General features: G+C 38.2%; 481 protein-coding genes, 5 tRNA genes and 6 pseudogenes (2 of these 492 running past the window's edge). 302 read left to right on the forward strand and 190 right to left on the reverse strand.

Annotation, left to right across the window (positions count from 1 at the left end):
- On the reverse strand, positions 1-299 hold the beginning of the coding sequence (locus tag AABJ44_RS00280) for an endo-1,4-beta-xylanase (RefSeq protein WP_338369879.1). Its footprint begins 847 nt before the window's first position; the window shows 299 of its 1146 coding nt (coding positions 1-299); its start codon is at positions 297-299; the stop codon falls past the left edge of the window.
- Between the two features lie 256 nt (positions 300-555).
- On the opposite strand from AABJ44_RS00280, the gene AABJ44_RS00285 reads away from it, so the two are divergent.
- From AABJ44_RS00285 to AABJ44_RS00320, 8 genes are all read left to right on the forward strand, one after another.
- On the forward strand, positions 556-1209 hold the full coding sequence (locus AABJ44_RS00285; RefSeq protein ID WP_338369881.1) for a DUF4867 family protein: 654 nt from the start codon (positions 556-558) through the stop codon (positions 1207-1209).
- A 125-nt stretch (positions 1210-1334) separates the two neighbouring features.
- Complete coding sequence (locus tag AABJ44_RS00290) at positions 1335-2831, forward strand: L-fucose/L-arabinose isomerase family protein (RefSeq protein ID WP_338369882.1); 1497 nt, start codon at positions 1335-1337, stop codon at positions 2829-2831.
- A gap of 202 nt (positions 2832-3033) precedes the next feature.
- Positions 3034-4443 carry a radical SAM/SPASM domain-containing protein gene (locus tag AABJ44_RS00295; protein ID WP_338369883.1) on the forward strand — a complete coding sequence of 470 codons (1410 nt, stop codon included), beginning with the start codon at positions 3034-3036 and terminating at the stop codon, positions 4441-4443.
- Between the two features lie 142 nt (positions 4444-4585).
- Positions 4586-4738 carry a hypothetical protein gene (locus AABJ44_RS00300; RefSeq protein ID WP_338369884.1) on the forward strand — a complete coding sequence of 51 codons (153 nt, stop codon included), beginning with the start codon at positions 4586-4588 and terminating at the stop codon, positions 4736-4738.
- A gap of 77 nt (positions 4739-4815) precedes the next feature.
- On the forward strand, positions 4816-6273 hold the full coding sequence (locus AABJ44_RS00305) for a S41 family peptidase (RefSeq protein WP_338369885.1): 1458 nt from the start codon (positions 4816-4818) through the stop codon (positions 6271-6273).
- Positions 6274-6352: 79 nt separating this feature from the next.
- Positions 6353-8818 carry a class I SAM-dependent methyltransferase gene (locus AABJ44_RS00310; protein WP_338369887.1) on the forward strand — a complete coding sequence of 822 codons (2466 nt, stop codon included), beginning with the start codon at positions 6353-6355 and terminating at the stop codon, positions 8816-8818.
- Positions 8819-11005, forward strand: coding sequence for a peptidase domain-containing ABC transporter (locus AABJ44_RS00315; protein WP_338369889.1), 2187 nt, complete (start codon positions 8819-8821; stop codon positions 11003-11005). It abuts the gene before it with no gap.
- A complete protein-coding gene (locus tag AABJ44_RS00320; RefSeq protein WP_338369890.1) occupies positions 11002-12150 on the forward strand; it encodes an HlyD family secretion protein in 1149 nt (382 codons plus the stop codon). The genes AABJ44_RS00315 and AABJ44_RS00320 overlap by 4 nt, the downstream gene beginning before the upstream one ends.
- On the opposite strand, the gene AABJ44_RS00325 is transcribed toward AABJ44_RS00320, so the two are convergent.
- Complete coding sequence (locus tag AABJ44_RS00325) at positions 12147-13112, reverse strand: DUF4097 family beta strand repeat-containing protein (RefSeq protein WP_338369892.1); 966 nt, start codon at positions 13110-13112, stop codon at positions 12147-12149. The two genes, AABJ44_RS00320 and AABJ44_RS00325, sit on opposite strands and share 4 nt — an antisense overlap.
- A gap of 98 nt (positions 13113-13210) precedes the next feature.
- On the opposite strand from AABJ44_RS00325, the gene AABJ44_RS00330 reads away from it, so the two are divergent.
- Together AABJ44_RS00330 and AABJ44_RS00335 are read left to right on the forward strand one after the other, a co-directional pair.
- Positions 13211-13987: a TrmH family RNA methyltransferase gene (locus AABJ44_RS00330; RefSeq protein ID WP_074643959.1), complete on the forward strand. Its 777-nt coding sequence runs from the start codon at positions 13211-13213 to the stop codon at positions 13985-13987.
- Between the two features lie 70 nt (positions 13988-14057).
- A complete protein-coding gene (locus AABJ44_RS00335) occupies positions 14058-14831 on the forward strand; it encodes an SDR family oxidoreductase (RefSeq protein WP_338369893.1) in 774 nt (257 codons plus the stop codon).
- A gap of 7 nt (positions 14832-14838) precedes the next feature.
- Here the strand turns inward: AABJ44_RS00335 and AABJ44_RS00340 are convergent, their stop codons facing one another.
- A complete protein-coding gene (locus AABJ44_RS00340) occupies positions 14839-16875 on the reverse strand; it encodes a right-handed parallel beta-helix repeat-containing protein (protein WP_338369894.1) in 2037 nt (678 codons plus the stop codon).
- Between the two features lie 187 nt (positions 16876-17062).
- Here AABJ44_RS00340 and AABJ44_RS00345 point away from each other — a divergent pair, with 187 nt between their 5' ends.
- Together AABJ44_RS00345 and AABJ44_RS00350 are read left to right on the forward strand one after the other, a co-directional pair.
- Positions 17063-17503, forward strand: coding sequence for a hypothetical protein (locus AABJ44_RS00345; RefSeq protein WP_338369895.1), 441 nt, complete (start codon positions 17063-17065; stop codon positions 17501-17503).
- 156 nt (positions 17504-17659) lie between these two features.
- The gene (locus AABJ44_RS00350) at positions 17660-18232 is read left to right on the forward strand and encodes a hypothetical protein (protein ID WP_338369898.1); all 573 of its coding nucleotides are present in this window, start codon (positions 17660-17662) and stop codon (positions 18230-18232) included.
- A gap of 319 nt (positions 18233-18551) precedes the next feature.
- On the opposite strand, the gene AABJ44_RS00355 is transcribed toward AABJ44_RS00350, so the two are convergent.
- Positions 18552-19175: a flavin reductase gene (locus AABJ44_RS00355; protein ID WP_338369900.1), complete on the reverse strand. Its 624-nt coding sequence runs from the start codon at positions 19173-19175 to the stop codon at positions 18552-18554.
- Positions 19176-19370: 195 nt separating this feature from the next.
- Here AABJ44_RS00355 and AABJ44_RS00360 point away from each other — a divergent pair, with 195 nt between their 5' ends.
- The 3 genes from AABJ44_RS00360 (at position 19371) to AABJ44_RS00370 (ending at position 23134) form a co-directional block, all read left to right on the forward strand.
- Positions 19371-20306, forward strand: coding sequence for a formylglycine-generating enzyme family protein (locus tag AABJ44_RS00360; protein WP_338369901.1), 936 nt, complete (start codon positions 19371-19373; stop codon positions 20304-20306).
- A 134-nt stretch (positions 20307-20440) separates the two neighbouring features.
- Positions 20441-20956: a TIGR03546 family protein gene (locus tag AABJ44_RS00365; RefSeq protein ID WP_338369902.1), complete on the forward strand. Its 516-nt coding sequence runs from the start codon at positions 20441-20443 to the stop codon at positions 20954-20956.
- Between the two features lie 12 nt (positions 20957-20968).
- The gene (locus AABJ44_RS00370) at positions 20969-23134 is read left to right on the forward strand and encodes a TIGR03545 family protein (RefSeq protein WP_338369904.1); all 2166 of its coding nucleotides are present in this window, start codon (positions 20969-20971) and stop codon (positions 23132-23134) included.
- On the opposite strand, the gene AABJ44_RS00375 is transcribed toward AABJ44_RS00370, so the two are convergent.
- Together AABJ44_RS00375 and AABJ44_RS00380 are read right to left on the reverse strand one after the other, a co-directional pair.
- A complete protein-coding gene (locus AABJ44_RS00375; protein ID WP_338369906.1) occupies positions 23117-23602 on the reverse strand; it encodes a hypothetical protein in 486 nt (161 codons plus the stop codon). The genes AABJ44_RS00370 and AABJ44_RS00375 overlap by 18 nt on opposite strands.
- A 2-nt stretch (positions 23603-23604) precedes the next feature.
- Complete coding sequence (locus tag AABJ44_RS00380; protein ID WP_338369907.1) at positions 23605-25461, reverse strand: alpha-galactosidase; 1857 nt, start codon at positions 25459-25461, stop codon at positions 23605-23607.
- A gap of 178 nt (positions 25462-25639) precedes the next feature.
- On the opposite strand from AABJ44_RS00380, the gene AABJ44_RS00385 reads away from it, so the two are divergent.
- The 4 genes from AABJ44_RS00385 (at position 25640) to AABJ44_RS00400 (ending at position 30090) form a co-directional block, all read left to right on the forward strand.
- Positions 25640-26326, forward strand: coding sequence for a TrmB family transcriptional regulator (locus tag AABJ44_RS00385; protein WP_074641919.1), 687 nt, complete (start codon positions 25640-25642; stop codon positions 26324-26326).
- A 12-nt stretch (positions 26327-26338) separates the two neighbouring features.
- Positions 26339-27319, forward strand: coding sequence for a diaminopimelate dehydrogenase (locus AABJ44_RS00390; protein WP_074641917.1), 981 nt, complete (start codon positions 26339-26341; stop codon positions 27317-27319).
- A gap of 89 nt (positions 27320-27408) precedes the next feature.
- Positions 27409-28650, forward strand: a complete 1242-nt coding sequence (gene lysA, locus AABJ44_RS00395; protein WP_338369910.1) for a diaminopimelate decarboxylase — start codon at positions 27409-27411, stop codon at positions 28648-28650.
- A gap of 105 nt (positions 28651-28755) precedes the next feature.
- Complete coding sequence (locus AABJ44_RS00400) at positions 28756-30090, forward strand: MATE family efflux transporter (protein ID WP_338369912.1); 1335 nt, start codon at positions 28756-28758, stop codon at positions 30088-30090.
- On the opposite strand, the gene AABJ44_RS00405 is transcribed toward AABJ44_RS00400, so the two are convergent.
- Entirely contained in the window at positions 30087-30626 is a 540-nt protein-coding gene (locus AABJ44_RS00405; RefSeq protein ID WP_338369914.1) for a hypothetical protein, read from the reverse strand. The genes AABJ44_RS00400 and AABJ44_RS00405 overlap by 4 nt on opposite strands.
- 123 nt (positions 30627-30749) lie before the next feature.
- Between AABJ44_RS00405 and AABJ44_RS00410 the strand changes: the two genes are divergently transcribed.
- The 7 genes from AABJ44_RS00410 to AABJ44_RS00440 all read left to right on the forward strand — a co-directional run bounded on the left by AABJ44_RS00410 (position 30750) and on the right by AABJ44_RS00440 (position 37840).
- Positions 30750-31868 carry a BMP family lipoprotein gene (locus AABJ44_RS00410; protein ID WP_074641910.1) on the forward strand — a complete coding sequence of 373 codons (1119 nt, stop codon included), beginning with the start codon at positions 30750-30752 and terminating at the stop codon, positions 31866-31868.
- 182 nt (positions 31869-32050) lie between these two features.
- On the forward strand, positions 32051-33619 hold the full coding sequence (locus AABJ44_RS00415) for an ABC transporter ATP-binding protein (RefSeq protein WP_338369915.1): 1569 nt from the start codon (positions 32051-32053) through the stop codon (positions 33617-33619).
- Positions 33612-34772, forward strand: coding sequence for an ABC transporter permease (locus AABJ44_RS00420; RefSeq protein ID WP_338369916.1), 1161 nt, complete (start codon positions 33612-33614; stop codon positions 34770-34772). The genes AABJ44_RS00415 and AABJ44_RS00420 overlap by 8 nt, the downstream gene beginning before the upstream one ends.
- A gap of 2 nt (positions 34773-34774) precedes the next feature.
- Positions 34775-35701 (forward strand): ABC transporter permease, encoded by a 927-nt coding sequence (locus AABJ44_RS00425; RefSeq protein WP_338369917.1) that lies wholly within the window; start codon positions 34775-34777, stop codon positions 35699-35701.
- Positions 35702-35860: 159 nt separating this feature from the next.
- Positions 35861-36466: a biotin transporter BioY gene (locus AABJ44_RS00430; RefSeq protein ID WP_338369918.1), complete on the forward strand. Its 606-nt coding sequence runs from the start codon at positions 35861-35863 to the stop codon at positions 36464-36466.
- Positions 36444-37181, forward strand: a complete 738-nt coding sequence (locus tag AABJ44_RS00435; protein ID WP_338369919.1) for an energy-coupling factor ABC transporter ATP-binding protein — start codon at positions 36444-36446, stop codon at positions 37179-37181. The genes AABJ44_RS00430 and AABJ44_RS00435 overlap by 23 nt, the downstream gene beginning before the upstream one ends.
- Entirely contained in the window at positions 37178-37840 is a 663-nt protein-coding gene (locus AABJ44_RS00440) for an energy-coupling factor transporter transmembrane component T family protein (protein WP_338369920.1), read from the forward strand. The genes AABJ44_RS00435 and AABJ44_RS00440 overlap by 4 nt, the downstream gene beginning before the upstream one ends.
- On the opposite strand, the gene AABJ44_RS00445 is transcribed toward AABJ44_RS00440, so the two are convergent.
- Positions 37809-38921: a biotin--[acetyl-CoA-carboxylase] ligase gene (locus tag AABJ44_RS00445; RefSeq protein ID WP_338369922.1), complete on the reverse strand. Its 1113-nt coding sequence runs from the start codon at positions 38919-38921 to the stop codon at positions 37809-37811. The two genes, AABJ44_RS00440 and AABJ44_RS00445, sit on opposite strands and share 32 nt — an antisense overlap.
- A gap of 51 nt (positions 38922-38972) precedes the next feature.
- Here AABJ44_RS00445 and AABJ44_RS00450 point away from each other — a divergent pair, with 51 nt between their 5' ends.
- The gene (locus AABJ44_RS00450; RefSeq protein ID WP_338369923.1) at positions 38973-40106 is read left to right on the forward strand and encodes a tocopherol cyclase family protein; all 1134 of its coding nucleotides are present in this window, start codon (positions 38973-38975) and stop codon (positions 40104-40106) included.
- 15 nt (positions 40107-40121) lie between these two features.
- Here AABJ44_RS00450 and AABJ44_RS00455 read toward each other — a convergent pair whose 3' ends face one another.
- A complete protein-coding gene (locus tag AABJ44_RS00455) occupies positions 40122-40940 on the reverse strand; it encodes a TatD family hydrolase (RefSeq protein WP_338369926.1) in 819 nt (272 codons plus the stop codon).
- A gap of 92 nt (positions 40941-41032) precedes the next feature.
- On the opposite strand from AABJ44_RS00455, the gene AABJ44_RS00460 reads away from it, so the two are divergent.
- The 19 genes and pseudogenes from AABJ44_RS00460 to AABJ44_RS00550 all read left to right on the forward strand — a co-directional run bounded on the left by AABJ44_RS00460 (position 41033) and on the right by AABJ44_RS00550 (position 55242).
- Positions 41033-41299, forward strand: coding sequence for a hypothetical protein (locus AABJ44_RS00460; protein ID WP_338369928.1), 267 nt, complete (start codon positions 41033-41035; stop codon positions 41297-41299).
- Positions 41300-41427: 128 nt separating this feature from the next.
- Positions 41428-42024 carry a GNAT family N-acetyltransferase gene (locus AABJ44_RS00465; RefSeq protein ID WP_338369929.1) on the forward strand — a complete coding sequence of 199 codons (597 nt, stop codon included), beginning with the start codon at positions 41428-41430 and terminating at the stop codon, positions 42022-42024.
- Between the two features lie 89 nt (positions 42025-42113).
- A complete protein-coding gene (locus AABJ44_RS00470) occupies positions 42114-43322 on the forward strand; it encodes a DNA glycosylase AlkZ-like family protein (RefSeq protein ID WP_338369930.1) in 1209 nt (402 codons plus the stop codon).
- A gap of 4 nt (positions 43323-43326) precedes the next feature.
- Positions 43327-43764 carry a GNAT family N-acetyltransferase gene (locus AABJ44_RS00475; RefSeq protein ID WP_338369931.1) on the forward strand — a complete coding sequence of 146 codons (438 nt, stop codon included), beginning with the start codon at positions 43327-43329 and terminating at the stop codon, positions 43762-43764.
- Positions 43765-43778: 14 nt separating this feature from the next.
- Positions 43779-44666: a CPBP family intramembrane glutamic endopeptidase gene (locus tag AABJ44_RS00480; RefSeq protein WP_338369932.1), complete on the forward strand. Its 888-nt coding sequence runs from the start codon at positions 43779-43781 to the stop codon at positions 44664-44666.
- Positions 44663-45292 carry an HAD family hydrolase gene (locus AABJ44_RS00485; RefSeq protein WP_338369933.1) on the forward strand — a complete coding sequence of 210 codons (630 nt, stop codon included), beginning with the start codon at positions 44663-44665 and terminating at the stop codon, positions 45290-45292. Before AABJ44_RS00480 ends, AABJ44_RS00485 begins: the two co-directional genes overlap by 4 nt.
- A gap of 278 nt (positions 45293-45570) precedes the next feature.
- Positions 45571-46596 carry a ribosome small subunit-dependent GTPase A gene (gene rsgA, locus AABJ44_RS00490; RefSeq protein ID WP_338369934.1) on the forward strand — a complete coding sequence of 342 codons (1026 nt, stop codon included), beginning with the start codon at positions 45571-45573 and terminating at the stop codon, positions 46594-46596.
- A 22-nt stretch (positions 46597-46618) separates the two neighbouring features.
- Positions 46619-47272, forward strand: coding sequence for a class I SAM-dependent methyltransferase (locus AABJ44_RS00495; protein WP_338369935.1), 654 nt, complete (start codon positions 46619-46621; stop codon positions 47270-47272).
- 156 nt (positions 47273-47428) lie between these two features.
- Positions 47429-47851 (forward strand): GNAT family N-acetyltransferase, encoded by a 423-nt coding sequence (locus AABJ44_RS00500; protein WP_338371301.1) that lies wholly within the window; start codon positions 47429-47431, stop codon positions 47849-47851.
- 16 nt (positions 47852-47867) lie between these two features.
- Complete coding sequence (locus AABJ44_RS00505; RefSeq protein WP_338369936.1) at positions 47868-48317, forward strand: GNAT family N-acetyltransferase; 450 nt, start codon at positions 47868-47870, stop codon at positions 48315-48317.
- Positions 48318-48320: 3 nt separating this feature from the next.
- Positions 48321-49001 (forward strand): MBL fold metallo-hydrolase, encoded by a 681-nt coding sequence (locus tag AABJ44_RS00510; RefSeq protein WP_338369937.1) that lies wholly within the window; start codon positions 48321-48323, stop codon positions 48999-49001.
- A gap of 21 nt (positions 49002-49022) precedes the next feature.
- On the forward strand, positions 49023-49826 hold the full coding sequence (locus AABJ44_RS00515; RefSeq protein WP_338369940.1) for an APH(3') family aminoglycoside O-phosphotransferase: 804 nt from the start codon (positions 49023-49025) through the stop codon (positions 49824-49826).
- A gap of 149 nt (positions 49827-49975) precedes the next feature.
- Positions 49976-50890 (forward strand): GNAT family N-acetyltransferase, encoded by a 915-nt coding sequence (locus AABJ44_RS00520; protein ID WP_338369942.1) that lies wholly within the window; start codon positions 49976-49978, stop codon positions 50888-50890.
- A complete protein-coding gene (locus AABJ44_RS00525; RefSeq protein WP_338369944.1) occupies positions 50875-51792 on the forward strand; it encodes a phosphotransferase enzyme family protein in 918 nt (305 codons plus the stop codon). The genes AABJ44_RS00520 and AABJ44_RS00525 overlap by 16 nt, the downstream gene beginning before the upstream one ends.
- Before the next feature lie 139 nt (positions 51793-51931).
- A pseudogene (locus AABJ44_RS00530) lies at positions 51932-52303 on the forward strand (GNAT family N-acetyltransferase); the annotation flags it as partial.
- A complete protein-coding gene (locus AABJ44_RS00535; RefSeq protein ID WP_338369945.1) occupies positions 52304-52852 on the forward strand; it encodes a GNAT family N-acetyltransferase in 549 nt (182 codons plus the stop codon).
- Between the two features lie 89 nt (positions 52853-52941).
- On the forward strand, positions 52942-53373 hold the full coding sequence (locus AABJ44_RS00540) for a hypothetical protein (protein WP_338369946.1): 432 nt from the start codon (positions 52942-52944) through the stop codon (positions 53371-53373).
- Between the two features lie 77 nt (positions 53374-53450).
- The gene (locus AABJ44_RS00545; protein WP_338369947.1) at positions 53451-54371 is read left to right on the forward strand and encodes a Gfo/Idh/MocA family protein; all 921 of its coding nucleotides are present in this window, start codon (positions 53451-53453) and stop codon (positions 54369-54371) included.
- Entirely contained in the window at positions 54358-55242 is an 885-nt protein-coding gene (locus AABJ44_RS00550; protein ID WP_074641866.1) for an AraC family transcriptional regulator, read from the forward strand. Before AABJ44_RS00545 ends, AABJ44_RS00550 begins: the two co-directional genes overlap by 14 nt.
- Positions 55243-55299: 57 nt before the next feature.
- Here AABJ44_RS00550 and AABJ44_RS00555 read toward each other — a convergent pair whose 3' ends face one another.
- Positions 55300-57156 carry a DUF4474 domain-containing protein gene (locus AABJ44_RS00555; protein WP_338369949.1) on the reverse strand — a complete coding sequence of 619 codons (1857 nt, stop codon included), beginning with the start codon at positions 57154-57156 and terminating at the stop codon, positions 55300-55302.
- A gap of 251 nt (positions 57157-57407) precedes the next feature.
- On the opposite strand from AABJ44_RS00555, the gene AABJ44_RS00560 reads away from it, so the two are divergent.
- The 12 genes from AABJ44_RS00560 to AABJ44_RS00615 are packed head-to-tail and all read left to right on the forward strand — an operon-like array spanning position 57408 to position 66884.
- Positions 57408-58241: a class I SAM-dependent methyltransferase gene (locus AABJ44_RS00560; RefSeq protein ID WP_338369950.1), complete on the forward strand. Its 834-nt coding sequence runs from the start codon at positions 57408-57410 to the stop codon at positions 58239-58241.
- Positions 58238-58954, forward strand: coding sequence for an SAM-dependent methyltransferase (locus AABJ44_RS00565; RefSeq protein ID WP_338369952.1), 717 nt, complete (start codon positions 58238-58240; stop codon positions 58952-58954). The genes AABJ44_RS00560 and AABJ44_RS00565 overlap by 4 nt, the downstream gene beginning before the upstream one ends.
- 33 nt (positions 58955-58987) lie before the next feature.
- A complete protein-coding gene (locus AABJ44_RS00570) occupies positions 58988-59254 on the forward strand; it encodes a hypothetical protein (protein WP_338369954.1) in 267 nt (88 codons plus the stop codon).
- 29 nt (positions 59255-59283) lie between these two features.
- Positions 59284-60081: a GNAT family N-acetyltransferase gene (locus AABJ44_RS00575; protein WP_338369956.1), complete on the forward strand. Its 798-nt coding sequence runs from the start codon at positions 59284-59286 to the stop codon at positions 60079-60081.
- Positions 60082-60085: 4 nt separating this feature from the next.
- Positions 60086-61054: an amidohydrolase family protein gene (locus tag AABJ44_RS00580; RefSeq protein WP_338369958.1), complete on the forward strand. Its 969-nt coding sequence runs from the start codon at positions 60086-60088 to the stop codon at positions 61052-61054.
- A 51-nt stretch (positions 61055-61105) separates the two neighbouring features.
- Positions 61106-61342, forward strand: coding sequence for a hypothetical protein (locus tag AABJ44_RS00585; protein ID WP_338369960.1), 237 nt, complete (start codon positions 61106-61108; stop codon positions 61340-61342).
- Positions 61342-61677 carry a type II toxin-antitoxin system RelE/ParE family toxin gene (locus AABJ44_RS00590; RefSeq protein ID WP_338369961.1) on the forward strand — a complete coding sequence of 112 codons (336 nt, stop codon included), beginning with the start codon at positions 61342-61344 and terminating at the stop codon, positions 61675-61677. The genes AABJ44_RS00585 and AABJ44_RS00590 overlap by 1 nt, the downstream gene beginning before the upstream one ends.
- 26 nt (positions 61678-61703) lie before the next feature.
- On the forward strand, positions 61704-64625 hold the full coding sequence (locus tag AABJ44_RS00595) for a TOTE conflict system archaeo-eukaryotic primase domain-containing protein (protein ID WP_338369963.1): 2922 nt from the start codon (positions 61704-61706) through the stop codon (positions 64623-64625).
- A complete protein-coding gene (locus AABJ44_RS00600; RefSeq protein ID WP_338369966.1) occupies positions 64622-65422 on the forward strand; it encodes a class I SAM-dependent methyltransferase in 801 nt (266 codons plus the stop codon). The genes AABJ44_RS00595 and AABJ44_RS00600 overlap by 4 nt, the downstream gene beginning before the upstream one ends.
- 12 nt (positions 65423-65434) lie before the next feature.
- Positions 65435-65626 (forward strand): hypothetical protein, encoded by a 192-nt coding sequence (locus tag AABJ44_RS00605; protein WP_338369969.1) that lies wholly within the window; start codon positions 65435-65437, stop codon positions 65624-65626.
- Positions 65627-65633: 7 nt separating this feature from the next.
- Entirely contained in the window at positions 65634-66086 is a 453-nt protein-coding gene (locus AABJ44_RS00610) for a GNAT family N-acetyltransferase (RefSeq protein WP_338369970.1), read from the forward strand.
- A gap of 9 nt (positions 66087-66095) precedes the next feature.
- A complete protein-coding gene (locus AABJ44_RS00615; protein ID WP_338369971.1) occupies positions 66096-66884 on the forward strand; it encodes a class I SAM-dependent methyltransferase in 789 nt (262 codons plus the stop codon).
- Here AABJ44_RS00615 and AABJ44_RS00620 read toward each other — a convergent pair.
- Together AABJ44_RS00620 and AABJ44_RS00625 are read right to left on the reverse strand one after the other, a co-directional pair.
- Positions 66879-67364 carry a GNAT family N-acetyltransferase gene (locus tag AABJ44_RS00620; RefSeq protein WP_338369972.1) on the reverse strand — a complete coding sequence of 162 codons (486 nt, stop codon included), beginning with the start codon at positions 67362-67364 and terminating at the stop codon, positions 66879-66881. The genes AABJ44_RS00615 and AABJ44_RS00620 overlap by 6 nt on opposite strands.
- Before the next feature lies 1 nt (position 67365).
- Positions 67366-68193, reverse strand: coding sequence for a class I SAM-dependent methyltransferase (locus AABJ44_RS00625; RefSeq protein ID WP_338369975.1), 828 nt, complete (start codon positions 68191-68193; stop codon positions 67366-67368).
- 371 nt (positions 68194-68564) lie between these two features.
- On the opposite strand from AABJ44_RS00625, the gene AABJ44_RS00630 reads away from it, so the two are divergent.
- A complete protein-coding gene (locus AABJ44_RS00630; protein ID WP_338369977.1) occupies positions 68565-69008 on the forward strand; it encodes a hypothetical protein in 444 nt (147 codons plus the stop codon).
- Between the two features lie 28 nt (positions 69009-69036).
- Here the strand turns inward: AABJ44_RS00630 and AABJ44_RS00635 are convergent, their stop codons facing one another.
- Genes AABJ44_RS00635 through AABJ44_RS00645 form a run of 3 tightly spaced genes read right to left on the reverse strand, consistent with a single transcriptional unit; the run spans position 69037 to position 71488 of the window.
- Complete coding sequence (locus tag AABJ44_RS00635) at positions 69037-69963, reverse strand: ABC transporter transmembrane domain-containing protein (RefSeq protein WP_338369978.1); 927 nt, start codon at positions 69961-69963, stop codon at positions 69037-69039.
- Positions 69957-70559: an ATP-binding cassette domain-containing protein gene (locus tag AABJ44_RS00640; protein WP_338369979.1), complete on the reverse strand. Its 603-nt coding sequence runs from the start codon at positions 70557-70559 to the stop codon at positions 69957-69959. The genes AABJ44_RS00635 and AABJ44_RS00640 overlap by 7 nt, the downstream gene beginning before the upstream one ends.
- Positions 70556-71488 (reverse strand): ABC transporter transmembrane domain-containing protein, encoded by a 933-nt coding sequence (locus AABJ44_RS00645; RefSeq protein ID WP_338369980.1) that lies wholly within the window; start codon positions 71486-71488, stop codon positions 70556-70558. Before AABJ44_RS00645 ends, AABJ44_RS00640 begins: the two co-directional genes overlap by 4 nt.
- Before the next feature lie 83 nt (positions 71489-71571).
- Between AABJ44_RS00645 and AABJ44_RS00650 the strand changes: the two genes are divergently transcribed.
- From AABJ44_RS00650 to AABJ44_RS00660, 3 genes are all read left to right on the forward strand, one after another.
- Positions 71572-72045 carry a MerR family transcriptional regulator gene (locus AABJ44_RS00650; protein WP_074641843.1) on the forward strand — a complete coding sequence of 158 codons (474 nt, stop codon included), beginning with the start codon at positions 71572-71574 and terminating at the stop codon, positions 72043-72045.
- 27 nt (positions 72046-72072) lie between these two features.
- On the forward strand, positions 72073-72687 hold the full coding sequence (locus AABJ44_RS00655; protein ID WP_338369981.1) for a histidine phosphatase family protein: 615 nt from the start codon (positions 72073-72075) through the stop codon (positions 72685-72687).
- Positions 72688-72809: 122 nt separating this feature from the next.
- Positions 72810-73580, forward strand: coding sequence for a helix-turn-helix domain-containing protein (locus AABJ44_RS00660; RefSeq protein ID WP_338369982.1), 771 nt, complete (start codon positions 72810-72812; stop codon positions 73578-73580).
- On the opposite strand, the gene AABJ44_RS00665 is transcribed toward AABJ44_RS00660, so the two are convergent.
- The 3 genes from AABJ44_RS00665 to AABJ44_RS00675 all read right to left on the reverse strand — a co-directional run bounded on the left by AABJ44_RS00665 (position 73581) and on the right by AABJ44_RS00675 (position 78215).
- A complete protein-coding gene (locus tag AABJ44_RS00665; RefSeq protein ID WP_338369983.1) occupies positions 73581-75695 on the reverse strand; it encodes an adenylate/guanylate cyclase domain-containing protein in 2115 nt (704 codons plus the stop codon). It abuts the gene before it with no gap.
- Between the two features lie 401 nt (positions 75696-76096).
- Entirely contained in the window at positions 76097-77041 is a 945-nt protein-coding gene (locus tag AABJ44_RS00670) for a hypothetical protein (RefSeq protein WP_338369984.1), read from the reverse strand.
- Positions 77042-77078: 37 nt separating this feature from the next.
- Complete coding sequence (locus AABJ44_RS00675; protein ID WP_338369985.1) at positions 77079-78215, reverse strand: YARHG domain-containing protein; 1137 nt, start codon at positions 78213-78215, stop codon at positions 77079-77081.
- 263 nt (positions 78216-78478) lie between these two features.
- Here AABJ44_RS00675 and AABJ44_RS00680 point away from each other — a divergent pair, with 263 nt between their 5' ends.
- Entirely contained in the window at positions 78479-79456 is a 978-nt protein-coding gene (locus AABJ44_RS00680) for a serine hydrolase domain-containing protein (protein WP_338369987.1), read from the forward strand.
- Between the two features lie 58 nt (positions 79457-79514).
- On the opposite strand, the gene AABJ44_RS00685 is transcribed toward AABJ44_RS00680, so the two are convergent.
- The 13 genes from AABJ44_RS00685 to AABJ44_RS00745 all read right to left on the reverse strand — a co-directional run bounded on the left by AABJ44_RS00685 (position 79515) and on the right by AABJ44_RS00745 (position 89762).
- Positions 79515-80177: a nucleotidyltransferase domain-containing protein gene (locus AABJ44_RS00685; protein ID WP_338369988.1), complete on the reverse strand. Its 663-nt coding sequence runs from the start codon at positions 80175-80177 to the stop codon at positions 79515-79517.
- A gap of 10 nt (positions 80178-80187) precedes the next feature.
- Complete coding sequence (locus AABJ44_RS00690) at positions 80188-81156, reverse strand: phosphotransferase enzyme family protein (RefSeq protein WP_338369989.1); 969 nt, start codon at positions 81154-81156, stop codon at positions 80188-80190.
- Positions 81153-81788 carry a Type 1 glutamine amidotransferase-like domain-containing protein gene (locus AABJ44_RS00695; RefSeq protein ID WP_338369990.1) on the reverse strand — a complete coding sequence of 212 codons (636 nt, stop codon included), beginning with the start codon at positions 81786-81788 and terminating at the stop codon, positions 81153-81155. Before AABJ44_RS00695 ends, AABJ44_RS00690 begins: the two co-directional genes overlap by 4 nt.
- Positions 81789-81821: 33 nt before the next feature.
- Positions 81822-82691 carry a hypothetical protein gene (locus tag AABJ44_RS00700; RefSeq protein ID WP_338369991.1) on the reverse strand — a complete coding sequence of 290 codons (870 nt, stop codon included), beginning with the start codon at positions 82689-82691 and terminating at the stop codon, positions 81822-81824.
- Positions 82692-83174: 483 nt separating this feature from the next.
- Entirely contained in the window at positions 83175-83825 is a 651-nt protein-coding gene (locus tag AABJ44_RS00705) for a class I SAM-dependent methyltransferase (RefSeq protein WP_338369993.1), read from the reverse strand.
- 72 nt (positions 83826-83897) lie between these two features.
- A complete protein-coding gene (locus AABJ44_RS00710; protein WP_338369994.1) occupies positions 83898-84362 on the reverse strand; it encodes a GNAT family N-acetyltransferase in 465 nt (154 codons plus the stop codon).
- A complete protein-coding gene (locus AABJ44_RS00715; protein ID WP_338369996.1) occupies positions 84362-85081 on the reverse strand; it encodes a helix-turn-helix domain-containing protein in 720 nt (239 codons plus the stop codon). The genes AABJ44_RS00710 and AABJ44_RS00715 overlap by 1 nt, the downstream gene beginning before the upstream one ends.
- A 117-nt stretch (positions 85082-85198) precedes the next feature.
- Positions 85199-85996, reverse strand: coding sequence for an NAD(P)-binding domain-containing protein (locus AABJ44_RS00720; protein ID WP_338369997.1), 798 nt, complete (start codon positions 85994-85996; stop codon positions 85199-85201).
- A 19-nt stretch (positions 85997-86015) separates the two neighbouring features.
- Positions 86016-86528 carry a dTDP-4-dehydrorhamnose 3,5-epimerase family protein gene (locus AABJ44_RS00725; RefSeq protein ID WP_338370000.1) on the reverse strand — a complete coding sequence of 171 codons (513 nt, stop codon included), beginning with the start codon at positions 86526-86528 and terminating at the stop codon, positions 86016-86018.
- A gap of 12 nt (positions 86529-86540) precedes the next feature.
- On the reverse strand, positions 86541-87044 hold the full coding sequence (locus tag AABJ44_RS00730; RefSeq protein ID WP_338370001.1) for an AAA family ATPase: 504 nt from the start codon (positions 87042-87044) through the stop codon (positions 86541-86543).
- Between the two features lie 50 nt (positions 87045-87094).
- Positions 87095-87853 carry a CD3324 family protein gene (locus AABJ44_RS00735; RefSeq protein ID WP_338370003.1) on the reverse strand — a complete coding sequence of 253 codons (759 nt, stop codon included), beginning with the start codon at positions 87851-87853 and terminating at the stop codon, positions 87095-87097.
- Between the two features lie 74 nt (positions 87854-87927).
- A complete protein-coding gene (locus AABJ44_RS00740; protein WP_338370005.1) occupies positions 87928-88962 on the reverse strand; it encodes a histidine phosphatase family protein in 1035 nt (344 codons plus the stop codon).
- An 8-nt stretch (positions 88963-88970) separates the two neighbouring features.
- Positions 88971-89762 (reverse strand): class I SAM-dependent methyltransferase, encoded by a 792-nt coding sequence (locus tag AABJ44_RS00745; RefSeq protein WP_338370007.1) that lies wholly within the window; start codon positions 89760-89762, stop codon positions 88971-88973.
- A gap of 175 nt (positions 89763-89937) precedes the next feature.
- Here AABJ44_RS00745 and AABJ44_RS00750 point away from each other — a divergent pair, with 175 nt between their 5' ends.
- Together AABJ44_RS00750 and AABJ44_RS00755 are read left to right on the forward strand one after the other, a co-directional pair.
- Entirely contained in the window at positions 89938-91281 is a 1344-nt protein-coding gene (locus AABJ44_RS00750) for an MATE family efflux transporter (RefSeq protein ID WP_338370010.1), read from the forward strand.
- Between the two features lie 192 nt (positions 91282-91473).
- Positions 91474-91929, forward strand: a complete 456-nt coding sequence (locus tag AABJ44_RS00755; protein WP_338370014.1) for an NUDIX hydrolase — start codon at positions 91474-91476, stop codon at positions 91927-91929.
- Positions 91930-91969: 40 nt separating this feature from the next.
- Here AABJ44_RS00755 and AABJ44_RS00760 read toward each other — a convergent pair whose 3' ends face one another.
- From AABJ44_RS00760 to AABJ44_RS00770, 3 genes are all read right to left on the reverse strand, one after another.
- A complete protein-coding gene (locus AABJ44_RS00760) occupies positions 91970-92659 on the reverse strand; it encodes a DNA alkylation repair protein (RefSeq protein ID WP_338370015.1) in 690 nt (229 codons plus the stop codon).
- Between the two features lie 35 nt (positions 92660-92694).
- On the reverse strand, positions 92695-93936 hold the full coding sequence (locus tag AABJ44_RS00765) for a phenylacetate--CoA ligase family protein (RefSeq protein WP_338370016.1): 1242 nt from the start codon (positions 93934-93936) through the stop codon (positions 92695-92697).
- Between the two features lie 164 nt (positions 93937-94100).
- A complete protein-coding gene (locus tag AABJ44_RS00770) occupies positions 94101-95513 on the reverse strand; it encodes a tetratricopeptide repeat protein (protein WP_338370017.1) in 1413 nt (470 codons plus the stop codon).
- 236 nt (positions 95514-95749) lie between these two features.
- On the opposite strand from AABJ44_RS00770, the gene AABJ44_RS00775 reads away from it, so the two are divergent.
- Genes AABJ44_RS00775 through AABJ44_RS00785 form a run of 3 tightly spaced genes read left to right on the forward strand, consistent with a single transcriptional unit; the run spans position 95750 to position 98365 of the window.
- The gene (locus AABJ44_RS00775; protein WP_338370019.1) at positions 95750-96706 is read left to right on the forward strand and encodes a hypothetical protein; all 957 of its coding nucleotides are present in this window, start codon (positions 95750-95752) and stop codon (positions 96704-96706) included.
- 23 nt (positions 96707-96729) lie between these two features.
- The gene (locus tag AABJ44_RS00780) at positions 96730-97797 is read left to right on the forward strand and encodes an alpha/beta hydrolase (RefSeq protein ID WP_338370021.1); all 1068 of its coding nucleotides are present in this window, start codon (positions 96730-96732) and stop codon (positions 97795-97797) included.
- Positions 97787-98365 carry a TetR/AcrR family transcriptional regulator gene (locus AABJ44_RS00785; protein WP_074641794.1) on the forward strand — a complete coding sequence of 193 codons (579 nt, stop codon included), beginning with the start codon at positions 97787-97789 and terminating at the stop codon, positions 98363-98365. Before AABJ44_RS00780 ends, AABJ44_RS00785 begins: the two co-directional genes overlap by 11 nt.
- Before the next feature lie 45 nt (positions 98366-98410).
- Here AABJ44_RS00785 and AABJ44_RS00790 read toward each other — a convergent pair whose 3' ends face one another.
- From AABJ44_RS00790 to AABJ44_RS00805, 4 genes are all read right to left on the reverse strand, one after another.
- Positions 98411-98632, reverse strand: coding sequence for a hypothetical protein (locus AABJ44_RS00790; RefSeq protein WP_074641792.1), 222 nt, complete (start codon positions 98630-98632; stop codon positions 98411-98413).
- Positions 98633-98710: 78 nt separating this feature from the next.
- Positions 98711-99271, reverse strand: coding sequence for an indolepyruvate oxidoreductase subunit beta (locus AABJ44_RS00795; protein WP_338370024.1), 561 nt, complete (start codon positions 99269-99271; stop codon positions 98711-98713).
- Positions 99272-99379: 108 nt separating this feature from the next.
- On the reverse strand, positions 99380-101401 hold the full coding sequence (locus AABJ44_RS00800; RefSeq protein WP_338370026.1) for a thiamine pyrophosphate-dependent enzyme: 2022 nt from the start codon (positions 101399-101401) through the stop codon (positions 99380-99382).
- A 127-nt stretch (positions 101402-101528) separates the two neighbouring features.
- A complete protein-coding gene (locus tag AABJ44_RS00805; protein WP_338370027.1) occupies positions 101529-103010 on the reverse strand; it encodes an alpha/beta hydrolase in 1482 nt (493 codons plus the stop codon).
- Between the two features lie 187 nt (positions 103011-103197).
- Here AABJ44_RS00805 and AABJ44_RS00810 point away from each other — a divergent pair, with 187 nt between their 5' ends.
- Complete coding sequence (locus tag AABJ44_RS00810) at positions 103198-106485, forward strand: glycoside hydrolase family 2 TIM barrel-domain containing protein (protein WP_338370028.1); 3288 nt, start codon at positions 103198-103200, stop codon at positions 106483-106485.
- Position 106486: 1 nt separating this feature from the next.
- Here AABJ44_RS00810 and AABJ44_RS00815 read toward each other — a convergent pair whose 3' ends face one another.
- The 4 genes from AABJ44_RS00815 to AABJ44_RS00830 are packed head-to-tail and all read right to left on the reverse strand — an operon-like array spanning position 106487 to position 113436.
- Positions 106487-107914 (reverse strand): TolC family protein, encoded by a 1428-nt coding sequence (locus AABJ44_RS00815; protein WP_338370030.1) that lies wholly within the window; start codon positions 107912-107914, stop codon positions 106487-106489.
- A 14-nt stretch (positions 107915-107928) separates the two neighbouring features.
- Positions 107929-109098, reverse strand: a complete 1170-nt coding sequence (locus tag AABJ44_RS00820) for a hypothetical protein (protein ID WP_338370032.1) — start codon at positions 109096-109098, stop codon at positions 107929-107931.
- Positions 109079-112300, reverse strand: a complete 3222-nt coding sequence (locus AABJ44_RS00825) for an efflux RND transporter permease subunit (RefSeq protein WP_338370034.1) — start codon at positions 112298-112300, stop codon at positions 109079-109081. Before AABJ44_RS00825 ends, AABJ44_RS00820 begins: the two co-directional genes overlap by 20 nt.
- Positions 112301-112305: 5 nt before the next feature.
- Positions 112306-113436, reverse strand: coding sequence for an efflux RND transporter periplasmic adaptor subunit (locus AABJ44_RS00830; protein ID WP_338370037.1), 1131 nt, complete (start codon positions 113434-113436; stop codon positions 112306-112308).
- A gap of 104 nt (positions 113437-113540) precedes the next feature.
- Here AABJ44_RS00830 and AABJ44_RS00835 point away from each other — a divergent pair, with 104 nt between their 5' ends.
- From AABJ44_RS00835 to AABJ44_RS00855, 5 genes are all read left to right on the forward strand, one after another.
- Positions 113541-114122, forward strand: a complete 582-nt coding sequence (locus AABJ44_RS00835) for a TetR family transcriptional regulator (RefSeq protein WP_338370039.1) — start codon at positions 113541-113543, stop codon at positions 114120-114122.
- 145 nt (positions 114123-114267) lie between these two features.
- The gene (locus tag AABJ44_RS00840; protein ID WP_338370040.1) at positions 114268-116415 is read left to right on the forward strand and encodes a DUF6119 family protein; all 2148 of its coding nucleotides are present in this window, start codon (positions 114268-114270) and stop codon (positions 116413-116415) included.
- Positions 116416-116430: 15 nt separating this feature from the next.
- Positions 116431-117255 (forward strand): DUF72 domain-containing protein, encoded by an 825-nt coding sequence (locus AABJ44_RS00845; RefSeq protein ID WP_338370041.1) that lies wholly within the window; start codon positions 116431-116433, stop codon positions 117253-117255.
- Positions 117212-117691 (forward strand): C15 family peptidase, encoded by a 480-nt coding sequence (locus AABJ44_RS00850; RefSeq protein WP_338370042.1) that lies wholly within the window; start codon positions 117212-117214, stop codon positions 117689-117691. The genes AABJ44_RS00845 and AABJ44_RS00850 overlap by 44 nt, the downstream gene beginning before the upstream one ends.
- 30 nt (positions 117692-117721) lie before the next feature.
- Positions 117722-118219 carry a GrpB family protein gene (locus AABJ44_RS00855; protein ID WP_338370044.1) on the forward strand — a complete coding sequence of 166 codons (498 nt, stop codon included), beginning with the start codon at positions 117722-117724 and terminating at the stop codon, positions 118217-118219.
- A 16-nt stretch (positions 118220-118235) separates the two neighbouring features.
- Here AABJ44_RS00855 and AABJ44_RS00860 read toward each other — a convergent pair whose 3' ends face one another.
- On the reverse strand, positions 118236-119075 hold the full coding sequence (locus AABJ44_RS00860; protein ID WP_338370045.1) for an alpha/beta hydrolase family protein: 840 nt from the start codon (positions 119073-119075) through the stop codon (positions 118236-118238).
- Between the two features lie 427 nt (positions 119076-119502).
- Here AABJ44_RS00860 and AABJ44_RS00865 point away from each other — a divergent pair, with 427 nt between their 5' ends.
- The 9 genes from AABJ44_RS00865 to AABJ44_RS00905 all read left to right on the forward strand — a co-directional run bounded on the left by AABJ44_RS00865 (position 119503) and on the right by AABJ44_RS00905 (position 124499).
- Entirely contained in the window at positions 119503-119790 is a 288-nt protein-coding gene (locus AABJ44_RS00865) for a helix-turn-helix domain-containing protein (RefSeq protein ID WP_338370047.1), read from the forward strand.
- A 64-nt stretch (positions 119791-119854) separates the two neighbouring features.
- Entirely contained in the window at positions 119855-120325 is a 471-nt protein-coding gene (locus AABJ44_RS00870; RefSeq protein ID WP_338370048.1) for a GNAT family N-acetyltransferase, read from the forward strand.
- Between the two features lie 122 nt (positions 120326-120447).
- Positions 120448-121422: a hypothetical protein gene (locus tag AABJ44_RS00875; protein ID WP_338370050.1), complete on the forward strand. Its 975-nt coding sequence runs from the start codon at positions 120448-120450 to the stop codon at positions 121420-121422.
- Positions 121423-121435: 13 nt separating this feature from the next.
- Complete coding sequence (locus AABJ44_RS00880; RefSeq protein ID WP_338370052.1) at positions 121436-121993, forward strand: response regulator transcription factor; 558 nt, start codon at positions 121436-121438, stop codon at positions 121991-121993.
- A 15-nt stretch (positions 121994-122008) separates the two neighbouring features.
- Positions 122009-122776, forward strand: coding sequence for a class I SAM-dependent methyltransferase (locus AABJ44_RS00885; RefSeq protein ID WP_338370054.1), 768 nt, complete (start codon positions 122009-122011; stop codon positions 122774-122776).
- 19 nt (positions 122777-122795) lie between these two features.
- Positions 122796-123173 carry a VOC family protein gene (locus tag AABJ44_RS00890; protein ID WP_074641760.1) on the forward strand — a complete coding sequence of 126 codons (378 nt, stop codon included), beginning with the start codon at positions 122796-122798 and terminating at the stop codon, positions 123171-123173.
- 8 nt (positions 123174-123181) lie between these two features.
- A complete protein-coding gene (locus AABJ44_RS00895; RefSeq protein WP_338370057.1) occupies positions 123182-123586 on the forward strand; it encodes an NAD(P)H-dependent oxidoreductase in 405 nt (134 codons plus the stop codon).
- A 26-nt stretch (positions 123587-123612) separates the two neighbouring features.
- Positions 123613-123927 (forward strand): TfoX/Sxy family protein, encoded by a 315-nt coding sequence (locus AABJ44_RS00900; RefSeq protein WP_338370059.1) that lies wholly within the window; start codon positions 123613-123615, stop codon positions 123925-123927.
- A 23-nt stretch (positions 123928-123950) separates the two neighbouring features.
- Positions 123951-124499: an isochorismatase family protein gene (locus AABJ44_RS00905; RefSeq protein ID WP_338370060.1), complete on the forward strand. Its 549-nt coding sequence runs from the start codon at positions 123951-123953 to the stop codon at positions 124497-124499.
- A 5-nt stretch (positions 124500-124504) separates the two neighbouring features.
- Here AABJ44_RS00905 and AABJ44_RS00910 read toward each other — a convergent pair whose 3' ends face one another.
- Both AABJ44_RS00910 and AABJ44_RS00915 read right to left on the reverse strand, forming a co-directional pair.
- Entirely contained in the window at positions 124505-124813 is a 309-nt protein-coding gene (locus tag AABJ44_RS00910; protein ID WP_074641750.1) for a type II toxin-antitoxin system RelE/ParE family toxin, read from the reverse strand.
- Complete coding sequence (locus AABJ44_RS00915) at positions 124813-125076, reverse strand: type II toxin-antitoxin system Phd/YefM family antitoxin (RefSeq protein ID WP_074641748.1); 264 nt, start codon at positions 125074-125076, stop codon at positions 124813-124815. The genes AABJ44_RS00910 and AABJ44_RS00915 overlap by 1 nt, the downstream gene beginning before the upstream one ends.
- Positions 125077-125159: 83 nt before the next feature.
- Between AABJ44_RS00915 and AABJ44_RS00920 the strand changes: the two genes are divergently transcribed.
- From AABJ44_RS00920 to AABJ44_RS00990, 15 genes and pseudogenes are all read left to right on the forward strand, one after another.
- Positions 125160-125315 (forward strand): hypothetical protein, encoded by a 156-nt coding sequence (locus tag AABJ44_RS00920; protein ID WP_338370063.1) that lies wholly within the window; start codon positions 125160-125162, stop codon positions 125313-125315.
- A gap of 56 nt (positions 125316-125371) precedes the next feature.
- A pseudogene (locus AABJ44_RS00925) lies at positions 125372-125791 on the forward strand (GNAT family N-acetyltransferase); the annotation flags it as partial.
- The gene (locus tag AABJ44_RS00930; RefSeq protein ID WP_338370065.1) at positions 125769-126098 is read left to right on the forward strand and encodes a GNAT family N-acetyltransferase; all 330 of its coding nucleotides are present in this window, start codon (positions 125769-125771) and stop codon (positions 126096-126098) included. The pseudogene AABJ44_RS00925 and the gene AABJ44_RS00930, both read left to right, overlap by 23 nt.
- 4 nt (positions 126099-126102) lie before the next feature.
- A complete protein-coding gene (locus tag AABJ44_RS00935) occupies positions 126103-126531 on the forward strand; it encodes a GNAT family N-acetyltransferase (RefSeq protein WP_338370067.1) in 429 nt (142 codons plus the stop codon).
- A gap of 2 nt (positions 126532-126533) precedes the next feature.
- Positions 126534-127022, forward strand: a complete 489-nt coding sequence (locus tag AABJ44_RS00940; RefSeq protein WP_338370069.1) for a CDP-alcohol phosphatidyltransferase family protein — start codon at positions 126534-126536, stop codon at positions 127020-127022.
- Positions 127023-127074: 52 nt separating this feature from the next.
- Positions 127075-128055, forward strand: a complete 981-nt coding sequence (locus tag AABJ44_RS00945) for a phosphotransferase family protein (RefSeq protein WP_338370071.1) — start codon at positions 127075-127077, stop codon at positions 128053-128055.
- A 38-nt stretch (positions 128056-128093) separates the two neighbouring features.
- On the forward strand, positions 128094-128786 hold the full coding sequence (locus AABJ44_RS00950; protein WP_338370072.1) for an MBL fold metallo-hydrolase: 693 nt from the start codon (positions 128094-128096) through the stop codon (positions 128784-128786).
- A 28-nt stretch (positions 128787-128814) separates the two neighbouring features.
- Entirely contained in the window at positions 128815-129501 is a 687-nt protein-coding gene (locus AABJ44_RS00955) for a zinc dependent phospholipase C family protein (protein ID WP_338370074.1), read from the forward strand.
- An 85-nt stretch (positions 129502-129586) separates the two neighbouring features.
- Positions 129587-129904 carry an ArsR/SmtB family transcription factor gene (locus AABJ44_RS00960; protein WP_338370075.1) on the forward strand — a complete coding sequence of 106 codons (318 nt, stop codon included), beginning with the start codon at positions 129587-129589 and terminating at the stop codon, positions 129902-129904.
- A 4-nt stretch (positions 129905-129908) separates the two neighbouring features.
- On the forward strand, positions 129909-130910 hold the full coding sequence (locus AABJ44_RS00965; protein WP_074641732.1) for a permease: 1002 nt from the start codon (positions 129909-129911) through the stop codon (positions 130908-130910).
- A 29-nt stretch (positions 130911-130939) separates the two neighbouring features.
- Complete coding sequence (locus AABJ44_RS00970; protein ID WP_338370076.1) at positions 130940-131383, forward strand: C-GCAxxG-C-C family protein; 444 nt, start codon at positions 130940-130942, stop codon at positions 131381-131383.
- Between the two features lie 3 nt (positions 131384-131386).
- A complete protein-coding gene (locus tag AABJ44_RS00975) occupies positions 131387-131575 on the forward strand; it encodes a hypothetical protein (protein WP_338370077.1) in 189 nt (62 codons plus the stop codon).
- A gap of 20 nt (positions 131576-131595) precedes the next feature.
- Complete coding sequence (locus AABJ44_RS00980; RefSeq protein WP_338370078.1) at positions 131596-133968, forward strand: excinuclease ABC subunit UvrA; 2373 nt, start codon at positions 131596-131598, stop codon at positions 133966-133968.
- 24 nt (positions 133969-133992) lie between these two features.
- Positions 133993-134928 carry a serine hydrolase domain-containing protein gene (locus AABJ44_RS00985; protein WP_338370079.1) on the forward strand — a complete coding sequence of 312 codons (936 nt, stop codon included), beginning with the start codon at positions 133993-133995 and terminating at the stop codon, positions 134926-134928.
- 28 nt (positions 134929-134956) lie between these two features.
- Positions 134957-135358 carry a GNAT family N-acetyltransferase gene (locus tag AABJ44_RS00990; RefSeq protein ID WP_338370080.1) on the forward strand — a complete coding sequence of 134 codons (402 nt, stop codon included), beginning with the start codon at positions 134957-134959 and terminating at the stop codon, positions 135356-135358.
- Here the strand turns inward: AABJ44_RS00990 and AABJ44_RS00995 are convergent, their stop codons facing one another.
- Positions 135359-135706, reverse strand: coding sequence for a DUF5680 domain-containing protein (locus tag AABJ44_RS00995; RefSeq protein ID WP_338371302.1), 348 nt, complete (start codon positions 135704-135706; stop codon positions 135359-135361).
- A 59-nt stretch (positions 135707-135765) separates the two neighbouring features.
- On the opposite strand from AABJ44_RS00995, the gene AABJ44_RS01000 reads away from it, so the two are divergent.
- From AABJ44_RS01000 to AABJ44_RS01085, 18 genes are all read left to right on the forward strand, one after another.
- On the forward strand, positions 135766-136944 hold the full coding sequence (locus tag AABJ44_RS01000) for an endo-1,4-beta-xylanase (RefSeq protein WP_338370081.1): 1179 nt from the start codon (positions 135766-135768) through the stop codon (positions 136942-136944).
- A 364-nt stretch (positions 136945-137308) separates the two neighbouring features.
- Positions 137309-137629 (forward strand): hypothetical protein, encoded by a 321-nt coding sequence (locus AABJ44_RS01005; RefSeq protein ID WP_338370082.1) that lies wholly within the window; start codon positions 137309-137311, stop codon positions 137627-137629.
- Positions 137630-137756: 127 nt separating this feature from the next.
- A complete protein-coding gene (locus AABJ44_RS01010; protein ID WP_338370083.1) occupies positions 137757-138227 on the forward strand; it encodes an ASCH domain-containing protein in 471 nt (156 codons plus the stop codon).
- 16 nt (positions 138228-138243) lie between these two features.
- Positions 138244-138759 carry a GNAT family N-acetyltransferase gene (locus AABJ44_RS01015; RefSeq protein ID WP_338370084.1) on the forward strand — a complete coding sequence of 172 codons (516 nt, stop codon included), beginning with the start codon at positions 138244-138246 and terminating at the stop codon, positions 138757-138759.
- Between the two features lie 10 nt (positions 138760-138769).
- The gene (locus AABJ44_RS01020) at positions 138770-139657 is read left to right on the forward strand and encodes a class I SAM-dependent methyltransferase (protein WP_338370085.1); all 888 of its coding nucleotides are present in this window, start codon (positions 138770-138772) and stop codon (positions 139655-139657) included.
- Between the two features lie 8 nt (positions 139658-139665).
- Positions 139666-140127 (forward strand): GNAT family N-acetyltransferase, encoded by a 462-nt coding sequence (locus AABJ44_RS01025; RefSeq protein WP_338370086.1) that lies wholly within the window; start codon positions 139666-139668, stop codon positions 140125-140127.
- A 163-nt stretch (positions 140128-140290) separates the two neighbouring features.
- Complete coding sequence (locus AABJ44_RS01030) at positions 140291-140830, forward strand: DUF1697 domain-containing protein (protein ID WP_338370087.1); 540 nt, start codon at positions 140291-140293, stop codon at positions 140828-140830.
- A 3-nt stretch (positions 140831-140833) separates the two neighbouring features.
- A complete protein-coding gene (locus AABJ44_RS01035; protein WP_338370088.1) occupies positions 140834-141217 on the forward strand; it encodes a VOC family protein in 384 nt (127 codons plus the stop codon).
- A 16-nt stretch (positions 141218-141233) separates the two neighbouring features.
- On the forward strand, positions 141234-142067 hold the full coding sequence (locus tag AABJ44_RS01040; RefSeq protein WP_338370089.1) for an MBL fold metallo-hydrolase: 834 nt from the start codon (positions 141234-141236) through the stop codon (positions 142065-142067).
- Between the two features lie 272 nt (positions 142068-142339).
- Positions 142340-143878 carry an alpha-amylase family glycosyl hydrolase gene (locus AABJ44_RS01045; RefSeq protein WP_338370090.1) on the forward strand — a complete coding sequence of 513 codons (1539 nt, stop codon included), beginning with the start codon at positions 142340-142342 and terminating at the stop codon, positions 143876-143878.
- A 115-nt stretch (positions 143879-143993) separates the two neighbouring features.
- Positions 143994-144659, forward strand: coding sequence for a nucleotidyltransferase domain-containing protein (locus tag AABJ44_RS01050; protein ID WP_338370091.1), 666 nt, complete (start codon positions 143994-143996; stop codon positions 144657-144659).
- A gap of 43 nt (positions 144660-144702) precedes the next feature.
- The gene (locus AABJ44_RS01055; protein ID WP_338370092.1) at positions 144703-145626 is read left to right on the forward strand and encodes an alpha/beta hydrolase; all 924 of its coding nucleotides are present in this window, start codon (positions 144703-144705) and stop codon (positions 145624-145626) included.
- A complete protein-coding gene (locus tag AABJ44_RS01060) occupies positions 145627-146376 on the forward strand; it encodes a GNAT family N-acetyltransferase (protein ID WP_338370093.1) in 750 nt (249 codons plus the stop codon).
- A gap of 90 nt (positions 146377-146466) precedes the next feature.
- Positions 146467-147384: a helix-turn-helix domain-containing protein gene (locus AABJ44_RS01065; RefSeq protein WP_338370094.1), complete on the forward strand. Its 918-nt coding sequence runs from the start codon at positions 146467-146469 to the stop codon at positions 147382-147384.
- Complete coding sequence (locus tag AABJ44_RS01070) at positions 147377-147892, forward strand: GNAT family N-acetyltransferase (RefSeq protein ID WP_338370095.1); 516 nt, start codon at positions 147377-147379, stop codon at positions 147890-147892. The genes AABJ44_RS01065 and AABJ44_RS01070 overlap by 8 nt, the downstream gene beginning before the upstream one ends.
- Positions 147893-147898: 6 nt before the next feature.
- Positions 147899-148408, forward strand: coding sequence for a GNAT family N-acetyltransferase (locus AABJ44_RS01075; protein WP_338370096.1), 510 nt, complete (start codon positions 147899-147901; stop codon positions 148406-148408).
- A gap of 51 nt (positions 148409-148459) precedes the next feature.
- Entirely contained in the window at positions 148460-148708 is a 249-nt protein-coding gene (locus AABJ44_RS01080; RefSeq protein WP_338370097.1) for a DUF6364 family protein, read from the forward strand.
- Positions 148701-149120: a type II toxin-antitoxin system VapC family toxin gene (locus AABJ44_RS01085; protein WP_338370098.1), complete on the forward strand. Its 420-nt coding sequence runs from the start codon at positions 148701-148703 to the stop codon at positions 149118-149120. Before AABJ44_RS01080 ends, AABJ44_RS01085 begins: the two co-directional genes overlap by 8 nt.
- On the opposite strand, the pseudogene AABJ44_RS01090 reads toward AABJ44_RS01085, so the two are convergent.
- A pseudogene (locus tag AABJ44_RS01090) lies at positions 149117-149359 on the reverse strand (NUDIX domain-containing protein); the annotation flags it as partial. The gene AABJ44_RS01085 and the pseudogene AABJ44_RS01090 overlap by 4 nt on opposite strands.
- A 31-nt stretch (positions 149360-149390) precedes the next feature.
- Complete coding sequence (locus tag AABJ44_RS01095) at positions 149391-149939, reverse strand: TetR/AcrR family transcriptional regulator (RefSeq protein ID WP_338370099.1); 549 nt, start codon at positions 149937-149939, stop codon at positions 149391-149393.
- A 199-nt stretch (positions 149940-150138) separates the two neighbouring features.
- On the opposite strand from AABJ44_RS01095, the gene AABJ44_RS01100 reads away from it, so the two are divergent.
- The 6 genes and pseudogenes from AABJ44_RS01100 (at position 150139) to AABJ44_RS01120 (ending at position 154929) form a co-directional block, all read left to right on the forward strand.
- Positions 150139-151056: a ketopantoate reductase family protein gene (locus AABJ44_RS01100; protein ID WP_338370100.1), complete on the forward strand. Its 918-nt coding sequence runs from the start codon at positions 150139-150141 to the stop codon at positions 151054-151056.
- Positions 151057-151094: 38 nt separating this feature from the next.
- Positions 151095-151589, forward strand: coding sequence for a MarR family winged helix-turn-helix transcriptional regulator (locus AABJ44_RS01105; RefSeq protein WP_338370101.1), 495 nt, complete (start codon positions 151095-151097; stop codon positions 151587-151589).
- Between the two features lie 10 nt (positions 151590-151599).
- The gene (locus AABJ44_RS01110) at positions 151600-152124 is read left to right on the forward strand and encodes a flavodoxin domain-containing protein (protein WP_338370102.1); all 525 of its coding nucleotides are present in this window, start codon (positions 151600-151602) and stop codon (positions 152122-152124) included.
- Positions 152125-152136: 12 nt separating this feature from the next.
- Positions 152137-152199: pseudogene (locus AABJ44_RS15300) on the forward strand (FMN-binding protein); the annotation flags it as partial.
- A 182-nt stretch (positions 152200-152381) separates the two neighbouring features.
- Positions 152382-154295: a heavy metal translocating P-type ATPase gene (locus tag AABJ44_RS01115; protein WP_338370103.1), complete on the forward strand. Its 1914-nt coding sequence runs from the start codon at positions 152382-152384 to the stop codon at positions 154293-154295.
- 88 nt (positions 154296-154383) lie between these two features.
- Positions 154384-154929, forward strand: a complete 546-nt coding sequence (locus AABJ44_RS01120; RefSeq protein ID WP_338370104.1) for a TetR/AcrR family transcriptional regulator — start codon at positions 154384-154386, stop codon at positions 154927-154929.
- A gap of 140 nt (positions 154930-155069) precedes the next feature.
- Here AABJ44_RS01120 and AABJ44_RS01125 read toward each other — a convergent pair whose 3' ends face one another.
- Positions 155070-155459: a ferritin family protein gene (locus AABJ44_RS01125; RefSeq protein ID WP_338370105.1), complete on the reverse strand. Its 390-nt coding sequence runs from the start codon at positions 155457-155459 to the stop codon at positions 155070-155072.
- Between the two features lie 92 nt (positions 155460-155551).
- Between AABJ44_RS01125 and AABJ44_RS01130 the strand changes: the two genes are divergently transcribed.
- Together AABJ44_RS01130 and AABJ44_RS01135 are read left to right on the forward strand one after the other, a co-directional pair.
- Complete coding sequence (locus tag AABJ44_RS01130; protein WP_338370106.1) at positions 155552-156190, forward strand: CatB-related O-acetyltransferase; 639 nt, start codon at positions 155552-155554, stop codon at positions 156188-156190.
- Between the two features lie 9 nt (positions 156191-156199).
- Positions 156200-156739 (forward strand): DUF1697 domain-containing protein, encoded by a 540-nt coding sequence (locus tag AABJ44_RS01135; RefSeq protein ID WP_338370107.1) that lies wholly within the window; start codon positions 156200-156202, stop codon positions 156737-156739.
- A gap of 16 nt (positions 156740-156755) precedes the next feature.
- On the opposite strand, the gene AABJ44_RS01140 is transcribed toward AABJ44_RS01135, so the two are convergent.
- Both AABJ44_RS01140 and AABJ44_RS01145 read right to left on the reverse strand, forming a co-directional pair.
- Entirely contained in the window at positions 156756-157229 is a 474-nt protein-coding gene (locus tag AABJ44_RS01140) for a YbaK/EbsC family protein (RefSeq protein WP_338370108.1), read from the reverse strand.
- A 15-nt stretch (positions 157230-157244) separates the two neighbouring features.
- On the reverse strand, positions 157245-157808 hold the full coding sequence (locus tag AABJ44_RS01145; RefSeq protein WP_338370109.1) for a hydrolase: 564 nt from the start codon (positions 157806-157808) through the stop codon (positions 157245-157247).
- A 72-nt stretch (positions 157809-157880) separates the two neighbouring features.
- On the opposite strand from AABJ44_RS01145, the gene AABJ44_RS01150 reads away from it, so the two are divergent.
- On the forward strand, positions 157881-158081 hold the full coding sequence (locus tag AABJ44_RS01150) for a hypothetical protein (RefSeq protein WP_338370110.1): 201 nt from the start codon (positions 157881-157883) through the stop codon (positions 158079-158081).
- Between the two features lies 1 nt (position 158082).
- On the opposite strand, the gene AABJ44_RS01155 is transcribed toward AABJ44_RS01150, so the two are convergent.
- A complete protein-coding gene (locus AABJ44_RS01155; RefSeq protein WP_338370111.1) occupies positions 158083-158505 on the reverse strand; it encodes an Rrf2 family transcriptional regulator in 423 nt (140 codons plus the stop codon).
- Between the two features lie 179 nt (positions 158506-158684).
- Between AABJ44_RS01155 and AABJ44_RS01160 the strand changes: the two genes are divergently transcribed.
- Genes AABJ44_RS01160 through AABJ44_RS01175 form a run of 4 tightly spaced genes read left to right on the forward strand, consistent with a single transcriptional unit; the run spans position 158685 to position 161691 of the window.
- Entirely contained in the window at positions 158685-159488 is an 804-nt protein-coding gene (locus AABJ44_RS01160; protein ID WP_338370112.1) for a hypothetical protein, read from the forward strand.
- Between the two features lie 17 nt (positions 159489-159505).
- Positions 159506-159964: a pyridoxamine 5'-phosphate oxidase family protein gene (locus tag AABJ44_RS01165; RefSeq protein ID WP_338370113.1), complete on the forward strand. Its 459-nt coding sequence runs from the start codon at positions 159506-159508 to the stop codon at positions 159962-159964.
- A 9-nt stretch (positions 159965-159973) separates the two neighbouring features.
- Entirely contained in the window at positions 159974-160846 is an 873-nt protein-coding gene (locus AABJ44_RS01170) for an SIR2 family NAD-dependent protein deacylase (protein WP_338370114.1), read from the forward strand.
- Positions 160843-161691 (forward strand): protein-ADP-ribose hydrolase, encoded by an 849-nt coding sequence (locus tag AABJ44_RS01175; protein ID WP_338370115.1) that lies wholly within the window; start codon positions 160843-160845, stop codon positions 161689-161691. The genes AABJ44_RS01170 and AABJ44_RS01175 overlap by 4 nt, the downstream gene beginning before the upstream one ends.
- 65 nt (positions 161692-161756) lie before the next feature.
- Here AABJ44_RS01175 and AABJ44_RS01180 read toward each other — a convergent pair whose 3' ends face one another.
- Positions 161757-162395, reverse strand: a complete 639-nt coding sequence (locus AABJ44_RS01180) for a flavodoxin (RefSeq protein WP_338370116.1) — start codon at positions 162393-162395, stop codon at positions 161757-161759.
- A 134-nt stretch (positions 162396-162529) separates the two neighbouring features.
- Between AABJ44_RS01180 and AABJ44_RS01185 the strand changes: the two genes are divergently transcribed.
- A complete protein-coding gene (locus AABJ44_RS01185) occupies positions 162530-163090 on the forward strand; it encodes a TetR/AcrR family transcriptional regulator (RefSeq protein WP_338370117.1) in 561 nt (186 codons plus the stop codon).
- Positions 163091-163102: 12 nt separating this feature from the next.
- Positions 163103-164116 carry a serine hydrolase domain-containing protein gene (locus AABJ44_RS01190; RefSeq protein ID WP_338370118.1) on the forward strand — a complete coding sequence of 338 codons (1014 nt, stop codon included), beginning with the start codon at positions 163103-163105 and terminating at the stop codon, positions 164114-164116.
- Here AABJ44_RS01190 and AABJ44_RS01195 read toward each other — a convergent pair.
- The 12 genes from AABJ44_RS01195 to AABJ44_RS01250 all read right to left on the reverse strand — a co-directional run bounded on the left by AABJ44_RS01195 (position 164052) and on the right by AABJ44_RS01250 (position 175009).
- Positions 164052-166094 carry a hypothetical protein gene (locus AABJ44_RS01195; protein ID WP_338370119.1) on the reverse strand — a complete coding sequence of 681 codons (2043 nt, stop codon included), beginning with the start codon at positions 166092-166094 and terminating at the stop codon, positions 164052-164054. The genes AABJ44_RS01190 and AABJ44_RS01195 overlap by 65 nt on opposite strands.
- 160 nt (positions 166095-166254) lie before the next feature.
- The gene (locus tag AABJ44_RS01200; protein WP_338370120.1) at positions 166255-166731 is read right to left on the reverse strand and encodes a pyridoxamine 5'-phosphate oxidase family protein; all 477 of its coding nucleotides are present in this window, start codon (positions 166729-166731) and stop codon (positions 166255-166257) included.
- A gap of 10 nt (positions 166732-166741) precedes the next feature.
- A complete protein-coding gene (locus tag AABJ44_RS01205; RefSeq protein ID WP_338370121.1) occupies positions 166742-167170 on the reverse strand; it encodes an EamA family transporter in 429 nt (142 codons plus the stop codon).
- Between the two features lie 32 nt (positions 167171-167202).
- Positions 167203-167556 (reverse strand): putative quinol monooxygenase, encoded by a 354-nt coding sequence (locus AABJ44_RS01210; RefSeq protein WP_338370122.1) that lies wholly within the window; start codon positions 167554-167556, stop codon positions 167203-167205.
- An 18-nt stretch (positions 167557-167574) separates the two neighbouring features.
- Positions 167575-168420 (reverse strand): DUF3737 family protein, encoded by an 846-nt coding sequence (locus tag AABJ44_RS01215; protein ID WP_338370123.1) that lies wholly within the window; start codon positions 168418-168420, stop codon positions 167575-167577.
- Between the two features lie 103 nt (positions 168421-168523).
- Positions 168524-169234: a DUF4405 domain-containing protein gene (locus AABJ44_RS01220; protein WP_338370124.1), complete on the reverse strand. Its 711-nt coding sequence runs from the start codon at positions 169232-169234 to the stop codon at positions 168524-168526.
- 19 nt (positions 169235-169253) lie between these two features.
- Positions 169254-169781: a flavodoxin gene (locus AABJ44_RS01225; protein WP_338370125.1), complete on the reverse strand. Its 528-nt coding sequence runs from the start codon at positions 169779-169781 to the stop codon at positions 169254-169256.
- A 26-nt stretch (positions 169782-169807) separates the two neighbouring features.
- On the reverse strand, positions 169808-170836 hold the full coding sequence (locus AABJ44_RS01230; protein ID WP_338370126.1) for a DUF362 domain-containing protein: 1029 nt from the start codon (positions 170834-170836) through the stop codon (positions 169808-169810).
- A 35-nt stretch (positions 170837-170871) separates the two neighbouring features.
- Complete coding sequence (locus AABJ44_RS01235) at positions 170872-172635, reverse strand: 1-deoxy-D-xylulose-5-phosphate synthase (RefSeq protein WP_338370127.1); 1764 nt, start codon at positions 172633-172635, stop codon at positions 170872-170874.
- A gap of 24 nt (positions 172636-172659) precedes the next feature.
- Complete coding sequence (locus AABJ44_RS01240; protein ID WP_338370128.1) at positions 172660-173544, reverse strand: aldo/keto reductase; 885 nt, start codon at positions 173542-173544, stop codon at positions 172660-172662.
- Between the two features lie 6 nt (positions 173545-173550).
- Positions 173551-174027, reverse strand: a complete 477-nt coding sequence (locus AABJ44_RS01245; RefSeq protein WP_338370129.1) for a cyclophilin-like fold protein — start codon at positions 174025-174027, stop codon at positions 173551-173553.
- 10 nt (positions 174028-174037) lie between these two features.
- On the reverse strand, positions 174038-175009 hold the full coding sequence (locus AABJ44_RS01250; RefSeq protein ID WP_338370130.1) for an alpha/beta hydrolase: 972 nt from the start codon (positions 175007-175009) through the stop codon (positions 174038-174040).
- 118 nt (positions 175010-175127) lie between these two features.
- Here AABJ44_RS01250 and AABJ44_RS01255 point away from each other — a divergent pair, with 118 nt between their 5' ends.
- Positions 175128-176009, forward strand: a complete 882-nt coding sequence (locus AABJ44_RS01255; protein ID WP_338370131.1) for a LysR family transcriptional regulator — start codon at positions 175128-175130, stop codon at positions 176007-176009.
- Between the two features lie 48 nt (positions 176010-176057).
- Here the strand turns inward: AABJ44_RS01255 and AABJ44_RS01260 are convergent, their stop codons facing one another.
- On the reverse strand, positions 176058-177278 hold the full coding sequence (locus AABJ44_RS01260) for a condensation domain-containing protein (protein ID WP_338370132.1): 1221 nt from the start codon (positions 177276-177278) through the stop codon (positions 176058-176060).
- A gap of 269 nt (positions 177279-177547) precedes the next feature.
- Between AABJ44_RS01260 and AABJ44_RS01265 the strand changes: the two genes are divergently transcribed.
- Complete coding sequence (locus AABJ44_RS01265; RefSeq protein WP_338370133.1) at positions 177548-178345, forward strand: phosphorylase family protein; 798 nt, start codon at positions 177548-177550, stop codon at positions 178343-178345.
- Positions 178346-178365: 20 nt separating this feature from the next.
- Here the strand turns inward: AABJ44_RS01265 and AABJ44_RS01270 are convergent, their stop codons facing one another.
- Together AABJ44_RS01270 and AABJ44_RS01275 are read right to left on the reverse strand one after the other, a co-directional pair.
- Positions 178366-178752: a NifB/NifX family molybdenum-iron cluster-binding protein gene (locus AABJ44_RS01270; protein ID WP_074641603.1), complete on the reverse strand. Its 387-nt coding sequence runs from the start codon at positions 178750-178752 to the stop codon at positions 178366-178368.
- A 45-nt stretch (positions 178753-178797) separates the two neighbouring features.
- Positions 178798-179457 carry a Crp/Fnr family transcriptional regulator gene (locus AABJ44_RS01275; RefSeq protein WP_338370134.1) on the reverse strand — a complete coding sequence of 220 codons (660 nt, stop codon included), beginning with the start codon at positions 179455-179457 and terminating at the stop codon, positions 178798-178800.
- 85 nt (positions 179458-179542) lie between these two features.
- Here AABJ44_RS01275 and AABJ44_RS01280 point away from each other — a divergent pair, with 85 nt between their 5' ends.
- A complete protein-coding gene (locus tag AABJ44_RS01280; RefSeq protein ID WP_338370135.1) occupies positions 179543-180271 on the forward strand; it encodes an ATP-binding protein in 729 nt (242 codons plus the stop codon).
- Between the two features lie 87 nt (positions 180272-180358).
- On the opposite strand, the gene AABJ44_RS01285 is transcribed toward AABJ44_RS01280, so the two are convergent.
- On the reverse strand, positions 180359-180904 hold the full coding sequence (locus AABJ44_RS01285; protein WP_074641598.1) for a glutathione peroxidase: 546 nt from the start codon (positions 180902-180904) through the stop codon (positions 180359-180361).
- Between the two features lie 202 nt (positions 180905-181106).
- Here AABJ44_RS01285 and AABJ44_RS01290 point away from each other — a divergent pair, with 202 nt between their 5' ends.
- Positions 181107-181610: a GNAT family N-acetyltransferase gene (locus AABJ44_RS01290; protein ID WP_338370136.1), complete on the forward strand. Its 504-nt coding sequence runs from the start codon at positions 181107-181109 to the stop codon at positions 181608-181610.
- Positions 181611-181645: 35 nt separating this feature from the next.
- Entirely contained in the window at positions 181646-181912 is a 267-nt protein-coding gene (locus AABJ44_RS01295) for a hypothetical protein (protein ID WP_338370137.1), read from the forward strand.
- A gap of 43 nt (positions 181913-181955) precedes the next feature.
- Here the strand turns inward: AABJ44_RS01295 and AABJ44_RS01300 are convergent, their stop codons facing one another.
- Complete coding sequence (locus AABJ44_RS01300; protein ID WP_338370138.1) at positions 181956-182330, reverse strand: RidA family protein; 375 nt, start codon at positions 182328-182330, stop codon at positions 181956-181958.
- 298 nt (positions 182331-182628) lie between these two features.
- Between AABJ44_RS01300 and AABJ44_RS01305 the strand changes: the two genes are divergently transcribed.
- The 6 genes from AABJ44_RS01305 to AABJ44_RS01330 all read left to right on the forward strand — a co-directional run bounded on the left by AABJ44_RS01305 (position 182629) and on the right by AABJ44_RS01330 (position 187266).
- Positions 182629-183924, forward strand: a complete 1296-nt coding sequence (locus AABJ44_RS01305) for a Fic family protein (RefSeq protein ID WP_338370139.1) — start codon at positions 182629-182631, stop codon at positions 183922-183924.
- Positions 183925-184003: 79 nt separating this feature from the next.
- Complete coding sequence (locus AABJ44_RS01310; protein WP_338371304.1) at positions 184004-184711, forward strand: AAC(3) family N-acetyltransferase; 708 nt, start codon at positions 184004-184006, stop codon at positions 184709-184711.
- Between the two features lie 90 nt (positions 184712-184801).
- Positions 184802-185893 carry an acyltransferase family protein gene (locus tag AABJ44_RS01315; RefSeq protein ID WP_338370140.1) on the forward strand — a complete coding sequence of 364 codons (1092 nt, stop codon included), beginning with the start codon at positions 184802-184804 and terminating at the stop codon, positions 185891-185893.
- Entirely contained in the window at positions 185890-186081 is a 192-nt protein-coding gene (locus AABJ44_RS01320; RefSeq protein ID WP_338370141.1) for a hypothetical protein, read from the forward strand. Before AABJ44_RS01315 ends, AABJ44_RS01320 begins: the two co-directional genes overlap by 4 nt.
- Complete coding sequence (locus AABJ44_RS01325; protein ID WP_074641584.1) at positions 186078-186359, forward strand: hypothetical protein; 282 nt, start codon at positions 186078-186080, stop codon at positions 186357-186359. The genes AABJ44_RS01320 and AABJ44_RS01325 overlap by 4 nt, the downstream gene beginning before the upstream one ends.
- Before the next feature lie 121 nt (positions 186360-186480).
- Entirely contained in the window at positions 186481-187266 is a 786-nt protein-coding gene (locus tag AABJ44_RS01330) for a phosphotransferase (protein WP_338370142.1), read from the forward strand.
- Here the strand turns inward: AABJ44_RS01330 and AABJ44_RS01335 are convergent.
- The 3 genes from AABJ44_RS01335 to AABJ44_RS01345 are packed head-to-tail and all read right to left on the reverse strand — an operon-like array spanning position 187230 to position 188812.
- Positions 187230-187565 (reverse strand): branched-chain amino acid transporter permease, encoded by a 336-nt coding sequence (locus AABJ44_RS01335; RefSeq protein WP_338370143.1) that lies wholly within the window; start codon positions 187563-187565, stop codon positions 187230-187232. The genes AABJ44_RS01330 and AABJ44_RS01335 overlap by 37 nt on opposite strands.
- Entirely contained in the window at positions 187552-188265 is a 714-nt protein-coding gene (locus AABJ44_RS01340; RefSeq protein WP_338370144.1) for an AzlC family ABC transporter permease, read from the reverse strand. The genes AABJ44_RS01335 and AABJ44_RS01340 overlap by 14 nt, the downstream gene beginning before the upstream one ends.
- A gap of 19 nt (positions 188266-188284) precedes the next feature.
- The gene (locus tag AABJ44_RS01345; protein WP_338370145.1) at positions 188285-188812 is read right to left on the reverse strand and encodes a nitroreductase family protein; all 528 of its coding nucleotides are present in this window, start codon (positions 188810-188812) and stop codon (positions 188285-188287) included.
- A 353-nt stretch (positions 188813-189165) separates the two neighbouring features.
- Between AABJ44_RS01345 and AABJ44_RS01350 the strand changes: the two genes are divergently transcribed.
- Both AABJ44_RS01350 and AABJ44_RS01355 read left to right on the forward strand, forming a co-directional pair.
- Positions 189166-190980, forward strand: coding sequence for an NADase-type glycan-binding domain-containing protein (locus AABJ44_RS01350; protein ID WP_338370146.1), 1815 nt, complete (start codon positions 189166-189168; stop codon positions 190978-190980).
- A gap of 41 nt (positions 190981-191021) precedes the next feature.
- Positions 191022-191882, forward strand: a complete 861-nt coding sequence (locus AABJ44_RS01355; RefSeq protein ID WP_338370147.1) for a hypothetical protein — start codon at positions 191022-191024, stop codon at positions 191880-191882.
- A gap of 102 nt (positions 191883-191984) precedes the next feature.
- On the opposite strand, the gene AABJ44_RS01360 is transcribed toward AABJ44_RS01355, so the two are convergent.
- Genes AABJ44_RS01360 through AABJ44_RS01370 form a run of 3 tightly spaced genes read right to left on the reverse strand, consistent with a single transcriptional unit; the run spans position 191985 to position 193280 of the window.
- On the reverse strand, positions 191985-192191 hold the full coding sequence (locus tag AABJ44_RS01360; RefSeq protein ID WP_074641572.1) for a helix-turn-helix transcriptional regulator: 207 nt from the start codon (positions 192189-192191) through the stop codon (positions 191985-191987).
- An 11-nt stretch (positions 192192-192202) separates the two neighbouring features.
- Positions 192203-192529: a DUF6442 family protein gene (locus tag AABJ44_RS01365; RefSeq protein ID WP_338370148.1), complete on the reverse strand. Its 327-nt coding sequence runs from the start codon at positions 192527-192529 to the stop codon at positions 192203-192205.
- A 13-nt stretch (positions 192530-192542) separates the two neighbouring features.
- Positions 192543-193280 carry a 4Fe-4S binding protein gene (locus tag AABJ44_RS01370; RefSeq protein WP_338370149.1) on the reverse strand — a complete coding sequence of 246 codons (738 nt, stop codon included), beginning with the start codon at positions 193278-193280 and terminating at the stop codon, positions 192543-192545.
- Between the two features lie 126 nt (positions 193281-193406).
- Here AABJ44_RS01370 and AABJ44_RS01375 point away from each other — a divergent pair, with 126 nt between their 5' ends.
- From AABJ44_RS01375 to AABJ44_RS01395, 5 genes are all read left to right on the forward strand, one after another.
- The gene (locus AABJ44_RS01375) at positions 193407-193763 is read left to right on the forward strand and encodes a type II toxin-antitoxin system RelE/ParE family toxin (protein WP_338370150.1); all 357 of its coding nucleotides are present in this window, start codon (positions 193407-193409) and stop codon (positions 193761-193763) included.
- A complete protein-coding gene (locus AABJ44_RS01380) occupies positions 193750-194082 on the forward strand; it encodes a helix-turn-helix domain-containing protein (RefSeq protein WP_338370151.1) in 333 nt (110 codons plus the stop codon). The genes AABJ44_RS01375 and AABJ44_RS01380 overlap by 14 nt, the downstream gene beginning before the upstream one ends.
- A 96-nt stretch (positions 194083-194178) precedes the next feature.
- Positions 194179-194661 (forward strand): hypothetical protein, encoded by a 483-nt coding sequence (locus tag AABJ44_RS01385; RefSeq protein ID WP_338370152.1) that lies wholly within the window; start codon positions 194179-194181, stop codon positions 194659-194661.
- Positions 194662-194791: 130 nt separating this feature from the next.
- Entirely contained in the window at positions 194792-195571 is a 780-nt protein-coding gene (locus tag AABJ44_RS01390; protein WP_338370153.1) for a tRNA threonylcarbamoyladenosine dehydratase, read from the forward strand.
- A gap of 49 nt (positions 195572-195620) precedes the next feature.
- Positions 195621-196643: a YARHG domain-containing protein gene (locus tag AABJ44_RS01395; RefSeq protein ID WP_338370154.1), complete on the forward strand. Its 1023-nt coding sequence runs from the start codon at positions 195621-195623 to the stop codon at positions 196641-196643.
- A 16-nt stretch (positions 196644-196659) separates the two neighbouring features.
- Here AABJ44_RS01395 and AABJ44_RS01400 read toward each other — a convergent pair whose 3' ends face one another.
- The 3 genes from AABJ44_RS01400 to AABJ44_RS01410 are packed head-to-tail and all read right to left on the reverse strand — an operon-like array spanning position 196660 to position 198489.
- Positions 196660-197322: an MmcQ/YjbR family DNA-binding protein gene (locus AABJ44_RS01400; protein ID WP_338370155.1), complete on the reverse strand. Its 663-nt coding sequence runs from the start codon at positions 197320-197322 to the stop codon at positions 196660-196662.
- Entirely contained in the window at positions 197323-197739 is a 417-nt protein-coding gene (locus tag AABJ44_RS01405; RefSeq protein ID WP_338370156.1) for a GNAT family N-acetyltransferase, read from the reverse strand.
- Between the two features lie 3 nt (positions 197740-197742).
- Positions 197743-198489 (reverse strand): acyl-ACP thioesterase domain-containing protein, encoded by a 747-nt coding sequence (locus AABJ44_RS01410; protein ID WP_338370157.1) that lies wholly within the window; start codon positions 198487-198489, stop codon positions 197743-197745.
- A gap of 83 nt (positions 198490-198572) precedes the next feature.
- On the opposite strand from AABJ44_RS01410, the gene AABJ44_RS01415 reads away from it, so the two are divergent.
- Together AABJ44_RS01415 and AABJ44_RS01420 are read left to right on the forward strand one after the other, a co-directional pair.
- A complete protein-coding gene (locus tag AABJ44_RS01415; protein WP_338370158.1) occupies positions 198573-199064 on the forward strand; it encodes a deoxycytidylate deaminase in 492 nt (163 codons plus the stop codon).
- Between the two features lie 68 nt (positions 199065-199132).
- Complete coding sequence (locus AABJ44_RS01420) at positions 199133-200458, forward strand: MATE family efflux transporter (protein ID WP_338370159.1); 1326 nt, start codon at positions 199133-199135, stop codon at positions 200456-200458.
- A gap of 12 nt (positions 200459-200470) precedes the next feature.
- Here AABJ44_RS01420 and AABJ44_RS01425 read toward each other — a convergent pair whose 3' ends face one another.
- Genes AABJ44_RS01425 through AABJ44_RS01435 form a run of 3 tightly spaced genes read right to left on the reverse strand, consistent with a single transcriptional unit; the run spans position 200471 to position 202297 of the window.
- Positions 200471-201025 (reverse strand): 2'-5' RNA ligase family protein, encoded by a 555-nt coding sequence (locus AABJ44_RS01425; RefSeq protein WP_338370160.1) that lies wholly within the window; start codon positions 201023-201025, stop codon positions 200471-200473.
- 5 nt (positions 201026-201030) lie between these two features.
- Positions 201031-201519: an AAA family ATPase gene (locus tag AABJ44_RS01430; RefSeq protein WP_338370161.1), complete on the reverse strand. Its 489-nt coding sequence runs from the start codon at positions 201517-201519 to the stop codon at positions 201031-201033.
- A 28-nt stretch (positions 201520-201547) separates the two neighbouring features.
- A complete protein-coding gene (locus tag AABJ44_RS01435) occupies positions 201548-202297 on the reverse strand; it encodes a PHP domain-containing protein (protein ID WP_338370162.1) in 750 nt (249 codons plus the stop codon).
- A 94-nt stretch (positions 202298-202391) separates the two neighbouring features.
- On the opposite strand from AABJ44_RS01435, the pseudogene AABJ44_RS01440 reads away from it, so the two are divergent.
- The 3 genes and pseudogenes from AABJ44_RS01440 to AABJ44_RS01450 all read left to right on the forward strand — a co-directional run.
- Positions 202392-202490 (forward strand): annotated as a pseudogene (locus AABJ44_RS01440) (2'-5' RNA ligase family protein); the annotation flags it as partial.
- A gap of 18 nt (positions 202491-202508) precedes the next feature.
- Complete coding sequence (locus AABJ44_RS01445; RefSeq protein ID WP_338370163.1) at positions 202509-203216, forward strand: HAD family hydrolase; 708 nt, start codon at positions 202509-202511, stop codon at positions 203214-203216.
- Between the two features lie 33 nt (positions 203217-203249).
- Complete coding sequence (locus AABJ44_RS01450) at positions 203250-203957, forward strand: aminoglycoside phosphotransferase family protein (RefSeq protein WP_338370164.1); 708 nt, start codon at positions 203250-203252, stop codon at positions 203955-203957.
- Positions 203958-203987: 30 nt separating this feature from the next.
- Here AABJ44_RS01450 and AABJ44_RS01455 read toward each other — a convergent pair whose 3' ends face one another.
- From AABJ44_RS01455 to AABJ44_RS01465, 3 genes are all read right to left on the reverse strand, one after another.
- Complete coding sequence (locus AABJ44_RS01455; RefSeq protein WP_338370165.1) at positions 203988-204290, reverse strand: Dabb family protein; 303 nt, start codon at positions 204288-204290, stop codon at positions 203988-203990.
- A gap of 24 nt (positions 204291-204314) precedes the next feature.
- The gene (locus tag AABJ44_RS01460) at positions 204315-204542 is read right to left on the reverse strand and encodes a hypothetical protein (protein WP_338370166.1); all 228 of its coding nucleotides are present in this window, start codon (positions 204540-204542) and stop codon (positions 204315-204317) included.
- 122 nt (positions 204543-204664) lie between these two features.
- The gene (locus AABJ44_RS01465) at positions 204665-205174 is read right to left on the reverse strand and encodes a nitroreductase family protein (protein ID WP_338370167.1); all 510 of its coding nucleotides are present in this window, start codon (positions 205172-205174) and stop codon (positions 204665-204667) included.
- Between the two features lie 114 nt (positions 205175-205288).
- On the opposite strand from AABJ44_RS01465, the gene AABJ44_RS01470 reads away from it, so the two are divergent.
- Complete coding sequence (locus tag AABJ44_RS01470) at positions 205289-205597, forward strand: winged helix-turn-helix transcriptional regulator (RefSeq protein ID WP_074641530.1); 309 nt, start codon at positions 205289-205291, stop codon at positions 205595-205597.
- A 17-nt stretch (positions 205598-205614) separates the two neighbouring features.
- The gene (locus AABJ44_RS01475; RefSeq protein ID WP_074641529.1) at positions 205615-206751 is read left to right on the forward strand and encodes a S41 family peptidase; all 1137 of its coding nucleotides are present in this window, start codon (positions 205615-205617) and stop codon (positions 206749-206751) included.
- Between the two features lie 37 nt (positions 206752-206788).
- Here AABJ44_RS01475 and AABJ44_RS01480 read toward each other — a convergent pair whose 3' ends face one another.
- Complete coding sequence (locus AABJ44_RS01480) at positions 206789-207478, reverse strand: DUF5680 domain-containing protein (RefSeq protein WP_338370168.1); 690 nt, start codon at positions 207476-207478, stop codon at positions 206789-206791.
- 136 nt (positions 207479-207614) lie between these two features.
- Between AABJ44_RS01480 and AABJ44_RS01485 the strand changes: the two genes are divergently transcribed.
- From AABJ44_RS01485 to AABJ44_RS01520, 8 genes are all read left to right on the forward strand, one after another.
- Complete coding sequence (locus AABJ44_RS01485) at positions 207615-208397, forward strand: GNAT family N-acetyltransferase (protein WP_338370169.1); 783 nt, start codon at positions 207615-207617, stop codon at positions 208395-208397.
- Positions 208394-209035 (forward strand): hypothetical protein, encoded by a 642-nt coding sequence (locus AABJ44_RS01490; RefSeq protein WP_338370170.1) that lies wholly within the window; start codon positions 208394-208396, stop codon positions 209033-209035. Before AABJ44_RS01485 ends, AABJ44_RS01490 begins: the two co-directional genes overlap by 4 nt.
- Positions 209036-209286: 251 nt before the next feature.
- Positions 209287-209547, forward strand: a complete 261-nt coding sequence (locus AABJ44_RS01495; RefSeq protein ID WP_074641523.1) for a type II toxin-antitoxin system Phd/YefM family antitoxin — start codon at positions 209287-209289, stop codon at positions 209545-209547.
- A 10-nt stretch (positions 209548-209557) separates the two neighbouring features.
- Complete coding sequence (locus AABJ44_RS01500; RefSeq protein WP_338370171.1) at positions 209558-209851, forward strand: type II toxin-antitoxin system RelE/ParE family toxin; 294 nt, start codon at positions 209558-209560, stop codon at positions 209849-209851.
- 31 nt (positions 209852-209882) lie between these two features.
- Positions 209883-210329 (forward strand): GNAT family N-acetyltransferase, encoded by a 447-nt coding sequence (locus tag AABJ44_RS01505; RefSeq protein ID WP_338370172.1) that lies wholly within the window; start codon positions 209883-209885, stop codon positions 210327-210329.
- A gap of 27 nt (positions 210330-210356) precedes the next feature.
- Positions 210357-210794 (forward strand): hypothetical protein, encoded by a 438-nt coding sequence (locus tag AABJ44_RS01510; protein ID WP_338370173.1) that lies wholly within the window; start codon positions 210357-210359, stop codon positions 210792-210794.
- A 16-nt stretch (positions 210795-210810) separates the two neighbouring features.
- Positions 210811-211494 carry a methyltransferase domain-containing protein gene (locus AABJ44_RS01515; protein ID WP_338370174.1) on the forward strand — a complete coding sequence of 228 codons (684 nt, stop codon included), beginning with the start codon at positions 210811-210813 and terminating at the stop codon, positions 211492-211494.
- A 2-nt stretch (positions 211495-211496) separates the two neighbouring features.
- Positions 211497-212525: a GNAT family N-acetyltransferase gene (locus tag AABJ44_RS01520; protein WP_338370175.1), complete on the forward strand. Its 1029-nt coding sequence runs from the start codon at positions 211497-211499 to the stop codon at positions 212523-212525.
- Here AABJ44_RS01520 and AABJ44_RS01525 read toward each other — a convergent pair.
- The gene (locus tag AABJ44_RS01525; protein ID WP_338370176.1) at positions 212522-214549 is read right to left on the reverse strand and encodes a diguanylate cyclase domain-containing protein; all 2028 of its coding nucleotides are present in this window, start codon (positions 214547-214549) and stop codon (positions 212522-212524) included. The genes AABJ44_RS01520 and AABJ44_RS01525 overlap by 4 nt on opposite strands.
- Positions 214550-214630: 81 nt before the next feature.
- Between AABJ44_RS01525 and AABJ44_RS01530 the strand changes: the two genes are divergently transcribed.
- The 7 genes from AABJ44_RS01530 to AABJ44_RS01560 all read left to right on the forward strand — a co-directional run bounded on the left by AABJ44_RS01530 (position 214631) and on the right by AABJ44_RS01560 (position 220270).
- Positions 214631-215554, forward strand: coding sequence for a DUF1848 domain-containing protein (locus AABJ44_RS01530; RefSeq protein WP_338370177.1), 924 nt, complete (start codon positions 214631-214633; stop codon positions 215552-215554).
- A gap of 19 nt (positions 215555-215573) precedes the next feature.
- On the forward strand, positions 215574-216770 hold the full coding sequence (locus AABJ44_RS01535; RefSeq protein WP_338370178.1) for an MFS transporter: 1197 nt from the start codon (positions 215574-215576) through the stop codon (positions 216768-216770).
- Between the two features lie 55 nt (positions 216771-216825).
- Positions 216826-217539, forward strand: coding sequence for an EAL domain-containing protein (locus tag AABJ44_RS01540; RefSeq protein ID WP_338370179.1), 714 nt, complete (start codon positions 216826-216828; stop codon positions 217537-217539).
- Between the two features lie 79 nt (positions 217540-217618).
- On the forward strand, positions 217619-218215 hold the full coding sequence (locus AABJ44_RS01545; protein WP_338370180.1) for a 5' nucleotidase, NT5C type: 597 nt from the start codon (positions 217619-217621) through the stop codon (positions 218213-218215).
- Positions 218216-218303: 88 nt separating this feature from the next.
- Positions 218304-218756, forward strand: a complete 453-nt coding sequence (locus AABJ44_RS01550) for a pyridoxamine 5'-phosphate oxidase family protein (protein ID WP_338370181.1) — start codon at positions 218304-218306, stop codon at positions 218754-218756.
- A complete protein-coding gene (locus AABJ44_RS01555) occupies positions 218756-219193 on the forward strand; it encodes a MarR family winged helix-turn-helix transcriptional regulator (protein WP_338370182.1) in 438 nt (145 codons plus the stop codon). Before AABJ44_RS01550 ends, AABJ44_RS01555 begins: the two co-directional genes overlap by 1 nt.
- A 15-nt stretch (positions 219194-219208) precedes the next feature.
- The gene (locus AABJ44_RS01560; protein ID WP_338370183.1) at positions 219209-220270 is read left to right on the forward strand and encodes a DUF3795 domain-containing protein; all 1062 of its coding nucleotides are present in this window, start codon (positions 219209-219211) and stop codon (positions 220268-220270) included.
- A 9-nt stretch (positions 220271-220279) separates the two neighbouring features.
- Here the strand turns inward: AABJ44_RS01560 and AABJ44_RS01565 are convergent, their stop codons facing one another.
- Positions 220280-220939, reverse strand: a complete 660-nt coding sequence (locus AABJ44_RS01565; RefSeq protein WP_338370184.1) for a flavin reductase family protein — start codon at positions 220937-220939, stop codon at positions 220280-220282.
- 93 nt (positions 220940-221032) lie between these two features.
- Here AABJ44_RS01565 and AABJ44_RS01570 point away from each other — a divergent pair, with 93 nt between their 5' ends.
- The 9 genes from AABJ44_RS01570 (at position 221033) to AABJ44_RS01610 (ending at position 227388) form a co-directional block, all read left to right on the forward strand.
- Complete coding sequence (locus tag AABJ44_RS01570; protein ID WP_338370185.1) at positions 221033-221452, forward strand: GNAT family N-acetyltransferase; 420 nt, start codon at positions 221033-221035, stop codon at positions 221450-221452.
- A 20-nt stretch (positions 221453-221472) separates the two neighbouring features.
- Complete coding sequence (locus AABJ44_RS01575) at positions 221473-221799, forward strand: hypothetical protein (protein WP_338370186.1); 327 nt, start codon at positions 221473-221475, stop codon at positions 221797-221799.
- Positions 221800-221820: 21 nt separating this feature from the next.
- Entirely contained in the window at positions 221821-222309 is a 489-nt protein-coding gene (locus tag AABJ44_RS01580) for a GNAT family N-acetyltransferase (protein WP_338370187.1), read from the forward strand.
- Between the two features lie 4 nt (positions 222310-222313).
- Positions 222314-222949 carry a hypothetical protein gene (locus AABJ44_RS01585; RefSeq protein WP_074641492.1) on the forward strand — a complete coding sequence of 212 codons (636 nt, stop codon included), beginning with the start codon at positions 222314-222316 and terminating at the stop codon, positions 222947-222949.
- A gap of 83 nt (positions 222950-223032) precedes the next feature.
- On the forward strand, positions 223033-223917 hold the full coding sequence (locus tag AABJ44_RS01590; RefSeq protein WP_338370188.1) for an AraC family transcriptional regulator: 885 nt from the start codon (positions 223033-223035) through the stop codon (positions 223915-223917).
- 53 nt (positions 223918-223970) lie between these two features.
- The gene (locus AABJ44_RS01595) at positions 223971-224705 is read left to right on the forward strand and encodes an alpha/beta fold hydrolase (protein ID WP_338370189.1); all 735 of its coding nucleotides are present in this window, start codon (positions 223971-223973) and stop codon (positions 224703-224705) included.
- Positions 224698-225402, forward strand: a complete 705-nt coding sequence (locus AABJ44_RS01600; RefSeq protein WP_338370190.1) for a nucleoside deaminase — start codon at positions 224698-224700, stop codon at positions 225400-225402. The genes AABJ44_RS01595 and AABJ44_RS01600 overlap by 8 nt, the downstream gene beginning before the upstream one ends.
- Positions 225403-225436: 34 nt before the next feature.
- Positions 225437-226159, forward strand: a complete 723-nt coding sequence (locus tag AABJ44_RS01605) for a class I SAM-dependent methyltransferase (protein WP_338370191.1) — start codon at positions 225437-225439, stop codon at positions 226157-226159.
- 62 nt (positions 226160-226221) lie between these two features.
- The gene (locus AABJ44_RS01610; RefSeq protein WP_338370192.1) at positions 226222-227388 is read left to right on the forward strand and encodes a helix-turn-helix domain-containing protein; all 1167 of its coding nucleotides are present in this window, start codon (positions 226222-226224) and stop codon (positions 227386-227388) included.
- A gap of 16 nt (positions 227389-227404) precedes the next feature.
- On the opposite strand, the gene AABJ44_RS01615 is transcribed toward AABJ44_RS01610, so the two are convergent.
- Genes AABJ44_RS01615 through AABJ44_RS01630 form a run of 4 tightly spaced genes read right to left on the reverse strand, consistent with a single transcriptional unit; the run spans position 227405 to position 230521 of the window.
- Complete coding sequence (locus tag AABJ44_RS01615; protein ID WP_338370193.1) at positions 227405-228313, reverse strand: hypothetical protein; 909 nt, start codon at positions 228311-228313, stop codon at positions 227405-227407.
- On the reverse strand, positions 228303-228506 hold the full coding sequence (locus tag AABJ44_RS01620) for a hypothetical protein (protein ID WP_338370194.1): 204 nt from the start codon (positions 228504-228506) through the stop codon (positions 228303-228305). The genes AABJ44_RS01615 and AABJ44_RS01620 overlap by 11 nt, the downstream gene beginning before the upstream one ends.
- Complete coding sequence (locus AABJ44_RS01625; RefSeq protein ID WP_338370195.1) at positions 228503-229891, reverse strand: Y-family DNA polymerase; 1389 nt, start codon at positions 229889-229891, stop codon at positions 228503-228505. The genes AABJ44_RS01620 and AABJ44_RS01625 overlap by 4 nt, the downstream gene beginning before the upstream one ends.
- Positions 229892-230521 (reverse strand): S24 family peptidase, encoded by a 630-nt coding sequence (locus AABJ44_RS01630; RefSeq protein WP_074641479.1) that lies wholly within the window; start codon positions 230519-230521, stop codon positions 229892-229894. It lies immediately after the preceding gene.
- A 121-nt stretch (positions 230522-230642) separates the two neighbouring features.
- On the opposite strand from AABJ44_RS01630, the gene AABJ44_RS01635 reads away from it, so the two are divergent.
- From AABJ44_RS01635 to AABJ44_RS01665, 7 genes are all read left to right on the forward strand, one after another.
- A complete protein-coding gene (locus AABJ44_RS01635) occupies positions 230643-230942 on the forward strand; it encodes a S24 family peptidase (RefSeq protein ID WP_074641477.1) in 300 nt (99 codons plus the stop codon).
- Between the two features lie 5 nt (positions 230943-230947).
- Complete coding sequence (locus AABJ44_RS01640) at positions 230948-231538, forward strand: hypothetical protein (protein ID WP_338370196.1); 591 nt, start codon at positions 230948-230950, stop codon at positions 231536-231538.
- 3 nt (positions 231539-231541) lie between these two features.
- Complete coding sequence (locus AABJ44_RS01645; RefSeq protein ID WP_338370197.1) at positions 231542-232039, forward strand: O-acetyl-ADP-ribose deacetylase; 498 nt, start codon at positions 231542-231544, stop codon at positions 232037-232039.
- A gap of 11 nt (positions 232040-232050) precedes the next feature.
- Positions 232051-232371 (forward strand): nucleotide pyrophosphohydrolase, encoded by a 321-nt coding sequence (locus AABJ44_RS01650; RefSeq protein ID WP_338370198.1) that lies wholly within the window; start codon positions 232051-232053, stop codon positions 232369-232371.
- A gap of 72 nt (positions 232372-232443) precedes the next feature.
- Positions 232444-232629, forward strand: a complete 186-nt coding sequence (locus tag AABJ44_RS01655) for a cytidine/deoxycytidylate deaminase family protein (RefSeq protein WP_338370199.1) — start codon at positions 232444-232446, stop codon at positions 232627-232629.
- 274 nt (positions 232630-232903) lie between these two features.
- Positions 232904-233371 carry an RNA polymerase sigma factor gene (locus AABJ44_RS01660; protein WP_338370200.1) on the forward strand — a complete coding sequence of 156 codons (468 nt, stop codon included), beginning with the start codon at positions 232904-232906 and terminating at the stop codon, positions 233369-233371.
- A gap of 1 nt (position 233372) precedes the next feature.
- Complete coding sequence (locus AABJ44_RS01665; RefSeq protein WP_338370201.1) at positions 233373-234152, forward strand: hypothetical protein; 780 nt, start codon at positions 233373-233375, stop codon at positions 234150-234152.
- 906 nt (positions 234153-235058) lie between these two features.
- Here AABJ44_RS01665 and AABJ44_RS01670 read toward each other — a convergent pair.
- The 26 genes from AABJ44_RS01670 to AABJ44_RS01795 all read right to left on the reverse strand — a co-directional run bounded on the left by AABJ44_RS01670 (position 235059) and on the right by AABJ44_RS01795 (position 261558).
- A complete protein-coding gene (locus AABJ44_RS01670; RefSeq protein WP_338370202.1) occupies positions 235059-237113 on the reverse strand; it encodes a VWA domain-containing protein in 2055 nt (684 codons plus the stop codon).
- A gap of 4 nt (positions 237114-237117) precedes the next feature.
- On the reverse strand, positions 237118-237402 hold the full coding sequence (locus tag AABJ44_RS01675; protein ID WP_338370203.1) for a hypothetical protein: 285 nt from the start codon (positions 237400-237402) through the stop codon (positions 237118-237120).
- A gap of 10 nt (positions 237403-237412) precedes the next feature.
- Positions 237413-239548: an AAA family ATPase gene (locus AABJ44_RS01680; RefSeq protein ID WP_338370204.1), complete on the reverse strand. Its 2136-nt coding sequence runs from the start codon at positions 239546-239548 to the stop codon at positions 237413-237415.
- A 55-nt stretch (positions 239549-239603) separates the two neighbouring features.
- Entirely contained in the window at positions 239604-240524 is a 921-nt protein-coding gene (locus tag AABJ44_RS01685; protein ID WP_338370205.1) for a hypothetical protein, read from the reverse strand.
- An 8-nt stretch (positions 240525-240532) separates the two neighbouring features.
- On the reverse strand, positions 240533-241150 hold the full coding sequence (locus tag AABJ44_RS01690) for a TM1812 family CRISPR-associated protein (RefSeq protein ID WP_338370206.1): 618 nt from the start codon (positions 241148-241150) through the stop codon (positions 240533-240535).
- 150 nt (positions 241151-241300) lie between these two features.
- A complete protein-coding gene (locus tag AABJ44_RS01695; RefSeq protein WP_338370207.1) occupies positions 241301-242110 on the reverse strand; it encodes a hypothetical protein in 810 nt (269 codons plus the stop codon).
- Between the two features lie 80 nt (positions 242111-242190).
- Positions 242191-242619 carry a hypothetical protein gene (locus AABJ44_RS01700; protein ID WP_338370208.1) on the reverse strand — a complete coding sequence of 143 codons (429 nt, stop codon included), beginning with the start codon at positions 242617-242619 and terminating at the stop codon, positions 242191-242193.
- A 22-nt stretch (positions 242620-242641) separates the two neighbouring features.
- Positions 242642-243781 carry a toll/interleukin-1 receptor domain-containing protein gene (locus AABJ44_RS01705; protein ID WP_338370209.1) on the reverse strand — a complete coding sequence of 380 codons (1140 nt, stop codon included), beginning with the start codon at positions 243779-243781 and terminating at the stop codon, positions 242642-242644.
- 25 nt (positions 243782-243806) lie between these two features.
- A complete protein-coding gene (locus AABJ44_RS01710) occupies positions 243807-245141 on the reverse strand; it encodes a toll/interleukin-1 receptor domain-containing protein (RefSeq protein WP_338370210.1) in 1335 nt (444 codons plus the stop codon).
- A gap of 4 nt (positions 245142-245145) precedes the next feature.
- On the reverse strand, positions 245146-246330 hold the full coding sequence (locus AABJ44_RS01715; RefSeq protein WP_338370211.1) for a restriction endonuclease subunit S: 1185 nt from the start codon (positions 246328-246330) through the stop codon (positions 245146-245148).
- A 45-nt stretch (positions 246331-246375) separates the two neighbouring features.
- Positions 246376-248034 carry an HsdM family class I SAM-dependent methyltransferase gene (locus AABJ44_RS01720; protein WP_338370212.1) on the reverse strand — a complete coding sequence of 553 codons (1659 nt, stop codon included), beginning with the start codon at positions 248032-248034 and terminating at the stop codon, positions 246376-246378.
- Positions 248035-248066: 32 nt separating this feature from the next.
- Positions 248067-251234: an HsdR family type I site-specific deoxyribonuclease gene (locus AABJ44_RS01725; RefSeq protein WP_338370213.1), complete on the reverse strand. Its 3168-nt coding sequence runs from the start codon at positions 251232-251234 to the stop codon at positions 248067-248069.
- Positions 251235-251623: 389 nt separating this feature from the next.
- Positions 251624-251869, reverse strand: coding sequence for a hypothetical protein (locus AABJ44_RS01730; RefSeq protein WP_338370214.1), 246 nt, complete (start codon positions 251867-251869; stop codon positions 251624-251626).
- A gap of 9 nt (positions 251870-251878) precedes the next feature.
- Positions 251879-253345 (reverse strand): plasmid recombination protein, encoded by a 1467-nt coding sequence (locus AABJ44_RS01735; protein ID WP_338370215.1) that lies wholly within the window; start codon positions 253343-253345, stop codon positions 251879-251881.
- A gap of 12 nt (positions 253346-253357) precedes the next feature.
- Complete coding sequence (locus AABJ44_RS01740) at positions 253358-254101, reverse strand: ParB N-terminal domain-containing protein (protein ID WP_338370216.1); 744 nt, start codon at positions 254099-254101, stop codon at positions 253358-253360.
- A 72-nt stretch (positions 254102-254173) separates the two neighbouring features.
- Positions 254174-254869 (reverse strand): ATP-binding protein, encoded by a 696-nt coding sequence (locus tag AABJ44_RS01745; protein WP_338370217.1) that lies wholly within the window; start codon positions 254867-254869, stop codon positions 254174-254176.
- 12 nt (positions 254870-254881) lie between these two features.
- On the reverse strand, positions 254882-255577 hold the full coding sequence (locus AABJ44_RS01750) for a helix-turn-helix domain-containing protein (protein WP_338370218.1): 696 nt from the start codon (positions 255575-255577) through the stop codon (positions 254882-254884).
- Entirely contained in the window at positions 255558-255764 is a 207-nt protein-coding gene (locus AABJ44_RS01755; protein ID WP_338370219.1) for a hypothetical protein, read from the reverse strand. The genes AABJ44_RS01750 and AABJ44_RS01755 overlap by 20 nt, the downstream gene beginning before the upstream one ends.
- Positions 255761-255985, reverse strand: a complete 225-nt coding sequence (locus AABJ44_RS01760) for a helix-turn-helix transcriptional regulator (protein ID WP_338370220.1) — start codon at positions 255983-255985, stop codon at positions 255761-255763. Before AABJ44_RS01760 ends, AABJ44_RS01755 begins: the two co-directional genes overlap by 4 nt.
- 157 nt (positions 255986-256142) lie before the next feature.
- Positions 256143-257339 (reverse strand): hypothetical protein, encoded by a 1197-nt coding sequence (locus AABJ44_RS01765; RefSeq protein WP_338370221.1) that lies wholly within the window; start codon positions 257337-257339, stop codon positions 256143-256145.
- A 230-nt stretch (positions 257340-257569) separates the two neighbouring features.
- Positions 257570-257773, reverse strand: a complete 204-nt coding sequence (locus tag AABJ44_RS01770; protein WP_338370222.1) for a hypothetical protein — start codon at positions 257771-257773, stop codon at positions 257570-257572.
- Positions 257760-258326 carry a hypothetical protein gene (locus AABJ44_RS01775; protein ID WP_338370223.1) on the reverse strand — a complete coding sequence of 189 codons (567 nt, stop codon included), beginning with the start codon at positions 258324-258326 and terminating at the stop codon, positions 257760-257762. Before AABJ44_RS01775 ends, AABJ44_RS01770 begins: the two co-directional genes overlap by 14 nt.
- Before the next feature lie 52 nt (positions 258327-258378).
- Positions 258379-259194, reverse strand: a complete 816-nt coding sequence (locus AABJ44_RS01780) for a ParB/RepB/Spo0J family partition protein (RefSeq protein ID WP_338370224.1) — start codon at positions 259192-259194, stop codon at positions 258379-258381.
- Between the two features lie 12 nt (positions 259195-259206).
- Positions 259207-260544 (reverse strand): tyrosine-type recombinase/integrase, encoded by a 1338-nt coding sequence (locus AABJ44_RS01785; protein ID WP_338370225.1) that lies wholly within the window; start codon positions 260542-260544, stop codon positions 259207-259209.
- Positions 260545-260675: 131 nt separating this feature from the next.
- Positions 260676-260748 (reverse strand) — tRNA-Met (locus tag AABJ44_RS01790).
- A 117-nt stretch (positions 260749-260865) separates the two neighbouring features.
- Positions 260866-261558, reverse strand: coding sequence for a PrsW family glutamic-type intramembrane protease (locus AABJ44_RS01795; protein ID WP_338370226.1), 693 nt, complete (start codon positions 261556-261558; stop codon positions 260866-260868).
- Positions 261559-261652: 94 nt separating this feature from the next.
- On the opposite strand from AABJ44_RS01795, the gene AABJ44_RS01800 reads away from it, so the two are divergent.
- On the forward strand, positions 261653-262234 hold the full coding sequence (locus tag AABJ44_RS01800) for a shikimate kinase (RefSeq protein WP_083379687.1): 582 nt from the start codon (positions 261653-261655) through the stop codon (positions 262232-262234).
- Positions 262235-262240: 6 nt separating this feature from the next.
- Here the strand turns inward: AABJ44_RS01800 and AABJ44_RS01805 are convergent, their stop codons facing one another.
- The 4 genes from AABJ44_RS01805 to AABJ44_RS01820 form a co-directional block, all read right to left on the reverse strand.
- Positions 262241-262795, reverse strand: a complete 555-nt coding sequence (locus AABJ44_RS01805; RefSeq protein WP_338370227.1) for an FKBP-type peptidyl-prolyl cis-trans isomerase — start codon at positions 262793-262795, stop codon at positions 262241-262243.
- Positions 262796-263071 carry a NifU family protein gene (locus tag AABJ44_RS01810; protein ID WP_074641425.1) on the reverse strand — a complete coding sequence of 92 codons (276 nt, stop codon included), beginning with the start codon at positions 263069-263071 and terminating at the stop codon, positions 262796-262798. It abuts the gene before it with no gap.
- A gap of 73 nt (positions 263072-263144) precedes the next feature.
- Positions 263145-265331 carry a flagellar assembly lytic transglycosylase gene (locus tag AABJ44_RS01815; protein WP_338370228.1) on the reverse strand — a complete coding sequence of 729 codons (2187 nt, stop codon included), beginning with the start codon at positions 265329-265331 and terminating at the stop codon, positions 263145-263147.
- Positions 265332-265343: 12 nt separating this feature from the next.
- The gene (locus AABJ44_RS01820) at positions 265344-267056 is read right to left on the reverse strand and encodes an Hsp70 family protein (RefSeq protein WP_338370229.1); all 1713 of its coding nucleotides are present in this window, start codon (positions 267054-267056) and stop codon (positions 265344-265346) included.
- Between the two features lie 206 nt (positions 267057-267262).
- Between AABJ44_RS01820 and rbr the strand changes: the two genes are divergently transcribed.
- Positions 267263-267799 (forward strand): rubrerythrin, encoded by a 537-nt coding sequence (gene rbr / locus AABJ44_RS01825; RefSeq protein ID WP_074641419.1) that lies wholly within the window; start codon positions 267263-267265, stop codon positions 267797-267799.
- Positions 267800-267895: 96 nt separating this feature from the next.
- On the opposite strand, the gene AABJ44_RS01830 is transcribed toward rbr, so the two are convergent.
- Positions 267896-268750: a hypothetical protein gene (locus AABJ44_RS01830; protein WP_338370230.1), complete on the reverse strand. Its 855-nt coding sequence runs from the start codon at positions 268748-268750 to the stop codon at positions 267896-267898.
- Positions 268751-268850: 100 nt separating this feature from the next.
- Here AABJ44_RS01830 and AABJ44_RS01835 point away from each other — a divergent pair, with 100 nt between their 5' ends.
- The gene (locus AABJ44_RS01835; RefSeq protein WP_338370231.1) at positions 268851-269603 is read left to right on the forward strand and encodes a uracil-DNA glycosylase family protein; all 753 of its coding nucleotides are present in this window, start codon (positions 268851-268853) and stop codon (positions 269601-269603) included.
- Between the two features lies 1 nt (position 269604).
- On the opposite strand, the gene AABJ44_RS01840 is transcribed toward AABJ44_RS01835, so the two are convergent.
- Positions 269605-270687, reverse strand: coding sequence for an MraY family glycosyltransferase (locus AABJ44_RS01840; protein WP_338370232.1), 1083 nt, complete (start codon positions 270685-270687; stop codon positions 269605-269607).
- Between the two features lie 72 nt (positions 270688-270759).
- Here AABJ44_RS01840 and AABJ44_RS01845 point away from each other — a divergent pair, with 72 nt between their 5' ends.
- Both AABJ44_RS01845 and AABJ44_RS01850 read left to right on the forward strand, forming a co-directional pair.
- Entirely contained in the window at positions 270760-272256 is a 1497-nt protein-coding gene (locus AABJ44_RS01845) for a phytoene desaturase family protein (protein WP_338370233.1), read from the forward strand.
- 211 nt (positions 272257-272467) lie between these two features.
- On the forward strand, positions 272468-272875 hold the full coding sequence (locus AABJ44_RS01850; protein WP_074641411.1) for a hypothetical protein: 408 nt from the start codon (positions 272468-272470) through the stop codon (positions 272873-272875).
- A 28-nt stretch (positions 272876-272903) separates the two neighbouring features.
- Here the strand turns inward: AABJ44_RS01850 and AABJ44_RS01855 are convergent, their stop codons facing one another.
- The 4 genes from AABJ44_RS01855 to ptsP form a co-directional block, all read right to left on the reverse strand.
- Complete coding sequence (locus tag AABJ44_RS01855) at positions 272904-274193, reverse strand: small ribosomal subunit Rsm22 family protein (RefSeq protein ID WP_338370234.1); 1290 nt, start codon at positions 274191-274193, stop codon at positions 272904-272906.
- Positions 274180-274503, reverse strand: coding sequence for a MerR family transcriptional regulator (locus AABJ44_RS01860; RefSeq protein ID WP_338370235.1), 324 nt, complete (start codon positions 274501-274503; stop codon positions 274180-274182). Before AABJ44_RS01860 ends, AABJ44_RS01855 begins: the two co-directional genes overlap by 14 nt.
- A 72-nt stretch (positions 274504-274575) precedes the next feature.
- Positions 274576-276141 carry a ribosome biogenesis GTPase Der gene (gene der / locus AABJ44_RS01865; protein WP_338370236.1) on the reverse strand — a complete coding sequence of 522 codons (1566 nt, stop codon included), beginning with the start codon at positions 276139-276141 and terminating at the stop codon, positions 274576-274578.
- Positions 276142-276149: 8 nt separating this feature from the next.
- Positions 276150-277865, reverse strand: a complete 1716-nt coding sequence (gene ptsP, locus AABJ44_RS01870; protein ID WP_074641406.1) for a phosphoenolpyruvate--protein phosphotransferase — start codon at positions 277863-277865, stop codon at positions 276150-276152.
- Between the two features lie 22 nt (positions 277866-277887).
- Between ptsP and AABJ44_RS01875 the strand changes: the two genes are divergently transcribed.
- The 8 genes from AABJ44_RS01875 to AABJ44_RS01910 all read left to right on the forward strand — a co-directional run bounded on the left by AABJ44_RS01875 (position 277888) and on the right by AABJ44_RS01910 (position 306884).
- The gene (locus AABJ44_RS01875) at positions 277888-278745 is read left to right on the forward strand and encodes a putative ABC transporter permease (protein WP_338370237.1); all 858 of its coding nucleotides are present in this window, start codon (positions 277888-277890) and stop codon (positions 278743-278745) included.
- 101 nt (positions 278746-278846) lie between these two features.
- Positions 278847-280247 carry a sodium-dependent transporter gene (locus tag AABJ44_RS01880; RefSeq protein ID WP_074641403.1) on the forward strand — a complete coding sequence of 467 codons (1401 nt, stop codon included), beginning with the start codon at positions 278847-278849 and terminating at the stop codon, positions 280245-280247.
- A gap of 259 nt (positions 280248-280506) precedes the next feature.
- On the forward strand, positions 280507-290265 hold the full coding sequence (locus AABJ44_RS01885) for a hypothetical protein (RefSeq protein WP_338370238.1): 9759 nt from the start codon (positions 280507-280509) through the stop codon (positions 290263-290265).
- Between the two features lie 245 nt (positions 290266-290510).
- Positions 290511-302813 (forward strand): hypothetical protein, encoded by a 12303-nt coding sequence (locus AABJ44_RS01890; RefSeq protein WP_338370239.1) that lies wholly within the window; start codon positions 290511-290513, stop codon positions 302811-302813.
- A 72-nt stretch (positions 302814-302885) separates the two neighbouring features.
- Complete coding sequence (locus AABJ44_RS01895) at positions 302886-303965, forward strand: ComEC/Rec2 family competence protein (RefSeq protein ID WP_338370240.1); 1080 nt, start codon at positions 302886-302888, stop codon at positions 303963-303965.
- Positions 303966-304081: 116 nt separating this feature from the next.
- Positions 304082-304813, forward strand: a complete 732-nt coding sequence (locus AABJ44_RS01900) for a lysophospholipid acyltransferase family protein (RefSeq protein ID WP_338370241.1) — start codon at positions 304082-304084, stop codon at positions 304811-304813.
- 50 nt (positions 304814-304863) lie between these two features.
- Complete coding sequence (locus AABJ44_RS01905; RefSeq protein ID WP_338370242.1) at positions 304864-306474, forward strand: SpoIIE family protein phosphatase; 1611 nt, start codon at positions 304864-304866, stop codon at positions 306472-306474.
- Positions 306471-306884 carry an ATP-binding protein gene (locus AABJ44_RS01910; protein ID WP_338370243.1) on the forward strand — a complete coding sequence of 138 codons (414 nt, stop codon included), beginning with the start codon at positions 306471-306473 and terminating at the stop codon, positions 306882-306884. Before AABJ44_RS01905 ends, AABJ44_RS01910 begins: the two co-directional genes overlap by 4 nt.
- On the opposite strand, the gene AABJ44_RS01915 is transcribed toward AABJ44_RS01910, so the two are convergent.
- The gene (locus AABJ44_RS01915; RefSeq protein WP_074641393.1) at positions 306871-307170 is read right to left on the reverse strand and encodes an STAS domain-containing protein; all 300 of its coding nucleotides are present in this window, start codon (positions 307168-307170) and stop codon (positions 306871-306873) included. The two genes, AABJ44_RS01910 and AABJ44_RS01915, sit on opposite strands and share 14 nt — an antisense overlap.
- Before the next feature lie 36 nt (positions 307171-307206).
- Positions 307207-308184 (reverse strand): SUMF1/EgtB/PvdO family nonheme iron enzyme, encoded by a 978-nt coding sequence (locus AABJ44_RS01920; RefSeq protein ID WP_074641392.1) that lies wholly within the window; start codon positions 308182-308184, stop codon positions 307207-307209.
- A 168-nt stretch (positions 308185-308352) separates the two neighbouring features.
- On the opposite strand from AABJ44_RS01920, the gene AABJ44_RS01925 reads away from it, so the two are divergent.
- From AABJ44_RS01925 to AABJ44_RS01935, 3 genes are all read left to right on the forward strand, one after another.
- On the forward strand, positions 308353-308967 hold the full coding sequence (locus AABJ44_RS01925; protein ID WP_338370244.1) for a flavodoxin family protein: 615 nt from the start codon (positions 308353-308355) through the stop codon (positions 308965-308967).
- A 117-nt stretch (positions 308968-309084) separates the two neighbouring features.
- Positions 309085-309771, forward strand: coding sequence for an aspartate/glutamate racemase family protein (locus AABJ44_RS01930; RefSeq protein WP_338370245.1), 687 nt, complete (start codon positions 309085-309087; stop codon positions 309769-309771).
- Between the two features lie 65 nt (positions 309772-309836).
- Positions 309837-310379, forward strand: coding sequence for a 4'-phosphopantetheinyl transferase family protein (locus AABJ44_RS01935; RefSeq protein WP_338370246.1), 543 nt, complete (start codon positions 309837-309839; stop codon positions 310377-310379).
- Positions 310380-310414: 35 nt separating this feature from the next.
- Here AABJ44_RS01935 and AABJ44_RS01940 read toward each other — a convergent pair whose 3' ends face one another.
- Positions 310415-311332 (reverse strand): DMT family transporter, encoded by a 918-nt coding sequence (locus tag AABJ44_RS01940; protein WP_338370247.1) that lies wholly within the window; start codon positions 311330-311332, stop codon positions 310415-310417.
- Between the two features lie 133 nt (positions 311333-311465).
- Between AABJ44_RS01940 and AABJ44_RS01945 the strand changes: the two genes are divergently transcribed.
- Positions 311466-312800, forward strand: a complete 1335-nt coding sequence (locus AABJ44_RS01945; protein ID WP_338370248.1) for an MATE family efflux transporter — start codon at positions 311466-311468, stop codon at positions 312798-312800.
- A 46-nt stretch (positions 312801-312846) separates the two neighbouring features.
- Positions 312847-315297: a glycoside hydrolase family 127 protein gene (locus tag AABJ44_RS01950; RefSeq protein WP_338370249.1), complete on the forward strand. Its 2451-nt coding sequence runs from the start codon at positions 312847-312849 to the stop codon at positions 315295-315297.
- A gap of 8 nt (positions 315298-315305) precedes the next feature.
- Here AABJ44_RS01950 and AABJ44_RS01955 read toward each other — a convergent pair whose 3' ends face one another.
- Both AABJ44_RS01955 and AABJ44_RS01960 read right to left on the reverse strand, forming a co-directional pair.
- Complete coding sequence (locus tag AABJ44_RS01955; RefSeq protein ID WP_338370250.1) at positions 315306-315791, reverse strand: YkgJ family cysteine cluster protein; 486 nt, start codon at positions 315789-315791, stop codon at positions 315306-315308.
- Positions 315792-315809: 18 nt separating this feature from the next.
- Positions 315810-316973: a diacylglycerol/lipid kinase family protein gene (locus AABJ44_RS01960; RefSeq protein ID WP_338370251.1), complete on the reverse strand. Its 1164-nt coding sequence runs from the start codon at positions 316971-316973 to the stop codon at positions 315810-315812.
- Positions 316974-317230: 257 nt separating this feature from the next.
- On the opposite strand from AABJ44_RS01960, the gene AABJ44_RS01965 reads away from it, so the two are divergent.
- Positions 317231-318604 carry a hypothetical protein gene (locus AABJ44_RS01965; protein ID WP_338370252.1) on the forward strand — a complete coding sequence of 458 codons (1374 nt, stop codon included), beginning with the start codon at positions 317231-317233 and terminating at the stop codon, positions 318602-318604.
- 2 nt (positions 318605-318606) lie between these two features.
- Here AABJ44_RS01965 and AABJ44_RS01970 read toward each other — a convergent pair whose 3' ends face one another.
- The 4 genes from AABJ44_RS01970 to rsmI form a co-directional block, all read right to left on the reverse strand.
- Positions 318607-319425, reverse strand: coding sequence for a TrmH family RNA methyltransferase (locus AABJ44_RS01970; RefSeq protein ID WP_338370253.1), 819 nt, complete (start codon positions 319423-319425; stop codon positions 318607-318609).
- A complete protein-coding gene (locus AABJ44_RS01975) occupies positions 319425-320573 on the reverse strand; it encodes an iron-containing alcohol dehydrogenase (RefSeq protein WP_074641376.1) in 1149 nt (382 codons plus the stop codon). Before AABJ44_RS01975 ends, AABJ44_RS01970 begins: the two co-directional genes overlap by 1 nt.
- A 97-nt stretch (positions 320574-320670) precedes the next feature.
- On the reverse strand, positions 320671-320958 hold the full coding sequence (locus AABJ44_RS01980) for a flagellar biosynthesis anti-sigma factor FlgM (protein WP_074641374.1): 288 nt from the start codon (positions 320956-320958) through the stop codon (positions 320671-320673).
- Positions 320959-320979: 21 nt separating this feature from the next.
- Positions 320980-321687, reverse strand: coding sequence for a 16S rRNA (cytidine(1402)-2'-O)-methyltransferase (gene rsmI, locus AABJ44_RS01985; RefSeq protein ID WP_074641372.1), 708 nt, complete (start codon positions 321685-321687; stop codon positions 320980-320982).
- A gap of 94 nt (positions 321688-321781) precedes the next feature.
- Between rsmI and AABJ44_RS01990 the strand changes: the two genes are divergently transcribed.
- Positions 321782-323017 carry a hypothetical protein gene (locus AABJ44_RS01990; protein ID WP_338370254.1) on the forward strand — a complete coding sequence of 412 codons (1236 nt, stop codon included), beginning with the start codon at positions 321782-321784 and terminating at the stop codon, positions 323015-323017.
- Here AABJ44_RS01990 and AABJ44_RS01995 read toward each other — a convergent pair.
- A complete protein-coding gene (locus AABJ44_RS01995) occupies positions 323014-324780 on the reverse strand; it encodes an AMP-dependent synthetase/ligase (protein WP_338370255.1) in 1767 nt (588 codons plus the stop codon). The two genes, AABJ44_RS01990 and AABJ44_RS01995, sit on opposite strands and share 4 nt — an antisense overlap.
- 57 nt (positions 324781-324837) lie before the next feature.
- On the opposite strand from AABJ44_RS01995, the gene AABJ44_RS02000 reads away from it, so the two are divergent.
- The 4 genes from AABJ44_RS02000 (at position 324838) to glmS (ending at position 330285) form a co-directional block, all read left to right on the forward strand.
- Complete coding sequence (locus AABJ44_RS02000; protein WP_338370256.1) at positions 324838-326010, forward strand: C40 family peptidase; 1173 nt, start codon at positions 324838-324840, stop codon at positions 326008-326010.
- A gap of 1 nt (position 326011) precedes the next feature.
- Positions 326012-326656, forward strand: coding sequence for a hypothetical protein (locus tag AABJ44_RS02005; RefSeq protein ID WP_338370257.1), 645 nt, complete (start codon positions 326012-326014; stop codon positions 326654-326656).
- A gap of 51 nt (positions 326657-326707) precedes the next feature.
- Entirely contained in the window at positions 326708-328270 is a 1563-nt protein-coding gene (locus AABJ44_RS02010) for a glycoside hydrolase family 9 protein (RefSeq protein WP_338370258.1), read from the forward strand.
- 98 nt (positions 328271-328368) lie between these two features.
- On the forward strand, positions 328369-330285 hold the full coding sequence (gene glmS / locus AABJ44_RS02015; RefSeq protein WP_338370259.1) for a glutamine--fructose-6-phosphate transaminase (isomerizing): 1917 nt from the start codon (positions 328369-328371) through the stop codon (positions 330283-330285).
- A 403-nt stretch (positions 330286-330688) separates the two neighbouring features.
- Here the strand turns inward: glmS and AABJ44_RS02020 are convergent, their stop codons facing one another.
- The 3 genes from AABJ44_RS02020 to AABJ44_RS02030 all read right to left on the reverse strand — a co-directional run bounded on the left by AABJ44_RS02020 (position 330689) and on the right by AABJ44_RS02030 (position 331416).
- The gene (locus AABJ44_RS02020) at positions 330689-331027 is read right to left on the reverse strand and encodes a type II toxin-antitoxin system PemK/MazF family toxin (RefSeq protein WP_338370260.1); all 339 of its coding nucleotides are present in this window, start codon (positions 331025-331027) and stop codon (positions 330689-330691) included.
- Complete coding sequence (locus AABJ44_RS02025) at positions 331014-331250, reverse strand: hypothetical protein (RefSeq protein WP_338370261.1); 237 nt, start codon at positions 331248-331250, stop codon at positions 331014-331016. Before AABJ44_RS02025 ends, AABJ44_RS02020 begins: the two co-directional genes overlap by 14 nt.
- Before the next feature lie 93 nt (positions 331251-331343).
- Positions 331344-331416, reverse strand: a tRNA-Ile gene (locus AABJ44_RS02030).
- A 219-nt stretch (positions 331417-331635) separates the two neighbouring features.
- Here AABJ44_RS02030 and AABJ44_RS15305 point away from each other — a divergent pair.
- The 4 genes and pseudogenes from AABJ44_RS15305 to AABJ44_RS02045 all read left to right on the forward strand — a co-directional run.
- Positions 331636-331962, forward strand: a pseudogene (locus AABJ44_RS15305) (IS66 family transposase); the annotation flags it as partial.
- Positions 331963-332052: 90 nt separating this feature from the next.
- Entirely contained in the window at positions 332053-332760 is a 708-nt protein-coding gene (locus AABJ44_RS02035) for a phosphotransferase (protein ID WP_338370262.1), read from the forward strand.
- Positions 332761-333099: 339 nt separating this feature from the next.
- Positions 333100-333546, forward strand: a complete 447-nt coding sequence (locus AABJ44_RS02040; RefSeq protein ID WP_338370263.1) for a GNAT family N-acetyltransferase — start codon at positions 333100-333102, stop codon at positions 333544-333546.
- Positions 333547-333563: 17 nt separating this feature from the next.
- Positions 333564-334295, forward strand: a complete 732-nt coding sequence (locus AABJ44_RS02045) for a class I SAM-dependent methyltransferase (RefSeq protein ID WP_338370264.1) — start codon at positions 333564-333566, stop codon at positions 334293-334295.
- Between the two features lie 98 nt (positions 334296-334393).
- On the opposite strand, the gene AABJ44_RS02050 is transcribed toward AABJ44_RS02045, so the two are convergent.
- The 18 genes from AABJ44_RS02050 to AABJ44_RS02135 form a co-directional block, all read right to left on the reverse strand.
- Positions 334394-334855 carry a hypothetical protein gene (locus tag AABJ44_RS02050; protein ID WP_338370265.1) on the reverse strand — a complete coding sequence of 154 codons (462 nt, stop codon included), beginning with the start codon at positions 334853-334855 and terminating at the stop codon, positions 334394-334396.
- 182 nt (positions 334856-335037) lie between these two features.
- A complete protein-coding gene (locus AABJ44_RS02055; RefSeq protein ID WP_338370266.1) occupies positions 335038-335496 on the reverse strand; it encodes a hypothetical protein in 459 nt (152 codons plus the stop codon).
- A gap of 48 nt (positions 335497-335544) precedes the next feature.
- Positions 335545-336003: a hypothetical protein gene (locus tag AABJ44_RS02060; RefSeq protein WP_338370267.1), complete on the reverse strand. Its 459-nt coding sequence runs from the start codon at positions 336001-336003 to the stop codon at positions 335545-335547.
- Between the two features lie 30 nt (positions 336004-336033).
- Positions 336034-336249, reverse strand: coding sequence for a hypothetical protein (locus AABJ44_RS02065; protein ID WP_338370268.1), 216 nt, complete (start codon positions 336247-336249; stop codon positions 336034-336036).
- A 273-nt stretch (positions 336250-336522) separates the two neighbouring features.
- Positions 336523-336981 carry a hypothetical protein gene (locus tag AABJ44_RS02070; protein WP_338370269.1) on the reverse strand — a complete coding sequence of 153 codons (459 nt, stop codon included), beginning with the start codon at positions 336979-336981 and terminating at the stop codon, positions 336523-336525.
- A gap of 30 nt (positions 336982-337011) precedes the next feature.
- On the reverse strand, positions 337012-337227 hold the full coding sequence (locus AABJ44_RS02075; protein ID WP_338370270.1) for a hypothetical protein: 216 nt from the start codon (positions 337225-337227) through the stop codon (positions 337012-337014).
- Positions 337228-337517: 290 nt separating this feature from the next.
- The gene (locus AABJ44_RS02080) at positions 337518-337976 is read right to left on the reverse strand and encodes a hypothetical protein (protein WP_338370271.1); all 459 of its coding nucleotides are present in this window, start codon (positions 337974-337976) and stop codon (positions 337518-337520) included.
- 30 nt (positions 337977-338006) lie between these two features.
- Entirely contained in the window at positions 338007-338465 is a 459-nt protein-coding gene (locus tag AABJ44_RS02085) for a hypothetical protein (protein WP_338370272.1), read from the reverse strand.
- A 30-nt stretch (positions 338466-338495) separates the two neighbouring features.
- Positions 338496-338711 (reverse strand): hypothetical protein, encoded by a 216-nt coding sequence (locus AABJ44_RS02090; protein WP_338370273.1) that lies wholly within the window; start codon positions 338709-338711, stop codon positions 338496-338498.
- Positions 338712-339002: 291 nt separating this feature from the next.
- A complete protein-coding gene (locus AABJ44_RS02095; protein WP_338370274.1) occupies positions 339003-339461 on the reverse strand; it encodes a hypothetical protein in 459 nt (152 codons plus the stop codon).
- Positions 339462-339508: 47 nt separating this feature from the next.
- Positions 339509-339967: a hypothetical protein gene (locus AABJ44_RS02100; RefSeq protein WP_338370275.1), complete on the reverse strand. Its 459-nt coding sequence runs from the start codon at positions 339965-339967 to the stop codon at positions 339509-339511.
- A 30-nt stretch (positions 339968-339997) separates the two neighbouring features.
- Entirely contained in the window at positions 339998-340456 is a 459-nt protein-coding gene (locus AABJ44_RS02105) for a hypothetical protein (protein ID WP_338370276.1), read from the reverse strand.
- 48 nt (positions 340457-340504) lie between these two features.
- Positions 340505-340963, reverse strand: a complete 459-nt coding sequence (locus tag AABJ44_RS02110) for a hypothetical protein (protein WP_338370277.1) — start codon at positions 340961-340963, stop codon at positions 340505-340507.
- An 88-nt stretch (positions 340964-341051) separates the two neighbouring features.
- Positions 341052-341252 carry a transposase domain-containing protein gene (locus tag AABJ44_RS02115; RefSeq protein WP_338370278.1) on the reverse strand — a complete coding sequence of 67 codons (201 nt, stop codon included), beginning with the start codon at positions 341250-341252 and terminating at the stop codon, positions 341052-341054.
- 685 nt (positions 341253-341937) lie between these two features.
- Positions 341938-343749, reverse strand: a complete 1812-nt coding sequence (locus AABJ44_RS02120; protein ID WP_338370279.1) for a hypothetical protein — start codon at positions 343747-343749, stop codon at positions 341938-341940.
- Positions 343750-343825: 76 nt separating this feature from the next.
- Positions 343826-344764 (reverse strand): ParB/RepB/Spo0J family partition protein, encoded by a 939-nt coding sequence (locus AABJ44_RS02125; RefSeq protein WP_338370280.1) that lies wholly within the window; start codon positions 344762-344764, stop codon positions 343826-343828.
- 18 nt (positions 344765-344782) lie between these two features.
- Positions 344783-345814: a hypothetical protein gene (locus AABJ44_RS02130; RefSeq protein ID WP_338370281.1), complete on the reverse strand. Its 1032-nt coding sequence runs from the start codon at positions 345812-345814 to the stop codon at positions 344783-344785.
- Between the two features lie 156 nt (positions 345815-345970).
- Positions 345971-346369: a hypothetical protein gene (locus AABJ44_RS02135; protein WP_338370282.1), complete on the reverse strand. Its 399-nt coding sequence runs from the start codon at positions 346367-346369 to the stop codon at positions 345971-345973.
- A 215-nt stretch (positions 346370-346584) separates the two neighbouring features.
- Here AABJ44_RS02135 and AABJ44_RS02140 point away from each other — a divergent pair, with 215 nt between their 5' ends.
- Entirely contained in the window at positions 346585-347229 is a 645-nt protein-coding gene (locus tag AABJ44_RS02140; RefSeq protein ID WP_338370283.1) for a helix-turn-helix domain-containing protein, read from the forward strand.
- 80 nt (positions 347230-347309) lie between these two features.
- Here AABJ44_RS02140 and AABJ44_RS02145 read toward each other — a convergent pair whose 3' ends face one another.
- The 5 genes from AABJ44_RS02145 to AABJ44_RS02165 form a co-directional block, all read right to left on the reverse strand.
- Positions 347310-349079, reverse strand: coding sequence for a DUF6788 family protein (locus AABJ44_RS02145; RefSeq protein ID WP_338370284.1), 1770 nt, complete (start codon positions 349077-349079; stop codon positions 347310-347312).
- A 363-nt stretch (positions 349080-349442) separates the two neighbouring features.
- Entirely contained in the window at positions 349443-349616 is a 174-nt protein-coding gene (locus AABJ44_RS02150; protein ID WP_338370285.1) for a hypothetical protein, read from the reverse strand.
- Positions 349617-349646: 30 nt separating this feature from the next.
- Positions 349647-351392 carry an RNA-binding domain-containing protein gene (locus AABJ44_RS02155; RefSeq protein ID WP_338370286.1) on the reverse strand — a complete coding sequence of 582 codons (1746 nt, stop codon included), beginning with the start codon at positions 351390-351392 and terminating at the stop codon, positions 349647-349649.
- A 24-nt stretch (positions 351393-351416) separates the two neighbouring features.
- On the reverse strand, positions 351417-352598 hold the full coding sequence (locus AABJ44_RS02160) for a tyrosine-type recombinase/integrase (RefSeq protein WP_338370287.1): 1182 nt from the start codon (positions 352596-352598) through the stop codon (positions 351417-351419).
- A gap of 133 nt (positions 352599-352731) precedes the next feature.
- Positions 352732-352793: transfer RNA gene (locus tag AABJ44_RS02165), tRNA-Met, on the reverse strand.
- Positions 352794-352918: 125 nt separating this feature from the next.
- On the opposite strand from AABJ44_RS02165, the gene AABJ44_RS02170 reads away from it, so the two are divergent.
- The gene (locus AABJ44_RS02170; protein WP_338370288.1) at positions 352919-354208 is read left to right on the forward strand and encodes a GGDEF domain-containing protein; all 1290 of its coding nucleotides are present in this window, start codon (positions 352919-352921) and stop codon (positions 354206-354208) included.
- Between the two features lie 129 nt (positions 354209-354337).
- The gene (gene purF, locus AABJ44_RS02175; protein WP_338370289.1) at positions 354338-355810 is read left to right on the forward strand and encodes an amidophosphoribosyltransferase; all 1473 of its coding nucleotides are present in this window, start codon (positions 354338-354340) and stop codon (positions 355808-355810) included.
- On the opposite strand, the gene AABJ44_RS02180 is transcribed toward purF, so the two are convergent.
- Positions 355807-356373 (reverse strand): ANTAR domain-containing response regulator, encoded by a 567-nt coding sequence (locus AABJ44_RS02180; protein ID WP_338370290.1) that lies wholly within the window; start codon positions 356371-356373, stop codon positions 355807-355809. The two genes, purF and AABJ44_RS02180, sit on opposite strands and share 4 nt — an antisense overlap.
- A gap of 2 nt (positions 356374-356375) precedes the next feature.
- A complete protein-coding gene (locus AABJ44_RS02185) occupies positions 356376-357584 on the reverse strand; it encodes a glutamine synthetase family protein (RefSeq protein ID WP_338370291.1) in 1209 nt (402 codons plus the stop codon).
- A 175-nt stretch (positions 357585-357759) separates the two neighbouring features.
- Here AABJ44_RS02185 and AABJ44_RS02190 point away from each other — a divergent pair, with 175 nt between their 5' ends.
- Positions 357760-358575, forward strand: coding sequence for a GerMN domain-containing protein (locus tag AABJ44_RS02190; RefSeq protein ID WP_338370292.1), 816 nt, complete (start codon positions 357760-357762; stop codon positions 358573-358575).
- On the opposite strand, the gene AABJ44_RS02195 is transcribed toward AABJ44_RS02190, so the two are convergent.
- The 7 genes from AABJ44_RS02195 to AABJ44_RS02225 form a co-directional block, all read right to left on the reverse strand.
- Positions 358572-359624 carry a DUF7954 domain-containing protein gene (locus tag AABJ44_RS02195; protein WP_338370293.1) on the reverse strand — a complete coding sequence of 351 codons (1053 nt, stop codon included), beginning with the start codon at positions 359622-359624 and terminating at the stop codon, positions 358572-358574. The two genes, AABJ44_RS02190 and AABJ44_RS02195, sit on opposite strands and share 4 nt — an antisense overlap.
- A gap of 100 nt (positions 359625-359724) precedes the next feature.
- Positions 359725-361536: a proline--tRNA ligase gene (locus AABJ44_RS02200; RefSeq protein ID WP_338370294.1), complete on the reverse strand. Its 1812-nt coding sequence runs from the start codon at positions 361534-361536 to the stop codon at positions 359725-359727.
- Positions 361537-361561: 25 nt separating this feature from the next.
- Complete coding sequence (locus AABJ44_RS02205) at positions 361562-362299, reverse strand: hypothetical protein (RefSeq protein ID WP_074641351.1); 738 nt, start codon at positions 362297-362299, stop codon at positions 361562-361564.
- 148 nt (positions 362300-362447) lie between these two features.
- A complete protein-coding gene (locus AABJ44_RS02210; protein WP_074641349.1) occupies positions 362448-363371 on the reverse strand; it encodes a PSP1 domain-containing protein in 924 nt (307 codons plus the stop codon).
- A 23-nt stretch (positions 363372-363394) separates the two neighbouring features.
- Positions 363395-363988, reverse strand: coding sequence for a DUF327 family protein (locus AABJ44_RS02215; RefSeq protein ID WP_074641348.1), 594 nt, complete (start codon positions 363986-363988; stop codon positions 363395-363397).
- Positions 363989-364399: a bactofilin family protein gene (locus AABJ44_RS02220; RefSeq protein WP_074641346.1), complete on the reverse strand. Its 411-nt coding sequence runs from the start codon at positions 364397-364399 to the stop codon at positions 363989-363991. It lies immediately after the preceding gene.
- A 6-nt stretch (positions 364400-364405) separates the two neighbouring features.
- Positions 364406-365431, reverse strand: a complete 1026-nt coding sequence (locus AABJ44_RS02225; RefSeq protein WP_074641344.1) for a M23 family metallopeptidase — start codon at positions 365429-365431, stop codon at positions 364406-364408.
- 397 nt (positions 365432-365828) lie between these two features.
- On the opposite strand from AABJ44_RS02225, the gene AABJ44_RS02230 reads away from it, so the two are divergent.
- From AABJ44_RS02230 to pheS, 8 genes are all read left to right on the forward strand, one after another.
- Positions 365829-366605: a TatD family hydrolase gene (locus AABJ44_RS02230; RefSeq protein WP_074641343.1), complete on the forward strand. Its 777-nt coding sequence runs from the start codon at positions 365829-365831 to the stop codon at positions 366603-366605.
- On the forward strand, positions 366605-367642 hold the full coding sequence (dusB, locus tag AABJ44_RS02235) for a tRNA dihydrouridine synthase DusB (protein ID WP_338370295.1): 1038 nt from the start codon (positions 366605-366607) through the stop codon (positions 367640-367642). The genes AABJ44_RS02230 and dusB overlap by 1 nt, the downstream gene beginning before the upstream one ends.
- Positions 367643-367738: 96 nt before the next feature.
- Positions 367739-369247, forward strand: coding sequence for a DUF5312 family protein (locus AABJ44_RS02240; RefSeq protein ID WP_338370296.1), 1509 nt, complete (start codon positions 367739-367741; stop codon positions 369245-369247).
- Positions 369240-370361, forward strand: a complete 1122-nt coding sequence (gene dgcA / locus AABJ44_RS02245) for a diguanylate cyclase DgcA (protein WP_074641338.1) — start codon at positions 369240-369242, stop codon at positions 370359-370361. The genes AABJ44_RS02240 and dgcA overlap by 8 nt, the downstream gene beginning before the upstream one ends.
- 133 nt (positions 370362-370494) lie before the next feature.
- Complete coding sequence (locus AABJ44_RS02250) at positions 370495-371007, forward strand: rhomboid family intramembrane serine protease (RefSeq protein WP_338370297.1); 513 nt, start codon at positions 370495-370497, stop codon at positions 371005-371007.
- Positions 370983-371690, forward strand: a complete 708-nt coding sequence (locus AABJ44_RS02255; RefSeq protein WP_338370298.1) for a hypothetical protein — start codon at positions 370983-370985, stop codon at positions 371688-371690. Before AABJ44_RS02250 ends, AABJ44_RS02255 begins: the two co-directional genes overlap by 25 nt.
- Positions 371691-371712: 22 nt before the next feature.
- Positions 371713-372126 (forward strand): hypothetical protein, encoded by a 414-nt coding sequence (locus tag AABJ44_RS02260; RefSeq protein ID WP_074641333.1) that lies wholly within the window; start codon positions 371713-371715, stop codon positions 372124-372126.
- Between the two features lie 124 nt (positions 372127-372250).
- Complete coding sequence (gene pheS, locus AABJ44_RS02265; RefSeq protein WP_338370299.1) at positions 372251-373807, forward strand: phenylalanine--tRNA ligase subunit alpha; 1557 nt, start codon at positions 372251-372253, stop codon at positions 373805-373807.
- A 132-nt stretch (positions 373808-373939) separates the two neighbouring features.
- On the opposite strand, the gene AABJ44_RS02270 is transcribed toward pheS, so the two are convergent.
- From AABJ44_RS02270 to AABJ44_RS02285, 4 genes are all read right to left on the reverse strand, one after another.
- Complete coding sequence (locus tag AABJ44_RS02270; protein ID WP_338370300.1) at positions 373940-374533, reverse strand: TetR/AcrR family transcriptional regulator; 594 nt, start codon at positions 374531-374533, stop codon at positions 373940-373942.
- A gap of 12 nt (positions 374534-374545) precedes the next feature.
- Complete coding sequence (locus AABJ44_RS02275; protein WP_338370301.1) at positions 374546-375703, reverse strand: THUMP domain-containing class I SAM-dependent RNA methyltransferase; 1158 nt, start codon at positions 375701-375703, stop codon at positions 374546-374548.
- Positions 375704-375764: 61 nt separating this feature from the next.
- Positions 375765-376613, reverse strand: a complete 849-nt coding sequence (locus AABJ44_RS02280; protein WP_338370302.1) for a hypothetical protein — start codon at positions 376611-376613, stop codon at positions 375765-375767.
- A 66-nt stretch (positions 376614-376679) separates the two neighbouring features.
- Positions 376680-378350: an endo-1,4-beta-xylanase gene (locus tag AABJ44_RS02285; protein ID WP_338370303.1), complete on the reverse strand. Its 1671-nt coding sequence runs from the start codon at positions 378348-378350 to the stop codon at positions 376680-376682.
- A gap of 86 nt (positions 378351-378436) precedes the next feature.
- Here AABJ44_RS02285 and AABJ44_RS02290 point away from each other — a divergent pair, with 86 nt between their 5' ends.
- The 13 genes from AABJ44_RS02290 to AABJ44_RS02350 all read left to right on the forward strand — a co-directional run bounded on the left by AABJ44_RS02290 (position 378437) and on the right by AABJ44_RS02350 (position 394561).
- Positions 378437-379327: a lysophospholipid acyltransferase family protein gene (locus tag AABJ44_RS02290; RefSeq protein ID WP_074641323.1), complete on the forward strand. Its 891-nt coding sequence runs from the start codon at positions 378437-378439 to the stop codon at positions 379325-379327.
- 15 nt (positions 379328-379342) lie between these two features.
- Positions 379343-380074 (forward strand): IMP cyclohydrolase, encoded by a 732-nt coding sequence (locus tag AABJ44_RS02295; RefSeq protein WP_338370304.1) that lies wholly within the window; start codon positions 379343-379345, stop codon positions 380072-380074.
- Positions 380075-380183: 109 nt separating this feature from the next.
- Complete coding sequence (locus AABJ44_RS02300) at positions 380184-381308, forward strand: serine hydrolase domain-containing protein (RefSeq protein WP_338370305.1); 1125 nt, start codon at positions 380184-380186, stop codon at positions 381306-381308.
- Positions 381309-381332: 24 nt separating this feature from the next.
- Positions 381333-381956: a DUF624 domain-containing protein gene (locus AABJ44_RS02305; protein WP_338370306.1), complete on the forward strand. Its 624-nt coding sequence runs from the start codon at positions 381333-381335 to the stop codon at positions 381954-381956.
- Between the two features lie 118 nt (positions 381957-382074).
- Complete coding sequence (locus AABJ44_RS02310) at positions 382075-383250, forward strand: phosphoribosylaminoimidazolecarboxamide formyltransferase (protein ID WP_338370307.1); 1176 nt, start codon at positions 382075-382077, stop codon at positions 383248-383250.
- 46 nt (positions 383251-383296) lie between these two features.
- A complete protein-coding gene (locus tag AABJ44_RS02315) occupies positions 383297-384574 on the forward strand; it encodes an O-acetylhomoserine aminocarboxypropyltransferase/cysteine synthase family protein (RefSeq protein ID WP_338370308.1) in 1278 nt (425 codons plus the stop codon).
- A 138-nt stretch (positions 384575-384712) separates the two neighbouring features.
- A complete protein-coding gene (locus AABJ44_RS02320; protein ID WP_338370309.1) occupies positions 384713-385855 on the forward strand; it encodes a site-specific DNA-methyltransferase in 1143 nt (380 codons plus the stop codon).
- Positions 385856-386019: 164 nt separating this feature from the next.
- Positions 386020-387660 (forward strand): extracellular solute-binding protein, encoded by a 1641-nt coding sequence (locus tag AABJ44_RS02325; RefSeq protein WP_074641311.1) that lies wholly within the window; start codon positions 386020-386022, stop codon positions 387658-387660.
- Positions 387661-387690: 30 nt separating this feature from the next.
- Positions 387691-388482 carry a sugar-binding protein gene (locus AABJ44_RS02330; RefSeq protein WP_338370310.1) on the forward strand — a complete coding sequence of 264 codons (792 nt, stop codon included), beginning with the start codon at positions 387691-387693 and terminating at the stop codon, positions 388480-388482.
- Positions 388475-391615 carry a glycoside hydrolase 5 family protein gene (locus AABJ44_RS02335; protein WP_338370311.1) on the forward strand — a complete coding sequence of 1047 codons (3141 nt, stop codon included), beginning with the start codon at positions 388475-388477 and terminating at the stop codon, positions 391613-391615. The genes AABJ44_RS02330 and AABJ44_RS02335 overlap by 8 nt, the downstream gene beginning before the upstream one ends.
- Before the next feature lie 3 nt (positions 391616-391618).
- Positions 391619-392488 (forward strand): glycoside hydrolase family 16 protein, encoded by an 870-nt coding sequence (locus AABJ44_RS02340; protein WP_338370312.1) that lies wholly within the window; start codon positions 391619-391621, stop codon positions 392486-392488.
- Positions 392489-392581: 93 nt separating this feature from the next.
- Complete coding sequence (locus AABJ44_RS02345; RefSeq protein WP_074641304.1) at positions 392582-393229, forward strand: hypothetical protein; 648 nt, start codon at positions 392582-392584, stop codon at positions 393227-393229.
- A 27-nt stretch (positions 393230-393256) separates the two neighbouring features.
- Complete coding sequence (locus AABJ44_RS02350) at positions 393257-394561, forward strand: hypothetical protein (RefSeq protein ID WP_338370313.1); 1305 nt, start codon at positions 393257-393259, stop codon at positions 394559-394561.
- A 118-nt stretch (positions 394562-394679) separates the two neighbouring features.
- Here the strand turns inward: AABJ44_RS02350 and AABJ44_RS02355 are convergent, their stop codons facing one another.
- Complete coding sequence (locus tag AABJ44_RS02355) at positions 394680-396014, reverse strand: DUF1015 domain-containing protein (protein WP_338370314.1); 1335 nt, start codon at positions 396012-396014, stop codon at positions 394680-394682.
- Between the two features lie 41 nt (positions 396015-396055).
- Here AABJ44_RS02355 and AABJ44_RS02360 point away from each other — a divergent pair, with 41 nt between their 5' ends.
- Positions 396056-397501, forward strand: coding sequence for an RNA polymerase factor sigma-54 (locus AABJ44_RS02360; protein ID WP_338370315.1), 1446 nt, complete (start codon positions 396056-396058; stop codon positions 397499-397501).
- Between the two features lie 41 nt (positions 397502-397542).
- Here the strand turns inward: AABJ44_RS02360 and AABJ44_RS02365 are convergent, their stop codons facing one another.
- Complete coding sequence (locus AABJ44_RS02365; RefSeq protein WP_074641296.1) at positions 397543-397830, reverse strand: HPF/RaiA family ribosome-associated protein; 288 nt, start codon at positions 397828-397830, stop codon at positions 397543-397545.
- A 185-nt stretch (positions 397831-398015) separates the two neighbouring features.
- Between AABJ44_RS02365 and hprK the strand changes: the two genes are divergently transcribed.
- From hprK to holA, 4 genes are read left to right on the forward strand one after another with little or no spacing between them, the layout of a single operon-like run.
- Complete coding sequence (gene hprK, locus AABJ44_RS02370) at positions 398016-399005, forward strand: HPr(Ser) kinase/phosphatase (protein ID WP_074641295.1); 990 nt, start codon at positions 398016-398018, stop codon at positions 399003-399005.
- A gap of 36 nt (positions 399006-399041) precedes the next feature.
- Positions 399042-399308 (forward strand): HPr family phosphocarrier protein, encoded by a 267-nt coding sequence (locus AABJ44_RS02375; RefSeq protein WP_074641293.1) that lies wholly within the window; start codon positions 399042-399044, stop codon positions 399306-399308.
- A 2-nt stretch (positions 399309-399310) separates the two neighbouring features.
- On the forward strand, positions 399311-399922 hold the full coding sequence (gene lexA / locus AABJ44_RS02380; protein WP_074641291.1) for a transcriptional repressor LexA: 612 nt from the start codon (positions 399311-399313) through the stop codon (positions 399920-399922).
- 21 nt (positions 399923-399943) lie between these two features.
- Positions 399944-400930, forward strand: a complete 987-nt coding sequence (holA, locus tag AABJ44_RS02385; protein ID WP_338370316.1) for a DNA polymerase III subunit delta — start codon at positions 399944-399946, stop codon at positions 400928-400930.
- Here holA and AABJ44_RS02390 read toward each other — a convergent pair.
- The gene (locus AABJ44_RS02390) at positions 400908-401135 is read right to left on the reverse strand and encodes a YdbC family protein (protein ID WP_338370317.1); all 228 of its coding nucleotides are present in this window, start codon (positions 401133-401135) and stop codon (positions 400908-400910) included. The genes holA and AABJ44_RS02390 overlap by 23 nt on opposite strands.
- A gap of 131 nt (positions 401136-401266) precedes the next feature.
- On the opposite strand from AABJ44_RS02390, the gene AABJ44_RS02395 reads away from it, so the two are divergent.
- A complete protein-coding gene (locus AABJ44_RS02395; protein WP_338370318.1) occupies positions 401267-402271 on the forward strand; it encodes a hypothetical protein in 1005 nt (334 codons plus the stop codon).
- Between the two features lie 2 nt (positions 402272-402273).
- The gene (locus AABJ44_RS02400) at positions 402274-402963 is read left to right on the forward strand and encodes a LysM peptidoglycan-binding domain-containing protein (protein ID WP_074641283.1); all 690 of its coding nucleotides are present in this window, start codon (positions 402274-402276) and stop codon (positions 402961-402963) included.
- A gap of 42 nt (positions 402964-403005) precedes the next feature.
- On the opposite strand, the gene AABJ44_RS02405 is transcribed toward AABJ44_RS02400, so the two are convergent.
- Positions 403006-403575, reverse strand: coding sequence for an NUDIX hydrolase (locus AABJ44_RS02405; protein WP_083379678.1), 570 nt, complete (start codon positions 403573-403575; stop codon positions 403006-403008).
- Positions 403576-403700: 125 nt separating this feature from the next.
- On the opposite strand from AABJ44_RS02405, the gene AABJ44_RS02410 reads away from it, so the two are divergent.
- Positions 403701-404522, forward strand: coding sequence for a cytidylate kinase-like family protein (locus tag AABJ44_RS02410; protein WP_074641281.1), 822 nt, complete (start codon positions 403701-403703; stop codon positions 404520-404522).
- 78 nt (positions 404523-404600) lie between these two features.
- On the forward strand, positions 404601-405197 hold the full coding sequence (gene pgsA / locus AABJ44_RS02415; RefSeq protein ID WP_338370319.1) for a CDP-diacylglycerol--glycerol-3-phosphate 3-phosphatidyltransferase: 597 nt from the start codon (positions 404601-404603) through the stop codon (positions 405195-405197).
- Positions 405198-405250: 53 nt separating this feature from the next.
- On the opposite strand, the gene AABJ44_RS02420 is transcribed toward pgsA, so the two are convergent.
- The 3 genes from AABJ44_RS02420 to epsC all read right to left on the reverse strand — a co-directional run bounded on the left by AABJ44_RS02420 (position 405251) and on the right by epsC (position 408416).
- Complete coding sequence (locus AABJ44_RS02420; RefSeq protein WP_074641276.1) at positions 405251-405670, reverse strand: Hsp20/alpha crystallin family protein; 420 nt, start codon at positions 405668-405670, stop codon at positions 405251-405253.
- Between the two features lie 342 nt (positions 405671-406012).
- Positions 406013-407359, reverse strand: coding sequence for a DNA repair protein RadA (radA, locus tag AABJ44_RS02425; protein ID WP_338370320.1), 1347 nt, complete (start codon positions 407357-407359; stop codon positions 406013-406015).
- A gap of 187 nt (positions 407360-407546) precedes the next feature.
- On the reverse strand, positions 407547-408416 hold the full coding sequence (gene epsC, locus AABJ44_RS02430; RefSeq protein ID WP_338370321.1) for a serine O-acetyltransferase EpsC: 870 nt from the start codon (positions 408414-408416) through the stop codon (positions 407547-407549).
- A 222-nt stretch (positions 408417-408638) separates the two neighbouring features.
- Between epsC and AABJ44_RS02435 the strand changes: the two genes are divergently transcribed.
- The 45 genes from AABJ44_RS02435 to AABJ44_RS02655 all read left to right on the forward strand — a co-directional run bounded on the left by AABJ44_RS02435 (position 408639) and on the right by AABJ44_RS02655 (position 439394).
- A tRNA-Thr gene (locus AABJ44_RS02435) sits at positions 408639-408711 on the forward strand.
- 45 nt (positions 408712-408756) lie between these two features.
- Positions 408757-408933, forward strand: coding sequence for a 50S ribosomal protein L33 (gene rpmG, locus AABJ44_RS02440; RefSeq protein ID WP_074641270.1), 177 nt, complete (start codon positions 408757-408759; stop codon positions 408931-408933).
- A gap of 39 nt (positions 408934-408972) precedes the next feature.
- Positions 408973-409045, forward strand: a tRNA-Trp gene (locus AABJ44_RS02445).
- A gap of 21 nt (positions 409046-409066) precedes the next feature.
- The gene (secE, locus tag AABJ44_RS02450) at positions 409067-409249 is read left to right on the forward strand and encodes a preprotein translocase subunit SecE (protein WP_074641269.1); all 183 of its coding nucleotides are present in this window, start codon (positions 409067-409069) and stop codon (positions 409247-409249) included.
- Positions 409250-409261: 12 nt separating this feature from the next.
- The gene (gene nusG, locus AABJ44_RS02455) at positions 409262-409840 is read left to right on the forward strand and encodes a transcription termination/antitermination protein NusG (protein WP_074641267.1); all 579 of its coding nucleotides are present in this window, start codon (positions 409262-409264) and stop codon (positions 409838-409840) included.
- A gap of 157 nt (positions 409841-409997) precedes the next feature.
- The gene (gene rplK / locus AABJ44_RS02460; RefSeq protein ID WP_074641266.1) at positions 409998-410429 is read left to right on the forward strand and encodes a 50S ribosomal protein L11; all 432 of its coding nucleotides are present in this window, start codon (positions 409998-410000) and stop codon (positions 410427-410429) included.
- A gap of 1 nt (position 410430) precedes the next feature.
- A complete protein-coding gene (gene rplA / locus AABJ44_RS02465) occupies positions 410431-411108 on the forward strand; it encodes a 50S ribosomal protein L1 (RefSeq protein WP_074641264.1) in 678 nt (225 codons plus the stop codon).
- Positions 411108-411623 (forward strand): 50S ribosomal protein L10, encoded by a 516-nt coding sequence (gene rplJ / locus AABJ44_RS02470; protein ID WP_074641262.1) that lies wholly within the window; start codon positions 411108-411110, stop codon positions 411621-411623. The genes rplA and rplJ overlap by 1 nt, the downstream gene beginning before the upstream one ends.
- Positions 411624-411775: 152 nt before the next feature.
- Positions 411776-412156, forward strand: a complete 381-nt coding sequence (gene rplL, locus AABJ44_RS02475) for a 50S ribosomal protein L7/L12 (protein ID WP_074641260.1) — start codon at positions 411776-411778, stop codon at positions 412154-412156.
- Positions 412157-412328: 172 nt separating this feature from the next.
- Positions 412329-415886, forward strand: coding sequence for a DNA-directed RNA polymerase subunit beta (gene rpoB / locus AABJ44_RS02480; RefSeq protein ID WP_338370322.1), 3558 nt, complete (start codon positions 412329-412331; stop codon positions 415884-415886).
- Positions 415879-420183 carry a DNA-directed RNA polymerase subunit beta' gene (rpoC, locus tag AABJ44_RS02485; protein WP_074641257.1) on the forward strand — a complete coding sequence of 1435 codons (4305 nt, stop codon included), beginning with the start codon at positions 415879-415881 and terminating at the stop codon, positions 420181-420183. The genes rpoB and rpoC overlap by 8 nt, the downstream gene beginning before the upstream one ends.
- 205 nt (positions 420184-420388) lie before the next feature.
- Entirely contained in the window at positions 420389-420763 is a 375-nt protein-coding gene (gene rpsL, locus AABJ44_RS02490; RefSeq protein ID WP_074641255.1) for a 30S ribosomal protein S12, read from the forward strand.
- A gap of 12 nt (positions 420764-420775) precedes the next feature.
- Positions 420776-421246 (forward strand): 30S ribosomal protein S7, encoded by a 471-nt coding sequence (gene rpsG / locus AABJ44_RS02495; protein WP_074641254.1) that lies wholly within the window; start codon positions 420776-420778, stop codon positions 421244-421246.
- Between the two features lie 629 nt (positions 421247-421875).
- Positions 421876-423060: an elongation factor Tu gene (tuf, locus tag AABJ44_RS02500; protein ID WP_074641252.1), complete on the forward strand. Its 1185-nt coding sequence runs from the start codon at positions 421876-421878 to the stop codon at positions 423058-423060.
- A 73-nt stretch (positions 423061-423133) separates the two neighbouring features.
- Positions 423134-423442 (forward strand): 30S ribosomal protein S10, encoded by a 309-nt coding sequence (gene rpsJ / locus AABJ44_RS02505; RefSeq protein WP_022931802.1) that lies wholly within the window; start codon positions 423134-423136, stop codon positions 423440-423442.
- Between the two features lie 117 nt (positions 423443-423559).
- On the forward strand, positions 423560-424180 hold the full coding sequence (rplC, locus tag AABJ44_RS02510) for a 50S ribosomal protein L3 (RefSeq protein WP_074641251.1): 621 nt from the start codon (positions 423560-423562) through the stop codon (positions 424178-424180).
- 10 nt (positions 424181-424190) lie between these two features.
- The gene (rplD, locus tag AABJ44_RS02515) at positions 424191-424829 is read left to right on the forward strand and encodes a 50S ribosomal protein L4 (protein WP_074641249.1); all 639 of its coding nucleotides are present in this window, start codon (positions 424191-424193) and stop codon (positions 424827-424829) included.
- Positions 424829-425113 (forward strand): 50S ribosomal protein L23, encoded by a 285-nt coding sequence (locus AABJ44_RS02520; protein WP_074641247.1) that lies wholly within the window; start codon positions 424829-424831, stop codon positions 425111-425113. Before rplD ends, AABJ44_RS02520 begins: the two co-directional genes overlap by 1 nt.
- Positions 425114-425139: 26 nt before the next feature.
- Complete coding sequence (gene rplB, locus AABJ44_RS02525) at positions 425140-425964, forward strand: 50S ribosomal protein L2 (protein ID WP_022931798.1); 825 nt, start codon at positions 425140-425142, stop codon at positions 425962-425964.
- Positions 425965-425981: 17 nt separating this feature from the next.
- Positions 425982-426263 (forward strand): 30S ribosomal protein S19, encoded by a 282-nt coding sequence (rpsS, locus tag AABJ44_RS02530; RefSeq protein WP_022931797.1) that lies wholly within the window; start codon positions 425982-425984, stop codon positions 426261-426263.
- Positions 426264-426279: 16 nt separating this feature from the next.
- The gene (rplV, locus tag AABJ44_RS02535; protein ID WP_022931796.1) at positions 426280-426636 is read left to right on the forward strand and encodes a 50S ribosomal protein L22; all 357 of its coding nucleotides are present in this window, start codon (positions 426280-426282) and stop codon (positions 426634-426636) included.
- Between the two features lies 1 nt (position 426637).
- Positions 426638-427381 (forward strand): 30S ribosomal protein S3, encoded by a 744-nt coding sequence (rpsC, locus tag AABJ44_RS02540; RefSeq protein ID WP_074641246.1) that lies wholly within the window; start codon positions 426638-426640, stop codon positions 427379-427381.
- A gap of 2 nt (positions 427382-427383) precedes the next feature.
- On the forward strand, positions 427384-427803 hold the full coding sequence (gene rplP, locus AABJ44_RS02545) for a 50S ribosomal protein L16 (protein ID WP_074641244.1): 420 nt from the start codon (positions 427384-427386) through the stop codon (positions 427801-427803).
- Between the two features lie 10 nt (positions 427804-427813).
- Complete coding sequence (gene rpmC, locus AABJ44_RS02550; protein WP_022931793.1) at positions 427814-428026, forward strand: 50S ribosomal protein L29; 213 nt, start codon at positions 427814-427816, stop codon at positions 428024-428026.
- Positions 428027-428036: 10 nt separating this feature from the next.
- Positions 428037-428312: a 30S ribosomal protein S17 gene (rpsQ, locus tag AABJ44_RS02555; protein ID WP_074641242.1), complete on the forward strand. Its 276-nt coding sequence runs from the start codon at positions 428037-428039 to the stop codon at positions 428310-428312.
- 17 nt (positions 428313-428329) lie between these two features.
- Complete coding sequence (gene rplN, locus AABJ44_RS02560; protein WP_022931791.1) at positions 428330-428698, forward strand: 50S ribosomal protein L14; 369 nt, start codon at positions 428330-428332, stop codon at positions 428696-428698.
- 12 nt (positions 428699-428710) lie between these two features.
- Positions 428711-429025 (forward strand): 50S ribosomal protein L24, encoded by a 315-nt coding sequence (gene rplX, locus AABJ44_RS02565; RefSeq protein WP_074641241.1) that lies wholly within the window; start codon positions 428711-428713, stop codon positions 429023-429025.
- Positions 429025-429576, forward strand: a complete 552-nt coding sequence (rplE, locus tag AABJ44_RS02570; RefSeq protein WP_022931789.1) for a 50S ribosomal protein L5 — start codon at positions 429025-429027, stop codon at positions 429574-429576. Before rplX ends, rplE begins: the two co-directional genes overlap by 1 nt.
- 7 nt (positions 429577-429583) lie before the next feature.
- Positions 429584-429769, forward strand: a complete 186-nt coding sequence (locus AABJ44_RS02575) for a type Z 30S ribosomal protein S14 (protein WP_074641239.1) — start codon at positions 429584-429586, stop codon at positions 429767-429769.
- 9 nt (positions 429770-429778) lie between these two features.
- Entirely contained in the window at positions 429779-430177 is a 399-nt protein-coding gene (rpsH, locus tag AABJ44_RS02580; RefSeq protein ID WP_074641238.1) for a 30S ribosomal protein S8, read from the forward strand.
- 15 nt (positions 430178-430192) lie between these two features.
- A complete protein-coding gene (gene rplF, locus AABJ44_RS02585) occupies positions 430193-430732 on the forward strand; it encodes a 50S ribosomal protein L6 (RefSeq protein ID WP_074641236.1) in 540 nt (179 codons plus the stop codon).
- Positions 430733-430743: 11 nt separating this feature from the next.
- Positions 430744-431106 carry a 50S ribosomal protein L18 gene (gene rplR / locus AABJ44_RS02590; protein ID WP_074641234.1) on the forward strand — a complete coding sequence of 121 codons (363 nt, stop codon included), beginning with the start codon at positions 430744-430746 and terminating at the stop codon, positions 431104-431106.
- 8 nt (positions 431107-431114) lie between these two features.
- Positions 431115-431630: a 30S ribosomal protein S5 gene (gene rpsE / locus AABJ44_RS02595; RefSeq protein ID WP_074641232.1), complete on the forward strand. Its 516-nt coding sequence runs from the start codon at positions 431115-431117 to the stop codon at positions 431628-431630.
- Positions 431631-431633: 3 nt separating this feature from the next.
- Positions 431634-431816 carry a 50S ribosomal protein L30 gene (rpmD, locus tag AABJ44_RS02600; protein ID WP_074641231.1) on the forward strand — a complete coding sequence of 61 codons (183 nt, stop codon included), beginning with the start codon at positions 431634-431636 and terminating at the stop codon, positions 431814-431816.
- A gap of 1 nt (position 431817) precedes the next feature.
- On the forward strand, positions 431818-432300 hold the full coding sequence (gene rplO / locus AABJ44_RS02605) for a 50S ribosomal protein L15 (protein WP_338370323.1): 483 nt from the start codon (positions 431818-431820) through the stop codon (positions 432298-432300).
- 13 nt (positions 432301-432313) lie between these two features.
- Positions 432314-433648, forward strand: coding sequence for a preprotein translocase subunit SecY (gene secY / locus AABJ44_RS02610; protein ID WP_074641228.1), 1335 nt, complete (start codon positions 432314-432316; stop codon positions 433646-433648).
- Positions 433649-433782: 134 nt separating this feature from the next.
- On the forward strand, positions 433783-433896 hold the full coding sequence (gene rpmJ, locus AABJ44_RS02615; RefSeq protein WP_074641226.1) for a 50S ribosomal protein L36: 114 nt from the start codon (positions 433783-433785) through the stop codon (positions 433894-433896).
- Positions 433897-433913: 17 nt separating this feature from the next.
- A complete protein-coding gene (gene rpsM, locus AABJ44_RS02620) occupies positions 433914-434282 on the forward strand; it encodes a 30S ribosomal protein S13 (RefSeq protein ID WP_074641225.1) in 369 nt (122 codons plus the stop codon).
- A 15-nt stretch (positions 434283-434297) separates the two neighbouring features.
- Positions 434298-434678: a 30S ribosomal protein S11 gene (rpsK, locus tag AABJ44_RS02625; RefSeq protein ID WP_022931779.1), complete on the forward strand. Its 381-nt coding sequence runs from the start codon at positions 434298-434300 to the stop codon at positions 434676-434678.
- Between the two features lie 19 nt (positions 434679-434697).
- On the forward strand, positions 434698-435297 hold the full coding sequence (gene rpsD / locus AABJ44_RS02630) for a 30S ribosomal protein S4 (RefSeq protein WP_074641223.1): 600 nt from the start codon (positions 434698-434700) through the stop codon (positions 435295-435297).
- A 15-nt stretch (positions 435298-435312) separates the two neighbouring features.
- Positions 435313-436371: a DNA-directed RNA polymerase subunit alpha gene (locus tag AABJ44_RS02635; protein WP_074641222.1), complete on the forward strand. Its 1059-nt coding sequence runs from the start codon at positions 435313-435315 to the stop codon at positions 436369-436371.
- Entirely contained in the window at positions 436361-436873 is a 513-nt protein-coding gene (rplQ, locus tag AABJ44_RS02640) for a 50S ribosomal protein L17 (RefSeq protein ID WP_022931776.1), read from the forward strand. Before AABJ44_RS02635 ends, rplQ begins: the two co-directional genes overlap by 11 nt.
- Before the next feature lie 19 nt (positions 436874-436892).
- Positions 436893-437147 (forward strand): hypothetical protein, encoded by a 255-nt coding sequence (locus tag AABJ44_RS02645; RefSeq protein WP_338370324.1) that lies wholly within the window; start codon positions 436893-436895, stop codon positions 437145-437147.
- Positions 437148-437266: 119 nt separating this feature from the next.
- Positions 437267-438208 (forward strand): PilZ domain-containing protein, encoded by a 942-nt coding sequence (locus AABJ44_RS02650; RefSeq protein ID WP_074641942.1) that lies wholly within the window; start codon positions 437267-437269, stop codon positions 438206-438208.
- Between the two features lie 31 nt (positions 438209-438239).
- A complete protein-coding gene (locus AABJ44_RS02655) occupies positions 438240-439394 on the forward strand; it encodes a tetratricopeptide repeat protein (RefSeq protein WP_338370325.1) in 1155 nt (384 codons plus the stop codon).
- 48 nt (positions 439395-439442) lie between these two features.
- On the opposite strand, the gene AABJ44_RS02660 is transcribed toward AABJ44_RS02655, so the two are convergent.
- The 4 genes from AABJ44_RS02660 to murB form a co-directional block, all read right to left on the reverse strand.
- Positions 439443-439883, reverse strand: a complete 441-nt coding sequence (locus AABJ44_RS02660; protein WP_338370326.1) for a DUF192 domain-containing protein — start codon at positions 439881-439883, stop codon at positions 439443-439445.
- Positions 439884-439904: 21 nt separating this feature from the next.
- The gene (locus tag AABJ44_RS02665) at positions 439905-440453 is read right to left on the reverse strand and encodes a hypothetical protein (protein ID WP_338370327.1); all 549 of its coding nucleotides are present in this window, start codon (positions 440451-440453) and stop codon (positions 439905-439907) included.
- 30 nt (positions 440454-440483) lie between these two features.
- A complete protein-coding gene (locus AABJ44_RS02670) occupies positions 440484-441665 on the reverse strand; it encodes a Crp/Fnr family transcriptional regulator (protein ID WP_338370328.1) in 1182 nt (393 codons plus the stop codon).
- Positions 441666-441747: 82 nt separating this feature from the next.
- Positions 441748-442716, reverse strand: coding sequence for a UDP-N-acetylmuramate dehydrogenase (murB, locus tag AABJ44_RS02675; RefSeq protein ID WP_338370329.1), 969 nt, complete (start codon positions 442714-442716; stop codon positions 441748-441750).
- Between the two features lie 262 nt (positions 442717-442978).
- Between murB and cysS the strand changes: the two genes are divergently transcribed.
- The 5 genes from cysS to pyrH are packed head-to-tail and all read left to right on the forward strand — an operon-like array spanning position 442979 to position 448241.
- The gene (gene cysS / locus AABJ44_RS02680; RefSeq protein WP_338370330.1) at positions 442979-444526 is read left to right on the forward strand and encodes a cysteine--tRNA ligase; all 1548 of its coding nucleotides are present in this window, start codon (positions 442979-442981) and stop codon (positions 444524-444526) included.
- Positions 444527-444562: 36 nt separating this feature from the next.
- Positions 444563-445132 carry an RNA polymerase sigma factor gene (locus AABJ44_RS02685; RefSeq protein WP_074641205.1) on the forward strand — a complete coding sequence of 190 codons (570 nt, stop codon included), beginning with the start codon at positions 444563-444565 and terminating at the stop codon, positions 445130-445132.
- Entirely contained in the window at positions 445113-445817 is a 705-nt protein-coding gene (locus AABJ44_RS02690) for an anti-sigma factor family protein (protein ID WP_074641203.1), read from the forward strand. The genes AABJ44_RS02685 and AABJ44_RS02690 overlap by 20 nt, the downstream gene beginning before the upstream one ends.
- Complete coding sequence (locus tag AABJ44_RS02695; RefSeq protein WP_338370331.1) at positions 445817-447526, forward strand: transglutaminase domain-containing protein; 1710 nt, start codon at positions 445817-445819, stop codon at positions 447524-447526. The genes AABJ44_RS02690 and AABJ44_RS02695 overlap by 1 nt, the downstream gene beginning before the upstream one ends.
- 13 nt (positions 447527-447539) lie before the next feature.
- A complete protein-coding gene (gene pyrH / locus AABJ44_RS02700) occupies positions 447540-448241 on the forward strand; it encodes a UMP kinase (protein WP_338370332.1) in 702 nt (233 codons plus the stop codon).
- On the opposite strand, the gene AABJ44_RS02705 is transcribed toward pyrH, so the two are convergent.
- Entirely contained in the window at positions 448238-448828 is a 591-nt protein-coding gene (locus AABJ44_RS02705) for a glucosaminidase domain-containing protein (RefSeq protein WP_422100131.1), read from the reverse strand. The genes pyrH and AABJ44_RS02705 overlap by 4 nt on opposite strands.
- Positions 448829-448937: 109 nt before the next feature.
- Here AABJ44_RS02705 and radC point away from each other — a divergent pair, with 109 nt between their 5' ends.
- The 3 genes from radC to uvrB are packed head-to-tail and all read left to right on the forward strand — an operon-like array spanning position 448938 to position 452926.
- A complete protein-coding gene (gene radC, locus AABJ44_RS02710; protein WP_338370334.1) occupies positions 448938-449639 on the forward strand; it encodes a RadC family protein in 702 nt (233 codons plus the stop codon).
- Positions 449640-449657: 18 nt separating this feature from the next.
- On the forward strand, positions 449658-450929 hold the full coding sequence (locus AABJ44_RS02715; RefSeq protein ID WP_338370335.1) for a S1C family serine protease: 1272 nt from the start codon (positions 449658-449660) through the stop codon (positions 450927-450929).
- The gene (uvrB, locus tag AABJ44_RS02720) at positions 450929-452926 is read left to right on the forward strand and encodes an excinuclease ABC subunit UvrB (RefSeq protein WP_338370336.1); all 1998 of its coding nucleotides are present in this window, start codon (positions 450929-450931) and stop codon (positions 452924-452926) included. The genes AABJ44_RS02715 and uvrB overlap by 1 nt, the downstream gene beginning before the upstream one ends.
- 13 nt (positions 452927-452939) lie before the next feature.
- Here uvrB and AABJ44_RS02725 read toward each other — a convergent pair whose 3' ends face one another.
- Positions 452940-454623 carry the 3' portion of a zinc dependent phospholipase C family protein gene (locus tag AABJ44_RS02725; RefSeq protein ID WP_338370337.1) on the reverse strand. The gene runs 20 nt beyond the window's last position, so only the last 1684 of its 1704 coding nucleotides appear in the window; its start codon lies off the right edge, out of view — the gene reads right to left on this strand; its stop codon occupies positions 452940-452942.

The raw sequence follows: 454623 nt of genomic DNA on the forward strand, positions 1-454623 counted from the left end.
AAATCATTTTCGCCGTTATAAATCGAGCCCATTTTACATTCGTTTTCGGCAACTACAAGATTAAACTGATTTGCAGCCAGTTCATAATCTGGCAGGCGGCCTGTTGGCAGAGGTTTTGGCTCTGGAAATTTAAATTCAGGGAATTCCGGAGTAGGTTTAAAGTTCTTTTTGAAGTCTGCATAACGGATTTTCATCTTTTCGAAGTGTTCAACTTTTTCTTCTTCAGACATAAGGATAATTCCGCTGATAGCAGCACCAACTCTAAAATAATCTTTATAGCTTTCGAATAATCTTTTCATGATTTTATTATGCTTTGTTTGCAAGAATAAAAATAGCGGGGATTATTCTTAGAAATTGTATGAATCTATATTACAACGTTTTCGTAAGGCAACCGGTTGCTTAAATTTGTATTTATTAACAGAAATTTAGTCTTTAAATAGTGAAATATTTATACACTCGTGATACAATATCATGAGCGTTTCTTCGGATTTTTTGCGCATGGGAGTTTAGTGCAAACTACCCGGTTAAACGTTTAATAGGAGTTAAAGAAAAAAGATGCGTATCAAATCTGTTTTCAGTCACAGTTTTGAAAAGTATGGAAAGGTTCTTACAGGTTATGATGTAACAGACCTTCTCAAGAAACTGGACGACACAACTAAAAAACCGGACAATGCTGTAATTTATGAGCCGGGCGATGCCGGATTGGAAAGTCTTCCAATTGCAAAAGAGTTCAGTGACAATGCTTACGGCGGAATGCCAATCCAGGTTGGTTACTGCAATGGTAACAACACTAAGCTCAACTGTCTTGAATGGCACCGTGGTTCTGAGCTCAACATTCCTTCAAACGACATGGTTCTTCTTCTTGCACCTCTTCAGTCTGTAAAAAATGGAAAACTCAACACTTCTGCTGTAGAAGCTTTCTACGTTCCAAAGGGAACTGTTGTAGAAGTTTATGAGACAACTCTTCATTATGCACCATGTAACGCTGTAAAAAATGGCGAAGTTTCTAAGGAAGGTTTCCGTGTAATTATCGTTCTTCCAAAGGATACAAACACAGAAAAGCCTGCAATTAAAGAAATTGATTTCGAAGATAAGCTTTTGTGGGCACGCAACAAGTGGCTCATTGCTCATCCAGATTCAAGTGAAGCAAAGGCTGGCGCATTTGTAGGCTTGAGCGGTATCAACATTGATATCGCTAAGGCAAAATAGATTTAGATTGTCATTGCGAGGAGCGAATGAAATGAGCGACGTGGCAATCTACAATGTGGATTGCTTCGCTTGCAGCTCGCAATGACGTACAAAGATTTTGAAAAAATTTTATAGGAGTATAATAAATGATTAACAACAAACCAAAAATTAAGATCGGTATCGTAGCTGTTAGCCGCGACTGTTTCCCAGAGTCTCTTGCTGTAAACCGCAGAAAGGCTCTTGTTAAAGCTTATACAGAAAAATATGGCGCAGACGAAATCTACGAATGCCCTATCTGTATCGTAGAAAGCGAAATCCACATGTGCCAGGCATTGGAAGACATTAAAAAGAACGGCTGTAACGCTCTTTGTGTTTACCTTGGTAACTTTGGTCCAGAGATTTCTGAGACTTTGCTTGCTAAGCACTTCGAAGGTCCAAAGATGTTCTGTGCTGCTGCAGAAGAGACTTCTAAGGACGGCGGACTTATCCAGGGTCGTGGTGATGCTTACTGTGGTATGCTCAACGCTTCTTACAACCTCAAACTCCGCAACATCAAGGCTTATATCCCTGAATATCCAGTAGGAACTGCTGAACAGTGTGCAGACATGATTCACGAATTTGCACCTATCGCAAAGGCAGTTTATGCTTTGAACCACCTCAAGATTATTTCTTTCGGACCACGTCCACTCAACTTCCTTGCTTGTAACGCACCTATTAAACAGCTTTACAACATTGGTGTTGAAATTGAAGAGAACTCAGAACTTGACTTGTTCGAATCTTTCAACAAGCACGCTGGCGACGCTCGTATTAAGGACGTTGTTGCTGACATGGAAAAAGAACTCGGAAAAGGAAACAAAAAGCCTGAGATTCTTGCTAAGCTCGCACAGTACGAACTTACTCTCCTTGACTGGGTTGAAGCTCACAAAGGTTACCGCGAGTTCGTTGCAATTGCTGGTAAATGTTGGCCTGCATTCCAGACACAGTTCGGATTCGTTCCTTGCTATGTAAACAGCCGCCTCACAAAGATGGGTATTCCAGTATCTTGTGAAGTAGATATCTACGGATGTCTCTCTGAGTTCATCGGTACTGTAGTTTCTAACGATACTGTAACTCTCCTCGACATCAACAACACTGTTCCACAGGATATCTATGATGAAGACATCAAGGGTAAGCACGGAACTTACACAATCAAAGATACATTCATGGGATTCCACTGTGGAAACACAGCTTCTACAAAGCTCGCATTCTGCGAAATGAAGTACCAGCTCATCATGGCTCGTGCTCTCCCAGTAGAAGTAACAAACGGAACTTTGGAAGGAGATATCGCTCCTGGTCCTATCACTTTCTACCGCTTGCAGTCAACTTCTGACAATATTCTCCGCGCATACATTGCACAGGGTGAAGTTCTTCCAGTTGCTACACGTTCATTCGGTGGTATCGGTATTTTCGCTATCCCAGAAATGGGCCGCTTCTACCGCCACGTACTCATCGAAAAGAACTACCCACACCACGGTGCCGTTGCATTCGGTCACTTTGGAAAGGAACTCTACGAAGTATTCAAGTACATCGGTGTAGCAGTTGACGAAATCGGCTACAACCAGCCAAAGGGTGTTCGCTACCCAACAGAAAATCCTTGGGCTTAAAGCCTAAAATCGAAAATCCGTTAAAAACTGGGCTGCGACAGCGGGCCAGTTTAGGATTATCGAAAGAACGGCTCAGAGGCAAGCTGTGCTTGCCAACCTACGGATCTTATAAAAAGACTGTCGAGAAATCGGCAGTCTTTTTTTTGCTTTTAATTTCAGTATGACTGGTGTCATATGAAAATTTATAAAAAATAGACATTTTATGACCTTGTTATTTGAAGAATCTGATTTACAATTTAAAAAAAATCAAGTGGGAAATAAAATGGATACAAAAAGTTCAGAAAAAAATTTGTTTGTTTCAAAAAGAATTCTTTTATTTAAATCAAAGAAAAATGGATATTTGTTTTTTTGTGGCAATTCAAATAGTTTTTATCAATTGGAAGATGAAAATGTTCCATATGTAAAAAAAATGATTGAAGAAAATGATGATTCGTGTTTGCCAGAAGAAATAAGACAAGATTTTATAAAAAGTGGTGTTCTTCTTAATGAAGATGATGATTCATTTTTTAACAGAATGAAATTTCTGTCTTATAGAATCAGGTTCTCAAAGTCACAACTAGCTCTTACTATTGCTCCGACAATGGCTTGTAACTTTAAATGTGTATATTGTTTCGAAGGAGACCGTGCAAAAGATATTGGTAGTAATAATGTAACAATGTCTGAAGAAACATTAAATCAGCTTATCGAGTTTATTCGCAAGAGTGGTGCAAAGAAACTTAACGTTTACTGGTATGGGGGGGAACCTTTATGTGCCTGGAATAAAATTAAAGAATTTAATGAAAAAATAACATCCTTAAATCTTGAAAAATATGAGCAACGAATTGTAACAAATGGTTCTTTGATTGATGAAGAAAAAATAAAATATTTTGCTGAACAACAGTTTAAACAAATTCAAATAACTTTAGATGGAAAAGAAGAAACTCATAATAAAAATCGACCAATGAAAAATGGGGATAATTCATACCAGTCTGTTATGAAAGCCTTAGATTTAAGTTATAAATATTATAAAGAAACAAATATAAAACTTCCTATTGTTATACGTGTAAATATTAGTAAAGAAAATTCGGATGAATATTATGAATTATACACGAAACTTAATGAAGAATACGAAAACTTATTCTTTGTATATCCTGCTTTTGTAAGAAAGAATAGCAATGGGGATAAACATGCCTCATCTTGTTTGAATTTTACAGACGAGGCTGAATTTATTTTAAAACTTGCAAAAGAAAAGAATATTGGAACCAGCGAACTCTTTCCAAAATCAAACAGACTTATAAGTTGTGGAGCCAATTTGGTTAATAACTATGTTGTAAACTCTAATGGGGATTTATACAAGTGTTGGGAAGATATTGGAGAAAAAAAATACTGTATAGGAAATATATTTGAAGGCACTAAAGATGAAAAAAACAATAATTATGATTATGTAATGACAGCATCCGGGTTTGAAGTAGGAAAATGTAAGGATTGTTTGTTTTTATATTCATGTCTTGGAGGTTGCCCAAGAGTTATATTGAAAAATATTGCTGAAAAGGAAGAAGTAAATTCTATATGTTCAAATATCAAAAAAAATCCAGAGGAGTTTTTGGAAACTTATTTTGAGCTTAAAAAATAATATGGACAGTTTTAAGTTTTAAAACTGTGTATATATATGTACGGTAGGGTTAGATACTGTACAAAAAAAGATAATAACAAAGTATTACACTAACCATAATGCTGTGTTATTAAAAAAAACTTCAAAAAAATAGGAGAAAAAAATGAAAAAAATCGAGGATTTCGGTGTAATGGAATCTTTTGGTATGGATGAAATTACAGTTGATGACATGTTCGATGTTGATGGTGCTTGTTTCTTTAATTTTTTCTGTAGTTGTGATACTGCAGGTGCACATTATACCGTACATCATTGTTAAGACTAAAAAAGAATAATTAATTTATTTCTCCCGTGAAAAAAAATCTTTTTTTTCACGGGTTTTAATAATGGTATTTTATGATCTTTTCAAAAAAAAATTTTAAAAAACAAATTATAAAAAATAAGATTATTCCATATGATTTAGCTACTCTTTCTAAATATTCAGAAGTTGAAGAAATTTCACTTGAACAAATGGAAAATGATCTTGAAGAATTCTGTTATATTCTGGAAAACTGCTATGCAGGATTTGAAGCAGCGAAAATAAAAGGCTTGAATATTGAGAATGAAAAGAAGGCTGTTATATCCAAATTGAATAAGGCTCCAGTTGTAAAGCTCTCAGATTTTGCAGAAAGTCTTTATCAAAATTTTTCGCCATATATATCAGATACCCATTTTACTATTAAATCTTCTAATAAAAATACTTCAATTAATTATCATTTTATTAAAAATTTAAATATTTATTTCTCGGATCTATATGTAATAAAAAAAGATGGAAAAATATTTGTAAATGAGAGTCCAGACAAAGCAATTAAAACAGGAAGCATTGTTCAACTTGAAAATATAGCTGATTATTTATTTGAATATCCGGCTAAAGGTAAAAATATCTATAGATTAGGTATTTTATCCGAAAATAATCAATCTGAAATCATCATAAAAATTAATAATAAAGAGGTTGTTCTGCCGGTTTGCAGAGAATTATCAAATAATGAAGGTTTTTCATTTAAAATTAAAGAGTGTAATAAAGCAATCTGGATAAGATATAATCGTTGTTGCTATAACAATGAAGATCAAAAAGAACAAATACAATATTTTTCGAATTCAGCAGATAAATGTAAAAATAAGGATGTAATTATTCTGGATATAAGAGGAAACCATGGTGGAGATGACAGTTATTCCTTAAAGTTTTATTCTGATTTATATTTTAACAATAAGAAAAAATCTGAAAAATTTTTATGTAAATATAGAGCACCTGAAAAATGGATTTATTCTTTGGCGTCAATAAAAGCAGCTAAATATTCATTAAACAGATTTTGTGATTTATCAGTTCAAAGCAATAAAAAAATGCTAAATAAAATCATAAAATTAGAAAAAAAATTCAATCGAAAACCACAATTACTTATAGAACGGGTTTTAGAATCTAAAGTTGATTTTAAAGAACCTGCATACGAAGGAAAAATCATTATAATCACTGACAATGGAGTGGCATCTTCTGGAGAATCAATTCTTGAACAGGCTTATCTTTTTTTCAAGAAAAAAAATCAGCTAATACAGATTGGAACAAATACTGCAGGATGTGCTTCTTTCGGGAACCTTTTATCTTATCATCTTTCTAACAGTGGTTTGCAGGTCACCTGTGGATTTACCGATTTTTCTGAAAATGTATCAAAATCAAAAAAATTTAAAGGCGAAGGTAAAGGGTATTATCCTGATTACTGGTGTAGTGTAAAAGATTTGAAAAAAACTATTGAATCTGTTTTGAATCTGAATAACGAAGATAACTTATTTAAGTTTATAAATGATTTGGCTCTTGAGTAAAACAATTATGGGAAATGCTACCTGACAATATTTTATAATTTTGTTGGGTTGTAAATAAAAATATTAAAAGGATTAGAAAATGGACTATAACAATCGTTTTTATTTATTTGATACAGAAAAGAATAATTATTTATATGATAATTTTACAAAAGAAATATACAATATAGAAAAGGAAGTTTCGGAAAAATTTAAGGAAATACTTGAAAAAAATACTGATAATTTTAATTTATCTGATTTTCCGGAAAATTCCCGTCAGGATATACAAAATCTTATTAACGCAAAAGAAAAGACTGTTCCTACTTTTCGTCAAAAGAAATGTTTTATAACAATAAATGTTTCAAATAAATGTAATTTGAATTGTATTTATTGCTACAGAAAACACGAAAATAAAAGTCATCTTACAAAAGAAAATCTTCTGGAAATTGTTGAATTTGCCACTACAAAATATATGCCAGAAGCACCTGAGTATATTTTTAGTTTTGGTTTTACATCTGAACCTTTATTAGATTTCCAATTGTTAAAAGACTTTGATGAGATAATAGCAGATCATGAAGGCTTTTTATTTAAGCATGAGGATTTTATTAAGATTTCTGAAAAACAATTATTTGAAAAACTACCGATTGAAATACAGGAAAAATATAAGTCTGAAAGATGTGATAAACCTGGCGAAATTGAAGATTCTTATTTAAAAATATTAAATCAAATCCTGAAAAATGAGTCGTTGTGGAATTACTGGCAGATACAAAAAGATGAATATGTAAAATCAATGATTGCTTTTTCAAATAAGCTTTTTAAACAAAAAAGTGCCATGGCAAACAGAATTCTTCTTAATGAGCAATTCGAGGGGCTGATTAAAGAGCCAAAAGTAAAATATTATACTTTATTCTTCTATTCAAACGGTACTCTTTTAAATCAAGAGCATATTGATTTTATAAAAGGCATGTATAAAACAGATTTCTGGATTAGTATTGATGGACCTGAATACATAAATAATTATTCAAGAAATTATGCAAACGGAAAATCTTCATTTAACGATGTAATAAAAGGAATTGAATTATTACAGAAGAATAACATTAAAGTAAATATCAATAGTGTTATTACTCCAAAAAATATAAATCTTTTAGAAATTGTCGATTTCTTTAAAAGCTTAAAAATAAACTCTATGAATTTTCAACTGGTACGAAGTGAAAATCTTAAATTCAGTAAGGAAATACTTTATGAGTATTTAGCAAACTTTGATAAACTTTTGGAACGAGTAATAGATGGAATAAAGAATAAAGATTATTTTTATATAAATTTCCTAAAACCACATTATTTCTTTGATGCATTGCAAAATTATTATACAAAAGGATTTACTACCAAAAGATGTGATTGGGGTGAAAAACTATCGGTAAATGCAGAAGGAGAATTATATCATTGTGAATCTACTGTTGACCTGGAACAAAAGATAGGAACCTTTAGAGACAATATTACTTATGCAGATATTGAAGATAATAAAACCGTAGATCAAAAAGAAAAATGTAAAAATTGTTTTGCAAAAAACTTATGTGGCGGTACCTGTTATTATTACACGCTGCTTACAGGAAATGAAATAAATGAAATTGAATGTATTTACAGAAAAGAGATAATAAAAAAAGTATTTAAATTTTATGCAACTTTGATGGAAATGCATGAACTGAAGTCTGTTATGAATATTGTTACTGGTAAACAAGAAGTAAATAATTTTATTAATGAAAACAAGAAACTTCCAGTTAATAAAAAGTTTATTCTTGAACAACAGAAGTTTGATAAGCTTGACGGCTGGTTTAGCGGACTCTCAAGAGCTATATTTGATAGCATTCTCAGTCTTCAAGAAAAAAATAGCATTTTGGGAAATTGTTTTGAAATTGGTACCTGGAAAGGTAAATCGGCAATTGAGATTGCAAAATTCTTACGAGAGAATGAAAGATTATTACTGATAGATCCATTGTTAGAAAATAATAAAGAAGAAATTTTTGCTAACTTGAAAGACATCACTGGTAAAGATGAATCTTTTCTTCAGATTTATTCTGGTTATTCAGAAGAATTTGATTATTATTCCGAAGAAAAAAATTATATGAAGAAAACACGTTTTATTCATATTGATGGATGTCATGTTGGTGAAAGTGTTTACAATGATTTGGTTTTGGCAGAAAAATTACTATCTAAAGATGGCGTTATTGTTGTAGATGATTTCTTTAATATTGAATATCCACAAATTACAGAAGCAACCTATAAGTACCTGAGTAATAACGAATTTACATTAAGACTCTTCCTTGCAGGTTCAAATAAAGCGTATTTGTGTCGCCCAAATAGTTATGCATTTTATTATGATTTTTGTATTTCAATGCTGCAGAAAGAACTATTGGTAAGGAGCTATGCTATGAAAATTATGAAGACTTCTCCAATTGGAGATAGTTTAACAATTTCACTCAAACCCTTTGATGCAAAAGCAGATTTACCAAATGGTTTTCAAGGATTTGACTGGGCTCAGGATAAAATTGAATATATAGGATATAAGAAATAAATGGGGTTTATGAAATATATACAACAACTTGATCAGAGTGACTGTGGCTGTGCTTGTCTTGCAATGATAGCAAGCTACTTTAAATGTCAGGTAAGTTTAAAAAGAATCCGCGAAGTGTCTGGAACAGATAAAAACGGTACAAATTTAAACGGTATGATTATTGCCGCGAAAGATCTTTCTTTTAATGCACGGGCCTTGAAAGGTGAAAAAAAACATATAACTCCTGATTTACCGGTACCCTTTATTGCTCATGAAGCAGTAGCAGACAATGGTAATGAATTTTTTCATTATGTTGTAGTTCGCAAAATAACAAAGAAACGAGTATATATTTATGATCCTGATATTTATAGAAATAAATGCTCACTTTCGATAGAAGATTTCTGTAAAGAATGGACGGGATATTGTCTTTTTCTTACCCCTTCTTCTGATTTTAAAATTACAAAGGAAGAAAAAAGAAATTCTCTAGGTCGTTTTCTACCTATTTTGAAACCACATATGGGTTTATTATCTGTAGTGAGTATTGTCTCTTTTCTTCTTATTTTATTTGGAATTGTTACATCCTTTTATTTCCAATATGTAATTGATGAAGTAATTTACTCAAACAGTTTATCTACTCTTACTGTGCTTTCTGTTGGGGTTTTGATATTATCGCTTTTCAGAAGTTTTTTAACTGCAATAAGAAGTTATATGTTAAATGTATTTTCTACAAAGATTGATTTTCATTTAATATTTGCTTATTTCAGTCATGTAATGAAATTACCTGTTTCTTTTTTTGATACAAGAAGAACAGGCGAAATCTTATCGAGAATGCGCGATGCACAAAAAATCCGTACTACATTAACTGATGCTGCCATTACTGTAATTATGGATACGTTAATGGTATTTGTTGTTGGAGCAATTCTTTTAATAAAAAATAAAATGCTTTTTGGCATAGCTGTAAGTATGGTGCCAGTTTCGTCAATTATTATTTGGATTACCGCAAAACCTTTTGCAAAACAATACAGAAAATATACTGCAGAGAATGCAAATGTGGATTCTTATTTAGTTGAAACTATGAATGGCGGAACAACAATAAAAGCTCTGAATGCCAGTGAATATGCTTTTGCTGAATATGAAAAATTGCAGACAAAATCAGTTTGGACATATTTTAAATTAAATGTCTGGCAAACGATTAGAAATATTTTTACAGATTTCTTTAGTGAAAGCGGTACAAATCTAATTTTCTGGGTTGGAAGTTTTTTGATTCTGAAAGGTAAAATGAGTTTAGGTGAACTGTTCTCATTTAACGCACTTCTGGCGTATTTTTTAGGACCTTTAAATCGTTTAGTGAATCTTCAGCCAAAGGTACAGGAAGCTCTTGTGTCAGCAGACAGAATTATGGAAATTCTGGAATTAGATGAAGAATTTGAAGAAAATCCTGAAAAATCAAGAATTAGCAGATATATCCGGCCTGAAAAGATTGAAGGTGAATTACAAATAAAGAATGTAGATTTTACTTATGGTACCCGAAGACAGATTTTATTTGATATTAATGTTTCTATAAATAAAGGCGATTGGGTAGCTTTTGTTGGAGAAAGTGGAAGTGGAAAATCAACTCTTGTAAAATTATTATTAAAATTTTATAAGCCTCAGAATGGTGATATCGTTCTTGATAATAACAATCTCGAGGATTTGGATACTTTTTATTTAAGAAGCAAAATTGGATATGTTCCACAAGATATATTTTTGTTTTCAGGAACAATAGCAGATAATATTTCACTTCATAAATCTAACGCAACGATTGAAGATATTATTGAAGCCAGCAAGAAAGCAGGGGCTCATGAATTTATAAGTAAACTACCAGGACGATACAATACCATATTATCTGAAAGGGGGTCATCATTAAGTGGTGGAGAACGCCAGCGTATAGCTTTGGCCAGGGCACTTTTAGGAAAACCAGAGTTACTGATTTTTGATGAAGCCACCAGTAGTTTGGATAATATCAGCGAACGAAGTATTCATGAAACCTTAAAGAACTTAAGAAAAGAAAAAGTTACTACTATTCTAATTGCTCATAGACTTACTACTGTCATAAATTGCGATAAGATTTTTGTTATGGAACATGGAAGAATTGTTGAAGAAGGAACTCATGAACAGTTAAAGGTTAATAAGGGGCTGTATCAAAAACTTTGGGAGAGTTCAAAATGAGTGAAAAAGTAGTTACAACAATAAAATTTGATGATTTCAAATTCAGTAGAGATTTTTTTGATTTAAAAATTTCAAAGAAATACTATAGATTTGTTTTTTTAGTATTAGCCTTTATTATATCTTTTTTTATTTGGATGATAGTTTCTAATTTTGATATTGTTGTAAAAGGAAACGCTGTAATACGTCCGAAAAATGAAGTTTCAATAATAAAAATCCGAAATAGTGGAATTGTTAGAGAAAAAAATTATGTAAATGGCTCTATTGTAAAAACAGGAGATCTTCTTTTTTCTCTTGATTCTGATGTAATTATGTCAGACATTGAAAATACGAAGCTCCAAATTCTACGAAATGAAAACAAGCTTGATGTTCTTGATAAATTAAAAAAAATTATTGAGAGTGAAGAAATTCCTAATGAAATTGATGAAGCAAGTATCAGGGCAAATATATATTTTTCTGAGAAAAATCAAAAGAAATTATATTTTGAAAAAGCAGATATGTTATATAAAAATGAAATTGCATTACCTGATGCTTTAACTTACAGTCAGAAAATCTTTGAGTTAAAAAATGAGAGGGATATAGCTAAGGCAGATTTAGATAAATTTTCTGCTGATTTTATGTATTCTCTATTGTTAGAGAATTATAATCTACAAAAAGAAAAGGCAGATTTAGCCCAGAAATTAAAACAATTGGAAGAACAATTATCGCAATGTGAAATAATTGCAACTAAAGATGGCATTGTTGAAGAATTAACGACTTTCAGTGTTGGAGATTTACTTGGAAGTGGGGAAAACATAATTAGAATAGTTCCTTTAAATTCTGACAATATAAAAGCAATTGTAAATATTCTTGAAAAAGATATTTCGGATATAAAAATTGGACAGGAAGTAAAAATTAAACTTTCTGCATTCAATGAACATGAATATGGACAGATAAAAGGTTATGTTTCCAGAATCGGAGCAGATACTATATATGAAAATAATGTTCCTTATTACCAGATAGATATTGAAATTAAAGATAGTACTATCAAAAGTAAAAAAGGAACATTAAGTTATCTTAGACCCGGTATGACTGGAATTGCAAGAATAAAAGTAAACCAGAAGAAACTTATGGCTTACGTTTTAGAAAAAATTAATTTAAAGGATTAGTAATCCAGTGTGATGTTTCCAGAGGAGGTGCGGAGTTTGATTTCTGCACCACCGCCGTTGTAGTCCATTTTGTAGCTTTCGCGAGGGTTCAGGCGGTTGTTGTTGAACTTGTCGCGGAAGGTGCCGGAAGTGCATGAAGCATCTACTGAGAATTTAGCACGCATTGGAATGTAAAGATCGATGTTTCCGCTTGAGCATTCTATTGAAGAGCTGGCGGTTGGTTCTGTTTTGAGTTCAAGGGCAACGCCACCGCTTGAATTGTGGGCATCAAAATAATCGCAGTCGAGTTTCTTTACAGAGATTTTTCCGCTTGTTGATTTAAATTCTGCATATTCGCAGGCAAAGTCTTCAATTTCTATTTCACCGCTTGTTGAGTGGATTTCTCCTGTTTCACCAGTAAATTTCTTTAATTTGATGTCTCCACTGCTTGAAGTAACATTTAATTCATCTGAATCCAGGTTGTAAAGGTCGATATCACCACTGCTTGAAGTAATCTTTATATTGTCAGAAAAAAGTCCTTTTTCAGAATTAATTTCACCGCTTGAAGCTGAGAGTCTGATTTCATTTTTAGCTGAAAGCGGACGTTCAATATTTATTTCTCCACTGGAAATCTTAATGGAGATTTCATCGAAGTCTTTTTTTTGTGGAACGTAAACAATTACTGTACAGTTGAGGCCTGTTGGATCCGGGAAAAAGCTGACACCCTTTCTTACAGATTCTATATAAAGTGTTGATCCGGAAACTGAAACTTCCGGAATATATTTTTTATAGTTGCAGTAGATTTCAACTTCTATGCTTGTGGTGTCATAGGTTTCTTTGATTGTAATATTCTCTGAAGTAAGTTCAAATTCAAGATTTTCTAAGGCATTTGCACCGAACTGTTCTTTTTTAATCAGATTTGGAAGGGCAAAAAGTCCAAATGTGAGTGAAGCAAGAATTATTGTTGTGAAAAGTTTTTTCATTATGATACCTCTTATTGAATTCAACACTCCGTAGGGCGGGAAATGTTACTTCCATATTTAATATATCAATTTTAGTTTTATTTGTGTATATTAGACTTATGAAGAACAAGAAAAATAATGAGCTTGCAGTTTGTGGTTTTGCAACTGTTAAAAAGCTCGAGAAAAATCATCCGGAGAAGATTACCCGCCTTTATTTTACAGAAGAAGTTGCCCCTAAATTCGGCGGTTTATGCAAAAAGCTGGCTAAGGTGCATGGAATATATAATCAGAAGCCGGCAGCCGACTTGGAGAAATTGAGTGGAACGGTGCATCATCAGGGTGTTGTTGCAATGATTGAGGCACCTCAGATTGAGCCTCTGGACAGCGATATTACAGATGGTTGGATTGAGCGTGGTGAGAGTGCCGTATTGCTGGACCGCATTGGCAATGCAAATAACTTTGGTGCCATTGTAAGAAGTGCTGCTTTTTTTGGAATAAAGAATATTGTGATTCCGAATGACGAAGCTCAGAGCTCTATTACTACCAGCAGTTATCGTGTAGCAGAAGGTGGAATGGAATATGTAAACATCTATAGCGTAAATTCAAGTGTACGATTACTCGAAGCGCTTTCCGGAAAAATGCTTCGTGTTGGTACAGATCTTAGTGCAAAAAAGCAGGTTAGTTATTTAAGCACCGCAGATGCTCGCAAAAAGCCAATTCTAGTTGTACTTGGAAATGAAGAGCATGGAATTAGTGAAGCAGTGCGTAAAAACTGTGATGAGCTGGTTATTATTCCTTGGGGCGGTATGTCAGAAGGTGTGAGTGAAAGTCTTGTAGACAGCCTTAACGTTGCGCAGGCTTCAAGTATTATTTTTTACGAAATGACAAAAAAATAACCTGTTAGTAAAAACTAACTTCCCGATTTGGGAAAATTTCAGTATATTATAAAAAGCAAAGGGGTTTTTTATGAAGAATTATTTTGATTTGACCGGTCAGGTTGCTGTTGTAACCGGCTGTTCTACAGGTCTTGGTGTTCAGATGGCTAAGGCTCTTGCTAATCAGGGAGCTAAAATTGTTGCCATTGCCCGCCGTAAAGAATTGATTGATGCAGTTGCAAAAGAAATTGCAGATACATATAAGGTAGAAGCTGTTGGTATTCAGTGTGATATTACTGATACAGAGCGCGTAAACGCTGTTGTTGATGAAATCATGGCTAAATTCGGCCGTATCGATATTCTTATCAACAATGCTGGAACTGGTGCTGTTGCTCCTGCTGAGGACATTACAGATGATCAGTTCTACAACGAAATCAATATTGATATGTTCGGTTCTTTCCGCATGGCTCGTGCAATTGCTAAAAAAGCTATGATTCCTGCAAAGTACGGACGCATCATCAACATAGCTTCTATGTATGGTCTTGTTGGAAATAAAGTTGCTCCATGTTCACCTTATCATGCAGCTAAGGGTGGTGTTGTAAACATGACTCGTGGTCTTGCAAGTGAATGGGGAAAATACGGCATCAATGTAAACGCAATCTGCCCGGGTTATTTCTACAGCCCGCTTACAAAAGAAACTCTGGATTCAGATTTCTTCCAGCAGAATGCTCAGACAATGATTCCTCTCAGCCGTTATGGCAACGAAGGTGAGCTTGATACAGCAGCACTCTTCCTTGCCAGCCCGGCTTCGAGCTATGTAACAGGTGTAATCCTGCCGGTTGATGGCGGCTACACTGCTATGTAGGCGACAATTAGAACAGTGAATCTTTAATTTCACTTCCATCGGCGAAAGGTCCTGCAACAGGCTTTTCGCCGCGTTTTTTTCCAAAGAAGTCGATATTGAAAATAATAGGACTTCCATCTGGATTTTCGTAATTCTGTTCCGGTTCAAAGGCTGGAGCAATATCTTCAGTGTGCATCAGCTTACATAACATAGCATCAGCTGGAACTTTACCTGTTGAAACCAATTCATAAAGATTTGTTTTAAGATAAATCTTACCATCCTTTTCTTCACAATCAATTTCTACATTATTTTCAGAATTAACGTAAGCATCAGTTTCTTTTGACATTGGTTTTGCACCATTGAAATAAAGGTTTCCGCCAGCCCATACAGGAAGTTCACTGTAATAACGGTCTGTAGTTTCTGAACCCATTCCGCAATAGCCTTCAAACTGAGCTTTCCATTCATCAAAAGTAGGATAGTTATTATAAGGAACAGTTCCTACAACAAAGTTTGAATCATCCCAGTCGTTCTTTTCATTTGCAACCATGCGAGCTTTGAATTCATCGCAAATTGGTTTCTGAATAAAGATATTATTGTAGAATTTACAGTCTCCATGAAGAATAGTCATAAAACCTGCAACTTCTGTGCGGTGCTTCATGTGGTATGGAGTGTAGCGTGGAGAAGGGCGGTTTGGAGCACCGTTATTACAGCCTCGACCAACTGCAGTAAAACTTCCTGCAAGAATATTATGAATTACAGCAACACCCTGAGTAGCAAGTTTGAGAGCACGTGGAGAAAGGAAGATATTGTTGTCTACAAGAGTTGGTCCATGTGAAACTTCAATAAAGAGGTCTTCTGCAACTTCGGCCTTAATTTCCTTACCAGGATGCTGTGGAGGAATATTGTCGTGGAAGAAGTTCTGTGTTACGCGTGTTCCCTGAGCCTGCCAGTCGAGCCAGATACCGCGTGTACAGTGATGAATATGGTTACGGCGGTAAATACAGTCGATTGCAGCATGCATTTTGATACCACCAATTTCGGCACCAGCAAGATTCTGTTTATTATTGATGTGGTGAATGTGATTATTTTCAATCAGAGAGAAAACTCCACCAAGGTGACCTACAATACCTGTCTGACCGCAGTCGTGGATTTCACAGTTACGGATGATATGTGAACCTATGCGTTCTTTAGACCAGCCTTCAACCTGAGCCTGGCAGATACAGTCGCGTTCTGTCTGAGTTCCGTCCTTGTATTTTGTCTTAAGCCATTTGTTATCATTTTCCGGCTGAAGATATTTTCCTAGAGATATTCCGGAACATTTTGATTCATAAATCTCACAGTCTTCAATAATCCAGCCCTTAGACCAGTGTGGACCAACCATACCTTCCTGGTAAGCTGTTGGAGGTGCCCACTGAGTTGCAGCCTGAGAAACAACAAAACCGTTCAAAGTAATGTAGCCTACTCCTTCTTTTGAAGGATAGAAGCCGTTTCTGCGAACGCTGATTTCAATATTATCTTTTGAAGGATCTCTTCCTAAGAAGTTTGCATAGAATACAGTTTCGTCTGTAGAAGTATCCTGCTCGGCATACCATTTGTAGCGGGAAAACTCTGTATCCCATGCAGAATCACTAGGTTCAGCCTTTTTTACTTCATCAAGAGACTGAACTTCGTACATAGATTTTCCGTTGAGATATACATCTCCGGTATGAGCAATAAAGTAAGCAATAAACCAGTCGCCGCTTACGAGAGTTGTGTAAGGGTTATAATCACCGAAAATCTTGTTTGAAACGCGGGCTGTATAAACAGTACCATCTACTTTAGTCCAGCCAGAAAGAACTTCAGCTCCAGTGATATGAGCTTCTCTAGGCTTTGCAGAACGGTAAACAATAGGCTTACCTTCTTCTCCTGCATTTTTAGGATCTACATATTCGCGGTATATACCTGGAGCAACAATTACTTCATCTCCAGCAACTGCAATATCAGCTGCCTGCTGAATTTTATTAAAAGGCTTGTTTTCTGAACCATCTCCGCCTGCAGCTGCTCTGCAATCAACATAATATTTCATATAGACACTCCTGAAAAAATTATATTACAGTATAAATGATACTGTATATAAGGGAATTTCCTATAAGAAAGTTATAAAAATATAGTAGAAATGTCTTGTCTTATTTTGATTATTTGTGATTTGAAATAATAAACTATTTTAAAAATAAGAGATTCAAAGAACACTGTTGGTTATTATTGAGGTTATTATGAAGTATTTAGAGAAATTAAAAGATTACAACGAATGGAAGAAAAATAATGAGGATTTTTCTTTTTTTGATTATTTACCAATTAAACTGACCATTGAACAGTTATTATTAGCAAGTCAATTATTTTTGCCAGAAATCAGTATAGAGGAGAATTGCGTTTTTATAAAACAAAGTAGACAATATAAATTTTTGCATAAATATAAAAATCAATTTAAAGAGAAATCGTCTTTGGAAAAATATATTAATTGTTTTTTTCTTGAATGTATTTTTCAATGTGAAACAGACAATGATAAGCAGAATGTAAAAATGTTGGCAGAAGTCATAAAAACTGCTTGGGAGGCATATTTTTACAAAAACTATCCAGAATTTCAGATGAGAGTTGAAATTTACGAAGATGAATTCGATGGATGGTGTATAACGTGTTTTACCAATATTTCATAGTTCGAAAATGATAGATATGCCATTTTAAGTTAAGACGAAGAAGATAATTCTGATGAAGTGATTAGAAGAATATTGGAACAATATAATAATTGTAAAAAGCGGGTAAAAAAAATGAAATCGAAAATTATTTTAGTATAAAAAAATGGAGATCTCAAAGTGATTCTAAAATTTGGACTATTTTTTAATATAAAAAATATAGATTCTTTTTGTAAAGATGAATTATTTGATTTATCAAAATATTCAAATTTAAGTATAAACTTTATTCATGAAAAAAGATCAAAAGATGAAATAAAACCATTAAACAATGTTACTGGGTTAAAAAAATATGAGGGATATCTTTTCCGGCAAAAAGATTCTTTCGTTGTTTATGTAAATAATATTTCAGATAATTGGATTACAAATATTGAATTTACTTGTGCAAAATACGGATATGAAGGGTTATATATTTTTGTAGATAATGAATCAATGTATCCTGCTTATGAATTATATTATTTTAATGGTGCCAAAAAAAGAGTTATTTATAGTATGAAAGACGGGGAGCGCTGGGTGTTTTTCGAAAATGGACCCGAACAAGATTTTGAGATGGGGGATTTATATAAAGAGCGTGGAACTACTAAGAAGTTTAATTATGAAAAAATGAAGAACTTTTGTATGAATCTTGGAGTTAATATTGAAAATCCTGATTTATTGATTCCAATTGATACAATTTATCATTCTTATGTAGAATAAATTAATTTTGTCTTAAGAATATAATATTATAAATTCTAACTGTGATATATAAAAATCAGAAAACCTCGATATAATTTACCTGAAAATTATATCGAAGTAGGTTCTTTGACATTTCGAAAACACGACTCAAATAAGTCATGGCGATTTGAGTCGTAAAGAAAATACATTTATAATACGAAAGTGTATTTTCTTTACGAAAAAGTAATAAGAAGAAAAGGGTAAGAGATTGGAGCTGCGCCGAAGGCGTTCCGGAGCGAATGAAATGAGCGCAGGAATGGAGCGGAAGCGGAACAGCGGAAAGCGCGACCGGCTGCTAAGATTATTTCTCGTAAATAGGCTCAAAATCCTCGGCTGGATGTCCGCAGATAGGGCATTCATAATCGGCAGGGAGTTCGGCACCTTCATATTCGTAACCGCAGATTTTGCAGCGCCAGCCGATAATCTTTTTGTCTGGTTCGGCTGCAGCACCTGGCTTAGGCTTAATATCCTTATGATAATCAGCATAGGTAAGAGGAGCTTTATCACTTAAAACCTTAGAATCTTCAATTTCAGCAACAAAAAGAGTATGAGTACCTAAATCCTGAGAGCTGATAACCTTACAGGTAAACAGGGCGCATACCTGACTGTTCAGATAAGGGTTTCCATTGGCATCGAGGGAATGCTCGAAATCAGCGAATTTATCTACATCACGGCCACTCTGAAAGCCAAAGTGCTCAATTGTAGGGAATGTAACTGATTTATCGAGGACAGAAAGGGCAAAAGTTCCGCACTCTTTAATCTGACCGCAGGTGTAATTCTGATTGATTACAGTAATTGCAAGACGATTAGGATTTGCAGCAACCTGCATACAGGTATTTGTAACACATGCATTGATTTTTTTGTCATCATGCGAGCCGAGAATAAAAACACCGTAAGAAAGAGAAAAAAGAGCTTTTGGATCCATAGGAACTCCTGTATATAGTTTGAATTTGATTATAAGATGGCTTTTTCATTCAGGCAATCAAAAAAACTGAATATAACAGAATAATAAGAACTTAAAAGTAAAAATGTAACCAAATTTGAGTAACACTTTTTAAATGGAAGGATGTTATAATCCATGGTAAAATAACAATAGGTTTAAAACCAAGGAGTTATCAGTATGAAGAAATTAACAATTCTTTCAATTTCGGCTTTACTGGCAGCAATGATTTTTACAGGATGTGCCTCTAAGCCAAAAAAAAGTGCAAGTACAAAATCGGAATCTAAAAAACGTGTAATTTTTGTATCAAAGAACGGTTTTTCAAAGAATCTTATTGAATTTGTAGAAACTCCTACCGCAGAAAGAGATTCAGCTTTTTCAAAAGCTTCTGTAGAACAGCCTGTTGATTTGATGGCATTCTATATCGCCCAGACAGAAACAACTTATGCCCGCTGGTATGAGGTTTATACATGGGCAAAAGACAATGGCTATACCTTTGCTAATCCCGGTCGTGAAGGAAATAAGGGTGTAGATGGTGCAGCTCCAACTGGTACAAATCAGCCGGTAACTATGATCAGCTGGCGTGATGCAATTGTATGGTGTAATGCAGCAAGTGAAAAAGATGGTCTTGGTCCAGTTTACAAGTACAATGGTGCAGTGCTTAAGGAAGCTGATACTGCAAAGGATGGAGATGGAAAAGCTGAAAATGCAATCATCGATCTTACTGCAGATGGATACAGACTTCCTACAGAAGCTGAATGGGAATTTGCTGCACGTGGAGGAGATCCGGCTTCTGAAATCTGGGCTAATGTATCAAATAAGAATTTAGCTTCAGTTGCATGGTATTCAGACAATTCTGATGGTGTAACACATGATGTTATGACAAAAGATGCCAACACTTTTGGAATGTATGACATGAATGGAAATGCCTGGGAATGGTGTTATAATGCATGGCCTGCAAGTATTCAGCGTCGTATTATGCGTGGCGGAAGCTATAGAAAAACAGCAGAAGGCGTAACTGCAGTTTCAAAAGATGCAGCACCAGTTACAAGAGTTTATGATGATGTTGGTTTCCGTGTAGTTAAGTACGCACTTTCTGCACGTGATGCAAAATAAGCCTGAAATCGATAATCCGAGAAAACAGGGCTCAGAGATAAGTTGTGCTTGCCTCTGAGCCCTTCTTTTTTATTCTTGCAAACTCTGACCTTTCTGTTAAAATAAAGATTAAGATTTTAAAATCGGAGTCAAATATGCTTAAATTCATTGTCAAATTGTTAAAAGCATTGAACAGCAATTCACATCCTGGTGAAATTGCTCATGCGGTTTGTTTGGGAATGCTGCTTGGATTCCTTCCTAAAAACAACATTTTCTGGTTTATCATAACCGTTTTTGTATTATTTATGAGAATAAACAAGGGTGCACTTGTTCTTTGTACACTTTGTTTTTCATTGCTGGCGCCATTGTTCGATTCACTGTTTGATACAGTCGGCTACTGGTTCCTTACACTTCCAAAACTCGAACCGGTTTTTGCATGGCTGCTGGATATTCCTTTTGTAGGCTTTACTAAATTCAATAATACAATAGCCTCAGGTTCACTTTTATGTGGACTTGTTCTTTATATTCCACTTTATTTGATTGCCAGACTGCTGATATGGCTCATACGAAATAAGATTGTTCCTGTTCTTCGTAAAACAAAATTTGTTGTTTTCCTTTCGAAGATTCCGCTTGTAAAAAAAGCAGCTGCTCTTGCAGCCAAGAAGGACTAAGGGGGCAATAAGATGAAAAAGATACCATCACTTTTCAGAAAGAAATATACAGCTAAGAAACTCGAGAAAAAAATCTATAAAAGACTTTATGTTCCTGAAGATAAAAAATATGTAAAAGGCCTTTTTACTGAAATTGAGAAAAAGGGTGCTAAACAGATTCCAATTTTTGCAATTCCACCAGAAAAAGCAGAACAGCTTGCCAAGAAAGATATGAAACGTCTTAAAGCACTGGCAAAGCAGATAAAGAAACAAAAAGGACGTGTAAACTTTGTTCCGCTTATCGTAACAGCTGCCTTTATTGTAGCAATTCCAATCTGCTTTATTACCTTCAAAAATATAATCGTAAAGAAGGGAATTACTTATGCCTGCGAGACTATTTTTGAGGCAAAGTGTGATATTCAGAATGTAGATTTTAAGCTGCTTGATTCATCACTTAAGATTAAAAAGCTTGAGATTGCCAATAAAGACGATTATATGAAAAATCTCGTTGATATTGGATCAATTACAGTGGATTTTGATTTAGGACAGCTTTTAAGAAAGCGTTTTGTTGCAGATGAACTTTCTGTACTTGGTGTTGATACAGGTACTGAAAGAAAGACTTCTGGAGAACTTCCACCTAAGAAAGAAAAGAAAATCAAAAAGCAGAAGGAAAAGGCAGCAAAAGAAGCATCTGAATCTAAGCTTGGACAGGTGATTGCAGAGAAAAAAGCAGTTGCAGCTAATTCTCTGGAAAGCAATATTACAGGGCTTTTCAACCAGCTTAATCCTGAAACTTTGATGAATAATTTTTATTCACAGCTTCAGACTCCAGGGCTTTCTAAGCAGGTTCAGGAGCAGATTCCTCAGATTGTTGCAAAGTGGCAGGCTAAGCCGGCAGAGGTTCAACAGACAGTCGATGAGCTTCAGAAATCTGTTAATGATATTATGAACTTTGATTACAGTGCAGTTCAGAATAATCCGCTTAAGATTAAAGAATTCATTGAAAAAATTGATTCAACCAAGAAGAATATTGAAAAGGTGAAGAATGATGCTAATGGAGTTCTGAAAAACTTTAATGCAGATATAGCCGAAGCAGATGGACTTAGAAAGAGCGTTCAGAATGCAGTTACACATGATATGAACTTTGCAAATTCTGAAATCAATAAAATCAAGTCTTTGAATATTTCAGATGGAACAAAGCTGATTAGCGGAATGTTTGAAAATGTTGCCTGTGATGTGCTTGGAAAATATTATCCTTATGCAATGAAAGGTGTTGATTATATTCTTGATTTGAAGACAAAACAGGGTAGTAAGCCTAAAGAAGCAAAGGTTAAGAAAGAGAAAAAGAAGTATTCTGTAAAGCGTGCACCAGGTCGGGACATCTTCTATAGACAGGATAAGGTTCCTGCTTTGTGGATTAAAAAGATGGCTGGTTCAGGTCCTAACTTCTTTGCCCAGGCTACAGATATTGCAAGTAATCAGGATATAATAAATAAGCCGGCTAAGATTGATTTCAATATGGAACTTTATAATTTACAGCATGAAGCAAAGCTTGTTGTAGATTTTAGAACTGATACAAAGGAACCTCTTATTCGTGCAGATTATGGACTTAAGAATATTCCTTTGAATATTCCTGCGGAAAAGTTTGGTGAATATCCTGGAGTTCCTTCGTTCGATGCTAAGTGTGCAGTAGATGCAATCCTTAAGATTTTCGATAAGGATGGTTTTGAACTTTCAGGAAATGGACTTCTTACAGATTTGAAGATTGCTACAGTTCCGTTTGAGCCGGAATATGCTTCGAAGATTTATTCAAATGTAATGGGTAGAATCAATACTGTTCGTGCAGGTATTACAAGCGGCTTTACTCTTACTGATGGACTTAAGATGAATCTTGATTCTGATGCAGATGTTCAGGTAATCAATTCACTTAAGAAAGAAATGGAAGCTCAGCTTGCTGAAATTAAAGATAATCTGAAGACTGAACTTACAAAGAAAATCAATGAGGCAAGTGGTGGGGCTCTTGGTCAGTTTGGTTCACTTGATGATATCAAGACAAAACTGACAGGTTCTTTATCAACTGCCACTGGTTTCGAAAAGCAGCTTAATCAGAAACGTACTGAAGCTGAAAAACAGCTGAAAGGTAAAGCAACAGATGAGGCTAAAAAGCAGCTGGGAAATCAGTTAAAGAATCTGTTCTAGTTTTCTGATTATTTCGAGGGCTTCAGGTTTTGAAACCTGAGCCAGGTGATTAAAAAAGAGCTCAGAGGAGTCCGAAGAATCGGACTCCTTTTTATTTTGAAGATTAAAGTTTTCGTCTTCATTCCAGATTTTTATAATGCCGCGTGTATAAATCTGTGCAATATGATTTGCGCAGACCCGGCAGGTGTATAAATCTTTAAGGACAGTTGAGGGAGTTATATCTGATAAGTCTGGGATTCCGAATTCAATCAGCAGAAACATATGTGCTATGCGTGCTGTTGTCTGACGGTTTAGCAGGACTTCCGGGTGTCGTTCATCCTGATCTTCCAGCCATCCGCGATAATGCCCGTACCGCAGAATATCTTCCGCGGCGGCGGACTTGCGCGGTGAATTTGTCTGAGTTCTGGCGAGTTTTAATTCAAACAGCCGGCTCACAAACTCGCCGACCGAGATCTCTTCAGCTTCCACGCCTAGCCCTCTATCTGTGCTGCCGGTAAAATTTTCAGAGTAATGTTTCCACAGCCTTCAATTTCTGAAACAGCGAAACGGCCGTTTTCAAAAGTGCCGGTTTCACCTGTCCAGAGATTACGGAAGGTGTAGCGGCCGGCGGTGGCTGAGGAGTCGGCTACCCCGGCATCGTAGAAGCTCTCCGGTAATTTATCGCCGAGATATTTTTTAATAAGTGCTGCATCTACCGCAAAGTCACCGCACTTCTTTTCCTGACTCAGGTTGAAGAAGGAGAGAGCGAGAGAACCGTCTGCAAGTGGCTTTGCAAGAATGTCTATACGGTCGCAGTCGGTAATGTAGGCGCGGTTCGGTGTTCGGTCTGCGACGTCGAGGTTTTCAGGCATTGCAGCGGTTGTGAAAATACGTTTTGCCTGAATACCAAGCGCATCCTGATTAAGTGCGATGAGGTCGCGGTTTGCAATTATATTGTAAAGTTCATCACCTTTTTGAACACGGCGAAGGTCGAGGCCGAGCATCAAAGGAGAGTTCATCATACACCACATTGTAAAATGGGTCTGGCTCATCTGAGTGGTCATTCCGTTCATTCCAATCATCATCATGTCGGGGTCGTTCCAGCCTTTGTCGAGTCCCGAAAACTCGTCCATTATAACGGCTTTGTTGTACTGAGACGTTACACTTGGAGTTCCGGGGTCTGTCCAGCTGCCGAAGCCAGGGTTGCCGTCTGAGCCTACACGGAAGGTAATGTCGTTTAAGATTCTCCATGAGTTTCCAACTTTATAGCCCCAGTTCTGTGGCTGAGTTTTTCCCCATTCGCAGAGGGAAAGAAGAACGCCGTGATCCGGTTTTGCTTCGTTGAGTCCTTCGAGCATTGCTGCATATGAGCAGAGTGTATTCTCCTGTCGTCGATGGTTCATAAGGCGGATTTTGTTGCGTCCGGCTTTGAGGGTAATTTTGATTGGGGCGGAAGCCTCGAAAGTTTCCGGAGTTTCTGTTGCCGGAAGGAGATTATCAAAGAAAATAGTTGAGTTCTCATTATCGCTCGAAGCAGCCTCCGCTGCCACCTGCAGCCATTCTCCGCATCCGTTTTGGCGGGCCGTTGCGTAGTTTACTGTCAACTCGTACTCGCCGGCCTCAGGTACTTCAATCTCAAAAACAAGCTCACTGCTCATTGGTCCAACTGGAGTTGTTCCGGTATTTGTACCGTCAAAAGTTCCGATTCCTGTAGCATAGCCGTCTTTTATTGAAGCGCCACGACCTTTCAAAATTCCTTTATCAGCGCTGAGTAAAATCGAAAATTCGCCTTTTTTTAACTGAATTTCTTTCAAATTTGGGGCAAAAACGTACTTTGCGTTCTCAGGATTTGAGAAAGTTGCGTTATCCCAGAGGTAATAACAGTTATCAATTTTGAGGAAATCTACTCCCCAATCAATGTAAGATTTAGCATCTGTCTTTTCAAAACCGCAGGTTCCTACTGCAGCACCGGCACAAAGGTTTGTTCCAATATCATTGTACATTCCAAATTTAAGACCGCGAGCGTGAACATAGTCAGAAAGAGCTCGGAAGCCGTTTGGAAATTTTACAGGTTCATTTGCAAGCTTTCCGTCCTCGCGCTCAGATTTATAGCAGCCGTCATCTAGTACTAAATACTGGTAGCCGAGTTTATCGAGTCCGAGTTCAATGATTTTGTCGGCCATGATTTTTGTGAGTGCTTCTGTGTTTCCGCTGCCGAAAGCATTCCAGCTGTTCCAGCCCATTGCAGGAAGGCGGCCTTTTACGTTTCCAGGAAGTACCTGGCCATTAGTAAAACAATCAAAACGATATTTATTGTCTGTGATTTTTGCAGGTTCGCTTGGTGTCATTTTTTCCTCGTTTTTTCAAAAAATTAGTTAATCGATTTACCTAATCATACATCTTTTCACCGGTTAATCAATTATAAATTTGACATAATCAGAAATTCTTTGTATATTGTCACAAGTAGTACTAAACAATACTACTAAATACGCAACGATGCGGGATAAACTGATTTGAGGTTTTGATATGGCTGAAACAAAGATTATCGACATTCTTACAGAGTTCTCTCTCACAAGACAGGAAGCCTCAATTTATGCCGCACTTTTAAATCATGGTGATATGACCGGTTATGAGGTTGCTAAGGATACCGGTTTTTCCCGTTCAAATGTTTATGCTGCACTTAATGCTCTTGTAGAAAAGGGAGCCGCTTATCTTGTTGAGGGCGAGGCTACAAAATACCGCCCTGTTGAAATCAAAACCTTTACATCAAATAAAATATCTGAACTCAAAAAATCTGCTGAGTATCTGGAAAAACACGGTCCTCAGAAAGTAATTGCCGCGGACGGTTATATCACAATTGTAGGCGCAAAAAATATCCGTAATAAAATGCGCGAGATGATAGAGAAAACTGAACTTCGCCTTTATCTGATGGCTCCTGCACAGATTGTAAAAGATTTTGAAGAAGATCTTAAACGTCTTATTTCGGAAGGAAAGAAAATTGTTCTGCTGACTCAGGATTATTCAGTTAAGGGCGCAAAGGTTTACAACACAAAAGTTGAAGAAGGACAGATTCGTTTTATAACTGATTCAGCTTATGTGCTTACCGGCGAGCTTACAGATGATGAGCATAATACATGTCTATACTCCGGCCAGAAGAATCTGGTTGAAGTAATGAAAGAGGCATTAAAAGATAAAATAACGCTTTTAGCGTAAAAGAGGTACAAAATGAAAATTGGTATTTTAGGTTATGGTAACCTTGGTAGAGGTGTTGAGGCTGCTGTTAAGCAGAATCCAGATTGTGAATTAACTGCTGTATTCACACGTCGTGATCCTTCAACTGTAAAAATCTTGACTGCAGGTGTTCCTGTTTACAACGTTTCAGAAGTTGAAAAACACAAGGATGAAGTTGATGTTCTTATTATCTGTGGTGGTTCTGCAACAGACCTTCCAAAACAGACTCCAGAATATGCAAAATATTTCAATGTAATCGACAGCTTCGATACTCACGCAAAAATCCCAGAGCACTTTGCAAATGTTGATACAGTTGCAAAAGATTTCAAGCATACTGCTTTGATCAGCTGCGGATGGGATCCAGGTCTTTTCAGTTTGAACCGTCTTTATGCTAACTGCATTCTTCCAAACGGAAAGGATTACACTTTCTGGGGTAAGGGAGTTAGCCAGGGACACTCTGATGCTATCCGCCGCATTGAAGGTGTAAAGGATGGTAAGCAGTATACAATTCCTGTACAGGCTGCTTTGGATGCAGTTCGTTCTGGAAGCAATCCTGATTTGACTACTCGCCAGAAGCATACTCGTGAATGTTTTGTTGTGGCAGAAGAAGGAGCTGATAAGGCACGCATTGAAAAAGAAATCAAAGAGATGCCAAACTACTTTGCTGATTACGACACAACAGTTCACTTTATCAGCGAAGAAGAATTGAAGAAGAACCACTCTGGTATTCCACACGGTGGATTTGTAATCCGTTCTGGAAAAACTGGCTGGGACAACGAGTTCAACAACGTAATTGAGTACAGCCTCAAGCTCGACTCAAACCCTGCATTTACTTCAAGTGTTCTCGTTGCTTACGCCCGCGCAGTTTACAGAATGAACAAGGAAGGCCAGACAGGCTGTAAGACAGTATTCGATGTTGCACCAGCTTACCTGAGTCCACTGTCAGGCGAAGAAATTAGAGCTCACTTATTATAGTGCGTCATTGCGAGGAGCCTGAAAAGGCGACGTGGCAATCTATTGAATGGATTGCTTCGCTGCGCGCGCAATGACAAATAGAGGTTAACATGAATTCATTTATAGAAAATGTAAATTTCTTCGAGGGTAATGACCCAGAAAAAATTGCACAGGAATTTGGCACACCGCTCTACGTTTATAACGAGAAGATTCTCCGTAACCGTATGGATTCTGTTGCTAAGGTAATTACAAAGTATAAGTACACTGCAAACTATTCGGTAAAGGCCAATACAAACATTCACATCCTCAAGCTTGCTCTTGAAGAAGGCAACAACTGTGATGCTATGAGTGTTGGAGAAATCCAGATGCTGCTTAAGGCTGGCTTCCCAACCGACCGCATTTTCTTTGTGCCAAACAACGTTAGTGCAGAAGAAATGCAGTTTGCAATTGATAACGGAATTATGACAAGCTGTGACTCTCTTGCTCAGCTCGAGCTTTACGGCTCATTGAACAAGGGCGGTAAGGTTGCAGTGCGCATCAATCCTGGTGTAGGTGCCGGCCATCATGAAAAGGTTGTTACCGGCGGTAAGAAAACTAAGTTTGGAATTTCTGAAGAATTTATTCCTCAGATTTTTGAAATTGCAGACAGATATAATCTTACAATTGCGGGAATCAACCAGCACATCGGTTCCCTCTTTATGGACCCACAGCCTTACCTCGATGCAGTTACAAACCTGCTTCGTATTGCACTTCAGTTTAAGGATCTTGAGTTTGTTGATTTTGGTGGTGGTTATGGTATTCCATATCACAAGCTGGACGACGAAGCAGTTTTCCCAATGGAAGATTTTAAGAAGCGTCTTGAGCCAATTCTCGACGACTTTGTTGCAAAATATGGAAAGCCTGTTTTGTTCAAGTCTGAGCCTGGCCGTTTCTGTGTTGCAGAAGGCAGCGTAATTCTTGGACGCGTTCATGCAGTAAAGCACAACAACGGAAAGACCTTTGCCGGAACTGATATCGGTATGAATGTGCTTGTTCGCCCAAGTATGTACGACAGCTGGCACGATATTGAAGTTATCCGTGACGGAAAAGTTGTTCCTCGCGATAATCTTATGGAACAGACTGTAACCGGTAACATCTGCGAAAGCGGTGACCTTCTTGCTAAGGATCGTCAGCTTCCGGAAATGCAGCGCGGAGACCTTGCCTGCGTTCTCGATACCGGCGCTTATGGCTGGAGCATGTGTTCAACTTACAACAGCCGTCCACGCCCTGCAGAAGTTCTCATCTGCAAGGATGGCAGCGTAAAGCTTATCCGAAGACGCGAGACTATTGAAGATTTGATGAGATTATTCTAAACTACGTCATTGCGAGCGAAGCGAAGCAATCCATGCTACATAGATTGCCACGTCGCCCTGTCGGGCTCCTCGCAATGACGTGAATTTTTCATTATAATAATCCTTATGACAAAAAATCTTACCGAGGGCAGCATCCTCAAAAACATCGTCGTTTTTTCTTTACCATATCTTCTTTCATATTTTTTACAGACTCTTTATGGCATGGCAGATTTGTTCCTTGCAGGTCAGTTCAATGGCGCAGATGTAATTTCTGCTGTGTCTATCGGAAGTCAGGTAATGCACATGTTTACTGTAATTATCGTTGGGCTTGCGATGGGCGGCACAGTTCTGATTGGTCAGGCTGTTGGTGCTAAAGACACAAAACGTGCTTCTAAAATCATTGGTAACACAGTAACTTTTTTCCTGATTTTTTCAGCTGTGATTACTGTAATTCTTTTGCTTGCCTGCCGTGGAATTGTAAGTCTGATTCAGACTCCTCCGGAAAGCGTTGAGCAGACAGTTCTTTATCTTCGAATCTGTTTTATCGGTATTCCATTTATTGTTGCATATAACGTAATTGCTTCGATTTTCCGTGGCATGGGCGACTCTAAAAGCCCTATGATTTTTGTAATCATCGCCTGTACTCTCAATATCATTCTCGATTACATTTTTATGGGCATGCTTGGCATGAAGGCCGAGGGTGCAGCGATTGCTACAGTTATTGCACAGGCAGTCAGCGTTATCATCAGTTTGATTGCAATTGTGCGTTCAAAAAGCCTCAAACTTACAAAAGAAGATTTCAAACTTCAGCAGGATGCACTTGTTCCAATCTTAAAAATTGGTGTTCCTGTTGCCTGCCAGGACGGTTTTGTTCAGATTTCCTTTATGCTGATTACAGTTATTGCAAACCGTCGTGGTGTAAACGTAGCGGCCGCCGTTGGAATCGTTGAAAAAATCATCTGCTTCCTCTTCCTTATTCCTTCAAGCATGCTTTCTACAGTCAGCGCAATTGCCGCTCAGAATATTGGTGCCGGATACTATGATCGTGCACGAAAAACTCTTTATGCCGGCACCGCAATTGCCACTGGTATTGGTCTGATTTTTGCGGTTTCACTTCAGTTTGTTTTGCATCCTCTTATTGCACTTTTTACCCGCGAAGAGGTTGTAATCAATCTTGGAGCTCAGTATCTGAAATCTTATGTATTCGACTGCGTCTTTGCTGCAATCCACTTCTGCTTCAGCGGTTACTTCTGCGCAATGGGAAAATCAATTCTTTCATTTATTCACAACGTGACATCAATCATACTTGTGCGAATACCGGGCGCATGGCTGGCATCAAAATACTGGCCGGAAACACTTTTCCCAATGGGCTGTGCAGCTCCACTTGGAAGCCTGCTTTCTGCGGTTATCTGTGTGATTGCGTTTATCTGGCTTAATCAAAAAAAGGTGCAGAAGCTCTAATCATCAAAAGCCTGCATAATTTCTTTTTCAAACGAGGATGGCTGCCAGAGATCGAGGTCTGTAAATTCAAGTGCAACGGAACCGTTAGAGTCTTCAGTTATTTCTGGCACAAACTGAGCATCTGGCTTTGTTGTAAGAAACCACAAGCGCAGAAAAGCAAAACGAGTATTTCCTTCTGCGGCATATTCTGATTTATGGCAAAGCGGACTTGAAAGTGCCAGACTTTTCAGATGAGTCTGACGGTCGCCGCTTTGTTCATCTAATGACTTCAACTGGCAGAACAATTCATAAGCCTTCAATAAATCTTCTTCATCTTTTTCGATATCCTGTGTTACAGGCATTGCAAACTCCTGAAACTGAGAACGGAGCAGTGCCCGCTTTTCTTCATCCTGTTGGTTTATATGCTGCTGAAGTCTTGAGAGTTTTTGAGTTTCCGAGTTCTCCTGAGGAATACGAACACCATTATGCTGAGAGAATTCTTCCAGTTTTTGTGTAAAATCCTGAATAGTTTGAAGTAGTGATTTCTTTTCTGCCATATTCAAAAGTCTAACGCGAAAAATCAGATTGTCAAATATATTTAGAATTTCTTATTTTAGTAGATACTTACAACGTAATGTTTTATAATAGTGATACTATCATTTATTTGGAGGATAACTTAAATGAAAAAGCTTATTGCAATTGCAATGATGATGGCACTTGTTTGTTCATCAACTTTTGCTGCTAAAGCAAAAAAAGCAAAGAAGTCTTCTAAGGCTTCTATCAAAATCGCTATGGTAACAGATTCAGGCGATATTACAGATCAGTCTTTCAATCAGACAACTTACCAGGCTTGTAAAGATTACGCCGAAGCAAACGGACTTGAGTTCCAGTACTACAAACCAGCCGGAGATTCAAACGCAGACCGCGTTGCTTCTATCGATGCTGCTTATCAGGATGGTTACAATGTAATCGTTCTTCCTGGATACCTTTTCGGTGAAGCAATTGGAAAGGTAGCTAAAGATTATGATGATGCTAAATTCATCGGTCTTGATATCAGCGAAGGTGACCTCGGTGGTATTGCTGTTCCAGCTAACGTATTCTGTGCAGTTTATGCAGAAGAGCTTCCTGGATTCTTCGCAGGTTATGCTGCAGTAAAAGAAGGATATCGTCACCTTGGATTCCTTGGTGGTATGGCTGTTCCAGCTGTAGTTCGCTACGGATACGGATTCGTTCAGGGTGCTAACAAGGCTGCTGAAGAACTCAAAGTTGCTGATCAGGTAACAATTGAATATGTTTATGGTGGACAGTTCTACGGCGACCAGACAATTACAGCTGCTATGGACGGATGGTACAAGAACCGTGGTGTAGAAGTTGTATTCGCATGTGGTGGAGCTATCTGGTCTTCTGCTTGTGAAGCTGCTTCTAAAGTTGGTGGAAAGGTAATTGGTGTTGACGTTGATCAGACAGCACAGATTAACAGCTACGCTGATGGTATGTGTGTAACTTCTGCTATGAAGGGTCTTTCTGCAACAGTAAACGCTGCTCTTTCTGCTATTCAGGCTGGAAACTGGGCTGACTACTCTGGAAAGATTGCTAACCTCGGTCTCGTATCAGGAAAAGACCTTTCTTTGAACTATGTAGGTCTTCCAACAGATACTTGGACAATGAAGAACTACTCAGTAAATGATTACAAGAAACTTGTAGCTGATGTATATGCTAATAAAGTTACAGTTTCTAACGCAATCGACAAGGCTCCAGCAGTTACTGTAAAAGTAAACTACTACCAGAACATTAAATAAGCCAAAAATCGAAGAACCGTTAAAAACAGGGCTGCGACAGCGGGCCTGTTTAGGTTCATCGAAAGAACGGCTCAGAGGCGAGACTTGCGAGCCGACAAAACGGAAATTATTAAGCGTGAACTCTCCGGTGTTCACGCTTTTTTTGTTTAAATCCCTTTCTTTTTAGTATATAATTCTTTCTTATGAGTGAAGAATACATCATTGAAATGCTTAATATTACTAAGCGTTTCCCCGGAATTATTGCGAATGACAATATCACCCTTCAGCTCAAAAAAGGCGAAATCCATGCGCTTTTGGGCGAGAACGGAGCTGGTAAGTCTACGCTTATGAGCGTTCTTTTCGGTCTTTATCAGCCGGAAGAAGGCGAAATCCACAAGAATGGAAAAAAGGTTGAAATCAAAAATCCTAATGATGCTACGGCTCTTGGAATTGGAATGGTGCATCAGCACTTTAAGCTCGTAGAAGTTTTTACTGTTCTTGATAATATCATTTTAGGCAGCGAAACAGTAAAGCATGGTTTTGTTGATAGAAAAGCTGCCAGAGAAAAAATCATCAATCTGAGTCAGAAGTATGGTCTTGCAGTTGACCCTGACGCAAAAATCGAAGACATCACAGTTGGTATGCAGCAGCGCGTAGAAATTTTGAAAATGCTCTACCGCGATAATGAGATTTTGATTTTTGATGAACCTACTGCTGTCCTTACCCCTCAGGAAATCAAAGAGCTTATGCAGATTATGAAAAATCTTGCTGCAGAGGGAAAATCAATCCTCTTTATTACACATAAGCTCAACGAAATCATGGAAGTTTCAGACCGTTGTTCAGTTCTCTGTAAAGGACGCTACATCGGTACTGTTGAGATTGCAAACACAAGCAAGGAAGAGCTCAGCCGCATGATGGTTGGCCGCGACGTAAAGTTCACTGTAGATAAAGAACCTGCAAAACCAGGTGAAGTTGTTCTTGATGTAGAAAATCTTTGCGTTGAAAGTCATGTTCATAAAAAACTTGCCGTTCATAACGTTAGCCTTCAGGTTCGTGCCGGAGAAATCGTTTGTATTGCCGGAATTGATGGAAACGGCCAGTCTGAGTTCATTCAGGGAATTACTGGTCTTGAGCGTGTTGCTCCTCATTCTGCTTCAAAAATCACTTTGTGCGGTATTGATATCACTAAAAAATCTATCCGCGAAAGAAGCAAAGCTGGTATGAGCCATGTTCCGGAAGACCGCCATAAGCACGGTTTGGTTCTGGATTACACTCTTGAACAGAATATGGTGCTTCAGCGTTACTGGGAGCCTCAGTTCCAGAAGAATCAGTTTATAAAGACAAAAGAAGTTTCTGCTTATTCGCAGATGCTTATTGATAAATACGATGTTCGAAGCGGACAGGGAAATAAAACCATTGCCCGTGCAATGTCTGGTGGAAATCAGCAGAAGGCAATTGTTGGCCGCGAACTCGATAAAGAGCATTCACTTCTTATTGCAGTTCAGCCAACCCGTGGTCTTGATGTTGGTGCCATTGAATATCTTCATAAAGCAATTATTGCAGACCGTGACGCAGGAAAGGCAGTACTTCTTGTTTCTTACGAACTCGAAGAAGTTTTGAATCTCAGCGACAGAATCCTTGTAATGTATGAAGGCGAGATTGTCGGTGAACTGGATCCAAAACAGACAACACCGGAAGAGCTTGGTCTTTACATGGCTGGTGCTAAACGTAATGTAGGCGAGAAAGCCGGTGGGGAGGCAAAAGATGAGTAATAAATTTAAGACAGCACTTGCTTCTGATACTTCTAAATCAATTCTTTCTGCTGTAATTTGTGCGCTTCTTGGTATTCTGATTGGTTTTATCATTCTTCTGATTATCAATGCTGAACATGCGCCAAAGGCTATCAGCGTAATCTTGAAAAACTGGATGTATTACAGAAATAACGGTAAAAAGCTTTACTACCTGGGACAGACTCTGGTAAAGGCTGTACCGCTTATTCTTTGTGGAATTGCAGTTCTGTTTGCTTACAAATCTGGACTTTTCAACATTGGTGTTGCCGGCCAGTATTGTATCGGAATTGGTATTTCACTCTGGACTGCATTAGCATGGCATCTTCCATGGTTTGTATGTGTGTTGTTTGCTATAGTATGTGCTGCTTTGTGGGCAAGTATTGCGGGCCTTCTGAAAGCTTTCTGTAATGTAAACGAAGTTATTGCGGGAATCATGCTCAACTGGATTTCACTTTATATTGTGAATGTGTTGATGCAGAATGAGCGCGTTATGAACGTTGGTAAATCAGAAACCTTCTCAATTGCTGCAACTTCACCTCAGTCACTTTTGCCAACTCTTGGTCTTGGTGCTCTTTTCCATGATAACGAGTATGTTTCAATTGCAATTCCTTTGACAATTGTTGTAGCAATTCTTGTAAACATTGTTTTGAAAAAGACAGTCCTTGGTTACGAACTTCGTGCTACAGGTCTTAATAAGCATGCTGCAAAATATGCCGGAATGAAGGATAAGAAAAATCTGATTCTGACTATGGCTGTTTCTGGTGCTATTGCCGGTCTTGCTGCTTCACTTTTCTATCTGACTGATGTTCAGCCATGGAAGACAAGTTCGACTGTCCCTGCTATGGGCTTTAATGGTATTGCAGTTGCTTTCCTTGGTGAGCTGAATCCGATTGGTGTAATTTTCTCGGGTTACTTTATTCAGCATATCACTCAGGGTGGAAGCTTTATTGATACAAAATATTTTAATCCTCAGATTGCGGATTTGATCTCATCTATCATCATTTATTCTTGTGCATTCATGTTCCTGTTTAAGACACAGTTAAGTAAGCTGATGGAAAGAAAGAAGAAGGTTGCGAAGTCAGAGGAAAAGCCTGTAAAGGCCGAATCTGCTGATGCCGAGGGCAAGAGAGGTTAATTATGTTATTGATTCAATATACTTTAATTTATGCTTCAGTTTTGATTTTCGTTGCGTTCGGCGGTATGTTCAGTGAGCGCAGTGGTGTAATTAACCTTGGTCTTGAAGGAATTATGGTAATGGGTGCGCTTGGCGGTGCATTCGTGCTTTATTCTCTGCCTGCTGGAACTCCGGCCTTTGTTATAATTCTGCTGACAATTCTTGCGAGTGTTCTTTTCGGAATGTTATATTCTCTGTTCCTTGCAGTTGCGGCTATTAACTTTAAGGCGGATCAGACTCTGGTTGGTACAGCTATGAATATGCTTGCTACAGCCGCTGCTATTGTTATTGTTAAGTCGTTTAATAATGCGAGATCAGGTGGTACAAACCCTTCTGCAATTCTTGATTATATTGCAAACAGAAAGGTTTTCCTGATTGGAGATTTCAATATTTACATGATTTTGACAGTGATTCTTGTTGCTGTTGCCTATGTACTTTTGAACAAAACACGCTTTGGTCTTCGTCTTATGGCTTGTGGTGAACATCCTCAGGCTGCAGACAGCGTAGGTATCAATGTATACAAAATGCGCTATGCAGGGGTTTTGATTTCAGGCTTCTGTGGTGGAATTGGTGGAATTATCTACATTTCTGCTGCAAACTCACAGTGGGACTTCATGTACGGTGTTGCCGGTGCGGGCTTCCTTGCACTTGCCGTTATGATTTTCGGTCAGTGGAATCCGCTTCGTATTGCAGCCAGTGCTTTGCTATTTGGTGCATTCCGTGCCGTTGCAGATACTTATTCTGCATTTGATGCATTGATTCATCTTGTTCCAGGTGACGTTTACAAGATGCTTCCATACATCATTTCTCTTGTAGTTCTTGCATTCACTTCAAAGAAATCCCGCGCTCCTAAGGCTGAGGGTATTCCATACGATAAGGGTACAAGGTAATTCTTATCTGACGTCATTGCGAGGAGCGAAGCGACGAAGCAATCTATTAATATGGATTGCTTCGCTTCGCTCGCAATAACGAAAGTATAAAAAGGCTATTGTAAACCTATATTTAAATACAGGTTTACAATAGCCTTTTTATTTGCTATAGTCTCTCTTATGAAAAATAAGTCAGTCTTAAAAATCTCTTTCATCGCGTTATTTGCCGCTATTATTTGTTTTGGTTGTTTTATCAGAATCCCTCTTGGTGTGATTCCGATTGTTTTGCAGAATGCCTTATGTATTCTGTGTGCTGTATTATTAGGAGGAGTCCTTGCTGGTGCTCCTGCAGCTCTCTTTTTAATTGCAGGTTTGATTGGTCTTCCAGTTTATTCTGGTGGAACCGGCGGGCTTGCTGTATGGCTTGGACCAACCGGCGGCTTTTTGCCTGGTTATCTGCTTGGTGCAGTGGTTGCAGGTTTTATTGCTGGAAAGCCGAGTGTTACTGAAAAGAAACTGACTGTAAAGGTAGTTGTTCGTGTTTCTGCTGCTGTTGTTACTGGTCTTGTGATTTTGTATATTCCGGGTGTAATCAGATTTTCGTATTGGGCAACTGCTGCCGGCAAAGTTCCTGCAGATAAAACAGCCCTTGCTTATACAATGGCTGCCTGCGTAATTCCATATATTCCTGGAGATATTCTTAAGGCTGTAATTGCCATACCGGTTGCGTTGAAGTTGCGTCCGGTACTTGCTCAGTATTTATATGAAGACTCAAATAAGTATTAGTCATTTATCAAAAACATTCAGCACTGTTGCCGGTCCAAAGAAAGCCTTAGATGACGTAAGCCTTGAAATCAGAGAGGGTGAGTGCGTCGTTGTAGGCGGCGAAAACGGATCAGGTAAAAGTGTTCTGATGCAGATTATTGCCGGACTGATGGAGGCTGATAACTCAGGAACAGATTCCAGAGTTCATGTTGAAGGCCGGGTCGGCCTCGTCTTCCAGGAAGCTGAAACTCAGATTCTCGGTGAAACTCCGGCAGAAGACATCGCCTTTGGTCCGAAAAATCTCGGCTGGAAAAAAGAAGAAGTTCAGACATCTGTACGTGAAGCTCTGGAAAAAACAGGGCTTACAGACAAAGCTGATTTTCCTGCCCGCTTTTTATCTGGTGGAGAAAAACGCCGTCTTGCAGTTGCCTGTATGCTCGCAATGAAGTTTCCAGTAATTATTTTAGATGAGCCATATGCCAACCTGGATTTTGGAGGAGTTAAGCAGGTAAACGCACTTGTCCGCCAGCTTAAGGAAGAAGGTAAAACAGTTGTAATACTGTCACACGAGTTAGAAAAATGCCTCGGTCTTTCCGACCGATTGGTAGTTTTATTCCGTGGTAAAAAAGTTTTTGATGATACTCCGGAAGAAGGTCTAAAGCAAAACCTCGAAGAATGGAATATCAGAAATCCGCTGGTTGCTTATAAATCAGTGAAAGATCTAATATGGGAATGACAAAAGATACCGCTTTTTCTTACAAACCTGGTTCCTCATTTTTGCACCGCTGTCCTGCGTGGATTAAGATTCTTTTGATCTCTGTGGTTAGTGTTGCGGTGTTTAAACAGCCATTTTATTGTGCAATCGGGCTTTGTATTATACAGGTTATTCTTGCGTTTGTATTGAAGTTCTCTGTTCGAGAACAGCTGCGAGATGTAAAAGCTGTATTATACTATGCGGTATTTTTGATTTTTGCAAAGCTGATTGGAAGCGTGGCATCGGGTCAGCTGGAGATATCAACATTTATTCGAAATGAAACAGAAACCTGGATTCTTTTATTAAAATTGCTTTGTGTAATGCAGAGTGCATCAATAGTATTTAAAACTTCAACTTCATTACAAATTCGCGAAGGACTCGAAAGCATGGAGCTTGCAGTTCGTAGACTTTTTCATGCAAAGAAAGAAACTCCGGTTGCTCAGGCAGTTTCTCTTTTTATCTGTTTTATTCCTCAGGTTTCTAAAAACTGGCAGCAGGCAGAACGCGCGTGGAAAGCCCGCGGCGGGAAGAAATCTCTCCGAATGTTTATTGTTCTGCTTCCAGTATTCTTCTCTGTTGGTATGAAGCAGGCATATAATTCAGCACGGGCTATTTCAATACGGCAGAAGACTTCAGCGTAACCTCTCCAGAGTTCAGTGTCTTTATAGTTCCGTCTTCCAGAGTGACAATGAGTCCGGCATTTTCATCGATGTCGGTAGCTGTAGCTTTGTAAGCAGTTTTTTCATCGCCAATCAGAGGGTATACTGTAAGTTCTCGGCCAAGCAGGAACGAGGCTTCTTTATATTCTTTTATGATTGCTTTGTGTGTTTCGGGACTTGAAGCATCTTCTTCAAAAATCTTAAGAACCTGGCCGGCGATTTCTGCGGCGACACGAGTTCTAGAAATTGAACCTGCAGCTTCTGGAGAAGTCTGAGTTACTGCATCTTCCAGTGTACCAACAACATCTGCCAGTTCACCTTCAAATGCAGTCTTATTCTTTTTAATATTTATTCCCATTCCAACAACGGCTGATTCAATCATTCCGCTTTCAAAATTGGCAACGCCTTCAGCAAGAATACCGCAGACTTTTTTACCTTCAACAAAAATATCATTGATCCATTTAATTTGTGGGTCTGCGGTTAATACAGAAATATCACCAAATACTTTTTTAATCGCTCTGCAAATTGCTACTGCCGCACACGCTGTCAACCTTGCAGGATTTGTAATTCCACCTTTTGGAGCATATATCACAGAAATATAAATGCCGGTTTTTTCTGGAGAAACAAAGGTGCGTCCTAAGCGACCACGACCAGCAGTCTGGCTTTCGGCAATAATTACTGAGCAGTGATATTTTTTGCCGGCTTCGGTAAGGCTACCGTCTGGTCCACGAAGATTTCCGCATTCAGCAAGGATTCGTTTTGCATAAGTATTTGTAGAATCAATTTCCTTAAAGCATTCAATATGACAATCAGAAAGTTCTGGAAAACGTGAAGAAAAAGTTTCCTTAAAAAGTTCAGCGGTAAAAACATCATTATCAGAAAGAACATAACCGCCGTTTGTTGTACCTTCAATTGAATTGCCAGTTTCGCGCAAAGCATTTACTGCCTTCCAGACAGCAGCACGGCTCACACCACATTCAGCCGCGAGAGTTTCTCCCGAAACAGCCTGGCCCTTTGCATCCACGAGCAATTTCAAAACTTTTTCCTTCGTAGTCATATTCATAGTGATACTATAAAATTGCCTTTTCTTCAATTTGATATTATCTTTAAAAATATGAACAAATCGGATTTGAAGAGAAATTATTGGATGCTCAACGGCCGTTTTGCCCGCAAAGGATACGACTGGTGGTGGCATAATTTTACAGCTGTTAATGAGAAGACTGGAGAAGAACGCGCGTTCTTTATCGAATATTTTACATGTAACCCGGCACTAGGTGGGGATCAGCCGGTATGTGGTCAGCTTCCCGTAAATCGTGAAGCAGGTCGCCGTCCAAGTTATCTTATGGTAAAGTGCGGCTGGTGGGGAGACAATCCTACACAGCTTCATAAGTTTATTGCCTTGAAAGATGTGGATATTGGGCACGACGATAACGGCTATTTTGTAAAAGCAGGAGACTGTTCTGCCTGTGAAACGCGCCTTATTGGTAAGGTGGAGATTTCATCGGAAGACGCAGCAGCTCATCCTGAATGGATGTGTAATTCCGGCTCAATGCAGTGGGATATAAATGTAGATAAAAAGGTTGCCTTTAATGTAGGCTACGGTGCAGGTTCACTGTTCCGTAAACTTAAAGCCTTTGAAATGTACTGGCATGCAGAAGGAATGAAATCTCTTTATTCAGGAAGTATTACCTCAAATGGCGAGAAATATATAATTACTAACGAACGTTCGTTCGGTTATGCTGATAAAAACTGGGGTGCAGATTTTACTTCTCCGTGGGTCTGGCTTTCTTCTTGCGATCTAGTAAGTAAACAAACAGGTAAACGCCTCGAAGATTCTGTATTCGATATCGGTGGCGGTCGTCCAAAGGCTTTTGGAATCGCTCTTAATCGCAAACTCCTGAGTGACTTCTGGTACGAAGGAAAATCATATGAATTTAATTTTTCAAAATTCTGGACTTTCTGCCGTACAAAGTTTGATTGCAAGGAAACTGAAGATAAAATTATCTGGTATGTCCGTCAGGAAACAACAAAGGCTATCATGGAAACTCAAGTGGAATGCGACAAATTGAAAATGCTTCTGGTAAACTATGAGTCTCCAGATGGGGCGAAACGTCATAACAGATTATGGAATGGCGGAACCGGCTGCGGTACTGTAAAGCTCTGGAAAAAACGTCTGTTTGCTAAGCCAAAACTTCTTGACGAGATTGAAGCTAAACACATTGGCTGCGAGTGGGGTGAATACTGTTAGTTTGTCTAACTATCGTTAGTTAGGTAATATTCTATTGAAGTTTTCTTCAATAAGTTTTTCAAAAGCCGGACGGCTCATACCGAGAAGTCCGGCAATTTCATTATAGACCCTTTCAATCAAACCAACATCATTTCTGGTTCCACCAAGCCAGGGCTCTGAATCAGGATTATCAGTTTCAGCAAGCAGCAGTTCTGGAGGAGTCATTTTCAGTAATTTCTGTAAATGTTCAGACCGAATAGTTTCTACACCAAATGTCTGCATATAACCGCGACGTAAGAATTCTCTGTAAATATTCTCTGGTCCATCATACCAGTGAATCACAATCGGAGCATCTGGATAATCAGAAAGAATATCACATATCTTTTGTTCAGCAGCTTTTGTATGAATTACGCAGGGCTTCGCAGTTTTATTACAGTATTCTAAAAAATATCTTAAAACTTTTTCCTGATTTTCAACAGAACATTTTGACCAGCAAAAATCCATTCCAATTTCACCGATTAAAGGAGACTGTTCAAGATATTTTTCAAATCGTTTTTTCGTTTCGGGATTATCAAGAAATGTGGCATTTTCATCTGCGTAATTTGGATGGATACCAAAGGTAGAAATTATATGACACTGATCTGGTGTATGTGACGCAATCTCACAATTCTTCAAAAAACTATTTTCATCGACAGAGGCCGCAATAATTGTTCCTGAAAATTCAGCTAGCTGTGCAGCTAAATCTGTTTGATTGTAAAAATCTAAATGTGTATGAAAATCAATAAGCATAATCAAAACCTTATTTTCTCTTAATGATAAAGGAAAACAAATAAATTTTAAATTCCATTTTTCCATGATATAATTAAATAACTTGTTATATGGAGATAGTTTTATGAAGCTGATTGAAAAGAGCACAGCTGAAAAACCAATGTGGCATAGTATTACTATTGGCTGTTGATATGCGTGATTATGTTGAGGGAATTCTTCTTGCAGAAAGAAATGCAGAAATTATGAAACAGCATGCTACTCATATGACAGAGCTTGCAAATCAGGATTCTCTTACAGGTATCAGAAATAAAACTGCTTATGACAGAACAATACGAAAAATGGAATATGAGCTTGATATGGGTAATCTGATAAACTTTGTGAAATTGTATGTTCTGTTTTTTCTCATTCACCAGTTTTCAGAATTGGTGGAGATGAGTTTGTTGTAATTCTTAAGCGGGCAGATCAGAAAATGTATGAAAACAAGAAAGAGATGAAATCAGGAAAATAAAAAATATACAAATTCATTTCTTAATAAATGTGCTATACTACGGATATAAATAATTGAGAAACTTCTATGAGTACACATCTTGAATCCTTTAATTTTAATAATCTTCCTCTTATTGTTGATGTAGTTGAGCCCTTGTGGTTTCCGCCAGTTGGAAATGATGAGTTTAAGCGTTTTAATGTTGAATACATTGTAAGAAATAATATTTGGGAAAATAATTATCGTTTCCAGCTGGTAGATGATGGAGAACCAAGCGAGATTCATTCCGCAGCGTTTTTTGCACGTAAGGGCGATTACAGTAATGTTGAAAAATGGTTTACTAAGGAATCTCAAAGATTTCCGGAAGAATGGAAAACTGCCTCTGGTATGAGTAAAACTTTTCTCACATTGATGGACGAACGAACATTAAGCCTTATGCAGGATGATGATATAAAGCTTTCTCTTTTTATAAGTCGAAAGCCAGGAGCAGGTTCAAGTATTCTTGAAAAGTGTTGTGAAAAACTTCGTGCTGAAGGTTGGAAAAATCTTTACCTTTGGACAGATTGTGAATGCAACTGGCAGTGGTATATAAAGCATGGATTCACACTTTTGAAAGAAGACACTTATGAGCCTTTCAGTGATGAACAAGAAGATTATAAAACTTATATTTTTAAGCGAAAACTTTAATAACAGAAGCATTTTACGCACGAATTTTTACAATTCGTGCTTTTTTTTATCATTTTTTGCAGGTATGCTGTAATATATTATTAGAAAAAATGAAAACAATAAAAAAAGAAACAGCAAGAAATTTTCTCGTAAACTATCAGAATCTGAATGGTAATGGAAAACTAAAAGGTCCGAATGGTGTAGTGGAATACATGCAGAAGGTTCGCTGTATTCAGTATGATCCTCTGGATGTTGTCGGCCGTAATACAGATTTAGTTTTGCAATCACGTGTTGCTAACTATCGTTCGGATGTTTTATTTGATTTACTTTATAAAGAACGGGTTTTATATGATTCACCAGATAAGATGATTTCAATAATTCCAACAGAAGATTATCCTTCAATGGCTCGTATTCGTCAGAAAACAGTAGAGCAGTTAAAGGGCATTTTGACCTGGAGGAAATCTCTCGAGGCGTTAGATTTGCTTGATGAAATAAAAGAGTTCATTCGAATAAATGGTCCTCTTCCTGCTGCAAAAATTAATATTGGAAATAACGTAGATTCTGGTCCATGGGGGCATAAAAAACTTTCGAGTGCTGCCCTTGATTATCTATATCATTCGGGGGAACTTGGAATCAGTTCAAAAAATAAAACTCATAAGGTTTATGATTTAAGTGAAAAGCTTTTTCCGGCGGAAATACTAAAAGCTGCAGAACCATTTAAAGATGATCATGATTTTGAAAAATGGTATATCAAGCGCAGAATTGGTGCAGTGGGAATGGTGTGGAATAAAAATGGTGGCACCTGGCTTGGCTTTTATGTTTCAGATACAAAACTTCGCACTCAGCTTCTTCGTGAACTTGTTGAAGAAGGTGAACTTCTGGAAATTGCAATTGAAGGATCAAAAGAAACTTTTTATATCCGAAAAGAGGATGAAGAACTTCTGGGTAAACCTGCAAGGAATTCTGTGGCTCAATTCATTGCACCACTGGATAATCTTATCTGGGACCGGGGAATGATAAAAGAGCTTTTTGATTTTGAATATACCTGGGAAGTTTATACTCCGGCAGCAAAACGAAAGTTCGGTTATTATGTTCTTCCTGTGCTTTATAAAAATCAGTTTGTTGCACGGTTTGAGCCGGAACCGAACAGAGGAAAAACTCCGGCTCAAATAAAAAACTGGTGGTGGGAACCGGGTATTGAAATAACTGATAAAATGATTGAAGCAATAAAAGAAGCTTTCTGTAGATTTAGTCGTTTCCTTGGTGTTGAAATGATGGATGAAAAATATCTTGAAGAAAAATTAAAAAACAGGAATTGATAGAATGAAAGATCTGATAATCAGAAAATTGGCAATTGAAGATGCTCCGGCAATCTGTGAGATTTCAGTCGAGGGACTTGGATATAATTGTGATTTAAATCTTGTGCAACGAAAGATTCAAAACTTAAATATACAGCGCGAAGCTGTTTTTGTTTGTGAACTGGATGGTAAGGTTATCGGATATATTCATGTTGAACGTTACGATACTTTGTATTTTGAAACGATGGCGAATATTCTGGCTCTTTCTGTAAAAAAAGAATTTCAGAAACTTGGTGTTGGAAAGGCGCTTCTTCTTGAAGCAGAAAACTGGGCAAAAGAAAATGGAATAAAAATGATGCGTCTTAATTCAGGAATTAACAGAACAAATGCTCATGGTTTTTATGAACATCTGGGCTATGTTTCAGAAAAGGATCAGAAGCGGTTTATGAAAAATTTATTTTAGAAAATGAAGCCTGTGTGGTATCAAAAATCAGCTTGAAGATTGTTACAATAGATATGGAAAAAAATATAAATAAAAATAAGATCTGGATTTATGTTCTAACTGTTTATTTTATCTGCTTTTGCTTTAGATTTCTGGAATACTTTTTAATCCGCACAGATTCCACGTTTTTTGGTGAAGCTTTTATTCATAAGCTTTTAGGAATTATAGTTTTGTTTGTAACTGCGGGCTTTCTTTATATAACCCCAGGAGAAATGGGATTTTTGCGTTCCAAATTTTCTAAGAACCTTTTAAGAGGATTTCTTCTTGGACTATTATGTTATTTCTTAGCTTACACAGTTGAAATCATTATTGTTCAAAATCTTGGAGAGTTTGATAAACTGTCACTTTTTGTAACAAGTTACTCTGTAAATGGAAATCTTGGAAATCATACAGAAGCAATTTTCTTTATCATCTGTATTTTGGGAAATATCATAAATGTTGTGATGGAAGAAGGCGTTTTCCGGGGACTATTTCAGAACTTATTTGAAAGACGATATTCTTTCTGGCCATCAGCTATATTTGCGTCTCTCTTATTCGGCTTGTGGCATTGTGTAGGACCAATCAGAAGTTTCACAGACGGAGACAGTAATAGAATGCAGCTTATCATGAATCTTTTGATTTTGATAGGTTCATCGACTTTGATTGGGCTAAAATATGCAATGCTTGCTAAAATAACTGGTTCGCTTTATGCAGGAATGGCAGATCATTTTGTGAATAATACGATAATCAATATCTTGCATGTAGTGAGTATTTCTGAAATGGATCAGTTGCAGACTATTCGAATAAGTATTGCACAAACTGTTTCATTTATTATTGTTTTCATTGTATACTATAGTAAAACGATAAACGGATGTAAGAAATGAAAACTATTTTTTTTGATGTGGGATACACACTGGTAAATGAAGATGCTGTATGGGAGAAACGCTGTCAGGAACAGGTAGAAACGGAAGAAGCAAAAGCGCTCGGGCTTTCTGTAGTTGATCTATTTCATGAAATCAGAAAAGCTACTATTGCCTGGCTTCCGCAATATCGTACAGTGGTAAAAAAATTTAATTTTAAAGAGGTTGCTCCGTATCGTTCTGAACTGGAAACTCTTTATGAAGAGGTGCCTGAAGTTTTAAAGGTTCTTTCAAAAAATTATAAGCTTGGTGTTATTGCAAATCAGCTTGATGGATTAAAAGAGCGTTTGGAAAACTTTGGTATACTTCAGTATTTTTCGTATGTAATTTCATCCTGGGATGTAAAGGTGATGAAGCCGGATGTTCAGATTTTTGAATATGCACTGAAAACTGCAGAGTGCAAACCGGAAGAAGCTTTTATGGTTGGTGATAGACTTGATAATGATATAGCACCGGCAAAATCTCTTGGTATGAAAACAGTCTGGATTAAGCAGGGCTTTGGTGCGTTACAGATTCCTATGTCTGCGGAGAGCAAACCGGATTATACAGTAAACAATTTTTCAGAGCTTTTGAAGATTTTTGCTGAGTAAAATACTTGAACAACAATTATCGTTTGTGATAGTGTAAAAATATACTTAATACTTAAGGAGGTTGAGAAAGATTTATGATTTATTTTGATATTGCTAACTCTTCGACCTCCGCTGTTATTGCATAATGTAAGACGTTACGTCATTCCCACATTTTTGCCTGAAAGCGGAGCTGTACTGGATAAAGAGATCCCGAAACAAGTTCGGGATGACGTCATGCTGAACTTGTTTCAGCATCTACATGACTCTCTTTATTAACTCTTGCATTTTAGGAAATCAAATTGAAAACAAATAATATTATTACTGCACGTGTATCTTGCGTGCAGAAAAATCAGTTTACACTTTTGCCATGTGGAGAAGACAAAACTGTAAACTCAGATGTTGAATTACTCGGAAAACTTAAAGGAAAATTTTACAATCTCGGACTTGAGCCGCCTGTTGTTGGTGACTATGTAAAAGTTATTACAAATGAATACGGTGACGCACTGATTGATGAAGTGCTCCCTCGCACTACTGTATTCAAGCGCCCAAACAGAAGCGGACATGCAGAAGCCTTTGTTAAAAATCTTCTGGAAGAAACCATCGTTGCAAATTTTGATTATGTATTCATCGTTACCTCGCTAAACCAGAATTATAATGAAAACAGAATTGCACGATTTGTTTCTATAACGCTGCAAACCGGTGCAAAGCCAGTTGTGGTTTTGTCTAAAGCTGATTTGTGTGATGAAGTAGATCTTAAGGTTGAAATCACAAAAGCAATCTGCGATAAGGCAGATGTAATTGCAATCAGTTCGTTAACCGGCTTTGGTATTGAAAATCTGAAGCCGTATTTACAGAAGGATAAAACTATTGCTCTGGTTGGTTCGTCGGGAGTTGGTAAGTCTACACTGCTGAATACTCTGAATGGTGATGATTTGATGAAAGTAAATCATATCCGCGATTCGGACGGTAAAGGACGTCATACTACAACCTACCGACAGTTAGTTAAATTGGACTGTGGTGTCTGGATTATGGATACTCCAGGACTTCGTGAAATTGGTGTGCTCGACATGGAAGAAGGAATTGACGAAACCTTCTCTGATGTTGTCAGCCTTTTTGATCAGTGTAAATTTAATGACTGCTCTCATACTAATGAGCCGGGCTGTGCAGTACTCGCGGCACTTGCAGATGGCTCACTAAGTGAAGAACGCTGGGCAACCTATCAGCAGCTCCATCAGGAAAATGAATGGGGCAAGGCAAAGATGATGCAGATTGCACGGTTCACGCGGGAATATCAGAAAAACCGCTACAGGGGCTGGGATTTGTAAAAATCTTACTCAGGAGAAAAAAATGTTAGAAAAAATGGGAGACTTTTTTGATTCAAGAACTGAAGGCTATGAAGAGCATCAGTTAAATACTATAGATTTTGCACAGGAATTTTATCCGTTTACAGCAGGTTGTCTGCCTGAAGAAAGCGGAACAAAAATCCTGGATTTAGGCTGCGGAACTGGTCTGGAACTGGACGAGTTCTTTGCCATAAATCCAGATGCAAAAGTTACTGGAATAGATCTTGCGGCTGGCATGCTCAATGAATTGAAAAAGAAATTCAGTGATAAGGATATCAATCTGATCTTAGGTTCATATTTTGATGTGCCATTTGGAGAAGCTCAGTTTGATGCGGCTGTGTCAGTTGAATCGTTGCATCATTTTACGAAGGAAGAAAAAATTCCACTTTACACAAAACTCAAGGCAGCTTTGAAAACCGGCGGATATTTTATTATTACTGATTATTTTGCAATGAGTGATGAAGAAGAAATCACCAGAAGACAGGAGCTGCTTCGTTTGAGAAAAGAACAGAATCTGCCTGACGGTGAGTTCTATCACTATGATACTCCGCTGACTGTAGAGCACGAAAAAGAAGCTCTACTGGCAGCTGGTTTTTCAAGTGTAGAAGTTCTTAAAAACTGGGATCATACTTATACGCTTAAGGCTGCTGTATTATGAACTGATTTTGAAGATGAAAATGGAGCATGAAAAATGAAATACAATCAGAAAGTTATTTTGAAAAACGGAAAAGAAGCATTGCTTCGGAATGGGGATAAGGCAGATGGTAAAGAGGTTTTTTAAGTATTTAATCTTACTCATGCCGAAACTGACTATCTGCTTTCCTACCCAGATGAAAATAGTTATGACCCGGAACAGGAAGCACAGTTTCTTGAAGAGAAAACAAACAGTTCTAATGAAATAGAAATTATAGCTGTTGTTGATGGAAAAATCGCAGGAACAGCTGGCATCGAGTCTGTGGGTAAAAAATATAAACTTCAGCACCGCGCTGAATTGGGCATCAGCGTTCTCAAAGAATTCTGGGGACTTGGTTTAGGTAAGGCTCTTATGAATGCATGCATTCAATGTGCAAAAAAAGCTGGCTATAAACAGCTTGAACTGAATGTTGTTGCAGAAAATGAAAGAGCTGTAGCTTTGTATAAAAGTTTTGGCTTTGTAGAATTCGGACGAAATCCAAAAGGTTTCAATTCACGAACAAGTGGATTTCAGGAATTGGTTTACATGCTGTTAGAATTATAAAATATTTGGAGGAAATATGTTTAGCATAAAGAGACTTAGTATAAAAGACAAAGAAATTATCAAAAATTTATTTACCAGTGTTTTCACAATTGCACCGTGGTATGACGACTGGTCAGATACAAATCAGCTGGATATGTGCATCACAGACCTGATAGGACAGAGTTATTCATTAACTTATGGTTTGTATGATGATGATGAGCTAATTGGAATTTCTATGGGATATATAAAGCACTGGTATTCGGGAACAGAATATATAATTGAAGAATTTTGTATCAAAACAGATAGGCAGGGCTCAGGTGCGGGAACTTTTTTTGTGGCAGAAATAGAAAAAGCAATAAAGGAACTTGGACTCAAACAGATTTTCCTTTTAACCGACACAAACGTACCGGCTTATAATTTCTATAAGAAAAATGGTTTTGATGAATGTTCAACAATTGTTGCATTCGCTAAAAGATTAGGAGATTAAAAAATGGAACTTAAAAAACTATCTGAACACATCTGGATCATGCCTTATGAATCAGAAAGAGACCGACCTAACCTTGGATATGTTAAGGGTGATAACTGGAGTCTTGCGATAGACGCAGGTCATTCTGATATTCATGTAAAGGAATTCTATGCTCTGCTGGAGGCTGAAGGGTTGTCTTTGCCGTCGATCACTGTTCTTACTCACTGGCATTGGGATCATACTTTTGGTATGCATGCAGTAAACGGTTTATGCATTGCGAACGAAAAGACAAACGGACATCTCCTGGAATGGAAAAACAAAATTGAAACTAACGGTCCGGCTGAGTTTCTTGCAATTCACGAGAGCATCAGAAAAGAATATGCAGGCGGAAAGGAAGTGATTGTTGTGCCGGCTGACATTCTGTTTTCCGGTGAAATGACGCTGGATCTTGGTGGCTGTAAAGTTCGTATCGTGGAAAGCGAGGCTCCTCATACTGAGGATTCTACACTTGTTTATATTGAAGAGGACAAAGTTCTTTTTCTTGGAGATTCAACCTGTGATGATTTTATGACAGGAATCAAAGACAAGGAATTGTGTCAGAAGCTGGAAGCAAAAATCAAATCGCTTAATCCCGAAACCTGCATGGAGGGACATTGGGTTCCGGTTGAAACTTCGGATACACTTGATGATTTGATGAAGTTTTAGTTTTAAAAAAGGAAAATAAAAATGCTTGAAAATCTTAATTTACCGGAAAAAATCAATGAGCTTGTTGCTGGGAAAAATTACACCTGTGATGATATGGGAAAGTCCCAGGCGAAAGTTCTGATGTTTAATGACTGTGTTCTTAAGATTGAAAAAATCGCTAAAAAAAATGATGAGCTCGTAAAGATGATGCGCTGGCTGGAAGGTAAGCTACCTGTTCCAAAGGTTATTGCTTATGAGAAGGATGAAGCCGCTGGACTTCAGTTCCTTCTTATGAGCAGAGTGACAGGAAAAATGAGCTGTGACGATTACTACATGTCGCGACCGAAGGAGCTATGCAAACTTCTCGCCCAGGCGCTTAAGCTTTTGTGGAGTGTGGATATTTCTGACTGTCCTCGATGCATAACTTTGGACGATGAACTTAAAGAAGCAAGGTTTCGCGTTGAAAACAATTTGATCGATGTGAGTGATGCAGAACCGACGACTTTTGGACCGGATGGTTTTGAAAATCCTATGGCTTTGCTTGAATGGCTGGAAAACAACAGACCAGAACGCGAACCTGTTTTTTCGCACGGAGATTTCTGTCTTCCGAATATTCTTATAGAGGACGGTAAGCTCAGCGGTTTAATAGATTTGGGAGACACTGGTGTAAACGACAAATGGCTGGACATTGCGCTTTGCTACCGAAGTCTTAAACACAATGCAGACGGCACCTGGGGCAAAAAGATTTATCAGGATTTTAATCCTGAACTATTTTTTGAAGCTCTTGGAGTTGAACCGGACTGGGACAAAATCAATTATTATATTTTATTGGATGAGCTGTTTTAATATGACATTTAAATGTCATATTAACTGTACCAGAAAATTGGGGGTCTTAGGGGGGCGAAGCCCACTAGGTGAAGGGGTAGCGGAAGACCGAAGGGCTGGAGTGAGGGGAAGGCTTTCTCCTTCTATAAAAATTAAAGGAAATAAAAACTATGAACATTACAACAAAACAATTTCAATTATTATCAGATATAAATCTCGTGTGGGATTTTCTTGTAGAAACTTATGACTGGAAAAATGACAGCGGACGGCCGGCGCCTTTTTTTGAATATGCACTTACTGCAACCTGGATGGATTCGTCATATTCTTTTTTGGACCGCTTCTGGTTCGATGGAGATAAGGTTGTTGCATTTGCTTATTACGAAGCACCGGTGACAGATATTTATTTCAATGTTCGTAAGGGGTATGAATTTCTTGCAGACGAGCTTATTGAATATGCCGTTACCACTATGCCTCATTTTAATGGCGAGCAGCAGTTTGTCTTTTCGGATGGGCAGCAGTTCTTAAAGGATGCGGTGGCAAAGCGTGGCTTCAAACAGGTCTATGAATATGAGGACATGATTTTTGATTTTAAGAATGAGCTGAATTATGAGCTGCCGGAGGGTTATCATTTTGTGGACCATAAGGACATTGATATCGTAAAATGTTCAAAGCTCTGCTGGTATGGTTTTGGTCATGGCGAGCGCGGCGAGTTTGTGGGCTGGGATAAATACGACGATTCTCTGGAATGGACTCCGGCAAAATCTCATAAGGACGGCTGGGCTTCTTTCATGTCACCAACTCCTCATGAAACTCCGCAGTACAACATCATCATTGCAGATGAGAACGAAGAATATGTCTGCTTCTCTGGTATGTGGTGGGTTCCTCAAAATCATCTTGCTTATATGGAACCGCTTTGCACTCACCCGGATCATCGAAAACGGGGATTGGCTGCAGCGGCACTTACTCAGCATTACCGCACGCTCAAGCCTCTCGGCGCAACTCACATGACCGGTGGCGACGACGAGTTCTACAAGAAGATTGGATATGGGAAAGGATATCACTGGACAATATGGAGAAAGTGCTAGGTATGGAAGAAAAACTGATTCAATTGCTGAAAACCCAATATGGACTGGACAATGTAAGTTTGGACTTTCTGAGAGAAGGTGGCTGCAAAACATATATTGTTAATGGTGAAAAAAAATATTTACTCAAGGTGATTGGAAATGCGTTTAGAGATACTGCAAAGCAGTCAGTTATGATTATGCGGTATTTGGAAGAAAAAGGCTTTCCTGTTCCAAAAACATTTTTGACTACAGCCGGGCAGGCAATTGTTGAAATTTCTGATGACGAACCGTGTCTGGTTCTTCTGCAGGAATTTATTGAAGGCGAGGAACCGGACCTTGAAAAAACTGAAAGTGCAGAAAAGGTCGGCGAGCTTGTTGGTAAGCTTCATAGCCTGATGAAGGATTGTCCTGTTCAGCTGGTTAGTCGCGACAAACAGTTTTTCATAGGACGTTATCTTGATTTCCTGCGTCAGAAGTCATATCCAAAAATTTCTAATTATGAAAAGGTTGGTGAACAGCTTTGGGAAAAGGTTCAGGGACTTCCTTATGGTATTTGCCATGGCGACCTTCATAGAGGGAACCTTTTGCAGACAAAAGACGGTCAGATTTATTTCTTAGATTTTGACACAGTCTGCCAGGCTCCTCTTATGTTTGATGTAATGGTCATGTGCGATATGACAAATTATTTTAATCTGCAGCAGGAAGATATTGAAATCACCCGTAAGGTTTATGAAAACTTTATTTCCGGTTATACTCGCCATCATCCATTATCACAGGAAGAAAAACTTTCATTTTACGATTGGGTTGCAATAAGACATTTTCAGCTGCAGGCAACAATTCTTGAAGTTCACGGTATAAATTGCATTGATGAAAAGTTTATAGACTATCAGCTTTACTGGTTGAATAAGTGGATGGAACAATGATATGAATCTTGAAACAAACCGTCTCATAATCACAATGTTTACTCCCGACATGGCAGAGGCTGTTCATCAGAATTCGCTCGATGAAGATACGTGTAGATTCTTGCCGGACTAGGTTTTTGAAACTGTTGAAGATGCAGCAGAAACAATTGATTTTTTAATGTCACAATATGAAGGGGCTGACGGACCACTCGTCTATCCTGTACTGCTGAAAGACAAAACGAATATCGGTTATGTGCAGGCTGTTCCAACTGAGAGTGTTGTTTGGGAAGTCGGCTATCATATTGCAAAACAGTTTACGGGAAAAGGCTATGCAACAGAAGCAGTTACAGCTTTTCTTCCGGTGATAATGAAACAGCTGGGAATTAAAAAGATATATGGTATCTGCGATGCGGAAAATGTTGCTTCATGCAAGGTTCTGGAAAAATGCGGATTTAGTTTGGAGTACCAGGGAGCCGGTAAATATCAGGGTAAACAGACTCAGATTAAAAAATATGTGTATGGAGATGATTAAATGAAAACAGAATTAAAAACAAAAAGACTTACATTGCGCCCAGTTCAACTTGGTGATGAAAAAGAGATTCATGAATATGCCGGTGACAAGGAAATCACAATGATGTTCTGGCTACCGAATGATAGTTTTGAAGAGACTGCAGAGTTTGTAAAACAAAATGCTGCAGACTGGGGCTCTCCGGATCAGCTGGATTATGAGTTTGTAATCATTTACGAAGGAAAAATAATCGGTGGCTGCGATGCAGATCTCAGCCATAGTGAAGATCATTCCTATGCAACTCTCGGCTGGATAATCAACAAGAAGTATCGCAAGCAGGGCTTCGCATCTGAGGCGGCAGCAGCACTTTTAGATTTTGCTTTCACAAATCTTTCAATCAACAAAGTGTATGCACAATGCGACTGTAAGAACGCAGCTTCCTTTGGCGTAATGAAAAAAATCGGAATGACTTTAGTTGATGACAAGGGAACCCGAACTTACCCGAAAACCGGTATAACTTCGGGCGAGTTCACGTGTCTTATTACTCGTGAAGAATGGGAGAATAGAAAGTAACTGGCGGTAATGTGCATTTTACCCTTTGGTTTATGCATCTTGCCTTTGTGCACATTGCGGATTTAGCAATCGTAACTTATAGTAAAAGTATGAAACGTATTTTATATTTTTTATATCTTTTGATTCAGTGCACATGGGGATTGGGACAAACAATCATCGGATTTTTCTTTTTCTTAATCCATATCAAAAAACCTCACAAATTTTACAAAGGCGCAATTCAAACTCAATGGAATGACCGTTGGGCAGGCTTGAGTCTTGGTCTATTCATTTTCGTTCCGAATAATGAAGGTGATTATTTTACCGGTGCGAGAGTTCACGAGTATGGTCATACAATTCAGTCTCTGGTGCTCGGACCATTGTACGCAATTGTCGGCGTAATCTCTGTTGGTTGGGGAAGCGTGGTTTATCCGATTCTCAAACGTCAGGAAAAATATAAGGATTTGCCGTATACAAAGTGCTTTGTTGAATACAATGCAAGCTGGCTTGGCGAAAAAGTGACCGGCGAAAAAGCAGTGTGGTAATTAGGGGACAAAACTCCGCAAGAATGTTCGAGTAAATATTTTGTGATTAATCTAAACTTTTCACGGAGGTTTAGAAAATGAATATCGCAATTTTGGGAACAGGATTTGGGAAGGAACATGCAAAGTTTTTCTGTCAGGAAAATCTGGTAGATAAGATAATTGTCTGGGGACGCAATCCTGAGAAGCTGGCAGAAATTGAAAAAGAGTTCGGAGTTCAGACTACAATAAATCTGGATGACATATTGAATGATACCAGCATTGAGCTTGTTGATGTGTGTCTTCCAACTAAGGTTCACGCAGAATATGCCATAAAAGCTATGCGTGCCGGAAAGCATGTTTTTGTTGAAATGCCGTTGGCGGACACTTCTGAAAATGGACGAAAGATTTTTGAAGCAGCAAAAGAATGTGGACGTCGAGTTTTTGTAGATTTGTTCTTGCAGTTTGAGTATCCTTATCAGCTTTTGAATAAAATCAAAGAAGATAAGCGATATGGCGATTTAATCAACTTTCAGATAAAGCGTCAGACTCCGCATTGGTGGGGAAATCTTGATTCAAAAAATATTGCTTTGAATCTTATGCACCATGACATTGATTTTGTGTTACAATTACTCGGGAAAACTGATAAAATTAATGTTGAAGGAAGAGATGCCCGCCCTGAATGCGCTGTCGTAACCGCACAGTTTGGCTACAAAAATGCAGTGGCAACAATTCACGGAAACTCTGCGCTTTTTAATTCCTGTCCTTTCAGTGTGGGTTTTGAAGCGACCTTTGAAAAGGCCTTTATCCGTTACTTTGAAGACGGATATCAGAATGGGCGAACGGACACAAAGTTTGAAATCTTCACTGATGAAAAACAGGAAGAAATAAAGCTTGAACAGCAGAACTGTTATCAACTTGTATGTCATAATGTATTGGAATCAATTCTGGAAAATAAAAAGTCCAGACTTGATATTGAACACGCCCTGTTCACACTGGAAACGATAAATGATTGGTTTTGAAATTTTACAAAAGTCTGTAGATTTTATAGAAACTCACCTGCTTGATAACATCACTTATGTTGATGTTGCAAAACAGGTGAACATGTCGCCTTATGAATTTCATAGAACCTTTCGCTTTATTTCCGGCATCACTCCAAGTGCTTACATCAGAAACAGAAGACTTTCGCTCGCCGGTCAGGAACTTTTGTACACAGATATCAAAGTAACAGACCTCGCCATGAAATACTGGTTTGATTCTGTTGATGGATTTACAAAAGCCTTTTCGCGTTTTCATGGAATTACACCGGGCGTGGTAAAAGCAGGAAGCAAAACTCTTGCAATGTATAATCCGCTCAGTATCAGAGTTACGATGGAAGGTGCCACTCCAATCAAATATAAAATGACAGATCTGGAAACTGTAAACTTTCTTGTGATTCCGCGTTCTTTTTCTGTGGACATAATTGAAGATGAGAGCGATGAAAGCATTTCTGATTTCTGGGGCGAATGCATTCAAACCAAAAAACTTGATTTGTTGAAGACCTTCCGTGCAAAAAATGACAACAGAGTTTTCGGACTTTGCTCAGAACTCAAGGAAGATTCAACTTCTTTTGTATATGCGCTGGCGGTTATTGTTCCTGATGATTTTGATTTTAGTAAGGTACCGGATGGTTTTAGAAAATGGCAGGTTGAAAAAAGTCGCTATGTAATTTTTAACTGCTACGGCAAAGACGGTGACTGTATTTCAAAAGCGTGGGAAAATTATTTTCAGAACTTCCTTCCACAAAGCGGTTTGCAGACAAAAGAAGCTCCAGATTTTGAAATATATTTTGATGAAGGGGAACCAGACTTAATGTGCGAACTTTGGATTCCGGTGAAAACAAAAACTACGTAAAAAAATCCCGAAAGTTATATGAACTTTCGGGATTTTCTCAATGCTCAAAGATAGTTTTTAGAAAGTGTATTCAAGTGTCAATTTTCTTCTATCAAAAGTCCAGCCATTTGCTATTCCTTTAATCACAATTTTGTCACGTTCTATTATTTCTACTTTGTTTTTACAAGTTTTAATTTGTGTATCTACAAAGTCGTTGAACAATTGTTCCTTATCTTTTGTAAATGTTATCGTGTACGTTGGCGCAAGATCTTTTGGTTGAACACCTTGTAGATATGGAACAAAGGTTGTAATCCACCACTGATTATCTTTTGGAGAATAACTAGATATATTTGCTGGTAGATTATTCTTTCCACGTAAATTAACTGCCATTTTCAGGTACTGACTTTCATCTACGACTTTGTAAAATTTATATGATTCCTGATGATGCATAGAAAAGACTTCTGATAGGATTGAATTAATTGTTGCTGTCAAGGTTGCGCAAGTTATTGGTTCTGGTATTAAACTTGCAAACAGCGCAAGAATAATATTTGTTACAAACAAGCGAATGCTTTTTTCTGCTTCTCTACGGCTAATGTTTCTTTCGAATTCATAAAAACCTAATTCTGCACCTGCACCAAGGTTTAAATAATTTCCTTTCCAAAGCCAGAATATGTATTCTTTTCCATTTGATGTGAATTCGAATTTTTTCTTTTCCATATTTGTTGCATAATCGAAACAGTAGTCGTAAAGATCAAAATAACCAAAATCCTTTTGTGGACAATCAATTTTTGTATTATAAAAAAATCGTCCATCCTTTTCTGTTCTTACAAAACCAAATCGATTGAAAGTTTTTTCGAACTTACCTTTGATAGTTATTAGCCGTAGAGCAGGGTTATAGTCTCCTCCCAATAGTTTATCATTCCATGAAATGTATTTAATGTTTGAATTTTGTATTTTAGTTGTATTTTCTGTAGGTCTTTTACCATGGTAAGCAATATCTTCTTCATAACAATTGTATTGCTCATCCATAAACCATAAGTGGCCCCTAAGTTTAGCACCTTTAGGACCAGATGCAAAAGTAGTTATTGTTTTTCCAGCTTTGTCCATTGCTATAGATGCTACATGTCCATCATCACCAAATTGAATCAAGTTTGATAATTTGTCATTTCCAATTTTTACGAAGGTGTTGCTGGTCAATCCTTTGTTGCCTGAAGAACAAATACTGGAATTTCTACCTTTTCCACCAGTAAATATTGCCGGCTTAAAATCTGTTTTACCTAAGTATTTAATTGTCTCGTCATAGGTAGTTCCAGTACATTCATATTTTGCAAGGCATGTTATGTCACGTTTGAAAGTAAAAACTTGATTTGCACGTACACCTTTTCTGCCTGCTACAATATCCATTATAAAACGAACTTTTGCTCCATCTGAAATTTCTGAGAACTCTCCTATATGGATTGTTTCTGGAGTGCCTGAATTAACTCGGACTACTTCAGAAATGATTTTTGCCTTATTGCCTGGGTTTTGATATTCGATATTTACATTAAAAGCGTATGCTGCTTTTGCAGTAAAATTAAAGCCAGAAACTTCACCTTCTTCTTTTGATTCGCAGATAACGTTCAAACATTTAAGAGTTTTTGAATTTGGTGTATGACCATCATACACAGCATAGTTAGCAGAATTACTTTTATAAGTAAAAGTTTCTTTTGCTTCTGTACGTGTTACCCCATACGCCATTACAATTCTTACACTGGCTCCATCTTTTATTTCCTTAATGTCTTTCAGAAAAACATCTCGGGAAATTCCTACAGAGACAGGTCCACTGACTCTGTCTGTTTTGCTCCAGTTTTTACAATTTGGATTTTTGTAACTAATTACGGCTCGGTATCCAGCCCCACTGCTTGCAATACATCGAAAACGATAAATATCAGACATAAGCATCCTCTTTTTATATAAACATATAATTAAATATATATAACAATCATACAAAGATAGCAGATTGTTAAACCCAAACCTACTTTTATTTTAACATGGCTTTTTTAATTTTACAAAAAATAAAATATATTAACTTTTAGTATAGGGTTTCTGGTGTTATGTAGTATTTTATTTATGCACCTCGTATTAGCCTAACGTGCTACCTTTTAAGATTGAAGATTATTTATTCATAACTTATACTATAATTGTCTATGACAGATTTTGAAAAAGTAAAAAACTATTACAAACATTTTGATGAAAAAAATCGACTCAGAAATGACAACAGCGGAAAACTTGAGTTTTTGATGACGATGAGGATTCTGGAGAAGAATCTTCCAGCATTGGATGATGGAGCTGAAATCTCGGTTCTAGATCTTGGCGGTGGTGCCGGGGTTTATTCTTTTCCTCTTGCGAAGAAGGGATATAAGGTCACTCTTGCTGATCTTTCGGAGACATTGCTGGAACAAGCCAGGAAGCAGAAGGAAGAAGATAAGGTTGAAAATCTGATCGTCTGCGACCAGGTAAATGCGACAGACCTTAGTTGTTATAAAGATAATTCTTTTGATGTCGTACTTCTCTTTGGTCCGCTTTATCATCTTACAGAAAAAGATGAACGTGAAAACTGTGTGAGCGAAATCCGGCGCGTTCTCAAAACGGGCGGCAAAGTTTTTGCAAGTTTTATTCCTCACTTGTCGGGAAGTATTGCGCTCGTTCAAAGATTCTGCTGGAGCCCGGACCAGGTTAGCATCGACACTTTGGAAGAATGCTTTGATTCCGGCAAGTTCAAAAATCTTTCAAGCAACGGCTTTCAGGAAGGCTACTACCCTGCTTCAGAAGAAATTGAAACTCTCTTTGCCACAAATGGATTTGAAAAACTGCAGCTCCGTTCCATCCGTGGCTTTGGCTACGAAAAAGAAGATGCGATTTTCAAATTCAAAAATAAAAATGTCTTTTCAAAAATCCTCGAGCTGATTGATTCGACTGCCGGGGACAAATCAATTCTAGAAATGTGCGGACATGCAATGTACGTAGGAGTTAAAAAATGAGTAACATCGAGAACTACAGAAAATATTTCACAAAAGATTATCTTATGGGACCAAACTCGTTCAGGTTGCTGGATGAGTTTATTCTGCGAAAACCTGCCGATGCAGTTTTTGACAGGACTCTGGATCTGGGCTGCGGCTACGCTTTGACTTCGATGTTTCTTGCAAATGAAACAAATGCAAAGACTGTTTATGCTTTAGACCTTTGGATTGCTGCAACAGAAAACTATAAGCGCATAAAAGAAAACAAACTTGAAGATAAAATCATTCCGATTCATGGGGATGCAATGGACATGCCTTTTGCGCACGACTATTTTGATGCAATTGTGAGCGTTGATTCTTATCATTACTTTGGCTGCAAGGAAGGCGTGTTTGGTGAAAAGATTTTGCCGTTTGTCAAAAAAGGCGGCTGTGTGATGATTGCAATTCCGGGTTTGAAAAAAGAACCGGAGGGTGAACTCAAAAACATTTTTGAAACATGGGCTGAAGGTGATGATTCACAGTTATTCAAAACTGTTGCCTGGTGGAAAAATCTTCTGAAAAAAGAATGCGGCGGTTCCTGTGAAATCTCTGTAAAAGAAGCAGACTGTTATGACATTGCCTGGAAAGAATGGTTTGATTCAGGACATGAATTTGGAATCCGCGACAAAGAGTTTTTAAGCAAGGGGCTGAATGAAATCTTGAACTTTATACTGATCTATGTTAGAAAAAATTAGACGAGTTAATTCTCACACCCTTGGAAGTTATTAATGAACAGTATTGAAGAAAAAAGAAATAAAACAGTTCACGAAAATCAATTTGATAAATCTCTCAAGGAAACAAAAGAACAGATTGAACAAATTACCAAGGGTATCGAAATAAAAAAACATCTTGGCGAAAATACTTATTGTCATTATACATATGACAAAAAATATTATATTGATGAAGTAATTAAATATTTTGATGGGAAAGGCTATAAGGTTCAACGACTGCAAACAGAATGTCCCGTTTCCTATAAAATTAATATTATCTGGTAAAAACTATTATCATCACACAGGAGGTCATTATGATCTACCAATTACCTGAAGAAAAGAAAGCTTTGATTTTCCCCTTGTTCAAAAACAGGCAGCCAAACACTTCTGCGCTGTGGTGTTATTTTGATGGAATATTACCGGGTAAGACTTTTGTTGATGATATCAATGCGCCGACAAAAGCAATCTGTCAGCTTTATATGAGCTGGGTTTATATTAGTGATGACGCTGATTTTGTTTGGATTGAAGAAACCTTACGTGAAATAATCAAACATGCATGGATTCAGGTAGTCTGGACTCCTGAGAGGGGTTCAAAGTTTCCTCTGGCAGAATTGGGAACTGTAATTCCTCGGCACGAATATACTCAGAGAAAACCTGTTGAGCATAAACCGAGAGATGTTGAAATAAAACCATACGACAGCGAATTATATGAAAAGGTACCATGGAAAGAATTTCATGAACGTGTGTACGGTTCAAAAGAAAACTTCCTGAAAATTGCGTTCGGATTTTATGCTATTGAAAATGGCGAAATTAGCAGCGAGAGTGAAGCAGCATTTACTGCCCGTGGATACACAGAACTTGGAATTATCACTGATGATGATAAACAGCGAAAAGGTTTTGCCTTTGCAGTCTGTGTTAAAACTCTGGAAGAAGTTGAGAAAAGAGGCTTAAAGCCTATATGGGCCTGCGATGTAGAAAACCTTGCATCAATGAAACTTTCTGAAAAACTTGGATTTATAAATCCGGTGAAATACAATTTCATTTTCTTCCCGCAAATTAATGAATCAGATAATAATATAGATAAATCATGCAGTCAGAGATCACATCAATAAAACTATGCCAGATAAATTTTCAAGCGATTTTATAAACGCACTAAAAAATCATGATACACAGACTCTTCTTTCAATTCCAAAAAGTGATGTGCATAATCATATTGGACGAGGCTGTAGAGTAGAGTGGCTTTCTGAAAGAATGAATCATACCTTTGCAAAACCGCCGGCTGTTTTTGATGGTCTACAGGGAATGCAGGACTGGTATGTAAATAATATCAGAGATTATTGCCGGGCTCACGACAACAAGCAGGCTGATACACGCCGCGAAGGCTGTTTTGTCGAAGCTGGCAGAAATCATCTTGCACGTTTTGCGCCAAGTTTTTCTGCATCTGATATTGAAGACTACGGCAGCCTGCAGGCCTTTTGTGATTATTATGATGCGCTGCATAAAAAATATTGTCCGGATGCTGTTTATGAGCCGGAGCTTGCGTTTGCTTCTTATGAAGATATAGAACCAGCGCTCGTTCAGGCAGAAGAATATTTCAGTTCCGGATATTTTAAATCAATTGATGTCTGCTGCGGTGAAGGCTATAAACCTTTTTCTGATTATATCCCGCTGTACAGAATCGCAGAAAAATACGGCGTTCTAAAACGCATGCACGTTGGAGAAACCGGCACAGCAGAAGAAATTGAAGAAGCAATCGAAACTCTTGGTTTGGATGAAATCCATCATGGAATAAACGCTGTGAACTCGTCGAAAGTAATGAAACTGCTTGCAGACAGAAAAATCACTTTGAACGTCTGCCCTACCAGCAACATCAAACTGGGATATGCAAAAAGCTATGCAGAACATCCTATCAAAATCCTCGTTGAAAATGAAGTACCTGTTACAATAAACACCGACGACCTTCTCGTTTTTGACAGTTCGATTGATGAAGAATATCAGCACCTATATGATGCCGGAACACTCACCACCGAACAGTTGGATGAAATCCGCTGTTGGGGAATCTTTACAAAGATAAAATTGAAATAATACTGTCAAAAATTCTATTTTATGCTATACTTATTTGTATGGAGGTTCATTATGTCATACGATACAGTTATGGAAAAAGTAAAAACTTTGCCAGAACCATGTTTGGAAGCTGTTTCTAACTATTTAGACTTTCTTCTTTATCAGTATAGTATTAATAAAATGAATTCTCTTGTTGAATCTGAAGAAGTATTCAATGCCAAAATGCAGAAAGGCTATGAAGATGCTATGGAAGGTCGTTGTAAACCTATTGACCAGGCATTTGCAGATATAAAAAGACGGTTCGCATAATGGACTTTTCTGTATCAATCTCTAATCAAGCAGAAGAAGATCTTGCTGATATTTATTCATTTATCCTCAACGAATACAAATCTCAAATAAATGCGTATGCTGTTTTAGGCAGACTCTATACAGAAATTAATAACTTGTCTTTTATGGCTGATGGATATCATCTTTATCCGAATGAGCCTTGGTATTCTCGTGGTTTACGCTATTTTTCAATAAATGATTATTCAATCTTTTACATCATAAAAGATGTTGAAGATAGGAAAGAAGCCCGTGTAACTCACGTTACAAATGGAAAAAGAGATTTAGACCGTTTTCTTAGTGATATGAAAATTGATTAATCTTAGTTGCTTATTCTGTAAAACCTATGGAGCTAAAAGACTATCTTGAAACCCTATCCAAAGAAGATTTGATTTCTCTGTTGAAGGACTTGTCTGATACAAATCCTTCTGTCAAAAACTATCTTTCAGAAAAACAAAATGCTTTTCAAACTCAACAAGATCAAAATGAGACTATATTACCTTCAACGGATACTCTTTTCAATCAGTCCCATATAATCAATCGTCAAAGCTCACCACAAGAAAAAATCAATTTGTTCAAATCTTTGTTCTCTGGCAGAGAGGATGTTTTTGCACTTCGCTGGTTCAATGCAAAATCTAACAAAAGCGGATATTCTCCAGTCTGTGGTAATAAATGGCTTTCTGGAAAATGTGACTTAAAGAAATATTCCTGTGCAACTTGTCCATTCAAATTACCAGTGGCGTTGACTGATAATTACATTTACAATCACCTTGCAGGTCGTGACGAGTTTTGCCGCGATGTTATCGGCCTCTATCCTCTTATGGAAGGAAATCTATGTAAGTTTCTTGTGATGGATTTTGATTCGCATGCAACTAAAAATCACCCCACTTGGAAAGATGATATACTTGCAGTTCATAAAACTTTTTCTGATTTTGGAATTAATAGTTATATTGAGATATCTCGTTCTGGGAATGGTGGCCATTTATGGATTTTCTTTGAAGAAAATATTTCTGCCAGACTTGCAAGAAATCTTGGAACTGCAATTATAAAAGCTTCAATGCAAAAACGACATTCAATTCCATTTGAAAGCTTTGATAGATTTTTTCCAAATCAGGATGAAACTCCAAAAGGCGAATATGGCAATCTTATCGCGCTTCCTCTGCAAGGGAGAGCCGTAAAAGTAGGTTACTCTCTTTTTGTTAATGAAAGTTTTGTACCTTATGAAGATCAATGGGCTTTTTTATCTTCAGTACAAAAAATCTCAGAGAAACTTGTACGAAAAACCATAAATGAAATTGAAAAGTCACTTCCAGATTTTGTTGAAAGGGATGAATCAGAATATTTGCAAAAGAAGAGTAATATAACTAACAGTATTTCTTCAGATAATAAGGAATCATTAAGTCAATCTGATTTTTCTTCCACGGTCAAAATTATACTTTCAAACTATGTAAAAATACGAAAGAACGGTGTATCAGAAAAAGCATTGGGAGTCTTAAGGCGTACAGCAGTTTTTCTTAATCCCGAATATTTTAAAAATCTTAGGATGCATCTGCCTCTTTATAACATTCCCAGATACATTGATTGCTCAAAAGAAAATGATGATTATCTCTTGCTTCCTCGAGGAAATCTTCCAAAGGTGATTGAAAAGATTGAAGAAGCAAATGCTAAATATGAAATCACAGACGAACGCGAAATAGGACAAGAAATTAATCTTCATTTTATTGCAGAACTTTATGATGAGCAAAATGATGCTTTAAAAGCATTATTGGAAAAAGATGCTGGTATTTTATCAGCAGGAACAGGCTTTGGAAAAACAGTTGTCGCATCAAGCCTTATTGCAGAACGCAAGACCAATACATTAATTCTTGTTCAATCACACGCTTTGCTTGAACAGTGGAAAAAAGCAATAAAACAATTTCTTGATTTTACTCCTGGGACAATTGCAGCTGGAAAAGATAAATCAACTGGAATTGTCGATATTGCTATTGTAAACTCTCTGATTGAAAAGGGTTCTGATGAAGTTAAACCTCGTTCATATAAATACGGAATGTTAATTGTTGATGAATGCCACCATGTATCTGCTTTTTCTACAGAAAATCTTGTTGCAAGTTTTAAAGCAAAATATGTTTATGGGCTTACGGCAACTCCAATTCGTCGTGATGGACATCAGAAAATAATCTTTTATCAATGCGGTTCTGTTTTATATTCTACGACAACAAAACAGATGAATGAAGCGCAGGATTTTGCACATTATTTTATTCCGCGATTTTCCAGTTTTCATTATGTACCGGAGCTTACGGATTCAGATTCAAAAAATCCTTCGATAAATCAGTATTATGAAAAACTAATTTCTAATTCTGTTCGCAATGAACTGATTATTGAGGATGTGAAAAATGCTGTAAAAACTGGACGCACCCCACTGATTCTATCAGAACGAATTGAGCATCTGTATCTCTTATATGAACAGCTTGCTGATTCAGCACAAAATGTGATTTTCATTACAGGACGTGGTACTCAAAAACAAAAGAATGAAATCCTTGAAAAATTGAGAGCCGTTCCATCTGATGAATCACTAATAATTCTTGCAACAGGTAAATATGCGGGCGAAGGTTTTGATTATCCGCGTATTGATACTTTGATGTTAGCTATGCCTTTTAGCTGGAAAGGAACTCTGGCCCAATATTGTGGACGCTTACACAGAAACTTTGCTGGCAAAAATGAAGTTCAAATTTTTGATTATGTTGATTACCGAATTCCAGTATTTGACAGAATGTATCAGAATAGGCTTAAAGGTTATAATCATCTTGGTTATTCTATAAAACCAAATATTTCTGAAAATGCAGAAACAGCCACAGAATCAAAATTATATTCTGCAGAAGATTACAAATCAGACTTTAACAAAGACATTTTATCCGCAACTTCAAAAATCATTATCAGTGTTCCATATCTTTCAAAAGCGGAAGTTCAGGATTTTGTTTTGAGTTCTACAGCGCTACTTGTAAAAGGGGCTAATATTCAAATTCTTGTACGTAAACAAGATGATGAAGCAAAACAGAAGAAAATAGATCCTTGTATAAAAATGCTTGAGAATATCGGTATAAAAGTTATTGAACAAGAAAATGCTTCACAAAAAATTGCAATAATTGATGAAAAGATTTTATGGTACGGTAATATCAACTTTTTAGGATATACCGAAAACGAAGAATGCTGTATGCGGATTGTTGATAATAAAATTGCTTCGGAAATTGAAGTGGAGATATTAAAATGATGAAGCAAAAGAAGTTCTTAAACATCTGGAATCAAACACCTATGAGATTTGAAAATAATATCAGAATATTCGGCAAGGAAAATGACGGCGATTATTTTTCTGATGAAGATGTCCGCAGGTGGCAGAATAAATATTTTCAAGAAAACTTTTACACTGATAAACTTCTTCTGAACAAAGCATCCCGTAAACTGCTCGATGAAATCACAAAAAACAAAGAGGCTTATATTGATCTTGCCTGCGGACCGGGAATGGGCTTGATTCCTTCGATTAAGCAGTTGAGTTCTTCTATTTCGTGTCTTGCTGCCGATGCAAATCTGACTCTTTTAAATGAATGGAAAAAATGGCTGAATGATAGGCAAACCGGTGAAGATATTGATTTTGCGCAGTTTTCATTATTTGATATACCCATTGAAGATTCCACTGTAAAAGCCTGCGGTGGTTTTCTCTGCCTCTCAAGCACCAGATTCGGAAACAAAGAATTTGATACAGCCTTATCGGAAATTTATCGAATACTGGTTCCTAAAGGTCGTCTTTATGTAATCGAGAATGAGTGGTTGAATGTTCCATCAATTTTAGATGTATTTGAGAAGAGTAATATTCAACCTTGGACTTGTTTTCTGGAAGAGCAGATTTCATGGCAGCAAAGATTTCTTGATAAAGGCTTTGAGATTCTTAGTAAGGAACCTTATATGACACGCATTCTTCGAGGCGAAAATAACGAGCTTGGAAAGGCTGCCGAACAACTTGGCAAAAAAATTGAAATGCAATGGAATGCATTCATTTTGGAAAAAATATAGGATCTTTTCCAAATGCCCGCAGGTGAATGGAAGCTAAAACAGTTCTCTGTTTTTTATCAGCTTCGGCATATTTTTGATGACAATACAATCATCGATGATGAGATAAGGATGAAAAAACTCCTGAAAGAAAACGGAACAAAAGACGGCGTTTCAATTCTTGCAATACTTTTTGCGCTTGAATTCTATGACAAAATAAAAGGATAGGAATAATATGGAAATTAAAGAAATATCAGAACTAGAAAATAAATCCTACTGGATTTCAAAAATTAATGAAGCTGACTGGCGTGCTGCACAGTTTCTTGTCCAGCTACTGGAATCTGGAAATTTTTATGATCACTGTGGCAGCACCTCAAAACTTTTTCTGCTTTTTAATAACTTAGATTTAATTTCCTTCTGTACTTATGCAGAAAAAGACGAGATTCCAGAAACTAATCTCACCCCATGGATTGGTTTTGTATATACATTTCCGCAGTTCCGCGGAAAACGAAGAATTGGGATTCTGATAGACCACATCTATCATCTGGCAAAAAATGAAGGTTTCAAAAATATTTATATTTCGACTGATCAGCCAGGACTCTATGAAAATTTTGGTTTTACTTTTAAGGAAAAACTAAAAGACCGTTGGGACGGAGAAACTCTTGTCTACAAGCGTCCAATATACTAGGGGTAAAAAGTGAATACAATTAATAACCAGAAAAATGTAAAAGAACAATACGCAAACGCAGGAAACTTGAATACACGCATTTCAATTCATCAAAAATATTCCACAAATAAAATGGGGTTTGGAAACTGGATTTTTTCGAATTATAAAATCACAGAGGGCATGAAGGTGCTGGAGCTCGGCTGCGGTACAGGCGATATGTGGAAAGGTCATGTAGATTTGATGAGCAAGTGTTCAAAAATTATTCTCTCTGATTTTTCTGAAGGAATGCTTGAAAACGCAAAGACCAATATCGGGTCCAATGCCAATGTTGAATATCAGATAATTGATATTCAGGATATTCCTTTTGAAGACGAGAGCTTTGATGTTGTGATTGCAAATATGATGCTTTATCATGTGCCGGATATGAAGCGAGGTTTGTCTGAAGTTCGCAGAGTTCTGAAAACAGGTGGAGCCTTTTACTGCGCAACTTTTGGAGAACACGGAATTATTGAATATCTTTCCAAGACTTTAGGCGCTTATGGTATTGAAGATAATGTAAATAAAAACTTCACACTTCAAAATGGAAAAGAACTTCTTGCCCCCTTCTTTTCTAATGTCCAAAGATTGAACTACGAAGATTCACTCGCTGTAACAGATATTGATGATCTGGTTGAATATATTTATTCACTTTCCAGTATGACTACACTGAGCACCGTACCGAAAAAAGAAATACATGACCTTCTTACAAAGCAGATGGTCGATGGTATTTTGTCAGTTCCAAAAGAATACGGCATGTTCTGCTGCAGAAAAGGATTATAAATCCCTTTCCATATACCCGCAGGTGAATGGGAAGTAATCATATTTCACAGTATGGGTGTGAGTAAAACCGTGCTTTTCATACCAGGCTCGGATTCTCTTATTTTCTTCGACAATTCCTAATTTCATTTTTTTGCAACCTTTATTTCTGGCGCGGGACATAGCATTTTCCAGCAAAGCTTCACCAATTTTTTGATGTCGGAATTCCGGCAGTACACAAAGATTGCTAAGTTCGCATTCAGAGTTCTCCAGAAACATCAGCGAAAAATAACCTAAAAGTTTTCCCTCATCAGAAAAATAAGCCATCATAAGCCTGTGTTCATATTCAAGCTGATAGAATAATCGTTCTACTGTAGTTGCAAACGCTGTAAAACGCGGTGCATTTTCGATTGTAAAACCAAACTCGTCTGCAACAGTCTGGAAACTTTTTTTTATTACGTTTACGCATTCTGCGAATTCGTTTTTGCTTATTTCCTTTATCATATTAATCCTTCCTTTTCAAAATCCAGATAAGATTGCTGTTGTATTTTGATGCTGACGATGGATCATTCAAATCTTCCTTGTCACCTTTGTAACCGCGGTATATGTCCACAACTTCAAAACCACAGAGCTCTGCCAGCAGGAACATTTCGCTTCTGTATGTCTGACGCATTAAGAGAGGACGAATACGCTCTCCAATAATTTCACCCGCTTCGTTGTACGTTTCGAATTTCCAGTTGCCGTACATCTGCTGTGTGTAAAGATTATATGAGATTGCGTTATAGATCTTTTCACGGTTGCCGTCGCTGTTCACATACTCAAGACGGAAGCTATAATCTTCTGGACTTGTGTTAATCTGAGCAGCCTGAGCTGATGGCCATGGATCAAAGGTATTGAGCGTGAGGATGCCGCCCGGAGTAAGCTGATTGCGAAGATTCAGGAGTGCTGTCTTTTGAGTTTTTGTATCTGGCAGGTGCATAAAACCGCTTCGGGCAATAATTGCAAGAGAGTACTTTCTACCTGAGTTAAACTTTGTCATGTCGGCTGGATAAATGTTGAGTTTGAGACCAAGCTTTTCTGCTTTAGCTCCGGCTACTTTGCACATTTCCTCAGAAATGTCAGTTCCATCAGCAATAATGCCACGCTCTGCAAGATAGAGCAGAACTGCACCAGTTCCGCAGGCAACATCAACAACGCCGCCGCTGCCGTACTTTTTGGCAAGCTCAAGATAAAACTCCTGAAAGTTTTCGTGCATGGAATTTTCATGCGCATACATTACGTCTAAATAACGGTCGTAATTTTCTGCAACATCTTTGAAATCGTGTAAGTCCATAATCATCCTCCTTGTGAACCTATTGAAATCAGTTTAAGCCAAAAAAAAAGACCACTTACCGAAAAGATAAGTGGTCAGTTTATATCAGCTAATAATCTGCAATCTTATTCTTTTCTGTAATCCAAATGCATACCAATGCCTGTAGTTGTGGTAACTGTGGTTGAGGCGGTTGTGTATGTAGTTTCGATTACAAAAAATTTCATCTTGGTATGAACATATAGAAAAATGATTTTTGTGTCAAGGAAGAAAGAATGTGTTAGAATTACATATAGATAAAAAGTATAATGACCGCAAATTCAAAGTTCGACATACACAAAATGAGGGATAATTATTTGAAAAGGAAAAGTTTTATATTTTTAATATCACTATTTTTGATTTCTGTTGTTTATGCAACAGATCCTGTACCAGAAGGAGAAATTTTTGTTAATGATAAAATGCTGAAGGATTTTCCTATCGGTGCAGATATTTCTTCTTACAACATTGAGATGTCAAAAGCAAATCTAATTATGATAAATCCATCACAATTCGCTCCGTATTTTAATCTTTATGAATCCCCTTATTGGTATAGAATTGCGGTTCTAAATAATCGTGTTCGTGCAATATTTGTTAATGATGCATATTTTGGAAAACGTTTTAAAACAGAAGAAGGAATATATCTTGAAATGTCGATGAAACAAGTTAAAGATATTATTCCGGAAATCAATTTTAAGAAAATTAACGGCTGGGGCTATGAAGCTCTTCTAAAATCCGGTTGGAAAATTGTATTTGCCAACAATGATGATAATGCAGAAGTTCTTTTTATTTATAGGGATTAATTTACATGCGAAATTGAGAATGAAAATCTTACAATTCCTTCAGTCTCTTTAATCCCGCTTTATTTACAGAAATTGTTGTAACGCTGGTAGCAATCATATTCGCTGACATAATAATACCGCCACGGAGCTGAAACGCATAAAGCAGAGAGCCGAGTGTAATTATTCCTGCATTGATTTTCTCTGCTCCAAGGAACATGAGAACAAGATATCCCATTATTCCAAAGAGCGGCATAACAGCATGCTCAATCGCTTTGTATAAAGCCTTTTTTATGAAGAGCAGTTTTAATTCCAGATTTTTGATTTTTATTTTCTTCAGAAAAAAATCAGAACAGTCATACAGAAAAACTGTATCGGCCATATTTACGAAAGACTCATACATGTCGGTTAATTCTGCGGAAGCCTTTTGTATTTTATTCTGAATGGAACTCAAGCGCGGTGACACAATCCAGGTTATAATCAGAATATGAGGAATCACAAAAGCAAGCACAATCAGAAATAATTTCGAATCAAAAATACAGAATAAGATTGCAGACAAAAGAAGATTTGCAATTCCATTCACAAGAAACACAAGATTCCAGGGTTCGCCATAAATTGCGGCGGTCATCTGTGCATCCTGATTTATCCGTAAAAGAACATCGCCTGAAGCTAGTTTATCAATTTCTTCGATTGGTTTTGCAAGAAGCTTGTTGAAAATATACAACTTTAATTTCTTTTGAAAGCCTGCATAAAAAGCTGCAAAAAAACGCCACACAGTTCCGTTATAAGTGAACAGCAATAAATTAGCAAACAAAAAAAGTCCGCACACAACATCAAGCCTCACAAAATCCAAAGCCTCAATTGCTTCAAAAGCCTGTTTTAGGAAAAGCGCATTTATGAGATTTCTGACGGCCTCGAAAGGAAGTCGTAAAGCAAGCAGCTGCAAATACTGTTTTTTGATTTCAAGTTTTTTCAGCATAAAACGCCTTCCTCCAGCCGATAGATTTTATCGCAAAAATCAAGAGCCTCTTTTCTGTGTGCAATGGAAATTACTGTCCGCTCTTTCCACCAGTTCTGCAGGGCTTCAATAAGATGGGCAGAAGTTTCCATGTCCAGTGCAGAGGTAGCTTCATCTAAAATCAAAATCTGAGGATTCTGTGCAATCGCTCTTGCAATGCAGATTCTTTGTGCCTGTCCGCCAGAAACATTATCCCCACGTACGCCTGTAAAAGTATCTATACCATCTGGGAGAGATTTTACCCATTCTTCAAGCTGAGCAATTCTAACCGTATCCCAAATCTGCTCTTCCGGAATTTCATGACCGCAGGTGATGTTTTCTCTTATGGTAAATGGGAAGAGTTTGTTTCCCTGCATTACCACAGACATTTTTCCTTCTGTGTAAATTTTACCTTGCTGAACTTCGTAAAGACCAGAAATTAATTTAATCAAAGTTGTCTTTCCGGAACCGCTTTCACCGATTATTCCGATTTTCATTCCATCAGGAATTGTAAGATTCAGATTTTTTAGTACAGTTTTTTGATCGTAAGAATATGTAAGATTTTCGATTTGTATCATTTGTCTTCTCCTGCTTTGTTGATTTTCTGGAGATTTCCTGCAAAGATACGGAACTGCATTATAAAGGACGGCATGTTCATCAAAATGCCAGAAACGTTCCCCGAAAGATTTATAAAAATATAAAGTTCGCCCACTGTCATTTCGCCTTTGATAACCAGATTGCCGCCAATCAAAACTAAAAGCAGCAAAGGTATGCATGTCATCACTGCAGAAATTGACATCAAAAGTGCTTTCTTTTTTTCCATGGAGATATTCAGTTTTTCCCATGCCTCAAGTCTGTTCTTGTAATTTGTCAGTATGAATTTTTGTGCCTGATACAATCTGATTACCGGGAAAAGCGACATCAGACTTTCTGTAACGCCATTCAGCTTTGCATTTTCTTCATTTGCTTTTATTGTATAATTCTTCAAAATCTTACACGAAAAAGAAACGTAAAGAATAATCAGAAAGACAGGCAGGTTTGAAGAAAACGCAAGAAACGGATTCAAAAAAATAAACCACCCGAAGGTACCAAGAAATTTTATAAAACTATCAAAGATGAAAAACAGATTTTCAGAAATAAAAACACTAACTGCATTAAACTCATTCAATAGCACAGAAGTCATTTCACCGCCGCTCACCGCCATCTCTTTTGCTCTCATAAATGAAACACTATTACGCGCAATGCTTTCGATATAATTTTGTCTTAACTCATAATTTATTCTGGCTGTAGTTGTACCGGAAATAAATGCGTTTGCCCCACTCATAAAAATAAAGGCAGCAAGAATAATCAGAAGTTCTACGAGCATTCCTTGAATAGATGAGTTACCTGCTTCGCCCGCTCCAACATTCCCCGCTGTTACAAGGTCAATCAGATTTGCCAGATATTTATTCCAGACAAGATTAACCGCAAGAAAAATAATATCTGCTATAAAAGTCAGAAAAATCATAAACTTCACTTTATAAAATGTGCGTGTTATAATATTCATAACAAAACGCTAAACCTTGTCCCAGGGACAAAGTCAAGTAAAAAATGGAAAAAGATGAATTATTAAAAATCAGTGAGCTTGCAGATTTTTTTGGAACAACACCGAAGGCTCTGCGTCTTTATGAAAAAAAAGGTATTTTAGTTCCCTGCAAGATAGATCCTCTAACTGGTTATCGTTATTACTCTGCCGACCAGGTAAAAAAACTCAACGTACTTGTAGAGCTGCAGGAATTAGGTTTTACACTTAACGAAATCAAAAAAATTATGAAGGGTGGGCTTAAATCGCAGGCCTTTCTGGATGCGCTTTATTCTAAAAAAGTGGAATGGGAACAAAAGAAAAGCGAGATACAGAGTAAAATCGGCGCAATAGAAAATATAGAACAGAACCTCTCACGCAAAATCGGTACAAAAGAAATCACAGAAATGACAGAGGATGAACGGGCCTGGTTTTTGCTCAATGCGGTTTGTGTGGAAGAACTCAAGGCTTCAAAAGTTTTGAGTGATGCTATATGGGTATAACAGAATTGTTCAGCAGGGGAGACTCAAGTGAAAACTATAATCACAATTCAGCACACACAATCGGTTCATCACACAAACGGGATGGTTGGTTCCTGGACAGACTGGGATCTTACAGAAAAAGGAATTGAACAGGCAAAAAGAATCGGCGAAAAGTTACAGGCAGAACTTGGTGATCGTGCACAAGATTTTGTTTTATATTCTTCTGATTTGATTCGTACAAAACAGACTGCAGAACAAGTTGGAAAAGCTCTGAATCTTACACCAAAACTTCGTACAGAATTGCGGGAAAGAAATCTTGGTAAATGCTGCGGAAAGTCTGTTCAATGGCTGCTAGAAAATCTGGAACGTGATGAGAAAACTATAGACGACAAAATGTTTTCCGATGGTGAAAGCCGCCGTGACGAATGGAATCGCCTGAAGCCCTTCTTTGATGAGATTATGTCGAGTAACGAACAGAACATAATCATCGTTTCACACGGAGATTTATTGAGTGTATTCAATATCATGTTTCTAGGGCTGGGCGTGGAGACCTTAAACACTTGCGAAATGCATGGCGCTGCAGGCGGCGTTTCAATTATGCTTGAAACCGACGACGGAAAACGTATCATCAAAAAAGTCAGCGATATGTCATATATGAATTAGAGAAAAACTTCTCAACCGAAAGTTGAGTAAAACTACAAAACGCGTCGATTGTCAGTCAGGTATATTGGCAATATGATGTGTATAAACCTCCTTGCAAGGAAAAAAAATAAAAGAGGTACAAAATGAACACAATCGGCGCAACTATCAAAAAACTTAGAGGAGCCAAAGGAATTACTCAGGAAGAGCTTGCAGAAGCAGTAAACATTTCTTATCAGGCAGTGAGCAAATGGGAGAACGGTGGTTCCCCAGATTTAGAAATGCTTCCAATTCTTGCAAATTACTTTGGAGTAACAATTGATGAACTGATGGGCTTTAAGCTTGCAGCATACACCAACAAAGAAAGGTTTATCCGTCTTATGGCAGATGCAGGTGTGCTGAAGCGAGGTAAGTTCGAAATCAAAGGAACTGAATCGGATTACTTTATCAATACGGAAAACTTCACTACAAACATTCATCTTGCAAAGCTCGGTGAATTCTTTGCCGACCTGATAATGGAAGCTCACCTTGATTTTGACTGCATCGTAGGAATGGCTTATCACGGAATAAGTTTTGCAGCTGCCACAGCAACAATCCTTGCAAATAAATATGGCATCACCGTAAACTATTGCAGCGATAGAAAAGTTTCAGACAGCCGTGGAAGAACAATCTGCGGACACACGCTTGAAGATGGAGAACGAATTGTCATCGTGGACGACTTAATCAACAGCGGTAAGACTGTAGCCGGCAGAATTGAAAATCTGAAGAAAATTGCTGACATAAAAGTAGCAGCCCTTGTTGCAATTGTAGACCGGGGAGATGGTGCTAGTTTCATGAAAGAGCATTATGATGCTAAAACTTTGACCATCATCACCGGCGAAGATATTACGAGTGCAATTGAGCGGGGAATTGTTTAATTACAAAAAGAAAGTCTTCATAACGCCCTTGCCTTTGATTTCCATCTCGACAGGGGCGCTTGCACTAACAGCACCTTTAAGAAGTTCCATAGTATTTTCTGAAACATGAATCTTAGAGGTTTCGCCTGAGCTTTCCATTCGGCTGGCAACATTTACAGTGTCACCCCAGATATCGTAAACGAATTTTGTTTTTCCGATAACTCCGGCAATAAGGTTTCCGCTGTTGATTCCGATTCGCATAAAGAGCTTTACATTGCTTGTGGCATTGAAGTTTTCAATATCCTGAAGCATTCCGCGTGCAAAATTAACAATTGCGAGCGCATTCTTTTCTGCAGGTTCGTTTCCGAAAAGACCGGCCGCCGCCATATAAGAGTCACCAATAGTTTTGATTTTTTCGATGCCATCACGTTTTGCACGTTCATCAATTCTGGAATAGAGCGAGTTCAAAGCTCCGACAATTGTATCAGCATCAAGAGCACTTGTGATTTTAGTGAAGCCGACAATATCAGCAAAAAGTACAGAAGCGTTTTCAATCTTATCTGCAATTTTAGCGTTCCTGTCCATTGCAAGACGTTTTGCAACTTCCTCTGGAAGAATATTCAAAAGAAGTTCTTCAGAACGATTCTTTTCTTCCTGAAGTTCCTTAGTGCGTTCCTTTACAGTGTCTTCAAGCTTTCTGTTTTCTTCTTCTACGCGAATAATTTTTCCTTCAGTAAATGAAATCGTAAGAGACACAATGAAAAGAATTGAAATTACAACTAAGCCAACCTGGAATAGAAAATATGACAATGGTTTAAGGACACTTTCATAAGTAAAGATGATTTTTGAATCTAACGGGGAATATTCAGCAGGGGAGTACATAATACAACCAAAGCCAAGATTCTTTAGTGGAGTAACCTGATAATAATCAGCTCCATGAAGATTTTCTTCGTCCTTATCCTGAGGCTTACGAACGTTCATTAGTCTATCTTTAATAGTAAAGTTTCCGTTCCATGGACCCGGATCAATAGTACAGTCTTCACAAACATCAATAGTAACATTCCAATCTGTAATGACGGTGGCCATCATATTGTTATAGATTACACCGTTATACTGAGCACCCAGGCGGGTCAAGTCTTCGTCATCATTCCAGAATTTTTCAGAATCACGAAGGAAAGTAACACATACAGATTTAGATTTGTCATTCGCAAGATAAGGTTTATTTATAACAAGTTTTCGTTCAGGTATACTGATTCCGGTAATAGAAACAATAATCATTACCAGCAGAAGTCCACCGGAAACTGAAGCGATAACCTGCCATACATGACTTCTTGTAATATGTCTTTTCATTTCTGGAACAGTAACGCCCTGTTTATAGTTTGGACTCAAACGAGGACCATCTTTTTTATCAGAATAAAATTCGAGTTCCATAAGTTTGATGGAAGAGAAGAAAAGATGCAGGGCACCAATGCCATATCCAATATCAATCCAGGAAATTCCATAAACTAACAAAGCCAATACAATTCCGATGATTGGAAAAAGAGGATAAATAGCAAGAGAAATCAAAACATTTTTTTGTAAAATCTTCTGAGATTGAAAAAGCATTGCCCATGTTATAAGTCCAGGAGAAAGTCCGAGGACAATACTCACAGGATAGAGAGCACTTCTGTGGTAAAGATTTGCTTCATCAAAATAATAAAAGAGATTGGTAAACTGACTAACGATAGTTAGTATAATTCCAATAAGACAAATGTAGAAAACAATATAGAGCTGAACAGGAACCCCATTCCTTATTGAAGAACGAGGTTTGAATAGAACCTTAAAATCCAGAACATCCGATTTAATAAATTCAGCAGAATAAAAGCAGAAGAAAAAAGTGGTGAAGTAGTTAAGCGCAAAAACCATAAAGTTGCTTATGCGGACCATATAGTAGCCGACCTGGCTTGTACCTCGGAAGATATAAGCCATGGCATCAAAAGCAAGCAAAGCGCCTGTAATAAACTGAAGAAGAATCAGCGTACGACGACTGTTATTTTTCAGCCTATGCCCAGATAATAAAAACACTCCAACCTGTAAACAGAAGAATGCCAACCCCGAAAGCACTACGATACTGATAATTCTAATTGTGTTACTCATTATACATATAATTTTATGTTATAAAGAATAGTTTGTCAAAAAAATGGAATGAAGGAGGGGAAGGCCTTCCCCTTGCTCCAGCCCGCGCTGCGGTCTTCCGCTACCCCTTCCAGCGGGGACACCCCGCAACGCCCCCGGTTATTCCAAATTCTGCTTAGCTTCTGGAGATCAGTTGTTTTCGATGCAATAAAGCAGTAGTTCTTTCATTTAGTTTGAATAGTCTAAGTAAAACAAATCTCCCGTTTTAGAAAGTGCTGGAAAATAAATCCTGCTGAATCTTTAGCGAAGGCAACAGTTGTTAAAGTTTCAGATTGTGCAGTTATTGTTTCCTGCGCAAAGCAGAAAAGAGTCATGGAGAAAATGATTGCTGTAAATAAAAGTTTCTTTTTTATTTTTCTACCTTAGTTTTTTGAATGTTCTTTATACCACTGTGCGCGCCACTGTGGATCCCAGGTGTTTTCTATGCAGTAAAGATTATGCGTGTTAGTGTTCCAGTTCATGCGAAGAACGTAGATGTCGCCGGATGGATGCAAGGCAGATGATTCTATTACTTCGGTATCTGAAGTCAAATATATATCATATGATATTTTTTCATTTTTTTTCCTAGTAGCATTTTTTCTATCATAAATATAATAATTACCCATATTAACTTTTTGATACATATAATCATTCATTCTTGTCTGATCCCAATAAGTTCTTTTTCCATCTAAAAAAACATTATTCGAACTTGATACCCGAATCTTTACTCCATTTATTTCCACATCTGATTCAAAAATTTTCTTTGTTTCCTCTGTATTATGAAAGTTTTTTCTGTTTTCTTCTTTATCCATTCCAGGATTTACTACACAGTAAATGTTTTCTTTGTTATCCCAGAAAAATAATACATTGGCCTCTTCAAGATAATATGAAGTTTTTGAATCCATTCTTATGTCATAATCCCATAATGGATTAAAACTGAATATTTGATTTCTATTTTTATTAATAAGAACATAATCAGCCCAAGAACCCGAAAATAAAAATTTTCCATCATATACAGATTCTAAATGAGTTGCATCAGAATTTATAATACCCTTAAGATCTACTAAATATTCTAATTCAAAATTTTTTGTTATTTTTACTAATTTATCAAGATCTCTACAATGAATAATCATTGTTCCATCATTTGAAATAGTCAAAATATTTCCTGTTACATCATCAGAAACTGCAACCTCTTCATCTTTTCTTATGCTAATTGAATTTAATTCTTTCTTATTTTCATATTCTCCAATTTTTATTAGTGGATATTCTTCTGCTAATAAGATTGTTGTTGATAATATAATTAGTAATAAACAAAATATTCTTTTCATTATTTTTGTCTCCATATTGTCGAAAAAATGTTCTTTATTATTTTTCTAAGTTTTGTATCATTTCTACAAGTTTCTGGCGATAGGCTGGAAGTTTTATTTCGCCGGAGGTTTTGCCTTCATCAGTGTACCAGACTTGCTTATTGAAATGAGTTGAAAGGTCCGTACTCTTAAAGTGAACGCCATAGATGGCGAAGATTGTGTTTCGCAGAAGGCGAAGATCTGCCTTGCTCAAGGTTGGAAGAACCTTGTTTACGTACTGGCCGTAAGAGTCGTCTGTGTAGCCGTTTATTGCCATTGCGTAAAAGTCTGGATCACCCCAGGTGCGTCGGATGCGGAAGACTTCAGTATACTCTTTACCGGCAACATAATAGTAGATGTTACCGCCAAAGCCGACGTACCAGCTAAAAGAATAGTCTTGTCCACTTTTCCGAATTTCTGAATATGAGTTCAGATTTTTTAAATAAAAAATATTATCATCATTTAAATAACATCCAAGGACGTTACCAAGACTTCCATAATTTTCAGAAAAATATCTATATCCTTGGAGATCATATTGCTGCAATGTATTGTGTTCTTTATAGTATGTGTTTCCCCAAATCAAAACATTGTTTCTAATAAAATCATTATAAAGACTCAGCTCTGCAGCCTTTTTTTTGCTCTGCTCATATTTTTCGGGATCATATTGTTTCAGATATGCCATTGCCTCTTCTTCTGAATAAATACGTCCATTTGAATCTATGGCACCGCCTAAAAAATAAACTATATAACCGCTATCTTTTTTGAGTATAAAGCTTATACCAGGATTTGTATCACTGATGTATTTATAAGGTGTATTATTTATTGAATACTCAATAGAATCCGAATAAACTCCCCAATAATTATTTCCTAATACCAAGAGTAATGGTGCGTGTTCACTTAAAAACGGTTTTTCTTCTTTTGAAATTGTTTTAGTTTCCAGATTGATTGTTACTATAGTTCCAGGCAAAGGATCCTGTACAACCAAGAGATTGTTTACTTCATTAAAATATATTCCTAGTGGAAAATGCCCCATTCCACCTCCGGGATATCTTTCATACTTTACATCTTCTAAGACTTCAATTTTTTCAACTTCCTGCGCAAGGCAGAAAACGCTCATTGTGAAAATGATTGCTGTAAGTAATAGTTTCTTTTTCATTACTGACTTTATTATATAGTGAGAAAGTTCCTTATACAATGTACGATTTGTTATGAGAGAGCGGCGGGGGCGGGGGTTTTAGGGGGTGGCCCCCTAGGAGAAGGGGTAGAGGAAGACCGCGTAGCGGGCTGGAACGTGGGGAAGGCTTTCCCCTTCACTATCTAAAAAAAATCATAAAAAAATTTATTGACTAATTAAAAATCAAAGTATTTAATCCATAAATATAAGGATCCTTTATTATTTCAAAGTTTTAAGGAGATTTTATGAACAAGAATGAAATTCACAAATTGATTGAGACGGAGCAGCCGAACATCTGCCAGGTGGTGGCTTATAAGGGCGGCGAGGAGGTTTATTCGGACTGCTGGAACGGCTACAAGATGGACGACTGTGCGCATGTGATGTCGGTGACTAAAAGTGTGATGGCGCTGCTCGTTGGGATTGCGATTGATAAAGGGCAGATTAAAGGTGTAGACGATAAGGTGCTGGATTATTTTCCGGAATATAAGGTAAAGCGCGGCGAGAAGACTATTTATGAGGTGACGATTAAAGATTTGCTTACGATGAGGGCTCCGTATAAGGGTAAGGGCGACCCGTGGTCTAAGGTGTGCTCGAGTGAAAACTGGACTTACACTTCTCTGGATTTTCTTGGCGGTCGTCAGGGAATGACAGGGGAGTTCCGTTATTCTTCGGTTTGCATTCATATTTTGTCTGGGATTCTTTATAAGGCGACTGGCATGATTACTGTGGACTATGCGAATAAGTTTTTGTTCGGGCCGCTGGGGATTCCTGCGCATGAGGTTTATATTGCTAAGTCTGCCGAGGAGCATAAACAGTTTACTATTGAGAAGACTCCGAAAAAGGCTGTGTGGTTTAGTGACCGCCAGAATCTTGGGACTCCGGGTTATGGGCTGTGTTTGTCGGCTTGTGACATGGCGAAGATTGGGCTCCTGTGTTTGAACAAAGGAGCGTACGGCGGGCAGCAGATTGTGTCGTCTAAGTGGATTCGGGAGATGACGGAGCCGCGCACGGTTGAAGGTAAACATTTCCGTGGAATGGATTACGGATATTTGTGGTGGATTATCAGCAGGAAGAAGGGGATTTATGCGGCTATCGGGAATAGCGGGAATGTGATTTATATTAACCCGGAGAAGAAGATTGTTGTTGCGGTGGCTTCGTATTTTAAGCCTACGATTTTTGATCGCGTGGACTTTATTCAGCGGGAGATTGAATCTAGATTATAGCATATTGCATAAAGTTGCCGTTTTTTACAAATGCCATAATTATTATCCATTTAATCAATTAAACTTCTAAACGGCTGAACGCATTCTGACACCATGTGAAGAGTTCCAAGAAGGCTTCGTCGAAATTATAATCGTCTGGGAGGTCACTGAACTCAAGAATGCGTCGGTCTGCTACTGAAACTTTTTCTTTCAATTCTTTTTTTGAGAGAATGAAATCGCCAGTTTCAAGATAATGGAGATTCTGAATCAAAAAGAAAAAGCCTTTACAGGTACCGCGGAATTTAGTGATGTTCTTTTCTCTGTCTGCATGAATGAATCTGTGACAGAGTTCATGATATAAATTTCCTAAACTAATTTTTACGTAATTGATTTCGTCTTGTCTGGTTGCCGGCGGAAGATAATCTGTGAGGGCTCCCAAAAGATCTTTTGTGGTAAACTTGAGCTGACAGACTTCCAGCGGATTCCAGTTTTGTATTTCGTTTTTGCCACAGATGAAACCGCATGACTTTTCGTACCAGCCGATTTTCTTCAGGATTTCGCGATAGGTCTGCATGTCAGTTACTGTAAAATTATCAATAATGACCATAATATCAATGTCGCTGTTTTCATGTGCTTCGCCTCGGAGATAACTTCCCTGCAGGCCCATGTATAAAAGTCGGGTGTTGAAAGTGGTTTTACATTCTGAGATTAGATTCTGGATATAGGTTTCTAAGTTGAACATTTTTCTTTCTCTAGTTTATCAGATGATTTGCGGCATCTTCAATATCTTCGTAGTCTACTTCTTCGCCTTCGCGGGCGGCACATTCAAACTCGTCGACGATGTTTTCTATTAAGACCATGTCGATAAAGAGTGGAAGTTGATTCAGGAATTCATCAGAAATTGTGGTTTCTGATTTGTAGCCTTTGAGAATTGTATCGAAATAATGCTTCATGCCGGCGGCTCGTTTTGTGGGATCTGGTTCGTTGCGGAACCAGCCTTCGCCGTGAAGATAGAGATTTGCGAGGTCGAACATGTACCAGCAGTACATACAGTTATCAAAATCAAAAACTGTAATATTGCCGTTTGCCATGTCGATGTGATAGTTGCCGTCACTGAAGTCGAAGTGAATTAAACCGTAGTTTTGACTATCTGTCGGTAGTTTTTGAAACTTTTCGAGGCGTCCTGCAATTGCGTTTTTCAAATCAGAATAAGTATCTGGAATCAAATTGTTGATGTATTCCATGTTATATTTATCAAAATAGTCTGGGCGGCGGTGATCTTCGGTTGGCTCAAAGTGTTTTGAGAGCTCGTGAATTTTTCCGAGAGTTTTTCCAGTGTTATAAAAATATTCTTCAAGCGATGCGCCTTCTCGGTAACGGTAACCGTTGTCACACAAAAGCATTCCTTTTGCATATTCAAAAAGTGAGACAAAATCACGTGCTCCATCATTATCAACAACTTCAACAAGTTTCCCATTTACACTCGGAATCACATCTGCAACAGGGGCACCATGCTCTGCAAGATAATGAACAAACTCCGTTTCGGCAAGATAGTCCATTTCTGTTCTGTCACCAGTTGAAGAAATCCGAAGCACAAACTTTTTTTCATCACCCTTACTGCAAACAAAAATCCTGTTACGTCCACCTTCGTGACCTTCAACTTCGTGCCAGTTAAAATCCTCAAGAGAAAATAATTTTAATATCTGTTCAATTGCTTTCAAAGACTTGTAATTTCTCCTTTATCAACTTTATGCATCTTTCCAAGTCGCCAGGTTTTGTCACTGTTTATGAAAATTGCGCTTTCATCTTCCATGGCAATAATCGGACGAACCATCGACATTTCTTTTAGGCTCGGAACAAACCATTCATCTGGTTTATAATGTGCTTTGATGATGACATCTGTAAGGCCGAGCCCTTTGTACATTGTCTTTGACTCCCAGACTTCGGCAACATAAGGCCCCATATTCATTGAACCGGCACTTACACCAAGAATCACTGCATGGCTAGCCAAAATCTCTGGAGCAAGATTAAGATCCTGAATCAGCTTCATCTGCCAGGTTACTTCACCACCCATCAGCCAGATGCAATCAGCCTGCTGTACAAGTTTTGATGCAGTCTCCGCGTTCGTCCGCCGGTCAATCACATGATGCTCTGCAAAGCCCAGACCACGTTCAGCCAACATCTGGTGCATGCCGTCTTTGTCGTCATCATTTTGTGTATAGTTTTCCGGATCGGCACTTATAACAACAAGACATTTTCGCTCGCCCAGATTTTCGCGAAGTACCTCTGCAATTTCATCTGTAAAATGATGAGTCGGAAATCCGCTGAAAACTCCTAATAATTTTGCATTCATAAAACTAACTCCATCAGCCAGCAGTCTTCTTTTTTACATCGTCATATATGCATAAAGTGTAATCCATTTATTTTCTACCCCTACATCGCCAACTTTGAATGCAGGTACGCTTTTTGAATCAGTCAAAATGTATCTGCCGTTTTCAAGTCTGTGCTGATTCAAAACTCTGATACCTTCTTTCATTGCTTCTGAATCAAGAGGACAGCCAAGTGCTTTGAGGGCATAAACAATATTCTGCGCGCCGATTTTGATTGGGTCTGGAGTATAGAAGGTTCCGAGCATTACATCGAAAACTGGAGTTTTCATGTCGTCGGTGCGGTAGAAAATGTTACGTTTTGTGAAATAGTGAACAAGAGCTTCTTCACATTCGGTTTTGATTCTCTGAAGATGAAGTTCGGCAACAAGCATAAGGAATTCGATTGTATATTTTATGCAGCTTTTGTGAGGCTTTCTCGGGTCATTGATTTTTTTGTTTGTGCTGATACATCGGAAACCGCCATCTTCCTGAATAAGCGCAAGCTGTGCATCAATTTCCTTTCGGACAATTTCTTCATCATAATATCCAAGTTTTACAAGATTTCGCAGGAGAAGAGGTTCACCGCAAAGCATCTTAAAACCAGTAGCTTCAATCAGACCGAAAACTTCGTCATCAATATCTTTACCAATATCGGCACGGGTAAGTCCCCATTCAGCAAAGGCAAGAATGGCGTCGTATTTATCCCAATTTTTTGGTTTGTGGAGTCTGTTCAATGCGCGCGCGTATGTCTTGCTTTCGAGTAACTGCTTTTTGCATTCGATGACTTTTTCGTCGCTGTCGGGCAGATGCAGTGCCTCTTTGAGGGTTCTGAGTTTTACTTCCGGATTTTCATCTTCCAGTAACCAGTTTAAGATTGCGTCTTCCATATTCTTGCCTCCTCTCCCGTCATCCCGAACTTGTTTCGGGATCTCAATATAAAAGATGCTGAAACAAGTTCAGCATGACGTTCTCCAATTAATTAAAAGTATATCTTCTATCAGAAAAAAGTTCTTGTCAAAAATTGCTCAATTTTGTCTGCCAAGTAAGTAAAAGTATATTCGAGATAAAGAAAAATACCTACAAAATTAGGGTTTTCATGTATTTTGTAGGTAAATAAATGGATTTTGTTATGGGGCAGTTTCTGATTTTACCTACAAAAATGTTAAATTTCCTTTTTTTGTAGGTAAAAAAACACAAAATCAAATCGATTTCTATAAATTTTTAAAAAAAATACCTACAAAACTGACAATTTTGCCATTTTTGTAGGTATTTTTCTTGAATCAACACTACAGTTCAATCAAAATTTACCTACAAAATCACTAAAACCGACTGTTTTGTAGGTAAATTCTGTAAATAGCCGATTATTATAATTATTTTTTCTTAAAATTCATTACATCAACTCGCTCAAGTATATCAAAGGTTATGATTCCTTTTTTGATGTAATACAGCGTGTGGCACTTTTCCCAGTGAATGCCTTTCTGGCTGCAGGTGCCAGCGTATTCATAACCAAAAGACTGAACTTCATCGATAATCATTTTAAGAGAATAAGTTTTCTTTTTGCCCTCGCGGTCGCGCCAGTTACTTAAGTGTACGGGCAGGATGGAAAGGCAACCTCTAGTTTTCAATACGCGATGAGATTCTTCAAAAAGCATGTACTTGCCTTTACCGTCGCCGCCGTGAAGTGCATCATACAACAAAACTAAATCCAGAGAGTCATTTTCAAAATCCTGCAGGTTGTGAACTTCTTTGTTTATTAAAGTGATATTTTTAATCCCCCGCGCTGCAATCTTTTCACCAACTTCTTTCTGACAAACAGGACTGCAATCAATTCCATAGATTTTTCCAGTAGGGTATGCATAGCTCAAAGCAAACAGATTTTCGCCAAAGCCATAACCGAAATCAAGAACTGAGGGTGCGTCCTTTTCCGTAAGTGGCATCTCAAGAAATAAATCTCTACCGTCAGTTTTTTCCCATAGAGCGATGTCATTGTATAAATGTTCGTTTGTATTTGAATAGTTCATTGTTTTCTCCATTCATAGGGGGAAGTCTCCCCCTCGCTCGCACGTCGTTGCTCGCTACCCCCTCTACGGGCCTCAAACGCCGGCCCGTAACGCCCGCTTTTCATAATACACAAAATCATTGTCACGTCGTACTTCTGTGTATCCCAACTTCTGATAAAACGCATTCGTGCGGATATTCCAGACTGGCGTATCAAGAGTAAATATCTGAACTTCTGGGAACATCGTCTCAATCTGCTGCATCATAAAAATGCCGTAGCCTTTGCGGAAATGTTCGGGTGACACAAAAATCCTACCAACATTCATTTCATTATCTTTTATAAAAAGAACTGCTCCGCCAACAGTCAAGCCATCATCATCAATTAGCTTATAAAGACAATTCATTCTCGCCATCTTTGTATAAAAGGGAAGTGACTTATATCCCGGAGGTCCGAACAAATCAGAAGCACCAACTTCAACATCACTCTCAAAGGCATGCTTGGAAATACCAACAAGAGTTACAGCATCTGCAGTGCCGGCTTTTACTAATTGTAAACTCATTACATTCCCCTTACGACACTATCTGTATAAATAAAAATATCCATGTAGTGAATGCCGTCTTTATCATATTCGTATTCAAAACACGGGATAATATTTTCCGGGAATTTTTCTTTGAAGCTGTCAGCCTGAAGACATTCCATAATTTTCTGATAGCCACCTGGGATTCTTTCAAACGAACGGGCATGAGGATCTGTCACAGTGATTACCGCATACTCTGCCTCGTTGTTTGTGGCATATTCCACTCCCGGACAAGTTGTTTCAAAACCATCAGGAAGTACATAAGCCGCAACATAACCGTGAAGCCCAAAACGCATCTGCTGTTCCTGCGACACAAATGGAAAATCCCAGCCAAGAAGGTTGGCATCCGGGCAAGCCGCAAGAAGCCCGCTTGTTTTTCCCCAAGCCATCATATAGTTTATAACATCCTGCTCTGGCGATGGAGAAATCATCACATAGCGAGCCATTCTGAAAGCCGGCAGCTTTCTGATTTCCACCGGCGAGTACACTTCGTCTTTGGATGTCAAATCTTTTCGAACAAGGTCGTCCAAAGAGCAGGAAAAAATCGAACACATTTGCGAAAGTCTGTCCAGCTCCGGCACAACTTCATCAGTTTCCCAGCGAGACACCGTCTGGCGGGTTACTTCTATCAGTTCTGCAAACTGTTCCTGTGTGAGCTTTTTCTTTTTTCTCAAAAAGCAGATATTATTTCCTAAATTCATAAGCATTCCTTTCCAGCTGGTAGCTTTATTATTGCACATGATATGCGTCAAATCTACCAACTGATATATGCTTTTTGAGGAATTTTTGTAACATAAAATGTTACACTTAGGCAAAAACTAGAATAATTCTTCTGCTTTCAATGTGGTCTGCCGGCGTTTCTCAAGAGTTTTTTCAAAGAGTTCTCCGGCAATTTCCGGGAACTTTTCATAAATAACCTTTGCTCCTTCTTCGGTAATACCGCCTTTTGTTGCAACTCGTGAAACTATCTCTTCGAAGTTCATATTTTTAGAAAGCATCAATTCGCCGGTTGCGCACATTGTGTTGAGAACCATTGAAACTATCTGCTCGTCAGGGAGCGAAGTATTCTCGCGTGCAGCCGAACACAGTACATCAAAAATTGAAGCGATAAATCCCGGCATACAGGAAACAAGCTCCGAGCCCATTCCCATTTCATTTTCCGGAAGAAGAATTACATCGCCCATGCATTTAAAAAGCGACATGAGATTTTTTTTATCGTCCTCACTGGCCTTTTCATTAAAACAAAACAAAGTCTGTGATTTTTCAATTTCTGCAGTAAGGCTTGGAATCAGCTTTGCCATTTTATGATTTACAATTTTCTGCATTGAAGCAAAAGACACACTGCCGTTCAATGAAACAATCAGCGTCTCATCGCGTATTGAATCAGCTATTTCTGTAAGCACCTGTTTAATATCAAACGGTGGCACACACATAATAAGAATATCAACCTTCGAGGCAATATCAGCATTGCTTGAACAAACGTTGATTTCCGGAGCCAATCCGTTTAATTTTTCAATAGTCCTGTTATAAACGTAAAGCGTTGCATCTGTGTTCTTTGACAATTTTTCAACGAACATTCGACCCATACTTCCATAACCAGTAATTCCAATCTTCATATTTTTTACCTGCCTTTCGCTAGTCTAAAAACGGTGCATTCAAATCATAATCTGAAATATCCGAAACTGGAATCGGAAGCTTTAAGCTGATTTTCTTTTCTGTATAATTTAATTGCTTTGAATGTCCATCCGTGCCGCTCTTGTCGATTGCAAAAAACTGCATCGTGTTATCTTCCATGGCCAGAAATCCATGACCAATTCCAGCTGGAACTAAAACTGCAAGCGCATTTTCTTCTGATAATTCAATTTCTTCCCATTTCAGATAAGTGGCCGAATCCTTACGTAAATCAATAACATAATCCAGGCCTCGGCCCTTCACCACCGAAATAAACTTTGTCAGCGGGTCTGCTTCTTCGCGATAATGAATCCCAAAGAAAGTGCCCTTTCTGGACATCGTGTACAGGCGCGATTCTTTTGCTTCAAAACCTTCAATGCCATCTTCATAAACATAAGTCATCGAACCACGATTATCCGAACGGGAATTGAGTTTGTAAATTTTCACGCAGTCAAAAATTGTTTTTATCAGTTCCATTTACAATTCAGTTTACAGATGCTTTGCAAACTCTGCAATCCTGTCTGCAGTTTCTTCCTGGCTCAGTTTTCCGGTATCCAACTGCAGCGGAAACTTGCCACGGTTGCGGCGGAACCATCGGTTGTATTCAATGTGAGGCGGAATATTGCCTTCATAAAAACCACGCTCAGCCGGGCGGGCAAGCAGGCGCTCCCGAATCACTTCATCATCTGCAACCAGGGTTACAAAGTAAGTTGCTTCAACCTCGTCTGGAATTGTATTTTTGGTGATATAATCCATCGGATTTGTACAGCCGAAAAGTACGAGAGTACGTCCTGCTGCACGACGAACAGCCTCAGCAAGATAAGCATTTGCGTATCCTTCCGGATGATCTGTATTCGCATAATCATGCCAGTTGATTCCGCATTCATCAGTATCGATGCAGGCAAAGAGCTTCTCGTCGAGACGTTCGCCCACAAAGTCGCGCATCGTAGATTTTCCGACACCGCAGGCACCGGTTACACATATAATTTTCATAATTTAATCTCCATCAAATGGTAGTTTCGACAGGCTCAACCACCGTATGTTTACTTTCTAATTATAACGCAGTCTTTTACATACTCGCCGTACTTTTTCAAAAAGTCCTGATATTCGTCTTCTTCTGTAATCCAGAAAAGAACCCAGGCTTTTTCATAACCAAGGTCTTTGTAGGCTTGAAGACGATGATTGCCGTCATTCAGAACAAACTCGCCGCCTGTGTATTCAACAAACATCGGTGCGCATTTATTCACAAAGTCAGGGGTTGCTTCGATTGTCTTTTTCAACTCACTAAGCTTATGATCCCACCATCCTGCATCAACACGATACTTCATCTCTGGTTCAGGGCCCGAGCATCTCTTGAAAAACTTAAGAGGCACAAGAGCCGGACTGAAATAATATCTGTCGTATTTTTTTAAGCCATCAGAAAAAGGAATATTGCGTCCTTCCTCGTTCAAATATAAATGAATCCAGGCATCAAGCTTTTCTGCTTCTGCATACGCTTTTGCCGATTCTAAAGTTGCACTGTACTTTAACATAGAAACCTCCTTCTTGCTGTAAACGATTCTTTTTATTGAATCATAAGAAAGACAGTATTTTTCCATGAGGTCCTCAATTGTTTGTCCCGCTTCAAAATCAGCTTTTATTGCTGCGTTCCTTTCACGGATAAACTGCTGATAACCCGAAGTTTCGCCCCAGGATCTTTTTCCGTTTCCGGCCGGAATATAAATTGTCTCTCCAGAAACATATCGCTGAATCTGTTTCAAAAGAGCTTCCGGAAAAATGTCCTGTGCATTTCTGTACTTCATTCTGTCACCTTACAAAAGAGATTCTATCTCAAGTCCTATACCAGTTATATATCAAGTTTAATTATATAAGTTTTTTACACAATATGTTTCCTCATCTCCCAACCGAGAAGTTCTTTGTCAGACATTGCAAGAATCTCAGAAGCCGGCAGCCACTTATAATCACAGGTTTCGCCTTCCTGAAGCTGAACCGAATTCTTATCACAATCAGTTATACACAAAAATCTTACATGCCAGCAATATTTGCCAAGGTCTTTACTGAGGAACTCAAGCTTTTCTGCAATTACGCCAGTTTCTTCGCGGAGTTCACGGAGTGCTCCTTCAACATCAGTTTCACCTTTCAATGCAGAACCACCTGCGGTTGCTTCCCACATGCCCGGCCAGTTTTTGTTAGGTGAACGCTTCATCAAAAGGTAAGTTCCATCAACATGACGAACAAGAACCTCACACACAAGATGATAAGCGCCCTCTGGGAAATTAGTTTCATCATCGCGAATCAACGTAATGCCTTCAAGTTTTTTATAATCAGAATTATAAGCATCCCAAAGCTCAGGCTTTTTAAGATTTTTTATACTCACACATTTTTCTCCGTCAAACTCAAAGGCAACAATCCACGGCATGACGTCTTTGATTTTTTCAAAATCTTCATAGCCAAAAGATTTATCATAATAATTGATTATTGTACTAAGAGCTGTTCCATGAGTTCCAATCGCAATATTCTTTCCCTCGTATTTACGAAGTACTTCTTTGAGAGCAGCAATATTGCGGGCCTGAACTTCGTGAAGACATTCTCCACCTTCAAGTTTATAATCAAAATCTGTCCACTGATTTTTTGAAAAGTCATGAAAGTTATCTATCCATTCGCCACCAACAATTCTTTCATGAAAATCATCAATTGTTTCAATATTGAATCCGTACTTACCGGCAAAATCTTCCATCGTCATTACAGCCCTTTTAAATGGACTTGAAAGTACGACATCAATATTTTTATCGCTAAGATAGTCTGTAACAATTTTTCTGTCCTGCATTCCCTTTGGAGACAATGGGCGCAATAAATCATTATGATTTGTGAAATCCGGTTCTGCATGTCTGATAAAATAAACTTTTGTCATTGTTTCTCCTATTTTTTCTGTAAAACTGTGATTGCACCGTAGTGTAAAATATCAAACTTCTCGGGAGCGATTTCATCGAGGAGGGCGCGGTGTTCTGCATCCCATCTTGCAAGTTCTTCTGGATTAAGTGATGCTCCAATTCCGCGGCTTGCTCTAACACGGCCGTGCCAGCTTTCTTTTGTAAACGGAACCTTGAGGTCATATTCTTCGTGTTCTATTTTATCAAAATATTTATAGGCAACATCAGGCACCCAGTTTTCGCGACGTGTTGCACCGCAGCCAGACCATTTAGGACTGTACTTTAGAATCATTTTTTCACTGGCACCTGCAATTTTGTCTTCATCCGGAAGCCATGCCATATATAAGATTACAAGCTTTCCGTTCGGCTTAAGAAAATCAGCAAGAACAGGCATAACCTTTTCGTGGTCAAAATACCAGAAACACTGACACGCGGTAATTACATCAAAGCTTTCTTTTGGGAAGTCAAGATTTTCGGTTGCGTTTGCAATAAAATCAATTTTCATATTGCCGTCAGCTGCCAGTAATTTTGCCTGCTCAATCTGCTCAGGAGAAATGTCAGTGCCTGTCCAATGAGCGCCGTATTTATACATATTGCGGGGAACAACACCGGTACCGGTTCCAAGATCCAGAACCTTCTGGCCGTTTACGCAAAGACCACGGTCTACAATTTTTTTGTAAAACTCTTCCGGGTAAATATCGCGGAACTTTGCATATTCCTTTGAAGTCTTTCCCCAGTCAAAGGCTTTTCCGTCATCAATTCTCTTGTCTCTGATTTCCATGCTGCGTTCTCCTTCTGAAATAATATTGCAATAATCAGGCTTTCATTTGATTTTTTTAATACACTGAAAGAAGTGCATTTAATAATTCTATCATCTGCGATAAGCTTACTCAATTAAAGTTATCCTTTAATATTTTTTGTAGCATAATAAGATAAAAAGTTCTAAAGTAGACTTGATGAATAGAAAAAATCAGATTGATATGACTCAGGGGTCGATTTTCGGTAACCTTTTGAAATTTTCGATACCCGTAATTTGCTCGAATTTTCTTCAGCTTGTATTTAATGCAGCGGATGTAGCAGTTGTTGGTCAATTTGCCGGTGATGCTTCTCTTGCGGCTGTCGGTTCATGTACCTCTCTTATCAATCTTTTGATAAATCTTTTTATGGGACTCGCGATTGGAACTAATGTAATTGCGGCCCGGCATTTTGGTGCAAAAGATTCAGATAAAATTCAGAAGACGGTTCATACTTCCATTGCGATATCGATAATTTGTGGCGGCTGTATTACTCTGCTCGGACTTTTTCTTTCTAAGTTCATTCTGATTCGCATGCATACGGTGGAAGAGGTTCTGCCGCTTTCTGCCCGATACCTTCGAATCTATTTTTCCGGTATTACGGCAACAATGCTTTACAACTTTGGAAGTGCCTTGCTTCGTGCAAAGGGTGATACACAGCGTCCGCTTTATATTCTGTTCAGTGCAGGGCTTTTAAATCTTCTGCTTAATCTTTTATTCGTTATCGGATTTAAGATGAATGTAGCGGGGGTTGCCTGGGCTACGGTTATTTCGCAGACTTATTCTGCAGTTTTTGTGCTTATACTTTTAATCCGTGAAACAGATGATTTTCATTTTGACTTCCGAAAATTTGCTATTGATCGAGAAAGCTTTATTGAAATCATAAAAGTTGGTTTGCCTGCCGGACTTCAGAGTGTGATGTTTTCTATTTCAAATGTACAGATTCAGTCTTCAATAAATCAGTTTGGAACAGCACTGATTGCAGGAAACTCTGCGGCCGTTAGTCTTGAAGATTTTCTTTATCAGATTATGAATGGTTTTACTGCCGGCACTTTGACCTTCTGTTCACAGAATATTGGAGCGGGAAATACAAGGCGTATAAAAAAAGAAGTTGTAATTTGTGTTCTTTGTACGGCAGTAACCGGTCTTATAGCCGGCAGTCTGTTTTATATTTTTGGAAGGCAGCTGCTTTCAATTTATACAAAGAATCCTGATGTAATAGAAGCGGGACTCAGCCGAATGGCTGTTACTTTCCTGCCGATTTTCATCTGCGGAATTATGCACTGTCTTGGAAACTCAATCCGTGGAATCGGGCATTCAGTTATGCCTGTTATTTCGATAATGCTGGGTTGCTGTGTATTCCGTGTTTTCTGGATTGGAGTAATTTTCCAGATGCCCCAATTCTATTCACCATTTACAATTTTTGTAAGTTATCCGCTCAGCTGGATTATTACATCGCTTGTAAATCTGATTTTCTATCTTTACTATAAAAAAGACTTAAAATAAGAGAACAAGTACACTTTCTTTGTTCTCACATGCATTATGACAAGAAGCCGCAACGCAAGGCTATCTTCAAATGCCTGCTATATGAAAATCGGCTATATTCTTCGCGGAAAGCTCTGTACATTAGGTTAAAAACTGGCTATTTCCCTATTCTATGATATAATATAACAATATTTAAGAATAAATGGAGTTAAAATGAAAAATCGAAGTGTAGCTTTTGTAATCAGAAATAAAAAAATTCTTGTAGAAAAATTAAATTACCCAAGCGAAGGAAAGGATGATTTCTATTCAATTCCCGGTGGCGGAATAGAAGACGGTGAAACACCAGAACAAACTGCCATCCGCGAACTCAAAGAAGAATGTGGCCTTGATGGCACAATAGTTCGCAAGCTTTCTGAATTATACAATCATAACAGAACAGAATATGCTTTTGAAGTAAAAGTCCCAGATGATCAGGAACCGATATTAGGCTACGATCCTGAAGAAGAAGGAAATGAAAATCCACCGCTTAAAGAAGTATTATGGCTTGGTCTGGACGAACTTTCAGAAAAAGACCGTGCATTTTTGTGGGGCTATGGCCTTATGCAGGTTCCGGGCTTTTACGAAGAAGTAAAAAGCTGGGGCGACGAAATCAGTTATCCGGGTAAATAATACATCAGTAATTGTACAAAGCTCTTGGACAATAATTATTTCAGATTTTAACTTTTAAAGAACGCAGATATTCTTTTCTTTCATCCGGTACGCGGAAACTTTCACAGGCTTTTTGAATTGCTTTATTGTGAGTCCAGTTATCCAGACGGTGAGTCTGAATATACTTCACAGCACAATCCCACTGCTTGGTCAAAGCTTCTGCAAACAACCAGGCAGTCATCATATTTACATAATATTCGTCTGAGCGTAAGGCTGCAGGTAAATCCAGATATTCAGGTTTAAAATCATCATCAAGATAATTTGACATTAAAACTTTCATACCGCAGCGGCGGGTATATGTTGCTTCTGAAGAAATCCATTTCTGTACAAGGCCAATCAGTTCGGCGCGGTGTTTCTTAAAGCAAGTGGGATTTACACCATCATTTACAGCCCAGTTATCAATATATGGCATAAATTTTTCAAGGGCAGACACACAATCATCAAAATCTTTAATCTTGTTTATCAGCTGAACATGCAGGATATTTTCTTCGTTATAAAAATGGGGAAGGGTATTAAGAAATTCAGGAATTACAGGATCATCTTTTATTCGCTTCAGAATATTTTTATACTCTGGAGCGCGTATGCCGATAAATTTTTCCCGTGGCAGGGTTGGAATCAGTTTTGCTGAAAAATCGGCATACTTTTTATCTTCATATTCAAATAGCAGCTGTTGTAGTTCTGTGATTGTCATAGAACTATTATACAGCTGGCTATTATGAAAATCTATTAGTCGAAACGCTTGTCTTCGATACGCTTTGTTTTCTTTTCGCTGCGTGGAAGTTCGCCGATTCCAACAATCTTTACTTCAGGAGTCATGTTGTACTTCTGCTTGAAGTTGTAAGTCATTGTAAGAGCTGCTTCTGTGCGGTCTGTACCACCTTCAACTTCTACAAAGATTGTCATCTTATCTTTTCCATCAACGTGCTCGATAACTGCGCGGTATTCGCTTGAAGTTCCTGGAACGCTGCGGATTACGTCTTCGATTGTACTTGGGAAGATGATGTTTCCCTTAACCTTTACCATGTCGTCGCTGCGGCCCATGATTGGTGTGATGCGTGGGTATTTTGAACCGCACTTACATTCACCAGGAATAAATGCTGCGAGGTCGTGTGTGCGGAAGCGGAACAATGGAGCACCTTCTTTTACGAAAGTTGTAAGAGTTATTTCTCCAAGTTCTCCCTCAGGAACAGGTTTTCCAGTTATAGGATCGAGAATCTCAATATAGATGTAATCATCAAAAATATGGATTCCTTCTTCGCCTGGACAGTTGATACCAATACCAGGTCCGTAACATTCTGTAAGACCGTAGATATCAAAAAGTTCAATACCAAGAATATCCTTAATGCGGTTGCGCATTTTTTCACCCCAGCGCTCAGAACCGATAATACCCTTCTTAAGGCAAATCTTGTCCTTGAGACCGCGTGTTTCAACCTGTTCTGCAAGGAGGAGTGCATAAGAGGATGTAGCACAGATTACTGTAGATTTAAGATCCTGCATCATCTGAAGCTGCTTTTCTGTATTACCTGGTCCCATTGGGATAGCCATTGCACCAAGTTTTTCACAACCAGCCTGGAAACCGATACCTGCAGTCCAGAGTCCATAACCTGGTGTAATGTGAAGGCGGTCTTTGTTTGTGATTCCAGCCATTTCGTAACAGCGTGCAAACATTGTAGCCCAGTCTTCAACGTCTTTCTTTGTATAAGGAATGATTACTGGAGAACCTGTTGTTCCGCTTGAAGAGTGGATACGTACGATTTCTTCTTCTGGAACTGATGCGAGTCCGAGAGGATATGCATCGCGGAGATCCTGCTTAGAGCAGAATGGCACGAGATTTTCAAAATCTTCCTGAGTTTTAATATCTTCCGGATTTACATTCTTAAAGCGCTCTGTATAAAAAGGATTTCCGCAAGCCTTAACGCGGCGAATCTGAGCGCGAATCTGTTCGAGTTGGGTTTCTGTAAGTTTCATAATGGGCTTTATCCTCCTGAGGGAAAGCCATTAAACAAGTTTGTCAAGGCTATAAGCGTAGCGTGCCTTGACGAACTTGTATATAACGGCTTTTTAGTTTCTATTTACAGTAACATAATAACATAGTGTTATGTATCTGTCAATAGAAACATGTGAGGTATCGTTTATTGGTTTAAAAGCTTTTGTAGGTCAGATAAATCTTTTTTTAGGGTTTTATCGTTTGGAAATAATTCAAGCCCTTCTTGTACAATTTGAAGAGCTTTGTCGTATTTTTTTGAATTTGCTTCTTTTGCAAAATTATTATGAATTATAGCAATTGAATTACTGTAGAAATACTGACGCATATTTTTGATTTTAGGATTTTGTGGAAGCTGCGTGAGTGCTTCGTCAGCTTTTTTAATTCCCGTCTGATATTCTTTTTTATTCATGTATTCGTTAAGTATTTCCAGCCATGCCTGTTCCAGATAAAGTGCTCCTCGCTTTTGGAAAGCCCCTGACTGATAATCTTCTGAGGATAATAATTTATTTATAATATCAATCTTTAGATCAGGAGAAGCATTTTCCGTATTTGTTGAGAAAAGAATATCAGCTTTGATTTCTTCTGATTTTGAAAGTTGCTGTGGAGTTACATATGTTTCGAATTGATTAAATGATTTTAATGAAAGAGGATAATTCTTTTCCTTTCCACAAAGAACCTGAAGGTTAATGAATGCATTATCCATGTTTTTCTGTAGAAAAGGAGTTATACCCCATCGGTCTATAAAGTTTGTAAACCATTCAACAACTTCATAATAGAGACTGGCATTACCTGGATTTATATTTACATAATTAGCAGCAAGAACATCAAATTCCTGCCGAACATCACTTATTGCTTTCGAATTCTCATTACGAACAACATCATAACGGGCTGCAGCTAAAGGAACGCTATGATTATAGTCGCCTTGTTTAATACAGTCTGAACAAATATTTCCAGCAATTAATCCTGCAAAAACTCCGTCACTGACTTCTAAACGATTAGAGTAATACTTCTTAGGAACGACATAATATTTCTTTATGTTTTCTTCGTTTTCGATTGTTTCTTTTGTTCCAGGATTAAAACCATAAGGATTTGTTGTTTCTACATCTATTTTAATTAATTGGCCCTGTGTTGTTGATGGGATATAAACAGAACAAAAAGCATGCTGTGTAGTTTTCTGTCCGCGGACATCAAGGCCAGCTGCTTTTGCTGCAGCAAGATAAAGCAGAGCTGATGAAACACAATTGTAAACTCCTGTTTCTAAAGCTACATCTATGCGTGTTTGATCGAAGTTATACTTTGTCAGATAATTTTGATAAAGATATTTAAGAATTCTACGTCCACGCTCCTGAACATCGAGTTCCATAAACAAATCTGCTGTTACATCCGTCTTTATTGATTCAAACTTTTCTAAACATCGAATACCAGTTTCAGATTCAAGTGGACATTCTGAAAATAAAAGTGCCAGTTTAAAAATTTCATCTGAAGAATATTTTTCTTTGCTTGTTGCGACGAGAACTTGATCCAATGTAAATGAAGGCTCAATTGAGGGATGTTGCATTCTATTGTTTTGGGCAGAGATAGTTTCTGTAATTGAAATAACTAATATAAGCAATATTAAACGAAAAATAGAGCTAGAAGATGTGCGTTTACAAAAAATCATATGACTAATTATATCAGCGAGAATCCAAAATGTTGAGTGTTTTATTATTTATAAAACAATCTTGACAGTGTTAAGATTAACCATTATATTCCATGATATAAACTTAACATTGTTAAGATATAAGGAGATTTATAATGATTAAAATTATTCTGAAAAAGCTCAGCGCAGCTCTGTTTTTAAGTACTGTAGTTCTTTTTAATCTGTGCGCTGAACTTAATATAATTCCAATGGCAGAATTTGGAGCACTTCAATTAAAAGATGATAATTATCTTTTTAGTCCGTCTGGTACCCTGTTGTTTAAATATCAAAAAGATGAAGAGGATAGTTCGAATATGCCGGATGTAATTGCTGCAAGTCTTTCTTACGGACAGGACATAATTTCAAAAAGTCTCGAAGATTTTGAAGAAAAACAGTTTCATTCAATGGATGTTTTTGGAAAGATTGGATTTGGAAGGAACACTTTTTTATTAAAAGTGACAGGAAGGGGAGCTCATCCTTTTGAATCATATAAGAACTATGAAGGACTTTTGTTTTACAATCGTGAACTTATTAAGAATGATTCAATGACGCTTGCGGTAGGTGGGGGACTTGCTGCAACAGATACAGGAATTGTAATTGGCGGGATTGATATTTTTGTGGTGCCGCTTCCTATGGTTTATTTTGCGTACAAAAATCAATTCATAAAAACAGAAATGGAATGGACGGGACTTCCTATGATTAATCTGATGCTGTTTCCGGAAAATATGTTCCGTATATGTTTAATTGCGGCTCTTGCAGGTTTTGATTTACCAGTTGATTTGCAGTGGGATTGTGCACTCAGCTGTTATCCTGTAAAAAAAGAGCCATTTAATGAACTTGTCAGTGTTTCTGCAGGTGTGGCAAGTAATGTGAAGAAGCTCCGTATAAACACTGAGAACTCGTTGAAATATCAGTATTACTGTGTGTATGGAGAACTCAGCATTACAGCACTTACAATTCGCGGCGGTTATTCATTTGGTGGTAAGCAGATTTTGAGAACAAAAGGCGACAAGTTCTCAAAGGATTACGACGGTGGCTTTTATGCAACAATTTCCGGAATGTATAAGTTCTAATAAAGCCTAAGGAGATATCATAGATGCAAAAAAACAGTAAGATATTAGTCGGCGTTTTAATCGCATTTGGAGTGATGAATATGGCAGGCTGCGCAACTCTTAAAGTCGGTATAGAAGAAAAGGCAAAAGGACTCGAAAATACAAGAAAGCTTGGGGTAGAAATAAACGGCGCCTTAAACGGAATGTTCATAACTTCAACAAATGAAAATAATCCCGTGCTGCTTTTTATTTCCGGTGGTCCCGGTGTACCGGAAATCTGGCTCAACGAGGTTTACGCTGAACAGTACCCGAACAAACTTGCCGATCACTTTACAGTCTGTTATTGGGATTACCTTGGCGAAGGCCTTTCCTACAACAAAAAAATCAAACCGGAAGAAATCTCTCTGGAACGCCTTGCAGCCGATGCACGAGAAGTTGCTCAATATCTGAAATCAAGATATCACCAGGAAAAAATCTATCTGATGGCTCATTCCAGCGGAAGTCATCTTGGACTTTATCTTGCGCAAACTGATTCAGAAGATTTTTACTGCTATTTTGGAATGGGACAGGATTATACTCAGGGCATACGCCGCTACGAAGAAGGCTACAATTTTATGAAAGCCGAGTTTGAAAAAACTGACAATAAAAAAACTCTCAAAAAGATGAACAAACTTGCCGGCTACACAAAAGAGGGTGAATTCAAAATCAAAAAGCAAAAGAAACTTGCCGCAAAATGGGAAAATGTCCTGCTTAGTGCAGGCTGTGCAACAACGCGGGAAATGCGTTCAGATGCAAAAGACATCTTTCTTAAACAGATGTCAGCAAAATGCTATACTTCGCAGGAAAAAATCAATTACTGGAAGGGCAAAATCCTGTGTTCAAAATCAGCTTACCGCAGCTATCATGTAGAAGCTGATAAGCCCTGCCTGATACCGGTTTACTTTTTCTCAGGTTATTATGACTACACCTGCCCTCCGGCACTGGCAAAAGAACTTCTTGAAAAACTTGAAGCTCCCGAAAAATCATTCTATACTTTCTATAATTCAGCCCATTCACCACTGTGGGAAGAAAATGATTTAGTAATAGAGGCAATGCTCAAACATGTCAGATAAATATCATCATGGAGATTTAAGGAATGCCCTCATAGAAGAAGGCATCAAAATGATAAATACCTCAGGGGAAGATTCCTTGTCCATGAGAAAACTGGCAGAAAAATGTGGCGTTAGTATGGCAGCTCCTTATGCACATTTTAAAAATAAGGAAGAGATGATTACCGCCATAAAGCAGTATGTTGAAGAAGCCTTTACAGAGTACCTGGAAGCGGCAGTTAATAAAGCAGAAGCAGATGTTGAAGCCAGAATTGTAGCATTGGGAATTGCCTATGTTTCTTTCTTTATAGATAATCCCGAATATTTTACCTTCCTGTTTTCGAGAGGCTATGTTCACCTGAATCTTGACTTCCATAGTTCAGACGAAAATATATTTAAGCCGTATAAACTTCTAAAAGATTTGTGTACCCGCTATTTTGATGAAAAAAAGCCAGGACTTTCTGACTATGAAAAGGAACTGGATATTATTCGAATCTGGTCTTCTGTTCAGGGTGTGACTTCAATCATATTTATGAAAAATGTTAAATGGAGCCACGACTGGAAGGAAGAGATAAAGAATATAATAATCTAATTACTGAGCATAAAAAAAGATTGTCCTGTCGGACAATCTTTTTTATTATTCTGATTTTTTCTTTCTGCTTTCAAATTCATTCAGAAGGTTATTTGTATTTTCAAATTCTTCTTCTGAAAGTGTTTTCTGACGAACTGCTTCCTCAAGATCTTCTTCAATTTTAGAAACCAGTTTTGTATAATCCTCGGGAGAACAGTTATCATCCATGTACGATTTGATAGCTTTATCCATGCTATCAACAACAAGTTTTTCCTTTTTCGTTACCATCCGAATACTCTCCTGTTAGGGGTTATTTTTAATTGAATATTCTACGCAATTAAACACTAAAGGAAATAATATTTTAAATCAATAGTCAATTGCGCGAACGTTGAGTTCATAAAATTCTGGTTTTACAAGGAGTTTAAGTGCAGCTTTAAGCTCATCTTTTGAGATAAGCCCTGTTTTACTGGCTGCTCCAAGCAGTACCATATTTACAACCTTGCTGCTTCCGAGATCTTTGCACGCCTGGTCAGTATCTACAGCGATTACTTTACCGGCTACTTTTTCGAGGTAAGAAATCATTTCGTTTTCATCGAAGGTTTTTCCGATCAGACTGGCAGTAACAGGCTGTACCACCTTTTTATTTACAATTACCGAGCCACCCTGCTTAAGGAATGCAATGTTGCGTACAGCTTCAGCCGCCTCAAAAGCAATAAGTACGTCGGCCTGGCCCTGAGGTACCAGCGGAGAATAAACATCCTCACCAATACGCACATGACTCACAACCGAACCGCCTCGCTGAGCCATACCAATCGTCTCAGCAGAAAGCACGCGCTCTCCGTTCGAAATTGCAGCCTGAGAAAGTACCTTAGCGGCCAGAACAGTTCCCTGTCCTCCAACACCGCAAATAATTATATTCTTTGACATAATAATTCTCCTAAAACATCGTCATTGCGAGCGTAGCGAAGCAATCTATTAATTTGGATTGCTTCGTCGTTTCACTCCTCGCAATGACGTAGATTTTGAACCAGGTATCTATTCAATTGCTTTTACAGGACAAACCTGTGAACATAAACTACATCCTGTACATAGGCTCTTGTCTATTTCAACTAACTGTTTACCCTTTGCATTAGTTTTTGTACTTACACTCAGCGCCGGGCAGCCCAGTTCATTTATACACTTGCGGCAGCCAATACATTTATCAGCATTTACAGTAAGTGCGTGCGGTTTTTCCCAGCCGACTTTCTGTGCAATTGCAATACATGGTGCCTTAAAGATAATTGCGCTTACTCCGGGAGCCTCGCTTGCTTTCTGAACAGCTTCTACAGCTGCCTTCTGATCAAACGGATTTACCTGAATAATCGGTGAAACGCCGATGCCTTCAAGAATCTTTTCTATGCTGATTTTTTCAACAATCTCGCCCATCATTGTCATACCTGTTCCAGGATGTGGCTGATGGCCGGTCATTGCTGTGGTTGAGTTATCAAGGATACAGATTGTCTGTTTTGCCTGATTGTAAACTGCATTTACAACACCAGTGATTCCGCTTGCAAAGAAGGTTGAGTCACCAATGAAGCTGAAGCAATGGCGGTCCGGCTCGTTGTGATAGAAGCCCTGTGCCATTGTGATGTCGGCACCCATACAAAGACAGGTGTCTGTCATATCGAGTGGCATTGCGTTACCAAGTGTGTAACAGCCGATGTCTCCGCAGTATACAGTTTTCTTGCCTTTCATTGCCTGCTTTACAGCGTAGAAAGAACCGCGGTGAGGACAGCCTGCGCAGAGAACTGGCGGGCGGACTGGAAGGTCTGGTGCAGGAGATGCATCCTGAACCCTTCGCGGCTCAGCCGCTCGGAGACTCGCTAACGACAGTCCACTGGACTGTCGTTCCTCTGCTTCGCAGAGTCGCTCCCTATGTTTCAGGGCCTCTTTCTGGATAATCTCTTTAATTATCTCTACACTGAGTTCGCCGGCCTCAGGAACTGTGCCGTCGAGTTTTCCGCGAATCTGGCAATTTACTCGTGCGTATCCGGCTATTTTTATTAAATTTTCTTCGATAACAGGGTCTAATTCTTCAAAAACAACGATTTGCTCGTGAAACTTGAGGAATTCTTCTGCTAAAGGCTTTGGGAATGGATATGGATTTCCAATCTTCAAAACAGGGATATCTTTGATTCCGAGGATGGAAAGTGCTTCCATAAGATAGCAGTAAGATATTCCGCCGGCAGCAAATGCGATATTAGAAGTCGTGGAGAAGGGGTCAGACGAGCATAGCTCGTCTGTGCGCATTTTAGTGGAAGATCCTAAAACGACCCGCTGCCGCAGCTCGTTTTTTAACGGATCTTTCGATAAGAGCGGGGGAAGACTTCCCCCTACATAATTCCATTTACTCTTAGAAAACTCAGCCGGCAGCACTTTTTCGTTGCGTTCAAAAATTCTTTTGTGATTGTTGTATGAGGAACGTGGGAAAATTACCCAGCGCTTGGAATCTTTTTCGAACTCGCCAGGCTTACGGCAAGGGACGAGCTCAGGGAACTCCATGCTTTCGTAGGCGTGGTCAACACGGGTGGTTGGGCGCAGAAGAACTGGAGTATTATATTTTTCAGAAAGTTCAAAGGCTTCCTGTATCATTTCGTAGGCTTCGAGTGGGGTAGAAGGATCAAAACAAGGCAGCTTTGAGTACTGCGCAAAGTTACGGGTATCCTGCTCGGTCTGGCTGGAAATTGGGCCCGGATCATCGGCACTTACAATTACCATACCGCCTTTTACACCAACGTAAGAAAGACACATTACAGGATCACTTGCAACATTGAGACCTACCTGCTTCATTGTGATGAGGGTACGGCTTCCTGCATAACTGGCACCTGCTGCAACTTCAGCGGCGGCTTTTTCGTTTACGGACCATTCAACGTAGGTTCCGGTTTTGCTCTTATACTTGGAAATAAATTCAATAATTTCGCTGGAAGGGGTGCCAGGATATCCGGCAACAAGATTAACTCCAGCCTTGAGGGCACCAAGCGCGATTGCCTGATTTCCCATGATCATTTGTTTTGCCATAAATAAAAGTATAAAGGAATTTTTTGTTTCTATCAATGATAACAGTAAACATGGCCTGGATAGACATAAAAAACGGCCTGCTGCAATTTCTTACAGCAGGCCGTTCTCTATATAGTACTAATTATATTTAGTCGTTATAGAGTTGTACGTCTTCCTGGAATACCATGTGGATAAAGTCATTGAATCCATAGTACCAAACTGGGAAGTCATGTGTTCCACCTGGGAATACATAAGATTCAAAGTTTTCTACACGGTCCCATGCAGCCATTGCTTCAACATAGCCTGGGAATGAACCATATACCCTATCGTCAGCATCACCACAGATCATATAAAGGTTATGAATCTTATGCTTATTGAAAGCAGCATTTCCATCTACTCTGGCTATAAACTCCTCTGATGTTGAGAACAAAGCTCCAGAGAATCCGGCAAAGTTACTGATGATATCAAGGCTTTCTCCAATACCAATGTTAAAGGTCTGTCCACCACCCATTGAAAGACCGGCCATTGCTACATTGTCGCGGCCATCTGCAATGTTATAGTTTTCTCTGAGCCATGGAAGAAGATCATTTCTAAGTTCTCCACCAAAGTAGTTATAACCTGTAAAGCTGTATCCAGAACCATTTGGTCCCCAAGATTTATCTGCTACACCAGTTACACAAACAAGAATGAACTTTTTAACATCACCGCTGGCCATTCCGCGGTCCATATAACCTTTAATCTTTCCACCACGGCCTTCATTTGTAAGTCCCCAGGTATTTTCATTCTGTCCAAATCCATGGAGAAGAATAAATACTGGATATTTTGTTGTTGTATCTTCAGCATCATAACCTGCTGGAAGGTAAACCCAACCATGCTTGTTATATCTGTCTGCATCTGTTACATCTGCTTCATCTGCAATACTCCAGTCTCTTGTTGGATACCAGATTTCTTCAACTGTACCACGCTGTGCATCTGTCAAACCATCAGAAAAAGCTTTATCTGCAGGGGCATTAGCTTTTGCATTAAACTTAACGTTCTTTAACTGAACCTTAATCTGGTCTCCATCATCATTTCCTCTCTGGTAATCGTTGAATTTAAGTGCGAAACCAAGAATACAATCATAGTCTGAACTGGATTTGATTTTATCTGCAAAATTGTCTGGAATTTCAATATTGTATACAACGGTTCCAGTATCTGTTTCTGGTTCAAAGTATTCAAGATCCTCATAACCTCCAAACATTCCTGTTGAATCCCAAGGAAGAATTCTCATACAGAAACCTGGTTTTTGAGCATCTGCATTCCATTTACCTTCAACTGTCTTGTAATCGAATTCAATATCGATTGATTCATAGTTACCGATGTTGATTTCTGCTTTATTAGATTTTACATAGAAGGCAACTCCACCACCGCCTCCTCCAGCAGCAGTTGCTACCCATGATACAGATCCATCAGCTTCTGTTTTAATTTCAGAAGCTGCAGAACCTTCTTCAAAAATTGTAAATCTTTCTTTTGAACCACGTAATGTGATTCCACATGCAAGTTCTTCAGGGTCGTTATTTCCACATGAAGAGAATACACTTGCCAGCATAGCGATACCAGCAAGAGCCGAAACGATTCTTAGTTTTTTCATTTTGAACTCCTTGTGAATTTTTAATAAAACGTTTTACCTAATTAGTAATTATAAAACGTTTTACTAGGAAGTCAAATGTTTAAAAAATTTATTTTAAAAGGTTTAAATTTTTACGATTTGAAATAAAAGTTATGGATATAATGAACGGGCCGTTAAATAGAGGAATGCAAAACGTTATACTGATAATATGAACGTTACTCAAATTTCAAAAAAGGGCACAGCTAAGAGCTGTATGATTTATCACGAAAATCCAGATGTTTTTCATGTAAATACTCTGGATAGTCACTGTTATTTTATTCCATTTGGAAAAGAGAAGGGACAGAATCCGTTTGGGGCGCGGGAGAAATCTTCGCGGTTTGAACTTCTAAACGGTAAATGGGGCTTCCGTTATTATGACAGCTTGATTGATCTTGAAGATGATTTTGCAGATGGTAAGATTGCACGTTCTGCACTGAATGATAAAAAGAAAATGCCGGTGCCTGCAAACTGGCAGCTCCACGGTTATGATAAACCGCAGTACACAAATTTTGAATATCCGATTCCATATAATCCACCGTTTGTTCCGGATGAAAATCCTGTTGGAGTTTATTACCGTACTTATAATTATATACCAGACGGGCTTCAGCGCATCTTATGTTTTGAAGGTGTAGACAGCTGTGCATACGTTTATATCAATGGAAAGTTCTGTGGATTTTCTGAAGTTTCGCATCATACAAGTGAGTATGATATTACAGCTTTCCTGGAAGAGGGAGAAAACCTGATTACAGTTGCTGTTCTTAAATGGTGTTTTGGAACCTATCTTGAAGATCAGGATAAGCTTCGTCTTTCTGGTATCTTCCGCGACGTTTATGTACTGTCTCGTCCTAAAAAGAGAATAACTGATTACCGTGTTGCAACGGTTTTGAAAAACAACTACCGTTCGGCAGTTTTAGAACTGACTGTTTATGGTGCTGATGCAAAGGTATGTTTATGTGATCCTGATGGAAATCAGATTTTTGAAGGCGAAGCTAAAAAGGGAAATCTGCTTGAGATTCCTGTAAAGGAACCTGCGCTCTGGTCTGCTGAGACTCCAGTTCTTTATAAACTTCTGCTTGAAACTACTGATGAAGTAATTGGTGAAGAAGTTGGCTTTAGAAAGATTACAAGTGAAAAAGGTGTACTTAAGATTAACGGTCAGCCAATTAAATTCCGTGGAGTAAACCGTCACGACAGTTATCCTGATACAGGTTCTGTTTCTCCAGTTTCAAAAATCGAAAAAGACCTCAAACTGATGAAACAGCATAATATCAATGCCATCCGAACTTCGCATTATCCGAATGCGCCAGAGTTCTACAAACTTTGTGACCGTTATGGTTTTTATGTGATTTGTGAGGCTGATCTTGAAATGCATGGAAGTGTAGTTGTAAATAATACAGCTCACTGGGACTGGTCTGATTATTCTGGAATTGCACTTGTGGCAAGTAATAAATTTTTCTATAAGGGAATCTTAGACCGTGAAAAGCTCTGCGTTACAAGAGATATAAATCGTCCGAGTGTTGTTATCTGGTCAATGGGTAATGAATCTGGAAACGGTCATAACTTTACAGAGGCAGCAAAGTGGATTAAGGCTTTCGATAATACACGACTTTTGCATTATGAAAGTTATCATAATCAGGGGGACACAAGTGACTCTGTTTACGATTTAGTTTCCCGAATGTATCCGAGCGTTCAGGACTGGAAACAGATGTCGGAGGATAAAAAGGAAAAACGACCATTTATTCTCTGCGAGTATTGTCATGCAATGGGAAATGGTCCTGGAGATCTCGAAGATTATCATAAGGTATTTCATAGTTCAGAACGTTTCTGCGGCGGCTTTATCTGGGAATGGTGTGATCACAGTTTAATTCTTGGAAAGACTCGTAATGGCGAAGTGAAATATGGTTATGGTGGAGACTGGGACGAAAAACATAATGACGGCAACTTCTGCTGTGATGGTCTTGTGTATCCTGACCGTCGTCCTCATACAGGTCTTCTTGAAGCAAAACAGGTTTATCGTCCGGTGCGAGTACGTAAACTTCCGGAAAGCAAAAAGACTGCTCCTGGTTCAGCAGGTTTTGAGTTTACAAATCTTCTTGCATTTACAGATGCTGCAACTGTATTGGATTGTCATTACGAACTTTCGATAAACGGTGATATTGTAAAATCAGAAAAAATAGAATTTCCTTCATTACCTCCGCTTGGCAAAGCAAAACTCGTTTTGAATGACCTTCCTGTTTTTGAAGGAAAAGATTCTTATATCAGATTTATCTTTACAGAAAAACAGAATCAACTCTGGTGTGAAAAAGGCTACGAAGTTTGTTTTGATCAGGTGCAACTTTCGGCTGAGCCTGATTCAGATAATGAAGCAGAAATTCTCCGAAAAGCTTCTTTTATGCCTGAACTTCCAGGCCTTAAGCCTTTCCAGCCGGGAAAGCGGGATGCAAAAGGTGTTCAGGAGAATGCGCGTAAAGAAATTGAAGCACTCATAAAATTTGTAACTGCCTCTGAAAAGCAGAATGAAAATCAGAACTGGCAGGAAACATTCCATGTTAAAGCAGACAGTACAAGTATTAAATATGGAAAGCTTTTTGTAGAACCTGAAGGACTTCGTTATAAAGTTACCGCAGATAACATGACCTATTCCTTTAATCGCCGTACAGGAGTTTTTGATTCAATAAAATTTGGAAAAACAGAGATTCTAAAAAAGCCGTTGAGTTTTAATTTCATGCGTGCTCCTTTAGACAATGATCCTATGAAAGGTGAATGGTTTGGAGCACATCTTCATGATTATGAAGTGAAGGTTTATAGTTCACGCATTGAGCCTTCTGAAGATGGACAATCAATTCGCATAATAGTGAATCAGGGTTTTGTCTGGAGTATTCATCAGCCATTCCTGTATGGCACTGTTATTTACACGATAAGTGCTGCTACAGGTCTTACAGTTAATTTTGATTTTACTGCTACCAGAAGAATCTTTATGCTTCCACGAATCGGGCTTCGGTTCTTCCTTGATAAATCTTTTAATAAGGTAGAATACTTTGGTTATGGTCCGACAGAAAGTTATGTTGATAAGCATCAGGCAACCTGGGTAGGAAAATTTAAGGCTAAGGTTGATGATATGTATGAACCATATATCCGGCCACAGGAAAATTCTTCGCATTATGGATGTCGTTATGTAAAGCTTTCAAATAACAAACTAACGTTAGTTTGTTCAGGAGCTCAGCCGAAATCAGGTAATCAAAAGAATATCAGTTTTAATGTATCTAACTATACAGAAGAAGAACTTTGGACTAAGCGGCATAACTTTGAACTGGAAAAGTGTGGAAATATAGTTTTGTGTGTGGATTATAAAATGGCAGGTGTAGGCTCCAACTCGTGTGGCCCGGCACTTGCAGAAAAATACCGTATCCAGCTGCCTGAGGTAAAGGGACAGCTGAATATAGTATTTGAACAGTAGCTTATTTTCTAAGATATTCTATTGTAAGGCAGGCAACGGCTTTGGCTAATGCCTGCTTTTCTTTTTCTATCTGTGCATTACAGCGTTCAATTTTTGCAGAAAGAACATCTGTTTCTGAACCATAACCTGATTCATACATTTTCTGCTTCTGATCGATTTTTGCTGATGCAGATTCAATCTTAAGCTCCTGATACTCAATCTTCATTTTACAAACCTGAGCAGCATTCCACTGCGAATTAAAGGTTTTGCTGATTGTTGAACGGGCATCAAGCTTGTTGATTTTTGCAGTTTCTACATCACTGACTTTGCGGGATACATCGCGAACTTTTTTTCCACCATCCCAGATTGTAGCCTTAATACCGATAGAAATATTTACGGAATAATCATCTTTTCTAAGCCAGTTTGGTTCTAAAAGAGGGAAACGGGAACCAGAATATCCACTGCTCATTTGCAGTGCAATATCTGGCTTCCAGTTTTCGTATCCTCGGGAAATCTTCTCTGCAGTCTTGCTGACATTTTCAAGTTGTGTAAGCATTTTGATTGAAGATTGATTTCCAGAGAGAACCTCTGCTTCAAGCTCAGTTGGATTAATTTGTATCAGACTGTCAAAGGAGGAAACGAGTTCCGGTACAAAATCATAATTTATATCATTAAGCGTTAAAGCTTGAATTCCAGTTATACGGCTTAATTCGAGAAGCTGGTCGTTCATCTGTTCAAGTAAGTCCTGCTTTGCAATTTCCAGTTCCTTTGCCTGAATCTTTGCATCTACAACATCCTGATGAATAAGCATACCTGCTTTTTCTGCATTTTCACTTACTTCGACCATGCGGGCTGTGTACAAGTCTTCTTCATCAATGATTTCAAGAATCTTTGAGAGATAATAAAGACTTATAAGACGGGTTTCTAATTCTGTTTTCAGCTGTTCTGTCTGCTGAGAAATTTGTGTCTGCTTGATTTTTGAAACCTGATCATAAAGTTTAATTGCGTTTGTGATTTTTCCCCAGGTGAAAATCGGCTGAGTTAATGTAAGTTCAAAATTGTAGAGAGTATTTTCCATACCGTCAAAAACCTTGATTCGCTGGCCGCTGTTTCTAGGTCTTTGCCCGTTCCAGGAAATTGAATTGATTATATCATCTGCATTTATATACATTGCACCAACAGGAGGATTTACCATATAGGTTCCGCTTGCCTGAAGATCAACTGTAGGGCCAAGACTCCACCAGGCATCTTTCAAATCAAGAATGCTGCGGCGATATTCTTCCTGAAGTTTACGTAATTCCGGATGGTTCATTTCAGTTTCTGTGAGGAGAACTTCCAGTGTATAAGCTGGTGCCGTAGATTCAGGAGTTTCGGAAATTTCCTGTGCCTGTATGCCTGCATTAAGAATTGAGAAAATCACAAATGTAAAAAATAATCTGTTTATTTTCATTCGTGTGTCCTGAATTAGAGTTTAAAGTTATAAGGGCCTGCGTCACTGCGAAGAGTTTTTACAGTACCTGTGGAAGTTCCATCTGCATAAAACTGAACTTCGATATCTTTATATTTTCCGGTATAAGTTGTGTCATTTATAAAAGTACCGGATCCAAGACCGCTGAAATTTCCATGAGTCTGATTTCCGTTTGTTCCAATTTGCTGTGCAATTGTTGTAGTTTCTCCACAGTCGATTGTGAAGTTTCCGTTTGAATCTTTTGCTTTCATGCTGATAACAATGCCATCACTGTCTGCAGAAGTTGTATCACCAAGAGTTCCGTTAACTGTCGGAATGTTTATTCTTGTTGCCTTTCCATAAAGTGAAATATTATACGAGCTGTTCTGAATTGTCTTTTTGATTCTAAAATCATCACTTAAGAAAGAATAATCTTGTGCTTCGTTATCTGCATTGGCACAGGCCTTCCAGGTAATTAAATCAGAACTCTGAGAATATGTAATATTTACTTCCGGAGTGTTTTCAATTCCATCAGCTTTATCATCTGCGTTTTTCCAGCGAGGGTAACTGATACTCATTGAGCCGTTTCCTGCAATTGTCTGTTCATAAACTTTTGCAGGAGCAGTTATTGTATCTGTGCTCTGTGGAACTGAAACCTTTACAAGAACGTTATTGGAAGTCGGATTTGAAGAGGCTACATCATAAATGCTGATATTGAGGACAGTTGTTTTTCTGATGGAAGTAAGTTCTGCATAAACAGTATCACTTGTGCTGTCAGAAGTAATTACAGTCTGATCTTTTGTGAGTCCATAATTTTCGTGATAATACAACAGATAGATTGTTGTATAGTCTGCGTCTTTTCCAAAATCTGGTTTTGTTTCTTTCCATACGATATTTGAAATTACAAAGCTTCCATCTGCATCTGTAGTTGTGTGACCATAATAAGAATTTGATGGAGCAAAAACAGTGCCTTCCTTCCATCTGTTATAATCTGAATCTCTTACACCACATTCTGTGTAGGCGTAAATGTCTACATTTGCAATTCCTCTTTTAGGAGTTGATGTACTTTCTGCATCAACAATCTGACCACCAGTTCCACCATTGAAAACTGAATAACAGCTTGAGAAGATAAGGGTTGCTGCAAAAAGTGCTGCACTAAGAATTGTTTTATTGAACTGCTTTTTCATATTTACCTCTTTTATGTTTGATTGAATTTTTTTCGCTAAGATAATAGATTACCGGAATTAAAATTAAGGTGATGAGAGTAGAGGTCAAAAGACCTCCTGTAATTGCCTGTCCCATAGAAGCATAAAGTTCTGAACCTTCGCCCTTTGCAACAGCCATTGGAATATCACCAAGTAAGGTTGTAAGAGTAGTAATTAAAATTGGTTTGATTCGGCTGGCAGCTCCATCGAGTACAGAACCTTTTAAGAGTTCATCCTCTTCTTCTGTATTGAGTGCGATATGCCATTCGCCATCTTTATCCTGAGTTCCTTTTGTGCGAGCAAGAACCTGACGGCGCTGAGCACGAAGCTGATTTATATAATCAATCAGAATGATACCATTGTTTACAACAACTCCGGCCAGTGAAATAAGTCCAAGTAATGAGAGAAGATTCAGGGTCGAACCGAACATCAGAAGACCGCCGACAACACCGATAAAACAGAATGGAATTGTTGCCATAATTAAAAGCGGCTGACGGAACTTTTCGAACTGAATTACCATTACGGTGTATACGAGGAATACGGCAATCAGAAGGGCAGAAATCATTGGAGTAATCATGTCGCCGATGAGAGCCATAATACCGCCGGCCTTTGAGTGAACTCCGTTTGGCAGCGGATTATTTGCGATAAACTGATTAACGCGCTGTGAAACTCCACTTGTATCTTCACCTACCAGTGAGGCTGTAACAGTTATTTTCTTAGCACGGTTAGAATGGTTAATCTGTGAAATTGATTTTTCAACTTTAATATCAGAAAGATTTGCAAAGGAAACATCCTGACCATTCTGAGTTACAATATGAAGATTTGAAATTGCATCTGCAGTAATATTCTTATCTGTGATGTTTGAAGTAATCTTCATGTCATAACGGCGGCCACTTTCGAGTTCCTTAAAACGTCCGCAGTCAACACCCTGGAAAAGAATTGCAGAAGTGATACCCGCTTCATAACTTGTGATTCCAAGAGAGCTCAGATATTCCTGGCTCATATCAATGACCATCGTACTTGTATCAAAGTCTGTGTCGAGCTTTGCTGTTACTACCTCTGGATCAGTTTCCAGGTAGTCTTTGATTTTGCTGGCTGTTTCATAAAGAGTATTTATGTCTTCTGAAATCAGAGTAATACCATAACCACCACCATCAGCAACATAACCTACGAGTTTATCGAAACCACCATTCTGTACAGAGACTTTTGAATCTGGCAGAACTGCAGCCCAGATTTCCTGAATCTGAAGCATGATTTCATGGACGTTTCTTTTACGCTCTGAAACCGGTACAAGCACAACATGAGTATATGCGTAATGAGGTGTAGAAACAGAAGAGAAGTTTGAAGAATCTCCCTGACCTTCGTAAATAACCACGTTGTCAATTTCAGGCACATACTGGTAGAGAAGGTCCTGGGCAACCTGCATTTTTTCGTGAGTCTGCTCTTTTTCGGTTCCCATAGGGAATTCTGTAGAAATGTAAAAATCGCCTGAGTCTGTTGAGGGAATGAAGGAAATTCCCAATCTGAGGGCTATAAATCCCGAAAAAACGAGCAAAAACAGGGCTACAAGCACGACAAAACCGCGATTTTTTAAAGAAAGTGCAAGTACCTTTCTGTAGCCTCTTTCGATTTTTGACATCACCTGATCGAACTTTCTTGGCTTTCCGCGAACTTTTGGACCGTTTTCAGAAAGGAAAAGTTTGAGCAGATATGGAACAATTACAACGGCAACAAGGAAAGAAGAGAAGATTGCCAGGATGATTGTTACTGCAACTGCGTGAAGAACGCTTCCTATAAGACCACCGAGCAGTGCAATCGGAACGAATACTACGATGGTTGTCGCAGTACTGGCGAGAATTGAAGCAGAAACTTCGTCCCAGCCCTTGTAGATGCTCTGGGTAACTGTATATTCCATTTCGCCGGTTTCCTGGTCGCGGCGTTTATAATAGCGGTAAATCTGATCGAGCATAACCGTGGAACCATCGACAACCATACCAAGCGAAATAACAAGTCCGGAAAGTGTCATGAGGTTGAGGGAAATATCCAGAATGCGTAAGCCAATCAGACTGAATAAAATACAAAGTGGAATTGAAAGGCTGATTGTAAGGGTAGCTCGCCAGTCTGCCATGAACAGCAGGATTACGAGTACGGCAAAAACTACACCGAGAATACCACTCTGAATAACGGCTTTAAGAGAAGCACGAACCTGGCGGCTGTCGTCGCTGATGATATGGAACTGAACGGCACCGTTTGTATTTTTTTCACATTCAGCAATTGCTTTCTTAACCTTTTTGATGATTTTTGTAGTGTCACCGTCGAGACGCTTTGTTACGTTTACAATTGTGAGTGGAACACGTCCATCAGAAACAGAAACATTCTGTTCAGGGTAGGAAAGAGTGACTTCGGCTACATCGCTCAGTCGGATTATTGTTGAACCGTCGCCAACGCCGACCGGAAGATTTTTTATGTCCTCGAGGGAATTAAACCCACCGGCGTAACGTACCTGAATTGCGCGGTCCTGATAGCTGGCGTTTCCAAGCGGAAGATTTACGTTTCCGTAATTTAATACCTGATATACTGTGGAAACGGCGATTCCTTTAGATGTAAGAGAGTCGACATCAAGCTTGATATTAACTGCGAGCTCTTTACCGCCGTCAATTGTAACCTGAGAAACACCGTCAATCTGTGTAAGCAGAGGTGTAAGCTCATCCTGAAGATACTGGGTGAGGCGTGCAGTGTCCTGACCTGAACTTGCAGAAAAACTGATGATTGGAACCATGGACATACCGCCAACGAGGGCGCGGGGCTCTCCGGAGATTCCGTCCGGAAGCTTTTCCACAAGTTCGGAAATGCGGTTTCGGAGCTCTGGGAGCTGGTCGTATGGGTCGTAGCCATCAGCATAAGTAATCAAAATCCAGCTGAGGGAATTTGAAGAGGTACTGTCGATTGCCTTAAAGTGAGGAAGAGTTACAAAAGAATCTTCGAGCACTTTTGTAATATCGTTTTCAACATCCTCTGCACTGGCACCAGGATACACGGTGTACACGATTGCCTGTGGCATGGAAATGTCTTCCATGAATTCTGTGCGCATTCCACCCAGCGAAAAAAAGCCGAATGCAATAAGCACAATCAGAAGCATTGTGATAATGACAGGATGTTTTACTGAGAATTCTGAAACTTTCATTGTTATTATTCTCCTGTCCTGTCTGTGCCTTTTGCTTCATTCAGAGCTTCTTCAAAAACACGGACCTTCTGGCCATCAAAAATAAAATTCTGACCATCCATTACTATATAAGAATTGCGGTATTCTTCTGGAACTATGAAATTGTTTTCATCAACAGGAAAATCCTGTCCTTCAACATATTTCACTGTTGAAGTATTTTCATCAAATATATAGAAAGATCCGTCCATTTTTCGCGCTTTTAAGCTGATAAGCGGAACATTTTCGTAAGTTTTATAAGCTACCTGAACTTTTACAAACATACCTGGGCGGAAACGGTCTCCAGGCTCATCAAGGTGGCAGACAACAATAAAGTTTTTGCTCTGTGGTGAAACATAAGGAGCGATATTTTCGATTGTGGCAGTAGTTACCGCATCTTCATACATATTTTTTTCTGCAGGGCGGGTAACTATTACTTTAAGGTTGTCTCGTTCGAGGGTGAAAAGATCAAAATATTTTTCCGGAACCTTAAGTCGAACAACCTGATTTGTTAAATCTGCAAGAACTGCGACCGGCTGGGTCTGATTTCCTATTCCACCAACGGCCTGATCTGCAATGAGAATTGTGCCGTCTACAGGGGCGCGGACTTCGGTATAATCAACCTGAAGTTTTGCAAGGTCATACTGTGCTTTAGAAGCATCTGCCTGAGCTTTAGCTGAATCATAATTCTGCTGGGTTGTAGCTCCAGATTTATAAAGATTATTGATTCGGTCAAAGGTGCTCTGTGCGGCAAAATAAGCAGCCTGTGCCTGAAGCATCTGCTGGCGGAACGGTGCATCGTCAATCTTTGCAAGAAGGGTATCTTTTTCTACAAAGTCACCGGCGCGGGCAGGATATTCTTTAATTGTACCAGAAACAAAAGGTACAACAGGAATCATGGCATTGGCTTCTACATAGCCTGAAATTGTAACTGATTCAAGCAGAGTTCCGTTCTCTGGCTTTTGAATTACTACTGCAGGAACAGTATCCGGTTTTTCTGCAACCGGCTTTTTTCGAGTTACTAAAATCGTTAATAAAACAAAAATGACGGCAACTGCAGCAAAAATAGCGTATTGTAAAAGCTTGCTCTCTCGTAATGCATTTAACGAAATCTTCTTCATCTATATTATTCCTATGTATAATAACGAGTTGTTTGTTTGGAATTTAATAAAATCTGAGTTAATCGACAATAGACAAATTTTCATGAATGTCTAATAATGACGGTATGAACGATAATACTTCTGAAACAAAACTTATGATGGCCCAAGCGCTTAAGAAATTGATTAAGGATAGACCTTTTTCTAAGGTTACGGTTCAGGATATTGTGAGCGAATGCAATATCAATCGAAATACTTTTTATTATCATTTTGAAAGCAACTACGATTTATTGTATTTTGCATATGCTCAGGAAGTAAAAAAGGTAGCAGATTCCTTCCAAAAGGCAAATGCTTCAATTCCGCAGGCAATGGATTTTGTCTTAGATTATATCGATCAGAATATACCTTTATGTCAGTGTGCTTATGATTCTCTGGGCGAAACTCAGCTGAAAACAATTTTTGAAAAAGACCTTTATGAAATGGTTCGGGCGACAATCGAGTATTTTGGTGATGAAAATTCAGTAAAATTTACGGAAGATTTTAAGACATATATCGGCTTCAGCTATACAGAACTGCTTAGCAGTCAAATCATCTGGTATATAAAACATAATGGCGAAATGGATAAAGAAATCTTCAAAAAATATTTCCAGACCTTCTTTACAGCGACCTTGAAATCAGTTATGGAAGAGGCGATTAAGAAGGGATTTTAGGATAAAATTTATAGATATCTTAATTTTGTATGGGGCTTTTTTCATAACTTTTTCAAATTTATCATTCCTTATAAACCATAAATTTGAACTTAAACTTGAGGATTCAATATTCATTTGTTATTATAAATATAATAGGAATTAAAAAATGGCAGTTCAAAATTTTTCTATATATTTGCTAAAAGATGGCATCATTCCAGAAGAGGATGATCAAGGTAATCTAAAGAAAATAGTAAAAGAGTATGATAAAGACGATGATAAAAAGCATCCAAATTATATTAATTGTACTAATAATTCGACCTCTCTTAAGAGTGATAATCCAAATCAATATAAACTGTATATTAATGAGAATCCAAAATCAGAAAATAATAAATGGGCAAATTATTTAGATTTAATTGATATTGATGAAAAATTATTATTTTCTGTATCACCAAGTTGTATATTATTAGTTCCTTATCAAACTCGTTATTTTATTATTTGCTTTGGATATGCTGCATTTCATATTGAGAAGAAATATTGTGTTGAAGATTTTGGTTCAATAACAGCATTAAATTTAATAAAGAAAGATAAAATCAAGAGTTTAGATGCTTTTTCTTTAACTAGTTCAAGAAAACAACGAATTCAATCAACCAAGGAAGAAGATTTTGTATTCTTCTCTGCAGATGCTGATGAGTCATTGATCAAGAATGTTTCTGGTTCAATAGATGATGAAAAAAGTAAGATTTCCAGAATTGTAGGAGATTGTGGAGTAAATGTCAGCACATCTGTGAGTGTTAAAGAAATTGAGAATCTTATAAAATATTTATATGATAGTTATTGTCAAAAAACGGCTTATTTATCAACTTTTCCAGAATTCAAAAATATATTTAAAGAAAAAGAAGAAAAGGTAATTCAACAATTACAAGACAATCTAATAGAGGAAATCAAACATAATACAAATTGTAAAGATACGATTATTTTTTCACAGCCAATAATCGAAGATATTTATGGAGATTATTCATATTATTTCAATTATCAAAAATTCGAAAGTAAAGAATTTAATAAAGTAACAGTTGAGGATTTGTTAGCGTTTATTTCAGAAAATAAAATTACAATTGATAAAGATTTATTAAAACTAAAAGTAAAGGTTAGAGATAATAATGAAACTAAGACTAAACTTTATTTCTTAGAGGAGGTGATTAATTTTTCCACTTCTATAGAGGTTTCTAATCACACGAAAAACTATTATTTGTTTGATGGAAATTGGTATTATATAGATGCAGATTATATTTCTCGTCTGAATACTTTCTTGGAAAGATTTATATGTCTTGATCATGCATATCTACCAGATTATTCTTATACTATATTAAATAAAAATGAAGATAAATTTAATAAATTTTGTGCAAAGAACAATAAAGATGTTTGTCTTCTCGATAAGAAATTAATTCAGACAGATGTTTCATCCATAGAGGCAGCAGATTTAATATACTTTCCAGAAAACGAAGATAAAGATAAAGTTTATTTTATTCATAATAAACTTCATACTAATTCTTCAACATTAAATCATCTTTTTAACCAAGGATTTGCTTCAGCAAAACTGTTTAGTAATGATTCTAATAAACGCGAAGCTTTAAAGAAAAAAATACAGTCAATAAATAAAACTATTACCCAAAAACAATTAAATAGAATTGATGATTTTAAGAATTATGGATATGTATATGGAATTATTGATGAAAAAGTAAATTCTAGCGAAACTAAAAAAAGTTCATATATTGAATATTTACCTTTACTAGCTAGAATTGGTTTACAAAAATCCATAAAAGATTTAATAGTACTTGGTGCAAACCCAGAGGATATAAAAGTATGTTTTGTTAATATGACAGAAATTAAATCTACAGATTTTTGTAAGAATATACCAACAGGAAGTAGTCTATATAAGAATGGTATAATTTTCAGAAATAATGCAAAATGTAAAATAGGTAAGACAAAGAAATACTTTTTGACTTCACTGAATAATGGTTTCTTTAAGGCATTGGCATTTCAGAAAAAAGATTCAGATATTACAACCGATAAGATTTTAGTAATAAAAAATTCGGAAAGTAAAGAGATTCTATTGTTAAAAGTAAAGAGTATAAAATCAGTGAAATATGATTCTGTAAATAAAATAGATGTTCTAAGTGATACAATTCTGAATGATAAGAATGTTGATAAATATTTCGAATTATGGAAAGCGCAAGTTAAAAAGACTTTAAAAAATAAGAACGAAGATAAAATACAATTAGCGGAATTTGAATATGTTTATCCAGATTTTTATTGATTATTTAGGATTGTTATGTCCATCACACTAATCGGAACCAGCGGATATGACTACCCGGAGTGGAAGGGTGTGTTTTATCCAGAGGAAATAAAAAGGGCTGATTTTCTCGCTTATTATGCAACTCAGTTTAATGCGCTGGAGTTGAATAATACTTTTTACAATATGCCGACTGCGGAAAGGCTTTTTTCGTTTTATGAAAGAAGTGATGGGAGACTTCAGTTTAGTATTAAGGCTAATCAGCTGCTTACACATGAAGTGACTCCGTTGTGGCAGAATGCAGCACAGGATTTTAAGGCAGCAATCAAACCGCTTTGTGAAAAAGAGGTTCTTTCTGCAGTACTTTTTCAGTTTCCACAGAGTTTTCATTATACGAATGAGAACAGGATTTATCTTGCAAAACTGATTGCTGAGTTTGAGGGGTATCCTGTTGTAATAGAGTTTCGGCATAAAGAATGGATTCGTAATTCAGTTTTTGAAGGACTTGTTCAGAGAAAGGCATCCGTTGCATTTTGTGATATGCCAAATCTGAAATACTTGCCTGCAGCAGAAGTGTCTGATGGACAGCTCATGGAGAAGTCACCCTTTATTGGTCAGATTGCTTACATCCGGCTTCATGGCAGAAATGCAGAAGCCTGGTATTCAGATGATTCAGGAAACAACTCTAGTGCCCGCTATGATTATGAATATTCAGAAGAGGAAATCAGTAAGTTTGTTCCAATAATTCATACAGCTACAAAAGAAGGGAAAAAAGTTCAGGTATTTTTTAATAATCACCCGAGAGGAAATGGTGCTAAAAATGCAAAACAATTACAGGAAAAAACTAAAACTGCTGGCATTTAAAAATACCTCTGCAGAGCTTCTCGTAAAAGAAATGCCGTTTCCGGTTATTTATTTACCAAGTAATAAGATTAAAGATTCTGAAATCCTAAAAAACGAAATCATAGATACAGAAATGATTATTTGTTTTGGGCAGAAGCCTCTGATTAAAAATAAGTTGTGTCTGGAATTACTTGCTAAAAATCAGAAAGAAAGTATAAAGACAAATTTTGAAATTGAATCTTTTGAGAAACTGCTTGAATTAAATAATATTCATTTTTCTGAAAGTTCTAATCCTGGAACTTCTTTTTGTAATCTTGTTTACTGGAACGGTTTGAATTTTATAAAGGAGCAGAAATTATCTTGTAAGCTTTTGTTTATTCATATACCTTTTGAAAAGAATATAGATTGTATTTCTGATTTTCGGGAAAAAATTTGTAAAGTGCTTAATTCATTATAATCTGCCAACAAAGGATGGATGGAGGTAAAAATGGTAATAGAAAAATACAATTCAAAATGGTCTGAGCAGTTTAGTGTGATAAAGGAATTGCTCGAGAAGAACACAACAGAATATATCTCAATTGAACACGTTGGAAGTACATCAATTCCCGGAATGAGTGCAAAGCCAATAATCGACATTGATGTTGTTGTTGAAGATGAAGCTCAATTTATGCGCTTGAAAAATCAACTTGAAGCAATTGGTTATAAGCATGAAGGGGACCGCGGAATTTCTGGACGTGAAGCTTTTGATGATACGAATGTTCCTATTGATATAGAACAACATCTCTATGTGTGTGTAAAAGACAATGCTGAACTCCAGAGGCATTTAAAATTCCGTAACAGGCTCCGGGCCGAACCAGAACTCGTTGAAGAATATAACAAAATCAAAGAAGAGATTCTTTCGAAAGTGGGTGAAAATAACCGTTCAGCTTATGTTGAATTGAAAGAAAAAGAATATAAGTGGTTCTTTGAGAAAGTTCTGGCGTGAAATAAATTTACCGCAGTTATGAAATTACAGCGTCTATAAAAGCTGCAATTTCTTTAATTACAGAAATTCTCCGGCCGAGAAGTCCGTGTTCTGTCGGATATTCAATTTTCTTTTGAATGGCTTTTGTCTGATGGGCTTCAAGAAGTTTCCATAATGGCAGAACCATTTCATTGACAGGAGAAACTGAATCATAAGTTCCTGCAAACACAAGAAGATTTTTATCCTTCACCTGTTCAAAAGCATTCGGATGATAGATTCTGTTTTTGTTGATAACTACATCCTCGTAAATTGCATCAATTCCATCAGACTGAAGAATTTTACCTTCTTCCAGAAGAGAACGGAAATAACTTTCTTTTGCACGATTTAAATACCGGGTTGGATCATATGGAGTAAGCATAATGATTCCCTTTATCCAGTCCAGAACCTTTCCTGCATTTAAGGCAGAATTTGCACCCATGCTGTGTCCGAGAAGAAAAATCTGATTTGGATCAACATCATATTTTTCTGCGAATTCTGGAGTATGTGCATACTCTGCAAGGTTTTTAGCATCTTCAATACAATTAGTAATTAAATATTTTCCCTGACTTCCCCAGGCACCCCGGTTATGTGGAACAATTACAACACAACCGATACGGCAAAGCGCATGAGAAATATCATCATTGCGGGCAGTTCCCGGAAAACCATGTAACATAATTACACATGGATGTGGCTTTTTTGAATTACTTGAAGGCCACATGATTTCACCATATATATGAGAGTCGTTGCTTACAAAATCAAGAGTAGTGTAATCTGGCAAAGCTGTTGGATCGATATCAATATCATCTTCAAAAAGATTTTCTATTTTTAAGTTAGACATGAGTACTCCTATAAGCTGAATCTTATATATACCTACTAAACAAGTAGGTATATATAAGATAATGTGTAGAAATGGATTTGTCAATATTTTATATGGCAAAATTAAAGAGCGTCGCTAATGACAAGATTTGTTTATGATGATATATTGAAAAAATCACAAAGCGTTGAAACGACGCAAAAAGTTGGCTTGTGCCGGCTGATTCTTAATGGAGGTTCAGAGATGAACGCTATGAAATATTTCAATTCCACTCTTCTCAAACATAGCAAACATTCGTGGACAGAGTGTCATTGTACTGAACATTCATACCATGAGAATAAATGCTGGCATAAAAACAATTCGTCGAATTGTAAGTCAATTTTTGTAAACGGAGTTTTAGCGTAAGCCTTCCTAAAAACGTTGGAGCTCCGAAATAAAAGGAGTAATCAACGTGAAAACTACATTTTTAAGACCTGTATTAGACCTGGATGCCACAGGCGCAAAAATCAAAACACTTATGAAACAGCGGGGGATTTCACCTCGCCAGCTGCAGCTAATCCTAAACTTTCCATACGTTCAAACTGTATACAACTGGTTTGCCGGTAAAAACATGCCGACTATAGATAACCTGGTTGTACTTGCCCAGATTCTTGGAGTACCGATGGATGAGATTGTCGTTACTACTATGGTAGAGGTTGATATAGAGGAAGAGGAAGGCAGGGAAGTTTTGAGTGCATGAGTTTTTGTCCGGTAAAATTATGTATTGTGAGAAATCTCTGTTATAATATAACAAGAGGCAAAAAATGATTAATTACAAAAAAGCTGATTTGAATGAACTCGAGGAAATTATAAGATGCCGCATGGAGTTTATCCGTGAAGACATTGGTCCTCAAATTCCGGAAATGGAAGCGACTATCCAAGCCCAGCTCAAGGAATATCTAGCAAATCATCTGAACAGCGATTGTTATGTTTTTGCAGCGGAGGAAGATAATCGTATCATTTCAATTGCTTTTTTGCTGATTCAGGAAAGGCCTGCGAATCCGAGATTTCCTCATGGCCGTACCGGAAATATTATGAATGTTTATACGGTTCCTGAAAAACGACGTCAGGGAATTGCCGGCAATGTCATCAAACAGATTATGGATTTTGGCAAAACTCAGAATCTTGATTTCCTCGAACTCAAGGCTGCTCCTATGGGATATCCGCTCTATAAAAAACTTGGCTTTGAAGATGCCTGCAGTCGTTGTAAAGAAATGAATTTTAAGTGGGAGTAGGGTGAAAAATCCCCCATAATTACAACTTTTCCAACCTTGTTTTGTGATGATAGTAGTGCGAAAATTAGGGTGTGTTCTAAAGCGAGCCGGCATAGTGCTTTAAGCTTACACAAGGAGTTTTTATGATTTGTGAATTTTTTTTGGCTTTTATTCCAGTTTTATTATCATCTGCTTTGGCTACGGCTGTGAGTGGAGGAACCTTTGCAGGCGTACTTGATATTTATGATTTTCTGACTGTTATCCTGACTTTTGCAATTTTGATTTTTCTTACGGGGTATGGAAAAGCCTTTTTGAGAATCTTTTCTTCAAAGAAAAAATTTGCAGCCTTAGAATTAAAGGAACTTCAGCAAACCGAATACTCTCTGGATCTTGCTTCAAAAATTCTTTTGTACAGCGCAGCCTTTTTTCCTACTATGTATTTTATCTATATTTTATTCACAGTTTGGGATCAAGGTGACAAAAGCAGCTTGGGCCCCAATTCTGCGGTACTTTTTCTTTCTATTGTTTATCTTTGTCTTTTGGAAATGTTTATTTACATGTTCAAAGCAAAAACAAAAAAAGCAATTATTTTGTACATGGCAGAAGATGATGAACAAAACGAAAATCCTGAAAAAATAAAATTATCATCTGTAATAAAGGTTATTGTTGGTATTGCCCTTGTAATTGGAATTATTGTTTTTCAGATTTTATTGATGAAGGGATTTAGCTGGGATAGCTGGAGCAGTCGTTCTGTTTTTGATACTGTGATTGATCTTCCATCGTTGTTGTCGAACCTTATTTATGGGATTCCTTTAATTGCGATTTCTGGAAATTTCAGAGAGCTGTGCGCTGGTTGCAAGACTCTTTTCAGCAATAAAAAAATCAGTGTGACAAAAAAGAATCTTTATCTGAATGCTGTAAGAACAACAATGACTTTGAATTGGTTGGGTGGAATTTCGATAACCATAATCGGCTGGATTGGAATGTTCAATAATCTGGAAGATGCAGCCTCGTTATACCCAAATCTTGCAGTAAGTCTTATTCCGATTTTATATTCGATTGTTTTTAATCTTGTTCTTACTGTTGTAGAAGCAAGAATCAATAAGGTAGCAGAATAAACTGGATGAGCCTATGATTTTAGACTTTATTCTTGTTACATTGCTTTTACTCTGTCTCACTTTGCTGACTACCCGGAAGAAAGAATGGCTTTCTGGACTTGTGCAGAATTCTCTTGTTTCTGGAATTCTTCTAAGTGCAATTCAGATGATGATGCTTGCAGGATTTCTGGAAAAAACAGATTCAACAGAATCCATACTTTCTATCTTTCTTATAAAACTGATAATCCGATTGCGTCCGCTGATGATTGGTTTAATATACAAGTTTATTTTTCAGATTGTAAATCAGATAGTTGAAAATAAAAAGACTGAGGAAAAGTCCGACTCCCAGGACAATGAAAGTTCTGAGAGTTCAGTTGCTGGTAACAGTTTTGATTTCTCTCTTCTTTCCCGCCGCGAAATTGAAGTCGCCCGTCTTGCTGCTAAAGGTTATACAAACGCACAGATTGCAGAGGCATTGTTCATCAGTACAGAAACAGTAAAGAGCCATATGAATTCAATCTTCGAAAAACTCGGAATTTCTTCAAGAAAAGAATTGATGGAATATCGAACTGATGGTTATACTGATTTATAAAGAAGGAGCACAATCTTGGCAACTGAAGAAATGGAATTCCGAAAAATATTTGATACAATTCCGGAAGAGTTTGATAAATATCGTCCTCGTTACAGCAAAGAACTTTTTGATTCTTTAATTGATTATGCAAAAATAGGCCCAGGGAAATCTGTTCTTGAGATTGGGCCAGGAACCGGACAGGCAACTGATCCGATTCTGGATACAGGCTGCGATTATCATGCGATTGAACTTGGTGAATACCTTTATGCAAAGATGCATGAAAAATATGGCAATCGTCCGAACTTTAATATCGTAAATGATGATTTTATTACTCATGATTTTGGTTCAGAAAAATATGATATGATTTATTCGGCAGCAACCATTCAGTGGATCCCTGAAGATATTGCTTTTTCAAAAACCTACAGCCTGCTCAAAGAAGGCGGCACCCTTGCAATGATGCTTGTTTCTGCAGAGTACCGTTCAACAAATGAAGCTTTGTGTGATGATATTCAAAAAGTATATGATCAGTATTTTAAGCCGGAATACGAATATCAGCATAGAAGCTTTCATTACGATAATGCTCCAAACTACGGATATAAAAATTTCGAACGCCGTGATTTTTACGGAGTGCGAAGATTCACCGCAGATGAATATGTTGCCTTTAGTAAAACTCACTGCGACCATCTTGTAATTCCGGAGCCTTACAATACAAAATTCTTTGATGGCCTGCGCAACACTGTCCTTGCTCATGGGAACTGCATTATCTTCAAAGATACTTATGTTTTGTATCTGGCGAAGAAATAAAAATCGGGAGGGGTTATTTATGATAAAAGGCATCCACCATATTTCAATGAAATGCGGAACAGCAGAAGAGCTAGCCAAAGTCCGCGAATTTTATATTGAGCTTCTTGGTTTGAAAATCATACGTGAGTGGGCAGAGGGTATGATGATTGATACAGGCAACGGCCTGCTCGAAATCTTTACAAATGCTGATGGAACTCACTGTCTTGGTGCAATCCGACATATGGCACTTCTTACTGATGACGTTGATGAAATTGCGGCGAAGGTGAAGGCTGCCGGCTACGACCTTTTTATTGAACCGAACAACAAAGATATTCTTTCTGATCCTGTGTACCCAATCCGCATGGCATTCTGCTACGGCCCGCTTGGAGAGCAGGTTGAGTTTTATATGGAGCGATAAGAATAATCATGAAAGCATTTATCGTTTACTGTCATCCGTCTGAGGAATCTTTTACAAGTCACGTGCGCGACTCATTTATCAAGGAAATTATTGATTCTGGAAATGAGTATGTTATTTCTGATTTATACAAAATGGATTTTAAATCAGATATGACAGAGCAGGAATATCTTCGCGATGCAAATTACAGGACTGCGCCGGCAGTTACTGCAGGAAATCCAATTGAACGCCTTGAAGAGTTTGGACTACTGGACAGCATGAAAAAAGTGATGCTTGGTGACAGACTTTTTAATCGCGTAAAGCAGGCAGACTTTATTGTCTTTGACAGCACATCCAGAGAAAATCCACTTCGCGAAAAGAACTGGGATGCGAATCTGAAAAAGGCTTATGAGATTGGAAAAGATTTATTTGCATAAAAAAATACTGATGGAGGACAACCAGGATGAATGAATTTAATGAATATGTTCGTGACTATTTTTCTGAAGCAGGTGATATTGTCATAAAACCTATGATGGGCGGATTCCTTGTATATTTTTATGGTAAGCTGATAGGTGACGTTTGTGGTGATGAACTTTTCTTAAAGAGAACTCCGACTTCAGACAGACTGCTTGCAGACTCCGATCTGCGTTACCCGTATGAAGAATCAAAAACTCTGATGCACGTATTTGATAGTTTTGATGATAAGTGTCTGATTCAGGAACTTCTGGAAGGCATGTATGCAGAACTCCCGGAAAAGAAAACTAAGAAAGCAAAATGAGAGAAAAAAGTTAGGAGAACCAAATGATACTATTAGTTGTAGATACACAGAAGGGATGTTTTAACGAAAGTTTGTATGCATTCGAAACGGTAAAAAACAATATCAAAAAGTTGATTGCTGTTGCGAGAGAAAATAATGTTGAAGTCGCATATGTTCAGCATGATGACGGACCTGGAACCGATCTTGATAAGCTTACAGATAATTATGAAGTGTATGAAGAATTTGCTCCAAGAGCTGGCGAGAAGCGATTTGAAAAAAATGTAAACAGTGCTTTTCATCCCATGACGGGGCTGACATATTATCTGAATTCCAAAGGCGAGAAAGATATTATTACAATCGGAGTTTCAACAGACTATTGCATGGATGCCACAATTAAAAGTGGATTTGAGAGGGGGTTCAATATCTATGTTCCCGCCTACACAAACTCAACCTATGACAATCCCTATTTTGATAAGGAAACAGCCTACAAGTATTTCAACGAATTTATGTGGGGAAGGCGCTACGCAAAGATAATCACAATGGAAGATGCAATCCAGCTTTTGCAGGAATCTGGAAAAGGGAGTCAGAATTAAGAATACTATAAGAATCGTTCTTCATTCCTTCTTGCTGGCTGGATTCTTCGGATTTCCATTACGTTATCAATCACAACATACCAGACAGTATAGTTTCCAACATTTATTCGGCGATATGGATGCTCACGATTTTTAGTTGAAGGCCAGATTGCAAATGATTCAGGGCCATCTTCAAGTCGTTCATAAATTGCTTTCTCAATTTTATTGAGAGTGTTTTCTGCAGCAATTGGATTCTGAAATTCATTTAGAATATAGTTCACGATATCGGTTAAATCTTGTCGTGCTAAAGGAATGAATTTAATTGTATATTCCATTATCTCGCCTTTATCTGCTTTCTAAGAGAGGAGAATACTTCTTCTGCCGAATAACGAGTTGAATCAGTTTTAGCTTGTAAATCAGCTTCATCAAGTTTTGATTCAATGTTATCAGTAAGTCTGTCATACATTTCAAGGCTCATAACAACCATTGAACCATAACCATTTTTTGTAAGGAATACAGGAGCCTGTCGCTCTGCTACCAATGTTTCAATTTCAGAGAATTTATTTCTTAAGTCAGATACCGGTCGAATCTGTGTCATGATATCACCTCTTTAATGAGTTAACTAGATTATCATAATTATATCATTATTTTATCACGTTGTGCAAACAAATATAATTATAGGTGCACTTCTACAGGATAAAAACAAAGGATCGTGGTATAATAGAAAATGGAGATACTATGTTAAAAGATTACGAAATAGATAAACCAATTCTTGAAACGGACAGATTGATTATTCGTGTGCTTAACGAAGCTGATCTACCGGATTTGAAAGAGTGACTTGGGAGAGATGAGATTTATACCTCTATTGGGGACGAAAAGCAAGTAAGAATGAGAGAAATCCTGAACTTATGTTTATTGATGCTCGACCTTGGGTAAAAAGAAAACCTTGTCTTGATTTTAATTGGGGAATTGTATTGAAAGAAACCAATAAAGTAATAGGCATGATTGAAGTATTTAATATCCAGAATTTGAGGATGGGAGATATAGGGTATCGTATTCATCCTGAATATTGGAATAAGGGAATTACTACAGAAGCCTTAAAGGAAGTAATACGGTTCATATTTGAAAATACAGAAATTGAGCGTTTAAATGGGAATGCTGATGTTAGGAATATTGCTTCAAATAAAGTTCTTGAGCGGTGTGGTTTCATAAAAGAGGGGACAATCCGCCAAGGCAAAATGGTTTCTGTTTATTGCGATTATAATATTTATGGTATGCTTAGAGAAGATTATGTTAAAAGAAAGTTATACTGAAACAATAAATACAGAAAGATTGGTTTTACGAAAATTTGAAAGCTCAGATGTGGAATCTGTTTTTAAGAACTGGGCATCGGATCCTGAGGTTCAGCTTAATTATGGCGAACCTGTATATTCAACTACCGGGGAAGTGAAAGCCCTGCTTGAAAAATATATTTCCGGGTATGAGCGCGCGAATTATTACAGATGGGCTATTAGTGAAAAATGCGGTCTGACATACGAAGGAACCCTGCGGGACTATTTCAAAATGCCAGACGGTGCATTCGAATCTCACATGTATTTTTCGATTCTTAAGGATGAATAAAACTATGACAATAAAAGAAGAACGACTTACTGCAGAAGAATATATTGATTTCTTAAAGCGCACGGATCTTGGTTCTCAATATCCGAAGGAACGTTTTTATGACCGCATTCCAAAACTTGTAAAGAATGTTTCAATCAGTCTGGTTGCAAGAAATGATGAAGGGCTTATTGTAGGAGTGCTTTTCGGACTTACAGATTTCTGCTACTGGCTTTATATTACCGACCTTGGCGTGGACAGAAATTACGAGCGTCAGGGAATTGCAACAAAACTGATGAAGCAGGCTCACGAAATTGCCGGCGGCGAAAAAGACATTGCGGTTTATCTGATTGCAAATGAAAATGTCATTCCATTTTACGAAAAACTTGGAATGAAGCATGCCGACGAAGTTATGAAATATAACCACATCGATTGGACCGAGTGGACTGTAAAATAAGAATGGCAAATATAATTACCGGCAGCAGAATCTTATTCAGCATCGCGACTCTTTTCTTTCCGATTTTCTCGCCTATGTTTTATACACTGTATCTGGCAGCTGGAATTACAGATATGATTGATGGAACTGTCGCGCGTAGGACAGGAAAAGCAAGTGAGTTTGGTGCACGACTGGATTCTATCGCCGATATCGTATTTGTTGTTGTATGCCTGATCAAACTGATTCCGGTTGTAAGCATTCCGGTCTGGCTTTATGTCTGGATTGGAATTATTGCACTGATCCGAATCATCAATATTGTTTCTGGCTATATTATGCAGAAACGATTTATAATGCTTCATACAATCATGAATAAGGTAACAGGTCTGCTGCTTTTTGTATTACCGCTAACAGTGCGTTCTGTAGATTTAAAATATACCGCTATTCCTGTTTGCGCGGTTGCAACCTTTGCGGCCATTCAGGAAGGGCATTTTATAAGAATGAATAGATTTTGAGTTTTAGGAGAAGTTAAAAAATGGAAAATAAAACTATAAAAAGGAGAATCTTATGATTATCAGTAAAACAAAATACAATGCTACAGAAGCAGAGATAAAGGAATTGTTTTCATTTCACAAAATAGGAAATGTGACTGATATAACTGCTTTAGGCTGTGGAGAATTTAATGCTGCTTATAAAGTCTCCTGCGATAATGGAAATAGCTACGCCTTAAAGATAGCTCCACCTGAGTCTGCAAAAGTTCTTACTTATGAAAACAACATGATGAAATCAGAAGTTTTCTGGTATTCACAGATGCATGAAAAAACAGACATTCTCTGTCCTAAAGTTTATGTATCAGATTTTTCTAAACAAATAATTAAAAGCAACTGTTTCATTATGGAGCTGATGGAAGGAAAGCTTATATGGGAAGCGGGGATTACAGAAAAGGATTACGAAGATATTCAAAAACAGAAAATCTCCATGCTTACAAAAATCCATAGAATATCAAACGATGGATTCGGCTACATTCAGACTGGGCTTGAACCTTCATGGTATGAAGCCTTAAAAAAAATGGCACTAAACCTTGTAAATGATTGTAAAGCCCTTGGTTATGACACTCTTGATGGAGAGAAGTTTGTAAGCTTGATAGATAAACATGAAAAGATTCTCCGCGCAGTCCCTTGCAGAATGGTAAACTTTGATTTCTGGGACAGTAATATTCTTTATAATACTGCGACAAAAAAAATTTGCTGGATAGATCCTGAACGCGGATTCTGGGGCGACCCGGTTGCTGATTTTATAACCTTCGTACCGGGACAAAAAGCACCTCTTTCAACAAAAAAGTATGTGCTTGATGCATATAATGAAACAGCTCAGGAAAAAATCTTTTTGACTGAAGAAACAGAAATCAGATATGAACTTGCAGTTTGTTATCTTGCACTCATTGAAGAAGTAGAAAAATATGTCAGATACGAACCGGATAATCCAACTTATATAAGAAACGCAACCGATTCAAAAGAAATGTTTGAGATGGCGTTTAAGCTTCTTTAAAAAATCCGGAAGAGAAAATTGCAAAGGAAGATTTTATTATGAAAGAAGTTATTAAAATTAATGAAAACACCTGGCGTATTGAAGACGATGGAGTCAGATTTTATCTGCTTTGTGGAAATCAGAAAGCAGCTTTAGTTGATACTGGCATGAACTGCCCTGATGCAAAGCAGATAGCAGAAGGGCTCACAAAACTTCCTCTCATTTTGATAAACACTCATGCAGACCCTGATCATATTTCGGGCAACAGCGCTTTTGGTGAATTTTATATGAGTCCGAATGAAGAAGAGAATCTTCATGGAAATAATGGTCAGGGTAAAATTCTTCCGATTCACGAAGGTGATATTATTGATCTTGGGGACAGGGAGCTTTTGATTATTGATATCCCGGGACATACCCCAGGAAGTGTTGGAGTCATCGATAAAAAGAACCATGTTCTCATCAGCGGTGACAGCATTCAGGATGGTAAAATCTTTATGTTTGGACCAGCGCGAAATCTCAATCAATACATTGAAAGCCTTAAGCATCTTTCTAAATACGAAGACCTGTTCGACGAGATTTATCCAATGCACGGAACTTTCCCTGTTCATAAAGATCTGATTCCAAAATTGATTCAAGGAGCTCAATCCATTGTGGATGGAAACGCTCAGGAATATGCAAAACCTGTAAACGTGTTTGGAAATGAAGTGATTTTGTATAATTTTGATTATGCAGGATTCTTGTGCGAAAAATAACAGAAAAAAAATATAAGGAATTTAAAAAATGGCTTCATGGATGGTACATTTAAGAATCGCAGATAAACTCCTTGATCAGTTAAAGGATATTGAGAAAACCGCATTTGTCATGGGAAATATTGCGCCAGATAGCGGAGTTCCAAATGAAGACTGGACAAAATTTACTCCTCCAAAAACAGTTTCACATTTCAATGACGGTAAATACAATGCCTCTATAAATATAGATGAGTTTTGTTCCCAGTATTTTAATAAAGAAATCAATAAGACTTATAGCAAAAAGCAGTTTTCTTTTTTCCTGGGATATTATGTCCATTTATTATCTGATGTTGAATGGTCTAAGTTTGTTTATACTCCTTTAATTCAGGCATATCCGAAAGAAGCAGCTGAAGATGAATATAAGCTTGTGTGGACGGCAAAGAAAGACTGGTACGATATTGATTTCTTATACTTAAAACAACATCCAGATTTCCGTGGCTTTTCAATTTATGAACATGCAGTAAATTTTGATAATGAGTTCATGTCTATTTTTGCAAAAGACGCCTTTGAAAACAGAAGGCAATATATCTGCTGGTTTTATCGAAATGATGAAAGAGGCGAGCTTGAGCGCGAGTATAAATATCTGACTCCGGAACAGGCAGAAGCTTTTGTTCAAAATACAGTTGAGAAAATCAAAAGAATCATAATAGAGAACAATCTTGTAAACGATGCGATGTGAAAGTTTAATCAAAATTCATATTGACAATCATCTATGTATAATATAATGTTTTTATATATAGATAATTATCTATATGAGGAAGGCTATGAAAGAATCAGAAATCGCTGTTATCTGCAAAGCTCTGGGTGATGAAAATCGTGTTCAAATTATAAAAATGCTGACAGGTGGCGAATTGTGTGCCTGTAAAATTTTAGATGCGTTTAATATCACTCAGCCAACACTTTCCCATCACATGAAAATTTTAACTGACTGCAATCTTGTGAATTCGAGAAAAGAAGGGAAGTGGACATATTATTCGATAAACAACGAAACCTTCTCAAATTTCAAAAATGCTGTTTCTGAGTTTACCTGTAAAACTTCATCAAAGAAAAAAACTGCCGGCCAGTGCTGCTGCAAGGACTAGTTATATGGGAACTTTTATTCAGAATCAGATTCTTGGAATGCTGTGGCTAAAAACTCTTACAGGAAAAATGCTTACAGCTTTTGGTCTTGATATAGAAAGCCGCATTGGTGGAAGCGTTCACTTTTTCCTTTATGATGTGATTAAAATCACCCTTCTGCTTTTTGTGCTGATTTTTATAATCTCATATATTCAGTCGTTTTTTCCACCGGAACGAAGTAAGAAAATCCTTTCTCGCTGTAAAGGCTTTCCTGCACGCGTGATTGCGGCTCTTCTAGGAACTGTAACATCTTTTTGTTCCTGCTCTTCAATTCCGCTTTTTATGGGATTCACTACAGCGGGGCTTCCTCTTGGAGTAACTTTCAGTTTTTTGATTTCTTCCCCAATGGTTGATTTTGCTTCGCTAATTCTTTTGACCAGTATCTTTGGCTGGAAGATTGCGATTGCTTATGTTGTACTTGGTCTTGTTGTTGCAATTGCAGGTGGAACTATAATCGAGCATCTTCATATGGAAGATCAGATTGAAATGTTTCTTACTCCTGTAAAATGCTGCTGTTCATGTTCAAAAGCAAAAACAACTCAGAAACAGAGGCTCGTGTCATCAATGCATTCTGTTACTGATACTCTTAAAAAAGTTTTCCCTTATATTCTTTTGAGTGTTGCTGTGGGCGCTGTAATTCACAACTGGATTCCTGAGAATTGGATTATCAATACACTTGGCGTGAAAAATCCGCTTGGAGTAATTCTTGCGGTGTTTGCCGGCATTCCAATGTATTCAGATATTTTTGGATGTATTTCAATTTCTGAAAGCCTGCTGGCAAAGGGTGCGCTCTTAGGAGTTGTGCTTAGCTTTATGATGGCCGTAACAACATTGAGTTTGCCTTCACTGATTATGTTGAAGAAAGTGATTAAAACAAAGCTGCTGGTAGTTTTTGTTTCAATCTGTGTGACAGGAATTATTCTTGTCGGATATTTCTTCAACGTTTTTCAGACGTTGTTTTTGAATTAAAGAAATTGTTAATATAAAGGAGAAAGAAGATGAATCACAAAGAAAAGGCATTGAATTATTTTTCACAGAAGATGCATTGCTCTCAGTCGGTAATTGCGGCTTTTACAGAAGAATGTGGAATAACAGAAGCACAGGCTCTGAAGCTTGGCAGCTGTTTTGGTGGCGGTATGCGCAAGGGTGAAGTTTGCGGTGCTGTTACCGGAGCATTGATTGTTCTAGGTCTGCTGTATGGCGAGTCCAAAGTTGATGACGCAGAAGGCCGCCTTGTTTCAATTAAAGTAAATGATTTGATGATGGATCGCTTCAAAGAAAAATGCGGCTCTTATATCTGTAATGATTTATTGGGTTGTGATATAACTTCAGCAGAAGGTCATAAATATTGTTTAGACAATAATCTGTTCACCGAGTTCTGCCCGAAAATGCTTGCTGTCGCTGTTGAGATAGTTGAGGAAATTATTGCCTCACAGGAATAAAATATGTCAAACCTGTTCCAGGTCTATCAAAATTATTCAGACTTATACGATGAACTGGTGAATCCCGAAGAAGCTGCAAAAACTATGGGGGCCTTCTTTGGGGACTCAATGAAAAATGATATAATACAAAAGCAGCTAAATGTAATCAAAGAATATACGGGAATATATTATGCGGGTAATGCTGTGAAATAGGCAGCAGAGAGAACGGTGGCATGGGAAACTATATAAAGGCATTTGGAGTTAAGAAACATAATCTCAAAAACATCGATATTTGTATTCCTAAAGGAAAATTAACGGCGATTACCGGTGTTTCTGGAAGCGGAAAATCCAGTTTTGCATTTGATGTTTTATATGAAGAAGGAAAGAGGAAATATTTATCCATAACCGAGTCTCAGTTTTCGTTAGAGACAAGCAATGATTTTGAACGCATCGAAGGTTTGTCTCCGACAATTGGAGTGGAACAACGAATCATCAGGCAAAGCAATCCCTTAAGTACGGTTGGAACTAAAACAAGATTAACAAATGCTCTGGCTTCTTTGTTTTCAGTAAGTGGAATTACAGATCCTGAATATGCTGACGGAAAACCATTGTCCGTAGATATGTTTCAGAAGAATTCACCCAATGGTATGTGCCTGCATTGTCTGGGTACAGGCGAAAAAAAGGTATTTGATGAAGAAAAAATATTTGAAGACAGAAATGCTAAATTAAACGCGTTATTATTCGGCTTTTTGGATAGAGGCAAATCACAGAAAAAGTACAGGACTTTTCTGGAACAAAATGGACTATTTCTTTCGCAAACACTCGGTGAGCTAACAGATGAGCAATTGCAAAAATTAAAGTACGGTGACCGAAAGGAAAATTTTCCGGGCATTATGCCTTTAATTATGAATGCTTCAAAATATAATTTAATAAGTCAGCGTCAAATAGAAATTATAACGGACGAATATGGGAAAAAGATAATATGTCCACGATGTAATGGCGTTGGATTAAATCAGATTGCGTCGCATACCAGATTGCAGGATAGAACATTTGCAGAAGTAAGTAATATGTCTTTGACTGAGTTGGAAAAATTTTTATTAAGCGTTGAAGAGGATAAGAACAAAAAGATTGTGAATGCAATCAGATTAAGAATTCAATATCTGGTTATGCTGGGACTTGGCCATTTGTCAATGTCCAGACCGATTCCGACTTTATCGGGAGGAGAACTGCAGAGACTTTGTATCAGTGCATTCATTATGTCTGATTTTGATTCCTTGACATTTATATTTGATGAACCATCAATAGGCTTGCATGAGCGAGAGAAGGAAAAACTTATTGAGGTTTTGAAAAATATTGTGTCTGCGGGAAATACAGTTATTGTGGTAGAGCATGATCAAAGTATCATTTCGATTGCGGATTATATCGTTGAAATTGGACCTGGAGCCGGAACCGAAGGCGGCGAATTGATTTTCCAGGGCGAATATAAAGATTTTTTAAATTGCAAAAATTCAGTTGTAGCTAAATATTTGAAGGATAGAAATTATTTTATTGAAAATTATAAGCATCAAACGAAAAATGCCCCTACATTACATCACGAAGAGAAACTTAGTATATCTGGTGCAAAAATTCACAACTTAAAGAACGTATCATTGTCGATTCCGTTATATAAACTGGTTGGCATTGCGGGTGTTTCAGGCAGCGGAAAATCAAGCTTGATAGCACATACACTTGTTCCTAAATTGAAAATGCTTATTCGAAATCGTATCGTACAGAATGAGGATGAAGATATTTATGACTATCCAAAAGAACTTGATGATGTAGAGATTCAAGGAACGGAATATATCAATAAGTGTTATGTAATCAATCAACAACCAATCGGACGAACCAAAACATCCAATATTGCTACATATACCGGTGTCTTTGATGTCATTCGAAAATTATTTGCCGAGACAGAGGACGCAAAAGATTTTGGGTTTGATATGAGCTTTTTCAGTTTAAATGCTGAAGGCGGTTGTCAAACTTGCGATGGTCAGGGATTTCTGGTTTATAATGTCGGGTTTGGTAATATTAATATGATCTGTGATCAATGCAATGGAACCGGGTACATAGAAGAAGTGCTTGATGTTAATTACCATAATAAAAGTATTGCCGAAGTGCTTGAGATGACCGTAAATGAAGCATGTGGATTTTTTAAGGATGTTCCAAAAATATATCAGATTTTATATTTACTTGATAAAGTTGGTATGGGATATATCAAACTGGGACAAAAGACAACCACTATATCTGGAGGAGAAGCCCAGAGAATTAAATTAGCAAAAGAATTAGGAAAAAGCAGAAATAAAGATAATATCTATATATTGGATGAACCTACTGTCGGTTTATCACTGAAAGACTCTGAACATCTTATTTATTTGTTGAGAGAAATTTGTTATGCCGGTAATACAGTTATTATTACGGAGCATGATATCGATGTTTTATCCTGCTGTGATTATCTTTTTGAGCTGGGACCCAAAGGCGGAAATGAAGGCGGTTATTTAATTGCGGAAGGAACTCCGAAATCATTAAAAGAGAATTCAAATTCTATTATTGGCGGATATCTAAAGTAAAAAAGTAATGGAGTACAGGTAAATATGTTTGAACTGCCAGAAGGCAAATTGTTGGAAAACGGATTGGATGAGAATCTTATTTATTCAATTGATGATTTCATACAAGCCCGCAAATATCGATTGATGAGAAGTGTTCTTATAATAAAAAATCAAAAAATAGTGTATGAATGGTACGGTGAAAAATGTAATAGAGAAACAAAGCATGCATTACATTCAATAGAAAAAAGTGTCACATCGACAGCCATAGGAATATGTCTTAAAAATAATTTGATTGAAAGCCTCAATATTCCAGTTACTCAGATTTTGCCGGAGTATTTTAATGATGAGGCAAATGTATTTCATAAATTGATTACCTTAAAAACATTACTGACAATGACATCCGGATTTTATTGGAGAAATGGACCTCACTTGAATGACCCGATGCGTGAGCAGTTAAAACGTTCAAAAGACTGGCTGCAAGCAATTGCGGATTTGAATATTGTGGATACACCGAATACAGTCTTTAAATATAAGGTGACAGATATTTATTTGTTGAATGCCTGTATTGAAAGATTAACCGGGAAAACGGTATACGATATATTAAATGAATATATGTTTCCGTATGCTGGAATTGACTGTGACCCTTTTATTATGACGCCGTCCAGTATCTGCATTGAGCTATCTGCAATCGACCTTGCGAAGTTTGGTCTTCTTTATTTGAATCATGGAAAGTTAAACAACGCTCAGATTATTACGGCTGAATATGTAGATGAAGCTACAAGCTCACATATTGAAAATTATGGTTATTACTGGTGGATCAATGAGGACGGCAGCGGCTACAGGGGACTAGGTCGTGGTGGTCAGGAACTGCATGTTTATCCTGAGCATGATATGGTTGTTGTGTTGCAGGCACAGGATTCACCCAGATCGAAATTCTATACTCCGATTATTACAGATGTAATCTTAAAAGCTTTGAAGTAATATAAATGAGAGGATGGATTTATAGGAAATGAATTTTAATCCAAGTGAAGAAGAAATCAAATTTGTAGATGACGCGCTGGGAAAGTTCAATGATGAAAAGGTTGGACCGGATAATCATGTTCTTCTGAATATCGTTGAATATGATGAAAACAAAAAGGTAATTGCCGGAATCCTTGGCGGTACATACTGGGGCTGGATGCATATCGATATTCTTTGGGTTGATGAAAAATATCGTAAACAGGGCCTTGGATCAAAACTGCTTGAAGCTGCAGAATCAGAAGCCAAAAAGAGAGGCTGCCATTCTGTTCATGTTGATACCATGACCTGGCAGGCTCCTGAGTTTTACAAAAAGCACGGCTACAAAATTATTGGTGAACTGAACAACATTCCTGATGGAAATAAGAAGTTTCATTTGATTAAAGATTTATAATTAAACAATAATTCCGCCATGGAAATGTAATTCGTAAATCCTGGTATCCAGATAGAAGATATCTTCGTAGCCCTGGAACCAGGTAAAGTCGCCGTTGGTCTGGCAGTGGTAGGTGTAGTCGCCCTGCCGGAAAATGTCCGGACCACCACGGTATGGCTTATCAGCCGGAACTTCAAAAAGTGCCGCCTTTAGAAAATCTCCAGAGAAGGGCTCGCCTGTTACACGGCCGTAGTAATTCATGGACCAGAGCGGGGTACCGTTGCGCCAGATAGCTTCTTCACCAGCGAAGTCTTTTCCACCAAGATAATGTTCTACAAATCCAATAATTACAATTGAAAATAAACAAATTACCCTTTATGCTTAGATTATTGGAGCTCAACATCAGAAAAATCAGAAGGAAAAAAAGTATGAAAAAGTTCGGAAGTGCTATCAGCTATTTGACGGTTGACCTCATCAAAATCTGGAAAAATAGTAATGAAAATAATTTTGCAGAAAACAGAGATAAATATCTGGCTGTAGAAAATCCGCCTGAAGTCTGCTATTACCGTCAGCTGGATTACACCCGCATGCAAAAAATCATTAACTTTCTTGACCACTACATTGACAGTGTAACGCCCGAGAACGAAATGAAGATGGAAATCTACTTCAATCAAAACGAGCCGGCCTTTATTGACGATGAAGTTAATACCAGACTCTTCAACTTTTCCTATGCCGACAAGGTTTACGCTTTTGCCCGAGAAAACAAGCTGAGCATCAAGATTCACACAATTGTATGGTACAGGCATACTCCAAAACAGTTAACCGATTATCTGGAAAATCGAAGCGCAGAGGACAAAAAACGGTTGACATTTAAATTCATCAAAACCTATATACAGTGCTTAAAAGAACGTTATCCAGATGCCTACAGCATGGAACTGATTAATGAGATTGCCGCAGATCCGGCTGAAATCAGAGCTCTCAAGGAAGAAGGTCAGCCCCTTTATGATTTTGATGATGAGGGTGTGCGAATCGACGAATGGTATAAACTGATGGGAAAGCATTATTACATTGAGCTTTTCCGCATGGCAAGAGAGATTTTTGGCGACAAGATTAAACTGCTTTATAATGATAATAATGAAGGCAACAGAGAAAAACAAATCATTTTCAAAACTGTGATAGAGAATATCAAACAGTATGAAAAGGAACATGACCTGAAGTTGATTGACGGCTTTGGAATGCAGTGTCATTTCTGGGGTTCGAAAGACGAAGACCGGACTTTTATGGAAGAAATGTTCGAACAATGTTCACGTTTTGGGGTGGAACTTCAGGTTACAGAGTTTGATGTAAGCAATCACAGCACAAAAGAAATTCAGCAATCGATTTTTAATAATTTTGCGGAAGTTGCGCAGAAGCATGGTATTGAAGTTTTCACCACCTGGGGACTGAATGATATTGTTTCCTGGCTGCATGAGGAAGAAACTTCGCTGGTTGATTCCAACTGTGATTTGAAACCATTTACTATGAAGTATATTAAGGCTTTTTCAAGGTGCTTTGAAAATGCAAGTCGGGAAAAGATGAAATATAAATCAAAGGATTTAACAATGTAATTACTTGAACAGGCTATAAAATTATTTTCTCTTCAGGATTACGACTGCCGTGAACTTGAAGGTCACGAGGGCGGTCGCAATCGGATTTTTGTTTACAGTAAGGATGGCGAGAAAAAGTTTATACTGCGGATTTCTGCGACTGGTGACAGGACTGAAAATGATTATCTTGCAGAAGCGGAGTTTGTAAGATATCTTGCGAAAAACGGCGCTTCTGTAGCGGATGTGATTCCGAGTGCCAACGGGAAACTGGTGGAAGTTATTGATGCGGATGGCGGAGGGGTTACAGTTTCCATCTCCCTTTTTGAATACGCCAAAGGAATGCTTTTGTGCGACAACGGTTACTGTTATCGCGAAGGAGCGTCACTTGAAGAATACTTTTTCAACACCGGAAAAACCGCTGAATATTACGGACTCTACAGAGATATTTATCCGACTTCACTTTTTGAAAAACTATACTCACTTGGATATGAAAGAAGAGCCGGTAACGCAGGACAGCAATGCACTGGTAAAGAAAATTAATCCGTCCTGGCACGGTCGAATGCTTGCTAGCCGTGGAGTTATGGCAAGTATGAACGAAGAACAGCTGCTTCAGTTTGATAAAGAACACCGCGCAATGCTCGAAGAAAAATATCCTGAGAAGTTCGGAATCAAACATAAGATATTTTTGACCTGGTATAAATTTTAATTATAACAGGAATTATTGAGCAGGCGATTTCTGCTTCCCAGCCATATATTCAGAGTATTAAAACTATGATTATATGATATAATAACTCTAATGCTGGTCTACATGGTAGACTAAGAGGAAAAAAGTTATGAGTACACCTAATCAAGTTTGGAATAATTATTTGAAGTCTCTTGGCGAAGACCCCGCAAAGACAGAAAAAGCCTTTCCGATAGTAGATCATTTTTGTGATGAAAAAGTACAGACAGATAATCTTTATAATTTAGTAATTCAAGGAATAAAACGGGCAACTACAGCAAGTGTAAAAATTTGTGAGTACTATAATGAAGATTTTTCAAAACCTGGGGATTACTGGATACTAACAAATTTTGATGAGTCTGAATGTTGCGTATTGCAGACAGTAAAATCAACAATCAAAAAATTCAGTCAAATTACTGAAGAAGACGCATATATCGAAGGTGAAGGTGATAAAACTTTGAAATACTGGCGGGAAGTTCATAAGTCTTTTTTCGAAGAAGAATATAAAAGTCTTGGCTGGAAATTTTCTGAAGACATAGAAGTTGTCTTTGAAGAGTTCAAAGTTGTATATGTTGAACTGTAGCTTAACGGGAAGAATAATGAATTACATAATCGAAACAGAACGTCTAAAATTACGCGAACTCACTTTGGATGATACAGAAAAGCTTGCACTTGTGCTTTCGGATCCACAGTCAATGAGATTTTATCCGCATCCTTTTTCCAGGGAAGAAGTTGAGAACTGGATTAAATGGAATATCGACAATTACAAAAAATATGGCTTTGGACTCTGGGCTGTAATTGAAAAAGAATCAGACGAATTCATCGGCGACTGTGGAATCACCATGCAGCAGATTGGAGATGATTTGTTCCCCGAGATTGGTTATCATCTTAGAAAAGAATTTCGCGGCAACGGTTATGCTACCGAAGCTGCCCGTGCCTGTTCAGATTTTGCAAAGAGTAGGGGAATCAAACAGATTATTTCCTACATGAAGTCCGACAATCTTCCGTCCCGCCATGTTGCCGAACGAAATGGTATGACCTATGTAAAATCTTTTACTAAGACTGTAATGGGAAAAGTTGTTGAAGACGAAGTTCTTTATATGAAAACATTATAGGCGGCTTAGAATGGAAAACTGGGATGATAAGTTTGATTATTTAAAACTGACACGCTCTCTTTATCTGAATATTGACTATCTTCAGTTTCTTATTGAAAAGGTCTGGAAGATTACGAAGAAAGTTGATGTGATAGATTTTGGCTGTGGTTACGGATATCTTGGGCTAGCGCTGATGTCATTGCTACCGAACGGTAGTTCCTACACTGGAGTTGATATTTCTGAAGAACTAATCAATAAAGGAAAAGAGATTTTTAAGGAACTCCCGTTTAATCATAAGTTTATTCTTTCATCAGCAAACAACGTTCCAGAAAAAGATGATACTTTTGACATCGCAATTTGTAATAGCGTTCTGATGCACATTCCTGAGCCCGATGCTGTGCTGGCAGAAATGAAACGCATCACAAAAAATGACGGTATGATTATTACCTGCGAATCAAACTGGAATGCGGTAAACGCCCTTCTTTATATCGATGGCATTAAAAAGAGTAAAATCACAGACCTTGGTTTTCTGCAAATCCTGTTTGAACGCATTCATGAAAAAACAAAAACAGATGGAAATATCGGAATGAAAATGCCTGTCATCATGGCACGGAATAATATCAAAAATATTCAGGCCCGCATCAGTGACAGCGTTCGGATTATTCTCGCAGATGAAAAAAATCAAGATCAGGATTCTATTTACACCTCATTACAATCTGATGGTTTTGGAGAGGAACTTAGCGATGAACAAAAATCAAAGAAAATAAATTGGTTTATGGAACTCGGATTTTCGGAAGAAGAAGCAACCAAATATCTTGAAAAAGAAATCAAACTGAACGAAATCTTCAGAAACCGCGACGAGTTGAATCTGGTTTATGCTGCTGCCATGACTTTCTGTTTTGGTTATGTAAGTAAGTGAGATTAGTGATGGATTTACAAATCAGAAAAGCAATTCCCGAAGATGCAGAAATCCTCATAAAAATTTACAACGATGCATTTTATGAAGATTGTGTTCGCTATGGAGTGTGTCCAGCGTATGGCCGCTCGGTTGAAGAAATGAAAAAATCAATCATCGAAATTTCAAAATATATTGCGTATCATGATTCGACACCGATTGGCGTTATTTCGGTAAAAGATGAAGGAGATGGAGTTTATTATATCGGCTGCCTCTGTGTGATTCCCGAGTTCCAGCGTAAGGGCATAGGTCATCAATTAATTGAGTTTATGAAGACTCAATACAATGACTGGAAAAAGATCGAGTTAATCACTCCAATCGATAAAGAAAAGAATGTAAACTTTTATACCAAGAAATGTGGTTTTAAGATTGATAATGAAGAGATGGACAGCTCTGTAAAAGTTTATCACTTCAGTATGCAGAGGAACTCTTAAGAGGGATATATGAAAAGCAATTGTGAAAATTTTGAAATAATTAAGTTGTAAATTTCTTTTTATTCATGTACCTTTTGAAAAGAATATCAGCAACATTTCGGAATTACGCGAAAAGTTAAATTGCGTGATAAAAAGTTTATAATAAAGTATGAATAATAGGAAAATGACTAGATACATTGCACTGCTTCGAGGAATAAATATCAGCGGAAAGAATAAAATCTCAATGTCTGAACTGAAAACTGCTTTGATAGAGAAGGGCTTTTCAGAAGTTTCTACTTATCTCAATAGCGGAAATATTATTTTTTCAGATGATGAGGCTGACACAATCGTTCTGACTGATAAAATCAAAACTCTGATTCAAGAAAAGTTTTCTCTCGATATTCCTGTTTTTGTAATCGCCCAAAGTGAACTTAAAACACTGCTGACCAAAGCTCCGACCTGGTGGGGAACTGACAGCAAAGACATTTACGACAATCTGATTTTTACGATTTCACCGCATCGGATTGAAACGGTTGTTGAAAAAATTGGAGAGCCTACTGCAGAACTGGAAACGGTTGAAATCTGCGGGAATGCTGCATTCTGGTCATTTGACAGAAAACAATATGCAAAGGCAAATTGGTGGAAAAAGACTGCTGCCGCTGGAATTGGAGAAATGATCACAATCAGGACAGCGAATACTCTGAAGAAAATTGCGGAGATGTAAGAAATGAAAATTGAGCATATTGCCCTTTATGTAAACGAGCTAGAAAAAGCCAGAGACTTTTTTGTGAACTATCTGAATGGAACTTCGAATGCTGGTTATCATAATCCTAAAACTGATTTTCGTTCATATTTTATTTCTTTTGAAGACGGTGCAAGGCTTGAGTTGATGCACAAACCTGAAATGACTGATAATGAAAAACACTTGAATCGGACGGGATATGCCCATGTGGCATTTAGCCTGGGCAGTAAAGAAAAGGTTGATTCTCTGACAGCAAAACTAAAGTCTGACGGTTATGAAGTTATCAGCGGTCCACGAACAACTGGTGATGGTTATTACGAAAGCTGTATCGTGGCTATTGAAGGTAACCAGATTGAGTTTACAGAATAAAGATTAGGAATTGATGATGCGAATATTAAATCTTGTAGAAAATGAAGTGGGTGATAGAGGCTGCGAAGCTGCACACGGTCTTTCGTTTTATGTTGAAACTGAAAATCATAAGTTTCTCTTTGACTCAAGTCCTAGCGAGGTAGTGATTCGTAATGCCCGGATGCTTGGCGTAGATTTGACTGCTGTTGATACAGTGATTTTGAGTCACGGTCATTATGATCATTCGGGCGGAATCCTGCCGTTTGTGGAGTTGAACCCACGGGCAAAGATTTACATGCAGCATAATGCCGGCGGTGAATATTATGCCTTCGATGGAGAAGAGCAGGGTTTCCGCTATATCGGGATTGATAAAAAGATTCTCTCGCTGCCTCAGGTTCAGCTTTTGAAAGGTGATACAAAAATTGATGACGAGCTTCAGGTTTTCACTGTTGATAATCGTGCCTTTCCGCTTCCTTCTACAAACAAGCGTCTTCGAGAGCTGTGCGATGGTCAGTATATCCAGGATGAATTCCACCACGAACAGAATCTGCTTTTGATAGCGGGCGGAAAGAAAATCCTTTTCTGTGGCTGTGCGCACAACGGCATTCTGAATGTGATGGAAACGCTTGAACGAAAGTTTGGCCCGGCCTCACTCCCAGATCTCGTAATTGGTGGTTTCCATCTTATGAAGCGAACCGAGTTCTCTGAAGCCGATACCGCAGAAGTTACAGAAATCGCAGATCGTCTCAGAGCATACAAGGCTCACTTTGCAACCTGCCACTGCACCGGACTCCCGTTTTTCAATCAGATGAAAGAAAGCATGGGCGACCAGTTGAGTTATGTTCACTCTGGGGATGAGGTTGAGGTATAAAAATGAAGATCAGAAAATCAACAGAACAAGACTTTACACGAATTATGGAGATTTATGCGTTTGCGCGTGAATATATGAAAACGCATGGAAATCCAAAATAAACATTTTATATTCGCTTTAAAAACCCTAAGATAATTCTGCCATAAAGTTCAATAAAGAACTAGAGTTAGATTCTATTTATAAATAGAATATTATATAGAACTTCAGCAAATCTGATGTTACAATAAAATCTGCCCGCAAGAAAATACCAGAAGCAAAAAAGAGGAAATAAAATGACAAAACAACCGGAATGGCTTAATACTGCAGTTTTTTACGAAATTTATCCGCAGAGTTTTATGGATTCTAATGGAGATGGAATCGGCGATTTTAATGGAATTATTTCTAAGCTTGATTACATTAAAGAGCTTGGTTGTACTGCAATCTGGATGAATCCTTGTTTTGATTCTCCTTTTGGCGATGCCGGTTATGATGTTAGTGATTATAAAAAAGCGGCTCCACGTTACGGAACAAATGCTGATTTGGAAAAACTTTTTAAGGAAGCACATAAGCGCAACATGCATGTGCTTTTGGATTTAGTTCCAGGCCATACTTCCGTAGAACACAAATGGTTCAAAGAATCAATGAAAGCCCAGAAAAATGAATTTACTGACCGTTACATCTGGACTGATTCAATCTGGAAAGAACCAAGCGGTTATGGCTCTCTTCGCGGCATTTCTGACAGAGATGGTTCCTGCGTTGTAAACTTTTTTTCTCATCAGCCTGCATTAAATTATGGATTTTATAAACCAAGCGAAAGCTGGCAGCAAAGTTTTGATGATCCGGGGCCTCAGGCAACTCTTGAAGCAATGAAAGATGTTATGCGTTTCTGGCTGAACCTTGGTGCTGATGGTTTTAGAGTTGATATGGCAGGCTCGCTTGTTAAAAATGATGAAGATGGAAAAGGTACTATTCGTTTATGGAAAAATGTACGCGCATTTCTTGATAAGGAATTTCCATCTGCAGCAATGGTTAGTGAGTGGGGTGAACCCGATAAATCTTTGCAGGGTGGTTTTCACATGGATTTTCTGCTTCATTTTGGACCTTCTCACTACAATGATTTATTCCGCTGCCGGGAGCCGTATTTTTCCAGTCGTGGAAAAGGTGATGTAAAAGAGTTTGTAAAAAAATATCTGGAGAATTACGAAAAATCTGAACGAAAAGGTTTAATCTGTATTCCATCGGGAAATCACGATATGGACCGTCTTGCAAGAAGTTTAAATCCTCAAGAAATGAAAATTGCTTTTGCTTTTCTTTTGACTATGCCCGGCGCTCCTTTTATTTACTATGGTGATGAAATTGGAATGCGTTATGTTGAAGGGCTTGTTTCAAAAGAAGGAGGCTATGGCCGGACCGGTGCACGTTCTCCAATGCAATGGGATTCTTCTAAAAATGCAGGTTTTAGTTCTGCCGACAAAAAGAAGCTCTACATTCCTCAAGATCCGGCTCCGGATCGCCCTACTGTAAAACAGCAGATAGCAGATAAATCATCTTTGTGGCATGAAGTAAAGGCTTTAATCAAATTAAGAATGCAGACTCCGGCACTTCAAAATCTTGGTGAAATTGAGTTTATTGAAACTGGATATCCGCTTGTTTATAAACGAATTGCTGCTGATGGAAAAGCCTGTATGGTTATCATCAATCCTTCGCAAAAGAAATGTGAGGTAAAAATGAAAGAGGGCCAAGTTTTGCATATTACAGGAAAAGGCGCAGAATATAAGAATGGATGCTACAAAGTTGAAGGTGGAACTGCAGTGATAATAAATTTGGCGTAATACAAATGGAAACAAGAGGCAAAAATGATTAAAGGAATCCACCATATTTCAATGAAATGCGGAAGAGCAGAAGAGCTGTCTAAGGTCCGTGAGTTTTTTATGGAGAGATAAAATTATGGAATATTTAAATATTGATAACTACCTGGAAAAACTCATTTCGCGATGCAAAGAAGCTTTTGGAAATCGGCTTGTATATGTGGGCCTTCAGGGAAGTTACTTGCGTGGTGAAGCAACAGAAAACAGTGATATTGATGTGATGATCGTACTGGATGGATTTTCGGTTGAAGATATGAAAACTTATCGTGACATTCTGAAAGAAATCGGATGGTATGAAAAATCATGTGGTTTTATTTGTGGTAAAAACGATCTTGCAAACTGGAATCCGCTTGAAGCTTTGCAGCTTAGATATACGACAAAAGATTTACTTGGTAAACTTGAAAAGCTTCTTCCTCCGGCGACAAGGCAGGACGAAATCAATTATGTAAAAATCAGCCTTGGAAATTTTTATCACGAAATCTGTCATCGCTTTATTCATGGTGGCCAGGAAAAAAGCCGCGACAAGCTTCGTGTAAGTTGCAAGCAGTTGTACTTTATAATTCAAAATCTTCATTATCTTGAGACAGGAAATTTTATTTTGAAGAAGAGCGACCTGAAAGTTGCAGTGTCGGTACAAGATTGCGAAATGCTTTGCATCCCGGAACTGCCCGATGATTATGATTTTGAAAAAACTTATAATGCAGTAATTGCCTGGTGCCAGAAGGCTTTTACAAGAATAAAGTAGGGGATGTCAATAGCATCGGGCAAAGTGTTTTTAGGTTTTATAAATGAAATATCCAATATCTAAAGAATTAAAAAGCATCTCAATCTACAGCGGTTCGATGGTTGGTCGTTTATATCCTCTGGTGAACTTTGCTTATGGTTTTATTAAATGTAAATCGGATGAATTTGTTACGGTGAAAAAATATTCTACGCCTGGCTTTGACGGAGCAGAGCTTTCAACTTTGATAATAGAACCGCGTAAAAATGAAGGTCCCCTCCCCTGCATTATGTTTTTTCATGGTGGTGGATTTTTGATGAGGGCATCTGCAGCTCACTATGAAATTGCAAAATGGTATGCCCGCGAATTGAAATGTAAGGTTGTCATGCCCGATTACAGACTTCTTCCAAAATATCGCTATCCTCTTGCGATTGAAGACTGTTACAGCACTTATATGTGGGTTTTGCAAAATGCAGAATCAATGAAAATCAACAAAGAAAAAATTATCGTGGCAGGAGACAGTGCCGGAGGAAATATTGCTGCTGCGGTTACTCTTATGCTGCACGATAGAAATCAGACTCTTCCAAAAGGCGCAATGCTTATATATCCCGTTCTTGATAAAAGAATGATTACAGATTCTATGAAGCGATTTACCGACACTCCAATCTGGGATTCGAATTGCAATAAACTTTTCTGGGATATGTATTTGAAAGGACAGGAGCACAGCCAGGCAAAATATGCATCAATTTCAGAAATTGAAGATTTGGGATTTTTCCCGCCAACCTATATTGAAGCTGCAGAATACGATTGCCTCCACGACGAAGGAATTGAGTTTGCAGAAAAGTTAAAGACCCAGAATATCACAGTTGAAGTTCATGATATGAAAGGCACCTGTCACGGTTACGAAACAGCGATAAAAAGTTCGATAGTAGAAAAATGTATGGCGTGGAGAGTTGAATGGATAAGGAATGAAATAATAAAGAAGAATTAGATGAAACTAACTGACTGTTACCTTGAAGAAGATTTGTTCCCCAAAATTTTTGCTGATTATGAAGAGCGGCCTTATGGGATTTTGTTCTACAGCACAAATAATAAAGACTCTTTTGATTCTAATCATGCGGTAATCTATAAAGATAAAATCAGCAACCTTAAAGAGGTGCTTGCCGACATAACAAGTTTTTACAAATCAAAAGGCTGTCGCCCGATAATTTATCAGTCTATGCTTGATGATAACTGGTTTGATGAAATCAGTGGCGAACTGAAAGAGGCGGGATATAAGAGCTGGGGAGAAGATCAGGAATATATGCTTGCGTCCGGTGAAAATAAAATTATTCCGAATCCTGAGCTGACAGTTTTCAAAGTTGATAAATGGAGTGATGAAATTGAGAACGTTTTTCTGGAAGCCGAAGAACCCTGGGAAATAAAGGTTGCAAAAACAAGTTTAGAAAAACCCGGCTACTGGATATTTGCTGTCCGCTCAAAAGAAAAAGTGATAGGCCTGTTGTATGGTCACATTTCTGAACGAGCCTGCCGTGTAGACTATCTTCTAGTTTCCAAAAAGCACAGAAGAATGGGCGGCGGCCGTGCTTTGTTTTATGCCTATGTTGAATGGTGCAAACAAAACAATATAAAAAATATTTACATATGGCCCGACGGTGAAACCCCAAAAAGGATTTACGAAGAGGGCGGGTATAAAATTGTAGAAATCCGCAAAGCAGGCAGAGCAGTGTTTGAGGGGTGAAAATTAAATTGCGGAATGACAAACATTATCAAGAAGCAAAATCACCTCCGGGGTATAATCATCTTATAAAGTTTTGGAGGAGATGACTTTATGGATGATTTTAAACCGCTGTTTGAATATGTTGAAAAAAACATTGAAAAGAAAATTGAGTTAAAGGAACTCGCAGATTTTATGGGCTACAGTCCTTTTTACATCAGCAGAAAATTTGTGGATATTTACGGCATTCCAATTACTGGTTATGTGCGAATCAGGAAGCTGCAATATTCCATAAAGGATTTGCTGGATGGTATGAAAGTGATTGATGTTGCCATGAAATATTCCTTTGAATCTCATGAAGGTTTTTCAAGATCGTTCAAAAGTCTTTTTGGCTCTTCTCCAAAAAATATTAGAAACTATTTGCAGAAGTACGAAATTCCGGAGTTTGAACTTTTTGCAAATTGTGAAGCAAAATCTATGGAGAAACAAAAAATGAGTTTAAGCGATGACATGAACAAAATGATTTTCACGATTCTTGGTAATTCGTTTGAAGAAATGGGGGCGGGCTTCTGTTCAAAAATTGAGCTTAGTCTGATGCCGGATAATTGCCTTAGGATTTTTGATGATGGCCGCGGAATAAAGCTGGATGACGATGGAGTGATTCACGAAGAAATCCTGCAGAATCTTTTTTCAGGCAAACCGATTACAAAGGTTGAGTATGCCCAGATGGGAGACCTGCCCTTTGATGACCTTAAGCTTGTAAACTCACTTTGCGAAAAGCTTACAATAACTGTCTGGCGAAATGGGAAAATATACGAACAGGATTTCATCCGCGGAGTTCCACAGCATTCCGTCACAAGCAAACCTAATGATTCTAAAATCCCGCACGGAACCCAGATTATCCTTAAACCCGACACATCGATTTTTGAATCCACCCAATTTAGTAAAGAAAAACTTCAAACCTGGGTTAGCGAAAATTATTGTGACCTGAAAGGGAATGTGGTTCTAGAGTATAAAAAAGATTATGCATAATATAGAATTAAAACAGTTATCGCTGGATATGGGAAAAACTGAATATGATATGCTGCAGGGAATTTCTGCTGTGGAAAACGGTTTTACCAATCCGGCATATGACCTGTCCTATGACGAGTATAAAGAGTGGCTGCGGATAACAGACAACAATTCAAGAGGCATTGATTTGCCGGAAGGTTGGATTCCGTATACCACATATGTTTTATATGTTGACGGTATTCCTGTCGGTTACGGCAGAGTCAGGCATTCATCATCCGAGTATCTGGAAACGGTTGTCGGCGCAGGGAATCTGGGGTACGGCATCGCTAAGGAATATAGAGGAAAAGGATACGGAAACATTTTATTCAAAGAGTTATTGAAAAAATGCAAAGAAATCGGATATAAAGAAATTAAGTTGTTCCCGATGAAAAGCAACGAGCCTACAGTAAAAATCATGCTGAAAAACGGCGGCCAGATTATTGGAGATTTCAAGGATCAGAAACATATCATCCGCATACCAATTGAGTAAAATCTTATGAATATAAAAACATCACGTCTTACAATCAAAACTTTCTCTCCAAACATGGCCCAGAGTGTCTATGAAAACTCCCAGGACGATGACACCAGACGTTTTGTCCCAGATGAAGTTTATGATTCTGTTGAAGAAGCCCACGAGGCAATTGAGTTTTTGATGTCACGATATGACAGCGCAGACGGCCCTTTTGTCTATCCAATAATCACAAATGACGGTGGCAAAAAAATCGGTTATGTTCAGCTTTGCAAACTCGACGATGGAGCTTGGGAAATCGGCTATCACATCGCAAAAAGCTTTACCGGCAAGGGCTACGCCACAGAAGCTGTAAAAGCCTTTCTTCCTGTCATGGCTAAAAAACTCAATATCAAAGAAGTTTACGGAATCAGCCTTGCAGAAAATACCGCCTCTGTGCGAGTCTTTGAAAAATGCGGATTTACCAAAATCTATCAAGGCCCTGGAAATTATCAAGGGAAAGAAGTGCAAATCATAAAAGTCAGCTGGAAAAAATAAATTTGACAGTACGTACTAAAAAAGTTATTATATACGTACAAGGGTACTGCCATGGATGCAAAACTTACCTTAAAATTAAAAGACGACTCTATCTCGCGGGCAAAGAAGTATGTTTCTTCTATAGGAACTTCCCTTTCGGCTATTGTTGAAGATTTTTTTGACGGGCTTACACTCCAGCAGCAGGAGGGGGAGTTCAAATACAGTCCTCTTGTAAACGAACTTTCGGGGATTATTCAGCTGGACGAAAATTACGATTATAAAGCTGATTATGCTTCATACCTGGACCAAAAATATGAATAAGATTTTTGTAGATACAGACGTAATTCTTGACCTGCTTGCAAGGCGCCTGCCGCACTTCCACTTTTCTGCAGTGCTTTTCACTTTTGCCGAAATGAAAAAAATTGAGCTTTATACAAGTCCGCTGATTTTTGCAAATACCTTTTACATTCTCCGAAAACAGTTGGGAAATGAAGAAGCAAAAAAAACACTGCGAAAGTTACGGGTCCTTGTTCATATAATAGATTCATCAGAAGCAGTTGTTGACAAAGCCCTCAATTCAGACTTTGCAGATTTTGAAGATGCCATTCAATATTATACCTCACAGGAAAATGGCATCAATATCCTTTTGACCCGCAACCTTCGTGATTACAAAAATGCATCACTAATAGTACAAACGCCGGAAACTTTTCTTGTTTCTAACGGGTTGATTTAATGAAAATCCTCATAACGGCCAAAGATCTCTAGGGGTTCTTCAAGAGTTTTCCATACACAAATACAGCCTGCCTTTGCTTCAGCTTCTGTCAGGTACAGCTTACCGGTCTCTTCAACAAGCTCGCGCTCACAGCATTCTTCCAGCGTTTCGCCGTTTTCAACTCCGTCGCCTGGAATGATGTATTTATTATTCTTGCTTTCATATCCCAAAAGAACTTTGCCGTCTTTTACAAGAATACCGCGGCAGGCATGACGGAAAAGTTCTTCTTTTTTAAACTAAATATTTTGTATAGGGAGAAAAAATCCCGTTCAGTTTCTCTGTCATAATTTCAGGACTATAAGGCATAGAATTATTAATCCACCATTCAACGACTCCTGTAAAGCCATTGATTATAAACTCCGATGCAATTTCCTGTGACAGGATGATTTCCTCTGGCATCTTGTTGATTGCTTTTTTCAGTTGTCCTTCTATTGCATTATGAAATTTCTTGTGAAAAATACTAAGCCCATCGGCATAAAGCAGGGTGCGGTAAATGTCATAATTTTCTTTCAGGTATTTGAAAATCTGCAAAAAGCCATTTGGATTAAGTTTGATTTCTGTATCATTACTGCAGCTGATTAAGAGTTTGCCAACATAAAAATCCATACACTTTTCATATAAATCATATTTGTCGGAAAAATGAAAATAGAAGGTGCCGCGGTTAATGTCTGCCCTTTCTGAAATATCACTGATAGAAAGCTTGTTGAAACCTTTTTCTTTTAATAAGTCTATGAAAACTGAATAAATTGCTTCCTGAGTTTTCTTGATTCGTCTGTCCATTTTTCTGGCCTCCGTAAGGCTGGAGATTTTTAGAATTGCTAAAATCTAGATTTTCAACAAAAAACAAGAAATGTTGAATTTTCAACAGCTGCTGCTTTTTGATGATTGTAGATTCACACAATCGTATTTATATTTTATTCAACAAGTGTTGAAAAATCAACATTAGTTTAATCACATTGCAAATGACGAGGAGGTCAGGATGAATATTTTAGTTTTTGGAAGAGGAGCAATTGGAACTCAGTATGGATGGGCTTTAGAAAATGCGGGCCACAAGGTTGATTTTTTTGTACGCAAGGGACGGATTAAAGATTACGGTAATACAGTCTCACTTGATATTTATGATACCCGTTCAAAAAAGCAGATAAAAGAAAACTGGCAGATAAACCTGAAAGAAGAAATTGAAGAAGATAAAACTTACGATTTGATTCTTTTAAGTGTGAATCCGGAGCAGGTAGAAGGTGCACTTTTGCAGGTAAAAAGATTTGCAAAAAATGCCACAGTATTTTTTTTCTGTAATTATGGTCTTGAGGTAAAGGCTGCGGTAAAAGATTTTCCTGCGGATCAGATTGTTTTTGGTTTTCCTGGAGCAGGCGGTGGTTATGAAGGTAATGCTTTGGGTGGAATTATGTATAACTTTTTTCAGCTGGGGCAGGCGGGCGCAAAACTTTCTGAGCGTGAATCCTTTGTTAAAAAAATATTTTCTGATGCCGGATTTAAAGTCAAAATTCAGGAAAACATTGAAGAGTGGCTTTTGAATCATTATGTGGCAAATGCAGCAATGGAAGCAGAAGTTTTAAAGGCTGGTTCATTTAAAGCTGTGGCATCGTCAAAAAAGCTCCTTGGCCAGATGGTTTTAAATATTCGTGAGATGACGCCTTACGTAAAGGCAAAAGGTTTCCATCCAGATGCTTTGATAAAAGCCCTGAACATTTTACCAGCAGACTTTGTTGGAAGTCTCATGAAGAATCTTGTATACAAGGAATCTGGACCGGCCTATAAAGCACTGGCTTTTAATCACTATAAGGTTGGCTATTCTGTTATGCAGATTATAAACGATGCTCATCTGCTAGGAATAGAAACACCAAGACTGGAAGCAGCATATAATGCAGAAAAATAAAATTTGACATTTATAATAATATGCAATATATTGCATATATGCAGATAACAAATGAGCAGATTCTTAATATTATGCCGCCTCAGTTTGGATTGTTCGGGCTCCTCTTTGCCTTTATGAACAGACTGCAGGCAGCAGGAGATTCTTTTTATGAAGAGATTACTTGTAAGCAGTGGTTTCTTCTGGCTTGTATGAATCTATATTCAAAAGAGGCTCCTACCGCAAATGAGCTCGCCGAAACAATGGGCTGTTCCAGACAGAACGTAAAAGAGATTCTCAACGCTCTTGTAAAAAAAGAAATCCTTGTTCTGAAGCAGGATGATAATGATAAACGCAAGCAGCGGATTTATTTTACTTCAAAGCAAAAAAAGCTTGCAAAAAAATATCAGAATAAAGAGATGGATTTTTTAAAGCTTTTATATGAGGGCATTTCTGATGATGAAATCAAAAATGTATTTCAAATAATTTCCAGAATGGAAAAAAATCTAACAGGAGCGACTGGCGGGGTGACCGGTGTCGCAGGCATTCAAGCTTAGGAGGATCAAAATGAAAACAATCGTAATTTACACAAGTCAGACAGGTTTTACAAAAAGGTACGCAGAGTGGATCAGCGAGGTGAGTGGGGCAGAATGCCTGGAATTCAAACAGGCTAAAAAAATCAAACTTTCTGATTATGATGCAATCATTTTTGGCGGCTGGTTCATGGCGGGTGGAATCAAAAATCTTGCCTGGTTCAAAAATCAGATTCCGGAACTTTCTGCTACGGGCAAAAAAATCATTGTTTATGGAGTTGGGGGAAGCCCTGCAGAAAGTCCAGATATCCCTGGTGCAATACGCAGAAATTTTACCGACGAAGAATGGAATTCCTTAAAAGCATTTTATTGTCCTGGTGGCTTCAATTACGAGAAAATGAGCGGTTTTTCTAAGTTCATGATGAAAATGTTTACAACAATGTTAGCAAACAAAAAAGACGCAAGCGAAGCTGAAAAGAACATGGTCCAGATGATTTCTCATTCCTACGACATTTCTGACAAAAAGTACATCGAACCAATTCTTGCGGAGTTGAAGTAATGAAAAAGATGCGTCAGCGGAGCAACAGTTTCCAGCGGAATAATAAAGAATGCTGTGAATAAGGCTTTGCGATAATTTCAATCTGGCTTATCGAAAATTTTAAAAATATAGATTTACTGAACAAATTTTAATTTCTGTTCATTTTCTTACAAAGTAGATTTTTTGTTCTTAAAAATCCTGATTTCCCGCAATATAGTGATAACGAACAATGTGTTCGATATCAGACACCTTGTTCTTATATTGCGAGAGGTTGAACAATGTCAAATATTTTAGAATGGTACGAAAAGCAGAGCGACAGGCTCAGGCTTATTTTTGTAATAATTTCGGGAGTGGCCCTTGCTACATCTTTAACTTTCAGCTGGACCGAAAATGCAGACAAGATTGCAGGCTTTGATCCGGCCTGGATTGCAATTGTTTTATGCGGCCTTCCGATTGTTCTTGGGGCAATTGTTGGCCTTGTAAAAGACCACGACATTACTGCGGATGTACTCGTTGCCCTGGCCTTAATTGGTTCTCTGATTCTTAAGGAATTTTTTGCGGCTGGCGAGGTTGCCTTTATCATGCAGATTGGTTCCATTCTGGAAGATTTTACTTCGGACCGTGCAAAAAAGGGAATCTCAAAGCTTATTAAGCTCAGTCCTAAAAAAGCAAATCTCTTTGTGGATGGACAGATAAAAATCATTGAAGCTGATCAGGTAAAGCTTGGAGACATTCTGCAGGTGAGGGCAGGGGAGTCTATTCCTGTTGATGGCAAAATAATCGAAGGTAGCACAAGCATTGACCAGAGTGCAATGACGGGTGAATCTATTCCTGTTGAGAAAAATCCGGGCGACCTTGTGATGAGCGGAACTATAAATCAAAACGGAAGTATTTTGATTGAAGCTGTAAAAACTGCCGGCGACTCTTCTCTTCAGCGAATGATTAAGCTTGCAGAAGCTGCAGATGCACAGAAGGCAAAAATCGTTCGCAAGGCAAACGTATGGGCGGCCTGGCTTGTTGTAATTTCTCTTACTACGGCAATTGTGGCTGGCACTATAATCGGAAATACTCATAATGATTTCTGGCTGGGCTTTACCCGCGCTGTAACAGTGCTTGTTGTTTTCTGCCCCTGCGCCTTTGTGCTTGCAACTCCAACTGCAATTTCGGCAGGAATTGGAAATGCTTCTAAGCATGGACTTTTGATTCAGTCGGGTGAAGCACTGGAAAGAATTGCTTCTTCTAACATTGCGGTTTTTGATAAAACAGGAACCCTTACAAAAGGAAAGCCGGCTGTTGTTAAAGTTCAAACTCTGTCTGATATCAGCGAGGACGAGTTGATCAAAATTGCTGCATCGGGTGAGGCGCTTTCAAACCATCCGCTTGCAAAGGCGATTATGGATTATAACAAAAGCGGCCTTTATGAAATTAAAAACCACAAAACTCTTGCAGGCAGCGGAATTGAATTTGAAATCGACGGGAAAAAATATATGGTGGGAAAAGTACAGAGGGATTTTAAGGATGCCGGAAAAACTTCAGATGCTCCTTCCACAAACGACGCTTCCTTCTCCAACATCTCTCCCGACCTCGAGGCATCTTCCCTTGTCGGCCTTTACTGCGAGTCAAAACTTCTTGGCATAATCTTCATTCAGGATGCCCTCAAAGAAAATGCCCGCAAAATGGTAGCGCAGCTTAAAGCTCTGAACATCCGCACCGTCATGCTCACCGGCGACAACGAAAACTCTGCCCGCTATGTTGCAGTTCAAACTGGTCTTGATGATTTTAAGGCAAGCTGTTCCCCGGAAGATAAAATGAATTACATCAAAAATCAGGAGGCTCAGGGAAATAAGGTTGCAATATTTGGTGACGGGGTAAACGATTCTCTTGCCCTGCGTTCAGCCTTTGCAGGCATTGCCATGGGCGGAATCGGCAGCGACGTTGCAATCGAAAGCGCCGACGCAGTAATTGTTCACGACAACATTGATGGAGTTCCTTATCTCTTCAAGATTTCCAGAAAAACTCAGGGACGAATCACCTTCAATCTTTGCCTGTCTATGATAATCAATTTTGTAGCAGTTGCTCTTGCAATCTCTGGCATTTTGAATGCAGTCTGGGGCGCCCTTTTCCACAACTGCGGTTCTGTACTTGTAGTTATCAGCGCCTTCCTGCTGCTCTTTTATAAGGGTAGAGATTAAGACTATTTCATACACTTTGTAAGATACTGAACAGTTAGTTTGATAAAACTATAATGTCGTGTTATGATGATTCTGGAGTAATAATAAAATGGACAGACGCCAGCAGAAAACAAAAATCGCAATTCATCAGGCAATGACTACGCTTTTGAAAAAGAAAAAATTCGAAGACCTTACAGTTCAGGATATTATTGACGAAGCGAACATTGGCCGCAGTACTTTTTATTCTCACTTTGAAACAAAAGAAGAATTGCTGGAAGAAATCTGTCGTGAAATGTTTGCCCATGTTTTTTCAAAAGATCTGGCTCCGGAAAAAAGCCACGATTTTTCAAAAGGGCGCAGGGGCTTTGCAAATCGCCTCACACATATTTTGTATCACCTGCAGGATCACAAGGAAAATATCAAGGCAATCATGTACGGCGAAACAGAAAAGCTTTTTACTTCATATTTTCGCGATTACCTTGAACAGACTTTTTGCGATGATTTAGTGGCTCATTCCGAAGTGCCAAAAGCTTTTGCTATACAGTTTTTTACCGGGAGCTTTTGCGAAACAATCAAATGGTGGATTAATTCCGACATGCAAATGCCCCCGGAAGAAGTTGTAGAAAATTATCAGAAGATGATTAAGTTCCGCTAGTTATGGGACATACAGAAGAAATGAAGTTTATTGCTGCATGTATTTGATAGTTTTGATGATAAGTCTTTGATTCTGGAACTTCTGGAAGGTATGTATGCTGAACTTCCGGAAAAGAAACCCAAGAAAGCCTAAATCTCTTTTTATTGCAAAAGCCCTTTCACCGTATCCCCGTGGCGCTTTTCATCATTCTTAACGCTTTCAACTTCGGGGAACTTTTCGGCTACTGGTGCATAAGTTTTTACGGCAGCATATTCGCCCTGTGCGATTGCGGAATATAAAATCCATCTTGGGAAAATGCGGTAGAGTAGAGGAAGGAGGATTTCTTTTGTGTGCTTTGGAGTAAGTTCTGTTTGAGTCAGCTTATGAAAAACTGATGCGTGGTGGCCTTCTTCCTTTGCAAGTTGACGGAAAGTGTCCTTGTCCTTCTGGTGTTTTGCAACTTCGGCCAGAGCGTTGTACATGAGAACGGCATCCAGTTCTCCCTGCTGGGCTTTGAGCAGGACATTCATATCTTTTTTGCTGATTTCCATAAAATTTCCCTTGCGGGCATTTTAGCACTAATCTGAGATTTATTCAGTGCTTTGAGGGGACTTTTCTGTTATAATTGAATTGAGGTTTCAGAATGAAAGACGGCAAGCTTCCAAATCCAATGACAATTCATCCTATAGCTGGTTATGACAAAGAGATTTATGTAAAACCCACTCTTAAGAATCCAAACATTATCGTTGGTGATTTTACTTATATTGCAGATTCCGATTTTGAAAGTCATGTGACTCATCTTTATGAATGGAACGGTGACAAGCTGATTATCGGGAAGTTTTGTCAGATTGCAGCGGGTGTGGAATTCGTTATGAATGGAGCGAATCATCAGATGAATGCAGTTTCAACTTTTCCTTTCTACACGCTGGAGGGCTGGGACATGGATGCCCCGTTGAAAAAAGATTTGCCGCTCAAGGGAGATACTGTCATCGGTAACGATGTTTGGATTGGGCAGAATGCCGTAATCATGCCGGGCGTTCATATTGGCGACGGTGCCATAATCGGAGCGAATGCCGTAGTTGCAAGTAACATTGCGCCATACACAATCAATGTCGGAAATCCTTGCCGCACAATAAAAAAACGTTTTGATGACAAAATGATTGAACTTCTTGAAAAGTTCTGCTGGTGGGATAAGTCAATTGAGGAAATCAATAAGCTGATTCCAATTCTGACAAGTAGTGATTTGGAAATGGTGAGACGAGAGCTGAAGAAAAGGAAGTAGGATATTAAAATGGCCAGATACATAGCTTTACTTCGCGGAATAAATATCAGTGGGAAAAATAAAATCTCCATGCCTGAACTGAAAACTGCCCTTGGCGAAAAAGGTTTTGCAGATGTAAAAACATATCTGAACAGCGGGAATGTGATTTTTTCTGATGATGAGACAGATGTAGTAAAACTTGCAGAAAGAATTCGTACAATCATCTTAGAAACTTTTCATCTTGAGATTCCAGTTTTTGTGATACCTCAGGATGAATTGAAATGTCTTCTTTCAAAAGCACCATCCTGGTGGGGAAGTGACAGCAAAGATATTTATGACAATCTGATTTTTGCCATTGCTCCAAACAGTATTGAAACAGTGGCCGATAAAATCGGGGAGCCGTCTGCAGAACTAGAAAAAGTCCAAATTTGCGGAAATGCGGCATTCTGGTCATTTGATCGCAAACTATATGCAAAAGCCAACTGGTGGAAAAAGACTGCGACTCCTGGCATCGGGGAAATGATTACAATCCGTACGGCAAACACTCTTCGAAAGGTTGCGGAGTTGTAAAATCTGGCTTTTTCTTCTATTCTTCCCAGCCTTTACAGACATCACACCAGCCGGTGGCGCCTGATACTTCTTCCAGTTCGGATGGAGTGAGTTTTACCGAAGTAAATGAGTTTCCGCCTGCTGGATGAACGTATTCAAATCTCTTCATTGAAACATCGAGCCATATGGGGATTTCTTTTGGAACATTAAAAGGGCAGACTCCGCCGGGAGCAAAGCCGGTAATTGCTTCAACCTGGTCTCGCTGAATCATGCTTGGTTTTGTATGAAAGAGAGCTTTGAACTTTGACGAGTTTACTCGGCCATCACCTGCCATTACCACGATAACAGGTTTTTCATCCACAATAAATGAAAGCGTCTTTGCAATCTCCGCCTCAGAACAGCCAATCTGCTGTGCTGCGTGTTCTACGGTGTCGATTGTTTCTTTATGCTCGTGGATTCTGTCTGCAAATCCTTTCTTGTTCAGAAAGTCAAAAACTTTTTCATTTATCATTTTGTGCGGTCCTTTTTACGGTCTGAATGTACGTAATGCTTTGATTGTGCGGTCAATTAAGTCTTCAAGAGTCCAGCCGAGTAATTCAGCTCCGCGTTCAATTACTTCGCGGGAACAGCCTGCGGCAAAATTGGCTGACTTATACTTTTTCTTTACTGATTTTACTTCAAGGTCCTGAACACTTTTTGAAGGACGCATAATAACAACAGCACCAATCAAGCCTGTCAGTTCATCTACAGCGTAAAGCACTTTTTCCATTTCGTGCTCTGGTTTAATATCTACTGTGATGCTCCAGCCATGACTGGCAGTCGCATGAATCAGTTCTTTGGAAAGACCGGCATCCTTCATCAGCTCCTGCTCTTTGATACAGTGCTGTTCAGGCCATTGTTCAAAATCAAGATCATGAAGGAGACCAACAATACCCCAGAAATCTTCATCTTCGCCATAGCCGAGCTCACGTGCAAAATAACGCATTACGCCTTCGACAATCTGTCCGTGTTCAAGATGAAATGCATCTGAATTATATTTTTTGAGAAGCTCCCAGGCTTCGTCTCGTGTAATACCTGCTGAAAGTGCCATATAAGCCTCCAATTTTTTTATTTACCTATTAGTATAGTAGGGATATAATAGCAAGGAGGAGCGGTATAGTCAATGAAAAGCATTTTGATAAAAGATACTACAAAAGAAGAACGAGAAAAAATCATTGCCGATGCTCTTGGCTGCGGAAGCGATTGCTCCATGTGTTGTGCCTGTGGCGGCATGGAAATTGACTATCAGCAGTACATAGACGGTAAGAAAGAAATTGCCCAGCTGAATGCAGAATACCGAGCAAATACGATGATTGGGCACTAGATTATAGCTTTCCCATCAAATCCTTAATTGTTGTTTTTTTCAATTCTTCTTCCAAAGCCTTTTGGGCATTATCTAATGGATGGTCTAGAACTGCATGGATTTTGCTGCCAACGGGACATTTTGGATTAGGATTTACATGAAAATTAAAAACAGAACGCTCGCTCTCCTTTTCTTCGCTCACTGCCTTGTAGACATCCAAAAGGGTAATTTCTTCGGCTTTCTTTGAAAGGGTAGAGCCTCCGACCCCGGCTTTTGTTTCTACCATTCCAGCTGCCTGGAGTTTTCCCAAAATCTTTCTGATAATTACCGGGTTCATGCCAGTGCTTCCCGCAATGAAGTCGGAAGTGACTTTGTAGTCTTTTTCAAAATAAGCGATGCAGAGAATAGTGTGAATGGCAACGGTAAGGTTTGTGTTTAGTTTCATAATCCTGTCCTTGTTTCAGTATATCAGATTTGTTGTAAAAAATAAATAACATCACTTGACATTTATAAATTACAACGCTATATTATTCATAGTTGTAAACGATAAATTACAACTAAATAAAGATCTTTTAATCAGCCTGATCACCTGCTTTTAAGATAAAAACTTAACGAGGTAATTTTATGGAAAAGACACAGTTCACATCGGTTCAGCTTTCAAAGGGCGTAATGGAAATCTATGATTTTGGTTCAATCAAGCTTCATGCATTCAAGACTAATGACTTGATTTCTGACGAATGTTTTCTGGTGGAAAAAGCTGGCAGCTGCTTCATGATTGAGTCACCATGCTTTTTTGACAACATCAAGGAGCTGGAAAAATACATTTCCGACACAGGCTTGAAATATGAAGGTGCTGTAATCGCCTATCACGGAGCGGGCGCTTCTTTTATGAAGGGAAGCAAGGTCTACTCGACAAAAAATGCCGATGATTACAATCACAACGGTGGCGGGGCAGGGCTTGTTTCAAACTTCGCGGGAGCATTTGGGGAAGCTTTCGATAAATCAATCTATACGACTACGGATTTTATTGAAGGTGACAGCCTGACCCTTTGCGGTGTGGAAATGAAAATCACCCGCACTCAGGAAGCCTTCGACATCTTCATTCCTGAAATCAATGTGGTTTATACTCACATGCTGGGACACGATGTTCATTCAATTGTTGCAGGAAAAGCTCATGCCGACGCTCTCATTTCCGTACTGGAATCTTATATTCAGAAAAAAATCGGCCTCGTTTTGACAAGTCATTATGTTGTGGAAAATCTGGATGATGTTAAAATGAAGATAGAATACCTTAAAGGGCTTAAAAACATCGCAATCAAAAATGTTGATGCTGCTGGCTTTAAGGCGGCAGTGCAGTCAGCATATCCAAAATATTCAGGTCTGAACTATCTTGATATGTCGGCTGGAATGTTTTTCCCCGTAAAATAGTTTAAAAGGAGCCACGAATGACAGTTACAGAAATTGCAGAATATCTTGATAAAGTAGGCTTACAGTATCTGGCAACAATCGGTTTGGATGGGAAGCCAAAGGTGAGGCCTGTTCAGTACATGGTAGTCCATGATGAAAAGCTGTGGTTCTGCACAAACAGCCAGAAGGATATGTTCAAGGAGCTTTCTGTGAATCCTTATATTGACCTTTGTGGCTCCCGTCTTATGGAGAATGAAATTGATACAGCCTGGATTCGCATGAGTGCAAGGGTTGTCTTTGAAGAAAATCTTACGGTTAAAAAAATGATTATGGAAAAATCTTCCATAGTTCGCCAGCTGTACAAAAATGATGCAAATCATCCTCTGTTCAAGGTTTTCTATCTTTCTGAGATTTCCGGCAGTCTGAACAATCTTGGTCATGTTAAGGGACTTGAAGAGAATAAAGCTTTTTCTAAGCCTGTTGTTTTTAATCTATAGAGGTGGAGAATGGAAAACATCAAATCAATCTTACAAAATGCAGACTCAATTCTCATCGGTGCTGGAGCGGGACTTTCTACTTCTGCAGGCTTTACCTACAGCGGGCCTCGCTTCCAAAAATATTTTGCTGATTTTGAAAAGAAGTACGGCTTTCATGATATGTATTCCGGTGGCTTTTATCCTTACAAAACTCTTGAAGAAAACTGGGCTTACTGGAGCCGTTACATTATGATTAACCGCTACATGAACGCTCCGATTCCTGTCTATGAAGAACTCTTTGAACTTGTGAAGAATAAAAATTATTTTGTTCTTACGACTAATGTTGACCACTGCTTTCAAAAAGCGGTTTTTGATAAGTCACGACTGTTTTATACTCAGGGGGATTACGGTCTCTGGCAGTGCTCGGAGCCTTGTCACAAGAAAACTTACGATAATCAGCTTTTTGTTGAAAAAATGGTCAGGGAGCAGGGCTTTGTAATTCAGGATGATGGTGGTCTGGAACTTCCTGAAAATGGTTTTAAAGGAATAAAAATGACTGTCCCTTCTGAACTGGTTCCCCGCTGTCCTGTGTGCGGAAAGCCTATGAGCATGAACCTTCGCGCTGACGACACTTTTGTAGAAGATGAAGGCTGGAATAAGGCAGCAGGCCGTTATGAAGATTTTCTGAATGAAAATAAAGACGGAAAGATTGTTTATCTGGAGCTTGGTGTTGGTGGTAATACTCCGGGCATTATCAAATATCCTTTCTGGAAGATGACCTATGCAAATACAAAAGCTGTTTATGTCTGCATAAACAAGGGTGAGGCAGAGGTTCCCGGCGAGATTGAAAAACAGAGTATTTGCGTAAATAATGATATCTACGAGGTTTTAAAAAGCTTATGACACAGGAAGAACGCAGATTATATTTGATAACAGAACTCCTCAAAGAAGATAAGGGTAGTGCAGGCTTTAAGCTTGGCCTTGTGCCCGGAAATGAAGGCGGCTTTGTGATTCCTGATGATGAAAAAAGTCAGCGCGATATACTCCGGGCTTTGATGAATATTCGTGGTCCATATTCCATTAGCGAAGACTTTTTGAGAATACAGGATGAGTACCTGCAGCAGGTTAATAAAGAGCGGGGGATTACGGATATTGCGGATTTAAAGCCTGTCCATGAAGCAGGTGGTTTCGATAAACTCAACCACCGCGGGCAGCTTTATCTCTGGCAAGGCGACATCACCACTCTAAAAGTTGATGCAATTGTTAATGCCGCAAACTCTGCCCTGCTTGGCTGCTTTGCGCCCCTTCATATCTGCATCGATAACTGTATCCACACCTTTGCGGGCATTCAACTCAGACTTGCCTGTAACGAGCTGATGCAGAAGCAGGGGCATGAAGAAGGAACCGGACTTTGCAAAATCACTCCGGCCTTTAATCTTCCAAGCCGATATGTGCTTCACACTGTCGGTCCCATTATTTACACAAGCGTAGGGTCCCGCGAAAAGCTTCTTCTTGAAAACTGCTACAAAAACTGCCTTGAAACTGCGTCACAAAATCAGCTTGAATCGGTTGCTTTCTGCTGCATTTCTACCGGAGTTTTCAGATTCCCTCAAGACCTTGCCGCCCAGATTGCAGTTGAGACGGTTGAAATGTGGCTTGCTGAAAATCCAGATTCCAGCGTGAAGAAGGTCGTCTTCAATGTCTTTGGAAATAAGGATCTGGAGATTTATCAGGGGCTTTTACTTTAGGGCGGGACGTCGATTACAATTCATGATAATAAGGACAGATGTTTTCAAAATGTCCGTCCTTCATTCTAAATCCTTTTAGAATTGTGCCCAGCTAATTCAGCAAGCCAATCCTGAACAGCTTTTTTAGCAGCACTTCTGTTAGTCTGTGCTACCTTTCCCTGGACGGCAAGGCCTTTTTCTACTGTGGCTCCTTTGCAGGTTGAACGGATGCGGCTTTCTGTTCCGCTAAGTCCGCTTCCTTCGTGGGTGCAGAACGGGATGATTGTTTTTCCGCTCCAGTTGTGGGCTTCGAGAAATGTGTAAACCGACATTGGCATGTCTCCCCACCAGTTTGGATAGCCGAGGTAGATTGTGTCGTATGCGATGATGTCGATATCAGCTTTGAGGGATGGGCGGGCTTTTTTGTTCTGTTCGTCTTTTGCAATCTGAGTCAGACGGCTGTAGCTGTCGGTTGGATAAGGTTTTTGAGTTTCAAGTTCAAAAAGCTCTGAGCCTGTTTCTTCTGCAATGAACTTTGCGATGATTGAAGTGTTTCCTTCTTTTATAATTCCAACGTTATACTGATCGCCTGCAAGCGAAAAATAAACTACCAGTGATTTTCCCATTTTAGTCTCCTTTGAGTTTGAAGTTTTGTTTTGTGCGAATAGCGAACCTGCAAGGCAAGCTGCTGCCATCAGGATTGTAAAAACTGATTTTAGTTTCATCAGTACTTCCTCCTTCTTACATCTTAATTATAAGCGATACATGTCTTTTTATTAAGAACAGGTTATGGTATAATGTCGTTTAAACGACAGATGTTGCAAATGTGCCTATTAAAGAGGCTTTTCTGGAGGTAAAAATGGCTGAAGAAAAACTCGACCCGCGCATTATCCGCACAAAGGAAGCAATTCAGACGGTTTTTAAGCAGATGGTTTGCGAGCTGCCTTATGAAAAAATTACTGTAAAGGCAATCACCCAGGCGGCCAGAATTAACCGCAATACTTTTTATCTTCATTATAATTGTGTGGATGATGTGCTTGCAGAGATTCAGGCTAAGCATTCCAGCGAATACAGCGCGATTGTTTCGGGAATTGATCAGCTCAAGGAAACCGGAAAACTTGTGCGGGCCTTTTTTGAATACATGGAAGCCCAGGATGATTTTTTTAAGCGTGTTACCTGCGACAGCCGTTTTGACTATATCCGCGAAAGAATGCAGAACCGGGTAACAAAACAGGCTGCGGAATCTCGTCCGCTTAAAGGTCTGGACCAGAGCGTGCGCAACATTCTTTTGACTTTTAATAACTGCGTAGTTCTGCTTTACCGCCAGTGGGTAGCCGATGGACGTAAGATTCCTATGGAAGAAATGATTGAGCTTGCGACGACACTTCTGGAAAAAGGGATGAAGGGATACGCTAAATAAGGAAAGGGCATTATGAGTTTTACAAATTTTTCAGGTGTTTTTGGTGTATACGAAGGAACTAAGCTTATCGAAAGCGATGCTTATGGTTTTGCAAATAAAAACTTCCGCATACAGAATAGCACAGATTTTTGCTACGGCACGGCTTCTGGCACAAAAGGCTTTACGGCTGTTTCAATTCTGACTCTTGCCGCAGAAAATAAGCTCAATCTTGATGACAGCGTGAAAAAACTTTTGACCGCAAAGACTGAAAAATACGGTTCGCTCGATTGGCTTTCTGAAAAAGTGACGGTGCGCAGTCTATTGAATCACACTTCAGGTGTGCCGGATTATTTTGACGAAGATTTTGTAGATGATTTTGAAGAAGCCCTGTGTGGAAATGCAAACTATCACTATGAAAAAGCGGAGGCCTTTTTTCCGCTGATTGAAAATATGTGGAAAAAACAACAGGCTCCTTATTCTTCTGCCGGTGCCTTCAAGTATTCCAATGGCGGCTTTGTGATTCTTGCGGCTGTTGTTGAGGCTGTCTCTGGCATGAGTTTTCCGTCATTTGCAAAGCAGCATATTTTTACAAAATTTGGCATGAAAAGTACGGGCTTTTTTAGGCTTGATGAGACATCCCCTGACGGAATTGTATGCGCAACCGGCTATCAGCAAAACGGCCGCAGTAACATTTACGGAATTCCCGTAACTGGTGGCGGAGACGGTGGCGCGTTTACTACAATTGCAGACATGGCACAATTCTGGCATAATCTTGATCCTGAACTGAATCTGGAAAGCACCCTTTCTCCTTTTATTGAAGATGCCTGGTCCCCTTGTATTGAAGGTGATGACGGACTATATGGGCTTGGCTTCTGGCTGCGCAAAGAAAATCCGCACATCGTTTTTCTTGAGGGCTTTGATCCTGGCGTGCAGTTTTTCAGCTTTTACAACCGAGATACAAAGCGCTCGCTTACAATCTGCCTTAACGATGAACAGAAAAAGTGCAGCGAAGTCTTTGAAAAGTATTTTGGGCTGGTTCAGGAATAAATAGTAACCCTTCCAGTACGCTGCTGCTTGCCCATGGCATTAAAGCAAACCAGGTTGAAGAAGGATTTCCGTCTTTATATTTTTCGACAACGAGGCCCTGGCTGTAACAGAAGCGTTCCGACATCCAGCCTTTTTTGCCGTAATCAAATTCTCCGTCAAAATGATTATATGTCTGGCAGCCCCATAAAATTGTATCCTGCATGCGATTCTTGATATATTCAATTGTGCGGGAATCTTTTTTTGCATGCTCAATAAAGTAAGCCATCTCACTAACAATTGATGAAGACATAGGATGAATATGAGGATTACACACTGAAGTAATGCTGCCACCACAGGAACTCCACTTGAGTTTGCTCAGAGGTGGAACTTCGATACGCCCATTATAGCAGAACTTGTAAGAGAACTCCTGGTACAAGGCTGTTTCCATATAATCAAGATAAAGTTGATTTTTTGTAAGCTGATGTAAAAGTTTTGCTGCCCTTATAAAAGCAAGTACACCTTCGTTATCCGGAGCCTTGTCTGTATCAAGTGGGCTTCCATAGCATTCAAGCTTTGCAATAAAAGTTTCGTAATAATGGGTCAGTGATTTTTCAAAGAGAGGAAGATTCTTTGTTTCATTTGTAATCAAGGCAAAGAGAATGCTTGCGGCCAGTGCCCATGAGCTTCCAAGAGAATCATATTCAATACCAGTTCCATCAGTCTCGGAGTAAACAAAAGGATATTCACCCACACGGTTAATCTCTCGTTCAAGAGCATGAACTACAGTTTTAGAGAAGGAGAGCCAGTCATCGTGAATCCTTCCATTTTCTTTTTCAAATTGGTAAGCCTTCAAAAGATAATAAGTAAACTGTCCGTCGAGATAAGCCGAATGTCCACCGCTGTGCATTCCGCCATACCACCAGCCGTGACAGGTCCAGTTTTGTCCGTCGAAAGTTTCATACGGAAGCGACGAAGCTTTGTTCAGGGAGTTATCAACAATATTTTGAATACATTCAAGAGCTTGTTCCCTCATTTTCTGATTATTTAGACGAGCAGAGGCAACAAGCTGAGGATAGGCTACTACAATTCCATTGGTCCAGGAAATCGAAGGAATTATATTATAAGAAAAACTTTCCTTGCCCTTCTGATCAAATCCTGCTTCTCTTACAAAACCCGAATAACATTTTTGAGAGGGAAGCCAAGCATAATCGCAGACCGCCAGTGATAAATCTTTTATTGCTTCTTCCAGAGATGCCGATTGGCGTGGAGCTTCGTGATATGCCTCATAAACATTTCTGATAACCTTGTGAATATCTGTTACCGAAGCTGCATCAAAATCATAAACATCAAAGATTTGTGTAATTTTTTGATTTGTCTGCAAAGTAAAATAGTTTTTCGAAGTTTGTCTTGGAAGAATTGTATGTGACTGAATAAAAAGCCAGGGTGCATTTTCATAACCGAAGGTATAGCCGACAGTTTGCCTTTTGGAATTACAGGTAAAGCCGCCATACTGTACAAAATCTTTCTCGCAATAATATGGAGAAGTGTGAAAGCCACGAATCTTTGGAGAGTTTCCATTTATGTACATCAAGGCACATGGGTGAGAAAGTCTGTCTCCCCTTACCATATAAAATGAAGAAAGCGGACAATCAGAATCTGAAGGATTTGTGAAAGCAGAATTAAGCCGGGGAAATTTACAGTCTACTTTCCAGGGCTTGTCTCCTCTGTTTGAACCATACATAAAGCCCGGGAGATAAAAATCAGCTTTACCGTCTGCCTCAATTTCAAGGCGCATAATTCCTTCGAAATCAATTCCGCTGGTATTTTGAATGCTTACTTCAATTTTATAAGGAGAAGCTGATGAACCGTTTCCTCCGAGAATCTTTTCCTGATAGTTCAAACCGTAGACTTCAGGGGAATCATAAATATCAGATTTTTCTTCAACTAATTCGAGATGTCGTTTTTTTGAAACTGCAGATAATTTAAGAAACTCAACCATGATATAATGGTAATATTAAAACAGTTTAAAAAAAAGAATAAATCTATACAAATATTTCCATTTGTTATGAAAGACGATTATCTAATTGTGGTTCTCACAATGATGGTTACACTTAGCCTCAAAGTTTGGCTTGAGTTCTCCTTTTGCAAAGAACTCTGCTTTACGACTCATTCACCAGCTTGCCAGTCATGTGTTCGATTTCAAGTTCAAGGCACTGAACACGCGGCAGGGCATTCTTGAGTTCTTTTTCAAGATAGGCCTGGTCGTCTGTGAATTTATAAACCAGCTTTGTACAGATTTTGCGGGTAAGGTCCGGGTCAGTCACAAGGCGGATTTTTCCAAAGACTATTACACTGTTGATATTAAGTGCCCATTCGCCTTTTTTGCGGTAGCCCTGGTCATAAACGCAGAAGCTTGCCTTGTCATAATTTTTTATGGCATCGATTTTGTGGCCTTCTTTTGCCCCGTGAAAATAAATCTTGTTGTCTTCTTCGCTGTAAAAGTGGGAGAGAGGAAGCCCGTAAGGATATCCGTCATCGCCTAGGAGTGAAAGTACTCCGCGTTTTTCATTTTTTAAAATTTCTTTGCATTCGCTATCCGTAATCTGCTGCTTGAATCTTCTCATTGGTCTGAACATGTGATTACTCCTATTTCTTATTTATAAAATACAACCCTACAAGGCAGATTGCAACTCCCAGAACTTTGCTCCAGCTAATTACTTCATGATAGCCAATAAGTCCTACAAAAATCAAAATGACTGCCAGTGCCGCGTTGGAAACTGTTGCCAGTGTGCTGACTTTCCAGCCTGCCTTGTATGCAAAAATGAAGCCCACTTCAAGTCCTGTGATTACAATTCCAAGAACGATTGTAGCCCAGTTAGTATGGGAAAATTCCTTGATGATATTCCCACCCTTTGTAGTGACAAAGAAGGCAAATGCCGAAAAAAGTGTTGCCACAGCATATGTGATTGTCATGCTTGCATAAGTGTTCATCTGCTGGGGAATGCCCTTAGCACAGATTTGATAAAGTGTATTAGAAAAAACAATGATTAAAAGCGGCCAGATGTAATTGAACATATGATGATTATAACGAAAAAAGTTTTTCAAAATCAACTTCTTATAAAAGCTTTATCTTGTTCAGGAATTTTATCATCAGAAATAAAGCGTTCGATTGTCATGTGAAGGTCGTATTTTTCGCGAAGCTCAGCAATTGTTTTCATCATTGGTGTTGCGTGGTGCAAATCAATTGCTTCTTGATTTTCCCAGGAGTCGATTAAGAGGATGGTTTCGCAGCTGTCATCGCCGATGGCTTTTTCTTCCTCAAAAGGTAGATAATATTCATAGCGAAGATTTCCCTTCTCTGCGCGAATTTTTTCGACGGTGCCGCTGGAAATCATTTCGCGTGCAAAGGCCTGAGCCGCTCCCTTTTTTCCTGTATAACGAAGATTTACTGTAATTGCCATTTTATTTCTCCTGATATTTTATTCTTTGCAGATAATTTGCGTTTTTGATTTATCGCAGATTTCTTCTTCCAGAATTATCTGGCCGATTGAGTCTGCTGTGATTTTTCCTGCAAGAGGATTTTTTATGCTGTCGATTTTTCCGCTTACTTCTACATCAATGGTGCTGCGTTCGAAAGCAAGATCGCAATCTTCCATTGTACAGTTTTTGAGCACGAGATTTTTGCAGTAGCAGAAAGGCTGAGTTCCAATAATGCGGCAGTTTATAAGAGTGAGATTTTCTGAATACCAGCCCAGGTATTCGCTTTTTACAATGCTGTTTTTAACAGTGACATTGTTTGTGTGCCAGAAGGCATCTTTTGTGTTCAGTTCTGAATCTGTAATTTCGAGGTTTTCATCATATTGAAAAGAATATTTTCCCTTCATTTTTAAGCCAGAAATTTTTGCATCACGGATTTCAAAAAAGGGATATTCAGATTCTTCGATTGTGACATTTTCAATTGTCAGCTTTTGACTTTTCCAGGCAAACTCTGGAGAATTAACGCTGCAGTTTTTCAGGCTGATATTTTCACATTCACGAATTGCCTTAATTCCGTCGAGTCTGCTGTTTTCAATACAAATATCTTTGTCATACCAGAGGGCAGCCCGGCAGTTTTCGGTAAAGTTTGAATCAGTAATTTTTGCTTTTTCTACATGCCAGAAGGGATAGCGAAGATTCATAAAGCAGCCGGCCACGTCGATGTTACGGCATTCCTTAAAAGCGGATTCACCGTCAGCAGGACCATCAAAGCGGCAGTTTTTTACTGTAAGATCTTTAAGACCGTACAAAGCTCTCTCTTCGTCAAAAGTCTGATTTTCAATAATCACAAAAATACCTCATGTGTAAGCCCGCCGGTCAGAGCGGGCGTTGTTCTATAGCAAAGCGTTAAAAAAAATTGCGATGCAGCAATTTTTTAGCTTTACCATCTTATTATTTTAAATACCTCTGGTACATCGATTTTACCAAAAGGTGCGAGAGTGTAGAAAACAAAATGATAATAGAAATATAATCGATTGCAAAAAGAATGTAGCCGCGTTCCAGATCAAAGAAGAAAAACTGCTGGCGAAGAATCAGATACTTCCAGACTCCTCGGGCAATGAAAGCGTAAATGCCGTAAGCGCAGACCAGAGTGAGAAGGATCTTTCCAACAAGTGTCATTATCGGGCTTGACCCGATAATCTCTGTTTCGGAAGATTCCCGTGTCGAAGCACGGGAATGACAAAGTTTGTTTGATATCATCCCCACATGCAGTCCGATATGTAGCGACATAAACAGATAATACCAGTGACTGGCAAGCAGATGCGCAAGGCGGGCAAAGCCAAGGCCACCCTGAATGTTCAAAAAGGTGAAGATGTGATTTGAAAGGATGATTCCGCTTATCATCAGGAATATTGTGCAAATTAAAATACAGCAATTGATGATGGTTTGCATTACGCGGTAGGGGTTATATTTACCGCGGAAAATTGCACCATACCAGCGGCGGTTTAGTGCGATGTGAAGGCCCCATAAGACAAAAAGCCCCACGCCTAAGATTTCGTGCACGATGTCTGCCGGGAACAAATAGTTTCCGCCCATGAGTATGATGGAAAGGATGGTCATTGTAATGTCGATAGTCATTCTTAAGCGCTGGGTTTTTGTCATAAGTAGCTCCTATTTTTTTCTATTTCAACAAACCTTCAATATATTTCTTAACGTCTGCAGCAGAGCCACGGGTAAAATCTTTTCCACCCTTAAAGTCTACGCCCTTTGCAAACTTAGACAAATCTGTGCCGCTGCGACCAAGACCGCTGCCGCCACTGGTACAAAGAGTAATCATTTTTTTGCCCGACCAGTTCTGGCTTTCTACAAAGGTGTAAACAATTTTTGGGGCATAAGCCCACCAGATAGGGTAACAAACCACAACTGTGTCGTAGCCTGAGATATCGAGTTTATTTGCAATTGCAGGACGGCTTTTTGGGTCGTTGCATTCAATTGAAGAAAGCGATTTTTTGTCATGCCAGTCTAAGTCAGCATCAGTATATTTGTGCACCGGCTGGATTTCAAAAATATCAGCTCCCATTTCTTTAGCGGCATTTTTTGCCATGCGTTCTGTTGTTCCTGTCGCACTGAAGTAAACGAATGCGGTCTTAGCAAATGCTCCTGTCATCATAAAGCCTCCAATTAAAAGTGTAAGAATAAGTTTTTTCATTTTGTTTCTCCTGAATATATTTTTAGTTATTTGATTTCTACCAGGCGGTAATTTCTGGAACCAAAACCGATTTTTTCTGCATGTTCAAGTATATGGATTCCGTTTCTGCTTTCGATGCGTTCAATTAAACTGCCAGAATCTTTTGCTTTGTAGACCAGATCTACGCAGGCTTGGTCTAAAGCTACCGGGTCCAAGCTTGCAAGAATTCCGATGTCGTGCATGTCTGGTTCTGCAGGATTTGAATCGCAGTCGCAGTCTACAGAAAGTCGGTTCATCACATTTACGCAGACAATGCCTTTTCCGTCTTGCATGTAATCGCAGACTGATTTTGCTGCCTCTGCCATTGATTCAAGGAATTCATTCTGAGGACAGCTGGTCCATCTTGTAACACTACGGCCTGCAGAGTGAATGTTGAGCTTTCCGGATTTCTTGCAGCTCATTCCTGAAGCAAATCCAATTGAAAGATTTTTGATTGCCCCACCAAAGCCACCCATTGTGTGACCTTTGAAGTGAGAAAGAATCAGATAGGTGTCGTAATCCTTAAAATGAGTTCCGACATAATTTTCCTTGAGACGTACACCACATTTTACAGGGATTGTCATGTAGCCCTCTGCGTCCTGCAGGTCAAAGCCGTTTGCAACATCCAGAAAACCGTGGTCACGGGCTATTTTCATGTGATCAATGTTGTTGCTTCTGTTTCCGCCATAAGCAGTGTTGCATTCTACAATGGTCGCATTCAATTCATCCTTTACAAGATTTTTGATGAGGGCAGGACGGAGGTAATTTGAATTTTCGCTTTCGCCAGTGCTCACCTTTACACCTGTTTTGCCGCTGGTCTTGTAGCCGGTTGCCTGATAAACTTTTACCAGAGATTCCGGGCTGATGTCGCGGATAAAATAAACGACTGGAACTGATTTGTCGCTGGCGTTGGTTGAGCTCGTCGAAACCTCGTGTGTTTTGTAACTTGCTGCCTTTGGGTTTGGCTTTGCAAAAAGACCGCTGATTGCCGATACAAGCAAAAGTGTAGCAAAAAATATAAATCTTCTTGTTTTCATAAATTCCTCCTGAATATTTAGGGCGCAACCGCCATTTACTTCAATAAAGCTTTTATATCTTCCACAATCTGATTGGTTGTCATGCCGCAATCGAGTAAAAGTTCATCGGGATTGTAGCGGTCGTAGAATTTCTTTTCCAGACCGTAATTTTTTACCAGCATTTTTTCAGGGCCATAGAAGGAAGCGATTTTCTGACCGAAGCCGCCTTCAAGGATTCCGTCTTCAAGCGTAAGGACAAGCTGATGATTCTTTTCAAGATCATGCAGAAGTTCTTCGTCGAGGCCTGAGGCAAAACGAGGATTTATCAGGGTAGGGGCAAATCCGCAGTCTTCCTTGATTGCAGAGGTAAGTTCTTCTCCTTTCTGGAAAAAATCACCCAGGGCGAGGATGGCAACTTTTTCTCCCTGCTCTTCAATTTTGAAGCGGTTCAGTACGCCGTAGTCTTTATCTGTAGGGCGGTGGCTCACGGCATTGCCGGGAATCAGAATGAGGACAGGATTTTCCTTCTGCTTTGAATCCAGGCTCCAATCCAGCATGGAAATATATTCTTCCGCACTTGAAGGGCAGAGCACTACAAGATTCGGAATATTTGTAAAGGCGGCAAGACCGAATATGCCAAGATGGGTTACATCTGTAAGTCCGTCAAATGATGAATAATTCATAAGCATGGTGACAGGAGTTTTGTTGATGCACACGTCCTGGGAAATCTGATCATAGGCACGCTGTAAGAAAGTCATGTTGGTCACAACAAGAGGTTTTGCACCACGGCGGGCAATTCCCGATGCGATGGCAACAGCCGCTTCTTCGGCAATGCCTGTGTCGATGTACTGACTTCCAAGCTTAGCCCGCTCTTCAGGACCAAGGCCGACAGACATCGGCATCGCAGGGGTAACCACAATAAAATCCTTGTCCTTTTTAGCCTTTTCTACTATGTATTGACTTGTTATTCCTAAATATGATTCACCGCTTCCAAAGTTTACTGTTGGTTTTCCTGTTGTGCGGTCAAATGGAACGCACCAGTGCCATCCTTCTTTGTCTTTTTCTGCCAGTTCATATCCTTTACCTTTTTGTGTGTGAATGTGAACAACAACAGGACGATTTGAATCCCGGACTTTTTCAAAAACCGCAATCAATGAAGCAATGTCATTTCCGTTTTCTTCGTAGATATAGTCCAAGCCCCATGCCCTGAACATATTGTTTTCAGATTTGCCGTTAGAGTCGCGGAGGGCCTTTAGATTCTTATAAAGCCCGCCGTGGGTTTCAGCTATTGCCTGTTCATTGTCGTTTACTACCACAATGAAATTTGAATTAAGTTCGCTTCCTGCAACGCTCAAAGCTTCCAGTGCCTCTCCGCCAGAAAGAGATCCGTCTCCAATGATGGCAACGATATTTTCCTTTTTGCCGAGTATTTCTCTTCCTTTTGCAAGACCTAAAGCCAGTGCAATTGAAGTAGAAGTGTGCCCGATGTTAAAAAAATCGTGTTCACTTTCATCTGGATTTGTATAGCCAGAATCTTCTGAAAAGCGGCTGTCGTCAAAGTAGCCGGCCTTTCGACCTGTGAGCATTTTATGGGCATAAGCCTGGTGGGAAACGTCAAATACAAATTTATCATTTGGGGAATCAAAAACATAATGAAGAGCAATTGTTGCTTCTACAAAACCAAAGTTCGGTCCAAAGTGTCCGCCTATTTTTGTAAGGCGGTTGAAAAGACCTTCGCGGATTTCATTTGCTACTACTGGAAGTTCTGAAACAGAAATCTTTTTCAAATCTGCCGGTGAATTTATCTTGTCTAAAATCATAAAAATCTCCTTATGCTAAGTTTATTACCAGTTTTCATAACGTCGCCCTGTATCGAGCGCGTTTAGTTTTTTCATTTCATTCTCAGTAAGTTCAAAATCCCAAACATCAAAGTTTTCTGCAATGTGTGCTGGGTTTGAACTTCCGGGAATTGTGATGTAGCCAGATTGCAAATGCCAGCGGACGATGATTTGTGCAGCCGACTTGTCGTGGGCTCGAGCGATTTCCAGCACAGTCTCATTTTGCAGATGCTCTTTTGTGTGGCCGCGACCGCCGAATGGATAATAGCTTTCGATATAGATTCCTTTTTTTGCAGCCCAATCACGCAAAGAATTATTCTGATATTTCAAGTGGTTTTCGTTTTGAATGACTGCCGGTGGGATTTCAAAGTCCTTTATGAAATGCGAAACAGTTTTTTCGGTGTAAAAATTTGAGATTCCGATTGAACGGATTTTTCCGTCTTTAACTGCACGAATCATAGCTTTGTAAACTGCATCATCACCCGAAGCCGATCCATGCTGATGAAGCAGACAAAGATCAATATAAGAAAGACCAAGCTGTTTAAGCGAATCGTCAATATCACGATCCGGATTGTTTGACCAGGGAACAAGTTTTGTAGTTACAAAGATTTCTTCCCGCTTACAGATTCCGTCTTTTATAGCACGACGAATTGCGTTCCCAACTTCACTTTCGTTGCCATAATATTTTGCAGTATCAATTAAGCGGTAGCCAGATTTGAGCGCGGCATAAACGGCGTTTTCGCAGGTCGCGCCTGTAAGCGTCCATGTGCCCAAACCGAGTGTAGGCATCTCATATCCAGAGCTTAGTTTTACAGTTCGGTTTTCTTTTGCTGCTATTAAGTCTGTCATAAGCAATACCGCAAAAATCAGAAATAGTTTTTTCAAAAGCATTTCTTTCTATTCCATTACAGAAAAGACAGCAGTCACATTGCCTTTGCCCAGAATCTTTTTGAGCTCAGCCTGTGTTACCCCGTCTACTTTTCCAAGGCGGGTAAAGTTCCAGCTGTTAGTGTCGTAGTAAATCGTAATCTGATTTCCCTGATACAAAATGATGTCGCCGGCTTGTGTGGTAATCTGGGTGTCGTTACGTGGAAGCTTTGTTCCAAGCGGGCCAACTTTTTCAAAGTTTCCGTAGTCGGTCATTTTGATTGTGACAGGGCCTTTTTCCAGCAACTCGTAAAACGCCATGGCAGAAGAATTGTCGGCCAGTGTGGCGGCGAGCGAGTGTCTGCCACTGTCGCTTGTAATTTGAATCGAGATTTTCATATCAGAGAGTTCTCCTTTGTCAGATGATTTTATTCCCCTGCTGCCATTAGCGCAGGCCGTAGAAGCAAGAAGAAAAACTGACATTAAAACTATAAATATTTTTTTCATCAGCAACCCTCTACTTCAAATACTTTGCAAAAAAATCCGCAAGCTTATCAAAAGGAATTGCATTGTTTTTTCCGCCATCATACAAATCGGTGTGACTTGCACCAGGAATAATTACCAGTTCCTTGTTGCAGCCGGTAAGACGCTTGAATGCATCTTCAGAAAAATATCGCGAATGAGCTTTTTCACCGTGCATTACAAGAACTGCGCTCTGGATTTCATCTGCATAAGCAAGAAGCTTTGTGTTCAATAGTGATGTACAGGCACTGATAGCCCAGCCGCCGTTTGAGTTCAGACTGCGTTCGTGGTAACCGCGTGGAGTTTTGTAATAATCATAATAATCTTTTACGAAATAAGGTGCATCGTCAGGAAGAGGATCAGCAACTCCACCGGCAAGTGCATAAGTTCCGCCAGACAAAAGAGCTTTAAAGTCTGCTGTTCGTTGTGCCATAAGAGCTTTGCGCTCTTCGTGTCTTGCCTGTGCGGAATTGGCGCTGTCAAAATATCCGTTGGCTGTAACCCTGCTCATATCATACATAGTTGAAGTAACGGTCGCTTTGATTCTTGTGTCAATTGCAGCTGCATTCAAAGCCATGCCACCCCAACCGCAGATTCCCAGAATCCCGATTTTCTCTCTGTCAATGTTTTCGCGTGTTGAAAGGAAATCTACTGCTGCCATAAAATCTTCCGTGTTGATGTCCGGGCTGTTCATGTAGCGGGGCTGTCCTCCAGATTCACCACAATATGAAGGGTCAAAAGCAAGAACTATAAATCCACGGTGTGCCAGCTGATTTGCATAAAATCCAGATGACTGTTCCTTTACTGCACCAAAAGGGCCTGAAATTGCTATAGCTGGGTTGCCTTTTTCGGCAGCGTTTTTTGGAATATAAAGGTCACCTGCCAGTTCAATTCCAAAATGATTTTTAAAAGTTACTTTATTGCGTGAAACCTCTGGTAAAAGTTCAAATGTGTAATGTTCGTTCATTGCGTCCTCCATGCTTAAAAGATAACGCATGTTTTTTGATATTACCAATACTTTGTTTTAATGACTAGAAATGCTTTTTATGAATGACTGATTTCTCCTATTGTATTATACTAATCTTATGGAACTTCGTGTTTTAAAATATTTTCTTGAAGCTGCCCGCTGTGCCAACATAACAAAGGCCGCCGAAAATCTGAATGTTACTCAGCCAACCATGAGCCGCCAGATTAAAGACTTGGAATGGGAACTTGGCGAAAAGCTTTTTGAACGAACCAACTATGCAATAAAGCTTACTCCAGCCGGAGAACTTTTACGCGACCGTGCAGAAGACATTCTTTCGATGGCAGATAAGACCTTGCTTGATTTTAAGGCGCTTAAAGAAGATGAGATTACCGGAAACATCGCAATTGCCTGCGCAGAGTCCAAAAATATTTCTTTTCTGGCAAAGTGTATAAATCATCTTAAAACTGTACATCCAAAAATAAAATATCATCTTTATGCAGGAGACAGCGAACGAGTTCTTGAAAAGCTTGATAAAGGGCTTTTTGATTTTGCCGTAATCGTAGAAAATGTAGATCTTGAAAAATACAACTGTCTTACTGTCCATGCAGTTGACCGATGGGGCGTTGTAATGAGACGCGATGCAGAACTTGCTGACCGTGATTTTATTGAGCCTAAAGATTTAATTGACAAGCCGATTATGATATCCCGTCAGTCACTTGCGGCCGACCTTCCAAAATGGATGGGCGATGATATTTCGCGGGTCAATGTTGTCGCTACTCTTGATTTGACTTACAACGGCTCTGTTCTTGCCCGCGAAGGAACCGGCTATCTATTAACATTTGAAGGACTTGTAGATACGAGCGCAGAAAGTCCTCTCTGTTTTAAACCGCTAATGCCGGAGCTTACAACAGCAATGTATGTAGTCTGGCGACGAGGTCAGCAGTTTACCAAGGCTGCAGATGTCTTTTTGGAAGAGATGAAGCGGGTTATTGAAGGGTAAGGTTGGATTATTTCTTCTGTGGAATGCCTTCTTCAAAATACTCTTTACTTATCGCTCACTTGTGCATATTCTCATTTTGCCGTTCATTGTAAGTACGCCCCAGGTTTTCTTTATTGCGGGTGAAGCAGGCGGAATAAAGTATGCATCTTCTATTACAGCGCATTCTGTTTTTCCGAGATTTGTGATGCTGTATCCTTCTGGGCTGTCCAGGTGGAAGAATTTCTTGCCTATGAACTCAGCAGCTTTACTTTCAAACTTACCTTTGCTTGCCATCATTGCCGCATCCAGCAGACCTGGCTCAAGAGCGGCATAGCATTGCAATACAAGATAAAGAGATGACGGCTTGGCAGCTGTTATTCGAACCTTGTCATGCACCTGCTTTGCTACTGCAAAAAGATCATCATCGAATTTATTAATCTCAACAGAAAAAGCTGTGGAATAATTTCCCATTGCTCCGGGATTATAACATTTTAAGGATTTTCTGAGATCCGCTGCTATAACAATCCTTCTGGTTTTATCTTCGGTAAACAGTTTTGCCAGAAGATAATCGTTTACCGTTATGCCTTCCGCTTTGCATTTTTCTGCGATACTGTTAGTTTCATAAATTTGAAAAACAGAAAGGTTATGTTTTACCTTATCATTTTTGAGAAAATCATCTGCAAAGTGGTGGTAATCTTCGGAGGTCAATCTTTTATTTTCTTTCTTCCACTGTTTGTTTGCTCTGTTTGCGAGCAATCTGCTGATAAATGAAAGACGTGAGTTTTCAGGGAATTCCGCAGCAGATGATATAAGCTTTTCTTCCGCAAATACAGGCTGTTTTTCAAGTGCATAATAATCCGCGAATTCTTTTGAAAGTTCCAGGGCGGCACGTCCATCTGCAAGAAGATGATGGAAAACCATAAGTACGATAGTTTTTCTGCCCGATGGCCAGACAGAAATCTTTAGCATTCCTTCTTTGAAAAGATCAAAATCCCTTGAAGTGATTCTCTCAAATTCAGCAATAATCTCAGGTGAATCTACATTCAAAACATTACCGGAACAGAGCGAAAACTCTACCTGCGAGTCTTCCTTTACATCATAAAAGAATCTGTTTCTCTGTTCTTCATGTGAAATAAGTGCCCTGAGAAAAGGATGAGCCGCAGAAAGCCTTTTCACGGTATCGGCTATCTTGTTTTCATTAAGTTCTTTGTTTATGCAAATTACTATTCCAAAGCACATGTTCGGACACATCAAATGTGCTCTTTCTGTAAAAATTTCTGCGACTTTCATATCTGTTATTCTACAATAGCCACTACTTAGATTTCAATGAGTGTATTTTCTAAAAAACATGATATAATAAAAAAAGAAAAAAAATGATATTTGATAACGTTTATTTTATAACCACACTGGAAGTTGTTTCAAAAAAGTTTGGGTTAGGAAATTAGGAGATTACAATGAAAACCAAATACTCAATCGACAAAGAGTTAGTTTAAAAATTAAAGAAACGCTTTATGGAGAAATAATTTATAATCTGCTATAAAAAATTTCAGGATAAAAGAATGAAACAAGAATTAAAAAAAGCAATTGAAAACATGAAGAAATATAACTCAGGGGTAATGTACAAAGAAGTGTTTGGTTTTCCTTCTGATATTTTCTATGACGCTCTTGTAGTTGCTCCTGGTTGGAAACCAACAAAAATTATTAAGGATCCAAGTTTCGAGGTTACGGAATTAGCTCAGCATGCATACTTTTCTGGTTTTTTAGTTGAAAAAGATGGTTATAAAATAGCCTGGGCTCAGACTGCCAGTGGGGGATGTAATTTACTGGATAATCTGATTATTTGTTCTGAAATGAAGTTCAAAAAGTGTATTTTCATTGGAGCTGTTGGAGGCTTATCTGAAAACTTTGAAATAGGTGATTTTTGTACGCCAGTGGAGTGTATTTCAGGAGTTTATGCTTCTCATTATTTTGATAACAAACTTAGTGATTTTCATCCGTTTGAAAAAATCTATCCAGATAAAAATTATGTAGATAAGATTTGTCAGCTTTCAAAAGAAAATGGTTGTTTATTAAAGACTGCAAAAGTTTTTTCTACAGATTCAATTGCTTTAGAGTATTCACATCTGGATGAAATTAAAGCTACTGGAGCAGAACTGATTGAAATGGAAACCAGTACATTTTATAAAGTCACAGAATTAATGGAAGTGCCTTCCATTGCTTTACTTGTTGTTTCTGATAATTCTACAACTGGAGTTCCCCTCCTCGGTAGAGAAGGGTACTATCAGGAACGTTATCATCAAACCAGATGCCAGATCATTCCTGATATGATTTATAAAATCTGCACAATCAATTTGTAAGATTTGCCGCGAATTTCATTTTAGCCTCTGGCCAAAATTCCGTGGTGATGATTTTCGTGATGTTCTCCGTGATGATCGCACTTAGCATCAAAGTTAGGCTTGAGTTCTCCCTTTGCAAAAAGCTCAACTGCTTCGTCTGCACTACCTGTAATTCCTGGAAGCTCTTTTAAACCGGCTGCGGTAATTGCATCTACAGCACCTTGTCCACGATTTCCAAGAATCAGAGTTTCTACTCCAAGGCTCTTAAGATATGGTGGAAGAGCGTGATGTCCGTTTCCGCCGTTATCAATTACTTCTGATGAAACAATCTTTCCATCTTCAATCTGATAAATCTTAAAATACTGAGTTTTCCCAAAATGCTGGAATATATTTCCAGTTTCTTTTTCGTAAGTTACTGCTACTTTCATATTGTACATCTTTATTATTCGTTTACTAGTTTACCCGTCATGTGCTCAATTTTCAACTCCAGACAGCAGCTTAAAATGATTTTTCCAGTAATCAATCAGGCCATCGGCTTTCATTTTGCTGAGTTCGGCGGAAAGGGCAGAGCGGTCAACTTCAAGATAGTCGGCTAGCTGCTGACGATCAAAGGGAATGTCAAACTCAGCGGCGGGAGCTTTGGCTGGAACCTGAGAAGAAAGATATGATAAAAGTCTGCCTCGAATTGTTTTTGAACTTGTATGAAAAATACGCTGGGAGAGGTGAAGGTTTTTCTTCATTGAGATTCCAAGGATATTTTTTGTAATGATTTGAGAGAATGAATTTTTGCCAAGGCCCAGATTGTCAATCTGAAGCAGAAGGATTTTTGAATCCTGAGTCGCAACAACATCAACCATCAGAGGAACTTTTGTAAGTGCATAAGTTTCTGCAAAAACTTTTCCTTCTCCAAGACTATCCAAAATAGTTTTGTTTCCCCAGAAATCATTGCTCTCAATCTGAACTCGTCCTTCAAGAACAATTCCAATCTGATCGATTACAGTGCCCGAATGAAAAACTGATTCACCCTTAATAAAGTCACGCTTGCTTGCAGATAGAAATTCCAGAACAGCAGGAAGTTTTGTTTCCTTAATTCCAGAGAAGAGCGGATTTTTTAGAAGAACCTGATTTTTCATATCATTTATAATAATCGCATTTTGTTGTTTTAACAACATTCTTTATTTGGTATCTTTGTTATGATTCCCATAGTGAGGTTTTGAAATGATTAGAAAGATTGTAAAGATTGATGAAGAAAAATGTACTGGTTGCGGACTTTGTGCATCTGCATGTCATGAAAATGCGATTGTTATGGAGAATGGAAAAGCACATCTTTTGCGAGATGATTTTTGTGATGGATTTGGAGATTGTCTTCCAGCTTGTCCTGCAGGTGCAATCACAATTGAAGAGCGCGAAAGTGCAGCTTATAGTCCTGAAGCTGTAGAAATGAGAAAACAGATTTTAGCAGCTCAGAATGAAGGCGGAGCCGGTCATATGGCACATGCTCATGCAGGAGGATGTCCTGGCAGCGCAATGCATACTTTTAATCGGAATGAATCTTCTGAAAGTTATGATAATCACACAGTTCCAAGTGAACTTATGCAGTGGCCAGTTCAGATAAAACTTTTGCCGACACAAGCACCTTTCTTTGAAAACGCAAATCTCTTAATTGCGGCAGACTGTACAGCTTATGCCTATGCGGCCTTCCATCGTGACTTTATCAAAAATCATATTACTCTGATTGGCTGTCCAAAACTTGATGAAGGTGATTACACAGAAAAGCTCACTCAAATAATCAGTAACAACAGCATCAAAAGCATTACAATCGTTCGTATGGAAGTACCTTGTTGTGGAGGTCTTGAGCGTGCTGCAACCGAAGCCTTAAAAGTCAGCGGAAAATTCCTTCCATGGCGAGTTGTTGTGATTTCGCGAAACGGTGAGATTCTAGCCTAACCTGAATCTCACTCTACAATAGCCAAGGGTTCGATTTCAACAAGTGCTTTTTCTGGCTGTAGTGTTCACTTCCACCATTAAGAATTACTAAAGAATCTGCTTGATATCATCTTCCAGTTTTTCCATACTGGCAGTTGGCTCGTAGCGTTCAACAACAGTGCCGGTTTTATCAATAAGGAATTTTGTAAAGTTCCATTTGATATCAGCATTCTTTTCATAATCTGGATCCTTGAGCTTAAGCTGGAAAGCTATGGCTTTGGCAAGAGTATTATTCATATCAAAGCCTTTAAAACCTTTCTGAGATTTCAGATATTTAAAAAGCGGCTCTTCATTTTCACCGTTTACTTCAATTTTGTGGAACATAGGAAACTTTATACCAAAACGGGATGTACAGAATTGATGAATCTCATTGTCACTTCCCGGAGCCTGATGTCCAAACTGATCACAAGGGAAGTCTAAAATTACAAATCCTTTATCCTGGTAGCGGCTATATAAGTCCTGAAGGTTTGCATACTGCGGAGTGAATCCACATGTTGTAGCAGTGTTAATAATAAGAACAGTTTTTCCCTTGTATTCAGAAAGGCTAACTTTCTTTCCATCTTTGTCTTGTACGATAAAATCATAAATTGTCATAAAATACCCCTTATATAATAGATTGTATACAATTAAAAAGTAATCAATTAAAATGTAAGAGTCAAGTTTTTTAAATAATTCTTTGCATTATAGAAATAAGAGATTTCTGTAAATTATGATATATCAGTTTTAAGAAGAATTTGGTATAAATAAAAAACGACGCAATCAGAATGATGTAAAGTATTATCTCTCAGAGGTATCAATGAAATTTTATAAAGAAACAATAACTAAAGAAAATATAAAAGATTATAAGTGCTTGATAGATTCAATAAGATATATATGTAGTTTCAATGGATATGATTCAGATTTTGAGTACGATGCTGATATAAAAAATCCGTCAATACCAGAAAATGGGGTATTAGAAAACAATCATTTTATTGGCTTCAGACTGACTGAAAGCAAAGAACCTTGTGTATACGTTCAATATTACGAAAAATTTATGTCTGATGATACTATTTTTCTTGGAGATTTTTTTGAAGATAAAAAATTTCATGGAAAAGGATATGGTAAGGAAATCTATACTCTTCTTGAGACTGAATGGAAAAATTCAGGGTTTAATAGAATAGTACTGAATGTTGATTTGAAAAATTCTGCAGCAATTTTATTCTGGATAAAAATGGGTTTTAAAAATATAGATTTTTCTTTTCAAAGTAATGAGAATGAAACAGAAAAATTTTATATGCTTCGTTTAAGCAAAAATATATAGCATTCTAAATAATTGAAGTACAGAAAGTATAGTTTATGGATAATATAATTTTTGATAAATGGATTGAAATAAAAAACGGAGTAAAAGTCCTCATAAAAAGAAAATCAAACTCAGGTGACAATGCGATTCTAATTCTGGAAATCAATGAAAATGGCAATCTAAGACAGAAAGCCCTGCTTGTAAAAGAGCGAAAAGTATTTGATGATTCAGGAAAGATGATAGACTTTGGCGATGCCTATCCAATTACAACAGAGTATGGCAAAATCATGATTACTAAAAAGTTTATAAGTGTGTGGATATAATCATTCTTCCCATCCCTTACAGACATCGCACCAGCCGGTTGCATCACTCTACAACAGCTACAGCTTCAATTTCAACAAGTGCACTTTTTGGAAGAGCTGCAACTTCAAAACAACTGCGTGCAGGCTTTGAAACAAAGTACTTTTCATAAACTGCATTGAATGCTGCGAAGTCAGAAATGTGGGCGAGAAAGCAGGTTGTCTTTACAACTTTAGAAAAGTCTGTTCCTGCGGCCTTAAGGATTTCGCCGAGGTTCTTTATAGCCTGTTCAGCCTGAGCCTCGATAGAAGATCCTTCGATTGTTCCAGTTTCCGGATTGAGCGGAATCTGTCCCGATGTATAAAGAAATCCATTTGCAAGAATTGCCTGTGAATAAGGTCCGATTGCTGCCGGAGCAGTTTTTGTTTCGATTGTTTTCATATAGTCCTCTTTTTTTATTTGCCTATTGTATAGGTAGGGTTATAATAGCAGTCAGGAGCGGTATAGTCAATGAAAAGCATTTGGGCGTTCCCGCCCGCTTTGCGGTCGGTCGGGCTTTGCGGGGTTCCGCCTCTCGGCTCCATTCCTTCGGAACAGCCCTTTCAGGGCTGCCCCTACAATCCCTAACGCGATGATTACCCTTTAAAGATGAATATTTTTTGGAGAAAATAAGGGAAATTAGAGGAAAATTTCCCTTATTTTATTGCTTTAAAATATTTCTCATGTTATTCTTTTTTATATGATAGAAGAATGCCCAAAAATATCTGGAATTCCGTTTACAGAAATTCTATTAAACAGAGATTTCGCATCTGAAATCTCAAAAATGAATGATGAATACTATTATTGGGATAAAGTAAAATATCATTCACCAGAAGGCATCAAGCCTGAAGTGTTTTGGGCGGCAATAAAATATTCAAGAACATTTAATAGTAAAACATATAATTTTCATTCCTGTATATTTTCAATTTTTGAAACCACCAAAATGCAGGAATATCTTCATAACTTTGATATGAATTTTGGTGGTACAATAGCGTCTTCTGATATTATTTCAAATAAAAACAGACAGTATTACTTATTAAGTTCAATAATGGAAGAAGCTATTGCATCCAGCCAGATGGAAGGTGCTTCTACTACAAGAAAAGTTGCAAAAGAAATGCTGCGTAAACAGGCTAAGCCAAAAGATAAAAGTCAGCAGATGATTTTGAATAATTACAACACAATACGTTATTTATCAGAACATAAAGAGGATTCTTTAACTCCTGAATTATTGCTGGATATTCACAGACAGATTACAGAAAAAACTTTAGATGATCCTAATGATGAAGGAAGATTCCGAACAGATGATAATATCTTTGTGGTAAATGGAATTACAGGTGAAGTTGCTCATGATCCTCCTTCTCGCAAGCAGATTATGGATACTGTTATACAGTTATGTATTTTTGCAAATGAAGATAAAACTTTTGTGCATCCGATAATCAAGGCAATAATAATTCACTTTATGATTTCCTATCTGCATCCTTTTGTTGATGGAAACGGAAGAACTGCGCGTTCATTGTTTTACTGGTATATGCTTAAAAAAGGCTATTGGCTTACTGAATATCTTTCTATCTCTCGTATTATTTACAAGTCAAAGGGGCAATATGAAAAAGCCTTCTTGTATACGGAGCATGATGATTTTGATTTAGGATACTTTATCAATTATAACCTCAAGGTTTTAAATGATGCATTTAATGAACTGCATGCCTATCTTGATCGAAAAGCACAGGAAAATGCTTCTTTACTTGAATATAGGATTCCCGGCATAAATGAAAGACAAATGCAAATAATTAAGATTTGTATTAAAACGCCAAATTCCACTTTCACGAGCAAAGATTTGGAAACAAGGTTTAATGTATCGGTAAAGACAATTCGTTCAGATTTAGAAGGACTTGTTGAATTGGGCTTATTATCAACAGTTCCTCTTAATAAACGTCTGACCGCTTACACAAGAGCAGAAAACTTTGAAGAACGATTAAGAGATATTAAGGGAAATTAGAGGAAAATTTCCCTTAATATATCGATAAGAGGAGAAACTATGAAAACTATATATGGAGAAGTTCCAGTATTTGAAAACAATGATTAAAAAAGACGAACTTAAAAATCAACTGCAAAGTTTGGGCTTAAAAAAGAATATGAAAATTCTGCTTCATGTAGCTCTTTCAAATGTTGGTTATTTAGAAAATGGCCCCAAAGATCTAATTGATGGAATTGAAGAAATAATATCTCCAGATGGAATTCTTGTAATGCCTGCGTATAATACCTATGGAAACTACAAACCAAATCTGAGTATCGTAAATGATTATTTCAAAAATCAGAAAGATGTAATTCGTACAAATCAGATAATTGCAAGTTTTGCTGTGTGGGGAAATCAAAAAGAAAAAATTGCAGCAAATATTGAATACACAGAAGATGGGCTTTCTTTTGAAGCTGGTGAAAAAAGTACTTTAGCCCGCTTATATGAAAATGATGGCTGGTCTCTATTTTTGGGAACTGATTATTCTACCTGTACAATTCTTCATCTTGCAGAAAACAGGGCTTCATGGCCTTCAAAGTTTATATTTACAGAAGAGTTTGTTTCTTCTGATGGAAAGAAGATTCCGTTTCATGATGTTGCATATCAGGACGAAGATTTTAATGAAATAGGATTGGAATTTGAAAAACAGTTTAATGGTAATTCATCAATATTGCGTACAGGCAAAATCGCGAATGCGGAATGTAAATTGATCAATCAAAAAGCATTTGTTGATTTTGCAGTCAGTTGGATGATTAAGAATAGGACATAAAATTAGTCTGCCCCCTAAAAGAAAAAGTTGACACCAGGTCAGTTCAAAAATAAAATGAATTAAGAAAATAATAAAATAAAGGATTTAAAAATGGAAAGAAAGTATTTTATCGACAATCTCAGAATTCTTTGTATCCTGCTGCTTTTCCCATTTCATGTGGCAATGTTTTACAATGATTTCGGTGAACGATTTTATGTTCATATTGCAGACTGTGTTCCAGCCTCATTATTGAATATCAGCACATACCCCTGGTGGATGCCACTTTTATTTGTCTTAGCAGGAGCGTCAACCTTTTATGCTTTTGGAAAACGAACAGCAAAACAGTACATTATTGAACGAGTACTAAAGCTTTATATTCCCTTTAATGTAGCTCTTATTTTTGTAATTCCTGTTCAAACTTATCTGGCAGATATTTATTTCAATAATTATTCCGGCAACTATTTTGAACACTTTAAGGAATTTTTTGTTTTTACAGATTTTACCGGTTATGATGGTCATTTTACTCCCGCTCATACCTGGTTTATCCTGTATCTTTTCCTGATTTCTCTTATTACCCTGCCGCTATTAAAATTGGCCTATAATAAAAAATTTGATTTAAAGCCTTCCCGATTTATGATTCTTAAACTCCTTCTTATTGGAGTAGTACTTTATTTTATTAAACCAATTGCTGATCTGGGTGGAAAAAGCATTGTAGAATTTATGGCATGGTTTTTAATAGGTTTCTTTGTTTTCTCAGATGAAACTTTCCAGGAAAAAGCTGGTTCCTGGTCTAAAGTAACATTTCCACTCTTTGCAATTCTTTTAATTGCACGATGCGTAATGTATAAAATACAGGTTTTTGGACCTTATTGGGATTTATTAACATATATTTTTACCTGGAGTGGAATACTTTCATTATTTGGCCTTGGAAAAAAGTTTCTAAACTTTAACAGTGCTTTTACAAAGTATTTCTCACAGGCGTCATATCCTCTTTATATTCTTCATCAATCAGTAATAGTAATTCTGGGATTCTTTGCTGCCAAATATGTAAAGATTCCTTATATCCTACAGTACATATTATTAGTTATTATTTCCTTTGCTATCACTGTTGGACTTTTTGAAATTTTCCGAAGAAACAAGGTCACAAGTTTTCTTTTGGGAATAAAAAGTCTGAAAAATAGAAAAGAGAATGAAAAACAATGAAACCCGTATACGAAGAAGTTCCATTATTTGAAAACAACGATTATCTCTTGCACTTTGTAACACCCGAAGATACAAAGGATTTGCTGAAACTTTACAGCGACAAAAACGCGCTTCCATTTTTTAACAGCGACAATTGTCATGGCGATAGCTTTGCTTATAGAGATTATTGGGAAAAGGTAAAAAAATGAATATTTGTTTTTGGTTAGGTTTTTCTGCAATTGTTGTTCTTTTTATTCTGGAAATGATTAATGTTGTTCCAGTTTTAAAAAAAGATGCATCTGAAGAAGAAAAGGTAAAACGATATCCTAAGACTCTTATATTAAACTCATTGATGATCCTCTTTGCCGGTATTATGATGGTGTCTGGTATTAAGGAAAAAACTGGTTTTGTAATGGGAATAGCATTTATCGTTATCGGGCTATTCAGTTTGCCTTTTTCTATATTAAACATAATAAGAAGGAAATAATATTTTGGACATCAAAAAGTATTTATCAGGAAATAAAGTTTCAGAAATCAGGGTGGGCCAAAGCGGCGCAAATGTATATGAAATCAATGGCGAACAAATCTTAAAACATGTTCAGAGGGATATGTTAAAGAACGATATGTTCGACACATATCAAAAAGAGGCCTTGTTCTATCAGAGCAAAATGAATACTTCGTCTGAATATCTCCCGGAAATATTAAGTGTGGAATTATCTGATGATGAGATAATCATTCTTATGAAAAAATATGTTTCGCTTGAACGTTCCAATTCTGATGGTGAGCTTCAAAAAATCATTAATACCTTAGCGAAGATTCATAATGATAAAATTCCTGAGTTTTTGAGGAAGGCTGGAAAAGAGCCTCTGGATAAAGAACGTATTGAATATTGTCTCAACGGCTGGAAAAGTGTTCTGAATGAACATCCAAAAGTTTTTGATGAAGCGGCATTGAATCCTATCGCGGAAAAGATAAATGAAATAATCAGCTGGCATAATAATGAAGACAGTGTTTTGATTCACGGAGATTTTCACTGGGATAATTTATTAAAAACTGATGATGGAAGAATCTGTGTTTGTGACTGGCAGAACGTTGCGATAGGCGGAGCTTCCGAAGACTTGAGCTTTTTTATGAGCAGGCTCGGAGCAGATGGCATTCAGATTGATTTGGATACAATCCTTAATATGTATACCAATGCTGTAAAAGAGACTTCTGGTAAAGCCATAAATCCTGAGCTTATAAAAAAACATATTGCCGCATCAAATGTTATAACAACATTCGAGTTCTGGCACGAGTTCCTGCATGGAAATCCAGAGGATAGAGTCAAAGGGATTTTTGACAAATTGATAAAAGACTTTCAGACAGTGAATACCAGCTGCACCAGCAGCATGTAAAGCACTGTTCCAATGACCACGCTGAAAATTGCATTGCGTTTCCAAAGGTATGATATGATTACGACAGACATGGCAATCAGTTCTGGAATTGCATGCGGTGCCTGGACTACAGAGACATCCTTAAAACAATAGACAATCAAAAGTCCCATTGCAGTATAAGGAACAACTTTTCCGAGATACATAATGTATTTCGGGATTTTTTCATTCCGTCCAAAAATCAGAACAGGAAGAATTCTTGTAGCAAGCGTAACGACACCCATGACAAGAATTATAATTAAGGAATGCTTAAAGTCGCTCATCGTTCAGTTCTCCTTCTGCTTCGATTTTTTTACGCAAGAGTGTCAGTACAATAATTATGACCACCATTGAAGGAATCAAAAATAAATCTCTTCCAAACAAAAGGCGGCAGCTCAGGGTAGCGGCAACTCCAAGTATTGATGGGATGTGACATTTTGAAGAAAGCCATTGTTCGATGAATACTGTTGTGAACAGAGCCGTCATCGCAAAATCAATTCCGGTTGAATCAAACTCCAGTAGCGAACCGAGCAGACCGCCAAGTACAGAGCCGAAAATCCATGATGACTGATTTAAGGCGGTTACCAGCACACGGAACAAGCTGACGTTCACGCCCTCGGGCATTTTATCTTTGCTCAGCATGGCATAGGTTTCATCGCACAGACCGTAATAAAGATACCATTTTCTGTGGCCCTCGTTTTTGTATCTGCCAATCATGGAAATGCTGAAAAAGATATGGCGTGCACTGATCATCAGTGCAGTAACTGCAGCCATAAAAAAAGAAGAATCAGCAAGCATCGCAACGCTTACAAACTGAGCTGTTCCGCTGTAAATAACAAAACCAGAGAGCAAAGACCACAGAGGTCCAAAGCCGTGCTTCTGCATAAGAATTCCATATCCAATTCCTATAACAACAAAGGTTACCATAATTGGAATGGAAGTTCGAAAAGATTCTATCACGGTTTTTCTATCGAATTTTTTCATTTGTCTGAACATAATGGATTTATTCTGCCCAGACAACTCGGCCTTCTTTGCGAGCAGGAGGTGGTGGAAGTTCGCAATCCATGTAGCCTACAGCGCAGTGGCCGATACCTTCCCATTCACCTTCGATGCCGAGTTCTTTCAGGATTTCTTTTCCTTCATCACTTTCAAACTCCTGCTTTGCACGGTGGATCCAGATGCTTCCGAGTCCAAAAGAGTGAGCTGCAAGCATAAGATTTCCCATTACAAGCGAGCCGTCATAAACACGGTTACCATTCTCGAGTTCTCCAAGAACAATGATCATTACCGGAGCTCCATAAAAAGGATCAAAGCCTTTGTCCCATCCGCCAACTTTGCGGTTCATTTCCATGATTTTATCACGAAGCTTTTTGTCTATTACAACGATGACTTTTGTAGCCTGTTTTCCCATTCCGCTTGCGGCATAAAGTCCAGCTTCAACGATCTGCTCAAGATCTGCTTTTGATGGAAGTTCTGCCTTAAACTTGCGGATACTTCTGCGTTCTTTCATTGCTTTGATAATTTCGTTCATAAATGACTCCTTAAATTAGATTGAATATATTTTAGCATAGCTTAGTATCAAGAAAACCAGAATGAAGAAAGAGGATAATCATAATTATCAGATTTATCATTAACTAATTCAAAGTGACGTTCCTGTGAGATTGCAGACATTGAAAAGAAATCAGCCATATTTTTATAATAATCTTCTCACTTTTAAAAAGAAAGAATAAATCTATACAAATCTTTTATATTTCAATCTAGGAGAAAGCAATAATATGAAATTATATAGATCTTTCCGATGTTTTACATCGTGTAAAAAACTATGGTAAAATATCTTAGAAGAAAATATGTAAACGTCTGTACTAAGGCGCAAAGGAAAGAAAAATGAAAAATAAATTATTTATTATTTTATTTATCTGTATATTTGCTTTTGGATGCACAAAAAAAACTGAATCATCTAATATTCTTACAGAAGAAATAAAAGTTGAATCTAGTGATCAAGCTTCACAACAGTTTATAACCATTCCATCAAGAACAAGAAAATTAAAATATATTGATGATGATGGGGTTGTTTCACAGATAGTTTTTAATGGCCCAAAGACAGATGATGATACATCGGCAGTTTATGAATTTCAACAAAATGGAATTCCATTGATGAGAGGAAATCTTCGAATGACAAAAGATGAAATTCATCTGGAATATCCGGAGTACATTGCAGATGAATCTGATCCTGAATATATTTCAAAATGGCAGAAGATTCTTTTTCCCAATAAAGACAATTCTTTCTTAATATGGGAGCCAGAAGGTTTTGATTTAGAGGAACAAAAATCAGGAATATATGTAATAAATGGATTTTCTTTTATAGATGATAGCAGATCAAAGGCTCTAAATAATTTTAAAATAAATAATTACGATGTTACTTGTTCTCATATAAATATAACAGTTTCAGAAGAAACGTATTTTTTTGAAGCCCCGGATTCTTCAAGCAATAAAATATTTATAACAAAGAACCCAATCGCTGATTTTAGTTATTCAAATGATAGAAAAAATTTTAATCAGAAACTCAAAATTATAAATAAGAAGTTTTCTATTCCTGTTGCTGAAGGTGTGCGTCTTCAGACAAGGGCAACATATGTCGCAACGGATAAACAAGAGGAAGTCTGGTATTATGTAAGAATCGACAATCTTACTGATTCAAAATACGGGTGGATAAATAGAAAAGCAACAAGCAGGTTTGATAAAGAAGATGTATCAAAAAAACGCTTTGCATCATTTATAGATAAACTTGAAGAAGCAGGTGTAGTACAAATTGTTCAAGCTGATACAGATAATTTACCTGCTGAATTAGATTGTTTTGATATTGAACCGGATGCAGAATCTTATTTCTTTTATGATGATAATAATATATGGTTTGTAACTGGATATCTTGGTTTATATACAGTACTTCCAAGATCTTGTCTGGCAATAGATAAGGACGGTTACTTGAAATGTAAATACAATCAGTATTCTATGTTGTTCATAACAGGTGGAATTAATCAGGTCTTCAGGGATTTTAAAAACGATGGAGAAAACACTTATGATGATTCAGATAGAACTGAAGGTTTTCATAATGGAAATATTAAATCAATTTCAGCTTCATCTTCTTTTGAGGAAACAATAAAAGGACGCATAATAAAATATACTCCTGACAATTTAGGTAAAGCCTTTGAAGTAGGTTGTAGATGTCATCCATACTGGTGGAACTATAATCATATTCCATGGGTAGAAGGAGTTGATGGAAACGGTATTGGAGAATTCATTACAGTTGAATTTACAGAACCTGTAATTGAACTTGAACTGATTAATGGATACTCAGATATTAATAACATGAAGCTTTATAAAGAGAATGCCCGTGTAAAAACTTTTAAATTAGAAGATTTGGACAATGATATTACAAAATCGATTTCCTTTGATGATTATGTATATTTCAATAAAGTAATTCTTGAAAAACCAACAACAAAAATTCGACTTACAATTCAAGAAGTATATCCTGGAACAAAATACCAGGATACATGTTTTAGTTCAATTCTGGCAACTTCATACAAACGATACAATACTGACAAAAAGCAAAATGCAGAAACCTTAAAAAAGTTATATAAAAGATCGATGGAAGTAAGTCCTGAAGAATTTTTTAGAATCCAGACAAAACTTGGTTTCTAAGATTTTTTGTACAAGATTATGCAGCGTATCTGGAGTAAAAAATGGAAAAATACATTGGTTATACAATAAAAGAACAGATAAGCTACTTGCTTTGCTTGATTATTATGCCAGCTTTGTCTGTATTTGGATTTGTCGAAAAACTATATCCGGTTGTGGTTTCTATTCTTTTTCTTTGTGCAATTCTCTATGTAATAATAGAAAAAAGATATATCTGGTATAAATATAAAATAGATAATGATTCTCTGATTATAAAAAAATTATTTAGAACGCAAACATATTTATTTGATGAACTGGAGAAAGTGTTAGTATCAGAGAATGCAAGTAAGCCTGTATTTTCATTTAAATTTCCAAAAGAAACAATAAAAGTATTTCATGATAAAAATATAGCTCAACTCCTGGAATACTTTTTTAATAACAGCATTGAAAATATTTACAATAAGAAATTCCTGGAATTTGAAAACTCTAAACGATTTATTCATATTACAGAAAGACATAAAAACACTAAAAGAGATGTATTGTTTATATTTTTGGGTTCATCATTATGCTTTTTAGACCTTTATGTAGAAAGATCTAAAGGCTATTTTATTTATTTATTTCTGGGTATTACAGGTTTGTTAGCTACAATATCATTATTTGCTTTTATTTTGTCATTCAGAAGAATAAAGCATTCGGATCTTGAATATGAATACATAGATAAAGATGGTTTTCACTTTCTGAATCTTTATGTACCATTTTCTGAAATTACAGAAATTAAAAAATTGAGAAAAAGAACAGGGCTATCAAAGTTAAGACTAAAAACAAAAGACAATAAAGAATGGGAAATATCAGTAATCGACTTTGATGGTGATATTTTGTATGAAATGTATTTAGATAAAAAAATAACACGCAATATAACTGTGTAATTGTACAGATAATTTTAGGGGGTGTTACGGGGGCTGGCCCCCGTTAGAAGGGGTGGCGTAAGACCGCTTGCGGGCTGGAGACAGGGGAAGGCTTTCCCCTTCTTAAAAATAAAAAATCTCTTCAAACTTCTTATCCAGCGCAACGCATAAAATCAGGGCGAGCTTTGCGGTAGGGCAGAACTGGCCGGTTTCTATGGAGCTGATTGTGTTGCGCGAAACGCCTACCATTTCTGCGAGTGCATTCTGAGAAAGATTTTTTTCACTGCGGATTTCTTTAAGATGATTTTTTAAAACAAGTGTGTCATTCATTCTAAATCTCCTTAAAGACGGCCGGTCAGCTGCAGAATGAATACTACTGTCAGCAAAATAAAAATGGCAAGATAGCCGAGTGCAACAAAAAGTTCATGCAGTTTTTTCATCTTGAAAAACTTTACGCAAAAAGCAACTGTGAGCATACCGAAGAAAATCATCCAGCACTGAACGCTTACTCGCTTTGTGAATATCCAGCTGAGGATTGAAACAAAAGCACACAATCCGAATGAAGAAAAGAATGCTGCTGTGGCCGCTGTTTTCTGAACCTCTAAATCAAATACGTCTTTATCGTTGTTTTCTTTTCTGCTTTGTTCAAGGATTTCTTCTTTTGTCATTTTTTTTCGCTCCTTATTTATTTGTAATTTTATAGTTTAAAACCTTTTTAGGACAAGTCGAAATGCATTCTCCGCAGAAGATGCATTCGGCGTTGCGAAGCTCGTCACGCTTTACGTCGGCAACTAAATTTTTTACATCAAGACTCATTGGGCACATTTTGTTACAGGCACCGCAGCCAATGCAGTTCTCGCGCTTTGTTTTAATTTTCAGTTGTGGCAGATGAAGCAGACGTCCTGCCTTATACCCCATGATCATAAAGGGTGCCATCCAGCAGATGTAGTGGCAGTTAGCCCGTTTTCCGTGAATAATTACCGGAATCAAAAACAGAATTACAATTCCGTAATATATTACATAACTGTAAATGTTGGAAATTGAAATGCCATGATCAGTCATAAAAAAGGGCTGAATCGTATAGTCGCCTTTTCCCAGTACATTGCAGATAATCACTCCGGAAAGCCATAGTACCCAGATTCCGTATTTGAGATAATTGCGCCAGCCTTGCTTCGGACTTTTTGGAGAGAAGCATTCAAAGCATTCACTCAAACCTCCGGTAGGACAAAGGAAGCCGCACCATAATCTTCCAAAGAACATTCCAAGAATAAACATCAGGGTAAAAACAATAAAGCTTCCGTTTATGATATGCTGCATCGCTGCCATAATGATGAGGTAGGGTGAGAAATAATAAATCGTAATTGGAAAAAGCAGCATTGAGAATGTAATTAAGAATTTGCGGAATGTCTGTAATTTCATAAAATTCCTCCGAAAGTAGTTGCCAAGTATACTTTGCAACTAAGAGTGTTATAACATTGCCAAGTAAACTTGTCAAGATTAACCTTAAAACTTGACACCCTATTCAGTAGGGTGTATATTGTAACCATGACAAGAGAATTCATCATTACAAAAGAATTTGACCGCACCTGGAAAGAATTAGGTTTGAATGATGATGATTTGCGCGAATTGGAAATATATCTTTGCAAGAATCCAGATTGTGGAGATACTTTGGAAGGAACTGGCGGGATTAAGAAATTCCGATGGGCGTTGGAAGGTCGAGGAAAAAGCGGAGGTGCAAGAATTATATATTTGGACATAGTTTTTGCAGAGCATATTTATCTTCTAACAGCTTTTCCCAAAAATGAAAAAGCAAATCTTAGTAAAGCAGAACGAAATCAAATGAAAACCATAATAACAGCTATAAAAAATGCTGAGAAGGAGGCTCAAAATGGCAGAAAATAAAGTATTTGAAAGTATTATGAATGGTCTCTCAGAAAGTCTTGAGTATGCAAAAGGTGATACTTCGAAGGCAAGACGAATGAGTGTTACTGTTGCAGAACTTCCTCAGTATCATGATAAAGAAATAAAACAGATTCGCGAAGATTTAAATCTCACTCAGAAAAACTTTGCTTTTGTGCTTGGGGTTTCTCCTAAAACCGTTGAGGCCTGGGAATCAGGAAGAAATGTTCCTCAGGGAACAGCTCAAAGATTTTTGCAGGTCCTTAGAACAGGTGGAAAAAAATTACTTCAAGATTACAATGTTGTTACGGTAACTATGTAAAATATTTTTACAACTTTCAAAGTCCGCTGTATGTTTACGATTATCTGAAGAATGAAATCAAGACTGGGAAATTGCAATAAGCATTCACGGGAAATTATGAAGAAAATGAAAATCATAAAAATTTTATATCTAATTATAAATATTATAATTTCGTTTTTTACAGTTATTTTTTTACCATTGAATAATTTGACAACACTAATTATAAGATTTTCTTTTTCACAATTTGTACTTTATTATTTTGCGTTTAATTCTATTCTAGGAATTATATTAACAGTTAAAAATAAAAACCATAGCGAAAAGATTAAACTCAGGTGGTTTATTCCATCTGTAATTTTTTTATATATAGGTTTATTATATGTTCGTGCCGTATTTGAATTATTAAATTGGAATTTAGTAAGTATAGGCTCATTAATTCATGATATTTCACTAATTGTAATTTATGCAGGACATTTTTTTTATGTAAGAGAAATGATTCGTATTTACAATAAAGAAATTGTTGCCAAAGTTTATTTTAGTATTATGTATCCTATTTCTGTTGTAGTGCCTATGCTTGCTTGTTTTCTAGTCTTTATAAGGTAGAAGGGATTTAAATTTAAGGGGCGTTGCGGGGGTGTCCCCCGCTAGAAGGGGTGGCGAGCAACGAAGTGCGAGACAGGGGAAGGCTTTCCCCTCCTTGTAACCACTTTCTTATCTCTTTATAATTTACTTTATGAACACAAATCAGTTTGCACGAACCAGACTTACATTCGGAAAAGAGAATATGGAAAAACTCAACAATGCCCATGTGATTGTTTTTGGTATTGGCGGGGTAGGTAGCTATGTTGTTGAGGCTCTTGTTCGTTCCGGGATTGGCGCAATTGATATTGTTGATGATGATAAAATCTGTCTTTCGAATCTGAACCGTCAGCTTTTTGCGTTGCAGTCTACAATTGGCAGAGACAAGGTTGATGTCGCCGAAGAGCGTATTCATGACATTAACCCGGACTGTAAGGTTACTAAATGGAAGACCTTCTACATGCCCGACACTGCCGATCAGTTTGATTTTTCTCAGTATGATTATATTGTTGATTGTATTGATACTGTGACCGGGAAGCTTGAAATCATCACTCGTGCCAAGGCGCTTAAAAAGCCGGTTATCAGTTGTATGGGTGCTGGAAATAAGGTTGACCCGACTAAGCTCAAGGTTGCTGACATCACGCGCACTTCAGTTTGCCCGCTTGCCCGCGTTATGAGAAATGAACTTAAAAAGCGACGCATTAAACGGCTCAAGGTTGTGTTTTCAACTGAAACTGCAATTCCTCCGCAGGTCGATGAAGCTGATCCTGATTTTGAAGATACTTCTGGGAAAACGCCGGAGCGCCAGGGAACTCCAAAAAAACAGACTCCCGGCAGCAATGCTTTTGTGCCTTCGGTGGCAGGAATGATTATTGCGGCAGAGGTTGTAAAAGACCTCACTCAGTTCCATGTGACAGATTTGTTTAGGGAATAGAGAGACAGTTTAAGTTCAATTTTGTATATTTAAAAATGGAGTTATAATTATGAAAAAAATTATTGTATTATTCAGCCTTTTATTTTCGATTTTCTGCCTTTATGCAAACGATACTTATTTCTTTATGGCAGGCGGACAGCTTGTTCCTACCAAGGAAGGCAATGTTGATGTCGAAATGTCTGAGGAAATCATAAACATTGTATTAAATCCCAAAGATTACGAAATTACTGTTGATTTCTCTTTTTACAATACTGGGAAAGATATCAGTCTCGAAATCGGTTTTCCTTTTTTCTGTTTAGGAATTGGAGGAGAAGGAACAATTTCTGATTTCAAATGCTGGACTAATGATGTTGAAACCAGTTATACCGATTACCCAATTAAGAAGAACTGGAATTCAAATGAACCTACAGAACTTGAAAATGCATATGTAAGAACAATTAAGTTTCCTTCTAAGAAGACAACAAAAACCAGAATTTCATATAAAGCTACTTATGGTCGCGAAGCTCCATCTTACACTATAGCAAAGTATCTTTATGGTACCGGTTCCAGCTGGAAAAATGCGATTGGAAAGATGACAGTAAGAATCCAGAGTAATCTCATCTATTCTTCTCCAATTCAGCTTGCACTTCCAGAAGAAGGTTCAATGCAAAGAGTCAGTGATAATGTTTGGGAAGCTGTTTATACAAATATTGAACCGGATGAATACACAAAATGCATTACAATTGTGATGGGTAATATTTTTGGCGATACAGGTCCAAGAGTTCTGCAAAAAAATAGATTTGTTCCTTGCAACGTGAAGTTGACTAAACAGAGTTTATTCTGGTATACAAAGCCTCAGTTACGCTTGCTCAGAAACGCAATCTATGCTTTTAATGGCTATCCTTTTAAATCAAAAGATTTAATTGAATTGTTTGAAGTCGAATGTGCAGAATACGGATGGTTTGGCTTTAAGGAAATAGATGGAAAATATAAAGGTTATTACCCATTAGATAAAAACTTTTCAGAAGACAAATTATCAGACATTGAAAAGTACAATGTTAAACTGATTCTGGAAGAAGAAAAGAGCTTATAGTATATCGGATTCGTATTTATGCTTTATTCACAAGCGTAAAACTCTTTCCTGTTAGTTCACACAGCTTATAGAAATCAGTTACTGCAGTGAGCAGAATTGTAATCCAGTGTTTCTTATTCATATGCCAAGCGGGGAAGATTGATTTGTGGTCTATGAGATTCGGGATGGCATCCTGGTCGGCTTTCATGTTTACAACCCAGACGTTTTCATCGCCTGTGAGACCGAGCTGGCGGTATTTAATTCTCATAACAAGTGCAAACCATTTTTCATTCGGACAGCGGAAGACAAAAGAGTAGGGCGCATCATCCGGCCACGGGTAATCAGGCTCGGCTCCAAACTTTGATTTTATCCAGGCGATGTAATCATCTTTCAAATCATTTGTCTCAAAACACTTTGTCTTGATATCATTTATGATTTTCTGAACTTCTTCGCGAAGGGAAGCTACAAAGGCGCCGTGAGAAGGCATATCAAAAAGCGCATATTTTTCTCCGGTTGCAGAATCAAAAAGCTGGACGGTGAGTGTCTGTTCGGAAAGCACTAAAGTGATGTCGGCTTTGAATGTACCGTTGGAAACTGGCACTTCCATTTCATAACTGTTGTCATCGCTTGTTGTAAAGCCAGCCGCTTTCAGAGAGTCTTTCTTAATTTTTGCCGATCGGAAAATGTAGCTGTAGTCCATTTAATATTCAATCCACTGATGCATGCCAGGACCAAAGAACTCGCTTGGTCTTTCGATAAAGCCGAACTTTTTGTAAAAGCCCTGTTTGTTTTCGGCAGCCATCAGAGAAATCATAATTCTGTAGCCGGGTTTAAGAAGGCTTCGGATATATTCCATGATTGCTTCCATCAGTTTTCGGCCGAGCCCCTTTCCCTGATATTCGGGAGCAACAATCACATCTGCAATAAGAACAGAATATCCATGATCCCAGATTACTCGTCCCAGTGAGACCGCTTTATCATTATCTCTGAAACAAATTACATGAGAGTTTTGCAATCCACCTTCTGCCTGTTCAGCCGGAAACACACTCCAGCCGACAGCCTGTCGTAATCCTAAATATTCTTCTGTGGTAATTGTATTTGTGATTTTTATATCCATAGATTAATCCTTAATCTTTACGCAGCATTCAAAAACACAGCGGTCGCTTTCTTTGATGTGGATGTAAATCTTGCCGTGAACTTCCGGATCCTCTTTTTTGTAAACCTTAAGAATCTGGCCTTCTTTGCTTTCGCCGGTATAGTGAACTTCAAGATCTGTGATTTCGTGTGACTGCAAAAAATTATCTGAGAAAACACAAAGAGCGAACTTGATATATTCTATATTATTCATGTGATGAGACATATCAATCTGAGATGAACGAATCTGCTGCTCAAAGACAAACTCATCATCAGAAAAATCAGAAGGGAAACGTTCGAAAGGCTCGTTATAAACTGCCTCAGGGAAATTCTCTTTTGGATATGGAAGATTTGTGATTTTGAGCGGACGATGATTTTCGAGGCTCAAAACGCAGGCTTCCTGATTTGCAACAAGAAGAGTCTGGCCGTTCTTATCAACGAACTGCGTATTAACGTGAGTTCGCATTCCAAGATTATCAATAGGGAAGGTACGGGCTGTAATGATTTCACGCCAGTCAGGGCGACGTTCAAAATGAACTTTTGTTTTTGTGAACACCCAGAAGGCATTGAACTTTTCGCGGTAGATTACACCGTCGCAGTCCATTGCATTAAAACTCTCAGTAAGATTATCCTGTACAAGTAAAACAGACTGAGCCACTCCCATCCGAACTGATGAATCAATAAACGCAGAAGAAATCTCACGTTCAGTTTCAAAAATTAAACTATTATTCATATGACAATTGTAATATTTTTTTATGAAACATGATATATAGAACAGATCTATGTTATAATATTTTGTGAATGAGGAGTAAAAACATGGACACACGAAGAGACAAAACTAATTACTATCTTGATATTGCGGAGGAAGTTTCTAAACGGTGCACATGTTTGCGCAGACACTATGGTGCGTTAATCGTAAAGAATGATGAAATTGTTTCGACGGGTTATGTGGGTGCGCCAAGGGGACGGGCAAATTGTACGGACCTCGGTTATTGTATTCGGGCGAAGCTGAATATTCCGCGAGGCGAGCGTTACGAACTTTGCCGCAGTGTTCATGCAGAAGCTAATGCGATTATTTCGGCTCCTAGAGACAGAATGATTGACTCGACTTTGTATCTGACTGGTATTGAAGTAAGCGACAAATCTTATATCAAAAATGCAAACAGCTGTTCTATGTGTAAGCGAATGGTAATCAATGCTGGTATAAAAACTGTTGTAATTAGACTGAATCACGATGAATATAAAACTATTGAAGTTTCATCCTGGGTTGAAAATGATGAATCTATAGATGGAACTATGGGATACTAGTTTTCATTAAAGTACAACTGTAATCGAAAAGATTGATTTTTTCACAATAATCCTCATAATAGTGCGATATGAAACTTAAAGGCTTTTACTCATCACTTGTGGCAATCGCAATTCCAATTTCTCTTCAGGCGCTTTTACAGAACTTTGTAAACATGCTCGACACTGTTATGATCGGGCGGCTTGGAAGTGTTGAAATTGCAGCGGTAGGGCTGGGCAATCAGATCTTTTTTATTCTCAATATGATTCTTTTTGGAATTACTTCTGGCGGCGGAGTTTTTATCGCTCAGTTCTGGGGAAAGAAAGATATTAAGGGAATCAGAAAGTCATTAGGTTTGATGACTTTGATTGCGCTGTTTGTTTCTGTTGTTTTTACTATTCTTGGACTTTTTATTCCGTATAAACTGATTGGTATTTATTCTCCGGATCCTGAGGTTGTAAAAGTTGGCGGTGAATATCTTCGTCTGGCGTGTCTGTCTTACATTCCTACGGCTATCAGTTTTTCTATTACGCTGGCCTTGAGAAGTACAGAGCGTGTTAAACTACCGCTCGTTTGTACGTCAGTTTCTTTGTTTACAAATGCCGGTGCAAATTATGTTTTGATTTTTATTGCGCACCTTGGTGTTAAGGGTGCTGCAATTGCAACTGTGTTTGCTCGTGTTGTTGAACTTATAATTCTTGTAAGCTGGTCATATTCTCACAAATATGAAATCAGTGGTAAGCTCCGAGAACTTCTGGGCTTTGACTGGAGTTTTGTTTTCAAATATATAAAGATTGCTTTTCCTGTTATTATCAATGAAACTTTCTGGGGGCTTGGAACTTCTGTATACAACGGAATCTATGCGCATGCGGGAACAGATGCTTTCACTGCCTACAGTATTACGGGAACTATCAGTCAGCTGACATGGGTATTCTGTATGGGCTTTGGAAACGGAATGGGTGTTCTGATTGGAAAACGAATCGGTGAAAAGAAACTTGATGAAGCCCGCGCATATGCACTGCGTTCAATGTGGTTTATGCCTTTGATTGGGGCGGCCGTTGGAATCTTCCTGCTGCCACTTTCTAAATTACTGCCGTTCCTCTTCAATGTTGAACCTGAAATAATTAAGATGGCAACTCAGATTCTTATGATTCTGATTCTGCTTTATCCGTTCAATTCTTTCTGTATGGATTGGATTGTCGGTGTGTGCAGGGCAGGCGGAGATACTGTTTTCTCTGCGGTCGGTGAACTGGTTGTTCTATGGGGTGTTGCGATTCCTTTGGGATATGTAGCAGCCTTTGTGCTCCATCTTCCAGCTCCAATGATATTCTTATTCCTTTCAAGCGAATCGATTGTAAAGGCGATTATTGGCGTAATCAGAATATTAAGCGGAAAGTGGCTGCACGAGGTAACCTGATTAAGGCAGATTTTAAGATAACGGAAATCTATTTAATTCCAGGAACGGTGAGCACTGGTAAAAGCCGATGTCGTGGATTCTTGCTTCCAGTGGCAGGGTGATTTTTTCTGCGAGTTCAAGCGCTTTGGAAAACTGAGTTTGATTCAGGCCTGTGGCAAGGGTAGTGTGCGGGAACCAGATTTCCGGGACGTAATATCCGTTTTCGCCTGCTTCAAATTCCGGCAGGATTATCTTGTGAAGTTCATCATTTATTGTAGAAAGGAAGTCGTCTTTTGCAGGCTTGAGGAAAAGGACCTTGTTGTTGAAGTTTCCGATTTCTGTAAATCTCACTACGCCGGACTTTTGTGTTCTGGAAAACTCTTTAACAATCTGAATCAGCTTTTCTTCTGTTTCTTTAGTTCCGTGAAATGCGCCAATTGTCACATGAGGCGGAACCTTGTTTTTGATCATAAAATCATTGCCAGTCTGTTCTGCGATTGAGGACATTGTATTAAAAATGATTTCATTTACATCCTGAGTAAAATGAAGAGAAACTGCATATGTGATAAAAGGCTTTTCGTAACTCATGGGAACTATCCGTTTATAATTTTTACAGCAACATCTTTTATTGAAAGATTGGTTGTATCAAGAGTATTGTCCAGCGACGAGAAATAATCAAGAGATTTTGTGCTGACTTTTAGCCACTCGTCTGTTCGCCACGGGCATTCTTTGTCATTGTGCCAGCGGTCGGTAAGGGTTGTGTGATTGCAGGTCAGGGTAACGGATTTTATTTCCAGTTCCAGTTTTTTGATGGCTTCGATTATCGAATTGTAGACCCATTCATTATCCATCAGCCAGACCAGGACAATCATCTTACATTCAGAACATTTTTTATAGTTGCCGATCATGTGAAGAATATTGTCCACGGCCATAGTCTTGGTTTCACGATTCCCAACAAAAGGATGAATGTCGAGGCACCAGTCGCCGTCAATAAAGGCTGTTCCCGGAGTATGTTCTGCGATGTATTTGCCGACAGCGGTCTTTCCAACCCCCATCGGTCCGTTTAGGATGATTACTTTCATTTATTTGAATCCTTTTATTCCGAGGTTTCTATTTTTCCTGATTTAATAATTCAATAAATTCCATTCGTTTAATCATATGTTCTGTTGAGTGGGCATCAAAACCAATAATAGTTTTTATAGGATTTGAAGCTGTCTGATTATACAATTCTACCAGATCCCAGAATTCTTTTCTCCAGAAAATATGATGGGATTTTTCGATATGTTTTTCATATGACGAAAGATTTTTTTCAAGAATGATATTGTATTGAGAAGCGGTGTCTATAAGTTTGTTTGAAATATCAGTTAGCTCTTGTGTCCATTTTTTACAACGACGAAAGAATCTATCTGGATGAGCAACAATATTAAAATATCCGGTTTTCATTCCTTCTATCATTGCATTGCAACAGCCGATATATTCATCAGATTTGTCCTTGTCATCAAAACTATAAGTTCCATCCGGATGCTGAAAAAAATGCTGCCCGATAATTAGAGGATGCAGATTTAATTCATACAGATATTTATAGTAATTTATCATTGAAGGAAGAAATTCAACTTCAAGACCTGTTTCTATTTGAATCAGTCCCTGATATTTTATTTGTAGATTTTTTAGCGATTCAATATATTCAGAAAGCTGTTCTATTTCCATACGGTTGTTGAACGGATTTTCCGGGAATGGACAATGCTCTGTAAAAGTTATTTTTTCAGCTCCTAAAGATAAAGCTTCTTTTATAAACTCTTCGTCACTTTCATTGGAACCATGCTTGCATCTGAATGTATGTACGTGGAATATATGTTTCATAATTATCTCTCTTTAGGATTGTAGCATAGAAGTAAGCTGCTTTGCATTAAAATTGTAGTTTAATTTCAAAATATCTCAAATATGATATAATCAGATAAATAACTTTGATGCATTTGGAGACAGAACTCTTTTTGCAAAAGTTGAAAAAGATAATAAATGGACCACCTTGCGTGATGCAGTTTATTCTGCAGTGTCGCTGGAGATTTAGAGAATGCTGAATAATATAAAACTATTTGTCTTTGACCTGGGTGGAACTCTGATGGAATATAAGGGCATGCATCTGAGCTGGGCCGGGTATTATAAAACATCCTTTGAGTATGTAAATGAAAAATTAGAGCTCGGCCTGTCCGATCAGCAGATTGCAGCTTCAGTTCAGATTTTTACAGATTATAACCCGGCAGTGAATCCTCGAGAAAAGGAGATTGATCCGGAAATAATTTTTGAAGATATCATAAAAGGGTGGAACACAACTCTTCCAGTCAGCAAAATCATCGATGTCTTTTTTGAGTCCCTTCATCTTGAGCCAGTAATTTATGATGATTCGATTCCTGTCCTGAAGAAGCTGCAAAAATCCGGATTTAAGATTGCAGCTATGACAGATGTCGCGACCGGCATGCCCGATCTTATGCACAAGAATTATGTATCGCCACTTTTTCCTTATTTTGATTTATATGTTTCGTCTCTTTCATGCGGATATAAAAAGCCAAATCCAAAAGGACTTAGAGACATCTCTGAACATTTTGGAATTGCACCAGAAAACATGGTTATGATTGGCGACACATCCCGAGATGTTAACGCTGCAAAAAATATCGGCTGTCATTCAATTCTGATAAACCGCTCAGCCAAACCAGCACAGGATTTTGGACAGGAATATACAGTTACAAATGCGATGGAAATATTGGATCTTATTCAGTTATAATATAGAAAATCAAAAAGTTTAGGAGTAAAAAAAATGACATTTGACGGCTCTCAGAAAATCATAGGCAAAGGTGCACAGGCAGAGGTTCTGCTGTACCATGGATTTGCTTACAAAGTTTATAATCAGTCTTATCCAGCAGAATGGATTGCATTTGAAAAACAGCAGCAGCAGGCAGTGAATAAGGCCGGCCTTTGTCCGGTAAAATATTACGACACAGATGATTCACATATCATCAAGATGGATTTAGTTGAAGGAGATCAGCTGGAGAAATCAGTTCCTAAGGCTCCCGAAGAGGGCTTTAGACTTCTTGCAAAGGCGTTCCGTTTTGTTCACGAAGCAGATGCCAGTAACACCTCAATTCCGCCACTTAGTGCAACGGCAGGCCTTATGTTATCTGATGAAGAAAAATCAGAAGTGCTTCCTGTGATTGATCGTTTGTCTCAAAAATATAAGAGCTGCATTTGCCATCTGGATATGCATTTTCTAAATATCATGATTCCAAATGATACTGCTCTTGTCGCAGATAAAATCAATTATACTATCATCGATTGGATGAATACGAGAGTTGCCCCACCAGTTTTTGACTACGCACGAACTTATGTGATTCTTAATGAGTTTGCAAAAGAAGCTCTGGAGTTCTACAAAGCTACAGTCTGGCCAGATGTTCAAGAACTTGGAATTTCCGAAGAAGATTTCTTTGAGGCTGTGAAAGTTTGTACTGTTTTGCGTAGTAAAGAATAGAAATTTACAACGGAAAAGTCATTCTCCACTTTAAACCTCAAAATCAAGGCATGAACGACTTGCAGTATATGGGCGAACTTTGCTGTCAGCCACGGCAACGTGTTCCGGATGTTTTGAATATCCTTTCAGAGCTTCTTCTGATTCAAAGGTTGAGTCCAGCATAAGGTCGGCAGTGGAAGAAACGAGGCGGCCGCTGGTGATTACTTTGATATCTACGAGGCCCGGTACCTTTCCCTTGAGACCTTCGAGACCTTCTTTGATTCCGGCTTTTACTGATTCTTTTTCAGAATCACTCATTTCTTTTAATGTCCATAAGATAATGTGCTTTACCATTTTCTGTCCTCTTTTTATATCAGTTTAAATCATATTGCAGCCGGATTTTCTTTCTTCCGGATGTGCTACTTCAAAGCCGCAGTTTGCTTCCATATTGAGTTCGCGGAGTTCTTTTACACCGTCAATATAAAGCTGATAGTTGATACCTGTAGATTCGTATCCGCAGCCAACATCATATTCATCACCAAGCGACTCGCGGACAATCTGCTCGCGCTGTTCTCGGGTTGTATCTTTAATCAAAATGCTTGCCATATTTGTTCCTTAATCGCGCGGTTTTTCCACACGAATTGTAAAAATTGACTTCATGTTTGTCTATAGAATATCACGAAACAAGAGTTTATTCAGCGCTTTGTGTGGAAAATCACCAGGAACAATTACAGATAAGACACCAGTTCATCCATAGGGATTCTTGCTGTCGCGTGACGGTTACTGTCTGTTGTTTCTTCTGTATAGCCGAGTGCAAGAATATTTACCGGTACAAGGTTATCTGGAAGATTGAACTCTTCTTTGATAACATCCGGCTTAAAATAGCAGATCCATACAGAACCAACTCCGTTATCAGCTGCACTGAGCATCATATGATCAGTTACGATTGAGGCATCAATATCAATTGTCTGATGTCCATCAAATGGGCGTGTCCATGCTTTTGAAGCATCAGCACAAACGAGTAAAGCTACCGGTGCTTTGTAAATATTTGCAGCTTTTGCAAGCTTTTCTTTAGCTTCTGCAGATTTAATAACGATGATTCTGGCTGGCTGTAAATTAGCAGCAGTTGGGGCAACGTGGCCGGCTTCAAGAATTTCATCAAGAACATTCTGTGGGATTTCCTTATCCAGATATTTTCTGGCAGAAAAACGATTTTTAGCAAGGTTCAAAAAATTCATAATATTTCTCCAAAAATATTTATTACGACTAGTCGCCGTCATTATAGCATATTAAATCGGTTTGACAAGAATGCACTTTTTTGTTATATACTACCCAAAAGGAAAGTATAAGCTATGAATAAATATAACTGTCCTGTAGATGCAACAATCAGTAAAATCGGCGGTAAGTATAAAGCCGTTATTCTCTATCATCTGAAGGATGAAACTTTGCGCTACAATGAAATCAAAAGAAAAATCAAAAAGATAACAGACAAAATGCTGGCACAGCAGCTTCATGAACTTGAGGATGATAAATTGATTAACCGCAAGGTCTACGCGGTTGTTCCTCCAAAAACTGAATACAGTCTCACGGAGCTTGGTCAGTCGCTGATTCCAATTCTGGACGCAATGTGTTCCTGGGGGGAACAATTTATGGTAGAATAAAAGAAGAGAGGTTATAAATGAAAACATCAAAGCGATTATTTACAAGTTTTATTATCTGTTTACTTTTCAGCAGTATTTTTGCATTTGAAACAAAGGTAATAAACACAACAGATCTTGAAGTCTGGCTTACAGTTTTTCAGGGAGATTCAGCACAGGAACTGCATGTGGCTCCCAAGTCAGAAAAGACTTTTTCGTATGAACTTATAGATCCAGATAATATCAAATACAATCTTTCGTGGGGAAGTGATAATAATTGCTGGTGGGGCTTCGCTGAAGGGCCTATCACTGAAGCAAATACATGGGAACCCGGCTATGCTTTTAAACAATACGACTTTTCCTTTTTTTCTCTTACAAAACAAGAGAAGTCTGCAGTTTCTACTATGATTAGAACTACCTACATTGGTTTTACAGAAATGAAAGAAAAGGGTTTTAAACTCAAGATGATTGATGAATGCCAAAACGTTGGAGAACTCTTTGCTCTGTTAGATAAATACGTTTTTGATTATCATTTCTCGATAACAATTGACAGGGGTGAAAAAGGATGTCTTGAATGGAAGTTCAAGAATCTTGTTACAGATGAAAAAAGCAAAAAAAGTATTGATCCTATAGTCACCTATTTTGAGAAAGCAACTTCAAACGCTTATTACATCCGCTTTAATAGTTGTTCAGAAAGTACAAAAGATTTTAATAATCCTTACTGGAAAGAATTTCCAAGAGCCGCCTCAAAGGCCTGTAAATATGATTATATAGTTCTTGATCCGCGTTCAAATAATGGTGGCGGCCAGATGCAGCAGGTTCGGTTTTTTGAATCACTCATCAATAAAAACTATAAAGGAAAGATTTACATTCTTCAGGATAAATACAGTTTTTCTGCCGCCGAAATGTGGATGATTGCCGGGAAATACGTAAATAAGCTGGACATTACAACTGTCGGCACTTTTACCGGCGGAATGCAAAGATATGGTGAATGCAAATCAATACACAAGAATAATGTATGGGGCTGGATTCCAACAATAATCTGCGGTATTCCCGATGATGGAAAATGGAAGGGCGAGGGTGTCGGCTATGAGCCTGATGTTTTTGCCTATACCGAAGAAATAAAAGGTGTGCTTACCGGCTTTGGTGTTGATATGACAGGAATTGAGATTCAGTAGGCGGAATGTTCTGCCGTCAGCATTTCAGGTACTTCGTTTATACAATAATCCCGCCATGGAAATGTAATTCGTAAATCTTTGTATCCAGATAGAAGATATCTTCATAACCCTGAAACCAGTTAAAGTCCCCGTTGGTCTGGCAGTGGTAGGTATAATCTCCCTGCCGGAAAATGTCTGGACCGCGGTAAGGCTTATCAGCTGGAACTTCAAAAAGGGCTGCCTTTAGAAAATCTCCAGAGAACGGCTCTCCTGTTACCCGGCCGTAGTAATTCATAGACCACAGCGGTACTCCATCTTTCCAGACAGCTTCTTCACCAGCAAACTCCTTTCCACCAAGATAAGTGTCTATGTAAAGGAGTTCACCAGCCGGAGTTTTTTCTTCATATTTCAAATCGTGTGAAGCAGGGCGGCTGGGAGCAACCTCAGCTCCGTGTCCTGCGTAGGTTTTCTGCTTTGCTTTTATTAGGAATCGGATGAGTTCTGTGCGGTCAGTTTTATCTTCATTTTCCGTCAGGGGAATATTACAGTCATCATCATTTTTTACAATGCGGTCAATCGGAATATGATAAAGATTACTCAGAGCAATGAGCCCGTCGAGTTCCGGAACGGCAAGCCCGTTTTCCCATTTGCTTACAGTCTGACGTGCAATGTGCAGTTTATCTGCCAGTTCTTCCTGCGAATATCCGTTTTGTTTTCTGAGTAAGCTGAGTTTTTCACCTAAAATCATATTCACCTCGCTGACTATAAGGTAACACAGAAGATGATTTATTTACACCGCTTTCTGGCTGCAAAAATGTAACGGCAGAGTGACAAAAATTGTGGTGTTGGCGGATTTTTCTGATATAATCAAATCAGAGGAAAAAATGAGTTTTAATCCAGGTAAAAAAGAAATTGAAGAAAAGATAAAAAATCAGCTTGCGGTCGAGTTTAATTGTTCGCCGCAGGATTTTGATAAAACAGAAAATATAATAACCACTGAGCACCAGCATCCAGACCGCAGAAAGTTTTCAGATAAGCCCTTCTTCCTGCAGATGGCGACTCTTGGAAAGAACACAGTAATTTCAGCTGATGAATCAATACATCCTTGGCTTACAAACTGGGTAAAAGGCAAACAGGGAATCTGGCTGTTCGAGCAGCATAATTATTTCGAACTAGAAACAGAGCTTAGAAAGCATGGTTATAAAATGGCGTTGACTCATCACATGTTTGTGCCAGAAGCAAAATTGATAGATGTAAAAACTGACCTGAAAATCAAATGGCTTGAGCAGAATGATATCACTCCCTTTTACGGAAACGAAAACTTTCCGAACGCAATCTGCGACAAGTTCAAACCAGAGCGTCCCGACGTACTTGCAGTAGTTGCAATGGATGGCGATAAAATTATGGGAATGGCCGGCTGCTCAGCAGATACACCAGAATTGTGGCAGATTGGAATCGACGTCTTACCAGAATACCGTGGCCGTGGAATCGCAAAATCTCTCGTAACACTTTTACGAAACGAAACTTTCCGTCGCGGAGCAATTCCATATTACGGTACGAGTCTTGCAAATCTTCCGTCCTGGAAAACCGCTCTCGACTGCGGTTTCAAACCTTTCTGGGTAGAAGCAGAATCACAGCCAGATGAGAATACGGAGTTTACAAAATGATTTTTGAAAATGTTTATTTTATAACCGGAACTGCTTATGCAGGAAAATCTACAATGGTTAAACTGCTTGCAGAAAAATACAATGGTATTGCCTGCGAGGAAAACTATCATGATGTTTTACTGCCGGAGTTAGATGCAAAGGAATTTCCATACGTTACATATACACGTGATTTGCAGGACTGGCATGAGTTTATCAGACGAAGCCCGGAAGAATATCTTGCATGGATTAACGGTGCTGCAAAAGAGTGCGAAATCCTCGAACTACGGATTCTGGAGGACATGCTTAAAAAAGAAGATTCGCAGGATAAAATGATTTTCGTCGATACAAACATCTCAATAGAAACCTTGCATAAAATTGCAAAACACGACCATGTCCTGATTATGCTTTCCGACCCGGATATTTCTGTCCGAAGATTTTTCGAACGTCCCGATAAGGAAAAGCAGTTTTTATATCAGCTGATTATGGAAGAGCTCGATCCCGAAGCCGCCCTCCAAAATTATCGCAAAGGCCTCGAACTCATCAATTCCCAGGAAAATTACAACCGCCTCCTAAATTCCGGCTTCAACGTAATTCTCCGTGACGAAAAATTAGGTGTTCAGGGCACTTTAGAACTCGTTTCAAAAAAGTTTGGATTATAAAACTTTGGGGGTAATATACAAAAGAAATGAGATTTCTCTATCAAAGAAAATTAAAAATATAGAAATTGAAATAGTTGATATTTATAAAGGTACAAAATATGATGATACTATCCTTTCAATGATAGTTCTATAAATCCAAATATTGAAATGACATATATTTGGAATCCCGAAATGGAAGAATTTTTGAATTTGCGTATTTTAATGGACATAGTTTTATATGTCGTGGTATAATAATCCCACGAGGTGAAAATATGCCAAGAATAGTTCCAATCAGAGATTTGAAAAATACAACAGCAATTTCTAATTTGTGTCATGAAGACAAAGAACCTATTTTCATAACAAAAAATGGTTATGGCGATATGGTAATAATGAGCATGGAAACTTACGAAAAAAATATGTTCCTTGCAAATGTTTATGGAAAATTAGAAGAAGCAAAAGAGGACCTGAAAAATGGAAACTACTCTTCCGTTGAAGATGCGGTTTCAAGAATAAGGAAATCGCATGGCTTATAATGTTCATCTTATGCAAAAGGCAGAGGAAGATTTATCAGAAATAGTAACTTATATTTCCAATACGCTCTGTAATAAACAGGCTGCTGATAATCTCCTTAAAGAATTTATTGAAGAGACAAATAATATTGCAGAAAATCCATATATGTATTCTTTAAGTCCAGATTCATTTTTACAGTCAGAAGGATATCATCGATTTATCTTCTACAAAAATTATATAGCACTATATTTGATTAATGATGATAAAAAAGAAGTTTCCATAATGCGTATTTTTTATGCGAAACGTGATTATGGGAATTTAATTTAAGTACATAAGTAGTACAAAAAGGAGTTAAAAAATGTTAATAAGACAAGCCGAAGAAAAAGACGTAGTGGATATTAAGGATTTGTATTTCAATTTCCTTACAAAGTATCCGCCAAAAGAAGAACAGGACATTGAGGTCTGGAAAAAGCTTATCAATGAAATGAATAAAAGCGAAAATTTATATCTCCTGGTAGTTGAGGAAGATAATCGTGTCGTTTCAACCGTACAGCTTGCAATTATTCCAAGCCTCACTCATAACGTGCGTTCATTTGCAGTTGTAGAAAATGTAGTAACCCACGAGGATTATCGTAAAAAAGGTTTTGCATCTATGCTTTTGCAGGAAGCAATTAAAATTGCACAGAACAAGAATTGTTATAAAATCTTTTTGGAAACAGGTTCAAACCGCGAGACTACATTAAACTTTTATAAAGAAAATGGTTTCGAAATGGATACAAAACATTCGTTCCTCAAAAAACTGTAAAAATGCTTAATCTCAAAAAGGATAAATATGGATACAAAGTTTTTCAATAAATGGTTTAAAGGTTTAAATGATGGCCTTGAAAAAATGGATACAGAAGAATGTTCGCGATTATTTTCCAAGTGCGCCCAGCAGTGTGCCTGCGATGCATTAAAATATTTTTACAGAGATTTATTTTCTGAATGTAACGGAAATCTGGATAAATTCTTTTTGCAGGTTAATGAACAGAACGAACTTGCTGGAAAAGTTATAGAACCAGGAAAGGTCTATGAGCTTATTTTCACAAAATGTGGCTGCCCCTTGTATACAGAGGCTGAAATAAAATCAAGTAAGCTTTGTGAATGCTCGAGACAAAGTATGATATATGTATTTCAGACTCTTGTACCAGACCGAAAATTCAGAATTGAGAGTATAGAAACAATCTTGTCTGGAAACAACAGATGTTGTTATAGAATAATATTCGAGTAAAAAAAGGAGATAATTCATGTCAAACATGTTCGATGTCTATCAAAACTTTTCAGATTTATATGATGAATTAGTAAATCATGAAGATTACGAAAACAATCTTTATAAGTTTTTGAATGACAATATCCAGTGGGAAAATAAAGTTGTCGGTGAATTTGGAATAGGAACCGGACGTGTTTCCAGAAACTACATCGACAAGGCGAAAAAACTTTTTGCGTATGATAATTCACAGCATATGCTAGATAAAGCAAAAGAGAACTTGGCAAAGTGGTCGGATAAAATTGAATATTCAGTTCTCGATAACAGTAAATTAAATACTATTGAAAATACCTTTGACATAATAATTGAAGGCTGGAGTTTCGGGCATCTGGTTGTTCAGGAAAATGAAAATATAGATCAGACTATTCAGTATCTTATCAGCGAAACTAAAAAACGCGCAAAGGAAATCATTTTCATTGAAACATTGGGAACGAATGTTGAATTTCCAAATCCTCCGGGAGAAAAGCTTTCTAAATTTTACCAAGCACTTGTTGAAAATGGTTTTAAGGAACACATAATTCAAACAGATTATAAATTCAACAATTATGAAGATGCTGGAAAAATAATGGGTGCCTTTTTTGGTGATTCAATGAAGAATGACATAATTCAAAAGCAGTTGAATGTAATAAAAGAATATACGGGAATATGGATTTGCAGGAATTAAAAATGAATTACATAATCGAAACAGAACGTCTAAAATTACGGGAACTAACTTTGGACGATACCGACAAACTTGCTCTTGTGCTTTCGGATCCACAATCTATGAGATTTTATCCACATCCTTTTTCGAGGGAAGAAGTTGAGCACTGGATAAAATGGAATATTGATAATTACAAAAAATACGGCTTTGGACTTTGGGCTGTAATTGAAAAAGAATCAGACGAATTTATAGGCGACTGCGGAATCACAATGCAGCAGGTTGAAAATGATTTGTTTCATGAAATCGGCTATCATCTTAGAAAAGAATACCGGGGAAAGGGGTATGCAACTGAAGCAGCCCGTGCCTGTTCAGATTACGCAAAGAACAGGGGAGTGGAACAAATCATTTCTTATATGAAGTCTGACAATCTTCCATCCCGCCATGTAGCTGAACGAAATGGTATGACCTTTGTAAAATCTTTTACCAAGACTGTAATGGGAAAAGTTGTTGAAGATGAAGTGCTTTATATGAAGGACTTGAACGCGAATGAAAAAATCAGAGATGTACAGATTGAAGACGCTGAAAGACTTTTAGAGATTTACAGTCATTATGTTTTAAATACAGCGGTTTCTTTTGAATATGATGTTCCAACCTTAGAAGAATTCAAAGAACGAATCAGAAATACAAAAAAGAAATATCCGTATCTTGTTTGCGAAAAAGATGGAAAGATAATCGGCTATGTCTATGCCAGTGCGTACAGTTCACGCGAATCTTATTCATGGACAGTTTCAACTTCCATTTATGTTGATAAAGATTATCGAAGGCAGGGGGCAGGAACACTGCTTTATAGAGAATTGGAAGCTCGGTTAAAAGAAATGGGAATTATCAATCTTCTGGCAGGAACAGCCTTTACAGAAAAGGAAGATGAGTATCTTACACAGGACAGCCCAAAGTTCCATTTGAAGCAGGGCTACAGAGAAGCAGCTCATATGATTGGAATCGGGAAAAAATTTGATCGCTGGTACGATCTTAAATGGTTTCAGAAGAAAATTTAATTCTTAAGCTGATTCTCTTCTTTCTTTAGTTCACGTTTATTTTTGTACATCTCTTTGTCAGCCCGATTAAATACCTCTGTTACAAGAGTATCTGTTTCGGGATTATAATCTGTCATTCCGGAAGCAATGATTGGACCTGATTTTGACTGCAGATTTTTTTGAACTTGAGAACGCAAACTGATTATAAGTTTTTCTCTGTTTGCAAAATCATCACCAGCAAGGAACAGAACGAATTCGTCTCCACCAATTCGGAATACAGGGCTGTGTACAAATGTATTACATAAAAGCATTGCTGATTTTTTTATATATTCATCTCCGGCTACATGACCTAATGTATCGTTTATTTTCTTTAAGTTATTTACATCACATACAATAAGTGCAAAAGGCAGATAATCCATTCCGTTGTCGATATTATCCTGAATCGATTTTTCCAGTTCGTTATAGGCAGTTTTATTTTTTACACCTGTCAGCTCATCGCGTCTGGCAAGCTCTTTTTCTGTATTCAGTGCTTTAAGATTCTGCTTTTCTTTTTTGATTTCATCATCAATATTTTCGATTCCAAAGATATAATGAGTGTCATCCAAAGTTTTTCGAACTGTCATTCTGACAAAATGCGTTTGCTTGAATGCTACAATACGATAATCTACGCTGCAGCTTTTCTTATCTGTAAGCGCACTGATTATATAATCTTTTTTGATAAAATTGGTCAGCAGGTCGCGGTCATTTTTATGAACAATTTTTGTGATATCAATTTTAGAATCAGCAAAAAAATCATCACCCGATTTCTGCATATCTAATTGTCCATAAATATTCCTGCATTCATAACTGATATAACTGGAGTCTTTTGCATCAACATAATAAATTACGTCAAAATTGACAGCAAGAATTTCTGCAATCTGAGTGAAGGTAACATTCTTTTTCTGATTTTCAAGCCGCATATTTTCGGCGGTAAATTCATTTTCTATATCTTTTTCGCCCAGAACAAAATGCCTCTTATCATTTGCAAGCATTACTGTAAATTGGAAATGTCGGGGCTGTCCGTCAATCATTATCCTGTATTTATATGAATATGATTCTTTACCTTTGAGATTTTTTAACATTGTCTCTTTTAAGTGCAGGTTTTTAGCAAATTCCCTGTCATCGGGGTGTACATATTTTTCAATATTTAATTGAGTTTCAGTATAAAAATTTTTGCCTGCGACTGGAACATTCATAGAATCATATTTCTGGCTGGTTGAAAATTCCCTGTATTCTCCAGTCTCTATATTGATGTAGTACATTGCTTCGTAATCTTCTGCCATACATGATGCGATATTATCGTAGATCTCTTTTTCTTTTCTTTCACTGGCTTCGACAAAGGAGTGAATCACACAGATTCCGATTATAAGCCCCGTAGCGTAAGAAGGATATCTGTAATCAAAAATTTGTAATATCAGGAACAAATTCATCACAAAACAAGTCAGCCCGACCGCTCTATACCTTGCTTTCTCTGTACCCTTTGATTTGAGGGCTATAAAAAACATATAAATTGTAGTCACAAAATAAAGTATAATCTGAAGAATAAAAGCTATATGTCTACCCGATTCGGTTACGTATTCATGCTTCTCATTAAAAGAAAAAATAAATGGATGAAAACGATTGATTATCAGATATATAAGTGCAAGAGTGAACATAGTCCATACTGCACAAAGAAGAACTTTGCTGCGGCGACCTTTCTTGTCCAGATAAGCAACAATAGAACGCATCCATGTCAGCATTGTCATGAACATAAGCAGAAAATAGAAAACACAATCGGAATATAAAATTGGAAAGAGAGCATCGATGTCGTGATGTTCGTACAAAAGACCCCAGCCAAAATCAACAATGAAGTAAAAGTTCGAAACAATTAGAAATTGTCGGTAACGGGTAATAAACTTCTGTTCGGTTTTCAGTTCACCGGACCGGCTCTTAACATTTATAAGAGTTTCTCGGTTTAGAATGAGGTTGAGTATTAATGCCAGTAAACTTATGATTGAATAAGACATTTTACTTATATTTTAAGTATAACATAGGATTATTTGAAAGTCATTGAATAAAATACGTGTCATTACGATATAATTATAGATATGATAATTCAGACTGGGCAGAGGACAGACATTCCGGCTTTTTATTCTCAGTGGTTTTTGAACCGGCTTAAAGAAGGATATGTGATGGTGAGAAATCCGTTTTATCCTTCATCTGTTTCGCGTTATGAATTGAATCCTCAGATTATAGATTTGATTACTTTCTGCACAAAGAATCCTCTGCCAGTTTTGAAAAATGAAGAACTATGGAATGAGCTTTCGAAATATAACCAGTGGTGGTATGTTTCGCTCACTCCTTATGGTAAGGAAATAGAACCGAACGTTCCGGAAAAGGCTGCAGTTGCAGATGGGATTATTGAACTTGGAAAACGACTTGGAGCTGACAAAGTTGGCTGGCGATACGACCCGATTTTTATTTCTGAAAAATATACGATTCCATATCACCTTAAGGCTTTTGAAAATATTGCACGCAGATTGTGTGGTGCAACGAAAACAGCTGTAATCAGCTTTATTGATTTGTATCCGAAAGTGCGAAGAAATTTTCCTGAAGCAAGAGAAGTGAATAGGGAAGAGAGACTGACTCTCGGAAAAGCTTTTGTAGAAATTGCTGCAAAATATGGAATGACTTTGCGCCCCTGTGCTGAAGGAAAAGAACTGGAGCAGTTTGGAGCAGATTGTTCCGGTTGTCAGACTATCGAAGTTATTGAAAATGCTGTCGGTAAAAAGCTTAAGATTCCAAAAAAGAATTCAGCAAGAAAAGAATGTGCCTGTTTTTTAAACGGTGATATAGGTGCATACAATTCCTGTGGTCATTTGTGCCGTTATTGTTATGCAAATGCAGATTCAAAGCTGGTTCTGGAAAATATGAAAGCGCATAATCCAGTTTCTCCGCTGTTAATCGGAGAGTTGAAAACTGATGATAAGATTTTCAATACGATACAAAAGAGCTGGATTGTGATATCTTAAAATCAACAAGGAGATTCCCATGACACAGAACTCAAAGAAATATAACAAAACACTGCTTGCCTGCTATCTTGGATTTATAACTCAGGCAATTACTGCAAATTTTACACCGCTTTTGTTTTTGATGTTCAACAAAAATTACGAGGTCTCACTTGGAAAAATCGCACTTATTCCGGCTGTGTTTTTTCTTACTCAGCTTGTCGTAGATATAATTTGTGCTCAGGTTGTAGATAAAATCGGCTACAGAAAATGCATCATAACTTCCTGCCTGTGTTCTGCTGCGGGGCTTATTCTTCTTGCTTTTCTGCCAGAACTTTTTCCTGATCCGTTTGTTGGAATCATCATAAGTGTTGTCGTTTACGCAATTGGAAGCGGGCTGGTCGAAGTGCTTGGAAGCCCGATTGTAGAGGCATGTCCTTTTGATCACAAAGAAGCGGTTATGAGTCTTTTGCATTCATTTTACTGCTGGGGCTCTGTAGGAGTGATTGTTATTTCTACGCTCTTTTTTAAGTTCCTTGGTATTGGCAACTGGAAAATCCTTGCCTGCATCTGGGCAGTAATTCCGCTTTATAACATTTACAATTTTGCAACCTGTCCGATTGAACAGCCTAATGGTGGTGAAAAGGGAATGGGGCTTGTGGCGTTGTTCAAACTTCCACTTTTCTGGGTGGCAATCATCCTTATGATTTGCGCAGGTGCTTCCGAGCTTTCTATGGCACAGTGGGCTTCGGCATTTGCAGAGTCGGCTCTCGGCCTTTCAAAAAATATCGGCGACCTTGCAGGCCCTTGTCTCTTTGCAGTTGCAATGGGAACGGTGCGTGCAGTCTTTGGAAAGTTCGGTCACAAGCTTAACCTTATGCGCTTTATGATTTTTTCAGGAGCCTTGTGTGTCGTAAGTTATCTGCTTGCATCTCTTTCTTCAATTCCAATGCTCGGACTTCTGGGCTGTATTCTCTGCGGCTTCTCAGTAGCAATCATGTGGCCAGGAACAATCAGTATCTGCTCTCCAAGAATCCCTAAGGGTGGAACAGCGCTTTTTGCTATGCTCGCCATGTCTGGAGATTTAGGTGGCGCAGCAGGGCCTGCTCTTGTTGGAAACATTTCACAGATTTTCAGCAACAACCTAAAAGCAGGTTTACTGGTTGGAACTGCTTTCCCTGTCGTTCTGATTTTGATGATTCTTTTGATTCCGGCTATCACAAAGTCAAAAGCTAAATAAAAGATGAAACAAATTAAAAAGTGTAAATTTTCAATACTATGCTATACTTATAGTAATGTGCAAAGAAGATATTGCAATTTTTGACTTGATGTCAAAACCGGAGAAGATTAATTTCGCTTATCAGCCGATTTTCGAAATTGAGACAGGCAAAATTTATGGCTATGAAGCACTCATGAGACCTACACCTTATACACCAATGGAAGTCATAGCAGAATATGCCCGTCACAATCGGCTAAATGAAATTGAAGAGCTTACAACCTATTATGGAGCAAAACATTTTTTAGAAAATAATCTTACAGGAAAACTTTTCTTAAATTCATTTCCCTCAGCCTTTGTTTCAGATGAAATGCTTGAAAAAATCCATCAGCTGGTACAGCACAGATTAAAAGAACGCCTTGTAATAGAAATGCTCGAATATACAGAGTTTGACAGTCATGCCCACTATAAAAAGACTTCACAGTTTAAAAGATCTCAGACAGGTGAGTTTGTAGCAGTTGACGACTACGGTACAGGAAAAAATATTGATGAGGAATGTATCAATTTCTATAATCCCGATATTGTAAAAATTGACCGCAAACTAATTTCAAATATTCATACAAATATTACAAATCAAAAAGCATTGATTGATATCTGTAATTACCTGCAGAAGAAAGATATTATAATTCTAGCGGAAGGTGTTGAAACCCAGGAAGAATATGACTATCTCAAAAATCATCCAATAACACTTATGCAAGGTTTCTTTTTAGGCAAGCCAAAAATTTATGACTAAAAATTAAAATTGATTTCAGAAGATTGCTATTTATATGAAATGATTGGATATTACGAAGGAAAAGTTTTATAGTGAAATTATGAATATTTATGTTGATTTTGATGATTGTTTATGTGAGACGGCACGGCATTTTTCTAAACTTGTTGATGAACTTTTTGGGCTTGATATTCCTTATGAGAAAATTAAATATTTTAATTTGCAGCAATCTTTTTCTTTGACAGATGAACAGTATGATCAGATGATGATTAAAGGACATACGAAGGATGTGCTGCTTGCTTATGAGGAGACTCCAGGGGCAATCAAAACTATTAACAGCTGGATTGATAAGGGACATGATGTAAAAATAATAACCGGACGCCCTTTCAGTGCTTATGAGGCTTCCTGGGAATGGCTGAATGTGCATGGGCTGGAACGTGTTAATTTGTATTGTCTTAATAAATATGGTCGGGATAATTTTATAAAGGGAAGCAGCTTTAATCTTGAACTCGAAGATTATTACAAAATGCATTTTGATTTTGCAGTTGAAGATTCTCCTGCGGCTTTTAAGTTTTTGAACCATCTTCCAGATTTGAAGGTTCTGGTTTTTGACCGTCCGTGGAATAGGGAATGTGAGTTTCCAAATCAGAATTATAAGAGATGTTTTGACTGGGATATGATTAGTGAGCTTGTGCGCTGAAAGTCTTGGGAAGAAAAATTTGACAGTTTATTTGTTGTGATTTAATATAGTTTGTATGCAAATTATATTAAAAATCGAGGTATGAAAAATGAAAGATGTAATTTCGATTATTCAGAAATCTGAAGCAGCTTATCTTGCAACTGTTGATAAGGAAGGTCGGCCTGAAATCCGTGCATTGCTGAATCTCTGTAACCCGAAGAAGTATAAAAAGTTAGAAGACAAGACGCTGATTGTCGAGGGTGAAAAGTTGACGATGTATTTTACAACTAATACGTCTTCTAAAAAGGTTGAGCGAATTAGAAACAATCATAATGCGGCGCTTTATTTTTGTGAGCCGGAAAAGTTCAAGGGAATCTGCGCTACTGGAACAATCGAAGAAGTAACTGACCAGAGTCTTAAAGAAGATTTGTGGCAGACTGGCTGGCTTATTTATTATCATAAGGGAAAGACTGATCCTGACTACACTGTGCTCAAATTTACTTCTACAAAAATTGAAGGCTGGTACAATGCCAGTCCGCATTGTTTTGGGAACATAAACTAATGGTAAAGAAAACACGTGGTGGAACTCTTCTGTCTCAGGTGCATCAAGTTTGCGGAAGAGTCTGGAATAAAATCTTACGCGAAAACGATATGGCAGATTTAGAAGGCGCCCGTGGACGAATCATTTTTGCATTATGGGGAAAAGATGGAGTTCCAATCAAAACTCTCTGCGAAAAAACTAGCCTGGATAAATCTACACTTACCGGAATTATAGACAGACTTGAACGAGACGGATATGTTGAAAGAAAAGCATCTGAAACGGACAAGCGTTCTACCTTGATTTCCCTTACCGGAAAAGAACAGGAATTTGCAAAGAATATTCAGAAGGTTTCGAATCAGATGAATAAGATTTTTTACAAGGGATTTTCTGATGATGAAATAATTCAGTTTGAAGAGATGCTGACACGGATTCTTGAAAATTGTAAAGAGGCAGAGTGATTGGCGGAGGCTTAGATGAATAAAGACTGGTCTGAAAAAAATAAAAAAATGCAGGCTCTCATTTCAAAGGAAGCAACTTTTGATGAAGGCATAAAGCTGCTGATTGAATTGCGTACCGAACTTTTTGAACAGATTTCTTTCATTGTGAAAACTTTTCCACCGGTGGCTTTTTACCAGCTGCCTTTCGGAGACGGCGAGGGGAACCATTGCACAACCCTTGCGTGGTCCCTCTGGCATACTTTCCGAATTGAAGATATTGTTTCCCACGAATTGATTTTGAAAAATAAGCAGATTCTTTTTGATGGCGGTTGGCAGGAAAAAACATCCAGTCCAATCATCACAACCGGCAACGAACTTGCTGGTGACACACTGATTGAGTTTTCAAAGAAGCTTAATATCAAGGCAACTTATGATTACTGCAAAACTGTGATGGATTCATCAAATGAGATGTTGGGGCGTTTTAAGTTTGAAGACTTGAAAAAAACGTTTACAGGTGAGGATAGAGAAAGACTTGTCGAAAGTAAATGTGTAAGTTCTGACGAGCGTGCGTCGTGGCTGATAGATTACTGGTGCGGTAAAAATATCAAAGGTTTGATACAGATGCCATTCTCGCGTCACTGGATTATGCATGTGGAAGCAATGCAGCGTATCAAAAATAAACTGTGTCAGCAGGCAAAGAAAGGTGTAGATCAGATTGCTTACTGTGGGCTTTCATGTGGTCACTGCTTTTTGACTTCCTGGTGTGGTTCATGCAGAACAATTTACAATACCTGTTCTTATGCAATTTCTTCGCCGGATGGAGTTTGCCCGAACACTGCCTGCTGCAAGGAAAAAGGCCTCGACGGCTGTTATGAATGTGACGAGCTTTATAATTGTAAGAAAGGCTTTTACGCGCTGGGTAAAGATACTAACGCCATAAGAGTGATGGCGCTGTTCATTCAAAGATATAACAAAAAAGAATTGTTTCGTGTTATGGACACGTTGCATTCTAAAAAGAAGTTCGAAAAAATCCAGGAAGTTCTCGGCTATGATGTTGAAGAAGGTTTGAAGATTCTGGAAGAGTGGAGAGGAAATTAATTCTATTTTTTAGTATTCTCCCATATCAATCTTTTTTGAAAGCACAGCTGCCCAATCGTGCCCTGTTTTTTCTGTAAGCTCTGGATTCTGCTGATGATGAATATTGAAGAGAATGCCATTTTCGCCTGTGCGGTCAGAAAGATGTTCGTCGTCAATATGAGCACCGATAATTTCAATACAAAGCAGCACATGGTCATCGCCTGGTGCAATTTCTTTTTCCCAAACGTATTTGCCTTCAAGATTCATAAAACATTCTTCAACAAGCGGTGCATTTACCCAGCTGGCCTTGCCAGGAGTGAGTCCAGAGGCAGTAATCTCATCAACCTCAAACTGATTGTTTTTAATGGTTGCCATGCATTTTGTAAAAATTTCTGCCGACATAAAATTGATTACTGCATCGCCAGTTTCTTTGAGAGATTTATAAAAATGACCGTTTTTATTTACGCTCGCCAGAATTGCATAATAGCCGTTTCCCTTATTTGCACAGGTAAAAGTCGCCCAGGACTGCATGCAGGCATTCGGCATTCCGTTTGATTTGTATGTTGTAACCAGAAGCAGCGGAGACGGAACTGTCATAACAAATTCCTTCCAGTTGAAACCGAAATTGTGCGAGTAATCGGCATAGGTGCCTTTTAAGTTTTCTGGCATTTCTTTGTAGTGATGTTTCATGGTGGGCTCCTTTTTTAACTATTTTATCATATTTTTTCCGAAAAAGAAAAGTTATGTTATAATGTTATATTGTAGGATAATTAATTAAGTAAAATGACAAAAATAGAATACGTAACATCAAAAGATAAAGCCTTCTGGTACTCACTCGACAAACACTTACCCGAAAAAGAATTCGAAAACAAAGTTCAACGTAAACAAGGTTATGTGCTTTTTGCAGACGACAAGCCTGTTGGCGTTCTGCGATATAATTTATTTTGGGATAACACTCCGTTTTGTACAATGCTTTTTGTTAACTGGTCGGAACAGCATAAGGGTTATGGAAAACAACTTCTAAACCACTGGGAACAGGATATGAAATCCCAGGGGTACGGTATGGTTCTAACTTCAACACAGGTAGATGAATCCGCCCAGCACTTTTACAGAAAAAACGGCTATAATGATTGCGGTAGTCTTGTGATGAATATTCCAGGTTTTGAACAGCCGATGGAAATGTTTATGAGCAAGGCGATATAAAAAGTTATCAGGAGAAAATAATGGAAAAGATCATCATGTTTGCAGTTTGTATTTTTATGTTCTTACTATACGCAGGGGGTGGGTTGTTTTATTACCACAGCAAGACTCCTGCAAACTTCTGGTCGGGTGATAAGATTTCTCCGGAAGATGTAAGTGATGTTAAAAAGTATAATCGTGCAAATGGAATCATGTGGATTGTGTATGGCATTTTATTTTTGATTCCTGCATCTACAGCTTTCGCAAGTGTACTGATTTCGGGTGTGTTTATTGGTATCTTTACTTTTATTGGTGTTCCAGTTCTTATTGTTATTTATACTAAGATAATCAAACCAAAATACATGTTTTAGTTTTTTAATCAAAAGGTCCAAATGATAAAGTTCAAAAAGACAACAGATTTTCCCCGTGGCACATTATATAATCAACTGGTAGATGCCTATTCATTTAATGAAGAATGCAGAAAGATCTGGGATACTACTTGGAAAGAATACGATGATTTTTTATATGACAATCCTGTAGTGGCAGAGAAGTTTTCTTTTATCACAGTTCTTGATGGCGAGCCTGTCGGGCAGATTTCATGGGATCCGCGACACAGTCCTGATTATGTTGAAATCGGCCACAACTGCATTCTGACAAAATGCAAAGGGCAGGGCTTAGGACATGCACAGCTTGCAGAGGCAGTCAGAAGAATCAAAGAATATGAAGGCTTAAAGAAAATCATCGTTACCACAAATGAACTTTTTATTCCTGCACAAAGAAATTATGAGAGTGTGGGTTTTGTAAAAGTTAGTGAACGTGAAAATAATGAAACACCGTTTTCCGGCAAATATATTGACTATGAATTTATATTGAGGAGATAAAAAAATGATTTATGAAAGTGATGTGTATTCAATCGAATACGACAAAAAAAGTGAAAAACTTGTTCAGACAATAAACGAGGCTCTTTCAAAAAATTTTCAGCGTATTCTTGATTTCTGGGGAATAGAGAAATTAGACAACCATGTGAACATTCAGATTTATTCAGAACTAGATGACTGGATTAAGTTTTATGAAAACATATCTGGCACACAATATCAGGATTATATAGTTGGTTGTGCTAACGGCCCGTCTATTTATGTACTTGCTTATGATGAATACAAAAAAACTCAGGTACATAAAAATGATTCTATTGAAGATTTCCAGAAAATTATGATTCATGAGTTTGTTCACATCTGTCAAAATCAGCTTTGTAAAGACAACAGTAAAATGTCATTCATAATGGGCGAAGGTCTCGCAACTTATCTTGCAGAACAGCCATATAATACAAATATAAAAATCGATTACCCAAAAGAAACTCTTTTTTCAAACGACTTTTTTTCTGTTTCAAATGATTTGTATTCTATCTCCCAAAAAATCGTCCGCAAGCTTGTAGAAAAAGTATCTCGCGGAAAACTGATTGAGTATACCTTGGATTATACAAAGCTTTATAAAGATTGGGATGAATTAGGAATGGGAGAATAATCTCCTGGACAAAACTAGACAATAATTGACAAGAATTCTAAATAATCTCCGTTTAGAATAAAATTGTCAGAGGAGAAAAGATATTGGAATGGCTGACCAGTATTAGAAAAGCAATCGATTACATGGAAGCGCATCTGGAAGACGACATTTCTGCGCAGGATGTTGCGGATCAGGTGTTTATGTCCTCATTCTTTTTTCAGAAAGGATTTTCGCTGATGACGGGGTACGGGCTTGGTGAGTATATTCGAAACCGACGTTTGTACCTTGCAGCGCTGGACCTTCAGAAAACTGATGAAAAAATAATCGACATTGCGTTCCGTTACTGTTATGAAACTCCCGAAAGTTTTACAAAGGCTTTTTCGCGCTTTCACGGTGTGAGTCCGTCGCAGGTGCGTGAAGGCTCTCCGGTAAAACCGTTTCTTCCTCTGAAAATTGAGATTTCTATTCACGGAGGTAATCAGATGGATTACAAAATTAAAACTATGGCTGGCTTTAAGGTAATTGGTTTTGCACGCGAGTTTGACGGCGAAACTTCTTATGTAGAGATTCCAAAGTTCTGGGATGAAATTCGCGAAAAATATGCAGCTCGTGTCTGGAGTGGCGAAGCTCCGTCTAACAACTACGAAAAAGCAATCATAGAAAACAATATCGGCGAATACGGTGTTTGTGTTGATGACATTGGCGAAGGCAAGTTCCGCTATTTTGTTGCAGGTCTTTACAAGGGCGGCGAAATTCCGGAAGGCATGTCTGTTTACGAGCTTCCTGATTTTGACTGGGCAATATTCGATTGTTATGGTCCATGTCCAAAAGCACTTCAGGATGTAAACACAAAAATCTGGAAAGAGTGGCTGCCTGGAAATCCTGACTTTGAATTCCCGGGACGTGCAAACATCGAGTGGTATGGCGATGGCGATCCGTCTGCTTCAGATTATCACTGTGCAATCTGGATTCCGGTAAAGAAGAAGTAATATAACAGGGGTGGCCATTTTGCTGCCCTTAAAATTTAAAATGAGGTGACTATATGCCTTACGTAAAATTAAATGATTTAAACTTGTATTATGAAGAGTTTGGAAGGGGCGAAACAGTTCTGTTTTTGCATAGCCATTTCAGCAGAGGTTTACTGGCATTTTCAGGACAAATTATTCCTTTTTCAGGTAAGTACAGATGTTTATATCCTGATTTTCGTGGGCATGGAAGAACTCTATGTGATGACCTTACATGGAACAGTCGGATGGTTGCAGATGATATGGCGATGTTTCTGGATAAACTGGAAATCAAACAGGCTCATATAATTGGCTATAGCTGTGGTGCTTACGTTGGTTGTTACATGGCAGCTAAATATCCGCAAAAAGTGAAGAGTCTGGTTACAATTGGAGGAGCTGCCTATCCCAGACCGGAAGGTGCAACGGATTTCCTGCCGGAGAATCTGCTGAAGAATAACAGTATAGATTTCATTGAAGATATTAAATCCAGACACCAGGAAGCACATAGAGGCGACTGGCAGACATACTTACGAAACACAGTTGCTGACTGGCAGCAAAGCCCAAGTCTAACAGATGCTGAGTGGAAGAATATAAAATGTCCTGCATTTTTTATCAATGGTGAAAATGATCCATTTGGTACTTGTGAGGAATTACTGGAAAAAGTTCCATCGGCAAAAATCTACAAAGTACTCGGAGGAGGTCATCGTCCTCATTTTGTCGGTGAACAGATTGACGATATAAATAAAAGAATTTTAGACTTTTTAAATGATTAACAATATCAAGAGACGTATTTTACCCTGTGCTAAAATTATAAAAAAGTGTAAAGGAGTTAAAAATAGACTTTCAAGATTGGAAGCTATCTGGCAAAAAGTCTTTGAGATGAAATGGGAATCTGTCTGCCATAAAAGCAAAGCCATTGCAGCAGTAATTGTTGATGAAATCGGAAATATTATCTCAGTGGGAAGAAATAAAATCGGTGAAACAGAAATACCGAATCCTCGGGTTTCTCATGCTGAAGTTGAAGCTGTTAGAAATCTTGATGTTAGTAAATATCCAAATGTAAAATTATATACTCTTTATGCGGCTCTTGAACCGTGTCCTATGTGTTTAGGAACTTTAGTCATGGGTGGAATCAGAAAAGTGATTATTGGGGCACACGATGATCACGGTGGTGCAGTTGAGCTTCTAAGTAAGAGTAATTTTTTAGCCTCTAAACATGTTGATGTAGTCTGGATGCCTTCATTATATGGCGATGTTCAGAGAGGCTTGCAGACTATCAAGGAGATACTTTACAATCAGGATAAAGAAAAACTTGAAAGTATGCTGGATGATTTTTCTGTGTATAATTCTCATGGCGTAAATGCAGCGAAAAAACTTTTTGAAGACGGCTGGTTTGAAAATAAAACGCCGGATCAGTATTCAATAGAATGTATCTTCAATGAATTAAGCAGAAGCATAATGACTCAATAGTGTAAAAAAATATAAAAGTGTGAAGGAGTTAAAAATGTCTACACCAATCGAAAACTACCGGAAAATGGTAGAACAGCCTTGGGGAAAAATATTCTACGATGTAATCTTTAACCAGCTCAAATTCTCAAATGACAAGAGGCTTAAGATTCTTGATTTTGGAGCGGGATTTTGTATTACTGCAATACATTATGGGAAAAATCATGATGTAACTGCCTTAGAGCCGAATGAAGAAATGTACAAACTTCGTTTTGAGAGTGATGACTACAATCTGATTACCCGGGGATTCGAATATCTGAAAACAGTTGCAGACAATACTTATGATTTCATTTTCTGTCATAACGTTCTCGAATATGTAGAAAATAAAGATGAGATTCTTGGAGAGCTGAAACGGGTTCTAAAACCGGGAGGACGCTTATCAATCATAAAGCATAATCTTTATGGTCGTGTTTATGGCTGTGCCGTATTAACAGATAATCCGAAAGCTGCGCTTGATCTCTTAGATGAAAAGCCTGAAGACAGCATGTTTGGAAACCGCGATGTTTACACTAACGAATATCTCACAGACTTTTTCGGTAATGAAATGACACTTTCAGAGCTCTACGGAATCCGTGCATTTTACGGGCTCTCATCAAATAATGAAATCAAATACACCGATGAATGGTATAACTCGATGCTCGAACTGGAGACCCGCGTTGGAACAATAGACGATTTCAAAAAAGTGTCGTTCTTTAATCATCTGATTTTTACGAAAAACTAAATTGTTTTTTTCTCTGCAAAAAAAGTCGAGAAAAGCGGACAGCTTAGGTGTATAATCAAAATATGTTCAGCGAAAAAGAAGAAAAAGTGTATGAGATTCAGAAGTATATTCTCTCTCATCTTTATGAAAATCTGACTATAGAAAATCTCGCAGCCCGTACAGATTATTCTGAATGGCAGTGTTACCGAATTTTCAAGGAAACTGTTGGTATAAGCATTGCAGATTTTATCCGGCGGGCAAAGCTTTCTGAGGCAGCCTGGAAGCTTAAGGAAGAGAAGAGGAAAGTTCTTGATGTTGCTCTGGAAGCAGGCTATGACAGTCCTGATGGATTCCAGCGCGCATTCTTTGCAGAGTTCGGTTGTAATCCGGCTGAGTATGAAAAATCTGATATTCCGATTTTGAGTTATGTTCCATATGATATAAAGTATAGGAGTAAGGATTTATACAAACCGGAAAGTGGTACGCTGGATAAGATTCAGGTTGATAACGGCAAAGCCTTTGATTTTGGAAAGACTGCAGAATATTATGGGCGTTTTAGGGATATTTATCCGAAGAATCTTTTTGAAAAATTGTATTCTCTTGGTATTGGAAAAGAAGGTACTAAGTGGCTGGACCTTGGAACTGGAACCGGCGTTTTTCCGAGAAATCTTTGTAAGTATGGGGCTGATATAACCGCAACAGATATTTCAGAAGAACAGCTCGAGATTGCAAGAAATCTTTCTTTGGGAATGGATAATATTCATTATGAAAAAGTTTCTGCTGAAGAACTCAATTATCCGGAACATTCTTTTGATGCAATTACAGCATGTCAGTGCTTCTGGTATTTTAATCCTGATATTGTTGTTCCAAAAATAAAATCACTGATAAAAAAAGGTGGCATTTTCTTAAAACTGTATATTTCTTATATGAAGGAAGAACCTGTTACGCAGGACAGTAATGCGCTGGTAAAGAAAATCAATCCGTCATGGCATGGGGCAGCAAGTGCTCTTGAGGATTTACGCCGTCACTATTTTGAAAATCCTCAGCTGGAAACTTTCATAACAGAAATCCCATTTACACGGGAAAGCTGGCATGGACGAATGCTTGCAAGTCGTGGTGTGATGGCCAGTATGAACAAAGAACAACTGCTTCAGTTTGATAAAGAACATCGTGCCATGCTGGAAGAAAAATACCCGGAAAAGTTCGGCATCAAGCATAAGATATTTTTGACCTGGTATAGATTTTGGTAAGCTCTTAAATGGAGTACTAAAATAAATCCAGCATGGAATCAAGATATATAGCTTCACGTACCTGCAGCTGATATTCGGGTTTTGTCATATAGTAGAGAAGAAATTCCAGAACAATTGCACTGCCAAGTCCCCGGCCTTCAAGTTTAAAATTTGAAAAGCCCATTGGCAGATATTTGTTTTGAATGTCTGATACTCCAATGAATCCTGGATTTTTCATTGCAAGTGAAAAACGATAGCCGTCTTTTCCACCTGGTGCACTGCAAATATGATCTTTTACATCAAGCCCAAGATTTTTACGGCTAACATTTTCATAACATGCTTTACGTTCCTTACAGGTAAAACTGCAGCATTCGTTGCATAAAAACTCAATCTTATCTTTTAGAGAAACTGGGATAACGGAAAGTTTTTCAAATTCTTTATTTAATCGGAAATCAGGAACTACATATTTGAATTCAGGGCGATTGAGTTCTGTCAGAAAATCATCAAAATCAGTTATTACTTTTGTTGTAGATGAAACCAGATATAGATTTGGAAAGTTCTGATTAAGATAATCACTCAATAAATCAGAATGAACAATCACACCGCTTTTAATGGCTGTCTTTTCAAAAATTTCACAGAGTCTGTTGCATTTTTTATCTGAAAGATGTTCTTTCTGAAGAAGTGAATTACTGAAAGTAAGCCGGCCAGAGATTTCATATTCGTTCAAAAGTGCAGTGACATCGTTTACATCGGCATTGCCAAAAGCCGCGCGACCACCACCCCAAAGGCAATCAGAGGGTGCCCCATAAATTGATGAAATATCACACCAGTCAAAAAAGTATTCCCTATGCTCCCGATATAAAGGCAGAAATACTTTATAAAATTCGTAGAATTCAAAAAGTCCGGGGAGATGATAATGAGCAATTTTTGTTGGTTTAGAGTTCATCTGATTCTCCATTATATTCCATCTCGGCTATTTCGGCACGCAATGTATTTTCAAGAGCTTCTTCAAAGCCGGTAAGTGCTGCAAAAGGTAAAAAGATTTTGGCGCGCTGAGAAAGAGGCATGCGGTTTTGTAAGGAGTCGTGATTCCAGTTGTAGTCGAGAAGGTCGGCATATTTATCATCCTGTTCTGTCATGCTTTGTGTCCTCCTATCTGAGCGTTACGGTCTATTGTGGTTGCGCCTTCTTCGAGGTTCATACCTTTTAATATGGCGTTTTTTCCAAACTTGCGGATTATTTCAAGGCGGGCTTTTTGAAGGCTGTCTTCCTTCTGATGATTTACTCCGCCTTCATCTGATGTAAGTTCATCAAACAGACTGGGCTGCCGTTCGCTTTCTGGCTTTGTATTGTTTGCGGTTATATTGATTCTGCGGAAAAGCCATGAAGGATTTACAACCTTTTCAAAAATTGAAACAAAACCTTCTACAATTAGCTTTGATGAATTTGTTTCTGTTCCAAAGCTCCAGCTTCCGTGGGCAGGCTTTGGCATTTCTCGACCGTAATAATCCCGTACAACTTCACCATCAAAGCCTGGTACATACAGACTTTCTATATCGTAGCCAACGTGGAGCGTAATTGAATCGGTGACGATTTTTTTCTTAAACAGATCCAGTGCCAGAATCTCTGCCATTTCACGAACTATGATTTTTGTTTTGTCATAAGTGTACGGCTCGTGAAGTACCTGGCCGCTTCCAAGACTCTTTGCTTCGGATCTGTAGTTTTTGATGTCTTTCATGCCAACGGGTTCAATGCCCCAGGCGTGATCCATGAGAATCTCAGCATCAATACCGAATTCTTTATAAAGTAGTTCGGGATTTTCCAGCGAGGTGCGGGCTATGTCTCCCATTGTACGGATAAAATATTTATCGAGTCTGCGTGCCGTAGCTCTTCCAACCCGCCAGAAATCTGTTAATGGCTGATGGTTCCAGAGCTGTCGTCGAAATCCTGCAACATCAAGTTCTGCGATTCTTACTCCGTCCTTATCTGCTGGAATATGCTTGGCAACAATATCCATGGCTGCCTTGCATAAAAATAGATTCGGGGCAATTCCGGCAGTAGCTGTGATTCCTGTTTCTGAAAGCACATCATGGATAACTTTTACTGCAAGATCGTGAGCTGTCATCTTATAAAAAGAAAGGTAGCTGGTTGCATCTATAAAAACTTCATCTATCGAATAAACATGGATATCTTCTGGTGCAAAATATCGAAGGTATACATTGTAAATGCGGGTGGAATAATTGATATAGAGCGACATCCGTGGAACTGCAATAATGTAGTCCAGTTCTTTGCCGGTCTGTCGTTTGATTTCGCGGGCCTTTGCTTCTACTTCAAAAAGTCGTGAGCGGCCGCTGAGTCCGTAAGCTTTGAGCGCTGGCGTTACTGCAAGACAGATTGTTTTACTGGTACGGCTTTTATCTGCTACTACAAGTTTTGTGGTAAGCGGGTCTAAAAGATGTTCGCGGCATTCAACAGAGGCATAAAAAGATTTTAAGTCTATTGCGATGTAAGTTTTATCTGACATTTACATATTATGAAGTACGGCTCTAACCTTACCAATTACGGTAAAGCTGTCGTCTTCACTGTTTGCGAACATTGGCTCATAACGGGGATTATCGGAAATAATTTTTACTCCGTCGCCTGTACTCTGGAGTCGTTTTACAAAACCGTTTCCTTTATAGTGAATTGTGTAAATACCATCTGTGCCGTCGTATCCGTTGATATCGCAGATGATTGTGTCGCCATCAAAAAGGGTAGGCTCCATTGAATCTCCGCGAACTTTAGAGGCCGAAAGACTGTTGCCGTATTTCTTCAGATGATTTGGAACGGATATATATTCATTTACTGTGTCATTGTCTGGAAGATACTGGCCTTTTCCTGCTGAAAATACCTGATCCACAACTGGAATCAAAAGTACATCTTTTGCAAATGTCTTTTCGAGTCTTTCTGTATTCATTCCAAAGAACTCTTCTGCAGTGGTACCAAAAACTTCAAGGATACGCAGCGTTTCCTGTATAGAAGGAAAGCGTTCTTTATAGATGCGGTTTCTCATTGACTGAAGGTCCAGGCCTGCTTCATTGCAGAGCCATTCCTGAGTTTTTCCAATTTCAGAAAGATTCTTTTTGATTTTTGTCCAGAATTCAACTGCTTCCATAAAAGTCTCCATTCCAATCATCCAGATTATAACATATAGTCAGAAAAAAGTAAAACTAAAGTATTCCAAAAGATTATTTTAATTGACTTTAAAGTATTCCAAATGTATTATAAAGAAAGTTATGATTACAGGTTATCCATGTCCTGCACAGGGATTTCATGATAAAAGAATAGATTTGAACTCTCTTTACATTAAGCATCCTACGGCAACGGTTTTTATGACTGTGGATACAGACCGTTTCAGGAACATGTGTATATTCAATGGTGATCTTCTTATTATTGACCGCGCAAAAAGAATAACTCCCGGATCACTTGTGGTTTACGAGAGTCAGGGAGAATTTGAGATTGGGCGGGTATGTAATATAAAAGGCGAAGCAATTGTAACTGGCTCTATAATTTATGTGATTCATACGGTAAAATAAAAAAAATGATTCTCTCTTTACAGGGCTGTATGGCCGTTGGAAAAACAACTGCGATCAGATATCTTCAGGAACATGCTCCTTATATTAATATTAGCTATGAGGATAATACTGATGTAATTGAAGAGGTTAAAAGGCGCGGTTTAGACAAAAATAAGTATCCGGATTATCTGGAAATTCAAAAATTATGGCTTCATAAAGAAGTTGTGCGGCATCAAAAGGCTGTCGAATATCCCTGCAGCATTATGGATTTTGGTGCTGAAGAGATTGAGTTTTATACCATTAATTATCCTAAAAGCATTGGTGAAGACTGGGAAATAGAGAATGCGCTTAAAAAGGAATTGTCTGAAGTCCGAGAATGTCTTCCAGATAGAATTCTTTTTTTAGACGCTGCTGATGAAGTTTTGAGACTTCATAAACAGAATGATACAACCAGATCCCGAAACTTTTTTGAACATCATCTTCAATACATGATGCCGCTAAAGCGAGCCTGGTTTATTGGACGTGAGAATGTCGATGTTCTTCGGGTAGATGATTTATCGCCTGAAGAGGTCGGCCAGAAAGTAAAACAATGGTGTGATGAGTGTATGAGGAGTTAGAATATGAAAATTATTCAGGGTGATATTACAAGACTTAGCTGCGATGCAATTGTAAATGCAGCAAATTCTTCTCTTCTTGGAGGTGGCGGAGTTGATGGTGCAATTCACCGTGTTGCCGGCCCCGAACTTCTTGCAGAATGCCGTACACTTCACGGCTGCAAAACCGGCGAGGCTAAAATCACTAAAGGCTATAATCTTCCGTCCAGATTTGTTATTCATACGGTTGGACCAGTTTACTACGAACATTCACCTGCTGAGTCAGAATCTCTTTTGGCAGCCTGCTATGAGAATTCCTTAAAGCTCGCAAAGGAAAATGGTCTTAAGACAATTGCTTTTCCTTTGATTTCTGCCGGTGTGTATGGCTATCCGCAGCGTGAAGCCATAAAAGTAGCTGTTGAAACAATGAAAAAACACCAGAACGATTTCGATGAAACTACACTGATACTCTTTGGTGACCGCGAGTACGGCTTTGCAAAAGAAGATTATCCTGAGTTTTGCTAGGGGAAGATAATATGACAGAACAGACAAAAAAACGCATCAGAAAATTTGTAGAAGACCGCGACTGGTCTAAGTTCCACAGCCCGGCGAATCTTGCTAAATCAATTTCGATTGAAGCTAACGAGCTGCTCGAATGTTTTCAGTGGAGCGACACAGACTACAACCTCCAGCATGTAAAAGAAGAACTCGCAGATGTCCTCGTTTACTGCCAGGATATGCTGGACGCACTTAACCTCAACGAAGATGAAATCATCAATATGAAAATGGATATGAATGAGAAAAAATATCCTGTCGATAAAGCGAAGGGAAGCAATAAAAAGTATACGGAGTTGTGAGGAAAAATGAGTAACTCATTGTCTTTGCGTTGTTTGTGATGACGAAAACTCACCTTTCAAAGTTCTTTTCCCATGTGGAGTCTGCCAGGAACGTCTGCGTTTCTGGGGTACGATGTAAAAGTTGGTGTAACAACTGATGATGGAAGCCTGAAATTTGTTACTTTGGAAGAACTTCAGCCATATCATTGGACCAGAGCGTATCCACCAGATGAGCTGGAACACTTTGAGAAATTGAAGCTCACTAAACTTAAAATGTAAAACTTCGTAATAAGTTTCTTTTGATTCTTCAATCACCATCTCGATACTGATATATTTTCCAACAATTAATCCGGTTCTATACAACAAAAGAATTGGAGTTTTTTATGTTATCCTAAAATATCAGAAAAAACTTAATTGCTTTAGTGCCTGTTCATATGTGGAGCTCCACATTGGATTGTTTGCACATAATTATCTGGATAATAAAATGAACCTTTTTGATTTGCACTCCGTCTATATTAGTGAACCGGTTACTACTAAGATGGAGGAAAAAAATGTGAGTGAATTTGAAAAATTGATTTCTCAAGAACGTATTTCAATTGAACGTTTTGTTAGATTCAAAATCTTTGTGAAAGAAGACGCTGAAGATATTCTTCAGAATGTTTATATAACTGCGATGCAAAAATTTGATCAATTAAAAAACAAAGAATCGTTCAAGCCATGGATAATAAGTATTGCTCGGAACAAATGCAATGATTATTTTCGTGAAAAAGCTAAGCTTCTGGAGCTTCCTGTTGAAGAATTGCTTGAAACTAAAATTATAGCCGGACGGCATGGTTTTACAGAAATGCAGTCCGTACAGGAAACTTTGGAGAAACTAGGCGGAAAAGAAAAGCAGATTCTGTATCTGTATTTCTGGAAAGAAATGTCACAGGAACAGATTGCAGAAAAACTTGGAGTTCCGCTTGGAACGGTAAAAAGCAGACTTCATACTGCAAAGCAAAAATTTAAGGAGAACTATTAACATGAAAAATAATAATTTACCGGAATATCTTCCAGAATATAAAATCGAAAAGTTAGATAAAAAAACATTTTCTTTAAAATGGGAAGAACTTATGGGCTGGTTTTTAATTCCAAAGTTAAATGAAAAACTCAGCTGGGGAATTTATGATTTGCCATCAAGAAAATGTGATTACGTTTATGATATGAAGGTTTCAGGTAAAGCTGCGGTTCATGGAATCGAAGGCGTTGAGATTCTGGCAGATGAATATCAGTTTTCTAAGCCAGAAGAAAAAAGTGTACGCGGTTTTGTTGCTCAACTTACAGATACTCACAGCCGTTTTCTTGCAACAAGTTATATGGCAGATGGTGTAAAGAACTATGTGACATTTTTGGATGGTGAACAGTTCGTGGAAAACTGGGGATATGGCGAAGATAACTGCGGAAATGAAACAAATCTTTCTTCAAAGGGAATCATTACCAAAGAGGATGCTAGAATCAGCTTCCAGAATCAGAATCCTGTATTAGATATTGTGGGAAGATACGAGATTACTATCTGTGGAAAGGTTTATGATACAGTCTGTGTTATAGACATAGGTTTGTATAATCAAGGTGTTTTATCAGAGCAGTATCTGGATAAAAACGGTAGAACAGTTTTGTGGCGAAGATTCAACAAAGATGACTGGCATCTTGACCGCTATAAAAAACTTTGGTCAGAACAACTACCAGAAAATGAACGACTCTGCGTGAATGGAGATACTTATGTTCATTGGTATGATTGTATTACTGATTATATCATAAAATAAAATCATAAGACAAAAAAAGCGGGATGATTCCCGTTTTTTTTGCAGAGTGTATATAAAACTGAAAATTGCCTCATAAGCACCGGAGGCTAAAAAACGTACGGCCTACGAACTTAAAATAAGGAGTTTAAGTAAAAGTTGGATTTCAGTGAATTCAGGTGGATTTAATTGATTTGATGTTTTTTAATCTAGTGTTATATTGTAGGTATCCAAGGGCAGAATACCACTATTTTTGATTTTATTTGTCCATTGAGGTTCAGTAAGCGTCAGTTTAAAACAAAAAACCACTCATTTCTGAGTGGTCTGTTATAGCGGGGGCAGGACTCGCCGTTACAGTCGCGGACATCGTGTCCGCTCCTTCCACGGCGCCTGCGTTCGTTACCAGCGACCTCCTGTCGCTGGTTCCTAAAAAACGCTCCGCACTGCTCGCCTTTTTTTGGACCACTCACTCCGTTTCGAGTCCTGGTAAGAGATCTCGAGAATTAGTGTTAAATAAAAAAAACTTCCTGAGATTTCAGGAAGTTTTCTGGATAGCGGGGGCAGGACTCGAACCTGCGGCCTCCGGGTTATGAGGGGGCTTTGGGGACTCCTTTTCCGCTTCAAATTACTTTAGATTGTCTTATTTATTGGAATTTTAGCATGTTTCTTCTATATATGCAATTCAAATCGTTTCAGATTTTTTCAGAAAATTTTACAATTTCCTTAGAAAATTTACTTAAATAGCAGAGGGCGGAACTGTAGTATCTTTCCGTTCAAAATTGTGAATTTTGACATGAATTTTTGTTAAAAGTGCAATACTAACGATTGTTAGTTTTAACCAAAATTGGCCGTCGGGTTTTTGGCGAAAAAACCCGGCGGTCGCTGCTCAAATTTGGGAATAATTTAAGTAAAAATAGGTTTTAACCCAATTCAGACAATAGTTACTGAATCATGCATTTTGATTTCATGAATCTGTTCTACAAGATGTCTGTTAGCTTGAGGATTGTTTACATCATAAACCCAGTTATGATTAAAGCAATTTATTGCTGCATTGTTTCCAGAACTGCCAATTACCAAACTGTGGAAGTTTGTATTATCTTTCTGTGCAGATTCTATTTGTGTCTTTATGTCGTCATCTAATGTCTGCATTACAAAGTCAGATATCATCAGAACATCAGCATTTTTCCATTCATTTTCTGAAAGCATTTTTACAGCATGTTTAAGTGCTGGGCCTGCATCTGTTCCACCATGAAATGACATTCTAAGGAATTGAACAAGCTTACCAATTGGGTTAGCTGAAAAATCTGTAAGATCAAGAGTTTCAATGCTTGTTGAGAATGAAATCAGGAAGCATTTTCTTTCTTCCTCAATAGCTATCTTTGAGAGTGCAAAGGTTATAGTTTTTTCGATATTCTCAGGAGTTCCATGCATTGAGCCACTTGTATCAACGCAGATAATAATCGGACCTTTTGGCTCTTTCTTTTCTACAGTTGTTTCCTCTTTTTCTTTTGATTCTTCTTGTTCTTCTTCCATTCGCTGATAGTCATACGATAAGAGCTGTTTCTGAGCAAACTTCAATTGAAACAGTTTGTTTGCAGCTGGATTATTCATTAAAGATAATTCACTTGGTAAAACAGAGGAAATATCATTGGAAAAACGAAGACCATTTATTTCACCTTTATATGCATGTTTAGGCTGCCAACTGGATTTTATAACTACTTTATCGCGTAACTCTTTTTCATAAGAGATTTGAGCACGAGTTTGTTTTCCTAAAAGGTCAGCTAATTCTTTTAAGGATTCATCATTCTCAAGTAACTTTGCAAAAGTGTCTAGAATTTCAAATCCACTAGTTTCAAAAGTTCCTTCGCTTAAATCCCACAATCGTCCGAGATTTTTAATAAATGGCATCAGGAGACTTTCAAGTTTCATAAACTTATTTATTTTTGAATAAAGTTTTTCTAAGAATTCTTTTCGCATTGAATCAATATGTGCTAGTTCCCATTTTGATTTTCTATCAACAAGATTTTGCTCTAAATCCAAAATGATATTTCTTTTAAGGATTTCCAGCTTGTCAGCAGATTTCCATTTGAGCAATTCAACTTCATCACCCTTTTCGTTCTTAGCCTTTACAATCTTGGATTCTTTTATGAACTGATTATGATAAAAGTCAAAATTTACAGTACTTGCTTCGATATCACCTCTTTTAGAATCACTTACAGATGGAAGTCGTTTATAGTGATATTCTATCTTTGAAGAGTCTTTTATAAGGTCACTTGCAATATCTTCTGAATCGCGAAGTTTTTGCTGTTCAATAAAAATCGCCTCTTCTCTGAAAGGATCTTCTTTCACTAAGTATTTATTTACTTTCTCAAGCCATTCAAGAATGTCAGTCTGAATATTTTCTGAAAGTCCTGTATGCTTTCTTTCATATTCCAAAATATTGTTTTGTGAAGAAATTTCTTTGAGAATTGAAGCTCCGAGTTCTGTGTACTTATTCTTTGGAAACTCAATTCTAACATCTTCTGGAATATTTGGATTTGTATATTCTTCCATTGCATCAACAAACTGTTTCTTTTCAGATTCGGAACCTAATGCTGATGATGTAAGATTTTCAAAGCGACGTTTTTTCTTTGAATCTTGTCGGTAACGTTTTATATTAGCGAGCAAATCGTATTCTATCTTGGAAAGATTTGATGATACGGTTGAGAGTATTGAAGTCAGAACTGAATCAGATAAATCTTCTTCCTGATGTGCTATTTTATTTCTCGAGATACGCATTGCTTCCCACCATACAGGCTTATTTGGAAACTGTACATGTTTAATGCATTCTCTGAATTGCTGAACTTTTATTTGAATTAGTGCACGAGCTTCTTCAGAGATAGAATGAATATCTTTGATTCCATCTGGATATTTTTCTATGATAGCTCTAATAGGTGTTAGTGCTTTATGACAATATTTTCTAGACTGTTTTTCTCTCTTCCCCATTTTACTAACCCTTTTTATATGCTTTTATTTCATCAATATTATTAAAAATATATGAAGCCATTTCCTGAAGTTCTTTATCTGGAATATCCTCCAAAGAATGAATCAGTCTGTTGTGTATTCTTTGGAGATTTGATACAAGCCTAAATTCTTTACAATTAGATATAGCTTGGATTGTTATCTGTAACCAGGCTTTCTGTTCTTCAGAAAGAGCAGATACATCTGATATTCCATTAGGATACTTTTGCTGCAGGATAGAAATTCTATCCTGTATGCTAAGTTCTTTATTCATATCTCAAATCTTAAAATTTTCGCCAATCACGAATAACACAAACTGTATACTCATGATCCTTTGTAGTGTGGTCCTGATGTCCTCTTTCATCAAACAACTGATAGAAAGCAGCTGATTTGTCTTCAGTTTCAGAATAAGACCAGTATTCTTTACCATCAAGAGTTTCACCATTTACAGCTTTTAATGATTTATTGATGATATCTCTGTTTTCCCAAATCTTTTGTAAGAGTTCAATTTTAGGAACAATCCAACCCTTTGAATAATCATCAGCAACTTTATTGCTGTAATCGATACAGCACTGTTTTATCTCAGTCCATTTCTTACTGTATTGGTTTACTCCAATAGCATATTTTGAATCATCTGCAATACAAACAACTGCAATTACATTTTCTTTCTGTTCATCAGAAAGATTTTTAATTTCTTTTGCAGTAAAAATACTTCCATCGTTAAGAATTACATCACCAACAGATAATTCGGGTTCAAGGTCATCACTATAATAACGATCTTTTTGCTTGTCTAATTCAACTTGTTTATCTTCAAGGTCTTTTATTGAGTCATCAATTTTTGAAGTAATACTTGTATTATAGCTCTGGTCTGCAAAAAGGTTTGCTTTGAATGGTACAGCACCTTTTTCCTTTTGCTCTTTCAACTTATCAATTTCAGTTTTAATGCAATTGCTTATTGGTGTATAATTATCTTTTGTAAAATTTTTCTGTAAAGTTAAATGGGCAATATCAGAAAACTCTTTTAATTCATCTCCACCGTAGCACATTTCAATCTTGAAAGTGTGGATTGCATCAGAACTTCCATAATGATAGTTTCGCCACCAGTCTGTCCAAGTAACAGAATCTTTTGAAACTTTGAGTTCTGAAAAAGAAAAATTATTATTTGGTCCAAGCTTGTTTCCATTTGCATCATACAGCATTCCAAATCTATCTGAATAATTTGGCCATTTGAAATCTTCAGAAATATAAGCAGGCAATACAGAATGATCTGCAAATGAAACCTGCTTAGGATTAACAAATTTGTATGCTTTATGGCCATCCTGCATATCATAAAGTTTTGGTGTAAGTTCAAACCATTCTTCATCAACTTTAGCAGTAAATTCTTCAATCTGTTCCTGAATATCTTCTATAGCTGAATCACATGGAATACCATTTTCTTTAAGGCACTTTTCAACAATTTCTTTTGCTTTCTTCTGTTGTTTTTCAGTTCCCCAGATACAATTTTCAATGAGTGAACAATCCATCAAATCAACTTCATTTCTGTCATTCAAGAAAGCAGATGTTTTAAGAATGTGGGCTATTTTCTTCCAGCGGCGGTCCCCGACTTCAAAGAGTTCTCCATTCTTTTTATCTTCGTCAGACATTGCATCGTTCAACAAAGTCATTTCCTTACGAATGGCACTTATAACTTGTTTTGAAACTTCTGAGAGAGTGACTTTATCAATTTCTTTAGACCATTCTTTTAATTCTGTGTTAGAGATGAGAAGCTTTTTATCTTCATCATTGAGTTTGAATTCTTCATGAGCTGGCTGATCTATCATTTCAAAAAAGTCATCTTCGTTCTTTATGAAATCAACAGGAAGCCTAAAGATGAAACGGTCATAGAGTGCTTCAAGACCTTTTCCTTTTGCAGGAAGTTCATTTGATGCAGCAAACAAGGCTTTTAAAGGAACATTCATAACCTTGCTGCCATTATGGAATTTTCTTTCGTTTACAATAGTAAGAAGAGTATTCAAAATTGCAGGACTTGCTTTCCAGATTTCATCGAGAAAGGCAATATCGGCTTCAGGAAGCATCTTATCTGTAAGTCTTCGATATTCCTCTTTTTTATTTCCATTTTCATCAGGAAGCTCTCCATTAAGAGCCTTTAAGGAAATGTTTCCAAAAACTTCTTCTGGAGTAGTGAACTGATTTAATAAAGTTTCAAAATACTTTACACCATCTTTATCATCTGCTTTGAAAGCTTCTTTTATTCTTCGGGTTATCATACTTTTTGCACAACCTGGTGCTCCAAGCATAAACATACTTTCTCCGGCCAATGCTGTAAGTAATCCTAATTTTACAGCTGTTTCCTTTTCATATAAGCCTGCGCCTAAAACTTCTAAAAGTTTCTCAATTCTGTCGTGTTTATTTGTTGCCATAACTTTTTACCTCCGATACAGCATTTATTTATTCACATAATATAGTTACATTTATTTAAGTACTTGATATTTTATTTTGAACTTTTTCGAAAAATTCTTTTATTCTGTTGCTAATATAGCCTTCGTCCTTGTTGAACTTTTCACATAGCTCTTTTTGAGAAGGTAGTTCTTTCTTTGTAAATAAATACTCGAGCAATGAAGGTTCAGCAAAAGAGCGCATCTTGAGCATTTCATATATCTGTTCAGCTTCATATTTGGTTTCTAAAGCAGTAATTGTTCTGAGAGTAATAAAACTTGCCAGATAAACTTTCTGTCTGGCCTGGCATAAATTAAATTCGTCCTCAATAATATTTAAAGTATTAGATACATCTTCCAAAGAAATAAGTAGGGCTTCTGGTGATGGATGATTGTTTCTTACAGAATCAGTATCAAAAATTGATACAGGAGAATCACTATCTGAAGAACACGAGGCAGAAGTTTCTTCAACAGTTTGAGATTGATAATACTTTAGTACAAGGTTTTTTACTTGTTCTACCGTTAAATCAGATTGTTTTGCCAGCCATTCCTGAACATTTTGATTATTAGGATTCTTACCTATCTGTTCTGCTAATTTAATAAGTTTTGCAGCCATATTGTATTCTTCCCGACTGCACATTTTGAGCTTTGAAACTTCACCACGCTGTTTCTTATGTTTTATTTCTGTTTCAAGGCATGTATATAAAAAGCCAATAAATGAATGATTTTCTGCTTCTTTATAATTTAGGATGCATCTTTTTACACAACGAAATATTTCTATTCCAGCATTTCGTACATCATCTTCGTCAAAACAAAGGAGTGTCCATTCCCAAATTGGCGTATATATTTTCTGAATCAACTTTTGAAATTCTATAGAATTTTTATCCTGGAAATTTGAGATGTCCGTAAGTATTGAGAGAATTTTATTTTCATATTCTTCTTTGGACTTTCTGCTTTCCATTTTGTTTCCTATAATGCAAAGAATTCGTCCAAAGCTTTTCTGGCATCTTTACTGTCTTTTGCAACCATTGAACTGGTCAGATTATTGAGATAGTAAAGAGAAGTTACATCATAAAGTTCTGGGTTTGATATATTTTCACCAGTGAAGTTTACTTTTCCATAAACAACAGATTTTACATCACAGTTCAAGAATTTTTCTGCAAAAGAAAGAACGCACATAAGAACCATTGGTAAAGGTTTTGGGCCATATGTTATATCAGCAAATAGTTGAGAGTTGTCATCTATTTTATCAATCATCTGTTTTAGTCTGAGTTCATGATTATTCTTTGTTTCCTTGAATTCTGAATCCAATATATCGTAAGTGATTTTCGCACCAATTTTTGAATTGATGGAATTCAGTTCATTAATAAATAAATCACTATTCTTCTGGTTATTTTCGGTGGCGTTTTCTGTTCTTAGCAGAACAACTTTAATTTCATCTTCTTTTGAAATAGTATCTGCAAGAATGGCATTAATAGGGTAAATAACAGGCTGGGCATATTTGGAATTTGCATTACCAGTTCCTTTGTAAACCATTGGCTTGAGATTACTCTTCATAGGAATATCACAGAATATAATTTTCTTCATAAAGACTCCTAATTTAAATATAATAAATTATCTATATTAGTGACAAGAAAAGTATATAGTTGATATTTTTATGAAAAAATTAGTATTTCAGAGAATTATTCGGATTTAATAACACCCTAAATGAGTTTAATCCTTCTTAGAATTTATTTTTTAGTCTTTGTTTATTAAATTGTCAAAACAAGTAGAACACATTCTTCCGAAATCATCATCCTCTCCAGAAGATGACATATAATTAAAATCACCGTCAGAAATTAATTCTCCACATTCTGAACAAAAATAAAAATCCTCTGTTTCCCATCCGCAATTTTCACAATGAAGTATTCCATCTACCAAAACAGCTGTACTCTGGCAATTCGGACAGTCACATGTTGGTGTTGAGTCTAGACTATGTGGATCACCAGATATATTCTCATCTAAAAATCTTTCAACATATTCTTGCCAAGTATCTGTTATATTTTTAATAGCAAGGAAGGAATCCCAATCTTGTAAATAATCATAAGGTTTTAATCCTAAATCTTCATGCATATACTCAATAATAAAGGGGACCGTTTCTGAATATAATGTTTCCATATCTTGTCTAGAAAATGTATTCATACAATGCTCTACGGTATTTCGCATTCGCTGTATATTAGTAAAGACACCTAACTGTTTGTATTTTTTATAAATATCTGATTCTAAATCAAGTTTTTTGAATCTATCTTCAATTTGCTTATAATCAACCGTTTTTTTCAAATTTTCTGCTTCAGGTAAGGTAAAATTTAAGTCTGCGGACAAACAATCATCATAATTTGCTACAATTAAACATGGTTCTTTTTGATACAACTTACACTTAAACAAAAGAAGTATTCCTGCCCAGAGATTTATTATTGCATATTTATATTTTTGATGTTCGTAACAATTTAGGGATTCATTGAAGAAATCAACTGCATTATCCAACATACTTTCAAAAGTGATTTTCATATATTCTTTCTTTACACCCTTTAATTTTTTTCAACAATATATAAATGTTATATAAAACAGCAATGAGATTGCTCATTATCTTATAACTGTGCCAAATAATCTGTAAGAGACTTTTTGTTTATATATTTAGCCCCCGGAACATTATAATGAGTTAAACCAAGATAACCAATCTTAAAATAACATTTTCCAGGAACTTCCGTTAATTGAACTGTAGACCAATTGTTTTCCCAAAACAGTATATCAATACATCCTTGTTCTGATTCAATATATCCAGCGTATTCTATTTTTTGCTCAAAATAAAATGTCTTTTCCTCAAATCTTGCAAATGGACTTTTGGGCATTTTTTTAGAATTAAATGAAGCAATACAATCCTCAGGCAATAAGGTAATCTTTATAACAAGATTATTTTTCAAAAATGTAATAATCTGCCCATTATCACTAATTTCTTTTAAATCCGGTATAGAATTTAATTGTTCAATTAATACTTTTTTTGCATCTGTTAATGACATAGCTATAACTCCTTAATTTTTTTTAATCGTTTTCATATAAAGAATACAATTCTCTTTCTGCTACATAAGTCAGGCTAAACTGTGTCTTAAAATAGTCAATCAATTCTTCTTTAGTTGATTTTGAAGTCTCAACGGTTTCGATTCTAAAATCAATACCTTTATCCTGTATTTTTATACATCTTTCTACATAAGATGAATCATCATCAATAGGTCCGGTAATAGAAAATTTCTTTTCTGTAAAATCTTTTGATATTAACCACCATGGTCCACCATTTATAGTGGTAATTGTCCATTCTTGCTTTTCAAATTTTTTAGCATTTTTAGATCTTCTATCGTAAGCTTCTGCTTGAGATATTTCCATTCCTGTTCCGTCAAAAATTTTATCATCATCTCCAACCCAAAGCATTAGTTCATCTGGAATCTTAGCACTATCAAATGCAATAATACCTTGTAATGCATCATTATAAGCATCTTCAATTGTTTCACATGGACGAATACTTTTATATGGAGTAGCTTGATCAGGACCCCATATTCCATAATTGCAAATGCCCATATAAAACTCTTTATCATATTGGAGGACATCTATTTTTAAGTCGAAAGGTGCACGATGGTATGAGACAAAAAAAGTTTCTGCCAATCTTGAAACTTCTTGAACTGCAGGTGTTTTTAAGAAAGTTGAGAACTCTGTCACAACCTTATGCGAAATAATAGATGTTGTCTTCTTAGTAGTATTAGTAATTCTATTATCTCGTTTTATCTGGCTCTTTAAAAGTTTGACAACATTTTGAGAATCAACAGCTGGGGAACAGAAAATTGGTTCAAAAAAAGGAAATTTTTCAACTAATTCTTCAAATGAAATATCAAGCAAAAAAGGAATAATGATTTTTATATTTAATCGAATTTGTTTTGATATAACTGTTTTTAATTCAGCTATAGGCCAATTCTTATTAACAAAAGATTTAGAAAGAAACAATACAACATATCTTGATGTATTAAAGCCTTCTGTAAATACTTTATCAATAAGATTATCACCTGGAAGAATTTCAGCTTCATCAAACCAGCAATCAATATTTTCATTTTCGTTAAGTTCATTATAAACTTCACGAACAAACTTTTTGTCTTCACTTGCGTGACTTAAAAAAAACGATTTTTTATTTTCCATTTTTATAATTTTCCTTCAGTCTTAATTATCTGGTATTCAGTTTTCTTAAATCTGCATCATGTTTTATAAATTCTTTCCTAATAGTTTCTTGAATAGTATCGAAATCAATTTCAAAATATTCTTCTCTAAGATAATTTACTAGTTCCGTATAACTATTTTTTAATTTTGAACTTGCTTTTACCATATTATTGAAATCAATTTCTTGCTGTTTATCCTTAAATAAATCCATTGGCATGCTTACATAACAAATAGTTTGGTCTGGATTGCTAACCATTAATTGCGTTACGTAATGAATATATTCCTTCCAATCAGATACAAATGATTTGATTTTCTTTCCAGTTTCTTCTTTATAGAGAAAGAATGATGAACTATTATAATACTCCATAAAGCAATCATATAGAGTTAGGTTAAAAGATCGAATTCTGTCTGGAGTTGCAAATATTTCGTCAAAGAGATGAAATGATATGTAATGTAATAAATGTTCAACTGTTTTTTTATCTTTTTCATTTTTTATATCAGGAGCTTGATTATTGTTTGTAGAATTCGTATGTTCTATGCCATTTGTTTGATCCACTTGAATTTGTTTTAATAAAACTTCAACAATTTTGTCACTGTCATTTACCGATGGAGTATAAATTGGTTCAAAAAAAGGAAATTTTTCAACAAATTCTTCATATGTGACATCTATAAGAAAAGGAATAATTAACTTACTGTCTTTACGAATTTGTTTAGCTACGGCCGTTTCTAATTCAGTTAAAGGCCAAGGTTTTGATAGAAAAGCCTTGGAGATAAATATTACGACATATTTTGAACTTGAAAAACCATCAAATACTTTCCGAACTAAATTATCACCTGGAAGAATTTCAGCTTCATCAAACCATGCTTCTATTCCTAGCACTTTTAGTTTATCATAAACAGAACGTACTAGAGCCTTGTCTTCGCTCGCATGGCTTAAAAAGAATATTTTTCGGTTTGCAATTGTATTTGTTGGCAAGGCTTCCTCCTCTTTAACAGTAACATTTTGAATTTTTATTTTTTTCCCAACTAAAACCATTTCGTAACCTTCATATGAAAGATATTCATTGAAGATTGGAAATAATTCATCAAATTTGGCTTTATCTTCTATGAAATTTATTGGGTTAAATAAAGTTTCAATACAACGATCCATAATTTCTGTCCCGTTGATTTCTTCTAAGATGTCGTCTGTAATTTTCCATCGAGAGGGAGAACCTCCCCATTGATATTCCTTATTTAATCCAAATTGATTGAAAAATTCTATTATTTGAGGACCTGATCTATATTGAGTCCTTTCATTTATCATTTCTCTTAATGCTTTACTACAACTTTTTGAAATTTCCATAATTTTATTCCTTCACACTCACTTGGCCATTCATCAATAATGGAAGAAGCTCATTCATTTGTTCATTTAAAATTCTACTACTTTTCATATTGGCAGCTTTCATCTTAAATAAATTAACCACAGTTTTATTAAATGCCTTTATAACATTTTCAGGAGGAATTGCTATCTTAATATCTCCAAACTTATCTTTTTGCAAATGTTTAAGACCAGAACCAGTAAATAAATTATCATTTATGTATCCAATAATTGATTGAATAAATATGAACATATAACTTGTATATTCAGAAAAATTAATACACCAAGTATCAGTTGAATAAGATGCCTTTCCAAAATAAATTTGTACCGAAGCATTACCGCCTGTACTCAAAAATATATTTAAGTCATCAACTAAATAATCATTAACATAATGAATTGCATTGCCACTTGTAAAAAAGGGAACATTTCCAACACTATCATTTACTTGATTTACTTGTATTTTTGACTTAGTAGATTCAACTAGATAATCAGTAAGTTTTTGAACTTTCCACCCATCTGGAATCTCTCGTCCAAGTTCTTTATTCCAGACCATTTTTCCACCGGAAGCTTTATAGGGGGTACCATTCATATTAGGAAAATCAAACTGAATAAACCAGTAGCCATATATTTCTTTTGCCATGCTTTCAAGCTCTGCGATTATTTTTTTGTTAATTTGAATTTTATTATTTATTGTGGATAAAATCTTTACTACTTCATCCTGATATTCTCTATTTGGTAGAGGTATAAAAACTTCGCTAAATGAAGATTTACTTAACAGAGGGGTTCTAGTTACAGAAGCAATAGAAAATAAGTATTTCTTTTTAGTAGACAACCAATAATATGCATATAGTGGATTGCAAAAAGATTTGAACTCGCAAATGGAATTAATTTGTTGATTCGTGGCACAAGTTTCTTCTGTATAACCAACATTTCCCATATCCCATCCAATACACCCTACCAAAACAGAATTTCCAGATATAGTATTTGATTTTATAGAATTGAATCCTTTTACTGAAATTCTTTTCTCTGCATCAACAATTTTATAACCATCATGCAATTCTGCTGGTGTAATAAATAAATAATCAGAACCATAATTTTCGCTGTCAAAAGTTGACGGAGTTTTTCCTGTTACTACTTTTCCAATTTCCTTTATTCTATATTCTTTTAATTCCATATATTATTTTTCACCATTAATAATTCACAAGTTGCATTAGATAAACTAGCTTTCAAAAATCAATTTTCCAAAATTATTCATAATCTCGTTTTCAAGTTTTTGACTTTCTTCGAACATCGCCCTAAGATTTGTTTTATAAGCATTCATCTTTATGTTGAATTCTTCCTGAGTAATATCAACATAATCAATTTTAATGTCGAAATACTGTCCTGCACTAAGGCTGTAGCCTTTTTCTTTAATCGCATCGTAAGTAACAGCAATACTGAAGTCTTCAATTGTTTCTTTATTTCGGAAGGTTTTTACAATTTTTTTGATTTCTTCAGAACGAAGTCGACGTTTTTGATTGTTGCCTTCTTTGTATTCTTCTCCAAGTTTTGAGGCATCAATAAGAATTACTTTATCATCATCTTTCTTTTCTGTTCGGTCAAAAAAGAGAACACTTACATTTGTTCCTGTTGTAGCAAAAACATTACTTGGCATACTTACTACACCAAAAATAATGTGGTCTTTTACAATGCGTTCAATTATCTTTCGTTCAACACCAGATTTTGCTGTAAGGAATCCGGTTGGAACAACAATAGCACCACGGCCAGTACTTTTTAGGGAATTAATAACATGCTGAATAAAACATGTATAAATTGCCATTTTTGGTTTATTTGGATCAACTGTCTTTACTTTATTTGGAATGCCAGCCCAGAAACGAACTCCATCACTGGCAAGTTTTTCCTGGTACTCAGGGAAGTCCAATTTAAATGGTGGGTTTGAAACTACAAAATCAAACTTCTTGAGTGTTCCATCAGTTTCCTTGTGGAATGGCTCAAGAAGCGTATTTCCCTGAACAACATTAGGAAGACTTCCAACAAGATTATTAAGGATAAGATTAAGTCGAAGCATTTCGCTTGATTTGTCTGAAATATCCTGGCTGTAAATTGAACAGCGGTCTTCTCCAATCTGATGGGCAAGAGCCATAAGCAAAGTTCCTGTTCCTGCAGACGGATCATAACATGTGGCACCTTTGTATTCCTTGTTATCTTCAAGAAGAAGCATTGCCATTACTGTAGCTATTTCGCGAGGGGTATAATATTCGGCATATTTTCCGCCGCCAGCATTGTTATAGTCTTTTATTAAATACTGGAAGATTCCGCTGAAGAAGTCATACTTTTCGTTGAATACTGATTCAAAGTTAAAACTTGCAACTGCACTCATAAGAGAACGGGCAAAGTTGTCTCGCTTTGTTTCATCTTTTACTTCGGTTGTGATTTTAGAGAAAATCTGAACTTTTGTTTTTCCAGATGTTGTTACTGAGAAAGTTTCAGAGTTTAGGCTTGAGATATCAATAAGTGTGGAATCAAGTAAAGTTGAAAAATCCCCATTTCCACTGGCATTATAAAGATGTGCTAAGGTTTGATGAGGTTTTAAGCGAGGTACATTTCCTGGAAGATAAGTAAATAAATCCTCTACTTCGTCTTCGCTAAATGTATCATATTCAGCATCCCATTTTGGAGCTTTTGAAAGTCTATCTTTATATGGACTATCTATATGTTTTGCTTCATAACCGAATTTATCATTGAAGAATTTATAAAGAAATATTTCTGTAATTATGCGGTATTCGCTTCCGCCATTTGCAAGTCCGTATTCTCCGGTTGTCGTTTTTAAGGAATCAATAAGGGCAATTGTTTTTGCGTTAAGTTCTGCGTCTGCCATGGTGTCTCCCATTTTTTTAATATAATATCAAATTAGAAACTGTAAGTCTCATACTGATGTATATATTCATTTGATATTAAGTTTGTTAAATATTTTTTGTCATCGATTGCTGCCTGAATACCAAGAGCGAAAAGTTTTTTACTTACATTACTCATGACATCCTGTTTGAATTTTGCTTCACTGCTTGGCTGAACAATATGTGGATTCAAATCAACATAACCGTCGATAAGGCATTTCATTTCATAAAGATTTTCGCACAAGGTCATCTCATTAGATGATATTATTGGTTTTGAACGAGTAATATTTTCTTCCTGAATGCGTTTCTGAATACGGACAAATTTTTCATCATTGTTATATTTCTTTTTAAGCATATTATTTCTGGCATTGATTTCTTTAATCTTCGCCATTACTTCATCCATATAATGAACTTCTTCTTTTGCTTCTTTTACATTTGCAGGAACAAAACCCTTTTTACGGAAGAAAGAACGGAATTCATCTGAGAGTATTACATACTTTTCTTCTTTTTGGTCAAAGTTACCTTCAAACTCTCGTTGTACTCTTTCGAACTTTTCTTTAAGGTCATTGATTACAATTGCAAGTTCTTCTGGAACACCTTTTATAAAGCTGAAGTCAATTTCACTCAAAGCAAGGTTAATGATTCCGCTTACATCATCTTTATGGTCATTACCTTCCAGCATATTAATGCGTTCAATTCGATGGTTTACTTCTGTGATTAAAGTTGGAATTGTGCCAGGAAGCATATTGCGAACTTTTTCAGATAGTTCAGAATCTCCGCTTGAACGAATTCTGTTTATAAGAGATTTTGCATCATCAAGAGTTGTGCGAAGTTCGTACAAAACATTTTTGTCTTCTATGCTGTCCAATTGAATACGGAACTCTTCTTGATTTGAAACATCATAATACCAGAGAACATTTTTTATTTCCTGAATTTTCTGATTGATTTCTTCTTCACTCTCTATTACCGCTGTTCCAACAGGAAGTTCTTCTCCAGTTTCTGCAGCATCGTTTGTACGGTTCAGTTCTTTTAAGTAGCGGTCATTTGTAGAATCGAAGTTTTCTTTAATATCAACAAAGTCTACTACGTAACCATACTTAAAATCTTTATATGGACGGTTCACTCGGGTAAGAGCCTGAAGCAAATCATGCCCATCTAGTTTTCGGCCAAGATACAACTTCTTAAGACGTGGAGCATCAAAACCTGTAAGAAGCATCTGGTTTACAATGATTACATCTATAGTCTGTTTCTTTTTGAATTCTTCGATGTATTCCTTTCGTTCTTCTTTATCGCCTTCATCGTGAAGAATCAAAGTTGCAAGCAATGGCTTTTCGATTCTTGGAGCCTTCATTGGATCATAAGTTCCGGCAAGCTTCATTTCTTCATATTTTTTTGCTTCATCGTATCTCTTACACCAAAGATCATAGAAGTTTCGTGCCTGCTGGTTTGTCTTGCAAACAACCATTGCAGCAACAGTGTTATCAGCTTTTTCAATTCTGAACTTACGAATATCATCAATAATATAATCAATGAGAGCATTCAGATATTTTTCATGCTCTATAATTGTATCTCTATCAATATCTGATTTCTTAACTTCTACATTTCCAGCAAGTTCATCAAGAATTGCAGTAAGCTTTTCCTTGTAAACTGTCTGAATTGGTTCACGCATAAGTTTGAGTGTGTAACCATCTGCGATTGATTTATCGTAGTAATATGTATCAATATAATCGCCAAATACACGCCAACTTTCACGCTCTTCATGAAGAAGCGGAGTTCCTGTCATTGCAATCTTTATTGCATCTTTATCGGCTTCCAAAAGATTTGCAAGGAATGAACCTTCTGGATTGTATCCACGATGAGCTTCATCAATAAAGAAAATGCGCTGTAGTTTTGTGTTATATGAGTTTTCAATATTTACTGGAGTATGGTCTTCCTTAAACTTCTGAATATTTACGACCATTATTTCCAAAGCACCTTCTTTGTTTTCTACAAGATTGTTGCTTCGGAAATCTGCCATAAGTTCATCACGACTTGAAGCAGAACGAACGTTAAGTCCTCTGCTTGCAAACTCATCTATTGCCTGTTCCATAAGGGCAATACGGTCTACGATGAAATAGAACTTTACAGCAATATTTTTATTAGCAAAGTAGTCTGTAAGACTTTTTACAGAGTAATAAGCAAGAGCTGTTTTACCAGAACCTTGTGTATGCCAGATGATTCCACTTTTTATTCTTTTGTCCAAAGCTCTGCGGATTGCAAGTGAAGCAAACATCTGCTGATATCGCATAATGTGTTTTTGAAGCTCTGTTGTTTTTTCACCATTTTCAAGTTCGATGGTTCTTTCTACATAAGCAAAACCATAGCGAAGCAGGAAAAGAATTCGTTCCTTACATAACATAGATGTAAGGATACGGTTTGTTGGAGTATCAATTTTACAGTTGGTAGTAAACTCTGGAAGGGAAGGAAGAGCCTGACAGTTTCTGTGGCGACATACTTTTTTTACAATGTCATCAGTAATCTGTTCATAAGGATATTTTGCGACAAAGTTTTTATCCTGTTCACGAAAAACATTATAAAATGCTTTTTCTTTCGCTGTACAACAATAGAAGGCTCCCTGGACTGGTACACGGTTGTTGTTATCATATTCCTGATTATTAGAATAAATCATCAACTGTGTGATGTTAAAAAATCTTCTGAAAGCTTTATTCTTAAAACGAGTATTTGTTCTATCGAACTCAGCTTTCATTCCTTCGTGATTATTAGGTTTCTTTACTTCAATAAAAGCAAGTGGGAGTCCGTTTATAAAACATGTTATGTCTGGACGGAAATTATCTTTTGTATCTTCATTTTCACATGTAAATTCTGTTGTTACATGCCATGTGTTATTTTCTGGATTATCAAAATCAATTAATCGAATACCCGATTTTGTTGAAAGGTAAGAATAGAATTCTTTTCCAAGGTCTTCATTATTAAGACAACCAATAAGTTTTGTAAGATAGTTCTTGCAATCTTGTTCTGAAAGTGATGGATTTAATTTGGCAAGTTGTGCAAGAAAAATGTCTGTAAGAATATTAGTACTGTGATCATACTTTTCTATTTTATCAAGATATGTATAACCAAGCTTACAAAGATGCAATGCAGCAGGGACTTGAACTCTGGTATTCTCATTAAAATCTGAAGACATTTTAAAACTACCTTTTTTCTATTATATCACATCTTTTTGATTTTGTGGGGAAAATCCAAGCCCAGCTTGGTCGTCCTCCAGTGGCGAAACACTGGGCGGGGGAGTGAGAAAAAGACCGAAGCATAAGCCACCACTTTGTCTGAAAGCCATTTTGTCCGAGTAGGACTGGCTTTCATGACTGGGGGCGCAATGTTGCGGGATTTTTCGAGAGGCGACGAAACGCCTCTAAGAGAGATAAACCGACGATACGGTTTGGGGCCCCGGACTGAAAATGTTATACCACGCAGTTGGTATGACATTTTCAGTGTGGGGTACACCCAGTTTGGCAAGCCAAATTGTGGTGTAATACGGATTCCAAAAGGAATCCGCAACGTTGCGAAGCAGGGTATTTACCAGAACATAGATGCAAAATCTTCATCGTCGGCATCTACTATATCAATAATAGAGCCACTACATTCTGGATAATAGCAATAAATCAAGTAATCATCTCCTTTATTGAAGACTCGCATTTCTTTTCCCTGAAAAACTCCGCCACAATGAATACACCGAACCCAAGAATCAAGTTTGAAACCATCACCCCTTAATGTAGAGCGTAACACTTTCAATCTGATTTTTTCATCTGTTACTAATTCCATAAAAACCTCCTATCTATTCCACTCATAAGCATCATTAATCTTTTTCTGACGAATGATGTGCTGCTGATGTATCTGATTCTTTTCGTGAATCTGATAATCCAATTCCCCGTTATAAAACTTCTTATTGTAATCAGAAAAGTCTTCACATTTGTTTCTGTCCATTTCATCCGCAAGATTTCTGAAGTCCGTTGGAGTTTTATGCCAAAAATTTTTGAATGCAGCTTTGTACCAGTTCAATTCAGTTGTAATTGCAGTAACAATCTTTTTTACATTTCCAACAAATTTATTGAATCTGGAAGTAAAGTCCTCAAAACGATTGTTTTTAAATGTGCTGATTTCAGAATCAATAGACATGTTTTTTCTTTCAACTTCATCCCAAATCTGATTGTAAGCGTCAACTTTTTGTGATGAAGTTTTAAACAGACTTTTATCACGCTCTAAGTCGTTCTGCTCTAATTCAAGATTTTTAGAGTTCTGGGCAATTTCATTTTTCTGCTCATCAAGTTCTTTCTGCTTTTCGGAAAGCTGATTTTCCTTGTTAAACAAATCCAAAGATTTAACAGTATTTGCCTGAATATCTTTTTCCAGCTGTTCAGATTTCTGATTAAAGGATTCAATATTGTTATCCAAATCAGTTCTATCCTGTTCAAGCTGCTGTTCTTTCTGTGAAAGTTTTTTCTCTTTTTTTTCGTTTTCTTTCATCTGCTGATATACAGGTTTTTGTTTGTGTGAATGCTTTTCACCAGGAGTTCTGTCTATTTTGATTCCACGTTCTTCCGCAAAATCCTGTAAATCATGCCGAACAGCTTCTTCAAACTGCTGCTGTGCAGTACCTTTACCTTTTGCAGTAACGAATCCCATTTCGGCTAATGCACCAGACATGGAACATTGCAATTCCATTCCGGTTTTAAGTGATTTGCCAAGATGAGCAACATACACATAATCAAAATGGATATGTACTGGACTAAAAACCTTCTGACGAGTTTCTTCATCAATTGAAAATTCATCGTTGTGAAGATAAATCCCGATTGGAACAATGTTAGGATAGTTTTCAATCAGGAAATTGCAAAAATCCTTTAATACCATGGAAGCTATTTCATCATCTGGTCTGTTGTCTCTGTTCCCCAGCTGAAGAATCATTTCATAAGCGGGCTTACGGCTTCCATCAGCTTTTGCGTTTTTGTGTTTTCCCTGACGTTTGTCGTTAAGAATTGTTTCCAGATAATTTTCAATCCGACGGTCTTTTCGCTTCTGCTTCGCATTGTATTTTTCTCTTGCTTCGTCGAAAATCTGCCTATAGCACTTATCCAAAGAGCCACAATCAAGAATTGTTTCATGAGGTCTCGAAAGGTCGATATGCTTTTCTGAGCCTACGATTTTTGGGTCACGCTTATTGTGTAAACGCTGAATTATAGGTCTACAATGGCACATTGCCTTGTAGCCCATGAACTCTAAAGTAAAATCTTCATTTTCCATAGGCTACTCCTTTTACAATGCTGCAAGAATTTCTTCTGCGGTTTTACCATTTGCAAGTTCGTCTAAAGCAAACTTTACCCCTTTGAAAAACTCCGATTTATTTATAGAAGAGTTTTCATTGGGTTTTGTTTCTTTTGGCTGTTCTGCCTTTTTGATTTCAGAATATGCCTGATTGATTGTAATTTCCCCAGAAGCGACCTTATCCAAAGTCTGTTCATCAGCTTTTTTTGAAAGCTCACGCATTTTCTGCACCTGACGTTCTGACTTTTTAAGCTGCTCTGCAAGTTTTGCATCAGTAAAATCTTCTGTAGATTTACCTTCTGATTTCGCACTCTGCTTCATTTCTTCCAGCTTTTTGAACATTGCAAAAACTTCTGAATCGCTAAGATTTCTGCGATCAAGCTGTAAATGAAGTTCATACTTCAAAGCTTCGTTTTTATCTGCAAAATCTTTATAGACGACCGGAACATATTTTATTCCTATCTGATTTGCAGCCATAAACCTGGAATTGCCATCCAGAATAGAACCATCTTTTGTTGCAATGATTGGCTGTGATTTATCAAAACCATGCTCTTTCATATCATGCGCAATGCGTTCTACCTTTTCAGGCTCCTGAGCAAAGAGTTCCTTGAAATCTTTATCAAACTTAAGGTTTGAGATTGCAACCATCTGTATTCTTTCAGAATCGAACTTGTTCTGAATATTCTGTTTAGCTGCTTCGAATGAAGTGCCAAATTTTTTATTGAAAAATTTCATATGTTACTCCTATAAAATCTCAGAATCATCATGTCCGGCCGGGTCCAAGATGATTCTGAAGATAAATTACTATTACAAGTTGATATCTCTTAACGATGACCTGTAACTCTCACCCTCGAATTCTACGCTTATGCAAGTTTCTTTTAGCCTATCAAAAACGGCTTCACCGAGTTTTTTTAATAAATCCGCTTTAGAAAGGTTCGAAATTAAAACCGTTGGAAGCATGTTTTCATAACGGCGGCGAAGAATGTAGTTCAGTAAAGCATTTTCCTTTTCCTGCTGCATAGATCGTCCAATCTCATCTATCACCAACATTTTTGTGTTGGAATAAGAGTCCATTAATTCTTCGCGGTTGGTTTTGGAATGAAAATCCTGAGCGGATTCATATTTAAAGATAAGTTCTTCTATTGAGATGAACTTGCCTCCACAGTTACGGATAATAGCAGCTCCAAGATGTGTCTTTCCGAGCCCCTTTGCTCCAAGCAGAAGGAGTACTTTGTCATTACTCTCAAGTTTTGAAAAATTCCTAACCGTCTCCAGATTTCTAGAATCCTTATCATCACGAGGGATGTAAGTGTCAAAAGTTGAATGCCAATAACGCCGTGGAACACCGCTCCTTTCAACGTTTTTCTGCGTCTGATAAGCAGCCTCTTTTTCTGCCTGTTCAGATAATTCTTTTTCACGCTGTCTGACCCATTCATCGCTTTCAGCATTCGCGTCAAACATTTCAAAAAGTGAAACAGAATTTAATTTTTTTATTTCATTCATAAAAAATCTCCTTTAAAAAGGTAAGTCAGCAAGCATTTCATCGGTCACTTCGTCAGCTCCGCTTTCTTTAACAGAACTCACTTTTGATTTGTACCTACGAGGTGCTTTAGCCAACCATTTTTTAAGTGAATCAAAGTCTGATTTTGGATGAGCATGTTTTATCATTTTCCACTTTGAATACTCTGCTATACAAGTTTCAAACTTTTGTTTCCCAAACTCATTAATAAGGCTTTGATATTCCTCTAGACTTAAAAGAACGTTGGTTACGTCTTTTAAATAACTATTATTAATACCTTTATTATTACCTGCGCCATCTGTGACAGGAGGGTTATTGCCATTATTGGCTATACCTTCTTGCCGTTTTTGGCTGTACCATCCCATATATTCAGCTAAAATAGGTTTTGTTGTATCAATTCTTATTTGTCTTTCATCTATTTCTTCTGAACCATTCTTTCGAACAATCTCAACAGTGATGTACCCTTTCTTCTTAAGATCATTTACCCATCTTGAAGCGGTTCGTTCTCCAATGTGAAAACGTTCCATAAGATGCTTGTTGGAAAACCAGCAGAAACCCTTTTCCAGGGAATTAGATGCAATCTCGCCGAATAACAGTTTTTCTCCATCTGGAATATTTAAGTCATCAATGATGAAATCTGGCACAATGATAAAGCGTATCTGTTTCTTTTCATTATCGCCTTCTATATCCATCTGTATCTTCCTTTAAGTGGTGGTCAGATGCTTTAGAAAGCGAATCAAGGTTCCTACGACGATGTGTACAAAGCTCGTAACTTGTTGGTCTACCGTCATGGAAGGTAAAAGAAACTTCAACAGTTCCAAATCGCACATTTTCGCGATTAATGTCCTGAAGTAACTGGATTAATACATCTTCGCTCATTTGCTACCTCCGAATGCTGTTGTTCTGCAAGCTGCAATGTAGTTTTCGAGGTCCTTTCTATGGACAAGCACACGCTTGTGAACTATTGTTCTTGGAAGTTCTGAATAAGAGATGAGAGAATCGAGCGTAGACAATCCTACTCCTAATATCTGCGCAGTCTCCTGGCGGGTAAAGAGGGTTTTAGCTGGCCACTCTGTTATACAATAATTTGAGGTTTTCATAATTCCTCCATAAGAGTTCTTGCTATCTGGAGTGATAGCAGGAATCTGAAGTTGATAGATAGTACTATGCGGTATACAACCACAATCGCGATAGACTAAAGATATCTGAAATCAGTGGGGAGAAATTACAAAAAAAATGTGTAAAATTTAGGGAATTTTAATTTTCTAAAAAATTAGTTATTAGCTGTAATATTTCGAGCCAAACTGACCTAGAATACTTATTTGGAACACTAATAGCATTTATGTCAGTATAGTTAAATAGTTTTTTAAAATAAGGATGTGCAATTTTAAAAGATACATTAAGTAGAGATTCCTCATGAGCAAGAAGGTTTAAGCAATATTCTGGAAATGTGTCTTCGTTTCTTTGAATAAACTTTCCATCATATATCCAAAACCCTTTAGAAGAAAGACATTCCCATATTTTGTAAAAACCTGGACTTAGATTGCAAAATGTTTTGAAGTCTTCATTATTTAAAATATCATTCTCTGTGTAATTAATATCAGATTGCTTTTCTTTTTCACATTCAAAATTAAAAGTCTCATTATGGTAAACACTCGAAAATGTTTTAAAATTAAATTCCGGGTTATTAATATTTTGTTGAATATTTATAGTTACTTGTTCCGATTTTGCTCCTTGGTTTTTATAAACGTAAAACATAGCAAGCTTCATGAAATCATCAAAACATTCATTACTAAGGTTTTGTAATTCAATAGTTGTATCTTCAATTGCTTCTTTTGGTTGATAATTATCATCCACTCTAAATAAAGGATAATTAACGAAGTCTGGAACATTAGAAGAGAAATTGCAATTCTCATGTTGGTAAATAACATAAGGGCGCGGAGAAAGCCGGATATGTGCTAAAAGATTGGATTGAAGGATTTGTGAAACCCAAAAACATGTCGTAGGATATTTTGGTTTAAACAGTCCAAGCTTTGCTATGTCATTAACATAAGGTGTAAGTTTTTTACAAAACTCAACAGAGAATTCATTAAAACTATTATTTAAAATAGCAATAACTTTTTCTCCAGCTTCATCTAAACGATTTTGAGAAAAATGATAATGGTAGTCTGCATTTTCTTTAATAAAGTCTATGCTATCTAATTGTAAAAAATAATTTATACGGTCTTTTTGTGTTAATTTAGAAAACCAATCTGATAATAGTTTACAGTGAATAGCAATATCAATAAGTTGATCTAAGTGAAAGATTATGTCATCTTTGTTTTCATTGGGAGAGTTACAAATTCGAGTGTAATATTGCTCAAATGATTCTGTACCATCTTGAAAATATTTTATTAATGCTTTTGTTGTGCTATTAGCTTGCGTATCATTCTGATACTTTCTGAGCCAAATCATCCTGGAAATCTCCTTGTAATATATTTTACACTTATGCAGTTATAAAAGATGACATCATGTATAAATTTAATAACGTTACTTCAAAATCAGCAAGTTTTTTCTGAAATTATCTGAACGCAACTTTGCGTTTAAAAAAATCCATCAAAATACAAAATTACGATAACTTTGAAAGAAAATAAAAAAGGCTTTCAAAACTGTTGAAGCAGAATTGAAAGCCCCTTGTAAAAGAATTAAACAATTGCAAACTGCTGAACTTCCTCCTTTGTAAGCTCAACAAGTTTCTTTCCAATCTTTCTTGCATATCTTGAAAGTTCAAGAAGATTTACATTGCAAGAAGGTGCACTTTTATATGGATCTGGAGTTTCATAGTACGAGTTAGGAAGTTCTACACCTTCTAAGAATTTTGGTCTTTCTAATGTTTTAGTTCCATTCATAGTTATACACCTCCAAAAGTTTTTTAGCATTAATCTCATTAATGAAGAATTGATAATCGTGTAACATCCCTAAGAACTCTGCATTAAATGTTTCAATGTAATGTTCAAGCAATTCTTTATTCAATGCAAAGCCGTGCATGGCTCCTTCATATCCCCATTGCACAGATTTATCTGCTGCAATGGCAAACAGATGTCCGCCTACACCAGAATACTTTTGTTTACCAAAGTCATGTTTATTATTCTGTGGTGCAGTGCAAGCCCAATGTAAAAACGCTGCTCGCGAATTTACATCATTCTTTACGGCAACCAAACCCTGGATTTCCTTTGTATCTTTCAGAGCCAGTTCATAAACTTCAACATCAGCAGGAAGTTCAATCCAATTAATTTGCCAGCCGTTTTGTTCTGTATATTGCTTCAAATAAGAACGGCTTTCGATTTTAAAGACAACTGTTTCTTTCATTTCTCCAGTTACAGTGTCTTTTAAACAAGGTACAATTTCATCAATCCATATATTAATGCAGCCTTGCTTTAATAATCTCTGTCGTTCTTCCATATCTATATTATACCATGAATAATCCAATTTTTCCATGTTCATTTACCTCCCTTTAAGCTATTCCGAATCTCTGTGAGATTTTTGAAAGTTCTTCTTCATTAAGCTTCAATTCTCCAAGTTCCAGTCTTGCGATTCGCTTGTCTTTCAGAATTTGTGATTTCTTCTTTCCTTTTTCCAGTTCTGACAGAACAAAAAGAACTCCCAGTTTGAAAGAATCAGAATTGATACCTTTGCCTGTATTAGAAGTCTTTTCTTCGGAATCATCTTCTACAACTCCGGCCTTCTTTCTGGCTTCTGCTGCCTTAATCATTTCATGTGCTTTATTGATAGATATACTGCCGTTCTGAATTTTTTCCAGAAGAGTAGAGTCTGCTTTCTTTGCAATCTCACGCATTTTGCAAACCTGACGAGCAGACTTATTAAGCTGACGGCCAATTGCTTCATCAGAAGAGCCTTGTGCGTTTGGATTTGAACGGCGGATTTCATCGAGCTTTAAGAAGGCGGCGAAATATTCTCCATCTGTTAAACGTCTGGAGTTCAGCTGCATCTTATACTCATACTCGATCGTTTCATCACGGCTATAAAACTTCTTGATGATTACAGGGACTTTTTCAAGTCCTGCTTTCTTTGCGGCCATAAAGCGTGAATGTCCATCAACAATGATATAAGCCTCAGTTACAATAATCGGCCGTGATTTATCAAATCCATTTGCCCTCATATCATTTGCAATTTCCGCAACCTTATCATTCTCCTGCTGAAAAACATTCTTGAAGTCTCTGTCAAAATGAAGCTGTGAAACTTCAACCATCTTAATCTTTGCATTATCTTTATCATTTGTTTTTACAGTCTTCTTTCCAAATATACCCATATTCACTTCTCCTTATGCAATTTCTTTATCCAGTTCTTCAAGCTTGCTGTTTAGCATGTTGATTGTTTCTTCATCTTCATTCTGATCAATAAAGATTTTCTTCATAACGTTTCTTGCCAAATCAACAACCTTATCATCTTCAAGATGTGCAGCATAATGATTGAGCATGGCCTCGGTTTTGTGGCCAGAGAGAGCCATTACATAACGTTTGTCTTTTACATAATCCAGCATTCTTGAACAGAAGAAGTGGCGCCAGGAATGGAAACAGATTTCTTTTGAGTTTTCATAACCAATGTCTTTAAGTGCACGTTTGAGGTATTTATTAAATTGCTTACTGTCCATTGGTTTTTCAGGTACTGTGCTGTAGAAAATGAATCCATTATCAAAGGGATTAAAGTCTGCAAGCATCTTGAGTTTTAAATAAAGCTGATGGGAAATAGGAATAGGCACAGAACGTTCTTCACCGTTTTTACAGCATTTCAAACCATCGTATTTGGACCAGCTTTTGCGTACATAGATTTCATCATCACCAAGATCATCAATTGTGAGTGCCTGAATTTCTCCGGCTCGCATTCCTGTGTGCATTGCAAGTTCATTTGCAATCTTTGCTTCGTCATTATCCCAATCAAGTTCCATGAGGCGGTTTGCAGTTTCCATATCAATGACTTTTCGTTCTTTACTCTGATTGGAACATTTGATAATTCCATCAAAGCAATTGTTTTGTGTCAGGTCGTGATAGTAAGCCCACTTCATAGGAATTGTGATTGTTTCAATAATTGAGTTTACAGTTTTAGGTGCAAGCTTCTGGGCTTCATCGCTAGAGAAGAATGCTTCAACATCGTTTCTTGTAATTTCACCAACACACTTTCCGGCAAGACGAGGAATCCAGTAAAGGCGGGTTCTGCTCATAAGTGTTGCACAATACTGACGATGGATAGACTGTTTCTTACCAAGCTTCTCTCTTACATAAGGAGACTTTTCAAAATCCCAGAAGTTTTCGAGGAAGTCTTCAATCGGAATACTTCCCTTTGAAGATTTAGGAACGGCAGAGTAGAGGTAGTTTCTTTCCTTCAGAATCTTGATGATTGTCTCAATGTCTTCTGTATCAAAGTCTGCGGTGCGTAAATCGTTGAAGAGTCTGATCTTATCAATACTCTGAACTTTGGAGTCCTTGCTGTTTACTCGGACAGGAATGTTTCCGGTTACAATCCATTCCATAACCTTGCGTTCAGCTTCTGCACGATTTTTACAGCCAGTAGATTTGTTGTTGGAAAGACTTCCATCTGCAAGACGGATTTGAGCGTAATAAAACCCAGTATGGGCTTTAAAAATTAAATAGGGCTTAGCCATATTCACCTCACTAAGACCGTAAATCAGTTACTTAAACTGTTTACTTAAATTAGTAATTTGAATCACGCTAAGCCCTACTTGATTGGGTTTAGTAGTGTGCTATTTCTTTATAACATAAGGAATTAGCAGTATAGCGGGGGCAGGACTCGAACCTGCGGCCTCCGGGTTATGAGCCCGACGAGCTGCCAACTGCTCTACCCCGCGTCGTATTGTTTGGGTATTATAGGTGGTTAGGCGGATATTGTCAAGGCCGAATGCGGAATTTTTGGCAAATTTTGGTGTTTTTTTACAAAAATTTGCACAAAATGTTAGAAAAGAGTGTTAATTAGTAGCGTTTTCGTCAGTTTTCAAGGATGTATATTTTATTCTGCATTCAATAATGGCCATAAGGACAACTGCTACCGAAAACCAGCGGATATCTCCCGAAAAGCCTGCAAAGAAATCATAAATTCCATGAAGCAGTACAGCGGCTATCAGGCAGGAAATACGTACAGGTTTATTACGGCAGGAATAAATAAATAATCCGCAGAGTCCTGTACACATCATATGGATAACATCAGAAGTAAAGATTCTTACAGCGATCTGACCATAAAGAAGTGTAGCACCGCGGCTGTTTGCAATCTGAAGGTGATCAAAATAATAAACAACAGATTCAAAGCAGCCCAGAGAAAGACCTGCAGTAAAGGCGAGCAGTAAAAAGTTCAGACGGCCGGTCGCAGGATTATCGCAATTAGCTTCATCATAAGGTTTATGAGTAAGGGGAAGTAAAGCCAGAGTTTTTATTGCTTCTTCAACAAGGCCGTAAAGCAGGATTGATTTCAATAGGGCGCGGACAACAGGGGAGAGTGGTAATCCGGGAATTGCAGGCATAAAGTACTGGATAAAAGAAATCGGAAGAACAGCTGCAAGGCCAAGAAGAACTGCAATCAGCTGATGTGTGAGCCTGAGCTTAAATGCAGTCGAAAAAATCACAATGGCAAGGATCAGAGGAACAAAACAAAGTGCTATACCCATGGAACTCTCCTGAATAAGCCGCGCACGGCAATTACGTTAATTAAAGAATACACGAAACCTTTAATTTTTACAATTCGCATGCTATACTGTTACTATGAGCGAAAGCATGAATAATTCGATAGTTCTTATGGGCTGTAAACATTGCGGAAAAACTACACAGGGAAAACTTCTTGCAAAGAAGCTTGGAGTTGATTTCATAGATACTGATGATGAGATTGGACGTATCCGTGGTATTGATTTTCGAACTTTGTACAAAACAAAGGGCGTTGCAGAGTTTACACTTGCAGAAGAAGAAGCTTGCCGTTCAATTATGAAGGAATTTGGAAACAGTCAGATTGTAGTTTCAACTGGTGGTGGAATCTGTGATAATCCGCCGGCCCTTCAGGCTCTTCGCGATTGTGGTACTTTCGTTTTCTTGAAGCTGGATATTAAACATTCAGTTAGCCGCATTATGGCAAAAATCCAGCAGACCGAAACAGGTTCCTTTATAAATGCACCTGCCTATGTTTTGAATGAAAATCCGACATCGCTTTCTCAGATACAGGACATTCTGATGAAAAAATATCGCGATCGTTATCAGCAGTATCAGGCAATAGCTGATGTTGTTGTGGACATAAAAAATGCGCCGATAGAAGAGAATTTTAGAACTCTTATCGACGCATTGGATATTAAGTAGTATCAGTTAGTTACAGCCACAGCCACCGCAACCACCGTCTCCACAGCTTCCGCTGCCGCAGTCTCCGCCACCGCATCCACCACAACCTCCGCAGCCACCGCCGCATCCGCTTGTTGGTGTAAGTTCTTCTTCTGTTGCGTCGCGAACATTTACAACTTCGATATCAAAATTCAAAGTTTTTCCGGCAAGTTCGTGATTTCCATCAATAGTGATTTTATCGCCTTCTACCTTTGTAACGTGAACAATAGAAAGTCCCTGTGGAGTCATCATCTGGAATGGCATTCCTACAGTGATTTCGCCGTCGAACTCAAACTTATTGCGGTCAAGTTCAACAATAAGGCGCTCATCATATTCGCCATAACCGTCTTTTGGCTCAATACGTGCAGAAAATTTATCGCCAGGTTCGTGACCAGCCATAAGATTTTCAAGGCCAGCAATCAGATAGCCTCTTCCGTGAACATAACCGAGAGGTTCGCTTCCAACAGAAGAATCAAGCTGCTGTCCAGCTTCGTCTTTTAGTGTGTAGTGGATTTCAACCCACTTGTCGTTTTCAATTTTCATTTAAAACCCCATTCCCATATCATCAAGATTCTGGGCGTTATCCTGAACAACCTCTTTAATTTCAGGGCATGCATCAATAAGGTATCTTTCAATTCCCATCTTAAGAGTCATAACAGCCATTGGACATCCGCCGCAGGCACCAGTAAGATTCAGGTGAACCTTATAATCATCATCAATACAGACAAACTCCATGTCTCCGCCGTCAGCCTGAAGCTGTGGACGGAACATTTCAAGAGCTTCTTTTACAGTTTCAAGCAATTTTGGATCTTCAATCATATTAACCCCTGTATAAGGCCGCGGACGGCCGGTGTTTAATAAAGTCTACTATAAGATAATAAAAAAAACGGTACTATTCAATCAAATTCGCTGCAGTCTGCTCGAAATTATGAGGATCTTCGAGCCAGTCGTAGGCCAGGGTTGCAGAAATCAGTTTTCGACCATATTCACGGGTTTCGGCAAAAGGTACGGTCTCAAGGAAAAGATCCAGAGGCATATTGCTCTTTTTACCGAATTCAATGAGGGAACTTTGAAGCCAGCGGCGAACTCTTGTAATTCCGGCATTATATGAGAAAAAGCCAAGAAGGGCAGAATCTTCGCAGCGGGAAATCAGAGTTGAAAGATAATATGTACCAAAGCGGATATTAGTTTCCGGATCGGTGAGGGAGTAATCAGACATTTTGAAGCGGCGGGCAATGTCGCTGCCTGTAAATTCCATAAGTTGTGTAAGTCCTATGGCACCAGCTGAACTTATGACATCTGCATCAAAAAAACTTTCGCTTCGAATAAGGGCGTACATCACAGGCTCACTGATTTTATATTCTTTGCAATATTTTGAGACAAAATTTTCGTAATAATGAGGATAAACAAGTGAAAGTTCTTCTCTTGTGATTTCGCGGTTAGCAAGTCGCTGGGCGCGGGCAGCAATTCGGAGCGACTGGGTATAATAGTCCGAGGTCTCAGGAACAGCCGGGTCAACACATTTTGCAAGGAAGTCTGCAAGATAGAAGTTTGTTTCTGTTGAGATTGTAGCGCCTTGAGTTTTCTGCCATTCAGGATAAATCAGTTCAGGAAAGCCAAAATAAGCATAACCAAGAAGGAGATTTTCCTGTGAACGGGTATTTTCAGTAGCAGCGGGAATTTGGTGAGAACTCTGTGATTCATGTACGCTCATAGGTGAGCAGAGAACTCCTTTTAGTTCAATTGGCTTTTTATAGAGTCCCAGCCGGTATGCTGCAAGTGCCTTGTAATATAAAGAGCTTCCTCCATGGCAGGCACGGGTAAATGCAGATATTACATCTTCATCAGTTCCTTCTACAAGATTTTCCTGAATAAGACGGCCGTATATATAGGCAAACTGAGCGGTTGTTAAATCTGATGCGTAACCGTCAATAGCTTTATAAATCTTTCCAAATTCATTCCAGCGGCCTGCGGCGAGTAGAGCTGATACCAGCTGTTCAAAGAAATCTTCAAAATATTCGCAGTCAGACCACTCTCGGGAATATTCATCGATTGATTCAATAATAGAATCCATTGAGAAATTGAGGGAAGTGTTTAAAAGATACCACAGTGCATTATCTTTCTGGAAAGAAGTTTCGGCGGTTGCCATAGCTGATTCAAAACACTGACGGCTCTGTCTGTAAAAAATACCGGCTTTTTCATAATAACGGCCGGCATAAAACCAGAAATAGTATTCCGCTGGTGTACCGGCAAAATCCTGTGCAAGCTGGCGGAACAGTACGGCATTTTTTGTATATTCTACACTTCCATATAAATAGTTTTTTCCGAAATCGGAAATCAACTGAGGGACTGGTGAAAGTACTCCATCCTTAAAATATTCTGTCAGCATTGTAGAGCAGTAAATTGTATAAGAATAATTGCGTTTATAAGATTCAATCCTGTAATTCATTGCAAACTGCTGAGGTGTAAATTCCAGAGAAGTTGCCATTTCTGAATTAGGATTTTCGTATGCGGTTGTAAAGTCCGGGTGATTGTAAAAGTCGCGGTAGAACTGGTAGTGCTCGGTGGACATAGGACACTCGGTGAACCAGCGGTAGACTTCGGTTTCGTATGAAGAGTCGCCGCGGCGGCCCATTGCCTCCAGGCGGAGGCGGATTACTTCATTTTTTGCGGTGGAAAAATCCAGATTAGAGGTACACTCAATCAGTTTGTTGATTTCTCCGGAAGCAGAAAACTGGCGGGCGGCAATCAGAATCGCATCATCTCCGGGGAACTGCTTGAGCAGATTCTCAGCGGCTGTATTCTTCTCCTGGATATTTCCGAAGGTGCACAGTGCTTCGGCGCTTTTCTGCGCGATTACGGGGGTTCCTTTTTTTATACAGCGTTTGAATTTCTCGCGGGCGGCGTTCTCATTGCCTTCCTTCAAAAGTCTTAGACCAATAAAATATTCAGTATCATCACCGAATTTTTCCTGGCCTTCAGGATGCGGTGCACCTTTACAAGATACGGCACTTAGCAGCATAAATGAAGCGAGAAAATAACTTATAAAACGACGTAAAGCAAAGGAAGTAGGGCGCATAATCTGCTGCTCCTACTCAGCTGGAATTACTATTTTAGTTCCAGAAATAATATAATCAGGATTCTTTATTCCATTGTAGCGTGCAATATACTTGTAGCGCCAAGGATTCTTATAGTAAGTATCAGCAATATCCCAGAGAGTATCACCCCATTTGATCTTGTAAGTGATATCCCTAGGCTTTTCTTCTGCAACAGGTGGCTGAGCTGGAACAACTTCTTCTGCTTTTTCAATAATGATGATTTCATCTTCTTTAGCTTCTGGAACAGCAGGCTCAGGTTCCGGTTCAGCAATTGGAGCAGGAGAAGGCTCTGGAGCAGGCTGTTCTGCAACAGCAACTGTTGTATCAGCATTTTTTGCATTTTTCTTTGTAATAAGATTATATTTTGATGGAATAATAAACAGAATAAGAGCTGTCGCAATAATACAGATGATTGCGCAGATTATACAGATTATTACAGGAACCTTTGTCTTTTTCTTTACATCATCTTCGTCAGTCTGAGCAGGAGTGCCGCGTTCGGTTTCTTCATCATAAAGTCCGTCAAAGTTCAAGCCACCTGCAGCAGGAGTTTCTGTGTCAAAAGTAGGGTCTTTCATATCATCCTCAGTATTAAAGAAGTCATCCGGGAAATCCGAATTCTCAGTTTCATTTTCAGTTCCAAAATCAACATCGGTTGAATCAGAAGTATCATCAGGAATGTCAAAATCCATATCAGGCAATCCTGAATCTTCTTCTATAAAATCTTCATCTGAATCCGAAGTTACAGTTTCGTCAGTTGTTATTGTTTCATCAGAAATAATTGTATCGTCTGATGTATCAGCAGCAAATGTTTCATCTGATGTATCTTCCACTATCGTTTCATCAGTAGCGGTGTCATCTGGAAGATCAAAGTCCATATCCGGTAAACTGCTGTCTTCAGTAACCAGAGTTTCGTCAGAGTTCTCTTCCGGAATATCAAAGTCCATGTCTGGGAGACCGGCATCTTCAGTGGTTTCGGCTTCTACGACATCTTCGCTGAACTCTGCATCCTCAACAACTTCGTCGGCATTTTCCTCAATTATCGGTTCTTCAGCTTCAGCAGCCGGCTCCTCAACTGATTCATCAACAATTTCTTCAGCAGGCTCTTCAATCACCGGCTCATCAACTGCAGTTTCATCCAGAGAAAAATCAGATTCTTCAATAGTGTCTTCTGCTTCAACAGTTTCATCAGTTGCGACATCCTCGACTACTTCTTCAGTCTCAGTTTCCTCTGTTTCATCCGAGTTCTTCATTGCCATTGCCGCAGCTGCCGCAAGAAGACCGCCTGCTGCTACTGCACCGGCAACCTTAGCGCCTTTGCCATCAGATTCTTCCGAATCGTTTATATCATAATTATCAGTAATAAGACGCTCTTCCAGAGTGCGGGAAACAAGAGTGATAGTTGTATTGCTTTCGTTACCAGTTTCAGGGTCAACAATCTTTGCAGAAAGCTGGTTATCTTCGTCGAGAGAAATACTGAATTTAATATCAGTTTCACCATTAGGGCGGGCAGTTAAATTTTCAATCTGGAGGGAATCAACATATTCGGCATCATCCATAGAACAGGTTGCAGAACGATAGAGGTCAACCATAACCTTAGTCTGATTATTATGCGCCGTTGTAAGCTCAAGTTTCTTTTCCGAAGGAGTATTATCCTCCAGAACAGGATAAAAGGAGCCGTCTGCAAGTTTGATACCAATAGTTTTCATAAAAATCCTCTCTAAATTATCGGCAAAATACCCACCATATTATATGGTAAAACATCTGTCCTCAGTTTTCAAGTGCTGTTTTCTAAATTATTTCTATGGATATAACACTTTTTTCATTTACTTATGCGGGTTTTCAGATTATATTTGAAGAAATATATTTATTCGATTTTGGTCGTACGCGGCCATATCAAAGGAGCTCAGAAACTATGAACATTAAGGGAACACAAACAGAAAAAAATCTGCAGACGGCTTTTGCTGGCGAATCACAAGCCCGCAATAAGTATACATATTTTGCCAGTCAGGCTAAGAAAGAAGGATATGAGCAGATTGCTGCAATTTTCCTTGAGACTGCAGAAAACGAAAAAGAGCATGCAAAAATGTGGTATAAATTGCTCAATGGTGGAATTGGAACAACTCCAGAAAATCTTGCAGCAGCTGCAGACGGTGAAAACTACGAATGGACAGATATGTACGATGGTTTTGCTAAAACAGCACGCGAAGAAGGCTTTGAAGCAATTGCTAAGATGTTCGAAGGTGTTGCAGCAATCGAAAAGCATCATGAAGAGCGTTACCGCAAGCTCCTTAAGAATATTGAAGACAAACTTGTATTCTCAAGCGAAGGTGATGCAATCTGGCAGTGCCGCAACTGTGGTCACATCGTAATTGGAAAAGAAGCTCCAAAGGTATGCCCAGTTTGTGCACATCCTCAGGCTTATTTCCAGATTGAAGCACAGAACTATTAATAGACATCAGATATAAAAAGGCCGGGCACTAAAAAAATGCCCGGCCTTTTTTATGTGGTTTTGATATGTCTTTCAGACTACTCAACCACCATATTACTATTTTGCATCGGCAGCTGAACCGTTATATTCATAACTGTATTCAGACATAGCAACCAGTTCATTTACAGTTGTACCGAACTTTTCAGCAACATCATATTCAGAAACCTTATTTACGTTTCCTTTTGCATCATATTTAATCAGAGTTCTCTTGATAACCTGCTTATCAGAATTGTAAGTAGTGATTTCATTCAAAGCACCGTTTGCACCATAGCGGAAAACTAAAGAAGTCTGTTTTCCTGCAAAGGCATCAAGCATAGCTGCAGAATCAATAGCACCAGCTTCAGTATAGTTATATTCAGTTTTTTCGCTGAGAGAACCGTCTGGATTATATTCATTTACAGAAATAACGCGGTTATTGTCATCATACTTGTAAATAGTCTTCCAGATTAAAGCACCTTCGCCATCATAGCTTGATTCATCTGTAAGAAGGTTATTGTCATAAGTATAAATTGTGCGTGCGCGGAGGTTACCCTTTCTGTCATATTCAGAAGCATCTGTTTTAAGACCATTCTTATAGGTAAAACTGTTTTTCCATACGATTTCTCCATCAGCACTTGTACAAAGCTGTTCTGCAAGATTTCCAGCTGAATCATAAGTAGAAGAAATAGTATTGATTACAGCATCTTTTGGAGTTAATTCAGAAGATGAAGCTTCTTTTCCGTTTGAATCAAAAATGTGTGTAATCTTTAAGCTTGGAGTTCTGTATAAGGTTCCGAATCTTGTTGCAATTGAGAAGTTAGTTTCGGTATAGGCTTTTACGTTTCCAGTAATTGGAGCGTATTTGAAGATATCTGCTGCAAAAAGCGAGAGGCTAAGACCTGCAGTAAGGGCAAATGCGAGAAGTTTTTTCATAGTTCCTCCAGATAATATGTATAATTGGATATTTGCTAATGCAATGTTTATATTCTATACTATAATTCTTGAAAAGTAAAAAGAAAAAGGTAAATCAGAAATGACAGAAGAGCAGTGGAAGTATTTTTGTGATTTTAAAAAGGAATTTAAGCAGAAGATAGAAGAATGGAAAGCTTCTGCTCCAGAACTTACCCGCTTACAGCAGGAAGCAGCCCGTATTGCAAAAACTCCAGACTATCCTTTTGAAACTACAGTAGTATATAATCGCTCACTTGACGATATTACACCAGAAGATGATATCAAGCTTATAGTGATTGGTGATAATCCTGGAAAAGACGAGCAGCTTGCCAAAAATAACCGCTATCTTGTTGGACAGGCAGGAAAAATTGCTGAAGGTTACTTCCGTCGTAATTCAGAGCTTGGAGTTGATTTCCGCAAGAACGTCATAATTCTAAATAAAACACCGGTGCATAGTGCAAAAACCGCCCAACTCAAAACAATTGCAAAACAGGGTGGCCTATCAATTGCAGAACTTATAAAAGAATCTCAAATCTGGATGGCAGAAAAAACTGCTGCTCTTCATGCGGCACTTGGCACGGAACTCTGGCTTGTTGGCTATTCTGAACTGAAAGAAAAGGGAATGTTCTGTCAGTATCGCGATACACTAAGGAATGCGCTTGCAGAAAATCCGGCTGCCTGGAACAGAGTTTATGTTTTTCAGCATTTTTCAATGAATCGATTTCCGATTGATCTTGCTGACTTTATAAAGGCTAATAAAAAAGAAAACGCCCCGCTGGAATCTAATATTCACGAGCTGGGCGTTCTTCATAGAAAAGAAATATTTTCTATATAATTTATTCTGTCTTTTCAGAATCCTCATTTTCTGAAGCTTTCTGTTCTTTGAGAGCTTCTTTTTTCTGTTTAATAATAATGGCGCGGTTTGTGTAATGTACAAAACTGAAGAATAGAGTTACAAAAGCTGTTGATTCAATCAGAAGTGCCATACCACGTCTTGCACCGAGGAAATATGAAATAATTACAGAAGTACACAAAAGAATCTGAAGGAAGCAGAGCAGATACAAAGCGCTCTTTTTTGTATATCCCATATTCAGAAGCTTGTGATGAAGATGTGAACGATCAGGAGACATAATAGGTCTCTTATCGCGTAAACGTCTCCAGATTGCGGCAATTGTGTCGAAAACCGGGAAAGCTGTAATCACAATCATAATAAGGAATTTATTGAATTCAAATACGTCGTTTGATTCAAAAAGCGGGAATACAGAAATCATAAAGCCAAGGAACTGACTTCCTGCGTCTCCCATAAAAAGTTTAGCTGGTGGCCAGTTAAAGCAGAGGAATCCGAATACTGCAGCGGCAAGAATGAAGCAGAGAATAAACTCTGGATTTCCTGTCAGCATATAGAGAACTCCAAGAGTAATAATTGCAGAAATAGAGAAACTTCCGCAAAGACCGTCCAAGCCATCAATCAGATTGTATGCATTGATTACGCCGAGAATCCAGCCAAAGGTAAGAATTAAACTTACAGGAGTAGGAAGTACCCATGAGAAAATCTGCTTAAAGCGGAAACCGTTAAAAACAACAACAGAAACTGCTATAAGCTGGACAATAAGCTTTGCGAGTGCAGGAAGTGTAAGAAGATCATCAAGTACGGCAAAAATAAATACAATAGTTCCAGCTATCATAATAGGAAGAATTTTATTAAGATTGCTGACATCATTGATAGACAAAAAAACTACTGAAGCAATTATAAATGAAAGGAAAATTCCAACTCCACCGAGACGAGGTATGTTTCCTGAATGAATCTTTCTGGCATTCTGATAATCATATAAACTAAATTTCTTACAAATTTTAAGGATTATCGGCATAGAGATGATTGATAAAATGCCAGCCAGAGCTATATATATACTTTGAGACATATCATGGGAATTATATAGTAACGACCCTAAAAGTCAAGTATACAAAAATAGGTTGCTTTAATAAGATTTGATATGATAAAATCTTATTATATGTATAAGGTTGTTGTTATTGGAGCGGGAATTTCCGGTCTTTCTGCAGGAATTTATGCTGCCCGTTCAGGTTTTGACGTTACTATTCTGGAACAGCACAATATTCCAGGTGGACTTTCTACCAGCTGGAGTCGTAAGGGATATTATTTTGAAGGCGGAATGCACTGGCTTACAGGTTCAAGCCCGAAAATGCCATTAAACCGCATCTGGCATGAAACCGGTGCTCTTCAGGATAATAATCCTATTGAATTACGCGATCCGATTTATAATTTAATAGATGAAAACGGAAAAATTTTGAGTCTTTATCGTGATATTTCACAGATGCAGAAGGCTCTTATTGAATATGCCCCTGAAGACAAGCACATGATTAAAAAGATGTGCCGTGCCGTAAAGGATTTTACGAACTTTCATCTGCCTGTTCTTGATGTTCGCGGTTGTAAGTGTAAAACTCCGGCTCCTATAAATCCTATGGAGTTTATCAAAATGGTTCCGGCTATTCTGCGTGTACCATATCTGATGAATGTAAGCTATGCCGAATATCTTGCAAAGTTTAAGAATAAAAATCTGCGCCATCTTTTAAGCAGCGTAATCGGCTATAGATATAATGCACTTTCCTTCATATATACACTCGGTTCGTTTGCCTGTGGTGACTGCGGATATCCAGACGGCGGTTCAATCAGAATGGCAAATAATATGCTCGAAACCTATAAGGCTCTTGGCGGAAAAATTGAATTCCGTACAAAGGCAGAAAATGTAAAGGTTGAAGATTATGAGGTACGCGGTGTTGTAACAAACAAGGGTGAGTTTGAAGCTGATGCTGTTATTGTCACTCAGGATGCACGTGCTGCCGTAGACTGTCTTTTTGATACTATGATTGATGAGCCTTGGGTAAATACAATGCGTCATGAAGCTGTTACAGAACAGAATATGTTTATTGGCCTTGGAGTTAAAGCTGATTTGTCACGTCTTCCGTACTGCTGTGTATTCCCTCTTGAAAAGCCTTTCGAATATGCAGGCTGTAAATGGACAGAATTGCGAATTTATAATTATGCGGCTTATAAAGATCATTCTCCGGAGGGTGGAACAACTCTTACCTGTCTTTTGATTGGAGATTGTTACTATTTCTGGAAAGCTGCAAAGGCTGACGGCACTTATAAAGAGAAAAAGAAGGAATTAGGCGAACTTTTTGTAAAAGAACTGTCGCAGTTTATTCCTGAGGTAGCTTCTGCTTTTGAAGTGATTGATGTGGCTACACCTTGTACTTACGAACGCTATACCGGCTCTTATGAAGGCAGCTGGATGAGCGTATGGGAGAAGGGCGGAAAGCAGAGAAATTATCCTCAGACTCTGGATTCTATCTGGGGTGTTTATTTTGCAGGCCAGAGAATTCAGATGCCGGGCGGTCTTCCGATTGCAGTTTATACAGGCCGACTCGCTGTTCAGCACCTCTGCCGGGATACAGGCGTAGAGTTTGTGTAAGCCTACAATCGAAGAACCGTTAAAAAATGGGCTGCGACAGCGGGCCATTTTAGGTTCATCGAAAGAACGGCTCAGAGGCAAGCTGTGCTTGCCGACCTTCGGTTCTTTTTCTTGAAAAACTTCTAAACTGTGATAAAATAATATTATAAGCACAAAAACGTTTTCGAAGAGAGTTAAACAAAAAAACTAACCCAATGAAAGGAGTGATTTTATGGGAAAAAAGAGTAGCTTACCACTTATTTATTTAATTGGTATGGCATTGGTTGCAATTGGATTCTTCTGTCCAATGTTTAAGGGTCTGTTCGGTTCTTCAGCAAATGGATTTGATTTTATCAAAAATGCTAAAGAGGGCGGATTTGTTGCAATTGGCTCTATTTTGATTATTGCAGGAGCAATCGCAGGTATTGTTGCTTGTTTTGTTCCACAGCTCAAAGGCCTTAAATTGATTTTTGCTCTTTGTGTTCTTGCAGGTGCAATTATTCTTATCATCGGCTTCATGACAAGCGGTGGAATTTATAAGGCAATTGGTAAGCAGCTTCTTAAGAGAGCAATGGTTGGCTTCTACATGGTAGTAGCTGGTATTGTACTCGGAGTTTGCGGAGCAGTTACTGGTAAATAGTTTTGTCATGCTGAACTTGTTTCAGCATCTATAACTCTATAATTACGGCACCGGATTTTTCGTCCTTTGGAAGAGAATCCGGTGTTTTTATTTTAACCTGAATCAGGTCGCCAGACTGCGGACGGAACGGCGGCTTTGGAAGTCGCTTGTTATTTTCGTCCGGCAGTTTGATGAGGGCAAGCCCGAACTGTGTACAGGCATAGTAACCGCACATATAGTTTGGAAGTTTGAGTTTGTCGGATGTGATACGAACCGGGGTCTCGGTAGATACGGTGGTTGAGCCTGTCGAAACTACCGCAGATGTCGCTGCTTCAACAGCAATAAAACTCAGCGTAGCTCTTTCCTTCGGCAGTTTAGCGGCAACCGAGAGTTTCTGAAGTTTAGCCGGTGCATCTTCTGTACTGAAGGCAAAATTACACCATTTATTTTTACTTCCTGTATAAGCTTTAAAGCCACTCATAGGACATTCTTCTGCATGAGGACAAGGAGCTGCGATAGTACGGCCATCTTTTATAAAGCGTGTGCGAAGCAAACTTAGAGTGCGGGCTGCTTTTGGAACACCAGGTTCTACAAGGAGAACTCCGGCATCTTTTTCGCAGTAGCGTTCAATCTGTTCGTAATACTTCTTTGTCTGGAACTCAGGTGGCATGTCGCTTGCCTGGTCGAGCTCATTAAACATATTTGCACAGGTCAAAAAGCCTGTCTTCTGTTTGATTGATGTACCGAAAGCACCTTTTACGCGAACAATGTGCCATGGCTCTTCGCCAGTGCGGGCTGCTACAGAGAGGAAAATATCTTCGCCAAGGGCCATAGAGTTAGCAGAGACGTCGAGACAGTACCAGGTGAGCTTAAGTTTTCTGAGTTCAGGTCGTGCAAGCCAGAGTGCGGTAACTACAGTGAGAGGACCGCTTCCGAGGTCAAGACAGGTACAGTCTGTGGTAGGAAAAACTGTGGCCGGAATATTAGCAAAAAGTCTGGTGAGTCGCACAAGATTCCACCAGGTGTAGTAGCGAACATAAGAACTCAGCTGAATATTGTCGTTCATATAACCAAGACGGCGGCTTGCGCGGTCGTCTGTAAGCTGATGAGAAAGATTTCTGATATTTTCCGGCAGCTGCTGGAGCTGACGGCTATTTAAAGGACGAACTCCCTGAATAATTTCATCAAATGAATTGAGAATAGAAACAGTTTCGCGTGTAAGCGTGCTTGTGTCGAAGAGAGACGAATGGATTGCTTCGTCGCTGCGCTCCTCGCAATGACGTGTGTTTAGGTGTGCCTCGTGATGACGTGGTTTTGTGTTCTTATTATTGTTCTTCATTATTCTTTTTCACTTTAAGGTACATTTCTGTGAGAAGCTGCCGGCAGTCGCGGATCTGGCTGATCAGGTCGGCGTTGTCCTGGACGGCCTGGGCTTCTTCGATAATCTGGCGGCCGGCACCTTCGGCGGTGAACTTCTTTTCGGTTATCAGATATTTGAGGCGGAGGATGAGGTCTACCTCGCGCTGGGAGTAGAGACGGCGGCCAGACATATCTTTTCTTGGGGTGAAGCCTGGAACGACTTCTTCCCAGTAGCGGAGAACATGGGCTTTTACACCCGTCAGGTCTTCTATCTGGCCGATTGTGTACATAAATCTCTTTCCTTTCCAGTCATGGTAAAGCTAAAAATTGCTTTCGCAATTTTTTTAACGCTTTGCTATTTATCACCGGCCGCCAGCGGCCTTCCTCACTTCCCACTTCTGGCGGCTGCCTTTGAACTCTACCTGAACCGGAATCATGTCGTAACCGAGGTCTTCACGGATTCGGTTCTTGAGGTAAGTAACATAAGGCTCAGGAACAACTTCCGGTCTTGTTGCAAAAATAATGAACGAAACCGGGTTTACACTCTGCTGAGTCATATAGCGGATCTTAAAGTGTGCAGTCTTACTTGCTGGCGGCGGATATCTCTCCAGCCAGTCCTGAAGGGCATTGTTCAAAGATGATGTTCCAATCTTCTTTGTAAGCTGTCCGTACATTTCAATTGCAGTGTTAAGCAAATCTTTTACGCCTTTGCCCTCAAGTGCGCTAAGAGGAAGAATAGGTGCAAAATCCATATGAGCAAACATAATGTTCATCCATTCTCGGACTGATTTTATTGCCTTGTTGTCCTGCTCTTCGCGCAGATCCCATTTATTCAAAACAAAGATGATTCCACGGCCCTTTTCAAAGGCAAGTGAACAGATTTTTTTATCCTGTTCGGCAAGACCTTCCACCGCATCAATCATCAGAAATACAACATCACACTCGTCCAGGGTTTTTATGGCGCGGTTTACAGAGTAATACTCGACGTCATCATGAACCTTCGCCTTACGGCGAATACCCGCAGTATCAAGTACTTTGAAGCGGCGGCCGGCATACTCAAATTCACCTTCCACAACGTCGCGGGTTGTGCCTGCATAATCGCAGACAATCGAGTTCTCACTGTGAGTCAGGCGGTTACTGAGAGTAGACTTACCGGTATTTGGTTTTCCGAGAATCGCAATCTTAATAGGACGGTCCGAGCTGAGCACCTGAACCTTAGAGAAGTCACAGCGCGAAGTAATTGCGTCTGCGAGGTCACTGATATGGTCACCGTGCTCTGCCGAAATCAGCATAAGTTCGTTGAAACCGTACTTAGCGTAGTTCCAGGCCTCTGCTTCGTTCTTTCCGCCTTCAGTTTTATTTACCGCAGCAATCAGTTTGTTCCAGTAAGGGCGCATTTTTATGATGAACTCTTCGTCTTCACCGGTAATCTCGCCTGCATCAAGCAGAAGAATCACAACATCGGCGCGGTCAATCATATCGAGGGAGCGCTCAACAACGTAGTCGTCGAGTTCGGCTTCTTTTGTACCGATGTCGCGGGTAAGTTTATATCCGCCGGTATCTACGAGGTGAACAGGTTTTCCGTTAATAATTGCAGTTGCTTCAACAGGGTCGCGGGTAACACCAGGCTGATCGTTTACAATAGCCACGCGGTGATGTAAAAAGCGGTTGAAGAGAGTTGATTTTCCAACGTTAGGGCGGCCGGCAATTACAACGAGAGGAAGTCCGTCATATTCGGCATCTTCAGGATCTGTGTCGCCGGTAGCGGTAACCGTGCCGTCCGGAGCTATGGTAATTCCGTTTACAGCGCCGGGAGTAATGAAATCAGATTCTTCGGCGCGGGCATTTTCTGCGGCCTTCTGTTTTTTTTCTTCCAACGCCTCTTCTTTTGGACGTGAGAAGTCAGGTTTATTCTTTTTCTTTGCCATGTTTTTCCCTAGAGGTTATTTAAGTGTTTAGCCGAAATCGCTTCGAGTTCGGCGATTGTGAATCTTGAAAGCAGTTCCTTTGTGCTTGAAATCAGCTTTGGACTCATACTCAGGTTTCTGATACCCATACCCGCAAGCACCATCACACTGTCCTGTCGGCCTGCCATTTCACCGCAGACTGCCAGAGGAATATTGTTTTCTTTTGCGGAACGAACCGTCATTTCAATAAGGCGCAGAACTGCAAGACTGAACTCGTTGTAAAGTCCGCTTACATGCTGATTTTCGCGGTCAATTCCGAGAGTATACTGTGTAAGGTCATTTGTACCAAGACTGAAGAAGTCACTTACCTTGCTCAAACAGTCAGAAATCAGGGCTGCTGCGGCTGTCTCAATCATAATTCCAACCGGAGTGTCTTCCTGGAACGGAATTTTCTCACTGGTAAGCTCCTGCTTTACAACATTTACGAGTTCAAGACACTCTTTTACCTGATCAACGCTTGTGATAAGCGGGAACATGATTTCGAGATTTCCGTAAACGCTGGCACGGTACAAAGCGCGAAGCTGGGTTTTCAGAATATTGGGATATTCAAGACTGAGGCGAACGGCGCGAAGTCCCATCAGAGGGTTCTTTTCTTCGATGGCCGGCAAATCAACTGAGTTAATCAGCTTATCACCACCGGCATCAAGGGTACGAATAGTAACAGGCTTATCACCCATAATCTGAAGAACGCTCTTATATGCTTCAAACTGAGTCTGTTCACTGAAAGAACGAGCTGCCGCATTAAGCGAAGCTCCGCTCTGTGCCATGTAAAGGAACTCAGTGCGGAAAAGTCCGATTCCATCAGCACCTTCAGCAAGGGCAATTTCAGCTTCTTCAGGAGTACCAATGTTTGCGTAGAGCTTAAAGCGGGTACCGTCTTTTGTTACAGCCGGCTTGCTCAGGAACGAGCGCAGGCTAAGCTTTCTCTGGTATTCCTCGCGGATTTTTGCCTTATATTCTTCTATTGTATTACGGTCAGGACTAACGAGGATTTCAGCGTCCTTACCGTCAATAATTACAGTTTCACCGTTGCGAACCTTTTTGCTGATTTCTTCAAGACCGACAACAGTTGGAATGCCGTAGTTGCGGGCAAGAATAACCACGTGCGAAGAAACACCACCTTCACTAAGGGCAAGTCCGGCAATCTTTCTTTTACTAAGGATGATTGTATCAGCAGAACTCAGGGATGTTGCCAGAATTACCGAGCCGTCTGGAACGCTGTTGATATCAAAAGGATGAATGTCGAGCATTTCGTCGAGGACACGGCCAAATACATCTGTAATATCCTGGGCACGTTCAGAAAGATAGTAGTTACCAGCCTGACGAAGCTTTGCAGCATATTCTTCAGCCTTAAACTGAACAGTATATTCTATATTAAAGAGTTGATTTTCATAAAAGTCGCGGACTTCCTGCTTAAAAACCGGATCCTCAAGCATAAGGATGTAGGTCTCAAAAACCTCGCGCTGAGCACGGTCACGTTCACTGGTTTTGGAAAGAGAATCCAGATGCTCAGAAAGGCTCAGAGTGACTGTCTGAACAGCAGCTTCAAAACGAGACCAGCCTCTGTTTATCTGATCAATATTGATGTGATGCTGCGGAATAGCACGTTTTACCGGGTCTGGAATTACAAAAGCTGTACCAATTCCGGTTCCGTCGGCCGCAGGGATTCCGAGAAATACTTCCATAAATTTGAATTATAATAGAAAAATGATTATATTTAAAGATATGAATATGATGCCCGTTTACGAGTTGCCTTTTAAGGCCGCTTTTTTGATTTTTATTATGTTCAGTATGGTTGGCTGGATTTCCGAAGTTCTCTATGTAGGAATCTTTCATGAGCATAAATTCGTAAACCGCGGATTTTTGTATGGGCCTCTGTGTCCGGTCTATGGTTTTGGCGGCATTGTAATTCTTCTGCTACCTGCAAAATTGTATTCTACCTGGATACCTCTGTTTTTTGCCTCTATGATTTTATGCACTATAGTTGAATATTTTGTAAGCTGGTTTATGGAAAAAATGTTTCATACACGCTGGTGGGATTATTCACACTATAAATTCAATATTAATGGAAGAATTTGTCTTTTGAACTCAGTTCTCTTCGGATTCCTTGGGCTTGGAGTAATCCGCTTTGTCTATCCTCAGATGCTTCATTTCCTTACCTGGCTTGGTGATTTTGTCGTTATGATTTCGGCAGATGCAATTGGAGTATTTCTTACTATAGATATCTTCCTTACTGTTCGTAAACTTGTTGATTTCAGTGCCACAATGGAAAAAATCAAGGTATTCGGCGAAAGCTTGCGCGATCATTATGGTAACGAGACCTGGTTCCGCAGTGAAAATATTGAAGAAATGCTTGCTTCTGTTAGGGAACATGCTGCAATCAGTAAAGATCAGATCAGCCAGAGTATCCTCGATAAAATTGACCGTATTCAGAATGCCCGTCATGCAGCAGCTGAAAGCTTTATGGCTCACTTCCCTACAATGAAGAGTATCCAGTATAAGGATGAGCTGGAACATCTGAAATCTCATGTAAAAGCTCGTATTAAGGCACACCTTAAAAAATAGGAACGTCATGCAGAACTGTTGAAAGTGGCACTATCACCCTTGACGATTTCTTCTGTTTCTATATACAATATCTTGAAGTATAAAAAAAACAGGAGTTTGATATGAGCGATAATAGTCGCGAAAATCTTGGTAGCAGACTTGGATTCCTTCTTTTGTCTGCTGGTTGTGCTATTGGTTTGGGAAATGTATGGCGTTTCCCTTATATTACTGGAAAATACGGCGGAGCCGCATTTGTTCTAATTTATCTTGCCTTCCTTGTAATTCTTGGTCTGCCTGTAATGATCTGTGAGTTTGCTGTTGGACGTGCATCCCGCAAGAGTATGGCTGCTGCTTTTGAAGAGCTTGAGCCTGCCGGAACAAAGTGGCACTGGTACAATGGTTTTGCTGTTGCCGGAAACTATCTTTTGATGATGTTCTATACAGTAGTTTCTGGATGGTTCCTTAAATATTTCTTTGAAATGATCAGCGGAAAGTTTGTAGGTATGACTCCTGATGAAGTTGGTGCTGCTTTTGGTGCTACTGTAGGAACTCCTTCAAGCCTTCTTATCTGGATGGTAGTTGTAATCGTAATTGGTTTTGGTGCCTGCTTCCTTGGTCTTCAGAAAGGTGTAGAGCGCATCACAAAAATCATGATGTCTGCACTTTTTGTAATCATGATTGGTCTTGCAATTTATGTAGTTTTCCTTCCAAAGAGTGGTGCTGGTTATGCTTTCTATCTTAAGCCAAACTTTAAGGCTCTTGTAAGTGGTGAGCATGGACTTTGGGATACAATTTATGCTGCTATGGGTCAGGCATTCTTTACATTGAGCCTTGGTATTGGTTCTATGGAGATTTTCGGTTCATACATCGATAAAAAGCATTCTTTGACTGGTGAAGCAGTTCGCGTTATTGGTCTTGATACTTTTGTTGCTATCTGTGCTGGCCTTATCATCTTCCCTGCATGTGCTGCATTCGGAGTTGAACCAGGTGCTGGTGCTGGTCTTGCATTCGTATCTCTTCCAAACGTATTCAACGCTATGGGCCCTGTTGCCGGACGTATTGTTGGTGCTTTCTTCTTCCTGTTCATGAGTTTTGCTGCTCTTTCTACAGTAATTGCTGTATTTGAAAACATCGTAGCATTCCCAATGGACCGCTTTGGCTGGAGCCGCCGCAAGTCTGTACTCATTAACTTCATCGCTATTCTGATTCTTGCAACTCCTGCTGCTCTTGGTATGAACGTATGGTCTGGAGTGCACTTCGGTTCACACATCGGTTCTATTGATGCTCTTGAAGACTTTATCGTAAGCCAGAACCTCCTTCCACTTGGATCTTTAATCTTCCTCTGTTTCTGTATGCACAAGAAGGGCTGGGGTTGGGACGGCTTTATCGCTGAGGCTGATACAGGTGACGGACTTAAGTTCCCTAAGAACAAGGCTGTTCAGTTCTACCTCAAGTGGATTGCTCCGCTTATCATCCTTGTAGTATTCGTTGCAGGATATTTTGATATTTTTGGTGCAAAGTAGTCTATAATCAAAAGAATAGCTAAGAGGTAAGCTATGCTTACCGACTATAAACAGGCATTTCGGGAAATTCTTTGAATTCTCTGAAATGCCTGTTTTTTTATGGACAAATTATAAAAAAATGTTATATTTATACAGATCAAAAGTCAAGAAAATAGAGAATTCAGCCGAAAATAGAAGTTGAAGAATAATCTCTATTTAATAAAGTTTCTTTAGAAAAGTTATATAAGTTTTAAGTGCGCTGTAATTATGAGGTATAACTATGAAGAAACTAAGAATTATTTTATTATCAATATTTTCAATTCTCTTAACGGTATCCTGCGAGATAGGGCTGGGATCTTCTGTTGATACGGAAGCACCTGCTCTTTACATATTAAATCCTCCAGTTGATTCAATTATTCGTGATAGTTTCTTGCTAAGTGGAAGTTATACAGATGATGGAACTGTAGTTAGTGTTTCTGCAAAACTCCAGAGAACAGATGGAAGTACAAATATAATAAATCTTACAGGTACTGTAGAAGAAAACTCAGTAAAGCGTGGAACTGGAAACTGGAAAGTCACCATTTCTCCTATAAATGAAAAAGGAGAAACAGAAATTATTGATGGTACTTATCAGGCTAGTGTATACATTAAAGATGCAAGCGGCCATACAACAACACAAAATACTACATTTACAATTGATAATACCGCTCCAATAATGCTGCTTTCCAGACCTTCAACTATAGCAGAAGCTGGTAGAGTAAGTTTTGACTCTTACGGCCGAACATTTAGCATTGAAGGAAAGGCTGCTGATGACAATGAAGTTAGTAGAATAGAAGTAAATATTTATGAGAACCTTGATAGTGATACTCCAATAGCTAGTATTCCTTTAGATAATATTCCGTTAACTATTGAAAAAGAGATTGCCTCTTACACTGCCAATGAAGCAAATATCTATGCGCAGATTTATGGTCATACAGATGAAAATGGAGTTATTATTGCTGATGAAATAGGAGCTGTATCTCAACGATATTGTTCATTTACCATTTATGATAATGCACAGAGATTTCCTGTGGATGGCAGTGAGCAGACAGCAGATGATAAAAAAGGAAATAAAACTGAAGACTATTATATGGATTCTATTTTGTCTGAAGTTTTTCTAAATGAATATAATACAACAGAGCTCTATCATATCAAAAACGGAACTAAAAACATTACCGAAGCAGGTAAATTGAATAGTTCTGAGGTTTTAAAAAAACTTGCAGAAAATGCAGTTAATAAAAGTCAGTTCTCAATAAATCCGGCAAATAATCCGAAGTTTGTTGTTAGTTCGGTTAATATTCTTGATAGTGGAAAAGATATGTCTAACGATGTAGCATATCAGTTTTCTGCAGGAAACAGATATCTTGAAGTAGAAGTCAGTCCAGGACTTGATGGATATCTAATCATGCCCGATACTGTTGGAGTTTATTTGCAGGAATGTAATTCAACAGGAGTAATAGATAAAACAAAATCTCCAGTCACAATTATAAAACCAGGTAAAGAATTTCATATTGAAGATGAAAATACAGAACAGGAACTTCCTTTTGGCTCGGCTTTTATTTCACTTTCAGGAAAATCTTATAAGTTTAAAACAGTAAGAACAATTGACAGCTCTAATTACGATGTGCAAACAGAGAAATATTATGTCGTTGTTGTTGAAGGAAATGACTCTCAGGGTAAAGATAATGGTAAAATTATTTCTGAAGGTTTGTATGCTTTTAAACTTAAGTCTAACCTTGAAAAAATAGAAATAGATACAAACTGTTCATTAAATTATATTTCTCAAAATAAAGTTGCCTGGACAGAATATCCGGATAGCAAATTAAAAATAAATCTTAAATGGGGTGATTCAGCAACTCCTTATGCACTTTATCGTAAAGTTGATTCAAAAGATGCAGAAATTGAGCAGAAACTAAAAGCTATAACAGATTCACAAGATAGAGAATATACTGATGAATTAACTTATGAGCAGTTAAAAGAGTTAGGTTCAAATGGTGCTTTCCCACATAGTTTAATCTATTATATTAAGAGAACCACAGGAAATGAAGACAATGAAGTTATTTCAATTTATGCAACAGTAGTTCTTAATTATGATTCAACTGCCCCTGGAATCTCAAATATTCAGTTTACAAATGCTTATGAAAAAGTTAAAGAAACAAATAATAATGGGCTCGTTATAGAAGACAGTACATATTATTTGAACAACAAGGAAGGAAAAAAATACAGTATTTCTGGAATAGCAACAGATGATACAGGTATAAAATCTATCAAACTTGTAATACCTGGATTAGACTCGAAAACATCAACTTCTGCCCGATTTAGTTTTGCAGATTTGAATTTTGATAATATTTCGCCAGATGTAAACGATGGTGTAACTGCAGATATTATTGTTACTGATCTAGCTGGAAATCAGACAAAGAAAACTCTGAAAATCATTTTTGATAATAATCCACCCGTAGGCATTCATAAACTGGATGCGAAAGGAAAAGATATAGTATTCCGAATTGGAAATTATGATAATACAGAAGTTTCAACAAATGAAGATAAAGATATTGATGTTGGCGGAAAATATTCAAATCAAACTTATGGAAATTCAGAAACAGTAAAAGTACGTGGAGAATTTTCTGATTCAGGAAGCGGGCTTGATATGCTTTATTATAAGGTTTATCACACAAAGCCTGGGGAGACCGAATCATTCTATAAGAATTATGAAACTGAATGTGATGGTACTGTTGCTTTCCTCTCTGGAGATAAAATAATAAAGAAACGAGTTTTCTATACACAAAGTTATCAGAAAGATGGAACAACAATTTCTGTTGATTATGGAGAAGATAATATTGCAGGAAAATATTATCTGGATGATGTTGAATCAAATTTCTATGCACCAATATCAGGTCTTTCAGTAGGAGAGAATTATCTTGTTTTTGTTGCGGTAGATAAAGTTGGAAATTCAATTGTAGAAAAACCATATGATGAAAATAATTATTATTATCTCAATGTAGATACAGAAGGTCCTGAGATTATTGCAAATGACGATACAATACGATATTCAAATGCAACTCAAACTTTTAATTTGAATGGTTCAGTCCTGGATATTCCTGCTGGAATAGATACGTTAGAGGTTTATGCAAATATTTACAAAGAAAAGGGTGGTACAGAAAAAAAGAAAATCTCTTTCACTGTAAATCTTCAGCCTGATATTGCTTCATATCCAATAGATGTTTCTACAGAGGAAATTTCAGATGAGATAAAAGCAGAACGCTGTAAAACATGGAATGCAACTATCGATACTTCAAAACTGAAATATGATAATGGAGAAATTTATGAAGGTACAGTTTCTGTTTATGCAACAGCAAAGGATAAAGCAGGAACTGGCAATACAGCAACCATAAGTATTGGAACAATCATAATGGATTCAATTGCACCAGAAGTAACAATAAAAGTACCTTCTGATGCAGATAAATATACAGCTGGGGTTCAGGTAAATGAAAAAATCAGTTTAACCGGCACTGCAGCCGATGCAAAGGGGCTTAAAGAAGGAAACGGAAATATCATTCTTTATTATACAAGAAATGAAACCCTTGGTACAAAATCAGTTATTACATCAGCTGATATATGGAATGAATTAGCAACTCCTAATCCAGATCAGAAATTTGTTGAATTAAAGACCTCTGAAAATGAGAATAGCTGGACATTTAGTAATATAAATACAAATACTCTTAAGGAAGGATCTTCTGAAGAATCAACACTGGATGTATGGTTTGTTGTTGCTTCTAAGGATATAGCTGACAATGTAGGATATTCTGCACCATGCAAAGTTACTGTAGATCCTCAAAGTGATCGTCCTGTTATTTCTTTTACAAGTGGTCTTACAATAAAAGATGGCATTTGTGAGGCAAATCCTAGTTGGGTTAAAAATTCTCAAATTAGAGGAATCGTTGAGGATGATGATACCATATCAAATATGTGGTATTCCTTTGATTCAACAGAATGGATAAGTTGCTATGAAACAGGTTCATTAGAATTTACAATTAATCTTCCAACAGATGGAAGTAAGGATAATGAGCATAAGTTATATTTCAAAGTAAAAGAAGCTGGTGATACTATAAAAGAATTCATTACAAAAGCCGCTGCTTCTTCACAGGAGGCTCTATCTTCTCCAAAACTTCTTGCTCAGAAAGAGAATAATGAAGATGTGATTATAGGAAATTCTGATGGAAAATATGATTCAATTGTATATTTGAACATCGATCTTGTAGATCCAACTCTACCAGTAATAGCATATACATTAGATGATTGTTCTGCTGTTACAAATATGGAAGGAGTTATTATAAATGGAAATCAGACAAAAGATAGTGCAGATATTAAATGGAAAGATTTGGCTACTTCAATAGTAACTGGTGGACCATCAGAAAAACTTTATGTTCTTACAAAGGCTTGTGATGCTAATGGAATCAAATCAATTCAACTTTTATATGATAGTGTTGAAATAAATTCTATAAAATCAGAATCGGTAAATGATGGAAAAGAGCAGATTTCATTGTTCGAAATAGATATAAGCTCAATAAGTATTGCAGAAAAATCTATTACTATTATTGCTACTGATAACGCTGATAAGCCAATAAATAAAGGTTTTACAAATATCTGTATAGATAGAAAACCACCTGTTGTTTCTATAATAAATCCTTCTAAAAATGATTCAGTTTATGGTAATGAAGGTGTTGCAGATAATCGTGTTACAGTCAGTGGACGAGCAGATGATGATAATGGAATTGATAAGGTTTGGATGGCTATAACAAAATCTGAAACAGATATGCCTTCTGAGTATTACGATATTTCAACTGAAAATACCAATGCGATTGTCGCAGTATTTAATGGTGATGTAGATAATGTAAATAATCATAAAGATGAATGCTATCTGGAATTATTCAATTCGTATGTAAATGCTTTGTATGGCCAGGGTACAAGTTATAATGAATATAAGAAAGATGTTTGTCTCTGGATTTATGCAGTAGATAAACTGAATAACTCAGGAATTGAAACTCCTTCAAAGCTGCCTCTTGTTATCCTTACACAGGGGGATAAACCAGAAGTAGAAATATCTTATCCAAAAGAGGATATGACTCTTGGTGGAACAATAACCTTGGCTGGTTCTACAACAATTGCAACAGATACTGTCGAAGATGTATTCATACAGATAGATAAAGATTATAAGAATGGAGTATTCTCTGAAAACTGGGAAACTGAATTAAAGAGCTCTGAGAACTGGTCAAATGTTGGATACAGTATAGAATCAACAGGTCTTGAGGCCCCTTATGACCATGCAATAAAAGCGCAGGGGTCTCCTCAGAACTGGTACCTTACAACAAATTTACACAGCGAATTAAATAAGGCAGATAAATCTAACAGTATAATTGCGATTCGTGTATTAGCAGTTGGAAAGAATAATAGAAAGATAAGTGAAATAAAGGAGCTGCACTTTAATCTGGATCCTGGTTCTCCAATATTTGGTAACGTAAATAAAATGAGACTTGTCCAATTTGCAAATAATGCAGAGGGATCAGGAGACGAAACAGCCAGTATTCTATATACAGAGGGAATGTGGATTCAGGGAAAATGGTGGCTTACAGGTTCTGTTGAAGATGACAGTGGCATTGGTAATATTATTTTGACAGAAACAAATGAAACAGGAATAAATCGAACTGAAGACATAAAAGCAAAATCAACACCATTTGGTAATTCAAATTATATTATAAAAGTTCCGGTAGGAAGTCCTATTGGTTCAGAAGAATGTTATGGTCCAAACTTTAAGCTTTCTGCAGAAGAAGCACAGGGAGGAAAAACAACTGAGTACACAGTAAGTCTTAATTGTGATAACGAAGCTCCTCAGTTTGAAGCAACTTCATTAAGTGAGATTTCTGGTAATTCGATTATTCAGACAGAAGGAACTTATCAAATATCTGGAACATTTAATGATGGTCAGGGCAGTGGTTTTAAGAGAATTGTCTTCTATATTACAAGAGACATAAAAGTTGGAAATGATACTGTTTCATATCTCACTGATATTATGAAAGTACAGGGAACTTCTGAAAGTGGAATTCCAGAAAACTGTTACCAGCAGAGTGATTTTACTGTACCTCAGTCGAATACAGATCTTTACTGGAAAACTATTTCAAATTGTACAGCAAGTAATATGCATGTTACTCTTCCACAAGATATCCCGTCATTTGTTCATAATGGAAGTCTGTGTAGAATCAATAATGTAATGTATCTCATAAAATCAGTTGATACTGTTGAGAATACAATTATGCTGGATACAGCAATTGATTCCGGCACTGTTTCTGTTGATTTTACAATTGCTCAGGTTATTGATAATACTGTTTCAGAAACAGGACGAACAACATATTTCGGAGATACATCAAATAAGATTGCAAATGATGATGGAGATCAGATGGTTGAAAGTTACACAAAATCAACCAATGCATGGACAGTTGCAATAAATTCACAGAATATAAAAGATGGAGTTATTTCAATTCATTTTGTAGCTTTTGATGCAGCTGGAAATGCAACCTATAAAAATTACAGTGGAACTGTTTCGAATAACCGCCCAAGAATAGCAGGCGTAAAATTTGGAAGCGATGTAGACGGCAGCGGAACTGTAACTGAAAATGAAATGAAGACAATGTATTCTGGTTTATATAACCGAACAAGCCAGAATAAAGTTGAAAATGTAACAGTAAATGGTCAGTCTCCTAATGGAAATAAGATTTATAGTCTTGCACTTCCTAATGATGGAAACAGTATTTCTGTTTTGAGCGGAAATCCGATTCTAACAGTGAAAGGAAATGTTAAAATTATTCCGGAAATTGTTGGCGGTAACGATGGTTTAAGCTGGACATACTATGTTGGTGATAAGGATGATGCAAATATTATTAAGGACAGTAATGGTAAGAGAATAGTTACTCAAATGGCTTCTACCCATTCTGATGATATTCGTGAAGAAGAAACACCAATTGAATTAACAGTTTCAAATTTACATGGTATTACCGATGGTGCTAAGGATTTCCACTTCCAGATTTGGGATCATACATCAGGAACCGAAATAGGTTATAACAGCAACAGGGCTGATCTGTCCTTAAGATTCTATGTAGCTCTTAATGATGGAGAAGTGCCAACAGCATTGATAAAACCGTTCTATTGGGTAGATTCTTCAACAAACAGTATTTACTATGAATTAATTAATTCAAAGAAAATTTCTAAAGGGCATATAGAACTTGAAGCTGATTTGCCTTCTGATACATTTAAAGAAAAGACAGGGCTTCATGATAAAGATCCTAAGCTTTCTGGTATAGTTTATCTGGAAGGTATAGCAAAAGACAATGTTGCAGTAGATGAATTGTGGTTAAAGTTTACTGGTTTAACTGAAGATAATGATTTTATAAAAATAGCTGCTCGTGAAAAAGAAAATCCAGATACTCTTGGAAGTTGGAAAGCTTTAACAGATTTGCAGAACAATGGCATAAAATTTATTTCAGCAGATGAAGTTGTAGAAACTGAAGAAAATGGTCTTGATTACAATGTTGTTTATTGGAAGGTTGCCATAGATACAGCAAAAATTGACGGAATTGCAGATACAGACAGACAGATTCAGGTTATGGTAATGGATCGTGGTGGCTTGAACGAAGATGGAACCTTTGGAAAGAATCAGAAAGCATCTTCTGTAGAAAATCTATCCCAGACCTCAGTTTCAGCAGTTAAGTGGTCAGTTGCAAAAACTCAATCAACTTCTTTCTATCTCGATATGGATTGTACAACATTGATTACTCAAAAAAATAGTAAGACTTTAAGTGATGATACTACTGTTTATGAAGATAATCGCTCTCCTAGTTATAGAGTAGATGTCGTTCCTTATATTACTGGTATAACAACAAAACTTGGTAAATTAAAACAGAATAATCCAAGCGTTTATGGTAGAACAGCACTCGGTCATTATACTGTCAGTTCTGATGAGGAGATTATATTTGCAGGTTATAACCTTGGCGATAATACAACATTGGATATTTCAACACTCTCAAGTTCCGGTGCATATGATTTTGAGATAAATGGTGTAAAAGCTCTAAACAATGAAAACTATAATGATAGTAGAGGTTCATATAGTAAAACGGTAAATTTGAATGATAATCCAACAGGTGATAAAACAATTTATGATAACTACTACAACCGCCAGCCTAATGGTGATAATAACAATCTGCTTACAGATGATATTGTTTTTGATATATGGGGAATCAATAGTGAGGCCGGAAAGCCTAAGAGTGGCCCATTGTCACAGCCAGTTATGGCAATCAATCCAAAGAATAAACAGGTAGGATTTGCTTTTGCAAGTGGGCCTCTGAATTTTAGCATGGGTAGTCTTGATAAATCTTATGATGTCTGGGAACAGGGACTTGATTTCTGGACAAGTATAGGATTTGCCTATGATGCAAACGGAAATTCTTTTGGTACTACTGCAGGTGGGGATATTAATGGTAATCCGTCAGCTGATGCATTTGGAATATTTACAAGCAGATGGGGCAAAGGCTTTTATGATCAATCTTATGGACATAATAATGGAACAGGACAGTTAAGAATTGAACTTGTAGGTCAGGGAGAGTCTACAGATGGTTCAACTTTTGATGGAAATAATATCAATAAGGAACGAATACAATCCTCATCAATAGCTACAACTGTTGCGAACGCAACTGCTACTAGTACAACAGTTTATCTTGCTTACTATGATGCAATAAATGAAGAAATTCGATTTAAGTGGGGTATTTTAGAGAATGCTACTAATAAAGTGCGAAGTAAAAATAATCTTTTCTATGATTATTATGGCCCTACCTCTGTTTCTGGTGATGCAAAGACAGATAATTCAGAAGGAACAAAGTCATTGACAGGATCAAAACTTGTTAAGGACTTACCGTATACATTGGAGTATGTTTCTTTAATAGCAGGACAGACAAAAAATAAAAAAACGTTCTACAAAGGATCTGATAACAAGAATCATAATTACCAGGCAAATACAGCTGTAATGACCAGAGAAGGAGCTCCTGTACATGCCGGACAATATGTAAGTATTGCTGCAAGAAAGGGTGCTGGAAATACTTATAATATTGGTACTGAACAGGAACCAGTCAGTTTTACAGATGATCTTGTTGTTGCTGTATGGTATGATGCAACGAATAATCAGATGCTTTATTCTTATAATAAAACACCACAAAAAATTACCGCACCAACATATAAAGGTGATAATACATATTTGGGTAAAAATGAAGATGGTTCAGATAAAGGTATAGATTCATTCTCACAGGCTGCAACTGGTTGGAGTACACCTGTTGCAATATTTGGCGAAGGAAACGGTATCGGTGAATATTGTAAGGTTGTAATAGATGGTGAAGGCAATGTCCATATTGCATGTTATGATAATGGAAATGCAGATGTCTGGTATGCATATCTGGACAATTTTGATGCACCTGCAAGTGCCAAAACTTGTATTGTAGATTCTTATGGTATTGTTGGAACAGAATTAAGTATTGATGTTGCTATAAAGGATTCTAATCCTGTTCCATATATCAGTTATTATGGAAGCAGCTGTGCAAGACCAAAAGTTGCATATTGGGCTTCTGAAGAATCTATAGCTGATGTAAGTTCTATTTCAGGTGCAGAAGATGAGAGCTTTACAAAGAATTGGGAAGTAAGTGTCATTCCTAGTAACAGTAAAATTTCTATAGATCATATAAATGTAGGTGTATGGAAAGATAATTCAGGAAATCTGACTTATTCAACAACTGATGAAAATGTACCAAATGGTATAACTCCAGGTTCGGCAGGAGCAAATGTTGGTAATTCCACTGCAGCAAATAGTAATGGAATGATTTACGGTAACGGATCAAAGAATCCTATTCTCGGCTACGCTATAACAAAGGGAGCGGGTGGCTTCATCGAAACCGCCCAAATGAAATAACTGAACGGTCCGCCGATTCAAGGCGGACCTCTGTATTTATAATAAAAAATTCTCTTTTACAGATTTCAAACCTGTGCTAAAATAAAATCGAAATAATGTATATTATTTCAGACGCTTTATGCCGATACTATATAAGTATAGTTGTCGCTTAAAGGGTAATAAAAAAGTTCTAACTCATCTCTAGTTACATCATTTGTCCTTTAGGCGACCTCAAAAAAATGTTTTTATATACTCTGGGGTTGTATATGAGAAAAAGTATTAGTTCTATTCTTTTAAAGTTTGGTTTGGTTACGCTTGCACTTAGTTTGAATCTATTTGCAGCCTGTGAAATTGGTCTGGGTGCTTCGGTCGATGTTGATGTACCTGTGATTTCAATTGACACACCAAAGACATCTGCAATTATCCGTGATACATTTACTATTAGTGGAACTTGGACAGATGATGGTACTATTGAAGATATTGATGTTTTCTTAAAAAATAACGAAACAGATCAGGTTTTTTCATTTAAAGGAGAAATGTATGATGAAAACAATTGGAAATGTCTGATTGATCCTTCAAAGCCAGATCCAAAGAAACCAAATTTAAAAATAGTAGATGGAAAATATGAAGTTACTATTAAAATTTCAGATACCGCAGGGCATAAATCAGAAACTACCCGTTCTTATGTTATTGATAATACTGCACCGGTAGTAGTTTTATCGAGACCTTCTTCGAAAAAAGAGGAAACAGATACAAATAAGATAGAATCTTACGGTCAGTATCTTACAATTGAAGGACAGGCTGCAGATGATAATGATATAGAAAAGATTGTAATAAAATTCTATAGCAAAGATGATCCAGCTACAATTCTTTATGAAAAGGAAATAACAAGCATACCTCCAACAATCTCTCTTGATGTAGCAAAATTCCTCGATAAAGATGTTTATTCTGCCATTTATGGTGATGATAAGGAAGCTGGTGAAAAAGCATATTATTGTGAAATCGTTGCATATGATGGAGCAAAACGTTATCCAGTAGCAGGTGAAGAAAAAGAAGATGATAATGATGGAAACTCAGAGCCATCATATATTCTTTGGGCAGATTGGGAAAAATTCCAGACTGAGTATCAGAAAGCTACTGCCAGTACATCAAAAATCAAAATTCCAGATTTATATGCACTCAAAGCAGGAAAAAATACAACAGATACAAGCCGTTCTGCAAAAACACAATCATTAATTTCTAATCTTTTTAGTAATGCTATTTCAGCAGGTAGCTTTAAGCTTAATCCACTTAACAACCCTACATTCTCAATTTCTGGATTAGAGCTTGGCATTGCAAATGATGTAGAAAATGATCGTTCACTTACAATTCAGCTTGCAAAAGGTTTGGATGGAATTTCTCTGGATACAGAGAATATGAAAGTCTATCTTATTCCAGTTTCAACTGATGCAACTGGAAAGGAAGTTCTCGGTAGTAAAATTTATCCTCAGCAGTCAGAATACCAGCAGAAAGGAGATGGACAGTTCCTTACAACAATTCAGAAAGAGAATTGTAAAGATAAAAATGGTACAGTTGTACCCCTTGAGTATGGAAAAACATATATTATTGGAGTTGAAGGAGCTGATACAGAAGGAAACAAGATAGTTCCTTCTTTTGATGATTCAGTATTCTATATCCGTTTTAAGGCAAAGAATGTTGCCCCTGGATTAACACTCACTTCACCATCTCCAACAACATCATATTTGATGAAAGGTAAGACTCTTAAAATTGCCGGTACAACTTCAGTTCCAGATGGATATCCAACAATTTCTATTGTTTGTAAAAAAGGTGAGGAAGTAACTGGTCAGGAAATTTATTCTCATAAGGTTACAGAAGCTGACAAGGAGAAAATCGAAGGCGGCCTTATTATTTATAATTTTGAATATGAAATTCCAATTGATGGAGATAATTTCAAATTTGATCAGACACAAAGTAATCAGTATGTTTTTGATATTACTTCAGATATGGATAACATGCCGACAACTCGTACAAAAACTGTTATCTATGATATTGATGGTCCAACAATCAGTATTGATAGCATGTTACCGACAGCAAAAAAGTACGATCTTGATTTAGAAGATGGTTCTGGAGAGGATGGTTATCTTAACGGTGATGTAACTATGAAGGTATCTATTCTTGATGATTATGATACTGTTCAGACAGCTCTTGAAGAAGGAAAAGACAGACGTCCTTACTTTATAATTGTAGATGAAAATGGTAATGAGTTACCATTTATGGTTGGAGCAGAAACTAAAGCAACTGTAAAACATTACATTACAACACCTGCAAAACAGTCTTTTATAATTCATACAAAAGATATTGCAGATGGTTCTAATAAAAAGGAAATCAAAGTAAAGATTTTTGCAGAAGACCGTGCAGGAAACAAAGGTGTTGATATTGAAGATATTTCAAAAACTTTATTCGAACGAGATTTTACAATTGATCAGTCAACAGATGCACCTGTAATTTTACCAAAAACTGCAAATACTAACACAGTAAAATTATCTGAAGAAGATATCAAAAAAGAATCAAACTTTAAGAATATGTATTCTGGTAATCAGACTGTTTCTTACAGATTGATAGATGATGATGGTCTTAGTTCGGTTACTTATAAGCTTACTGGAACAAATTATAATCCGGAAGCAGTAACTATAGCACTTAACGATGTTACTGAATATCCTCTTGATTTAATTATGCCGGAAGATCCTGGTATTTATAATGTTGATATTTCTGTAACTGATAATAAGAATAATCCTGCTGTAACTAGAAATTTCTATGTACGTGTTACAGCTGCAGCACCAGTTATTAAGAGTATAAAGTTTGATAAGGATCCTGTAGGAATTGGTGAGAATATAGTTGCTCATGTTGCTATTAAATCTGATCAGAAACCATTTACTTTGATTCGTACTATTAAGAAATCAAATGATGAGATTCTCAGTGAAACTACGTTAAAAGAGAATGAAATTCCTGAACTTGATAGTGCAAATCCAACAATTACAGATTCCTTTAGTTTAACACAGGCAGGTATTACAATTTCTGGAGATTATAAGGTTTATTATGAAGTTCATGATGTAAATTATAAGGAACAGAATCCTAAATACGGAACAGGCGATGAATCTATTACTGTAGATTTAAATGAGCCTGTAATTTCTGATGTAAAACTTGCAAGTGAAATTCATGAGAATTCTAAGTGGTATAATTCTAAGAATTTAGCACTCTCATTGACAGCAGAAGATAAACAGGCAGGTGATACAGGAGTTTCTCAGGTTAGATATTCTCTTGATGATGGACAAAACTGGATTCCTCTTGCTAAATCTGGAAGCGTCTATAGTGGAACAATTATTTTCCAGAACGATTCTGATAATAATACGTTAAGAATTCTTGCAGAAGATGCAGCTGGTAATGCTGCAGAAAAAACTGCTACTGTAAAAATAGATACAATTACTCCAATTGTAAGTTACACAGCAACAAACCTCAAAAATGCTGCTGGTGAAACAGTTACTTCTATAACTTCTGGAGATTATTATTCTGGCGAAGCCGCTGTAACAATTACAGGTATAGTAAGTGATACAAATTTTGAAAATAGTGCATCTTATGTAACAGTAGAAGCAACAAATTCAGCAACGAATATTACACCTGTTTTTGTAGCTGGAACATATAAGTTTACAATTACTCCAACACTTCAGGATGGTGAAACAAGAATTACTATTAAAGTAAAAGATTTTGCAGGAAATACAAAGGAAAATATTATTACAATTCACCGCGATACAAAAGGTCCTGGCATTGAAATAAAGCTTCCTCAGGCAGATTCTGCAAATCCTCTTGATGATGAAAGCTATACTTTCAGAATTAATGCAAATGATGGAAATGACGGTGTAGGTGTTGCAAAAATTTATTACAAGTTTACTAATGATAATTCTACTCCAACTGATTGGGGAACTGGAGAAACATTTAGTGGTGGTGATTTCTATATCTCAAGAGATTTGATTAAAGGTCATGTAGCCGCAGATGGAAAACTGACAGAAGGAAACTGGTATCTCCATGTAAAAGCAGAAGATAAATCTGGTAACGTAACAACAACAAATAAAAATGCAACAGATACAAAACTTCGTCCTCGTTATTTTGTTGTAGATAAAGGAGACCCTTCTATTGATTATGTAAAATATGAAGATTCTGTACTTACCGAAAAACAGAATTTCTATTATGACGCAACAACATTTACTCTTACAGGAAGTGTTTCTGATACTAATGGAATCAAGCAGGTTAAAGTTGGAGGCGATATTGTTGAAGTAACAAATAAGACCTGGTCAAAAGCTATTACTATCACACCAAATCAGAGAAATGAGATTATAGTAGAAGTAGAAGATGTTGCTGGTCGTAAAACACCAAAGACCTATTATGTTTATAAAGATTCTGTAGCACCAGTTATTAATTTGAATGCTCCTGCGGAATCGGTTGAAACTCTTACAGATGCAAAATATACATTTGCAGGTTCTGTATCTGATGCGGGTTCAGGAATTCAGACAGCAAAATATCTTTTCACACAAACTCCATTTACCAATGAAAATGCAATAAAAACTTCTGCTTCAACAGGAACAGGCTGGTCTTCTATAGATAATGGTGAACTCTCAGTTGAAAAAAATCTGGGAGGAACAGCTGCTGCAAATCTCAAAGAAGGAAGATGGTATCTTTACATCTACGCAAAAGACAATGTCTCTGGAAGTGATGCAAACCATGTATCAGTATTCTCAAAACCATTCTGGGTAGATAGAGCCCTTCCAACCCTTACCGAAACAACTGTAAATACAACTGGAGCACAGGTTAAAGCTGGCGGAAAACTGACACTGTCAGGTACAGCTTCTGATAATAACGGAATTGAAAATATCGTAATTACAGATGGTACAGGCGAGAATGCAAAAAACTGGACAATTGCAGGAACTGCAATTACAAATGGTAACTGGTCTAAGGAAATAAATCCTGGAACAGATACACAAACAGAAAATAAACTTACTGATGGAACTCATACTCTTACAATTACAGCAACAGACAAGGCCGGTCGTTCTTCCTCTGTTCAGCGAACAGTTGTAGTCGATACAGCAGCTCCAACTCATGGAACTCTTTCAGTTACTTCAACAGGAACCACTGTTGGTACAGGTGATGCTGCCAAGACCTGGTATAAATCATCATTCATCAATATTAAAATCGTGGATGTAGCAGATCCAGCAAATGGTTCGGGAGTTTCTACAGTAGAATATACTATAGATAATGGTGCCCACTGGAATCCAATGTCTGGTTCAGAAGGAATTTATACAGCAACTGTAAACTGTACTTCACAAGGAAGTAATACAATCAAGGTACAGATAAAAGATGTTGTAGGCAATGTTAAAGATGCAGGCGGAAAAACTGTTTATGTAGATACAGTTCTTCCAACTCTTACTACATCTAAGGTTAAGTATCGTACAACAAACTATGAGTCAAGTTCAGAAATTCTTGTAAATGGCGACTATGGATATGATCTTCAGATTGAAGTTGCTGATGCAGAAACTTCAGGTACAGATATGAATTCTGGAATTGCTGCAGTTAAATATGCGTATGGAAATCATACAATTGCTGCAACACAATCTGGAAATTACTGGATTGTAAATGTTCCTGTTACAAATGGTGTTGATAAATATGATCCAGACAAAACAAATCCAATCTACGCACTCATTACAGATAAAGCAGGAAATGAAGCAAAGGAAAGAATTCTTACTGTTACAAAGGATAGTGATCCTCCATCTGTCAGCTTCAAATCAGTTACAACACCTGGTTCAAAAACAAAGGTAAATGGTATTGATGTTGAAGATGTAAACGGAACAATCACAATTAATGGTTCAGCAAGCGATAAAAATAAACTCAGTACAGTTGTGCTTAAGTATCAGAAAGCAGGTGAAACAGCTTGGAATGATTTGGATCAGACATCAGAAAGTACAGCCAATAACTGGATTGCCGAATGTAATACAACAACTCTTATCAATAACACAAAGTACACAATCAAAGCAATTGCAACAGATGCTGCCGGAAATACAACAGAAGCTACAAAAGATATCTATGTAAATCAGGATACTGACCGCCCTGTTATTACACTTACAAATATTGATCTTGCAGAGTCTATCTTTGGTAATAACGAGATTTATGGAAATGTTTCTGATGATGACGGGGTTCCGTCTACTATAAGTTGTTATATTGGAAATGAAAAACCAACTACTTCAACTACCTGGACAACTCCAGCTGCGAACTCGGATTTCACTTATACCAATGGTTCATTCAAATTAAAACTATCTGATGGTCCACAGAAAATCTGGTTTAAGTTAAATGATGGTACAAAGGATTATATTTCCAGCGATTTAACTACTTATTCTACAGATGCTCAGAAAACAGAAGTATTGAACTCTGTAAAAATTGTTGACAGTAAAAATAATAAATTTGGATATCTTCCAGAAACTGGTACAACAATCAAGGCTTCTGCTGTTAGTACAACAATAGATACGACAGCTCCATTTATAACAAATCAGGGATGGACATATGCAACTACTACTTTAAATTGGCAGTCAATAAGCAGCAAACCTACAACAGGTGGAACTGGTAATAAAAAGGAAATCTATATTCGTGTATATGCTTATGATATAAATGGTGTCGATACAATAAAACTTAAGGTTCCAAAGAATTCAAGTGATAAGTCAACTGTATCTGGCTATTCAACAGCAGCAGAAGATATGGATAATGATTACTATATTTACAATTTCAAACAGGCTGCAAGTACAGATACCGATGCAACAAAAGAAGTAGATGGACACACATATAATAAGTGGACATCTGCAAAAATTATTGCGACTGGTATGGAAAGTGGACTCAGAGAGTGTAAGCTTGAAGTATTTGATGGTGCAAAGACAACAACAGAAACTGTAAGCATTACAATTGATAACACTCCAGCAGAATTTGAGTTTACAAGTCATAAAGACAATCAGACAGTTTATGGTATCAAAGATATAGAAGTTGGTGGAACTGTTAATGCAGCAGATATGAAACATGTATATTATTCTCTTACAAAAGATGATGTAACTACACCAGCTGAAGCAAAAAATCGTATAGGAACAAATTGGAAAGAAATTCTCTTTGAGAATAATAAACTTTCTGCTGTAATTAAATTTGATGGCGATACAGCTGCCACTGCTATCACAGGTGTAACTCATGAAAAAAGATTAAGAGAATGGCTTAAAGACCTTTATGAAGTATCTGATATCGATAATTATAATGATACAGAAGTTCTTAAATTGTGGGTTTATGTTGTAGACGAAATAGAGAACTCTTCTGAACCAGAGGCATTATCTCTTAAAGTAATACCAAATGGCGATAAACCTGTGGTTAAGATTACTTATCCAGATGATAATGCAAAACTCGGTGGAACTATCAGATTCTCGGGCGAAACAACAATTGAAACAAATTCAGTTGAAAAGGTTTATGCACAGATTATTGTTCCAACTTCAATTGATAATTCAAATGATGATTGGGTGACAAAACTTGATAAATTAATTGAAGATACAAAAAATAAATCAACAGGTTCTGAACCTTATTATAGAGTTGTAAACATTACTTCTACTTTAAAAGGTATTGAGGTTAGTGGAACACCAACCAGCTGGAACTTTGCTATTAATAGTCATCATGAATTGGAAAAAGAAAATGCAACTCCTGACTATACTGTGAATATTATAGCAAAGAGTGCTTCTGGAAAAATAAGTGATACAGTTTCAAGAACAGTTCAGATTGATAAGAATGCTCCTTCTCTTAGTGATATGCAGCTTGTAAAACTTAAGAATGAAACTGCTGCTAATAAGTTTGCGGAAAGCAATATCGATAAGCGTATCACCTATAAGGAAGATATGTGGATTTCTGGACAGTGGTATTTAATAGGTTCTGTTACAGATGGTAATGGTGTAAAACAGTTGTTATGGCATGATGGCTCTGCATCTCATACTCTTGTAGAAGGAAATAATTCCACAAATACAGGTACAATAAACAATTCTGAATCTGATAAGGTTGTTCAGTCTTCAGAACATACTACTCATTATACAGAACCAACTGAGCATACAATTACTGCGTATGATTATGATTTCCGTATTCCAATTGGAGAAGATTCAGGTTATGGCACTATCACATATAAGATTTCTGCAGTAGATGCTACAGCTGAAAGTAACTCTGTAGAACGTACAATCACAGTAAATTACGATTGTACTTCTCCTGACTTCAAAGCAACTGTAAGTGCTGATGATAATGCAGTCGAACTTTCTGGTACTGGAAATAAGGTACAAAATTCTTCTGGTATGTACTCAGTTTACGGAACCTTCGATGAAGAAGGAAAACAGAGTGGATTTGAAAGAATTGCTATGTACTTTACAAGAACAATAGGAAATACAACAAACGTTCTTGATCCTTTGGTAACAAAAGACAGATCTTCTGGAACAAATGATAAACATAACAATTATTATCTTTCAACAGGCTTCCAGTATACTTCAGTTGCAAGTCATGGCGATGGTATTTACTGGAAAGAATTAACCGCCACAAAGACCGAATCAGATACAATTACAGTTTCTGTAAGTGATGATTGGATACGCAAAGGTGGTATTTGTAAGGTTGATGGCGTAATTTATAAGATTAAGACAGTTACTACAACAACAATCACTGTAGATGGTACATTGACTACTTCTAATTCATCAAAGAAAATTTACGTAACTCCAGCTTTGGTAATTGATAATCTTTCTCCAGAAAGTAAAAAGCAGGGGGCAACCTATAATGGTCTTTACCAGAAAAATGTTGAAGATACAACTGTAATATCTGGTGGAGATGGTGACTGGTTAATTGAAGGGGTAACAAAGCAGACTAATTCTTATCCATGGTCAGCATCTCTCAACTCTCAGAATATGCTTGATGGTCCAGTTACAATACACTTTGTAGCTTTTGATAAAGCAGGAAACGCTACCGAAAAATCATATTCTGGAAATGTGGCAAATAATGCACCTCGTCTTGCTGGTGTTACAGTTTGGACAGATTATAACGGAAACGCAAAGGGCTGGCGTAATACTGGAGTCCATGCAGCAGATTACGAGGATGAAACAAAGAGCAGATATTATTCCCGCGTTCGTCCAACAATTGATGGAAAAGCAACAGATCGTTCAAATGATGTAACTTCAAAATTGATTGTTTCTGGTAATACTGATGATGTTGATGGAATTGCGGCAAATAGTTCTATAGCCTTTATGAAGGTAACAGATACAGTTAAGTTTATCCCAGAAATTGTAGGTGGAAACGGTGATTTGTACTATGAATACAAGATTGGTAAAAAAGCTGCCTTTACTGTAGATTCAGAAACAAAAGAGATTACAGGCTTTACAGCTTCAACAACTTCAGGGTCAAAAGCTTTGAAGAGTGCTGCAAAGGCCGCAATCACAAATGATGATGGAACAACTGCAGTATCTGGAACAGATAATGGTCAGAATCTACCAACAGTTACAGATGCAAACTCTGTAACTTACGTTACTGGTAATACAGAAAGTGTAATCACTTTCGATGGAGCAACAATACTTGGAGCTTTGGATAATTCTACATCAAATGCTCCAACATGGTTCGATATTGTAATTTCTGACAGCACAGAAGGTGACACAAAACTCAGCTGTGAAATGCAGATTGCTCTTCAGAATAATTACACCGATGTAAAAGCTCCAGAAGTAAAGATTCGTCCATTCTACTGGAATTCAAAGACAGAAAACTCTGTAAGTTGGACAAAAGACAGTGACAACAAATTAATTGCAGAAGGTCATATTGAACTTGAAAAAGAACTTACCGATGCTATTAAGAATACAGAAGTAGGAACTGGAAAAACTAAACTAGGTGATGACCCTAAAGTTTCTGGTAAGATTAAGATTGAAGGTTATGCATTTGACGATATAAAACTTAATCAACTTTATGTTCAAATGGATAACCATACAAAACTTGATACAGAAAAGTTAGCTTCTACATATACCAACGGTACATGGACATCAAGAGCTTTTGCCGATGGATGGGGCTTCTCTGTAGAGGATATTTATTGTAATAGTGACGGTCACCTTGCTAAATGGACTCTCACAGTAGATACAGCAGAACGAACAAATAAAACTGAACTTGATCAGAAAGTTATTGTTTGGGCTGTAGATGCACGAGGTTCAAGAGAATCTACTCATACAGTTGATACAAATACAAAACAAACAGCTCTTAAAGAGGTTGATGTATGGAGTAATGCAAAGAAGCAGCCGAATGCTCTTACAACTTATTATGCAGATTTCTATTGTAACACAAAGGTCTCTTCATCAACTCCAGACAGTACTATTGTATACAAAAAGTCTGACTGTGAAGATAACATGACCTATTACTACAAGATGGATATTGTACCGTATATTACTACGGTTAAAACAAGACTTTCAAAGCATAAGACGACAAATCCATCTGTTTATAACAGAACTGCATTAGGACACTATCCAGTACAGTCTATCGTTTCAAATATAGATTCTAGTATAACACTTACTACAGATACTTCAGAAGATGTTATTTTGTACGGTTTCAATATTAATGGTAGCGCAACTATCGTAAGTGGAAGTAATACCTTTACTGTTGGTAATGCAACTGATTCCTTGAAAATTGATAATAGTACAAATGGACAACTTGGCTTTAATGTTGCAAAGCTTTCAACTGGAAAATTGAATCTTACGGTTAATGGTATACCTGTAATGAATAACATTAACGAAAATGATGCCAAGGGAACAGCTAGTGAAACTGGTGATGCTTATGCAAACTGGTACAACCGCCAGGGAAATGGCGATACAAACAACATTCTTACTGATGATGTAGAATTTGATGTCTGGGAATTCAATGATAGTGCTGCAGTGCCAATAAATGGTCTTACAACAGGTATCAATATGAAAATAAACCAGACAACTGGAATGCTTAATTATGCTTTTGCAAATGGTGGTTTGTATTTCAGTATGGGTGGAAATCCAAAGTCATTCCATTATCAAGCACAACGACAGAGAGGCAATCGAATTGAAGACTATTCTGAAATAATTGATGGTTATAATGATAATTACTCATCAATTTATTGGGCAGGAGACTGGGATACTTTTGCAGGCCCTTGTGTTGGATTCCATGTAGATGATTTAGGTTATACATATTCTGTTTGTTCTGGTGGTGATACAAATAGTAGTGGTTCCGTTGATAAATGGGATCTCTATACAAGTCGCTGGGGTGGAGGTCTACATAGTACAGCGGGTACATTAAATGATGCAGCAGGTACAGTGAATGATTTCCATGCTCTTCGCTTGGAAGAAAATGCGCTTAAGACAGGAAATGGAACATTTGCCTATTCTCTTATGAAATATCGTTATCTTTCTCCGGAGTTTGCTTCAACTGTAACTGGAACAAATACAAACCTGTATTTAGTTTACTATGATGCTCTTACAAATCAGATAAGATTCAGGGCAGGTACATTCTCTGGTGTTACAACAGGAAATACCGGTGGTTTTAATGATACATATCAAGCTGGTGCTCCTTCATACTATGCAACAACTAATTGTCAGGTAATTGCAAATGGTAAATCTGGTGCTTCATTTATATCTGGATATGCTAACAATGTTTATTCAAGAGAAAATGTGCCTGGTATATCTGGTAGAGGTGCTGGTCAGTATGTCGATGTTGCAGTTGTTAAGAGCAATGGAAAAGACGTTGTCTGTGTAGTTTGGTATGATGCCGAAGATAACTGCTGTAAATTCAGTTCTATTACTGATCCTATTACAGCTTGGGAGTCTCTTAAGGGAGATGCAACTGCTAAAAACTGGACTGAGCCACAAACAATTTTTGCAGAAGGTGGAGAATATTGTCATATTGTGGCAGATAAGGACAATCATCTTCATATTGCCGCTTATGCTGGTAATGGAGATGTAAAGTATGCTTATCTTGAATCTCCATCAAGTACTGCATCTACTTGTACAGTTGATGCATCTGGTGCAGTTGGTGAACACTTGACTCTGGATGTCGCAGTGAACTCTAAAGGTCATGCAATTCCATACATCGGTTACTATACTTCTGCAATCAAAATGCCAAAGTATGCATACCTGGTTGATCCTACAGTGTCTGATGCTACAGCTACCTTTAATCAGGCTCCTGCTGGTGCAGATTCAAATGAAAGATTTACAGGTGCATGGGAAGTAACAGTTGTTCCTTCACCAAGCCGAATGACAACTAATCGAGAAGATAAGGTAAATGTTGGAGTATGGAAGAATAATGGGGTACTTAAAGATTCTAAAATTAATGGACAAATAAAGAATAGTTCGATTTCCAATACTTTAAATGGTTACCAATCTGTAAACTGGAGTAAAACTTATGGTAACGGAACATCGAATGGTATTTTAGGCTATCAGATTTCTACAAGTACCGGTTCATGTCTTGAAACTGCGCAGTTACGTTAGTCTGGTTAAAACATAAGGAGACAAACCGCAAGTCTGCGTTTTGTCTCCTTAAAAACTGAAGAAAAGGAAAAAATGTTAAGAGTATTTCATCCCATTGGTCAAGGTGCTTTTTATTCAGAGCGATTTGAAAATTTTAATGTTGTTTATGATTGTGGAGAATTAACAAAATCTTCAAATGCTGAACGATTAGTTAAAAATAGTTTTGAGCCTGAAGAAAAAATAGATATTTTATTTATTTCTCATTTTGATAGTGATCATGTAAATTTTATACAAACTTTACATGAAAACTTTCCAATTAAGAGATGTATTCTTCCTTTAATTCATGATGATAAAAAAAGTATTCTTCAAAATGTTTATAAGGCACTAGATCAAAATGATTCGTATGATTTACTCACTTCTCCAGAAACTTTTTTTGGAAGTGATACAGCCATTATTTATGTAAAACCTGATATTGAAAATAATAAAGGGGATATTCCTTCGACAGATGGTTCAATTATGGTAGATGATTTGATTAATAAACAGGAAATCATGAGTGATACCAGAATTATAATAAATGATGACTGGATATATATTCCATATAATAAGGAAAGGGTATCTAGATTAGAATTATTAAAAAAAGAATTAGAATCTCTTCAGCTTGATTATGACTCATTAAAAGATATTGATTATTGTATAAAAAACAAAGATAAAATAAAGCAAGCCTATTATAATTTGCCAGATAAGATCAATTTAAACTCATTATTTGTGTATTCAGGTCCAGTAAAAGATAAAAAAGAGTACCTAACAATTTGCAATAATAATTTTTTCTGGGGCTATGATATTTTACCTTTTTTACATTTATTGAAACCAGGCTGTATTTATACTGGTGATGGCAACTTATCTGAAGTTGTCAATATCATGTATGATAAAGAAATAAGAGAGAAAACAGGTACAATTCAGGTTCCTCATCATGGAAGCCGACATAGTTTTGATTTCTCATTTTTAAAAGCAAACCAACAAAGATTTGTTCTTCCGGTCTCCTTTGGAAACGGCAATATATTTGGTCATCCTGCACAATCTGTAATATGTAATATTATTGAAAACGATTCTATATTTATTCCAGTTACAGAAAATATGGAATCTATCTTTATTGAAAACATAAGATGCAATTAATAATTGCAGCAGAAATATTTTAGGTTTCAACTGTAATTGTTTCTTTTTTATTATGATATTCTCAACCATTTGAACATCATTTTAAATAATGTTATTATTGACTTACTTGGCTGATTATGAATAAAAAACGTGGCATTTCAATATTGTTTAAGGCAATTTCAAGTAATTTTTTCAAAATCGTAGTCTACTATCCGAAAATGGTGTATATGGCGTTTCATCCGAGTAAATATACGGAAGATGAAATGTATGCCTATTGTTTAAAGATGATCACGTTTGCCATTGAAGAGTCCAGACTTAAGGTTGTGCCATACGGGCTTGAAAATATTCCGGAAAAAGACGGTTTTTATATCTGTTCAAATCATCAGGAAAAATTTGATCCACTTGCAATCTGGTATACATTTCCAAGGAAGGTCGGGGTTATTCTGGATGATAGCGTTACTCACCGGCCTTTTATTCGTGAGGTTTGCAGGCTTATAAAATCGCAGAGACTTTTAAAACGAAATACTCATTCTGTTGTAAAGGCTTACAGCGAAATTACAAAGGACCTGAAAGCGGGCTTAAACTACATGGTTTTTCCTGAGGGCGGCTATGAGAAACAGGATGGAAAGCTTGGCGAATTTATGGCAGGCAGTTTTAAAAGTCCTCAGAGAGCTCACTGTCCAATCCTTCCTGTTGCTATTGTTGATTCTTTCAAGATTTTTGATAAAGGCTTTAAAACAACTAATCCTATTCAGGTTCACTATCTTAAAACAATTGCCCCGGAAGAATATGACGGAATGTCTACTACTGAAATTGCTGAGCTTGTAAAAAAACGTATTCAGGAACATCTTAATATCTATCAAAAATAATTTTTCTCTTTCCTCAATTATGATGTATAATTTTTATTGAGGTATTTCTGATGAAAAAAAAGTTTCGCATTTCTGTACTTGGCCTTGAACTGATTTTTGGCGCGGTAATTTTTGGTGCCTTTATGTGTCTCGTAAACAGTTACAATGGTTACAGGGAATTTAAGCGGGAACTGGAAATTATCTACGGAACTGTAACAGAACAATTTGCTCAGACAGCTGCAACTTACATAGATGGCAGCAAACTTGAATATTGGCTTAATGACGGTCCAGATGCTGAATGGGAAGAGACTAATCAGCGTCTGATTGATATTACAGAAGCCTCAGAACTTGTATATGTTTATGTTACGACTGTTGCTCCAGATTTTAAATCACGGACTTATGTTTTTGATACTGTAAACAGCAAGGAATTGAACAGTAAAATAATTGAACTCGGTTATGTTCAGTCTCTTGAAAAGAAAGACGAGTTTTATATAAGCAAGTTGCGAAGTGTAATTGAACAGGGTAATAATTACAGCATGTTCTCTTACAAAAAAGGAGGCGGCCATGTTACTAGTGCTGTTCCTCTTTTTGATTCTGCAGGAAAACCGTGTGCGATTGTCAGTGTCGTAAAGCCGATGCATGAAATCAAAGCGTACAAAAAGCGTTTTCTTCAATCTATCATAATCTGGGCGCTGGTTCTTACTGCTCTCTTTATTGCTCTTTATGCACTTTTCCTTTATCTGGGAATTATCCGTCCAATTCTTTTTGTAACATACGAAACCAGTCATTTAGCAGAACATCACGGTGAATTAACGGGACTTCTGGAAAAAATCCACGGTCATAATGAAATCAGTATTCTTGCAAAATCTGTAAAAAAGATGAGTAAGGATTTGAATCAGTTTATTGAAGACCTTACTGTTGCAACTGCAGAAAAGGAACGCCTTGGAGCTGAACTGAATGTTGCTAAGCAGATTCAGGCCGAAATGCTTCCTCGTGTGTTCCCGCCTTATGATAATCACAAAGAACTTGAGCTTTTTGCTTCTATGGAGCCTGCTAAGGAAGTTGGCGGTGATTTTTATGATTTCTATATGATTGATGATGACCATTTTGCGGTTGTTGTTGGTGATGTTAGTGGTAAAGGTGTTCCTGCGGCTCTGTTTATGGTTATTACAAAAACGCTTCTGAAGGATACTGCGGCGCACGAGTTTAATCCTGCCAAAATCTTTGAACATGTGAATACAATTTTATGTGAAGGAAATGAGAGCGGATTGTTTGTTACCTGCTGGATGGGTATTCTGACTCTTTCAACTGGTGAACTCAAGTTCGCAAATGCAGGCCATAATGCACCTCTAATCATGCAGAATGGAGAAATAAAATATCTTACAACTAAACCTAATTTAATGCTTGCCGGGATGGATGGTATTTCTTATACAACGCACTCTACAACTCTTGCAAAAGGTGACCGGCTCTTTATTTACACTGACGGTGTTACCGAGGCAACTAATGCAGAAAATGAGCTTTATGGAGAAAACCGTCTGCTTGAAGTTATGAAATCTGCTGGAAATAAAACTCCTCGAGAGGTGCTTGAATTTGTTCGCAGTGATATTGATGCTTTTGTAAAAACTGCACCTCAATTTGATGATATTACAATGCTTGGACTTTTATTTCAGGGGGTGGAATGAAGCAAATTACAATAAAAGCCGCAGATGAGAGTATGCAGGCTGTAAATGATTTTATTCATTCTCAAATTCCTTCTGATTGTGATGAAATGATTCTGAATCAAATTGATTTAGCGGTGGAAGAGATTTTTGTAAATATTGCACATTATTCAGGGGCTGAAGAAGCTGAAATCTGTTGTGATTTTGCCGTAAATGAGGCTGGAACTGGCATTCTTAAAGTTGTTTTTTGTGATGGTGGAAAGCCGTTTAATCCGCTTGCCCGGCCAGACCCGGATCTGACATTAAGTGCAGATGAAAGGGAAATTGGCGGGCTTGGTATTTTCCTTACAAAGAAATTTATGGATTCGGTTGAATACGAATTTATTGACGGGAAAAATAAATTAACAATAAAAAAATGTATTATTCGACAGTAAGAATACTGTCCATTCCAGTTGCTTCGAGTACCTGTTTTGTGAATGCAGAAGGTGAACGGATAATCATCTTTCCGCCAGTTGGAAGCATAAGTTTGTGTGCCAGAAGAACAACACGAAGTCCTGCACTGGAAATATACTGAATATTCTGAAGATTCAGATACAAGGTCTGAGTATCTTTATCAATCTGTTTAAGCTTTGCTTCAAGCTCTGGGGCTGTACCTGTATCAAGGCGACCGCTGATTACGAGTTCGAGAGAATTTGATGATTTATTTTCTGTAATTGTCATATTGCTATTTTCTCACCATTTTATTTATTTTGCAAGTTACATTGTATCGCCGAGGGCACTGCAGCAAACGCGGAATCCAAGGCTGCTGCTCTTTCCGTTTGGTGCACTTCCACTACGATAGAAAACTGTACACTGCTGAGGGTCATCAAGCCAGCTTCCTCCTCGTTTTACATGCATATCACCTGTACTTGGACCATGTGGATTAGTTTGTGCGCCTGTAGGCAGATTTGGTACATAATAATCCCAGCACCATTCAGAAACGTTTCCGCACATATCATAGAGTTTTAATCCGTTAGGATCTTTTGTAGCAACATCGTGACTTGTAATTCCACTGTTTTCACCGTACCAGGCAACCTGATTTATATTTGTGCTTCCTGCATAAGGACTTGGGGTAGAGGTTTTTCCATCTCTGGCAGCATATTCCCATTCAGCTTCGGTTGGAAGTCGGTATCCGTTTGCTGTAAAGTTACAGTTGATTCGTTTCCATACCGGGCTTGTTGCTTCAAAAGCGCTTAAATCAGTTGTTGTTCCAATACTGTAGCATGGCATAAGACCATTAAGTTTGCTGAGCATATTACAATAGATGATTGCTTCACACCAGTTTACGCTTTCAACCGGATGATTTTCACCCTGAAGTTTTGAAGGGTTCTTACCCATTACATTAGCATACTGCTGCTGAGTTACTGGTACTTCACTTAAATAATAACTTACAAGAGTAACGAGGCTGTTGTGAGAACCTCCTCCCATTACAAACTGGCCTCCAGGAATCAAAATCATCTTTGGATTTTTTCCTAAAGTTACACGTGGCTTTTCTGAGGTTTGTGCTGCTCCATCACCTTCTTTTACAACTTTTACAGGAACGCCACAGCGCGAACAGAATTTGTCCATTGTGCTGAGGGTGTTTCCGCATTCTTCACAGGAGCGTAAAACCTTTACATCGCTTGTAGGATATCCACAATTAAAACAAAAATGAGCTTCATCTGGAAGCATAGTGCCACATTTAATACATTTCATAGATAATATTATAAACCATATCCTGAAATTTAGGAAATAATTCCTTTATAAACGTTTTAGATTGGGCTCTGGAATAGTATAAACGTTCTTTTTTAATAGAGAATTCTTCTTGTTTTTCAGCCCGTTCTTAAAATATCTTATAATCATATTATTTTATAAGAGGTTGATATGAAGGTTCTTTTGGTAAATGGAAGTCCACGTCCGGACAGCAATACTTTGCTTGGATTGCATGAGATGGAAAAGATTTTTGCGGCTCAGGGAATTGAAACTGAGATTTTTAATATTGGAAATAAAGATATCCGCGGTTGTATCGCCTGCGGAAGATGTGGAGAGCTTGGACATTGTGTTTTTGATGATGCCGTTAATGAGTTTGCCAAAAAACTTGAAGCTGCTGACGGAATGGTAGTAGGAACTCCTGTTTATTATGCTGCTCCAAATGCTACTGTACAGGCTTTTTTACAGCGTCTTTTCTATAGCAGCCATTTTGATAAGACAATGAAAGTTGGAGCCGGATTTATCTGTGCACGACGTGGTGGTACTACTGCTGCCTTTGATGTTTTGAATAAGTTCTTTACAATAAGCGGAATGCCTATCGCTACAAGTCAGTACTGGAACAATATTCACGGAGGAGCCGCTGGTGAAGCTGCTGAAGATGCAGAAGGTATGCAGACTCTCCGTGTTCTTGCCCGTAATATGAGCTTCCTTATGAAGTCCATAGCTCTCGGAAAAGAGCAGTTTGGCCTCCCTAAAAAAGAAACTCATCTATGGACAAACTTTATTTAATCATCAACCTTCGCTGACAGTGGTTTTCTCTTTTATATATAAATATGATTATTTATGATGTTGATAAGCTGATTGCGAATTATATATAATTCTTTTAATTAAAAAAAAGAGGTAATTATGAAGAAAATTGGACTGATTGGTGGAACCGGACCTGAATCTACACTTGTATATTATAAGGAACTCAATACAAGAATTAATAATAAGCTGGGTGGAATTGGTTTTCCTGAAATAGCAATTGAAAGTTTGAATTTGCATAAGGCATTGGATCTTGTTGCAAAAAAAGAATATGACGAACTGACAGATTACATTGGTAAGCAAATCCAGAATCTTGAAAATGGCGGTGCAGATATAATTGCGCTAACTGCAGCAACAATGCATGTTGTTTTTGATAAATTAAAAACAACTGTTCATAAACCGTTTATTAGTATTCCGGTTACAGCTGCAGAATATGCTGTAAAGAAAGGTTTTAAAAAGGTAGGGCTTTTTGGAACCATTTTTACCATGGAACAGGATTACCTTTCCAGAGCGTTTGTTGCAAATGGAATTGAGGTATGTACACCTAGCAAAGAAGACAGACTTATTGTTCATGATCATATTGCGAATGAACTTGAATATGGAATTGTCAAAGAAGAATCTCTCAAAGAACTTATTTCGATTATTCAAAAAATGAAAGAAGAGCAGGGAATTGAAGCTCTTATATTGGGATGTACAGAATTACCTTTGGCATTGAATGATAATAATTGCCCGGTTCCTTGTCTTGATATTATGGAAATTCACATTCAGAAACTTGTTGAATTGATTTAGCAATAAAGAAAATGCTTATATATAAAGTTGAGTCAGTAGATTATCTGGATGACAGAGAGCAGTTTTTGTTTTATTACGAAAAATGTTCTCCATTTCGGAAAAATAAAATTGATAGACTGGTATCTCTTAAAGATAAAAAATTATCATTAGGTGTCGATGTTTTATTAAAAAGATTGTTAATCGAAAATGGTATATACAGTCAAAATGAAATTCCTCCTGTAAAAATATCCGAAAGAGGAAAGCCGCTTTTTGATAAAACAGAGAACCTGTTTTTCAGTTTGTCTCATTCTGAAAATATGGTAATGTGTGCAATTAGTGATTCTTTAATTGGTTGTGATATTGAGAAAATTACCTTTTCGAGAGAGGAATGTTTATCAATTTCCAAACAATTTTTTAATGAACATGAATATAATTGTATTAATACTCTAAAAGATGAAGCTTCACAAATTGCATTTTATAAGATATGGACGTTAAAAGAGGCATATGCTAAATGTTATGATTTATCTTTAAGTTCCATTCTTATAAAAGATATTACAACTGAAGATAATATAATGAAAACAGAAATAGAGAATAATTTTGTTTATTCAATTGTAAATAAGGAGGATTGAACTTATACAAGTTCAATATCTCCATAATGATATTCTTAAACTAAACTAACTTCTTTATCCGATGTCTTTGTCTCAATATGTCTGTGAGTGTAAATATAATTCACAACTGCCATGGAGATGATAATTATATAGCCTGCAAGACTCATCCAGTCTGGTATCTGACCGAAGAACACCAGACCAAACAGGGTAGAAAATAAAACCTGTGAATAATCATAAATTGAGATTTTGCTGGCAGGTGCGTGATAGTATGCTGCAGTTACCGAGAACTGTCCGCCGGCAGCGCAGCCACCTGCACAGCAGAGTAATAGAGTCTGCTTTAGGGTCATAGGATTAAAACTTGTAATTAAATACGGTACTGATAGCAGCATTGAAAAAGCAGAGAAAAACAGAATGATGATTTTGCCATTGCAGTTTAAGTAACTCAACTTTCGGATACTCGCATACGCAAGACCGGCTCCAACGCCACCCATAAATGCTGCAAGTGTTGGAATCATTTGCGTAAAATTAAAGGATGGTTTTACAATAAGAATTGATCCTGAAAAAGCAATGATGATACAAATCAGCGGAACAGTTTTAATCTTTTCCTTTAATATTATAAAGCAGAAAAGAATTGTGAAGAACGGAGCCATTTTATTGAGAATGGCCGCATCTGCTAAAAGAATGTGGTCTATAGCGTAGAAGTTTCCGAATACACCAACAGAGCCTGCAATGGCGCGTAGAAAAAGATAAAGCATTGCACCCTTAGGAATCTGAATGGCTGCCCTCCCGTTATGACGTGCATCGCGAATAGTTCCGCCAAGGGCAATAAAAAAGGCAACTGCGTTTCTGAAAAAGGCTTTCTGTATAAAATGTATGTCACCGGCAAGCTTTACGAAAACTGCCATCAGTGCAAAGAAAAATGCAGAGCAGATTATGAAAAAAATACCCTTAGAGGTGTTTGACTCGGGCTTCATTTCTTTAATTATACTACATTTTTTTTTGATTGAAAACCTTGGTTTTTTGTAGATTTTACAACGGATTTATGGGGTATAAATTCAGATAATTATACAATTTTGAGATTTATAACATAGTTATAATAAAATTGCCATGAAAACAAATATGATTAACATGACGGAAGGAAGTCCTGTCCGCCTGCTGCTTACTTTTTCTGTTCCAATGCTTATTGGAAACATTTTTCAGCAGCTTTATAATCTTGCAGATTCAGTAATTGTAGGCCAGCTTATTGGAGCTCAGGCGCTCGCTGCAATTGGTGCCACAGGTTCCGTTACCTTTTTCTTTTTTGCGCTCTGTAACGGAATTGGAACCGGCGGTGGAATTATTACCTCACACTTTTTTGGCGAAGGAAATGATGGAAAGGTAAAAGTTTGTATTGTAAATACCGCTTTTATCATGGTAGTTGTTCCTTTAGTGATTGGTGCCTTAGCGTTTTTTACAACAAAGCCTCTGTTGGTTTTTCTGAAAACTCCGGAATCAATTCTTGATGAGGCTGCAGCTTATATGAAAATTATGTGTTGTGCCCTTCCTCTGATTTCCATTTATAACTTTGTTTCTTCTATGCTTCGAGCTCTTGGAGATTCAAAAACTCCGCTCTACTTTCTGATTTTCTCATGCATCCTCAACGTAATTCTCGACATTATTTTTGTTTACTTTTTGCATCAGGGAGTAGTGGGAGCTGGAATTGCAACTCTGATAGCAAATTTTGTCTGTGGACTTTTGTGCCTTGCATTTGCTTTCAAAACAAATCCGTACTTTAAACTTCATAAAAAAGATGTTCGCCTGGATGCAAATATTTTGTTGAAGTGTACAAGACTCGGTGTTCCAATTTCACTTCAGTTCTCTCTGATTGCAATTTCCTGCATGGCACTTCAGCGTGTTGTAAATAACTTTGGTTCGGTTGCAGTTGCAGCGTTTACCGCAACCAGCCGAATTGAGCAGTTAATTCATCAGCCGTATCAGACACTTGGTGCAGCTCTTTCAACTTTCAGTGGACAGAACTTTGGCGCTAAGAAGAAAGATCGTCTCATTCTTGGTTACAGAAAGAGCATGCTGATGATGACAATCTTTACACTTGTGATGATTCCAATCATTCAGATTTTTGGAAATGGAATTACAAGAGTTTTTGTAAAGGATGCAGAAGTAATTTCTATGGGTGCGCAGGCGCTTAGAATTTCCAGCTGGTTCTACATTTTCCTTGGACTGATTTATATGGTGCGCGGTGTTCTTAACGGAGTAGGTGATGCAACCTTCTCTCTGATTAACGGAATTACAGAGGTAATTGGACGATTTACAGTACCAATTGCTCTGACATCTATTGCGGCTATCGGCGTATGGGGAATCTGGTGGTCTGTGGGAATTGTGTGGTTCCTGAGTGGATTCACAGCTTATCTCAGATATTTGTGGGTAAAAAATAAAAAGATATAGAAGAACTCGTCATGCTGAAACAAGTTCAGCATGATGTGGAGGTAATATGATTAAGGCTTTCAATCTTGGTGATGTAATTCTTAAGGATGTTTTTTTTACTGAAGTTACACAGAAGGATGTTGATTTTCTGAACACTTTTGATGCATACAGACTTCTTTATAATTTCAGAGTAACTGCCGGCCTGCCTAATAAGGCAAGTGGACCTTACAGTGGGTGGGAAAATACAAGAATCGGCGGACATACACTGGGACATTATCTGACTGCCGCTGCCCAGGCTTGTGCAGGTGGTTACGGAGATTGTTCAGGAACTGACGGAATAACTCTTAAGGGCCGTTTAAAACTCATAATCGAAGGACTTGCAGAATGTCAGAATGCGACAGGTACAGGTTTTGTTTTTGGTGCCACTATGGCAGATCCTTCTAAGCCTGAACTTCAGTTTGATAAGATGGAAGCTGCTGATTATAACGATACCTGGGTGCCTTGGTACACAATGCACAAAATTGTGAATGGTCTTGTAGAGACTGCAAAGCTTGCAGATAGTGACACAGCCCAACGTTCACTTGAAGTGGCAGAAAAACTTGGTGAATGGATTTATAACCGTACCAGCCGTTGGACAGCTGAACAGAGAGACCATGTACTTGCCGTTGAATATGGCGCAATGAACGACTGCCTTTATGAGCTTTATAAAGTTGCAAAGGCCGCTGGTTATGAGAACGCAGTGCATTTTAAGAATGCGGCTCATGCTTTTGATGAAGAAAAACTTTTTGAAGATGTTCTGGCAGCCAGTCGCGAAGGTGGCAAGCCTGATGTTCTGAATAACAGGCACGCAAACTGTACAATCCCGAAATTTGTTGGCGCAATAAACCGCTGTGTAACTCTGCTTGAAGAAGGTGACGATACAGCCGAACAGCAGAAATATCTTGAGTACTGTAAGGCCTTCTGGAAAATCGTAACGGAGCGTCATACTTACATCACAGGTGGAAACAGTGAGTGTGAGCATTTTGGCCGCGATAATATTCTTGATGCAGAACGAAGTAACTGTAACTGCGAAACCTGTAATACTCATAATATGCTCAAATTAACCCGCACACTTTTCATGCTGACAGGCGAGAAAAAATATGCAGATTATTATGAGAACACTTTTGTAAATGCAATTCTTGCTTCTGTAAATCGTGAAACTGGAATGACAACTTATTTCCAGCCGATGGCTACAGGTTGTTTTAAGACTTATTGCAATATTGATGTAAATAAAAACTACTTCTGGTGCTGTACCGGAACCGGTCTTGAGAATTTCACAAAGCTTGGAGACAGTCTGTATTTTTATGATGAAGACACGCTTTATGTGAATCAGTTTGTAAGTTCGGAAGTAAGATGGCACTCTAAGAACGTAGTGATTTGTCAGAGTTCGGATCTGCCGGAAAGTGGAAAAATTGAATTAACTGTGAAGGCGGGTGAGTCTGATTTTACAATCGCTATTCGTATTCCAGACTGGGTTGCAGGCATTCCTTGTTTTATGATTAACGGAGTTTCTGCAAGTGCAACAAAAGATATCGATTATTTTTATATTAAACGAAGCTGGAAGAATGGAGATAAGATAACGGTTGATTTCCCTATGGAGATTCGTGCGTATAATCTTCCGGACAACAGCCGCTGCTTTGCGTTTAAGTATGGACCGGTGGTTTTGGCTGCGGAACTCGGCCGCGACAGTAAAATGTCTTTGCGACAGGTCGGGGTGCAGTGCGATGTTTGTGCAAATAAGATTGTCCGCGGACTCGAGATGCCGCTTAATGGAAACTACGGTGGAACCAGCGGACTTAAACCGCTTGCTACAGAGACACTGCTGGTGGAAGAACCTGTAGATGAGTTTATGAAGAATATCAATAAGCATTTTGAAAAACAGGAAGGTTTGAGATTTATTCTCAGAAATGCAGACTGGTATGGAACTCTTTGTTTTACTCCGTATTATAGAATCAATAATCAGCGATATGGTATTTACTGGCTGTTCACTGATTCTCAAGAAGAAATCAGAATGCTTGAGACTATGGCACAGAGTTCTGCAGACAGCACCGCAAATTATATTGAAGGAATCGGTGTGGGCTATGGTGCTCAGACAGAAGGAAATGAAACAACCTGGCCATATATGCAGGAAACTGGAACTGGTTCAGTTGCTGATCCTCACGAGCTTACCCGTTATGCAAAGGCAGGCGGAAGTTTCTCGTATATGTTTAAGGTTCTTCCAGATGAAGATAAAAAGATTTATCTGGATTGTACTTTCCTGAAAACAGATGAAGGTAAGCAGATAATTATAAAATCCGGTGACACACTGATTGCAGATTATACACTAAGTTGTGATGGTGATGATGAGAAGTTTGTAAAAAGCTTTGAATTACTACAGTCTCTGACAAAAGGTCAGAAAGAACTGAGAATAGAGTTCAGCGGAAAAGATGGTAATGAGTCGGCACGATTAGTAGCCCCGGTAAGTACAAGCTGGAAATAAAACGGGCGCTATTCTCCGTTAGCAATCATTGCTTCTACCTCTTCTCTGTGAAGAGGTACATTATCTGTATAAGCCTTTTTGTTTTTTTCGATTTCCTCATATGGCCACACGCATCCTTTGTTCATACCAGGACACTCGGCGGCACATTCGTTCCAGGTCTTTTCATCAGCAATCATCCATGACCAGAATGGATAAGTTGAACACTGAACAGGTCTAGCCTCATAAGCAGAACAGCCGTTTTCCCAGAGAATACAGTCGTAATTCTTTTTTTCAAGAAGAGCCAGTACCTGAGTTCCATAATAATAATCTGCCCAGCGGCAGTATTTTGCAACAAACTCAGATACTTTCATGTTAAAGTGAGAACAGAGAGTCATTAAATCTCGTTTAGAAAGATATACAAAGCCAGGAGAATGACCGCAGCAATAAGAGCAGCGCTGGCATTCAAAGTGGAGTCCATTTTTATAAAAGCAGTTTTCAGAGTTTTCGTTTTCCATCAGATTGACGTATTTATATCACAAACTGACAGGTTTGAGAACCCTAAGACATGGATCAGTAAGTTCCATAATGATTGGAAAATGTGCAGGAGTCAGAAGAACAGTTTCTCCATCACACTGCAGCAAAATAGACTTATCATAAGAAAGCCGGATTTTTTCTACACTATGAAGAGTAGCAAGTTTAGTTCCCTTAAAAGAACCATCAACAAAGCGATGATTATCCTTTATTAAAGTCCATAGTGAGATTTTTGGAGTAATGCACAGATTGTTTGAATCAGGAAGAATCTTGTGACCGCCTCCATAAACTCTGTACCCCGAAGCGCCAAAGGCAAGCAGAGTAATAGGTAAATTCAGTTCTCCAGACTTGTTTTCTCTATTTTCAAAAAGTTCAATGGTTACAGTTCCTGAAGGAAAAACTTTATCGTAAGTAAAGCCGCTCAATGGAACACATAGATGATAAAAATTTCCAGGAAGTTTTTTCTTTATAGTATTAGTCATATGCACTACATAGGCATCAAGTCCAATGCTGGCTATATTGAAGGCATACCACGGAGCACAGAACTTTACATCACCATATTTTGCCGGATTTTTCCCATAGGATTTTATAGCAGCTTCATCAGGTTCATTCTCAGGGTAAATACGAACAGCCCTGTCATTAGCAAAAACAAGGCCACCCTTCAGCAGTTCAATTGTTTCTTCGATTTTGTGGCCATCAGTTCCATCATTACCGGTTCCAAGTGGAAGACGCAGAATCGTAATATGATTCATAATTGCATTATTATGCTTAGGACCCTGCATAGCTTCCTTAAAAAGTGCAGTCTGAACTTCAAGAGAAGTGCCATCTCCGCCTGCAGTAACAATCATGCTTTCTGAATCAGGTTCATCAGTTGCAATCAGCTGGGCAACAACTGATTGAGTTAAATCCTTTGCGTGTCCTGCATATTCAGTAGAAAAAATCTTATAGGAAACAGAAGTGGCACATTCCGGCTGGTCTTTAATAGCATCATAAACATCAGAAAAGAATCTTTTAAGATGTTCTGATTTCTGGGGATTTGTAAAACAGCCTGCAGTCTTATTGGCAATAAAATAAAGATATACTCTCTTTTTACTCCAGAGTTTATTTCGGGCAACCAGAGCGCTTATGCATTCTGCAATATCCTGTGGAGTCAATTTTAAGTCCATAGTTAACTATAAGTCTGCTTCTCTATTTTAGTCAAATAAAAACGTTTTAGTTATCGGTTTTTATGAATGCAGAATCATTTTTTTTTGCATTATATGGTATTTAGGGTATATAATATTAAAAAGTATATATGGATGATTTAGAAGAACGCTTGGAAATCGACAGGGATAAAATAAGAGTCTCCGTCGGTTTGCAGTTACCAATAGAGATGACCTCATATACGTTGCCGAGAAATACCGAAGTGTATATTCGTAGCGTTATGGAAATGTTTCTTGAAGAGTGTCATCAGGATCATCTGAAGGAATATCTTAATTTCTGTTTAAGCGAACTTCTTACGAATGCCAAAAAAGCCAATACAAAGCGAGTTTACTTCAAAGAAAAAGGGCTGGATATAAATAATCGGGATGATTACGAAAAGGGTATGGAAACCTTTAAGATGGATACCCTTACGAATATAGATCATTATCTTGAACTTCAGAAAAAAGCTGGCCTTTATATAAAACTTTCCTTAAAAATCCTTGCCGACAAAATCTACATAGAAATCAGAAACAATTCAACACTTACAATATTTGAAAAAGAACGTATCCAGCAGAAACTGGATAGCGTTCAGCAGTATAAAGAAATGGACGAGGTTTTCACAAATGTACTCGATCAGTCAGAAGGTGCCGGACTTGGTATCATTATCATCATTCTTATGCTGCAGAAGGTAGGTCTCTCAAAGGACAATTATCAGGTTCTTTCAGAAGGTGATGAAACTGTTACAAGAATTATACTTCCTTGTAATTCAACAGTTTTCTGTGGTGTTGAAATGCTTTCTTATGAGTTTGTAAATCTAGAAGATTCAATACCAATTCTGAAATCTCATTTTGATGAAGTAAGTAAGATTGTCAATGTTGAAGGAACAGTGGATCGTAAGGCTCTTTATGATGTAGTCAGAAAAGATTTATCTCTTTCAATTTTGCCATTCAGATATGTGCTTCAGCAGGATAAACAATGCTTCAATCTTCAGAAGGCAATAGCTATGCTTTCTGATTATGATTTGAAATTTATTTATAGCGAAAGCAATCCTCATAACCGTCTGGTTGAGAACTCTGAATATTTTGAACAGATTTTGCTTCATTCAAGAAAGGTTGCTTACTATGCATATAATCTTTATAAGAACTGTACTTTTAAAGATACTTTCCCACAGGATGAAGAATATATGTACCTGCTTGGTCTTTTAAATAGTATGGGTGCGGTTCTTCTTGCAGGGGCAAGTAAAAATCAGCTTGAATATATCACTGAGTTAAGTAAACAGTATCCTGAATATGGAGATAATATTCTGGACATGTTCATGCATAGAAATGCGGCAACTTATCTGAGTCTTGTAGCTTCTAAACGATATGGCTTTGATTCGGGAGTTTGTTTTGACCTTGTCGGCTGGAATGGACTTTCTATGGTGTCTGATAAAGATAAGAACAGAGTTGCTATTCTTCATGTTGCCGAAACAATTGATTTTTATTCCCGTGGAATGGTTGATTTTTATCAGATTGATAGATATGCCCTTAAACTTTTCAATATTATTGATGAGCGTCAGTTTAATAAGCTTGTAAGCGATTTAGAAGCAGGTTATAAGAAAGAGTACGGCGAATAAAACTATTGCAGCGACTCTACCCATTTTTGCATTAAAATTCCAAATGCCACACCAACGTTTAATGAAGCTTTAAGCCCTTTCATTGGGATTGTTACTGTGCCGTAGGTGGCGCGGGCGAGGGCCTCGGGGCTTACTCCAAGTTCCTCGGAGCCTATGATGCAGATGCCGCGTTCAGGAAACTTGAACTCTTCGATTGGGGTTCCGCCGGTTTCCAGCGCGAAAACGGGAATATCTGATGGCAGCTGTTCAAGGGGAACACGGTCCCAGCCCATGGTTTCTATACAGCCCATTCCTGAGCGGATTGCACGAGGCTGTTCAGGATCGATACAATGCGGTGAAATTAAAACTTTTTCGGCGCCCATTGCTTCGGCGGTACGGAAAATTGAACCGATGTTAAATGGCGAGCGGATGTCTTCAGCATATACACATACGCCTGGGAAGAAGTCGCGGGCGCGGACGGTGCCGTCTTCTGTGGTCGGGTCAGCATGTGGCGCGATTACAAGGTCCCACTCCGCAGGAAATGTCCCGAGCAGCTCTAACAGAGTGTTGCGGGCGTAGTTGCACACACGAAGCTCGTCGAGTGGTTCTGTCTGCAGCAGCGTGCGCAGCCGCGCGCCGGCTTCCTCGCTCAATTTAGGATCCCGCAGTAACACAGCCGCAACCTGCCGTATATATTCGGCGCGCGGCAAACTCGTAAAAGTATACTCCGTACCTTTTTCTGCAATTCCGAGAATATCGCGCTCAAGCGCTCCAAATGTAAGTGCTAATTTACGGCGTTTCTGTCCGCCCTCAAGTTGAAAAAGTTTGCCGGGTTCTATCATTAGTAAGCCAACTTCACAAAATCAAACAAATCATCTGTTGTCATGCTGCGAGGCAGGTTGTTCATAAGATTAACAGCCTTAATATCCTCAACCGGCAAAGACAGTTGTTCAATTGTCAGGTTTAAGTCTTTTAGACGGGTAGGCAGGGCAGATTTTGCAATCTTCTGACGTACATACTCAATAAACTGTTTAGCAGCATCTTCACCGCTAGCTTCTTCCGGGCATGCACGGATAATATGAGCAAGCTTTTCAACCTTTGCAAGCTTAAATTTTGTTACATCTTCAAGCTGGAAAGGCAGCAAAATAGAAGAAATAAGAGACTTACTCTTGTGATAACGAGAATATATACTCAAAGAAAGCAGAGTTCCAATTCCAACGCTCGAAGCAGCAGCTCCAAGAGAAATCAGACAGCCTGCCTGAGCAAGCAGAACTTCTGCAGGAGTTGTAATATCCAGAGTAGGAGAGCCATCGAGTGCATAAGAAAGAATCTCGAGCCCCTTTTCTATAAACATATCGCTGAAGAAGTTTGCTTTCTGAGAAAGATAAGCTTCTACTGCAATTGAAATCAAATCAATTGAAAGTGTAGATTTCTGGTTATCTGTAAGTGTGAGCATTAGATTAGGATCTGTAAGTACGAGCTTGCATACACCACCCTGAACACGAAGGAATTTAAGCTGATGGCTGCGTGAATCTACAATTGGAATGTCCTGTGTAAACATGAAAGGACTTCTGTAAGTTGTAGGAATACAGATACATGGAATTGCGTTAGCTGTAGGAAGTGCTCCATCTACGAAATTATAAAAATCATGAACTTCGTTGTAATAAGCGGCAACAGCACGTCCAACCTGAATGGCTTTTTCTCCACCAATTGCAATAATACCGTGAACGTGACCTTCTTTAGCAAGTCCGAGTGCGCGTGAAATAACCTGTGTAGTAGGACCTTCGGCCAGTTCTGCAAATACAAAGCTTTCAATTTTACGGTCTATCAAAGACTGCATAATCTGACCGGCGAGCTGTGCTTCATTGAGCATAGGATCCATGATTACCATGTAGCGTGAGCCCCATTCATGAACCTGAGCACCAAGACGGCTGATTGTATAAGGCCCTAAAATAATATTTGGATTTATTCTGAATGCTAAATCTGCCATTTTTTTCCTCTTCTCTCCTAATTCTCCATTTTTATATCTCTAAACAAAAAAAGACGGAAACGTGTTCCGTCTTTTGAGAGTCAATTAAAGGCCGCTATTAGAGTCCAATTGCAGACAGGAATTTGTCTGCTGCCGATTTAATTACGGCATCATTCAAATAATTTGGATCCTTGAGCTTTTCTTTAACGGCTGCTACGCGATCTGCTCTTACATCTGGAGTTTCATTTGCAACTTTTTCCAGGTAGTAAGCTTCAGCCATCTCTTTGGCTTCGTCAGATACGCTGATAGAATCGTATTCGCGGTCTACCTTTGCAGAGCTTTCGGTTTTGCGGAGATTCTGAACATTGTTCAGTGGATTTACACTGTTTACACCATTTATCATCATAACGTCCTACCCCTCTACCTTTTAATTATCGGTAGATTCATCAGAATTCTTAATATTTTTTACACCAGAAATAAAAACTGCAAACTCACCTTTAATAGCTTGTCGCGAAGAATAATCATTGTACAGGTCAACGGCCGTTCCACTGGTTATTTCCTCGTGCAGTTTTGTTAATTCACGTCCTACAACGATGCGCCGGTTACTTTCAATATCGGCAATGTCCGCAAGAAGTTTAGTAATTCTGAACGGACTTTCGTAAATTACTACCGCATTTCCGGTTTCCATCAGCTCTTTCAGACGGCTTCGACGTCTGCCTGGCTTTGGAGAAAGAAAGCCTTCAAAAATAAGTGTTTTACCGCCCGTACCCGCAACGCTCACAAGAGTTGCAAACGCAGCAGGGCCTGGAATCGGCACCACATCAAAACCTGCCTGGCGAACAACATCAACAAGAACAGCGCCCGGATCAGAAACTCCAGGAGTTCCTGCGTCACTAGCATAAGCAACGTCATGTCCTTCTTCCAGCAGTTTGACTATCTTTTCCCCAGCAACTCTTTCGTTTTGGGCCCTGCAGGAAATAAGCGGCTTTTTAATCTCAAAATGATTTAAAAGCTGCAACGTATGGCGGGTATCTTCAGCCGCAATATAATCTACGCTTTTGAGCGTTTCGATTGCTCTGTAAGTAATATCCCCAAGATTTCCTATCGGTGTTCCAACAACAAAAAGCTTTGCCACGCATATATTATAGAATGAAACGGAAGTGCTTGCAAGTGAAATATATATAAGAAAAAAGATAAGAAAAGACGCGTTTTTATCCGATATTTTTAATATGAGTAAGAAATCTGGAAAAAACAAGAAAAACACTAAGAAATTTGAAATCAAAAAGCTTTTCAACAAGAAAACAATTATTTATAGCATCAGTACACTTTGTGCTATCCTGCTTATTATTGGTATTTGTGTCGGAGTTAAAATAAACCGTAAGCGAAAAGCCGACAGAACTGTCCGTGTTGCTTTCTACGGGCTTTCTCAGGAGATGACAGAACTTCTAAAATCTCAGATTCCTCAGGAAGAGAATATTATTCTTGATTTTGATGTTATTTCTGAAGGAGATTTTGACCTTCAGATTATAAAAGCTAAATACGACATGCTTTTTACCTGGAATGGAGAAATTACATCTGCACTTTCCGGAGTTGCAGAGGATATTCCTGCTAAAGTACTGGAAACAATACCAAGCTCTCTCAGAAATAAAAAATGCATTCCGATTGTTCTTGATCATTGTGAACTGGCTTTCAGTACAGAAGTTATGAACAAAATCAAACTTGAGATTCCTATGAGCTATAAAAGTTTGACTGATTATTTGAATACTGCTAAAGGCGCTGTATTCAGTCCGTTCTTCTGTAATGGTGCTGAAAATCGTATTCTGATTGATTTTATCGGTGCTCTTGTGATGGCAAAAGGTGGTCTTTCTTCTTATGATAAGCTGATTGAAGAGCTTCGAAAGGCAGAGAATCTGGAATCTGTTATTGATATTGTTCTTGATGGTCAGAATCTGACTCTTCATTCAATTCTTGATGAACTTACAACCTGGCCAAAGGAAGGACTTACTCATCCTGCCTGGTTTAATGGAAAGGGAAATGACCTTTTGTTCTTTGCAGAAGATAAACAGCTTTCATGTTTCTTTACACTGCTAAGTGAACACAGAAAAATACCTTATAACGTAATCAAAAACTATGAATCTTCTTTGATGCCGACAGATAAGAATGCAGAAAACTATGGTTTGATTGCACCGGCTGTTTCGGTAATGCTGCTTTCTGACAATTCAAATAGTAAACGATATGTTGGAGCCTTCTTTACAGAAGATGCACAGACACTTCTTTCTGATAAAACTGCTCTTGCCCCAGTGCATTATAGGGCTCAGGCTTATGACCGGCAGGCAGATGATGTTCGCTTCTGGGCAGCATCATGCAAAGGCGGCGCTCAGCCAGACCTTTATTATGCAGTCTACCAGCGCCGCCTCGACGATTTAATTAAAATGTGTTCAGAAATCAGAAATTATGTACGCTAGTAAGTCTTAGGCACGAAATTTCTCTTTACTTTCTGAGAAGTTGTCATTTCAAGAGGTTCTTTTAGCAGTGTTACTTTAGAAATCTGAGAGTAAGCCTGGAAGTTTTTGTTTACTTTGGCTACTATTTTCTGAACTGCTTCAAGCACCTCATCCTGAACAAACTCATTATTACGTTCAAATCCTAGTGATTTATACAGATCATCACTAGGATAAATAAGTGCTTCAATCTCTTCAGAAGTCTTTTCATCATCTGCATAATAACCGCGAACTGTTATCTGCTGAATTTCATCATACAACTGGAATGCATCTTCAATTTCTTCAGGATAAACGTTCTTACCACCGCTTGTTACAATAAGATTCTTGGCACGACCGCAAAGTTTAATAAAGCCTTCGCTGTCGATGCTTCCAAGATCTCCTGTTTTAAGGAATCCATCTTCAGTAAACATAGCCTTGGTTTCTTCAGGCATATTATAGTAGCCCTGCATAACCATAGGTCCTTTAACTGCAATTTCACCAACTTCTTCAACACCCTTCTTGGTAATCACTTTTTCCGGATTAAGAATTTTGATTTCCTCGTAAGGTGCAAAAGACATTCCGACACTTTCACTCTTAAAGTGTTCAACCGGGTTTAATGCAATAATTGGTGAAGTTTCTGTAAGACCGTAGCCCTGGATAAAATCAATACCCATAGCGTTGTACTGACGGCAGACACTTGCAGCAAGAGGGCCGCCTCCCGAAATTGCAACACGGATTGTATAAATACTTGCCTGTTCAAGGACTGTTTTAAAAAGCCGTTTTCCAGGATTTACATGGAAAATCTTTTTAATCATATAAGAAAGCCAGCTCACAAAAGCGAGGAACCCTGCAACAACAGGTCCTTTTGATTTAATGCCTCTTTTGATTCCCGAAAGCAGCTTATTATATAGAAGAGGAACACCAAGCATGACAGTGATTTTTCCTTCTTTCAGTTCTTTGAGCAGCTTAGAAACAGCCATACTCTTTCCGAATACAATTGAAGCACCGGTCTGCAGCGGGTTTATAAAGGCTGCCTGCATTGTATATGCATGATGAATTGGAAGAAGTGCGTAGAAAACATCTGTGTTATAGTGATTAAAGTTCCTCTGTGCAATAAAGCCATCAGAAATAAGATTCCTGTGAGAAAGCATTACGCCTTTTGGCTTTCCTGTTGTTCCAGAGGTGAACAAAATGGCTGCAGTATCATATTCGGTAGCAGGTTCATTTGGTTCAGGTTTAGCTTTTGCCTTCAGATTATAGACATATCGTTCGCCGGCTTCCGGATTCAGCGAATATATCTTAACCCCGGGACAATTGTTTTTGTAGTAAAAAGCTTTATCGTCGTCACAGAAAACAAATTCAGGCTTTGCTGTGTTTACGATATTTACTACTTCTGGTTCGTGTAGTCCGTTATCAACAGGAACAACAATACCACTTGCAAAAAGAGCAGCAAGGTAAGCTGTCGCCCATTCGGGAGAATTCTTTCCCATAACGGCAACCCGGTCTCCTTTTTTAAGACCGTTTTCAATTAACCAGTCGGCAAGTGCAGTCACATTCGCAAGAACTTCGTTGTAGGTTTGAGTGCGCTTAGAATCTCCTGGTCCATCAAAGGCTGTAAAGCACGGACGTTCTCCGTTTCTTTTAGCCTGAATGCGAAGGAGTTCAGGGAATGTAGGCCATTCACCTTTGAACTCTGAGCCCCTAAAATCATCAAGGTACTTCCATGGAATATTATTTATTTCTGCCATATGATATATTTTAAGTCTGAAACTTAATTTTTGCAAAAAAATATCGACAATATAAATATGATGATTATAGATAAGGCTAAGGCTTTTTTAACTGAAAAAAGTGCCCGAGCGGCTGCTAAAAAAACACTTTCTCTTATGCTTCTTGTTTTCTGCATGTGTTGTATAAAACTTTGCGCAGAAGATACAAGTCCTGCTGAAGCACAGGTTATGCGTGAACAGTTTGTTACTGAAGCAAAAAAGCATGTCGGAGCACCTTATGTACTTGGTGCAATCGGCCCGGATAAATTTGACTGTTCTGGTCTTGTTTATTATACCGCTCGTGAATCAATCAAAAAGCAGCTTCCTCGTACTGCAAAGGCTCTTTATAACTATTGCCGTATTGTTCCAGATAAGGATAAGGAAGTTGGTGATCTTCTTTTTTTCAAAACAAATAATACTGCACCAATCACACATGTTGGCATTTATATAGGAAATAATCAGTTTATTTCTGCTATAAGTGATGGCCCTAATACCGGCGTTATTATTTCATCTCTTAAACAGGATTACTGGAAGCCGAAATATGTTGCCTGCGGACAATTTTTGCCTTCAGGTAAGCGAAAGGCAAATTCAGATTCTAATGAAACGGATTTTGAAGAAGAAGATTTTGTTGATGAAAAGAAATCTTCTGGAAACTCTGGCAGTAATATAAGCTTTAAAGGCAGCAGTTATTATAATCCAAAGGCAGAAGGTCTTGATGTCCTTGTAGCAGATGCCTCTCTTTTCTGTGACTGGTCTTTGATATCTCCTAATTCCTTTATGTTCCAGTGGCGTGGTATTGATTTACATACAAACGTGCGTTACACAAAATGGCCTCTGGAGCCAGGATTTGGTCTCGGTTTCAGATTTAATTATGGAATGGGTGTTTTCCAGATTCCGCTTATGTTCTCTGCAACTGTAAATGATTATTTCAGATTCTATGCGGGCCCGGTAATTACTTTTGGAAATGCACGAATGATGGTAACTGGAGAAGACGTAAAGGCTTCTGTATTCCCGGGAATTATAGGAGTATCACTTTCAACTCCGTCTATCGCAATTGGAAAGGCAAAAGCTCAACTTGTTCAGGATATAAGTTATACTGTTTTCAACAGACCTGATAATTCTGCGCTTTCCTTTACAAATTCTATATCTTCCGGTCTTGTATTTTTTACAGGTGTCAGGGTAACTTTGGGTATTGGAAGTTTGTTTAAATAGTATGAATAAAGCAATATGCTCATTTTTTATTTTGATTTTTGCAGCTCTTTTTATGTCCTGTCAGACAGAAATAACTCTTACTCTGCGGCAGGATGATTCTGTTGATATCCGTTTTGAAGGTGAATCTGGAGAGGCTTTTGCAAAACTGATTAATTCTGCAGCAGGTTTGGGAGCAGAAGATTCTTCTGTTTCCACAAGTGACCTTTTGATAGATTCACAATCTGTTTCTTATGAACTTGCTAAAGCTGGTTTTTCAGATATCGTAATAAATCAGAAAAAGGGTGGTGCTGTTTCAATCTCTATGTGTGATAAAAAACAGACCTCTTATGTCTTTTCATCAAAAATCATAAAGGCTGAAAAAGGAAAGCTGATAACAGCAATTACCCGAAAAAGTCTGGAAGATTTCTATAAGGCTTCGGATGAACAGACTCGAATGATTTTAGATCTTTTCCTGGCTCCTGTTTTTAATGATGAAGAAATGTCAGAAGATGAATATCTTGAAATGGTTGGAGCATTTTACGGAGAAGGAACTGCAACGGAAGTCAGTCAGAGTTTTGTAAAAATCAATCTGATATCTAAAGATGGAAGTAAAGAAACCTTGAATCTTCCGCTTACACAGCTTTTTTGCGGAAATTTCAACTACTAGCATAGACTTTTATTCAATTATTTTTTCTGAATATATGTATAACATTATGTTATGAAAGAGTCAGAAATTTTTATCAATCAACTTGGTTATCGCATACTTGATAACAAAAACGTTTTCGTAAGTAAAACTGCAAAGGGTGAAGCAGAACAGTTTTCTGTTTGTGAAAAAGCGGGTGGAAAAGTAGTTCTGACTGGTCCTCTTATTGCAGCTCCGGACGATGAGGAATCGGGCGGTGGATATTTTACCGGCGATTTTTCTGCGGTTCAGACACCAGGTGAATATTATATCCAGATTGGCGAAGAAAAAAGCTTTCCTTTCACTCTTTCAAATAACGTTTATGATGAATTAACTCTTTCTACCTTAAAATATTTTACTGATTCACGCTGCGGGCAGGGAATCTGCCATACAGGAATTGCTGAAGTTTATGGAACTGGAGAACAGAAAAACGTTCAGGGGGGCTGGCATGATGCCGGTGACTATGGACGTTATGTTGTTGCCGGGTCAAAAGCCGTAATGGATTTATTGCTCGGCTATAAGAAATGCCCTCAGAAATTTTCAGGCTTTGATCTTCTTGGTGAAGTTCGTTTTGAACTTGAATGGATGCTTCAGATGCAGAGGGAAGATGGCGCGGTTTATCATAAGATTTCCTGCTATCATTTCTGTCCTTTTATAATGCCTCAGGAAGAAAAAGATCAGCTTGTACTGGCTCCTGTTTCTACTGCAGCTACAGCTGATTTTGCAGGCTGTCTTGCTTATGCGAGTGGTTTTTATAAGGAAAGTGATCCAAAATTTTCAGCTCAGCTTCTGCAGGCTGCAATCAAAGCTCAGAATTATCTTTTTTCACATGATGATGAATTTTATATCAATCCTCCGGAAATAACTACGGGCGGTTATGGTGACCATGATGTCCGCGATGAACGTTATTTTGCCCTTTGTTCTCTCTTTGCAGCTACAGGAGAGAAAAATTATCTTTCTCAAGCGCTGAAATATCGTGAAGACAAGAAGAAAGATAAACCTGATCCAAAGCATCCCTGGAACTGTGGCTGGCAGGAAGGTTTTGGATGGCCTTTTGTTTCGGGCTATGGTACAGAGCTTCTTTTGGAAAATGAAGATAAGCTGGATGCAGACCTTATTTCAGAGATTCACAGTGGAATAATTTCGCAGGCAGAAAAATATCTTGAAACCTGTGATGCATCGGCTTTTAAATACTGTTCAAAATTTGTTTTCTGGGGCAGTAATGGTGCAATCTGTGATCTTGCGCATATAATGCTCATGGCTTTTGATTTAACAGGTAGAAAAGAATTCATAAAAGCTGCAAAGGCTCAGATAGACTTTATTCTTGGCTGCAATCCTTTGAATTACTGCTATGTTACAGGTGCTGGAACAAAATCTGTTGTACATCCTCATCACAGACCAAGTGGTGCAAGTAAAAAGGTTTATCCGGGAATGCTTGCAGGCGGGCCATGTGGTGCTCTTCTTGATGCTTATGCAAAAGAACATCTTGCAGGGCAACCGGCTCTTAAGTGCTATGCCGATGCAGAACCAAGTTATAGTACTAACGAAGTTGCAATTTACTGGAATTCTGCTTTTGTTTATACACTTGTAAGAGTATAACAGTCTAAATTCACGGACAGAAAAACGCCTCTCCCCACTGATTGCGAAAAGCAAGGGTTTCTTGTAGAATAATCCTATTAAAATCTCAGGAGATTATTATGTGCGGCATTGTCGGCTATGTTGGAAATAAAAATGCGACACCAGTTTTGATTAAGGCTTTAAAGAAGCTCGAATATCGTGGTTATGATTCAGCTGGTGTTGCTATATATACAGGGGAAGAAATTCTTGTTCAGAAGGCAAAAGGAAAACTCTTAAATCTTGCTGAAAAAATTACAGGTGAGATTATTCCTGATCAGGTAAAAAAGCAGGATTTTTCTGATACTGAAATGGCTTTATATGATAAGACCGGTGACTTCATTAAGGGATGCATGGGAATCGGTCATACCCGCTGGGCTACTCATGGTGAGCCAAGTGACTTGAACAGCCATCCACATACAAATATGGACGGCTCAATTTCTATTGTTCATAACGGTATTATTGAAAACTATGCAGATTTGAAGGCAAAACTTCAGGCTCAGGGTATTGTTTTTAAATCTCAAACAGATACAGAAGTTGTTGTACACCTACTTGATCAGAAGTATAAGGCAAGTGGTGATATTTTTAAGGCTGTAATTGAAACCCTTCATGTTCTTGAAGGATCTTATGCTATTGGAGTTATCTGTAAGGATTATCCAGACAGAATTATTGCTGCCCGTAAAGAGAGCCCTCTTGTCGTTGGAATTGGAAAAGGCGAAAACTTCATTGCTTCTGATGTTCCAGCCCTTCTGGAGCATACCCGTGATGTTTACTATCTTGGGGAACGCGAGCTCGCAGTTCTTTATACAGATCATGTTGATTTGTTCAATTTTGATGGTGAAAAAATCATTAAGCAGCCTAGCCATGTTGAATGGGATATGGATGCAGCAACAAAGGGCGGTTATGAACACTTTATGATTAAAGAGATTCATGAACAGCCTAAAGGTCTTACAGATACAATGCGTCCTCGTATTGTAAAAGATGCAAGTGGTAAGCCTGTTGATGTTTATTTTGAAGAAAACAAGATGGATGAAGCCTGGAAAAAGGCCAGCCGTGTAGTAATTACTGCATGTGGAACTGCATATCATGCCGGCGTTGTTGCAAAATATGCTTTTGAAAAGATTGCCCGTATGAAGGTAGATGTTGATGTAGCATCTGAGTTCCGTTATCGTGATCCAATTCTTGATCCAAGTGATATTTTTATGGTTATTTCTCAGTCTGGAGAAACTGCAGATACTTTAAGTGCTCTCCGTCTTGCTAAAGAGCAGGGACTTAAGGTTGTTGCAATCACTAATTGTGTTGGTTCAACAGTCAGCCGTGAAGCAGATGATGTAATTTATACTCTTGCAGGTCCAGAAATTGCAGTTGCTTCAACAAAGGCTTATACAACTCAACTGCTTTGTTTATTCCTGCTTGCTGTTAAGGCTGGAAAACTTCGCGGAACTTTATCTGATGAAGAGGCTACAAAGCTTTTGTGTGAACTTGAAAGTATTCCTTCTAAGATTCAGGAAATTCTTGATGGAAAAGATGTAATACAGAAGTTTGCTTCACAGCAGTTTAATAAAGACAAGATTTTCTATATCGGCCGTCAGTTTGACAGCGCAACATCCCTTGAAAGTGCATTAAAACTTAAGGAAGTTTCATATATGCATTCTGAAGCATTTGCAGCCGGAGAACTTAAGCACGGTCCTATAGCTCTTATTGATCCTTCAACTCTGGTTGTTGCAATTGCCAGCGAGCCTAAGCTTTATGACAAAATCGGTTCAAACATGGTTGAAGTAAAGAGCCGAGGCGCAACTGTAATGGTAATTACCCAGGATTCTGGTGATGCATTCGAAGGAAAGGCTGATTTAGTATGTAAAATACCGGAGTGTTCTTCAACACTTGCTTCGCTGCTTACCGTAATCCCAGCCCAGCTGTTCGCTTATTACTGTGCAATCATGCGCGGCTACAACCCGGACAAACCAAGAAACCTCGCAAAGAGCGTTACAGTAGAGTAAGTTAAAAAAAATCCAGTCAAAAGGCTGGATTTTTTTGTATACAACCGAAACCTGGGCCATCTTAGACTTGAACTCGCTCAAATAGCAAAGCCGTTAAAAAACGAGCTGCGACAGCGGGTCGTTTTAGGCTTTTCTTCAAAAATGCGCACAAACAAGCTATGCTTGTTTGTTTTAGAGAAATAAAAAAAGATTCCGCGAAAACGGAATCTTATATAAGAACTGGGCCATCTTAGACTTGAACCAAATCTATATAATTTACAACGAATATCTAATGCTTTTAGTGTATATTAGACTGATTTTACGGCTTTATCAACACTATTTAGCGTGATTTGAAGGCTTTATTTCTTACTTAACATTTGCAAAATTAAATCACTTTACATTTTGCTTAACATTTTTTACGATATTACAGACCAAGAATAAGTCTTATACCGTCTTCTATTTCTGTCATATCATATTGAGAAATTGTACCAACTTTTTCTGTCAATCGAGACTTGTCTATAGCACCAGTTTGAGAAACAACAGCCACAGAATCCTTAGAAAGTGAACTGGAAGATTTCTCTATATATACATTCGCAGGTGCATCAGCAAGCATAAGATTTGTTGTGAGAGGAACAACAATTACAGTTCGGAGTTCTTTAATGTTAAATTCGTTTGTTTGAACAATAACTACAGGGCGACGAAATCCTGTTTCACTACCAAAAGGTACTCCGTAATCAGCCCAATAAATCTCACCACGAGTCATTTTTAGTCAGTTCCCTCCAGGAATCAAGTGTAGCACCACAATAAGCTGTCTGCTCATTTTCTGGAATCTTTGAATATATTGCAGCAAGTTTTTCTGATATGTCTTCTGATTTTCTTGACTTAGCTTTTGCCTCATGTAAAAGGAATTGAACAAAATGCTCTACTTGCTCATAATATTCTTGTGGTAAAGTCTTAATCTGTTTTTCCAAAACTTCGTATGGCATTCTGAACCTCCTTATTTTGTTTGATTATAACACATTTTGTAGAAAAAGACATAAAAAAAGGATTTACAATCTTAAAATTGCAAATCCTCGTTGTGGGCCATGTTTGATTTGAACAAACGACCAAAGGATTATGAGTCCTCTGCTCTAACCGCTGAGCTAATAGCCCAAGTGGTATAAATTATATCTAAAAAAATCGGTTTTAGTCAAGATGAAGGAAAAACGTGATCATAAGTATTATAAGCAAAATAAAGAGATTAGCTTAACTATATCTTTTTTGTACTGTATGAATTCTTCATTTTTAGGTTCAACAAATAAAACCCAGTTAATTATTCCTAAAATATGGTTAAGGTAGTTCGTAAGCATCAAATGACGCTTACTTAACCGTTGGGAGAACCTTGAAAACTTTATAAAATATCCTGATGCAACCTTTTCGACCAATGCCGCGGAGCGCAGTGTAAAAAGTTGGGTAATGGCAAGGCGAAACTTCCTTTTTAGCGGCAGCGGTAATGGAGCAAGAGCTTCATGTTTTATTTTGTTCCTTATAGAAACGGAAAAGCAGAATGGAATTGCTCCTGAAGATTATCTCAGATGCATTTTTAAAAAGCCCCTTATGCTGCAACTGAAGAAGACTGGGAAAAACTCCTGCCATGGAATATTGAAATTACGCCTTATAAAATTCGTGAAGAATGGATTTAATGTGTGCTATAATTAGGTAAACTTAAATTTAATTTGCGGATACATGGAAATATTAGATCTAATTCAGATATAATATAGAAAAACAAAAAGTGTAGGGGCATGAAAGATGACATTCGACGGTTCTCAGAAAATCATAGGTAAGGGTGCACAGGCAGAAGTTCTGCTGTATCACGAATTTGCTTACAAGGTTTATAATCAGTCTTATCCTACAGAATGGATTGCATTTGAAAAACAGCAGCAGCAGGCGGTAAATAAGGCTGGACTTTGTCCTGTAAAATACTACGACACAGATGATCCGCATATTATCAAGATGGATTTAGTTGTAGGAGAGCAGCTGGAAAAATCAGTCCCTAAAGCTCCAGAAGAGGGCTTTGGGCTTCTTGCAAAGGCGTTCTGTTTTGTTCACGAAGCGGATGCCAGCAATACCACAATTCCGCCTCTTAGTGATACGGCAGGTCTTATGCTTTCTGATGAAGAAAAAGCAGAAGTGCTTCCAGTGATTGACCGCCTGTCACAAAAATACAAAAGTTGCATCTGCCATCTTGATATGCATTTTCTAAATATCATGATTCCAAATGATACACCCCTTATCGCAGATAAAATCAATTACACTATCATCGACTGGATGAACACACGAGTTGCCCCTCCTGTTTTTGACTACGCCCGAACTTATGTGATTTTTAATGAGTTTGCAAAAGAAGCCCTGGAGTTCTATAAGGCTGCAGTCTGGCCGGATGTTCAGACACTTGGAATTTCAGAAGAAGATTTCTTTGAGGCTGTGAAGGTTTGTACTATTCTGCGTAGTAAAGAATAATATTTTAGAGATTTTTGATATATCTAACTGGCAATTCATCGCACAGCCAGACTTTGTCATTTCCAATGTAGAATTTAATTCCGCGTACGGAACTGCAACTGCAAAGCCATCCTCCACGAAAGCTTTGCCGATGCAAAAAAACTCGCAATTGAAACTTACATTTTTATGATATAATTGTATAGTTATATAATGTCTTCGCCACCTGTGGGGTAAGGCTTTTCGGGGTTCCGCCTTTCGGCTCCATTCCTTCGGAACTGCCTTTTCAGGACAGCCCCTACAATCCCTAATGCAAATATGGTATAATAAAATATATACTGGTGATAAATAAAGAGTTAAAAAATGTTAATAAGACAAGCCGAAGAAAAAGATGTTATGGATATAAAGGATTTGTATTTCAATTTCCTTACAAAATATCCGCCGAAAGAAGAACAGGACATTGAAGCCTGGAAACAGCTCATCAATGAAATCAATAAAAGTGAAAGATTATTTCTCCTTGTTGTTGAGGAAGATAATCGCGTCGTTTCAACTGTACAGCTTGGAATTATACCGAGCCTTACTCATAACATGCGATCCTTTGCTGTTGTAGAAAATGTAGTAACCCACGAGAATTATCGTAAAAAGGGTTTTGCGTCTATGCTTTTGCAGGAAGCAATTAAAATCGCACAGGACAAGAATTGTTATAAAATCTTTTTGGAAACAGGATCAAACCGCGAAAGTACATTAAACTTTTATAAAGAAAACGGTTTTGAAATTGATACAAAACATTCGTTCCTCAAGAAGCTCTAAAAGCAAGGGAGAAAACTATGTCAAAAATGTTCGATGTGTATCAAAACTTTTCAGACTTATATGATGAATTAGTAAATCATGAAGATTACGAAAGTAATCTTTATAAGTTTCTGAGCAGCAAAATCCAATGGGAAAATAAAGTTGTCGGCGAATTTGGAATTGGAACCGGGCGGGTTACAAAGAACTACATAGACAAGGCACAGAAGCTTTATGCGTATGATAATTCGCAGCATATGATTGATAAGGCAAAAGAAAACTTATCAAAGTGGGCGGATAAAATAGAATATGAAGTTCTTGATAACAGTAAAATCAATTCTATTGAAAATACATTTGATGTAATAATTGAAGGCTGGAGTTTCGGGCATCTGGTTGTTCAGGATGATGTAAATCGAAATCAGACTATTCAGTACCTTATCAGCGAAACTAAAAAACGTGCAAAGGAAATCATCTTCATTGAAACATTGGGAACGAATGTAGAACTTCCAAATCCACCTGGAGAAAATCTTTCGCAATTTTATCATGCACTTGTTGAGGCTGGCTTTAAGGAGCACATAATTCAAACTGATTATAAATTCAGCAATTGCGAAGAAGCAGGAAATATAATGGGCGCCTTTTTTGGTGACTCGATGAAAAATGATATCATTCAAAAACAATTAAATGTAATAAAAGAATTTACAGGAATATGGATTTATAGTAAACGTAAATTCAATTTGCGGATACAAAGAAATAATCCTGTTTCAGGTAAATAATGCTTTAAGACTTTACCACCAGCATGTGTAATAAAAAGCTTACGAGATATAATCGATCCTGATTATTGGTATATTTTCCCAGATGAAATTAATTAATCCTATGTCCACTGAGGAATAATGTCTTTTTTCTGATTTTCTGGTACGAACTCTTCAAGCTTCATTAAAAACTTGTAAAGATGGCCTTCACCATTTCCTGATGGTGCCATTGGTGCAGGACCGTAGTATGGGATGTGGACTGTATCATAATCAGATATAGAATTCTTACAACATATTTCAACATTTCCATAGTAGGAACGGTCTGCATCACTTCCTCCCATTTCCAGTAAAATAAAATCATCTTCAGAATGACTCAATGAAATTTGATCTGAACCACGGTTATATAATTCTTTCTTAAATGATCTTATTGTATTGATTACCCACAACACATCTTCTTTGTGAAGATATATTGTTCTATCTCCTATGTGCCTGTTTGAAAAAGTACTGTAACATTCTTCTGAAATTACAAGATATTCTTCCTTTATATTAAATTCATATTTATATCTTTCAGTTAACACATCCATTTTTATTCTCCCTATATCTGCTTAATAACCCCTTGAAAATCTCTTTCAATATTTCGTCGCTGTATAGTTTTTTGTCTTGTTTTATCTTCAGTTTGTTTCTTTTCAACTATAGTTTTTTTGGTTTTATCTCTTTGTTTTTTGCTTTACTCATTCTTAAATTTTTCAATTATTGATTTGCAATATTACCATTGTGGAATAATGTCTTTTTTCTGATTTTCTGGCACAAACTTTTCCAACTCTTTTAAGAACTTATAAAGATGGCCTTCACCATTTCCTGATGGTGCCATTGGTGCAGGACCGTAGTATGGGATGTGGACTGTATCATAATCAGATATAGAATTCTTACAACATATTTCAACATTTCCATAGTAGGAACGGTCTGCATCACTTCCTCCCATTTCCAGTAAAATAAAATCATCTTCAGAATGACTCAATGAAATTTGATCTGAACCACGGTTATATAATTCTTTCTTAAATGATCTTATTGTATTGATTACCCACAGAACATCTTCTATATGCAGGTATATTTTATCATCTCCTAAATACCTGTTTGAAAATACGCTATAACATTTTCCTGTTATTACTAAATATTCATTCTCAATTTTAAACTCATATTTATATCTATGTATTTGTTTATCCATTTTTGTACCTTTTTTTTAACTTATACTAAATGTACATTTTTCTCACAATTACCATTGTGGAATAATATCTTTTTTCTGGTTCTCTGGTACGAACTCTTCAAGCTTCATTAAAAACTTGTAAAGATGTCCTTCACCTTCTCCCGATGGCGCCATTGGGTCAGGTCCGTAGTATGGAATGTGGACTGAATCATGGTCAGACTTAGTATTTTTGCAACTTATATTAACATTACCAAAATACTGTCGATCGGCATCACTTCCACCCATTTCTATATATACATCATCATCTTCTGTATGTTGTAACCATTCATCATCTGAACCTCGATTATACAATTCTTTCTTGAATGAGCGTATTATATTGATTACCCACAGTACATCTTCTATATGCAGGTATATTTTATTATCTCCTATATATTCGTCAGATAATGTACTGTAACACTTTCCTGTTATTACTAAATATTCATTCTCAATATTAAAGTCATATTTAAATCTATGTGTAAATCTATGCATATTTAATCCTTATATTCTTTATATAATAAACTACCACTGAGGAATAATGTCTTTTTTTTGTTCATCTGGTACGAACTTTTCAAGCTTCATTAAAAACTTGTATAGATGGCCTTCACCTTCACCCGATGGCGCCATTGGGTCGGGACCGTAGTATGGGATGAGAATTGATTTATATTTTGAATAATCATTCTTACATGCAATTTCTACATTACCATAATATTGTCTATCTGCATCACTTCCACCCATTTTCAATAAAATTAAATTATCTTCAGAATGTTGTAATAATACTCGATCAGAACCTCGATTATACAATTCTTTTTTGAATGAGCGTATTGTATTTATTACCCATAATATATCTTCTTTATGAAGATATATTTGATCATCTCCTAAATACCTGTTTGAAAATACACTATAACATTTTCCTGTTATTACTAAATATTCATTCTCAATATTAAAGTCATATTTAAATCTATCTGTAAGACTATCCATATTTAATCCTTATATTTTGTATATATTAAATTACCACTGAGGAATAATGTCTTTTTTTTGTTCATCTGGTACGAACCTTTCAAGCTGCATTAAGAACTTGTAAAGATGACCTTCACCTTTTCCTGAAGGAGCCATTGGGTCAGGTCCGTAGTATGGGATGTGGACTGAATCATGGTCTGATTTTGAATTTGTACAGGAAATTCTAACATCTCCATAATACGATCTGTCGGCATCACTTCCGCCCATTATAATAAATACGAAATCATTCTCCTCATGATCTAATAATTCATCATCAGAACCACGATTGTATAATTCTTTCTTGAATGAGCGTATTGTATTGATTACCCACAGTACATCTTCTATATGCAGGTATATTTTATCATCTCCTATATATTCGTTAGAATATGTACTGTAACATTTTCCTGTTATTACTAAATATTCATTTTCAATACTAAATTCATATTTATATCTTTCTGAAAGTCTATCCATATTTAAGCCTTATATTTTCTATATACTAAACTACCACTGAGGAATAATGTCTTTTTTCTGATTTTCTGGAACGAACTCTTCAAGCTTCATTAAAAACTTGTAAAGATGACCTTCACCTTCTCCCGATGGCGCCATTGGGTCGGGACCGTAATATGGGATGTGTAATGAATCATGATCAGATTTTGAATTTGTACATGAAATTCTAACATTACCATAATACGATCTATCGGCATCACTACCTCCCATATATATCATAATAAAATTTTTATCTGAATGACGATGTGATACTCTATCAGAACCTCGATTATACAATTCTTTTTTGAATGATCTTATTGTATTGATCACCCACAGAACATCTTCTATATGCAGGTATATTTTATCATCTCCCATATATTCGTTTGATAATGTACTGTAACACTTCCCTGTTATTTCTAAATATTCATTCTCAATTTTAAACTCATATTTGTATCTATGTATTTGTATATCCATTTTTGTACCTTTTTTTAACTTATACTAAATGTACATTTTTCTCACAATTACCATTGTGGAATAATATCTTTTTTCTGGTTCTCTGGTACGAACTCTTCAAGCTTCATTAAAAACTTGTAAAGATGTCCTTCACCTTCTCCCGATGGTGCCATTGGGTCGGGGCCGTAGTATGGGATTTCAATTGAACCATAATGTAAGGAATCATTTTTACATGTAATTTCAACGTTACCAAAATACTGTCGATCGGCATCACTTCCACCCATTTCTAAAAGAACAAAATCGTCTTCTTCATGTTCTAATAATTCATCATCTGAACCTCGATTGTATAATTCTTTTTTGAATGAGCGTATTGTATTTATTACCCACAGTACATCTTCTATATGCAGGTATATTTTATCATCTCCTATATATTCGTTAGATAATGTACTGTAACACTTTCCTGTTATTACTAAATATTCATTCTCAATATTAAAGTCATATTTAAATCTATGTGTAAATCTATGCATATTTAATCCTTATATTTTCTATATACTAAACTACCACTGAGGAATAATGTCTTTTTTTTGTTCATCTGGTACGAACTCTTCAAGCTTCATTAAAAACTTGTAAAGATGACCTTCGGCTTCTCCCGATGGCGCCATTGGGTCAGGGCCGTAGTATGGGATGAGTACTGAATCATAATCTGACTTAGTATTTTTGCAACTTATATTAACATTACCAAAATACTGTCGATCGGCATCACTTCCACCCATTTGTAAAAGAACAAAATCGTCTTCTTCATGTTCTAATAATTCATCATCTGAACCTCGATTATACAATTCTTTTTTGAATAAGCGTATTGTATTTATTACCCACAGTACATCTTCAATATGCAGGTATATTTTATCATCTCCTAAATACCTGTTTGAAAATACACTATAACACTTTCCTGTTATTACTAAATATTCATTCTCAATATTAAAGTCATATTTAAATCTATGTGTAAGCTCATCCATATTTAATCCTTATATTTTCTATATACTAAACTACCACTGAGGAATAATGTCTTTTTTTTGTTTCTCTGGAACGAACTCTTCAAGTTTCATTAAAAACTTGTAAAGATGACCTTCACCATCTCCCGATGGCGCCATTGGGTCGGGGCCGTAGTATGGGATGTGGACTGAATCATGATCAGATTTTGTATTTGTACATGAAATTCCAACATTACCATAATACGATCTATCGGCATCACTACCTCCCATATATATCATAATAAAATTTTTATCTGAATGACGATGGGATACTCTATCAGAACCTCGATTATACAATTCTTTCTTAAATGATCTTATTGTATTTATTACCCACAACACATCTTCTTTGTGGAGATAGATTGTTTTTGAGGCTCTATATTCATTTGTTAGAGTGCTGTAAGATTTGCTTGTAATAGTTAAATACTCTTCTTCTATCTCAAACTCATATTTATATCTTCTTGACATTGATTCCATTTTTGTACCCTTTTTTTAACTTATACTAAATGTGCATTTATTTCACAATTACCATTGTGGAATAATATCTTTTTTCTGTTCCTCTGGAACGTAGTCTTCAAGCTTCATTAAAAACTTGTATAGAAGGCCTTCACCTTCACCCGATGGCGCCATTGGGTCGGGACCGTAATATGGGATGTGAAGAGTATCATAATCTGATTTAGAATTTGTACATGAAATTCTAACATTACCGTAAAATGATCTATCGGCATCACTTCCTCCCATTTTTATGAATACAAAATCATTTTCCTCATGATCAAATAATTCATCATCAGAACCACGATTGTACAATTCTTTCTTGAATGAGCGTATTGTATTGATTACCCACAGTACATCTTCTATATGCAGATATATTTTATCATCTCCCATATATTTGTTTGATAATGTACTGTAACACTTTCCTGTTATTACTAAATATTCATTCTCAATTTTAAACTCATATTTGTATCTATGTATTTGTATATCCATTTTTGTACCTTTTTTTAATTTATACTAAATGTACATTTTTCTCACAATTACCATTGTGGAATAATATCTTTTTTCTGGTTCTCTGGTACGAACTCTTCAAGCTTCATTAAAAACTTGTAAAGATGTCCTTCAACTTCTCCCGATGGCGCCATTGGGTCGTGGCCGTAATATGGGATGAGGACTGAATCATGATCAGATTTTGAATTTGTGCATGAAATCATAACATTACCATAATATTGTCTATCTGCATCACTTCCTCCCATTTTTATGAATACAAAATCTTTTTCCTCATGATCTAATAATTCATCATCAGAACCTCGATTGTACAATTCTTTCTTGAATGAGCGTATTGTATTGATTACCCACAGTACATCTTCTATATGCAGGTATATTTTATTATCTCCTATATATTCGTCAGATAATGTACTGTAACACTTTCCTGTTATTACTAAATATTCATTCTCAATATTAAAGTCATATTTAAATCTATGTGTAAATCTATGCATATTTAATCCTTATATTCTTTATATAATAAACTACCACTGAGGAATAATGTCTTTTTTTTGTTCATCTGGTACGAACTTTTCAAGCTTCATTAAAAACTTGTATAGATGGCCTTCACCTTCACCCGATGGCGCCATTGGGTCGGGACCGTAGTATGGGATGTGAAGAGTATCATAATCTGATTTAGAATTTGTGCATGAAATTCTAACATCACCATAATACGATCTGTCGGCATCACTTCCGCCCATTATAATAAATACGAAATCATTCTCCTCATGTTCTAACAATTCATCATCAGAACCTCGATTATACAATTCCTTTTTGAAGCTCCTTATCGTATTTATTACCCACAACACATCTTCTTTGTGGAGATAGATTGTTTTTGAGGCTCTATATTCATTTGTTAGAGTGCTGTAAGATTTGCTTGTAATAGTTAAATACTCTTCTTCTATCTCAAACTCATATTTATATCTTCTTGAAATTGATTCCATTTTTGTACCCTTTTTTTAACTTATACTAAATGTGCATTTATTTCACAATTACCATTGTGGAATAATGTCTTTTTTCTGTTCCTCTGGAACGTACTCTTCAAGCTTCATTAAAAACTTGTAAAGATGGCCTTCACCTTCTCCCGATGGCGCCATTGGGTCGGGGCCGTAGTATGGAATTTCAATTGAACCATAATGTGAGAAATCATTCTTACATGTAATTTCAACGTTACCAAAATACTGTCTATCGGCATCACTTCCACCCATTTCCAATAAAATAAAATTATCTTTAGAATGTCGTAATGATATCTGATCAGAACCTCGATTATACAATTCTTTCTTAAATGATCTTATTGTATTGATTACCCACAGAACATCTTCTATATGCAGGTATATTTTATCATCTCCTATATATTCGTTAGAATATGTACTGTAACATTTTCCTGTTATTACTAAATATTCATTTTCAATACTAAATTCATATTTATATCTTTCTGAAAGTCTATCCATATTTAATCCTATAACAATTATATAATAACAAAAAGAATTCATTTATACATGATTACAACTTTTCATTACTTTATATTTAGCGGGAGGTCTAAATAAAGTCAATAATCCAGGGGAGAAGTTTTTCCCAGTCATTCTCAGTTTCAGAATAAGGGGCTTTTTCAAAAAGACATCTGAAATAATCTTCAGGAGCAATACCATTCTGCTTGGCAGTTTCAATAAGGGACAGAATAAAACATGATGCTCTTGCTCCATTACCGCTACCGCTGAAAAGTAACTTTCGCCTTGCCATTGCTTCAAACTGGCATTCTCGTAAACCTTTTGGTCCACCAGGTGGTAGAGCTGGAAGTTTTGCAAAAGGAAGTGGAGTTTTCCAGGCTTGTACCCAATCAGGAAGAATATTGCCGTAATTCTGTGCTTGTTCAGCAACTTCAAGACCAAGTTTATTTTCTTCAACAGCCTGCGCATTTACAGCATCAGGAGTAAAGTCATCACGAGGAACAACAGTCCAGCCAGAATCTTACAACATCTGGTCAATTTTTACACGAGCTTTCTGTTCTGGTAACAAATCATCATATCTACGAGTATGATCAATCCTGTATTCAGCCATAAACTTATCCTAATGTTCTGATAATACGAAGCTATGAGAATATTATACCACAGACCGCTTCATACTTACAGAAATTTTACCATATATATGTGTCAGGAATTGACACTCATACCTCTTTGCAACCTTGCAAAGCCATGCTTTTGCGGTTGCAGCGTGTTTTTCAGGTCGCCGTGCGTACCTGAGATGTGATAGACCGGCGTAACGGTCTGGGGCCCCTCTACTAATGTTGATGCGAAGTGTCAACTTTAGTGTGGGGTGCACTGAAGACGACCGTCTGACAGGGCATAAAAATGCCCCAGAACCGAGTAAAATGCCGTGCATTTTTACCGGGACTGGGGCTCGTTTTTCATTTCGCAACCTTGCAAAGCTACCTTTCTATGCCGCTTCTTACGATGCCTCTGCGATATTCAGAGTAGTTTCTGCAGCCTCTTGATTCCAAGACGTTGGCAAGTTTTCTTAAATAACCTGGTGTCATATTCATGAACCAGTTTTCCAGATTATTGAAAAGATTTTTAAGACCGCTAAAGAAAGCATCCACCATATTTTCAACATTTTGTGGAGTTGGATTTTTAGCGTAGCTGCCGTGGCATCGCTTAAGCTCTTCCATTTCCTGATAATATTCAAAACTTCCAGCCTGAACCAGAATTCCATCACGTGTTTTAATCCATGCGCCTTCCATGATTTTTAATTCTTCCACATATTCCTTTGTTACTTTCAATTCACCATTCAGTCTGGCAATTTCTACATCCTTCATTGAAGTTACTTTTTTTAAGCGTGAATAATCATACTTTATGCTTTCAAGATACTCGCGGTCTGCTTCCTCAATTTCTCTTTCTATTTTCTGGTTATATTCAATTTCTTTAAGATTGTCGAACTTTTCAAAATACACCTCTTCCCTTCTCTTAAGAGAAGCTTCCTTTTCGGAAAGTTCAGTTTCCTTTTTTTTAAGTTCTTCCTTTTTGTTATCATTTGCAGTCTTTGCAAGTTCATTTCTCAGCTCTTTAGAATTGGCGTTCTGCTCTTTTCGGGTAGCCTCTTCCAGTTTTTCATTTGCATCCTTTTCCAGTTGTTTTGCCTTACGCACTTTTTCATCCGCACTATATACCACATTCCATCGGTTATTTAATTGCTCGGCAGATTTATTCATGTCTGCTATTTCAGAATTAATTGCATCTATTGTCACATCAAGCTCTTTTGATTTCTTTTCGTTCTCCTTATGCAGCTGCCATTCATCACAGGTCATGTGCTTATGCTTTGGTCCAGATGTACGGTCAATTTTCAATCCATAAGATTCTGCAAAATCTTGCAAAGAATGGCGAACATCTTCTTCCCATTGCTGTTGTGCGGTTCCTTTTCCTTTCTCAGTAAAGTATCCCATCTGCGCAAGGCAGGCACTCATTGAACACTGAAGAGGAAGACTTGTTGTAAGAACTTTTCCATATCGCTCATAACAAACTTTCTGCCAGTTCATCTTCTGCCATTTTTCTTCATTAAATTCTTCGCCATTTTCAGCCGCTTCTTTCTTAAGGCGTTCTTTTTCTGATGCTTTAAACTTTTTGAAATCTGCAAGTTCTTCTTTAGTCAGTCTTTCTGCAGTAAAGATAATGTCGTGATGAATCATGGATGGAGAACGTACCCTTTTACCGGTTTGGGAATCGATTGAAAACTCATCATTATGAAGATAGGCTCCGGCTGTTCTTACCAAAGGCCAGCGTTTTGGAAACTCCTCTGTAACAAACTTTGTAAGGATTTCACTTGCTTTTTCTCTGTCTGGAAAGTTATCACGGTTTCCAATCTGATACTGAAACTCATAGCAGGCTTGTGTAAAATCTTTACCGCGGTCTCTTCCTGTAGCTTTCTGTTTGTCTTCGGTCTGCTCTCTTGATTGAAGAAATTCAGCTGCATAACCTTCTGCAGTTTTTCTACGGTCTTTACGTCTCTGTTCTGAATTGTATTCTTCAATCGCTGGACCAAAGATTTTATCAAAAGCTTCTGGGATTGTTCCTAAATCAATAAGAATCTGATGCGGTAAATCAAGATCAATGTTTTTGCGTGTCGCAACATACTGCGGATCCCGTATATTATGTCCGCGTTTAACATCAGGTCTGCAATGGGCTTCGACTCTAAACCCATGCCCACTTGTAGGCTGTGGTTCGATATATTCATGTTTTGCTGCCATACTGTACTCCTAAGTTATGCAAAAATTGGGCAGGCATAAAAAGGACTTCTGGCTGTCACACAGAAGTCCTTGATTGTTAAGCAGTTTCTTTTACGTTTTTAAATACTTTTGATTCTTTTAGGATTTCCGAAAGGATGTCTTCTTCATCTTTGCTGAACTCGGCCGCATTGATATTCAAATGATTTAATTTTTCATCACACAAAATTTCATCAATTGTTTTACCAAGTGCAAGCTCTTTCTTAAAATAAAGAAGTCCTGTCCTGAACCCTTCTTGTTCCAAACTTCTTGAATGGTCAGAAAACTTTTCTTCAGTCTTCTTTTTTTGTTCCTTGATTTTTGGCTTGGAAGAAGGCTCTTCTTTTTTCTCTGATGAAACAGTTTCTGTTTTCTTCTCAGGGGAAGCCACTTCTTCCTTCTGTGCAGAAAGTTCTTTCTTTGTTTCATTGTAGGCCATGTTCAAAGAAATCTTACCATCCTTAAAAGCTTCAAGAGTTTCTGGACTCGCTTTTCGCTCCACCTCTTTTATTTTTGCAATCTGACGAGGGCTAACCTGTAATTCGGCGGCAATCTCTGCATCACTTTTTGCTTTCTTTCCATCAGGACCTTTTAGTTCTGCAAGCTCCATATAGATCCTTGCAATTTCCTGATCTGAAAGATTTCTGCGGTCTGTCTGTTCGCGGAGTGCATACTTTTTTGCCTCTTCCAAAGTTGCAAAATGATGAACGATACACGGAACTTCTTTAAGACCTGCTTTAATTGCACAATGGCGGCGAGTGTGACCATCAATCAGAATGTACTTTCCGTCATGAGCCCAGACATGCAGTTCGTGGCCTGGCTTAAAGCCTTCAACTTTCATAGATTCTGTCATTGCAGATACAACAGATTCATCCATCGCAAGCATTTTTTCAAACTCAGGTAAAAGAACAATGTCTTTGATTTTCAAAGTCTTTTTCTGATTTGCCTTCTGCAAATTGTTAATCTTATTTTTGATTGTGTTTGTAAAATTAAAGTTCATAATGTCTCCCAAAGTGTTTTAGTTTAAGATTCCATATTCTTTCCAGAACTGGATTTTTTCATTTTCAAGAAGAAACGATCTTCCGGTTTTTGCTTTTACTTGATTTGTGAATTCGTTCAAAGCCTTTTCGTATGATTCTTTTTCAGAATCCGACATCTCGTAGATTTTCTTTTTGATAACAAAATCTGCTTGTGTCTGGTCATTGATTTCACGAAGTGAAACTCCACAGGTTGGACATGTAAAGTCATATTCCTTAAAGCGGGTAAAACAAACCGGACAGTCAATGTATCTGATGTTCTGTTCTGCCTTCTTTGTTTCTACAGGCTTTTTGACAAACGAAGAATTTTTGAAATCCCTCATTATGGAACTTGCCAGAGCCAGTTTTCTGAATAAACCTTCAAAGGATTTCTGAACATTTCCAAGCTTTGTCCGCTCAAAAACATATTTCAGATATGCCTCAAGGTTAGCTTCTTCGATCCCGGCATTTTCAAGCTGTTTTAGAACAGCCTCTTCAAAGTTCTTGTCGAACGGATATTCACTACCAAATAAACCTTTTATGATATTTACAAAAACTGACTCACTAACTTTTTCTGATTCCGGGTTAGTTAGTTCAGTTCTTTGTTTATCAGTATTTAGTTTATTAGTAGTTAGTAGTGTCCGATTATCCAGAACTGGATTTTCCATATCTGGATTATCCACATCTGGAAAATCGGTAAGTGGATGAACATCTGTATCAGCATCTTTTGCTTCAGGACTTTCAAATACTTGATATACGGTATTTTCGAAACATCCATCTTTTCGACGATTTCTGATTTTTTTGATATATCCGTATTCTTCAAGCATCTGAATTGCTGAATACAAAGCAGCTTTTCCATCGCTAGAATGATTTACAATCTCCGAAATATGAATTTTCCAATCATCTGGTAAACTCATCAGATATGTATGAACGCCTTTTGCCTTCCAGGAAATTCTGTCATCACGGATGCAGGTGTTATCTAGAATTGTGAAGTTGTCTTTACGATGTTGCTTAACAAAATATGTTTCGCTCACAAGTCCCCCTGTAGTACATCCCATAGAAAGACTCGGTATCTAGAAACAAACATACTTTTCTGATATAAGTAGAACTATGGTTAGTTTTAGTATGGTTTACAAAACTGCCTGCCCATGCGATTGAGTTGCCGCTCAGTCGCATTTTTGTTTTATTGCTCATGCTGGAACCTCCGCTCTCTGCTGAGCTTTCTTTGCAAGCTTTATGTACTTCTCCGGAACAACAGTAATGCCACATTCCTTTGCATAGTCAATGTAATCAGCATCACTGATTTTAAGCCACTTCATAACTTCCTCACGAGGAAATGCAAGACGTCCAGCGATAAATACTGAAAACTTAGGATTTCCACACCCTGGAAGTAAAAAGCGATTGCACTTGTAAGTGTTGAGTGCAGCACCACCTTTGAGTCCGGCACAATCCTCGATTGTGTAAAACTCTTTCTCGAAAGTGACTTTTTCTGCAGGCTTTTCAAGCATCTGTGTGATAGCTGAAAGTTCGCGAAAAAGCTTTTCGTTTTGAAGCTGAATCTGCTTCAACTCCAAATCAAAATTGTTCATAAATCCTCCCTTCGACTGTTTTTGATTCGGGATATTTATAAAAACAGTCTTCTGTGATATAATGATTAATACAAGCAAATACAAATCTCTGACCTGACAGGTTTTGATTAGTATTAATTAAATATCGCAAATAACAATATTATTGTTACTATCGATTTATACACTTAATATAATCATAATTATTGATATTGTCAATAAAATTGACGGTGTATTTTATGGGTTTTGGAATAGATTTAGTAAACAGAATTGATCAAGTTTTATCTGACACAGGAATGTCGCGAAAAGAGTTTGGAGAAAAACTCAATATTGTTCAGAGTACATTGGCGACATGGAAATCCCGTGATATATGTCCGCCTGTCGACACCCTTTCAAAAATAGCGGATGAACTAGAAGTCTCACTCGACTGGCTGATCGCAGGCTATCCTGGCTGGGGAGTAGATAAAGAGACCTTTGGCGAAAACTCAAGAGAAGCTGTCCGAGAACGAATTTACAAAGCCCTTATAAAAAAAGATGAACTTCCATCCGAAGAAGAACTTGCAAGAATACATACTGAAAACAAAACATCTTTCCCAATTTCATATCAGGCATTAAGAAACTGGTCCAAAGGCCGAATCAGTCTGGATATGTATTTCTTCCAGCAGATGGCATACAACTTAAAAACAAATATCCAGTACCTTCTTACAGGCCAGGATGACAAACTCCCTCAGGACTTTGATCCGGTACTCTTCAAAGCTGCCAGAGAAAACGCAAACAGCGTACACTGCCTCTACAATCTAAGCGAAGATAAAAAGAAAATCGTTTCAGATATGCTAAATAAGCTCATGGAGTTGGAACACTTAGAACACGTTTCCAAGAAATAAGATTTAAAATGAAACTGGCTTGCTGGTAATCCAACAAGCCACATTTTTTGCTCCGTTGCACTTTTTCAAGGGAGTTTTATTTAAATCTCCATCAAATAGTCTTCCACGTTTTTATACTGAACACCGTTTTCTTCTGAGCAGCTTTCTCCACGATATAGTACTACTTTTTCCAGGATTTTTCCGAATCTGAACTCTGTCTGTTTACAATTATCTTCGTTAATAAGATGGCGGTACTGGAACGGAGATTTTTCTTTACTGTGCTTAATTTCATAGATTTTACAGCAGACATTTTCAGGATCATAAACGACCATATCAAATTCTCCAACCGCAAACTGCAGCTTAAATACTTCGAGATTTGGATTTGCTTTTTTTGTTTCAAGCTGAACAATCTCTTCAAGCATACGGCCTTTTATATCATCAAGAATTCTTTCCGTAATTCGCTTTCGTACCTGAGCATCAACATTCTTAAAAGTTTCATCCATCATCAAACTTTTTATCAATGACTCGGCCTGAGAGTAACGTAAACCTGGCTGACTGAACACTGTAGTAACTTGCTTGTTATTTAAGTCATTCATGTTTACAAGAGGAATATCACAGGTTAAATCTAACAAATCAAGATATTCTTTTATTTCAAGTCTATGAACATCCTGAATATCAATTTTCTGTTCCTCTTTATTTCGGATTTTAAGGAACTTCTTTAAGCGTTCTGTAATTTTTTCACCATCAACATCATCAAGAATATCAGTAGGATTTTCACGGTCCTTTCGCATTATATCTTTTGCACTACCAAAGTCATGCGATTTAAAAGCTCGTGTAAGAACTTCAATCGTGAATTCGTGATTCATATCTTCGACAATTCTATTTATGGCACTTGTAAGTTCACCTTTATCATAAAGTGACTTTAGATTTCTGAAATGACTTCCATACTGATAGTTTTTAAGTGAGTGCTGGATATTTCGAGCAATAGCCGTATTAACATAATCAGCTGTACTTTTCTTTGTGCCGAAAATCCCTTTGTTATAATTGTCTCCACTCTGGCTCATAGTGCCACCAAATTCCATGTACTGGTCTATATCATGGATGCCTAAAACATTTGAAAACTCACGGAACGGAATAAACGTAGTGTGAAGCAGAATACATCGGTCATAAAGCTGTTCATCTTCCGAAAAAACAAAGCCAAGAGAATCTGTTCCAGAAAGAACTATTTTCATTCCGCTGGAGGCAAAAACATCGGAAAATAAAGCTGCACCTTGTATATAATCGTCCATCATTGTTACTTCATCAATGAATACGTATTTATATCCAAGAGTCTCTAGCTTTCGTAAATCTTTATTTACATCAGCAAGCGTGTTTGTAGAATTAATCTGAATAAAGACAGTTTTATTTCTGTCTTCGTCTTTAATGTTATAAATAATCTGGCGAATCAAGGTTGTTTTTCCTGTTCGTCGCAAACCATACAGGATGAAAACTTTGTCATGAGAATCGCTATATACATATTGTTCGAGCGCAGAATATAATTCTCGTTTCTTGTAATCCTTAATTGAGGCAGCGAAATCTTTCAGCGTTTTTCCAATTCTTACATCAGTAATAAAAGTTGGAGCTTCTTCCTGCGCTTCCGAAGTATCCAGGTTTTTATGACTTTCAAGATTTGACAATTGTGTTTGCAGGGACTTTCTTTCTTCAATCTGCTGTTTCAGATACTCGTGTTCATCTTCTTTGACAATGCGGGAACGCTGTTTACCATTCTCAGTCCATTGATAGTAAGTATAAGCCTTACCCCTGATTGTTTTTGTAGTAAGACCACCAGATGGAAGAGAGTCGATTTTTTTTAGGATTTCTTCTGCATTCATGCCTATATTGTAACTTATGTAACTTAGTTGCGCAAGTTAATTAAGTTACATAAGTTACACACAGAAGGTTTACCTGGGAGTTTTGTTTGAATATGGTATTTTTTGCCGATATATTTTGTCGAGTATAATCGACAGATAACCATTTAAGTTGTCGAATACAGTCGACATTATTTGTTACCAAAATTGTATAGTTTTGGTAAAATTTTTAATCTACTTGGGAGGTTTCTGTTGAGCTAGGGATATTAACTAGGGATATTAGCTGGGGATATTTCATATAACCTAGTAACATTATAAAAAAACGGCATACACCATAAGTGTATACCGTCTTCTATGAAATATAATGTTTCTAAAAGTCAGAAAAGCTTAAGCTTCAACAGGAACTTTTGCAGCAATTTTTTTTACTTCTTTTACAGAAATTTTAAGAAGGTCTGCTATCTGCTGCTCTGTAGCAAAATTTGTTTCGAGCATCTTTTTTACCAATTCAGCAGTCCTTATTTCTTTTCCTTCATTTACGAATCCCTGAACAATATCGCACATAGTAACACCTCCTATACCATTTGTAAATTTCTATTTTTCGATTATTATCCATTCTCCGACTTTGTCAGTTCCTTCACGCTTAAGTAAACCTAAGTCCTGGAGTTTTTTCATATTATTCTTTATATTTCTAAGGTTAATTCCAACAATATTTGACAATTCATTTTGAGTAATACTTGGCTTCTTCTTTATTTCTTCTAAGATTGATTTTTGTGAATCTGTCAATTTTACAGTGTCTTTTACAGTGTCTTTTACAGTGTCTTTTACAGTGTCTTTGTTTTGAGTAGCAAAAGAGGTTAAAATGTAATAAGCAACCTCTTCCGTTCTTCCTTTCTGAACTAAAACTCCCGCTTTTTCCATCTTTACCAATTCTTCAAAAGCTTCTGTAAGAGAAACGAGATTCATCTGAGAATAAGTCAGAGTATCAACAGCTCCGACTTCACGAGCAAAGAGTAAAGCCTCTTTTTGATTCTTATTGAAATCATACCGTTCATAGAGTCCAAGCCATTTTATATCATCTTCGTTATAAAACGGTTTTACAAGCAATCGGATTGTAAAGGAATCATCCCGTCTATTTGACTCAAATGTTGGAAGCGGCATTTTATTTTCAGAAAGCAGGCGACGGATTGTACGAATTCCAGTTCCCTTTGTTTCTGCAAGATTTGTCTCATGAAAAATCGTTGCAAGATGGTAATTTCGAGTATAACTTCCAGCATTACCTATGAATTCCTGGTCTTTTAAAGAAAAGCCTGCATTTATTATTTCAATTCGATTATTATAGCGGATAATCTGGGTAGGGCGATTCATTCTGTATGAACGATGCATGATTGAGTTTACGATTGCTTCTCGTAATACTCGGTCAGGAAGGTCCGGAGTAGTAGTTGCCTGAATCTGTCCTTCTTTCAATGAGAAATTAAGAGGTAGTTCTGAACGCACTGCATCCAAAATGCTATTCAGCTGCAGCAAATAAGAACCTGTAAATTCGATTGTTGAAAAACGTTCATCAGGATTCTGTACCCATTCATTTCCATGAACACGGATATAATCAATACGTGCCATAGGACAGAATTTTCTATGAGCTTCTTTAGTACCGAACATCAAAAGCCCTGTGTAAGTTAGAGTGCCGTTATCAGTCAAACAATCAAGAGATTCCAAAAGTTCTTTGTTGTCATATTTTAATTCAGCTGCTTCTGGATTTACACGAGATCTAAGCATTCTGTAATAGTCCAGGGCTTTTTCATCAACGTCTTTTATAGTGGTTCTTTTGACTTCACCAGAATCAAAACTTGAATCATCCAGATAAAAAGAACGTAAATCATCTTCGGTACAACGCTGGTCGCTAGAACCAATCCTACGCCAAGCACCTTGTGGAAGCCCATGCTTTTGAAAATATAATGGCTTTTGCTGAGAAGGAAGTTCTGGAACAAAAATCTTTAATATATTCTTTCCATCAAGTTGTTCTACATCAATTCTTGGACGAACAGCCATATTGAACATGCTTGCACATTGAGTAGAAATGTCAAGTTGTTTTTTATCGGGATCCTTTACTCCCTCAATTATGAATCGGTCGCCTTTAGATTTCTTATCTTCGCCCATTCCCAGAAGAATATAACCTCCACCAAGTCCTGGCTCATTGCTGAATGAGCATACGGATTCCATCAAGGATTCTGAAGTATCATCTTCACCTTTTGCTTCGATCCATACACATTCATCGGCTTCCTTGAGTCTATCATACAGTTCTTGAACGGAGTACATTTTCATATTTTTATTATCGTTCATTTTTGCCTCTTTTTCTATACCAGATTACTCAAACAACTTATTAGCTGCTTCTACTGCTGGCTTTACAGCTTCAACCATTTCAGGAATTGCAGCACGTGTGTAATGGTCTGTCATGGCAAGACTTGTATGACCTGCAATCTTCTGAACAGTTTCTCCGGCAACGTCACGGCGCATACGGGTAATGTATGTATAACGTAATGAATGAGGTGTAAGAACTCTGTTTTTGGTAATGATTCCAGATTTAGCAATCGCACGACGGAACCATTCTTCGGCAAGCCATTTGCGAATTGGTTTGTTGTAACGCTGGAATACGAAATCATCGCCAGAAAGATTATTCTCTGCTATGTATTTTTGAATAATGATTGCGAAGTCTTCTGGAAGAGGGGTAACACGAATCTTTCTGTCTTCATCAGAACCGCACTTATTATAAGTTGTTCTAAGAAGCTGATTATGTCGATAAAAGCCATCTACAACGAACATCCCCTGATCAAATAAGAACTGATTTACACGAGCTCCAATTGCTTCTCCAATACGAAGACCGCATTTTATACAACAAAGGAACATCAAATATATTGCTTTATGTCCTTCATCAAACTGAGGATGATTTGCGTATTTTGTAGAACTTAAGTTTATCCAAAGACTTTCATCAAATAGAATGTTGAGTTCATCTGTCGTGAATACATCCTTCTTAATACTGTTACGGCGGAACTTTGGAAACTGAGGAGCAGGAATATAAGGCAATCCCATAAAAGGAGCTTCTGCATAAACTTCACCAACAACAGTAAGGAAATTGTTTTTCCAACTGCCAGAATGCGGATCTTCTGTAAGAAAATCAATCACCATTGGAACTGTAAGGTCCTTAAGTTCCATGTCACCAAATTTAGCAAGGAAAATATCCAGCAAACCTCTTTTACACTTTAATGTTTCATATGTGTACTGCTTACCAAGTTTCTTCATGCGTTCAAGATGTGTGCTGCCAGGAATATACATCCATTCCGCAATCTTCGCTATCGTGATTTTCTCTTCCACGAACAACGGCGGCAGCGCAGAAACAAACGCATAAGCCTCTGCCTGAGTCTTACACCCCTTGCAAACCTTCTGATGCATAACACCTGTTACAGGATCGTTCCAATAACAGTACCACTTGTGTACAGTTTTACCTTTTGACTGAACTGATTTTTTGAAGATGTGATAATTTGAATCCATAATGGCCTCCAAGTTTTTTTTTGCTAAGCACTTAATATTCGCTTAACATTTTCAATAACCTGAAGGTCAGATTAATTAGTAAATGCTTGTATTATATAGATTTAGCACCTATCCCGAAGTGCCAAATCTTAATTGGTCTCTAGATTTGAACTAAGGACCAAAGGATTATGAGTCCTCTGCTCTAACCACTGAGCTAATGGCCCGAATTGGTTGTTATAATATCAGAAAAAGACGGCTTAATCAAGATAATAAAAAAAAGATTGAATTCTTGCCAACTCGGTGTAATAATAATAGGTACGTAAGATAAAAGGATTACAAAAATGAATGCCTATTCAAAAGAATCTATTTCTGATTTGATATTTGACAAGATTGATTCAATCATTGTCGTAGACGCTAAGAACGATAGCTATCACACCATAAAAAAACATGGAGTTTTTGAGAATTTTCTTGAGGACAATGGTAGTTATAAAAGTTTAATCGAAAAACTCTGGTTTCACCTTAATGATAATTCAAACAAGATTGCAGAAGAATATCATGTATTTATTCCGATGATTGGTGAATTTAAGGGTAAATATGTAGATCGTGTCAAAATCAATTGGGAAAATCAGATTCATCTTGTTCAAATATCCATTTATCCGCTTGATGAAACGGCAAGTCATTATCTTTTCATGCTTGATGAACTGGATAACTGCGAATATCTTCGAGAATTCCTTACCGACCGCAAGCTGGATACAATTCAAAGTACATTCCTTTTTTCAATGTATGTCGATTTAATTAAAGATATTTCCTACAGTATAAATGTTTCAGAAATTTCAAATGACCCGATGAATTACGATGTTAAGTATTCAACCTGGCGCCAGATGATTGTAAATATGATCTGGCCGGCAGATCAGAAGCTTTTCCTTGAACGTACAGATCCTGATTATCTCAAAAATAATCTTGAACCAGGCCGTACAACCTCTTTTGACTGTCAGATGAAGAATCTGGAAGGTGCTTTTATCTGGGTAAAACTGATTTTCAGCCGTACAGAAACTACAAATACAGATGATTTTAGATTTGTGTTTATGGTTCAGGATATTCATGATAACTCATTAAAGCTGTTTGATACTCTAAAACGATATGAAGAGCTTGCATCTAAGGATCCGCTGACATCTATCTATAATCATGGACGAATTGAAACCGAAATTATCAATTCAATTGATGCTTTCCATACAAAAGGTATTCCTGTGTCATTTATGATGCTTGATATAGACCATTTTAAGAGCGTAAATGATAAATATGGACATTCTGTTGGAGATATTGTTCTTAAGCAGTTTGTAAAAGAGATAAATGAATTTATTGCTCCTTATAATTTTACAATCGGCCGCTGGGGTGGTGAGGAATTTGTTTGTGTCTGCTACGATATGAAGCTTGATGAAGTTGCAAAACTTGCTGATGAGCTGAGACAGAAGATTTCTGAAACTGATTTTAAGAAAGTAATTAAGCTTACCTGTAGTATTGGTCTGACAGAGGTTAAAAAAGATGACACTGCGCAGATTATTTTTGACCGTGTTGACCATGCAATGTATGAAGCTAAAACTAATGGACGAAACCGAATAATTACAAACTGATTTTTACAGCTGATTGACAGAAGGCCCGTATTTTACAATAATATAGGCAATTAAGGCAAAGACGCCGTAGATATGATTCTGCTCTGGCAGGATTATGTCTACGGCGTTTTTTATTTAACCGAGGTAATTATGGGTTTTCGTGACGAATGTGGTGTTACAGGAATTTATGGAGTAGAGAATGCAGCAGCTCTTTCATATTTTGCGCTTACAAGTCTGCAGCATCGTGGACAGGAAAGTGCAGGAATTGCAGTTAGTGATGGAACAAAAATTAATCTTCATAAAGGAATGGGACTTGTAAGTGATGTTTTTGAACAGGGACATTTTGAAGCTCTTAATGGAAGTATTGCTGTAGGTCATGTTCGTTATGCGACTGCAGGCGGCAGAACAATTGATAATGCACAGCCCTTTATGAATTCGTTTAAGAATGGTTCTATTGCACTGGCTCATAATGGTCAGCTTGTGAACCATACAACGCTTAGGGAAATGCTTGAAGACCACGGCAGTACTTTTTCAAGCTCGAGTGATAGTGAAGTTATATTAAAGCTGATTGTAAGAAAATATATTGAAAACGGAGGTCATCTGGGAACTCCGAACGAAGAAGAAAACAGTGGAGAACTGAATCAGCAGAGATTTGTTGAAGCTGTAGTGCAGACGGCTAAATTGATTAAGGGCTCGTTTGCGCTTTGTATTATGACTGAGAATATGCTGATTGGAGTTCGGGACCCTAATGGAATCCGGCCATTATGTATTGGTCTGATTGGCGGGGGCGTTACGGGGGCGGAACCCCCGTTGGAAGGGGTAGCGAGCGACGAAGTGCGAGCGCAGGGGGAGACTTCCCCCTCTTACATTATTACTTCTGAATCTTGTGCGATTGACTCTGTAAATGGACGTTTTGTGCGCGATGTTGAGCCGGGCGAGATTGTAGTGATAAATAAGGTTGGGCTTCGTTCAATAAAATATGCAGAGGATAAAAAGCGAACCTGTATTTTTGAGTACGTTTATTTTGCGCGTCCGGATTCTGAGATTGATGGAATTTCTGTTCAGGAGGCTCGTTACAGGATGGGCGAGGAACTAGCTAAAGAATCTCCGGTTGATGCTGATATTGTAATTGGTGTCCCAGACAGTGGTCTTGGAGCTGCTCAGGGCTATGCCAGAGCCAGCGGTGTTCCTTATGGAATGGGAATTATCAAGAATAAATATATCGGCAGAACCTTTATTGCTCCAACTCAGAAAGAGCGCGAGAATATGGTTTTTGTAAAGCTGAATGCTATTCGCAGCGACCTTGAGGGCAAGCGCGTGATTGTAATTGATGATTCGATAGTTCGCGGTACTACGAGCCGGCGCCTTGTTCAGATTCTCCGCCGCGCTGGAGCTAAAGAAGTGCATTTCCGTGTATCATCTCCGCAGGTTAAGTTTCCGTGCTATTTGGGAATTGATACTCCAAGTAAGAATGAACTGATTTCTAGCAATCACGAACTTGAGGAAATCAGAAAGGAGATTGGGGCAGATTCTCTGGCTTTTATTAGTCTTGAGGGAATGAGAAAAGCCTTCGGTGCAGATTCATTCTGTAAAGGCTGTTTTAACGGCGAATATCCGGTTTAGCCGTATCTCTTAATGATTTCATCGGCGATCGCAGTACGTTTCATACTGCGGTCCATTGCATCTTTTTCAATAAATCGATGTGCTTCCTGTTCTGTCATACTCATATTCTGCATAAGCAGCATTTTTGCACGGTTTACAAGCTTGATTTCTTCCATTTTGACTTTGAGTTTTGTAGTCTGGCTTGAAAGTACCTGTACCTTGTATTGAACTGCAATTGCTGCCTTAATCATGTTGTAAAAATAGAACTGATCAAAAGGGTTTGTGATAGAGATAATTCCATATCCTTCAACACGATAGCTTACTTCTTCAAAAAGGGCTGGCGGAGTTAAAAGCAGTATTGTACTTAGTGATTCTGAAGCATCGGTTGCAAAATCTGCTCCTTCGCCATCTGAGTAATCAACAAGAATGATATTGTAAGTGCGTTCTGAAACACGGCGCCTTGCTTCATTGAAATCAGACAGGACTTCTGTTTCAAAAAGCGGCGGCATGAGCATTACGCTTATAGATTGAGAAAGTTTTGAGTCTTTTGTAACAACTAAAACGCTGTGGGTGTCTTCTGTCATTTTTAGAATCCAAGAACTTCCTTAATGAATGAGCTTTTTTCAGCGATTTCTTTTGCAGAATCCAGAGTGTCTGGCAGAGTTTTTAGTCTGAGGTCTCTCAATGGAGTTACCAGACGGTTACTGAGACTGTTAGAAGAGTTAGAGAACAGATTTTCAGTTACAGGCTCCGGAGGTTCCAGATTATTTTTAATTCCATCAAGAGCTGCGTGGATTAAAAGTGTGAATACCAGGTAAACATTACATTCGCTGTCTGGAGTTCGAATTTCCATACGGCTTGCTTCATCGGTTGTGATGGCTGGAACACGAATAAAGGTTGAACGGTTTTCGTATCCCCATGCAAGATAGCAAGGTGCTTTGCAGGAACCAAGACGGTCATATGAAGCTTCTGTACAGTTCATATAATAAGTCAGTTCTTCAGCATGCTTTAAGATACCTGCAAGAACGTTTTTGTTTTTTGATTTGTCTGAGCAGGAAATATTGATGTGGAAACCGCTTCCTGCTTTATCTGTAAGTGGTTTTGGAGAGAAATCTGCAAAGAGGCCTGCGCTTGCGGCACGGGTGCGGACTATCCATTTGAAGGTCGCGGCATTATCTGCGGCTGTAAGGGCGTCTGAATAATGGAAGTCGATTTCATTCTGACCCGGACCTTCTTCATGATGGCTTGCTTCCGGCTGAATACCCATCTGTTCAAGTGTAAAACAGATTTCACGGCGGATATTTTCTCCCTTATCTTCCGGAGCAATATCCATATAACTTGCATTATCAAAGGGAATCTTTGTTTGTTCGCCTTTTTCGTCGAGTTTGAAGAGGTAGAATTCAATTTCTGTTCCAAAGCTGAATTCAATGCCAAAGTCGTCTTTTGCCTTTTTTACTGCGTTTGCGAGAAGGGTACGGCAGTCTTTTTTGTACGGAGTTCCGTCTGGATGCGAAATTGTACAGAACATTCTTATAACTTTTCCGGTATTTGGACGCCATGGAAGGATAGAAACGGTTGTCGGATCCGGATGCAAAAATAAATCTGATTTTTCTGCGGTTTCAAATCCGTAAATTGCAGAAGCATCAAAACTGACTCCGTTTTCAAAAGCGTTTTGCAGCTGCGTTGCCATTATAGAAATATTTTTCTGTACACCCTTCAAATCAAAAAAAGCAAGACGAATAAATTTTACATCTTCTTCCTGTACATACTCTAAAACTTCACTTTCTGAATACATATTTACCTCTCGTGAACGAAAAAAGGCGCACATTCCATCCGGCGACAGTCCCGTCGTAAGATTGAATGAGCGCCTTTGCCCTTAATGATTTTATTTTATTCTATTTGCCGCTCATCTGTCAAGAATAAGTGGATTTCCGATAAACCTGATCAAGAAAACCTCCGATAATCAGAATATGGCACAGAAAAAAAAATCAAAGAAAAACAGCACTTTATTTGCAGCAGCCTGTGTACTTTTGGGCCTGCTGGTTATTTTAGTTATATTTCTTGTAAAAAAAGATCAGATATTTACTAATTTGAAGGAAACAGCCTTCTTTGATAAGGTATTTGGCAGTACACCGACTGTAATTGAAAATCATGAGCCGGTGGAAACAAAGAAAACAGAGACAATTCCTCTAAAAAATGATGAGGTTACTATAAAAATTGAAACTGAAGAAACTCCTGCTGCAAAATATACTGAGCCAGAGCCGGAAAAGCCTGTAGAATCAGCAAAACCTGTTGAAACTGCAAAACCTAAAGAGGAAACTCCAAAGAAAGCGGAAAATGAAAAGAAACAGCAGGCTACAGGAACAACAGAACTCCAGCTTTGTTTTGTAAATATTGATGGTGATGGCGCTGTTGTACGTCAGGTTATTAAACGTAAGGTAGCAAAGAGTGATTCTCCGCTGACAACGGCTATAAATCTGCTGCTTAAAGGACCTGATTCAACAATTTCGGGAGAACGTAATCTTATGAGTCTTATTCCGCCTGAAACAAAGCTTTTAAGTGCTAAAGTGCAGGGTGGCGTTGCTTATTTGAATTTTAATGAGAATTTCGAAATCAATTCCTATGGGGTTGAAGGCTATATTCATCAGCTGGAGCAGATTGTTTATACTGCAACAGCCTTTTCTACTGTTACAAGCGTTCAGTTTTTAATTGAAGGTGAAAAAAGAGATTATCTTGGTAGTGAAGGCGTGCTGATTGCAGCCCCTCTTTCGAGGAGCTCGTTCTAGCGATAGCTTTTTACAATCTTATCAAAGTAAGCAGATGTTTTAAGATAAGCTGTCTGATATGTAGAGATTGAAAAATAATCGAATCCGCCTTCTTTATTGCGTGTAAGTAGTTTTGTAAGGCAGACTGTGGTTTTGTTTTCTGGGAAATATGAGACTGTAACAATCTTATAATTGTCTTTAGCTGCTGTATAGGTAATTTCGTTGTTTTTGAAATCGATATAAGAGCCTTCTGAGCTTTCCAGAAGCTTTCTCTGAACATACAGATCATTCAAAACCTTATTTTCTGCAACTTTAGGAAGTACAGACATTGTTACCAGTGATTCATTACCTAAAGTCCAGAAGTTTTCCATTTTCTGTTCCCATGCTTCATCCAGAGTTACAGAGCGGTTTTCAAATTTGTAAACCTTTGATTTAGCAGGCTTTTTTGTTTCTTTTTGAACAGCAGGCTTTGTTGTGTTAATTCCCTTAAACTGTGAGAAAGTCTGGTCTTCGCTTGATTTAATTGTGCCTATTGTTACACAGTCAAAAACTTTGTTTCCTTTTTCATCTGCAATTGTGCGGATATTAAAAAGAGGAACTCGTGCATCAAAAGTAATTGAAGTATTACCACCAAACTGTGCATAATCCTGATCAATAATAAGCTTATCTGTTTCTACAACATCAGCTTTAATACGGCGTGCAGAGAATTCATAAAGCAGATCATGAAGATAGTTTACAATTTCTGTGTCATCAGTATCAGGAAGAATTGTAGAAATTATTTTTTCACCGGTCATATTCCAGAAATCTGCCTTTGCATCAACTGTGAGCAGAAGAGCAATTTCTTTTTCAGGAAGCTTTTCTGTGTCATCCTGAGGCGCAATGTAGCGGATCTGATAGGTTGCTTCATCGTACATCAGAATACCAACGTAACTTTCACGGGTAAATGAAGTGTCGCGATAGTAAACATACTCACCGGCACTGTCTGGAATAAATGAAGTAGTTCCAGGAAGTGCAGCAGCAGTGGTTGTCAGGATGATTGATGTGATTAAGGAAAGGATAGTTTTTTTCATAAATGGAAGTCCTGTAAGGATGCGTCATTGCGAGCGAAGCGAAGCAATCTATTTATTATGGATTGCTTCGTCGTTTCACTCCTCGCAATGACGATGGAAATTACGCATTTAATTTCTTGAGTTCTTCACGAACAATGTCAGCGGCCTTTTTAGCAACTTCGTCTGCTGGAACAAGAGTAGCTTCTGCATCCTGGCGGAGCTTCATTTCTACGTTTGGAAGGTTCTTGTCACCAACTACGATACGGATTGGGTAGCCGATAAGCTCTGAGTCTGTAAATTTAACGCCTGGGCGTTCGTTACGGTCATCGAGAATAACTTCGATTCCGTCAGCCTTCAAATCTTCGTAAATCTTATCTGCAACTTCCTTCATCTTGTCCTTGTACTGAACAGGAATAACTGCTACCTGATATGGAGCTACTGTCATAGGCCAGATGATTCCCTTATCGTCGTGATGTCCTTCAATGATAGAAGCAAGAGTACGGTCTACACCAATACCATAACATCCCATAAGTGGAGTTACTGGTTTTCCGCTTTCTCCAAGGTATGTTACGTTCATTGATTTTGTATATTTTGTACCAAGCTTGAAGATGTGTCCAAGCTCGTTACCTTTCTTCATATAGAACTTTCCGCCACATTCAGGGCAAGCATCGCCTTCTTTACAAGTACGAACATCAACAGTCATAAATGGAGTGAAGTCGCGGCCTGGTTCAACGTGCTTGATGTGGAAGCCGGCTTTTCCGGCACCTGCGATACAGTCGTGCATATCAACAGTAGACTTATCAGCAATTACAGGAATCTTAATTCCAACTGGACCAACGAATCCATGTGGAGCACCAGAGTACTTGAGTACGTCTTCGTCGCTTGCAAGTTCTGCACCAGAAGCTTTAAGTTCTGCTGCAAGCTTTGTTTCATTTACATCGAGGTCGCCGCGGATAAGTACGCAGAAGAAAGTCTCTGGAATATATGTCTGGCCGCCTTCTGTAACAGTCTGAGCGTTCTTATAGAACTCTGTTCCAGACAAATCAACTGCACAGTTGTAAACTTTGTAAACAAGTGCCTTAAGGAAGGTTGTTGGTTTTTCACCAAAGAACTTTTCCATGTCTTCAATGCTGAATACGTTTGGAGTTGCAACTTCTTCGATTGCGAGGTCTGTCTTTTTCTGTGGCTGACCGTTAGAGTCGAGAGGAGTTTCTGCCTTGCAGGCTGCCTTTTCAACGTTAGCAGCATAATCACAGTCTGGACACAGGAGGAGTGTATCATCACCAACTTCTGATTCAACCATGAACTCTTCTGAACCTGAACCGCCCATAGAACCTGTATCAGCTTTTACAGAGATAGTTGTAAGGCCCATGCGCTTAAAGATACGGCGGTAAGCAGCTGCTACGTTGTCGTAAGAAGCGTCGAGATCTGCCTGATCCTTGTCGAAAGAATAAGCATCCATCATTGTGAACTCACGTCCGCGCATTACACCATAGCGAGGACGGATTTCATCGCGGTATTTTGTATTAATCTGATAGAGTGTAAATGGAAGCTGTTTATAAGAAGAAAGACCATCGCGAACGATAGCTGTAAAAGCCTCTTCTGCAGTTGGAGAAACAACCATGTCCTGACCCTGGCGGTTTTGTGCTGTGAGCATTTCGCCTGCCATTTTGTCCCAGCGGCCAGATTCCTTCCATAAATCACCGGGTACGATTACTGTAGGTTTGATTTCGAGAAGACCTGCGTTGTCGAGTTCTTCACGGATAATTTTTTCAACTTTCATCAAAGAACGGAATCCGAATGGCATGTAAGCATAAAGTCCGTTTCCAAGTTTGCGGATAAGTCCGCTGCGCATCATAAGCTGATGGCTTGCGATAACTGCGTCATTTGGAGCTTCGCGCAGTGTTGAGATAATTGTTTTTGTAGCTTTCATAACGTACTATTTTAATGAAAGTACGTTATTTCTTCAACACGCAGATAACCTTGTCTGAGTCAGTGGTATAAGGAGTGCGTTTGTAATCGTTATAGAATTCACATGATGAATAGCCTACTTCTTTTGCATAAGAACGGATAGTTTCCATGCTGATAGGGCATACAAGTTCATCTTTTACTTCATCGATTACCTTGCCGCTTGCAGTCACTACATGCTGGAACAACTTGTATGAAGCCTGATCTGAATTTTTTATTACAGATGAATACAATGTTGCTCTTTGTGACTTTTTTGCAGGCAGTTCAACCTTTGTTTCAGAAAAGTCATATTTAGAAAAGTTCAAAATATCAAGCACAAGATAGCCGCCTTCAGAAAGGAGCATTCTCGAATCAAAAAGGAATTTTTTGATTAAAGTTCTGTCCTTCATGAAAATAACGCGATAGCAGAGACATGTAATGATGTTAAAGAAATTCTTGCCGAGATAACGTGCAAGATCTGCCGGGTTGAGATTGAAAATGTGTGCAGGATTTTCTTTGTTTGCCTGACGTGTGTTTACAATATTAACAAATTCTGTGAAGGAATCTGTCAGGGTAATATCATATTTCTCCTGCAATTGTTCAGTAAGTAAAGCTGGTCCACATTCCACTCCGAGGAATTTAGCGGGTACAGGAAACTCATCCCCCATAGCTGAGAAAAATTCCAGCTGATTCGGTTCAATAGGGAAAAAGTCTTCGTAATAATCTGTCCACTTCTTAATGTAAATCATAGTACGTTATATTATAAATCATAATTGTGGAAATTCAAGTTAAACTATTACAAGTCGGCAATCACAGTTTGCCTCTGAGAAATTCTTTCGATAATCTTAAAATGACCTGCTGTTACAGCTCGTTTTTTAACGGATTTTCGATTGCAGGCTAATTAATCTTCCAGCGGTTTCCGTCTCGGTAGAAGCGTTTTGCGTTTACTTCAAGGAGACGGCCGTCATCTCCAAGCATTTTTACCATAGAGGTTAGAGGGTTTACTTCTGTAATGCGGAAGTCTGTTCCATCATAAGTAAGGCGTACACCTTCGTTAGGAAGACTCTTGCGGGCTTCGTTGTACCAGTCGTATTCGTAAGAAAGACAGCAGAGAAGACGGCCGCACTGACCTGAAATCTTCATTGAGTTCAAAGAGAGGTTCTGGTCTTTAGCCATTTTGATTGATACAGGACGGAGTTTATCTGAAACCCCATGACAGCAGAACGGACGGCCGCAAACTCCAAGTCCACCTGTAATACGTGATTCATCGCGGACACCAATCTGACGAAGTTCAATTCTCATTTTGAAAACAGAAACAAGGTCTTTTACAAGTTCACGGAAGTCTACACGACTGTCTGAACTGAAGAAGAACAGTGCCTTCTGTTCATCAAAAAGAAAGTGAGTTTCAACAAGCTTCATATCAAGCTTATGATTAGCAACTTTTTCCTTAAAAATAGGGAATGCTTCTTTTTCTTTATGAATAAGTTCCTGACGGCGTTTAAGGTCTGCTTCAGAGGCCTTGCGGTCAATTGTTACTATATCTGACTGTTTAATTCCCAGTGGTTTTTTAGCAGTTCCAAGAACTCTTGCCATATCTTTTCCATAGCGGGTTGGAACGATTACAAAATCACCGGCAGAAATCTGAACCTTACCTTCAGGTGCCTTTGCATAAAGGGTTTCAGAAGAGTAGTCCAGCTTTATATGATAAAGGGGAAAATCAAAAACAAGATTTTCGGAAGAAGTTTCAGTAACGTCTGTATCTTCAAGAGACGAAAGATTTTCGTTCTCGTTATCTATATCTGTTTCAAAAATATCACTCATAATAATTCAGTATACCTCACGAATTATGAACTCATCAAGTCTACAATCAGACCTTTTATTTCATTTACCTGTGCAAGAATCTTAAGATTATCAGATTGATTGGAAAGTGTTTCGCGCGCAAGGGCGTCCAGTTTCTGATTGATGATTTCAACACTTACCTTTTGTCTTGGTTTTCCTTTAGGAAGAGTATAATCAGAAAAAACAAAAAGCCTTGGAGGCTGAGCTGGTCTTCTTTTTTTAGGAGAATTGAGATTATTTACATTAAAATTATTTACGACAACAAAGCGGATAAACTGACTTACGGCAGTCTTAAATCTTTCAAGGTTTTCCTGTGTCTGATTGTCTGAAAAATCGTTTCCGGCAGTTCCTACAGCATCTGCAAGGTAAACGGCGGCGTCATCAATAGACATCGCCTGAACTTCCAGCGGCAGGCCTTCGGCAATAAACTGCGGCTCCTCAACTTCTTCACCTTTCAGTAATTTACCAAAATCAAGCTTCTTGGCGTTCCCAGTTTTGCGGACTTCTTCTTTTTTAGTATTACGTTTTATTGCTTCATTGGAGGCGTTCTGAACGCCAGAGTAGTAATAGTTTGATCCGAGAGAATCAATTTCTGCCATTTATAAATTAACCTTTTCTTTAATAGCCTTCGACTGAAGATATTCACCAGAGGTTTTTCCGAATTCGGCTTCATCTTTAATGGAAATGCAGTGGCCGTGAATGATAGCCGAGCCATCCACCTGAACCTTTCGGGAAATAATATCACCAATTACAGCGGCTTCAGCAAGAATCTTAACGCTTTCATTAGCCTTTATATTTCCTTTTATGATTCCACCAATAATTACAGATTTAGCAGTAAGGTTTCCGCGGATTCTGGCATTTTCACCAACAATAACATTTCCGTCAGTTTCAAGGCTGCCGTCGATATCTCCATCAACACGAATAAAGCCATTGACTTTCATATTGCCGGAAATTGCTGAGCCTTTTCCGATTATTGTGTTGATTGAAATGTCATCTGTTCGTAAAGCCATAGGAACCTATTTTGAAAAATTGATGTTGATATACTTAGCAGGATCTACTACGTCAGAACCGATATGTACCTCATAATGGAGGTGCGGTCCAGTTGAAACACCAGTATTACCGATAGTTCCGATTGTCTGTCCCTGGCTAACTGTTTCACCCTTCTTTACACGGAAAGAATTCAAGTGAGCATAGCGTGTATACATACCGTGATTATGTTTGATGATGATATAGTTACCAAAACTGTTATCAAATCCAACTGTAACAACCTGACCAGAAGCAGTTGCAAGAACTGCATCACCGGAACGCCAGGTAGAGAAGTCCAAACCTTTGTGAATATACCAGTTACCGTTGAGCGGATGGATATTTGGTCCGAATGCCATAGAGATATGGTAGTTAGGATTTTTTACAGGACAAATACTTGGAATTTCTGTAAAGAGGTTCTGCTGAGTTTTAAGCATCTTTCCAATCTGTTCAATAGGCTTTACAGCATCTTCAAGATATGATGTGAGCTCCTTTACATCGGCAACTTCTTTAAGAGAGCCCTGAGTAACTTCTGTAGAACTGAAGAGGGCAGAAAGGTCGCCGTTAGAAGCTGAAGTTTCTGAATTATTTTTTACCTGATCAATACCAAGTAAAGAAAGACTCTGTGAAAGAGATGACTGGAAACGTTTTGCAGCCTGGAACAGATTTGCATTCTCATCACGGAGTTCATCGAGACTTGCAAGAGTTGCACGATTCTGCTCTACGAGAGAAGAGATTTCCATGTTTGCTGAAATAGAACGTCTGTTATAATAGAAGAAGGAAGCAAGAACCCCGATTGTAACAAGAACTCCAAGCAGAAGTGCAAACACATTTGTCTGGAAGTTGATAACCTTACTCTGTGAGTGAGGAACAATCATGATGGTAAGCTTGCTGTCAAAAACTTTAAAAATGCGCACGAAAAAGCGGCCGACTTTGTGTGTAAATGCACCAAAGCCATGGCTAACGTTTGAGGCAACCTGCTTTTCAAATTTCTTCAAAGCTTTCTGAGTCTTCGACATATTCGTAAAATTATACCATATTAGGATAAATTAAGTCAAACGCACACTCGCATCTGATGAAAGATGAGAGATTATACTTATATTATCGGTGAATACCCCGAGTATGATGATGCATAAATGCTCCCGTGGGAAAACCCATTGGGCTGCGGGCGAGCTAGTTTTTTGTGTTAACAATCCTGCGGTTTTTCTTCGAAAAATCCTCGGATTGTTTTCGATGGCTAAGCGCCAAAACTCCTCGATGCAGCCCAATGGATTTTCCCACTCCGCATTTAAGCATCATAATTCTCAGACTCTATATAATGGGAATACCAAACCATCATTTTTATTTAAATTTGACGTTTACACATTACTATGTTATCTTTATATTATTATATCTCATCTTTAGGAAGAAAAAGCCATGAAGTTTTTTGATACTCACGCTCACATCGGGCTGATTTACGATGATCCTATTGAGCAATTGCGCGTAATACAACAGGCAAAGCAGGCAGGAGTTGCCCGCATTGTCAGCATCAATAATAGTCTCTATGATTTTAATAAGGTTTATCCGAATTTGAAGTCTATTTCGGGAATTTACCACGCTGTAGGAGTCGCTCCATCTGAAGTTACAAATCCTGGACATGACTGGATAAATACAATCGAAAAAAGTCTCTCTTTGCCTAATGTTGTTGCAGTAGGCGAGACAGGTCTGGACTATTTTAAACAGTTTGGTGATAAGAGAAGTCAGATTGAACTTTTTATTACCCAGCTTGAGATTGCACAGGCTCATAATCTGCCTGTAATTATTCATAACCGTGATGCAGGCCGCGATTTGTATGATGTTCTTACAGAACGTATGCCTGATGCTGGTGCTATTTTGCACTGTTATTCTGAGGATGCTGCTTTTGCAAAGAAGTGTCTTGATAAGAATATCTGGTTCAGTTTTGCAGGAAACCTTACATACCGCAATGCCCGCAACCTTCACGAAACAGTTATGAACATTCCTGTAGACCGCATTTTGATTGAAACTGAAAGTCCGTTTATGATTCCGGCAGAGTTCCGCGAGAAAAAGCGAACTATGCCTGCTTATCTTCCATCTACAGCACGCTTCCTTGCAGAAATGCTCGAAATGGATCTTGAGGCTCTCAGCGAGCAGTTGTGGAAGAACAGCTGTAAAGCTTTCAATCTTCCAGAATAATGGAAAATCTTTATCATCCGGTAAAAATCGGAAACGTAGAATTAAAAGGAAATCTCTTTTTAGCGCCGGTTGCTGGCTACAGTGACGCGGCGTTTCGTTCTGTCTGCATAGAAAACGGAGCGTGCTTTACCTATACAGAAATGGTAAGTGCAGAAGCTCTGGTACGCAAGAATCTGAAAACAGAAATTCTGATGCGCCGTGCCTGCAACGAAAAGTCATATTCAGTACAGATTTTCGGTGGCGAGCCGGAAATCATGGAAGAAGCTGCGCATATTGTCCTCGAGAAAACTCACTGCGAAGTAATAGACATAAACTGCGGCTGTCCTGTTCCTAAAATCATAAAGACAGGGGCCGGTTCGGCACTTACACGCGATCCGGACCGCTTGTTTAAGGTGGCTGAGGCAGTTGTGAAGGCTGCGGGTGGCCGCCCGGAAGACGGTGGCATTCCTGTTACTGTAAAAATCCGTTCTGGCTGGGAGTCTAAGCAGATGACCTGGCGCGAGGCGGCAACTGCAGCGCTTGAGGCTGGTGTTAGTGCGATTACAATTCACCCGCGGACCCGCGTGCAAGGGTACGAGGGGCATTCGGATTGGAATATAATGAAAGAACTCGTGGAACTGGTAAAAGACTGGGAAACACGTGAGGGAAAAGGCCGTCATATTCCTGTGTTTGGTAGTGGAGACCTCTTTAAGCCGGAAGATGCGCGGCTTATGCTTGCTCAGACTGGCGCCGACGCGGTGATGTTTGCGCGCGGGGCAATGGGCAACCCTTTTATTTTCCGGGATGCCACAGATTTGCTGACGAAAGGAAGCTATGAGCCGGTTCCTCCCGAGGAACGTGTAAGAACTGGATTTGCCGAACTGGAGCGTCTTGTTGCAGAAACAAGCGAACAGCATGCTTGTCTTGAGATGCGCAAACGCTTTGCTGCTTATTCTAAAGGGATTTCCGGTGGTGCAGCTCTTCGCGCTCGCATTGTTCACGCCGCAACTGTAGCTGACTACAAAGATATATTTGCTAATTTTATAAATCTGGGTTAAAATATTTGCGTAAAAATGGGATTTATAAAAACTCTTTCCGAATTATTCGAATCAATATTTAAACGTTCCTCGCCTGAAGTCCAGAAAAAACAGCAGATGAAAAAACTGGAACAGGAAGTCAGAGATTTTCAGCCTGCAATTTGCAGAAACAGTATGCTTCTTCCAAACTTTGGAGAAGCCATTTTTGCGCTTTACAAGAATACACGTCCATTAGACAATCTTTTTTCTGTTACAGTAAGTCCTAATAATATTCAGCGCCAGCGTCGTTTTGAAGCTCAGCTTATTGTTACGGGTTATCCTCTTGAAGATCAGGAAGTACTGGAATCTCTTTCCTTTGAAAACCGAAAGGCAGATGTTCTCGCAGAGGATCAGAATCCGGACAGAATTTATATCCATCAGAGAAAGGAACTTGAACGGCTTATAAAGGCGCTTAATACAGATGGTTTTAAAAAGATGGATGCAGACCTTCTTCAGCTTAGACAGCTTGTAGAATTCTGCCGTTATAACTATACTCCGTTCCTTCAGGCCTTTGATACTAACTTTATTCCTGCAGACTTAATGTATAAGCCGTCTTATAAAGAAATCTCCCTTGCAACTGCACAGAACCTTCTGGAAGATCTTTATTATCAGGCTAGTGGACTTCAGATTTCAACTTCAACTGCAGAAGCTGTAATTGCCCTTGCTCAGCTTCGTAAGGGTGCAGATCTGGATGAAAATGAAAAGAAGAATTACCTCGGAAATCTTAAGAAAATCAACTATATTCTTACACGAGTTATCAATCCTGATAAACTTAAGTCACTTATAAGACTTTGTCGTCAGGATCTTTCTTATGAGCCGGGAGTTGCAAAATATACAGGTTCTCCGCGTCAGGATTTTGCAAATATGCTTCAGGCGCGTTTTGATTCTGATGAGCAGAGAATTAAGACTGAAATTCAGGATGAAACAATTTCTGATGAAGTATCTTCTCTGTTTCCGGATATTCCTCTAGAAGAGGTTGGTTCATACAGTCAGGCTTATAACAATCTCCTGCAGACAGAAGTTTCTATGTCATTTAAATGGATTCTTCCAATGCGAATTCTTAAAACCTTCATCAAGTTCTATCTTCCGGAAGGATCAAAAGCCCTTCTTAATGATATTGTAATTGAAGGTTTCTTTAATAATCCTGCTTATAAATCAAACTTTTCTTCAATTGTATTTGCTGCCATCAATGCTGATAAGGAAATCAAAGAATTTGAGGAATCCTTTGGTCAGGATAAAAAACATAGTATTGCCGTTCTTGAAAGCTATATAAAGGATAGTAAAAAAGATAAGGACTTTTTCAAGAAGCTCGAAAAGATGGTTCAGTCTATCAATGATGATGCGCATAAAGTTTTACAGTCATTGTGTACAAACCTCAATTCTTTGAGTCGTCAGTTAGGAGAGCTGCTTGCAGATGCGAAAAAGCCTTCCAGCGAAATAATTTCAAATCTTAAGGTTTTGATGATGTCTTCACGCAACCGTGATAATACAAACTTCCTTGAGACCAACTATGCCAACTGGAATATATTTTTTGAAATTATGAAAAATTATGTTATTATAAATAGTGGTGATATAAAGCATGAATAGGAAGAAGTTCAGCGATAGTAAAGATTCGTCTCAGCAACAGGTACTGGAACAGACTATTCAGTACGAGAAGAAAATTTATGACCTTGAACAGCTCCTGGATATTGCAAAATCTTTCTGCCAGAATCTTGATTTCAGTAACCTTCTTGAATCTATTGTTTATATCTGTATGGCTCAGATGCATGTTCTTGGAGCTGAAATCTTTGTTCGTGATTTAATTACTAATGAAAACTTTATTCTTGAAACCTCAAAGGATTTTCTTTCTGATAAGAAGACAATGATTCCGGTAAACACTGCGGTTGCTGCTATTCTTAATTCAGAAAAACGTCCTCTTACATTTGAAGAACTTAAGAAAATCTGTCCAAACTGCGAGCATCTTAAAATTCTTGAAACATTGAATCCAACTCTTATAGTTCCTCTTATTCAGAAAAATCACCTTAACGGTATGCTCGTTCTGCAGGAACGTATTGCTATTGAAGATGATGCTTCTTATTCTGAATATGAGTTAAATCAGATTATGTCGATTGCCAGTCTGGCGTCGGTTGCAATCAATAATGCTGCTCTGCTGGAAATGTCATCAACAGATATGATGACTCATCTTAAGCTTAAGTATTATTTCTTTAATCTGCTTACAGAAGCTATAGATGCAGCTTTTCTTAATAATCAGCATATTGCTGTAATTATGTTTGATATTGATTTCTTTAAGAAATTTAATGATACCTACGGTCATGAATGTGGAGATTTTGTTCTGAAAAGTGTAGCTGATCTTATCCGCAAAAATCTTCGCGAATCTGATGTTGCAAGCCGATATGGTGGAGAGGAATTTACAGCCCTTTTGCTTGAAGCGGGTAAAGATGAGGCTATGGCTGTAGCCGAAAGAATCCGTTCAACAATAAATGAACATGATTTTGTATATAATGATCAGCATCTTCATGTAACAATTTCTGGTGGAGTTTCTGTTTTTGATGCTCAGACAAATCTGGTGAGTTCGCCAAATGAGTTTGTAAATCAGGCTGACCAGGGGCTCTATATGTCAAAAAATAACGGAAGGAACCGCGTAACTTACTTTGATCCAAAGTTAAAGTCTTCGCTTAAATCTGCAAATGCCAAAAAATAAGTTTTTTCTACGAAGACCATTTCCGTATACATACAGACGGTATGCTCTTTTACTCATTCTCATAAATTTTTGTGTTTTTGGTATACGTTTTGTGTATCCAAACATCGCTGAATATGTTCATTACTATGGTGCTATGAATCCAATACTGGTAGAGCAGTATCATATGTACTGGCAGTTTTTTACTTACATGTTTGTGCATCAGAATATTCAGCATGTGTTCTTTAATATGCTTGCTCTGCTTGTGTTTGGACTGGGGTTTGAAAAAGCGGTCGGCAGCCGGGAATTTTTGCTTTTCTATCTGATTTGTGGCGCTTTGAGCGGCTTTTTTTCATTCCTTGTGTACAGATTCACAGGGCAGACTATGGTATTTCTGCTTGGAGCAAGTGGCGCGGTTTATGCTGTGCTCTTTGCTTATGCGGTGTTCTTCCCACGTTCTGTGATTTTTATCTGGGGGCTGATTCCTGTTCCAGCTCCAGTTCTTGTATTCATTTATGCACTGATTGAATTGGGAAGCCAGTTTTTTGGTAATGGATCGAATGTTGCTCATATGACTCATCTGTTCGGATTCTTTGCTGCCTGGCTTTATTTTGTAATCAGAATGGGAATTCATCCTGTAAAAATATGGAAAGAAACGTACAAAATGTAAATAAAGGATTTCTCGCTGTATTTGTTTTATGCCTGCTGTGTACAAGCCGCCTTTTTGCACAGACTCCTTCTGTTGTGCGTAATATCCGTCTGCCGTTGTGGGCAGAACTGGATGCATATCCGGGACTGGAACTTTCCAGTGATAAGGATGAAGACCAGTTTGATTTTCCGATTTCTCAGATGCGGAAAATGGCTCCTTTTATAGTAAACGGAATGGTCTATGGCTGGAATTTCGTTTATGTACCTTATGATAAGGCGAGAGGGGTAGAAGAGTATCTGGAAATTACAGAAATAGTTCCTTCAGATGTGATTCGCGATGGCATTACTTATGCATCTCCGTGGATTTCAAACAATAACCTGAACTGCTGGGTCGAATATACCCGAACAGATTCTCAGGTACAAAGCTACAATCTGTGGGCATCTATTCAGAATCCTGTTATTGCGGGAATAGGTTATGGTTCAGTTGAAAAAGGTTTTGAGGGCATAGAGGAGGCTGCCCGTGAGTCTTTGAAGGCTGCTATAAGAAATCATTATAGAAAAACAATAAAAAACAAACCAAAAGAGATTACTGGTTCTGTTTTAATCCGTAAGTTTCCCACTCTGGGTATAGATTCAGGACGTTATGTAATAAATCTTGATTTTTTCCTAGAATGCGGTAAAATAATTGAGTATAGTGTTTATTAAACACATCAACAGGAGTTTATATATGAAGAAGATTTTATCAATACTTGCAGTTTTTGCGGTTCTTATGGGCTCTATTTTTGCTGAGACTATTGGTGATAATCCGGATGATCCGTTCGAAAGAGACAGATTTGAAAACGAAAAACTTACGACACAGATCATTGTGCCTGAAAATCAGCATTGTACAGACAAAAATGCTACGGTAAAAATTGAATATCAGCCTATGCATGATGAACTTCGTATTTATTATGATACTCTCTATGTAACTTTTGATAAGGGAGAAGCTATGAATACAGTAATGGCTTGTCTTCAGGATTTTATAAAAGAGAATAAGTATTATAATTATAGATATATGGAGAAAGATAAGATTAAGTCTTACAAGGATGATAGAAAACAGCGTAAGACTCTCTATGCATCTCATATTAAATTAACACGCTAACCTATTCAGTATTTCTTTGAAATATGATAAAATAAAGCCGACAGAATGCTCTGTCGGCTTTTAATTTTTTAAAGGAGGTAGACCTAAAAAATTGCTTTCGCAATTTTTCCTAACGGTCTGCTATATGGAAGTAACAAACATCATAAAAAATCTTCATCCGCTTGAAATTAAGGTTTTGTTAAAGTATTCAGGACAGGATGAGCTTACATCAGAAAAACTCCAGAAGGAACTGGAATACAAGGAAGGTCATGCAAATCAGGCATTCTCATGGCTTTCTGGAAAGGAACTTCTTAAAGAAATCCGCCGTACACCACATACATTTTTTGAAATTACAGAGATGGGCCGCAAGCTCGCAGAAACTGGTACTGTAGAAGAGCGCATGGTAAACTTCCTTAAAGATAAGGGGGCTCACACAATGCCGGAAATTGCAGCAGGAATTGGTCTTGAGCAGAAAGATGTTGGTTCTGCTTTTGGTCCTCTTGTAAAAGACGGCGTTCTTAAAATGAATGCAGAAAAGAAGGTTGAATACACTGGGGCTGCTCTTCCTGAGCGCATTAAGGCAACTATGGACCTTGTAAAAAAGGCTATTTCTGCTGAAGGTGGCCTTCTTAATAAAGATGATTTGAGCGCTGCAGAAGTTTCTGCTATGGACGGCCTTGCTAAGAAGCGTGGTGCTGCAGATTCTCCATTCAAGATGATTGAACGTGAGACTGTATTCTACAAGCTTCAGAGCGGTTTCGAAGCTGTTCGTGATGCTCTTAAGAACGCAGGTGTTACAGGTAATGAAATCGGAGAAATCACTCCAAAAATGCTTTCTTCTGGCGAATGGAAAAACGGTACATTCCGTGGATACAACATTGCAATTCCACCTGCACGTATCATTCCTGGCCGTACAAATCCATACGTTCAGTTCCTTGAGTCTGTAAAAGACAAGCTTTGTTCTCTTGGTTTCCAGGAGTTCGATGGTCCGCTTGTAGAAACTGAATTCTGGAACGGTGATGCATTGTTCATGCCACAGTTCCACGCTGCACGTGATATTCACGATGTATACCGCATTAAGAATCCTACACACGCAAAGTTTATTGAAGAACCATATTTGAGCAATGTAAAGGCTGCTCACGAAACTGGTGGAAACACTGGTAGCCGTGGATGGAACTACACATTCGATAACGAGTTCACACGCCGCCTTATTCTCCGCTCGCAGGGAACTGTACTTTCTGCACACCAGCTTCACAAGGCTGAAGTTCCAGGCAAATACTTTGGTATTGCACGCTGTTTCCGCTACGATAAGGTAGATGCAACTCACCTTTCTGACTTCTATCAGACTGAAGGTATTATTGCCGGAAACGACGTAACTCTCCGCGACCTTCTTGGTATGCTCAAGATGTTCGCAACAGAAATTGCCGGAGCAGAAGAAGTAAAATATGTTCCAGGTTACTTCCCGTTCACAGAGCCTTCAATCGAAGTTCATATCAAGCACCCTGTATTGGGCTGGTTCGAACTCGGTGGTTCTGGTATCTTCCGTCCGGAAGTTACCCGTGCTATGGGTCTTGATTGTCCTGTACTTGCATGGGGTATCGGTATTGACCGTATGGCGCTTATGGCACTTGGCCTTAACGACCTCCGCGAACTCTTCTGTGAGGATATCGAGAAAGTAAGACTTAGAAAAGCTAAGTTCTAGAATAGATCCCGAAACAAGTTCGGGATGACAAAAAGGCCGTCATTGCGAGGAGCGACAGCGACGTGGCAATCTATATAATATGGATTGCTTCGCTGCGCTCGCAATGACGGCCTTATTTTATTTAACATTATTTTAAGCTTTGAATAAATCAACAGTGGTGTTCAGGGCAGCCCGAACATCTGTAACGTCGTCTTTATTCAGAACGGCAATGCGGAAGATTGCGGATTCAAGCAGGCCGTAAAGTGTATCGTTTACATCTTTTACGTTAAGTTCCTTAAACTCTTTATTCTGAATTCCCTTAATGAGGATTGTAGTCAAAAGATGGCGCAGGCGGATAACACGGCGGCGAACACGTTCGCTTGTGTCTACACCTGATTTTTTCAGCTGCATAAGGTAATTCAAAAGAACACTGAAAAGTTTTTTATTGCTTTCGATTGAATCTGCAAGTGTTGAAAGAATTTTTCGAAGTGCAGCTTCTGCAGACAGAGTTGAATCTGCCATAATCTTTTTAAGTGCAATTTCCAGTTCTGAGAGAAGCTCTTTTATACTACCCAAAAAGATTTCATGTTTATTCTTAAAATAAATATAGAGGGTGGTACGTGTGATACCGCAGCGATCGGCAATTTTCTGGAAGGTTGCATCTTCGTAACCTTCTTCAATAAACACGTCAAGAGATTTCTGTAAAATTTCCTGTTTACGTTTGTCGTGTTCTACCACAATTGCCATTTCGCTTTCTCCTTATCGCTTATAAATGTAGAATGAAGTATCCAGATTTCCAGCTTTCAGCTTTTTAATTGCCGAGGTCTTATGTCCAAAACTTTCCTGGAAGTCAGGATTAGATGTAATTACGCCAATGTCCCAGCCTTCAAAGTCTGTCCAGAGACTGCTCATATTCTTGTATAATTCACGAGCCTGTTCTTCATCACCAAGACGTTCACCGTAAGGTGGGTTACAGAGAAGAAGTCCAGAATCATAAGGTGCTGCTAAATCTGCAAAATCAGACTGAATAAAATCCGGGCGAGGAATATGTGCACTGATATCAATTGATTTAAGTGCGCGGCCGGCCATTACGCAGGCATATTCGGCGTTTTTCTTAGCGCGTTCAACTGCAGCGTTATCAATATCAGAACCTGTAATACGAACTTCTACGTCTGTACGGATTTTTGCTGCTTCTTCTGCTTTAATTTCCTGAGCACGTTTTTCGTTATAGATAGGAAGATTTTCAAGCGCAAAGCGGCGGCCAAAACCAGGTGCTACGTTGAAAGCATAAAGAGTTGCTTCAATTGCAATTGTACCTGAACCGCAGAACGGATCATGAAGCGGTGTTTTACGACGCCACATCATTTCCTGAAGGAGAGTAGCAGCAAGTGTTTCGCGGAGAGGTGCAATACCACCATCTACACGGTAACCGCGTTTGTGAAGAGGAAGTCCCGAAAGGTCCAGAAGAACCAGAACTTTATTTTCATCAACATAAACACGGACATTGCTTTCTTCACCGGTTTCCGGCATAGAAGCCATGTGCCATACATCTCCGAGTTTTGAATAGATAGCTTTGTGAACAATTCCCTGAATAGAGTGTTCAGAGTTGAGTTTACTCTTGTAAGAACGCACCTTGTCTACAATGACACGTGAATCCTTTCGTAAAAAATCCTGCCAGTTTACAGCGTAAGTTCCATCGTAAAGTGCATCAAAATCAAGAGCATCATATTCTGCAAGCTGAAGGTAAACACGGTCTGCTGTTCTCAGACAAAGATTTGCTTTGAATAAAGCATCGTCATCACCAAAAAAAGAAACTCTTCCCGGTGCGTTTCCATTGAGTTTATAACCTAAATGTTTAATTTCGTTGCCGAGAATTCGCTCGGCACCAACTGCGCATAATGCGACCAGAGTATTCATACTGGTCTAAATTACCATTTTTACAATTTTTGTTCAATTGTCATTTTGCGCAGCGGCGTGATTAGTATATTGTTGCGGAGTAGTCGAAACCGTCAGTGCCTAATTGTGATGGCACAACAATTTTTTGTGAGCTTCCGACACCTGTAACTTTGATTGCTGTTGGTTCAGTCCAGATAACTTCTTTAATCAGTCTGTCTTCTATAGGTTTAGAATCATCATCAAAAATCATTTTTTGTCCAACAATACCGTTGATGGTTAATTCAGTGTCCAGAAATTCAGGAGGAAGAAGTCCTAAGAGCGGTAGTGTTGTTCCGCTTGCAATTGAAGGAAGCGCGAAGGTTTGAGTAGCAGTTTCGCTTTGAATAATCAACATTGGGTAGTAACTGTCTGTTATATATTCAGGAAAGTCAGGTACCACAATTGTTCCGTTTATTTCTATAGTGTGATTATCTTTGTTGTATTTCAGGCTGACACCTGTTGTTCTGAAAGTTAAATTATCAGATTCATAATAGCAAGAATCAAATTCAGAGGCTTTTATTTCTATAACGTCTGACCATTTTGTATAATAATATTCTCCGTCTATATTGTAACGGACTCGATAATCATAAGAATGTCCATCTTTAATAAGTTTATCAATAAAACGATAATTCTTATTATCATTTAAAAGTGCAAGAGGATGATTTAGAAGAGCAATTGTTGTAACAACATCAGTATCTTTGTCTCTTCTGTATACATTCAAATATTTAGTTTTTGAGTTTACTTTAGGAATAATAAGTGTAACCTGCTTATCTGATAAATCAACACCAGGCTTATCATACAAATTTGTATCGTCAAATTCTAATTTACAGGAAAAAAGAGTTATTCCGAGAAAAGTGATAAGAAATAAAAATATAGAAGTTCCCTTTTTCATAATACAATACCTCATTTTAATATCGGCAGAAAAAAGGAACTTCTTTAATGGAATATGGCGTTGGATTTATTCGTTTGCAGCTTCGATTACACCGTAGTAAGCAGGTTTACAGTGGAATTCTTTATCCTTAAATAAAAGAGGATATTGAGTATGGCCCTTATGCATGCCGTTAAGCCAGGTCCATTCGTCGCGTACACCCCAGAGAGTAACACCTTCTATACCATTTTTACCGGGCTGTTTACGGTTCTTAATGAACATTGTAAACCAGATTTTATAGAAGTCTTTAAGGCGCATTGCATTGTATGATGCACTGCCATTTGCAACATCCATTTCTGTAATCTGAACATTGATTCCTTTTGAAAGGAAGTTTTGAACGGCTTTTTCAAAGTTTGCGGCAGAATCATTTATGCCGACATGTGTCTGCATTCCAGCTGCATCAATACGTGCATCTGGTGCTGCCTGAATTGCATCAATGATTTTGCAGATTGCTCTGTTTTTGTTTGTGGATGCACAACCGTAATCGTTGTAAACAAGTTTTACATCTTTTGGAGCATATTTATTTGCATAACGGAAGGCATTTACAATAAAGGTTTCATTTTTATATACTGCAAACCAGTTGCTTGAACCTGCATCACGAAGGAAATTTGCATCTGTAGCATTGTCTGAGGCTGCTTCATTTACAACATCCCATGCGAGAATCATATGTTCACCATTGTTGTTTTTCTTTTCCCATTCTGCAACATGCTGAAGAACTGTTTTAATATACCATTCCATTCGGGCATTCATTTCATCTGGACTTACAAGGGCAGTTTCCCCGTTATGACCATAGTTTTTCTGGAAGAACCAGGCCGGAGTCTGACTGTGCCATACAAGAGTGTGGCCACGGAGCTTTAAGCCGAGTTTTTTCATGTCAGAAAGAATGCTGTCCATCTGCTTAAAGGTTGGAATGTCTGCTGGAACTTCGTAGAGATTTCCATCTTCTCCACGGAATTCTGTAAGTTTATTGGGTTTATTCCATCCGAATATAAAATCAGGTTTAAATTCGTTTTCCATAGTAATTACACTTGCATGCAGTGGAAGCCCCTGCTGTAAAAGAGGTTCCTTGAAGGTGTTATTATAGGAAACACAGAAGCCAAAATAATCAAAATAATCTTTCAGAACATCTTTTACACCAGTAACTTCTGTCCAGACTTCCGGTTGAGGAGCACCTTTTGTAAGACCTTCTCCATTGAGACGAAGTTTGAAGTTTTTAATGTATACAGTTGCTTCCTTGTTGAGTGTGCCCCCGGAAACATACAGCTGTCTTTTTCCGGAAAGATGGAGTGTAAGATGTTTATTTACGCTGAACCATTTTCCGTTATCTACCTTTCTGTCAAAAAGTTTTGGGAAGTTTTCTTCCAGTTCATTGATCATCCATATCACCTGAGTTTTTTTAGTAGTGTTATCATCAATGAACATTTCGCAGGAAAGCTGTATTTCAATATCTTTTCCTTCATAAGGAGATAAATCTATTGAAACAGGATTTGCACGCGAAGTATCGTGAAGTCTTACCTGTGTGACATTTTTATCTTTGCCAAACTTCCTATTGAAGAGAATCGCTTTTCCATCTTCATCAATCCGGGTAATGCTCACAGAACCATCTGAATTTTCAATAGTCTGTGGAGTTTTGTTTTTTGAGCTGCAGCCTGTAATAAGAAGCAGTGCTGCTGCAATGGTCAAAAGAGTTCGTTTCATCATATAGGTTATTATTGTATCTAAGTAATAAATAATCTATAATGGATTTTAACTATTATTTTTATAACTATTGTTTTCAAGGAAGCATTATGGGAATTATGTTGAAAGACAAATTCGGCAGTGTATTTGCTGAAATGTCTAAGCTTTCGCACGCTGCTGCGAAAATTGATGAAACAAAAGTTTATGAAGAAGCAAATCTTCAGCTCAGACCTTACATGTGGAAGCTTTTGGATGAAGCATTCAATTCTGAATCAGGTTTGGGAAACATTGAAAATTTTAAGGCCTTCTATGATTCAGTTGTAAACGAAGGAAAATCTGGCCTTATTCTTATGGAGCACTACACAAATCTTGATTTACCTGGAATTCTTTATCTTCTTGAAAAGAACGGCGAAGACTGGGCAAAGGATATGTCTTCCAGAATTGTAGCTGTAGCAGGAATGAAGCTTAATGAAGCAAGTGCCGGTGTACGTGCATTTACAGAAGGCTTTACTCGTGTTGTAATTTATCCTACACGTTCATTGAATGCCGTAGAAGGAAAGGAAATTTCCGAAGAAGAAAAGGCTGCAGAAGAGCAGAGAGCCAGAAAAATTAACTTTGCTGCTATGCGTGCTATGGATGCCTGCAAAAAACGTGGTCAGATGATTCTGGTATTCCCAAGTGGTACACGTTATCGTCCTGGACAGCCGGAAACAAAACGCGGTCTTCGTGAAATTGACAGTTACCTCCGTCTTTTTGACAAGATGATTCTTGTTTCAATAAATGGAAATTGTCTGCGCATAAATCCTGAGAACCCTGAGGATATGCTTGCTGATATTCTTGAAACTGGTAAATGTACATTTACTGCAAGTCCTGTAATTGACTGTAAGGAATTCAGAAACAATATTCTCGCAAAGTTACCTGCAGATGAGGCAGATCCAAAACAGAAGACTGTTGATGCAGTTATGGAATATTTAGAAAAGCAGCACGGTGATGCTGAATAAATACTGGAGCAAAAAATGAAAGAAATTAAAAACGAATTGTCTTCTACAACTTACCCTGGAAGAGGAATTATTGCTGGTTTATCAGCTGATGGAAAATATGCAGTTTCTGCTTACTGGACAATGGGCCGCAGTGCAGGAAGCAGAAACCGTATTTTTGTTACAGAAAACGAAAACGGAACTGAGGTTGTTCGCACAAAGGCTTTTGATGAGTCTTTGATTGCTGGTGACCCAAGTCTTATCATTTATGCTGCAGTTCGTGAGCTTGGAAAAAAGACAATCGTAACAAACGGGGACCAGACAGATACAATTTTTGATGGTTTGAAAGAAGGAAAGACTTTTGAACAGTCTCTTCGCAGCCGTAAGTACGAGCACGATGCTCCAAACTATACTCCACGTATTTCTTCTTTGCTTGATCTTGAAGGCGGAGTAAACGGTGGTTATGCTTACTCACTTTCTATTCTTAAGAGTGACTGTGGAAACGGCGATAATACTCTTCGCTTTACTTACACTTACGATAATCCTCAGAAGGGTGAGGGACATTATATTCACACTTACATGGGTGATGGAAATCCTCTTCCAAGTTTTGAGGGTGAACCGGTAAAACTCAAGATTGAAGGCGACATTGAAACTCTTACAAATACAATCTGGAGTTCTTTGAACGAAGAGAATAAGGTTTCACTTTTTGTACGATTTATTGATCTTGAAACTGGTAAGTACGAAGAGCGTATTTTGAATAAGAATCTGTAATAGCCTGAAATCGAAAATCCGTTAAAAAACGAGCCGAAAGACTCGTTTTAGGATTATCGAAAGAATGGCTCAGAGGCAAGTTGTGCTTGCCGACTTTTAAGGAGACACGATGGAAAAACAAACGCGAACTCACGTTTTTTTCGTTGCTGTCTCTCTTTTTATTTTAACGTCTGCTTTATGGCTTGCTTCCTGCTCAAACATTAAAAAACAGTCGTGGAATGATTCAGAAGTTATAAATCCAAAGTACAGGGAATTTGCTGGTGCGGCGGATTCTTATCTTACAGAGTCGGGGTTCCAGGGCGCGGTGCTTATTGGGCGCGGCGACAAAATAGTGTTTGCAAAAGGGTACGGTGTTTGTGATGTGAAGGCGGCGGCCCCCGAGAAGGTGCCGATAGGCATTAACAGTACTTTTGAGGCCGGCTCAATAAGTAAGCAGATGACGGCCGCCGCAGTGATGCAGCTTGTGGAAAAGAAAAAGCTGGCGGTGGACGACAAGATTTCTAAGTTCTTTTCTGACTTCGAAGCCGGTGACAAAATTACAATTGAAATGCTTTTGAATATGCGGTCAGGGCTTACAGATCATATCAATTCTGCAGATGAGTTCTTTCCTAAAAATATTTACCGTCATATCGAAGTAAATCAGATGGCCTGCAAACCGGTGGATAAAAATCTTGTTCTCACATATCTGAGCGAAGCACCGCTTCTTGCCGAACCGGACAGTACATATTTTTACTGCAACACAAATTATTATCTTCTTGCCTCAATAATTGAGCAGGTGAGTGGAATGTCTTACAGCGAATATATACAGAAAAATATTTTTGCCCGCTGCGGAATGAATCATTCAAACCTTGAGTTTCAAAAAACAGATACCCGCGGTTATGATTATAAAGGCCGATATTACAGCATTCCCGCCGCTCTTGCCCTTGGATGTGGAGATGTAAATTCAAATGTTACAGACCTCTTTAAATGGAATATTCTTTTTACAAGCGGTAAAGTTGTAAAGAAAAAAACATTTCAGAAAATGATTGATTCTGAATCTTATGGCTATGGAGTTTACCGACACGACGATTCAATTTTTCATGCCGGCGTAACAAATGTTTTCAATTCTTACGATGGCTATTATTTTGATGGAAAAGTATCTGTGATTGTTTTGTGTAATTGTCCTGTTGTAAAAATAAATGCAACTTCTGTTGCAAGAAATCTTTATAAATTGTATGAAGAAAATAATAACTAACGTTAGTTAGTAAAAGGTGATAAAATGGATTTAATAAAGAAATTTCTAAGCCTGTTATGGGTAAATATTCTCTGGTTGTTATGCTGTATTCCTGTTCTTACGGCTGGTACTTCAACTTGTGCTGCGTTTGCAGTAACGCTTCGTCTTGCAGATGATGATGAAGAAGTTCAGTCATTCAGGGGAATTACCCGCCGCTTTTTTAAAGCGTTCCGACAGGATTTAATTCAGGGCTTTTTGATTTTACTGTTTACTGTGATTACATTTGGTCTTGGCGGATTTTTTGTTTATCTTGCCTGGGATGATGGTTTGAATCTGATTAAGATTGGTTTACTGGCTGTTTATTTTCTTGTTGTTCTTGTTTTGAATTTTTATTCTTATCCTTTGATTGCACGTTATTCAAACACTTTTATAAATACTCTCAGAAACTCAATAGCTCTTTTTGCGCAGTATGCTAATTCAAGTATTAAAGCTCTTGGAATAGTTATTGTAGAATTGCTGGTGCTTACACTTACGTTTAAGGTGTATTTCGCAGGAATTTTGATTCTGCCGGCTTTGATTTTTTATACTATCAGCGTTCCTGCAAAAAATATTTTTGTAAAAATAGAGAATCCTGAGAGCACGGAGTCTTCTGAGTCTACCGAGGATTAGCCGGGGGCGTTGCGGGGGAGACCCCCGCTGGAAGGGGTGGCGAGCAACAAATTGCGAGCCAGGGGAAGGCTTTCCCCTCATTTGAATTTTTATCCATTTTTCTATATTATGTTTCTCTATGAAAGAACTTGAATTGAAATACGGATGTAATCCGAATCAGAAACCTGCAAGGGTTTACATGGAAAGCGGCGATCTTCCTATCACTGTTGTAAACGGAAGACCTGGATACATCAACCTGCTGGATGCTCTAAATGGCTGGCAGCTTGTTAAGGAATTGAAGGAAGCAACTGGACTTCCTGCAGCTACTTCTTTTAAGCACGTTTCACCTGCTGGTGCTGCTGTTGGTCTTCCTCTTTCAGACACTCTTAAGCAGATTTATTTTACTGACAATGTTGAACTTACTCCGCTTGCCTGTGCTTATGCCCGCGCTCGTGGTGCAGACCGCATGAGCTCTTTCGGCGATTTTATTTCTTTGAGTGACGAGTGTGATGAAGCAACTGCTCTTCTTATCAAGAAGGAAGTTTCTGATGGTATTATCGCACCGGGATACAGCGAGAAGGCTCTCGAGATTCTTAAAGCTAAGAAAAACGGTAACTACTGTGTAATTCAGATTGACCCTAATTACGTTCCTGCTGAACTCGAACGCAAACAGGTTTTCGGTGTTACTTTTGAACAGGGACACAACTTCCTTAAGATTGACGAACAGTCAGCTCTTTCAAATATCGTAACTAAGAATAAGAACCTCAGCGAAGATGACAAGCGCAATCTTGTAATTTCTCTCATCGTTCTTAAATATACTCAGTCTAACTCAGTTTGTTTTGTAAAGGACGGACAGGCAATTGGTATAGGGGCTGGACAGCAGAGCCGTGTTCACTGTACTCGTCTTGCTGGGCAGAAGGCAGATAACTGGTGGCTTCGTCAGTCTCCAAAAGTACTCGGACTACAGTTCGTAGACGGAATTAAACGTGCAGACCGCGATAATACAATCGACGTTTACATTGGTGAAGAATATATGGATGTTCTTGCTGAAGGCAAATGGCAGAACTTCTTTAAGGTAAAGCCGGAAGTTTTCACTCGCGAAGAAAAAGCAGAATGGATTGCAAAGAATACAAACGTTGCAGTTGGTTCTGATGCGTTCTTCCCATTCGGAGACAACATTGAGCGTGCAAGAAAGTCTGGTGTTACATGTGTAGTTCAGCCGGGCGGAAGTGTTCGTGATGACCTTGTTATTAAGGCTGCTGATGACTACAACATGGTTATGGCATTCAACGGAATCCGTTTGTTCCATCATTAATATTATGGCAGGCTAGGCCTGCCCTTTTTTATAAGGAAAATAAACTATGAAAATTGAGACAAAAGTTTTGCATTCAGGTTATAAACCAGAAAACGGCGGACCTGGAACTATCCCAATTGTACAGAGTACAACTTACCGTTTTGACAGCTGCGATCACGTTGCTGCTCTTTTTGACAAGCCTACTGAATTTATGTATTCACGCTTTGCTAACCCAACCTGTGATGCAGTTGAAAAGAAAATTGCAGATCTTGAAGGTGGTGTTGGTTGTATGCTCACAAGCAGCGGACAGGCAGCAAGCCTTCTTTCTGTTTTGAACCTCTGCTGTGCTGGAGACAGCTTTATTGCTTCTTCTTCAATTTATGGTGGAACAATCAATCTCTTTGGTTTTACTCTTAAAAAGCTTGGAATTGAATGTATCTGGGTAGATGTTGATGCAAGCTATGAAGAAATCTGTAAGGCTATTAAACCTAATACAAAATGTATTTTTGGTGAAACAATTGCAAACCCAGCACTTACAGTTTTTGATTTTGATGTTTGGGCAAAGGTTGCTCACGATAATAATCTTCCTCTTATCGTAGATAATACTTTTGCAACTCCATATTTGTGCCGTCCGTTTGAGTGGGGTGCAGATATCGTTGTTCACTCAACTACAAAATATATGGATGGTCACGCAGTTCAAGGCGGCGGCTGTATCGTAGATTCAGGAAACTTTGACTGGGAAAAGGCTTACAAGGCTACAGGCAAGTTTGCTGATATGGTTGAACCGGACGAAAGTTATCATGGACTTCGCTATGTTGGTGATTTTGGCAAGGCTGCTTATATTGTAAAAGCCCGCACACAGCTTATGCGCGACTTTGGTTGTTACCCTGCAGCTCAGAGTGCATTCTATCTGAATATGGGAATTGAAACTCTTCCTGTTCGTATGCAGCGTTATTGTGAAAATGCACGCAAGGTTGCTGAGTTCTTCAAATCATCAGACAAAATTGCAAAGGTAATTTACCCTGGTCTTCCTGGAGATAAATACTATGAGCGTGCTCAGAAGTATCTTCCAAACGGAACTTGTGGTGTAATTTCTATCAGCATTAAGGGTGGCCGTGCAGCTGCAGTTCGCTTTATGGATGCTCTTAAACTGGCTTGTGATGAAGTTCATGTTGCAGATATCCGCACCTGTGTTCTTCATCCGGCAAGTGCAACTCACCGCCAGCTTACAGATGAACAGCTCGTAGCAGCTGGAATCGATGGTGGTATGGTTCGCTTCAGCTGTGGTCTCGAAAACGTAGAAGATATCATCGAAGATATCAAACTTGGCCTCGCAGCTATTTAATTAATAGGAGGGGGATGTCTCCCCCTGCGCCCGCACTTCGTTGCGGGCTACCCTCTCTGCGGGGGCTCAATCGCCGCCCCCGCAACGCCCTTGCTAAATTAGCTTGACCCACTAATCTAAGAAATCATATAATTAACTATGCCTATAAAACTGAGTTGGACAGATTTTCCAGAGCCTTATGATGGCAATTCCCTTTTACAAAAAACTCAGTTTGATCCTCCACTTATAACAGATTCTCATCTTTTTATTGAAGGAGATAATTATCCTGTCCTGAAAAAAATGGCGGATGAATTCTCCGGCAAAATCAATCTGATTTATATAGATCCGCCTTATAATACCGGGAACGATTTTACTTATAATGATGATTTTGCTTCCGGGGAGGACAGGCATTCGGCGTGGCTAAGTTTTATGCAGCGACGTCTTGTTGCGGCTCGACCTTTACTTGCCGACACCGGCTGTATCTTTATTGCAATAGACCAGAGTGAATTATATACTCTCAAACTTCTCTGCGACCAGATTTTTGGGGAAGAAAATTTTGTAAATGATTTTATGTGGCTGCATGGCAAAGGTAAAAAAGATACCTGGTCGCGAACCTTACAGCAGCATACCCTTTGTTATGCCCGTGATAAACGAAAACTTCATGCCTTCCGTGAAGTCGAAGCCACCGGCTGGGCAACAAAAAATGTAGACGACGACCCGCGCGGTAACTGGTTTTCAGGTAGCATTTCCTTTACTGAAACCCGCTCAAATCCTAATCATAAAAACTACTATTCGATAGTTTCTCCGAGTGGAAAAGTCTGGACCCGCCAATGGCAGACAGATGAAGCTCACATGAAAGAGCTTATTGCCGACAATAGGATCTTCTGGGGTTCTGCACCAGCTTACGATAAAGTGCCTCGAGTAAAAATTTTTAATGAAGATACAACTGAGGTAATTCCTCGTAATATAATAGATTGCACCGACAGTACAAGAGCCGCACAACATCATTTAGACAATCTGCTTGGTGAAAAAGGTGCGTTTGATAATCCTAAACCGGTAAATCTGATTAAACATTTAATCGCTATAACACGGCAGCCAAAAGATGCTCTCATCATGGATTTTTTTGCAGGAAGCGGTACAACTTTTGAAGCCGTATGCGAACTTAATCAGCAGGAAAATGCATCCCGCCGTTGTATTCTTGTACAAAAAGATGAAAATGGAATTTCAGATTTGTGCAAAAAAAGATGTCTTAAGGTTGCCGAACTTTACAAAACCAATATTGAGATTCATCGTCTGAAATAAAAAGATAAAAGATTTCCCCTAAGTCAAACTCCAATTTTTTCGGTTCAACCGAAAAAAGAAAACCATTTCGAAATTTTTCTGACTTTCAATCACAGTTTTTCAAACCTATACTTCACTCTGTAATAAAATCGAAGTCGCCTTTGGCTTCAGTTTAGGAGTAAGGTATGAAAAAAACAAAACTTATTGCATTCGCATTAGTGCTTATGGTATTGGCTTCTTCAGTTTATGCTAAACCAAAAAAGCAGGCAAAATCAAAAGGCACAGTACCTGGAACAGCAAGTACTGCTGGCTGGAAATTAAACGCAGATAAACCAATAAAATTCGACTGGTACATTAACTTTAGCTGGTTCGCTCGTCACTGGGGCGATTCTATGGTTTCAAAGTACATCACAGAAAAAACTGGTGTAGACATTAACTTCGTTGTACCTGCAGGTAACGAATCAGAAAAACTCAACTCAATGATCGCAGGTGATGCACTTCCAGACCTTATTACAATCGGCTGGTGGGAAGGACAGGTTCCTATGATGATTGATGCAGGTCTTGTTGAACCTCTCGATGAGCTTGCAAAAAAATATGATCCTTATTTCTTCAGGGTAACAAATACAGATAAGCTTGGCTGGTACAGACAGGCAGATGGTCATGTTTACGGTTATCCAAACTCATCTTATACACCGGCAGACTATAAAAAATATGCCGGAAAACTCACATCAAACGAAACCTTCCTTGTAAGAAAAGATATGTATGAAGCAATCGGTAAGCCGGATATGTCAACTCCAGAGGGATTCTTAAAAGCTCTCCGTGCAGCAAAGGCAAAGTTCCCTTCAGTAAATGGTCAGCCACTTATTCCTTTCACAACAAATGAATTCGGTGATACAGGTTGTTCACAGCTTCAGGGCTATCTTGCTCACTTCCTTGCAATTCCTCCAGAGAAAAACGGAAAGTTCGTAAACGCTGATCTTGGACTTACAGATGATCCTGAATATCTGCGATGGATGAAGACTCTTCGTCAGGCACATTCTGAAGGTTTAATTGCAACAGATATGTTCGTAGACAAGAGAAGTCAGATTGAAGAGAAAGCAGCACAGGGACGTTACTTCTGTATGCTCTATCAGAACTGGGATATGCAGGCTGCACAGCATGCACTTTATTCAAGAGATCCAAACTCAGTTTATATCGCAGTTGATGGCCCAAAGAATAGCCGTGGCGATAATCCAACTCTCGCAGGAGGCGGAATTGCAGGCTGGACTGTAACTTTGATTTCTAAGAACTGTAAAGATAAGGCTCGTGCAATTCAGTTCCTTTCTTACCTCATCAGTGAAGAAGGTCAGATGGATACAAACTTCGGTATCAAAGACAAGACATATGTAATCAACAGCAAAGGAATTCCTGAGCTTACACCAGAAATGAAAAAGCTTGATTCAACAGATAAGAACAAGCAGGAAACTGATGTTGGAATCATGTACACCTACTGGATGCTTATGGATACAGCATGGCAGGCACAGTGGGGAGTTGAATATGCTCCTTCTCTCGGACAGCCACAGCTTTGGACACGTCCTTATGTTCAGTCATTTGCTGCATACGATGGACTTACTCTTCCGGTTGGTTCAGAAGAACAGCTCATCTGTGAAGATATTCAGAGACGCTGGGGTAAGGTTCTTCCACAGCTTATTCGTGCAAAATCTGATGCTGAGTTTGATTCACTTGTAGCACAGTTCAACAAGTACAAGAAAGACAAAGGCGTAGACAAAGTAATTGCAGCTCAGACAAAGCTGATGAATGAAAACAAGGCAAAACTTGGAATGTAAAAACAAACTAAAAAAAGGATGGCAAAAAAAATGAAAAAAACAAAATATTTTTTTCCAAAAATGGGAATCGGCATTCTTTTGACAATGTTTACATCATGTCTTGCAATAAATGCAAAGAAGATTGTTGATGCACCATATTATCCTCCTGAGGAAGCATTTGCAGATGCAGGTGAACAGGAAAAGAATTTCAAGGTTTATTACTCAGGTTCTAAATCTCCAGTAATAGATGGTGAATTTAATGAATGGGATGGATTGGATGGAATCCGTGTTCGCCGAATGGTTTATGGAGGAATGTTCAATCCTGAAAATACAGATGGTCTGTTTAAGGTTAGAGCAGATGATTCATATCTCTATGTTTTTGCAGACATCATAGATGATCAGCCACAGGAAAATAAATTTCCTGCTCCACAGGGCTGGCGCGATGATTCAATTGAATTCTTTTTTGGTACAGATACAGGCTATCATACCTTCTACAAGAGTACAGATCACCGTGTAAGAATTGTTCCACAGAGCAAAACAAATAAATCTGCTTACGATGTAAGTTTGAACGATGTTTCAATGAACGGAAGTATTAAGGCTGCAATTGTTTACAGTGAACATGGTTACAAGATTGAAGCAGCCGTTCCATTCTCTCTCTTGAGTATTAAAAAATTAAAGCCAAAGCAGAAGGTGCGCGGTGACTTCCAGATTAACGATGCAGACGACGGAAAAGAACGTTCTCGTCTCATTCACTGGAATAGCAGCAAAGATAATACCTACGTAGATGCAAGTTCCTGGGGAGACGGCATTGTAGTTGATTTAGCGGAGGCTGAAAATGAATAAAAAACGTTTTGCCGTTTTCACAGGCATTTTATTATTCCTCAATATTTCAATTTTTGCTCAGTTCATCACAGTAAAAAAAGATGCAAACGGCTGGCGCCTTATGGAAGACCGTAAGGAAATTGAAGTAAAGGGAATCGTATGGTCATATACTCCAATCGGAGAAACACATACTTATGATTTGTGGTCAAAGAGTGACGAGTTCATTGAGCGCATGATTGATACAGATATGCCAATGCTTAAGGCAATGGGCGTAAATGCAATCCGCTGTTTCAGTGACATTCCTCCAAAATGGGTAGAGTACATTTATACAAAGTACGGCATTTACACAATCGTAAATAATCTTCTTGGCCGTTATGGTGTAGCAGTAAACGGCACCTGGTATGCCAATACAGATTATTCTGATTTGTATACTCGCGAAACTCTTGTTGAAATGGCAGTCGAGACTGCTGAAAAGTATCGTGCAGTAAACGGTGTTCTTATGTACATGTTCGGAAACGAAAGTAATTACGGACTTGTATGGTCAGGTTCAGAAATTGAAAACCTTCCTGTTGGTGAACAGAATACTGTAAAAGCAGGTTACCTCTACAGTCTTCTTGAAGAGGCAATGGCTGCCTGTAAAGATATCGACCCGTTCCATCCTGTTGGAATTGTAAATGGTGATACTCAGTATCTCGAGCTGATTAAAGAACTTTGTCCTTCTCTGGATATTCTTGGTGTAAACGCTTACCGTGGATTCCGCTTCTACGATTCATTCTATGAAAATGTTGCAGAAGTTCTCGACAAGCCAATTATGTTCACAGAAGCCGGAGCAGATGCTTACAACGAAATCACTCATCAGGAAGATCAGTATGCTCAGATGGCTTATCTTATGAGTCAGTGGAAAGAAATCTATCAGCAGGGCTACGGAAAGGGCCGTTCACAGAATGTAATCGGTGGTTTTGTATTTGAATGGATGGATGAATGGTGGAAACACTATCAGAACAAAGATCTTGAACTTCATAATGACACAGGTACCTGGTCAAACTCTGGTTATGAATTAGACTATCGCGATGGCCTCAACAACATGGATGAGGAATGGTTTGGTATCTGTGCTCAGAGCAAGCTCACAGACCGTGGAATCAACAAGAGAATTCCACGTGCTTCATATTACCTTCTTCAGGACATCTGGAAGCTATCACTTTATAAATCTTCAGAATCTGATATAAATAAAACTTTTGCATCATTAAATACCTCAATGTATCTTGCACAGGGAAATGAGAAATCAATCAAAGAAATGATAAATGAAAATAAACTCGTTCAGATTGATACTCTTGATGCAACCGTTCAGGTAACAACTCCAATGTATGTAAACAGAGTCTGGGGTGCTATTAAAGATAATGGTCACTTAAAAGAATCTTTTGAATATCAGAATGCAAAGGGTGAGAATGTTAAGACAACTGTTACTGCAGAAACAACCCTCGGCCTGACTGTAAAGCCAATGGAAAATCTTTCTGGTACAGCTGTAATCAAAGCCTGGACAGATTCTCCTTATACAAATCTTGGAGACAGATGGGCTTCTTACTACAAGGATGGACCAGATTATTCTACAACACAGCCAGAAGCAGAGCTTAAGTATGTAGATTTCTATTCGGCATCACTTAATTATTCTGGAAATCTTTTTGACATAAATGGTTACTACCATGTTGGACATGCAAGTTTTGAAAACACAGGTGATATTTTCAATATTTCAAAAGAAGCTTTTGATATCATCGGTTATGACACTTATGGTTCAAAGGCTCCGATTGCTCTTGAGTTTGTAGGAAAGAATCTTCTTGAAGGACTTACAGTAATTGGTGGTCCAGAAATCTGGGGAAGTGCAAAGCCTCAGGTTCAGGCAAACTACTTCCGCTGGTTCCCTACAGAATCACTGTTTGTTCCAGACTTCACAATCGGCCTTGTTTATGCAGAAGAGTTTGGTGCTAAATCAAGTCCTTCTCTGGATCCATATAATGCATATGGTGCCGGAAGAAAAGCTTCAATTTATGCAGCCGCAGTTCTTGATCCATGGGTAACTCTTAAACTCGGTGTTCTCCATGCTGGTAGTGAAAAAGTTGGCGCAAAATATATCGATCAGAATGGTAATTCTTCTAAGATTACTTATCTTGATACACTTGGCGGTTATGTTCAGCTCGGTACAAATATGTTCCAGCATATGTACATCTACGGAAACGCAATCTACCGCGGTCTTGTAGCAGATACAAATCCTGCAGAAGTTAGAGGAAGTTTCTTTACAGCAGATTCTGGTGCTGGAAACAGATTTGAAGCTCAGGTTGGAGTTGATGTTGGATATGGTGATTTTGTATTCAAGCCTGTTGTCAGAGCTCGCGTTCCACTTCAGCAGCCAAAGGGCCGTGACCTTCTTACAGGGTCTCCATTTATCGTAGGTCTTGGAAACCGTCAGGCAATTGAAGTTGAAGCAGTTCTTACTTATGACCCTGAAGGAGCAACCTGGTTCCACGAATGGAATGGTGATGATATTGAAGGTGCAAAGTTTGCATTCTCTCTTACCGGAATGTATACCCTTTATGCCGGAAAGACAGATAATCTCCCTTTCAAGAGCAATACATGGACATCAGTTACAAATGAAACAACTGCAAAGTATAGCAATATGATCTGGTATAACGGTGGTGCACTTCCTGAGCAGAGAAATCTCTGGCAGGTTGGAACAAGAATCGTAACAAATCCACTTCCAGGCCTTCGTATTATTGCAACTGCTGATGGTGGATGCCTTGGTGCTCTTACAGGAGCTTATCAGGGTGATTATCCGGAGTTAGTTCAGTTTGTAAATGCAGGACTTGCAGTTCGTTACAATCACTGGATTGGTTCTACAAAGTGGTCATTCAATACATGGGGACCAGAAAGCTGGTGGAGAAACTTTAACCAGACTTTCCCATTGCAGTTCAGTTTTGATATTGCTTACGGCTTTGGAGATAATCCTTCTTTCCTTGATGCAAAGAACAGAATTGGTCTTTCAATTATTGGCCGCAAGTTCGGAAAATACAGCTCAGATGCATACAACGCATTGCCTAATGGAGCTGTAGTAGATGGTTCAGCTTATGTTGAAATCACAACTTACGTAAATATAGGACTTTAAAATATGAAAAAGCAGCATTCTTTTGTTATTAGACTGCTGCTGCTTTCAGGAGTAGCAGCAATTATGAGTACATCTTGTATTTTCCTTCCACCGAAAGAAGCAGACGAAAAAGTTAAGACTGAAGTTGGAAAAGATGAAAACGGCAAGGATGTTCTGAAAAAAGACGGTCTGACTTGTGTGTGGCAGGATGAATTTGATTATACCGGAGTTCCGGATACATCAAAATGGAAGTATCAGACTGGTCATGGTAACAATGGTTGGGGAAATGCAGAACAGCAGAATTATGTTGATAACACAACAACTGCTGAAACCGCAATTGTAGGTGATGGAGTTCTGAAAATCAAAGCCTATCATAATGGCTCAGAATGGCGAAGTGCCCGCCTCAATTCTAAACAGACCTGGAAGTATGGTTATATTGAGGCACGTCTTAAGGTAACCGATCGTCCTGGTGCATGGCCAGCTTTCTGGATGATGCCGGAAAATCGCAGTGATTGGCCAAAGTGTGGTGAGATAGACATTATGGAAAATGCTCCTGCAATTGGTAATCATAAAATATTCAGTACGCTTCATGCTGAAGGTCATTCAGGAGGAAGTGGTCAGAGTATTGGAACAAAAATCTATGATAATAATCTTTCATCTGAATGGCATACATTTGGAATTAAATGGACTGAAGATAGAATAACTGCCTATTACGATGATGTTGCTGTGGGAAGTTATAACAATGATGGTACAGAAGCCAATTGGCCGTATAATCAGAAATTTTACATTATTTTGAATCTGGCAATTGGTGGAACTCTTGGCGGTGATGCGTACGTAAACAATCTTAACGGTGAAGCAGAATTCCTTGTTGATTACGTTCGTGTATATCAATAACAGAAAATAAAACACCATTCTGAAATTTACAGGACTTTCATTTTGTAAATTTCAGAATAACAATTAAGAAAGAAAAAAGTACAGGAGGCTTTTATGAAAAAAATTGAAAAGATCATGATAGCAGTTGGTATGATTTCAATGTTACTTTCATTTACAGGTTGTGATCTTCTGACAGAAGCAGAACTTAAAGGGCGAAATGCAAACAATCCTACAATCCCTGGTGTAAATAACGGTAATCCAGGTAATTCTGGAACTTCAGATACTATTGGAGATTCCTGGGGCGCCTTATTTTCAGACCGTACTCATAATCCAATTGATTTACAGGTATGGCAGGGTTTTGACGCATCGTATGATTCTGAAAATGGAATGAAATGTGTTGTAATTCCAGGTGCGTGGTTTGGTGGCGCAATTGTACAGGATAATGCAGCTTCACCAAAAGACTGTATTTATTATGACATGTCAAAAGTTTCAAAGGTTACTTTTAAGGTAAAGGCAAGTAATAATATGACAATTTGGGCTGGTTATTCAAATCAGAACAAAAATGATTCTTTAGTAAAACAAAACATCAATGTTACTACAAGCTGGCAGACAATAACTCTTACACAGAAAGGCGTAAGTAATGCATGGGCTATCTTTGCTTTTGGAAGTGATGGCGTATCTTCTGAAGAATGGCTTGCATTCAAAGATGTTACATATTTTGATTCGGAGAACGAGAGTTTATCTCTCAAATATGTCCAATAAAATAAAAAAAAATATAAGGAGCAAGAAATGAAAAAACTTAAAATTTTTGGAGCTGCAGTAATGGCTGCATCTCTTCTCTTCACAAGCTGTGCACCGGCAGAGAATCCAACAGATCCTGAGATCGTAAATCCTGATCCAGACCCAACACCAGATCCTGACCCTGATCCAAATCCAGATCCAAATCCGGATCCTAATCCAGACCCAACACCTGATCCAGATCCAAAACCTGTTGAGAATGGCGAATTTACTATCACTTTCTCAGATGCAAACAATGCTGTAACTTATAAAGATGGTGTATATACAGTAAGTGTGGCAAATGCAAATGATTCAGAATGGGGTAATCAGATTTTTATTGCTAACCCAAACAAGGCTGCTGGAGTTGCTGCAGGTGATAAAATTCATACATCAATTACACTTGAAGCTGATAAAGAAATTACAACTATGTTTGTTAAGAATCAGTTTAATGGTGTGCTTTATTCTGGAATTGATACACAGAAAAATCTTCCCGCAAATGAAGCAACAGTATTTGATATTTATGGAATTGTAGCAGACAACTATGATGAAACTTCAAGTATTGTTCTTGCGCTTCGTGGAAATGCGGCAGATACAATCCTTAAGATTTCTGAAGTAAAAGTTGAAAAATTAACAGATTATACTGTAAATAAAGTAGAAATCAAAACTTCTACAACAACAATTTCTGCAGGTGAAACTGTAAAATTGTCAGCTTTTGATCAGTATGGATTTGAGATTGATGATGCCGTTTTTGAAATCACTTCTGAAAATCCTGTTTCTACTATTTCTGGAAATGTTTTGACAGGTGGTAATGCTGCTGAAACAATTACAGTTGTTGCAAAATCAGGTGATATTGTTTCTGAAGCAATTTCAATCATAGTATCAGTTTCAAAAGATTATGCAAAATATTGGAATCCAACAACAACTACTGAAGGTGCAAATCCTCCTACAGATTACTTCAGTATCTGGGCAGATCAGAACTGGTGTGGCTCAAATGTTGTATTGTCAGATATGACTGCAACAGAAACAAGTGTATCTTTGACACAGACTGTTACAGGAGCTTGCTGGTTTGGAACACAGATTTGGTATGGTCTTTCTAAAACATCTAATCTTTCATTCAAGGTTACTTCATCAGTTGCAGGTGCGATTACTGTTAATGATGTAGTTTATACACTTGAAGCTGATACAGCTAAGGCTATTACTCTTGAGAATGTAAGCGGAAAACTTGCAATCCAGCTTGGACAGCATGCTGAAGGTGAAACATCTCTTGGAAGCTGTACTTTCACAATCTCAGATTTTACTGTAACAGCTGCAGAATAAATCTACATATATAGAAAAAATACTCCTATTTTGGGGATTGTCTGTTAAATAAAAATGGTGGCTTGATTAGTTCGTCGAACATTCAAGCCACCTTTTCAGACAATCCTTTTTTATTTAACTAGAATAATTTTCGGCATTCAAGATAGAAGCGTTTTTCGTCTGCTTCACCCATACTGAAACTCTTTCTTGGGAGTGGGCCACGACCGTTGATTGTTTCAAAGAAGGAATCTTTTGCAATTGGAGGAAGAAGAATTCCTACTGCGTTTTCGCGTTCACCAAGTTTAAGGGTTTCATCACTTCCGTGGATGTAGTCAATTTCTGGTTTTTCAGAACCTGAGGCTCCTTTAAGGAATGCATCAATTTCTGGTTGAAGTCGGGCAACAGCAAGTTCTTTAATTCCGGTCTTAAGAAGAACGTATTTCTGCTTTCCGTTTCCGCCTTCTCTATATGCAAAACCAAAGTCTGCCCAAGAAGCTTTTACAGCAGCATCAAGTTCAGCTGCTCCTGAAAGTTCACTTACAGTTCCACCAAGTTTTTCTGCGAGATGAGAAATCAAACCTTCAACATCAGCTCCAAAAATAACTCTATGAATTGGTTCAAATGTAAGACCTGTGTCATAAATATTTACAATTTCAACCAGAGCGTAGCGTACTGAACATGCTTTCAAAGCAGCTTCATCAGCACCCTGAGCTGTAAGTTTTTCTTTATATTCATCCCAGACAGCTTTTGCAGTAGCCAGAGAGTGATTTCCATCTCCAACAGCAAAAAGGAAGGTAGAACCATCTGCAGCACGGTTTTTATCTGCGATTTTAGAAACAGCTTCTGTTACATCTGCAATTTCATTTTCACTTTCTACAGCCCAGCCTGTAATAGATCCGCCGTTGCACATAAGTGAACCGTCATACAAAGGAGCCTTTGATTTTACTTTATTTCCAGTTCCGCCAACCAGTAAATCATCCTTATCATCAACCAGAAGCATAATGTGTGGTAATTCAAGAGGTGCTCCGCGGCGAATCTCCATACGAGGAGGAATTCGTTCAACGATTGTTGCTTCTGTGGCGCGGATATTTGCTTTGCTGAATGGCTTCCACTCATAGGTTTCAAGGTCAATTTGAGCAACAAGACCTTTTCTGATGCGACCAAAAGCAGTTTTTCTTTCAATATATATTAAACAGTTTTTAGCTGTATCAAATATTCCACCGTCAATGTATTCTTTCATTGTTTTTCTGATTTTTTCAATTCTCTCTGGTTTATCAGGAGAGTTCAGATAAACTTCAGGTAAAATCAGGTTGAGTGTGGAAGGCTTACCTGCGGCACAAGCTTCTGCCTTCTTCCAGTAGTCTAAATCCTGAGTATACTGATCGCAGGCAATTACAGACCAGCTCGAAACATCAATGTTTTTTGGTAAAAGGATTTCCGGAATGGAAAGTCCAAAGTCTTCTATCTTTTTCATAAATGCAAGTATACAGTTTGAAGCAATTTTATGCTATAATAATGAAGATTTTGATTATGAGTGTTACTCAATCTCTTACACTCCGCCAGGAACAAAAGCAAATTCAACGACTCTCCCAGGTTCAGATTACAGCTCTGAACTATCTTGCAATGGGAAATGAAACACTTCGAGATGAAATATATAAAGCGGTAAGTGAGAATCCTGCGCTTGAAATTGTAAGGGAACCTGTTCTTTCTAATCTCCCGGCAGCAGAATATTCTTCGAGATATGGCAATTCTGAAACTTCAGATAAATATCAGCAGATACTTGAAAATCAGGAAGACTATGGAGAAACCTTACAGGCTCATCTTCTTCATCAGTTAAATGCAATGAAAATTTCTGATGATGAATTGGAATTGTGTACAAAGCTTATTTATAATCTGGATAAGAACGGCTTTTATGGTTCAATGCTTTCTCCTGAAACTTTAATACCTGCAACAATTGTTAATAATAGAAAAGCTGTGCTTGAAAAATGTCTTAATATAGTTCAGGCACTGGACCCGATTGGTACCTGCTGCCGTACTCCAGAAGAAAGCCTTTTAGTTCAGGCAAAACTTTCCGAAAATCCGAATCAACTTGCTCTTTTTATTCTTGATGGGCATCTTGATTTTCTTAATCCGCCCAATGCTTCAAAAATCAGCCGTAAGTTAATTGATTTTAAGGAAGCCTGGCATAAAAAAGCTTTCGCGGGACAGACCGCGCTCGACAATCTCCCGTTGGATGAAGATGCCGCCGCGGCCGCGCTGAAATTTATCCTTTCCCTGAATCCACATCCAGCTCAGGGATATAATTCTGTAGCCACAGTGGATACGGGCCGTCCAGACGTAGTCCTTACAGTTACAAAAGAACCGGGCGCCTCTGACGATGATTTTTCGAGAGGCCTTGTTTCCCTTAATTCAGATTTTCATTTTCAGATAAAATATGCTTCGGGTGCTTTGCCGGAAATCAGAATTTCTCCAGATTTTAAGATGGATAAGGTAAATGTTGCAAAAGCACAGGCTTTGATTTCTTCTTTACAGTTCCGCGAATCTACAATAGTCATGCAGGGCTGTGCAATAGTCCAAGCGCAGAAAAACTTTTTCCTGAAGGGGCCGGGACATCTCAGCGTGCTTACAAGGCGGCAGATAGCAAAAGAACTTGAAATCCATGAATCCACCGTGTCCCGTATGTCGGCCAAAAACGGCAGTAAATATATTCAGACAGAATGGGGCCTCTTTCCCGCAAGTTATTTTTTTACTTCTGGAGTAAATAACCGCGACGGCAGCAAAAAAATCTCATCTGAAAGAATCAAACAAAAAATGCAGGCGATACTTACTAAACCTGAAAATGAAAATCTTTCAGACCAGAAACTTACAGAGCTGTTAAATCAGAAGGGCGCGAAAATTGCCCGTCGTACCGTGGCAAAATATCGCGCCCAACTTGGACTAAAAAATTCGTATAAACGGTAAGTACGGTGGTTTAGTTTGTTGAAACCACCGCAAACCGCAGTTTATTTCTGCTGAACCTTATCTTTTTCCTTCTTGATTTTGTTATCGAGTACATCCATCATCTTGTTCAATGCTGCACCAAAGTCAAAATCTTCTCCAGAAACATGAGCTGAAGTGCCCCATTTAAAGTTTACTGTAGTATCGAAAACATAGGTCTTGTCATGCTTGATTTTCATAAGTAAATCAACAATCAAATCATCACCGTAAGCAATTCTCTTAAGTTTTGATTCAATCATGTCAGACTGCTTCTGTTCAAGTGTAAAACCTACTGCATTAATTGATGGTGTCATAGTAGTCTCCTCGAGGAAGTAAATTTCTTTACTCCAGCTGTAAGTATTTTTAGATCCCGCATACGCAGGCAGATGAATTCTCATCACCTTTATAGTAACACGGGTTTTCTGAAAAAACAAATTCAGATTTTTAAATTTCTTTTTGGTATTGCTAAAATATCTTAAAGTGTGTATAGTAAAAATATATGGCAGATAAGAAATTCACAGTTCTGGATTTGCTTGACCTCGAACTTTCGGGACATGATGCTCTTGATCTTAAGTGTATCGCAGGGCGCCGTGGTTTACCACGTGCTATTACAGTTCCTGAACTTAACCGCCCTGGTCTTGCACTTTCGGGCTTTTATGAATCTTTTGCCAGTAATCGTGTTCAGGTTTTTGGACGCGGTGAAACAGCCTATCTACAGAAACTTCATAAAGAAAAAAATACAGATTCAATAAGAAACTTTTTCCGCTCTCAGATGCCGTGCTGTATCTTTACGTACAATCTGGAGCCAACAGAAGATTTTCGTCGTATTGCAGAAGAAAGTTATTGTCCACTGCTTCAGACAAGTCTTACATCTACAGAGTTTTCAAATCGTATAATTCGTGTATTTGCAAATCAGTTCGCGCCGCGACAGACTTTGCATGGAGTTCTTGTAGAAGTTTACGGTATCGGTATTCTGCTTTCTGGACATTCCGGCGTTGGTAAAAGTGAAACAGCCCTTGAGCTTGTTGAACGAGGCCACCGTCTTGTTGCTGATGATATTATTGAAATCCGCTGTGTAAACGGAAATATTATTCTGGGACGCGGTGCAAATACAGTTATCAGCCACCATATGGAAATCCGAGGTCTGGGTATCATCAATATTTCCCAGCTTTATGGTGTTGGTGCCATCCGCGACCAGAAGGAAGTTCAGCTTATTGTTCAGCTTGAAGACTGGAACTCTGCCAAGGCTTATGACCGTCTTGGTACAGAACAGAAATATAAGGAACTGCTAGGAGTTAAGGTTCCTGTACTTGAGATTCCGGTTCGTCCGGGTCGAAACCTTCCTATTATTATTGAGGCAGCCGCTATGAACGAGCGTCTTAAGAATATGGGATATAACTCTGCAAAGGACTTCAATCAGAACGTTCTTAAGTGGATTGAGACAGGAGAAGCGCAGACTGTTTACAACGGTAATGACGATTCTTACTAAAATAAATGCGGCAGAGAGGCTGCCAAGGAAATTCAAATGATCGAGAAGATTTTAACAGTTCAGAACAGAGCAGGAATTCACGCAAGACCTGCGGCAATTATTGCACAGACTTCAAACAAGTTTGAAAGCGAAATTACCCTCACCCGAGATGGAGCAACTGTAAATGCAAAATCAATTATGGGTGTAATAGCTATGGGGGCTGGTTATAATACTCAGCTTACAATGCAGGTTGTTGGTCCCGATGAATCTGAAGCAGCCTCGGTTATTGAGGAGTTGTTTAACAGTCGTTTTGAGGAGGACTAATAATGAGAGGAATTACAGATCGTCAGAAGGAAGTTTTAAACTATATTTCCTCTTACACTGAAGAAAACTCATTTCCACCAACTGTACGCGATATAAGTGAACATTTCGGTATTTCTCTTCGCGCAGTTCAGGATCATATTCTTGCCCTCCAGAAAAAAGGCTTCCTTTCTCAGAGTCAGAAAAAGGCCCGCTCAATTCGTGTGCTTTCTGATTGTCGTGAAAAAGAACCTCAGACTTTTATCAGCAAGGTTCCTCTTTTGGGAAACGTTGCTGCAGGTAAACCTCTTTTAAGTGAAGAAAATCTTGATGGATATGTAAATCTTACAGAACCTTTTGTTCGCCCGGGAAAAAGCTATTTTGCTCTTAGAGTTCGCGGCCAGAGTATGATAAATGCCGGAATTCTTGATGGTGATCTTGCTGTAGTAGAGCAGGCTTCAACTGCAGTTGACGGACAGATTATTGTGGCTGTAATAGATGATGCTATTACCCTTAAACGTTATTATAAAGAGTCTGCAAGAATTCGTCTTCAGCCGGAAAATCCAGATTTCCAGGCTATTTATTGTACAGACGTTCGTATTGTTGGAATTCTGTCAAATATCGTAAGAACTTACTAAAATATCAGGCAGCAGAATTATATGGCAGCAGCAGGTCCTATTTATCTTTACACTGGTCCGGAGTTCGGTAAGCGCAACGAAGCAGTTGACGCTGTAAAAGCCGCTCATAAAAAACAGTTCGGTGTAATAGACGAGCATTCATTCTATCTTCTCGAAACTCCTTTTAGTGAAGTTATGACAATTCTTCAGAGCGGCACTTTGTTTTCTGATGGTGTTTGTGTTGTCTGTAAGAATGCAGAACTTATAAAGAAGAAAGATGAGATTCAGATGATTTCGGACTGGCTGAAAAATCCAGAGCCATCTGCAATTCTGATTCTTGTATCAGATGAAATCAGTGTAGATTCAAAACTTGAAAAACTTATTCCAACTGCAAACCGCAAAAAGTTCTGGGAAATGTTTGAGAGCGATAAGCTGCCTTGGGTAACAAGTTATTTCAGCAAAAACGGTTACCGTATACAGCAGGGCGCGGCCAAACTGATTTTAGAATTAATAGAAAATAATACGCAGTCTCTCGCTGCCGAGTGCTCAAGATTCTTCGTTCTTTTCCCAAAAGACCACGAAATCAACGAGGCGGATGTAGACTCTGTTCTAACTCACAGCCGTGAAGAAAACGCTTTCAGCCTTTTCCGTGAGCTGGCCAACAGCGCCGATGCTGCGCCTGTTCGTCTTGAAAAAGGCCTTCAGATTCTTCAGAAAATCAGACTTTCAAAAGAAAATTCTTCTGTAATGATTATTGCAGGACTCGCTTCATGCTTTAGAAAACTTCAGGACTGGCATAAACGCGGAGAGCAGGCAATTCCGCAAGCAATGCTTCAGAAACAGTACAGGAGTGCAGCTAAGGTGTGGACAATGGGACAGTCTGCGGCAATTCTTGCAGTGCTTGCCTCAACAGATATGGAGATTCGTTCCGGTGGTTCTCAAATGGAAGATGTTCTTCTTCAGAAAATGCTTTATGAAATAGTTATTAAAAATGGAGCTCAGCTGTCTACTCTATCTCAAGAGTACTAAGCAGTTCTTTTAATGCCTTCAGCTCTTCTGCTGTAAAGGTAGAACCTTTTCCCATTTTCTGGTGGTCAGGGGACCAGCTGCGTAAATCATATTTAGCAGGTCTGCCACCCCATGATACAAGGTTCAGTTCAAGATTCCAGCCGCCTTTTCCTTCGGCAACAGTTCCAAGATTTTTTTCAATCTTAAAAGAGAAATCATCTGCCATGACTGCCTCCTTAAAAAAAATTTGTAATTTTTTTTACATTGAGTTGTTATAATTCTGTATACTTTAATTATCGTTGTAAGATTGGCGTAATTATAGTAAAATATAATAAAATAACTATTGTGAGGTAAAATATGAAGAAAGTTAGTATAATTCTTCTTTCTATTTTCACTCTTTTGTTCTTTATTTCCTGCGGTTCAAAACCTGCTGCTGAAGAACAGAAGCCAGCAGCTCCCGAGGTAAAGGAAGCTATAGAAGATGTATCAGAAAATGTTGTAGATGAGAGTCTTACAAAAGCTGCTAAACTTGCTCAGCTTATGGAACAAATCAATGATGCGAGAAAAGCTGCTATTGAAGCAGGTGCTGATAGAAATTGTCCGGAGCAGATGAGTAAGCTCGATTACCTTCTTTCTGGTCTTAAAGACAGTGACAATCCGGAAAAGGCTGCACAGTCAATCATTGACAGATATAACCTTCTTGCAAATTACAGCAAGGCAGTTGATGCAAAGAAAGAAATTGACGAAAGCGGTTTTGCTTCTTATGCACAGAATAACTACGATAGAGGTGTAAGCAGCCTCAATAAGGTAGAAGCTGCTTTTGAAGCTGATTCAGATGATTTTGATAAGTCAGTTTTTGCAGAAGCAGAAAATGCACTTAAAGATTTTAATACAGTTATCAACGTAGCTTATAAGAAGCTTGCAAAAGAAGAACGCGATGCTGCAATGGAAGCAAAGAAAAAGGCAGATAGCGTAAAAGCTGGTGTTGCCCGCAAAGCAGAGTATAAAGAAGCAGCAGATCTTATTCAGACTGGCGATTCACTCTATGCAATGCAGAATGCAAAGAAAGCTGTTGATAAATATAAAGATGCAAAAACAAAGTTTACATATCTTTATGAAGATGTAGCTGCTAAGCGTGCTGCTGCACAGGCTGCAATTGAAGAAGCTAAAAAGCGTGTAGCAGAAAGTGAGAAGTTTGCTGAAGAAGCAGATGTTAAGGCTCCAATCACAGAAAAAGTTGAAGGTATCGAAGATGAAGATGCTGTTCTTCTTGAAGCTGATGATTATGAAGATCCAGAAAAGGCCGAGGCTGATATTGCTGAAGAGCTTGAGGATGATATTGATGAATCGGAGGCTAAGTAATTATGAAAAAGATTATTTCGATTTTAGTAATAGCATTACTTGCAGCTTCTGTATTTGCAGTTAGTTACAAGAATAATACATTCCAGAAGCTTGCAGATGAGTATACAAAGAAGGCTGAAATTGCACTTGATGCAGGACAGTATGATGATGCTGTAGAGTATTCTAAGAAGGCAGAAGAAAATGCCGCTCTTTCTGAAGCTTATATCAGAATGATGATGGCTCGTGGTGAAGCAGAAAATAATATTAAGCTTGCAAAGAATCAGATTGCATGGGCAGAAAAGATTGATGCTCCAAACACATTCCCAATGGCATATACTTCAGCAAAAGATAATCTTGAAAAGGCAGAAACTTCTTTCGAAGGTGAAGATTTTGAAAAGGCAAATGCTTATGCAAAGGCTTCACTTGCCGCTCTTGATGGAATCAGAGAAGTTACTCCACTTCCAGAGTTCTACATTGTAAAACCTTGGGCAGAAACAAAAGACTGTTACTGGAATATTTCTGGTCGTCCTTATGTTTACAACAACCCGTTGCTTTGGGAAAATCTTTATCAGGCAAACAAAAACAACATGCCAAAGCCTGAGGATCCAAACCTCATCCATCCAGGTATGAAGATGAAGATTCCAAGCCTTACTGGTGAATACCGAAAAGGCACATACGATCCAAAGAAAGAATACGAAACTTACGGTAAGTAATTTTCAGATACCCTCGGACTTGATCCGAGGGTCTTTTTTTATCTATATCTTTCCGCCGTTATGCTTAATATAAAGGCTCAACGCCATTCCCATAATGGCATGTGGGAACTGCTCAGTACCCATTCCTTCAAGAACTTCTTCTTTAGATAATTCCATACAGTTTATAAATTCATCATCATCAAGATTCTGTTTTCCTGTAGCCTTTAAATCCTGAGCGAGGTAGAAATGAACATGATTCTTAAAAAGAGCCGGATTTGGATTTACTGAACCGAGTTTAATAAGCATTCCTGCCTTAAAACCTGTTTCTTCTTCCAGTTCTCGGCGGGCAGCCTGTTCAGGTTCTTCTCCTTTATCAATTACGCCACCTGGGAATTCAACGCTTAATGCAGATTCACCATGACGCCACTGTTTTACCATAAGAAACTTATCATTGTGTTCTGGAATTACAATTACCCAGTCAGGAGCATCCATTATGATGTAATCACCTTCTGTTCCATCAGAAGAAACGTTATGTCGTTTTGTAACAGTACAGACAACGGTTTTTAAAAGTGGTTCGGAAGGTCCTTCTTTCCATTTAAGTTTTTCATCTTCGGGCAGAAAATAATTTTTCATAAAAAATCTCCGTTACTTTTTGACAGATTCAAATTCTCGTTTTATCATATTATAGGGTTATAAACAGATTATTGAAATATCAACAGCCTGTTTTTAATCAAATTTTTATTTCGAGAGGTGAACTTATGGCAGTAATTACAATTTCAAGACAGGTAGCAGCATTGGGTGATGAAGTAGCCGGCGAGCTTGCAAAAAGACTCGGCTATAAGTTCATCACAAGAAAGGAAATTGAAAAGAGAATTGTTGAACTTGGCTTTTCTGAGAACAAAATGCCGAAGTTTGACGAGCGTAAACCCGGATTCTTTGCATCTCTTACAAAAGACCGCGATGAATATCTGAATTATGCTCAATATGCAATCCTGGAAGCCGCAGAAAAGAAGAATGTGGTAATTATAGGACGTGGTGCTTTTGCTGTGCTTCAGAATGTACCGAATAATATTTCTGTGCGTCTTATAGCTGATGAAGCAACCCGTATCGATCGTCTACGTAAAGAATTTAACTGGGATGAAAAACAGGCTCTTCAGCGTATTCAGGAAAGTGATGCAAACAGAGCTGGTTTTCATTCAAGTTTTTATAACGTAGATATCAATGATCCTGTAAATTATCATGCAGTTCTTAATACCGGTCTTTTGAGCCTTGAACTTGCTGTTGATGTTATAGCTGAGCTCGTAGAAAAGAAGGTTACTATTAAGCAGGAAGAAGAGGGGAATAAGATTATTGATGATCTTTTGAAGGCTCAGACTGTTGTAAATAAGCTTTCTATGGAAAGAAAACTTAATATTGAGTTCATGCATGCTACAATTCAGGGAAATACAGTTGTTCTTCATGGAGTATCTGATTCTCCGGCAGTTGTAGAACAGGCTTTGCAGCTGATACGCGAAGAGATGCCAGGCTACGATGCAAAGTCCGCAGTAAGCATTATTCATGATTTCAAGACTTTCCAGTAGGATTATCGAGCGACTCTTATAGACTGCAGTAAGTCCTTCTAACTTGACTTTCTTTTCTATAAATTAGATAATATTTGTATGAAACTATCTAACAAGTTTACTTTTACTCGCATTATTTTTGCACCTATTTTCTTCTTATTATATTTCATCCCGATTTGGACAGGCTGCGGTACAAAGTTCTCTTTGTTGATTGCTATTCCTTGTCTTGTCTTTGCGGAATTTACAGACTACCTTGATGGACACTATGCCCGCAAGCATAATGAAGTAAGTGACTTTGGTAAACTTTTTGATCCGTTTGCTGATGTTGTGCTTCATCTGACTGCTTTTGTATGTCTCATGCATTCTGTAAAAAGCGGTATTTCATATATGCCGGTTTTGTTTTTTGTTTTAATCATGCTTCGTGAGTTCTCTCAGAACTTTTTAAGAATGGTTGCAGCAAAACAGGGAACTGCAATTGCAGCGCGAAAAGGCGGAAAGCTTAAGACAGTGGTTTATATAATTGCTGAGTTCTACGGAATTCTTCTTGAACTTATGCTTCGTATGGATATAGTTCCACAATTCTGGGGTGGTCTTAAAATTGGAGTTTATGTCCTTTTTGGAATCTGTGTAATCTTAAGTTATGCATCATTTATAGATTATTTGATTCATTTCGGAAAAATCTTAAAAGATATCTGATAAAACAAAAAGCGCGGTGTTATCCACCGCGCTTTTTTTATGCCTTTTGTTCTTTAGCAGGCTTCAATTGCAATCTTTTTAGGAGCTGCAATTGCTTTTTTAGCCATGTTGATAGTCAAAATACCGTTCTTAAAGTTTGCTTTGATAGACTCGGCATCAACATCTGTAGGAAGTGTAAAGCGGCGTTCAAAACTTGAACTTCGTCTTTCCTTAAGAATGTACTTAGTCTTTTTATCTTTCTTGTCCTCTTTAGTTTCTTTTGTCTCTTCAACCTTAGAGGCAATAGTAAGATTGTCGTGGTCAAGCTCGATATTTACGTCTTTTTCAGAACGGCCAGGCAATTCCATTTCCAGAGTGTAGGCGTTATCTTCTTCTTTTACGTCAACACGTGGAGTATTTGTACAATACATAACACTTGGAGTGTTACCCATCATGTCATTAAAAAGTGAATCAATAAATGAAAGTTCGTTCATATCTATACCTCTTTGTATTTAGATTTGTTTGTAAGTGTTTAGCTTACACTTTTATATATAGCAAATATCGTGCCAAGCATGCAGGATTGATTTAAAATAACGGCGAATCTGGCGCAAGGGAGCGGATTTGGGTGCAAAAAACACTTTGTGAGTTGCTACCGCGATAGCGGCAGTTTATAGTTTCTCTACAACTCACAACGTGTAGCGCCTTATGGCGCGTTTTTTGTACCTAAATACGTGACCGGAAGCCAAGTTTACGTTTATTTTATGATAATTAAGTGTGTCAAAATTACGCAGTTTCTATAAATAAAATGATACACTTTAGGTTAAAAGTGCACGCTTTTAGCGGAAAATAGTCTTAATGAGTGTTTTTATGTCCGCAATTCCCTGGTTATTGCCGTCCTGTGGGGGTAAAATCTGGTTGAAACCAAGGCTTTCTGCGGCTTTGATACGTTGTTTTGCTTTATTTACCGGGCGGATTTCACCTGCAAGGCTTAATTCTCCGAATACGGCAGTACCATTTTTTACTGCGATATCAGTTCTGGCAGAATAAAGTGCTGCAGCTAAGGCTGCATCTATGGCACTTTCGCTTAATTTTATGCCACCGGCAACGTTTACGTATATATCCTGATCAGAAAAACACAGTCCGCATCGTTTTTCGATGACGGCAGCAACCCTTGCAACTCGTCCGGAATCAATTTTTTCACTGTAAATACGTGAAACACTGGCTTTTGCAGGTACTGTAAGGGCCTGAATCTCTACTAAAAAGACTCTGCTGCCTTCAAAAACTGGTGTACAGGCTACTCCGGCAGGCTGATTTTCTTTTCTCTGTGTTAAAAAGAGAGATGCGGGATTTAAAACAGGTGTTAATCCTTTTTCACTCATGCTGAAAATACCTATTTCATCTACAGAACCAAAGCGATTCTTCTGTGCATGAAGGAATCTTATGTCATCTGCATTGCGTTCGAACGAAATTACAGTATCAACCATGTGTTCAAGTGACTTTGGACCGGCGATTGTACCTTCTTTTGTCACATGAGCTGTCATAATAAGCACTGAATCACGTTCTTTTGCCCAGGAAATGAACTCATTTGCACAATATTTAAGCTGATTAACGGTACCAGGTATAATTCCGGCTTCAGCACTATATATTGTCTGTATAGAATCTATAATAACAAAGGCTGGATTAAGTGAATCTAAGGCATCTAAAGAGTCTTCCAGGCGGGAAGTACACAAAATACTGATTCCATTGCAGGAAAGTTCCAGTCGGTCAGCTCTTTCTTTTATCTGTGCAGCTGATTCCTCGCCGCTTATATACAAAACTACTGCTCCAGACTGTGCAACACTGGCTGCTGTCTGTAAAAGCAGAGTAGATTTTCCGATTCCAGGTTCTCCTCCAAGCAGGATTGCAGAACGTTTTGTGGCTCCGCCTCCTAAAACACGGTCAAATTCGTCTATTCCTGTAGAAAGACGGCTGTTTTCCTGTGCTTTTACCGACGCAAGACCGACAGGCTTTTGCTTTTCAACTGCTTCACTGCCACGTCCTGCGGGTGTAACATTGTTTTTGTCGATTATGATTTCTTCAAGAGAGTTCCATTCTCCGCATTCCGGGCAGCGGCCAAGCCATCTTGGCTGTGTATAACCGCAGTTAGAACATCTGTAGCTTACAGATCCACTTTTTTTTGCCATAGTACCTCATTCGCTCGGATTTTTTTAAGGAATTTTTGTGAAATTTTCACAAAACTATTGACATCTGAATAAGATGGTATTATATTAAAGTCAGCTTGTAAATAAGCTGATAAACTCTCTCCGATGTCCAGCAACGCTGGACGGCAAGGTTCCCTTTTAGTGTTACTGTCTGGGAACCTTGTTTTATTTAACCTTGTGTAATTACTGATCCGGCTGCCACGCTTTCTGTAACCCAGGTGTTACCGCCAATGGTTGAACCGCGGCCAATAATAGTTTCACCACCGAGAATTGTTGCATTTGCGTAAATTGTTACATCATCTTCTATAGTAGGGTGTCTCTTCTTGTTCTGAAGATTCTTCTTAACGCTTAAAGCACCAAGTGTTACACCCTGATAAATCTTAACATTTGTTCCAATAATACAGGTTTCGCCAATAACAACACCGGTTCCGTGATCTATAAAGAAAGATTCACCGATAGTTGCGCCCGGATGAATATCAATACCAGTTTTACCGTGAACATGCTCACTCATAATACGAGGAATAATAGGTACTCCGTTTTCATAAAGGAAGTGTGCAATGCGGTATACAAGGATTGCTTCCAGACCAGGATAAGAAAGAACTACTTCCTCGTTGCTTTTTGCAGCAGGATCGCCATTAAAGGCTGCTTTTACATCAAGTTGAATCTTGCGGCGGATTTCTGGTATTTCTTCTATTAATGCAATAGCTGTTTTTTCAGCCAGCTTAAAACAATGTGATTCTGCAATATTATTGATTTCGTCATGTGTGCAGGTCTGGGCCTTTGTATAAATCAATGCCTTCTGAATTTCGCGTGTCAGATTAGCGATTATATTGTTTACTTTCTGACCTGTAATATAACGGATGTTTACAGAATCAATATCTTCTGCAGTTTTAAAGCCCGGAAAAATTACAGTCTGAATATCAGAAAGAATCGAAACTACATTCTGTCTGTTTGGAAAATCTTCGGTATGGTTTCTGTTGATGAGTCCGTATCTGTCATAGGAATCCAGAATTCCATCTATCAGCATATCAATATTCATAGAAAACCCCATTGTTTTAAATGATGATAAATAATATCATAGAATATATAAATATTCTATCTATATATTCTATAGGTTTATAGAAATAAAAGTTATAAAATTTATGAAAAATTCAGGTGAAATTTCATAAATTCATGAAGAATTTTATTGACTAAAATTATTTCTTAGTTTATATTCGTAGAACGCATGTTTTCTATGAGTTAGTGTGGAATACTGCATGATGCCCCCGTAGCTCAGTTGGTAGAGCACCACATCGGTAATGTGGAGGTCTGCAGTCCGATTCTGCACGTGGGCTTTTGAAATTGAAAATTTTTTGAGCGAATATATTTAGGAGTTAAATATGGGAAGCAAGAAGAAAGGTGCTGTTGAAATTATCGCTTTGCAGTGCACAGAATGTAAGAGAAAGAATTATACTACTTACAAGAACCGTAAGAACATCACAGGCAAACTTGAGAAGAATAAGTATTGTCCATGGTGCAAGAAGAGTATTCTTCACAAAGAAACAAAAGCAAAATAATTTTTGATATTTATCCGGCTTCGGTCGGTTTAGATATATAGGGCAGTAGTTCAGCTGGTAGAGCAGCGGTCTCCAAAACCGCCTGTCGTGGGTTCAAATCCTGCCTGCCCTGATTTTATAAAGGAAAGGTGTTATGGCTAAGGTAATTCAGTTTTTTAAAGAAAGCAGAGCAGAGTTGAAGAAGGTTGTATGGCCTACTAAAGATGATGTCATTTCTTCAATTAAAGTTGTTATCATCTCTACAATTGTAGTAGCTGTAATACTTGGTTTACTTGATCTTGGTTTTTCTCAGCTGTTCCGTATTGTAATGAAATAGGACGGTAAAGAGATGTCTAAAAGCTGGTATATTCTTCATACCTATACTGGATATGAAGGAAAAATCGAACGTACAATAAAATCACTTCTTGAAAAATATCCGACAGATAAGAATGCAGGAATTGACCCTGAAGTTGTAATTGATGTAAGGGTTCCTGTTGAAGAAGTTGTAGAAATCAAAGATGGTAAAAAAAGAACTCGTTCTAATAAGTTCCTTCCTGGCTACATTATGCTTGAAATGGATCTTCCAGAAATTGGCTGGAAAGATACTTGTGCAAAATTGTACAAGATTCAGGGTGTAACTGGTTTTGTTGGAAATGTAAGCCGTCAGAATCGTCCAATGCCAATCACAAAAGATGAGGCTATGAATCTTCTTCAGAAGTCTGGTGTTATCAAGGGTGATAAGCAGGTACGTGTACGTCAGTCATTCAATGTTGGCGATGTAGTTAAGATTGCCGACGGTCCTTTTGCATCATTCACAGGTACTGTAAAAGAAATCAATATGGAAAAAGAGAAGCTTAGTGTTGAGGTTCAGATTTTTGGTCGCCCAACTCCAGTAGAAGTAAGCTTCCTTCAGGCTGAAAAAGCCTAAGTTCTTTATAATTTATATTTAGCAAATTCAGGGGTTTGTATCCCAAGTACAAACCGGTTGATCCTGTTTTTGGGAGAGATGCAAGTCCGTTGGACATAGGCATTTCGTTAGAAAGACTTCTATATGAAGCTTTCACACCAACATTGGGAGAAATAAAATGGCTACAAAGAAAGTAACTGCCGTGATTAAATTGCAGTGTCCTGCAGGAGCAGCAACACCAGCTCCTCCAATTGGACCAGCTCTTGGACCTCACGGAGTTTCAGCTCCAAAGTTCGTTCAGGAATTCAACGATCGAACTAAGTCAATGGAAAAAGGTCTTGTAATCCCTGTAGTAATTACAGTATATCAGGACAAATCTTACACATTCATTCTTAAAACTCCTCCAGCAGCAGTTCTTATTAAGAAAGCTTGTAAACTCGACAAGGGTTCAGGAAACCCTCTTCGTAATAAGGTTGCTACTCTTTCTAAGAAAGACCTGGAAGAAATCGCTAAGACAAAGATGCCAGATATCAATGCTAACGATATCGAAGCAGCAAAGAAAATCATTGCCGGTACTGCTCGCAGTATGGGTGTAGAGGTGGAGCAGTAATATGAAACATGGAAAGAAATATAACGCAGCTGCTGCAAAGTATGATCTTTCAAAGAAATATGATGTAGCTTCAGCTTGTAAAATGGTTCAGGATATGAAGTTTGCTAACTTCGATGAGACTGTAGAAGCTCACGTAGTACTTCGTCTTGAGAAAAATGCTACTGTACGTGATACATTGGTATTCCCAAATCAGTTCAAGGGTGAAAAGAAAGTTCTCGTTTTCTGTAAGGGAGACAAGGTAAAGGAAGCTCTTGATGCTGGTGCTGCTTTCGCAGGTGAAGAATATATCGAAAAGGTAAAGGACGGCTGGTTGGACTTCGACGTTGCTGTTGCTACACCTGATATGATGAAAGACGTAGGTCGTCTTGGTATGGTTCTTGGACGCAAAGGTTTGATGCCTAACCCTAAGACTGGTACTGTAACTCCTAACGTAGCTCAGGCTGTTGCAGAACTCAAGAAGGGTCGTACAGAGTTCCGTGCTGATAAGACTGGTATCGTACACATTGCTGTTGGTAAGTGTTCTATGGATACAGATAAGCTTGTTGCAAACGTAAATACTCTTCTTTCTGAAGTAAGCAAGAAGAAGCCTGCTGGTGCAGCTGCTGGTTTTGTTAAGTCTGTTTCTGTAAGTTCATCTATGGGCCCAGGCGTATGGGTTGACTATAAGGAAGGCGAATAATGGCAGTAAGAGCAAAGAAAATTCAGCCAGCTAAGGCTCAGGCTATTGAAGAAGCAAAAAAGACATTTGCTGATTACAGCGACTTCATTTTCGCTGACTATCGCGGTCTTACAGTAGAGCAGATTACTGCTCTTCGTGATAAACTTCGTGAGAAGAATGCTGTGCTTAAAGTTGTAAAGAACAACTTCGCACGTATCGCTTTTGAAGATATGAAAGTAGAAAATGTTGCTGACTATCTCAAAGGCCCTACTGTAGTAGCAATGGCTAAAGAAGATTCTAACGAAGTTGCAAAGGTTCTTTTCGACTTTGCAAAAGATGCTCCAGCTCTCGCAGTAAAGGGTGCTAGCATCGCTAATGAAATCTATGACCAGGCTAAGATTGAGGCTTACTCAAAGGTTCCTGGAAAGAAGCAGCTTTACGCTATGCTTATGTCTGCAATGAACGGTCCAGCTCAGAAGCTTGCCGCTACATTGAAGGCTTATGCAGACAAGAAAGCAGCAGAAGGTGCAAACTAATTAGTTTGACTTTCAAAACAACAAACAATAACACACTTCAGGCTTCATAGCTGTCGACTGTCGTGTGTAAAATGCAGAACGGCTCAGTTGAGCTAAAACTGCGGCCACCTGAAAGGTGGAAAATATAACTAATTTATAGTGGAGAAGACAATATGGCAGCTCTCACAAATGATCAGATTCTTGATGCAATCGCATCTATGTCAGTTCTTGAAGTTTCAGAACTCGTAAAAGCAATGGAAGAAAAATTCGGCGTAACAGCAGCAGTAGCAGTAGCAGCAGGTCCTGCAGCAGGTGCAGCAGCTGGTGGTGCTGAAGAGCAGACAGAGTTCACAGTAACTCTCGAATCATTCGACGCAGCAAAGAAGATTCCAGTAATCAAGGCTGTTCGTGAAATCACAGGTCTCGGACTTGGTGAAGCTAAGGCACTCGTAGAAGGTGCTCCAAAGGCTCTTAAAGAAGGCGTAAGCAAGGCTGACGCTGACGAAATGATCAAGAAGATCGAAGAAGCTGGTGGAAAGGCTAGCAAGAAATAAGTCGGAGTAATCTGACAATTTATCTATAGGGGATGTCTGGCATGTAAAAGTGCCGGGTATCCCCTTTAGTCGTATTTATGGCATTTTTTTATATCGGTGTTTTCTGTGCTGTGCGGAGTTTCCAGCATGTAGCAGTTAACAAACCGAAACACAATATCATCAGGGGGATCTGATGTTCGCAAAGACTCGAACAATCAACCGTCAGAATTATGGAAAGGCCATCCAGCACGCTATGGATGTTCCTGATCTTATCGCAATCCAGACAAAATCGTATGATGATTTCCTTCAGGCAGGAGCCTTGAAAGAGCAGAAAGAAGTTCTTAATCAGGGACTTCAGGACGTATTTACTTCAACATTCCCTATCGAAAGTCCTAACGGCGATATGTCATTGGAGTATGAGTTTTATGAGCTCGACTGGGAGAACCAGAAGTTCACCGAGTTGCAGTGCAAGCAGAAGGGACTTACTTATTCGGTTCCTTTAAAAGCCCGTATCAATTTGAATTTCCTTCAGACTGGAGCAATCCTCCAGAAAGATATCTATATGGGCGACATTCCGCTTATGACAGACCGTGGTACATTTGTTATCAACGGAGCTGAACGCGTAGTTGTTTCCCAGATTCACCGTTCGCCTGGCGTAATTTTCTGCCATGACAAGGGTGTTTACTCAAGCCGTATTATTCCGTACCGCGGATCTTGGCTTGAATTTGAAATTGACCAGAAAAAAGAGCTTATTTTTGCAAAGATTGACCGCAAAAAGAAGATTCTTGGTACAGTATTCCTTCGCGCACTTGGTTATTCAACACGTGAAGAAATCATCCGCTGCTTCTACGATGTAGAAGATGTAAAAGTTGTAAAGGGTGATGAACTTGTAGACAAGGTTCTTGCTTCTGCAGTTCTTATTAAAGATGAAGAAGGTAACGAAAAGAGACTTTTCAATGCCGGAACAAAGCTTCATCCACATGATATCGATGACCTCGTTGCAAACAAAATCGAAGAAATCTGCGTAATCCGTTTCGATACACGCAGCAATTCTAATGGTGATGAAAAGAATACTTCTCTCGATTCACAGATGATTATCAACTGTTTCGAACGTGAGGAAGTTAAGTTTGTAAAAGAAGGTTCTGTAGATAACGAACCAACTAAAGAAGATTGTCTCGCTGCTGTATATGCAATCCTTCAGCCAGGTGAGCCAATGACAGTTGAGCAGGCTGAAAAAGACCTCAACTCATTGTTCTTCTCTGAGCGCCGCTATGACCTCGGTCGTGTTGGTCGTTACAAACTCAACAAGAAGTTTGATTACTCAGATGATGTAAAAGATTTCACTCTTATTAAGGATGATATCATCAACACAATGAAGTTCCTTATCAAGGTTTACATTGGTGAAGAACAGATTGACGATATCGACCACCTTGGAAACCGCCGTATCCGTTCTGTAGGCGAGTTGATGACAAATCAGCTTAAGTCTGCATTTGCAAGAATGGAACGCATTGCTAAGGAAAGAATGAGTCTCAAAGAAACTGATACAATGAAGCCACAGGATTTGATTTCTATCAAACCTATCGTAGCTGCTATCAAAGAGTTCTTTGGTTCATCTCAGCTTTCACAGTTCATGGATCAGATTAACCCTCTGGCTGAACTTACTCATAAACGTCGTCTTAACGCTCTCGGACCTGGTGGTCTTTCACGTGACCGCGCTGGTTTCGAAGTTCGTGACGTACACTATTCACACTATGGACGCATGTGTCCTATCGAGACTCCTGAAGGTCCGAATATCGGTCTTATCGTATCTCTCGCTATGTACACACGCATCAATGATTACGGATTCCTTGAAGCTCCATACCGCAAGGTAGTAAACGGAAAGGCAACTGCAGAAGTTGAATACCTTTCTGCTATGGATGAGGATAAGTACTACATTGGTCAGGTTGTTGAAGGAATGAAGAAGGATGGTTCATTCCCTACAGAAACAATTTCTTGTCGTAACCGTGGTAACTATACTCAGCGTTCTCCAAAGGACGTTCAGTACATCGATGTTTCTCCACGCCAGGTAATTTCTGTTTCTGCTTCTTTGATTCCATTCCTTGAGCATGACGATGCTAACCGTGCGCTCATGGGTTGTAACATGCAGCGTCAGGCTGTACCTCTTCTCTTCCCAGAACCACCACACGTTGGTACTGGTATGGAAAGAAAGTGTGCTTATGACTCTGGTGTTCTTATCAAGGCTAAGCATGATGGTGAAGTAATCTTCGTTTCAAGTGAATTGATTAAGGTTAAAGTTGATGGTTCTAAGGCAGTTGATGAATACAGCCTCTTGAAGTATCAGAGAACTAACAACGATACATGTAACCACCAGCGTCCTACAGTTAATGTTGGTGAAAAGGTAAAAGCAGGTGATGTACTTGCTGACGGACCAGCAACATTCAACGGAGAGCTTGCTCTCGGACGTAATATTCTCGTAGGATTCGTACCTTGGAATGGTTATAACTATGAGGATGCTGTACTTATTTCTCAGCGCGTTGTTCGCGAAGATATGTATACATCTATCCATATTAAAGAGTTCCAGATTGAAATCCGTGAGACAAAGCTTGGACCAGAGCGTATTACACGTGATATTCCTAACACAGCCGAGAAAGCTCTTGCTAACCTCGACTCAGAAGGTATCATCCGTATTGGTGCTAAGGTTCGTTCTGGAGATATCCTTGTTGGTAAGGTTACTCCAAAATCTGAAACAGAAACAACTCCAGAGTTCAAGCTTTTGAACTCAATTTTCGGTGAAAAGGCTAAGGAAGTTCGTGATTCTTCACTTCGCGTTCCACACGGAATTGAAGGTGTTGTAATTGATATTCAGCAGATGAGCCGCCTTGAAGGTGACGATCTGCTCCCAGGTGTAGATAAGGTAGTTAAGGTTCTTATTGCTAACAAGCGTAAGCTTCGCGAAGGTGATAAGATGGCCGGACGCCACGGAAACAAGGGTGTTGTTTCACGTATTCTCCCTGTTGAAGATATGCCATATCTCGAAGATGGTACTCCACTCGACGTTTGTTTGAACCCACTTGGTGTACCTTCCCGAATGAACATCGGACAGATTCTTGAGTCTGAACTTGGTATTGCAGGTAAGTACCTCAACCAGTTCTTTGAAGTTCCAGTATTCGAATCACCTTCTCAGAAGATGATCGAAGCTAAGCTCGAAGAAGCTAACAAGGCAGTTGCCGGAACAGGACTTAAGATTTCTACAGACTGTAAACAGATTGTACACGACGGACGTACTGGTGAACCTTTCGTAAACCCAATCTTCGTTGGTGTTATCTATTATATGAAGCTTCATCACCTTGTTGATGACAAGATGCATGCTCGTTCTACCGGTCCTTACTCTCTCGTTACACAGCAGCCTCTTGGTGGTAAGGCACAGTTTGGTGGTCAGCGTCTTGGAGAAATGGAGGTTTGGGCACTCGAAGCTTACGGTGCTGCTAACACACTCCAGGAAATGATGACTATTAAGTCTGATGATATGAACGGACGTTCTAAGATTTACGAATCTATCGTTAAGGGCGACCCTTCATCTCCAATCGGAATTCCAGAATCATTCAACGTATTGGTACAGGAACTCCGTGGTTTGGCTCTTGATTTCACAATTTATGATGCTAAGGGTAAGCAGATTGCTCTTACAGAACGTGATCAGGAACTGATTGACAAGAATGCTTCCGGTTTTGATAAGGAGGATGCAAATGCGTGATGTGCAGGATTTTGACAGCTTAAAGATTAAACTGGCTTCTCCAGAGACTATTCGTTCATGGTCTTATGGTGAGGTAAAAAAGCCTGAGACTATAAACTACAGAACTCTCCGCCCAGAGAAAGACGGTCTATTCTGTGAAAGAATTTTCGGTACAACTAAGGAATGGGAATGTTACTGCGGTAAGTTCAAGTCTATCCGTTATAAGGGTGTAATTTGTGACCGCTGTGGTGTTGAAGTTACTCACTTCAAGGTTCGCCGTGAACGTACAGGACACATTGAGCTTGCAGCACCTGTAAGCCATATCTGGTACTATCGTTCAGTTCCAAGCCGTATGGGTCTTTTGCTCGACCTTCAGGTTGCAGCTCTCCGTTCGGTTTTGTACTACGAAAAATATATCGTAATTGATGCAGGAGATACTGACCTTAAGAAAGGACAGCTCCTTACAGAAGAAGAATATCAGGAAGCTCTTGAGCACTATGCAGGTTCTGCTTTCACAGCAGATATGGGTGCTGAGGCTATCAAGACTATGCTTGAACGCCTTGACCTCGACGAACTTGCAGCAGAGCTCCGTGCAAAGATGATTGAAAAGGGTGCTAAGTCTGACAAGAGACTTCTCCGCCGTATTGAAATCGTTGAGAACTTCCGCGCTTCTGGAAATAAAGTTTCATGGATGATTCTGGATGTAATTCCAGTTATTCCTCCTGAGCTTCGTCCAATGGTTCAGCTCGATGGTGGACGTTTCGCAACATCTGACTTGAACGACCTCTACCGCCGTGTTATTAACCGTAATAACCGTCTTAAGAGACTTCAGCAGCTTTCTGCTCCAGACATCATCATCCGCAACGAAAAGCGTATGCTTCAGGAAGCAGTTGATGCATTGTTCGACAACACAAAGAGAAAGCGTGCTGTTAAGGGTGCTTCAAACCGCCCACTTAAGTCAATTTCTGACCTGCTCAAAGGTAAGCAGGGACGTTTCCGCTTGAACCTTCTTGGTAAGCGTGTTGACTACTCTGGACGTTCGGTAATCGTTGTTGGACCAGAATTGAAGCTCTGGCAGTGCGGTCTTCCTACAAAGATGGCTCTTGAATTGTTCAAGCCATTCCTTATGAAGAAGCTCGTAGACAAGGACGTAGTATTTAATATTAAGAAGGCTAAGGCTCTCGTAGAGTCTGAGTCTCCAGAAGTATATGCAATTCTTGATGAAGTAGTTAAAGAGCACCCAGTTATGTTGAACCGTGCGCCTACTCTTCACCGTCTTGGTATCCAGGCATTCGAACCTGTACTTGTAGAAGGAAAAGCTCTTAAGCTTCACCCACTCGCATGTAAAGCTTTCAACGCCGACTTCGATGGTGACCAGATGGCTATCCACGTACCTCTTACACAGGCTGCTCAGATGGAATGCTGGACATTGATGCTTTCTGCAAGAAACCTCCTTGACCCAGCTAACGGTAACACAATCGTTGCTCCATCTCAGGACATGGTACTTGGTATCTACTATATGACTGCTATCAAACCTAATGCTAAGGGAACAGGCAAGCGCTTCTCTACACCAGATGAAGTACGTATGGCTGCTGAACTTGGTGCAATTGAATGGCAGGCTCTTATTAAGGTTCCAGCTCCTAAGGATTCATTCGATGCAGATGCTCTTAAGGTTAAGGGTGATGACGGATTCCTTGGTGGAACTCAGACATTCAAGAAGGGTGATCTTATTGAAACTTCAGCAGGACGTCTTGCTTTCAACGAAGCAATGCCTGCAGAAATTGAATATGTAAACCGCCAGATGTTCGATAAGTCTTTGAAGAAGATGATCGAGCATGTATATCATACAAAGGGATCTTGGCTCACAATCCAGATGCACGATGCAATCAAGGATGTTGGTTACAAGAACGCTACATTCTACGGTGCGACACTTTGTATGAAGGATATCCTCGTTCCTGATGAAAAGCCGGAAATCATGGCTCAGGCTAACAAGGATGTTGAAGATATTATCAACCAGTATGGAAAGGGTGTTATTACCGCAGAAGAAAGATATCAGCGTGTAACAAACATCTGGGCTCGTACTAACGAAAAGCTTACAAACCTCATGATGGATAATCTTGAGAAAGATAAGCAGGGCTTTAACACAATCTACATGATGGCTAAGTCTGGTGCCCGCGGTTCTCGTGGACAGATTTCTCAGCTTGCCGCAATGCGTGGTTTGATGACTAAGCCTAACGGAGATATTATCGAGCTCCCTATTAAGTCAAACTTCTACGAAGGACTTTCCGTTATTGAATACTTCATTTCAACTAACGCTTCTCGTAAGGGTCTTTCGGATACAGCGCTTAAGACAGCCGATGCCGGTTACATGACACGTCGTCTTGTTGATGTTGCTCAGGATGTAGTAATCAACGAAGAAGATTGCTGTACAATCAACGGTATTGACTACACTGCTATCAAAGAGGGAGATGAAATTAAGGTTCCTCTCAGCAAGCGTATTGAAGGTCACTACACAATTGAGCGTGTTGTAAACGCTAAGGGTGAATTGATCTGCGACGTAAACCAGTACATCGACGAAGCTATGGCTAAGAAGATTGAAGCTGCTGGTGTTGAAAAGGTTAAACTCCGCACAGTTCTTACATGTGAAGCTAAGCACGGTATTTGTGTTAAGTGTTATGGTAAGAACCTTGCACGTAATAAGATTGTTGAAATTGGTGAAGCAGTCGGTATTATCGCTGCTCAGTCAATCGGTCAGCCAGGTACACAGCTTACACTTCGTACCTTCCACTCGGGTGGTGCGGCTGAGATGTCAACAAACGATAACAAGATCGTTCTTAAGTTCGATGCTTTCATTAAGAATATTGAAGGTACACACGTTGTTAAGAATGACAAGTGGCTCTTTACACGTAAAGGTTTCATGACTGTTATCCGTATCCTTGATAAGATTAAGTTCACTTCAGAAGATGAACTTCTTATTGAAGATGGAAAGAGCCTTATGCGTGGTGACCCAATCCTTAAGCACAAGGGCAAGGAAGTTATTGCCGGTGTTAACGGTAAGGTTGTTAAGGGCGACGGTGTAATTTACATCACAAGTAAAGAGCAGAAGATTGAAATCTCTAACGGTTCTACAATCTTCACAAAGGCTGGCGCTATGGTCAAGAAGGGCGAAGTAATTGGTGAATTCGAACAGTTCATCGAGCCTATTCTTGCAGAAAGCGACGGATACATCCACTTTGAAGACGTAATCGTAGGTTCTACACTTGAAGAGAAGGTTGACCTTCAGACAGGTAAGACAGAACGCTACATCACAGATCTTCACCTTGATGTTAAGCAGCCACGTATCATCATCACTGATGAAGCTGGTAACCCACAGGGTAACTACTTCCTCCCAGCTGGTGCCATCCTTCTCGTAGATGACAAAAAGCCGGTTAAAGCTGGTGATATGATTGCTAAGATGAACAAGGAAGCACAGAAGTCACAGGATATTACTGGTGGTCTTCCTCGTGTATCTGAACTCTTCGAAGCTCGCAAACCAAAGAATCCATGTGTACTTGCACAGATTTCTGGTACAGTTGAGTTTAAGGATGTTCGCAAAGGAAAGCGCGTAATTTCTATTACTGATGAATATGGTAAGAAGTTCGAGCACCTTGTTCCAATGACAAAGCGTATGCTTGTACGTGATGGCGATAAGGTAGAAGCTGGTGAACAGCTCTGTGCCGGATCTCCAAATCCACAGGATGTACTTGCAATCCTCGGTGAAAACGCTCTTCAGAATTATCTTATGGATGAAATCCAGAACGTTTACCGCCAGCAGGGTGTAGACATCAACGATAAGCATATCGGTATTATCGTACGCCAGATGCTCCGCAAGATTGAAATCGTATCTGTTGGAGATACAAAGTTCATCTTCGGTCAGCAGGTTGATAAATATAAGTTCCATGAAGAGAATGAGCGTGTAATCGCTGCCGGTGGACAGCCAGCTGTTGGACGTCCAATGTTCCAGGGTATTACAAAGGCTTCTCTTGGAGTTGACTCATTCATTTCTGCAGCTTCATTCCAGGAAACAACACGCGTTCTTACAAACGCTGCAATTTCTGGTGCTACAGATGGACTTCATGGAATCAAGGAAAACGTTGCAATCGGTCATATGATTCCTGCTGGTACAGGTATCAAGAATTACAAGGACATCAAGCTGTTTGATGACAGCGACCGTGACCTTGACGCTCAGATGAACGAGATTCTTGAACGCCGTAAGCTTGAGGCTGAACAGGAATCACAGCTTGAAGAACCAAGTTTTGAAGCTGATGATAATGACTAATTAAATAGTCATAAAACTTAAAAAAAAGCGCGGTGGTGGAGAGGAATTCAAAGCCACTGCGCTTTTTTACATGAAATTCATAGAATTTCAAAGAATTTGTATTGAATTCATTTTTTGAATTTACTATAATCGTTAAACCTATCCTTTTTGAAGGGTTTTGAAATATTTCCGGGGTGCTGACCGGAACAAACAGGAGAACTAGGCGATGCCTACAATTAATCAATTAATTCATCAGGGTCGTAAGTCTGCTGCAAACAGAACAAAAGCTCCAGCTCTTGAAGGCTGTCCACAGAAACGTGGTGTTTGCACACGTGTAATGACTCAGACACCTAAGAAACCAAACTCAGCGCTCAGAAAGATTGCGCGTGTTCGTTTGTCAAATGGTATTGAAGTTACTGCATACATTCCAGGTATTGGACACAACTTGCAGGAACACTCAGTAGTATTAGTACGCGGTGGTCGTGTAAAGGACCTCCCTGGTGTACGTTATCATATCATCCGTGGTACAAAAGATACTCTTGGAGTTGAAGACCGCAAGCGCGGACGCTCTAAGTACGGTGCTAAGAAGCCAAAGGCATAATGGAGGACTAAGATGGGAAGACATAAGAAATCAATCGAACGTCCGATGTTGCCGGATGTAAAATACAACTCAAAGGTTGTTTCAAAATTCGTTTGCCGTATGATGCTTGACGGAAAGAAATCTATCTGTACAAAGATCGTATACGAGGCAATGGATAATCTTAAGGCTAAGACAGACAAGGATCCTTTGGAAGTGCTTCTTAAGGCTCTTGAAAATGTAAAGCCAATGGTAGAAGTTAAGTCACGCCGCGTTGGTGGTGCTACTTACCAGGTTCCAATGGAAATCCGTGAATCACGTCGTGAAGCACTTGCAATGAGATGGATTATTGATGCAGCTCGTTCAAGAAGCGGACACGGAATGGCAGATACACTTGCTGCTGAACTTCTTGATGCTTACAACAATACAGGTACTGCTTACAAGAAGCGTGAAGATGTACATAAGATGGCTGAAGCTAACAAGGCTTTCGCTCACTACAGATGGTAGTTTAATAGCTGCCTGATTTATAAAACGGGAGGTGCTTTTGTGTGCCGCCCGTTTTTTTATTTAAATTGTATATTGAAAAGAATGCGAAAAACTACATTATTTTCAATAAAACTCAAGAATTGCTCTTGAATTTATTTTTTAAATTTTGTATATTGTTTGAACTTGCCCTTTTTTGAATTTACAGGGGTATTGGGTTCTTTGAGAAGTCAGGCAGGTTTGATTGAAAATAGTCATTCAGATCTGGCATCACCGTAAAGTTAATCAGAAATGATTTTCAGGTAGTTGCGGCCCTTAATGCGGTTAATTTTCACCGTTGGTGATTATTATATAGACAACAGATTATGGGTATTCCTGACGCCGCTAAAGGCAAACTCGAATATACCAGACCAGTTGTCAATCAGATGATAATGATCGGTGGTACCGGGTTGGAACATTTCGAATAATATGGAATGTTTTTGAAATATGTTTCTTATCCGTTTCTATCAATTATTATCTTCTCATTCAAATAGTGTGTCTGCGAATATGCTGACTCCTGGTAAAGGAAGTTTGTATATTCTGGCTTAAAGTGCAGCACATAAAAAATAAATATGCCGGGTCAGGACGAAATTAAATCCGGCAAGGAGAAAAACATGGCAAAGGAGAAGTTCGTTAGAACTAAACCTCACATGAACGTTGGTACTATTGGTCACGTAGACCATGGTAAGACTACACTTTCAGCTGCTATCACTTCATATTGTGCTAACAAATATGGTGATAAGGCCCTTAAGTATGACGAAATTGATAACGCTCCAGAAGAGAAGGAACGTGGTATCACAATCAACACTCGTCACTTGGAATATCAGTCTGACAAGAGACACTATGCTCATATCGACTGTCCAGGACATGCTGACTACATTAAGAACATGATTACTGGTGCTGCTCAGATGGATGGTTCTATCCTCGTAGTATCTGCTCCAGACTCAGTTATGCCACAGACACGTGAGCACTTGCTTCTCGCTCGTCAGGTAGGTGTACCAAAGATCATCGTATTCTTGAACAAAGTTGACCAGGTTGATGATCCAGATCTTCTCGAACTCGTAGTAGAAGAAGTAAAAGATACTCTCCAGGAGTATGGATTCTCTGCTGATACACCAATCATTAAGGGTTCTGCATTCAAGGCTTTGAATGATGCAACTCCAGAAAACACAGCTTGTATCGAAGAACTCCTTACAGCTATGGATACATGGTTCGATGATCCAGTTCGTGATGATCAGAAACCATTCTTGATGCCAATCGAAGACATCTTCACTATCTCTGGTCGTGGTACTGTAGTAACAGGAAAGATCGAGCGTGGTGTTGTAAACATGAACGATGCTGTACAGATCGTAGGTATCCGCCCAACAGCTGATACAACTGTAACAGGTATCGAAATGTTCCAGAAGACTCTTGATCAGGGTATGGCTGGTGATAACGTTGGTATCCTCCTCCGTGGTATTGAAAAGAAAGACGTTGTTCGCGGACAGGTTCTTGCTGCACCAAAGTCTATCACTCCACATACAAAGTTCGAAGCTCAGATTTATGTACTTTCAAAGGAAGAGGGGGGACGTCACTCTCCATTCTTCACAGGATATCGCCCACAGTTCTACTTCAGAACTACAGATATTACTGGTACAATCGAACTCGAAGCTGGTACAGACATGGTAAAACCAGGTGATAACGTAAAGGTTATCGGTGAACTTATTCACCCAATCGCTATGGACGAAGGTCTTAAACTCGCTATCCGTGAAGGCGGTCACACAATCGCTTCTGGACAGGTAACAAAGATTATCGAATAGTTAAGATTTTTTTCAAACTAACAGGCTGGTATTGCTTATCGGTCTGTTAGTTGTGAAAAAGGAGTAAAATTAAATGGCTAATGGAAAGATTCGTGTCAGACTTCGTGCATTTGATGCAGTTCTGATCGACCAGAGTGCTAAAGCCATCGTGCAGACAGTACAGAAAGCGGGAGCAAAGGTTTCTGGCCCTATCCCTCTTCCTACAAGAATCAACAAGGTGACTGTACTTCGCTCACCACACGTAAACAAGAAGTCACGTGAGCAGTTTGAAATGCGTACACACAAACGCCTTATTGACATAATGAATCCTTCACAGGACGTTATGGATTCACTGATGAAGCTTGAGCTTCCTGCCGGTGTAGATGTAGTAATTACACAGTAATTACAGTTTTTTTTAGTTTAATAGGTACGGTCCCTCTGGATTTGGGATGACGGCCTGAGAATATTAAGGGAGTTTTGTGAATAGTTAGTAGCAAAATCCCAAATAGGAGATATCAGAATGAAAGGTCTGATTGCAAAGAAAGTTGGCATGACACAGATATTCGACGAAAGCGGAAATCTGACACCAGTAACCGTAATCCAGGTCGAGCCAAATGTTGTTGTTGCCAAGAAAACAAAGGAAAATTGCGGTTATGATGCAGTTGTTCTTGGTCTTGATGATATGAAAGCTTCAAGAGCAAGCAAGGCATATGCCGGACAATTCCCAGAGAACATTACTCCAAAGCGCCACTTGAAAGAGTTCCGCAACTTCGAAAAAGAAGTAAATATTGGAGATGTTGTTGGTCTTGAGCTCTTTGAAGGTAGTCGTTTCCTCGATGTAACAGCTACATCAAAAGGTAAGGGTTTCCAGGGTGTTATGAAGAGATGGGGCTTCCATGGTGGACGTGCTACACACGGTTCTAAGTTCCATCGTGAGCCGGGTGGTACAGGAGAATGTACAACTCCAGGTCACTCATTCAAGAATATTAAGCTTCCTGGACACATGGGATTCAAAAGAGTTACTGTGCAGAATCTGAAGATTGTTAAAGTTGATCCAGAGCTCAAAGTAATTATGGTTCGCGGTGCTGTTCCTGGAAATAAGGACTGTACACTCATCGTGAAGTCCGCAGTAAAGAAATAGGAGATAGAATATGGAAAAGAAAGTATATTCAACTTCTGGTAAAGAACTGCGTACAATCACTCTTGATGATAAAGTATTCGGTCTTCCAGTTAATGACGACGTAATCTATTACGCTATTACAAACGAATTAGCTAACAGACGTGTTGGTACTGCTTGTACTAAGACTCGCGCTGAAGTACATGGTTCAAACAATAAGCCTTACAAACAGAAGGGTACTGGTAATGCACGTCGCGGTGATAAGAAGTCTCCAATCACAGTAGGTGGTGGTACAATTTTCGGACCAAAACCAAGAGATTTCAGCTATTCAATTCCAAAGAAAGAAAAAAGACTTGCAATGAAGTCAATCTTGAGCTCACACGCTCAGGGCGACAGACTTACTGTTGTAGAGGATTTTACTGTAGAAAGCGGAAAAACAAAGGACTTAGTATCTATTCTTAAGAACTTTGCTAAAGACGAAAGAACAGTTCTTATCCTTAAAGATGATGATGCAAAGATCAAGCAGGCAGGACGCAATATTCCTAACCTCTCATTCCTTGCTTATAATCGTCTTGAAGCACACACACTTTTCTATGGACGCAAGGTAATCATTCTTGAGTCTGCAGTAAAGAATCTGTCTGACTTTTATGCTGAAGATAAGGAGGCTAAATAATGAATTACGAAGATATTCTTATTAAGCCTGTTGTTTCTGAAAAGGCAAGCATGTTGCGTGAACAGAACAAATATGTTTTCATCGTTCGCCCAGATGCTACAAAGACACAGATTAAAGAAGCTGTAACACGCTTGTTTAAGGTAAAAGTAGTTGACTGCACAACAATGAATGTGCTTGGAAAAATGAAACGACTTCGTGGAAAACCAGGTCGTACTGCATCTTACAAGAAAGCTATCGTACGTATCGCTGAAGGCGAAACAATTGCAGCTTTCGAAGGTGTATAATCTGGTAGGAATTAAGGGGATATAAAATGGCTCTTAAAGTATTTAAGCCAATGACAGCAGGTACACGTGGACGTGTTGACTTGCGTCGTGACGAACTGACAACTGATAGACCCGAGAAAACTTTGGTGTCAGGTCGTAAGTCTCATGCAGGACGCGGAGCTGGTGGTCGTATTTCTGTACGTCATCAGGGCGGCGGTCACAAGAGACGCTATCGTGATATAGATTTCAAACGTGATAAGCACGGAATTCCTGGAACCGTAAAGACAATCGAATACGATCCAAACAGAAGTGCTAACATCGCTTTGATTTATTATGCTGACGGTGATAAACGTTATATCATCGCTCCAAAGGGATTGCAGGTTGGTCAGAAGATTATTTCTGGCGAAAATGCAGCTCCAACAGTTGGAAATGCACTTCCTCTGAATGCAATTCCAGTTGGTTTCACTATTCATAACATTGAATTGACACTTGGTCAGGGTGGACAGCTTGTTCGTTCTGCTGGTGCTAGTGCAATGATTGCAGGTCGCGAAGGTGACTACGTTATCGTTCGCTTGCCTTCAAGTGAAATGAGAAAGATTAACGGAAAGTGCTACGCTACAATCGGTGTTGTAGGTAATGAAGAGCACATGAACGTTAAGCTCGGTAAAGCTGGTCATAAGCGCTGGATGGGTATCCGCCCAACAGTACGTGGTATGGCTATGAACCCGGTTGATCATCCACTTGGTGGTGGTGAAGGTGCTGGTAAGGGACGTAACCCAGTTACTCCTTGGGGACAGCCTTGTAAGGGCTACCAGACTCGTAACAAGAGAAAGACTTCTAGCAAGTTCATTGTTAGTCGTCGTAAGAAGTAGTTGGCGAGGAGATAATCGTGTCAAGATCTGTTAAGAAAGGACCATTTGTAGAGAAATCACTTTACAAAAAGGTTCAGGCAATGAATAAAGAAGCAGACAGAAAAATGATTAAAACATATTCTCGCTGCTCTACAATAATCCCAGAGATGGTTGGAAACACAATCTCTGTTTATAATGGTAAATCATGGATTCCTGTATATATTACAGAAAACCTTGTTGGACATAAGCTTGGTGAATTTGCACCAACTCGTACATTCAAGGGCCATGGTGGTTCAGACAAAACTGCCTCTAAAGGCTAATAAATAGGTGGATATTATGGCTGAGAAAAAAGGTTATGTAGCCACTTCTAAGTTCCTGATTGCATCTCCAACAAAGGTTCGTCCTGTTGCACATGTAATTAATCAGAAATCCTACACTGAAGCTATGGCTATCTTGGCAAACATGCCACAGAAAGGTGCAACTTTGATTAGCGCTACTTTGAAGTCTGCTGCTGCAAATGCACTTAACCAGAACAGTAAGTTGGATGAAGATATGCTTTACGTAAAAGAAATCAGAGTTGATGAAGGTCCAAGACTCAAGAGAGTATGGTTCCGCGCACGTGGTCGTGCAGATCAGCTTTTGAAGCGTATGTGTCATATTACCGTCATCGTTGACGAGAAGGCGGGGGAATAAAGTGGGACAGAAAGTTAATCCTATTGGTTTGCGCTTAGGTGTAAACAAGACATGGCAGTCACGCTGGTATGCAGATCCACGTGAATATGCAGATTTAGTTCTCGAAGATATTAAGATCCGTAAAATGGTATCTGAACTCCCAGAGTGTAAAAATGCTGATATAGCTGAGATTGAGATTGTTCGCCATCCACAGCGCGTTACAATCGTAATTCACACAGCTCGTCCAGGTGTAATTATTGGTGTTAAAGGTGCATCAATCGAAAAGATTAGTGCAGATATTCAGAAGCAGCTTACAAAGAAAGTTCAGATCAAGATTAAGGAAATTAAGCGTGCAGATTTGAATGCCAGCTTGATTGCTCAGAATGTTGGTCGTCAGCTTGTTGGCCGTGGTTCATTCCGCAAGGCTATGAAACAGGCAGTAAGCAATGCTATGCGTGCTGGTGCACAGGGTGTAAAGGTTCGTCTTAGTGGTCGTCTCGGTGGAGCAGATATGTCTCGTACTGAAGAGCACAAGGAAGGACGTGTACCTCTTCATACTCTTCGTGCTGATATCGACTATGGAACATACGAAGCTCTTACTACATACGGTAAAATCGGTATTAAAGTATGGGTTTACAACGGTATGAACTATGGTATCGACCACAATGAAGATGCTGGTCAGCTCGTTAAGAAACCAAGACGTCCAGCTCGTCAGGCAGCTGAAAAGACTGAGGGTTCTGAACCTGCTAAAAAGGCAAGGAGTTAGTTATGCCACTTAGTCCAAAAAGAGTAATTCACCGTAAGGTACAGCGCGGTCGCGAAAAAGGAAATGCGACACGCGATAATCACATTGATTTTGGTGACATCGCACTTGTTGCAATGGAACCAACCTGGCTTGATGCCAGAGTAATTGAGGCAGCCCGTATTGCCATCAACCGTAAGTTGGATCGTAAAGGTAATGTTTGGATTCGTGTATTCCCAGACAAGCCAATTACAAAGAAACCAGCTGAAGTTCGTATGGGTAAGGGTAAAGGTGCTCCAGATCATTGGGCAGCTGTTATCAAACCGGGTATGATTTTGTTTGAAGTTGGAGGCGTAGATATCAATCTCGCACACAGAGCTCTTGAGCTTGCTGCAGATAAGCTTCCAGTTATTACAAAGATTGCTGTAAAGCCAACACGCGACTAGGAGGAATAAGATGGCTGATTCAAAGAAAAAGAACGATAAAGAACTGTCTTATAAAGAACTCGTAGCTAAACGTGACGAGCTGAAAAAGGAATACATGGATCTCCGTTTCAAGATGGTGATTTCTCATGTAGATAACCCAATGCAGAAACGTACAATGCGCCGCGAAATCGCACGCCTTAATACGTTCATCCGTGCGAAAGAACTCGCCGGAGAAAATAAGTAGGAGCTGAACCGTGGAAGAGAATACTGTTCAGACTGTAAAGGCTGCAAAACGTTCATTTGTTGGTCTTGTTACATCAGACAAAATGGATAAAACAATTGTCGTAACAATTTCATCAAAGAAGATGGACCGTCTTTACAAGAAGTATGTTACCAGATCAAAGAAGTATATGGCACATGATGAAAATAATGATGCTCATATAGGAGATACAGTACGTATCGTTGAATGTAGACCGCTTAGCAAAGACAAGTGCTGGCGCCTTGCAGAAATCATTGAGCGTGCTAAATAAGCGAAGGAGTTAAGATTATGATTCAGATGCAGTCATGTATGACAGTTGCTGATAACTCTGGAGCTAAAATTGCTCAGTGTATTAAGGTTATCGGCGGTTCACATCGCAGATACGCTGGTATCGGCGATATCGTAGTAGTAGCTATTAAGGATGCAATTCCTACATCTACTATCAAAAAGGGTACAATTGAGAAAGCTGTAATTGTACGTCAGGCAAAGGAATACCGTCGCCCAGACGGAACTTATATCCGTTTCGATGATAACGCTTGTGTTATCGTAGACGATAGCAAGAACCCTAAGGGAAAGCGTATTTTCGGACCTGTAGCTCGCGAGCTCCGTGATATGGACTTTATGAAGATCATTTCACTTGCTCCGGAAGTTCTTTAAGGAGAAATGAATATGTTGACTAAATCAAAAATCCGCAAGAACGATACAGTAGAGGTAATTGCCGGAAAAGATAAGGGAAAGCGCGGAGAAGTTGTTCGCGTTGACCTCAAGAAAGAACGTGTTGTTGTTTCTGGTGTAAATATCGTTAAGAAGGCAATGAAGAAGAGAAGCCAGCAGGATCAGGGCGGTATCGCTGAGATCGAAGCTCCTCTTAATATTTCAAATGTAGCAATCGTATGTAAAAAATGCGGTCCTACAAAGATTGGTTATAAAATCGACGGCGACAAGAAAGTTCGCGTTTGCCGTAAATGTGGAGATGTTCTGTAATGGCAAATTACGTACCTCGGCTTAAGAAAGTCTATAAAGACGAAATCGCACCTGCTCTTATGAAAGAGTTCAGCTACACAACTCCAATGCAGATTCCTGCAATTAAGAAGATTGTTGTAAGTATGGGTGTTGGTGAAGCTCTCACAAATAAGAAACTCCTTGATGCCGCAGTAGCTGACCTCACAGCAATCACAGGTCAGAAGGCTGTTAAGACAAAGGCAAAGAAGAGTATCGCTAACTTCAAACTGCGTGAGGGCAATGAAGTGGGCGCAATGGTAACATTGCGTGGTGACATTATGTATGAGTTTCTTGATCGTCTCATCAATGTTGCATTCCCACGTATTAAGGATTTCCGCGGAATCAAAGCAACTGGTTTTGACGGACACGGAAATTTCTCAGTTGGTATTACTGAACAGTTGATATTCCCAGAAATCGACTTCGATAAGATCACAAAGATCGCTGGTATGAATATCACTTTTGTAACAAGTGCAAACACTGATGCTGAAGCAAAAGCACTTCTTACTAAGTTCAATATGCCTTTCCGCAAGTAGGTGAAGTATGGCAAAGAAATCATTGTTAATTAAAGCAGCCCGCAAACCTAAGTACGAAACAAGACAGTATAACCGCTGTCAGATTTGCGGTCGTCCACGTGGATATTTGCGTAAGTTTAAGATGTGTCGTATCTGCTTCCGCAAATTGGCAAGCGAAGGCCAGCTTCCTGGCGTAACAAAATCTAGTTGGTAGGAGAATAGAATGAGTGCATCAGATCCAGTAGCAGACATGCTCACAAAGGTTCGTAATGCGGCTATGGCCCGCCACGAGAAAGTAGATGTTCCTGCATCAAAACTTAAGCTTGAAATCGTAAAGATTCTCAAGACAGAAGGATACATCAAAAACTTTAAGAAGATTCAGGAAGAAGGAAAGAACACACTTCGCATTTTCTTGAAATATGATGATGATAATAATCCGGTAATCCACGGTGTTAAGAAGATTTCTACACCTGGTCGCCGCGTTTATTCTGGTTACAAAGATTTGCCACGCGTTTATAACGGTTATGGTACAATCATCGTTTCAACTTCAGCTGGTGTAACAACTGGTAAGAAAGCTTCTGAAAAGATGGTTGGTGGCGAATTGGTATGTACTGTTTGGTAATAGGGGGAGGAAGAAATGTCTAAAGTAGGTAAACTTCCTGTTGCTATTCCAGCAGGTGTAACAGTAAACGTTGCAAACGGTGTTATTTCTGTAAAAGGTCCAAAGGGTGAACTTAAGCAGAGCTTCCATGATGAAATTGAAATCAAGGTTGAAGGAACTGAAGTAGTTCTTACAACTAAGAACAATGCTAAGCAGACAAATGCTTATCATGGACTTTACAGAAGTTTGCTCAACAACATGGTAAAAGGTGTAACAGAAGGCTTTACAAAGACTCTTGTTATCACTGGTGTTGGTTACCGTGCAGAAGTAAAGGGTAAAGAGCTTGTAATGAACCTCGGTTACTCAAGTGACTACATTGCAATCATTCCAGAAGGACTTACAGTTGTTGCAACTCCAGATGGAAAGCTTACAATTTCAGGTATCGACAAGCAGTTGGTTGGAGAATTCAGTTCTCAGATTCGTAAGTTACGAAAACCTGAACCTTACAAAGGAAAGGGTATTCGTTATGACAACGAAGTTATCAGACGTAAAGTCGGTAAGACTGGTGTTAAATAAGGTGAAGCTATATGTTTAAGAAGATGAACGATAAAAACAGAAAACGCTTGCACAGAAAGATTCATATCCGTAAGTCAATTTTCGGAACTGCTGAGAGACCAAGAATGACTATCACTCGCAGTAACAAGAATATTTCAGTACAGGTAATTGATGATAATGAAGGAAAGACTTTAGCTTCAATCTCAACTTTGGAAAAAGAATTTGCTGCTCTTAAGCCAAATACTGATGGAGCTGCAAAGCTTGGTGAAGCTTTCGGAGCACGCCTTAAGGACAAGAATGTAACTAAGGTTGTATTCGACAGAAATGGTTACTTGTACCATGGTGTTGTAAAAGCTTTCGCTGATGGTGCCCGTAAAGCTGGTATCGAATTCTAGGAGTTACTATGGAACATCAGAAAAACTTTGATAAAGATCCAAAAGAGAAGGAGTTTGTAGAAAAGCTCGTTACTCTTAACAGAACATGTAAGACTGTAAAGGGTGGACGTCGTATGTCTTTCTCTGCTCTTACTGTTGTTGGAGATGGAAAAGGTCGCGTAGGATATGGTCTTGGTAAAGCTAACGACGTATCTGAAGCTATTAAGAAGAGTATTGATCGTGCAAAGAGAAATCTTGTAGTAATTCCTATGAAGAACGGCACTTTGCCACACGAAATCATTGGTAAATACAAGAGTTCTGAAGTATTGCTTATGCCAGCTTGTTCCGGTACTGGAATTATCGCTGGTGGTACTGTACGTGCAATTATGGATGCAGCTGGTGCAACAGACGTTCAGTCTAAGTCTTTGGGGTCTAACTCAGCAGTAAATGTTGTTCGCGCAACATTCGACGCTATCTCAAAGCTTATGGACGCAAAGAAGGTTGCTGCCAACAGAGGTAAAACTCTGGACGAATTGTGGGGTTAATGTATGGCTAAGCAGTTGAAAGTTACATTAATTAGAAGCGTTATTGGTCAGAAACCAGAAAAGAAAGCAACAGTTCGCAGTCTTGGACTTAAGAAGATTTCTTCTTCTAACACACTCCCAGACACAGACGCTGTTCGCGGTATGGTTGCTGCTGTATCACACCTTGTAAAGGTAGAGGAGATCTAAAATGGCAGAGTATAATCCAATTCTTAGCGCTCCTCAGGGTGCTAACAAAAATCCTAAGCGTGTTGGACGTGGTTCTTCTTCAGGACTCGGTACAACTGCTGGTAAGGGTAACAAAGGTCAGCAGTCAAGATCTGGTAAGGCTGGTCCTTACGTAGGTTTTGAAGGTGGACAGATGCCTCTTTACAGACGTATTGCACGCAAAGGTTTCTCAAACTATCCTTTTAAGAAAGAATATGTATGTATAAATGTTGAGCTTCTTGATGCAAAATTCGATGATGGCGCAACTGTAGATAAGGCAGCTCTCGCAGCAAAGGGATTCATCTCTTTGAAGAGTGCTCCTCTCGTAAAGATTCTTGGAAACGGCGAAGTTACAAAGAAATTGAACGTTGTTGTTGACAAAGTTTCTGAATCTGCAAAAGCAAAAATCGAAAAAGCTGGTGGTTCAGTAAAAACTGCTGAAGCATCTGCTGAAGAAGCAAAATAAGGCGGAGTAGAACATGGCAAGCAATCCAATTGTTAATATGTTTAAAGTTAAAGAAATTAGAGACCGTTTGTTCTTTACATTCCTGATTCTCGCAGTTTTCCGTTTAGGATCTGTAATTACAGTGCCAGGAATTGATGCAAATGTTCTTATTAAATACTTTGACGATTTAGCTGCGCAGAATAAGAACGCATTCGCCAGTTACATGGACTTCTTCGTAGGAGGAGCTTTTTCTAACTTCTCTATTTTGATGCTTGGTGTAATGCCTTATATCTCAATGCAGATTATTATGCAGCTTGCTGTGATTATTTTCCCGTTCCTTAAACGCATATCTCAGGAAGATGGTGGCCAGAGAAAGATTGCTCAGTACACACGTATTGGAACAATCATTGTTTGTGTTATCCAGGCTTGGGGTATGTCAGTTTATGCAAACAGTATCCCTGGTTGTATTGTTCTCGAGAATAAGATGGCCTTCAAGGCCCTCTTCCTCGTAACAGTAACAACCGGATCTATGGTTACTGTTTGGTTAGGCGATCAGATTACAGCTCGCGGTATTGGAAATGGTATTTCAATGATGATTTTTGCAGGTATTGTTGCCCGCTTGCCTAATGCTATTGTTGAGCTTGCTCAGAAAGTAAAGGCTGGCGAAATTCAGCTTGTATTTGTTATCCTTGTAATCATCATGTTCATTGCAATTATCGGATTGGTAATTTATGAAGAGTCAGGTCAGAGAAAGATTCCTGTACACTATGCAAAACGTGTAGTAGGAAGAAAAATGTATGGCGGACAGAGCACATACATTCCTTTCAAAGTTAACCCTTCAAACGTTATTCCTTTGATTTTTGCAAACTCAATCCTTACAATGCCACTGATGTTTGTTCAGTCAGTCGCAAAGGGAGAAAATTCTGCAAGATGGATTAGTTCTATCGCAAGAGTTCTTACTCCTAATGGAATGTGGTACAATATAGTATTGGTTATTCTTATTATCTTCTTTGCTTACTTCTACACTCAGGTAACACTGAACCCTACAGAAATTGCAAAGAACATCCGTGAAAACGGCGGCTCCATTCCGGGTGTGCGTACAGATAAGACAGAAGAGTACCTTACAAAGATATTGAACAGACTTATATTACCAGGTTCATTGTTCCTTGCATTGATTGCTATTATCCCAACCCTCATTCAGAGCTGGTTCGGATTCCCACAGTCAGTTGCACAGCTTATGGGCGGAACTTCACTCATCATTTTGATTGGTGTTGATCTTGATACAATGAGTCAGGTTGAGGCTCTCCTTAAAATGCATCATCATGAAGGACTTACAAAGAAGGGCAAAATCAGATCACGAAATCTCTAGAAAGAAATTTTAGAAAATTCGTGAATTAACAGTAGAAAAGAACTGGGAATATGTGATATATTATCTTTTACCGAATTGCTCTCATTGCGAGGTGCCTAAAATTCGGTAAAAAATATTCTCATGGGGGCTTTTATATGAAAGTACGAACCAGTGTAAAACCTATCTGTGATAAGTGTAAGGTAATTAAGAGAAATGGTATTATCCGTATCATTTGTTCAAACCCAAAACATAAGCAGAGACAGGGCTAAGGCTTAAGGAGAAACAGATGGCTCGAATTGCGGGAGTTGATATCCCTAATAAGCACACAGTTGTTGCTTTAACTTATATTTATGGTATCGGCCGTTCATCTGCAAAAGAAATTTGCGAAAAAGCTAAGATTGAACCAACAAAAATGGCTAACGATCTTACACAGGATGAATTGGCAAGAATTCGTGAAATCATGGACGCTGAATACAAGACTGAAGGACGTCTCCGTTCAGAAATCGGTCTTAACCTTAAGCGTTTGATGGATATTGGTTGCTATCGTGGTCTTCGTCACAAGAGAGGTCTTCCAGTACGCGGTCAGAGAACTCGTACAAATGCACGTACTCGTAAGGGTAAGAAGAAGACTGTTGCTAACAAGAAGAAAGCATAAGGCGGAGGATAGATAATGGCTACCGTTAAGAAACGAAAGGAAAAAAAGAGCGTATACGAAGGAAACGTTTATATCCAGGCTACGTTCAATAATACTATCGTAACTGTAACAGACATGAAGGGAAATGCTCTTTCATGGGCATCTTCAGGCGGACTCGGATTCCGTGGAGCAAAGAAGTCTACTCCTTTTGCTGCACAGTCTGTTGCTGAAACAGCTTTGCAGAAGGCTGCAAGTTACGGATTACGTGAAGTACACGTATATGTAAAGGGACCAGGAATGGGTCGTGAAAACGCTATCCGTTCTATTGGTGCTATGGGCTTGAGAGTAAAGTCTATTTCTGATGTTACTCCAATTCCTCACAATGGCTGTCGTCCTCGTAAGACTCGACGCATGTAAATCTTAAGGAGAATACGTTATGGGTAAAAGCACACAGCCTCTCTTAAAGAGATGTAAAGCCTTGGGTATCAACCCAGTTGTAATGGGTTATACAAAGGAATCAAAGAGAAATCAGAAAGAAGTTAGACGCGCTAAGAAGTCTGAATACGGTCTTCAGCTTACAGAAAAGCAGAAGCTCCGCTTCATCTATGGTGTTCTCGAGAAGCAGTTCCGCAAGTACTATGTAATGGCTACAAAAAAGACTGGCGTAACTGGTGAAGTTTTGCTGCAGATCCTTGAATCTCGTCTTGATAATGTTATCTATAGAATGGGATTTGCTAAGACACGTCAGCAGGCAAGACAGATGGTAAATCACGGTCACATTACTGTAAACGGAAAGAAGGTTGATATTCCTTCTTACCTCGTAAAAGTAGGCGATGAGATTTCTATCAAAGAAGAAAGCAGAACTTCTGCTGGAATCAAGACTATTGTTCTCGCTAACAGCGATAATAAAGTAGTTCCTGGTTGGCTCGAAGTAGATGCTGAAAAATTTACTGGAAAGGTTGTAAGCTTGGCTGCACGTTCAGATATTGACTACGCAGTTAAAGAGAACCTTATTGTTGAATATTATTCTAAATAATAAAGAGGAGTTTAGATGGCTCGCAAAAACTTGCTTAAAGGTTTCAAAAAACCTAAAGGTATTTCATTTGAACCGATTGACAGTACCAATCCGAATTATCAGAAGTTCTATGCCTACCCGTTTGAAACAGGTTTTGGTACAACAGTTGGAAACACTTTAAGAAGAGTATTGTTGTCATCTATCCAAGGTTATGCAATTACCTCTATCCGTATTACATCTTATGACGAGAGTGGTATTTCTCATGTAATTTCCAGTGAATTTGAAGCAATTCCAAATGTAGCTGAAGATACACTTGAGATTATCAACAGTCTTAAGATGATACGTTTGTGCTTGCCAGAGGACGTTGAATCAGACACTATTCAGTATGAATTCAAAGGCCCTGGTGTAGTAAAGAGTGATAATTTTGCTAAGGAAGGTCAGCTCGAAGTTATGACTAAAGATCAGGTTATCTTTACCATGATGGAAGGCGCTCAGCTTGATATTGAAATTCAGGTTGACCTTGGTAGAGGATACGTACCTGCAGAAACGAATGAACATTACATAGAGGTTGTTGGTACAATTCCTATGGATGCCATTTTCACTCCTGTTCCAAAAGTAAAATATTCTATTGAGCCTTGTCGTGTTGGTCAGCGTAATGACTACGATAAGCTTGTTCTTGAGATTTGGACTGATGGAACAATTTCACCTGTAAATGCATTGGGTGAGGCTGCAAAGATTGCTAAAGATCATTTTGCTATCTTTATCAACTTCAACGACAGTGAAATTTCTGGTGGTGATGAAGGTGACGAGGGCGATGAGACAATCAAGAAGATTCTCGACACTCCAGTTGAGGAACTTGAGCTTTCAGTACGTTCATCAAATTGTTTAAAGAATGCAAATATTCGTACAATCGGCGAATTAACTAAGAAGACTGAAGATGACATTGCAAAGACTAGAAACTTTGGAAAGAAGAGTCTGCAGGAAATCAAGGAAAAGCTCCAGGAATGGAACCTTACACTTGGTATGACAGATTACAGTCATCTGAAGAATGCTGCCAATATAATTAAGCAGAAGGAAGAAAACGATGAATCATAGAAATGGTTTTAATCCGCTTTCACGTACAACAGCACACCGCCGTGCTATGTCACGCAATATGGTAACTTCGCTCTTCAGATATGAGCGTATTACTACAACTAAATCTAAGGCTCTTGAAGTAAGAAAGTCAGCTGAAAAGCTCATTACTAGAGCTAAGGAAGATACTGTACACAATCGTCGTGAAGCTGCAAAGTTTATTCAGGATGAAAAAATCTTGAACAAGCTTTTCACAGAGATTGGTCCTCGCATGAAGGAAAGAAACGGTGGTTATACACGTGTTCTTAAGCTTGGATATCGTCAGGGCGATGCTGCAGACGTTGTAATTCTTGAGCTGGTTGACTATAAGCTTGATGCTGAAAAGTCTGAAGAAAAACCTGCAAAGAAGGCTGAGCCTAAGGCTAAGAAGCCTGCAGCAAAGGCAAAAGATGCAAGTTCTGAGGCTAAGCCAAAGAAAACTACAAAGAAAGCTTCTGAAAAGAAAGAAGAAGCTCCTGCTAACTAAGCTTAAATAGGAGTTTGATATGTCAAAGAACCATCGTGGATCTGGAATTAGATCATTACCTGCACACGGAAAAGGAACTTGTGCTATCTGTGGAAAGACAGACATCAAAGTTCTTTGGGAAAAGGAAATTAATGGTCAGACTGTAAAAGTATGTAAGTTCTGCAACGCTAAGCTTAAGAATGAAGCTCGCGTAGAAGCAAGAAAGGCTAAGCCTGCAGCTGAAGCAGCTGCTACAGAGGCTCCTGCAGAAGAAACTCCAGCTGCTGCTGAGTAAGTTCTGTTTTACAGACTTTATAAACCGTCATCAATATCGGATGACGGTTTTTTTTTCGGGAAATATTCTTAAGGGTTTACCTTGAAAGAAACCGAAAGTTGAAATATAATTATAAGGTAATGAGCGTAGCAACTAGTCATCACATTTCCAGATATTATGATTATTATCGTGATAAGGAAATTGTTTTTACGAAGGCAAATCTTAAGTCTCTTCGCATTGACCCTCGTCAAATATATTTAAAGAGTAACGGTGGACAGTGGCCTTGTATCATAAATTCTTCATCTTTGCAGCAGGCTAAAGTAATAATTGGTACAGCAAGTGGAATTTATTCAACAGTACAGAAAAACAGAACTGCACCTATAAGTATCCGCTATTGCTTTTTCGATCAGAATAATGAACCAATTCAGTTCTCTGTAAATTGTAACGTAATTGATATTAAACCATTCCAGGATTCTAATGAACTGGCAATGCTTACTCTTAATTTTACACAGCGTCCGCCGGATGATTTAATTCTTCGTATCGGAGAGTTCATTGAAGTTAATGAAAATTTCCAGAATCGTAAAGAAGAGCGTATTGCAATCAATGAGAACTCACTCAGACTTTTAAATATTCCAAAGGAAGAGTCATATATCTTTATTGCTGGTGTTCCTAGAAAATGTATCTTAAAGGATATTTCTTTCGGCGGTGCAAAAGCAATGCTTGTTGGAATTCCAAAATTCCTGGAGAACAAAAATGTAGATCTTCGTTTGTTTTTTATTGATACAAATGAAAAGATTTCTCTTCAGGGAATTATTAAGCAATCTGACTTTTTGCCAGGTCGTAAGGATATTTCAATTGTTCATATTGAATTTATTCCTGATGAAATTCCTATGACTTATAAATTCCATATCAATAGTTATATTACTTCTTATCAGAAGCAGCTGATCCAGAATCAGATTAACAACAAAGAAGCTGCTGAAAAAGCAGAGGCTGAGGCTGCTGCTAAGAAGGAAGCCGCAGAGCAGAGGGCTGCAGAAATCGCTGCACAGAAAGCTGCTCTGGAAAAGGCTGGAAAACAGTAAAAACTAAATTCATTTTTTAAGTGGTATTATTATGAATCCTTCAAACCCATTGGAATCGATTTATTTTGTAAACATTCCAAAGCTTGACCTTTCGTCATGCAATTCTTTTGAGATTGACCCGACTATTCCTTTACCAGTACAGAAAAAGCCTGGTCAGTCAGAAGATGACTTTAATCCAAAGGAAATTGAACCTGAGCAGATTCTTGCAGGTATGCTTACAATTCTTGCTTATGATTCAAAGAATACTCAGCTGGACTATTATCGTTCGCTTCTTAAAAAGATTAAGCCTAATCTTAAGAAAGAGCTTTGCGAAGCTGCTATTCTTAAAACAAAGAATGAAGATTTTGATCTTGCAGAAGAAATCTTCCGTGCTTTAATTGGTTTTGATCCTGAAGATGTTGCAATAATTCTTAATATGGCTCTGTTCCTTGATCAGCGTGCTGATTCTTACAGAAACTCTGGTCTTTTTGAAGATGCCGATGCTTATGACGCAGATGCATATTCTTATTACGAACAGGCTATGAATGCTGAGCCTCCTCTTCCGGATGTTTACTTTAATGTTGGTTTTTATTATATGAAACAGCATAAATTCCGTGAGGCAAAGGATGCTTTTGAAACTTATCTTGCGCTCACCTGTGAAACAAGTGATGAAGAAATGGGTGAAAACGGAGTTTATAAAAAAGAACGTGCTCAGGAAATCATCAACAATATCAATAATCAGAATATGGATGATGAGAACTTTAAGGCTGCATATGATTTGATTTCAAGTGGTCAGGAAGAAAAAGGTCTTGAGCAGATTAGAGACTTTTTGCAGAGTAATCCAAAGGTCTGGAACGGCTGGTTCATGCTTGGCTGGGGACTTAGACGCCTTGAACGTTATGCTGATGCTAAACAGGCTTTCCAGGAAGCTCTTAAATATGGCGGTGATACAAATGCTGATACTTATAATGAGCTTTCACTCTGTTATATTGAAGAAAAAGATTTTGTAGAAGCAAAGAAGTGTCTTATGAAGGCTCTTTCACTTGAACCTGAAAGCACAAAGATTATTTCAAATCTTGGATATCTTGCGCTTGCAATGGGAAATAAACAGGAAGCACGTAATTACTTTACGGCTGTTCTTGAATTTGATCCTAAAGATAGAATTGCGGCAGCTGAGTTGATGAAGCTGGAGCAGGAAGCTGAGTAAATAGATTGCCACGTCGCTGCGCTCCTCGCAATGACGTGCTGCAGATGTTTACGGTAGAATAACGGTATCACCTTCGGTGATGCCGTTTTTTTTGTACCAGCCTTGTGGAACTTCAAGAGCATAGCGAACAGAAACTGTGCTGATAATTGAATCTGTGCTGTATGGATTCATATCAAAAATATTTCTGATTTTACCTTTTGAATCTATGTAAGCGATTGAAAGCGGATGAGGGGTATTTTTCATCCAGAAGGATAAAAGCTGGTCTCTTTCAAATATAAACAGCATTCCTGTTCCGTCTGGAATGGTTTTACGTTCCATAAATCCGTGATTTCTGTCTTCCGGTTTTATTGCAATTTCTGCTGCTACTGTGAATTCTGTTCCGTCCTGGCGGATTATTTTTACATCTTTTACAGGAAGTTTCTGTGGTTTGCAGGAAATGAATGGTGTAAGAAGTAGTAATACGGCTATAAGAAGTGCTGTTTTTTTCATTTATGTTTATCCTTTTTTTAATCAGAGTTCGTCCAGGAACATTTCCTGAGTTATTTCTGTTGGAGATGCCTGGATGTTTGAATAGTTTTGTGTCTGTTCAAAAATCTTATTATCAATATATTTAAGTGTAAGTGGTTTTTCAAGACTCATAGTGACTTCACCATCTGTCCAGGTGGCTGCCTGAGGGCTAAAACTTGTTGGTTCACCGTATTTTTTTGTGAGTTTTGTAAAAATGCTGTAATAGTCTATTTTTTCCGGATTTATATTGATTGTAATAATATAAAGTTCATCGAATGAGAACTGAAACCAGCAGCGGGTAAGGAAATTTGAACCGAAACCTCGTTGTGCATCTGTTTCAATAAGAGTTTTGCTTGAATGAGGGATGAGTGAAACGTCACGATCTCCGTGGTATCCGAAATCTGGATCTTTTACTAAGTTTTCTTTAGTTTCTTCTAGACTCATTCCCAACATGATGTCTTTGTATCCATGCGGAAGACTTTCTGCATATAAAAATAATGAAAAAGCAGAAAAAAGAATGAGACTAAGGCTTTTTTTCTTGAATAAAATCATACTTAATTATCGGAAGATAATTGGTTTAGATTATTTATTTTGTTTGCGATAGAAGGCAGCGGCTTTCATAAGTTCCTGTGCGTCTTTTATGAAGATTTTGCCGTTTTCTATACGAATCTGGTCATACTGTTCAAAGTCGTAAATAGCCTTTGCCTGATATTCACTTGCAAGACCACACATATTTGCGAGGTCTTTTGGTGTAAACTCTGTCTGCATTGAAAGTTTTGAGAAGCCGATTTTAACACGCTGTTTTTCGAGCTGAAGTGAAAGCATATCAAGCATTTTTGCGAGAGGCTCTGTAAGAGTTGCGTTATCAAGCTGGCGGTACATAGACCATAATCGGTCTGCAAGTGTAGTTGTAAGTTTTGCTATCAGCTGTGGCTGTGTTGCTACCATCTGATTGAAGTTTGAACGGTTGATTACCATAAGTGTACAGTCGCTGTGTGCGAGTGCGTTTGCAGAACGTGGCTTGTTTTCGATAAGAGCCATTTCTCCAAACATGTCGCCTTTTTTAAGTACAGCAAGAGTTACTTCGTTTCCGTTTACAACCTTGGTAATTGAAACTTCACCTCTCTGGATGATAAACATATCTGAACCTGTCTGTGCTTCTGAGAAAATCATTGTATCTTTTGGATATTGACGTGTAGGTTCTGTTGTTGGTTCAAAATAAACTGCATGTGTTTTTGGTTTGAGTGCTACAAACTTCTGTTTTGCGAGGTCTGCATTTGGTCCCTGAGGTTTTGTTTTAAGATACTGATAGTATGCGTAAACAGCTACATCTGGAAGTGCATTTTTCTCGTAAAAATTACCTACTTTGAAAATCTGTTCGTAGGTGTCCTGAACTACTGAATGAAGGGTAGCTTTTGTAAGCATTTCGTTCATAACACGCATGCGGTTTGCAAAAGTTTTGATTATTTTAAGGGCAACAGGTGTGTTCTGAGAAATAAGTTCAGGATACTGGTCTTTGCGTACAGAAATAGCCATTACATCTGTTGTGGCAATTGCAGTTTCAATCTGAAGGTGATCTGACATACAAGGAACTACACCAACGAAGTCTCCAGGTCCGTACATTGTTGGTGCAAGGCCTGATCCTGATGATTTCATGCATTGTACGTTACCTTTCTGGATTATGTAAAAATGGTCGGTGTTTTCTTTGCCTTCTACGACAAGATATGAACCTTTTCTGAAACTAACAATTTGTAACTGCAGCAAGAGTCTACTCTCCTAAGATTATTCAATATATAAGTATAAATTTAGAATTTTTATTTGTCAATTGAAGATTCGGCCAATTAAACTAAACAAAAATGATTTCTGGTTCAAGATCGAAACCGAATTTGTCTTTTACTGCTTTTTGGGCTGACTTTACCAGTGTTCTTATATTGTCGGCTGTTGCATTACCTGTGTTTATGATGAAATTGCCATGGAAAGGTGCTATCTGGGCTCCGCCGGCTGTGAGGCCTTTGAGTCCGCAGTCGTCTATGAGTTTACCGCTTGGTGCTCCGAAGGCGTGGTTGTTTTTGAATACGCTGCCGGCGCTTGGATATTTGAAGTGGCCTTTGTCTACGCGTTCAGCGATGTATTTTTTGCAGTCTGCGACTATGCGGTCGTGGGCTGATGCGCCGGCAGGTGTGAGACGGAAGGTTGCCTGTGTGATATAGCGCTGGTTAGTTTGTGAGCCATCTTCTGCTGTATGTGCCTGAAATGGAGTTTTTTTATAATCCCAGTCTGCGGCATTAAAAGGCAGTTCAGTTATTTTTGCTTTTTCGTCTGTGTATTCGATATGTGAAGTTGAATATAGAAGATCACTTATTGAACGGTCAAAACAGCGTGCATTCATATAAACGGCGCCGCCAACTGTACCTGGAAGACCTGCAAACTGTTCTGCCCTGGTAAGATTCTTTTTTGTACAGAAATCTACAAAGGCTGCCATTGGAACACCGCACTGGCAGGTTACGAGAACTGAGCCATCAGGTGTAGTTTCATCCGGGTCATAAAAGATTTCTTTGATTGACTGAGTGGAAATAATTGCGCCATTATATAATCCATCCGGGTAAACGACATTACTGGCTCCGCCTGTTACAAAATAGGGGAGTTCTGCGGAACGGGCGGCACTTATTGCGGCTTCAAGCTGTTCTGGAGTTTGTGGTGTGATAAAAAGCCTTGCGGTTCCACCTACTTTGAAGGTTGATTTTGGTGCAAGTGGTTCATTTTCTGTGTAAGGTATTTTTGCAACCTTAAGCATTGAAGCAAGGAAATCTATCATACTTCTATTATAGTAGGAAAACGAGCTGTGTGGAAGTATGGATGAGCGGTGTTTAAAAATCGGATGTGTTGTTTAAGAGGTCGGAAAATAGTATAATTATCAATAAATGTGAAAATTTTCAAAGGCAGCCGAGCATAGCTCGTCTGTGCGCATTTTGACGGATAATCCTAAAACGGCCCGCTGCCGTAGCCCGTTTTTTAACGGATTTCCGATAAGAGCGGGGGAAGGTTTTCCCCTTTAAATTCTAAATACGAGGTAAACTATGGCACTGAGATTATACAATACTATGGGACGCAAGATGGAAGAGTTTAAGCCGATTGTGGAGGGTCACGTTGGTTTTTACGGTTGTGGCCCGACTGTTTACAACTATGCGCATATTGGTAATCTGCGTGCTTATGTTTTTCTTGATATTCTTGATAAGACTCTGTCTCTGCTTGGTTATGATATTAAGCATGTTATGAATATTACTGATGTAGGTCACCTTTCTGATGACGGCGATAACGGTGAAGATAAAATGAAGAAGTCTGCGGCTGAGAGACATCAGAGTGTTCTTGAGGTTGCTAATTTTTATACTGATGCTTTTATGAAGGATATGGATGCTATGAATATCCGTCATCCTGATGTTATCTGCCGTGCAACTGAACACATTGATGACATGATTGAGCTGATTAAAAAGATTGAAGCTAATGGTCACACTTATATGGCTGGTGGAAATCTTTATTATGATATTTCTACTTATCCAGATTATGGTAAGCTTGCTAATTTGAATCTTGATGAGCTTAAGGCAGGGGCTGGTAAACGTAAGGTTGTTGTTATTGATGAAAACAAGCGCAACCCTGGAGACTTTGTACTCTGGTTTACTAAGTCTAAGTTTGAAGATCAAGCTATGACCTGGGATTCTCCTTGGGGACGCGGATATCCTGGATGGCATATCGAGTGTTCTGCTATGAGTATGAAATATCTTGGTAAGCATTTTGATATTCATACAGGCGGTATTGATCACGTGCCTGTTCACCATACTAATGAAATTGCTCAGTCGGAAGGTTCTTTTGATGAGGCTGAGCGCGCTAAGGGACCTTGGGTAAACTACTGGATGCACAATGAGTTCCTTATTCTTGAGGGCGGTAAGATGAGTAAGAGCAGCGGTAATTTTATTACCCTTCAGACTTCTTTACCTCCAGAGCGTGGTTTCTCTCTTAAAGACAAGGGCTATGCTCCGCTTGATTACCGTTTCTTCCTTTTGAGCGGTCACTACAGAAAGCAGCTCGTATTCAGTCTTGAAGCTCTTGAGTCTGCTAAGAACGGCCGTGCGGCACTTTATTCACGTGTTGCTAAGTTGATTTCTCGTGCTAATTCAGAAGAAGGTCTCGGATTGACTGCAGAGAACTTTGCATCTGTTCTTGCAGGTATAGACTGCGAAACTGATAATCTTGCTAAATTCCGCGAAGGTCTTGAAAACGACCTTGCTACACCTGTTGCTATGGCTGCTCTTCAGAAAGAAGCTGCCGGTAAGGGAAATATAAAGGCTAGTACTTCTCTTGCTGCTCTTATGAAGATGGATTCTGTATTGAGTCTTGATGTTATTAAGGGTGGTTTTGAAGCTCTTGCTGCTACTTCACCAGCTGCTTCTGCTGCAGATTCTCATGCGGGAGATCCTGAAGCAGCTGAAATTGATGCACTTGTTGCAGAACGTACTGCTGCAAAAAAAGCAAAAGATTTTGCAAAGGCTGATGAAATCCGTAACCAGTTGACTGCTCGAGGTGTTATTATAATTGATACACCGAATGGTCCGACATGGAAGCGCGGGTAATTCCTGTTAATTTTTTGTAACTTTTGGGATAGTATTGTGTTTAATAATATAACTGGAAATCAACAGGAGAGTAACGAAGCGTTATGCGCCGGAAATCCGGTTGATTTTAAGAAAATTTATGATGCAACTATGCAGATGCTCTTTAAGGTTTCATATAGAATTGTAAACGATGAAGAGGCTGCAGAGGATTTGGCTCACGATTCTCTCATTAAAGCTAATGAAAAGAATCTGACATTTCCTACAATAAATGATGCTAAGTACTGGCTTATTCGGGTTGTAAAGAATGCATCCATAAATTATATAAAACGTAAAGAACGTGAGCGTAAGGCTTACGAAAAGGTCCTTTATGAGGATCATAGAAAAACAGAGACTGGGGAAGTTGACTTGCTTAAGGCTGAGTCCATAAGTAAGGCAAGGGAAGCTCTGAAAAAATTACCGGAAAACCTGCAGGATGTTCTTATGCTTCGGGAATATGCAGACCTGAACTATAAGGAAATTGGAAGAATCCTTGGAATTACTGAAGGTAATGTAAAGGTAAGAATTTTCAGAGCAAGGGAACAGCTTGTAAAAATTATAGGAGAAGATAATGTCTTTTTGCCCGAGTAAAGATATTCATTCTGTATACCTCGACGGTGAGTTGCCTGAAAACTACAAGGCTGAGTATGAGCTTCATATAGCTAATTGTGAAAAGTGCCGTAAAGAGTTAGAGCAGCTTAAGGCTGTTAGTAATTTGTTTAAAGCTGATTCTTCTGCTTTGAATCTGGATGAGAAGTTCATGGACGAAAGTTTCCAGAGACTTCAGATAAAAATGGCTTATAATCGCAATGTATTGAAGGCTCCTCGTAAATCTTCATTCAGAGTAATAACTTATGTCGCTTCTGGTATTGCTGCTGCTGCGGTTCTTGCATTAGTGCTCCCTCTTGGGTTAAAATCAAAGCAAGCTTCTACTGAAGTTTCTGCTGTCGAAAAAACACGCCTTTTTCAGTCTGTAAGTTCTGGTTCTACTGTTCCTATTACAGCAGTGTCTACAGGAGCACGAACTTCGGACAATAATGTTCCGTTTGATAGTGGAAGAAGCGTTGTCGTTTCTGGTAATATTCAGGATGTTGTTTTGTCTTCAAAAAATAAAAACAATCCGGTATTTACAAGAAATGTAAACGATGTCGATGTATTGAGACCAGATTTTCAGGACGAAGCAATTTCTATAAAGATTACAGTTCCTGGCATGGGTGATTTCCCGGTAACAACTGAAATCAACGTTCCTATGGATCTTGTATCAGGCAGACATTAGTGGATTCTTCTGGAAAGTTTAGTTATTCATTGAGGAAGTATCCGGCACTCCGGGTACTTTCTGTTGTTTTTATCATAAGTATAATTCTCGGTTCTATTTATCTCATTGGTTTCAGGAATAAACCTGTTCCTGAAATTACTTCTGTTGTTCCACCTGTTGGTTCTCCCGGTGACCTTGTTATCATTAACGGTTCGAATTTTGGTGCTGTGCGTGATATGAGCTATGTAGAAATAGCGGGTTCAAAACTTACTGCCAGTTCTTATATTTCGTGGACAGATAATTGTATTAAATTCGTACTTCCTGCAAATGTACAGGATGGTCTTCTTGTTGTTGGAACTAAGGAACTTCGTTCAAAACCTGCTCTTTTTGCAAATGAGGTTGATATTCCTGTTCCGGTTCCTGCTGTGCAGCAGGTTACAAAGCCGTTAATCACTATGCTTTCTTCGGACAAGGTTAGTACGGGTGAGCTTCTTGTGATTTACGGAAATAATTTTGGTGATTCAAAAAATCAGTCTAAAGTGCTTTTTACTATGGACTGCAATAATAAAATCAGTGAGGCTGACTATAAGAACATGGTTATGCTTACTGAGAATATGATTCCTGCAAGCGAAGATGATTTTGATTATGTATCCTGGTCGAATACAGAAATCAGTGTTAGGGTACCGGATGGTGCTTACAGTGGTGTTGTAATTGTAGATACAGGCCGTGAACAGTCTGATCCTAAGGAAATTACTATCAATACTGATGCGGGTCGTAAGGAATATCTTAATAAGAAGATATATCTGGTTCAGTATACTGCTGATATTGCTGATGTTGTGACAGATGATGTTTCTACAATTACTCTTCGCTGTCCGATTCCTTTTAATTGTCCTGCTCAGCCTAATATTGAGATTACTGAGGTCGTTCCGGAGCCGATTTTATTAAATTATCAGAATAATTTGATTCATCAGATTACAAAGAGCCGAAATAATACTCCAAAGAGTGTTTTTAAGCAGACTTTCGTTCTTCCTGTTTTTGAAGTAAGAACTAATGTAAATCCTGTTAAAATTGGAAATTATAAGAACACTGAAAAAAATCTTTTGAGTGGAGCACTTAAGTCTGATGCTCTTGTTCCAAGTTCTGATAAGGCTGTAAAAGAGCTTTGTGATAAGATTATTGGAAAAGAAAAAAATGCCTGGAATAAAGCAAAACGGATTTATGAATATCTTTGCGATAACTGTATGATTGAAGCAAAGGTTCGTAACGGAGATTCGAATCCGCTTGATTTGATTAAAAAAGGAAGCGGTGATGCTTATGATTTTGCAGTTATTTATACTGCTTTGTTGAGAGCTGCTGAGATTCCGGCTTATACAGATGGCGGTGTATTAGTCAATCAGGATTTGCAGAGTCAGGCTCACTGGTGGTGTGAATTCTATATTGATAGAGTAGGCTGGGTTCCTGCGGATCCTGCTCTCGGTGCAGGGCTTGAATATAAGCGCTGGACAGACAGTGATGTTGTAGATGAAAGAGCTTACTATTTTGGAAATATGGACTCGCATCATATTCTTTTCTCAAGAGGATGGAGTCAGCTTAAGCCGTTTAGTGCAGACAGTAAGATTGTTCAGCAGCCAAGAAGTTTTGCCCTGCAGTCTATCTGGGAAGAAGCAAATAAAGATACAGCAAAATACAGCAGCTACTGGAGTGTTCCGGTAGTAAAGGGAGTTTATTAACTGGAGGTTTAGTATGACAAAGATTTTGAGTGTTGGTGGTTCAATTATTGCTCCGGATAAGCCGGACAGCGCTTTTTTGAGCGAGTTTGTTACAATGTGTAAGAAATGGCTTGATTCAGACAAACAGAACAGATTGATTCTGGTTGCTGGCGGTGGAGCACCTGCACGTGTATATCAGAATGGATTAAAGGAAGTTTGTGAAAAGACTGGGGACGCTTTTGATGCAAATGCAGCAGACTGGATTGGTATTATGGCTACACGTTTGAATGCTCAGCTTTTGAAGGCATGTTTTGGTGATTACAGTAAAAACGATGTTGTTTACAATCCAACTGAAGAAAATCTGAAGTTTGATGGCCAGGTACTTGTTGCTGCAGGCTGGAAACCAGGATTCTCTACTGATACAGATGCAGTTTATCTTGGTGAAAAATTTGATGCTAAGACTATCGTAAATCTTTCTAATATTGAAAAGGTTTATACAGATGACCCACGCAAGAATCCTGAAGCAAAACCTCTTGATACAATTTCATGGGCAGACTTCCGCAAGATGGTAGGAGATGAATGGACACCTGGAAAGAACTGTCCTTTTGATCCTATTGCATCAAAAAAAGCCAGCGAACTTGGTATGAAAGTAATCTGTGCAGGTGGAAAGAATATTCCTAACATCCAGGCTATTCTGGAAGATAAGGAATATTTTGGAACTACTATCGGTGCTTAATAATAGCCCATGTTTGTAAGGACAGTTTCTAATTTCTGTCCATATAACGGGTCAGTGGCCCAGGTACCGGCCAGACCGTAAATATTTTCAACGTACTTTGTCTTGTGGACCCAGTTATATCTCGGGTCCACAAGTTCGTTAACGAGCATTACTTCTTCTGTTGTGCCATAAGCCTGAAGGTGCTGAATATGGGCGCGGACGCCTGTCTGCTCGTCTGGGAATTGTTCGCCGGGATGTTCTGCATCCATTGCGCCAAGTCCGCAGTAATTGTGGAACTCAGGCTGAACAAGACCTCCAAAACGAAGATAGCCGGTTTCAAGGCACATCTGTGCAAAGGCTACGTCTGAGTTCACTCCTTCTACGGCAGCTTCATCTATATAATATTGAGCAAAGTTTTTTATGTGTTCGCGGTCAGCTTCTGCATTGCGGCTCATAAAATAGTTTGCCAGTTGATCTGCATTTAAGCGGCCGATATCCATAATATTCTTAGAAAGTTCAATGTGTTTTCTGGCTTTTGGTAAAGAAGCACAGGAATTTAATGTAAAAAGAGCTGCAGCAAGAGTGGCAGCAAAAATAAATTTTCTCATCATATTCTGATTTTCGGAAAAACAGAAAAAAATCTGAATTTCTGACACTTTTTTTCAAAATCTTTTCCTTTTTTGGCTTATGAAAGCAATATTATAGATAGAGGATTTTATGAAAAAAATCAGTAATGAAGAAAAAATTAGACCGTCGGTACGGGAATCTGCAATGGAGCATGGGCTTTCTTATCTGTTTGATGAGGAGCTTGTGATGCTTATTCTTGGGACGGGGAATAGTCAGATGCCTGTGGAAATAATGGCAGATAAAATAGTTGATGCTCTTGATGATTCAGATCCCGCCGAGGTGGTAAAGAATCTGCTTAAGCTTAAAGGGGTTGGGCAAGGAAAAGCACTGGCTGTTGCGGCAGCTCTTGAACTGGGAAGACGGCGGAATTCGCATCTTTGTGCACCGATTTCGAGTTCATCTGATATCGTTCCTTTTGTACAGAATTATGCGGTTTGTAAAAAAGAACATTTTCTTCTTGTTACGTTGAATGGCAGTCATGAAATAATTCAGATTCATGTGATTTCGGTTGGTACGTTAAACAGAACTTTAATACATCCGCGTGAAATTTTCGGAGCAGCAATAAGAGAGGACGCGGCGGCAATCATAGTATGTCATAATCATCCATCTGGAAATTGTGAACCTTCAGAAGAAGATATTCAGGTGACGCATAATCTTGAACGGGTTGGAGAAATTATGGGTATTGAGCTGCTTGATCATATTATTGTGTGCAGGGATTCATATTTTAGTTTTGTTGACAGCAAAATGCTACTTAGGAATAAAAAGAAAAATGTTATTGTTAAAATGGCCTGATTCTATTAAATTATAGGTATGAAACTATATTCTAATGCTCAGCTTATTCGTACTACTGTGATTTGTGTTGTTGCTGCTGTGCTTGTTACTGCAGCTGTTTGTATAAATATTTCTAAGAAAAAAGCTTCTGGAAATGCTGCAACTGAGGCGGAGGTTACTCAGGTTGCGGATACGACTCCGGAAGGTACAGATATTATTTCGGGTTCAGATAATTTTGAGAACTCGTATTCTTTTCTTGAGCAGAATCCTGCTTCTGTGATTTCTGTTGCCGGTGGAAATGGAGGTTCGGGTTACACTCAGGAAGAAGCTCAGAATATAAATGTTTACTCACTTTGTAATGAAGCGGTTGTGAATATAAATACTCAGATAACAGCTTATGACTGGTTCCTTCAGCCTTATGTACAGGAAGGAGGAAGTGGAAGTGGTTCTATTATTGATAAGCGTGGTTATATTCTTACAAATGTTCATGTAATTCAGGATGCAACTAAAATTTATGTTTCTCTTTTTGATGGTACTCAATATGAGGCTGAAATAATAGGAACAGATTTAGACAGTGACCTTGCCGTAATTAAGTTTACACCTCCTGCAGGAATGGAACTTAAGACTATTTCTTTTGGTGCTTCTACTGCTTTGAAAGTTGGTCAGAGGGTAATTGCAATTGGTAACCCATTCGGTTTGGAACGAACTATGACTACAGGTATTGTTTCTGGTCTGGGACGTCCTATTCAGAATTCTAATAACAGAATTATCCGCAATATGATTCAGACAGATGCGGCTATTAACCCTGGAAACTCTGGCGGCCCTTTGCTTGATACAACTGGAAAAATGATTGGAATCAATACTATGATTCAGTCAAATTCAGGAAACTCTGCCGGTGTTGGTTTTGCTGTTCCTTCTGAGACTGCGATTCGTGTTGTTGCAGATTTGATTAAATATGGAAAAGTTCAGCGCGGAACTATTGATGCAACTGTTATTCAGTTGAGCCGTCGTATTACACAGTATGCGGGCCTTGATGTTTCGAATGGTGTTTTGATTTCAGAAGTAAAAAGAGGCGGAAATGCAGAGGCTGCGGGCCTTAGAGGTGGTACTGAAGCTGCATATTATGGTTCACGACGAGACATCATTTATATTGGCGGTGATGTAATTACTCAGATTGATGATATTGCCGTAACTTCTCTTGCTGATTATTATTCAGCTCTTGAAAGCAAAAGACCTGGTGATGTCGTTACGGTTGTGGTTCGTCGAAATCGCAAGAACGTAACTTTGAAGATTAAGCTGGTGGAGAGTTAATGAAAAAGTTTGAGGTAGTTTCACCTTTTGAGCCTAGCGGAGATCAGGGACAGGCTATTGAAAAGCTTGCAGAAGGATTTCTTCGCGGTGACAAGTTTCAGACTCTCAAGGGTGTAACAGGCTCTGGAAAAACCTTTACTATGGCAAAAATCATAGAGAAGGTTCAGCGTCCTACGTTAATCATAAGTCATAATAAAACTCTTTCTGCCCAGCTTTACCGTGAGTTTAAATCTTTCTTTCCGAATAACGCTGTAGAATACTTTGTTTCATATTACGACTATTATCAGCCGGAAGCTTATGTTGCTGCCCGCGACTTATATATAGAAAAAGACTGTGATATCAACCGTGAAATTGATCAGATGCGTCTTGCGGCAACTTACAGCCTTATGGAACGCCGTGATGTAATTGTAGTTGCAACAGTTTCCTGTATTTACGGTTTGGGTATGCCTGATGTTTATAAGGGCATGCGTGTTCATGTTGAAGTTGGTCAGACTTTAGATATCAAAAAGTTTGCAAACTCTCTGATTTCAATGCAGTATAACAGAAATGATAACGTGCTTGAGCGCGGCAACTTCCGTATTAAAGGCGATGTAATAGAAGTTTTCCCGCCTTATATGGAAACAGACGAAGCATACAGAATTCTTCTGGATTGGGAAGAAGTTGTCCGTATTCAGCGTTTTAATGTTCTGGACCGTTCTGTTACCGGTGAACTTGAAGAAACTGTTTTATATCCTGCAAAGCACTTTGTCGTTCCTCAGGATAAATTAATTGAAGCAACGAACCGCATTCAGGTTGAACTGGACGAGCGTGTAGAAGAACTTCGCGCTGCAGGAAAAATGCTCGAAGCTGAGCGTCTTAAAACCCGTACAACTTATGATATTGAAATGCTCCGCGAAATGGGAACCTGCCCGGGAATCGAAAATTATTCCGGCCCAATTTCGGGCCGCGCGCGAGGCGAACCTCCTGCAACACTTCTTCATTATTTTCCGGATGACTTTTTGTGCATGATTGATGAGGCACATGTTTCTGTTCCTCAGATTGGTGCGATGTATGAAGGTGACCGTAGTCGTAAGCAGAATCTTATTGATTTTGGATTCCGTCTTCCTAGTGCTTTTGATAACCGCCCTCTGAAGAAGGCTGAGTTTGATGCAAAGATGAATCAGATAATTTATGTTACTGCAACTCCACGCCCTGAAGAAATTAAGCAGAGTACACAGGTTGTAGAGCAGCTGATTCGTCCTACAGGACTTCTTGATCCTATTGTAGAAATCAGACCAAGCGAAGGTCAGATGGAAGATATTTACAAGGAAGTTCGCGAGCGCATTGAGCGACACGAACGCAGCCTTATTCTGACACTGACAAAAAAGATGGCGGAGGACCTTACCCAGTACCTTACAGAACTTAAACTCAAGGTAAAATATATTCACTCAGAAATTGATACTTTTGAACGAGTTGAGATTTTGAAATCTTTAAGAACCGGTGAAATTGACGTTCTGATTGGAATTAACCTTTTGAGAGAAGGAATTGACCTTCCGGAAGTTTCGTTTATTGCAATTCTTGATGCAGATAAAATCGGATTCTTAAGATCGGAAACTTCGCTTATTCAGATTATTGGACGTGCTGCCCGAAATGCTGAAGGTAAGGTTGTAATGTATGCCGACCACATGAGTCCTGCAATGGAAGCGGCTGTAAAAGAAACAAAGCACCGTCGCGAGGTTCAGGAAGCTTACAATAAAGAACACGGAATTACACCAAAGACAATTTCTAAAGCTGTTGAAGATATTCTCATTCATGAAAAGCAGGATGCAGATGCAAACGCTTCAATGCAGCTTGAAGTTCTTAAGAAAGAAGCAAATCTGTTTAATCCTAAAGAACGCCACAAGCTCATTAAAGCTCTCACTGCTGAAATGTCCGCCTGTGCAGACCGTATGGAGTATGAACAGGCAGCTGCTCTCCGAGACCAGATTCGCGATATTGAAGCACAGTACGGGAAATAAAACCATTTACTGATTATCCCTTATATTTTTTAAGCAAGGCATTGGTATTCACTTGAAGAATTAAAGGTGCATCTTTTTTAATGACTGTTCTTTTATTTATTTCAGCAAGTTTAATTTGTGAATCAATATCAGTTATTTCCACTTTTGAAACAATAAATTTCTGAGAACTCAACTTATAATCAACGGAAATTTGGAATTCTTTGAGTTCTTCTAGTTTTATTTTTTCATTAAGATTTACCTCATAGATTCTGGTGCTTCCTCTTTCAAAATCATTGCCCAATCTGTCCAAGCAGTATTGCTTTTTGGATTTATTTGTAACTGAAATAAGATGAACATCGTAATCTGTACCTGCAGCGAATTCATCAGAGACTTTGACATAGACTTTGACTTTGGAAATACTGTAATTAAACTCACCGTCTTTAAACTTATTTAAATAATTTGTTGCCTTGTAATCTTCAGCGATTTTTATAAGATTGTTGTTTCCAAGTAAACAAAGTTTTCCCATATTTAAACATTGTCTAAAGACTTTGAAATTTTGTGATGCACAGTCTTTTGCTTTTCCAAAATTTCCCCATTCTTTATCAAAGTAGTCAGTTAATTTACTGCATTTTGTTTCAGTTCGTAAAGGTTTAAATAAATTGTATTCATTTAGAACTTTAGCAGGTTCTGTGAAAAAATTGAAAAGAACATTTCGAAGTTCTTTTTCACAGGCATCTAAGGTATTTGGCGGGGTCTTTTTTTCATTAAGAGATTTATATAAACCTTTTAATAGAGCTTTATAGAATGCTAATTCAACACCTTTTTCGACAAGATTAATAGGATTTAAAATTTCACCTGTTAAAATATCAAAGATTAAAGGTGCAGGACTATTTTTGTATTCGTATATGTAGATACAGAACTGTAATAATTTGATATAAATAGTATCAGTTTTAATTGTTTTGATTATACTGGAAATTTCTTTGAAATTAAAATCTTTTCCTTGAATACAATTTACTGCAAATTTTTGCCATTCATTCATCCATTGCGTAATTTTTGCCTGTAATTCCTGAGATTTTAATTTGTCTTTTTTGAGAGCATTAGAATACTCATTTACCATAAGCCTCAGAAACTCGATATCTTTATTTCTGTCAGGTCCTAAAATTTTATCAATTTTTTTCCAGGCTTCTGGTGTTCCAAAACATCTTTTTAAGAAATTAATTGGAATTTGAATTGTGAAATTTTGTTTAGCTACTTTCTTATCTAAATATGATTCTATTGTAATATGTTTTAAAATAACAGAAAGTGGATCTGAATAAGTTATTATTGTTGGAAAGTTTTTAATATCGAAAACTTCATTAAAGTTGGGGAAGTATCCACCTGCATATTTATTGATATAATAATGGCTGAACATGTCTCCGGCGTAATGTATTGAAAAACCTAAATAGAATGCAAAAGCCTGATTGTAGGATTCTCCTTGTGGCATAGTAGTCAGTTCGTTATACATCAATTCTAGAAATTTATTGGAATTCTTAGGATGAATATCCATTTGTCCAATAATCAAATCTGGAAAGAAATCTGGTCCTACTGCACCAGCTCGAAAATAGTCAGGATACATTTTAATGACTTCGCAAATTTTCTTAGGAACTGCATAATCAGTGTCGCCAATTGTAACATATCCATTTTTATTTATTTCATCCATTAATAGATTTGCCATGTAA

The sequence above is a fragment of the Treponema bryantii genome (assembly GCF_036492245.1).
Taxonomy (GTDB): Bacteria; Spirochaetota; Spirochaetia; order Treponematales; family Treponemataceae; genus Treponema_D; species Treponema_D bryantii_C.

What these genes read in the sequence shown, in the direction of transcription:
- AABJ44_RS01250 (WP_338370130.1), bottom strand. Translation starts at nt 175,009, where the DNA reads ATGAACGAACATTACACATTTGAACTTTTACCAGAGGTTTCACGCAAT.
- AABJ44_RS02155 (WP_338370286.1), bottom strand. Translation starts at nt 351,392, where the DNA reads ATGAACGATAATAAAAATATGAAAATGTACTCCGTTCAAGAACTGTAT.
- AABJ44_RS00710 (WP_338369994.1), bottom strand. Translation starts at nt 84,362, where the DNA reads ATGAGTTTACAATTAGTAAAAGCCGGCACTGCAGATGCTGTAACTCTT.
- AABJ44_RS02085 (WP_338370272.1), bottom strand. Translation starts at nt 338,465, where the DNA reads ATGGATGAGCTTACACATAGATTTAAATATGACTTTAATATTGAGAAT.
- AABJ44_RS02275 (WP_338370301.1), bottom strand. Translation starts at nt 375,703, where the DNA reads ATGAATACTCTGGTCGCATTATGCGCAGTTGGTGCCGAGCGAATTCTC.
- AABJ44_RS02285 (WP_338370303.1), bottom strand. Translation starts at nt 378,350, where the DNA reads ATGATGAAACGAACTCTTTTGACCATTGCAGCAGCACTGCTTCTTATT.
- AABJ44_RS01800 (WP_083379687.1), top strand. Translation starts at nt 261,653, where the DNA reads ATGAGCGAAAGCATGAATAATTCGATAGTTCTTATGGGCTGTAAACAT.
- rplN (WP_022931791.1), top strand. Translation starts at nt 428,330, where the DNA reads ATGATTCAGATGCAGTCATGTATGACAGTTGCTGATAACTCTGGAGCT.
- AABJ44_RS01175 (WP_338370115.1), top strand. Translation starts at nt 160,843, where the DNA reads ATGACACAGGAAGAACGCAGATTATATTTGATAACAGAACTCCTCAAA.
- hprK (WP_074641295.1), top strand. Translation starts at nt 398,016, where the DNA reads ATGGCAGATAAGAAATTCACAGTTCTGGATTTGCTTGACCTCGAACTT.
- secE (WP_074641269.1), top strand. Translation starts at nt 409,067, where the DNA reads ATGGCTAAGGTAATTCAGTTTTTTAAAGAAAGCAGAGCAGAGTTGAAG.
- AABJ44_RS02050 (WP_338370265.1), bottom strand. Translation starts at nt 334,855, where the DNA reads ATGGATGTGTTAACTGAAAGATATAAATATGAATTTAATATAAAGGAA.
- AABJ44_RS01410 (WP_338370157.1), bottom strand. Translation starts at nt 198,489, where the DNA reads ATGAATAATAGTTTAATTTTTGAAACTGAACGTGAGATTTCTTCTGCG.
- AABJ44_RS01430 (WP_338370161.1), bottom strand. Translation starts at nt 201,519, where the DNA reads ATGAAAGTAATCATCCTAAACGGACCGATGGGGGTTGGAAAGACCGCT.
- AABJ44_RS02000 (WP_338370256.1), top strand. Translation starts at nt 324,838, where the DNA reads ATGATGATTATAGATAAGGCTAAGGCTTTTTTAACTGAAAAAAGTGCC.
- AABJ44_RS00335 (WP_338369893.1), top strand. Translation starts at nt 14,058, where the DNA reads ATGAAGAATTATTTTGATTTGACCGGTCAGGTTGCTGTTGTAACCGGC.
- AABJ44_RS02330 (WP_338370310.1), top strand. Translation starts at nt 387,691, where the DNA reads ATGAAAAAAACAAAATATTTTTTTCCAAAAATGGGAATCGGCATTCTT.
- AABJ44_RS01545 (WP_338370180.1), top strand. Translation starts at nt 217,619, where the DNA reads ATGAATATTTATGTTGATTTTGATGATTGTTTATGTGAGACGGCACGG.
- rpmD (WP_074641231.1), top strand. Translation starts at nt 431,634, where the DNA reads ATGGCTAAGCAGTTGAAAGTTACATTAATTAGAAGCGTTATTGGTCAG.
- AABJ44_RS01975 (WP_074641376.1), bottom strand. Translation starts at nt 320,573, where the DNA reads ATGGCAGATTTAGCATTCAGAATAAATCCAAATATTATTTTAGGGCCT.
- AABJ44_RS00370 (WP_338369904.1), top strand. Translation starts at nt 20,969, where the DNA reads ATGAAAAAGATACCATCACTTTTCAGAAAGAAATATACAGCTAAGAAA.
- AABJ44_RS00420 (WP_338369916.1), top strand. Translation starts at nt 33,612, where the DNA reads ATGAGTAATAAATTTAAGACAGCACTTGCTTCTGATACTTCTAAATCA.
- AABJ44_RS02150 (WP_338370285.1), bottom strand. Translation starts at nt 349,616, where the DNA reads ATGTGCGATATTGTTCAGGGATTCGTAAATGAAGGAAAAGAAATAAGG.
- AABJ44_RS00695 (WP_338369990.1), bottom strand. Translation starts at nt 81,788, where the DNA reads ATGAATGCAAAATTATTAGGAGTTTTCAGCGGATTTCCGACTCATCAT.
- AABJ44_RS01135 (WP_338370107.1), top strand. Translation starts at nt 156,200, where the DNA reads ATGGCCAGATACATAGCTTTACTTCGCGGAATAAATATCAGTGGGAAA.
- AABJ44_RS01460 (WP_338370166.1), bottom strand. Translation starts at nt 204,542, where the DNA reads ATGGCAAGCATTTTGATTAAAGATACAACCCGAGAACAGCGCGAGCAG.
- AABJ44_RS01010 (WP_338370083.1), top strand. Translation starts at nt 137,757, where the DNA reads ATGAGTACACCTAATCAAGTTTGGAATAATTATTTGAAGTCTCTTGGC.
- rplV (WP_022931796.1), top strand. Translation starts at nt 426,280, where the DNA reads ATGGCTGAGAAAAAAGGTTATGTAGCCACTTCTAAGTTCCTGATTGCA.
- AABJ44_RS00935 (WP_338370067.1), top strand. Translation starts at nt 126,103, where the DNA reads ATGACAATAAAAGAAGAACGACTTACTGCAGAAGAATATATTGATTTC.
- AABJ44_RS01300 (WP_338370138.1), bottom strand. Translation starts at nt 182,330, where the DNA reads ATGAAAACAATCGAAACAAAAACTGCTCCGGCAGCAATCGGACCTTAT.
- AABJ44_RS01035 (WP_338370088.1), top strand. Translation starts at nt 140,834, where the DNA reads ATGAAAATTGAGCATATTGCCCTTTATGTAAACGAGCTAGAAAAAGCC.
- rpsM (WP_074641225.1), top strand. Translation starts at nt 433,914, where the DNA reads ATGGCTCGAATTGCGGGAGTTGATATCCCTAATAAGCACACAGTTGTT.
- AABJ44_RS00855 (WP_338370044.1), top strand. Translation starts at nt 117,722, where the DNA reads ATGGTAATAGAAAAATACAATTCAAAATGGTCTGAGCAGTTTAGTGTG.
- AABJ44_RS01490 (WP_338370170.1), top strand. Translation starts at nt 208,394, where the DNA reads ATGATTTTTGAAAATGTTTATTTTATAACCGGAACTGCTTATGCAGGA.
- AABJ44_RS00635 (WP_338369978.1), bottom strand. Translation starts at nt 69,963, where the DNA reads ATGCTGAAAAAACTTGAAATCAAAAAACAGTATTTGCAGCTGCTTGCT.
- AABJ44_RS01755 (WP_338370219.1), bottom strand. Translation starts at nt 255,764, where the DNA reads ATGAGCGAAGATGTATTAATCCAGTTACTTCAGGACATTAATCGCGAA.
- rplE (WP_022931789.1), top strand. Translation starts at nt 429,025, where the DNA reads ATGGCAAATTACGTACCTCGGCTTAAGAAAGTCTATAAAGACGAAATC.
- AABJ44_RS02390 (WP_338370317.1), bottom strand. Translation starts at nt 401,135, where the DNA reads ATGGCAGATGATTTCTCTTTTAAGATTGAAAAAAATCTTGGAACTGTT.
- AABJ44_RS01245 (WP_338370129.1), bottom strand. Translation starts at nt 174,027, where the DNA reads ATGAAAAAAATATTTATAGTTTTAATGTCAGTTTTTCTTCTTGCTTCT.
- AABJ44_RS02070 (WP_338370269.1), bottom strand. Translation starts at nt 336,981, where the DNA reads ATGGATAGACTTTCAGAAAGATATAAATATGAATTTAGTATTGAAAAT.
- AABJ44_RS00575 (WP_338369956.1), top strand. Translation starts at nt 59,284, where the DNA reads ATGATCTACCAATTACCTGAAGAAAAGAAAGCTTTGATTTTCCCCTTG.
- AABJ44_RS02120 (WP_338370279.1), bottom strand. Translation starts at nt 343,749, where the DNA reads ATGGCAGCAAAACATGAATATATCGAACCACAGCCTACAAGTGGGCAT.
- AABJ44_RS02020 (WP_338370260.1), bottom strand. Translation starts at nt 331,027, where the DNA reads ATGACTCGTGGTGAGATTTATTGGGCTGATTACGGAGTACCTTTTGGT.
- AABJ44_RS01720 (WP_338370212.1), bottom strand. Translation starts at nt 248,034, where the DNA reads ATGGCAGACGCAGAACTTAACGCAAAAACAATTGCCCTTATTGATTCC.
- AABJ44_RS00285 (WP_338369881.1), top strand. Translation starts at nt 556, where the DNA reads ATGCGTATCAAATCTGTTTTCAGTCACAGTTTTGAAAAGTATGGAAAG.
- rpoC (WP_074641257.1), top strand. Translation starts at nt 415,879, where the DNA reads ATGCGTGATGTGCAGGATTTTGACAGCTTAAAGATTAAACTGGCTTCT.
- rplA (WP_074641264.1), top strand. Translation starts at nt 410,431, where the DNA reads ATGAAACATGGAAAGAAATATAACGCAGCTGCTGCAAAGTATGATCTT.
- rpsK (WP_022931779.1), top strand. Translation starts at nt 434,298, where the DNA reads ATGGCTACCGTTAAGAAACGAAAGGAAAAAAAGAGCGTATACGAAGGA.
- AABJ44_RS02290 (WP_074641323.1), top strand. Translation starts at nt 378,437, where the DNA reads ATGGGAATTATGTTGAAAGACAAATTCGGCAGTGTATTTGCTGAAATG.
- AABJ44_RS01265 (WP_338370133.1), top strand. Translation starts at nt 177,548, where the DNA reads ATGAAACAAGAATTAAAAAAAGCAATTGAAAACATGAAGAAATATAAC.
- AABJ44_RS01585 (WP_074641492.1), top strand. Translation starts at nt 222,314, where the DNA reads ATGATTTATGAAAGTGATGTGTATTCAATCGAATACGACAAAAAAAGT.
- AABJ44_RS02705 (WP_422100131.1), bottom strand. Translation starts at nt 448,828, where the DNA reads ATGAGAAAATTTATTTTTGCTGCCACTCTTGCTGCAGCTCTTTTTACA.
- AABJ44_RS02715 (WP_338370335.1), top strand. Translation starts at nt 449,658, where the DNA reads ATGAAACTATATTCTAATGCTCAGCTTATTCGTACTACTGTGATTTGT.
- rplX (WP_074641241.1), top strand. Translation starts at nt 428,711, where the DNA reads ATGTTGACTAAATCAAAAATCCGCAAGAACGATACAGTAGAGGTAATT.
- AABJ44_RS01520 (WP_338370175.1), top strand. Translation starts at nt 211,497, where the DNA reads ATGAATTACATAATCGAAACAGAACGTCTAAAATTACGGGAACTAACT.
- AABJ44_RS01165 (WP_338370113.1), top strand. Translation starts at nt 159,506, where the DNA reads ATGACAGTTACAGAAATTGCAGAATATCTTGATAAAGTAGGCTTACAG.
- AABJ44_RS01235 (WP_338370127.1), bottom strand. Translation starts at nt 172,635, where the DNA reads ATGATTTTAGACAAGATAAATTCACCGGCAGATTTGAAAAAGATTTCT.
- AABJ44_RS00895 (WP_338370057.1), top strand. Translation starts at nt 123,182, where the DNA reads ATGAAAGCATTTATCGTTTACTGTCATCCGTCTGAGGAATCTTTTACA.
- AABJ44_RS01665 (WP_338370201.1), top strand. Translation starts at nt 233,373, where the DNA reads ATGAAAAATAATAATTTACCGGAATATCTTCCAGAATATAAAATCGAA.
- AABJ44_RS01765 (WP_338370221.1), bottom strand. Translation starts at nt 257,339, where the DNA reads ATGATTTGGCTCAGAAAGTATCAGAATGATACGCAAGCTAATAGCACA.
- AABJ44_RS02400 (WP_074641283.1), top strand. Translation starts at nt 402,274, where the DNA reads ATGAAAAAGATTATTTCGATTTTAGTAATAGCATTACTTGCAGCTTCT.
- AABJ44_RS02665 (WP_338370327.1), bottom strand. Translation starts at nt 440,453, where the DNA reads ATGATTTTATTCAAGAAAAAAAGCCTTAGTCTCATTCTTTTTTCTGCT.
- AABJ44_RS00560 (WP_338369950.1), top strand. Translation starts at nt 57,408, where the DNA reads ATGACAGATTTTGAAAAAGTAAAAAACTATTACAAACATTTTGATGAA.
- AABJ44_RS02170 (WP_338370288.1), top strand. Translation starts at nt 352,919, where the DNA reads ATGAATGCCTATTCAAAAGAATCTATTTCTGATTTGATATTTGACAAG.
- AABJ44_RS02075 (WP_338370270.1), bottom strand. Translation starts at nt 337,227, where the DNA reads ATGGGAGGTAGTGATGCCGATAGATCGTATTATGGTAATGTTAGAATT.
- AABJ44_RS01740 (WP_338370216.1), bottom strand. Translation starts at nt 254,101, where the DNA reads ATGAAATTTTTCAATAAAAAATTTGGCACTTCATTCGAAGCAGCTAAA.
- AABJ44_RS00540 (WP_338369946.1), top strand. Translation starts at nt 52,942, where the DNA reads ATGAAACGTATTTTATATTTTTTATATCTTTTGATTCAGTGCACATGG.
- AABJ44_RS02310 (WP_338370307.1), top strand. Translation starts at nt 382,075, where the DNA reads ATGAAAGAACTTGAATTGAAATACGGATGTAATCCGAATCAGAAACCT.
- rpsJ (WP_022931802.1), top strand. Translation starts at nt 423,134, where the DNA reads ATGGCTAATGGAAAGATTCGTGTCAGACTTCGTGCATTTGATGCAGTT.
- AABJ44_RS00410 (WP_074641910.1), top strand. Translation starts at nt 30,750, where the DNA reads ATGAAAAAGCTTATTGCAATTGCAATGATGATGGCACTTGTTTGTTCA.
- AABJ44_RS01550 (WP_338370181.1), top strand. Translation starts at nt 218,304, where the DNA reads ATGAAAGATGTAATTTCGATTATTCAGAAATCTGAAGCAGCTTATCTT.
- AABJ44_RS00400 (WP_338369912.1), top strand. Translation starts at nt 28,756, where the DNA reads ATGACAAAAAATCTTACCGAGGGCAGCATCCTCAAAAACATCGTCGTT.
- rplD (WP_074641249.1), top strand. Translation starts at nt 424,191, where the DNA reads ATGGAAAAGAAAGTATATTCAACTTCTGGTAAAGAACTGCGTACAATC.
- AABJ44_RS01575 (WP_338370186.1), top strand. Translation starts at nt 221,473, where the DNA reads ATGGAAAAGATCATCATGTTTGCAGTTTGTATTTTTATGTTCTTACTA.
- AABJ44_RS01290 (WP_338370136.1), top strand. Translation starts at nt 181,107, where the DNA reads ATGAAATTTTATAAAGAAACAATAACTAAAGAAAATATAAAAGATTAT.
- AABJ44_RS01125 (WP_338370105.1), bottom strand. Translation starts at nt 155,459, where the DNA reads ATGGAAATCAGCAAAAAAGATATGAATGTCCTGCTCAAAGCCCAGCAG.
- AABJ44_RS00510 (WP_338369937.1), top strand. Translation starts at nt 48,321, where the DNA reads ATGGAACTTAAAAAACTATCTGAACACATCTGGATCATGCCTTATGAA.
- AABJ44_RS01270 (WP_074641603.1), bottom strand. Translation starts at nt 178,752, where the DNA reads ATGAAAGTAGCAGTAACTTACGAAAAAGAAACTGGAAATATATTCCAG.
- AABJ44_RS00890 (WP_074641760.1), top strand. Translation starts at nt 122,796, where the DNA reads ATGATAAAAGGCATCCACCATATTTCAATGAAATGCGGAACAGCAGAA.
- AABJ44_RS01540 (WP_338370179.1), top strand. Translation starts at nt 216,826, where the DNA reads ATGTGCAAAGAAGATATTGCAATTTTTGACTTGATGTCAAAACCGGAG.
- AABJ44_RS01920 (WP_074641392.1), bottom strand. Translation starts at nt 308,184, where the DNA reads ATGAAATGTATTAAATGTGGCACTATGCTTCCAGATGAAGCTCATTTT.
- AABJ44_RS01140 (WP_338370108.1), bottom strand. Translation starts at nt 157,229, where the DNA reads ATGATAAATGAAAAAGTTTTTGACTTTCTGAACAAGAAAGGATTTGCA.
- AABJ44_RS01910 (WP_338370243.1), top strand. Translation starts at nt 306,471, where the DNA reads ATGAAGCAAATTACAATAAAAGCCGCAGATGAGAGTATGCAGGCTGTA.
- AABJ44_RS01170 (WP_338370114.1), top strand. Translation starts at nt 159,974, where the DNA reads ATGGAAAACATCAAATCAATCTTACAAAATGCAGACTCAATTCTCATC.
- AABJ44_RS02315 (WP_338370308.1), top strand. Translation starts at nt 383,297, where the DNA reads ATGAAAATTGAGACAAAAGTTTTGCATTCAGGTTATAAACCAGAAAAC.
- AABJ44_RS00840 (WP_338370040.1), top strand. Translation starts at nt 114,268, where the DNA reads ATGGCAGTTCAAAATTTTTCTATATATTTGCTAAAAGATGGCATCATT.
- AABJ44_RS00385 (WP_074641919.1), top strand. Translation starts at nt 25,640, where the DNA reads ATGGCTGAAACAAAGATTATCGACATTCTTACAGAGTTCTCTCTCACA.
- AABJ44_RS00685 (WP_338369988.1), bottom strand. Translation starts at nt 80,177, where the DNA reads ATGTTCAACTTAGAAACCTATATCCAGAATCTAATCTCAGAATGTAAA.
- glmS (WP_338370259.1), top strand. Translation starts at nt 328,369, where the DNA reads ATGTGCGGCATTGTCGGCTATGTTGGAAATAAAAATGCGACACCAGTT.
- AABJ44_RS00475 (WP_338369931.1), top strand. Translation starts at nt 43,327, where the DNA reads ATGAAAGATCTGATAATCAGAAAATTGGCAATTGAAGATGCTCCGGCA.
- AABJ44_RS01050 (WP_338370091.1), top strand. Translation starts at nt 143,994, where the DNA reads ATGGAATATTTAAATATTGATAACTACCTGGAAAAACTCATTTCGCGA.
- AABJ44_RS01725 (WP_338370213.1), bottom strand. Translation starts at nt 251,234, where the DNA reads ATGTCTTCAGATTTTAATGAGAATACCAGAGTTCAAGTCCCTGCTGCA.
- AABJ44_RS00720 (WP_338369997.1), bottom strand. Translation starts at nt 85,996, where the DNA reads ATGAAGATTGGAATTACTGGTTATGGAAGTATGGGTCGAATGTTCGTT.
- purF (WP_338370289.1), top strand. Translation starts at nt 354,338, where the DNA reads ATGGGTTTTCGTGACGAATGTGGTGTTACAGGAATTTATGGAGTAGAG.
- AABJ44_RS01295 (WP_338370137.1), top strand. Translation starts at nt 181,646, where the DNA reads ATGGATAATATAATTTTTGATAAATGGATTGAAATAAAAAACGGAGTA.
- AABJ44_RS02270 (WP_338370300.1), bottom strand. Translation starts at nt 374,533, where the DNA reads ATGGCAATTGTGGTAGAACACGACAAACGTAAACAGGAAATTTTACAG.
- AABJ44_RS01795 (WP_338370226.1), bottom strand. Translation starts at nt 261,558, where the DNA reads ATGGGTATAGCACTTTGTTTTGTTCCTCTGATCCTTGCCATTGTGATT.
- AABJ44_RS00405 (WP_338369914.1), bottom strand. Translation starts at nt 30,626, where the DNA reads ATGGCAGAAAAGAAATCACTACTTCAAACTATTCAGGATTTTACACAA.
- AABJ44_RS00745 (WP_338370007.1), bottom strand. Translation starts at nt 89,762, where the DNA reads ATGGAAATCAGAGACAAGAGAATTGATGACGGAAAAGCCTTTGACTGG.
- AABJ44_RS01925 (WP_338370244.1), top strand. Translation starts at nt 308,353, where the DNA reads ATGAAGGTTCTTTTGGTAAATGGAAGTCCACGTCCGGACAGCAATACT.
- AABJ44_RS00900 (WP_338370059.1), top strand. Translation starts at nt 123,613, where the DNA reads ATGAATGAATTTAATGAATATGTTCGTGACTATTTTTCTGAAGCAGGT.
- AABJ44_RS00675 (WP_338369985.1), bottom strand. Translation starts at nt 78,215, where the DNA reads ATGAAAAAGAAACTATTACTTACAGCAATCATTTTCACAATGAGCGTT.
- AABJ44_RS01150 (WP_338370110.1), top strand. Translation starts at nt 157,881, where the DNA reads ATGAAAAGCATTTTGATAAAAGATACTACAAAAGAAGAACGAGAAAAA.
- AABJ44_RS01325 (WP_074641584.1), top strand. Translation starts at nt 186,078, where the DNA reads ATGAATATTTGTTTTTGGTTAGGTTTTTCTGCAATTGTTGTTCTTTTT.
- AABJ44_RS02295 (WP_338370304.1), top strand. Translation starts at nt 379,343, where the DNA reads ATGAAAGAAATTAAAAACGAATTGTCTTCTACAACTTACCCTGGAAGA.
- AABJ44_RS02645 (WP_338370324.1), top strand. Translation starts at nt 436,893, where the DNA reads ATGTCAAAGAACCATCGTGGATCTGGAATTAGATCATTACCTGCACAC.
- AABJ44_RS01830 (WP_338370230.1), bottom strand. Translation starts at nt 268,750, where the DNA reads ATGAAAAAACTTCTCGCATTTGCCCTTACTGCAGGTCTTAGCCTCTCG.
- AABJ44_RS00955 (WP_338370074.1), top strand. Translation starts at nt 128,815, where the DNA reads ATGGCTTCATGGATGGTACATTTAAGAATCGCAGATAAACTCCTTGAT.
- AABJ44_RS01280 (WP_338370135.1), top strand. Translation starts at nt 179,543, where the DNA reads ATGATTAGAAAGATTGTAAAGATTGATGAAGAAAAATGTACTGGTTGC.
- AABJ44_RS01530 (WP_338370177.1), top strand. Translation starts at nt 214,631, where the DNA reads ATGATAATTCAGACTGGGCAGAGGACAGACATTCCGGCTTTTTATTCT.
- AABJ44_RS01450 (WP_338370164.1), top strand. Translation starts at nt 203,250, where the DNA reads ATGACATTTGACGGCTCTCAGAAAATCATAGGCAAAGGTGCACAGGCA.
- AABJ44_RS01105 (WP_338370101.1), top strand. Translation starts at nt 151,095, where the DNA reads ATGCAGATAACAAATGAGCAGATTCTTAATATTATGCCGCCTCAGTTT.
- AABJ44_RS00835 (WP_338370039.1), top strand. Translation starts at nt 113,541, where the DNA reads ATGAACGATAATACTTCTGAAACAAAACTTATGATGGCCCAAGCGCTT.
- AABJ44_RS01185 (WP_338370117.1), top strand. Translation starts at nt 162,530, where the DNA reads ATGGCTGAAGAAAAACTCGACCCGCGCATTATCCGCACAAAGGAAGCA.
- rbr (WP_074641419.1), top strand. Translation starts at nt 267,263, where the DNA reads ATGAACATTAAGGGAACACAAACAGAAAAAAATCTGCAGACGGCTTTT.
- AABJ44_RS01970 (WP_338370253.1), bottom strand. Translation starts at nt 319,425, where the DNA reads ATGATAGAACCCGGCAAACTTTTTCAACTTGAGGGCGGACAGAAACGC.
- AABJ44_RS00760 (WP_338370015.1), bottom strand. Translation starts at nt 92,659, where the DNA reads ATGACAATCACAGAACTACAACAGCTGCTATTTGAATATGAAGATAAA.
- AABJ44_RS00365 (WP_338369902.1), top strand. Translation starts at nt 20,441, where the DNA reads ATGCTTAAATTCATTGTCAAATTGTTAAAAGCATTGAACAGCAATTCA.
- AABJ44_RS00970 (WP_338370076.1), top strand. Translation starts at nt 130,940, where the DNA reads ATGAATCACAAAGAAAAGGCATTGAATTATTTTTCACAGAAGATGCAT.
- AABJ44_RS01785 (WP_338370225.1), bottom strand. Translation starts at nt 260,544, where the DNA reads ATGGCTAAGCCCTATTTAATTTTTAAAGCCCATACTGGGTTTTATTAC.
- AABJ44_RS00605 (WP_338369969.1), top strand. Translation starts at nt 65,435, where the DNA reads ATGCCCGCAGGTGAATGGAAGCTAAAACAGTTCTCTGTTTTTTATCAG.
- AABJ44_RS00790 (WP_074641792.1), bottom strand. Translation starts at nt 98,632, where the DNA reads ATGGTAACGAAAAAGGAAAAACTTGTTGTTGATAGCATGGATAAAGCT.
- AABJ44_RS00625 (WP_338369975.1), bottom strand. Translation starts at nt 68,193, where the DNA reads ATGGACTTACACGATTTCAAAGATGTTGCAGAAAATTACGACCGTTAT.
- AABJ44_RS01030 (WP_338370087.1), top strand. Translation starts at nt 140,291, where the DNA reads ATGACTAGATACATTGCACTGCTTCGAGGAATAAATATCAGCGGAAAG.
- AABJ44_RS02260 (WP_074641333.1), top strand. Translation starts at nt 371,713, where the DNA reads ATGAAGAAGATTTTATCAATACTTGCAGTTTTTGCGGTTCTTATGGGC.
- AABJ44_RS02160 (WP_338370287.1), bottom strand. Translation starts at nt 352,598, where the DNA reads ATGGATTCAAATTATCACATCTTCAAAAAATCAGTTCAGTCAAAAGGT.
- AABJ44_RS00820 (WP_338370032.1), bottom strand. Translation starts at nt 109,098, where the DNA reads ATGAAAAAGCAGTTCAATAAAACAATTCTTAGTGCAGCACTTTTTGCA.
- AABJ44_RS01335 (WP_338370143.1), bottom strand. Translation starts at nt 187,565, where the DNA reads ATGAGCGACTTTAAGCATTCCTTAATTATAATTCTTGTCATGGGTGTC.
- AABJ44_RS01040 (WP_338370089.1), top strand. Translation starts at nt 141,234, where the DNA reads ATGCGAATATTAAATCTTGTAGAAAATGAAGTGGGTGATAGAGGCTGC.
- AABJ44_RS02250 (WP_338370297.1), top strand. Translation starts at nt 370,495, where the DNA reads ATGAATCCAATACTGGTAGAGCAGTATCATATGTACTGGCAGTTTTTT.
- AABJ44_RS02110 (WP_338370277.1), bottom strand. Translation starts at nt 340,963, where the DNA reads ATGGATAGACTTTCAGAAAGATATAAATATGAATTTAGTATTGAAAAT.
- AABJ44_RS01360 (WP_074641572.1), bottom strand. Translation starts at nt 192,191, where the DNA reads ATGAATGACACACTTGTTTTAAAAAATCATCTTAAAGAAATCCGCAGT.
- AABJ44_RS01710 (WP_338370210.1), bottom strand. Translation starts at nt 245,141, where the DNA reads ATGGAAATTTCAAAAAGTTGTAGTAAAGCATTAAGAGAAATGATAAAT.
- AABJ44_RS00940 (WP_338370069.1), top strand. Translation starts at nt 126,534, where the DNA reads ATGGCAAATATAATTACCGGCAGCAGAATCTTATTCAGCATCGCGACT.
- AABJ44_RS00905 (WP_338370060.1), top strand. Translation starts at nt 123,951, where the DNA reads ATGATACTATTAGTTGTAGATACACAGAAGGGATGTTTTAACGAAAGT.
- AABJ44_RS01760 (WP_338370220.1), bottom strand. Translation starts at nt 255,985, where the DNA reads ATGAAAACCTCAAATTATTGTATAACAGAGTGGCCAGCTAAAACCCTC.
- secY (WP_074641228.1), top strand. Translation starts at nt 432,314, where the DNA reads ATGGCAAGCAATCCAATTGTTAATATGTTTAAAGTTAAAGAAATTAGA.
- AABJ44_RS02355 (WP_338370314.1), bottom strand. Translation starts at nt 396,014, where the DNA reads ATGAAAAAGATAGAAGACTTTGGACTTTCCATTCCGGAAATCCTTTTA.
- AABJ44_RS01000 (WP_338370081.1), top strand. Translation starts at nt 135,766, where the DNA reads ATGAAAAAGTTCGGAAGTGCTATCAGCTATTTGACGGTTGACCTCATC.
- AABJ44_RS00570 (WP_338369954.1), top strand. Translation starts at nt 58,988, where the DNA reads ATGAACAGTATTGAAGAAAAAAGAAATAAAACAGTTCACGAAAATCAA.
- AABJ44_RS01560 (WP_338370183.1), top strand. Translation starts at nt 219,209, where the DNA reads ATGAATAAAGACTGGTCTGAAAAAAATAAAAAAATGCAGGCTCTCATT.
- AABJ44_RS00430 (WP_338369918.1), top strand. Translation starts at nt 35,861, where the DNA reads ATGAAAAATAAGTCAGTCTTAAAAATCTCTTTCATCGCGTTATTTGCC.
- AABJ44_RS00725 (WP_338370000.1), bottom strand. Translation starts at nt 86,528, where the DNA reads ATGGAACTGATAAAAACAATTTTTGACTGCGTGAAAATTTACAAACTC.
- AABJ44_RS00360 (WP_338369901.1), top strand. Translation starts at nt 19,371, where the DNA reads ATGAAGAAATTAACAATTCTTTCAATTTCGGCTTTACTGGCAGCAATG.
- AABJ44_RS00765 (WP_338370016.1), bottom strand. Translation starts at nt 93,936, where the DNA reads ATGAAACTTACAGAAACCCAACTCGAACAGATTCGCGCTCAGATTCGC.
- AABJ44_RS00930 (WP_338370065.1), top strand. Translation starts at nt 125,769, where the DNA reads ATGTTAAAAGAAAGTTATACTGAAACAATAAATACAGAAAGATTGGTT.
- AABJ44_RS01405 (WP_338370156.1), bottom strand. Translation starts at nt 197,739, where the DNA reads ATGGATATAAAAATCACAAATACAATTACCACAGAAGAATATTTAGGA.
- rpsH (WP_074641238.1), top strand. Translation starts at nt 429,779, where the DNA reads ATGAGTGCATCAGATCCAGTAGCAGACATGCTCACAAAGGTTCGTAAT.
- rpmJ (WP_074641226.1), top strand. Translation starts at nt 433,783, where the DNA reads ATGAAAGTACGAACCAGTGTAAAACCTATCTGTGATAAGTGTAAGGTA.
- AABJ44_RS02145 (WP_338370284.1), bottom strand. Translation starts at nt 349,079, where the DNA reads ATGAATGCAGAAGAAATCCTAAAAAAAATCGACTCTCTTCCATCTGGT.
- rplJ (WP_074641262.1), top strand. Translation starts at nt 411,108, where the DNA reads ATGGCAGTAAGAGCAAAGAAAATTCAGCCAGCTAAGGCTCAGGCTATT.
- lysA (WP_338369910.1), top strand. Translation starts at nt 27,409, where the DNA reads ATGAATTCATTTATAGAAAATGTAAATTTCTTCGAGGGTAATGACCCA.
- AABJ44_RS02005 (WP_338370257.1), top strand. Translation starts at nt 326,012, where the DNA reads ATGAATAAAGCAATATGCTCATTTTTTATTTTGATTTTTGCAGCTCTT.
- AABJ44_RS01815 (WP_338370228.1), bottom strand. Translation starts at nt 265,331, where the DNA reads ATGCGCCCTACTTCCTTTGCTTTACGTCGTTTTATAAGTTATTTTCTC.
- AABJ44_RS01400 (WP_338370155.1), bottom strand. Translation starts at nt 197,322, where the DNA reads ATGGACTACAGCTACATTTTCCGATCGGCAAAAATTAAGAAAGACTCT.
- AABJ44_RS00735 (WP_338370003.1), bottom strand. Translation starts at nt 87,853, where the DNA reads ATGAAGTACAGAAATGCACAGGACATTTTTCCGGAAGCTCTTTTGAAA.
- AABJ44_RS00345 (WP_338369895.1), top strand. Translation starts at nt 17,063, where the DNA reads ATGAAGTATTTAGAGAAATTAAAAGATTACAACGAATGGAAGAAAAAT.
- AABJ44_RS01570 (WP_338370185.1), top strand. Translation starts at nt 221,033, where the DNA reads ATGACAAAAATAGAATACGTAACATCAAAAGATAAAGCCTTCTGGTAC.
- lexA (WP_074641291.1), top strand. Translation starts at nt 399,311, where the DNA reads ATGAGAGGAATTACAGATCGTCAGAAGGAAGTTTTAAACTATATTTCC.
- AABJ44_RS02410 (WP_074641281.1), top strand. Translation starts at nt 403,701, where the DNA reads ATGGCAGTAATTACAATTTCAAGACAGGTAGCAGCATTGGGTGATGAA.
- AABJ44_RS01390 (WP_338370153.1), top strand. Translation starts at nt 194,792, where the DNA reads ATGAACACAAATCAGTTTGCACGAACCAGACTTACATTCGGAAAAGAG.
- AABJ44_RS02035 (WP_338370262.1), top strand. Translation starts at nt 332,053, where the DNA reads ATGACATTCGACGGTTCTCAGAAAATCATAGGTAAGGGTGCACAGGCA.
- AABJ44_RS02280 (WP_338370302.1), bottom strand. Translation starts at nt 376,613, where the DNA reads ATGAAAAAGGGAACTTCTATATTTTTATTTCTTATCACTTTTCTCGGA.
- AABJ44_RS02215 (WP_074641348.1), bottom strand. Translation starts at nt 363,988, where the DNA reads ATGGCAGAAATTGATTCTCTCGGATCAAACTATTACTACTCTGGCGTT.
- AABJ44_RS00785 (WP_074641794.1), top strand. Translation starts at nt 97,787, where the DNA reads ATGTCAGATAAATATCATCATGGAGATTTAAGGAATGCCCTCATAGAA.
- AABJ44_RS00440 (WP_338369920.1), top strand. Translation starts at nt 37,178, where the DNA reads ATGACAAAAGATACCGCTTTTTCTTACAAACCTGGTTCCTCATTTTTG.
- AABJ44_RS00595 (WP_338369963.1), top strand. Translation starts at nt 61,704, where the DNA reads ATGGAGCTAAAAGACTATCTTGAAACCCTATCCAAAGAAGATTTGATT.
- AABJ44_RS02080 (WP_338370271.1), bottom strand. Translation starts at nt 337,976, where the DNA reads ATGCATAGATTTACACATAGATTTAAATATGACTTTAATATTGAGAAT.
- AABJ44_RS01065 (WP_338370094.1), top strand. Translation starts at nt 146,467, where the DNA reads ATGGATGATTTTAAACCGCTGTTTGAATATGTTGAAAAAAACATTGAA.
- AABJ44_RS00485 (WP_338369933.1), top strand. Translation starts at nt 44,663, where the DNA reads ATGAAAACTATTTTTTTTGATGTGGGATACACACTGGTAAATGAAGAT.
- AABJ44_RS02395 (WP_338370318.1), top strand. Translation starts at nt 401,267, where the DNA reads ATGAAGAAAGTTAGTATAATTCTTCTTTCTATTTTCACTCTTTTGTTC.
- AABJ44_RS02065 (WP_338370268.1), bottom strand. Translation starts at nt 336,249, where the DNA reads ATGGGTGGAAGTGATGCAGATAGACAATATTATGGTAATGTAGAAATT.
- AABJ44_RS01955 (WP_338370250.1), bottom strand. Translation starts at nt 315,791, where the DNA reads ATGGAAAACGAAAACTCTGAAAACTGCTTTTATAAAAATGGACTCCAC.
- AABJ44_RS00320 (WP_338369890.1), top strand. Translation starts at nt 11,002, where the DNA reads ATGAGTGAAAAAGTAGTTACAACAATAAAATTTGATGATTTCAAATTC.
- AABJ44_RS00795 (WP_338370024.1), bottom strand. Translation starts at nt 99,271, where the DNA reads ATGTCAAAGAATATAATTATTTGCGGTGTTGGAGGACAGGGAACTGTT.
- AABJ44_RS01275 (WP_338370134.1), bottom strand. Translation starts at nt 179,457, where the DNA reads ATGAAAAATCAGGTTCTTCTAAAAAATCCGCTCTTCTCTGGAATTAAG.
- AABJ44_RS01565 (WP_338370184.1), bottom strand. Translation starts at nt 220,939, where the DNA reads ATGAAACATCACTACAAAGAAATGCCAGAAAACTTAAAAGGCACCTAT.
- AABJ44_RS01845 (WP_338370233.1), top strand. Translation starts at nt 270,760, where the DNA reads ATGATAAAATCTTATTATATGTATAAGGTTGTTGTTATTGGAGCGGGA.
- AABJ44_RS01320 (WP_338370141.1), top strand. Translation starts at nt 185,890, where the DNA reads ATGAAACCCGTATACGAAGAAGTTCCATTATTTGAAAACAACGATTAT.
- AABJ44_RS00850 (WP_338370042.1), top strand. Translation starts at nt 117,212, where the DNA reads ATGCAAAACAATTACAGGAAAAAACTAAAACTGCTGGCATTTAAAAAT.
- AABJ44_RS01455 (WP_338370165.1), bottom strand. Translation starts at nt 204,290, where the DNA reads ATGGTAAAGCACATTATCTTATGGACATTAAAAGAAATGAGTGATTCT.
- AABJ44_RS00555 (WP_338369949.1), bottom strand. Translation starts at nt 57,156, where the DNA reads ATGTCTGATATTTATCGTTTTCGATGTATTGCAAGCAGTGGGGCTGGA.
- AABJ44_RS02095 (WP_338370274.1), bottom strand. Translation starts at nt 339,461, where the DNA reads ATGGATATACAAATACATAGATACAAATATGAGTTTAAAATTGAGAAT.
- AABJ44_RS01835 (WP_338370231.1), top strand. Translation starts at nt 268,851, where the DNA reads ATGACAGAAGAGCAGTGGAAGTATTTTTGTGATTTTAAAAAGGAATTT.
- AABJ44_RS01655 (WP_338370199.1), top strand. Translation starts at nt 232,444, where the DNA reads ATGTGGAGTCTGCCAGGAACGTCTGCGTTTCTGGGGTACGATGTAAAA.
- AABJ44_RS01600 (WP_338370190.1), top strand. Translation starts at nt 224,698, where the DNA reads ATGATTAACAATATCAAGAGACGTATTTTACCCTGTGCTAAAATTATA.
- AABJ44_RS01810 (WP_074641425.1), bottom strand. Translation starts at nt 263,071, where the DNA reads ATGATTGAAGATCCAAAATTGCTTGAAACTGTAAAAGAAGCTCTTGAA.
- AABJ44_RS00950 (WP_338370072.1), top strand. Translation starts at nt 128,094, where the DNA reads ATGAAAGAAGTTATTAAAATTAATGAAAACACCTGGCGTATTGAAGAC.
- AABJ44_RS01780 (WP_338370224.1), bottom strand. Translation starts at nt 259,194, where the DNA reads ATGGGTATATTTGGAAAGAAGACTGTAAAAACAAATGATAAAGATAAT.
- AABJ44_RS00670 (WP_338369984.1), bottom strand. Translation starts at nt 77,041, where the DNA reads ATGAAAAGAATATTTTGTTTATTACTAATTATATTATCAACAACAATC.
- AABJ44_RS02115 (WP_338370278.1), bottom strand. Translation starts at nt 341,252, where the DNA reads ATGGCAAGGCGAAAGTTACTTTTCAGCGGTAGCGGTAATGGAGCAAGA.
- AABJ44_RS01310 (WP_338371304.1), top strand. Translation starts at nt 184,004, where the DNA reads ATGATTAAAAAAGACGAACTTAAAAATCAACTGCAAAGTTTGGGCTTA.
- AABJ44_RS00650 (WP_074641843.1), top strand. Translation starts at nt 71,572, where the DNA reads ATGGAAAAAGATGAATTATTAAAAATCAGTGAGCTTGCAGATTTTTTT.
- AABJ44_RS00775 (WP_338370019.1), top strand. Translation starts at nt 95,750, where the DNA reads ATGATTAAAATTATTCTGAAAAAGCTCAGCGCAGCTCTGTTTTTAAGT.
- AABJ44_RS01675 (WP_338370203.1), bottom strand. Translation starts at nt 237,402, where the DNA reads ATGAATAAAGAACTTAGCATACAGGATAGAATTTCTATCCTGCAGCAA.
- AABJ44_RS00980 (WP_338370078.1), top strand. Translation starts at nt 131,596, where the DNA reads ATGGGAAACTATATAAAGGCATTTGGAGTTAAGAAACATAATCTCAAA.
- AABJ44_RS01130 (WP_338370106.1), top strand. Translation starts at nt 155,552, where the DNA reads ATGAAAGACGGCAAGCTTCCAAATCCAATGACAATTCATCCTATAGCT.
- AABJ44_RS00525 (WP_338369944.1), top strand. Translation starts at nt 50,875, where the DNA reads ATGGAGAAAGTGCTAGGTATGGAAGAAAAACTGATTCAATTGCTGAAA.
- AABJ44_RS01370 (WP_338370149.1), bottom strand. Translation starts at nt 193,280, where the DNA reads ATGAAATTACAGACATTCCGCAAATTCTTAATTACATTCTCAATGCTG.
- pgsA (WP_338370319.1), top strand. Translation starts at nt 404,601, where the DNA reads ATGAAACTATCTAACAAGTTTACTTTTACTCGCATTATTTTTGCACCT.
- AABJ44_RS01020 (WP_338370085.1), top strand. Translation starts at nt 138,770, where the DNA reads ATGGAAAACTGGGATGATAAGTTTGATTATTTAAAACTGACACGCTCT.
- AABJ44_RS00295 (WP_338369883.1), top strand. Translation starts at nt 3,034, where the DNA reads ATGACCTTGTTATTTGAAGAATCTGATTTACAATTTAAAAAAAATCAA.
- AABJ44_RS01640 (WP_338370196.1), top strand. Translation starts at nt 230,948, where the DNA reads ATGATTCTCTCTTTACAGGGCTGTATGGCCGTTGGAAAAACAACTGCG.
- AABJ44_RS00330 (WP_074643959.1), top strand. Translation starts at nt 13,211, where the DNA reads ATGAAGAACAAGAAAAATAATGAGCTTGCAGTTTGTGGTTTTGCAACT.
- AABJ44_RS00640 (WP_338369979.1), bottom strand. Translation starts at nt 70,559, where the DNA reads ATGATACAAATCGAAAATCTTACATATTCTTACGATCAAAAAACTGTA.
- AABJ44_RS01750 (WP_338370218.1), bottom strand. Translation starts at nt 255,577, where the DNA reads ATGGATATAGAAGGCGATAATGAAAAGAAACAGATACGCTTTATCATT.
- AABJ44_RS01365 (WP_338370148.1), bottom strand. Translation starts at nt 192,529, where the DNA reads ATGACAAAAGAAGAAATCCTTGAACAAAGCAGAAAAGAAAACAACGAT.
- AABJ44_RS00470 (WP_338369930.1), top strand. Translation starts at nt 42,114, where the DNA reads ATGAAAACAATAAAAAAAGAAACAGCAAGAAATTTTCTCGTAAACTAT.
- AABJ44_RS00580 (WP_338369958.1), top strand. Translation starts at nt 60,086, where the DNA reads ATGCCAGATAAATTTTCAAGCGATTTTATAAACGCACTAAAAAATCAT.
- AABJ44_RS00380 (WP_338369907.1), bottom strand. Translation starts at nt 25,461, where the DNA reads ATGACACCAAGCGAACCTGCAAAAATCACAGACAATAAATATCGTTTT.
- AABJ44_RS01330 (WP_338370142.1), top strand. Translation starts at nt 186,481, where the DNA reads ATGTTAAAGAACGATATGTTCGACACATATCAAAAAGAGGCCTTGTTC.
- rplR (WP_074641234.1), top strand. Translation starts at nt 430,744, where the DNA reads ATGTTTAAGAAGATGAACGATAAAAACAGAAAACGCTTGCACAGAAAG.
- AABJ44_RS01875 (WP_338370237.1), top strand. Translation starts at nt 277,888, where the DNA reads ATGATTATATTTAAAGATATGAATATGATGCCCGTTTACGAGTTGCCT.
- rplO (WP_338370323.1), top strand. Translation starts at nt 431,818, where the DNA reads ATGGCAGAGTATAATCCAATTCTTAGCGCTCCTCAGGGTGCTAACAAA.
- AABJ44_RS00620 (WP_338369972.1), bottom strand. Translation starts at nt 67,364, where the DNA reads ATGATAAAGGAAATAAGCAAAAACGAATTCGCAGAATGCGTAAACGTA.
- AABJ44_RS01200 (WP_338370120.1), bottom strand. Translation starts at nt 166,731, where the DNA reads ATGTTCAGACCAATGAGAAGATTCAAGCAGCAGATTACGGATAGCGAA.
- AABJ44_RS01045 (WP_338370090.1), top strand. Translation starts at nt 142,340, where the DNA reads ATGACAAAACAACCGGAATGGCTTAATACTGCAGTTTTTTACGAAATT.
- AABJ44_RS02060 (WP_338370267.1), bottom strand. Translation starts at nt 336,003, where the DNA reads ATGCATAGATTTACACATAGATTTAAATATGACTTTAATATTGAGAAT.
- AABJ44_RS02195 (WP_338370293.1), bottom strand. Translation starts at nt 359,624, where the DNA reads ATGAAAAAAACTATCCTTTCCTTAATCACATCAATCATCCTGACAACC.
- AABJ44_RS02100 (WP_338370275.1), bottom strand. Translation starts at nt 339,967, where the DNA reads ATGCATAGATTTACACATAGATTTAAATATGACTTTAATATTGAGAAT.
- AABJ44_RS01745 (WP_338370217.1), bottom strand. Translation starts at nt 254,869, where the DNA reads ATGAATGAAATAAAAAAATTAAATTCTGTTTCACTTTTTGAAATGTTT.
- dusB (WP_338370295.1), top strand. Translation starts at nt 366,605, where the DNA reads ATGGAAAATCTTTATCATCCGGTAAAAATCGGAAACGTAGAATTAAAA.
- AABJ44_RS01535 (WP_338370178.1), top strand. Translation starts at nt 215,574, where the DNA reads ATGACACAGAACTCAAAGAAATATAACAAAACACTGCTTGCCTGCTAT.
- AABJ44_RS01480 (WP_338370168.1), bottom strand. Translation starts at nt 207,478, where the DNA reads ATGATTTTAGGTGAAAAACTCAGCTTACTCAGAAAACAAAACGGATAT.
- AABJ44_RS01315 (WP_338370140.1), top strand. Translation starts at nt 184,802, where the DNA reads ATGGAAAGAAAGTATTTTATCGACAATCTCAGAATTCTTTGTATCCTG.
- pyrH (WP_338370332.1), top strand. Translation starts at nt 447,540, where the DNA reads ATGACAAAGATTTTGAGTGTTGGTGGTTCAATTATTGCTCCGGATAAG.
- AABJ44_RS02690 (WP_074641203.1), top strand. Translation starts at nt 445,113, where the DNA reads ATGTCTTTTTGCCCGAGTAAAGATATTCATTCTGTATACCTCGACGGT.
- AABJ44_RS00515 (WP_338369940.1), top strand. Translation starts at nt 49,023, where the DNA reads ATGCTTGAAAATCTTAATTTACCGGAAAAAATCAATGAGCTTGTTGCT.
- AABJ44_RS01305 (WP_338370139.1), top strand. Translation starts at nt 182,629, where the DNA reads ATGATAGAAGAATGCCCAAAAATATCTGGAATTCCGTTTACAGAAATT.
- AABJ44_RS01950 (WP_338370249.1), top strand. Translation starts at nt 312,847, where the DNA reads ATGATTAAGGCTTTCAATCTTGGTGATGTAATTCTTAAGGATGTTTTT.
- AABJ44_RS01055 (WP_338370092.1), top strand. Translation starts at nt 144,703, where the DNA reads ATGAAATATCCAATATCTAAAGAATTAAAAAGCATCTCAATCTACAGC.
- AABJ44_RS02335 (WP_338370311.1), top strand. Translation starts at nt 388,475, where the DNA reads ATGAATAAAAAACGTTTTGCCGTTTTCACAGGCATTTTATTATTCCTC.
- AABJ44_RS01475 (WP_074641529.1), top strand. Translation starts at nt 205,615, where the DNA reads ATGAAAACATCAAAGCGATTATTTACAAGTTTTATTATCTGTTTACTT.
- AABJ44_RS01930 (WP_338370245.1), top strand. Translation starts at nt 309,085, where the DNA reads ATGAAGAAAATTGGACTGATTGGTGGAACCGGACCTGAATCTACACTT.
- AABJ44_RS00875 (WP_338370050.1), top strand. Translation starts at nt 120,448, where the DNA reads ATGATTTGTGAATTTTTTTTGGCTTTTATTCCAGTTTTATTATCATCT.
- AABJ44_RS02635 (WP_074641222.1), top strand. Translation starts at nt 435,313, where the DNA reads ATGGCTCGCAAAAACTTGCTTAAAGGTTTCAAAAAACCTAAAGGTATT.
- AABJ44_RS01505 (WP_338370172.1), top strand. Translation starts at nt 209,883, where the DNA reads ATGTTAATAAGACAAGCCGAAGAAAAAGACGTAGTGGATATTAAGGAT.
- AABJ44_RS00700 (WP_338369991.1), bottom strand. Translation starts at nt 82,691, where the DNA reads ATGGAAGACGCAATCTTAAACTGGTTACTGGAAGATGAAAATCCGGAA.
- AABJ44_RS01840 (WP_338370232.1), bottom strand. Translation starts at nt 270,687, where the DNA reads ATGTCTCAAAGTATATATATAGCTCTGGCTGGCATTTTATCAATCATC.
- AABJ44_RS00600 (WP_338369966.1), top strand. Translation starts at nt 64,622, where the DNA reads ATGATGAAGCAAAAGAAGTTCTTAAACATCTGGAATCAAACACCTATG.
- AABJ44_RS02205 (WP_074641351.1), bottom strand. Translation starts at nt 362,299, where the DNA reads ATGATTTACATTAAGAAGTGGACAGATTATTACGAAGACTTTTTCCCT.
- AABJ44_RS00665 (WP_338369983.1), bottom strand. Translation starts at nt 75,695, where the DNA reads ATGAGTAACACAATTAGAATTATCAGTATCGTAGTGCTTTCGGGGTTG.
- pheS (WP_338370299.1), top strand. Translation starts at nt 372,251, where the DNA reads ATGGAAGTAACAAACATCATAAAAAATCTTCATCCGCTTGAAATTAAG.
- AABJ44_RS02350 (WP_338370313.1), top strand. Translation starts at nt 393,257, where the DNA reads ATGAAAAAACTTAAAATTTTTGGAGCTGCAGTAATGGCTGCATCTCTT.
- AABJ44_RS01445 (WP_338370163.1), top strand. Translation starts at nt 202,509, where the DNA reads ATGCTGAATAATATAAAACTATTTGTCTTTGACCTGGGTGGAACTCTG.
- AABJ44_RS02190 (WP_338370292.1), top strand. Translation starts at nt 357,760, where the DNA reads ATGGCACAGAAAAAAAAATCAAAGAAAAACAGCACTTTATTTGCAGCA.
- AABJ44_RS02520 (WP_074641247.1), top strand. Translation starts at nt 424,829, where the DNA reads ATGAATTACGAAGATATTCTTATTAAGCCTGTTGTTTCTGAAAAGGCA.
- AABJ44_RS00445 (WP_338369922.1), bottom strand. Translation starts at nt 38,921, where the DNA reads ATGAATATGACTACGAAGGAAAAAGTTTTGAAATTGCTCGTGGATGCA.
- AABJ44_RS00660 (WP_338369982.1), top strand. Translation starts at nt 72,810, where the DNA reads ATGAACACAATCGGCGCAACTATCAAAAAACTTAGAGGAGCCAAAGGA.
- AABJ44_RS01595 (WP_338370189.1), top strand. Translation starts at nt 223,971, where the DNA reads ATGCCTTACGTAAAATTAAATGATTTAAACTTGTATTATGAAGAGTTT.
- AABJ44_RS01770 (WP_338370222.1), bottom strand. Translation starts at nt 257,773, where the DNA reads ATGAATGGAACTAAAACATTAGAAAGACCAAAATTCTTAGAAGGTGTA.
- AABJ44_RS01895 (WP_338370240.1), top strand. Translation starts at nt 302,886, where the DNA reads ATGTTAAGAGTATTTCATCCCATTGGTCAAGGTGCTTTTTATTCAGAG.
- AABJ44_RS02340 (WP_338370312.1), top strand. Translation starts at nt 391,619, where the DNA reads ATGAAAAAGCAGCATTCTTTTGTTATTAGACTGCTGCTGCTTTCAGGA.
- AABJ44_RS01115 (WP_338370103.1), top strand. Translation starts at nt 152,382, where the DNA reads ATGTCAAATATTTTAGAATGGTACGAAAAGCAGAGCGACAGGCTCAGG.
- AABJ44_RS01155 (WP_338370111.1), bottom strand. Translation starts at nt 158,505, where the DNA reads ATGAAACTAAACACAAACCTTACCGTTGCCATTCACACTATTCTCTGC.
- AABJ44_RS00915 (WP_074641748.1), bottom strand. Translation starts at nt 125,076, where the DNA reads ATGACACAGATTCGACCGGTATCTGACTTAAGAAATAAATTCTCTGAA.
- AABJ44_RS01960 (WP_338370251.1), bottom strand. Translation starts at nt 316,973, where the DNA reads ATGGACTTAAAATTGACTCCACAGGATATTGCAGAATGCATAAGCGCT.
- rpsD (WP_074641223.1), top strand. Translation starts at nt 434,698, where the DNA reads ATGGGTAAAAGCACACAGCCTCTCTTAAAGAGATGTAAAGCCTTGGGT.
- AABJ44_RS01470 (WP_074641530.1), top strand. Translation starts at nt 205,289, where the DNA reads ATGAATAAATATAACTGTCCTGTAGATGCAACAATCAGTAAAATCGGC.
- AABJ44_RS01210 (WP_338370122.1), bottom strand. Translation starts at nt 167,556, where the DNA reads ATGGCAATTACAGTAAATCTTCGTTATACAGGAAAAAAGGGAGCGGCT.
- AABJ44_RS00590 (WP_338369961.1), top strand. Translation starts at nt 61,342, where the DNA reads ATGGACTTTTCTGTATCAATCTCTAATCAAGCAGAAGAAGATCTTGCT.
- AABJ44_RS01905 (WP_338370242.1), top strand. Translation starts at nt 304,864, where the DNA reads ATGAAAAAAAAGTTTCGCATTTCTGTACTTGGCCTTGAACTGATTTTT.
- AABJ44_RS01510 (WP_338370173.1), top strand. Translation starts at nt 210,357, where the DNA reads ATGGATACAAAGTTTTTCAATAAATGGTTTAAAGGTTTAAATGATGGC.
- rpmG (WP_074641270.1), top strand. Translation starts at nt 408,757, where the DNA reads ATGGGAAGCAAGAAGAAAGGTGCTGTTGAAATTATCGCTTTGCAGTGC.
- AABJ44_RS02210 (WP_074641349.1), bottom strand. Translation starts at nt 363,371, where the DNA reads ATGAGTGATATTTTTGAAACAGATATAGATAACGAGAACGAAAATCTT.
- AABJ44_RS01075 (WP_338370096.1), top strand. Translation starts at nt 147,899, where the DNA reads ATGAATATAAAAACATCACGTCTTACAATCAAAACTTTCTCTCCAAAC.
- AABJ44_RS00495 (WP_338369935.1), top strand. Translation starts at nt 46,619, where the DNA reads ATGTTAGAAAAAATGGGAGACTTTTTTGATTCAAGAACTGAAGGCTAT.
- rplC (WP_074641251.1), top strand. Translation starts at nt 423,560, where the DNA reads ATGAAAGGTCTGATTGCAAAGAAAGTTGGCATGACACAGATATTCGAC.
- AABJ44_RS01990 (WP_338370254.1), top strand. Translation starts at nt 321,782, where the DNA reads ATGAGTAAGAAATCTGGAAAAAACAAGAAAAACACTAAGAAATTTGAA.
- AABJ44_RS02655 (WP_338370325.1), top strand. Translation starts at nt 438,240, where the DNA reads ATGAATCCTTCAAACCCATTGGAATCGATTTATTTTGTAAACATTCCA.
- rplB (WP_022931798.1), top strand. Translation starts at nt 425,140, where the DNA reads ATGGCTCTTAAAGTATTTAAGCCAATGACAGCAGGTACACGTGGACGT.
- AABJ44_RS02320 (WP_338370309.1), top strand. Translation starts at nt 384,713, where the DNA reads ATGCCTATAAAACTGAGTTGGACAGATTTTCCAGAGCCTTATGATGGC.
- AABJ44_RS02040 (WP_338370263.1), top strand. Translation starts at nt 333,100, where the DNA reads ATGTTAATAAGACAAGCCGAAGAAAAAGATGTTATGGATATAAAGGAT.
- AABJ44_RS01615 (WP_338370193.1), bottom strand. Translation starts at nt 228,313, where the DNA reads ATGAACTCTAAACCAACAAAAATTGCTCATTATCATCTCCCCGGACTT.
- AABJ44_RS02010 (WP_338370258.1), top strand. Translation starts at nt 326,708, where the DNA reads ATGAAAGAGTCAGAAATTTTTATCAATCAACTTGGTTATCGCATACTT.
- rplP (WP_074641244.1), top strand. Translation starts at nt 427,384, where the DNA reads ATGCCACTTAGTCCAAAAAGAGTAATTCACCGTAAGGTACAGCGCGGT.
- AABJ44_RS00860 (WP_338370045.1), bottom strand. Translation starts at nt 119,075, where the DNA reads ATGTCTAACTTAAAAATAGAAAATCTTTTTGAAGATGATATTGATATC.
- AABJ44_RS01260 (WP_338370132.1), bottom strand. Translation starts at nt 177,278, where the DNA reads ATGAAAGTCGCAGAAATTTTTACAGAAAGAGCACATTTGATGTGTCCG.
- AABJ44_RS02255 (WP_338370298.1), top strand. Translation starts at nt 370,983, where the DNA reads ATGGAAAGAAACGTACAAAATGTAAATAAAGGATTTCTCGCTGTATTT.
- AABJ44_RS01180 (WP_338370116.1), bottom strand. Translation starts at nt 162,395, where the DNA reads ATGAAACTAAAATCAGTTTTTACAATCCTGATGGCAGCAGCTTGCCTT.
- AABJ44_RS01860 (WP_338370235.1), bottom strand. Translation starts at nt 274,503, where the DNA reads ATGTACACAATCGGCCAGATAGAAGACCTGACGGGTGTAAAAGCCCAT.
- AABJ44_RS00425 (WP_338369917.1), top strand. Translation starts at nt 34,775, where the DNA reads ATGTTATTGATTCAATATACTTTAATTTATGCTTCAGTTTTGATTTTC.
- AABJ44_RS00815 (WP_338370030.1), bottom strand. Translation starts at nt 107,914, where the DNA reads ATGAAAATAAACAGATTATTTTTTACATTTGTGATTTTCTCAATTCTT.
- AABJ44_RS00455 (WP_338369926.1), bottom strand. Translation starts at nt 40,940, where the DNA reads ATGGAAAAATGGAATTTAAAATTTATTTGTTTTCCTTTATCATTAAGA.
- AABJ44_RS01885 (WP_338370238.1), top strand. Translation starts at nt 280,507, where the DNA reads ATGAAGAAACTAAGAATTATTTTATTATCAATATTTTCAATTCTCTTA.
- AABJ44_RS01690 (WP_338370206.1), bottom strand. Translation starts at nt 241,150, where the DNA reads ATGAAGAAAATTATATTCTGTGATATTCCTATGAAGAGTAATCTCAAG.
- rpsG (WP_074641254.1), top strand. Translation starts at nt 420,776, where the DNA reads ATGGGAAGACATAAGAAATCAATCGAACGTCCGATGTTGCCGGATGTA.
- rpsL (WP_074641255.1), top strand. Translation starts at nt 420,389, where the DNA reads ATGCCTACAATTAATCAATTAATTCATCAGGGTCGTAAGTCTGCTGCA.
- AABJ44_RS01580 (WP_338370187.1), top strand. Translation starts at nt 221,821, where the DNA reads ATGATAAAGTTCAAAAAGACAACAGATTTTCCCCGTGGCACATTATAT.
- AABJ44_RS00435 (WP_338369919.1), top strand. Translation starts at nt 36,444, where the DNA reads ATGAAGACTCAAATAAGTATTAGTCATTTATCAAAAACATTCAGCACT.
- AABJ44_RS01230 (WP_338370126.1), bottom strand. Translation starts at nt 170,836, where the DNA reads ATGAAAACAAGAAGATTTATATTTTTTGCTACACTTTTGCTTGTATCG.
- AABJ44_RS01205 (WP_338370121.1), bottom strand. Translation starts at nt 167,170, where the DNA reads ATGTTCAATTACATCTGGCCGCTTTTAATCATTGTTTTTTCTAATACA.
- AABJ44_RS01240 (WP_338370128.1), bottom strand. Translation starts at nt 173,544, where the DNA reads ATGCTTTTGAAAAAACTATTTCTGATTTTTGCGGTATTGCTTATGACA.
- AABJ44_RS00520 (WP_338369942.1), top strand. Translation starts at nt 49,976, where the DNA reads ATGAACATTACAACAAAACAATTTCAATTATTATCAGATATAAATCTC.
- AABJ44_RS01630 (WP_074641479.1), bottom strand. Translation starts at nt 230,521, where the DNA reads ATGGAAGCAGTTGAATTCTGGACAAAAATCAAAAAGAATCTTTCTGAA.
- AABJ44_RS01465 (WP_338370167.1), bottom strand. Translation starts at nt 205,174, where the DNA reads ATGAATTTTTTGAACCTTGCTAAAAATCGTTTTTCTGCCAGAAAATAT.
- AABJ44_RS02180 (WP_338370290.1), bottom strand. Translation starts at nt 356,373, where the DNA reads ATGACAGAAGACACCCACAGCGTTTTAGTTGTTACAAAAGACTCAAAA.
- AABJ44_RS01610 (WP_338370192.1), top strand. Translation starts at nt 226,222, where the DNA reads ATGTTCAGCGAAAAAGAAGAAAAAGTGTATGAGATTCAGAAGTATATT.
- AABJ44_RS01225 (WP_338370125.1), bottom strand. Translation starts at nt 169,781, where the DNA reads ATGAAAAAACTTATTCTTACACTTTTAATTGGAGGCTTTATGATGACA.
- AABJ44_RS01625 (WP_338370195.1), bottom strand. Translation starts at nt 229,891, where the DNA reads ATGTCAGATAAAACTTACATCGCAATAGACTTAAAATCTTTTTATGCC.
- AABJ44_RS01380 (WP_338370151.1), top strand. Translation starts at nt 193,750, where the DNA reads ATGGCAGAAAATAAAGTATTTGAAAGTATTATGAATGGTCTCTCAGAA.
- AABJ44_RS01980 (WP_074641374.1), bottom strand. Translation starts at nt 320,958, where the DNA reads ATGATGATAAATGGTGTAAACAGTGTAAATCCACTGAACAATGTTCAG.
- AABJ44_RS00770 (WP_338370017.1), bottom strand. Translation starts at nt 95,513, where the DNA reads ATGCAACATCCCTCAATTGAGCCTTCATTTACATTGGATCAAGTTCTC.
- cysS (WP_338370330.1), top strand. Translation starts at nt 442,979, where the DNA reads ATGGCACTGAGATTATACAATACTATGGGACGCAAGATGGAAGAGTTT.
- uvrB (WP_338370336.1), top strand. Translation starts at nt 450,929, where the DNA reads ATGAAAAAGTTTGAGGTAGTTTCACCTTTTGAGCCTAGCGGAGATCAG.
- AABJ44_RS01680 (WP_338370204.1), bottom strand. Translation starts at nt 239,548, where the DNA reads ATGGCAACAAATAAACACGACAGAATTGAGAAACTTTTAGAAGTTTTA.
- rpmC (WP_022931793.1), top strand. Translation starts at nt 427,814, where the DNA reads ATGGCTGATTCAAAGAAAAAGAACGATAAAGAACTGTCTTATAAAGAA.
- AABJ44_RS00325 (WP_338369892.1), bottom strand. Translation starts at nt 13,112, where the DNA reads ATGAAAAAACTTTTCACAACAATAATTCTTGCTTCACTCACATTTGGA.
- AABJ44_RS01850 (WP_074641411.1), top strand. Translation starts at nt 272,468, where the DNA reads ATGGGAAAAAAGAGTAGCTTACCACTTATTTATTTAATTGGTATGGCA.
- AABJ44_RS01495 (WP_074641523.1), top strand. Translation starts at nt 209,287, where the DNA reads ATGCCAAGAATAGTTCCAATCAGAGATTTGAAAAATACAACAGCAATT.
- AABJ44_RS02105 (WP_338370276.1), bottom strand. Translation starts at nt 340,456, where the DNA reads ATGGAATCAATTTCAAGAAGATATAAATATGAGTTTGAGATAGAAGAA.
- AABJ44_RS02045 (WP_338370264.1), top strand. Translation starts at nt 333,564, where the DNA reads ATGTCAAAAATGTTCGATGTGTATCAAAACTTTTCAGACTTATATGAT.
- AABJ44_RS01355 (WP_338370147.1), top strand. Translation starts at nt 191,022, where the DNA reads ATGGAAAAATACATTGGTTATACAATAAAAGAACAGATAAGCTACTTG.
- AABJ44_RS00545 (WP_338369947.1), top strand. Translation starts at nt 53,451, where the DNA reads ATGAATATCGCAATTTTGGGAACAGGATTTGGGAAGGAACATGCAAAG.
- AABJ44_RS01635 (WP_074641477.1), top strand. Translation starts at nt 230,643, where the DNA reads ATGATTACAGGTTATCCATGTCCTGCACAGGGATTTCATGATAAAAGA.
- AABJ44_RS02230 (WP_074641343.1), top strand. Translation starts at nt 365,829, where the DNA reads ATGAAGTTTTTTGATACTCACGCTCACATCGGGCTGATTTACGATGAT.
- AABJ44_RS01080 (WP_338370097.1), top strand. Translation starts at nt 148,460, where the DNA reads ATGGATGCAAAACTTACCTTAAAATTAAAAGACGACTCTATCTCGCGG.
- AABJ44_RS00680 (WP_338369987.1), top strand. Translation starts at nt 78,479, where the DNA reads ATGAACAAGAATGAAATTCACAAATTGATTGAGACGGAGCAGCCGAAC.
- AABJ44_RS02025 (WP_338370261.1), bottom strand. Translation starts at nt 331,250, where the DNA reads ATGCCATACGAAGTTTTGGAAAAACAGATTAAGACTTTACCACAAGAA.
- AABJ44_RS00610 (WP_338369970.1), top strand. Translation starts at nt 65,634, where the DNA reads ATGGAAATTAAAGAAATATCAGAACTAGAAAATAAATCCTACTGGATT.
- AABJ44_RS01095 (WP_338370099.1), bottom strand. Translation starts at nt 149,939, where the DNA reads ATGGACAGACGAATCAAGAAAACTCAGGAAGCAATTTATTCAGTTTTC.
- AABJ44_RS01110 (WP_338370102.1), top strand. Translation starts at nt 151,600, where the DNA reads ATGAAAACAATCGTAATTTACACAAGTCAGACAGGTTTTACAAAAAGG.
- AABJ44_RS01285 (WP_074641598.1), bottom strand. Translation starts at nt 180,904, where the DNA reads ATGACAATTTATGATTTTATCGTACAAGACAAAGATGGAAAGAAAGTT.
- AABJ44_RS00755 (WP_338370014.1), top strand. Translation starts at nt 91,474, where the DNA reads ATGAAAAATCGAAGTGTAGCTTTTGTAATCAGAAATAAAAAAATTCTT.
- rplF (WP_074641236.1), top strand. Translation starts at nt 430,193, where the DNA reads ATGTCTAAAGTAGGTAAACTTCCTGTTGCTATTCCAGCAGGTGTAACA.
- AABJ44_RS00990 (WP_338370080.1), top strand. Translation starts at nt 134,957, where the DNA reads ATGAATTTTAATCCAAGTGAAGAAGAAATCAAATTTGTAGATGACGCG.
- AABJ44_RS01060 (WP_338370093.1), top strand. Translation starts at nt 145,627, where the DNA reads ATGAAACTAACTGACTGTTACCTTGAAGAAGATTTGTTCCCCAAAATT.
- AABJ44_RS01995 (WP_338370255.1), bottom strand. Translation starts at nt 324,780, where the DNA reads ATGGCAGAAATAAATAATATTCCATGGAAGTACCTTGATGATTTTAGG.
- AABJ44_RS00550 (WP_074641866.1), top strand. Translation starts at nt 54,358, where the DNA reads ATGATTGGTTTTGAAATTTTACAAAAGTCTGTAGATTTTATAGAAACT.
- AABJ44_RS00340 (WP_338369894.1), bottom strand. Translation starts at nt 16,875, where the DNA reads ATGAAATATTATGTTGATTGCAGAGCAGCTGCAGGCGGAGATGGTTCA.
- AABJ44_RS00315 (WP_338369889.1), top strand. Translation starts at nt 8,819, where the DNA reads ATGGGGTTTATGAAATATATACAACAACTTGATCAGAGTGACTGTGGC.
- AABJ44_RS02185 (WP_338370291.1), bottom strand. Translation starts at nt 357,584, where the DNA reads ATGTATTCAGAAAGTGAAGTTTTAGAGTATGTACAGGAAGAAGATGTA.
- ptsP (WP_074641406.1), bottom strand. Translation starts at nt 277,865, where the DNA reads ATGGAAGTATTTCTCGGAATCCCTGCGGCCGACGGAACCGGAATTGGT.
- AABJ44_RS02575 (WP_074641239.1), top strand. Translation starts at nt 429,584, where the DNA reads ATGGCAAAGAAATCATTGTTAATTAAAGCAGCCCGCAAACCTAAGTAC.
- AABJ44_RS02365 (WP_074641296.1), bottom strand. Translation starts at nt 397,830, where the DNA reads ATGACACCATCAATTAATGCAGTAGGTTTTACACTTGAACAGAAGCAG.
- AABJ44_RS00310 (WP_338369887.1), top strand. Translation starts at nt 6,353, where the DNA reads ATGGACTATAACAATCGTTTTTATTTATTTGATACAGAAAAGAATAAT.
- AABJ44_RS01700 (WP_338370208.1), bottom strand. Translation starts at nt 242,619, where the DNA reads ATGTCATTAACAGATGCAAAAAAAGTATTAATTGAACAATTAAATTCT.
- AABJ44_RS00355 (WP_338369900.1), bottom strand. Translation starts at nt 19,175, where the DNA reads ATGGATCCAAAAGCTCTTTTTTCTCTTTCTTACGGTGTTTTTATTCTC.
- AABJ44_RS01855 (WP_338370234.1), bottom strand. Translation starts at nt 274,193, where the DNA reads ATGAAGAACAATAATAAGAACACAAAACCACGTCATCACGAGGCACAC.
- AABJ44_RS00965 (WP_074641732.1), top strand. Translation starts at nt 129,909, where the DNA reads ATGGGAACTTTTATTCAGAATCAGATTCTTGGAATGCTGTGGCTAAAA.
- AABJ44_RS00800 (WP_338370026.1), bottom strand. Translation starts at nt 101,401, where the DNA reads ATGGCAAAACAAATGATCATGGGAAATCAGGCAATCGCGCTTGGTGCC.
- AABJ44_RS00810 (WP_338370028.1), top strand. Translation starts at nt 103,198, where the DNA reads ATGAACGTTACTCAAATTTCAAAAAAGGGCACAGCTAAGAGCTGTATG.
- AABJ44_RS02200 (WP_338370294.1), bottom strand. Translation starts at nt 361,536, where the DNA reads ATGAAAGCTACAAAAACAATTATCTCAACACTGCGCGAAGCTCCAAAT.
- AABJ44_RS01025 (WP_338370086.1), top strand. Translation starts at nt 139,666, where the DNA reads ATGGATTTACAAATCAGAAAAGCAATTCCCGAAGATGCAGAAATCCTC.
- dgcA (WP_074641338.1), top strand. Translation starts at nt 369,240, where the DNA reads ATGAATAGGAAGAAGTTCAGCGATAGTAAAGATTCGTCTCAGCAACAG.
- AABJ44_RS02140 (WP_338370283.1), top strand. Translation starts at nt 346,585, where the DNA reads ATGGGTTTTGGAATAGATTTAGTAAACAGAATTGATCAAGTTTTATCT.
- AABJ44_RS01705 (WP_338370209.1), bottom strand. Translation starts at nt 243,781, where the DNA reads ATGGAAAATAAAAAATCGTTTTTTTTAAGTCACGCAAGTGAAGACAAA.
- holA (WP_338370316.1), top strand. Translation starts at nt 399,944, where the DNA reads ATGGCAGCAGCAGGTCCTATTTATCTTTACACTGGTCCGGAGTTCGGT.
- AABJ44_RS01220 (WP_338370124.1), bottom strand. Translation starts at nt 169,234, where the DNA reads ATGACAAAAACCCAGCGCTTAAGAATGACTATCGACATTACAATGACC.
- AABJ44_RS01805 (WP_338370227.1), bottom strand. Translation starts at nt 262,795, where the DNA reads ATGAAAATTGAAAACGACAAGTGGGTTGAAATCCACTACACACTAAAA.
- AABJ44_RS02135 (WP_338370282.1), bottom strand. Translation starts at nt 346,369, where the DNA reads ATGAACAATTTTGATTTGGAGTTGAAGCAGATTCAGCTTCAAAACGAA.
- AABJ44_RS01900 (WP_338370241.1), top strand. Translation starts at nt 304,082, where the DNA reads ATGAATAAAAAACGTGGCATTTCAATATTGTTTAAGGCAATTTCAAGT.
- AABJ44_RS00985 (WP_338370079.1), top strand. Translation starts at nt 133,993, where the DNA reads ATGTTTGAACTGCCAGAAGGCAAATTGTTGGAAAACGGATTGGATGAG.
- AABJ44_RS01735 (WP_338370215.1), bottom strand. Translation starts at nt 253,345, where the DNA reads ATGGAAAATGAAGATTTTACTTTAGAGTTCATGGGCTACAAGGCAATG.
- AABJ44_RS00585 (WP_338369960.1), top strand. Translation starts at nt 61,106, where the DNA reads ATGTCATACGATACAGTTATGGAAAAAGTAAAAACTTTGCCAGAACCA.
- AABJ44_RS00465 (WP_338369929.1), top strand. Translation starts at nt 41,428, where the DNA reads ATGAGTACACATCTTGAATCCTTTAATTTTAATAATCTTCCTCTTATT.
- AABJ44_RS01940 (WP_338370247.1), bottom strand. Translation starts at nt 311,332, where the DNA reads ATGAAGCCCGAGTCAAACACCTCTAAGGGTATTTTTTTCATAATCTGC.
- AABJ44_RS00305 (WP_338369885.1), top strand. Translation starts at nt 4,816, where the DNA reads ATGATCTTTTCAAAAAAAAATTTTAAAAAACAAATTATAAAAAATAAG.
- AABJ44_RS01195 (WP_338370119.1), bottom strand. Translation starts at nt 166,094, where the DNA reads ATGGTTGAGTTTCTTAAATTATCTGCAGTTTCAAAAAAACGACATCTC.
- AABJ44_RS02405 (WP_083379678.1), bottom strand. Translation starts at nt 403,575, where the DNA reads ATGAAAAATTATTTTCTGCCCGAAGATGAAAAACTTAAATGGAAAGAA.
- AABJ44_RS01345 (WP_338370145.1), bottom strand. Translation starts at nt 188,812, where the DNA reads ATGAACGAAATTATCAAAGCAATGAAAGAACGCAGAAGTATCCGCAAG.
- AABJ44_RS00300 (WP_338369884.1), top strand. Translation starts at nt 4,586, where the DNA reads ATGAAAAAAATCGAGGATTTCGGTGTAATGGAATCTTTTGGTATGGAT.
- AABJ44_RS02650 (WP_074641942.1), top strand. Translation starts at nt 437,267, where the DNA reads ATGAGCGTAGCAACTAGTCATCACATTTCCAGATATTATGATTATTAT.
- AABJ44_RS00290 (WP_338369882.1), top strand. Translation starts at nt 1,335, where the DNA reads ATGATTAACAACAAACCAAAAATTAAGATCGGTATCGTAGCTGTTAGC.
- AABJ44_RS01820 (WP_338370229.1), bottom strand. Translation starts at nt 267,056, where the DNA reads ATGAAAACTATTGGTATCAAACTTGCAGACGGCTCCTTTTATCCTGTT.
- rpsE (WP_074641232.1), top strand. Translation starts at nt 431,115, where the DNA reads ATGGAACATCAGAAAAACTTTGATAAAGATCCAAAAGAGAAGGAGTTT.
- AABJ44_RS00645 (WP_338369980.1), bottom strand. Translation starts at nt 71,488, where the DNA reads ATGATTTTTCTGACTTTTATAGCAGATATTATTTTTCTTGCGGTTAAT.
- AABJ44_RS01620 (WP_338370194.1), bottom strand. Translation starts at nt 228,506, where the DNA reads ATGACAGAACAGGATGATAAATATGCCGACCTTCTCGACTACAACTGG.
- AABJ44_RS01425 (WP_338370160.1), bottom strand. Translation starts at nt 201,025, where the DNA reads ATGAGTTACGAAAAGCCTTTTATCACATATGCAGTTTCTCTTCATTTT.
- der (WP_338370236.1), bottom strand. Translation starts at nt 276,141, where the DNA reads ATGGCAAAGAAAAAGAATAAACCTGACTTCTCACGTCCAAAAGAAGAG.
- rplK (WP_074641266.1), top strand. Translation starts at nt 409,998, where the DNA reads ATGGCTACAAAGAAAGTAACTGCCGTGATTAAATTGCAGTGTCCTGCA.
- AABJ44_RS02420 (WP_074641276.1), bottom strand. Translation starts at nt 405,670, where the DNA reads ATGAACGAACTTTCATTTATTGATTCACTTTTTAATGACATGATGGGT.
- AABJ44_RS02300 (WP_338370305.1), top strand. Translation starts at nt 380,184, where the DNA reads ATGGAAAAACAAACGCGAACTCACGTTTTTTTCGTTGCTGTCTCTCTT.
- AABJ44_RS01670 (WP_338370202.1), bottom strand. Translation starts at nt 237,113, where the DNA reads ATGGGGAAGAGAGAAAAACAGTCTAGAAAATATTGTCATAAAGCACTA.
- AABJ44_RS02225 (WP_074641344.1), bottom strand. Translation starts at nt 365,431, where the DNA reads ATGTCGAAGACTCAGAAAGCTTTGAAGAAATTTGAAAAGCAGGTTGCC.
- AABJ44_RS00715 (WP_338369996.1), bottom strand. Translation starts at nt 85,081, where the DNA reads ATGAATTTAGGAAATAATATCTGCTTTTTGAGAAAAAAGAAAAAGCTC.
- epsC (WP_338370321.1), bottom strand. Translation starts at nt 408,416, where the DNA reads ATGAATATTGATATGCTGATAGATGGAATTCTGGATTCCTATGACAGA.
- AABJ44_RS01120 (WP_338370104.1), top strand. Translation starts at nt 154,384, where the DNA reads ATGGACAGACGCCAGCAGAAAACAAAAATCGCAATTCATCAGGCAATG.
- AABJ44_RS02345 (WP_074641304.1), top strand. Translation starts at nt 392,582, where the DNA reads ATGAAAAAAATTGAAAAGATCATGATAGCAGTTGGTATGATTTCAATG.
- nusG (WP_074641267.1), top strand. Translation starts at nt 409,262, where the DNA reads ATGTCTAAAAGCTGGTATATTCTTCATACCTATACTGGATATGAAGGA.
- AABJ44_RS01685 (WP_338370205.1), bottom strand. Translation starts at nt 240,524, where the DNA reads ATGGAAAGCAGAAAGTCCAAAGAAGAATATGAAAATAAAATTCTCTCA.
- AABJ44_RS00825 (WP_338370034.1), bottom strand. Translation starts at nt 112,300, where the DNA reads ATGAAAGTTTCAGAATTCTCAGTAAAACATCCTGTCATTATCACAATG.
- AABJ44_RS01515 (WP_338370174.1), top strand. Translation starts at nt 210,811, where the DNA reads ATGTCAAACATGTTCGATGTCTATCAAAACTTTTCAGATTTATATGAT.
- AABJ44_RS01385 (WP_338370152.1), top strand. Translation starts at nt 194,179, where the DNA reads ATGAAGAAAATGAAAATCATAAAAATTTTATATCTAATTATAAATATT.
- AABJ44_RS00730 (WP_338370001.1), bottom strand. Translation starts at nt 87,044, where the DNA reads ATGAAAATTATATGTGTAACCGGTGCCTGCGGTGTCGGAAAATCTACG.
- AABJ44_RS01500 (WP_338370171.1), top strand. Translation starts at nt 209,558, where the DNA reads ATGCAAAAGGCAGAGGAAGATTTATCAGAAATAGTAACTTATATTTCC.
- AABJ44_RS01890 (WP_338370239.1), top strand. Translation starts at nt 290,511, where the DNA reads ATGAGAAAAAGTATTAGTTCTATTCTTTTAAAGTTTGGTTTGGTTACG.
- AABJ44_RS01555 (WP_338370182.1), top strand. Translation starts at nt 218,756, where the DNA reads ATGGTAAAGAAAACACGTGGTGGAACTCTTCTGTCTCAGGTGCATCAA.
- AABJ44_RS01730 (WP_338370214.1), bottom strand. Translation starts at nt 251,869, where the DNA reads ATGGAATTAGTAACAGATGAAAAAATCAGATTGAAAGTGTTACGCTCT.
- AABJ44_RS00780 (WP_338370021.1), top strand. Translation starts at nt 96,730, where the DNA reads ATGCAAAAAAACAGTAAGATATTAGTCGGCGTTTTAATCGCATTTGGA.
- AABJ44_RS00845 (WP_338370041.1), top strand. Translation starts at nt 116,431, where the DNA reads ATGTCCATCACACTAATCGGAACCAGCGGATATGACTACCCGGAGTGG.
- AABJ44_RS01695 (WP_338370207.1), bottom strand. Translation starts at nt 242,110, where the DNA reads ATGAAAATCACTTTTGAAAGTATGTTGGATAATGCAGTTGATTTCTTC.
- AABJ44_RS01775 (WP_338370223.1), bottom strand. Translation starts at nt 258,326, where the DNA reads ATGGAAGAACGACAGAGATTATTAAAGCAAGGCTGCATTAATATATGG.
- AABJ44_RS00705 (WP_338369993.1), bottom strand. Translation starts at nt 83,825, where the DNA reads ATGAACTATTCAAATACAAACGAACATTTATACAATGACATCGCTCTA.
- AABJ44_RS00450 (WP_338369923.1), top strand. Translation starts at nt 38,973, where the DNA reads ATGAACAAATCGGATTTGAAGAGAAATTATTGGATGCTCAACGGCCGT.
- AABJ44_RS01395 (WP_338370154.1), top strand. Translation starts at nt 195,621, where the DNA reads ATGAAAAAAATTATTGTATTATTCAGCCTTTTATTTTCGATTTTCTGC.
- AABJ44_RS01070 (WP_338370095.1), top strand. Translation starts at nt 147,377, where the DNA reads ATGCATAATATAGAATTAAAACAGTTATCGCTGGATATGGGAAAAACT.
- AABJ44_RS01485 (WP_338370169.1), top strand. Translation starts at nt 207,615, where the DNA reads ATGAGTTTTAATCCAGGTAAAAAAGAAATTGAAGAAAAGATAAAAAAT.
- AABJ44_RS02375 (WP_074641293.1), top strand. Translation starts at nt 399,042, where the DNA reads ATGATCGAGAAGATTTTAACAGTTCAGAACAGAGCAGGAATTCACGCA.
- radA (WP_338370320.1), bottom strand. Translation starts at nt 407,359, where the DNA reads ATGGCAAAAAAAAGTGGATCTGTAAGCTACAGATGTTCTAACTGCGGT.
- AABJ44_RS01190 (WP_338370118.1), top strand. Translation starts at nt 163,103, where the DNA reads ATGAGTTTTACAAATTTTTCAGGTGTTTTTGGTGTATACGAAGGAACT.
- AABJ44_RS00415 (WP_338369915.1), top strand. Translation starts at nt 32,051, where the DNA reads ATGAGTGAAGAATACATCATTGAAATGCTTAATATTACTAAGCGTTTC.
- AABJ44_RS01375 (WP_338370150.1), top strand. Translation starts at nt 193,407, where the DNA reads ATGACAAGAGAATTCATCATTACAAAAGAATTTGACCGCACCTGGAAA.
- AABJ44_RS01420 (WP_338370159.1), top strand. Translation starts at nt 199,133, where the DNA reads ATGAAACTTAAAGGCTTTTACTCATCACTTGTGGCAATCGCAATTCCA.
- AABJ44_RS01435 (WP_338370162.1), bottom strand. Translation starts at nt 202,297, where the DNA reads ATGAAACATATATTCCACGTACATACATTCAGATGCAAGCATGGTTCC.
- AABJ44_RS00945 (WP_338370071.1), top strand. Translation starts at nt 127,075, where the DNA reads ATGATTATCAGTAAAACAAAATACAATGCTACAGAAGCAGAGATAAAG.
- AABJ44_RS01880 (WP_074641403.1), top strand. Translation starts at nt 278,847, where the DNA reads ATGAGCGATAATAGTCGCGAAAATCTTGGTAGCAGACTTGGATTCCTT.
- rplQ (WP_022931776.1), top strand. Translation starts at nt 436,361, where the DNA reads ATGAATCATAGAAATGGTTTTAATCCGCTTTCACGTACAACAGCACAC.
- AABJ44_RS01945 (WP_338370248.1), top strand. Translation starts at nt 311,466, where the DNA reads ATGAAAACAAATATGATTAACATGACGGAAGGAAGTCCTGTCCGCCTG.
- AABJ44_RS01255 (WP_338370131.1), top strand. Translation starts at nt 175,128, where the DNA reads ATGGAACTTCGTGTTTTAAAATATTTTCTTGAAGCTGCCCGCTGTGCC.
- AABJ44_RS00740 (WP_338370005.1), bottom strand. Translation starts at nt 88,962, where the DNA reads ATGACAAAAGTTTATTTTATCAGACATGCAGAACCGGATTTCACAAAT.
- tuf (WP_074641252.1), top strand. Translation starts at nt 421,876, where the DNA reads ATGGCAAAGGAGAAGTTCGTTAGAACTAAACCTCACATGAACGTTGGT.
- rplL (WP_074641260.1), top strand. Translation starts at nt 411,776, where the DNA reads ATGGCAGCTCTCACAAATGATCAGATTCTTGATGCAATCGCATCTATG.
- AABJ44_RS01415 (WP_338370158.1), top strand. Translation starts at nt 198,573, where the DNA reads ATGGACACACGAAGAGACAAAACTAATTACTATCTTGATATTGCGGAG.
- AABJ44_RS00960 (WP_338370075.1), top strand. Translation starts at nt 129,587, where the DNA reads ATGAAAGAATCAGAAATCGCTGTTATCTGCAAAGCTCTGGGTGATGAA.
- AABJ44_RS00805 (WP_338370027.1), bottom strand. Translation starts at nt 103,010, where the DNA reads ATGAAAAAACTAAGAATCGTTTCGGCTCTTGCTGGTATCGCTATGCTG.
- AABJ44_RS01650 (WP_338370198.1), top strand. Translation starts at nt 232,051, where the DNA reads ATGACAGAACAGACAAAAAAACGCATCAGAAAATTTGTAGAAGACCGC.
- AABJ44_RS01100 (WP_338370100.1), top strand. Translation starts at nt 150,139, where the DNA reads ATGAATATTTTAGTTTTTGGAAGAGGAGCAATTGGAACTCAGTATGGA.
- AABJ44_RS02055 (WP_338370266.1), bottom strand. Translation starts at nt 335,496, where the DNA reads ATGGATAAACAAATACATAGATATAAATATGAGTTTAAAATTGAGAAT.
- AABJ44_RS02240 (WP_338370296.1), top strand. Translation starts at nt 367,739, where the DNA reads ATGAAAAAACTGGAACAGGAAGTCAGAGATTTTCAGCCTGCAATTTGC.
- AABJ44_RS01605 (WP_338370191.1), top strand. Translation starts at nt 225,437, where the DNA reads ATGTCTACACCAATCGAAAACTACCGGAAAATGGTAGAACAGCCTTGG.
- AABJ44_RS01015 (WP_338370084.1), top strand. Translation starts at nt 138,244, where the DNA reads ATGAATTACATAATCGAAACAGAACGTCTAAAATTACGCGAACTCACT.
- murB (WP_338370329.1), bottom strand. Translation starts at nt 442,716, where the DNA reads ATGATAGATTTCCTTGCTTCAATGCTTAAGGTTGCAAAAATACCTTAC.
- AABJ44_RS00975 (WP_338370077.1), top strand. Translation starts at nt 131,387, where the DNA reads ATGTCAAACCTGTTCCAGGTCTATCAAAATTATTCAGACTTATACGAT.
- AABJ44_RS02125 (WP_338370280.1), bottom strand. Translation starts at nt 344,764, where the DNA reads ATGAACTTTAATTTTACAAACACAATCAAAAATAAGATTAACAATTTG.
- AABJ44_RS02305 (WP_338370306.1), top strand. Translation starts at nt 381,333, where the DNA reads ATGGATTTAATAAAGAAATTTCTAAGCCTGTTATGGGTAAATATTCTC.
- AABJ44_RS00880 (WP_338370052.1), top strand. Translation starts at nt 121,436, where the DNA reads ATGATTTTAGACTTTATTCTTGTTACATTGCTTTTACTCTGTCTCACT.
- radC (WP_338370334.1), top strand. Translation starts at nt 448,938, where the DNA reads ATGAAAAAAATCAGTAATGAAGAAAAAATTAGACCGTCGGTACGGGAA.
- AABJ44_RS01145 (WP_338370109.1), bottom strand. Translation starts at nt 157,808, where the DNA reads ATGGCACTTTCAGCAGGTATTACACGAGACGAAGCCTGGGAGCTTCTC.
- AABJ44_RS01645 (WP_338370197.1), top strand. Translation starts at nt 231,542, where the DNA reads ATGAAAATTATTCAGGGTGATATTACAAGACTTAGCTGCGATGCAATT.
- AABJ44_RS01525 (WP_338370176.1), bottom strand. Translation starts at nt 214,549, where the DNA reads ATGTCTTATTCAATCATAAGTTTACTGGCATTAATACTCAACCTCATT.
- AABJ44_RS01160 (WP_338370112.1), top strand. Translation starts at nt 158,685, where the DNA reads ATGGAAAAGACACAGTTCACATCGGTTCAGCTTTCAAAGGGCGTAATG.
- AABJ44_RS02090 (WP_338370273.1), bottom strand. Translation starts at nt 338,711, where the DNA reads ATGGGAGGTAGTGATGCCGATAGATCGTATTATGGTAATGTTGGAATT.
- AABJ44_RS01915 (WP_074641393.1), bottom strand. Translation starts at nt 307,170, where the DNA reads ATGACAATTACAGAAAATAAATCATCAAATTCTCTCGAACTCGTAATC.
- AABJ44_RS00565 (WP_338369952.1), top strand. Translation starts at nt 58,238, where the DNA reads ATGAGTAACATCGAGAACTACAGAAAATATTTCACAAAAGATTATCTT.
- AABJ44_RS00505 (WP_338369936.1), top strand. Translation starts at nt 47,868, where the DNA reads ATGTTTAGCATAAAGAGACTTAGTATAAAAGACAAAGAAATTATCAAA.
- AABJ44_RS01350 (WP_338370146.1), top strand. Translation starts at nt 189,166, where the DNA reads ATGAAAAATAAATTATTTATTATTTTATTTATCTGTATATTTGCTTTT.
- AABJ44_RS00830 (WP_338370037.1), bottom strand. Translation starts at nt 113,436, where the DNA reads ATGAAGAAGATTTCGTTAAATGCATTACGAGAGAGCAAGCTTTTACAA.
- AABJ44_RS01715 (WP_338370211.1), bottom strand. Translation starts at nt 246,330, where the DNA reads ATGGAATTAAAAGAATATAGAATAAAGGAAATTGGAAAAGTAGTAACA.
- AABJ44_RS01085 (WP_338370098.1), top strand. Translation starts at nt 148,701, where the DNA reads ATGAATAAGATTTTTGTAGATACAGACGTAATTCTTGACCTGCTTGCA.
- AABJ44_RS02220 (WP_074641346.1), bottom strand. Translation starts at nt 364,399, where the DNA reads ATGGCTTTACGAACAGATGACATTTCAATCAACACAATAATCGGAAAA.
- AABJ44_RS00910 (WP_074641750.1), bottom strand. Translation starts at nt 124,813, where the DNA reads ATGGAATATACAATTAAATTCATTCCTTTAGCACGACAAGATTTAACC.
- AABJ44_RS00535 (WP_338369945.1), top strand. Translation starts at nt 52,304, where the DNA reads ATGAAAACAGAATTAAAAACAAAAAGACTTACATTGCGCCCAGTTCAA.
- AABJ44_RS01340 (WP_338370144.1), bottom strand. Translation starts at nt 188,265, where the DNA reads ATGAAAAAATTCGATAGAAAAACCGTGATAGAATCTTTTCGAACTTCC.
- AABJ44_RS01965 (WP_338370252.1), top strand. Translation starts at nt 317,231, where the DNA reads ATGGAAATGTTTCTTGAAGAGTGTCATCAGGATCATCTGAAGGAATAT.
- AABJ44_RS02360 (WP_338370315.1), top strand. Translation starts at nt 396,056, where the DNA reads ATGAAGATTTTGATTATGAGTGTTACTCAATCTCTTACACTCCGCCAG.
- AABJ44_RS02660 (WP_338370326.1), bottom strand. Translation starts at nt 439,883, where the DNA reads ATGAAAAAAACAGCACTTCTTATAGCCGTATTACTACTTCTTACACCA.
- rpoB (WP_338370322.1), top strand. Translation starts at nt 412,329, where the DNA reads ATGTTCGCAAAGACTCGAACAATCAACCGTCAGAATTATGGAAAGGCC.
- AABJ44_RS02325 (WP_074641311.1), top strand. Translation starts at nt 386,020, where the DNA reads ATGAAAAAAACAAAACTTATTGCATTCGCATTAGTGCTTATGGTATTG.
- AABJ44_RS00870 (WP_338370048.1), top strand. Translation starts at nt 119,855, where the DNA reads ATGATTAATTACAAAAAAGCTGATTTGAATGAACTCGAGGAAATTATA.
- AABJ44_RS00390 (WP_074641917.1), top strand. Translation starts at nt 26,339, where the DNA reads ATGAAAATTGGTATTTTAGGTTATGGTAACCTTGGTAGAGGTGTTGAG.
- AABJ44_RS00750 (WP_338370010.1), top strand. Translation starts at nt 89,938, where the DNA reads ATGAATAGAAAAAATCAGATTGATATGACTCAGGGGTCGATTTTCGGT.